423 protein-coding genes, 6 tRNA genes and 1 riboswitch (2 of these 430 cut by a window edge) are annotated in these 452,569 nt (G+C 59.8%); of the genes, 243 read left to right on the plus strand and 186 right to left on the minus strand.

Annotated features, from left to right (window positions below; translation table 11 throughout):
- Window positions 1–909 carry the 5' end (the start) of an excinuclease ABC subunit UvrB gene (uvrB, locus tag FBAL_RS06740; RefSeq protein WP_013344833.1) on the minus strand. It extends 1,080 nt beyond the left edge of the window, so 909 of the gene's 1,989 nt are visible here — the first part of the coding sequence; the start codon lies at window positions 907–909; its stop codon lies off the left edge, out of view.
- Window positions 910–1,272: 363 nt separating this feature from the next.
- Here uvrB and FBAL_RS06745 point away from each other — a divergent pair, with 363 nt between their 5' ends.
- Both FBAL_RS06745 and FBAL_RS06750 read left to right on the plus strand, forming a co-directional pair.
- Window positions 1,273–1,713 carry a hypothetical protein gene (locus FBAL_RS06745; protein ID WP_013344834.1) on the plus strand — a complete coding sequence of 147 codons (441 nt, stop codon included), beginning with the start codon at window positions 1,273–1,275 and terminating at the stop codon, window positions 1,711–1,713.
- Window positions 1,714–2,015: 302 nt separating this feature from the next.
- Window positions 2,016–3,416, plus strand: coding sequence for a hypothetical protein (locus tag FBAL_RS06750; protein ID WP_013344835.1), 1,401 nt, complete (start codon window positions 2,016–2,018; stop codon window positions 3,414–3,416).
- 62 nt (window positions 3,417–3,478) lie between these two features.
- Here the strand turns inward: FBAL_RS06750 and mog are convergent, their stop codons facing one another.
- Window positions 3,479–4,012: a molybdopterin adenylyltransferase gene (gene mog / locus FBAL_RS06755; protein WP_013344836.1), complete on the minus strand. Its 534-nt coding sequence runs from the start codon at window positions 4,010–4,012 to the stop codon at window positions 3,479–3,481.
- A gap of 279 nt (window positions 4,013–4,291) precedes the next feature.
- Between mog and FBAL_RS20225 the strand changes: the two genes are divergently transcribed.
- From FBAL_RS20225 to FBAL_RS06770, 4 genes are all read left to right on the plus strand, one after another.
- Complete coding sequence (locus tag FBAL_RS20225) at window positions 4,292–4,528, plus strand: hypothetical protein (RefSeq protein ID WP_013344837.1); 237 nt, start codon at window positions 4,292–4,294, stop codon at window positions 4,526–4,528.
- Between the two features lie 403 nt (window positions 4,529–4,931).
- Entirely contained in the window at window positions 4,932–5,750 is an 819-nt protein-coding gene (locus FBAL_RS06760; protein WP_013344838.1) for an ABC transporter substrate-binding protein, read from the plus strand.
- A 97-nt stretch (window positions 5,751–5,847) separates the two neighbouring features.
- Window positions 5,848–6,660 (plus strand): molybdate ABC transporter substrate-binding protein, encoded by an 813-nt coding sequence (locus FBAL_RS06765; protein ID WP_013344839.1) that lies wholly within the window; start codon window positions 5,848–5,850, stop codon window positions 6,658–6,660.
- Window positions 6,661–6,812: 152 nt separating this feature from the next.
- Window positions 6,813–7,748 (plus strand): porin, encoded by a 936-nt coding sequence (locus tag FBAL_RS06770; protein WP_013344840.1) that lies wholly within the window; start codon window positions 6,813–6,815, stop codon window positions 7,746–7,748.
- A gap of 54 nt (window positions 7,749–7,802) precedes the next feature.
- On the opposite strand, the gene FBAL_RS06775 is transcribed toward FBAL_RS06770, so the two are convergent.
- From FBAL_RS06775 to FBAL_RS06785, 3 genes are all read right to left on the minus strand, one after another.
- Window positions 7,803–8,861 (minus strand): succinylglutamate desuccinylase/aspartoacylase family protein, encoded by a 1,059-nt coding sequence (locus tag FBAL_RS06775; RefSeq protein ID WP_013344841.1) that lies wholly within the window; start codon window positions 8,859–8,861, stop codon window positions 7,803–7,805.
- Between the two features lie 22 nt (window positions 8,862–8,883).
- The gene (rimK, locus tag FBAL_RS06780; RefSeq protein ID WP_013344842.1) at window positions 8,884–9,795 is read right to left on the minus strand and encodes a 30S ribosomal protein S6--L-glutamate ligase; all 912 of its coding nucleotides are present in this window, start codon (window positions 9,793–9,795) and stop codon (window positions 8,884–8,886) included.
- 92 nt (window positions 9,796–9,887) lie between these two features.
- Complete coding sequence (locus FBAL_RS06785) at window positions 9,888–10,376, minus strand: ATP-dependent zinc protease family protein (protein ID WP_013344843.1); 489 nt, start codon at window positions 10,374–10,376, stop codon at window positions 9,888–9,890.
- Window positions 10,377–10,470: 94 nt separating this feature from the next.
- Between FBAL_RS06785 and FBAL_RS06790 the strand changes: the two genes are divergently transcribed.
- The 3 genes from FBAL_RS06790 (at window position 10,471) to FBAL_RS06800 (ending at window position 13,233) form a co-directional block, all read left to right on the plus strand.
- A complete protein-coding gene (locus FBAL_RS06790; protein WP_013344844.1) occupies window positions 10,471–11,853 on the plus strand; it encodes a magnesium transporter in 1,383 nt (460 codons plus the stop codon).
- A gap of 37 nt (window positions 11,854–11,890) precedes the next feature.
- Window positions 11,891–12,274, plus strand: a complete 384-nt coding sequence (locus FBAL_RS06795) for a hypothetical protein (RefSeq protein ID WP_013344845.1) — start codon at window positions 11,891–11,893, stop codon at window positions 12,272–12,274.
- An 86-nt stretch (window positions 12,275–12,360) separates the two neighbouring features.
- Complete coding sequence (locus FBAL_RS06800) at window positions 12,361–13,233, plus strand: DMT family transporter (protein ID WP_013344846.1); 873 nt, start codon at window positions 12,361–12,363, stop codon at window positions 13,231–13,233.
- 39 nt (window positions 13,234–13,272) lie between these two features.
- Here FBAL_RS06800 and FBAL_RS06805 read toward each other — a convergent pair whose 3' ends face one another.
- On the minus strand, window positions 13,273–14,136 hold the full coding sequence (locus tag FBAL_RS06805) for a nuclear transport factor 2 family protein (protein WP_013344847.1): 864 nt from the start codon (window positions 14,134–14,136) through the stop codon (window positions 13,273–13,275).
- A 118-nt stretch (window positions 14,137–14,254) separates the two neighbouring features.
- On the opposite strand from FBAL_RS06805, the gene FBAL_RS06810 reads away from it, so the two are divergent.
- From FBAL_RS06810 to FBAL_RS06825, 4 genes are all read left to right on the plus strand, one after another.
- Window positions 14,255–14,611: a GNAT family N-acetyltransferase gene (locus tag FBAL_RS06810; RefSeq protein ID WP_342633029.1), complete on the plus strand. Its 357-nt coding sequence runs from the start codon at window positions 14,255–14,257 to the stop codon at window positions 14,609–14,611.
- Window positions 14,612–14,729: 118 nt separating this feature from the next.
- A complete protein-coding gene (gene rarD / locus FBAL_RS06815; protein ID WP_013344848.1) occupies window positions 14,730–15,644 on the plus strand; it encodes an EamA family transporter RarD in 915 nt (304 codons plus the stop codon).
- A gap of 292 nt (window positions 15,645–15,936) precedes the next feature.
- Window positions 15,937–16,947 (plus strand): DUF1176 domain-containing protein, encoded by a 1,011-nt coding sequence (locus FBAL_RS06820; RefSeq protein ID WP_013344849.1) that lies wholly within the window; start codon window positions 15,937–15,939, stop codon window positions 16,945–16,947.
- Window positions 16,948–17,063: 116 nt separating this feature from the next.
- Window positions 17,064–18,659, plus strand: coding sequence for an ABC-F family ATPase (locus tag FBAL_RS06825; protein WP_041251218.1), 1,596 nt, complete (start codon window positions 17,064–17,066; stop codon window positions 18,657–18,659).
- Window positions 18,660–18,719: 60 nt separating this feature from the next.
- Here the strand turns inward: FBAL_RS06825 and FBAL_RS06830 are convergent, their stop codons facing one another.
- The 4 genes from FBAL_RS06830 to FBAL_RS06845 form a co-directional block, all read right to left on the minus strand.
- On the minus strand, window positions 18,720–19,235 hold the full coding sequence (locus tag FBAL_RS06830; RefSeq protein ID WP_013344851.1) for a TIGR00645 family protein: 516 nt from the start codon (window positions 19,233–19,235) through the stop codon (window positions 18,720–18,722).
- A gap of 153 nt (window positions 19,236–19,388) precedes the next feature.
- Window positions 19,389–19,844: a MarR family winged helix-turn-helix transcriptional regulator gene (locus FBAL_RS06835; protein WP_013344852.1), complete on the minus strand. Its 456-nt coding sequence runs from the start codon at window positions 19,842–19,844 to the stop codon at window positions 19,389–19,391.
- Window positions 19,816–20,823, minus strand: coding sequence for a DUF2955 domain-containing protein (locus tag FBAL_RS06840; RefSeq protein WP_013344853.1), 1,008 nt, complete (start codon window positions 20,821–20,823; stop codon window positions 19,816–19,818). The genes FBAL_RS06835 and FBAL_RS06840 overlap by 29 nt, the downstream gene beginning before the upstream one ends.
- A 7-nt stretch (window positions 20,824–20,830) precedes the next feature.
- Window positions 20,831–21,880: an HlyD family secretion protein gene (locus tag FBAL_RS06845; protein ID WP_013344854.1), complete on the minus strand. Its 1,050-nt coding sequence runs from the start codon at window positions 21,878–21,880 to the stop codon at window positions 20,831–20,833.
- A gap of 314 nt (window positions 21,881–22,194) precedes the next feature.
- Between FBAL_RS06845 and FBAL_RS06850 the strand changes: the two genes are divergently transcribed.
- On the plus strand, window positions 22,195–24,249 hold the full coding sequence (locus tag FBAL_RS06850) for a bifunctional 2',3'-cyclic-nucleotide 2'-phosphodiesterase/3'-nucleotidase (RefSeq protein ID WP_013344855.1): 2,055 nt from the start codon (window positions 22,195–22,197) through the stop codon (window positions 24,247–24,249).
- A gap of 52 nt (window positions 24,250–24,301) precedes the next feature.
- Here the strand turns inward: FBAL_RS06850 and FBAL_RS06855 are convergent, their stop codons facing one another.
- Both FBAL_RS06855 and FBAL_RS06860 read right to left on the minus strand, forming a co-directional pair.
- Window positions 24,302–24,952: a lysoplasmalogenase family protein gene (locus tag FBAL_RS06855; RefSeq protein WP_013344856.1), complete on the minus strand. Its 651-nt coding sequence runs from the start codon at window positions 24,950–24,952 to the stop codon at window positions 24,302–24,304.
- Window positions 24,953–24,958: 6 nt separating this feature from the next.
- The gene (locus FBAL_RS06860) at window positions 24,959–26,530 is read right to left on the minus strand and encodes an AMP-binding protein (RefSeq protein WP_013344857.1); all 1,572 of its coding nucleotides are present in this window, start codon (window positions 26,528–26,530) and stop codon (window positions 24,959–24,961) included.
- 219 nt (window positions 26,531–26,749) lie between these two features.
- Here FBAL_RS06860 and FBAL_RS06865 point away from each other — a divergent pair, with 219 nt between their 5' ends.
- Together FBAL_RS06865 and FBAL_RS06870 are read left to right on the plus strand one after the other, a co-directional pair.
- A complete protein-coding gene (locus FBAL_RS06865) occupies window positions 26,750–28,492 on the plus strand; it encodes a formate--tetrahydrofolate ligase (RefSeq protein WP_013344858.1) in 1,743 nt (580 codons plus the stop codon).
- Window positions 28,493–28,655: 163 nt separating this feature from the next.
- On the plus strand, window positions 28,656–29,087 hold the full coding sequence (locus FBAL_RS06870) for a hypothetical protein (protein WP_013344859.1): 432 nt from the start codon (window positions 28,656–28,658) through the stop codon (window positions 29,085–29,087).
- Window positions 29,088–29,107: 20 nt separating this feature from the next.
- On the opposite strand, the gene FBAL_RS06875 is transcribed toward FBAL_RS06870, so the two are convergent.
- Window positions 29,108–29,452, minus strand: coding sequence for a hypothetical protein (locus FBAL_RS06875; protein WP_013344860.1), 345 nt, complete (start codon window positions 29,450–29,452; stop codon window positions 29,108–29,110).
- A gap of 148 nt (window positions 29,453–29,600) precedes the next feature.
- Here FBAL_RS06875 and FBAL_RS06880 point away from each other — a divergent pair, with 148 nt between their 5' ends.
- The 3 genes from FBAL_RS06880 (at window position 29,601) to FBAL_RS06890 (ending at window position 32,216) form a co-directional block, all read left to right on the plus strand.
- A complete protein-coding gene (locus FBAL_RS06880) occupies window positions 29,601–31,007 on the plus strand; it encodes an MBL fold metallo-hydrolase RNA specificity domain-containing protein (RefSeq protein ID WP_013344861.1) in 1,407 nt (468 codons plus the stop codon).
- Between the two features lie 88 nt (window positions 31,008–31,095).
- On the plus strand, window positions 31,096–31,743 hold the full coding sequence (locus tag FBAL_RS06885) for an MBL fold metallo-hydrolase (RefSeq protein ID WP_013344862.1): 648 nt from the start codon (window positions 31,096–31,098) through the stop codon (window positions 31,741–31,743).
- 8 nt (window positions 31,744–31,751) lie between these two features.
- Complete coding sequence (locus FBAL_RS06890; protein ID WP_013344863.1) at window positions 31,752–32,216, plus strand: hypothetical protein; 465 nt, start codon at window positions 31,752–31,754, stop codon at window positions 32,214–32,216.
- A 61-nt stretch (window positions 32,217–32,277) separates the two neighbouring features.
- Here the strand turns inward: FBAL_RS06890 and FBAL_RS06895 are convergent, their stop codons facing one another.
- The 6 genes from FBAL_RS06895 to FBAL_RS06920 all read right to left on the minus strand — a co-directional run bounded on the left by FBAL_RS06895 (window position 32,278) and on the right by FBAL_RS06920 (window position 43,724).
- A complete protein-coding gene (locus FBAL_RS06895) occupies window positions 32,278–33,411 on the minus strand; it encodes a glycerate kinase (RefSeq protein ID WP_013344864.1) in 1,134 nt (377 codons plus the stop codon).
- A 195-nt stretch (window positions 33,412–33,606) separates the two neighbouring features.
- On the minus strand, window positions 33,607–35,595 hold the full coding sequence (locus FBAL_RS06900) for an MtrB/PioB family decaheme-associated outer membrane protein (protein ID WP_013344865.1): 1,989 nt from the start codon (window positions 35,593–35,595) through the stop codon (window positions 33,607–33,609).
- 12 nt (window positions 35,596–35,607) lie between these two features.
- Window positions 35,608–36,558, minus strand: coding sequence for a DmsE family decaheme c-type cytochrome (locus FBAL_RS06905; RefSeq protein ID WP_013344866.1), 951 nt, complete (start codon window positions 36,556–36,558; stop codon window positions 35,608–35,610).
- 61 nt (window positions 36,559–36,619) lie between these two features.
- On the minus strand, window positions 36,620–38,557 hold the full coding sequence (locus tag FBAL_RS06910) for an OmcA/MtrC family decaheme c-type cytochrome (RefSeq protein ID WP_013344867.1): 1,938 nt from the start codon (window positions 38,555–38,557) through the stop codon (window positions 36,620–36,622).
- Window positions 38,558–38,840: 283 nt separating this feature from the next.
- Window positions 38,841–41,087 (minus strand): multiheme c-type cytochrome, encoded by a 2,247-nt coding sequence (locus tag FBAL_RS06915; protein ID WP_013344868.1) that lies wholly within the window; start codon window positions 41,085–41,087, stop codon window positions 38,841–38,843.
- A gap of 423 nt (window positions 41,088–41,510) precedes the next feature.
- Window positions 41,511–43,724 carry an OmcA/MtrC family decaheme c-type cytochrome gene (locus tag FBAL_RS06920; protein WP_013344869.1) on the minus strand — a complete coding sequence of 738 codons (2,214 nt, stop codon included), beginning with the start codon at window positions 43,722–43,724 and terminating at the stop codon, window positions 41,511–41,513.
- Window positions 43,725–43,749: 25 nt separating this feature from the next.
- On the opposite strand from FBAL_RS06920, the gene FBAL_RS06925 reads away from it, so the two are divergent.
- Window positions 43,750–43,983, plus strand: coding sequence for a hypothetical protein (locus FBAL_RS06925; RefSeq protein ID WP_013344870.1), 234 nt, complete (start codon window positions 43,750–43,752; stop codon window positions 43,981–43,983).
- A gap of 58 nt (window positions 43,984–44,041) precedes the next feature.
- Here the strand turns inward: FBAL_RS06925 and FBAL_RS06930 are convergent, their stop codons facing one another.
- The 4 genes from FBAL_RS06930 to FBAL_RS06945 are packed head-to-tail and all read right to left on the minus strand — an operon-like array spanning window position 44,042 to window position 51,552.
- The gene (locus FBAL_RS06930) at window positions 44,042–46,486 is read right to left on the minus strand and encodes an OmcA/MtrC family decaheme c-type cytochrome (protein ID WP_013344871.1); all 2,445 of its coding nucleotides are present in this window, start codon (window positions 46,484–46,486) and stop codon (window positions 44,042–44,044) included.
- Window positions 46,487–46,496: 10 nt separating this feature from the next.
- Window positions 46,497–48,443, minus strand: a complete 1,947-nt coding sequence (locus FBAL_RS06935) for an OmcA/MtrC family decaheme c-type cytochrome (protein ID WP_013344872.1) — start codon at window positions 48,441–48,443, stop codon at window positions 46,497–46,499.
- Window positions 48,444–48,495: 52 nt separating this feature from the next.
- Window positions 48,496–50,574, minus strand: a complete 2,079-nt coding sequence (locus FBAL_RS06940) for an MtrB/PioB family decaheme-associated outer membrane protein (RefSeq protein WP_013344873.1) — start codon at window positions 50,572–50,574, stop codon at window positions 48,496–48,498.
- 12 nt (window positions 50,575–50,586) lie between these two features.
- Complete coding sequence (locus FBAL_RS06945; protein ID WP_013344874.1) at window positions 50,587–51,552, minus strand: DmsE family decaheme c-type cytochrome; 966 nt, start codon at window positions 51,550–51,552, stop codon at window positions 50,587–50,589.
- Between the two features lie 396 nt (window positions 51,553–51,948).
- Here FBAL_RS06945 and FBAL_RS06950 point away from each other — a divergent pair, with 396 nt between their 5' ends.
- The 6 genes from FBAL_RS06950 (at window position 51,949) to glnS (ending at window position 58,227) form a co-directional block, all read left to right on the plus strand.
- Entirely contained in the window at window positions 51,949–52,524 is a 576-nt protein-coding gene (locus tag FBAL_RS06950; RefSeq protein ID WP_013344875.1) for a NapC/NirT family cytochrome c, read from the plus strand.
- Between the two features lie 221 nt (window positions 52,525–52,745).
- Window positions 52,746–52,985, plus strand: a complete 240-nt coding sequence (locus tag FBAL_RS06955) for a FeoA family protein (protein ID WP_013344876.1) — start codon at window positions 52,746–52,748, stop codon at window positions 52,983–52,985.
- Window positions 52,978–55,152, plus strand: coding sequence for a ferrous iron transport protein B (gene feoB / locus FBAL_RS06960; RefSeq protein WP_013344877.1), 2,175 nt, complete (start codon window positions 52,978–52,980; stop codon window positions 55,150–55,152). Before FBAL_RS06955 ends, feoB begins: the two co-directional genes overlap by 8 nt.
- 109 nt (window positions 55,153–55,261) lie before the next feature.
- Entirely contained in the window at window positions 55,262–55,846 is a 585-nt protein-coding gene (locus FBAL_RS06965; protein ID WP_013344878.1) for a NapC/NirT family cytochrome c, read from the plus strand.
- 3 nt (window positions 55,847–55,849) lie between these two features.
- Complete coding sequence (locus FBAL_RS06970) at window positions 55,850–56,434, plus strand: NapC/NirT family cytochrome c (RefSeq protein ID WP_013344879.1); 585 nt, start codon at window positions 55,850–55,852, stop codon at window positions 56,432–56,434.
- Window positions 56,435–56,556: 122 nt separating this feature from the next.
- On the plus strand, window positions 56,557–58,227 hold the full coding sequence (gene glnS, locus FBAL_RS06975; RefSeq protein ID WP_013344880.1) for a glutamine--tRNA ligase: 1,671 nt from the start codon (window positions 56,557–56,559) through the stop codon (window positions 58,225–58,227).
- A 120-nt stretch (window positions 58,228–58,347) separates the two neighbouring features.
- On the opposite strand, the gene fur is transcribed toward glnS, so the two are convergent.
- Entirely contained in the window at window positions 58,348–58,776 is a 429-nt protein-coding gene (gene fur, locus FBAL_RS06980) for a ferric iron uptake transcriptional regulator (RefSeq protein WP_013344881.1), read from the minus strand.
- A gap of 167 nt (window positions 58,777–58,943) precedes the next feature.
- Here fur and cobB point away from each other — a divergent pair, with 167 nt between their 5' ends.
- Entirely contained in the window at window positions 58,944–59,657 is a 714-nt protein-coding gene (cobB, locus tag FBAL_RS06985) for a Sir2 family NAD+-dependent deacetylase (RefSeq protein WP_041251571.1), read from the plus strand.
- Between the two features lie 18 nt (window positions 59,658–59,675).
- On the opposite strand, the gene bioA is transcribed toward cobB, so the two are convergent.
- Complete coding sequence (gene bioA / locus FBAL_RS06990; protein WP_013344883.1) at window positions 59,676–60,944, minus strand: adenosylmethionine--8-amino-7-oxononanoate transaminase; 1,269 nt, start codon at window positions 60,942–60,944, stop codon at window positions 59,676–59,678.
- A 108-nt stretch (window positions 60,945–61,052) separates the two neighbouring features.
- Between bioA and bioB the strand changes: the two genes are divergently transcribed.
- The 4 genes from bioB to bioD are packed head-to-tail and all read left to right on the plus strand — an operon-like array spanning window position 61,053 to window position 64,603.
- Window positions 61,053–62,078 (plus strand): biotin synthase BioB, encoded by a 1,026-nt coding sequence (gene bioB, locus FBAL_RS06995; RefSeq protein ID WP_013344884.1) that lies wholly within the window; start codon window positions 61,053–61,055, stop codon window positions 62,076–62,078.
- Complete coding sequence (locus tag FBAL_RS07000; protein ID WP_013344885.1) at window positions 62,065–63,195, plus strand: aminotransferase class I/II-fold pyridoxal phosphate-dependent enzyme; 1,131 nt, start codon at window positions 62,065–62,067, stop codon at window positions 63,193–63,195. Before bioB ends, FBAL_RS07000 begins: the two co-directional genes overlap by 14 nt.
- Complete coding sequence (locus tag FBAL_RS07005) at window positions 63,192–63,923, plus strand: methyltransferase domain-containing protein (protein WP_013344886.1); 732 nt, start codon at window positions 63,192–63,194, stop codon at window positions 63,921–63,923. Before FBAL_RS07000 ends, FBAL_RS07005 begins: the two co-directional genes overlap by 4 nt.
- On the plus strand, window positions 63,923–64,603 hold the full coding sequence (gene bioD, locus FBAL_RS07010) for a dethiobiotin synthase (RefSeq protein ID WP_085949578.1): 681 nt from the start codon (window positions 63,923–63,925) through the stop codon (window positions 64,601–64,603). The genes FBAL_RS07005 and bioD overlap by 1 nt, the downstream gene beginning before the upstream one ends.
- On the opposite strand, the gene pepE is transcribed toward bioD, so the two are convergent.
- Complete coding sequence (gene pepE / locus FBAL_RS07015) at window positions 64,587–65,294, minus strand: dipeptidase PepE (protein ID WP_013344888.1); 708 nt, start codon at window positions 65,292–65,294, stop codon at window positions 64,587–64,589. The two genes, bioD and pepE, sit on opposite strands and share 17 nt — an antisense overlap.
- Before the next feature lie 397 nt (window positions 65,295–65,691).
- Here pepE and htpX point away from each other — a divergent pair, with 397 nt between their 5' ends.
- The 4 genes from htpX to queE all read left to right on the plus strand — a co-directional run bounded on the left by htpX (window position 65,692) and on the right by queE (window position 68,465).
- On the plus strand, window positions 65,692–66,570 hold the full coding sequence (gene htpX / locus FBAL_RS07020; RefSeq protein ID WP_013344889.1) for a protease HtpX: 879 nt from the start codon (window positions 65,692–65,694) through the stop codon (window positions 66,568–66,570).
- Between the two features lie 265 nt (window positions 66,571–66,835).
- Entirely contained in the window at window positions 66,836–67,153 is a 318-nt protein-coding gene (locus tag FBAL_RS07025) for a cytochrome c3 family protein (RefSeq protein ID WP_013344890.1), read from the plus strand.
- A 236-nt stretch (window positions 67,154–67,389) separates the two neighbouring features.
- The gene (locus FBAL_RS07030) at window positions 67,390–67,689 is read left to right on the plus strand and encodes a cytochrome c3 family protein (protein ID WP_013344891.1); all 300 of its coding nucleotides are present in this window, start codon (window positions 67,390–67,392) and stop codon (window positions 67,687–67,689) included.
- A gap of 107 nt (window positions 67,690–67,796) precedes the next feature.
- Entirely contained in the window at window positions 67,797–68,465 is a 669-nt protein-coding gene (gene queE, locus FBAL_RS07035; RefSeq protein ID WP_013344892.1) for a 7-carboxy-7-deazaguanine synthase QueE, read from the plus strand.
- On the opposite strand, the gene queD is transcribed toward queE, so the two are convergent.
- A complete protein-coding gene (gene queD, locus FBAL_RS07040) occupies window positions 68,462–68,830 on the minus strand; it encodes a 6-carboxytetrahydropterin synthase QueD (RefSeq protein ID WP_013344893.1) in 369 nt (122 codons plus the stop codon). The two genes, queE and queD, sit on opposite strands and share 4 nt — an antisense overlap.
- A gap of 223 nt (window positions 68,831–69,053) precedes the next feature.
- Between queD and FBAL_RS07045 the strand changes: the two genes are divergently transcribed.
- The 3 genes from FBAL_RS07045 to FBAL_RS07055 all read left to right on the plus strand — a co-directional run bounded on the left by FBAL_RS07045 (window position 69,054) and on the right by FBAL_RS07055 (window position 70,913).
- Entirely contained in the window at window positions 69,054–69,266 is a 213-nt protein-coding gene (locus FBAL_RS07045) for a hypothetical protein (protein ID WP_013344894.1), read from the plus strand.
- Between the two features lie 88 nt (window positions 69,267–69,354).
- Window positions 69,355–70,260: a bifunctional methionine sulfoxide reductase B/A protein gene (locus tag FBAL_RS07050; RefSeq protein ID WP_013344895.1), complete on the plus strand. Its 906-nt coding sequence runs from the start codon at window positions 69,355–69,357 to the stop codon at window positions 70,258–70,260.
- A 149-nt stretch (window positions 70,261–70,409) separates the two neighbouring features.
- Window positions 70,410–70,913, plus strand: a complete 504-nt coding sequence (locus FBAL_RS07055; protein WP_280963746.1) for a low molecular weight protein-tyrosine-phosphatase — start codon at window positions 70,410–70,412, stop codon at window positions 70,911–70,913.
- 66 nt (window positions 70,914–70,979) lie between these two features.
- Here the strand turns inward: FBAL_RS07055 and rne are convergent, their stop codons facing one another.
- Window positions 70,980–74,279: a ribonuclease E gene (gene rne, locus FBAL_RS07060; protein ID WP_013344897.1), complete on the minus strand. Its 3,300-nt coding sequence runs from the start codon at window positions 74,277–74,279 to the stop codon at window positions 70,980–70,982.
- Window positions 74,280–74,842: 563 nt separating this feature from the next.
- Between rne and rluC the strand changes: the two genes are divergently transcribed.
- Together rluC and FBAL_RS07070 are read left to right on the plus strand one after the other, a co-directional pair.
- Window positions 74,843–75,805 carry a 23S rRNA pseudouridine(955/2504/2580) synthase RluC gene (gene rluC / locus FBAL_RS07065; RefSeq protein WP_013344898.1) on the plus strand — a complete coding sequence of 321 codons (963 nt, stop codon included), beginning with the start codon at window positions 74,843–74,845 and terminating at the stop codon, window positions 75,803–75,805.
- Complete coding sequence (locus FBAL_RS07070) at window positions 75,802–76,449, plus strand: HAD family hydrolase (protein WP_013344899.1); 648 nt, start codon at window positions 75,802–75,804, stop codon at window positions 76,447–76,449. Before rluC ends, FBAL_RS07070 begins: the two co-directional genes overlap by 4 nt.
- Window positions 76,450–76,456: 7 nt before the next feature.
- On the opposite strand, the gene FBAL_RS07075 is transcribed toward FBAL_RS07070, so the two are convergent.
- Entirely contained in the window at window positions 76,457–76,792 is a 336-nt protein-coding gene (locus FBAL_RS07075) for an Mpo1-like protein (RefSeq protein WP_013344900.1), read from the minus strand.
- Window positions 76,793–76,858: 66 nt separating this feature from the next.
- Entirely contained in the window at window positions 76,859–77,455 is a 597-nt protein-coding gene (locus FBAL_RS07080) for a Maf family protein (protein WP_013344901.1), read from the minus strand.
- A 195-nt stretch (window positions 77,456–77,650) separates the two neighbouring features.
- Here FBAL_RS07080 and yceD point away from each other — a divergent pair, with 195 nt between their 5' ends.
- The 9 genes from yceD (at window position 77,651) to FBAL_RS07125 (ending at window position 84,833) form a co-directional block, all read left to right on the plus strand.
- A complete protein-coding gene (yceD, locus tag FBAL_RS07085; RefSeq protein WP_013344902.1) occupies window positions 77,651–78,184 on the plus strand; it encodes a 23S rRNA accumulation protein YceD in 534 nt (177 codons plus the stop codon).
- A 17-nt stretch (window positions 78,185–78,201) separates the two neighbouring features.
- Window positions 78,202–78,372: a 50S ribosomal protein L32 gene (gene rpmF / locus FBAL_RS07090; protein WP_013344903.1), complete on the plus strand. Its 171-nt coding sequence runs from the start codon at window positions 78,202–78,204 to the stop codon at window positions 78,370–78,372.
- A 12-nt stretch (window positions 78,373–78,384) separates the two neighbouring features.
- Window positions 78,385–79,410, plus strand: a complete 1,026-nt coding sequence (gene plsX / locus FBAL_RS07095; protein ID WP_013344904.1) for a phosphate acyltransferase PlsX — start codon at window positions 78,385–78,387, stop codon at window positions 79,408–79,410.
- 8 nt (window positions 79,411–79,418) lie between these two features.
- Entirely contained in the window at window positions 79,419–80,387 is a 969-nt protein-coding gene (locus FBAL_RS07100; protein ID WP_013344905.1) for a beta-ketoacyl-ACP synthase III, read from the plus strand.
- Window positions 80,388–80,399: 12 nt separating this feature from the next.
- Window positions 80,400–81,329 (plus strand): ACP S-malonyltransferase, encoded by a 930-nt coding sequence (fabD, locus tag FBAL_RS07105; RefSeq protein ID WP_013344906.1) that lies wholly within the window; start codon window positions 80,400–80,402, stop codon window positions 81,327–81,329.
- Window positions 81,330–81,345: 16 nt separating this feature from the next.
- The gene (fabG, locus tag FBAL_RS07110) at window positions 81,346–82,092 is read left to right on the plus strand and encodes a 3-oxoacyl-ACP reductase FabG (RefSeq protein WP_013344907.1); all 747 of its coding nucleotides are present in this window, start codon (window positions 81,346–81,348) and stop codon (window positions 82,090–82,092) included.
- 164 nt (window positions 82,093–82,256) lie between these two features.
- Window positions 82,257–82,490, plus strand: coding sequence for an acyl carrier protein (acpP, locus tag FBAL_RS07115; protein WP_013344908.1), 234 nt, complete (start codon window positions 82,257–82,259; stop codon window positions 82,488–82,490).
- Between the two features lie 65 nt (window positions 82,491–82,555).
- Window positions 82,556–83,794 (plus strand): beta-ketoacyl-ACP synthase II, encoded by a 1,239-nt coding sequence (fabF, locus tag FBAL_RS07120; RefSeq protein WP_013344909.1) that lies wholly within the window; start codon window positions 82,556–82,558, stop codon window positions 83,792–83,794.
- Window positions 83,795–83,966: 172 nt separating this feature from the next.
- A complete protein-coding gene (locus tag FBAL_RS07125) occupies window positions 83,967–84,833 on the plus strand; it encodes an NAD(P)-dependent oxidoreductase (protein ID WP_013344910.1) in 867 nt (288 codons plus the stop codon).
- Between the two features lie 65 nt (window positions 84,834–84,898).
- Here FBAL_RS07125 and cdd read toward each other — a convergent pair whose 3' ends face one another.
- From cdd to FBAL_RS07140, 3 genes are all read right to left on the minus strand, one after another.
- Window positions 84,899–85,783, minus strand: a complete 885-nt coding sequence (gene cdd, locus FBAL_RS07130; protein ID WP_013344911.1) for a cytidine deaminase — start codon at window positions 85,781–85,783, stop codon at window positions 84,899–84,901.
- A gap of 103 nt (window positions 85,784–85,886) precedes the next feature.
- The gene (gene sbcB / locus FBAL_RS07135) at window positions 85,887–87,299 is read right to left on the minus strand and encodes an exodeoxyribonuclease I (RefSeq protein WP_013344912.1); all 1,413 of its coding nucleotides are present in this window, start codon (window positions 87,297–87,299) and stop codon (window positions 85,887–85,889) included.
- An 86-nt stretch (window positions 87,300–87,385) separates the two neighbouring features.
- Window positions 87,386–87,622: an HP1242/YdcH family protein gene (locus FBAL_RS07140; protein WP_013344913.1), complete on the minus strand. Its 237-nt coding sequence runs from the start codon at window positions 87,620–87,622 to the stop codon at window positions 87,386–87,388.
- Window positions 87,623–87,822: 200 nt separating this feature from the next.
- Here FBAL_RS07140 and FBAL_RS07145 point away from each other — a divergent pair, with 200 nt between their 5' ends.
- Complete coding sequence (locus tag FBAL_RS07145) at window positions 87,823–89,181, plus strand: KamA family radical SAM protein (RefSeq protein WP_013344914.1); 1,359 nt, start codon at window positions 87,823–87,825, stop codon at window positions 89,179–89,181.
- Between the two features lie 53 nt (window positions 89,182–89,234).
- On the opposite strand, the gene FBAL_RS07150 is transcribed toward FBAL_RS07145, so the two are convergent.
- Together FBAL_RS07150 and FBAL_RS19905 are read right to left on the minus strand one after the other, a co-directional pair.
- The gene (locus tag FBAL_RS07150; RefSeq protein ID WP_013344915.1) at window positions 89,235–90,143 is read right to left on the minus strand and encodes an ATP-grasp domain-containing protein; all 909 of its coding nucleotides are present in this window, start codon (window positions 90,141–90,143) and stop codon (window positions 89,235–89,237) included.
- Window positions 90,140–90,490 carry a MaoP family protein gene (locus FBAL_RS19905; protein WP_013344916.1) on the minus strand — a complete coding sequence of 117 codons (351 nt, stop codon included), beginning with the start codon at window positions 90,488–90,490 and terminating at the stop codon, window positions 90,140–90,142. Before FBAL_RS19905 ends, FBAL_RS07150 begins: the two co-directional genes overlap by 4 nt.
- A 386-nt stretch (window positions 90,491–90,876) precedes the next feature.
- Between FBAL_RS19905 and FBAL_RS07160 the strand changes: the two genes are divergently transcribed.
- On the plus strand, window positions 90,877–92,385 hold the full coding sequence (locus FBAL_RS07160) for an MltF family protein (protein ID WP_013344917.1): 1,509 nt from the start codon (window positions 90,877–90,879) through the stop codon (window positions 92,383–92,385).
- Here the strand turns inward: FBAL_RS07160 and FBAL_RS07165 are convergent.
- The 7 genes from FBAL_RS07165 to rmuC all read right to left on the minus strand — a co-directional run bounded on the left by FBAL_RS07165 (window position 92,340) and on the right by rmuC (window position 101,766).
- The gene (locus FBAL_RS07165) at window positions 92,340–94,340 is read right to left on the minus strand and encodes a transglutaminase TgpA family protein (RefSeq protein WP_013344918.1); all 2,001 of its coding nucleotides are present in this window, start codon (window positions 94,338–94,340) and stop codon (window positions 92,340–92,342) included. The genes FBAL_RS07160 and FBAL_RS07165 overlap by 46 nt on opposite strands.
- On the minus strand, window positions 94,340–95,293 hold the full coding sequence (locus tag FBAL_RS07170) for a DUF58 domain-containing protein (RefSeq protein ID WP_013344919.1): 954 nt from the start codon (window positions 95,291–95,293) through the stop codon (window positions 94,340–94,342). Before FBAL_RS07170 ends, FBAL_RS07165 begins: the two co-directional genes overlap by 1 nt.
- A complete protein-coding gene (locus FBAL_RS07175) occupies window positions 95,290–96,201 on the minus strand; it encodes an AAA family ATPase (RefSeq protein ID WP_013344920.1) in 912 nt (303 codons plus the stop codon). Before FBAL_RS07175 ends, FBAL_RS07170 begins: the two co-directional genes overlap by 4 nt.
- Window positions 96,202–96,239: 38 nt before the next feature.
- Window positions 96,240–97,016 carry a slipin family protein gene (locus FBAL_RS07180; protein ID WP_013344921.1) on the minus strand — a complete coding sequence of 259 codons (777 nt, stop codon included), beginning with the start codon at window positions 97,014–97,016 and terminating at the stop codon, window positions 96,240–96,242.
- Window positions 97,013–98,380, minus strand: a complete 1,368-nt coding sequence (locus FBAL_RS07185; protein WP_013344922.1) for an NfeD family protein — start codon at window positions 98,378–98,380, stop codon at window positions 97,013–97,015. The genes FBAL_RS07180 and FBAL_RS07185 overlap by 4 nt, the downstream gene beginning before the upstream one ends.
- A gap of 42 nt (window positions 98,381–98,422) precedes the next feature.
- On the minus strand, window positions 98,423–100,363 hold the full coding sequence (locus tag FBAL_RS07190) for a transglycosylase SLT domain-containing protein (RefSeq protein WP_013344923.1): 1,941 nt from the start codon (window positions 100,361–100,363) through the stop codon (window positions 98,423–98,425).
- A 65-nt stretch (window positions 100,364–100,428) separates the two neighbouring features.
- On the minus strand, window positions 100,429–101,766 hold the full coding sequence (gene rmuC / locus FBAL_RS07195; RefSeq protein ID WP_013344924.1) for a DNA recombination protein RmuC: 1,338 nt from the start codon (window positions 101,764–101,766) through the stop codon (window positions 100,429–100,431).
- 150 nt (window positions 101,767–101,916) lie between these two features.
- Between rmuC and msrP the strand changes: the two genes are divergently transcribed.
- The 4 genes from msrP to FBAL_RS07215 are packed head-to-tail and all read left to right on the plus strand — an operon-like array spanning window position 101,917 to window position 106,132.
- Window positions 101,917–102,939 carry a protein-methionine-sulfoxide reductase catalytic subunit MsrP gene (msrP, locus tag FBAL_RS07200; protein ID WP_013344925.1) on the plus strand — a complete coding sequence of 341 codons (1,023 nt, stop codon included), beginning with the start codon at window positions 101,917–101,919 and terminating at the stop codon, window positions 102,937–102,939.
- A complete protein-coding gene (gene msrQ, locus FBAL_RS07205; protein ID WP_013344926.1) occupies window positions 102,939–103,559 on the plus strand; it encodes a protein-methionine-sulfoxide reductase heme-binding subunit MsrQ in 621 nt (206 codons plus the stop codon). Before msrP ends, msrQ begins: the two co-directional genes overlap by 1 nt.
- Window positions 103,560–103,608: 49 nt before the next feature.
- Window positions 103,609–105,387, plus strand: a complete 1,779-nt coding sequence (locus tag FBAL_RS07210; RefSeq protein ID WP_013344927.1) for a DUF885 domain-containing protein — start codon at window positions 103,609–103,611, stop codon at window positions 105,385–105,387.
- 10 nt (window positions 105,388–105,397) lie between these two features.
- Window positions 105,398–106,132, plus strand: a complete 735-nt coding sequence (locus FBAL_RS07215) for a glutamine amidotransferase-related protein (protein ID WP_013344928.1) — start codon at window positions 105,398–105,400, stop codon at window positions 106,130–106,132.
- Between the two features lie 44 nt (window positions 106,133–106,176).
- Here FBAL_RS07215 and FBAL_RS07220 read toward each other — a convergent pair whose 3' ends face one another.
- Window positions 106,177–106,458: an HU family DNA-binding protein gene (locus tag FBAL_RS07220; RefSeq protein WP_013344929.1), complete on the minus strand. Its 282-nt coding sequence runs from the start codon at window positions 106,456–106,458 to the stop codon at window positions 106,177–106,179.
- A 363-nt stretch (window positions 106,459–106,821) separates the two neighbouring features.
- Between FBAL_RS07220 and FBAL_RS07225 the strand changes: the two genes are divergently transcribed.
- The 10 genes from FBAL_RS07225 to FBAL_RS07270 all read left to right on the plus strand — a co-directional run bounded on the left by FBAL_RS07225 (window position 106,822) and on the right by FBAL_RS07270 (window position 114,820).
- Window positions 106,822–107,568, plus strand: coding sequence for a DUF3450 domain-containing protein (locus FBAL_RS07225; protein WP_013344930.1), 747 nt, complete (start codon window positions 106,822–106,824; stop codon window positions 107,566–107,568).
- Entirely contained in the window at window positions 107,568–108,875 is a 1,308-nt protein-coding gene (locus tag FBAL_RS07230; protein WP_013344931.1) for a MotA/TolQ/ExbB proton channel family protein, read from the plus strand. Before FBAL_RS07225 ends, FBAL_RS07230 begins: the two co-directional genes overlap by 1 nt.
- Entirely contained in the window at window positions 108,872–109,390 is a 519-nt protein-coding gene (locus FBAL_RS07235; RefSeq protein WP_013344932.1) for a MotA/TolQ/ExbB proton channel family protein, read from the plus strand. The genes FBAL_RS07230 and FBAL_RS07235 overlap by 4 nt, the downstream gene beginning before the upstream one ends.
- A 1-nt stretch (window position 109,391) precedes the next feature.
- The gene (locus tag FBAL_RS07240; protein ID WP_013344933.1) at window positions 109,392–109,799 is read left to right on the plus strand and encodes an ExbD/TolR family protein; all 408 of its coding nucleotides are present in this window, start codon (window positions 109,392–109,394) and stop codon (window positions 109,797–109,799) included.
- Window positions 109,796–110,413: an energy transducer TonB gene (locus FBAL_RS07245; protein WP_013344934.1), complete on the plus strand. Its 618-nt coding sequence runs from the start codon at window positions 109,796–109,798 to the stop codon at window positions 110,411–110,413. The genes FBAL_RS07240 and FBAL_RS07245 overlap by 4 nt, the downstream gene beginning before the upstream one ends.
- On the plus strand, window positions 110,410–111,567 hold the full coding sequence (locus FBAL_RS07250) for a tetratricopeptide repeat protein (protein ID WP_013344935.1): 1,158 nt from the start codon (window positions 110,410–110,412) through the stop codon (window positions 111,565–111,567). Before FBAL_RS07245 ends, FBAL_RS07250 begins: the two co-directional genes overlap by 4 nt.
- Before the next feature lie 110 nt (window positions 111,568–111,677).
- Window positions 111,678–113,156, plus strand: coding sequence for a L,D-transpeptidase family protein (locus FBAL_RS07255; protein ID WP_013344936.1), 1,479 nt, complete (start codon window positions 111,678–111,680; stop codon window positions 113,154–113,156).
- A 152-nt stretch (window positions 113,157–113,308) separates the two neighbouring features.
- Window positions 113,309–113,863 (plus strand): peptidoglycan L,D-endopeptidase MepK, encoded by a 555-nt coding sequence (gene mepK / locus FBAL_RS07260; RefSeq protein ID WP_013344937.1) that lies wholly within the window; start codon window positions 113,309–113,311, stop codon window positions 113,861–113,863.
- Window positions 113,864–113,988: 125 nt separating this feature from the next.
- A complete protein-coding gene (gene rplY, locus FBAL_RS07265) occupies window positions 113,989–114,276 on the plus strand; it encodes a 50S ribosomal protein L25 (RefSeq protein WP_013344938.1) in 288 nt (95 codons plus the stop codon).
- A 94-nt stretch (window positions 114,277–114,370) separates the two neighbouring features.
- Window positions 114,371–114,820: a tellurite resistance TerB family protein gene (locus FBAL_RS07270; RefSeq protein ID WP_013344939.1), complete on the plus strand. Its 450-nt coding sequence runs from the start codon at window positions 114,371–114,373 to the stop codon at window positions 114,818–114,820.
- 62 nt (window positions 114,821–114,882) lie between these two features.
- Here FBAL_RS07270 and FBAL_RS07275 read toward each other — a convergent pair whose 3' ends face one another.
- Complete coding sequence (locus FBAL_RS07275; protein WP_013344940.1) at window positions 114,883–115,509, minus strand: UPF0149 family protein; 627 nt, start codon at window positions 115,507–115,509, stop codon at window positions 114,883–114,885.
- 180 nt (window positions 115,510–115,689) lie between these two features.
- Between FBAL_RS07275 and FBAL_RS07280 the strand changes: the two genes are divergently transcribed.
- From FBAL_RS07280 to FBAL_RS07290, 3 genes are all read left to right on the plus strand, one after another.
- The gene (locus FBAL_RS07280; protein ID WP_013344941.1) at window positions 115,690–116,232 is read left to right on the plus strand and encodes a GNAT family N-acetyltransferase; all 543 of its coding nucleotides are present in this window, start codon (window positions 115,690–115,692) and stop codon (window positions 116,230–116,232) included.
- Between the two features lie 82 nt (window positions 116,233–116,314).
- Window positions 116,315–116,692 carry a hypothetical protein gene (locus FBAL_RS07285; protein WP_013344942.1) on the plus strand — a complete coding sequence of 126 codons (378 nt, stop codon included), beginning with the start codon at window positions 116,315–116,317 and terminating at the stop codon, window positions 116,690–116,692.
- A 129-nt stretch (window positions 116,693–116,821) separates the two neighbouring features.
- Window positions 116,822–117,214: an MAPEG family protein gene (locus FBAL_RS07290; protein WP_013344943.1), complete on the plus strand. Its 393-nt coding sequence runs from the start codon at window positions 116,822–116,824 to the stop codon at window positions 117,212–117,214.
- Between the two features lie 3 nt (window positions 117,215–117,217).
- On the opposite strand, the gene FBAL_RS07295 is transcribed toward FBAL_RS07290, so the two are convergent.
- From FBAL_RS07295 to FBAL_RS07320, 7 genes are all read right to left on the minus strand, one after another.
- A complete protein-coding gene (locus FBAL_RS07295) occupies window positions 117,218–118,795 on the minus strand; it encodes a response regulator (protein WP_013344944.1) in 1,578 nt (525 codons plus the stop codon).
- A complete protein-coding gene (locus FBAL_RS19535) occupies window positions 118,792–119,451 on the minus strand; it encodes a response regulator (RefSeq protein ID WP_013344945.1) in 660 nt (219 codons plus the stop codon). Before FBAL_RS19535 ends, FBAL_RS07295 begins: the two co-directional genes overlap by 4 nt.
- Entirely contained in the window at window positions 119,444–122,467 is a 3,024-nt protein-coding gene (locus FBAL_RS07305; RefSeq protein WP_013344946.1) for a hybrid sensor histidine kinase/response regulator, read from the minus strand. The genes FBAL_RS19535 and FBAL_RS07305 overlap by 8 nt, the downstream gene beginning before the upstream one ends.
- A 4-nt stretch (window positions 122,468–122,471) precedes the next feature.
- Window positions 122,472–123,500 (minus strand): response regulator, encoded by a 1,029-nt coding sequence (locus FBAL_RS07310; protein WP_013344947.1) that lies wholly within the window; start codon window positions 123,498–123,500, stop codon window positions 122,472–122,474.
- A 431-nt stretch (window positions 123,501–123,931) separates the two neighbouring features.
- Window positions 123,932–124,078, minus strand: a complete 147-nt coding sequence (locus tag FBAL_RS20425) for a hypothetical protein (RefSeq protein ID WP_013344948.1) — start codon at window positions 124,076–124,078, stop codon at window positions 123,932–123,934.
- A gap of 41 nt (window positions 124,079–124,119) precedes the next feature.
- Window positions 124,120–127,914, minus strand: coding sequence for an autotransporter assembly complex protein TamB (gene tamB, locus FBAL_RS07315; RefSeq protein WP_013344949.1), 3,795 nt, complete (start codon window positions 127,912–127,914; stop codon window positions 124,120–124,122).
- Window positions 127,911–130,019 carry an autotransporter assembly complex protein TamA gene (locus FBAL_RS07320; RefSeq protein ID WP_013344950.1) on the minus strand — a complete coding sequence of 703 codons (2,109 nt, stop codon included), beginning with the start codon at window positions 130,017–130,019 and terminating at the stop codon, window positions 127,911–127,913. Before FBAL_RS07320 ends, tamB begins: the two co-directional genes overlap by 4 nt.
- 255 nt (window positions 130,020–130,274) lie before the next feature.
- Between FBAL_RS07320 and FBAL_RS07325 the strand changes: the two genes are divergently transcribed.
- From FBAL_RS07325 to FBAL_RS07345, 5 genes are all read left to right on the plus strand, one after another.
- A complete protein-coding gene (locus FBAL_RS07325; RefSeq protein ID WP_041251581.1) occupies window positions 130,275–131,303 on the plus strand; it encodes an isoaspartyl peptidase/L-asparaginase family protein in 1,029 nt (342 codons plus the stop codon).
- 110 nt (window positions 131,304–131,413) lie between these two features.
- Window positions 131,414–131,830, plus strand: a complete 417-nt coding sequence (locus tag FBAL_RS07330) for a CBS domain-containing protein (RefSeq protein WP_013344952.1) — start codon at window positions 131,414–131,416, stop codon at window positions 131,828–131,830.
- Between the two features lie 180 nt (window positions 131,831–132,010).
- The gene (gene cysE / locus FBAL_RS07335; protein ID WP_013344953.1) at window positions 132,011–132,814 is read left to right on the plus strand and encodes a serine O-acetyltransferase; all 804 of its coding nucleotides are present in this window, start codon (window positions 132,011–132,013) and stop codon (window positions 132,812–132,814) included.
- Window positions 132,815–132,954: 140 nt separating this feature from the next.
- Complete coding sequence (locus FBAL_RS07340) at window positions 132,955–134,427, plus strand: glutamate-cysteine ligase family protein (RefSeq protein ID WP_013344954.1); 1,473 nt, start codon at window positions 132,955–132,957, stop codon at window positions 134,425–134,427.
- On the plus strand, window positions 134,424–135,437 hold the full coding sequence (locus FBAL_RS07345; protein ID WP_013344955.1) for a M14 family metallopeptidase: 1,014 nt from the start codon (window positions 134,424–134,426) through the stop codon (window positions 135,435–135,437). The genes FBAL_RS07340 and FBAL_RS07345 overlap by 4 nt, the downstream gene beginning before the upstream one ends.
- A gap of 4 nt (window positions 135,438–135,441) precedes the next feature.
- On the opposite strand, the gene FBAL_RS07350 is transcribed toward FBAL_RS07345, so the two are convergent.
- Window positions 135,442–136,548 (minus strand): M14 family metallopeptidase, encoded by a 1,107-nt coding sequence (locus tag FBAL_RS07350; protein ID WP_013344956.1) that lies wholly within the window; start codon window positions 136,546–136,548, stop codon window positions 135,442–135,444.
- 199 nt (window positions 136,549–136,747) lie between these two features.
- On the opposite strand from FBAL_RS07350, the gene FBAL_RS07355 reads away from it, so the two are divergent.
- The 3 genes from FBAL_RS07355 to FBAL_RS07365 all read left to right on the plus strand — a co-directional run bounded on the left by FBAL_RS07355 (window position 136,748) and on the right by FBAL_RS07365 (window position 138,626).
- Window positions 136,748–137,245, plus strand: a complete 498-nt coding sequence (locus FBAL_RS07355) for a hotdog fold domain-containing protein (RefSeq protein WP_013344957.1) — start codon at window positions 136,748–136,750, stop codon at window positions 137,243–137,245.
- The gene (locus tag FBAL_RS07360) at window positions 137,245–137,754 is read left to right on the plus strand and encodes a DUF6942 family protein (protein ID WP_013344958.1); all 510 of its coding nucleotides are present in this window, start codon (window positions 137,245–137,247) and stop codon (window positions 137,752–137,754) included. Before FBAL_RS07355 ends, FBAL_RS07360 begins: the two co-directional genes overlap by 1 nt.
- Before the next feature lie 134 nt (window positions 137,755–137,888).
- Complete coding sequence (locus FBAL_RS07365; protein WP_280963747.1) at window positions 137,889–138,626, plus strand: formate/nitrite transporter family protein; 738 nt, start codon at window positions 137,889–137,891, stop codon at window positions 138,624–138,626.
- Between the two features lie 33 nt (window positions 138,627–138,659).
- On the opposite strand, the gene FBAL_RS07370 is transcribed toward FBAL_RS07365, so the two are convergent.
- Window positions 138,660–139,565, minus strand: coding sequence for a LysR substrate-binding domain-containing protein (locus tag FBAL_RS07370; protein WP_013344960.1), 906 nt, complete (start codon window positions 139,563–139,565; stop codon window positions 138,660–138,662).
- Window positions 139,566–139,850: 285 nt separating this feature from the next.
- Between FBAL_RS07370 and focA the strand changes: the two genes are divergently transcribed.
- A complete protein-coding gene (focA, locus tag FBAL_RS07375) occupies window positions 139,851–141,275 on the plus strand; it encodes a formate transporter FocA (RefSeq protein WP_013344961.1) in 1,425 nt (474 codons plus the stop codon).
- 180 nt (window positions 141,276–141,455) lie between these two features.
- A complete protein-coding gene (locus FBAL_RS07380; protein ID WP_013344962.1) occupies window positions 141,456–141,929 on the plus strand; it encodes a hypothetical protein in 474 nt (157 codons plus the stop codon).
- A gap of 200 nt (window positions 141,930–142,129) precedes the next feature.
- On the opposite strand, the gene FBAL_RS20610 is transcribed toward FBAL_RS07380, so the two are convergent.
- Window positions 142,130–142,633, minus strand: a complete 504-nt coding sequence (locus FBAL_RS20610; protein ID WP_013344963.1) for a hypothetical protein — start codon at window positions 142,631–142,633, stop codon at window positions 142,130–142,132.
- Window positions 142,634–143,661: 1,028 nt separating this feature from the next.
- Here FBAL_RS20610 and FBAL_RS20235 point away from each other — a divergent pair.
- Window positions 143,662–144,054 (plus strand): hypothetical protein, encoded by a 393-nt coding sequence (locus FBAL_RS20235; protein WP_171814255.1) that lies wholly within the window; start codon window positions 143,662–143,664, stop codon window positions 144,052–144,054.
- 334 nt (window positions 144,055–144,388) lie between these two features.
- Here the strand turns inward: FBAL_RS20235 and FBAL_RS20240 are convergent, their stop codons facing one another.
- The 7 genes from FBAL_RS20240 to FBAL_RS07415 form a co-directional block, all read right to left on the minus strand.
- Window positions 144,389–144,823 carry a hypothetical protein gene (locus tag FBAL_RS20240; RefSeq protein ID WP_148226713.1) on the minus strand — a complete coding sequence of 145 codons (435 nt, stop codon included), beginning with the start codon at window positions 144,821–144,823 and terminating at the stop codon, window positions 144,389–144,391.
- A 137-nt stretch (window positions 144,824–144,960) separates the two neighbouring features.
- Window positions 144,961–145,308 (minus strand): hypothetical protein, encoded by a 348-nt coding sequence (locus FBAL_RS07390; RefSeq protein WP_013344964.1) that lies wholly within the window; start codon window positions 145,306–145,308, stop codon window positions 144,961–144,963.
- Window positions 145,309–145,742: 434 nt separating this feature from the next.
- Window positions 145,743–146,759: a hemolysin family protein gene (locus tag FBAL_RS07395; protein WP_013344965.1), complete on the minus strand. Its 1,017-nt coding sequence runs from the start codon at window positions 146,757–146,759 to the stop codon at window positions 145,743–145,745.
- Window positions 146,756–148,129 (minus strand): hemolysin family protein, encoded by a 1,374-nt coding sequence (locus tag FBAL_RS07400; protein ID WP_013344966.1) that lies wholly within the window; start codon window positions 148,127–148,129, stop codon window positions 146,756–146,758. The genes FBAL_RS07395 and FBAL_RS07400 overlap by 4 nt, the downstream gene beginning before the upstream one ends.
- A gap of 372 nt (window positions 148,130–148,501) precedes the next feature.
- On the minus strand, window positions 148,502–148,963 hold the full coding sequence (locus FBAL_RS07405; protein ID WP_013344967.1) for a nuclear transport factor 2 family protein: 462 nt from the start codon (window positions 148,961–148,963) through the stop codon (window positions 148,502–148,504).
- A gap of 106 nt (window positions 148,964–149,069) precedes the next feature.
- Window positions 149,070–149,747: a hypothetical protein gene (locus FBAL_RS07410; RefSeq protein ID WP_013344968.1), complete on the minus strand. Its 678-nt coding sequence runs from the start codon at window positions 149,745–149,747 to the stop codon at window positions 149,070–149,072.
- 284 nt (window positions 149,748–150,031) lie between these two features.
- The gene (locus FBAL_RS07415) at window positions 150,032–151,192 is read right to left on the minus strand and encodes an iron-containing alcohol dehydrogenase (protein ID WP_013344969.1); all 1,161 of its coding nucleotides are present in this window, start codon (window positions 151,190–151,192) and stop codon (window positions 150,032–150,034) included.
- Between the two features lie 174 nt (window positions 151,193–151,366).
- On the opposite strand from FBAL_RS07415, the gene FBAL_RS07420 reads away from it, so the two are divergent.
- The 3 genes from FBAL_RS07420 to FBAL_RS07430 all read left to right on the plus strand — a co-directional run bounded on the left by FBAL_RS07420 (window position 151,367) and on the right by FBAL_RS07430 (window position 155,336).
- The gene (locus FBAL_RS07420) at window positions 151,367–152,239 is read left to right on the plus strand and encodes an AraC family transcriptional regulator (RefSeq protein ID WP_041251221.1); all 873 of its coding nucleotides are present in this window, start codon (window positions 151,367–151,369) and stop codon (window positions 152,237–152,239) included.
- Window positions 152,240–152,385: 146 nt separating this feature from the next.
- On the plus strand, window positions 152,386–154,299 hold the full coding sequence (locus FBAL_RS07425) for a TonB-dependent receptor domain-containing protein (RefSeq protein WP_013344971.1): 1,914 nt from the start codon (window positions 152,386–152,388) through the stop codon (window positions 154,297–154,299).
- A 14-nt stretch (window positions 154,300–154,313) separates the two neighbouring features.
- Entirely contained in the window at window positions 154,314–155,336 is a 1,023-nt protein-coding gene (locus FBAL_RS07430) for an MBL fold metallo-hydrolase (RefSeq protein ID WP_013344972.1), read from the plus strand.
- A 90-nt stretch (window positions 155,337–155,426) separates the two neighbouring features.
- On the opposite strand, the gene katG (FBAL_RS07435) is transcribed toward FBAL_RS07430, so the two are convergent.
- On the minus strand, window positions 155,427–157,685 hold the full coding sequence (gene katG, locus FBAL_RS07435) for a catalase/peroxidase HPI (protein WP_013344973.1): 2,259 nt from the start codon (window positions 157,683–157,685) through the stop codon (window positions 155,427–155,429).
- A 290-nt stretch (window positions 157,686–157,975) separates the two neighbouring features.
- Here katG (FBAL_RS07435) and FBAL_RS07440 point away from each other — a divergent pair, with 290 nt between their 5' ends.
- Entirely contained in the window at window positions 157,976–158,941 is a 966-nt protein-coding gene (locus FBAL_RS07440; RefSeq protein ID WP_148226715.1) for a hypothetical protein, read from the plus strand.
- A gap of 102 nt (window positions 158,942–159,043) precedes the next feature.
- Here the strand turns inward: FBAL_RS07440 and FBAL_RS07445 are convergent, their stop codons facing one another.
- Window positions 159,044–160,609, minus strand: coding sequence for a LysM peptidoglycan-binding domain-containing protein (locus FBAL_RS07445; protein ID WP_013344975.1), 1,566 nt, complete (start codon window positions 160,607–160,609; stop codon window positions 159,044–159,046).
- Between the two features lie 84 nt (window positions 160,610–160,693).
- The gene (gene gloB / locus FBAL_RS07450) at window positions 160,694–161,455 is read right to left on the minus strand and encodes a hydroxyacylglutathione hydrolase (RefSeq protein ID WP_013344976.1); all 762 of its coding nucleotides are present in this window, start codon (window positions 161,453–161,455) and stop codon (window positions 160,694–160,696) included.
- 130 nt (window positions 161,456–161,585) lie between these two features.
- Here gloB and FBAL_RS07455 point away from each other — a divergent pair, with 130 nt between their 5' ends.
- Window positions 161,586–162,359: a methyltransferase domain-containing protein gene (locus tag FBAL_RS07455; protein ID WP_013344977.1), complete on the plus strand. Its 774-nt coding sequence runs from the start codon at window positions 161,586–161,588 to the stop codon at window positions 162,357–162,359.
- 9 nt (window positions 162,360–162,368) lie between these two features.
- Here the strand turns inward: FBAL_RS07455 and rnhA are convergent, their stop codons facing one another.
- Window positions 162,369–162,839 (minus strand): ribonuclease HI, encoded by a 471-nt coding sequence (gene rnhA / locus FBAL_RS07460; RefSeq protein ID WP_013344978.1) that lies wholly within the window; start codon window positions 162,837–162,839, stop codon window positions 162,369–162,371.
- Window positions 162,840–162,921: 82 nt separating this feature from the next.
- Between rnhA and dnaQ the strand changes: the two genes are divergently transcribed.
- From dnaQ to FBAL_RS07495, 7 genes are all read left to right on the plus strand, one after another.
- A complete protein-coding gene (dnaQ, locus tag FBAL_RS07465; protein WP_013344979.1) occupies window positions 162,922–163,644 on the plus strand; it encodes a DNA polymerase III subunit epsilon in 723 nt (240 codons plus the stop codon).
- 7 nt (window positions 163,645–163,651) lie between these two features.
- A complete protein-coding gene (locus tag FBAL_RS07470) occupies window positions 163,652–164,935 on the plus strand; it encodes a TIGR03503 family protein (protein WP_171814256.1) in 1,284 nt (427 codons plus the stop codon).
- 135 nt (window positions 164,936–165,070) lie between these two features.
- Window positions 165,071–165,147, plus strand: a tRNA-Asp gene (locus FBAL_RS07475).
- A gap of 175 nt (window positions 165,148–165,322) precedes the next feature.
- Window positions 165,323–165,399: transfer RNA gene (locus FBAL_RS07480), tRNA-Asp, on the plus strand.
- A 175-nt stretch (window positions 165,400–165,574) separates the two neighbouring features.
- Window positions 165,575–165,651: transfer RNA gene (locus FBAL_RS07485), tRNA-Asp, on the plus strand.
- A 72-nt stretch (window positions 165,652–165,723) separates the two neighbouring features.
- Window positions 165,724–165,800: transfer RNA gene (locus FBAL_RS07490), tRNA-Asp, on the plus strand.
- A gap of 1,476 nt (window positions 165,801–167,276) precedes the next feature.
- Window positions 167,277–168,551, plus strand: coding sequence for a diguanylate cyclase domain-containing protein (locus FBAL_RS07495; protein ID WP_013344982.1), 1,275 nt, complete (start codon window positions 167,277–167,279; stop codon window positions 168,549–168,551).
- 150 nt (window positions 168,552–168,701) lie between these two features.
- On the opposite strand, the gene FBAL_RS07500 is transcribed toward FBAL_RS07495, so the two are convergent.
- From FBAL_RS07500 to FBAL_RS07530, 7 genes are all read right to left on the minus strand, one after another.
- Window positions 168,702–170,120 (minus strand): aspartate ammonia-lyase, encoded by a 1,419-nt coding sequence (locus FBAL_RS07500; protein ID WP_013344983.1) that lies wholly within the window; start codon window positions 170,118–170,120, stop codon window positions 168,702–168,704.
- A gap of 78 nt (window positions 170,121–170,198) precedes the next feature.
- Window positions 170,199–170,414 (minus strand): hypothetical protein, encoded by a 216-nt coding sequence (locus tag FBAL_RS07505; RefSeq protein ID WP_148226716.1) that lies wholly within the window; start codon window positions 170,412–170,414, stop codon window positions 170,199–170,201.
- A 239-nt stretch (window positions 170,415–170,653) separates the two neighbouring features.
- On the minus strand, window positions 170,654–170,869 hold the full coding sequence (locus FBAL_RS07510; protein WP_013344985.1) for a TIGR02450 family Trp-rich protein: 216 nt from the start codon (window positions 170,867–170,869) through the stop codon (window positions 170,654–170,656).
- 3 nt (window positions 170,870–170,872) lie between these two features.
- Window positions 170,873–171,370: a DUF2878 domain-containing protein gene (locus tag FBAL_RS07515; RefSeq protein ID WP_013344986.1), complete on the minus strand. Its 498-nt coding sequence runs from the start codon at window positions 171,368–171,370 to the stop codon at window positions 170,873–170,875.
- Window positions 171,367–171,807 carry a nuclear transport factor 2 family protein gene (locus FBAL_RS07520; RefSeq protein WP_013344987.1) on the minus strand — a complete coding sequence of 147 codons (441 nt, stop codon included), beginning with the start codon at window positions 171,805–171,807 and terminating at the stop codon, window positions 171,367–171,369. The genes FBAL_RS07515 and FBAL_RS07520 overlap by 4 nt, the downstream gene beginning before the upstream one ends.
- Window positions 171,797–173,167 (minus strand): cryptochrome/photolyase family protein, encoded by a 1,371-nt coding sequence (locus FBAL_RS07525; RefSeq protein WP_013344988.1) that lies wholly within the window; start codon window positions 173,165–173,167, stop codon window positions 171,797–171,799. The genes FBAL_RS07520 and FBAL_RS07525 overlap by 11 nt, the downstream gene beginning before the upstream one ends.
- A gap of 6 nt (window positions 173,168–173,173) precedes the next feature.
- A complete protein-coding gene (locus FBAL_RS07530) occupies window positions 173,174–174,154 on the minus strand; it encodes a DUF1722 domain-containing protein (RefSeq protein WP_049779395.1) in 981 nt (326 codons plus the stop codon).
- A 92-nt stretch (window positions 174,155–174,246) separates the two neighbouring features.
- Between FBAL_RS07530 and FBAL_RS07535 the strand changes: the two genes are divergently transcribed.
- Genes FBAL_RS07535 through FBAL_RS07545 form a run of 3 tightly spaced genes read left to right on the plus strand, consistent with a single transcriptional unit; the run spans window position 174,247 to window position 177,133 of the window.
- Complete coding sequence (locus FBAL_RS07535; protein WP_013344990.1) at window positions 174,247–174,732, plus strand: putative 4-hydroxy-4-methyl-2-oxoglutarate aldolase; 486 nt, start codon at window positions 174,247–174,249, stop codon at window positions 174,730–174,732.
- A 23-nt stretch (window positions 174,733–174,755) separates the two neighbouring features.
- Entirely contained in the window at window positions 174,756–176,588 is a 1,833-nt protein-coding gene (locus FBAL_RS19540) for an AsmA family protein (RefSeq protein WP_013344991.1), read from the plus strand.
- The gene (locus FBAL_RS07545; protein WP_013344992.1) at window positions 176,588–177,133 is read left to right on the plus strand and encodes a BsuPI-related putative proteinase inhibitor; all 546 of its coding nucleotides are present in this window, start codon (window positions 176,588–176,590) and stop codon (window positions 177,131–177,133) included. Before FBAL_RS19540 ends, FBAL_RS07545 begins: the two co-directional genes overlap by 1 nt.
- Before the next feature lie 4 nt (window positions 177,134–177,137).
- On the opposite strand, the gene FBAL_RS07550 is transcribed toward FBAL_RS07545, so the two are convergent.
- Window positions 177,138–177,836, minus strand: a complete 699-nt coding sequence (locus tag FBAL_RS07550) for a YIP1 family protein (RefSeq protein ID WP_013344993.1) — start codon at window positions 177,834–177,836, stop codon at window positions 177,138–177,140.
- A 129-nt stretch (window positions 177,837–177,965) separates the two neighbouring features.
- On the opposite strand from FBAL_RS07550, the gene FBAL_RS07555 reads away from it, so the two are divergent.
- A complete protein-coding gene (locus FBAL_RS07555; protein WP_013344994.1) occupies window positions 177,966–178,796 on the plus strand; it encodes an ABC transporter ATP-binding protein in 831 nt (276 codons plus the stop codon).
- Window positions 178,774–179,976, plus strand: a complete 1,203-nt coding sequence (locus FBAL_RS07560) for an ABC transporter permease (protein WP_013344995.1) — start codon at window positions 178,774–178,776, stop codon at window positions 179,974–179,976. The genes FBAL_RS07555 and FBAL_RS07560 overlap by 23 nt, the downstream gene beginning before the upstream one ends.
- 64 nt (window positions 179,977–180,040) lie before the next feature.
- Here the strand turns inward: FBAL_RS07560 and FBAL_RS07565 are convergent, their stop codons facing one another.
- Both FBAL_RS07565 and FBAL_RS07570 read right to left on the minus strand, forming a co-directional pair.
- Window positions 180,041–181,183 carry an iron-containing alcohol dehydrogenase gene (locus FBAL_RS07565; RefSeq protein WP_013344996.1) on the minus strand — a complete coding sequence of 381 codons (1,143 nt, stop codon included), beginning with the start codon at window positions 181,181–181,183 and terminating at the stop codon, window positions 180,041–180,043.
- Window positions 181,184–181,316: 133 nt separating this feature from the next.
- The gene (locus FBAL_RS07570) at window positions 181,317–181,796 is read right to left on the minus strand and encodes an Mpo1 family 2-hydroxy fatty acid dioxygenase (protein ID WP_013344997.1); all 480 of its coding nucleotides are present in this window, start codon (window positions 181,794–181,796) and stop codon (window positions 181,317–181,319) included.
- Window positions 181,797–181,895: 99 nt separating this feature from the next.
- Between FBAL_RS07570 and FBAL_RS07575 the strand changes: the two genes are divergently transcribed.
- The gene (locus FBAL_RS07575) at window positions 181,896–182,810 is read left to right on the plus strand and encodes a LysR family transcriptional regulator (RefSeq protein ID WP_013344998.1); all 915 of its coding nucleotides are present in this window, start codon (window positions 181,896–181,898) and stop codon (window positions 182,808–182,810) included.
- A 3-nt stretch (window positions 182,811–182,813) separates the two neighbouring features.
- Here FBAL_RS07575 and tsaA read toward each other — a convergent pair whose 3' ends face one another.
- Entirely contained in the window at window positions 182,814–183,287 is a 474-nt protein-coding gene (gene tsaA / locus FBAL_RS07580; RefSeq protein WP_013344999.1) for a tRNA (N6-threonylcarbamoyladenosine(37)-N6)-methyltransferase TrmO, read from the minus strand.
- Between the two features lie 326 nt (window positions 183,288–183,613).
- On the opposite strand from tsaA, the gene adhE reads away from it, so the two are divergent.
- The 11 genes from adhE (at window position 183,614) to FBAL_RS07630 (ending at window position 195,855) form a co-directional block, all read left to right on the plus strand.
- Entirely contained in the window at window positions 183,614–186,220 is a 2,607-nt protein-coding gene (gene adhE / locus FBAL_RS07585; protein ID WP_013345000.1) for a bifunctional acetaldehyde-CoA/alcohol dehydrogenase, read from the plus strand.
- Window positions 186,221–186,351: 131 nt separating this feature from the next.
- Window positions 186,352–186,699, plus strand: coding sequence for a zinc ribbon domain-containing protein YjdM (locus FBAL_RS07590; RefSeq protein ID WP_013345001.1), 348 nt, complete (start codon window positions 186,352–186,354; stop codon window positions 186,697–186,699).
- Between the two features lie 178 nt (window positions 186,700–186,877).
- Window positions 186,878–187,705, plus strand: coding sequence for a hypothetical protein (locus tag FBAL_RS07595; protein ID WP_013345002.1), 828 nt, complete (start codon window positions 186,878–186,880; stop codon window positions 187,703–187,705).
- A gap of 414 nt (window positions 187,706–188,119) precedes the next feature.
- Entirely contained in the window at window positions 188,120–189,082 is a 963-nt protein-coding gene (locus FBAL_RS07600) for a LysR family transcriptional regulator (protein ID WP_013345003.1), read from the plus strand.
- Between the two features lie 91 nt (window positions 189,083–189,173).
- Window positions 189,174–189,341, plus strand: coding sequence for a hypothetical protein (locus tag FBAL_RS20430; protein ID WP_013345004.1), 168 nt, complete (start codon window positions 189,174–189,176; stop codon window positions 189,339–189,341).
- A 12-nt stretch (window positions 189,342–189,353) separates the two neighbouring features.
- The gene (locus FBAL_RS07605; RefSeq protein ID WP_013345005.1) at window positions 189,354–190,817 is read left to right on the plus strand and encodes a disulfide bond formation protein B; all 1,464 of its coding nucleotides are present in this window, start codon (window positions 189,354–189,356) and stop codon (window positions 190,815–190,817) included.
- Between the two features lie 116 nt (window positions 190,818–190,933).
- Entirely contained in the window at window positions 190,934–193,135 is a 2,202-nt protein-coding gene (locus tag FBAL_RS07610) for a molybdopterin-dependent oxidoreductase (protein ID WP_041251590.1), read from the plus strand.
- Window positions 193,136–193,146: 11 nt separating this feature from the next.
- A complete protein-coding gene (locus tag FBAL_RS07615; protein ID WP_013345007.1) occupies window positions 193,147–193,695 on the plus strand; it encodes a 4Fe-4S dicluster domain-containing protein in 549 nt (182 codons plus the stop codon).
- The gene (locus FBAL_RS07620; RefSeq protein WP_013345008.1) at window positions 193,695–194,285 is read left to right on the plus strand and encodes a TorD/DmsD family molecular chaperone; all 591 of its coding nucleotides are present in this window, start codon (window positions 193,695–193,697) and stop codon (window positions 194,283–194,285) included. Before FBAL_RS07615 ends, FBAL_RS07620 begins: the two co-directional genes overlap by 1 nt.
- 50 nt (window positions 194,286–194,335) lie before the next feature.
- Window positions 194,336–195,307: a formate dehydrogenase subunit gamma gene (locus tag FBAL_RS07625; protein WP_013345009.1), complete on the plus strand. Its 972-nt coding sequence runs from the start codon at window positions 194,336–194,338 to the stop codon at window positions 195,305–195,307.
- Window positions 195,308–195,510: 203 nt separating this feature from the next.
- Window positions 195,511–195,855, plus strand: a complete 345-nt coding sequence (locus FBAL_RS07630; protein WP_013345010.1) for an antibiotic biosynthesis monooxygenase family protein — start codon at window positions 195,511–195,513, stop codon at window positions 195,853–195,855.
- Here the strand turns inward: FBAL_RS07630 and FBAL_RS19545 are convergent.
- From FBAL_RS19545 to FBAL_RS07650, 4 genes are all read right to left on the minus strand, one after another.
- Window positions 195,852–196,388, minus strand: a complete 537-nt coding sequence (locus tag FBAL_RS19545; protein ID WP_013345011.1) for a GNAT family N-acetyltransferase — start codon at window positions 196,386–196,388, stop codon at window positions 195,852–195,854. The genes FBAL_RS07630 and FBAL_RS19545 overlap by 4 nt on opposite strands.
- Window positions 196,389–196,450: 62 nt before the next feature.
- Window positions 196,451–196,738 (minus strand): hypothetical protein, encoded by a 288-nt coding sequence (locus tag FBAL_RS07640; RefSeq protein WP_013345012.1) that lies wholly within the window; start codon window positions 196,736–196,738, stop codon window positions 196,451–196,453.
- A gap of 142 nt (window positions 196,739–196,880) precedes the next feature.
- Window positions 196,881–197,426 (minus strand): response regulator transcription factor, encoded by a 546-nt coding sequence (locus FBAL_RS07645; protein WP_013345013.1) that lies wholly within the window; start codon window positions 197,424–197,426, stop codon window positions 196,881–196,883.
- Window positions 197,423–198,619 (minus strand): sensor histidine kinase, encoded by a 1,197-nt coding sequence (locus FBAL_RS07650; protein WP_013345014.1) that lies wholly within the window; start codon window positions 198,617–198,619, stop codon window positions 197,423–197,425. The genes FBAL_RS07645 and FBAL_RS07650 overlap by 4 nt, the downstream gene beginning before the upstream one ends.
- Before the next feature lie 177 nt (window positions 198,620–198,796).
- On the opposite strand from FBAL_RS07650, the gene ggt reads away from it, so the two are divergent.
- Window positions 198,797–200,503 (plus strand): gamma-glutamyltransferase, encoded by a 1,707-nt coding sequence (ggt, locus tag FBAL_RS07655; protein WP_013345015.1) that lies wholly within the window; start codon window positions 198,797–198,799, stop codon window positions 200,501–200,503.
- On the opposite strand, the gene FBAL_RS07660 is transcribed toward ggt, so the two are convergent.
- Genes FBAL_RS07660 through FBAL_RS07670 form a run of 3 tightly spaced genes read right to left on the minus strand, consistent with a single transcriptional unit; the run spans window position 200,497 to window position 201,812 of the window.
- Window positions 200,497–200,715 carry a hypothetical protein gene (locus tag FBAL_RS07660; RefSeq protein WP_013345016.1) on the minus strand — a complete coding sequence of 73 codons (219 nt, stop codon included), beginning with the start codon at window positions 200,713–200,715 and terminating at the stop codon, window positions 200,497–200,499. The two genes, ggt and FBAL_RS07660, sit on opposite strands and share 7 nt — an antisense overlap.
- 16 nt (window positions 200,716–200,731) lie before the next feature.
- On the minus strand, window positions 200,732–201,436 hold the full coding sequence (locus FBAL_RS07665; RefSeq protein WP_013345017.1) for an SDR family NAD(P)-dependent oxidoreductase: 705 nt from the start codon (window positions 201,434–201,436) through the stop codon (window positions 200,732–200,734).
- Window positions 201,426–201,812, minus strand: a complete 387-nt coding sequence (locus FBAL_RS07670; RefSeq protein WP_013345018.1) for a thiol-disulfide oxidoreductase DCC family protein — start codon at window positions 201,810–201,812, stop codon at window positions 201,426–201,428. Before FBAL_RS07670 ends, FBAL_RS07665 begins: the two co-directional genes overlap by 11 nt.
- A gap of 126 nt (window positions 201,813–201,938) precedes the next feature.
- Between FBAL_RS07670 and folE the strand changes: the two genes are divergently transcribed.
- Window positions 201,939–202,574, plus strand: a complete 636-nt coding sequence (gene folE, locus FBAL_RS07675) for a GTP cyclohydrolase I FolE (RefSeq protein WP_013345019.1) — start codon at window positions 201,939–201,941, stop codon at window positions 202,572–202,574.
- Window positions 202,571–203,278 (plus strand): dihydromonapterin reductase, encoded by a 708-nt coding sequence (gene folM, locus FBAL_RS07680; protein WP_013345020.1) that lies wholly within the window; start codon window positions 202,571–202,573, stop codon window positions 203,276–203,278. The genes folE and folM overlap by 4 nt, the downstream gene beginning before the upstream one ends.
- A gap of 256 nt (window positions 203,279–203,534) precedes the next feature.
- Here folM and FBAL_RS07685 read toward each other — a convergent pair whose 3' ends face one another.
- Entirely contained in the window at window positions 203,535–204,125 is a 591-nt protein-coding gene (locus FBAL_RS07685; RefSeq protein ID WP_013345021.1) for a TetR/AcrR family transcriptional regulator, read from the minus strand.
- Between the two features lie 171 nt (window positions 204,126–204,296).
- On the opposite strand from FBAL_RS07685, the gene FBAL_RS07690 reads away from it, so the two are divergent.
- The gene (locus FBAL_RS07690) at window positions 204,297–204,851 is read left to right on the plus strand and encodes a protein tyrosine phosphatase family protein (RefSeq protein ID WP_013345022.1); all 555 of its coding nucleotides are present in this window, start codon (window positions 204,297–204,299) and stop codon (window positions 204,849–204,851) included.
- 113 nt (window positions 204,852–204,964) lie between these two features.
- Here the strand turns inward: FBAL_RS07690 and nikR are convergent, their stop codons facing one another.
- The gene (gene nikR / locus FBAL_RS07695; protein ID WP_013345023.1) at window positions 204,965–205,387 is read right to left on the minus strand and encodes a nickel-responsive transcriptional regulator NikR; all 423 of its coding nucleotides are present in this window, start codon (window positions 205,385–205,387) and stop codon (window positions 204,965–204,967) included.
- Between the two features lie 123 nt (window positions 205,388–205,510).
- On the opposite strand from nikR, the gene FBAL_RS07700 reads away from it, so the two are divergent.
- From FBAL_RS07700 to FBAL_RS07720, 5 genes are read left to right on the plus strand one after another with little or no spacing between them, the layout of a single operon-like run.
- Window positions 205,511–206,452 (plus strand): ABC transporter substrate-binding protein, encoded by a 942-nt coding sequence (locus tag FBAL_RS07700; protein ID WP_013345024.1) that lies wholly within the window; start codon window positions 205,511–205,513, stop codon window positions 206,450–206,452.
- Window positions 206,449–207,447, plus strand: a complete 999-nt coding sequence (locus tag FBAL_RS07705; RefSeq protein WP_013345025.1) for a FecCD family ABC transporter permease — start codon at window positions 206,449–206,451, stop codon at window positions 207,445–207,447. Before FBAL_RS07700 ends, FBAL_RS07705 begins: the two co-directional genes overlap by 4 nt.
- Window positions 207,434–208,195, plus strand: a complete 762-nt coding sequence (locus FBAL_RS07710; RefSeq protein ID WP_013345026.1) for an ABC transporter ATP-binding protein — start codon at window positions 207,434–207,436, stop codon at window positions 208,193–208,195. The genes FBAL_RS07705 and FBAL_RS07710 overlap by 14 nt, the downstream gene beginning before the upstream one ends.
- Entirely contained in the window at window positions 208,192–210,093 is a 1,902-nt protein-coding gene (locus tag FBAL_RS07715) for a TonB-dependent receptor plug domain-containing protein (protein ID WP_013345027.1), read from the plus strand. Before FBAL_RS07710 ends, FBAL_RS07715 begins: the two co-directional genes overlap by 4 nt.
- Before the next feature lie 9 nt (window positions 210,094–210,102).
- The gene (locus FBAL_RS07720; RefSeq protein ID WP_013345028.1) at window positions 210,103–210,846 is read left to right on the plus strand and encodes a PIG-L deacetylase family protein; all 744 of its coding nucleotides are present in this window, start codon (window positions 210,103–210,105) and stop codon (window positions 210,844–210,846) included.
- Window positions 210,847–210,963: 117 nt separating this feature from the next.
- Here FBAL_RS07720 and FBAL_RS07725 read toward each other — a convergent pair whose 3' ends face one another.
- Together FBAL_RS07725 and FBAL_RS07730 are read right to left on the minus strand one after the other, a co-directional pair.
- Entirely contained in the window at window positions 210,964–212,124 is a 1,161-nt protein-coding gene (locus FBAL_RS07725; RefSeq protein ID WP_013345029.1) for a BamA/TamA family outer membrane protein, read from the minus strand.
- A 411-nt stretch (window positions 212,125–212,535) separates the two neighbouring features.
- Window positions 212,536–212,829, minus strand: coding sequence for a hypothetical protein (locus tag FBAL_RS07730; RefSeq protein ID WP_013345030.1), 294 nt, complete (start codon window positions 212,827–212,829; stop codon window positions 212,536–212,538).
- 237 nt (window positions 212,830–213,066) lie between these two features.
- Here FBAL_RS07730 and FBAL_RS07735 point away from each other — a divergent pair, with 237 nt between their 5' ends.
- The gene (locus tag FBAL_RS07735; RefSeq protein ID WP_013345031.1) at window positions 213,067–214,050 is read left to right on the plus strand and encodes an alcohol dehydrogenase catalytic domain-containing protein; all 984 of its coding nucleotides are present in this window, start codon (window positions 213,067–213,069) and stop codon (window positions 214,048–214,050) included.
- 66 nt (window positions 214,051–214,116) lie between these two features.
- Window positions 214,117–215,160, plus strand: coding sequence for a hypothetical protein (locus FBAL_RS07740; RefSeq protein WP_013345032.1), 1,044 nt, complete (start codon window positions 214,117–214,119; stop codon window positions 215,158–215,160).
- On the opposite strand, the gene FBAL_RS07745 is transcribed toward FBAL_RS07740, so the two are convergent.
- Window positions 215,153–215,662 (minus strand): GNAT family N-acetyltransferase, encoded by a 510-nt coding sequence (locus tag FBAL_RS07745; RefSeq protein WP_013345033.1) that lies wholly within the window; start codon window positions 215,660–215,662, stop codon window positions 215,153–215,155. The genes FBAL_RS07740 and FBAL_RS07745 overlap by 8 nt on opposite strands.
- A 175-nt stretch (window positions 215,663–215,837) precedes the next feature.
- Here FBAL_RS07745 and FBAL_RS07750 point away from each other — a divergent pair, with 175 nt between their 5' ends.
- From FBAL_RS07750 to FBAL_RS07800, 11 genes are all read left to right on the plus strand, one after another.
- A complete protein-coding gene (locus tag FBAL_RS07750) occupies window positions 215,838–216,269 on the plus strand; it encodes a Na+/H+ antiporter subunit E (protein WP_245544400.1) in 432 nt (143 codons plus the stop codon).
- Window positions 216,269–216,532 carry an MrpF/PhaF family protein gene (locus FBAL_RS07755; RefSeq protein WP_013345035.1) on the plus strand — a complete coding sequence of 88 codons (264 nt, stop codon included), beginning with the start codon at window positions 216,269–216,271 and terminating at the stop codon, window positions 216,530–216,532. Before FBAL_RS07750 ends, FBAL_RS07755 begins: the two co-directional genes overlap by 1 nt.
- Window positions 216,529–216,840 carry a monovalent cation/H(+) antiporter subunit G gene (gene mnhG / locus FBAL_RS07760; RefSeq protein WP_148226717.1) on the plus strand — a complete coding sequence of 104 codons (312 nt, stop codon included), beginning with the start codon at window positions 216,529–216,531 and terminating at the stop codon, window positions 216,838–216,840. Before FBAL_RS07755 ends, mnhG begins: the two co-directional genes overlap by 4 nt.
- A 13-nt stretch (window positions 216,841–216,853) precedes the next feature.
- Complete coding sequence (locus tag FBAL_RS07765; protein ID WP_013345037.1) at window positions 216,854–217,840, plus strand: DUF4040 domain-containing protein; 987 nt, start codon at window positions 216,854–216,856, stop codon at window positions 217,838–217,840.
- Window positions 217,840–218,199, plus strand: a complete 360-nt coding sequence (locus FBAL_RS07770; protein ID WP_013345038.1) for a cation:proton antiporter subunit C — start codon at window positions 217,840–217,842, stop codon at window positions 218,197–218,199. Before FBAL_RS07765 ends, FBAL_RS07770 begins: the two co-directional genes overlap by 1 nt.
- A complete protein-coding gene (locus FBAL_RS07775; protein WP_013345039.1) occupies window positions 218,193–219,662 on the plus strand; it encodes a monovalent cation/H+ antiporter subunit D family protein in 1,470 nt (489 codons plus the stop codon). Before FBAL_RS07770 ends, FBAL_RS07775 begins: the two co-directional genes overlap by 7 nt.
- Complete coding sequence (locus FBAL_RS07780) at window positions 219,659–221,089, plus strand: proton-conducting transporter transmembrane domain-containing protein (protein WP_013345040.1); 1,431 nt, start codon at window positions 219,659–219,661, stop codon at window positions 221,087–221,089. Before FBAL_RS07775 ends, FBAL_RS07780 begins: the two co-directional genes overlap by 4 nt.
- Window positions 221,090–221,100: 11 nt before the next feature.
- Complete coding sequence (locus tag FBAL_RS07785; protein WP_216086812.1) at window positions 221,101–221,328, plus strand: hypothetical protein; 228 nt, start codon at window positions 221,101–221,103, stop codon at window positions 221,326–221,328.
- Window positions 221,321–223,018: a Na(+)/H(+) antiporter subunit D gene (locus FBAL_RS07790; RefSeq protein ID WP_013345042.1), complete on the plus strand. Its 1,698-nt coding sequence runs from the start codon at window positions 221,321–221,323 to the stop codon at window positions 223,016–223,018. Before FBAL_RS07785 ends, FBAL_RS07790 begins: the two co-directional genes overlap by 8 nt.
- A gap of 377 nt (window positions 223,019–223,395) precedes the next feature.
- Window positions 223,396–224,898 (plus strand): Ig-like domain-containing protein, encoded by a 1,503-nt coding sequence (locus FBAL_RS07795; protein ID WP_245544382.1) that lies wholly within the window; start codon window positions 223,396–223,398, stop codon window positions 224,896–224,898.
- Window positions 224,899–224,984: 86 nt separating this feature from the next.
- Entirely contained in the window at window positions 224,985–225,887 is a 903-nt protein-coding gene (locus FBAL_RS07800; RefSeq protein ID WP_013345044.1) for an AraC family transcriptional regulator, read from the plus strand.
- Between the two features lie 116 nt (window positions 225,888–226,003).
- On the opposite strand, the gene fusA is transcribed toward FBAL_RS07800, so the two are convergent.
- Complete coding sequence (fusA, locus tag FBAL_RS07805; RefSeq protein WP_013345045.1) at window positions 226,004–228,094, minus strand: elongation factor G; 2,091 nt, start codon at window positions 228,092–228,094, stop codon at window positions 226,004–226,006.
- 426 nt (window positions 228,095–228,520) lie between these two features.
- On the opposite strand from fusA, the gene FBAL_RS07810 reads away from it, so the two are divergent.
- Complete coding sequence (locus tag FBAL_RS07810; RefSeq protein WP_013345046.1) at window positions 228,521–228,817, plus strand: DUF6665 family protein; 297 nt, start codon at window positions 228,521–228,523, stop codon at window positions 228,815–228,817.
- Window positions 228,818–228,843: 26 nt separating this feature from the next.
- Here the strand turns inward: FBAL_RS07810 and FBAL_RS07815 are convergent, their stop codons facing one another.
- The 5 genes from FBAL_RS07815 to FBAL_RS07835 are packed head-to-tail and all read right to left on the minus strand — an operon-like array spanning window position 228,844 to window position 233,930.
- On the minus strand, window positions 228,844–230,031 hold the full coding sequence (locus FBAL_RS07815; RefSeq protein ID WP_013345047.1) for a hypothetical protein: 1,188 nt from the start codon (window positions 230,029–230,031) through the stop codon (window positions 228,844–228,846).
- A complete protein-coding gene (locus tag FBAL_RS07820; RefSeq protein ID WP_013345048.1) occupies window positions 230,028–230,711 on the minus strand; it encodes an ABC transporter ATP-binding protein in 684 nt (227 codons plus the stop codon). Before FBAL_RS07820 ends, FBAL_RS07815 begins: the two co-directional genes overlap by 4 nt.
- 7 nt (window positions 230,712–230,718) lie before the next feature.
- Window positions 230,719–231,948, minus strand: coding sequence for an ABC transporter permease (locus tag FBAL_RS07825; protein ID WP_013345049.1), 1,230 nt, complete (start codon window positions 231,946–231,948; stop codon window positions 230,719–230,721).
- Window positions 231,938–233,164 (minus strand): ABC transporter permease, encoded by a 1,227-nt coding sequence (locus tag FBAL_RS07830; RefSeq protein WP_013345050.1) that lies wholly within the window; start codon window positions 233,162–233,164, stop codon window positions 231,938–231,940. The genes FBAL_RS07825 and FBAL_RS07830 overlap by 11 nt, the downstream gene beginning before the upstream one ends.
- A 7-nt stretch (window positions 233,165–233,171) precedes the next feature.
- Window positions 233,172–233,930 carry an outer membrane lipoprotein-sorting protein gene (locus FBAL_RS07835; protein WP_013345051.1) on the minus strand — a complete coding sequence of 253 codons (759 nt, stop codon included), beginning with the start codon at window positions 233,928–233,930 and terminating at the stop codon, window positions 233,172–233,174.
- Between the two features lie 579 nt (window positions 233,931–234,509).
- Between FBAL_RS07835 and FBAL_RS20435 the strand changes: the two genes are divergently transcribed.
- The 3 genes from FBAL_RS20435 to FBAL_RS07845 all read left to right on the plus strand — a co-directional run bounded on the left by FBAL_RS20435 (window position 234,510) and on the right by FBAL_RS07845 (window position 236,769).
- Window positions 234,510–234,677 carry a hypothetical protein gene (locus FBAL_RS20435; protein WP_013345052.1) on the plus strand — a complete coding sequence of 56 codons (168 nt, stop codon included), beginning with the start codon at window positions 234,510–234,512 and terminating at the stop codon, window positions 234,675–234,677.
- Complete coding sequence (locus tag FBAL_RS07840) at window positions 234,677–236,137, plus strand: disulfide bond formation protein B (protein WP_013345053.1); 1,461 nt, start codon at window positions 234,677–234,679, stop codon at window positions 236,135–236,137. The genes FBAL_RS20435 and FBAL_RS07840 overlap by 1 nt, the downstream gene beginning before the upstream one ends.
- Before the next feature lie 137 nt (window positions 236,138–236,274).
- A complete protein-coding gene (locus FBAL_RS07845) occupies window positions 236,275–236,769 on the plus strand; it encodes an MgtC/SapB family protein (protein ID WP_013345054.1) in 495 nt (164 codons plus the stop codon).
- A gap of 5 nt (window positions 236,770–236,774) precedes the next feature.
- Here FBAL_RS07845 and FBAL_RS07850 read toward each other — a convergent pair whose 3' ends face one another.
- Window positions 236,775–237,419, minus strand: a complete 645-nt coding sequence (locus FBAL_RS07850; RefSeq protein WP_013345055.1) for a CAP domain-containing protein — start codon at window positions 237,417–237,419, stop codon at window positions 236,775–236,777.
- Window positions 237,420–237,524: 105 nt separating this feature from the next.
- Here FBAL_RS07850 and FBAL_RS07855 point away from each other — a divergent pair, with 105 nt between their 5' ends.
- Both FBAL_RS07855 and hrpA read left to right on the plus strand, forming a co-directional pair.
- Window positions 237,525–238,322, plus strand: a complete 798-nt coding sequence (locus FBAL_RS07855; RefSeq protein ID WP_013345056.1) for a cyclase family protein — start codon at window positions 237,525–237,527, stop codon at window positions 238,320–238,322.
- A gap of 60 nt (window positions 238,323–238,382) precedes the next feature.
- Window positions 238,383–242,255, plus strand: coding sequence for an ATP-dependent RNA helicase HrpA (gene hrpA, locus FBAL_RS07860; protein WP_013345057.1), 3,873 nt, complete (start codon window positions 238,383–238,385; stop codon window positions 242,253–242,255).
- A gap of 62 nt (window positions 242,256–242,317) precedes the next feature.
- Here hrpA and FBAL_RS07865 read toward each other — a convergent pair whose 3' ends face one another.
- The 3 genes from FBAL_RS07865 to FBAL_RS07875 all read right to left on the minus strand — a co-directional run bounded on the left by FBAL_RS07865 (window position 242,318) and on the right by FBAL_RS07875 (window position 244,728).
- A complete protein-coding gene (locus FBAL_RS07865; protein WP_013345058.1) occupies window positions 242,318–242,704 on the minus strand; it encodes a DUF2541 family protein in 387 nt (128 codons plus the stop codon).
- 165 nt (window positions 242,705–242,869) lie between these two features.
- On the minus strand, window positions 242,870–243,223 hold the full coding sequence (locus FBAL_RS07870; protein ID WP_013345059.1) for a cytochrome c3 family protein: 354 nt from the start codon (window positions 243,221–243,223) through the stop codon (window positions 242,870–242,872).
- Between the two features lie 2 nt (window positions 243,224–243,225).
- Complete coding sequence (locus tag FBAL_RS07875; protein WP_013345060.1) at window positions 243,226–244,728, minus strand: flavocytochrome c; 1,503 nt, start codon at window positions 244,726–244,728, stop codon at window positions 243,226–243,228.
- Window positions 244,729–244,935: 207 nt separating this feature from the next.
- Here FBAL_RS07875 and FBAL_RS07880 point away from each other — a divergent pair, with 207 nt between their 5' ends.
- From FBAL_RS07880 to FBAL_RS07890, 3 genes are all read left to right on the plus strand, one after another.
- Complete coding sequence (locus FBAL_RS07880) at window positions 244,936–245,712, plus strand: TetR/AcrR family transcriptional regulator (RefSeq protein ID WP_013345061.1); 777 nt, start codon at window positions 244,936–244,938, stop codon at window positions 245,710–245,712.
- 230 nt (window positions 245,713–245,942) lie between these two features.
- A complete protein-coding gene (locus tag FBAL_RS07885; RefSeq protein ID WP_013345062.1) occupies window positions 245,943–246,638 on the plus strand; it encodes an HAD family hydrolase in 696 nt (231 codons plus the stop codon).
- An 82-nt stretch (window positions 246,639–246,720) separates the two neighbouring features.
- The gene (locus FBAL_RS07890) at window positions 246,721–248,199 is read left to right on the plus strand and encodes an FAD-dependent oxidoreductase (protein ID WP_013345063.1); all 1,479 of its coding nucleotides are present in this window, start codon (window positions 246,721–246,723) and stop codon (window positions 248,197–248,199) included.
- 58 nt (window positions 248,200–248,257) lie between these two features.
- On the opposite strand, the gene FBAL_RS07895 is transcribed toward FBAL_RS07890, so the two are convergent.
- Window positions 248,258–249,994 (minus strand): N-acyl-D-amino-acid deacylase family protein, encoded by a 1,737-nt coding sequence (locus FBAL_RS07895; RefSeq protein WP_013345064.1) that lies wholly within the window; start codon window positions 249,992–249,994, stop codon window positions 248,258–248,260.
- Between the two features lie 116 nt (window positions 249,995–250,110).
- On the opposite strand from FBAL_RS07895, the gene FBAL_RS07900 reads away from it, so the two are divergent.
- Window positions 250,111–251,058, plus strand: coding sequence for an AraC family transcriptional regulator (locus FBAL_RS07900; protein WP_013345065.1), 948 nt, complete (start codon window positions 250,111–250,113; stop codon window positions 251,056–251,058).
- Here the strand turns inward: FBAL_RS07900 and FBAL_RS07905 are convergent.
- On the minus strand, window positions 251,055–252,119 hold the full coding sequence (locus FBAL_RS07905) for an NAD(P)H-dependent flavin oxidoreductase (RefSeq protein ID WP_013345066.1): 1,065 nt from the start codon (window positions 252,117–252,119) through the stop codon (window positions 251,055–251,057). The genes FBAL_RS07900 and FBAL_RS07905 overlap by 4 nt on opposite strands.
- A 293-nt stretch (window positions 252,120–252,412) precedes the next feature.
- Here FBAL_RS07905 and FBAL_RS07910 point away from each other — a divergent pair, with 293 nt between their 5' ends.
- From FBAL_RS07910 to FBAL_RS07920, 3 genes are all read left to right on the plus strand, one after another.
- Window positions 252,413–253,498 carry a DUF5694 domain-containing protein gene (locus FBAL_RS07910; protein WP_013345067.1) on the plus strand — a complete coding sequence of 362 codons (1,086 nt, stop codon included), beginning with the start codon at window positions 252,413–252,415 and terminating at the stop codon, window positions 253,496–253,498.
- 258 nt (window positions 253,499–253,756) lie between these two features.
- Entirely contained in the window at window positions 253,757–254,713 is a 957-nt protein-coding gene (locus FBAL_RS07915) for a hypothetical protein (protein WP_013345068.1), read from the plus strand.
- Between the two features lie 915 nt (window positions 254,714–255,628).
- The gene (locus FBAL_RS07920; protein WP_013345069.1) at window positions 255,629–256,822 is read left to right on the plus strand and encodes an alginate export family protein; all 1,194 of its coding nucleotides are present in this window, start codon (window positions 255,629–255,631) and stop codon (window positions 256,820–256,822) included.
- A gap of 54 nt (window positions 256,823–256,876) precedes the next feature.
- Here the strand turns inward: FBAL_RS07920 and FBAL_RS07925 are convergent, their stop codons facing one another.
- The 7 genes from FBAL_RS07925 to FBAL_RS07955 form a co-directional block, all read right to left on the minus strand.
- On the minus strand, window positions 256,877–257,260 hold the full coding sequence (locus FBAL_RS07925; RefSeq protein WP_013345070.1) for a RidA family protein: 384 nt from the start codon (window positions 257,258–257,260) through the stop codon (window positions 256,877–256,879).
- Window positions 257,261–257,315: 55 nt separating this feature from the next.
- A complete protein-coding gene (locus FBAL_RS07930) occupies window positions 257,316–258,638 on the minus strand; it encodes a D-serine ammonia-lyase (RefSeq protein ID WP_013345071.1) in 1,323 nt (440 codons plus the stop codon).
- 25 nt (window positions 258,639–258,663) lie between these two features.
- Window positions 258,664–260,124, minus strand: a complete 1,461-nt coding sequence (gene cls / locus FBAL_RS07935) for a cardiolipin synthase (protein ID WP_013345072.1) — start codon at window positions 260,122–260,124, stop codon at window positions 258,664–258,666.
- A gap of 11 nt (window positions 260,125–260,135) precedes the next feature.
- Entirely contained in the window at window positions 260,136–261,017 is an 882-nt protein-coding gene (locus FBAL_RS07940; RefSeq protein ID WP_013345073.1) for an endonuclease/exonuclease/phosphatase family protein, read from the minus strand.
- Between the two features lie 36 nt (window positions 261,018–261,053).
- Window positions 261,054–262,052: a Vgb family protein gene (locus FBAL_RS07945; RefSeq protein ID WP_013345074.1), complete on the minus strand. Its 999-nt coding sequence runs from the start codon at window positions 262,050–262,052 to the stop codon at window positions 261,054–261,056.
- Window positions 262,053–262,186: 134 nt separating this feature from the next.
- Window positions 262,187–262,687 (minus strand): hypothetical protein, encoded by a 501-nt coding sequence (locus FBAL_RS07950; RefSeq protein ID WP_013345075.1) that lies wholly within the window; start codon window positions 262,685–262,687, stop codon window positions 262,187–262,189.
- Between the two features lie 10 nt (window positions 262,688–262,697).
- The gene (locus FBAL_RS07955; protein WP_013345076.1) at window positions 262,698–263,504 is read right to left on the minus strand and encodes a cytochrome c; all 807 of its coding nucleotides are present in this window, start codon (window positions 263,502–263,504) and stop codon (window positions 262,698–262,700) included.
- A 418-nt stretch (window positions 263,505–263,922) separates the two neighbouring features.
- Here FBAL_RS07955 and FBAL_RS07960 point away from each other — a divergent pair, with 418 nt between their 5' ends.
- Together FBAL_RS07960 and FBAL_RS07965 are read left to right on the plus strand one after the other, a co-directional pair.
- Complete coding sequence (locus tag FBAL_RS07960; protein ID WP_041251226.1) at window positions 263,923–264,678, plus strand: winged helix-turn-helix domain-containing protein; 756 nt, start codon at window positions 263,923–263,925, stop codon at window positions 264,676–264,678.
- Window positions 264,671–265,192 carry a hypothetical protein gene (locus FBAL_RS07965; protein ID WP_013345078.1) on the plus strand — a complete coding sequence of 174 codons (522 nt, stop codon included), beginning with the start codon at window positions 264,671–264,673 and terminating at the stop codon, window positions 265,190–265,192. Before FBAL_RS07960 ends, FBAL_RS07965 begins: the two co-directional genes overlap by 8 nt.
- A gap of 91 nt (window positions 265,193–265,283) precedes the next feature.
- Here the strand turns inward: FBAL_RS07965 and FBAL_RS07970 are convergent, their stop codons facing one another.
- The 4 genes from FBAL_RS07970 to FBAL_RS07985 all read right to left on the minus strand — a co-directional run bounded on the left by FBAL_RS07970 (window position 265,284) and on the right by FBAL_RS07985 (window position 269,816).
- Complete coding sequence (locus tag FBAL_RS07970) at window positions 265,284–267,344, minus strand: M13 family metallopeptidase (RefSeq protein WP_013345079.1); 2,061 nt, start codon at window positions 267,342–267,344, stop codon at window positions 265,284–265,286.
- Between the two features lie 167 nt (window positions 267,345–267,511).
- A complete protein-coding gene (locus FBAL_RS07975; RefSeq protein WP_013345080.1) occupies window positions 267,512–267,898 on the minus strand; it encodes a hypothetical protein in 387 nt (128 codons plus the stop codon).
- A 154-nt stretch (window positions 267,899–268,052) separates the two neighbouring features.
- Window positions 268,053–268,880, minus strand: coding sequence for a hypothetical protein (locus FBAL_RS07980; protein WP_013345081.1), 828 nt, complete (start codon window positions 268,878–268,880; stop codon window positions 268,053–268,055).
- Between the two features lie 36 nt (window positions 268,881–268,916).
- A complete protein-coding gene (locus tag FBAL_RS07985) occupies window positions 268,917–269,816 on the minus strand; it encodes a DMT family transporter (protein WP_013345082.1) in 900 nt (299 codons plus the stop codon).
- A gap of 115 nt (window positions 269,817–269,931) precedes the next feature.
- Between FBAL_RS07985 and FBAL_RS07990 the strand changes: the two genes are divergently transcribed.
- The gene (locus FBAL_RS07990; RefSeq protein WP_013345083.1) at window positions 269,932–270,735 is read left to right on the plus strand and encodes an AraC family transcriptional regulator; all 804 of its coding nucleotides are present in this window, start codon (window positions 269,932–269,934) and stop codon (window positions 270,733–270,735) included.
- A 36-nt stretch (window positions 270,736–270,771) separates the two neighbouring features.
- On the plus strand, window positions 270,772–271,410 hold the full coding sequence (gene pdxH / locus FBAL_RS07995) for a pyridoxamine 5'-phosphate oxidase (RefSeq protein WP_041251228.1): 639 nt from the start codon (window positions 270,772–270,774) through the stop codon (window positions 271,408–271,410).
- Between the two features lies 1 nt (window position 271,411).
- Here the strand turns inward: pdxH and FBAL_RS19550 are convergent, their stop codons facing one another.
- A complete protein-coding gene (locus tag FBAL_RS19550; protein WP_013345085.1) occupies window positions 271,412–271,855 on the minus strand; it encodes a GNAT family N-acetyltransferase in 444 nt (147 codons plus the stop codon).
- Between the two features lie 156 nt (window positions 271,856–272,011).
- Here FBAL_RS19550 and FBAL_RS08005 point away from each other — a divergent pair, with 156 nt between their 5' ends.
- From FBAL_RS08005 to FBAL_RS08015, 3 genes are all read left to right on the plus strand, one after another.
- A complete protein-coding gene (locus tag FBAL_RS08005) occupies window positions 272,012–274,210 on the plus strand; it encodes a sensor domain-containing diguanylate cyclase (RefSeq protein WP_013345086.1) in 2,199 nt (732 codons plus the stop codon).
- An 86-nt stretch (window positions 274,211–274,296) separates the two neighbouring features.
- Complete coding sequence (gene can, locus FBAL_RS08010) at window positions 274,297–274,950, plus strand: carbonate dehydratase (protein ID WP_013345087.1); 654 nt, start codon at window positions 274,297–274,299, stop codon at window positions 274,948–274,950.
- Between the two features lie 54 nt (window positions 274,951–275,004).
- Window positions 275,005–275,226 (plus strand): hypothetical protein, encoded by a 222-nt coding sequence (locus FBAL_RS08015; RefSeq protein ID WP_013345088.1) that lies wholly within the window; start codon window positions 275,005–275,007, stop codon window positions 275,224–275,226.
- Window positions 275,227–275,903: 677 nt separating this feature from the next.
- Here FBAL_RS08015 and FBAL_RS19910 read toward each other — a convergent pair.
- Window positions 275,904–276,065: an antitoxin Xre/MbcA/ParS toxin-binding domain-containing protein gene (locus FBAL_RS19910; protein ID WP_013345089.1), complete on the minus strand. Its 162-nt coding sequence runs from the start codon at window positions 276,063–276,065 to the stop codon at window positions 275,904–275,906.
- Window positions 276,066–277,033: 968 nt separating this feature from the next.
- Between FBAL_RS19910 and FBAL_RS08020 the strand changes: the two genes are divergently transcribed.
- The 3 genes from FBAL_RS08020 to FBAL_RS20250 all read left to right on the plus strand — a co-directional run bounded on the left by FBAL_RS08020 (window position 277,034) and on the right by FBAL_RS20250 (window position 279,186).
- Window positions 277,034–278,089 (plus strand): hypothetical protein, encoded by a 1,056-nt coding sequence (locus FBAL_RS08020; protein WP_013345091.1) that lies wholly within the window; start codon window positions 277,034–277,036, stop codon window positions 278,087–278,089.
- Between the two features lie 95 nt (window positions 278,090–278,184).
- Window positions 278,185–278,409, plus strand: a complete 225-nt coding sequence (locus tag FBAL_RS20245) for a hypothetical protein (protein ID WP_148226721.1) — start codon at window positions 278,185–278,187, stop codon at window positions 278,407–278,409.
- A gap of 303 nt (window positions 278,410–278,712) precedes the next feature.
- Window positions 278,713–279,186 (plus strand): hypothetical protein, encoded by a 474-nt coding sequence (locus FBAL_RS20250; protein WP_148226722.1) that lies wholly within the window; start codon window positions 278,713–278,715, stop codon window positions 279,184–279,186.
- 83 nt (window positions 279,187–279,269) lie between these two features.
- Here the strand turns inward: FBAL_RS20250 and FBAL_RS08025 are convergent, their stop codons facing one another.
- The 5 genes from FBAL_RS08025 to FBAL_RS08045 form a co-directional block, all read right to left on the minus strand.
- Window positions 279,270–279,500 (minus strand): hypothetical protein, encoded by a 231-nt coding sequence (locus tag FBAL_RS08025; RefSeq protein WP_013345092.1) that lies wholly within the window; start codon window positions 279,498–279,500, stop codon window positions 279,270–279,272.
- A 73-nt stretch (window positions 279,501–279,573) separates the two neighbouring features.
- Window positions 279,574–280,080, minus strand: a complete 507-nt coding sequence (locus FBAL_RS08030; protein WP_013345093.1) for a hypothetical protein — start codon at window positions 280,078–280,080, stop codon at window positions 279,574–279,576.
- Window positions 280,077–282,110: a hypothetical protein gene (locus FBAL_RS08035; RefSeq protein WP_013345094.1), complete on the minus strand. Its 2,034-nt coding sequence runs from the start codon at window positions 282,108–282,110 to the stop codon at window positions 280,077–280,079. The genes FBAL_RS08030 and FBAL_RS08035 overlap by 4 nt, the downstream gene beginning before the upstream one ends.
- A gap of 9 nt (window positions 282,111–282,119) precedes the next feature.
- Entirely contained in the window at window positions 282,120–283,943 is a 1,824-nt protein-coding gene (locus tag FBAL_RS08040) for a hypothetical protein (RefSeq protein ID WP_013345095.1), read from the minus strand.
- An 8-nt stretch (window positions 283,944–283,951) separates the two neighbouring features.
- On the minus strand, window positions 283,952–285,388 hold the full coding sequence (locus FBAL_RS08045; protein ID WP_013345096.1) for a tyrosine-type recombinase/integrase: 1,437 nt from the start codon (window positions 285,386–285,388) through the stop codon (window positions 283,952–283,954).
- 192 nt (window positions 285,389–285,580) lie between these two features.
- Here FBAL_RS08045 and FBAL_RS08050 point away from each other — a divergent pair, with 192 nt between their 5' ends.
- The gene (locus FBAL_RS08050; protein ID WP_013345097.1) at window positions 285,581–285,766 is read left to right on the plus strand and encodes a hypothetical protein; all 186 of its coding nucleotides are present in this window, start codon (window positions 285,581–285,583) and stop codon (window positions 285,764–285,766) included.
- Between the two features lie 67 nt (window positions 285,767–285,833).
- On the opposite strand, the gene FBAL_RS08055 is transcribed toward FBAL_RS08050, so the two are convergent.
- Both FBAL_RS08055 and FBAL_RS08060 read right to left on the minus strand, forming a co-directional pair.
- Entirely contained in the window at window positions 285,834–286,019 is a 186-nt protein-coding gene (locus FBAL_RS08055; RefSeq protein WP_013345098.1) for a hypothetical protein, read from the minus strand.
- Window positions 286,020–286,111: 92 nt separating this feature from the next.
- Entirely contained in the window at window positions 286,112–287,872 is a 1,761-nt protein-coding gene (locus FBAL_RS08060) for a M61 family metallopeptidase (RefSeq protein ID WP_013345099.1), read from the minus strand.
- A gap of 162 nt (window positions 287,873–288,034) precedes the next feature.
- Here FBAL_RS08060 and FBAL_RS20715 point away from each other — a divergent pair, with 162 nt between their 5' ends.
- From FBAL_RS20715 to FBAL_RS08115, 13 genes are all read left to right on the plus strand, one after another.
- Window positions 288,035–288,157: a hypothetical protein gene (locus FBAL_RS20715; RefSeq protein ID WP_013345100.1), complete on the plus strand. Its 123-nt coding sequence runs from the start codon at window positions 288,035–288,037 to the stop codon at window positions 288,155–288,157.
- A gap of 118 nt (window positions 288,158–288,275) precedes the next feature.
- On the plus strand, window positions 288,276–288,626 hold the full coding sequence (gene hinT, locus FBAL_RS08065) for a purine nucleoside phosphoramidase (RefSeq protein ID WP_013345101.1): 351 nt from the start codon (window positions 288,276–288,278) through the stop codon (window positions 288,624–288,626).
- Window positions 288,623–289,120: a PaaI family thioesterase gene (locus tag FBAL_RS08070; RefSeq protein ID WP_013345102.1), complete on the plus strand. Its 498-nt coding sequence runs from the start codon at window positions 288,623–288,625 to the stop codon at window positions 289,118–289,120. Before hinT ends, FBAL_RS08070 begins: the two co-directional genes overlap by 4 nt.
- The gene (locus FBAL_RS08075; protein WP_013345103.1) at window positions 289,120–289,551 is read left to right on the plus strand and encodes a PaaI family thioesterase; all 432 of its coding nucleotides are present in this window, start codon (window positions 289,120–289,122) and stop codon (window positions 289,549–289,551) included. Before FBAL_RS08070 ends, FBAL_RS08075 begins: the two co-directional genes overlap by 1 nt.
- Window positions 289,552–289,565: 14 nt before the next feature.
- The gene (locus FBAL_RS08080) at window positions 289,566–289,952 is read left to right on the plus strand and encodes a YcfL family putative periplasmic lipoprotein (RefSeq protein ID WP_013345104.1); all 387 of its coding nucleotides are present in this window, start codon (window positions 289,566–289,568) and stop codon (window positions 289,950–289,952) included.
- Window positions 289,953–290,118: 166 nt separating this feature from the next.
- Window positions 290,119–290,277, plus strand: a complete 159-nt coding sequence (locus FBAL_RS20440) for a hypothetical protein (protein ID WP_013345105.1) — start codon at window positions 290,119–290,121, stop codon at window positions 290,275–290,277.
- 78 nt (window positions 290,278–290,355) lie between these two features.
- Window positions 290,356–290,457, plus strand: a riboswitch (TPP riboswitch).
- Window positions 290,458–290,516: 59 nt separating this feature from the next.
- The gene (locus FBAL_RS08085) at window positions 290,517–292,649 is read left to right on the plus strand and encodes a TonB-dependent receptor (RefSeq protein ID WP_013345106.1); all 2,133 of its coding nucleotides are present in this window, start codon (window positions 290,517–290,519) and stop codon (window positions 292,647–292,649) included.
- Between the two features lie 10 nt (window positions 292,650–292,659).
- Window positions 292,660–292,920: a YkoF family thiamine/hydroxymethylpyrimidine-binding protein gene (locus FBAL_RS08090; protein WP_013345107.1), complete on the plus strand. Its 261-nt coding sequence runs from the start codon at window positions 292,660–292,662 to the stop codon at window positions 292,918–292,920.
- A complete protein-coding gene (gene pnuC, locus FBAL_RS08095) occupies window positions 292,904–293,545 on the plus strand; it encodes a nicotinamide riboside transporter PnuC (protein WP_013345108.1) in 642 nt (213 codons plus the stop codon). The genes FBAL_RS08090 and pnuC overlap by 17 nt, the downstream gene beginning before the upstream one ends.
- A complete protein-coding gene (locus tag FBAL_RS08100) occupies window positions 293,538–294,353 on the plus strand; it encodes a phosphotransferase (protein WP_013345109.1) in 816 nt (271 codons plus the stop codon). Before pnuC ends, FBAL_RS08100 begins: the two co-directional genes overlap by 8 nt.
- Window positions 294,354–294,421: 68 nt before the next feature.
- Entirely contained in the window at window positions 294,422–295,261 is an 840-nt protein-coding gene (locus tag FBAL_RS08105) for a DUF6279 family lipoprotein (RefSeq protein WP_013345110.1), read from the plus strand.
- A gap of 72 nt (window positions 295,262–295,333) precedes the next feature.
- Entirely contained in the window at window positions 295,334–295,918 is a 585-nt protein-coding gene (locus FBAL_RS08110; protein WP_013345111.1) for an HvfX family Cu-binding RiPP maturation protein, read from the plus strand.
- 79 nt (window positions 295,919–295,997) lie between these two features.
- The gene (locus FBAL_RS08115; RefSeq protein ID WP_013345112.1) at window positions 295,998–296,546 is read left to right on the plus strand and encodes an NAD(P)H nitroreductase; all 549 of its coding nucleotides are present in this window, start codon (window positions 295,998–296,000) and stop codon (window positions 296,544–296,546) included.
- 3 nt (window positions 296,547–296,549) lie between these two features.
- Here the strand turns inward: FBAL_RS08115 and FBAL_RS08120 are convergent, their stop codons facing one another.
- Window positions 296,550–297,623: an SMP-30/gluconolactonase/LRE family protein gene (locus FBAL_RS08120; RefSeq protein WP_013345113.1), complete on the minus strand. Its 1,074-nt coding sequence runs from the start codon at window positions 297,621–297,623 to the stop codon at window positions 296,550–296,552.
- Window positions 297,624–297,761: 138 nt separating this feature from the next.
- On the opposite strand from FBAL_RS08120, the gene FBAL_RS19555 reads away from it, so the two are divergent.
- Window positions 297,762–300,683 (plus strand): DUF748 domain-containing protein, encoded by a 2,922-nt coding sequence (locus tag FBAL_RS19555; protein WP_013345114.1) that lies wholly within the window; start codon window positions 297,762–297,764, stop codon window positions 300,681–300,683.
- On the opposite strand, the gene FBAL_RS08130 is transcribed toward FBAL_RS19555, so the two are convergent.
- Window positions 300,684–301,505, minus strand: a complete 822-nt coding sequence (locus FBAL_RS08130; protein ID WP_013345115.1) for a universal stress protein — start codon at window positions 301,503–301,505, stop codon at window positions 300,684–300,686.
- Between the two features lie 510 nt (window positions 301,506–302,015).
- On the opposite strand from FBAL_RS08130, the gene FBAL_RS08135 reads away from it, so the two are divergent.
- Complete coding sequence (locus FBAL_RS08135) at window positions 302,016–302,450, plus strand: winged helix-turn-helix domain-containing protein (protein WP_013345116.1); 435 nt, start codon at window positions 302,016–302,018, stop codon at window positions 302,448–302,450.
- A gap of 41 nt (window positions 302,451–302,491) precedes the next feature.
- Here FBAL_RS08135 and FBAL_RS08140 read toward each other — a convergent pair whose 3' ends face one another.
- The 8 genes from FBAL_RS08140 to FBAL_RS08175 all read right to left on the minus strand — a co-directional run bounded on the left by FBAL_RS08140 (window position 302,492) and on the right by FBAL_RS08175 (window position 309,814).
- Complete coding sequence (locus tag FBAL_RS08140) at window positions 302,492–302,944, minus strand: DUF1097 domain-containing protein (protein WP_013345117.1); 453 nt, start codon at window positions 302,942–302,944, stop codon at window positions 302,492–302,494.
- A gap of 121 nt (window positions 302,945–303,065) precedes the next feature.
- Window positions 303,066–303,302, minus strand: coding sequence for a hypothetical protein (locus tag FBAL_RS08145; protein WP_041251231.1), 237 nt, complete (start codon window positions 303,300–303,302; stop codon window positions 303,066–303,068).
- Between the two features lie 841 nt (window positions 303,303–304,143).
- Window positions 304,144–304,220 (minus strand) — tRNA-Pro (locus tag FBAL_RS08150).
- A 102-nt stretch (window positions 304,221–304,322) separates the two neighbouring features.
- Window positions 304,323–304,628 carry a hypothetical protein gene (locus FBAL_RS08155; protein WP_013345119.1) on the minus strand — a complete coding sequence of 102 codons (306 nt, stop codon included), beginning with the start codon at window positions 304,626–304,628 and terminating at the stop codon, window positions 304,323–304,325.
- A 70-nt stretch (window positions 304,629–304,698) separates the two neighbouring features.
- Window positions 304,699–306,996, minus strand: coding sequence for a penicillin acylase family protein (locus tag FBAL_RS08160; protein ID WP_013345120.1), 2,298 nt, complete (start codon window positions 306,994–306,996; stop codon window positions 304,699–304,701).
- A gap of 565 nt (window positions 306,997–307,561) precedes the next feature.
- Window positions 307,562–307,638, minus strand: a tRNA-Pro gene (locus tag FBAL_RS08165).
- Window positions 307,639–307,721: 83 nt separating this feature from the next.
- A complete protein-coding gene (locus FBAL_RS08170; RefSeq protein WP_013345121.1) occupies window positions 307,722–309,509 on the minus strand; it encodes a DUF3413 domain-containing protein in 1,788 nt (595 codons plus the stop codon).
- 77 nt (window positions 309,510–309,586) lie between these two features.
- The gene (locus FBAL_RS08175; RefSeq protein ID WP_013345122.1) at window positions 309,587–309,814 is read right to left on the minus strand and encodes a YejL family protein; all 228 of its coding nucleotides are present in this window, start codon (window positions 309,812–309,814) and stop codon (window positions 309,587–309,589) included.
- 180 nt (window positions 309,815–309,994) lie between these two features.
- Between FBAL_RS08175 and yejK the strand changes: the two genes are divergently transcribed.
- The 6 genes from yejK (at window position 309,995) to FBAL_RS08205 (ending at window position 315,605) form a co-directional block, all read left to right on the plus strand.
- Entirely contained in the window at window positions 309,995–311,047 is a 1,053-nt protein-coding gene (yejK, locus tag FBAL_RS08180; RefSeq protein ID WP_013345123.1) for a nucleoid-associated protein YejK, read from the plus strand.
- Window positions 311,048–311,313: 266 nt separating this feature from the next.
- Window positions 311,314–312,630: a YjiH family protein gene (locus FBAL_RS08185; RefSeq protein ID WP_049779644.1), complete on the plus strand. Its 1,317-nt coding sequence runs from the start codon at window positions 311,314–311,316 to the stop codon at window positions 312,628–312,630.
- Between the two features lie 114 nt (window positions 312,631–312,744).
- Window positions 312,745–313,059, plus strand: coding sequence for a YbjQ family protein (locus FBAL_RS08190; protein ID WP_041251605.1), 315 nt, complete (start codon window positions 312,745–312,747; stop codon window positions 313,057–313,059).
- 3 nt (window positions 313,060–313,062) lie between these two features.
- Window positions 313,063–313,512 (plus strand): YbjQ family protein, encoded by a 450-nt coding sequence (locus tag FBAL_RS08195; protein WP_013345126.1) that lies wholly within the window; start codon window positions 313,063–313,065, stop codon window positions 313,510–313,512.
- Window positions 313,509–314,252: a M48 family metallopeptidase gene (locus tag FBAL_RS08200; RefSeq protein ID WP_013345127.1), complete on the plus strand. Its 744-nt coding sequence runs from the start codon at window positions 313,509–313,511 to the stop codon at window positions 314,250–314,252. The genes FBAL_RS08195 and FBAL_RS08200 overlap by 4 nt, the downstream gene beginning before the upstream one ends.
- Window positions 314,253–314,573: 321 nt before the next feature.
- Complete coding sequence (locus FBAL_RS08205; protein ID WP_171814257.1) at window positions 314,574–315,605, plus strand: LytTR family DNA-binding domain-containing protein; 1,032 nt, start codon at window positions 314,574–314,576, stop codon at window positions 315,603–315,605.
- A gap of 50 nt (window positions 315,606–315,655) precedes the next feature.
- Here the strand turns inward: FBAL_RS08205 and FBAL_RS08210 are convergent, their stop codons facing one another.
- Entirely contained in the window at window positions 315,656–317,002 is a 1,347-nt protein-coding gene (locus FBAL_RS08210; RefSeq protein ID WP_013345129.1) for a dihydroorotase, read from the minus strand.
- Window positions 317,003–317,087: 85 nt separating this feature from the next.
- Between FBAL_RS08210 and FBAL_RS08215 the strand changes: the two genes are divergently transcribed.
- Window positions 317,088–317,912, plus strand: coding sequence for a M23 family metallopeptidase (locus FBAL_RS08215; RefSeq protein WP_013345130.1), 825 nt, complete (start codon window positions 317,088–317,090; stop codon window positions 317,910–317,912).
- Here FBAL_RS08215 and FBAL_RS19915 read toward each other — a convergent pair whose 3' ends face one another.
- Complete coding sequence (locus tag FBAL_RS19915; protein WP_013345131.1) at window positions 317,913–318,047, minus strand: DUF3149 domain-containing protein; 135 nt, start codon at window positions 318,045–318,047, stop codon at window positions 317,913–317,915.
- Window positions 318,048–318,176: 129 nt separating this feature from the next.
- Here FBAL_RS19915 and FBAL_RS08220 point away from each other — a divergent pair, with 129 nt between their 5' ends.
- Window positions 318,177–319,316 carry a MalY/PatB family protein gene (locus FBAL_RS08220; protein ID WP_013345132.1) on the plus strand — a complete coding sequence of 380 codons (1,140 nt, stop codon included), beginning with the start codon at window positions 318,177–318,179 and terminating at the stop codon, window positions 319,314–319,316.
- Here the strand turns inward: FBAL_RS08220 and FBAL_RS08225 are convergent.
- A complete protein-coding gene (locus tag FBAL_RS08225) occupies window positions 319,295–319,873 on the minus strand; it encodes a VOC family protein (RefSeq protein WP_013345133.1) in 579 nt (192 codons plus the stop codon). The two genes, FBAL_RS08220 and FBAL_RS08225, sit on opposite strands and share 22 nt — an antisense overlap.
- On the minus strand, window positions 319,870–320,415 hold the full coding sequence (gene yfcE, locus FBAL_RS08230; RefSeq protein WP_013345134.1) for a phosphodiesterase: 546 nt from the start codon (window positions 320,413–320,415) through the stop codon (window positions 319,870–319,872). Before yfcE ends, FBAL_RS08225 begins: the two co-directional genes overlap by 4 nt.
- Window positions 320,416–320,618: 203 nt before the next feature.
- Here yfcE and FBAL_RS08235 point away from each other — a divergent pair, with 203 nt between their 5' ends.
- On the plus strand, window positions 320,619–320,975 hold the full coding sequence (locus FBAL_RS08235) for a hypothetical protein (RefSeq protein WP_013345135.1): 357 nt from the start codon (window positions 320,619–320,621) through the stop codon (window positions 320,973–320,975).
- Window positions 320,976–321,093: 118 nt separating this feature from the next.
- Window positions 321,094–321,588: an ATP-dependent zinc protease family protein gene (locus FBAL_RS08240; RefSeq protein ID WP_013345136.1), complete on the plus strand. Its 495-nt coding sequence runs from the start codon at window positions 321,094–321,096 to the stop codon at window positions 321,586–321,588.
- Window positions 321,589–321,659: 71 nt separating this feature from the next.
- Here the strand turns inward: FBAL_RS08240 and cspE are convergent, their stop codons facing one another.
- Together cspE and FBAL_RS08250 are read right to left on the minus strand one after the other, a co-directional pair.
- Window positions 321,660–321,869 (minus strand): transcription antiterminator/RNA stability regulator CspE, encoded by a 210-nt coding sequence (cspE, locus tag FBAL_RS08245; RefSeq protein WP_013345137.1) that lies wholly within the window; start codon window positions 321,867–321,869, stop codon window positions 321,660–321,662.
- A 257-nt stretch (window positions 321,870–322,126) separates the two neighbouring features.
- Window positions 322,127–323,317 (minus strand): class I SAM-dependent methyltransferase, encoded by a 1,191-nt coding sequence (locus FBAL_RS08250; protein WP_013345138.1) that lies wholly within the window; start codon window positions 323,315–323,317, stop codon window positions 322,127–322,129.
- 154 nt (window positions 323,318–323,471) lie between these two features.
- Between FBAL_RS08250 and FBAL_RS08255 the strand changes: the two genes are divergently transcribed.
- Complete coding sequence (locus FBAL_RS08255; protein WP_013345140.1) at window positions 323,472–324,254, plus strand: methyltransferase domain-containing protein; 783 nt, start codon at window positions 323,472–323,474, stop codon at window positions 324,252–324,254.
- 40 nt (window positions 324,255–324,294) lie between these two features.
- On the opposite strand, the gene FBAL_RS08260 is transcribed toward FBAL_RS08255, so the two are convergent.
- From FBAL_RS08260 to FBAL_RS08270, 3 genes are read right to left on the minus strand one after another with little or no spacing between them, the layout of a single operon-like run.
- Window positions 324,295–325,512, minus strand: coding sequence for a hypothetical protein (locus FBAL_RS08260; RefSeq protein WP_013345141.1), 1,218 nt, complete (start codon window positions 325,510–325,512; stop codon window positions 324,295–324,297).
- Window positions 325,509–326,141, minus strand: coding sequence for a condensin complex protein MksE (locus FBAL_RS08265; protein ID WP_013345142.1), 633 nt, complete (start codon window positions 326,139–326,141; stop codon window positions 325,509–325,511). The genes FBAL_RS08260 and FBAL_RS08265 overlap by 4 nt, the downstream gene beginning before the upstream one ends.
- Window positions 326,138–329,830 carry an ATP-binding protein gene (locus tag FBAL_RS08270; RefSeq protein ID WP_013345143.1) on the minus strand — a complete coding sequence of 1,231 codons (3,693 nt, stop codon included), beginning with the start codon at window positions 329,828–329,830 and terminating at the stop codon, window positions 326,138–326,140. The genes FBAL_RS08265 and FBAL_RS08270 overlap by 4 nt, the downstream gene beginning before the upstream one ends.
- Before the next feature lie 312 nt (window positions 329,831–330,142).
- Here FBAL_RS08270 and FBAL_RS08275 point away from each other — a divergent pair, with 312 nt between their 5' ends.
- Both FBAL_RS08275 and FBAL_RS08280 read left to right on the plus strand, forming a co-directional pair.
- A complete protein-coding gene (locus FBAL_RS08275) occupies window positions 330,143–331,963 on the plus strand; it encodes a peptidoglycan DD-metalloendopeptidase family protein (RefSeq protein WP_148226723.1) in 1,821 nt (606 codons plus the stop codon).
- 380 nt (window positions 331,964–332,343) lie between these two features.
- Window positions 332,344–334,410 (plus strand): M13 family metallopeptidase, encoded by a 2,067-nt coding sequence (locus tag FBAL_RS08280; RefSeq protein ID WP_013345145.1) that lies wholly within the window; start codon window positions 332,344–332,346, stop codon window positions 334,408–334,410.
- A gap of 58 nt (window positions 334,411–334,468) precedes the next feature.
- On the opposite strand, the gene FBAL_RS08285 is transcribed toward FBAL_RS08280, so the two are convergent.
- Window positions 334,469–335,308, minus strand: coding sequence for a hypothetical protein (locus FBAL_RS08285; protein ID WP_148226724.1), 840 nt, complete (start codon window positions 335,306–335,308; stop codon window positions 334,469–334,471).
- 202 nt (window positions 335,309–335,510) lie between these two features.
- On the opposite strand from FBAL_RS08285, the gene FBAL_RS08290 reads away from it, so the two are divergent.
- The 3 genes from FBAL_RS08290 to FBAL_RS08300 all read left to right on the plus strand — a co-directional run bounded on the left by FBAL_RS08290 (window position 335,511) and on the right by FBAL_RS08300 (window position 337,356).
- The gene (locus FBAL_RS08290; protein WP_013345147.1) at window positions 335,511–335,849 is read left to right on the plus strand and encodes a YajD family HNH nuclease; all 339 of its coding nucleotides are present in this window, start codon (window positions 335,511–335,513) and stop codon (window positions 335,847–335,849) included.
- A 449-nt stretch (window positions 335,850–336,298) separates the two neighbouring features.
- Window positions 336,299–336,571, plus strand: coding sequence for a hypothetical protein (locus FBAL_RS08295; protein ID WP_013345148.1), 273 nt, complete (start codon window positions 336,299–336,301; stop codon window positions 336,569–336,571).
- A gap of 269 nt (window positions 336,572–336,840) precedes the next feature.
- Complete coding sequence (locus FBAL_RS08300; protein WP_013345149.1) at window positions 336,841–337,356, plus strand: hypothetical protein; 516 nt, start codon at window positions 336,841–336,843, stop codon at window positions 337,354–337,356.
- A 55-nt stretch (window positions 337,357–337,411) separates the two neighbouring features.
- Here FBAL_RS08300 and FBAL_RS08305 read toward each other — a convergent pair whose 3' ends face one another.
- The 3 genes from FBAL_RS08305 to acs all read right to left on the minus strand — a co-directional run bounded on the left by FBAL_RS08305 (window position 337,412) and on the right by acs (window position 341,085).
- Window positions 337,412–338,251, minus strand: coding sequence for a DMT family transporter (locus FBAL_RS08305; protein WP_013345150.1), 840 nt, complete (start codon window positions 338,249–338,251; stop codon window positions 337,412–337,414).
- 84 nt (window positions 338,252–338,335) lie between these two features.
- Window positions 338,336–338,962, minus strand: a complete 627-nt coding sequence (locus FBAL_RS08310) for a GNAT family N-acetyltransferase (protein WP_171814258.1) — start codon at window positions 338,960–338,962, stop codon at window positions 338,336–338,338.
- A 164-nt stretch (window positions 338,963–339,126) separates the two neighbouring features.
- Window positions 339,127–341,085, minus strand: coding sequence for an acetate--CoA ligase (gene acs, locus FBAL_RS08315; RefSeq protein WP_013345152.1), 1,959 nt, complete (start codon window positions 341,083–341,085; stop codon window positions 339,127–339,129).
- 168 nt (window positions 341,086–341,253) lie between these two features.
- Here acs and FBAL_RS08320 point away from each other — a divergent pair, with 168 nt between their 5' ends.
- On the plus strand, window positions 341,254–344,655 hold the full coding sequence (locus FBAL_RS08320) for a hybrid sensor histidine kinase/response regulator (protein ID WP_013345153.1): 3,402 nt from the start codon (window positions 341,254–341,256) through the stop codon (window positions 344,653–344,655).
- A 55-nt stretch (window positions 344,656–344,710) separates the two neighbouring features.
- Here FBAL_RS08320 and FBAL_RS08325 read toward each other — a convergent pair whose 3' ends face one another.
- From FBAL_RS08325 to FBAL_RS08335, 3 genes are all read right to left on the minus strand, one after another.
- A complete protein-coding gene (locus FBAL_RS08325; RefSeq protein ID WP_013345154.1) occupies window positions 344,711–348,940 on the minus strand; it encodes an Ig-like domain-containing protein in 4,230 nt (1,409 codons plus the stop codon).
- Window positions 348,937–349,941 carry an OmpA family protein gene (locus FBAL_RS08330; RefSeq protein ID WP_049779408.1) on the minus strand — a complete coding sequence of 335 codons (1,005 nt, stop codon included), beginning with the start codon at window positions 349,939–349,941 and terminating at the stop codon, window positions 348,937–348,939. Before FBAL_RS08330 ends, FBAL_RS08325 begins: the two co-directional genes overlap by 4 nt.
- 182 nt (window positions 349,942–350,123) lie before the next feature.
- Window positions 350,124–350,579: a DUF805 domain-containing protein gene (locus FBAL_RS08335; protein ID WP_013345156.1), complete on the minus strand. Its 456-nt coding sequence runs from the start codon at window positions 350,577–350,579 to the stop codon at window positions 350,124–350,126.
- Between the two features lie 214 nt (window positions 350,580–350,793).
- Between FBAL_RS08335 and FBAL_RS20255 the strand changes: the two genes are divergently transcribed.
- The 4 genes from FBAL_RS20255 (at window position 350,794) to FBAL_RS08350 (ending at window position 356,995) form a co-directional block, all read left to right on the plus strand.
- The gene (locus tag FBAL_RS20255) at window positions 350,794–351,165 is read left to right on the plus strand and encodes a hypothetical protein (RefSeq protein ID WP_013345157.1); all 372 of its coding nucleotides are present in this window, start codon (window positions 350,794–350,796) and stop codon (window positions 351,163–351,165) included.
- Between the two features lie 67 nt (window positions 351,166–351,232).
- Entirely contained in the window at window positions 351,233–352,570 is a 1,338-nt protein-coding gene (locus tag FBAL_RS08340) for a TolC family protein (protein WP_013345158.1), read from the plus strand.
- Complete coding sequence (locus FBAL_RS08345) at window positions 352,567–353,820, plus strand: efflux RND transporter periplasmic adaptor subunit (RefSeq protein WP_013345159.1); 1,254 nt, start codon at window positions 352,567–352,569, stop codon at window positions 353,818–353,820. The genes FBAL_RS08340 and FBAL_RS08345 overlap by 4 nt, the downstream gene beginning before the upstream one ends.
- 10 nt (window positions 353,821–353,830) lie before the next feature.
- Window positions 353,831–356,995, plus strand: a complete 3,165-nt coding sequence (locus FBAL_RS08350; RefSeq protein ID WP_013345160.1) for an efflux RND transporter permease subunit — start codon at window positions 353,831–353,833, stop codon at window positions 356,993–356,995.
- 51 nt (window positions 356,996–357,046) lie between these two features.
- Here the strand turns inward: FBAL_RS08350 and FBAL_RS08355 are convergent, their stop codons facing one another.
- The 6 genes from FBAL_RS08355 to FBAL_RS08380 all read right to left on the minus strand — a co-directional run bounded on the left by FBAL_RS08355 (window position 357,047) and on the right by FBAL_RS08380 (window position 363,034).
- On the minus strand, window positions 357,047–359,413 hold the full coding sequence (locus FBAL_RS08355; RefSeq protein WP_013345161.1) for a hybrid sensor histidine kinase/response regulator: 2,367 nt from the start codon (window positions 359,411–359,413) through the stop codon (window positions 357,047–357,049).
- A complete protein-coding gene (locus tag FBAL_RS08360; protein ID WP_013345162.1) occupies window positions 359,403–360,140 on the minus strand; it encodes a response regulator transcription factor in 738 nt (245 codons plus the stop codon). The genes FBAL_RS08355 and FBAL_RS08360 overlap by 11 nt, the downstream gene beginning before the upstream one ends.
- Window positions 360,141–360,149: 9 nt before the next feature.
- Window positions 360,150–361,301, minus strand: a complete 1,152-nt coding sequence (locus FBAL_RS08365) for an EAL domain-containing response regulator (protein WP_013345163.1) — start codon at window positions 361,299–361,301, stop codon at window positions 360,150–360,152.
- Window positions 361,298–361,672, minus strand: a complete 375-nt coding sequence (locus tag FBAL_RS08370) for an Hpt protein (protein WP_013345164.1) — start codon at window positions 361,670–361,672, stop codon at window positions 361,298–361,300. The genes FBAL_RS08365 and FBAL_RS08370 overlap by 4 nt, the downstream gene beginning before the upstream one ends.
- A gap of 520 nt (window positions 361,673–362,192) precedes the next feature.
- Window positions 362,193–362,609: a CPCC family cysteine-rich protein gene (locus FBAL_RS19560; protein ID WP_013345165.1), complete on the minus strand. Its 417-nt coding sequence runs from the start codon at window positions 362,607–362,609 to the stop codon at window positions 362,193–362,195.
- A 2-nt stretch (window positions 362,610–362,611) separates the two neighbouring features.
- Window positions 362,612–363,034 carry a GFA family protein gene (locus FBAL_RS08380; protein ID WP_013345166.1) on the minus strand — a complete coding sequence of 141 codons (423 nt, stop codon included), beginning with the start codon at window positions 363,032–363,034 and terminating at the stop codon, window positions 362,612–362,614.
- A gap of 207 nt (window positions 363,035–363,241) precedes the next feature.
- Between FBAL_RS08380 and FBAL_RS08385 the strand changes: the two genes are divergently transcribed.
- Entirely contained in the window at window positions 363,242–364,072 is an 831-nt protein-coding gene (locus FBAL_RS08385; RefSeq protein WP_013345167.1) for a pirin family protein, read from the plus strand.
- On the opposite strand, the gene FBAL_RS08390 is transcribed toward FBAL_RS08385, so the two are convergent.
- A complete protein-coding gene (locus FBAL_RS08390; RefSeq protein WP_013345168.1) occupies window positions 364,057–364,938 on the minus strand; it encodes a LysR family transcriptional regulator in 882 nt (293 codons plus the stop codon). The genes FBAL_RS08385 and FBAL_RS08390 overlap by 16 nt on opposite strands.
- Before the next feature lie 250 nt (window positions 364,939–365,188).
- Here FBAL_RS08390 and FBAL_RS08395 point away from each other — a divergent pair, with 250 nt between their 5' ends.
- The 3 genes from FBAL_RS08395 to FBAL_RS08405 all read left to right on the plus strand — a co-directional run bounded on the left by FBAL_RS08395 (window position 365,189) and on the right by FBAL_RS08405 (window position 368,014).
- On the plus strand, window positions 365,189–367,108 hold the full coding sequence (locus tag FBAL_RS08395; protein ID WP_013345169.1) for a DNA topoisomerase III: 1,920 nt from the start codon (window positions 365,189–365,191) through the stop codon (window positions 367,106–367,108).
- Window positions 367,109–367,292: 184 nt separating this feature from the next.
- Window positions 367,293–367,526 (plus strand): hypothetical protein, encoded by a 234-nt coding sequence (locus tag FBAL_RS08400; RefSeq protein WP_148226725.1) that lies wholly within the window; start codon window positions 367,293–367,295, stop codon window positions 367,524–367,526.
- 38 nt (window positions 367,527–367,564) lie between these two features.
- Complete coding sequence (locus tag FBAL_RS08405; protein WP_013345170.1) at window positions 367,565–368,014, plus strand: SixA phosphatase family protein; 450 nt, start codon at window positions 367,565–367,567, stop codon at window positions 368,012–368,014.
- Here the strand turns inward: FBAL_RS08405 and pdxY are convergent.
- A complete protein-coding gene (gene pdxY, locus FBAL_RS08410; RefSeq protein ID WP_013345171.1) occupies window positions 368,011–368,865 on the minus strand; it encodes a pyridoxal kinase PdxY in 855 nt (284 codons plus the stop codon). The two genes, FBAL_RS08405 and pdxY, sit on opposite strands and share 4 nt — an antisense overlap.
- Window positions 368,866–369,014: 149 nt before the next feature.
- Here pdxY and FBAL_RS08415 point away from each other — a divergent pair, with 149 nt between their 5' ends.
- Entirely contained in the window at window positions 369,015–369,974 is a 960-nt protein-coding gene (locus FBAL_RS08415) for an endonuclease/exonuclease/phosphatase family protein (protein WP_013345172.1), read from the plus strand.
- Between the two features lie 167 nt (window positions 369,975–370,141).
- The gene (locus FBAL_RS08420; RefSeq protein WP_013345173.1) at window positions 370,142–371,404 is read left to right on the plus strand and encodes a winged helix-turn-helix domain-containing protein; all 1,263 of its coding nucleotides are present in this window, start codon (window positions 370,142–370,144) and stop codon (window positions 371,402–371,404) included.
- A gap of 472 nt (window positions 371,405–371,876) precedes the next feature.
- Here the strand turns inward: FBAL_RS08420 and FBAL_RS08425 are convergent, their stop codons facing one another.
- Genes FBAL_RS08425 through FBAL_RS08435 form a run of 3 tightly spaced genes read right to left on the minus strand, consistent with a single transcriptional unit; the run spans window position 371,877 to window position 374,620 of the window.
- On the minus strand, window positions 371,877–372,473 hold the full coding sequence (locus tag FBAL_RS08425; RefSeq protein ID WP_013345174.1) for a TlpA family protein disulfide reductase: 597 nt from the start codon (window positions 372,471–372,473) through the stop codon (window positions 371,877–371,879).
- A gap of 3 nt (window positions 372,474–372,476) precedes the next feature.
- A complete protein-coding gene (locus FBAL_RS08430; protein WP_013345175.1) occupies window positions 372,477–372,854 on the minus strand; it encodes a cytochrome c-type biogenesis protein in 378 nt (125 codons plus the stop codon).
- Window positions 372,854–374,620, minus strand: a complete 1,767-nt coding sequence (locus tag FBAL_RS08435; RefSeq protein ID WP_049779412.1) for a heme lyase CcmF/NrfE family subunit — start codon at window positions 374,618–374,620, stop codon at window positions 372,854–372,856. The genes FBAL_RS08430 and FBAL_RS08435 overlap by 1 nt, the downstream gene beginning before the upstream one ends.
- Window positions 374,621–375,231: 611 nt before the next feature.
- Here FBAL_RS08435 and FBAL_RS08440 point away from each other — a divergent pair.
- The 22 genes from FBAL_RS08440 (at window position 375,232) to FBAL_RS20530 (ending at window position 394,440) form a co-directional block, all read left to right on the plus strand.
- On the plus strand, window positions 375,232–377,250 hold the full coding sequence (locus FBAL_RS08440; RefSeq protein WP_013345177.1) for a cytochrome c3 family protein: 2,019 nt from the start codon (window positions 375,232–375,234) through the stop codon (window positions 377,248–377,250).
- A gap of 48 nt (window positions 377,251–377,298) precedes the next feature.
- Window positions 377,299–377,721 carry a rhodanese-like domain-containing protein gene (locus tag FBAL_RS08445; RefSeq protein ID WP_013345178.1) on the plus strand — a complete coding sequence of 141 codons (423 nt, stop codon included), beginning with the start codon at window positions 377,299–377,301 and terminating at the stop codon, window positions 377,719–377,721.
- 25 nt (window positions 377,722–377,746) lie between these two features.
- Entirely contained in the window at window positions 377,747–378,529 is a 783-nt protein-coding gene (locus FBAL_RS08450) for an FKBP-type peptidyl-prolyl cis-trans isomerase (RefSeq protein WP_013345179.1), read from the plus strand.
- 166 nt (window positions 378,530–378,695) lie between these two features.
- The gene (locus FBAL_RS08455; protein ID WP_245544383.1) at window positions 378,696–379,229 is read left to right on the plus strand and encodes a tetratricopeptide repeat protein; all 534 of its coding nucleotides are present in this window, start codon (window positions 378,696–378,698) and stop codon (window positions 379,227–379,229) included.
- A gap of 35 nt (window positions 379,230–379,264) precedes the next feature.
- Entirely contained in the window at window positions 379,265–379,975 is a 711-nt protein-coding gene (locus FBAL_RS08460; RefSeq protein ID WP_013345181.1) for a 4Fe-4S dicluster domain-containing protein, read from the plus strand.
- Between the two features lie 2 nt (window positions 379,976–379,977).
- Complete coding sequence (nrfD, locus tag FBAL_RS08465; protein WP_013345182.1) at window positions 379,978–380,922, plus strand: NrfD/PsrC family molybdoenzyme membrane anchor subunit; 945 nt, start codon at window positions 379,978–379,980, stop codon at window positions 380,920–380,922.
- A gap of 52 nt (window positions 380,923–380,974) precedes the next feature.
- Complete coding sequence (locus tag FBAL_RS08470) at window positions 380,975–381,487, plus strand: nitrous oxide reductase accessory protein NosL (protein ID WP_013345183.1); 513 nt, start codon at window positions 380,975–380,977, stop codon at window positions 381,485–381,487.
- A gap of 428 nt (window positions 381,488–381,915) precedes the next feature.
- Window positions 381,916–383,934: a multiheme c-type cytochrome gene (locus FBAL_RS08475; protein ID WP_013345184.1), complete on the plus strand. Its 2,019-nt coding sequence runs from the start codon at window positions 381,916–381,918 to the stop codon at window positions 383,932–383,934.
- Window positions 383,935–383,982: 48 nt separating this feature from the next.
- Window positions 383,983–384,405 (plus strand): rhodanese-like domain-containing protein, encoded by a 423-nt coding sequence (locus FBAL_RS08480; protein WP_013345185.1) that lies wholly within the window; start codon window positions 383,983–383,985, stop codon window positions 384,403–384,405.
- Window positions 384,406–384,433: 28 nt separating this feature from the next.
- Entirely contained in the window at window positions 384,434–385,213 is a 780-nt protein-coding gene (locus FBAL_RS08485) for an FKBP-type peptidyl-prolyl cis-trans isomerase (protein ID WP_013345186.1), read from the plus strand.
- Between the two features lie 168 nt (window positions 385,214–385,381).
- Window positions 385,382–385,915, plus strand: a complete 534-nt coding sequence (locus FBAL_RS08490) for a tetratricopeptide repeat protein (RefSeq protein WP_245544384.1) — start codon at window positions 385,382–385,384, stop codon at window positions 385,913–385,915.
- A 36-nt stretch (window positions 385,916–385,951) separates the two neighbouring features.
- Window positions 385,952–386,662, plus strand: coding sequence for a 4Fe-4S dicluster domain-containing protein (locus FBAL_RS08495; RefSeq protein ID WP_013345188.1), 711 nt, complete (start codon window positions 385,952–385,954; stop codon window positions 386,660–386,662).
- A gap of 2 nt (window positions 386,663–386,664) precedes the next feature.
- A complete protein-coding gene (nrfD, locus tag FBAL_RS08500) occupies window positions 386,665–387,609 on the plus strand; it encodes an NrfD/PsrC family molybdoenzyme membrane anchor subunit (protein ID WP_013345189.1) in 945 nt (314 codons plus the stop codon).
- A 52-nt stretch (window positions 387,610–387,661) separates the two neighbouring features.
- Window positions 387,662–388,174 (plus strand): nitrous oxide reductase accessory protein NosL, encoded by a 513-nt coding sequence (locus tag FBAL_RS08505; RefSeq protein WP_013345190.1) that lies wholly within the window; start codon window positions 387,662–387,664, stop codon window positions 388,172–388,174.
- Complete coding sequence (gene nosD, locus FBAL_RS08510) at window positions 388,174–389,472, plus strand: nitrous oxide reductase family maturation protein NosD (RefSeq protein WP_013345191.1); 1,299 nt, start codon at window positions 388,174–388,176, stop codon at window positions 389,470–389,472. The genes FBAL_RS08505 and nosD overlap by 1 nt, the downstream gene beginning before the upstream one ends.
- Entirely contained in the window at window positions 389,469–390,371 is a 903-nt protein-coding gene (locus FBAL_RS08515) for an ABC transporter ATP-binding protein (RefSeq protein WP_013345192.1), read from the plus strand. The genes nosD and FBAL_RS08515 overlap by 4 nt, the downstream gene beginning before the upstream one ends.
- Window positions 390,368–391,180 carry an ABC transporter permease gene (locus FBAL_RS08520; protein WP_013345193.1) on the plus strand — a complete coding sequence of 271 codons (813 nt, stop codon included), beginning with the start codon at window positions 390,368–390,370 and terminating at the stop codon, window positions 391,178–391,180. Before FBAL_RS08515 ends, FBAL_RS08520 begins: the two co-directional genes overlap by 4 nt.
- Before the next feature lie 131 nt (window positions 391,181–391,311).
- On the plus strand, window positions 391,312–391,842 hold the full coding sequence (hemG, locus tag FBAL_RS08525; RefSeq protein WP_013345194.1) for a menaquinone-dependent protoporphyrinogen IX dehydrogenase: 531 nt from the start codon (window positions 391,312–391,314) through the stop codon (window positions 391,840–391,842).
- Window positions 391,839–392,345 carry a cytochrome b/b6 domain-containing protein gene (locus FBAL_RS08530; RefSeq protein WP_013345195.1) on the plus strand — a complete coding sequence of 169 codons (507 nt, stop codon included), beginning with the start codon at window positions 391,839–391,841 and terminating at the stop codon, window positions 392,343–392,345. Before hemG ends, FBAL_RS08530 begins: the two co-directional genes overlap by 4 nt.
- A gap of 145 nt (window positions 392,346–392,490) precedes the next feature.
- Window positions 392,491–392,874, plus strand: coding sequence for a cytochrome b562 (locus FBAL_RS08535; protein WP_013345196.1), 384 nt, complete (start codon window positions 392,491–392,493; stop codon window positions 392,872–392,874).
- 92 nt (window positions 392,875–392,966) lie between these two features.
- Entirely contained in the window at window positions 392,967–393,467 is a 501-nt protein-coding gene (bamJ, locus tag FBAL_RS08540) for a BamJ family beta-barrel-assembly machinery protein (RefSeq protein WP_013345197.1), read from the plus strand.
- Window positions 393,468–393,999: 532 nt separating this feature from the next.
- The gene (locus FBAL_RS20530; RefSeq protein WP_216086813.1) at window positions 394,000–394,440 is read left to right on the plus strand and encodes an HNH endonuclease; all 441 of its coding nucleotides are present in this window, start codon (window positions 394,000–394,002) and stop codon (window positions 394,438–394,440) included.
- A gap of 162 nt (window positions 394,441–394,602) precedes the next feature.
- On the opposite strand, the gene katG (FBAL_RS08550) is transcribed toward FBAL_RS20530, so the two are convergent.
- Window positions 394,603–396,786 carry a catalase/peroxidase HPI gene (gene katG / locus FBAL_RS08550; protein WP_013345199.1) on the minus strand — a complete coding sequence of 728 codons (2,184 nt, stop codon included), beginning with the start codon at window positions 396,784–396,786 and terminating at the stop codon, window positions 394,603–394,605.
- A gap of 410 nt (window positions 396,787–397,196) precedes the next feature.
- Here katG (FBAL_RS08550) and FBAL_RS08555 point away from each other — a divergent pair, with 410 nt between their 5' ends.
- Window positions 397,197–398,048 (plus strand): mechanosensitive ion channel family protein, encoded by an 852-nt coding sequence (locus FBAL_RS08555; protein WP_013345200.1) that lies wholly within the window; start codon window positions 397,197–397,199, stop codon window positions 398,046–398,048.
- Window positions 398,049–398,161: 113 nt separating this feature from the next.
- Here FBAL_RS08555 and FBAL_RS08560 read toward each other — a convergent pair whose 3' ends face one another.
- From FBAL_RS08560 to FBAL_RS08570, 3 genes are all read right to left on the minus strand, one after another.
- The gene (locus tag FBAL_RS08560; protein WP_013345201.1) at window positions 398,162–400,078 is read right to left on the minus strand and encodes a monovalent cation:proton antiporter-2 (CPA2) family protein; all 1,917 of its coding nucleotides are present in this window, start codon (window positions 400,076–400,078) and stop codon (window positions 398,162–398,164) included.
- Window positions 400,075–400,689, minus strand: coding sequence for an NAD(P)H-dependent oxidoreductase (locus tag FBAL_RS08565; protein ID WP_013345202.1), 615 nt, complete (start codon window positions 400,687–400,689; stop codon window positions 400,075–400,077). Before FBAL_RS08565 ends, FBAL_RS08560 begins: the two co-directional genes overlap by 4 nt.
- A 122-nt stretch (window positions 400,690–400,811) precedes the next feature.
- On the minus strand, window positions 400,812–401,258 hold the full coding sequence (locus FBAL_RS08570; protein WP_013345203.1) for a hypothetical protein: 447 nt from the start codon (window positions 401,256–401,258) through the stop codon (window positions 400,812–400,814).
- Window positions 401,259–401,387: 129 nt separating this feature from the next.
- On the opposite strand from FBAL_RS08570, the gene FBAL_RS08575 reads away from it, so the two are divergent.
- A complete protein-coding gene (locus FBAL_RS08575) occupies window positions 401,388–403,205 on the plus strand; it encodes a mechanosensitive ion channel family protein (RefSeq protein ID WP_013345204.1) in 1,818 nt (605 codons plus the stop codon).
- Between the two features lie 60 nt (window positions 403,206–403,265).
- Here FBAL_RS08575 and FBAL_RS08580 read toward each other — a convergent pair whose 3' ends face one another.
- The 4 genes from FBAL_RS08580 to FBAL_RS08595 all read right to left on the minus strand — a co-directional run bounded on the left by FBAL_RS08580 (window position 403,266) and on the right by FBAL_RS08595 (window position 407,320).
- A complete protein-coding gene (locus FBAL_RS08580) occupies window positions 403,266–403,559 on the minus strand; it encodes an antibiotic biosynthesis monooxygenase family protein (RefSeq protein ID WP_013345205.1) in 294 nt (97 codons plus the stop codon).
- A gap of 4 nt (window positions 403,560–403,563) precedes the next feature.
- Entirely contained in the window at window positions 403,564–404,589 is a 1,026-nt protein-coding gene (locus FBAL_RS08585) for an acyltransferase (RefSeq protein ID WP_013345206.1), read from the minus strand.
- A 406-nt stretch (window positions 404,590–404,995) separates the two neighbouring features.
- Window positions 404,996–406,465, minus strand: a complete 1,470-nt coding sequence (locus FBAL_RS08590; protein ID WP_013345207.1) for a methyl-accepting chemotaxis protein — start codon at window positions 406,463–406,465, stop codon at window positions 404,996–404,998.
- A 159-nt stretch (window positions 406,466–406,624) separates the two neighbouring features.
- Window positions 406,625–407,320, minus strand: coding sequence for a hypothetical protein (locus tag FBAL_RS08595; protein WP_013345208.1), 696 nt, complete (start codon window positions 407,318–407,320; stop codon window positions 406,625–406,627).
- Window positions 407,321–407,725: 405 nt separating this feature from the next.
- Here FBAL_RS08595 and pheS point away from each other — a divergent pair, with 405 nt between their 5' ends.
- Genes pheS through FBAL_RS08610 form a run of 3 tightly spaced genes read left to right on the plus strand, consistent with a single transcriptional unit; the run spans window position 407,726 to window position 411,418 of the window.
- On the plus strand, window positions 407,726–408,709 hold the full coding sequence (pheS, locus tag FBAL_RS08600; protein ID WP_013345209.1) for a phenylalanine--tRNA ligase subunit alpha: 984 nt from the start codon (window positions 407,726–407,728) through the stop codon (window positions 408,707–408,709).
- Between the two features lie 10 nt (window positions 408,710–408,719).
- A complete protein-coding gene (pheT, locus tag FBAL_RS08605) occupies window positions 408,720–411,107 on the plus strand; it encodes a phenylalanine--tRNA ligase subunit beta (RefSeq protein ID WP_013345210.1) in 2,388 nt (795 codons plus the stop codon).
- Between the two features lie 5 nt (window positions 411,108–411,112).
- On the plus strand, window positions 411,113–411,418 hold the full coding sequence (locus FBAL_RS08610; protein ID WP_013345211.1) for an integration host factor subunit alpha: 306 nt from the start codon (window positions 411,113–411,115) through the stop codon (window positions 411,416–411,418).
- Between the two features lie 68 nt (window positions 411,419–411,486).
- On the opposite strand, the gene FBAL_RS08615 is transcribed toward FBAL_RS08610, so the two are convergent.
- Window positions 411,487–412,479 carry a hypothetical protein gene (locus tag FBAL_RS08615; protein ID WP_041251235.1) on the minus strand — a complete coding sequence of 331 codons (993 nt, stop codon included), beginning with the start codon at window positions 412,477–412,479 and terminating at the stop codon, window positions 411,487–411,489.
- A gap of 206 nt (window positions 412,480–412,685) precedes the next feature.
- Window positions 412,686–413,441, minus strand: coding sequence for a hypothetical protein (locus tag FBAL_RS08620; RefSeq protein WP_013345213.1), 756 nt, complete (start codon window positions 413,439–413,441; stop codon window positions 412,686–412,688).
- A 146-nt stretch (window positions 413,442–413,587) separates the two neighbouring features.
- Here FBAL_RS08620 and FBAL_RS08625 point away from each other — a divergent pair, with 146 nt between their 5' ends.
- Together FBAL_RS08625 and FBAL_RS08630 are read left to right on the plus strand one after the other, a co-directional pair.
- Window positions 413,588–414,343 carry a hypothetical protein gene (locus tag FBAL_RS08625; protein WP_013345214.1) on the plus strand — a complete coding sequence of 252 codons (756 nt, stop codon included), beginning with the start codon at window positions 413,588–413,590 and terminating at the stop codon, window positions 414,341–414,343.
- A gap of 127 nt (window positions 414,344–414,470) precedes the next feature.
- Window positions 414,471–415,577, plus strand: coding sequence for a M20/M25/M40 family metallo-hydrolase (locus tag FBAL_RS08630; protein ID WP_013345215.1), 1,107 nt, complete (start codon window positions 414,471–414,473; stop codon window positions 415,575–415,577).
- Between the two features lie 77 nt (window positions 415,578–415,654).
- Here FBAL_RS08630 and hisIE read toward each other — a convergent pair whose 3' ends face one another.
- From hisIE to hisG, 8 genes are read right to left on the minus strand one after another with little or no spacing between them, the layout of a single operon-like run.
- Complete coding sequence (gene hisIE, locus FBAL_RS08635; RefSeq protein ID WP_013345216.1) at window positions 415,655–416,263, minus strand: bifunctional phosphoribosyl-AMP cyclohydrolase/phosphoribosyl-ATP diphosphatase HisIE; 609 nt, start codon at window positions 416,261–416,263, stop codon at window positions 415,655–415,657.
- Window positions 416,260–417,033 (minus strand): imidazole glycerol phosphate synthase subunit HisF, encoded by a 774-nt coding sequence (gene hisF, locus FBAL_RS08640; RefSeq protein ID WP_013345217.1) that lies wholly within the window; start codon window positions 417,031–417,033, stop codon window positions 416,260–416,262. The genes hisIE and hisF overlap by 4 nt, the downstream gene beginning before the upstream one ends.
- Entirely contained in the window at window positions 417,015–417,752 is a 738-nt protein-coding gene (hisA, locus tag FBAL_RS08645) for a 1-(5-phosphoribosyl)-5-[(5-phosphoribosylamino)methylideneamino]imidazole-4-carboxamide isomerase (protein WP_013345218.1), read from the minus strand. Before hisA ends, hisF begins: the two co-directional genes overlap by 19 nt.
- Window positions 417,749–418,336 (minus strand): imidazole glycerol phosphate synthase subunit HisH, encoded by a 588-nt coding sequence (gene hisH, locus FBAL_RS08650; protein ID WP_013345219.1) that lies wholly within the window; start codon window positions 418,334–418,336, stop codon window positions 417,749–417,751. Before hisH ends, hisA begins: the two co-directional genes overlap by 4 nt.
- An 11-nt stretch (window positions 418,337–418,347) precedes the next feature.
- Window positions 418,348–419,415 (minus strand): bifunctional histidinol-phosphatase/imidazoleglycerol-phosphate dehydratase HisB, encoded by a 1,068-nt coding sequence (gene hisB, locus FBAL_RS08655; protein WP_013345220.1) that lies wholly within the window; start codon window positions 419,413–419,415, stop codon window positions 418,348–418,350.
- A complete protein-coding gene (hisC, locus tag FBAL_RS08660; protein ID WP_013345221.1) occupies window positions 419,412–420,512 on the minus strand; it encodes a histidinol-phosphate transaminase in 1,101 nt (366 codons plus the stop codon). The genes hisB and hisC overlap by 4 nt, the downstream gene beginning before the upstream one ends.
- Complete coding sequence (hisD, locus tag FBAL_RS08665; RefSeq protein WP_013345222.1) at window positions 420,509–421,789, minus strand: histidinol dehydrogenase; 1,281 nt, start codon at window positions 421,787–421,789, stop codon at window positions 420,509–420,511. The genes hisC and hisD overlap by 4 nt, the downstream gene beginning before the upstream one ends.
- Before the next feature lie 3 nt (window positions 421,790–421,792).
- Window positions 421,793–422,716, minus strand: coding sequence for an ATP phosphoribosyltransferase (gene hisG / locus FBAL_RS08670; protein ID WP_013345223.1), 924 nt, complete (start codon window positions 422,714–422,716; stop codon window positions 421,793–421,795).
- Window positions 422,717–423,056: 340 nt separating this feature from the next.
- On the opposite strand from hisG, the gene yoaA reads away from it, so the two are divergent.
- The 9 genes from yoaA to fadD (FBAL_RS08715) all read left to right on the plus strand — a co-directional run bounded on the left by yoaA (window position 423,057) and on the right by fadD (FBAL_RS08715) (window position 434,853).
- Window positions 423,057–424,973 (plus strand): DNA repair helicase YoaA, encoded by a 1,917-nt coding sequence (gene yoaA / locus FBAL_RS08675; RefSeq protein ID WP_245544385.1) that lies wholly within the window; start codon window positions 423,057–423,059, stop codon window positions 424,971–424,973.
- Window positions 424,974–425,144: 171 nt separating this feature from the next.
- The gene (tsaB, locus tag FBAL_RS08680) at window positions 425,145–425,828 is read left to right on the plus strand and encodes a tRNA (adenosine(37)-N6)-threonylcarbamoyltransferase complex dimerization subunit type 1 TsaB (RefSeq protein ID WP_013345225.1); all 684 of its coding nucleotides are present in this window, start codon (window positions 425,145–425,147) and stop codon (window positions 425,826–425,828) included.
- Between the two features lie 14 nt (window positions 425,829–425,842).
- Window positions 425,843–426,115, plus strand: a complete 273-nt coding sequence (locus tag FBAL_RS08685) for a hypothetical protein (RefSeq protein ID WP_013345226.1) — start codon at window positions 425,843–425,845, stop codon at window positions 426,113–426,115.
- Between the two features lie 68 nt (window positions 426,116–426,183).
- Window positions 426,184–426,999, plus strand: a complete 816-nt coding sequence (locus tag FBAL_RS08690; RefSeq protein WP_013345227.1) for a class I SAM-dependent methyltransferase — start codon at window positions 426,184–426,186, stop codon at window positions 426,997–426,999.
- 85 nt (window positions 427,000–427,084) lie between these two features.
- Window positions 427,085–427,960 carry an alpha/beta fold hydrolase gene (locus FBAL_RS08695; protein WP_013345228.1) on the plus strand — a complete coding sequence of 292 codons (876 nt, stop codon included), beginning with the start codon at window positions 427,085–427,087 and terminating at the stop codon, window positions 427,958–427,960.
- 74 nt (window positions 427,961–428,034) lie between these two features.
- On the plus strand, window positions 428,035–429,708 hold the full coding sequence (fadD, locus tag FBAL_RS08700; RefSeq protein ID WP_013345229.1) for a long-chain-fatty-acid--CoA ligase FadD: 1,674 nt from the start codon (window positions 428,035–428,037) through the stop codon (window positions 429,706–429,708).
- A complete protein-coding gene (rnd, locus tag FBAL_RS08705) occupies window positions 429,708–430,832 on the plus strand; it encodes a ribonuclease D (RefSeq protein ID WP_013345230.1) in 1,125 nt (374 codons plus the stop codon). The genes fadD (FBAL_RS08700) and rnd overlap by 1 nt, the downstream gene beginning before the upstream one ends.
- 148 nt (window positions 430,833–430,980) lie before the next feature.
- On the plus strand, window positions 430,981–432,936 hold the full coding sequence (locus FBAL_RS08710) for an acyltransferase family protein (protein WP_013345231.1): 1,956 nt from the start codon (window positions 430,981–430,983) through the stop codon (window positions 432,934–432,936).
- 249 nt (window positions 432,937–433,185) lie between these two features.
- Entirely contained in the window at window positions 433,186–434,853 is a 1,668-nt protein-coding gene (fadD, locus tag FBAL_RS08715) for a long-chain-fatty-acid--CoA ligase FadD (RefSeq protein ID WP_013345232.1), read from the plus strand.
- A 54-nt stretch (window positions 434,854–434,907) separates the two neighbouring features.
- Here the strand turns inward: fadD (FBAL_RS08715) and minE are convergent, their stop codons facing one another.
- Genes minE through minC form a run of 3 tightly spaced genes read right to left on the minus strand, consistent with a single transcriptional unit; the run spans window position 434,908 to window position 436,631 of the window.
- Window positions 434,908–435,162: a cell division topological specificity factor MinE gene (minE, locus tag FBAL_RS08720; RefSeq protein ID WP_013345233.1), complete on the minus strand. Its 255-nt coding sequence runs from the start codon at window positions 435,160–435,162 to the stop codon at window positions 434,908–434,910.
- 1 nt (window position 435,163) lies between these two features.
- Window positions 435,164–435,970: a septum site-determining protein MinD gene (gene minD / locus FBAL_RS08725; RefSeq protein WP_013345234.1), complete on the minus strand. Its 807-nt coding sequence runs from the start codon at window positions 435,968–435,970 to the stop codon at window positions 435,164–435,166.
- Window positions 435,971–435,983: 13 nt separating this feature from the next.
- Window positions 435,984–436,631 carry a septum site-determining protein MinC gene (gene minC / locus FBAL_RS08730; RefSeq protein WP_013345235.1) on the minus strand — a complete coding sequence of 216 codons (648 nt, stop codon included), beginning with the start codon at window positions 436,629–436,631 and terminating at the stop codon, window positions 435,984–435,986.
- Between the two features lie 129 nt (window positions 436,632–436,760).
- Between minC and FBAL_RS08735 the strand changes: the two genes are divergently transcribed.
- The 5 genes from FBAL_RS08735 to FBAL_RS08755 all read left to right on the plus strand — a co-directional run bounded on the left by FBAL_RS08735 (window position 436,761) and on the right by FBAL_RS08755 (window position 439,725).
- Window positions 436,761–437,042, plus strand: a complete 282-nt coding sequence (locus FBAL_RS08735; protein WP_041251630.1) for a YcgL domain-containing protein — start codon at window positions 436,761–436,763, stop codon at window positions 437,040–437,042.
- A gap of 17 nt (window positions 437,043–437,059) precedes the next feature.
- Window positions 437,060–438,034: a lytic murein transglycosylase gene (locus tag FBAL_RS08740; protein WP_013345237.1), complete on the plus strand. Its 975-nt coding sequence runs from the start codon at window positions 437,060–437,062 to the stop codon at window positions 438,032–438,034.
- Between the two features lie 75 nt (window positions 438,035–438,109).
- Window positions 438,110–438,559, plus strand: a complete 450-nt coding sequence (locus tag FBAL_RS08745) for a YcgN family cysteine cluster protein (protein WP_280963965.1) — start codon at window positions 438,110–438,112, stop codon at window positions 438,557–438,559.
- 117 nt (window positions 438,560–438,676) lie between these two features.
- A complete protein-coding gene (locus FBAL_RS08750) occupies window positions 438,677–438,967 on the plus strand; it encodes a hypothetical protein (RefSeq protein WP_013345239.1) in 291 nt (96 codons plus the stop codon).
- A gap of 368 nt (window positions 438,968–439,335) precedes the next feature.
- Entirely contained in the window at window positions 439,336–439,725 is a 390-nt protein-coding gene (locus FBAL_RS08755; RefSeq protein ID WP_013345240.1) for a hypothetical protein, read from the plus strand.
- A gap of 19 nt (window positions 439,726–439,744) precedes the next feature.
- Here the strand turns inward: FBAL_RS08755 and dsbB are convergent, their stop codons facing one another.
- Both dsbB and nhaB read right to left on the minus strand, forming a co-directional pair.
- Complete coding sequence (gene dsbB / locus FBAL_RS08760) at window positions 439,745–440,272, minus strand: disulfide bond formation protein DsbB (RefSeq protein ID WP_013345241.1); 528 nt, start codon at window positions 440,270–440,272, stop codon at window positions 439,745–439,747.
- A 68-nt stretch (window positions 440,273–440,340) separates the two neighbouring features.
- Complete coding sequence (gene nhaB, locus FBAL_RS08765) at window positions 440,341–441,921, minus strand: sodium/proton antiporter NhaB (RefSeq protein ID WP_013345242.1); 1,581 nt, start codon at window positions 441,919–441,921, stop codon at window positions 440,341–440,343.
- A gap of 270 nt (window positions 441,922–442,191) precedes the next feature.
- On the opposite strand from nhaB, the gene fadR reads away from it, so the two are divergent.
- Window positions 442,192–442,911: a fatty acid metabolism transcriptional regulator FadR gene (fadR, locus tag FBAL_RS08770; protein ID WP_013345243.1), complete on the plus strand. Its 720-nt coding sequence runs from the start codon at window positions 442,192–442,194 to the stop codon at window positions 442,909–442,911.
- Here the strand turns inward: fadR and FBAL_RS08775 are convergent, their stop codons facing one another.
- The 4 genes from FBAL_RS08775 to sodB form a co-directional block, all read right to left on the minus strand.
- A complete protein-coding gene (locus FBAL_RS08775; RefSeq protein WP_013345244.1) occupies window positions 442,912–444,420 on the minus strand; it encodes a SpoVR family protein in 1,509 nt (502 codons plus the stop codon). It abuts the gene before it with no gap.
- A 20-nt stretch (window positions 444,421–444,440) separates the two neighbouring features.
- Window positions 444,441–445,709 carry a YeaH/YhbH family protein gene (locus FBAL_RS08780; RefSeq protein WP_013345245.1) on the minus strand — a complete coding sequence of 423 codons (1,269 nt, stop codon included), beginning with the start codon at window positions 445,707–445,709 and terminating at the stop codon, window positions 444,441–444,443.
- A 13-nt stretch (window positions 445,710–445,722) separates the two neighbouring features.
- Entirely contained in the window at window positions 445,723–447,657 is a 1,935-nt protein-coding gene (locus FBAL_RS08785) for a PrkA family serine protein kinase (protein WP_013345246.1), read from the minus strand.
- Window positions 447,658–447,981: 324 nt separating this feature from the next.
- A complete protein-coding gene (gene sodB, locus FBAL_RS08790) occupies window positions 447,982–448,563 on the minus strand; it encodes a superoxide dismutase [Fe] (protein ID WP_013345247.1) in 582 nt (193 codons plus the stop codon).
- Window positions 448,564–448,767: 204 nt separating this feature from the next.
- Between sodB and FBAL_RS08795 the strand changes: the two genes are divergently transcribed.
- Window positions 448,768–449,100 (plus strand): Grx4 family monothiol glutaredoxin, encoded by a 333-nt coding sequence (locus FBAL_RS08795; RefSeq protein ID WP_013345248.1) that lies wholly within the window; start codon window positions 448,768–448,770, stop codon window positions 449,098–449,100.
- A 65-nt stretch (window positions 449,101–449,165) separates the two neighbouring features.
- On the opposite strand, the gene speB is transcribed toward FBAL_RS08795, so the two are convergent.
- Window positions 449,166–450,095, minus strand: a complete 930-nt coding sequence (gene speB, locus FBAL_RS08800) for an agmatinase (RefSeq protein WP_013345249.1) — start codon at window positions 450,093–450,095, stop codon at window positions 449,166–449,168.
- A gap of 196 nt (window positions 450,096–450,291) precedes the next feature.
- On the opposite strand from speB, the gene FBAL_RS08805 reads away from it, so the two are divergent.
- Window positions 450,292–451,416 carry a hypothetical protein gene (locus FBAL_RS08805; RefSeq protein ID WP_013345250.1) on the plus strand — a complete coding sequence of 375 codons (1,125 nt, stop codon included), beginning with the start codon at window positions 450,292–450,294 and terminating at the stop codon, window positions 451,414–451,416.
- Between the two features lie 98 nt (window positions 451,417–451,514).
- The gene (locus FBAL_RS08810) at window positions 451,515–452,183 is read left to right on the plus strand and encodes an MliC family protein (protein WP_013345251.1); all 669 of its coding nucleotides are present in this window, start codon (window positions 451,515–451,517) and stop codon (window positions 452,181–452,183) included.
- A gap of 62 nt (window positions 452,184–452,245) precedes the next feature.
- Here the strand turns inward: FBAL_RS08810 and asnS are convergent, their stop codons facing one another.
- On the minus strand, window positions 452,246–452,569 hold the final stretch of the coding sequence (asnS, locus tag FBAL_RS08815; RefSeq protein WP_013345252.1) for an asparagine--tRNA ligase. It continues 1,077 nt past the right edge of the window; 324 of the gene's 1,401 nt are visible here — the last part of the coding sequence; its start codon lies beyond the right edge, outside the window — the gene reads right to left on this strand; the stop codon is at window positions 452,246–452,248.

Consider the following 452,569-nt stretch of genomic DNA (forward strand, 5'->3'; position numbering starts at 1 on the left):
GTATCCCTGTTGCGCCATGTCCTCCAGATCCAGCCGGACACGCTCTTCCAACCGACCCGCCTCGGTAAACTGATGCTGCGCGCGAAGCGCGTTGAGGCGGTCTATCAACTCCGACTCAATGGCGGGCAGCGCCTGTTGGATCCGATCCTGGGGGACGGCATACAGGGTTTTGGGTGATACCCGGTATTCGCTTAACGGGCCGAGTAATGTATCGGAAGCGGGCTCCAGGCGCTGAAGTGACACCAGTGTGTCGTTCTCTATCTGTAAGCGGATGGCGTCGTGGTCAGAGTCGGCGGGAAAGATATCGATACCCCGGGCGTCCGCCCGATAGGTGGCAGGGCTGATCTTCTTATCACTGCGCTGATACTGCAGCCGCGCCAATTGGCTGAACAGCGATTCTGGCTCAAGTTTCTGCTGTGGCTCGAGATGGATCTGCATCGCCCGATACTGGTTGGGATCGCCCAGGCCATAAATGGAAGAAACCGAAGCAATGACCACCACGTCCGGGCGCTCAATCAACGCTTTGGTGGTGGCCAGGCGCAGCCTTTCCAGTCGGGCGTTGACGGAAGCATCCTTGCGAATAAACGTGTCGCTGGCAGGCAGGTAAACCTCCGGCTGATAGTAGTCGTAATAGGAGACGAAAAAGTGCACCGCATTGTCGGGGAAGAAGCCCAGCATCTCCTCATACAGTTGAGCCGCGAGGGTTTTGTTGTGGGCGAGAATCAGCGTTGGCCGCTTAAGCCGGGCAATCAGGCTGGCCATGGTGTAGGTCTTACCTGAACCGGTGACCCCTTTCAGTATCTGATGGCTATGGCCGGCCTCAAACCCCTGTACCAGGCGGGCGATCGCCTGAGGTTGGTCGCCGGATGGCGGGAAACGGCTGTGAAGCGTAAATGCACCTTTCGCCATATCGAATCTCGCTGTGGATTCCGGGGAGTCTCCCGGTCAGATAAAAGCCTGCAGCTTGCCGCACGCGCTCCGTCGGCGTGGAACCTCGACCGATGCTTCATCTTAGTTCATCCCCAGGGGCGCCCGTTGAACCCGCCCTTTGAGCGGTAATTTATCCCCCTTCTCCCGTGCGCTGCGCCGTAAGCCATATCGCGTAGCCTGAGCTTCAGTCCACAGCGCGTGGCAAACCTGCGTGGGAAAACCAGAGCGGCATCGCCGAACGGGAAAGAGCGGCCGGCTCACACCATCGTGTTTTGATAAACAGGTGGTTGGCTGGTAATTTCCGACAAGCTCAGATTCGAACAACCACAAGGAGGTGGTGTGATGGAGTCGATGGTTCGGGTCCTGGTTGGACTGTTTTTGCTGTTTGCTTTGGTTTCAAGTTGCAGCGGTTTACTGTCCGATGGTGAAGTGGTGCATGCCCAGTCCTCTCCCCAGGGGCGCTATACGGCGCAGGTGCTGGAAAAGGAATACGGTATCGGTCTGGACGTGCGTGGGAAGGTGACGCTGGTGGACCATCAACTGGCGCGAAGGTCACAGGAGATCGTGCGCTTTTCCGGGCCGCTGGCACAGAGCGGCCTGGTGATGGAATGGCGTGATGAAAGCCACCTGATTATTCATCTGGATAGCGTGGATGTCATCAAGGCCAGCAGCGATAAGCCATTCGGGGGTGGAGTTCGCGTCAGCTTTGTGGCGGGTCTCGACGCTTTTCGTGAGTTGGGGTTGGAACATCCACTTGATGCGTCTCGAAAGGAGATTCCGTAATTTGGGCGCCTTTTGGTGCCGGGTATTTCCCCCCCCCCGGACAACTGCAGAGCCGCCATTGAGCCGGAGCGGCTTATCCCGCCAGCCAAACGGCGCTGCCTGCCAACAGAATTTGCCTCAATGACTGCCTTTTGAGGTCGAGTCAAATGGTGTTGGCGGGACTGAATTTAACGCATTGATCAGGCAGGGCTTGCTTGCTACCTTAGCCGCCAACCACTCCGATAGTTTGTTGGGGCACGTGGCAGACCGAACACAGAAATCTCTGCGTAAACGGCGCCGTTGCGGGCTCGGCAAGGTCTTGCATGATTACCTACAGAACCCAGTTTCCGCTCAACCCCGAACACCATATCCACCGCGTCCTTGATGCTGGCCGGGTCTGGATAGCGAACAGCCCCCATTACGCGTTATCCGGCGTGTTAGCCGGGGATCCAGAGATTGTTGATGGCACCCGGTTCAGCCTCGACGATGAGTCCATGACGTTCCGTCACTATGAGGCAGATGAGCAACTGGCGTCGTTTCGGTTTGAGGTGTCGGATTCCAGTGGGGTGCGCTGGGTCACCGAGGTGGCCGCAGTAAAGCAGGACGACAAGATGTCGGTCTCCATCCAGTTGAGTGCCGATGCCGAACAGCCGCTGGAGAAGCTTGGGCAGGGAAAGGCCCCCTACATCGTCAAGGTACTGCTGCGCGACATCGGCGGTGGCAAAGATGGCGCGCTGACGGTATCCGACCGCCCCTATTACCTGGATGAGGACGAGGTGGCCCTGGCGGCCAGCCTGATCAACGGCACCGCACAGTGCCAGTTGCCCATCGTCTACGTCAGTGCCAATAACGACAACAGCGCTCACGTCCATGCCAGCCAGCTGGCCGGGTGGCTGGCCGGTATGGCCCACGTCATCGTTGAGCCCAGCCGGGATTTTTCTTTCCGATTGATGCCCCAGGTGTACAACGAAAACGCCTACGGCGGTGCGGTGGCCATCTACTGGCCCGATGGCATGGGCAAGTGGTCGTTTATGCCGGTGAACCAGTATGCCGACCCCAAGGTGATGCAGGGCGCCATCACGGCCAAACTGCGCAACTCCTTGTTGTACCAGCGTCTCAAATCGCAGTGCCGCTGGGGTTACATCCAGGAGAAAGTGGCTAAGGCGAAGCTGGAAGCACTCAAAGCCTCCGGTTCCGATCAGGTGGCGGATTATATCGAGCTGTTTGATAACGAGATTGCCGCCAAGGATGAGGAGATCCACCGTCTGGAGTCTGAGATCGCCCGACTGAAATACGGCAGCTTTAACCGCTCTGACAACCCGATTCAGGACGGCGCGATTGCGTTGATCTCTGGGGAGCCCGATCTGTACCAGGCCGAGCGGCTGGCACTGGTGATGGAGGCTCTGGTAGCGGCACGGGATTCCGCGGAGCCCCACAGCCGACGCAGCGACATCCTCTCCGACCTGATTGAGCAGAATTGCAGTAACGGCGAGCGGGAGTCGATCCTGACTACCCTCAAAGCGCAGCTGCGGGCCTACAAATCGATGTCCTCCGCCACCCGACAGAGCCTGGAGGGGTTGGGCTTTGCAGTGTATGAAGATGGCAAGCATTACAAGCTGATCTTCCGGGGGGATGAGCGCTACTCCTTTACCCTGGCCAAGACCGGCAGCGACTTCCGGGGTGGCCTTAACTCCTACTCCGACCTGAAAAAACGGCTGTTCTGACGGCCGGAGCGGACAACAAAAAGGGCAGCCATCGGGCTGCCCTTTTGCGTGATAACGCGAGCTTACTTGGCCTTGGGGCGGAACGGCTTGATCACCGCTTCGTCGCACTCCAGGAACGGGCCTTCCATCAGGTCGATGCAGTAGGGGATGGCGGGGAACACTGCGTCCAGACACTCGCGGATCGATTTCGGCTTGCCCGGCAGGTTGACGATCAGGGTATCGCTGCGCAGGCCTGCGGTCTGGCGGGACAGGATGGCGGTAGGCACAAACTTCAGGGATTCGGTCCGCATCAGCTCGCCAAAGCCCGGCATCATGCGGTCACATACCGCTTCGGTGGCTTCCGGGGTCACGTCACGCTTGGCCGGACCGGTGCCGCCGGTGGTCACCACCAGGCAACAGCCCTGCTCATCGGCCATCTTAATCAGGGTCGCTTCAATCACGTCCTGCTCGTCCGGGATCACCTCGTAAACCGGCTCCCACTCAGAGGTGAGGTACTCGTTCAGGGTGTCGATAATGGCTTTGCCGGAGAGGTCTTCGTATACGCCGGCGCTGGCGCGGTCACTGACTGTCACGATGCCGATTTTGGCGATGGTCATGAATTCCGTCCTTACAGATTGGTGGAAGCGTTTGCGCTGTGAATCATAAAGGAAGGCGGGCGCGGATGCTTGTCTTTATGCCGGCCGTCATCGACGGCGCCAATTTGAGCCTGAGAAGCGCCCGACCGGCGTTGCAATTTGAACGGTCACATCCGCCGATGCCCCAGTCTGACCGGTGCTGTGGAGCAGGTTTAAACGCGAGGCTGCGCAAACCGTGCTACACCTATCGAGGCGCATCAATGCGCCGCTCCCTGATGTAGGCAGTATGGGGATGCGGTTATGTATTACCTCTCTGACCGAGCTTCAAGAACTTACGACGGCCTCTATACCGACAGGGCCATCGCGGAACATCTCGCCGACCATATGAACAGCGTCTGGCAGGGCGCGAACTTCCAGGTGTATGAAAGCCACCGTCCCACCACCGACTCCGAGGTGAAGGATCTGGCCTGGCATGGCGATCCGGAAGGCACCGCACGGCTGGAATCACTCTATGACAGGGTGGATGAGGCGCCCTGACAGCCGCTTTTCGGGAGGCCGTAGCGCCTCCCTTTTTTGATGCGGAGTACGGCGATACGCCAGCTGGCCCATAACCGGGTGGGTTTCGTGCGATATTTCAGCGGTTTGCGGTGTGGCGTTTTGTCCCTGAACGGTGCGTATTCCTGTCACCTCTGCGACAAAGTGTCCTTTTGGGTTGTGATAATTACTCCCTGTTGTCATTTCCGGTAATTTCACAGTGATGTCAGACGGGATTTTCATTGTTGCCCCTTGTTGGCCGCCAGCCCACTCACCAGAATGCCTGCAGCTGATTTGAGGGTTTGTCGCCCCAACGACGTCCCTACGGCACACTTTTTGCCTTGTTCGGGTGGTTTACCACTCACTGAACGCCCGAACGAGGCCTTTGCATTTACAGGGAGCAACAATGATCAAGTTCAAACATCTGGCTGCGACACTGCTGTTGGCGTGCGCGCTTCCCACCGCCGCACTGGCGCACGAAGGCAACCACGTTGTTAAGCTGGCCACCACCACCAGCACCGACAACTCCGGCTTGCTGGCCTACCTGCTGCCGACGTTTGAAAAAGAGACCGGTTACGAAGTGCAGGTGATCGCCACCGGCACCGGTAAAGCCCTGCGCCACGGCCGCAACGGCGACGTTGACGTGGTGATGACTCACGCCCCGGCCGCCGAAGCCAAGTTTGTTTCCGATGGTTTTGGCCGCGAGCCGCGCCAGCTGATGGCCAACGACTTTGTGGTACTGGGCCCGAAAGACGACCCGGCTGGCATCCGTGATGCCGCCAACGTGGTGGAAGCGTTCGCCAAGATCGCCGAAACCAAGACCCCGTTTGTGTCCCGTGGTGACGAATCCGGCACCCATATGAAAGAGCTGGCCATCTGGGAAAAAGCGGAAGTGACCCCGGACTTCACCGGCTACGCCGCCATCGGTCAGGGCATGGGCCCGGCGATGCTGACCGCCAGCGAAATGGGCGCCTACGTTCTGGCTGACCGCGGCACCTATCTGGCCTTTATGGACAAGCTGAACCTCGACGTGGTGTACGAAGGCGACAAGACCCTGCTGAACCCCTACCAGGTGATCCTGATCAGCGAGCAGAAGTACCCGGACCTGAACCACGAAGGTGCCCAGGCGTTCAGTGACTGGCTGGTGAGCGACGAAGGCCAGACCATGATCAACAGCTTCCGCATCAACGGTATGCCGCTGTTCAAGGCCACCTACCAGCAGTAATTCTCACTGCCCGCTTACCCCTTGCGAATGGTCAGCCCCGGCTGGCCATTTTACTGCGCCGAACCCGGTCGCAGCACCAATCGAAAAGGACACTTTGATGAAACTGGTAAAACGCCTGATTCTGCCGATGCTGATCACCGGCTCCGCTCTGTCTGCCCCGGCCCTGGCCGAGGCCCCGGTAAACCTCTACGCCGCAGGCAGCCTTAAGGCCGCCCTGGGTGAACTGGCTAAGGTGTACCAGCAGCAGTCCGGCCAGGCGGTGGCCACTCAGTTCGGCCCCAGTGGCCTGCTGCGTAAAGAGATTGAGCAGCACAACCAGGCTGACCTGTTTGCCTCCGCCAACCTGGCGCACCCGGATACCCTGGCCGCTGCCGGTTGGGGCCGCTCTGTGGTGCTGTTTGCCCGTAACCAACTGTGCGCCATTGCCCAACCGGAGCTGGCGGTCAGCACCGACACCCTGCTGCCGGTGATGCTGCAGCCACAGGTTCGGGTCGGCACCTCCACGCCGAAAGCGGATCCCAGCGGCGACTACGCCTGGGAGCTGTTCCGCAAGGCTGACCAGCAGCAGGCTGGTGCCTACCAGACCCTGTCTGACAAGGCGCTGACCCTGACCGGTGGCCCGGACAGTGAACCGGCCCCGAAAGGCAAAAACCAGTACGGCTGGGTGATGAGTGAGAAACGGGCCGACCTGTTTATCACTTACTGCACCAACGCGGTACTGGCCCAGCAGCAGGTGCCCCAGCTGCAGATCATCCAGGTGCCGCAGGCCCTGTCCGTGGGCGCCAGCTACGGCATGCTGGTGAAGCAGGACGCCCAGCCTCAGGCCTGGGACCTGGCCATGTTTATCCTGTCTGAACAGGGCCAGAGCATCCTCAGCCGCTACGGCTTTGTCGCGCCGAGCCTGCGCTAACACGTTAACCCCCCTCACGTCGTCGAACGGAATCACGCCTGAGCGCTGGTCGCGCCCCATGGCGTCGGCGACGTGCGGCCTAATTTTGGCGCCATGCGCCACCACACCCTCCAAGAAACGTCCCGATGGACACTGTAAGGACTCTAATTTCCATGTCGATGAAACCGACCCTGATCGCCGCCGCCTTGGCTGCCCTGACCCTGCCCGCTACTGCCACCGCCGCTGACCCGCTGCAGATGTACGGTCGTCTTAATCTGGTGCTGCAGGCCAATGACATTCAGGGTGAAAGCGAAACCCGTGTCGGCAGCTACTCCTCCCGTGTGGGCATCAAGGGCAGCCACCAGATCAACGAAAGCCTCGAAGCGTTCTACCAGGCCGAGTGGGGCCTGAATGTGACCGAAGGCGAAGAGACCTTTACCCATCGCAACCAGTTCATCGGTCTGCGTGGTGATTTTGGTACCACCACCATCGGTCGCCGCGACACTGCGCTGAAGCGCTCTCAGGGCAAAGTTGACCAGTTCAACGACTTTGAAGGTGACTTCAACAAGATCATGAGCGGTGAGGTGCGCGCTTCCCAGCAGGTGTCCTACGCCACTCCGCGCCTGGCCGACCTGCTCACCGCTGAACTCACCTACCTGGCCGACGATGGCAACAAGGGCGAGCATGGCATTTCTGCGGCGTTGATGGCCGGTGACGCCAGCTACCGTAAGCAGCCGTTCTACGCGGCCGTGGCCTACGACAGCGAGGTGGCCCAGCGCGACGTACTGCGCGTGACCGCCGGCGCCAAGCTGGCGGGCATTGAGCTGGGCGCCATCTACTCCGACGAAGAGGTGGTGGCCGGTGAGCTGAACGGCGCCTCCGGCGACGCCTTTATGGTGTCTGCGGGCTACAAAATCGGTAACGGTAAGATCAAAGCCCAGTACGCCGATGGTGACGTACCGGCCCGTGCCAACACCTCCTACAGCGTGGGTGGCGAGTACCGCCTGTCCAAGCAGATGAAGGTGAACGCCTACTACACCACTCTGGAGTGGGACAGCAAAGACGAAGACGACAGCTACCTGGGCCTGGGCCTGCAGTACGACTTCTGAGCCCTGCGCGCGGATTAGAAAAAACGGAGCCAGTTGGCTCCGTTTTTTTGTCCGTTACAGGATGGGCGCTTCGCCCACCACGTCGGAAGTCCCGGCCTCGGGCTCGTGGGTTTCGTGGAAATCCTCGAGCTGGTCGGCCACATCGTCCACCGCCCGTTTGTAGTAGGCCAGGTGGAACAGCGCTTCACCTTCGTGCACCAGCGGCAGGTTGGTGCGGCCAATCACGATGCTGTCGCGGGGGGCGATCACCGGCTCTTCAGAGTCACCCAGCGGGTCAGCGATCATCCCCAGCACCGCCCCTTTCTCGGCCTTGGCACCCATTGGCAGCATGGCGCGGAAGATGCCGGAAACCGGCGCCCGCACCCAGGAGCTGGTATGGGATACCATCGTCGTCTTGGGTTTTGCTTCCTTACTGCGCGACGGCGGCAGCATGCCGAGATGGCGCATCACGTTTAGTACGCCCTTGACCCCGGCACGAATGCAGATCTCGTCAAAGCGCAGGGCTTCGCCAGCTTCATACAGCAGGATAGGGGTGCCGTTGGCCCCCGCTACCGCCCGCAGGGAGCCGTCGCGGATCTCAGAGTGCATCACCACTGGCACGCCAAAGGCGTGGGCCATCCCTTCGGTTTCCGGGTGGCTCAGGTCAGCCCGGATCTGCGGCAGGTTGTCACGGTGACGGGCACCGGTGTGCAGGTCGATGCCGTGGGTGCACTTGTTCACCACCTCGTTGAGGAAGGTGTGTGCCACCCGGCCTGCCAGCGTACCGCGCTCGCTGCCGGGGAAGCTGCGGTTCAAATCGCGGCCATCCGGCAGGTAGCGTGACTGAGACAGGAAGCCATGCAGGTTCACAATGGGCGCCAGCACCAGGGTGCCTTTCAGTCGCTTCAGTGCCTTTAGCTTCTGCAGGCGACGGATCACCTCCACGCCGTTGATCTCGTCGCCGTGGATGGCGGCGCTGACAAACAGGCAGGGGCCTGGGCTGTGTCCGTTCAGCACGCGAACAGACAGTTGCAGTTGATGTTGCGTCACCAATCCCGCTAACGGGATCTCGACGGTGCGCTGTTGACCCGGCAGGATGGTTTCCCCGCCAAATTCAATGGGCCGGTTTTTCATCGTTTGGTACTACCTTGAGCCATTAACCCTTATTGCTGCCCCGTTTGGTGCTGCTTTCGGGTTTGGCGTTCGCCTCGATGTATTCGATGATCTTACCGGCAACGTCTTTGCCGGTTGAGGTCTCGATCCCTTCAAGGCCCGGTGAGGAGTTGACCTCCATCACAAGCGGACCTCGCTCAGAGCGGAGTATATCCACGCCGGAAACCCGAAGTCCCATAGTTTGTGCAGCGGCAATGGCGGTTTTTCGCTCAGTCGGTGTCAGCTTGGTCAGGGAGGCGCTGCCACCCCGGTGCAGATTGGATCGGAATTCGCCTTTTTGCGCGGTGCGCTCCATGGCGGCCACCACGCGGTTACCAATCACAAAACAACGCACGTCGCTGCCGCCCGCTTCTTTGATGAACTCCTGCACCAGGAAGTCCGCTTCCAGCTCGCGGAAGGCGTCAATCACACTCTCGGCCGCCTTTTGGGTTTCGGCCAGCACCACGCCACGGCCTTGGGTGCCCTGCAGCAGTTTCACCACCAGCGGGGCACCGCCCACCAGCTTGATCAGGTCTTTGGTGTTGTCCACATGGTGAGCAAAGCCGGTGTTGGGCATGCCGATGCCCTTGCGGGACAGCAGCTGCAAAGAGCGCAGCTTATCGCGGGAGCGGCCCAGTGGAATGGACTCGGTCAGGCAGTAGACGCCCATCATCTCGAACTGGCGGATCACCGCAGTGCCGTAGTTGGTGATGGAGCTGCCGATGCGCGGAATGACGGCATCGAAGCCTTCCAACTTCTCGCCCTTGTACCAGATGGCGGGCTTGGTGGCGGCGATGTCGATATAACACTGGAGCGTGTCAATGACGTGCATCTCGTGACCGCGCAGCTCCCCGGCTTCAACCAGGCGGCGGGTGGAATAGAGCTTGGAACCGCGGGAAAGGATAGCGATTTTCATTGCATTAGCCTTATTAAACAATCTCTTGCTTTGTAACCTTGGCCGTAAAAAGCCGACGGCACACGGACGGAAACCGAGTCCGAGCTCGTGCGTTACTCTTCAAAACTGTTGGTGTCGTTGCTGTCGCATTCGGGGCTGTCGCTCACCGGTTGGGGCTCAAGCAGGTAGCCTTCATCAACGTCCACCACAAACCGTCCCTCCATGGCGTTGCGGCCAAGCAGCATGCGAAAGCGCATGGTGTCGCGGTTGGTGAGGGTGATTTGCGCGGTAAACTCATGGGAGCCGGCCCGGATACGGGTTTCGATCACGTATCGCATCTGAGTGTAGCCGCCGGAGTTGGTCACTTCGCGGCGGTCCGCCACCGGGGCTTCGCACTCCACTTCGGTTTCGTTGTCATCCTGGAATGGGTGGATGGCAAAACGAACCCAGGGTTTTCCTTCCCGCTCAAAGGGTTCGACGCGAAAAGCATGCAGCGCACAGGTCTTAGCGCCAGTATCCACCTTGGCTTTGATGTTGGGAAGTCCCAGATCGGGAAGATGTACCCATTCTCGCCACCCTATGGTGGTTTTTTCAGCCGTCATCAGTCGCCCCCTTTTACAATCAAGTGATTAACTGCACTATTGCAGTTCGAATGAAGATTGCAATTTTAGTTCACCGTTTTTCGAGGAAACGCCCTTGGGATCTCAGAGTTATTATCGCGACCAGGACGATGACGCGCATCGCGCCCTCGCCAGTTACTGGGTAGAACCCCTTAACCAACTGGAGGGGGAGGAGCAGGTTCAGGTCTTCCTGGATGCGGTAGAGCAGCTGGAGGCCTCCGAGCTCGGCCTGCTGCTGGAGTCCCTGCCGGTTTCTGAGCGTCGCGCACTCTGGCCCCATCTTCCGCACGAAGCGCGGGTGGATGTGCTGGTGGCGATGCGCGTCGAGGCGCGGGATACCCTGCTGTCGGTGCTGGAACCGGCGCAGATGGACCAGCTGCTCGACGATCTCGACGCAGAAAGCCTGATTGAGCTGGCTGATAACCTCTCCGAAGAGTTAGTGGACCAGGCGCTGGCGCGGATGGACAGCCAGCAGCGTACCTGGTACCGCGAATCCCAGGAGTACGACGAGGAACAGATTGGCCGATACGTCGACCACGATGTGGTGGTGCTGCCCCCCAACGCCCGGGTAGCGGCGGCCTTGCGAATGCTGCGCCGTTATCAGTCCGCCTTTACTGACCGCGCCTACGTGGTGAACCGCAAGGGCGTGTGGTTGGGTGAAGTTACGCTGCACGCGCTGCTGCAGGCGGAGCCGGACACCCCGGTTCGCCACTGCCTTGACGATGAAGTGGTGCCCATTCCGGCGGATACTCCGGTGCTGGAAGCGGCTGATCGCATTGAGCACGCCGACATGTCGATGTTGCCGGTGACCGACGAGGGTGGTCGTCTGTTGGGGCGGATGACGGTGCGGCTGGGCATGGAGATTGTGCGGGAGCACTACGAAGGCCAGTTGATGGCCTCGGCGGGTTTGGACGAAGAGGCGGACTTGTTCCTGCCGGTGTGGCGCAGTGCCAAGCGCCGTGCCTTGTGGCTGGGCATCAACCTGCTGACGGCGCTGCTGGCGGCCTGGACCATCGGTCTGTTTGAGCAGACCCTGAGCCAGGTGGTGGCGCTGGCGGTACTGATGCCGATTGTGGCGTCCATGGGCGGCATTGCCGGCAGTCAGACCCTGACCCTGATCATCCGGGGTCTGGCCTTGGGGCAGGTGACACCGGGTAACGCCCTGGCGCTGTGTCGTAAGGAGATTGGGGTGGCGGTGCTGAACGGCATTGTCTGGGCGGCGGTGATCGGCGCCGTGACGGTGTTGTGGTTTGGCAGTCAGGCGCTGGGTGGGGTGATCGCCGGGGCCATCGTCATCAATATCCTGGTGGCGGCGCTGGCCGGGGTGGTGGTCCCAATGGTGCTGGATAAGCTGGAGATCGACCCGGCCCTGTCCGGCTCGGTGATCCTCACCACGGTGACCGATGTGGTGGGCTTCTTCACCTTCCTCGGCCTGGGGACCGCATTCCTGCTCGGCTGAGACTATCTTTTGCTACTCCCCCGAAACGGAGTGGCGTATGAACAGACTGCACTGCGCAATCGGGGCACTGGCCATAGTCAGTGCCCTTGTTTTTGCTGACGTGGCGGGCAGCCGCGACGGGCATATTCGGATGGGCGCCGACAGCGAATTGGAGGCCTGGGACGCTGAGGCGGGCCAGTGGCTCAGCCCGGAGCAGTTCTGGCTGGCCTACGCCGCGCGTAACGGCGGCCTGACCTGGGGCCGTGGCAGCGATTACCCACCCTACGGCGAGGTGAAGGAGGGGGACACCTTTATGGTGGAGCTGGACAGCGGTCCCTGCCTGATGGAGTTCTTCCACAAGCGCTGGCGTCGCGCCAATGATGTGCGTCGCTGGGACACCGCATTCAGCGACATTGGTGGTTGCGCCAAGGTGGTTGATTAGCCGTTATTAAGGTTGTTGAACCATCAGGGATTTTAATGGCCGATCTCCGCTAAGCTGGGAACCCGTTTCGTTACCGTGACCCGGATATGTGGATCGCCTTTACCCTGCTCGCCGCCTTTATGCAGGCCTGGCGCAACGCGTTTCAAAGTCAGCTTTCCGCCCACACCAGCGTGGCGGGGGTGACGTTGGTGCGCTTTCTCTGGGCTGGCCCGTTGGCGGGCGCTTACCTTTTTGGCTTGTATCAGTGGCAACCTCAGGCACTGCCCCAGTGGAATGGCGCCTTTTTTGGCTATGTGGTGGGGGCGGCGCTGATGCAGATCCTGGCCACCGGCCTGATGGTCAAACTGTTTCAGCTTAAGAACTTTGCGGTGGGCGCCGGTCTGGCCAAAAGCGAAGCGCTGGTGGCCGCCATCCTCGGCACCCTGTTTTTTGGCACCCAGCTCAGCCTGTTAGGGTGGCTGGGGGTGGGCATCGGTGCGATCGCCGTTATGCTGCTGTCCAGCCATGGCCATTGGCGCCAGCTATCCCTCTCCACCGTAGTATTGGGCCTGGCCTGTGGCAGCGCCTTTGCCCTGACCTCGCTGTGGGTGAGGGAGGCGAGCCTGCAGGTGGGGCTGCCGTTCCCGCATCGAGCCGGTTGGGTGCTGCTGCTGGTGATTGCGCTGCAAACCACGCTGTTGCTGGCTTACCTGTGGTGGCGTGAACGACCGACCCTTACGGCGCTGAGGGCACGGCCCCGGTTGGTGGGGCTGATAAGCCTGACCAGCTGCATCGGTTCCATCGGCTGGTTCAGCGCCATGTCGTTGCAGGCGGTGCCCTACGTCAAAACCCTGGGGCAGGTGGAGGTGTTCTTTACCCTGCTGGTGTCAGCGCTGTGGCTGAAGCAACCGGTGCGGGTCAATGAGTTTCTGGGCCTGTTCCTGATCGCGCTTGCGGCCATCATCGTGATCTGGTTCTGAGCCGCGCCGCCCGTTCAGGACAGCGCGGCGGGTATCCGCTCACTGAAAGCCAAATTTGCCGTTGGGGTTTTTCCACTCTTCCCGGGGCGGGATGGTTTGGATGGTGTCCCAGTGCTCGACAATCTTGCCGTCGGCCACCCGGAACAGGTCGTAGAAGGCCACGTGCTGATTCATAAACTGCCCTTCACTGATGGTCAGCACAAAGTTTCCCTGGCCCAGCACTTTGTGATTGGCGGTATACACCATAGGCATCCCTTGTTCTGCCAACGCACCAAGGGCCGCAGACAGGCCACTGAGGCCGTCGGCGACACCGGGATTGTGCTGCAGGTAGTCGCCATCATCCGGCCCGATAAAGCGGCCAATCTCCTCCATTTTGCCCTGCATCAGGATGGTGCTGACAAAGTCACTGACCAGTGCTTTGTTGGCATCGGTCTTATCCAGGTCTACCACTTCAGTGGGGCCATCAAACTGGGTGCGGCCACTGGCGTTCGGCGGGGCAATGTCTTGCAGGTTGTCCCAGTGCTCAACAATCAGCCCATTCTCAAAACGGAACACGTCAAACCCGGCCTTGGGGCCGAAGAAGTCGTACTTGGTGTGCAATACCACGTAGTCGCCATCGGTAAAGGCCCGCTGCACCTCGGCCCGGGCGGACCCCGGCGGCAGTTGCTGTAACACCGCCCCAAATCCCGCCAGACCGTCTGCCACCGCCAGATTGTGCTGGATGTATTTGTCCGGATTGATGTAGGCCACCGGGGCCGGGTCGCCGTTTTCAATGCTCTCAATCAGCGCAACCGCTTTCTCTTGTTGGGTCATGGGGGGCGCCTCTTCTGCCTGTGTGGTGATGAGGTCCAGTGAAAGGAACAGCAGTGCCGGGATGATCAGGGTTGGGGTTGTACAGCGCATGGTGTTCTCCTCAGGTGGTTGAGAACAGTGTAGACGGCGCAGCGACGCCGTCCTGCGGCTGAGGCAACGCGCCATTCTGCACGGCTGTGCCGGTCATTACCCGGCCGCGGATCTGGCGCTGTGGAGCCAGGGCTCGGCCAGTGATGTCTTTCTGAGCGCACCGGAACAGTACTTCTACCTGTTGGATCAGGACGGGGCGCTGGCCGGTTCCGGCATGGTGAACCTGAAGGATGGCCGCATCGACGCCATCTTCACTGACCCGGACTGGGTGGGGCAGGGGGTGGCCAGTACGCTGATGATGCATCTGGAAGCGCTGGCCCGTGCGCACGGTCTGGCCGAGCTGACACTGGATGCCACCCTGAACGCTGCGCCGTTTTACCGCCGCTGCGGCTTTGTCGGTGAGGCTCAGTCGCAGTACCACTCACCGCGGGGGCTGATACTGGATTGTGTGCCCATGCGTAAACTCCTGACCTGAGCGGGCTTCACAGCAACCCGGCTCATCCCGGCATCAAAAAATATCCGGCGTAAAGCGAGGTCGGCCTCACGCCTCGCTGTCCATCTCTCTGGCACAATCGCGGCTCCGACCGTTCTTGGTGTCTATCAACGTGCTGAACCTGTCCAATCCCGCCCGGGGCAACCTGCTGGCGGCGTTTTCCTTTGTGCTGTGGGGCATTCTGCCGCTGTACTACCAGCTGCTGCCTGGCGCTGAGATTTTTGAGCTGCTGGCGTTCCGGGTGATCTGGTCCGTGCCGGTGATGATCGTCGCGATGCTGTTGCTGCGTCGGGCGCTGCCGGACTGGCAGACTCTGTGGGCGGACAAGCGCTCATTGCTGCTGAGCTTTGTGGCGGGTGCGGTGATGTGCATCTCCTGGGCCAGCTTTACCTGGGCACTGACCCACGGACAGGTGCTGGCGGCCAGCCTTGGATTCTTTATCAACCCGCTGTTTGCCATCGCCTTTGGTGTGCTGTTTCTGCATGAGAAGCTGAGCAAGGCTCAGGCGGCCGCCGTGGTGTTGGCTGCCCTGGGCATCGCCTGGCAGGTGTGGCAGTACGGTGAACTGCCCTGGGTGTCGCTGGCGATGGGCAGCTTCTTTGCCCTCTATGGCCTGATTAAGAAGTTTATCCGCTACGACTCCTACACCACCCTGACACTGGAAGCGGCGCTGCTCAGCCCCTTTGCGCTGATCTATCTCGGTTACCTGGTGTTTACCGGCCAAAGCGCCGCCGGCGCCGATGGCCTGACCGGCGTGCTGCTCTACATTGGTTCAGCCCCCATCACCCTGGCACCGCTGATCCTGTTCAGCCTGGCGCTGCGCTACACCAGCCTGACCATGGTGGGCCTGATGCAGTACATCGAGCCGACCCTGCAGTTCCTGCTTGCGGTACTGCTGTTTGGCGAGGTGTTTGATGAAGTCAAAGCGGTCAGCTTTGGCCTGATCTGGGCCGGTTTGATCCTGTGCAGCCTCGAAGCGCTGCCCAAACTGCGTCGCCACTGGCGCCGCGCCTGACCTCAGAGTCCAGTAAGAGAAACGCCGCCGGGTTGCCCAGCGGCGTTTTTTTGTGCCCATGGCCACCCTTCGCTGCGCCTAATCCCAGTGCGGGGTTGAGATGCGCTGAATCAATACAGCGTGCTCACCGGCCTTTACTTCCGTTCATTGGCACCTCGAAATATTGAGTTTTCTCAAGAGTTTGTCGCCTCTCTCTGGTGGCTGTCGGGCGGACTTGGTAGCGTAGCCCGCCTGAAGCTTTGGGTCCCGGCAGGGGCCATCGGACTGTTCCACACCGCAATGGAGAATACGGATGCGCCGGATTGGTTGGGCCCTCGGGGCCTTAAGCGTGTTTGCCTGTCATGTCAGTGCGTTTGAGGGGTTGGAGTTTGAGCACAAGGACTGGTATCTGGCCTGCGACAATACCGGCACCTGTCGTGCCGCCGGTTACGCGCCTCCGGGACAGGGCTACAGTGCGGCGGTGATGTTTACCCGTCCGGCAGGCCCCGCCACGGACGTCAGCGGCAAGCTGTTTCTGGGCTGGTACGAAGAGGAGATCCCCCTGACCGGCTATGCACTGTTCATCAACGGCCAGGATATGGGCCCGGTCAGTTTTGACGATGACAATGCACTGACCGCCATGCAGGTGCAGGCGCTGTTGGCGGTGGTGACCCGTGATGCGGTGATCGAGATAGCCAATGCGCAGCATCGTTTTGGCCTCTCCGGCAGCGGCGCCAGTGCGGTGTTCCGCAAGATGGACGAGTATCAGGGCCGCAGTGACACCGCCTTTGCGGTAGTGGCCAAAGGGAACCGGGCAGAGAGCCAGGTGCCCCAGCCGCAACGGCCGGAGCCACTGAGAGTGCAGGCACCCGCAGGAGATGCGGTGTTGCTTGAGTCCGATTCTGAACCCTACCAGCGCACCCTGGAGAGGTTGAAGGCCGGAGTACCAGCAGAAGACCTGGATATGGCACTGGAAGACGCGAGCCTGTTTCAGGCGGAGCTGGGGGCAGGAAAGCGGTTTATCTCTGCCTGCTGGTATCTGGCTTATAACGAGATGTGCGCCCACTGGGTTTCTGACCCGGCCAGCCCCACGCCGCTGCAGAGTCTGCCCAGCGACGGCTCCCTGTATGTGGATGGCATCGTCAGCCAGCAGCGTAAGGCGCGTGGTCTCGGTGATTGTTGGGAGTTTCAGAGCTGGGGCTTTGATGGCGAGACCATGGTGCCCATCCTGAACGCCAGCAGTGGCCCATGCCGTGGCATCGCTGGCGGCATTGACCCGATGCCTACCTTTGTTCGTGACGTGATTATGCCGTCAGTTCAATAGTTGGGGGCTTTGCCCCCTCCCCCCTGTTAAACCGCCCCCATCCTTGCATACCGCCCCATATGGGCGTACTCTGCGGCGTTTTTTCACACTCCATTTTTCCCGGACGGTACAACGCTGTGATCTCCACCGCCAACATCACCATGCAGTTCGGCGCTAAGCCGCTGTTTGAAAACATCTCTGTCAAGTTTGGCGGGGGCAACCGCTATGGCCTTATCGGTGCCAACGGTTGTGGTAAGTCCACCTTTATGAAGATCCTCTCCGGTGAGCTGGAGCCGTCCGCGGGTAACGTGTCGAAAGACCCGAACGAGCGCATGGCCAAGCTGGGCCAGGACCAGTGGGCGTTCGAGGAATACACCGTTATCGACACCGTAATCATGGGCCACAAAGAGTTGTGGGAAGTGAAAGCGGAGCGTGACCGCATCTACAGCCTGCCGGAGATGTCCGAAGAGGAAGGGATGCAGGTGGCCGATCTGGAGGTGCAGTTTGCCGAGATGGACGGTTACAGTGCGGAAGCCCGCGCCGGTGAGCTGCTGCTGGGCCTGGGCATTCCGGAAGAACTGCACTTCGGCCTGATGAGCGCGGTAGCGCCGGGCCTGAAGGTGCGGGTGTTGCTGGCTCAGGTGCTGTTTGCAGACCCGGACATCATGCTGCTCGACGAACCCACCAACAACCTGGATATTCACACCATCCATTGGTTGGAAGAGGTGCTGCAGTCCCGTCAGTGCACCATGATCATCATCTCGCACGACCGTCACTTCCTGAACTCCGTGTGTACCCACATGGCGGACATCGATTACGGTGACCTGCGCCTGTATCACGGCAACTACGACGAGTACATGTTTGCCGCCGAGCAGGCCCGTGAGCGTCTGCTGTCTGACAACGCCAAGAAGAAAGCGCAGATTGCCGAGCTGCAGAGCTTCGTCAGCCGCTTCTCTGCCAACGCGTCCAAGGCCCGTCAGGCCACCAGCCGTCAGAAGCAGATCGACAAGATCCAGCTGGAAGAGGTGAAAGCCTCCAGCCGTCAGTCTCCCTTTATCCGCTTTGAGCAGGAGAAGAAGCTGTTCCGTCAGGCGCTGGAAGTCACCGGGCTGTCCCAGGGCTACGACAGTGGCCTGCTGTTTGACGGCCTCGACCTGAAAGTGGACGTGGGCGAGCGCATCGCCATCATCGGTCAGAACGGTGTGGGCAAATCCACCCTGCTGAACACCCTGGTGGGCGCCATGGAGGCCAAATCCGGTGAGATTAAGTGGTCTGAGAACGCCAACATCGGTTACTACGCTCAGGACCACGCCCACGAGTTTGAGCAGGACATCAACCTGTTTGACTGGATGGCACAGTGGTCTTCCGATGGCGCGGATGAAACCGTGGTGCGCAGCTTCCTGGGTCGCATGCTGTTCTCCCAGAACGAGATCAAGAAATCCGCCAAGGTGATCTCCGGTGGTGAACAGGGCCGCATGCTGTTCGGCAAGCTGATGATGCAGAAGCCCAACATCCTGGTGATGGATGAGCCGACCAACCACATGGATATGGAGTCCATTGAGGCGCTCAACCTGGCGCTGGAGAACTACGCCGGCACCCTGCTGTTCGTGTCTCACGACCGTCAGTTTGTGTCCTCCGTGGCCACCCGCATCATCGAGCTGAAGCCGGATGGCATTACCGACTTCCACGGCACCTACGAAGAGTACCTGGCCAGCCAGGGCATCGAAGGCTAAGCCTGACAGCGCAATAAAAAAGCCGGCATGATGCCGGCTTTTTTGATCCGCGAAGGGCGGTTACTTTTTCGCGGCTTTGCTTTTGCCTGCGATAAAGTCGGTCAGGGCGAACAGCACGCCGGAGGTGACGAAGGTGAGGTGGATGCCCACTTTCCAGGCCATGGTTTCCGGGTTGGTGTTTTCCGCGTCGAGGAAGGTTTTCAGCAGCTCAACGGTGGAGATGGCGACGATGGCGCCAATCAGTTTCAGCTTCAGGTCGGAAAAGCCGACGCTGCCCATCCAGGCCGGGCGATCTTCGTGGTCATCCGGGCCAAACTTGGAGACGAAGTTCTCGTAACCGCTGAAGGCGATGATCAGCAGCAGGCTGGCCAGCAGGGCGGTGTCCACCAGGGTCAGAATGCTGAGGATAGGGTGACCTTCAGCGCCGAAAAACACCATGGCAAACAGGCACAGCAGCTCTTTGCCGAACTTCAGGAACAGGACGCCAATGGCCACCACCAGGCCGAAGAAAAACGGAGCCAGCAACCAGCGGGCACTGAACAGCAAACTTTCGAACAGATTTTCCAGACGTTTCATGGTGAGTCAGCTTGGTCAACAAAGTAGAAAAGATAAGGCACCGCAGCGTTACTTGCGAATCCCCTGAGGGACCCGGTGGCGCGGTTTGGACGGCGCATTCTAATCCATCAAAGGCGTCCTAGCGAACGCTAATTCACGCCCCAATTCAGGGGGTTACTCAGTGCGAATATCGTCCCGCACCAGTTTGTGCATGATGGCACTGAGCTGTTGACGCTCCTGCTCGGAAAGCTGGGCAAAGAAGCCTTCGGAGATGGCGTGCAGGATGGGCGTTGACTCCTGGTTTACCCGGCGCCCTTCGTCGGTCAGGGACAGCATTCGCGCCTTGCGGTTGGTGTCGCTGCGGCTCGCCTCAATCAGCCCGCGCTTGATGCAGTTGTCGACCAGCCGCTTGGTGACGGAGCGGTCGCGCTTCAGCACGTCGGCCATCTGTTGTTGAGGGATGCAGCCCAGGTAATCCAGCGCTTTCATCGCCCCCACCATCTCCAGCGTGATATTGAACGCTTCGCCCAGGCGCTGGTTGCACACGGCCCGGTACTGTTTTTGCGCCAGTGACATCATAAAGGTCAGGCTGTTATCCAGCTCAGGAATGGTGGTGATGGACGGATTCATCCTGGATCTTTCCAAAAATCAGGCCCGCAAGGGCGGCCAATACGAACAGGGTAACCGACAGTTGCCAACCGCGTTGCAATGCGCTGGACAGGCCAAAGTCGTTCACCCCCATATAGAGTTGAATCGGTAAGGCTATCCCAAGCAGGGCATCGCCGTGAAGCGCTTTGTCCTCGCCGCTGCTGCGACTGATCTGGCGGGCAAAAACAAACACCAACAGGGTTTGCCCAAGGGCGAACAGCGGCAGCAGACTTTGCTGGCCAGCCAGCAGCAGCATAAACACCATCGCCAGGGCGCAGCCCCCCACCTGGGCCAGCAGCCGGTCCCGAAGCACGGCCATAAAGGCGCCCCGTTCGGTTTGGGTAGCAGCCAGGATCACCGGCACCATGCAGAAGGTGGCGGAGATCATGTCGACGATCATCAGAAACGCCAGCCCACCCCCAAGCAGAACCACAAAACGCAGTCGTGCGGCGTAGTCCGGACGCTGGTGCTTAGCGGGTGCAGAGACCGGGGCCGGGGAGGGCGGGAACCACCAGGCAAAGGTTTTCATCACCACCATGGTAATCAGCAGTGACAGCACGATGTCGTGCAGGCGGTCCGGCATGGTGGCGGGCAGGTTCTGGGCAAACACCACCATCATGATCCAGTTGAACACCGGCAGCACCAGCGCATTGCGTGCCATGGGGGTGGTCGCCCGGGCGTGCAGCTGGTCGAACACCATCAGGCTGATGGCCCACACCACGTAGGGGTGGTTGGCAAACAGCTCGACAGTGATGACCGCTGCCGTCGCCCAGATCAGAACCGGGCGGAACATCCGGGCCAGCCCACGCCAGGAGTAGTCCCGCGCCTTGGTCACCGACAGGATGGGGAACAGCGCCAGGTAGACCGGTGAGCCCAGATTCAGCAGGTGGCCCAGCAGCATGCACAGCGACACGGTGCCGGTGATGCGGCCCACTTCGTTCCAGTCGGTGGCGGTATTCATGGGCACCTCAGTACAGGTAGCGCAGTTGGGCAATCACCTGCATCCACAGCTTGCTGACGCTGCCCCACAGGGTATTCGGGCGGTAAACCATGATGCTGGCACGGGCGCCGGAGATCAGGGCCGGGTCGAGGCCGGGCACTTCAATGCGGGTGCGGATCTTCTGCTGTTCACGGATCCAACGGTTGTCGTTGGTGACACTAGCCAGCTCGCCATTGGCGCTGGAAGCGTCGTAGACCGCCTGTTCTCGGTTGGCGATCTGGCCCTGAAACAGCTGGCCGGGCAGGGCATCAAACGCCACCCAGACCGGAGTGCCGGTACCCAGATGGGCGATCCCTTTCTCGTTGAAGTCGGCGCTGATCCAGCTGTTGCCATCGCTGACCAGAAACAGCGCCGGGCTGCCGGCGTTCAGGTAACTGCCACTTTGCAGCTGCAGGTTGGTGACGATGCCATCCACCGGCGCCACCATGCGGGTGCGGGCCAGATCGAGCCGGGCCTGGGCCAGTTTGGCTTCGGCCAGTTCCACTGCGGCGTCGCCATCCCGATCGGACAGCTGCACCTTGAGCCGGGCGATCTCCGCCTCGGCCGCAGTCACCGCAGCGTCGGCCACGGTGGCGGCGTTCTGGCTGTCATCCAGCGCTTCCTGGGTGATCAGCCCCTGGCTGACCAGCTTGCTGTTGCGGGTCAGTTTCAGTTTGGCGTTGGCGGCGGTTTGCTGTTTTTGCACCAGGGTGGCTTTGGCGACGTTCAGCTCCTGCTCCCGGGCCTCATGGTTCTGGTGCGCCTGGGCCAGGTCGGCTTTGGCCTGTTCCAGCGCCAGTTGGTAGTCACTGTCATCCAGGCTCAGCAGCGCATCACCCCGTTTGACGTGCTGGCCATTTTTGACCGCGACGGCCAGCACGTTGCCAGACACCTCCGGGGCGATGCGCGCCACGGTGCGGTGCAGTTGGGCCTGGGTGGTGAACGGTGCCTGGGTATCACTGCCCACCAGAAAGGCGGCAAAGGCCAGAGTGGTGCCGAGCACCAGATAGAGGCCCCATTGATAGTGCTTATTACCCATTTTGTTTCACCTGCAACATGATCGGAAGGTGGGCAGTATAGCGCCTGATGTGTCATATGCAACAAAAATGTATGGCAGACGGGGGAGTGTCCGAGACACGAAGGGGTCGGTGGCGCATTACATGCCCTGGTGGAAGGAGCGGAAACTTGGTTATTCAGGTGCTGAAAACGTAAGCAATGTGATGCTGGAGTTAGGGGGCGCTGGTCAGTTTGTGCTCAGTTTGTGGCAATCAGCAGATCGGCCTCGACAGCGTCATTTTGGCCTCGTACTGTCGCGCCCGATAACCATAAACACCCAAAAACAGGTTGATTCCCATGATGCGTACGTCTCTCGCACCTACCGCTGTTGCGCTCTCGCTGACTGCCATTCTGGCGGGCTGCGGCAGCTCCAACAAAAGCCCTGCTCCTGCCGAAGCGACCCTGGAACTGCGTCTGATGCAGACTTCCGACATCCACTCCTATGTGGTGGGGTTCGATTACTACAAGAACGAAGAGGACGCCAGCTACGGCCTGGCCCGCACCGCGATGCTGATTAACGAAGCGCGCGGCGAAGCGCTTAACACCATGCTGTTTGATAATGGTGACCTGATCCAGGGCAATCCGCTGGCGGATTACGTGCATAAGGAGCACCAGGACAACGGCTACCTGGACCAGCAGGCCCACCCGGTTTACAAGGCGATGAACCATCTGAAATACGATGCCGCCAACCTGGGTAACCACGAGTTTAACTACGGCCTGGAGTACCTGGCAGATACCGTGGGTACGGCGGAGTTTCCCTATGTGAACGCTAACGTGTTCTGCCCGGCTAACAGCACCGAAGTGGTATGCCAGGATAAGCAACCGTTAAACCAGGACGGGAGCATCAACTGGGAGGACAACTTCTTCACTCCCTACGTGATGCTGGAGCGAACTTTCACCGATCTGGACGGTGAGCAGCACGAACTGACCGTCGGCGTATTGGGCCTGACTCCGCCGCAAATCATGCAGTGGGATAAGCGCTTTCTGGAGGGTCGCGTTGAGGTGGCCGATATGGTGGACGCGGCTGAGCACTACGTGCCCATGATGCGCGCCGAAGGCGCTGACGTGGTCGTGGTGATCGCCCACTCTGGCATCAACGCGGATGACCGTCAGGCGATGATGGAAAACGCGGCCTACTACCTGGCTGGTGTCGAGGGTGTGGATGCGCTGCTGCTCGGTCACTCCCACAGTGTCTTCCCGGGAGATGCCCGTTTCGACGGCATTGATGGCATCGATAACGAAAAGGGCCTGGTCAAAGGCACCGCCACCGTGATGCCGGGCTTCTGGGGTAACCATCTGGGTATCGTTGACCTGACTCTGGAGCGCCGTAATGGCGAGTGGCAGGTGGCTGACAATCAGGGCATCGTTCGTCAGATCGACAGTGACAGCCCGGAAGATCAGGAGATCGTTGATCTGGTGAGTGCGGACCATGACGCCACCAACGAATACCTGGACGAAACCATTGGTCAGCTGGCGCAAGAGGTGCACTCTTTCTTTGCCTTGATTCAGGATGACTCCTCCATTGAGCTGGTGACCGAGGCGCAGCTGTGGCACGGCCTGAAACTGCAGGAGGATGGCACCCTTGAAGCCGATTTGCCGATGCTCTCTGTGGCAGCACCGTTCAAGGGCGGCCGTGGGGGTCCAAACGACTTTACCTACATCCCGGCGGGCGACATCTCCCTGCGTAACGTCTCTGACCTGTACATCTTCCCCAATACCCTGCAGGTGGTTGAGCTGTCCGGTGCGGACGTCAAAGAGTGGCTGGAGATGTCGGCGGGCCAGTTCAACACCATCAGCCTGACCGAAAACGGGGATCAGGCGCTGGTAGCGACCACTTTCCCCACCTACAACTTCGATGTGATTGACGGTGTCGAGTACCAGATTGATGTGACTCAGCCGCCCCGTTACGACAAGGACGGCAATCTGGTAAACCCGGAGGCGGAGCGCATTGTTGACCTGCGTCTGGCCGGTGAGTCGGTACAGGATTGGGATCCCAACCAACGCTTCCTGGTGGTGACCAACAACTACCGTGCCTCTGGTGGCGGTCACTTCCCGGGCATCTGTGTGGAAGGCCTGTGCGGTGATGCCATCGTCTGGGAAGACCCGGAAGAGACCCGTAACATCATCTCCGCTTACCTGGCTGAGATCTCTGCTGAGGCCGGTGAAGGCGGCATCATTCCGCCGCGTAACGACAACTGGTCACTGAAGCCGTTCGCGGCGGCCGGGGATGTGGTGTTTACCTCGGCCAATACCGACGCTGCCAAGGCCGCAGCCGAGGCATCTGAGGTGATTGAGTACCTCGGTGACGGTGAAGGTGGCTACGGTAACTACCGTCTGAACTTCAGCCAGTAAGACTGCAAAACTGAAAAGCCCCCTTCGTGGGGGCTTTTTTGTTGGCGTCCCGTCAGCCTCGGGCCGGTGGGCCAAACAGCAGCCACAGTGCCGCAAAGTAGGTCAGGAAGATGGCGGGCAGGCCCGCGGCGCTGGGCCAGATAAAGGTGTCGATGGCGATCAGCGAATCGGAGATCAGGAACAGAAACGCCCCCACCACCGGACGCCAGTGCTGTGCCGACCAGCAGCACCCCATCACCATAAAGGTCAGCAGACCGGAGTAGAGCGCAATGGCTGCGCGCAGGTCGCCCTGTGGCGTGTCTGCCAGAAACGGGGTGATGAGGTACAGAAACACCAGAGTGCCGATGGGCAGCCCCCAGGCCAGGTGGGCGTAGGGCCCTTTGGGGCGCCGCCAGAACAGCAGTATCAGCGCACTCTGGGTCACCCCAAACGCCATCAGTCCCGGCAGCAGGTGGCTGTCGTGGCCGCGGTCGAGGATGGTGTCACCAAAGGCGGCAAAGCAGAGTGCCATCACCAGCAGCGCGCGTTCCCGTCCCTGCAGCGTCAGGTAGCTGAACAGCGCCAGGCTGAGGGCCGGAATCGATTTGAGCAGGTCGCTGGCCGGGTAGGGGCGCAGCGACTCGGTCAGGGTGTAGGCCAGGGCGCAGCCCCAGAAGATCAGGGCCAGGCCGGCTGGGGCCGACGTCCGTGTCAGCGTATTCATGGTGATTTATTGGGCTCGCAGTTCTCGTCGCAGCACTTTGCCGACGGTGGATTTGGGCAGTTCATCCAGTCTGACAAATTTACGCGGCTGTTTGTAGCCGGTCAGGTTTTCCCGGCAGTGTGCCTTCAGGGCGGGCAGGTCCAGTTCGGCTTCGCTGACCAGGTAGGCCACCACCCGCTCACCACTGCGCTCGTCAGCTTCGCCCACTACGGCGGCTTCGACAATGCCGGGGAACTGGGTCAGCACGTCCTCCACTTCGTTGGGGTAGACGTTGAAGCCGGACACCAGAATCATGTCTTTCTTGCGGTCGACAATGCGGACAAAACCATCGTCCTGGATCCGGGCGATGTCGCCGGTTTTCAGCCAGCCATCGGCGTCCAGTACCAGTGCGGTTTCTTCCGGCATCTGCCAGTAACCCTGCATCACCTGCGGGCCGCGCACGCACAGCTCGCCCTCTTCAGCCGGTTGGCCCTGCTCATCCACCACCTTCACTTCGGTGTCGATCAGCGCGGGCCCGATGGTGCCCAACTGCTCGTTGCCGATGGGGTTGAGACACACCACGGGGGAGGTTTCGGACAGGCCGTAGCCTTCGGAGACAGTACAACCGGTGGTCTGCTGCCAGATCTCGGCTGCCGCGGAGGTCAGGGCGGTGCCGCCGGAGATGGTGAGCTTGAGGCCGGAGAAGTCCAGCTCGCGGAAGCTCTGCAGTCGGCACAGGCCGACAAACAGGGTGTTAAGGCCCGCCATGCCAGTGATGCGGAAGGGGCGGATCTGCTCAACAAAGGCGGGCAGGTCGCGGGGGTTGGGGATCAGCACATTGAGGCTGCCGCGGGCAAAGAAGGTGATGAGATTCACCGTAAAGGCGTAGATGTGGTAGAGCGGCAGCGGCACCACAAACACCTCTTCGCCCTCGCGACAGGTGTCGCCCAGCCGGGCCAGCACCTGGCGGGCGTTGCCCAGCAGGTTGGCGTGGCTGAGCATGGCGCCCTTGGCCACCCCGGTGGTGCCTCCGGTGTACTGCAATGCGGCCAGGTCGCTGCCCTGGCGGCTGACCGGTTTCAGCGGCAGGCTGGCGCCGTCGGTCAGTACCGTCATAAAGCTGATGGCGTGGTCGAAGTCCCCTGCCGCAGGCGTGCTCTGGTGGAAATCCAGCGCGGTGGTGGTGATAACGGTTTCAATGGCGGTTTCGTGCAGAATGCTGGCGGCGCGGGGGGCCAGATCACCCAGCAACACCAACGCTTTGGCGCCACTATCAGACCACTGATGCGCCATCTCCCGCGGGGTGTAGAGCGGGTTGGTGTTGACCAGCACCAGCCCGGCCCGCAGTGCGCCAAAGGCGGCGATGGGCAGCTGCAGCAGGTTGGGCAGGCACAACGCGATGCGGTCGCCGGGCTGCAGGTCGGTGTGGTGCTGCAGGTAGGCGGCGAAGGCACGGCTGTGCGCTTCAAGCTCAGTAAAACTGAGGGTGTAACCTAAGGCGCTAAAGGCAGGCTTATCGGCGTAGCGGGCGCAGGTGTCGGTGATCATGGACGCCAGATCCTGAGCGTCGGTCAACTTGACGGGGTGGTCGAAGGCCATGGAAATCCTGTTATCAAAGGGCCGAAAACCTCAACATTAACCGGGCAACCGGCCCCAGGCAAAGCCCCCAAACAGGAAAAACCACTGCAATTTGGTGTGATCCCTGTTGCGAAAATGAAAAATGTTCGGATTCTTGCGCAGCATCCACTTTGGCCCAGCCCAATTAGGGTACAATTCGCGCGCTTTAAAAACCCTCTGACCCTCGGAATATCGATAACAATGCAATCCGATCTGATCATTTCCCAGCAGGCCAAACTGCTGCCTATTGCCGACGTTGCTGAGCGTGCCGGGATCCTGGCTGACGAGCTGATCCCGCAAGGCGAAGCCAAGGCCAAGGTGAAGTTTTCCCTGCTGCAGCGCCTGGATAACGCTCCCCGCGGTAAGCTGGTGGTGGTGACTGCCATCACCCCGACCCCGCTGGGCGAAGGCAAAACCGTGACCACCATCGGTCTGTCCCAGGGCCTGAAGGCCATTGGCCAGCAGGTGATGGCGTGCATCCGTCAGCCCTCCATGGGCCCCGTGTTTGGTGTGAAGGGCGGTGCCGCCGGTGGCGGTTACAGCCAGGTGGCACCGATGGAGGAGCTCAACCTGCACCTGACCGGCGACATCCACGCGGTGTCGGCGGCTCACAATCTGGCCGCTGCGGCCATTGATGCCCGGGTGTACCACGAGCAGCGTCACGGCGAGAAATTTGAAGCCAAAACCGGTCTGCCCAATCTCAACATCGACCCGGAGCGGGTGGTGTGGGACCGCGTGGTGGACATGAACGACCGCACCCTGCGTCGCGTCACCATCGGCCTGAATGCGCCGGGCTCCACCGCCAATGGCCTGGAGCGCGAAAGCGGTTTCGACATCACCGCCGCCTCCGAGCTGATGGCGATTCTGGCTCTGGCCAACGATCTGGCTGACCTGCGTGCCCGTCTGGGCAAAGTGGTGCTGGCCTACAGCCATGACGGCAAGCCGGTGACCGCCGAAGATATCCAGGTGGCCGGTGCCATGGCGGCGATCCTGCGCGACGCCGCCCAGCCGACCCTGATGCAGACCCTGGAAGGGGTGCCGACCCTGGTGCATGCAGGCCCGTTTGCCAACATCGCCCACGGCAACTCCTCCATCATCGCTGACCGCATGGCCCTGCGCCTGGCGGACGTGGTGGTGACCGAAGGCGGCTTTGGCTCCGATATGGGCTTTGAGAAAGCCTGTAACATCAAGGCCCGTGCCGCAGGCAAGGGTCCGGACGCTGCCGTGGTGGTGGCCACCCTGCGTGGTCTCAAAGCCAACTCTGGCCAGTATGACCTGCGTCCGGGGCAGGCGTTGCCCCAGGCGATTTTCGAGCCGGATGCCGCGGCCCTGGAAGCCGGTTTTGCCAACCTGAAATGGCACATTGAGAACGTCCAGCGCTACGGCGTTCCGGCCGTGGTGGCACTGAACCGATTCCCGCAGGACACCGATGAAGAGCTGGCGTGGCTGAAAGGCCAGGTGGAAGCTCTGGGTGCCCGTGTGGCCATCTCCGAAGCCTTTGCCAAAGGTGGCGCCGGTGCCACCGAGCTGGCCCATCAGGTGATGGACGCGCTGGCGCAACCGGCGGACTTCCAGTTCCTGTATGAGGCGGAGCAATCCATCGAAGCCAAGCTGCTGACCATGGCGGAAGCCGGTTACGGCGGTAACGGCATCGAGTTGTCCGACAAGGCCCGTGCCGACATCGCCCGACTCGAAGCGCTGGGCTTTGGCCACCTGCCGGTGTGCATGGCCAAAACCCCGCTCTCCATCAGCCATGACCCGGCCCTGAAAGGCGCTCCCAGTGACTTTGTGGTGCCGGTGCGCGGCCTGCGCCTGTGCGCCGGTGCGGGCTTTATCTACGTGCTGACCGGCAACGTGATGACCATGCCCGGCCTGCCGGAACGCCCCGGTTACCTGAACATCGATATCGATGCGAACGGCAACATCACCGGCCTGGACGAGTAATCCGGTACGGTACTGAAAAGGCGGCCCCAGTGGCCGCTTTTTTGTGCCCGTAACAGAGCAGCTTGTTTGGGCGTGAAGCGGGGCACCTGACCCCCGGAATTCGTTGACGGCACAAAGTCGCTGACGACAAGATGGTGAGTGTCCAGGCAGAGGGAGCAACCGGATGCACTATCACCATCGCCAACGTGGCACCGCCATGATGGCCATTCTTGCCCCCATACTGCTGTTTATTGCGGTGCAGATTGGGCGTGACCCCACTGCGGCCACCATCACCGTGTTTGGCCTGCTGGCCTTTGTCGCGGTGTGGTTTAACAGCCTGACGGTGCGGGTGGATAACGATGCGGTGCGCTGGCACTTTGGCCCCGGATTCTGGCGTAAGTCGGTGCCCCTGGCTGAAATTGAGCAGGCCGAGCCGATTCGCACCCGCTGGTACTGGGGATTGGGCATTCGAATGACGCCGCAGGGCTGGCTCTACAACGTTTCCGGGCTGGATGGGGTGCGCCTGCAGTTGCGTGGGGGCGAGTCCATTATTCTGGGCAGCGACGAGCCGGAGGCCTTGCGTCAGGCCATTGAAAGCGCCCGTCAGCGGGCCTGAAATCCTCCTCTCTCGATTCTCTATCCGCTGCTGCAATGGGCGGGATGTTCACTGGTGTCCACCAGCGCGCCATGACGGTCGAGTACCGCCACCTCCAGCGTCCATTCCTCCGGCATAAAGCGCAGCAGCGCCAGCGGGCTGCCGTCCAGCCGCAGGATTTGCCACTGCATATAGCGGCTGTAATCGATTCGGGGCATGGCAATGTTGTCGGGTTGTACCAGGGCATATCGACTGATGTGCCTGTCGCCGCGGTTGTCCACGGTCAGGTTGAAGTGGTGGGGGCCGGCCTGGCAGGTGTAGTGATCCCCGGGCGCAAAGGGGAGGCTGTCCATAGCGGGTATCAGCGCCAACATCATCCACAGCATGGCGGTTCATCGCTATCGGTTTGTCTCAGTCAGTTTAGTCGTTGCGGCGGAGCTGGCGTGGACGAATGATATGCGTTTTTGCTGATCTGGCGCAGGGCAGGGTGGCGATGGAAGCCTAGACTGGAATCATTATGGTTGGAGAATCGGGATGATCACACTGACCTGCCACGGCGCCGCGACCGAAGTCACCGGCAGCCGTCATCTGCTCAATATCAACGGCCAACGGGTGCTGCTGGACTGCGGCATGCACCAGGGCGGCGAGCTCAGTAAACGGCTGCGCCGGGACACCTTGCCCTTTAAGTCCCGCGACATCGATGCCGTGGTGCTGTCCCATGCCCACCTCGACCACTCCGGCGCGTTGCCCCGGTTGATGCGGCGGGGCTATCGCGGCCCCATCTACTGCACCGGCGCCACCCTCAATCTGCTGGCGGTGCTGCTGAAAGACGCCTGCAACCTCTACCTGAAGGATCTGGAGCGGGATAACCTGGTGCGCAAGCGCAAGGGCCAGAAGGTGCAGAAGCCGGTGTACGAGATGGAGGATGTGCTGGCGGTGCTGGAAGCGTGCCAGGTGTTGCCCTACGACCTCCCCACCGACATCCTGCCCGGGGTGCGGGTCAACCTGCTGGATGCCGGCCACATTCTGGGCGCCGCCATGGTCCACCTGACGTTGGATGACGGCAGCGAGCCGGAACCGATGCGGTTGCTATTCTCTGGCGACCTCGGCAATACCGAGTCCCCGCTGATGCGTGATCCCGCCCCGGTGCCCGAAGTGGACTGGGTGATGATGGAAAGCACCTACGGCAACCGTAACCACCGCAGCTATCAGGAGACGTTGGATGAATTGGCGGAGGTGCTGGAAAGTGCCCGCGGTGGCGTGATTCTGGTGCCGGCGTTTGCGGTGGGCCGCACTCAGGAGGTGCTGTTCCAGCTGGGCTGCTTCTATCATCAGGGTCGACTTGAAGGTTGGCACGTGGTGCTGGACAGCCCGATGGCCATCGAGGTGACTCAGATCTACGACCAGTGGCTCGAGCTGATGGACCCGGAGGATCTGGCCCAGCTCAGCGCCGAGGGCAGCAATACCCTGGAGGCGTTCCTGCCCTGCCTGCACCTGACTCAGAACACCGACGACTCCATTGGCCTGAATCGCATCAACCAGGGCCTGATCATCATCGCCGGCAGTGGCATGTGCAATGGGGGCCGCATGGTGCACCACCTGAAGCACCGCGTCTGGGATGACCGCACCCATCTGCTGTTCACCGGCTTCCAGGCCAACGGCACACTCGGCCGTCAATTGGTGGACGGCGAGAAACGGGTCCGGCTGTTTGGCCAGACCTATGCGGTACGGGCACACATCCACACCTTGGGCGGATTCTCTGCCCACGCCGATCAGGCCCAACTGCTGAACTGGCTGGCGGCGATTCCGGGACGGCCCCGGGTGTTGCTGGTGCATGGGGAGGAGTCAGCTCAGCTCGCACTGAAAGACGCGATTGAGGCTCGCTTGCGTCATCGGGTGGGCATCCCCTATCTGGGGGAAACCCTGGTACTGCGGCCTTGAGCCGGGCCCCAGCGTTGCCATAAACCCGGTGGCGCCAGGGGCAAAGTTTGGTATCCTCGGGCCACAGTCCCGAACTGCGAGTGAGCCGATGAAATATCAAATAATTCCGGTCACCCCCTTCCAGCAGAACTGCTCGTTGGTGTGGTGCGAAAAGACCCTGAAAGGGGCGGTGATCGATCCCGGTGGGGACGTTGAACGCATCCAGGCGGTGATTCAGGAGCGTGGCATTACCGTTGAGAAGGTGCTGCTGACCCATGGCCATATCGACCACGCCGGCGGTGCTGACGTACTGGCCCAGGCGCTGGAAGTGGGCATTGAAGGCCCCCATAAGGCCGACCAGTTCTGGATTGATGGCCTGGCCCACCAGTCCCAGATGTTTGGTTTCCCGGTTATCGCCACCTTTACGCCGGGTCGCTACCTCGAAGACGGCGACGTCATTGAGTTTGGTGAAGAGCGCCTCGAAGTGCTGCATACCCCGGGCCACACTCCGGGCCACGTGGTGTTCTTCCACCGTGGAGAGAAACTGGCTTTTGTTGGCGATGTGCTGTTCCATGGCTCCATCGGCCGCACCGACTTCCCGCAATCTGACCATCCAAGCCTGTTGAGCTCCATCACCCAGAAGCTGTGGCCGCTGGGGAGCGACGTCTATTTCGTACCGGGCCACGGGCCGGGTGCCACCTTTGCCGATGAACGCCGTAGCAACCCCTTTGTTGCCGACCAAGTACTGCAAGGATAACCACAAGAATGAAGAAGTATCTTGTTGCCGCCGCGCTGAGCGCTGCCACCGTCTTCCCCGCCGCCGCGCTGGAGATGGGGCAACCGCTGCCCTACCTGACTCTGGAAGACCAACACGGTGGGGCACACTCCCTGACCGGTAATGTCCATACTCTCCTGTTCACCCGCGATAAAGGCGGCAGCGACGTTGCCAGCGCCGCACTGGACGGAGTGGAGCAGGCCCAACTGGAAGCCAAACAGGTGGTCTACGTGGCCGACATCAGCATCATGCCTTCCATCATCACCTCCATGTTTGCTTTGCCGAAGATGCGTAAGCAACCCTGGCTCACCCTGATGGACGACAAAGGTGATGCCACCGCCAACTTCCCGCACCAGACCAACGAAGTCACCATGGTGCGCTTTGAAAACGGCAATGTGGCGGACATCCAGTACTTCTCCGACGGCGCCGAACTGAAAACCGCTCTGGCGCTGTAATCGCATGAAATGGAAAAAGCCCGCTCAGTTGAGCGGGCTTTTTTGTGCGGTGAGGGAGCGCTCAGCGGCGCAGGGTATAGAGTGCGGCGACGTTGCGGGCGGCCTGGCGCAGGAAGGGGCGGGCGTTGACCAGCGCCTCCTCCAGTGTCATCGGACGCGGCAGGATGGAGAACACTGCGTCGATGCCATGGTCGTGCACCACATCGACGTCGTCGCTCAGGCTGCCAGCCAGTCCAATCACCGGAAGGCCCAGCGCTTTGGCGCGTTTGGCGACGCCCATGGGGGTTTTGCCGTGGATGGTCTGGCTGTCGATGCGGCCCTCACCGGTGATCACCAGATCGGCACCTTCCAGGTGTTTATCCAGTCCCACGGTATCGAGAACAATCTCGATGCCCGGGCGCAGGGTGGCGCCAAAGAAGGCGAGGGCGGCAGCGCCCATGCCCCCGGCAGCGCCAGCCCCCGGGACGTGGGCGACATCCTGCCCCAGCTGTTGCAGCAGACATTCGGCGTAGTGGTTCAGCGCGGCATCCAGTTCGGCCACCACAGCCTCTGTGGCGCCTTTCTGTGGGCCGAAGATGGCGGAGGCACCCTTGGGGCCGCACAGCGGGTTATCGACGTCACAGGCGACCTCGACGGTCAGTTGGCCGAGGCGGGGGTCGAGGTGGCGGGTATCAATCCGGGCCAGGTCAGCCAGTGCGGCACCGCCGCGAGGCAGGGGTTGCCCCTCGGTATCCAGCAACTGGGCACCCAGCGCCTGCACCATGCCCGTCCCTCCATCGTTGGTGGCGCTGCCACCCAGACCGAGGATCAGGTGTCGAACGCCCAGATCGAGCGCGGCGCGGATCAGCTCGCCGGTGCCGTAGGTGGTGGTGATGCGCGGGTCGCGCTGCTCCGGCGTTACCAGATGCAGGCCGGAAGCCTCTGCCATCTCAACCACGGCGGTACTGCCGTCGCCAAGCAGGGCAAAGCGCGCTTCCACAGGCTGGCCCAGAGGGCCGGTCACGGTGCGGGATTCGTAATGGCCACCGGTGGCGTCCACCATCGCTTGCACGGTCCCTTCACCGCCATCGGCCACGGGCACCTTGATCACGGTGGCGTGGGGCAGGGCTTGTTTGAGTCCCGCTTCTATCTCGGTGGCGACATCCAGTGCGGACAGGCTCTCTTTATAGGAATCCGGTGCTACGACGATTTTCACGTTCTTCTCCCTTGTTGGCTGGCCGGCATTATGGCCGATGGGGTGGGCCATCACGAGGTTGCAGCGCACAAAACTGTACTCACCTTTGTATCCAGAGCCTGGTGGGGCGAAAGGCGAAAGTTAGGGCATATCAGCAGGGTAACTCAGGCGCATAAAAAAAGCCGCCCGAAGGCGGCTTAGTGATTCGCTGACTGGTTACAGGGCGTACTTGAAGGACACCATCACCATATGGGCGTTGTAGTTGTGACCCCAGTAACCCAGGGTGGTCAGGCCCGGAACCGCGCTCACGCCTACTTCGGCGTAGTCGCTGTCCTGGTAACGCTCATACATGTAGTCCAGACGGGCGCTCATCTTCTCGGAGAACGCGTAGTCACCGTAGAAGTTGATGCTGTGGCTGGTGGCGTAGTAGTCGTCGTACGGCACGCTGATGCCCTGGCTGACCACAGTGTCGCTGGTGGAGTCGGCGTACAGGTAGTCACCACCGATAACCAGTTTGTCCGCCATCAGGCCGGCGTAGCTGAAGCCAAGACCGGCGTGGATGAACTCGTCTTCCACATCGGCAAACCAGTTGGCGGTGCCGTTCATCACGGTGCTGCCGGCCTGGGCAGACTCAATCCACTGCTGGCCACCGAAGGCGTGCAGGTTGAGGTGCTCAGTGGCGGCCCAGTTCAGACCCAGGTCGTAACCGTAGTCTTTCGCTTCAGTCAGGCCGATTTCAGACTCGCTGTAATCGTCCTCGGCGTAACGGCCGGTGAAGTCGATGGACAGGGTGTCGATCGGGGTGTGAGTGATGCGCAGCTCGGTTTCAACGCGCTCGCGGTCGGCCAGGTAGTAGCGACGCAGCAGGGCATTGTCCTCTTCGGAGGTGCCACGGTTGGCGTCGTACTTGGAGCCGTCACGGTTGCTGTAACCGGCTTTCAGGCCGAAGTCCCAGTTGTCCAGTGAGGTGACACGCAGACGGGCCCAGAGGGTGTCTTCGTTGGTCTTCTCACGGTCCTGCTCGGTACGCTCAACGTCCTTACGATCGTAACCACCGTCGAGACGGTAGCCGGAAGCGATGCGGTAGCTGGCACCCACCTTGTAGGTGTTACGGGTGGTGTCGTACAGCTTTACGCCTTCCACGTCGCCGGACAGGCCATCAACGGTGATGGCGTCGCCCTGCAACACGGTGGAGCGGTTGTCGCGGTCGCTGTGATCGTAGCTGGCGGTCAGGCGCAGGCGGTTGGTCACGCTGGACGCTACGCGGAAGTTGGCGTCCAGGGTGCGGACTTCACCGTCGAAGCCGGCGATGCCGCCGATCTTCAGGGTGTCGTCGTCCTGGGTCATCTTGCCGCTGACAACTCGGCCGGCGAAGTGGGTACGGTTCAGGCTGTAGGCGCCGTTCAGTACCACTTGATAGGCTTCGTTGCTGGGGTCATTGGCCAGCGCGTACGCGTTGTTGTCCAGAGTCAGGCTGGTGGCCAGGTTGTTGTCGTACTGAGAGTAGATGTACGACACACCGGTAAACCAGTTCTGGCCGGTCAGCTTGGCACCCGCTTCCCAACGGTCGGTGGTGCTGTCCACCGGCGCAACGATGTTGGTGGCGGACAGGCCGGCAACGGAGCGGCTCTTGGTGCCGGTTTTGTCTTCGCGCTGGAAGTTGGCGTAGGTTTCCCACAGCTCACCGCCCACATCGAAAGCAAAGCCGTAACGCTCGCGCTCCAGTTTCAGGTCCTGCTGAACCAGGCTGCCGGTGTTGACCAGCTCGCTGCCGTTGGCCACGTACTGGCTGAAGGCGTTGTCTTCCTGCCAGGTGGTCAGAGTGCGGTAGTTGAACTCGGCGTTGGCCACACCGGCTTTGCCTACGGAGACGTTGGCGCTGCCGTTGCCGGTACCCAGACGGTCGGTCAGGATGCTGGCGTTGTAGCCGCTTTCGGCGTTGTAACGCACGTCGGCATTGAGTTCACCCACGCCACCGTCTTCGTTACCGCCGAAGCGGTTAGCGGCATGGTTGTCGTTGGTGATGACGGCACCGCCGCCAACACCTACGCTGCCCTGGTAGCCGTTCACCGGCTCACAGCGCTTACACTCCCACTTGGTGGTATCGACTTTCTCCAGGTTGGCGTTGGCCAGGCCGTAGTTGGCCATGGCTGCGCCGGAGAAGCTGGCCAGGGCCAGGGTGATCAGGTTGAGACGAAAGTTCATGTTCTGTCTCCCTTAGCGCTGAAGAGCCGAGCCATTGGGATGGTTGGAACCATGCACCTGGCTGTGGCAGTTGAGGCAGCTCTTACCGGCAGTCATACGGTCTTCACCGGAGTTGAAGATCGGGCTACCGCTGTGAGGGCTGGCGTGACAGCTTTGGCACAGCTGCGGCGCACGCTGGGTCAGCATGGCGTCGTTTACGCTGCCGTGCGGGTTGTGACAGGCTGCGCAATCTTCGGCCACCGGCGCGTGCTCATACAGGAACGGGCCGCGCTTCTCCGCGTGACACTCGTAGCAGGTGTTGTTCACGGTGGTGCTGGTCAGCGCCGCTTCGCTCATGGAGCCGTGCGGGTTGTGACAGTCAGAACAGGTCATGTCCGCCCACTTCATCGGGTGGGAGGAGCGCTTGTTCATGTCCGCCTTCTGGCGGGTGTGACAGCTGGTGCAGGTCTCGACTTCGGTCTTGCGATCGAGGATCGGGTCCTGAGCAACGTGGACCTGGTGACAGGAGCTACAGGCAACCTCTTCGAGGTTGTGCACGGAGCTGTGCCAGGCCATGCGCTCTTCGCCCTGGTGACAGGACAGACACACGCTGTTTTGCTTTTCAGCGGAAAGCGGCGCGTTCTCACCAAAGGTGATCATCGGCTCTTTACCGCCACGGTTGTGGGTACCCATCGGGCCGTGACAGGCTTCACACTGAAGGCCAGCCATCGGGCTCTTGGATTGGTCGGCACGGCCGTGCACGCCATCAAACAGGGCCATCACTTTTTCGGAGCGACGGTGGCACATCAGACAGTTGTCTGCGCCCTGCTTGGAGTAGTTACCCTCGGCGAACTTTTTGTCCAGTACCGCTTCAAACTCTTGCGGATCCATGTCGTCCCAGCTGCCAGCGACGGCCGGGCCACTCAGGCCCAGTGCCAGCACGGCGCTGCCAAGCAAGGTCGCGATCAGAGGTTTTGCTTGCATAGAGAGGCGTTCCTTTTCTGTACGCAGAATCGGGAGGGCCAGACGGCCCTCCCGGCTTGGCTTAGAAGCTGACGACGGTGTGGTTGTTCAGCTCAGGCTTGTGGCAGTAGAAGCAAGTTTCTACCTGGGCGCCAGCATCAGCCTGGTCACGCGGTACGTCCACCAGACCACCGCCAACATTGACGATGTGCTGCTGCAGGGTCTCACCGCCGGCCAGGGTGTCAGCCGGGTTGTGGCAAGAGATACAGGTGGCGGCACGCGGGGTGCTGTACAGGGCAGTACCGTCTTCGGCTGCACCGGTGTTCAGTGCGCCTTTCACGTTAAAGGAGCCCACTTCGAAGTCAGTGTGACACTGGGCACAGTCGGCCACGATCCACTGTTCGCCGTGCACTTTATGCAGTTTCAGCTCAATCGCACCCATGTTGGTCGGCGCGTAGGTGCCTTCCGGAGTGTGACAAGCGGCGCAGTCGCCCACTTTGATGTTGTCGTTGAGGACAAAACCAGCGTGGTGGCTGCCGTTATGCAGCTGGAAGGTTTCACCGTGGCAACCCAGGCAGCTGGCGTTGTCGAGGCTGTTGTGGCGCTCAGACAGAGCCGCGCCGGACTTGCTTACGAAGCTGGTGTAGGCGTCCAGGGCGATCTTGTCGGCGTTGTCGGAACACTCAGCCAGAACGCCGTTCTCGGCACAAACACGCACACCAACCATGGTCAGGGCAGTGTCGGCATCGCCTTCAGCAAACGGCAGCGCTTTGGTGGTGTAAACCACGCTGCCACCTTCGATGGCGGCGGCGATCTCTTCACCGTGGAACGCTTTGGAGTCTTTGCTGTAGTAGCCCAGTACCGGGAACTTCGGACCCACGTTGGACACGTACTCAACCATATCCAGGCTGTTAACGACTGAACCAGCATCGATCGGCTGACCGTTCTCGGTCAGGTTCACGGAGATGGTCACGCTGTTGTCGGCGTTAACAACGGAGGTGGCGGTCATACCAAACTGTTCAACCACGGTAGCCTCATCCTGATGAGACTTCATGTGGATGGATTCGATCTGGGTCGGGTTGTGACAAGCGGCACAGGAGGAGTTGTCCTGTTCGGCCAGGTGGCGCAGGTGCACCACGTCTTTGCCATCGTAACCGTTGTTGTGACAAGCGGAGCAGGTTTCCTTGGTGGGAACGCGAGTCCAGTTGCCCCACTCAGCCAGCTCTTCGGAAGCGACGTGACAGGCTTGGCAGTTGTTCTGCAGCAGGGCTTCTGCCGCTTGACCAGTGTACTCGCGGTCGTTCTTGTCGGTGAAGGTGGCGGCGGTGTTGTGGATGGTGTGCACCAGATGCTGGAAGCTGGCACGCTTGCCAGTCATGCGATCTTCGTTGTGACAGTTGATGCAGGTTTCCGCTTCGAAGTAGCTGCTGTGACGGGTAGTCAGCGGCTCACCTTCTACGTGACAGGCGGTACAGGCGTCGTGGCTGATCACGTCTTTGGTGTACAGCGCGTCGTTGCCTTGACCGTCAAAGTCTTCGGAGATTTCGTTGCGGGGCACCGGGGTGCCGTCGGGGAGGGTGTTGTTACCGGCCAGAACGTTGTAACGCTGGGTCAGGTCACTGTTCTGTTCGATGCCTTCAAAGGAGAAGGTGTAGTAGCCGTTGCCGTGGTCTTCGTAGACCTTGCTGCTGCCAGCGCTGGCCCAGCGTGCGGAATCACCGGCCTGGAAGAAGCCTTGGGGGTAGAGTTGGAAGTTCTTCACTTCCATGCTCTGCAGGCCCACTACTGACTCGTCTTCCTCGTTGGTGGCCAGAACGGTCACCTGCGGTTGGCCATCAACGTACTCAACCTTGGTCACTTCCAGGTTCAGTTGCGCGATGGTTTCGGCGGGGTTACCACCGGGGCGACCCGGGTCGCCGTCGTTGCCGTCGTTACCGTCATCGCCACAACCCACCAGAGCGGTGGCCATAATGGCGGCGCAGGCTGTCAGGCGCCATTGCATCTTGTTATTAGTCATCATCTATTCCCTGCAAAAGAATATTGGGTACTCGTTGCCGAGTGACCGGACCGGGGGTTGGCCTTTCTGGCCTGTTATCTACCCACAGAGTCACTGTGTGTTATATCAACTTGGCCCGCGACAAACCGTGATACAGATCAGCGATCTAGCGGCTTGTTTTTGTAGCGTTTTATAACTTTGCGCGGGCCCCGCCTCAGGGCCAGAACGTGATCCGGGTCGGTCCGGTTCCACGGAGCGTACAACGAAAAAGCGGCCCCGTAGGGCCGCTGATCATAACACCACTGACTCAGTTAAACTTGTGGTTTTTCTGAATGTTATCGGTGGTGTGGCAGGTGGCGCAGGACTCCGATACAGAGGCCTCTTCGCGGGTGCCTTTATGGATGCCACCCATGTTGAGGATGTGGGCATCGGCAGCGGCGATCTTGGCGGCATCGAAGTAGGCGTCAGACAGGTGACAGGAGGCACAAACGGCGGTCTGCGGGCTGCTGTAGGTGCTGCTGCCGCTGAACTGCGGACCGGTGCTGACGTCATCCAGGGTGTAGCTGTTGTCGTGGCACACGGAACACTGGTTCATGCTGAAGAACGCCTGTACATCCTCACGGCCATGGGCACGGACGCGGTCCATGGAGCTGGAGGCGTGTACGCGGGCCATCATGCTGGGCTTGTAGCCGTCAGCACCGTGGCACTGTGCACAGGTGTCGTTATCGGCGTTGCGGTAGTGGTAGCCGGAGCTGCGAACCACCATGTCATCAGTGTGACAAGCGGTGCAGTTCTCGTAGGCGGCTGCCGCATGACGACGAACTTCGCTGGCTTCACCGGCAACGGTCAGGTAACGGGTCTGAGACGCGTAGGGGCTGACCACGGCGGAGCACTGGCCATCAACGTAATCGGTCAGGGCGTTGCTCTTGTTGCTGACGCAGGCATTGAAGTAGGCAGTCACGGCCAGAACATAGTCCTGGGCGGCTGTCGGGTTATCAATGTCATTGAGCAGGGCAGCCAGGGTTTCGTGCGCCGGTACGGTTACGGTGCCAATACCGTTAGTGTTGACGGTGGCGGTGGCGTTGGAGCGGTTGGCCAGGAACTGGCTGGAACCGTCGGCCGCGACAGCATTAACACGCACGGTAACGTTGCTCAGGGCGGAGCCGGAAACCGCTTCTTCGCCTTTGGTCACATTGAACTGAATGTCGAAGTTGGTGCCATCCCAGCTCAGACCGGTGTAGTCAACGTCGATGTTGCTGCCCACGGTGGCGGCAGAGTGGCGACTCTCCATACCATGGTCAGAGAAGTGACGGAAGGCGCCACCACGGGTGTTGCCATCGTAGGAGCTGTGGCAGCTGATGCAGCCCTCTTCACGGTCACCGTAGTGGTAATCACCGTGGCAGTTCTGGCAGCTCTGCTTGTCCTGATCAGCAAACCAGTGCAGGGCGTGGTAGGTCACGTCCTCAGGCAGGGTCTCTTCAGTGGTGGTGTAATCCACGTGACAGGCCAGGCAGTTGGCGGTGCTTTGCGGGTAAACCCCTTCCTCGTTGTTGAATTTGAGGAAGAACGCGGGGTTGGCTCCGTCTTTGGCGATCACGGAATCGAACTTGGCCACGCCGCGACGATCAGAGTGGGTGGCACCAGTGTGGATGGCGTGCACCAGACCCTTGATGGAGTGGGAGTACTCAATGGTGTTCTCACCATCGGAAACGGTGCGAATGCCGTAATCGACGTGACAGAAAGCACACACTTCGGTGCTGGTGCCGTAGTGGGCGTTGCTCATCCGATAGGTGGGGTGTTCATCCCGCGCGCTTTCGTACTGGTTGGCTTTCACATCCTCAGCGGTGTGACAAGCAAAGCAGGTCTGGTCAGCCAGAACGGTTTTCGGGCGCTCCGCTTCAACATTGCCCGCTTCCCAGTAGTAGGTGGCGTAGTGGGTGGCATCGTAGTCGGTCTTGTCGCCGGCCAGCTTGCGCTGTACCCGCATCATGACACCCTGCACCTGGCTGTCGTCGTAGGCGAAGAAGAACTCTGCACCGCCCTCCTCTTTGGTGGTCGGCAGCGCGTGATCGACGACAAAACGGTACTTGCCGGTCTCGATCTCCTCTACGGAGCACTCGTTGTAGGGGGTGTAGGAGGTGTTGCACATGGAGGCGCTGCCCCGGGTGCCATTGCGGTGATGGTAGCTGGCCCAGATCTCGCGGTTGTGAAGCGGTTCCGCCATCGGCTGGACGTCATCGCGTGTCGCTTCGCTCTCCAGCGCCATACGGCCCATCTTGAGGGTCAGGTTGTCGATGGTGGCACCGTGAATGGCAACGCCATTGGTGTTCACCAGATCAAACTCCACCACCAGTTGGTTGCTTTCAGCGCTGTACTCCGCAAACAAGTTGCTGGTGTTCAGGCTGTCGGCTTGGCTGATGTGGACGCCGATGGGGCCCGGCTTGCCGTCTTCGCCATCGGAACCGTCCTTACCATCGCTGCCACAGCCGGCCAGCAAAGCGGACACCGCCAGCGCGGACGCCAGCTTTTTCCAGTTGTTGTTATGGTCGCTCATCTCTTTTCCCTGCAAATTGAAAAGAACTTTTTGTTAATTGCCCGCCATCGTTAGAGAAAACGGGTCGATGCCAGAGTCTAGGGAAGCCCTAACAGGGGTAACGTGATCGCGATAACGCTCACTAAAGCCCTGAGGTGTATCGAAAATGTTTCGCCTGACCAGCCCCGTTACCTTTGGGCGAAAGAAAAGCCGAGGGCACGGGCAGGGAGGGGCGAATAAACCCGGTCGGGGAAGTGATGGCTGTTATGGCAGGGTTATCGGGGTGGCGAAAAGGTGAGCAAAGCTTGGCGGGCCACTCTGTGACCGTTGTGCACAGGTTATTCCGGGCCGGGGTGATCAGGATCGCAAAAGCCGCAATCCAACATTCTTAAGGGCGAAAAAAAGCGACCCGATTGGGTCGCTTTTTGCAGTCAGACGAAGCGCTTAGTTACCGTGCAACGCGCGGATCTGATCCGGGTTGTGGCAGGTTGCGCAGCTTTCTGCGGCGTTGGCTTCAACGAACGCCTTGTCGCTGCTCAGTACAGCGCCGTAGGTCTCGATGTGAGCTTTGCCGGAGTCAGACAGGTACTTCATGTGGCAGCTCAGACAGGCGCCAGCATCAGAAGATACCCACAGGTCCTGACCATTTGCGTCGGCGTAACGCCATACCCGCTCGGGCGCACGGCCCAGAGCAATGCCGTCTACCTTGTCAGTTTTGGCGTGACAGGTGGAACAGTCGGTCTTGAGTACAGTGCCAGTCCCGGCGCCGCCATATTTCAGGTAGTGACCTTCTGCGTGGTGAGCTTTGTAGGCAAAGCTGGTCGGCTCTTTAGTTGCACCGTAGGACAGGCCTTTGTCCGGAGTGTGGCAGGCTTGACAGTTTACGCCGTTGTCGTAGTGAACAATCTCTTGATTGTGACAGCCCTGACATTTGGCCACGTCAATGATTTCACGACGCTCGGTAGCCGCTTCAGTGGTATCAACACCGTTCCAGACGAAGCGCAGCGGCTCATCCTGGATGTAGGCGAAGGTCACTTCGCTTTCGGTGCTGTCACAAGCGATGGGTTCAACAACAGGACGCCCGTAACCGCCTTTCTTAAAGCAGGTGGCAACGCCAGCATACAGCTCAACATTTTGGCCATTCATTTCATCTGGCAGAACCAGGTTGCGGTTGGCGCTACTGATTGAGAAGGTCTTGGTGGTTTCGTTGTAGCTGGAAACTTGCTCATCGGTGAGAGCAAATCCGCGATCGCTGTACTTAGATCCATCCTGGTAAGTCGGGTAATCCTTCTCAATATCCCAGGAGATGTAGATGCTGGATTTGGTGTACATGCTCGGGTTGGCAATGAACTCTTTAGCAACGGCTTCGCCCTTGTCATCCAGGATCTGAACGTCGAAGGTCAGAACACCGTTCTCAGCCTTAACTTTGCTGAACTCAGCGGAGTAGCCCAGGCTGGCGTTGTAGCTCTTCATTACATCGCCATGAGCTTCTTCTGCGCTGCGAGCGTAGCCCTCAGCAACGTGGCAGGAGATACAGTCGCGGTTTTCCGGATCGTGGTACTTCTTCGGATTGGTGGTGTGGCAAGCAATACAGGCTTCGTTGCTCTTGTCTGCTTTAAACAGAGCAGCATCCGCAGGAGCGCCTTCACCCTCTACGTGACATGCAGCACAATCGGCAGCCGGTTTCTGGGGATACATTACCTTGCTGTAATCGTGCTCAGAGCCTTTGTAGCCAATCACGATGTAAGGAGCCGGGATCATGCCTTTGGCATCCGCATCCGGGTGATCCGGTGCGTAAGTTTTACGGTCCTTGCCCTTGTGAATAGCGTGAATCATGTAAGTAAAGTCAACGCTATTGCCGGACTCCGGATCGCCGGAGGTGGCCGTGTGGCAGGAGGCGCAGTTTTCGATATCGATGCGACGGCCGCCATGCAAAGCGAGGCTATCGGGCTGGTGGCAGGTATAACAGGCTTCGATGCTGACGACATCGCGAGTCTGAATGTCGTCGGTCATACCGGTGGAGGGCTGCCAGTCATAGTGACCATTGGCAACAGTTTGGGGCAGCTCCAGCTCCAGAGTGGCGCGATGGGTTGCTTCGCCGTTGTAAACCACCTCAAGAGGTTCGGTCACGCTGGCAACATTGATCTGGTAAGTGTAGGTATAGGTACCATTACCATGATCGGTGAGGCAGTCCTCACAGCTGGAAGCCTTTTCAACGCCAGCCTGGAACTGGGCGCTGGGGTTCAAATGAGTGGTGTCTTCCGGGAGGTCACCCGGTTGCTTCTCACTATTGATGTAAGCTTGCCACTGATAACCGCGGTCTTGTTCAACTCCCTCTTCGGCGCCAGGCATGGCTTCAGTTACATGTGCCAACTGGGCGATACCAAAGCGTAGGTCATCGTCTTTAGTCAGACCATACAGCCCAACGCCGTTGGCATTTTCGAGGGTGAACTCAACGGTAACGGTACCGTTTTCAATTTGGGCATCGGTGAAGTGCGCAACGACAGTCGGGCTTTCACTTATATGAATACCAACCGGACCCGGCTTGCCGTCTTCACCGTTAGAGCCATCACTACCATCACTGCCACAGCCGGACAGTGCGAGGGAAACCATGGCCGCGCTGGCCAGCAGTTTCCAGTTTTGTTTTGTTGTTGTCATCTCTATTCCCTGCAAATGAGAAACGATGTCTTTAAGTTGTTCTCACGACGGCGTGTATACCGCCGCACTGGTGAGTCTACGGGTGGCAGGTCAAAATAAATGTGACCGTGTTAACAAAGGTGGGCAGATGGAACGGCGAAAAATCCTCAAGGTAAACAAAGGTGTGATGCAGATTTCAGTGCTGCTTTTGAGGTGGGAAAAAGGTTTCCGGGATGAGCGTTCGGTAAACAGTTGGCACAAAGTGATGACCGGGCGCTAACCCGGGAAACAGGCATGAAAAAAGGGGCCATCTGGCCCCTTTTTGGTTCGACTGATGCTCAGTCCAGCCCGTGCACCACGTCGTAGCCGGCACTGCGCCCGGCATCGTGGCAGGTGGCACAGGTTTCTGCCGCTTCGGTGGGCACATATTGACCCGGTGTTCCGGCATAGACCCCACCATTTTGACGGAAGTGAGCCACCGCGGACGGATTGGCCTCTTCAGAGGTGGCGTGACAGCTGGCACAGGCCGCCACTGCGGGTGAGAACTCACCGTCTGCGGCGCTGAATGCTGGCAGCGAGGCCATGGCAGACAGGCTGATCTGGCCGTCAGCGTGGCAGGTGGTGCAGTTAGCCGAGCTGTCCGGGTAGGTGATGGCCAGGTCGGTATTGCGACGCGCCGAGCGGGTACCCGCATGGATCTCGTGGATCATCACCTTGTACTCGAAGCCCTGGGAGAACGGCTTATTGGCGTGGGCCGAGCCGTTCGGGTTGTGGCAGGCCACACAGCTGCCATCGGTCAGCAGTACCGCGGTGTTCGGGGTGCCGGCGTGGCAGGAACCACAGGCGCTGTCCGGCGGATAGGTCTCATCGCCACGGGTGTTAACGTGGCTGGAGGAGAAGTCCGCCTGCTCGGCGTGACAGTTGACACAGCCCATCTCAATGGCGGCTACGCGACGCATCATGACGTCACTGCCATCGGCAGAGAAGCTGGCCTTATTGCCGGCCACGATGGCGTCGATCACCCGTGCATCCGGACTGTCACAGGCCACCGGCACCAGAGTGCTGGTGTCGAGGTTGGTGATGCCGGCATTGGCGCAGACAAAGAGTTTGCCGTCGAGGAAGCCCTGAGCGGTGGCGGTAAACAGGTCATGCACCGTGGGGTCGATGCCGGTGACGGTGTAGGTAAAGCCACCCTCTGCGGCCGTTGAGGTGATGGTGCCACCGGAATTGGCGGTTTTCAGGTTGAACGCGATGCGTGACTTGTGACGGCCGTAGGCACTGGCGGTGTCGGCACGGACGCCACCAAGGTCATACTCACTGCCATTAAACGCGGCGGCGGTGACCCAGAACTCAGAGACGTTCGGGTCCATCTCCGGCGCCATGGTGCCTGCCCAGTTCAGGGTAAAGGTCAGGGTACCGGTGGCGGCGTCGAAACTGCCGTTGCCCAGAGTGTAAGTGTACGCTTCGCGGGCATTGGCGGTGGCGTCGGCCTTGGCGAGGTGGTAAATGGCTGAGCCTTCGGGGTTGGTGTCGTCAGCGTGACAGCCGGCGCAGTTACCCTCGGCAAACGGGGTAAAGCCTTCGCTGTGGAACAGGCCGCGGGCGGTGCCATCCCAGTCCGCCGGAGCGAACTTTTCGTGGCAGCTCAGGCAGGCTTCCTGGCGATGGAAATACCAGTTGTTGGCCTGGGCTGGGGCATCCTCACCATCGAGGTGGCACACCTTACAGTCGTTGCCGTTGGCCGGGAAGGTGACTTCGCGGTAATCCTGACCGTTGCCCCTGAAGCCGATCATAAAGTACTCGGCCTTGTGGATCTGGTGCAGCATCGAGCCCAGATCGATGGTGGCGCCGGTCTCCGGGTCGCCCGAGTAGGGGGTGTGACACACGGTGCAGTTTTCCACTTCAAAGCGGGCACCACCGTGGAGGATCAACGGGTGGGCGGCGCTGTTGTCGTAGTCGTTGCTGTGGCAGCGCAGACAGGCCTGCTCCAGCACCACCAACTCGCGGGTGTCTGCGGCTTCCGCCATCGCGCCGGTGGCGGGGATAAAGTCGTAGTGGGCATTCACCAATGCGGCCGCGACATCCCCCCGGAAGCGACGCAGTTCCATGGTGACCCGGTGGGTCAGGTTGGCGTCATAGCTGGTATCGAGCCCGGTGATGGCCGGGTATTCCGACAGCGCGGTGGGGAAGGTGTATCGGTAGCTGCCGTTGCCGGTTGCTTCGAGACACTCGGTGGTGCATCCGGTTTCAATGCCCGCCTGGATCTGCGGCCCTTTCAGCGCGTCCCAGCCCTCCGGGAAGGTGTCTTCGACATTCACCTCGCCCGGTTCAACCACACGGTTGATGTAGCTGGTCCACTGGGTCGACTTGGTGCCTTTGCCACTGCCATCCTCGGCACTGCCATCACTGGGCAGCGGTCGCAGTCGTTTCTGCAGGGTGGTGAGCTTGGCGATCCCCATGCCGATGCGATCCAGCTCGGCGTAGCTTTCCAGTCCAGAGATGGCCACGCCGTTGGCGTTGGTCAGATCGAAATCCACCATCACCATGCCGGCATCATCGATGGTGACACCGGTAATGGTGGCATTGAGGCTGTTGGCGGCGGCGACGTCAATGCTGACTTCGCCCGGGGGCCCCTCGGGCCCGTCCGCGCCATCGTCACCGTCGTCGGGACAGCCGGTCAGGGTCAGAGCCAGGGTCGCGGTGGCCAGCAGGGTGCGCCAGGGCGCCAGGGGAGTGGATGGGTTCATAAGGCGGTCCTGTTGTCGGTTAAACCAAGTGGTCATGGGCGACTCCTTATTGGGCCGGGGCCAGTCCGTGGGCCGGTGCGACGTCATAGCTGCGACCCGGGCCATGGCAGGTGGCACAGCCCTTATCGCCAGCGGCCATATCAAAATCACCGCCAAATACCGCGCCCTGTTGGGTCATGTGACCCTGGGCAGACGCGCTGCTGTGGCAGACGGCACAGGTGGCCGCTTCGAGGCTGGTGAAGGTGCCGTCATCCAGTGCCATCGGCGGCAGGGACGTCAGCAGGGGCAGGGCAAAGCTGTCGCCCTCATCCCCGGAAATGTGGCATTGGCGGCAGTTCCCCACCGGTGCCGGGTAGACCAACTCCTCATACCCTGCGCGCTGGCCGGTATGAATGGCGTGGATCATATGGCTGTAGTTGGCGTTGGTGGCGGAGACGTTGTCTGCGCCTGCGGTTGCCACCATCTGGCCGTTATGGCAGAGCTGGCACTGCTGGCTCAGGTCATTGCGGGCGCCGTGGAAGTTCAGCTGTTGGTCACCATGGCAGCTGCCACAGGTTTCGTTGCTGACCACATCGCGGCGTGCCGTACCGGTTCCCGCGGTGAAGAACTCGGTAAAGCTGGCGATGGGGGTTGTCTGGGCGTTGGCATCCTCGCAGGGCACCAAGGTGTCACCGCTGCGGCAGATCCGTCCCTGCATGGCCACTGCGCCACCCTGGTCGGCTTCTGTGCCTGGCGGAATGGTCAGGCCCGGCAGGGTGTACTGGTATTGGCCGGGGCCCAGGACGGTGTCCGGAGTCAGGCTTTCCAATCGGATGTTGGGGGCCGAGGTGGTGCTGTAGTCAAAGCTGGTGCCCCAGTTGGCATAGAGGCGCAGATCATTGACGTAGGGCAGTTGGTCAGGACTGCTCAGGGCTTCGCCGGTGACCGGGTTGCTGAGGTTCACCACGATACTGAGACTGGCGGCGGCCGGGTCAAAGGTGATGCTCTCGATGGTGGCACTGAACTGCCCCAATGCGTCCGCTTTGGCGGTTTGCAGATGGGCACTGCGGGTCCAGTCCGGGTTATGACAAGCGACACAGTTGCTGTTGTCGGCCTGAGCCGGGTGACCCACACCCGCCACAAAGTCGATGTTGCTGTGGCAGCTGCCGCACGCCAGTTGGCTTGGGAACAGGGCCCAGTTGTCGGACTCCGGCAAGGCTTCGCCGCCGGTGTGGCAGGTTTCGCAATTCAGGAAGTTGGCCAGTTCGCTTTGGCCGTGTGCGGAGTGGGCCAGGCCGGACAGCACGTTGGCCGGATTGGAGATGCGGTTGTCGGCGTGGCAGACGGTGCAGGTCTCCAGCTCGGTGTAGCGGCCGCCATGACGGACACTGCCCAGATCGGTATGGCAGCTCTCGCAGCTTTCAGTGGCGGCAATCAGGCGGGTGTAGTGGGGATCACTGTTCGGGGGCGTGAAATCCACAAAAGTGTTCACCACCGGCAGCGCCGTGCCATCGGGCAGGGCATCCCCGCCCACCTTCACCACCAGACGCTGAGTGGCGTCAGCGCTGTACTCGACACCGTTCGCATCGTTCACGCTGAACTGGGTCTGGTAGTCGTAGAAGCCGTTGCCAAAGTCGGTCCAGACGCCGGGGCACTCGCCCTGTGGCGTGCAGGTTTCCGAGCCGAGGAAGCGCCATTCACTGCTGTTGCCGGCGCCGGTAAACCCGGTGGGCAACAGTTGGGCAGCCAGAATCACGGCACTGGGCAGGCCGGCAACCCCTTCGTCATTCTGGTTGGTCACCAGCAGTCGGAGTGTGAACTGGCCATCCTCGTTGATGGCATAGCGCTCAATGTTGGCGTTGATCTCGGTGACCTCCTGAGCCGGAGGCGGTGTGTCCGGACCAGACGGCCCCTGGGCGCCGTCATTGCCGTCTTTACAGGCGCTCAGCAGGCTCAGCGCCATCACTCCGGCCAGCAGGAGACGCAGGGAGGAGAGGTCACTTCCAGTTTTCATGTCACGGGCTCCTTGTGCACGTGGCCCTGTTGCGGCTTTCGGGGCGTCGAACTTAAAACTCATGGCGGTAACTCAGGTTCAGCCGGTAGTCATCGTAGTCGTGGGACAGGTCGCCAAAGGTCAGCACGTTGCTGATGCTGTTCGGGTCGAGTCCCAGATTGAGATAGCTGCGGTCTTCGTAGTCCTGGTACAGCAGATCGAGCTGGACGCTGGAACGTTCACTCAGGTGATAACGGCTGTAGAGGTCCAGCGTGGTGCGGGTGGCGTCATAGGGGCCCAACTCACTGCCCAGGCCACTCTCGATCTCGGTGACGGTGTCGCTGTCAGCCCAGACCAGGTTGGCACCCAGATCAAGGCGGTCATCGAAGGCGCCGCGGTATTCCAGATTAAGGCCCGCGGACTGGGCATCGTCGTCCTGCCGTCCCCGCCACTGGGCGCCGGTATTGCTGCCCACCTGACGGGTATCGATGTTGTAGGCGTTGTAGAACACCGATGCGGTGAACTTCTCACGGTAATAGCTGAGGTTGACGTCATAGCCGCTGCGTTCTACTTCATCGAGTCCCACTTGCGAGTCGTCATAGTCGGAGTCGCTGCCCTCCAGCGTCAGTTGCAGGCTGAGCGGCTCGATGATCTGGTAGTTGGCCACCAGCTTGGCGTAGGCGTGATCGCGACTGGCCAGGTAGTAGTGGCGCAGGGCGCTGTCATTGATGCTGTCGCTGTTGGGGGTACCAAGGTAGTTGTCCAGATCACGGTTCTCGCCGCCCAGTTCCAGCCGGATGGCGAGGGGTTCCCACTGATTCAGGCGCAGGATGCCCCAATAGGCGTTGGTGGTGGCCTGATCGCCGGGCTGTGCGGTCCACTCCTGCTGGCGCCAGCGGTAACCAAGCTCGCCACTGAAACCACGGTAGAAACGGTAGTTCATCGACAGGCTGGCTTTCTGGTCTGTGGTGTCCAGCTCCACCGGTACCCGGCTCCCTGCCGGCACGCTGTCGGTGATGATGTAGGGGTAGGCCTGCAGCGGGTTGTCGTAGTCCCGGTCCTGATAGTCGTATTGAGCCAGCAGCGTCATTTTGCGCATGGGGCGGATGCGGTAGCGCAGGTTGAAGTCAATTTTGTCCAGCTGCAGGTCGGCATCCGTCGCCGGCAGGGCAGGCGCGGGGCCGGTGATGGTGGCGGGCAGGAAGGCGTCATCCTGATCGTGCCGGCCCCAAACCAACTGGCCCGATACCGACTGGATGCCAGCGGCCCAGGTGCCCTGGATATGGAACTGGTGGGCGCTGTTGTCCGGTGCGACCGATTGCTGTCCGGCGCGGGCGGCGCCGAAGGTTGGGGTGTAGGGGTTATCCCAGCGTTGGGCATCGAGGTCGTTGTCGTACTGGCTGCCCAGGTAGCCAAAGGCCACCTGCCACTGGCCGCCGACGACGTTCAACCCAGCCGCAACCGATGTGGTGTTGTCGTCCACCCGCTCAGGCAGGTTGACGGCGTTGCTGATCAGGGTGGCGCCACTTTGGCGATGGCCGGTTCGTGCTTCGTGCTTCACATCCAGGTAGGTGCGGATCTGATTGAAGTACTTCTCCAGCCCTAAGGCGAATTGGTCCCGCTCTATTTTGAGGTCGACCGGGTTCAGCGGCCCGGTTAACCCGGGCATCTGAGCGGTGGTGCCCCCTTCAACCCAGTCCCCCGGCAGGGTGTGGGTGCCCCGGTTGCCGTTGAATGGCGTGCGTACGGTGTTGCCGAACCAGGCCAGTTGACGCCAGGACAGCAGCGCGGCGAAGTCGCGGGCACGGTCAGCACTCAGTGACAGGGTACTGACGTCATAGCCCAGCTGGTCGATCAGCAGCTGAGTGCGGATGTCGTTGCTGTACCATTGGGTCACATCGGCATCCAGTCGCGGCACCAGTCCGTCGGTGTCGGTGCCGCTCTCATTGGCAAAGTGGATGTCGCTGATGCTGTTCTCGGTAATCCCGATGGCGAACCCGCCGGAGGTGCCCATCTGCGGTGTGCAGCGCTCACACTGCCACTGCTCGGTGTTCGCCGTGGCGGTATTGGCGCGGTTGAGGCTGAAATCGGCACCACTGACTGCGGGGGAGAGGACGAGGCCGATTAGGGTAGCCAGTAGCGATCTTTGCATCTTGGACACTCCCTATCGTTGCAGCAGCTTGCCAGATGGATGGTTGGAACCATGCACCTGGTTGTGACAGTTGAGGCAGCTCTGGCCGGCCGTAAAGGCGCTGTTGCCACCCTGGAACTGGGGTGAACCGGAGTGCGGGCTGGCGTGACAGCTTTGGCACAGCTGCGGTGGTCGCTGGGTCAGCATCGCGTCATTCACGCTGCCGTGCGGGTTGTGGCAGGCCGCGCAGTTATCACTGACCGGCGCGTGCTCCCACAGCAGCGGGCCACGCTTCTCCGCATGGCAGGCGTAGCAGTTGTCATTGACAGAAACCTGGCTGAGCATGGCGTCGTTCAGGCTGCCGTGGGGGTTGTGGCAATCGACACAGGTGATCTGGCCGGTGCGCATCGGGTGTGAAGAGCGCTGCTGCATCTGGGCAAATTGCTGACGATGGCAATCGGTGCAGTTGGCCTGGGCCTGCAGTTTGTCGCGGCTGGGGTCCTGAGCGGCGTGGACGTTGTGGCAACTGCTGCACGCCACCTCTTCGATATCGTGAGTGCTGCCGTGCCAGGCCAGTCGGTCGTCGCCGCTGTGGCAACTCAGACAAACGGAGTTCTGTGCTGAGGCACTGACTCTGGAATCCGGGCCGAAGGTGATCATCGGCTCCTTGCCGCCTCGATTGTGGTTGCCCTGAGGGCCGTGACAGGCTTCGCACTGCAGTTGGCCGGGGGCCATGGGGCTGGCAGGGTTGCTGGTGCGGCCGTGAACACCATCAAACAGGGCCATCACCGTTTCACTTCGGCGGTGGCACATCAGGCAGTTGTCAGCACCTTTGGCGGAGTACTTTCCTTCGGCAAACTTCTCTACCAGGATCGTTTCCAACTCCGCTTCGCTGAGTTCCTCCCAGGCCGCACTGGCCCAAAACGAAGACAGCAACAGGCATGTCAGCAGCACCACCTGAGTGAGGTGGAGGGCCAACGGGCTCACACGTATCATCATTTTCCCTGCATCCTTGGCACTTATGGTTTTTGTTCTCGCGGCGTGAATCCGCAGTTAACAAAGGGTTAAGCTAGCACAAATACCCAGTCGAACTAGGTTCTTTTTGGTGAAATTTTGCGAAAGGTATGGCTGGGCAGGGTGAGGTTCTGTTTTTGAGCGGGTGGGTGAAATGTGCGGCAGCTCCCGCTTATTGCGGCATCAACGGCTGTTCGAATGCGGGTTAATGTGCAAACAAATTCTCCAATGTGAATTCGTTCCATTGGATTCCCAGAAGTGTGATTGTAATCATTAATTTACTCATCGCCCCTCAGTACAATTCCCCTCGAAAAATCAGGGATTCTCCAATTTAGAAGACGCAATTTTGGGGATCCCGACCGTTGTATTAGGGGATGAGAGATGCAAGATCGTAACGAACAGAGTGGTTGGGCCAAGCTGTGGCGCCAGCCCAAGGCAAAGTGGCTGCTGGGTATTCCGGTAGGTGCTTTCCTGTTCCTGGCCATCGGTGCTGTAGGTACCGTTGGTTTTAACACCGTTATTCACGCTACCAGCACCGACGCTTTCTGTGTGAACTGTCACGTACCTTCCTACGCTCAGGAAGAGTTCAAGCAGTCCGTTCACGGCTCCAGCCGTTCCGGTATGGTAGTGAACTGTGCTGACTGTCACGTCGCCAAAGAGTTCGTGCCGAAGATGTGGCGTAAGATCACTGCCATGAAAGAGGTTTACTGGCAGATCAAGGGTGACTACAACACCCCGGAAGCCTACGCCGAGCACAAGAAAGACATGCAGGCCCGTATCGTGGAAGGTTTCCGCGCTACCGACTCTCGCGAGTGCCGCAACTGTCACGATGTTGAGCGCATGAACTTCGACAAGCAGAAGAAGATGGCTGCCAACATGCACCAGCGTATGGACAAGATGGGTAAGACCTGTATCGATTGTCACGCTGGCAAGATCGCTCACGACCGCGCTAAGTAAGCTTCGCGCCCTGTGAGAATAAGCCTCCGCCTCGGCGGGGGCTTTTTTTTGGCTGCAATTTAAAACGAAATAATTTCGATTTGACCGTCTGATTCGCCCGCCAGTGCACAACTTCGGAAATTGTCGTTATTCGTTCGCTGGAAATTCGATCTACCGCAAACTTTTCCCAGGCTGTGGGAGTATACTCAACCTAAATGAGACTGATTAGCATTTGGTGATGTATGACCTTAGCTGAAATGGTAAATGGCCAACGTGGCCGGGTGGCCCAATTTGGTGCCAATGGTTTGGAACCCGCGACCCAATTAAAACTGGCAGCGATGGGTTTGGCCCCGGGCTGTGAAGTGCAGTTGGTTCGTCGCGCGCCGCTGGGCCGTTCCATTCAATTGAAGCTGGCGGGCGCCTCTGTCTGCCTGAACCATCAACTGGCCGAGCAAGTTGAGGTCGAGGTTAAAAATGTCTAAGACCATTGTTTCCGTCGGTCTCCCCAATTCCGGTAAATCCACCCTGTTTAACGCGCTGACCGGTGGCCAGGCCAAGGTCGGCAACTGGGGCGGTGTGACCGTCGCAGAGAGCCTGGGTGCGCTGAACCTGCAGGGCCAGTCCATTCAGCTGATGGACCTGCCGGGTCTGTACGACCTGACCCCCTCCCAAAGTGGTCCCGAAGACGAAGCGGTTTCCCAGAACATTCTGCTTAAAGGCGAGTACGACGGCATCATCAACGTGGTGGACGCCACTCAGCTGTCCCGCCACCTCTACCTGACTCTGCAACTGCGTGAGTTGGGTGTCCCCATGGTGATCATCCTCAACAAGTGGGACGCCGCCCAGGCCGCGGGTATGGAGCTGGACATTGAGGTGCTGCAGGCTGAGCTGGGCTGCCCGGTGGTGGCACTGTCTGCCCGCCAGTCTGATGAAAAGCACAAAGCGGTTGATGCCATTGCCCAACTGCTGAAGATCGACACCGCCGAGGTGCTGAAGATCGGCTACGACGCCGTGATTGAACAGCAGCTGGCGGAGCCGCGTCATCAGAGCCTGATGCAACTGAAGCGCGGTGATCACAAATGGCTGAACCTGATTGCCGCCAGTCGCCACCAGTGGGTGGCGGACCTGCTGGACAAGGCCGCACACAAGCGTGACACCGCCCCCAGCCTCAGCGAGCGCCTGGACCACTGGGTACTGCACCCGGTTGCCGGTATCCCGGTGTTCCTGCTGATGATGTACCTCACCTTTATGTTTGCCATTCACGTCGGCAGCGCCTTTATCGATTTCTTCGACATCATGGCGGGCGCCATCTTTGTTGATGGCACCGCGCTGGCGCTGGAATCCCTCAATGCCCCGGATTGGCTGATTGGCTTGCTGGCCAATGGCGTGGGTGCCGGTATCCAGACCGTGGCCACCTTTATCCCGGTGGTGGCGTTCCTGTTTGTGGCCCTGGGTATCCTGGAAACCTCCGGCTATATGGCGCGGGCCGCCTTTGTGGTGGAAGGCGCAATGCAGAAGCTGGGCCTGCCCGGTAAAGCGTTTGTGCCGCTGATTGTGGGCTTCGGCTGTAACGTACCCTCCATCACCGCTACCCGCACCCTGGAGCTGCGTCGCCAGCGCATCATGGCCGGTATGATGGCGCCCTTTATGTCCTGTGGTGCCCGTCTGCCCGTGTACGCGCTGTTTGCGACCGCGTTCTTCCCGGACAACGGCCAGAACCTGGTGTTCCTGCTGTACGTTATCGGTATCGTGATGGCCGTGCTGACCGGCCTGATGCTGCGCCACACTCTGTTGCCGGGCGCCAGCGGCACCACCGTGATGGAGATGCCGGACTATGAGATGCCGACGTTGCGTACGGTTCTGTCCCGCACCTGGCAGCGTACCCGCCAGTTTGTGCTGGGCGCCGGTAAGGTGATCGTTATCGTGGTGACCCTGCTGAGTTTCCTCAACACCATGGGTACCGACGGCAAGATTGGCCACGAAGACACTGACAGCTCCTTGCTGGCCGTGACCTCCCAGACCCTGACTCCGGTGTTTGCCCCGATGGGCATTGAGCAGGATAACTGGCCCGCGACGGTAGGCATCATTACCGGCATCTTTGCCAAAGAAGCGGTAGTGGGCACCCTGAGCAGCCTGTACAGCCAAGGCGGTGAAGAGGAGGGCGGCGAGTGGAATCTGCTGACCAGCTTCAACGAAGCGCTGGCGACCATTCCGGAAGCGCTGCTGGGCATCGAAGTGACCGACCCGCTGGGCCTGAGCATTGGCGATGCCCATGACATCGACACCATGGCCGATGATTTTGGTTTCGAAAGCGGCAGCCTGGCCAAGCTGGAGCAGGGCTTCGGTACCCGCGCAGCGGCCTTTGCCTACCTGCTGTTCGTGCTGCTCTACACCCCGTGTGTGGCGGTAATGGGCGCCATGGCATCTGAGTACGGTGGTCGCTGGGCCCTGTTCGCCGGTGTCTGGACCTTTGCGGTGGCATACATGACCGCCACCCTGTTCTACCAGCTGGCCATGTACGGCCTGGGCGCCTGGGGCTACCTGGTTGCCGTTGCGGCCATCGTTACCGCAGTCTTCTTTGCCCTGCGCAAAGTGGGACAGCGCCAGAACCATGGTGCCGGGGATATTCCGGTTATCATGCAGGAGTGACTGGAAACCACTAATGTAAGTGGGTAACTTAGAAAAAAAGCAGCCTTAATAGGCTGCTTTTTTTATGGCCCCTGGTTTTGGGCCGGTGTGAGTGAAAGGGAAGGACACGATGAGAGAGCAGGGCTTCTGGTCCCGGTTATGGCGTAAGCCATCCGCCGGTTGGCGATTGGGGATCCCCTTGGGGGGATTGTTGTTTTTTGTCTTGGGTGCCGTAGGCACGGTGGGCTTTAACGTGGTGATCCACGAAACCAGCAGTGACGCCTTCTGCGTGACCTGTCATGGCCCCTCCAAGTTCGCCGCTGAGGAGTGGCCGGAGCACACCCACTACAACACGGCATCCGGCGTGCTGGTGACGTGCGCCGACTGTCACGTGGCCAAAGAGTTCGTGCCCAAGATGTGGCGCAAGATCACCGCCATGAAGGAGGTGTACTACCAGACGCTGGGCACCTACAACACCCGTGAGAAGTTTGAAGCGCACCGGGCCGAGATGGCTGAGAGTGTCTGGGCCGAGATGCGTGAAACCGATTCCCGCGAGTGCCGCAGTTGCCACAAAGTGGAACGGATGGACTTTGCCCGCCAGAAAAAGTCGGCCGCCGCGATGCACCAGCGTATGGATAAGATGGGCAAGACCTGCATCGATTGTCATAAGTTCCTGGCCCATAACCGGCCGGCCAAGCCAGAGCAGGGAGAGTAAGCGATGGACCGAAATAATCGTGGTATCTGGCAGGTCCCGAACGCCAAGTGGCGACTGGGCGTGCCCCTTGGCGGCATTCTGGCGCTGGTGCTCGGGGTGATTGGCTGGGTTGGCTTTGAGGCGTCACTGCACTGGAGCAGCACCGACGAGTTCTGTACCTCCTGCCATAACTCCCCGTCTGCCTGGGTGGCCGAAGAGTGGCACCAGACTGCGCACTTCAAAACCCCGTCCGGGGTGGCGGTACACTGTCACGACTGCCACATCCCCAAGGAGTTTGCTGCCAAGATCTGGGTTAAGGGCACCAGTGCCGTGCACCATATCTATACCCAGCTGACCGGGGTTTACACCGATAAAGCGGTGTTTGAAGAGCGCCGAGAGATGCTGGCCCAGCGGGTGTGGGACAAGATGCGCGCCAACGACTCAAAAGAGTGCCGCAACTGTCACAAAGTGGAGCGTATGGACCCGGCGGCGCAAAGCCCGACCGCGGCCCAGTTCCATGAAGTGCTGGCGGATGCCAACGGCGAGGTTACCTGCATCGATTGTCACGCGGGTATTGCCCATAATTTGCCCGGAGCAACCGCCCGCTAAAACCCAATTCGGGGGCGGATTGACGCCCCCGACCTCAGCCACCGCATCTGGTAGTTGCTACGCTTGGGAAGTTGTTGCACCATACCGCTTTTGATCGACCCCCCAAGCCCAAGAGGATGCGCATGAGCCAGCCGGACACCGAGGTTCGTCCCAGCAACTTTATCCGCAACATTATTGACGAGGATCTGGCCTCCGGGAAGCACACCACTGTGCACACCCGATTCCCGCCGGAGCCTAACGGTTACCTGCATATCGGTCATGCCAAGTCCATCTGTCTGAACTTTGGCATTGCCAAAGACTACCAGGGTAAGTGCAACCTGCGTTTTGATGACACCAACCCGGTGAAAGAAGACATCGAGTATGTTGAGTCCATCAAGCGTGACGTCGAATGGCTGGGTTTCCAGTGGGACGGCGAGGTGTGCTACTCCTCCGATTATTTCGATACCCTGCACGGCTACGCGGTTGAGCTGATCGAGAAGGGCCTGGCCTACGTCGATGAGCTGAGCCCGGATGAGATCCGCGAGTACCGTGGCACTCTGAAAGAGCCGGGTAGAAACAGCCCCTACCGCGACCGCTCCGTCGAGGAAAACCTGGCGCTGTTCGACAAGATGAAGAACGGTGAGTTCGCCGAAGGCACCGCCTGTCTGCGTGCCAAGATCGACATGGCGTCCTCCTTTATGGTGATGCGCGATCCGGTGCTGTACCGCATCAAGTTCGCTCACCACCACCAGACCGGTGATAAGTGGTGCATCTACCCGATGTACGACTTCACCCACTGCATCTCCGATGCGCTGGAAGGCATTACCCACTCGCTGTGTACCCTGGAGTTCCAGGACAACCGTCGCCTGTACGACTGGGTGCTGGACAACATCAGCATCGAGTGTCACCCGCGTCAGTACGAGTTCAGCCGCCTGAATCTGGAATACACCGTGATGTCCAAGCGTAAGCTGAACCAGCTGGTGGTGGACAAGCACGTTTCCGGGTGGGATGACCCGCGTATGCCAACCATCTCCGGTCTGCGTCGTCGTGGTTACACCCCGGCGTCCATTCGTGAGTTCTGTAAGCGCATCGGCGTGACCAAGATGGATAACTTCGTCGAAATGGGCATGCTGGAAGCCTGTATCCGCGATGACCTGAACCAGAACGCCCCGCGTGCGATGGCGGTACTGGACCCGGTTAAAGTGGTACTGGAAAACTTCCCGGCCGACCGCGTGGACACCCTGACCATCGCTAACCATCCCTCTGATGAGGCGATGGGCAGCCGTGATGTGCCCTTCACCCGTGAAGTGTTTATCGAAGCCGATGACTTCCGTGAAGAGGCCAACAAGAAGTTCAAGCGTCTGGTACTGGGCAAGAAGGTGCGTCTGCGTGGCGCTTACGTGATCACCGCTGAACGCGTTGAGAAAGACGCCGATGGCAAGATCACCACCATCTTCTGTTCCGTGGACCTGGACACCCTGGGTGTTGATCCGGCCGATGGCGTTAAGCCGAAGGGCGTGATCCACTGGGTATCCGCCTCCCACGGCGTGCCTGCGGAAGTGCGTCTGTACGACCGCCTGTTCAGCGTGCCGAACCCGGGTGCCGGTGAACTGGAAGAGACCCTGAACGCCGACTCTCTGACCGTGGTGAGCAATGCCGTGGTAGAACCGGCTCTGGCCAGTGCCGAGGCAGAGAAAGCGTTCCAGTTCGAGCGTATGGGCTACTTCTGCGCTGACAAGGAATCCACCGCTGAGCGACTGGTGTTTAACCGCACCGTGGGCCTGCGTGATTCCTGGGCCAAGATCGCCGATTAAGCGGTAATCCCATAAAAAGGGGAGGGCAGATGCCCTCCCTTTTTTGTTGCGGCAAGGTGCCGCGCGACAGGCAATAAAAAACGCCGGCATTGGCCGGCGTTCTGCTGTCTGGCTGACGACTCAGTCGTTGTGGTTGCACTCTTCGTTGGTGCAGTGGCCATACAGGTAGAGGCTGTGATTGGTCAGCTTGATGTTGTGCTTGAGGGCAATCTCGTGCTGGCGGCGTTCAATCACCTCGTCGGAGAACTCAATCACCTTACCGCAGTCCAGGCACACCAGATGGTCGTGGTGGTGCTGACTGGCCAGCTCAAACACCGCTTTACCACTTTCAAAGTGGTGACGGGACACGATGCCGGCATCGTCAAACTGGTTCAGTACGCGATACACGGTGGCCAGGCCAATCTCTTCGCCATGGTCCAACAGCAGCTTGTAGAGCTCTTCCGCGCTGATGTGTTGGTTTTCCGGGTTCTGCAGCAGCTCCAGGATTTTTACCCGCGGTAGGGTCACTTTAAGTCCGGCTTTCTTCAGTGCCTGATTTTCATCGGTCATGTTTGTCTCGTCTGTCTACTGGGCCGTCTACCGCGGCGGTATTCAGTCATTATATGGAGGCGGGCGGCAACATTAAACCACTCTCTACAGAAGGTTTTAAAGCTACGGGCTTGAAATGGCAAAAAAATAGTCTCAGCATGGTAAAAAATGGACAGTGAATGAAGCGCATGTATCAGCGGATTGTTGTGTTGACTGGAGCCGGTATCTCCGCGGAATCCGGGATGAAAACCTTTCGTGCCGAGGACGGTTTGTGGGAGGCCCACCGGGTTGAGGATGTGGCGACACCGGAGGGGTATCGCAGAGATCCCGATCTGGTCAATCGGTTTTACAATCAGCGCTGGGAGCAGTTGAACAACGGCATTGAGCCCAATCCAGCCCACCACGCTCTGGCTGAATTGGAAAAGCAGCTAGGCAAAGGGCTGCTGGTGGTCACTCAGAATATTGATGATCTGCACGAACGCGCTGGCAGTCGTCGCCTTATCCATATGCACGGTGAGCTGAACAAAGGCCGCTGTCCCCGCAGCCAGCAGGTATTCCCGCTGCTGGAACCTTTCGGTAATGACAACCTCTGCACCTGTTGTGTGCCCGGCCAGGTGCTGCGTCCCCACGTGGTGTGGTTCGGCGAGATGCCGTTGGGACTGGATCGCATCTACCGGGCGCTGGAGCAGTGCGAGCTGTTTATCAGTATCGGAACTTCGGGCACCGTCTACCCCGCAGCAGGCTTTGTTGAGATGGCCAGCCATGGGGGCGCGGATACCCTGGAGATCAATCTCGAGCCCTCTGAAGTGCATAGCCAGTTCAGCCACCATCAGACCGGCCGGGCCGGTGAGCTGGTGCCCAAGCTGGTGGAGTGGATCAAAGCGGGCAATCGCTTCAGCTGAGCCCGCTTTTCATCCGGTTTAACTCAGTGCCCGGTAGATGGCGCCGGTTAATCGGGTCAGTTGCTCTGGGGTGATGATGTAGGGCGGCATGATGTAGACCAGCTTGCCAAACGGTCGGATCCACACGCCGTCCGCCACAAACCGCTTCTGAATCGCCGCCACATCGACCGCTGTGGTGGTTTCCACCACGCCTATGGCGCCAAACACCCTTACGTCCGCTACGGAGCTCAATGCACGGCAGGGGGACAGTTCGGTCTGGAGCTGGGCCTCAATCTGTCGTACCTGCGCCTGCCAATCGCCGCTGGCCAGCAAACCCATACTGGCCTCCGCCACGGCGCAGGCCAGCGGATTGCCCATAAAGGTTGGGCCATGCATAAAGACGCCGGCCTCCGAGGCGCACACCCCCTCAGCGATGGCGTCACTGGCCAGGGTGGCGGCCAGGGTCATGGTGCCGCCGGTCAACGCTTTACCCAGGCAGAGTATGTCGGGCACCACATTGCTGTGTTGGTAGGCGAACAGCTCGCCAGTGCGACCAAAGCCGGTGGCGATTTCATCGAAGATCAGCACGATATTGTGACGGTCGCAGGCCTCCCGCAGGGCATCCAGATAAGCGGCACCGTAGAAACGCATGCCTCCGGCGCCCTGAACCATCGGCTCGACAATCACCGCTGCGGTGCGGGCGGCGTGCTCCGCCATCGCCGCGTCAATTGCGGCCCGGTCTTCAGGGTGCAATGGCTCGCCCAGCCCGGTTTGTGGCCGTGGCAGGAACTGGGCTTTGGGCAGGATGTCCCGAAACAGGCCATGCATGCCATTGACCGGGTCGCACACGCTCATGGCGGCGAAGGTGTCACCGTGGTAGCCCCCAAGAATGGTCATCAGTCCGGTTTTGTCCCTGCGACCACAACCCTGTTGGTATTGCAGCGCCATCTTCAGTGCGACTTCCACCGAGACGGAGCCGGAATCCGCCAGAAACACCTTGGTCAGGCTGGGGTGGGTCATCGCCACCAGACGCTGTCCCAGGGCCGTTGCGGGGCCGTGGGTCAGGCCGCCAAACATCACGTGGCTCATGCGGTCCAGCTGCGCTTTCGCGGCATTGACCAGCACCGGATGGCTGTAGCCATGGATGGTGGACCACCAACTGCTCATGCCATCAATCAGGCGTTCACCGCTTTCCAACTCAATGTGAACCCCTTCGGCCCTTGCGACCGGGTAGCAGGGCAGGGGATGGGTGGTGGAGGTGTAGGGGTGCCAGAGGTGGTCACGGTCAAACTGCAGATCGGCCTTCATGGTTAAAAAATATCCATTAGTCAATTTGGTGCGGTGGTCGGCGTTGACAGTCTACCTGCTCACCGTATCCTAGCCAACGATAACTGTTTACTCAGATGGAACTCCGTTATGGCCCCGATCCGCCACGATTGGCAACTGGAAGAAGTCCAGGCCCTGCTTGCTAAGCCCCTGAATGACCTTCTCTTTGAAGCGCAAACCGTGCACCGTCAGCACTTTGATCCCAACCAGGTGCAGATCTCCCGGTTGCTCTCCATTAAAACCGGTGCCTGTCCGGAGGACTGCAAATATTGCCCCCAGAGCGCGCGCTACCACACCGGGCTGGAGACCGAGCAGTTGCTCGAGGTGGAAAAGGTGCTGACCGAAGCCCGCGCGGCCCGCGATGCCGGAGCCAGCCGCTTCTGCATGGGGGCTGCCTGGCGTAACCCGCGCGAGCGTGACATGCCCTATCTGCTGCAGATGGTGCGGGAGGTGAAGTCCATGGGCATGGAAACCTGCATGACTCTGGGCATGCTCAGCAGCGAGCAGGCCGAAGCCCTGGCGCAAGCCGGGCTGGATTACTACAACCACAATCTCGACACTTCGCCGGAGTTCTATGGCGAGATCATCTCCACCCGCAGCTATGACGACCGCCTCAATACCCTCGATAACGTCCGCAAAGCGGGGATGAAGGTGTGTTCCGGCGGCATCCTCGGGATGGGTGAGCAGGCCAGTGACCGCGCCGGTCTGTTGGTGCAGCTGGCCAATATGGAGAAGCACCCGGAAAGTGTGCCGATCAACATGCTGGTGAAAGTGGCGGGTACGCCGATGGCCGAGCAGGACGACCTTGACCCGATTGAATTTGTCCGCGCCATCGCGGTGGCCCGCATCATGATGCCGCAATCCCACGTTCGCCTCTCGGCCGGCCGTGAAAACATGACCGAAGAGCTGCAGGCGATGTGTTTCTTTGCCGGCGCCAACTCCATCTTCTACGGCTGCAAACTGCTGACCACCGCCAACCCCAAGGAGAACAGCGATATGGCGCTGTTCGCCAAGCTGGGCCTGCGTCCGGAGCAGGGCGCACCGGTGCACCTTGAGAAGATGACCCCGGTGGCGCCCGCGCAGAAGGATGAGCTGTTCTACAATGCCGCCGATTGATCCCTTTCAGCAGCGGGCTCAGGCTGACAGAGCTCGCCGCGAGGCTCAGGGATTGTGGCGGCAACGCCGGGTCATTGAGTCGTGCGACGGTCGTACCCTGCTGCATCAGGGGCGTCGCTACCTGCAGTTTGCCAGTAATGACTACCTCAACCTCGCGTTGGGCGGTGCCTCGCCCAGCGCCGAGGGGGCCGGCGCGTCTCCTTTGGTCACGGGCCAGCATCGTGCCCATGCCGAGCTGGAGCAGCAACTCTGCGCCCTGACCGGCTACCCGGCGGCGCTGTTGTTCAGTTCCGGCTTTGCCGCCAACTCAGCGCCCTTCAGCCTGTTGCAAAGCGGCGATAGGGTGCTGGCTGACAAACTGAGCCACGCCTCGTTGATCGATGGCGCGCTGGCCAGTCCTGCCACCCTGCGCCGTTTCCCACACAATGACATGGACACCCTCGGCCACTGGCTGGCGCAGGCCGACAGCCCCACCCTGGTGGTGTCGGAATCGGTGTTCTCCATGGACGGTGATCGCGCTCCGATGGCGGAGATGGTGGCATTGTGTCAGCGCCATGGTGCCCTGAGCTGGCTGGACGACGCCCATGGCTTTGGCGTCATTGGCGAAAGCGGATTGGGGGCGGTGGAATCGGCGCGCCCCGACCTGCTGACCCTGACCTTCGGCAAAGTGCTTGGGGCCCAGGGCGCTGCGCTGCTGGGGCCTCAGTGGCTGATTGATGCCCTGTTGCAGTCGGCACGCCACTACATCTACTCCACTGCGCTGAGTGTTGATCAGGCCCGCCGTGTGAGCCATCAACTGTCGCGCCTGTTTGAGCCGGAGCATCGGCAGCGGCTGTGGCGCAATATCGACCGCTTCCACGCCCTGGCCAAATCGGCCGGGCTGCCGGCTCTGGCCAGTGACAGCGCCATCGTTCCGGTGATCATCGGAGACAATGAACGGACACTGGCGGTGGCGGACAAGCTGAAGGAGGCTGGCATCTGGGTCCCTGCCATCCGCCCGCCTACCGTGCCAAAGGGGCAGGGACGTCTGCGCATTGTGCTGACCGCCGCCCACACCGAAGCGGATATCGAGCGTCTGGTGGCCACCCTGGCCGGGATTCTGGAGGAAGGGGCATGAGTGAGGCGGTAGCGGAGTGCTTTGGCCGCGCAGCGGCTGGCTATGATCAGCACGCCACGCTGCAACGTCGTGCGGCTGAGCGGTTGTTACAACAGGCCCGGCCCGCGGCGCAGTGGCTGGACCTCGGCACCGGCACCGGCTATGTGGCCCGGGGCCTGCCCGCGCAACAAGTATTGGCCCTCGATCTGGCCCTGCCCATGCTGCAACAGGCCCAGTGTCTGGGCACGCCCAACCCGGTATGCGGAGACATTACCGCTTTGCCGGTGCAAGCCAGCAGCGTGGACGGCATCGCCGCCAATCTCTCGCTCCAGTGGTGTCGCCCCCTGTCGGAAACCCTGCCAAAGCTGGCAAAGGTGATACGTCCCGGTGGCCAGTTGCTGGCCACCCTGCCGCTGGCACACACCTTTCCTGAGTTGCAGCCGCTGGCACAACAAGGGGTGCTGGCCTGCAACCGGTTTGCTGATGAGGCCGGGTTAAGCCAGGTGCTGAGCCAGTCCGGTTGGGCTGAGTGGCAGCTGACCCCCTTTACCGAGGTGGTGCACTTTGCCGATGTGCGCACCCTGCTGGCGCACTTTAAAGCGACCGGCGCGCACCACAGCGCCCAGCGCCAGGCCGGTCTGCGTGGCCGGGCCTGGTGGCGCCGCCTGAATGACCATTTGAACCAACACCGGCAAGCGCAGGGGATCCCATTAACCTGGCAGCTGGTGCTGGTGGAGGCAACGCGATGATCTTCTTTGTTACCGGTACCGACACCGAGGTGGGCAAAACCCGGGTGAGCGCCGGCCTGTTGGCGGCGGCCCGGCAGCAGGGCATGTCGTCACTGGGCTTAAAGCCAATTGCCGCAGGCTGCAAGCTGACCCCGGACGGATGGCACAACGAGGACGCGCTGGCGCTGATGGCGGCCAGCAGCCTGAAGCTGAGTTATGCCGAGGTAAACCCGATTGCCCTGCAACCGCCCATTGCGCCCCACATTGCTGCGGCGGAAGCGGGCGAGTCCATTACGGTTGAGCGCCTCCGTGCCGCCATGCCCAGAGCCGCGATGGCGGATGCCGGACTGTGTCTGGTGGAAGGCGCTGGCGGCTGGCGCTTGCCCATCGGGCCGGGTGGCACGCTGCCGGACTGGGTTTCCCGGGAGGGTTGGCCGGTAATTCTGGTGGTGGGGATGAAGCTGGGTTGTCTGAACCACGCCCTGTTGACCGCCGAGGCGATTCGGGCCGATGGGCTGACTCTGGCGGGCTGGGTCGCCAACCGGGTGGATCCGGATATGAGCCGTTATCAGGACAACCTGGCCACCCTGCAATCGATGCTGGCGGCCCCTCTGCTGGCCGAGGTGCCCTATCTCGGCAGTGACGAAACGGCCTGTGACCATCTGGCACAGGCCGTCAAAACCCTTACAGCAGGCGGCTGAGGTCCGCGCCGGGAGGCAGTGCCTGTTTCTGGGTGCTGCCCTGGAACAGGTAACCGGTTTTATCCCCCATCAACACCAGTGCATTGCCCTGACGCTTCAGGGCGGTGCCCTCCTGGATCCCAACCACCGGCATCAGCGGGTCCACGCAGGTGAACTCCAGCAGGCGCTGTTCCCGGGTTTCACCGTGGTGCCCGGGGGGATGGTAATCGATGTAGTGGGGATTGAGCTGGAATGGCACCAGTTGCAGGGCCGTGAAGCTGGGCGGCTGGATGATCGGCATATCATTGGTGGTGCGAATGCTGTCGCCAGCAACGTTGGAGCCGGCGCTCCAGCCGATGTAGTGAAGGCCGTTGGCCACCTGCTCGCGCAGAACCTCAACCAGGTTGTGGTGATACAGCTCATGCAGCAGATGGAAGGTGTTGCCGCCGCCCACCATTACCCCATCGTACTCCCCCAATGCCGAGGCCGGATCGCTCAACTGGTGCGCGCTGTCGAGGGTAAAATCCAGCTCGGCCAGGGCGTCGACCACCTTAGCGTGGTAGTCGTCATAGCTGATGCTGACCCCGGCGTAGGGGATAAACAGCCAGCGACTGCCGGGTTCCACCAGATCGGCCATCCAGTTCAGGGCGTGAGAGAGGTAGGGGGTGTCATCCGCTTTCGAGCTGCTGAGCAGCAATAGGGAGAGGCTCATGATCGATCTCCGAAACGTCGATTTTGCTTTTAAAAATCAGATGTTAACGCCAGTTTAGCAACTCTGTAATGGGGACGGAATGGCGAAAAGGGACTGAAAAGCCGGGATCACGTGCCAAGTGACCCTGATAGGAAGATCGGTTAGCACTAAAGATAGAACAGATTTCTCTGTTAGATCCATATCTTGTGGTTGTTATCGTCAAATAGTGCCATATACTGATTATCAACGTGGTTCGGTCTCCCAAACCGAGTTAATAAAGCCGCCTCCCCAGGGCGGCTTTTTCTTACGCCTCTATACGTTTCTTTACGTTTGCTGAGCTTGAAAAGCGCCGGTGGGATCCCGATCATTCTGGCATGGGTGCCCGGAGCAGGGCGCCTGACCATGATTAGGAGAAACAATGAAGCGCATCTTCCTCTTTTTGCTGACCAACCTGGCCGTTGTGCTGGTGCTGGGCATCGTGCTGAGCATCATCACTTCTGCACTGGGTATCCAGCTGCACAGCTACACCGGTATTCTGGTGCTGGCGGCAGTTTTTGGTTTTGGTGGCTCTCTGCTGTCTTTGCAGATGTCCAAGTGGATGGCGAAAAAGTCGATGGGTCTGCAAGTTATCGAGCAGCCGCGCGATGAAACCGAAGCCTGGCTGCTGGACACCGTTGCCCGCCAGGCCCAACAAGCTGGCATTAAAATGCCGGAAGTGGCCATCTACTCTGGCCCGGAAATGAACGCCTTCGCCACTGGCCCGAGCCGCAACAACTCTCTGGTGGCGGTCTCTACCGGCCTGATGTACGGCATGAACCGCGATGAAGTCGAAGCGGTTCTGGCCCATGAGGTGAGTCACGTAGCCAACGGCGACATGGTGACCATGGCCCTGATCCAGGGTGTGGTGAATACCTTTGTTATCTTCGCTGCGCGCCTGATCGCCGGTACCGTAAGTAATGTACTGAGCAGCGATGAAGACAGCGGCGAAGAAGCCAGCTACATGACCTACATGGTGGTGTCCTTCATTCTGGAGATCATCTTTGGCATCCTGGCCTCCATCATCGTGATGTACTTCTCCCGTCAGCGCGAGTTCCGCGCCGATGCGGGCGGTGCGGCCCTGGCCGGTCGCGAGAAGATGGTGGCTGCGCTGGAGCGTCTGCGCCACGGCCCGGAAAGCACCATGCCGGCCAACATGGCGGCCTTTGGCATCAACGGCAAAGGCGGCAGCCTGACCGAGCTGTTCATGAGCCACCCGCCGCTGGAGCAACGCATCGATACCTTGCGTCGCGGCGGTTAATGTCTCAGACATTCAAAAAAGCGGCCAATTGGCCGCTTTTTTTGTGTGCCTATCAGAATCTGAGTCAACCGAAAGCAATCACTGGTGCTTGCGTTATGTTCAAGATAAACATATATCTATCACACCTTCGAAAAATATCGATGGGACAAAGACTTGGCTAAGCCGAATCCGCCTCATTGCGGGAACGTAGTGGCTCGGCTAGGTTTTATAAGACTGTGTGAGCATACCGTTGGCTTGTGAAGCCGTGGTTTTGGAGGATAGGAACGTGTTGAGAAAACTGCTGATTGCCCTGTTTGGTTTGGGGCTGGTGTTCGGCGCGGCGGCTGCAGATACGGTAGCCGATGCGCATGCTGAAATGAATGGGTGTGAAAGCTGTCACCAGGACGGCAGCCCCTCCAGCGATGGCGCGTATGAGAATGAGCAATGTGTTGCCTGTCATGGCGGCATGGCCGAACTGGAAGGTGAGCAGCACGCTGCCCATGCCGACATGCTGGTGTGCTCTGATTGCCACGCCGTACACGATATGGAAGTGGGCCAGAAGCCGACCTGTGACGCCTGCCACGATGACGGCCGGACGCCCTGAACCCGTCCTATAGGGGAATTCAACGCCGGTCTGTGACCGGCGTTTTGCTTTCTGGCTCCAATGTCATTTCATTGATATTCGTCACTTTATTAAGCCAGAATTCTGAAATTCTGCGATCTGATCAACGGTTTATCTCACCCTGAATTGTTACAGTGAGCCAGTTCCTATGTCAGTACGATACGTGCTCACGCACCTCGCATCTGGCTGGAACAACACACTGTGTGAGGATGAGAAAAATGTTCAAGAACCTGCTTATCGCACTGTTCGGTGCCAGCATGGCGTTCGGCGTTGCCGCTGCCAGCGTTGTTTCCGACATGCACTCTGACATGTCCGGCTGTGAAACCTGCCACGCAGACGGTATGCCGTCTGAAGACGGTGCTCACGAAGCTGCGGCTTGTGCTGACTGCCACGGCAGCATGGCTGACCTGGTCGAGCCGCACCCGCAGCACGACGGCATGATGGAGTGTACTGACTGTCACAACGTCCACGAAGACGAAGTGGGTCAGGCTCCGGCCACCTGTGACAACTGTCACTAAGGTCTCAAACGCCGCGTAATGCGGCGTTTTTTCTGGGCCCTTCACGGCCCAGGTTTCCTTCTCTCGCTTCCCTGCCTACAATGTCGCCCTCAATCCAGGAGGGTCCGATGCAGTATCCCGTCAACGAAATCTTTGAAACCATCCAGGGCGAAGGCCACTTTACCGGTGTGCCGGCGGTATTCCTGCGCCTGCAGGGCTGCCCGGTGGGCTGTGCCTGGTGCGATACCCGCCACACCTGGGAGGTGCTGGCTGAGGATCAGGTTGAGCCGGGCCTTGTGATTGGCGCCGGTGATGGCGAACCGCGCTGGGCACAATGGCCGCTTGAGCAACTGGTGGCGCACCTGACGGGCCCGCAATATCGTGCCCGCCACCTGGTGATTACCGGTGGAGAGCCCTGCATGTATGACCTTCGTCCATTGACGGAGCGCATGATTGCGGCGGGCTGGCGCTGTCAGATTGAGACCTCAGGGTGTTTTGAGGTCAAGACCGATCCGCAAACCTGGGTGACGGTTTCCCCCAAGGTGGGTATGAAGGGCGGATTGGAGGTGCAGCGTTCTGCGCTGGAACGGGCCAATGAGATCAAACACCCGGTGGCGATGCAGAAGCATGTGGATGAGCTGGATGCGCTGTTAGCCGGGGTGGCGCTGGAGGGCAAAGAGGTGGCGCTTCAGCCAATCAGCCAGCAGCACCGGGCCAATGAGCTGTGTGTGCGGGTCTGCATCGAGCGCAACTGGCGCTTGTCCGTGCAGACCCACAAGTACCTGAATATCGATTAAGCGTCTGGGCCGCGGTAGATGCAGCCGGAGGTGCAGGTTTCCTTGATCGCGACCTCGCTCAGCTGAGGCAGGCTCGGCTTCAACTCGGCCCAAACCCACTTGGCCAACACCTCACTGGTGGGGTTTTCCAGACCGGGGATGTCGTTCAGGTAGTGGTGATCCAGTCGTTCCCAAATCGGCTTGAAGTGGGCTTTCAGCTCGGCGAAATCCATCACCCAGCCGGTGTGCGGGTCCACATCCCCTGCAACGCTGATGCGTACCAGGAAGGAGTGGCCATGGAGCCGCCCACACTTGTGGCCAGCAGGAACGTGCGGCAGCTTGTGGGCTGCTTCAAAGGTAAACTCTTTATAGATCTCGACGGACATCAACTTCGGCCTGACGACAATGGGGCGCCAAGTGTGCCACGGAGGGGGGGCATGGGCAACCAACCCCCCTTGTGAATCACAGGTAATAGCCGAGGAAAGAGGGCGTTATCGTCGATTATTCCGAATTTCCGTTCGACACTATCCGTATAAACGATTGGCGATAAGGGTTTAATTCAGGTAGAAATTATCTCCACTATCGACCAATTTTTGGCAGGAGATGAGCATGAAGAAAATTTTGGGCGGTCTGGCGGCCCTGATGTTGCTGATGGGATGTGGTGGTCCGGATGCCACCTGGGTCCACCCGACGAAAGACGGCCAGGGTTTCCTTCAGGATCGCGATAACTGCAACCGTCGACTGGATGCCAGTGCCGCCGGCTACAACGACCGCTTTGCCGAGTGCATGAATCAACGGGGCTGGGTGCTGGAGTCCCATTAATCCGGGCTCGCATGAAAGCCGTAAGGAGATCTCTGGGTCTCCTTTTTTGTGTAAGGTGTAGATAATCGGACGTCGCCAAGGAGGACGTATGCGCCAGCCCCCACTTACTGATGATGAACAACAGGTACTGGAAGAGAAAGGCACAGAGCGCCCATTCAGTGGCCGCTTCCTGAGCCTGGATGATCAGGGCACCTACTGCTGTCGTCGCTGCCAGTCACCGCTGTTTCGTTCTGAGCACAAGTTCGAATCCGGTTGCGGCTGGCCTTCGTTCGATGATGAGATTGCCGGTGCTGTCCGCCGTGAAACCGATGCCGACGGGCGCAGAACGGAGATCCTCTGCGCTCAGTGCGGCGGCCATCTGGGTCACGTTTTTGAGGGTGAGGGACTGACGGCCAAAAACCTGCGCCACTGCGTGAATGCCCTGTCCATGAGCTTTGCACCCAGTGCCGAGGCCGGTGAACAGTGGGCAGTGTTTGGCGGCGGTTGTTTCTGGTGCCTCGAAGCGCTGTTTCAACGATTGCAGGGGGTGTCCTCGGTGACCAGCGGCTACGCCGGTGGCGAGCAGGAGCGCGCCGATTACCGCAGTGTCTGTGCCGGTGACAGTGGCCACATTGAGGTGATCCGGATTGGCTTTGACCCGGCCATCATCAGTTTTGGCCAGCTGCTGGAGCTGTTTTTCGATTGCCATGACCCCACCAGCTGGGATCAGCAGGGCGCCGATAGGGGCAGCCAGTACCGCAGTGCCATCTTTTGCCAGGACGACACCCAACGTCAGATTGCGCAGCAGCAGATCACGGCATTGGAACAGCTGGGGCGGGGCAGGATCGTCACCGAGCTGCGCGGCAATGAGCCCTTCTATCCGGCCGAATCGGAGCATCAGAACTACTTCAACCAACACAGCAACCAGCCGTACTGTCACTGGAACATCAAACCCAAGCTGGCCGCTCTGATGGCCAAGTATTCGGATCGCGTCCGGCCGGAGGGCGGCGCATAACGAGGCGGCACCTGGCGCCCGAGAAGGGACGCCAGGTGCCGATTTCGCCCTCGGATCTCCGCTTGGTCATGTGGCGTCAATGGCTGGCTGGTTCCGCTGTGCAACTTCCGCTAGGGTAGGGGCATTATCACTGACCTGGTGCCCCAATCGTGTCGATCGCTGAACTGCTGCAATCCCGCTCCCAACCCGTTCAATCCATCCTGCTTGTCTGCATGGGCAATATCTGTCGTTCCCCCACCGCGGAAGCGGTCTTTCGCCACCGCGCTGAAGCACTGGGGCTGGCGCTCTCCATCGATTCTGCCGGTACCATTGCCTATCACGCGGGTGAAGCCCCGGATCCGCGCTCCAGTGCTGCAGGGCGGGCCCGGGGCTATCGGTTTCAGGGCATGACGGCACGGCAGATCAGGGCGGCAGACCTGAACCGGTTTGATTTGGTCCTGGCCGCTGACCAGCAAAACCTGGCAGACATCCATCGCCTGGCCCGTGGCCCGGTCACGGCGCACATTGGTCTGATCCTCGACAGCCTGGGGCAGGGCGCCCGTGAGGTGCCCGATCCCTACTACGGTGGCGAGGATGGCTTTGAGCAGGTGCTCGACCTGATTGAGGCGGCGGCGGACGCCTGGCTGACGCCACTCTCCCGCCTGCCGCGCTGACCCCTGCTCGAAATCGAGACATAAAAAAAGCCACCCGATTGGGTGGCTTTTTTGTGGCCCGGAGGCTTACTCGACCGGGCGAGTCATGTTGGCGTTCACCATCATGCGGTAGCGGTTCAGTGCGAAGTCATTGGCTTTGGCTTCGTACTGCGGCACGGTCACTTCCTTCAGCGGCATCTCCGGGGCGGTGCTTGCCGGAGTCGCCATAGCAGCCTGGGCTGCGCGGCTCAGGTCCAGCAGACCGTTACGCGGTGCTGCGGTGGCGACCGGGGCCGGGGCGGCTTCCTCTGCGGCGGTTTCCACCGGAGCTTCAGTCACTTCGGCCTTTACCTCTTCAGCAGCCACTTCCTCAGCCGGGGCTTCGGTCACTTCGGCTTTAACCTCTTCAGCAACCGCTTCCTCAGCCGGGGCTTCGCTCACTTCGGCTTTAACCTCTTCAGCAACCACTTCCTCAGCCGGGGCTTCGGTCACTTCGGTCTTTACCTCTTCAACAACCGCTTCTTCAGCAACGGCTTGTGCAGCCGGGGCTTCGGTGACTTCGGCCTTGGCCTCTTCAACAACCGCTTCCTCAGCAACCGCTTGTGCAGCCGGGGCTTCGGTAGCGTCCGCTTTGGCTTCTTCAGCAACGGCTTCTGTCGCCGGGGCTTCGGTCACTTCCGCTTTGGCTTCGTCAGCAACGGTTTCTGCGGCCGGGGCTTCGGCAACCTCAGGCTGGTCCAGCGGGATGCTCAGTTGCTCTTCCGCCGGTGCAGCCATGTCAGTGGCTTCCGGGTAACGGGCCGTAACCGGGTCACGCTGAGCCTGCTGCTCCGGCATTTCGCCTTCGCTGCCCTGCTCAACGTCGTCACGGGTCTGGCGACGGCGACGCTGGCCAGCGGCACGCAGGTGACGCGGGCTGCGGCGAGAGCGGCGGTGAGCGTTGCGCTCATTGTCGGTCAGGGTCAGTTCGGACTCTTCGCGACGCTCGCCATTGCCTTCGGCTGCCACGGCGGTCTGTACCGGCGCTTCGGCAGCGGGTTGCGGGGCGACAGCCGGTTGCTCAGCAGCCACTTCGGTTACCGGGGCGGCAACCTGGGCTTCTTCCTCAACGGCGTCACGCTTGATCGGCTGGCTGCGAACGGAACGCTCCAGCTGACGGCGTTGACGACGCTCGCGGCGTTGCTCAACCTGCTCTTCGCGGCGAGATTCGGTTTTGGCTTCGGCTTCCGCCTCAACCTTTTCGACTTTCTCTACCTTGTCCTGACGCGGCTCTTTCTTACGACGCTCGCGGCGCTCTTCGCGACGGGAATCATCACGGCGCTCTTCACGACGGGATTCTTCACGACGCTCCTCACGACGAGAGTCGTCACGACGCTCTTCGCGGTTGTCCTTACCGGACTTGGCGGCACGATCCTGACGCGGCTCATCCTGGTTGCGGTCACCACGACGGTCGCGACGGTTGCGGCGGCGCTCTTTGTTGGCTTCGCCTTTACCTTGCTCGTCCTGCTCAGAACGCTCGCCGCGCTTGCGGTTACGACGGTTACGGTCCTGACGCTCGCCGCGTTCGCCACGCTCGCCACGTTGGCGACGTTGGCCACCACGCTCGGACTTCTTCTCTTTCGGCTGTTCCTGCTCGGCTTCTTCGCTGCTGAACAGGCCCTTGATGGCAGCACCAATGCGGGCCAGCAGGCCGGGCTTGGCGGCGGCAACCGGCTCAGCTTTGGGCTGACGCTTCGGCTTGGCAGGAGCAGGGGCTTTCTCGGCCGGCTTCTCGGCTTTGACTTCGGCTTCCGCTTTCGGGGCGCTCAGACCCTGCAGTACCGGCTTGTCGCCCTGCTGACGTTCCAGCTTACGCGGTTCGTACAGAGTCGCTTCCGGACGCTCTACCAGGCTGTAGCTGGCTTCGCTGATGGTGTCGTCTTTGCGGTGGCGAACCACGGTGTAGTTCGGGGTTTCCATATGGGGGTGCGGAATGACGTACACCTCCACCTTGTGGCGCTGCTCGATGATGCGAATCGCTTTGCGCTTTTCGTTGAGCAGGAACGCGGCCACATCGGTCGGAACCTGAGCTTCGATCTGGGCGGTGTTCTCCTTGATCGCTTCCTCTTCCATCAGGCGGAGGATGGAGAGCGCCAGAGACTCGGTGCCACGGATGGTGCCCTGGCCGTTACAGCGCGGACACAGGTGGGCAGCGGACTCACCCAGGGACGGGCGCAGGCGCTGACGGGACATCTCCAACAGACCGAAGCGGGAGATACGACCGATCTGAACGCGGGCGCGGTCCTGACGGACGGCGTCACGCAGACGGTTTTCCACTTCACGCTGGTGGCGTACCGGGCCCATATCGATAAAGTCGATTACCACCAGGCCACCGAGGTCACGCAGGCGCAGCTGGCGGGCGATCTCGTCAGCCGCTTCCAGGTTGGTCTGCAGTGCGGTTTCTTCAATGTCGCCGCCTTTGGTGGCGCGGGCGGAGTTGATGTCCACCGCGGTCAGCGCTTCGGTCGGATCGATCACGATGGAACCACCAGACGGCAGGCGCACTTCCCGTTGGAAAGCGGACTCAATCTGGGTTTCGATCTGGTAGTGGGTGAACAGCGGCACTTCGCTCTGGTACTGCTTGAGCTTGCTCAGGGCGTCCGGGCGCACCAGGCTGATGTGCTCTTTGGCCTGTTCGAAGATGCGCGGGTGGTCGATGAGGATTTCGCCGATGTCGCTGCGCAGGTAATCACGGATGGCGCGAACGATAACGTTGCTTTCCTGATGGATCAGGATCGGCGCCGGGCGGCTGTCAGCGGCTTGCTTGATGGCGTCCCAGTGGTGCAGCAGCACGCGCAGGTCGTCCGCCAGTTCTTCAGCGGCTTTGCCAACGCCCGCGGTACGGACGATCAGGCCCATGCCTTGCGGCACCTGCAGCTTGGACAGGGCGTCTTTCAGCTCAGAGCGCTCGTCACCCTCGATGCGGCGGGAGATACCACCAGCGCGGGGGTTGTTCGGCATCAGTACCAGGTAGGAACCGGCGAGGCTGATGAAGGTGGTCAGGGCCGCGCCCTTGGTACCACGCTCCTCTTTGTCGACCTGGACGATCACTTCCTGGCCCTCTTTGATCACCTCTTTGATGTTGGGGCGACCGGCCATCGGCGCACCATCAGCAAAGTATTCGCGGGCAATCTCTTTGATGGGAAGGAAGCCGTGACGCTCAGCGCCGTAGTCGACGAAGGCAGCTTCGAGGGAGGGTTCTACGCGGGTGATTTTGCCTTTGTAGATATTGGCTTTTTTCTGCTCGTGACCGGGACTTTCGATATCCAGATCATAGAGGCGCTGGCCATCTACCAGAGCAACACGCAACTCTTCAGATTGAGTTGCGTTAATCAACATTCTTTTCATTTTGGTGACAGATTCCATTTCTTGTCACCGAACAGGTCGAGTACCGGAGCAAACCCGGCACCCCAAGGTGTTAAGCAGCCTCACGGCTGGACTGGGGTGGAGGCACGGTGGGGTGAACCCACACTCTAGAGCAGGCAGCCGCGGGCGCACCGCGGATGGTCTGGTTGCCTGATAGGCCTCATTGTCAATGCGCTTTCGCGCCGCTATCAGCCGCCGGAGCGTCTGATGAAATCTTTGTCTCTGCCGGGCGATTCTGCCGGTCAGACCTGTCGGTAACAGTGCTTATTTCTATATCGATTGCGGGGAAGGAAGCCTGCCTCGGATGGAGGCACCGTCGCCAGCGCAGGGGCGTCAAAGGCGCTCACCTGCCCGGGGTATGGTCTGCGGGTAATCCGTGAAACTGCGAGATTACTGGCCCTTTCCTGGCCCCGACCGGGATGGTATCTCCATCAAACGGGCATTCTGAGCCCACCGGTGCGACAAGAATAGCAACTTTGCAAATCCTCAGCAATTATCGAACGCGCTATTTGGGCCGCTTTATGGCTCGGTGTACACTAGCGCCCATGAAAGAGTCCGTTTCCAAACCCAGTCCCCAGGTCCAATGGGTCGACATTACCGAAGACCATGCCGGTCAGCGTATCGATAACTTCCTGCGTACCTTCCTAAAAGGGGTGCCAAAGAGCCTGATTTACCGTCTTTTGCGCAAAGGCGAAGTGCGGGTCAACAAAAAGCGCATTAAACCCGAATACAAGTTGGCAGACGGCGACCAGATCCGCATCGCCCCGATCCGCGTGTCTGAGCGAGACGAGACCGTCGCGCCCTCCGCCAAGCTGGAAAAGGTGGCGCAGCTGGAGAGCCAGATCGTCTACGAAGATAAGGTGATGCTGGTGATCAATAAACCGTCCGGCATTGCCGTGCACGGTGGCAGTGGCATCAACTTTGGGGTGATTGAAGCGCTGCGTGCGCTGCGCCCCAATGAGCGTCAGCTCGAGTTGGTGCACCGTCTTGATCGCGCTACCTCTGGCTTGCTGATGGTGGCTAAGCGTCGCTCCGCCTTGAAACACCTGCAGGACCAACTGCGGGAGAAGACCATGCGCAAACAATATTTGGCGCTGGTGAAAGGGCAGTGGAACCCCAAAACCCGGGCGGTGCAGGCACCGTTGCTGAAAAACACCCTGGGCACCGGTGAGCGCCTGGTGCGGGTGGATGCAGCGGGCAAACCGTCTGAGACCCGCTTCCGCATCGTCGAAAACTTTGCTGAGGGCACGTTGGTGGAGTGCAGCCCCATCACCGGCCGCACGCATCAAATTCGCGTGCATACCCAGCATGCGGGTCACCCGATCGCCTGCGATGAGCGCTATGGCGACGACGAGTTCGACGTACTGATGCGCAAGAAAGGCCTCGACCGGCTGTTCCTGCACGCGTTCCGCCTCTCCTTTACCCATCCGGTGGAGGAGGTGACCATGACGGTGGAAGCACCGTTGGACAACAAGCTGGAAGCGGCACTGGAGGCCTTGCGCGGATGAGCCGAGCCTACGACCTCATCATCTTCGACTGGGACGGTACACTGATGGATTCGGTGGGCCGCATTGTCCACTGCTGGCAGCAGGCCGCACGGCTTGAGTCGCTGCCGGTCGCCAGTGAAGAAGAGGTTCGCGGCATCATTGGCCTGTCCATGGCGGAAGCGATCAACAACCTGGTTCCCGGGCTGGATGGTGACCGCCAACAGCGCTTTCGCGAACGCTATCGGGTGCTGTACAGCGACCCAGACCTGCCACCTACACCTGTGTTTGAAGGTGTGGACACCCTACTGGAATCACTGCGTGGCAGCGGCCACAAACTGGCGGTGGCCACCGGTAAGGCGCGTCATGGCCTGGAAAGAGCGTTTGCCCACAGTGGCCTGAAGCACCACTTTGTCGATTCCCGCACCGCTTGTGAAACCGCTTCCAAGCCTGACCCGCAGATGGTGATGGAGTTGTGCCAGGCCCACCAGGTGGCGCCGCAGCGTGCGCTGATGGTGGGCGATGCCTGGTTTGATCTGGAGATGGGCAGGCGAGCGGGCAGTGACAGCATTGGCGTCAGCTATGGTGCCGGCAGTGAAGCACACCTGATGACCGCCTGTCCCCGCGCGGTGATCCACCATCCCCTCGAGCTGTTGGACTGGGTCTGACCGCGTTTTATTTCCGGGCCAGTGCGTCAGCCAGTTTGGCGTCGAGCTGCCCGGTCATCCAATCTTTCAGCATCACCCAGTCTGCCGCCAGGCTGTAAAACGGGTATTGAAAGGTCGCGGGCTTATTGTGCTCAAAACCAAAGTGACCCACCCAGGCGAAACCGTAGCCGATCACCGGCAGCAACCAGAGCAGTGTCCAGCGTCCGCTGGCCAGAATAAATCCGAGACAGAGTAAAACCAGAATGGAGCCGGTGTAGTGCAGGGCGCGACAGCGGGCGTCACTGTGTTCGCGCAGGTAGAAGGGGTAAAACTCAGCAAAATGGGTAAAGCGCTTGGTGCTCATGGGGACTCCCTGTCCGCAGTGCCAACCTTCCTTTTGTAGCGAAGGACCGGTCCCCGGGCAAGCGCCTCAGCGTTGTTGCAGGGTCAGAACGTCCACGCCTTCGTTGGCCAGCAGCTCGCCCAGGCTGATCAGGGGCAGGCCAATCAGTGCGTTGGGGTCGCGGCCGGTGAGGCGGTCAAACAGCATGATGCCAAGGCCTTCACTCTTAAAGCTGCCAGCGCAGTTGTAGGGTTGTTCAGCACGCAGATAACCCTCAATCTGAGCCTCTGTCAGGGCTTTAAAAGCCACCTCGAAGGGCTCCACCAGGGTTTGTGCCTTACCGGTGGTGCTGTTGTAGAGGCACAGGCCGGTATAGAAGGTGACCACTTCACCGCTGGCGGCACTGAGCTGTGCGACGGCTTTTTCATGGGTGTGGGGCTTGCCGAGAATATTGCCTGCCACCACCGCCACCTGATCGGAGCCGATGATCAGGGCGTTGGGGTGGCGTTCGGCCACGGCTTTGGCCTTGGCTTCGGCCAGACGGGCCACCAGTTGCTGTGCGGTCTCGTCCGGCAGCGGGGTCTCGTCCACTTCAGGCTTGTCGCACTCAAACGGCAGGCCCAGTTTGCCGAGCAGTTCGCGGCGGAAAGGGGAGGTGGATCCGAGTACCAGAACCTTGTCCATAGTTACCTGTGACTTCATTCAATGGAAAGTGGGCCGCAAAGGCTAACAAATCCCGTTGACAGCACCAAGGTAAACACGTAAAAAGCGGACCTCGCCGAGCACGCTTCGTCGCTGTACAAAGCCGCGTCAGGCGGGCTTCCCGGGTCTAAAATTTCCTTTGACTCGGTTCAGTTCAACCATTAAGATGCGCGCCTTATGCAGAATGTACGAATTCCGGTAATGCTTAACCCGGCTCGTTGCGCTCAACGAGGTCTTAGCTACGAAGGTGTCCTTCCGGCTAAGGTGCTCAAGCGCGTGAACGGGGCAAGCGCCGGCGACTGCACTGATGTGCGGGTGTTCGTTGAATGTGGCATTGATGTTCAGGGGATAGTCTACCTCAAGGGGAAGGCTGTGACGGAGCTCACTCTGGTATGTCAGCGTTGCATGAACACCTATAGCCATCCGATCGCGGTTGAGTTCGCATACAGTCCTGTGACTGACGATTCACAGATTGATGAGCTCCCGGACGCCTATGAGCCAGTCGAATTAGACGAAAATGGCGAGGTGCACCTTCAGCATCTTATTGAGGATGAAGTCCTGCTGGCCTTCCCCATCGTGCCGATGCACGATTCAGAAGCCTGCAACCAGTCCTCACGAGATGTCACGGTTGGGAATTTACCCAAAACCGACCCTGCTGATGAGCGTCCGAAGAACCCGTTCGCGGTGTTAGAAACTCTTAAGCGAAATTAATCGAGGAGATTGGGGCCATGGCCGTACAACAGAACCGTAAGACTCGTTCCAAGCGTGGTATGCGTCGCTCTCACGATGCACTGACTGCATCTCAACTGTCTGTAGACGCCACTTCTGGTGAGAAGCATCGTCGTCACCACGTGACTGCTGATGGTTACTACCGTGGCAAGAAGGTCATCAACCTGTAAGTTGACCCTGTCTTGTCCAATCTAACCTTAGCGTTAGATGCCATGGGGGGCGATCACGGCCCCCATATCACAGTGCCTGCAGCTTTGCAGGCACTGGCGCTTTATCCCCAACTGACCATCATCCTGGTGGGTGACCGCATCGCCATCGGCGAACAACTGCGTCGTCATCACCGCACCGAATCCTCCCGACTGCAACTGCTGCACGCTGAACAAGTGGTGTCCATGTCGGACCGCCCCCTGCACGCGCTGCGCAACCGCCGCAAGAGTTCCATGCGCCTGGCGTTGGAGCTGGTCCACGAGGGTAAGGCCGATGCCTGTGTCAGTGCCGGCAATACCGGCGCCCTGATGGCGATGGCCAAAGTGGTGCTGAAAACCCTGCCGGGGATCGACCGTCCGGCTCTGACCACCGCCCTGCCTACCACCACCGGCCACCCCGTCTACATGTTGGACCTGGGGGCAAACGTCGTGTGCGATTCTGAAACCCTGTTTCAGTTTGCGGTAATGGGATCGGTTCTGGCCGAATGCGTCGGCAATCGTCGTCGCCCCCGCCTGGCCCTGCTGAATGTGGGTGCCGAGGAGATCAAGGGCAACGACCAGGTTCAGCAGGCTGCGCAGCTACTGCAAGCCACCCCACAGCTGAACTACAGAGGATTTATTGAAGGCGACGGTATCTTTACCGGCGCCGTCGATGTGATCGTGTGCGACGGCTTTGTCGGCAACGTCACATTGAAGACCACGGAAGGGATCGCTCGACTGTTGGTGCAGCAAATGCGCCAAGCCATGGAGGGTAACCTGCTGGCCCGAGCTTTGGGCTGGCTGCTGAAGGGACGCCTTAAGCGGCTCTATCGGCAAATGAACCCCGACCAGTACAACGGTGCGACTCTGTTAGGATTGCGCGGTATTGTGGTCAAGAGCCATGGCAACGCCGATAACGCGGCCTTCCTGCGCGCCATTGAAGAGGCGGTGCTGGAAGTGCAGCGGCAAGTGCCGGGCCGAATCAAAAGCCGACTCGAGTCGGTGTTGTTGGATAAATCCTAAGTCTACTTATGTATACAAAAATTCTTGGTACCGGCAGCTATCTGCCGCCCCAGGTGCGGACCAACGCCGATCTGGAGCGCATGGTGGACACCAGTGATGAGTGGATCCGCGAGCGCACCGGGATCCGTGAACGCCGTATTGCCGGTGCAACCGAATCCGTGACCACCATGGGCCACGAAGCCGCCCTTAAAGCGCTGGAAGCGGCCGGTGTTGCCGCCGACGAACTGGATATGATCATTGTCGGCACCACCAGCGCCGATAACGCCTATCCCTCTTCCGCCTGTGAGATCCAGTCCCTGCTGGGTTCCAATGGCTGTCCCGCCTTTGACGTGGCCGCTGCCTGCAGTGGTTTCATGTTTGCCCTTTCTGTGGCCGACCAATTCATCAAAACCGGCCAGTGCAAAAAAGTACTGGTGATTGGCGCTGATGCCTTGTCCCGTCACTGTGACCCGGACGACCGCACCACCCTGATCCTGTTCGGTGATGCCGCCGGTGCCGCCGTGGTTGGCGCCAGCGAAGAGCCCGGCGTTCTCTCCACCCACATCCACTCCGATGGCCGCTTTGGCGACCTGCTGAAAACCCGTGTTCCGAAGCGCAACAAAGATGTGCAGCTGGAAGCGGAGCAGGGCGATTACCTGATCATGAAGGGTAACGAAGTGTTCAAGCAGGCGGTGACCCGTCTGGCTCAGGTGGTTGAGCAGGCGCTGGAGCACAATGGCATGGCCAAGAGCGACATCGACTGGCTGGTGCCGCACAACGCCAACTTCCGCATTCTGAAAGCCACCGCAAAGAAATTGGCGCTGCCGATGGAGCGCGTGGTGATGACCCTGGAAGAGCACGGCAATACCTCTGCCGCCTCTGTACCGGTAGCACTGGACATGGCGATCCGCGATGGACGCATTCAACGTGGTCAGACTCTGCTGCTGGAAGCCTTCGGTGCCGGCTTTGCCTGGGGCGCCGCCGTGGTCAAATACTAAGGACGACAACTGATGACTCAGAACACCGCATTCATCTTCCCCGGTCAGGGTAGCCAGACCGTGGGCATGCTGGCCGAATTGGCCGCCGATTACCCGATCATTCAGGCCACCTTTGCTGAAGCCAGCGAGGCGCTGGGCTTTGACCTGTGGCAGATGGTTCAGGACGGCCCGGCCGAAGCACTGAACAGCACTGAAAACACCCAGCCGGCCCTGCTGACCGCCTCCGTGGCGATCTGGCGTGCCTACTGTGAAGCGGGCGGTGTGGCGCCGACCGTAATGGCGGGCCACAGCCTGGGTGAATACTCCGCCCTGGTGTGTGCCGGTGCCCTGAAATTTGACGATGCGGTTAAGCTGGTCGCCCTGCGTGGTCGTGCCATGCAGGAAGCGGTTCCGGCCGGTACCGGTGCCATGGCCGCCATCATTGGCCTGGACGACGACGCCATTGCCAAAGCCTGTGCGGAAGCCGCTCAGGGTGAAGTGGTGTCTCCGGTAAACTTCAACAGCCCCGGTCAGGTGGTGATTGCCGGTCATAAAGACGCGGTTGCCCGTGCCGGTGAAGCCTGTAAAGCTGCTGGCGCCAAGCGCGCTCTGCCGCTGCCGGTAAGCGTGCCTTCTCACTGTGAGCTGATGAAGCCCGCAGCGGAGAAACTGGCCGCTGCCCTGGCCAACATCGACGTAGTGGCGCCTGCTATCCCGGTGATCAACAACGTTGACGTGGCCAAAGCGGACACCGCAGAAGCCATTAAAGACGCCCTGGTGCGTCAGCTGTACTGCCCGGTGCGTTGGACTGAAACCGTCAACGCCATGGCCGAGCAGGGCATCGAACAACTGGTCGAGTGTGGTCCGGGTAAAGTACTGACCGGCCTGACCAAGCGCATCAACAAGGCCCTGTCCGGCACTGCGGTAAACCAACCCGCAGACCTGCAGGCCCTGCTGTCTTAATCAAAGGAGAGAATCTATGAGCCTGGCTCTTGATCTGAGCGGCAAGGTCGCCCTGGTTACCGGCGCCAGCCGTGGTATCGGTCGCGCCATCGCGGAGCAACTGGTTGCCGCTGGTGCCACTGTTATCGGCACCGCCACCAGTGACCGTGGTGCCGAAGCCATCAGCGCCTATCTGGGTGATGCCGGTTGCGGTCTGGTACTGAACGTGACCGATCCGGCGTCCATCGAAGCGCTGTTTGAAACCATTAAAGGCCAATACGGTGACGTGGATATTCTGGTGAACAACGCCGGCATCACCCGCGATAACCTGATGATGCGCATGAAGGACAGTGAGTGGACCGATATTATCGACACCAACCTGACCTCCATCTTCCGCACCTCCAAAGCGGTGCTGCGCAGCATGATGAAAAAACGTCATGGTCGTATCATCAATATCGGCTCCGTAGTGGGTACCATGGGTAACCCGGGCCAGGTGAACTACTCTGCCGCCAAGGCGGGCTTGCTGGGCTTTACCAAGTCCCTGGCCAAAGAAGTGGCCAGCCGTGGGATCACCGTCAATGCCATTGCGCCCGGTTTCATTCAAACTGATATGACCGAAGAACTGACCGATGATCAGAAAGCCGCTATCATGGGGCAAGTTCCGGTCGCGCGCCTCGGCCAGGCGCAGGAGATTGCCGATGCGGTGGTCTTCCTGGCATCTGATCGGGCCAGTTACATTACCGGCGAGACGTTGCACGTCAACGGCGGCATGGTAATGGCCTAATTCAAACTGTGACGTAATATGACGTGATAGTGGTTCGAAAATTCACGAAAGATTATGTATTTTCGTGGTTTGACCACGCTGCAAGGCGCTTGCATTGTACGTGGAATCGAATACACTAACCGCAATTCGACGCATCAGCGTATTTGAACAGGAAAGTAACAATCATGAGCAACATCGAAGAACGCGTAAAGAAGATCATCGTAGAACAGCTGGGCGTTAAGGAAGAAGACGTTAAGCCTGAGGCTTCCTTCGTTGACGATCTGGGTGCTGACTCTCTGGACACCGTTGAGCTGGTAATGGCTCTGGAAGAAGAGTTCGACACCGAGATCCCGGACGAAGAAGCTGAGAAGATCACTACCGTTCAGGCTGCGATCGACTACGTTCAGGCTAACCAGTAAGCCTCAGCATTCCAGAAAAACAGGCGGCTTATGCCGCCTGTTTTTTGTTTCACCCGGAGGATCCTGTGTCCAAACGTCGCATTGTGGTTACCGGCCTCGGTGCCGTAACCCCGGTGGGCAACGATGTTGCCACCACCTGGAACAACCTGTTGGCGGGCCAAAGTGGCGTCGCCCCCATCACGCACTTCGACGCCAGTGAACTGGCGGTGCGCTTCTCTGCCTCGGTCAAGGATTTCGACGTCGAGCAGTACCTGTCCAAGAAGGACGCGCGCAAGATGGACCTGTTTATCCAGTATGGTCTGGCCGCGTCGGTACAGGCGATCAAGGATGCTGGTCTGGAAGTGACCGAAGCCAACGCACACCGCATCGGTGCTGCCATTGGTGCCGGCATGGGTGGTCTTGAGCTGATTGAAGCCAACCACACCCAGCTGATGAAATCCGGCCCGCGCCGCATCTCCCCCTTCTTTGTTCCGTCCACCATCATCAACATGATCGCCGGTCACCTGAGCATCATGTACGGTTTCACTGGTCCGAACATCGCCATCACCACCGCCTGCACCACCGGTGTGCACAACATCGGCCATGCCGCGCGCATGATCGCTTACGGTGATGCTGACGTGATGATCGCTGGTGGCGCTGAGATGGCGACCACCCCGCTGGGCGTGGGCGGCTTTGCTTCTGCGAAAGCTCTGTCCACCCGCAACGACGACCCGACCCGCGCGTCCCGTCCCTGGGACAAAGACCGCGACGGTTTCGTTATCGGTGACGGTGCCGGTGTGATCGTACTGGAAGAGTACGAGCACGCGGTGGCCCGTGGCGCCAAGATCTACGCCGAACTGGTTGGCTTTGGTATGAGTGGCGATGCCCACCACATGACCTCGCCGCCGGAAGATGGCCGTGGTGGTGCCGCTGCCATGCGCAACGCGCTGAACGACGGCGGTGTCGCGCCGGAGCTGGTGGGTTACATCAACGCCCACGGCACCTCCACCCCCGCTGGCGACATCGCTGAAGTGAACGGTGTGAAATCGGTGTTTGGTGAGCACGCCTACAAGCTGATCATGGGCTCCACCAAGTCCATGACCGGTCACCTGCTGGGCGCTGCCGGTTCTGTGGAAGCGATCTTCACCGTACTGGCTCTGAACGAGCAGAAAGTACCGCCGACCATCAACCTGGAGAACCCCTCCGAGGGTTGCGACCTGGACTTCAACACCCAGGGCGCCCGTGACGTCGAGATGGAGTACGCGCTGTGCAACTCCTTCGGCTTTGGCGGCACCAACGGTTCACTGTTGTTCAAGAAAGCCTGAGGCTTTTAGTGCATTCAGCAAAAGCGCCCCTTGTGGGCGCTTTTTTTGTGCGTGAACGATGGGCACGACGGCCTTATCCGCAAAGCGGCCGCCTTAATCGGGAACGCGGGTTGGCAACCGGGACGCACTGTCAGACAATGGCTGCACATTTTGCAGTAAGGGAAGCAAAACAATGAGTCAGGTAGCGTTTATTGGACTGGGTGTGATGGGGTATCCCATGGCGGGCCATCTTCAGGCCAATGGTCATGATGTCTGTGTCTATAACCGAACCACCGCCAAGGCCCAGGCCTGGAGTGAGCAACACGGTGGCCGTTGGGCCGAGACGCCGGCCAAAGCGGCCGAAGGTGCCGAACTGGTGATGGTGTGTGTGGGTAACGACGATGACCTGCGCTCCGTGGTATTGGGGCCCGATGGGGTACTGGCGGGCATGGCCCCCGGTGCCATCCTGGTGGACCATACCACCGCCTCTGCGGATGTGGCCCGTGAGCTGGCTGAGGCTGCCGCGGCTCAGGGTAAAGGCTTCCTCGATGCACCGGTCTCTGGTGGCCAGGCTGGCGCCGAAAACGGCGTGCTGACCGTGATGCTGGGTGGCGATGAGGCTCAGTTTGCCCAGGCCAAGCCGGTGATCGACAGCTATGCACGTTCCGCCGTGCTGATGGGCCCGGTGGGCAGTGGCCAGCTCTGTAAGATGGTGAACCAGATCTGCATCGCTGGCGTGGTTCAGGGACTGGCAGAAGGGCTGCACTTTGCCCAACAGGCGGGCCTGGACGGTGAGCGCGTGGTGGACGTGATCAGCAAAGGGGCGGCCCAGTCCTGGCAGATGGAGAACCGCTCCGGCACCATGCTGCAGGACCAGTTCGAGTTTGGCTTTGCCGTCGACTGGATGCGCAAAGACCTCGATATCGCCCTGACCGAAGCCCGTCGCAATGGTGCCCAACTGCCGCTGACCGCGTTGGTGGACCAGTTCTACGCCGAGGTGCAGAAACTCGGTGGTGGGCGTTGGGACACCTCTTCACTGATGACTCGCCTGAAGCGCTGAGCCGGTGTGCCGGATACAACAAAGCCGCCCGATGGGCGGCTTTTTTTGTGGCGTACGCTCGGTGGCTATTTGGCGTGGCAGATCGCCAGCTCAACGTCACTGATGGCGGCCAGGGCCGCCCGCGCTGCGGTGGCCTGGCTGATCTGAGCGTCGTCCAACTCCACCAGTACCGCCCGTTGGATTCGGTCAAAGCCGACCCGGTGACGAGCCATGTCGGCCAGGGCCATCTGCATCGGCGGCAGGCTGGGGTTAAACGCCGCGTTTTCCGCGTAGCGGCCGACAAACACCTGACCATCCTGACACTGCAGTGCCACCGCTGAGGGGCTATGGGAGTAGGGCGCGTAGCTGAGGCGAGCAGCCGCCAGGGCAGCGTTCACCAGCGCATCGTCACTCTCCAGCTGCAGAGCCTGGCCGGAGGCGGCCATCAGCCCCACTTCGACACCGAGGTCACTGGGGCCAAAGGCGTAGGGCAGGTAGTGATGCAGGGCACCGTTATCCTGGCCCGGCAGCACAATGATCAGTTCGTCGGCGCCGTTCAGCTCATTCATAAACTGACGGCAGTGGCCGCAGGGTGAGGCGTTCACCACGATCTCGGTCAGGCCCGCTTCGCCAGCCAGCCAGGCGTGGCTGATGGCGGACTGCTCGGCGTGTACGGAGTGGAACAGCGCTTCACCGGCCAGCTCCAGATTGGCACCAAAGTACAGCGTGCCACTGATGCCGCGGGCAATGGCGCCCACTTCAAAGTGGGAAACCGGCGCCTGGGAGAAGCTGGCAGCCAGAGGCAACATCGCCAGCAGCAGATCGTGACCTTTCATTCCGCTGGCCTGTTCCAGTGCGGCGACGTCCTGTGGGCTCAGCTTCCCGGTAAAGGGCTGAGGCAGGTGCGCAGTCAGCGCCGCGGCAAGCTCGGCGGGGATCTGGGTCAGTGCAGTGTCAAAAGGGGTGGCCATACGGCACGCTCCGTTGTCTGAGATGTGCACAGTGTAGGCAGTCGCGGATGGAATTAATGTGCGCGCCATCACGACGCGCATTCTGAACAACGGGGTTGATGGGCTACAAGGACTGCAGGTAGTGACCCAGAGCGGTCAGCAGTTTCATCTTTTCTTCGTCGCTGCTGTGCTGCTCGAACAGCTGCTCCAGATTGTGCACGTAGTCGGCATCCGCCAGGGATTGCTGGCAATGCTGAACCCAGCGGCGCTGCTCCGCTTCACTGAGGGTGTTGGGGTAGTTACGGGCCCGGTAGCGGAAAAACAGCTTGGGCAGGCGCGGGTCAACAAACTGCGGCTCCAGCGCGGCCAGATGTTCCGGTGCGGTGCTGCGCACCAGTTCCATCTGGGCCCGGTCCGCCTCGCTGAAGAAGCCGCCATAGAGTTGAACGTCCGGGTTGTCCGGTTCGCGCTGGGGCGGTGCGTCGTCGCTGAACAGGCCGTGCAGTTTCTCCCGCACTTCGGCGTGGTGCTGACGCAGCAGCTTGTAATGCTCGCGGCAGGCCGCCTTATCCAGCCCAAGGCGCTCGGCATTGGCGTCCTCCAGGCTGCTGGCGGGGGCGATAAAGGGCGATTTGTTCATGTGCACCAGCTTCACCGGCACCCGCGGTTCGCCCTCGGTGCGGTCGACCGCTTTCTGATACAGCTTCGCCTTCAGAGTCTCAATGTCCCACTCCAGCAGCGGGGTGGGGTCCATTGCGAGATCGACACAGGCTACCGCGTTCTTGTTCTCCGGGTGCCAGGCCATCGGCAACACCAGAGAGGCGCAGCCCTGGCTGGCAGGGAAGCGGGAGCTGACGTGCAGCAGCGGCTTCAGGGCCAGGATGTCGATCTGGCTGGCGGCGAAGCGCTTGTTGCGCAGGCGGAATGCCCACTCATACAGCTTGGGCTGGGTGGTCTTGATCAGCTTGGCCAGGGCGATGGTGGCCTTCACATCGGACACCGCATCGTGGGCGCTGTCATGGCCAATGCCATTGGCGGCGGTCAGGTGCTCGAGCTTGAAGCTGGGGGCGCCGTCTTCACGCTCAGGCCAGACGATGCCCTCCGGGCGCAGGGCGTAGCAGGCGCGAACCAGATCGATGATGTCCCAGCGGCTGTTGCCGTTTTGCCATTCACGGGCGTAGGGGTCAAAGAAGTTGCGGTACAGCGCGTAGCGGGTGATCTCGTCATCAAAGCGGATGGAGTTGTAGCCCACGGTACAGGTGTTGGGGCGGGCCATCTGTTCATGCACCCGGGCGATAAACTGCGCTTCCACCTCACCGAGGCGGTTGGCCTTCTGCGGCGTGATGCCGGTGACCAGCATCGCTTCCGGCTTGGGCAGGTAGTCGGCGGGAAGGCGGCAGTAATACTCCACCGGCTCCTCGATGATGTTGAGATCCAGGTCGGTCCGGATCCCGGCGAACTGCGCCGGACGGTCGCGCGCCACATCCGCGCCCCAGGTCTCGTAATCGTGCCAAAGCAGGGTTTCGTCTTGCCGCATTCAGGTGTTCCGCTTTCTACAGTAAAGCGCCAGTGTACCAGAAAGTTGCGGGGGTTTTAGGGCGCCAGGTGGCGCCCTGGCTGGGTTTAGCGAGTCAGCAGATCGTACAGCTGATCTTTTAGCCGTAATCGGTTCAGTTTCATCCCCTGAAGGTGTTGATCGCTGATGGGTGAGCCGGCCAGTTCAAGGCGGCGTATCTCATCATCAATCTGGTGGTATTGCTCAGACAGCTCGGCAAACAGGGGGTCGATTTCGGTGCGTTGATCAATCTGATTGGCGAGCCGTGGAAACTCGTGTGGCAGGTCGTGCGGTTCACCCAACATAGATGCCTCCGGAATGGGGGTTGAACACGCTTTAATGATAGACACGGTGGGCGCTGACGTCAGGGTGACTGGGGGCTTCTCGGGCTACAAGGTTCCAAAAATGTCAAAAAAACATTAAAATTACGCCTTTTCCCGCAGGGCCGTTCGCGAAAGGGATTTTCGCCAAGGGCAAAAATAATTATTAAATGGGTGTTGTGTGTATGAACATTCCTGCTGAAGTTTCGACCTTGCAAATCTTTCCCCAGCGCCGGTTCAAGGTGTACCAACAGCGCCAGCTCGACAAGATTGAGCTGGTCAATCGCTTGCCGGAAGCGCTGAAATTCGAGATGAAGGTGGTGGCCAGCGTGCTGCCGTTTCGGGTCAACGAATACGTAGCCAATGACCTGATCGACTGGGACAACCTGCCGGCCGATCCGATCTTCCAACTCTCTTTTCCCCAGAAGGGGATGCTGGCGCCGGAGGCGTTTGAGCGGATGGCGACTCTGCTTCGTCAGAACCCGTCACCGCAGCAGGTGTTTGAATTGGGCCAGACCCTGCGTGCCGAGATGAATCCGCACCCCGCCGGCCAGATGAGCATGAACGTGCCGGAACTGGACGGCGAGAAACTGCCGGGGATGCAGCACAAGTACAAGGAGACCGCGCTGTTCTTCCCGGCCCAGGGCCAGTACTGCCACAGCTACTGCACCTTCTGTTTCCGCTGGGCTCAGTTCGTCGGCAAGGCGATGCGCTTTAACTCCAACGACGCCGATACCCTGCACCGTTATCTGGCGGCGCATCCGGAGATCAGTGACCTGCTCATCACTGGCGGTGATCCGATGGTGATGAAAACCACCAAGATCGCCCAGTACGTTGAACCGCTGATCGACAACCCGGACACCGAGCATGTGCAGACCGTCCGTTTTGGCACCAAGGCGCTGACCTTCTGGCCCTACCGCTTTGTCACCGACGACGATGCCGACGAGTTGCTGGCGCTGTTCCGTCGCCTGGTGAAGGCGGGTAAGCACGTTTCCATCATGGCCCACCTGAACCACTGGCAGGAGATGGAAACCCCCATCTTCGAAGAAGCGGTCCGTCGCATCCGCGCCACCGGCGCCAATATCCGCGCCCAGGCGCCGCTGCTGAAGAACATCAACGACAACGCCGATGACTGGGCCAGGATGTGGCAGAAGCAGGTCAAGCTCGGCATCATTCCGTACTACATGTTTGTTGAGCGAGATACCGGTCCGAAGCGCTACTTTGAGGTGCCGCTGTATCAGGCCTACGAAATCTACCGCGATGCCATCAGTAAGGTGTCCGGTCTGGCCCGCACCGCCCGGGGGCCGAGCATGAGTGCCGGTCCCGGCAAGGTGGAGATTCAGGGTGTCACCGAGGTGGCCGGAGAGAAGGTGTTTGTGTTGCGCTTTATCCAGGCCCGCAACCCGGATTGGGCCCAGCGTCCGTTCTTCGCTAAGTACGATGAGAACGCCCACTGGCTGGACGACCTGAAGCCCGCGTTTGGCGAGGCCAAGTTCTTCTGGCAGGAGGAGTATGAAGCGATGGGGGGCAGCCTCGAAGGCTGAACCACCAGAGACAGAAACGCCCCGCAGTGCGGGGCGTTTTTTTGGGGGGGCGCTTAGCGCTGGCAGGTGGCGATGGCCAGCTCCACCAGTACTTCGGCCATGTTCAGCTCTGGGTGAGCCGCTTCCATGCCCTTGAAGCCCGGGGAAGAGTTGGCTTCACACAGCAGGAAGTGACCGTCTTCGCCGCACAGGAAGTCCAGGCCAGCGATGTCCAGGTTGAGCAGGGTGGCAACGCGCACGGACAGCTCTACCAGCTCCGGAGTCAGCTCCTGCGGGGTGGTGGTCCCGCCAGCGTGTACGTTGGCCTTGAACTCACCTTCCGCCGCCTGGCGAACCATGGCGGAGATCACCTTACCGCCCACCACGATAACGCGGATGTCACGGCCGTGGCTGGACTGAACGTAGCGCTGGAACATCATCTCAGCTTTCGGGTTAACGTTACCCATCAGCTGCATCATGTCCTTAAACTGGGACTCGTTGCGCATCAGCATGACACCGGTGCCCTGAGAACCACTGCGGGTCTTCAGCACCACCGGCATGCCCATCTTGCGAACCACTTCGTCGGTGTCCACCGGGAAGCGGGCCAGCATGGCGGCCGGCATCGGTACACCCTGGTGGGCCAGTGCGATGGCGGATTGCATCTTGTCACCGCACAAGGCGATGGCGTCGGCGCTGTTCAGTACCTTCACACCCTGCTGAGCCAGGAAGCGCAGCAGACTGAGGGTGAAGTAGCTGGTGGTGGCGCCTTGGCGCGGCAGCACGAAATCGGGCAGTGCCACCGGCTCTTGGTCCAGATAAAGACTCGGAGCCAGGTGTTCACCCACCACCATTTCCAGGCGGTCAGGGCGGATCACATCGATCTCGATGCCCTTGGCTTCAGCAGCAGCCACAATGCGACGGATCTCGTAGTTGTCCGCCGGCAGGTCTGCGCGGTCTTTACTGTAAAAAATCCAACCTTTCATTCCAGGTCCATATCCAAGTTGCTGTCCTCGGAGTCGCCCCAGCCGCTCTTACTCGGACTGGCGGTCAGGGCATAACGGCGTCGGTTCAGCGTTGCCAAATATTTAAGCCACACCTTTTCGTGTGGGGACTGGGCTTCGCGCTGCCCGGAAACGACAGCCAGAAAAGCCTCTTCTTCCTCGTTGATCGGCGCCCGTTCTGCGTTGCTCAGGGCGGCGTAAGCCACACCATGGCGCTCAAGACGCTCCGCTTCACTTAAGGTGAAAAAGCCGCTGCGGGCAAGCCCACGGGGATAGCGTCTGTCCGCAAAGCGGGACAGAGCCTGAAAACTAACTGGACTCTCTGCCACTGTTGTTGTCTCTCTGCATCGCTCGTTTTTGAGGAGGCGCGACTATAGGGGACAAGAGGGACCTGACAAAACGAAAAAAATCTTGGCCGGGCGCAAAAATCCCTCGCTGTTGCCGCGGCGGCGATTGATGGAAGATTGAACGACCCATAGCACAAGGGTTTGATCATGAACCGGATCCCTGATAACTGGCTGGATGCCCCAATTCGACAAAAACCTCACCGTTCCCGTCCCCATCAGGATGAGCCTGCTGGCGCCCACCGCCAGAAGGCCCGCCGGCCTGCCCGAACACCTCAAAACGACTGACGCTACACTTGTTCTCAGGCCCCGCCGGGGCCTGAGCGACCCTGTCGCTCTTCTCTGCCCACGGGCGATGACCGGGAGGCGCGATGGTGTCGGTGTTGCAGCAAGGGCTCCGCTTGGGGCTGGGTGCGCTGCTGGCCACGGCCAGCAGCGTCACTCACGCGTTTCCCACCCTGCCGATGCTGGTCGACCCCACCGTTGATGATGCCGCGCCCCTGGCCACCATCTGGCCAGCGTTGTCCGGTGCCCGTTTGGGTGACCTTCCGATGATGCTGGAACAGGGGGAGATCCGGGTGCTGACCAGTCTCTCCCTGGGCTGGTACTACATCGAACGCGGTCGTCCCAAGGGCAAAGTGGTGGCGCTGCTGGAGCTGCTCAAGCAAGACCTGAAGAAACAGCTGGGGCGGGATGCCGACCAGCTCAAGCTGACGCCCATCCCGGTACGCCGCGACCAGTTAATCCCCTTTCTGCTTGAAGGCTACGGCGACCTTATCGTGGCCAACCTCACCATCACCCCGGAGCGGGAGTCGGAGATCGCCTTCAGCCAGCCCTGGCGGGAGGGGGTGTCTGAGTGGGTGGTGTCCGGCCCGGACTGGCCTGAACTGACCGAGTGGACCGAGCTGGCGGGGCGCAGCCTGGTGGTCAACCCGGACTCCAGCTACTACGCCAGTGCCGAAGTGATGAACCAACGGCTGCGGCAGCAGGGGCTGGTGCCAATGACGCTGATACCCGCCGACCCCCGGCTGGAGGATGAAGACCTGCTGGCCCTGGTGGCCAGTGGCCACTTCTCCGCCACGGTGGTGGATGACTTTAAGCTCGGCCCATGGTTAACGCGTTTTCCCCAACTGCAGGCTCAGACTGCGGTACCGCTGCGCCAGGACGGTGCCGTCGGTTTCGGCCTGCGGCGGGACAATCCGGCCCTGCTGGCTCAGCTCAACCAGTTTGTTGAAGCGCACCCTCAACAGGGGCGCAGCATGGCGCTGATTGCCCACCGCTACCTGATCTCTGACAGCTGGTTAAAGCCCTCCCTCGATACCGAGCCCTTTGGCCCGATGCCGGAGCTGGTGGGGCTGTTTCAGCGTTATGGAGAGCAGTATGGCTTTGACTGGGTGCTGCTGGCGGCTTTTGCCTTTCAGGAGTCGGGCTTCAATCCCCGCGCCCGCAGTCCGGTCGGCGCCGTGGGCATTATGCAGGTGATGCCTTCGACGGCGCGGGAGATGGGCATCGGCAACCTGACGGTGGCGGAGAACAATATCCATGCCGGCACCCAGTACCTGGACCGGTTGCGAACGCTCTATTTTGATGACCCGGAACTGAGTGAATTCAACCGCGCCCTGTTTGCGATGGCGGCTTACAACGCCGGACCCAACCGCATCAACCGGTTAAGACGGGAAGCGGCTGCGCGGGGGCGTGACCCCAATCAGTGGTTTAACAACGTGGAGGATTTGGCGGCGGCGGACATCGGCGCGGAAACCGTCACCTTTGTGGCCAACCTCTATCGCTACTACATCGCCTACAAACGGGTGCTGGCGGAACAGGCTCAGCGGGATCAGGTGCGTGAGGTGCTGGAGCGGGGGTTAAACCCCCAGCGCTGAGCCGGCAACCGCGCTTTCAGCGCCCGCAGAGCGTGGCGCAGGGCTTGCCGGTCCGGGGCCTGATTGGGGTCAAACCGTTGGGCCAGATAGCATTCCGTCAGTTGCTGGATGGCGCTGGCGATGGGCGGGCATTGGCGGCCCACCCGCTGGGCGTAGGGGCCTGCCGCCTCCCCAGGCTGGGGGCCAAGGCCGTGGCGGCGCAGCAGGGCCTGTGCTTTCTGATAGTGACGCAGGGCCTGAGGCTTGGCTTTGGGCCAGCGCCACAGCCCCAACAGCCACGCCTGAAACAGCGCGACCAGGCCGATGCCGGTGGCCATCACCAGGGCCAGGTCCCAGATCCGCACCTGGCCAAACCAATCCTGCCACAGCGCCTGCTGACGTCGGGTGTCAAAGCCCAGTACCCATTGGCTCCAGCGATGATCCAGTACGCCCAGATAACGGTGCAGGGTGCGCGCCAGTGGCCATTGGTGCCAGCGCAGCAGGCCGGTACTCTCCGACAGAAAGGCCGCTTCATCCGCCAGTGCCACTTCCGGCCCCTGTTCCACCCGGGAGGGGGCCACGGCGGCGGTAGGGTCGACCGAAACCCAGCCCCGATCCGGCAGATGCACCTCAACCCAGGCGTGGGCGTTGTACTGGTAAACCGACATCAGTTGCTGGTCCGGACTCAGGTCGCCGCCCTGGTATCCGGTGATCATCCGGGCCGGAATGCCGGCACTGCGGGCCAGGAACACCAGTGCCGAGGCGTAGTGGCCACAAAATCCTGACCGGGTATCAAACAGGAAACTGTCGATCTGCTGTTGCCCCAATGGCGGTGGCGTGAGGGTGTAGTGGAATGGTTCGCGGCGGAAATGGTCCAGCACCGCCTGCACCATCGCCTCGGGCTGGGCGTGTTGCTGCAGCAGCGCGCGGGCCCATTGGCGGCTCTGTGGGTTGCCACGGCTGGGCAGGCTCAGGTAGTGCAGCCGTTCACTGCTGGTCAGTGGTGTGAAGGGACGTTCGCCGCGGTGCCAGGTTAACGCCACCTGCTGGCGTTGAGCGGGGGCACTGAGCCAGACCTGGCGACCGTTCTGCAGGACACCCAGTCGGTTATCCAGGCTGCTGGAAGGGGTCAGGGTGGCCACCCAGGTTTGGGTACTGGGTTGCACGGTCAGGGTGTAGTTCTGCCCTTCGCTGCGCGGGATGCGATGCATCGCCGCCTGTGGGGGCGAGGCCTGCCAGCGCTCGCCGTCAAAGCGGTCCAGCACCAGGGCGCGCCAGTACAGGTGCTCGGGGGCCGGGGCATCCCCCTCGAAACTGGCCCGGAACGCCAATTCGCTGGAGCGTCCCAGCCGGGCGATGTCGCCCAACGCCAGAGTTTCACTCAGCCCGGTGCGGGCGGTCTGGCTGCCGTGCATCTGCCACAGTGGGCCGATCCGCGGCACCAGCACAAACAGCAGCAGCGCCAGGGGCACACTGAGCAGCACCATCTTGGCGGCCAGACGGGGTCCGGCACTGAGCGGCCCAGGTCGGTAGACCGAGACCAGCACCTGGGTATTGAGCCAGAAGCAGATCAGGATCTGCAGCGCCGCAGCGGGATCAAAGCGGTTCAGGCCATGCAGGGCGATCAGGAAATAGCCGGTTAGCACCACCACTGACAGGTCGCCATGGTGGCGGATCTCAATGGTTTTCAGGCCATAGGCCAGCACCAGCAGGTTGATCAGCGCCGACAGCATGCCCACCTGACTGACCACCAGCCCCAGCGTGATCAGTGCCCCCAGCCCCAGCAGATTCACCAGCAGGCGAGGAGGGCGCGCCACCCGGCCAAAGAAGATGCCAAGGCGCCAAAGCAGACAGAGGGCCAGGATGGCCAGGGTCCAGGGGGTGCAGTGGCTGGCCAGTGGCAGGATAACCGCCACCTGGGCCAGCAGCAGCCAGCCCTGGCTGCGCCGGCTGATGGGACGTCGGGTTCGCGCCATCAGGGGCTCTCCGGGTAGCAGGCCAGGGCATCCAGGCAGCGGCGCCGGTGCGCTTCGCTGCTGTCCGGGCCATAGCGTTGTGGTCCCAGACGCAAGGCATAGGGCTGGTGACGACGGTGCAGTTGCTCAAGCTGATGGGTCAGCCGGGATAAGCCAGCTTCCAGAGGCAGGGCGGGATCCAGCGCCAATTCCGTGGGCACCCCTTCCGGGGTGACAAAGGTTTTGGTTTGCCATTCGCCGCTGCGGGCGGCCTGTTTCCACGCCACCCGGGCCAGGCTGTGGCCCCGCTGCCAGGGCGCCAGACCGTGGAAATCATCAACACCGGCGCGGTGGCGGCGATTCTGGTGGTCCCCTTCGCTGGCCGCCGGTACCGGCAGTTGGCCTCCGGCTTGCGGCTCGGGCCAGACCAGCGCGGATTGGTCCAGATCCAACCGTGACCAGGCCCGACACAACCCCAGCGGGTAGGCGCTGGCGATCACCAGTCGGTCCGGCCGCAGTCGGCCACGCCGGTGGGGTGGGTGCAGCGCCTGTACCGTCACGGCCCGGGGACCGACCTTACTGACGTAGCGGTTTACGCCGCCGGGGAAGCGCAGCTCCAGATGGTAGTGGGCCCGCTCGCTGGAGAGGGTGATGTCGAAGGGCAGGGCATCACCGGCGTGGCGGCTGTGACCCTCCCCACCGGCGACGGTGAGCCCCGCCAGGTTGCGGAACGACAGCAGCAGGCTGGTATTGAACAGGCTGATCAGCAGGAAACAGAGGGCGAGGATCAGGTTGTTCTGGTAGTTGGTGCCAAAGATAAACAGCACACCACACAGCACCAGGTAGCCGATGCCCAGGGCGGTGGGCAGGATAAACACGCTGCGGTGGGTCAGGTCCTGGCGCCGGGCTGCGGGGAGGCGACGGGCCAGCCAGCGGCGCCACCATTGACCGGGCAGGCGGGCGGACAGGTTCATCGGATCGGGTTGACCTGCTCTAGGATCAGCTGCGAACGCATGGAGCCGTCGGTGTGTTGTCCGGCACGCAACCGGTGTTCCGCCACCGAGGGGAACACCGCCTGCACATCGTCGGGCACCAGGTAGTTACGGCCACTGAGCAGCGCCCAGGCGCGGGCGGCGGCCAGCAGGGCGCGGCTGGCGCGGGGGGAAAGGGGGGCGCAGTCCATCTCCGGACGACGGGAGCAGGCGACCAGATCAAGCAGGTAATCCAGTACTGCATCGGTGGCGGCAACCCGCTGAACCTGTTGCTGCAATGCCGCCAGTTGGTCAGGGGTGAGGCAGGCTGAGAGCTGGTCGAGGTCGTCGGCCCGGTGGTCCCCCTTCAGCAGCCGTTTCTCGGCATCCTGATCCGGATAGCCCAGGCTCAGGCGCATCATAAAACGATCGAGCTGGGATTCGGGCAGGGGAAAGGTGCCGGATTGCTCCATGGGATTTTGGGTGGCGACCACGAAAAAGGGGTCAGGCAGGGGATGGGTGGTGCCATCGAGGCTGATTTGGTGTTCCGCCATCGCCTCAAGCAGGGCGCTCTGGGTTTTGGGGCTGGCCCGGTTGATCTCATCGGCCAGCAGCAGTTGGCAGAAGATGGGGCCGGGGTGGAACTCGAACCCCTTGCTGGCGGGGTCAAAGATGTTCACCCCCAGCAGGTCGGCGGGCAGCATGTCGGCGGTAAACTGCACCCGCCGGAAGCTGAGCCCCAGGGTGCGGGCCAGTGCCGCCGAGAGGGTGGTTTTGCCCATGCCGGGGAGGTCTTCAATCAGCAGATGACCGCCCCCCAGCAGGCAGGCCATGGCCAGACGCAGAGCCGTGGCCTTGTCGAGCAGCACCTGCTCCAGTTGTTTGAGCGCGGAGCCCAGTTCTGATGACATCCGTTTTATCTCAATATCTTGCCTGCGCGTTTCAACAACTATTGGTCAGGATCCCCGCCCTTGCCAGTAGGCTTTTCAGCAAAGCGGTTGATGAGATCCATCGGCACCGGGAAAACCAGCGTGTTGGTGCGGTCTGAGGCCACCTCCGTCAGCGTCTGCAGGTAGCGCAGCTGCAGGGCATTAGGCTGATTGGCCAGCACCGCGGCGGCATCCGCCAGTTTCTCAGACGCTTCCAGTTCGCCGGTGGCGTGAATCACCTTGGCGCGACGCATCCGCTCCGCTTCGGCCTGGCGGGCCATCGCCCGCACCATCGATTCGGAGATGTCGACGTGCTTGATCTCAACGTTGGCAATCTTGATGCCCCAGTTGTCGGTGTGCTGGTCGAGAATGCTTTGCAGGTCGCGGTTGAGGGTTTCCCGCTCGGCCAGCAACTCGTCCAGCTCATGTTGACCCAATACCGACCGCAGCGTGGTTTGTGCCAGCTGGCTGGTGGCTTCGAGGTAGTTCTCCACGTTGTTGATCGCCATCTGTGGGTCCAACACGCGGAAATACACCACGGCATTCACCCGCACGGACACATTATCGCGGGTGATCAGGTCCTGGGTGGGAACATCCAGCACAATGGTACGCAGGTCAACCCTGACCATCTGTTGGACAATGGGAATGATGATGATCAGCCCCGGGCCTTTCACGGTCTGAAAGCGGCCCAGCAGGAACACCACTGCCCGTTCATATTCCCGCAGAATGCGGAACATGCTGATCAGCAGTGCGACGACCAGAACGAGGACGCTCAACAGGGTGTATTGAGTGATCATGCGGACTCCTTGTGTTGGCTGACCGACAGCACCATGCCCTGTCGGCTGACGATGGTGACCCGTTGGCCGCGGGTGAGGGCCTGGTCGCTGTAGGCTTGCCAGATCTCGCCGCCGTAGCGCACCCGCCCGGTACCGGGGAAGCCATCGACCACCTCGGCGGGTGCTCCGGCCAGTTGCACATCACCGGTGGTGGCAGGTCGCCGCCGGGCCCTCAGCACCATGCTGAGGATAAGAGTGAATACGCCGAGTGAGGTCAGGGAGATCGCCAGAATCAGCGGCAATGCGATCTGGTAGCCGGGCAGGTCGGAATCCATCAGCATGGTGGACCCCAGGGCAAAGGCGATCACCCCGCCGATGCCAAACAGGCCAAAGCTGGGACTCAAGGCTTCGGTGATCATCAGGATGATGCCGAGGATCATCAGCGCCAGCCCGGCATAGTTCAGCGGCATCATCTGCAGCGCGTACATCGCCAGCAGCAGGCAGATGCCACCCAGTACCCCGGGCAATCCCACGCCGGGGTTGTAGAACTCCAGAATCAGCCCGTATATCCCCACCAGCATCAGGATGTAGGCCACGTTGGGGTTGGTGATCACCGCCAAGAGTTTATGGCGCCAGTTGGGCTCGCGCTGGACCAGTTCGCCGCTGCTGTCGATGGCATGGGTCTGGCCCAGCAGTTGCACCTCGCGGCCATTGATGTCGGTGAGCAGGGTGGGCAGGTCGGGGGCTATCAGGTCAATCACCCCCATTTCCAATGCCTCGCTGGCGGGCAGGCTGGCGGCTTCGCTGACCGCTTTCTCGGCCCAGTCCGCGTTGCGGCCATGCAACTCAGCCAGGCTGCGGATGTAAGCGATGGCGTCATTCAGTGCTTTTTTCTCCAGCGTGGTGCGGGCCACGACCTTATCGTCCTGCTCCGACGCGGGCTTATCGCTCTCTGGTTCGGGCGTCGATTCCGGTTCCGGATTGGTGGGGGCTGGCTCCTGGGGGCCAGGCTGGCTGGGCATACCAATGGCCACCGGGGACGCGGCGCCCAGATTGGTGCCGGGGGCCATGGCCGCCACGTGGCTGGCCAGCAACAGGTAGGTGCCGGCGCTGGCGGCACGGGCCCCGGAGGGGTAGACGTAAGTGGCAACGGGCACCGGGCTTTGGGTTACGCCCTGAATCATGGTGCGCATGGCGGTATCGAGACCACCGGGCGTATCCATCTGGATCACCACCAGGCTGGCATTGGCTTCCGCCGCCTGCTCAAGCTGCTGCACCAGAAAATCCGCATTGGCCGGGCCGATCACCCCTTTGATCGGCACCACCCAGACTTGCGCCAGTGCACCGGGCACCAGCAGGCATAAACACAATAACAGGACTCGCATGGCCGCCTCCGGGCCCGGACACCTGACCTAAGTGTAGGCAAATCAATAATCGCGGGCGCGCTCAGCCTCGTTCATCAGGGGCAATTCACGACCCGCAAGGTTGGCGTAGATCAACTGATAACTGAGGATTGCCTCAATGTATTCGCGGGTTTCCCGGAAGGGCACGGTAGCGACAAAGCGGGCGGCGTCGAGGCTGCCATCACTGCGCTTAAGCCAGCGGGTGACCCGATGTGGACCGGCGTTGTATGCGGCGGAGGCCAGCAGGCGGTTGCCGTCGTAGCGCTCCATCAGCCCCTGGTAGTACGCCGAGCCCAGCTGGATATTGCGCTTGGGGTCGTACAGGTCCTGGGCATCGCGGTAGGGCGCGCCAATTTGTCGAGCGGTGCGCTTGGCGGTGGAGGGCAGCAGCTGCATCAGGCCATAGGCGTCGGCATGGCTGCGGGCCAGGGGATAGAGTGCGCTTTCACGCCGCGCCACCGCCTGCAGCAGGGCCATATCCAGCTGGCGCATCTCGGCAAAGCGCAGGAACTGGTCGCCGTGGGCGGTGGGGAAGCGCCAGGGCAGGGCGTTCCACATCTTGCCGATGATGGTGCCGTCCACGGTCAGGAAGTGCCACTGGCGGTCATAAGCGATGGCGGTCAGTGCCGCTTGCTGGGATGGGGTCAGGCGCACCATCTGCCAACGCCATTCCTCCCGGGCTTCACTCTCGCGGGAGAGCGCCATCAACTCCTCGATTCGGGCCACCCCAGGCAGGGCCAGCACTTCGGCCCGGGATTTCGGGCTGACGCTGGGCAGTTCGCTGTTCATCACGTAGGGCTGGCCCAGTTGCTGGGCGGCCTGAAAGCCATAGAAATTGCGCTGTTGAGCCAGGTCCAGCCACAGCGCCAGTCCGGCCTCCTGCTCACCCAGCTGTTTCAGTGCGTAGCCGCGCCAGTAACGCCACTCGGTTTTGCTGGCGTTGGCGTCGGTGAGACGGTCGAGCCACTGCAGCAGGTCGTCCCAGTCTCCGGCGAATATCGCTTTGCGGGCGCGGATGATCACCAGATTGTCCGCGCTGCTCTGGATAAGCTCGGAGTCGAGAATGGGCTTCCACTCGCCATCCTGAATCAGCGCATGGTAGAGCAGGGTGTGGCGCACTCCATCTTCGAAATCGCCCAGTTCGTCGCGCCAGTATTGGTAACGGGTCCAGGCCCGGCTGGCATTTTTGCGGGCCAGTCGTTTCAGGGTGGCGGCCGCGATCGCCTGGCCGGTTTCTTCCATGCGGGTCAGCGGGGCGTTGTGGCGCAGTTCCGTGGGGTGGCGGTAAAGCCGCACCAACAGATCGCCCTGACCGCGATAGCGGCTGCTCAGCTTGGTGTTGAGGTAGCGCAACAGGGAAAGTTGGCCAGCGTCATAGGCCAGCAACATTCGCTGCCAGATCAGGTTGTCGCTGCGCTGTCCGGCCTTGGTCCAGGCGGTGAACAGTGGGTCGCAGGCTTTGTCGCGACTTTTGCCATACAGCCACAGCGCTTTGGCGCCCTCCCAGGCGATGTCGGTGTCGCCATTGTCCAGGCGGGCGCGGTAGTAGTAACAGCGCAGGGTTTCGTTGCGGGGGGATTCGGGACTGATGGTCAGAAAGGCCGACCAGTCCTGGCGGCTGCCACGGGAGAGCAGAAACCGGTGTTTAAAGGGGTGATAGAGTGGAGTGGGGGCTAACCCCTGCAGGATCTCCACCGCCTGCTGAGCGCTGAGCTCGCCCAGTTGCCTGAGCCGGTAGTGGTAGTCGAGATAGGGGGTCAGCGGATAGTCGTCGAGTTGCCGACGCAACGGATAGTAGGCGCTGGTTTTGCCCATAGACAACGCCTCGCGCGCCTGCTTATACAGGGCCCGCTGCGATTCGATTGCCGGGGTCGAACTCCCGGCGGTTTGATTGGCGGCTACCCCTGAACTGAATGAGACCAACAGGCACCACAGACCGCCACATACCCAACTGCGTAACGTCATTACCGGACACTCCTTGCCTCGATAGCGCAAGCTTAGTGTCCGGCACGGCGCTTAGACAACTCGGATCAGGTGGGTTTTTCAGTCAGTTCCACTCGTTCGCTCAAGGCTTGTTCAAGCAGGGCGGGATCCGCCTTCTTGCTGCTCTCGGCGCCAAGCTGTTTGAGCTGTTCGCCCTGACGTAACAGGTTGCCCCGGCCCTGGGAGAATTTATTGAGTGCCTGCTGATAACTGCCCTGAGCGGTGTCGAGGGCACGACCCAGTTTCAGCAGGTCGTCGGAGAAGCCCACCAGCTTGTCGTACAGCTTACCGGCGCTCTGGGCGATGGCCTGGGCATTCTGGCTCTGGTGCTCATAGCGCCACAGGTTCTGTATGGTGCGCAGGGCCACCAACAGGCTGTTGGGGCTGACCAGCATGATATTGCGCTCCAGCGCTTCGTTGATCAGGCTCGGGTCGCGCTCGATGGCGGTAACAAAGGCGGGCTCCACCGGAATGAACATCAGCACATAGTCGAGGCTGCGCAGCCCCTTCAGCTTGTGGTAGTCCTTCTGGCCCAGTGCCTTGATATGGCCGCGGATGGAGGCGAGGTGCTCGGCCAGCGCCTGTTCGCGGGCGGCGTCATCCTCGCTGCTGTAGAAGCGCTCATAGGCCACCAGCGACATCTTGGCGTCGATGATCACGTCCTTACCGTCGGGCAGGTGCACCACCACATCGGGCTGGTAGCGCTTGCCATCCTCCTGCTGGTAACTGGCCTGGGTGTCGTACTCATGGCCTTCGCGCAGGCCGCTTTGGTCCAGCAGTCGGCCCAACACCACCTCGCCCCAGGTGCCCTGAGCTTTGTTGTCCCCTTTCAGGGCACGGGTCAGGTTAACCGCGTCTTCGCTCATCTTCTGGTTGAGGGATTTCAGGTCCAGCAGTTGGCGCTCCAGCGCGTGGCGCTGTTTGCTCTCCTCGGCATGGCTGGATTGCACCTGCAGGCGGAACTGGTCGAGCTGCTGGCGGATGGGGGTCAACACCGCATCGAGACTTTGGTGGCTCTGTTGGGCAAACTGCTGCTGTTTCTGTTCGAAGATGCGGTTCGCCAGGTTCTCAAACTGGGCGGTCAGGCGGGCTTCGCTCTCTTGCTGGCCGGCCAGCTGTTCGCGCAGCGCCTGCTCCTGATTGCGGCTTTGCCCCAGCGCCGCGTGCAGGCGGTTGATCTCCTGTTCGCGGGCACTGAGTCGGCCCACCAGTTCGTCGCGCTGGTCAGCCAGTTGTTCGGCATCGTGATTGAGCAGGGCCAGTCGCTGGCGTTGCTGAATCAATACGATCAGGGCGGCCAGCAGGGGGATGCCCAGGCCAAGGGCGATCCAAAGCGGTGTGGTCATAAAGCGTATCGGGATGGGAATAAAGTGCCATCGTGGCATTGCCAACGCCGGCCTGCAAGGGGGGCACAGCGTGACTGATCACTCGCTAAGCGGCGGAAAATTGGGCGATCGACCCGGCCTGGTGACCCGTATATGAAATTTCTCCGGGTGGGACGGGGTCTATAGCCAGAGTGAACAGGAGGGACAGCAATGAGCAAGTACGCGAACAAACCATGGCAACGGATGACGGAAGCAGAGGTGACGCCGGAGGCGGTGTTTGCCGACCGTCGCCGCTTGCTTAAGCAGTTGGGCTTTGTGGGTGCTGGTACCCTGCTGTCCTCCTCCGCCAACGCGGGCGTTCTGGATTTTCTGCTGGGTGACAGCGAGCAGGCGGTGTTTGCCCGCCGGGCTCTGCAACACCGTAAAAACCTCACCTTCGACCACCTCATCAATGGCCCGCTGACGCCGGAACAGAAGGTGATCTCCCACAACAACTTCTATGAGTTTGGCACCGCCAAAACCGACCCGGTGAATAAAGCCCAGGGATTTAAAGTGGAACCCTGGAAACTGGTGATCGAGGGGGAGGTCGCCAAGCCGATGACCCTGGATTACGACGATCTGTTTAAGCTGGCCCCGTTGGAGGAGCGCATCTACCGGCTGCGCTGTGTGGAGGCCTGGTCGATGGTGGTGCCCTGGCTGGGTTTCCCGCTGGCCGCTTTGCTGAAGCGGGCAGAGCCCACCAGCAAAGCCAAATACGTGGCGTTTGAAACCCTGTACGACCCGGAGCAGATGCCGGGACAGAGTAACCGCTTCCTCGGCGGCGGCATCGATTACCCCTATGTCGAAGGACTGAGAATGGATGAGGCGATGAACGAACTGACCCTGCTCAGCGTCGGCCTTTACGGTAAAACCCTGCCGCCCCAAAATGGCGCCCCCATCCGACTGGTGGTGCCGTGGAAATATGGCTTTAAGAGCATCAAATCGATTGTCCGCATCCGCCTGACGGAAACCCAACCTCCCAGCACCTGGAATCTGCTGGCGGCCCATGAGTACGGTTTTTACGCCAACGTCAATCCGGCGGTGGATCACCCCCGCTGGTCCCAGGCCAGCGAACGCCGCATTGGGGCGGGGGGCCTGCTGTCCGCCAAGCGCATCCCCACCGAGCCCTTTAACGGCTATGGCGACTATGTGGCGTCGCTGTACCAGGGCATGGACCTGACCCGGTACTACTGATGAGCAATCGTGGATTGATCCTGCTGAAGACCGCCCTGCACCTCGCCTGCGGATTGCCATTGCTGTACCTGTGGCTGGCGGTTCAGAGCAGGGCCGCTGGCGGCGACCCGGTGCAATACCTGATCCACTTCCTGGGCATGGGCATTCTTAATACCCTGGCGGCGACGCTGTTGGTGTCGCCATTGGCCCGCTGGCGGCGCTGGCCCTGGCTGATGCGGGTACGTCGTCTACTGGGGTTGTGGTGCTTTACTTACGCTTTGTTACACCTTGCTGCCTTCCTGGTGTTCGACCTGCTGCTGGACTGGTCGTTGCTGCTGGGCGAGGTGGTGAAACGTCCCTATATCACCGTTGGAATGGTGGCGTTTGTGGTGCTGCTGGCGCTGGCGGTGACCTCGCCCAAACTGGCGCAACGCAAGCTGGGCCGCCGTTGGCAGGCGCTGCATCGCTGGGTGTACCTGGTGGCGATACTGGGGCCGGTGCACTTCTGGTGGTCGGTCAAATCCGGCAACTGGGAGCCGGCACTCTATCTGTCCGGCTTTCTGCTGTTGCTGGCTTGGCGCTACAAAGTACTGATCCCAAAGCGGGTGTTTCGTCGGCTTGGGGCTGACAGCAAGGGCTAAAAAGTGGTTAACTTTCCGTGACCTTTACTGTTGTCGGAAAGATAAAACAATGAGAACGACCCTCTTTGCCGGCCTGGCCGTCCTCGGCCTGTCTGCCTGTCAAACCCCCGAACCTGTTGCCGTTGAGCCGGCCCCCTGTCTGGCCGAGTGTCAGTCAGCCCAGTTCCAGCAACTCTCCAACCAACTGATTGACGACCTCTGGCGTCTCTCCCCGACCTGGGCCCTCTACAGCGGCGTCTACGACTACGCCGACCAACTGGTGGTGCCCGATGAGGCGTCACGTCAGCGCCAACTGGCGTTTGTGGCTAAGTGGCGTCAGGCTCTGTCGGCCTATGACGACCAGCCCCTCAGCGCCACCGCCCGCACCGACAAGGCACTGCTGGACAACCTGCTGGACAGCATGGAGTGGCAGGTGTCCCGCTTTAAGGCGTGGCAGTGGAACCCGGCTCAGTACAATGTGGCTGGCCCCTTTGCACGGCTGATGAACGAAGAGTACGCCGACCTGGATACCCGCCTTAAAGCGGTGCTGGGCCGGATGTCTGATGTCAGCCGTTACTACAGCGCGGCCCGGGCCAACATCCACAACCCGACGCTGGAACACACCCAGCTGGCGATCCTGCAGAACAAGGGTGGTCTGGCGGTGTTTGATGACACCATGCTGGCTAAGGCCAAAGCCTCCGGCCTGAGCGAGGGCGAAAAAGCGCTGTTTGAAAAGCGCTATTTTGAAACCCGACAGGCGATCCTCAGCTTTGTCAGCTTCCTGGAGGAGTTGGAGCGTGAACTGAAGGCCAATGGGGCCCGTTCCTTCCGCATCGGTGAAACCCTCTATGAGGAGAAGTTCGCCCTCGACATTCAGTCCGGCATGACCGCCAAACAGCTGTACCAGAAAGCGTTGGCTGACCGTGACCAGGCCCAGAAGCAGATGGCCTCCATCACCGAACAGCTCTGGTCCAAGTACTTCCCCGGCAAGGGGATGCCTCGGGACAGCCAGCAGGCTACCCGAGAGCTGATTGACCACCTCTCCGCCCGCCACGTAAAGCGGGAAGACTTTGTGGCCGAAGTGAAGGCGCAGATCCCGGAGCTGGAAGCCTTTGTGCGCCAGCATGACCTGATCACCCTCGACCCCAACAAGCCGCTGGTGGTGCGCGAAACCCCGCCCTACATGCGGGGTTTCGCCGGCGCGTCCATCTCTGCCCCCGGGCCGTTCGATAAGCACGCCAACACCTACTACAACGTGACCCCGCTGGATGGCATGAGCGACGAGCAGGCGGAAAGCTACCTGCGTGAGTACAACCACTGGATCCTGCAGATCCTCAACATCCACGAAGCGATCCCCGGCCACTACACCCAGCTGGTGTACTCCAACGAGTCGCCGTCACTGGTCAAGAGCCTGTTTGGCAATGGCGCCATGGTGGAAGGCTGGGCGGTCTACACCGAGCGGATGATGCTGGAGGAGGGCTACGGCGACTTCGAGCCTGAGCTGTGGCTGATGTACTGGAAGTGGAACCTGCGGGTGATCACCAACACCATCATCGACTACGAGATTCAGGTGCTGGGCGCCGATGAAGCCACCGTGATGGACCACCTGGTCAACGGTGCCTTCCAGCAGCACGAAGAAGCGGCTCAGAAGTGGCGCCGTGCCACCCTGAGCCAGGTCCAGCTGACCTCCTACTACGCCGGTTTCCGCGAGATCTACGATTTCCGCGAAGATTACAAACAGGTGAAGGAGGGGGACTTTGATCTCAAAGCCTTCCATGAGACCTTCCTGTCTTACGGCAGTGCCCCGGTGAACATCATCCGCGGCCTGATGTTGGAACAGGCGCAATAAGGAGCGGGCCATGAACCGGGCGAGATTGACACTGCTGCTGGTGCAGATCCGGGATAATCCCCAGACCCGCGACGAGGAGTGGCGGAGCTTCGCCCAGTTTTGTGGCCTTAAGCCGGAGCAGATCCGGATCCTGAACCTGTTTGATACGCCGCAGTTCGGCCCCGAGGTGCTGGCCGGTGTGGACGGGGTGCTGGTGGGAGGCTCATCGGAAGCCAGCGTGCTGGAACCGGAAAACTACCCCTTTGTGGTGCCCGCCATGGCGCTGTTGCGTCACTGCATCGACATTAAGATGCCGGTGTTCTGCTCCTGCTTTGGCCACCAGCTGGCGGTGCGGGCGCTGGGGGGCGAAGTGATTCGTGACCAGCGGGATTTCGAGATGGGCACCGTCGCCATCTCCTTGACCGACGCCGCCCGGGACGATGTGCTGTACCACGATATGCCCGAAGGCTTTATGGCCGTTTCAGTGCATCGTGAACGCGCACTCACGGTCCCGCAGGGGTGTACCTTGCTGGCCTACACTGAGCCCTGCACCCACAGCTTCAGGGTGGATGGCGCACCATTCTGGACCACCCAGTTTCACCCTGAGGTGGACAGAGCGGTACTGATTGCGCGGCTGACCCAGTTTGCCCATCACTACACCGACGGCGAAGACCATCTGCGCGAGGTGCTGGACAGCGCGGTGGAGACGCCACTCTCCAACGACCTGCTGCGGCGTTTTGTCGATCGGGTGTTGCTGCCGAAGTAGGGCAGCGTTCAGACACAAAAAAGGGGCCTATCTGGCCCCTTCTTTTATGCCTGCTCCGCCACCGCTTTTTTCAGCGGCGCCGCCGCTTTAAAGGCGGGCACGGTGCGCAGCGGGATCTCAATCGTCTCGCCGGTTTGCGGGTTGCGCCCGGTACGCGGCAGGTGGTGGCGCACTTCAAACACGCCCAGGGGCGGAAGATAGACGGTTTCACCCTCGTGCAGGGCCTGGGCAATGGTGTTTTCCAGCGCCGCCAGAACCCGCTTACACTCGGCCTGGCTCATCTCGCTGAGTTCGGCCATTCGCTTAATCAGTTGTTGACGATTCACAGTCGGCTCCGTGGCAAAAGGGGGCTGTTATACCGGAGCTGAGGACTGAAACAAGGGGGGAATCGGGCGAGCGGCGATGAAGTGACCAAAAAAAACGGCACCCGAAGTTCGGATGCCGACAATTCCAACAAGACAGTGTGGGAAGAGCATGAATCTGTTAAGGATTGTAGACAGAACGTTCACATTAAACTGTGATCTCCCTCAAGCCTTGTTAACCCGGTGAGCGAGCCGGGATCTGCCCCAGATCACTATTTATTGAACCTGTCGCCAATTGAGAATTATTCCTATTGAGGCAGGCTGAAATTCCTGTCACTATCTACTGCCGTATCCAACCATCCAATCCTTTCTTGGGGACAGTTTTACATGACATCACGAGCCTTGGGCTTCGCCTGCATGCTGATGAGTGGCGCCGCCATGGCCAGCGGTTTGCCGCAGGCCGAGCAGAACCAACAGGCGCTGCAGAATGCCGCTCGGGACACTCAGGCGCAGGTTGACCGTCTGACCGAGCAACAGTTGAACCAGCAAGCCGAGCTGGAGCGGGTCAAGGAGGAGATCAACAACCTCAGCGTGTACCGCGACCACCTCAAGCGGCTGGTGGATGACCAGCATCGTGAGCTGGCCAGCCTGGACAGCCAGTTGGCGGGCATTGAAAACACCCGCTCCGGCCTGGTGCCGCTGATGTACAACATGCTGAGCGACCTCGAGCAAGCCGTGGAAGGTGATCTGCCGCTGAAGGCGCAACAGCGCCAGGCTCGCCTGGCGGACCTGAACCAGATGATGGGCCGTGCTGACGTGGCGGACGCGGAGAAGTTCCGTCGTTTGCTGGAGGCTTACCAGATTGAGATGGAATACGGCCGTCGTCTGGGCACCTACCGTGACACCCTGGTACTGAATGGCCAGGACAGCCGCGAAGCGGAGTTCCTGCATCTGGGCCGCCTGGCTCTGCTGGCGCGCAGCCTTGACGGCCGCGAGTATTGGGTATGGCAACAGGGCCAGTGGCAACCGGCCACTGACATCAGCACCAGCGTGTTGGCCCAGGCCTACGGCATCGCTGCCGGCCACCAGGCCCCCTCGCTGCTGACCCTTCCCCTGAGCCAGGAGATCCAATAATGCGTCGTCTGACCCAAACCGCCGTGACGGCGGCGATGTTGCTGCTGTCGGCCCACACCCTGGCCAACACCGACATGGTGGAACGCAGCGCCGAAGCCCGCGCTGCGGAAGCCAGCCACAACGCCCAGCGTGAATCCCGCCATCAGGCCAGTGCCGCCGAGGTGGAGGCCCAGCTCAAGCAGCAGATGGCTGCCCTGAAGGCGCTGAAAGCCGAAGTGGCCGCCCTGAGCGACACCTTCAGCGACAACGAGCGCGCGCTGTCCGAGAAAGAGACCGAACTGACCCTGGCCACCGGTGCCCTGGGTGAGGTGTACGGCGTGGTGCGCCAGGTCGGCGGCGAACTTTCCGCCGAGCTGGAGCGCGGCCCGCTGGCCCTGACCGCCCCAGAGCGCATTGAGCAGGCCCAGGCCATGGCCCGGGCCGATCGTCTGCCGGAGTTGGCCCAGTTGCAGGCGCTGCCAGCCATCATGATGGCCGACATCCGTGACGGCGCCGCCATTCAACCGGTGACCCTGCCGCTGGCCCAGACCGACGGCAAGATCGCTGAGGCCCAACTGTGGCGTATCGGCCCCTTTAACCTGCTGTCTGAGCAGGGCTTCGCCCAGGTCGACACCGCCCGCGGCCTGGCGACGCTGTACCCGCGTCAGCCGGACTTTATGCTGCCGGGGCAGGGCAACGCCCTGGTGATCGACCCGGCCATGGGCGAACTGCTGGACCAGTACCAGCAAACCCCGACCCTGAGCCAGCGTCTGGCCCAGGGCGGCCTGGTGGGCCAGGTGATTCTGGTGCTGCTGGCCATCGGTGCCCTGATTGCGCTGGTGCGGGCGGCCGTGCTGCTGCGCAGCCAGTTGGCCATCAACAAGCAACTGAAACAGCGCGAAGCCAACGACAACAACCCGCTGGGTCGCATTCTCAAGGTGTACCACGCCCAGAAGCATCACAACCTGGAAACCCTGGAGCTGAAGCTGCTGGAAGCGATCGTCAATGAGCAGCAGGGGCTGGAGAAGGGGCTGTCCATGCTTAAGCTGATGGCCGCCATTGCGCCGATGCTGGGTTTGCTCGGTACCGTGACCGGCATGATCGAAACCTTCCAGGTGATCACCCAATACGGCAACGGTGACCCGAAAGTGATGGCCGGCGGCATCTCCATGGCGTTGGTGACCACGGTACTGGGCCTGGTGGCGGCCATGCCGCTGCTGCTGGCGCACAACCTGCTGTCCACCCGCGTCACCGTGATCCGCAGCCTGCTCGAGAAAGAGAGCATTGCGCTGGTGGCCGCCCACGCCGATGGGGAGTCCAAGGCATGACCCAATGGTGGGACTGGATAGGCCAGTTTATGGCCCGGGGCGGTCCGCTACTCTGGGTCCTGGCCGCCGTTGTCCTGATGATTTGGGTGTTGATGATGGAGCGGGTGTTGTTTCTGGCACTGCGCTTCCCGGCCCAGTCTGCCCAGTGGCAAGCCCAGTGGCAGGCGCGTTCGGAACGCACCAGTTGGTACGCCGTTGCCTGCCGTGAAGGCATGCTCGGCCGTGCCGAGCGTGGCCTCAACGCCAACCTCGACTTCATCAAGGCACTGGTGGCGATCTGCCCGATGCTCGGTCTGCTCGGTACCGTAACCGGCATGATCAGCGTTTTTGACGTGATGGCGGCCCAGGGCACCGGCAATCCCAAGCTAATGTCGGCCGGCATCGCCATGGCCACCCTGCCCACCATGGCAGGGATGGTGGCCGCCCTGGCGGGACTCTTTGTCCACGCCCGATTGCAGAAATACAGCCAGCGTGCACTGCACGGACTGGCCAACGCGTTGCCGCGGGAGAATTGAGATGCGAATTTTGCGTCCTGTTCCTCAGCAGGAGGAAGCTCAGGTCGACCTGACTCCGATGCTGGATATCGTTTTTATCATGCTGATCTTCTTTATCGTGACCACCTCCTTTGTGCGTGAGTCCGGTATCGAGGTTAACCGTCCGGAAGCCTCTACGGCGGCGTCTCAGGCGGGGGCCGGCTTGTTTGTGGCGATCAACAACCGCAATGAGATCTACATCGACCAGCGCCGCATCGACATCGAGCGGGTGCAGGCCAACCTTGAGCGCCTGCGTGCCGACCAGCCGGAATCCCCGCTGGTGATCCAGGCCGATGAGCGGGCCTTTAACGGTGTGGTGGTCAAGGTGATGGACGCGGCCAAGGCGGCGGGCATTACCGACATCGCGCTGGCGGCGGAGCCGGGCCAATGAGGGACTACCTGCTGGCGCTGTGCCTGGGCGGGGCGATCACCGCCGGGCTGTTTAGCCTGATGGCGATGATGGTCACCGGAGGCCCGGGCAAAGCCCCAAGCGAGCCCGGTCCGGCCCCGGTTTCGGTGCTGATGGCGGATCGTCCGGAGCAGCTTAACCGCCGCAGCCGGGCGTTGCCGGAGCCGCCGCCACCGTTGCCGGAGTTGCCTCAGGCGCAGGTGGTGGAGAACAGCAGTGCCACCAACGTTCAGATGAATCTGGACCTGCCCACCCTCAGCATCGATGGCCCCGGTGACATCCAGATCGGCATGCCCGCCAAAGCCGACCTGGCCACCGCCGACCGCCAGGCGATGCCGCTGTACCGGGTGGAACCGGCCTACCCCCAGCGTGCGTTGCGGATGCGGGCCGAAGGCTACGTGCTGATGGAGTTCACCATCGACGAGCAGGGCCGCCCCCGCAATATCCGGGTGATCGAGTCTGAGCCGGTGCGCCTGTTTGATCAGGCTGCCATGAAGGCGCTGGCGCGCTGGAAATACCAGCCCAAGCAACTGGATGGCAAAGCCGTGTCTCAACCCGGCCAGACCGCCAAACTGGAGTTTAAGCTGAACCGATGAGAGCGCTGATTTTGTGCCTGGCCATGCTGGCCGGCACCGCCCAGGCCGCCATGAGCCCCATTATGGCCAGCAAGGTTCAGGAAGCCTGGGCCCTGTACGAAGCGGATAAGCTGGACCAGGCCATCGACATCCTGGCCCCGCTGGAGCCCCGCGATGGCGAATCCAAAGCCTACGTGGCGCGCCTGTTGGGCAGCCTCTACTGGGCCGCGGAGCAGCCGGATAAGGCACTGGAGCAACTGCAGATCGCACTGGACAGTGGTGTGCTTAACGAGATGACCAGCGCCCAGACCCGCCGCATGGTGGCGGACATCCTGCTAATGAATGAACGTTTCCGTGACGCGCTGGGCCACTACCAGTGGCTGCGTGATAACGCCCCGGCGGAGCTGGTTAACGCGGATCTGCACCTGCGCATCGCCCAGAGCCACTTCCGACTGGAGCAGTGGGCGGAAGTGATTCCGGCGGCACGCGCTGCGGTGGCGCTGGAGTCCAGTGTCTCGCCCTACCAGATGATGCTGACCGCTTATCAGCAACTTCAGAACTGGCCTGAAGCGCTGAAGGTGACGGCGGCGCTGATTGAGCTGGAGCCGGAGCGCCTGAGTTGGTGGCGTCAGCGCGCCAGTGTGCAACTGCGCCTGAACGATCAGGAAGCGGCACTGCGCACTCTGGCGCTGGCGGAGCAGAACAACCTGTTGACCAGCGAGGGGGATTACCGCTCACTGATTCAGCTGTTCAACAACCGTGGCCTGCCGGAGTTGGCGGCGCGTTTCCTGGCCGGGCAACTGGGTAAGCACATTGACGACGATGTTGAGCGTCGGGTGGAGCTGGCCCGTTACTGGCAGATGGCGCGGGAGTGGGACGCCGCACAACAGGCCTGGGGCCGGGCGGCAGAACTGGACAGCCAGTATCGGGTCAATCAGTTTGAAGTGCTGGTGATGGCCTCCGAATTCCGGCAGGCGGTGGCACTGCTGCCAGCGCTGGATGCCCTCAAGCTGGACAACGACGATCGCCTGCGGGTGGAGATGATGGCGGTGCGCGCCTACTACCAGATGGGCGACTACGCCGACGCGCTGGCGCGGGCAGAACGGGCGCGTCATTACGACCGGGAATCGGCGGATCCCTGGATGGCGTTCCTGCAGGAAAAGCTCGCACTCTGAACAACCACACCCGGCCTGGCGCCGGGTGTTTTTTTCTCGGCGCACCCCGCGCCCGGGGACGGCAACTGCCATACTCACCCTGTAGTGACGTTGTAGGAGTTGTGGTTCCCATGCGCCTGATGTTCGTTATCCTGTTTTGCATCTGCAGCGGGGTCGCGATGGGGGGAGACCGCAAGCCACTATGGTTTGCTGATTCACGCCAGGAACAGGCGGCACGGGAACTTGAGGGACAATTGGCGATCCTGGCGGCAGCGGATCTGGATCCCCGTTTTGATGACCTGCAGTGGCGGTTAGCTCAGGCCTCCGGGCCGGAGCAGGCCAGCCTGTTGTATACCGAAGCCTACCTGTTGGTGCGCGCCTTCTGGCGCGAGGTACACCGTTTTCCTCCCGGCCAGCTTGATCTGAACGCGCCTCTGTCACTGATGCCTGAGCCGGGGTTTGCCAGTGCCATGGCGCACGATGCCGCCAAGGGTAGGTTGTATGAGCGGGTGCTGGCGCTGGAGCCGCCCGTGCCGCACTATCTGGCCTTCAGCAATCGCTTGCGCAAGCTGCACCATCTGGCCAGGCAACCGCCGTTGGCGATTGGGGCCTGGGGGGTGATCAAACCCGGTGAGCACCACGCCGAGGTGGCGCCGATTCGCCGGCAACTGGCCCGTCTCGGGGACTACCCGGGCCGCACCGACAGCCTGCGTTACGACGGCGGCATGGTGGCGGCGGTACAGCAGTTTCAGCGCCGTCATGGGCTAAAAGCCGATGGCGTTATCGGGCCGCGAACCCGTCACTGGCTGCGGCTGGATTATCAAGAGCGTGCGCGCTTGCTGGCGCGTGCACTCGTGCGCCAGGCCCATGATCGGCACTATTTCGCACCGGACCACCTGCTGGTCAACATTCCCGACTACCGACTCGACTGGGTTCAGGACGGCCAGTCCCGCTTCAGCGCCCGAGTGGTGGTGGGGATGCCCTCCCGACGCACCCCAAGGATGCACAGTGAACTGCGTAGCGTGGTGGTTAATCCCTACTGGAACGTACCCAACTCCATCATGCGGAAGGACCTGCTGCCCCGGATCCTGACCGACGGCAGCTACGTCCAGCGCAACCGCTTTGAGGTGCTGGACTCGGAGAACCGGCCACTCTGGCTCTCGCCGGATGAACTCTCCCGCCTGGCTTACCAGGGCTTCCCCTATCGACTGCGCCAGCGTCCCGGCCCGGGCAATTCGCTGGGGCGGTATAAATTCCACCTGATAAACAGTCAGGCCATCTACCTCCATGACACCCCGAAACAGCGGCTGTTTGAACGCAGCACCCGGGCGTTTTCTTCTGGCTGCATCCGGGTTGAGAACGCCGACCTGCTGGCGGACCTGCTGCTGCAGGCCCAGTCCCCCGAAGGGCCGCCATTGAAGCGTTATCTGAATGCCAGTGGGCCACGTTGGTTGACCCTACAGCAACCTCTGGCGGTTTACCTGGTGTATTGGAGTGCCTGGATGGATGGGGGGCGCGCTCAGTTTCGAAGTGACATCTACGAGCTCGAAAAAGCAGCAATTGGTCGCCAGCCCGCCCTGACCGCGAGCCTGGACAAAAATAAGGAATAAGAGTGACTTGCCGGGGTAAGCTGTTTTTGGACTAAGTTATGGCAGAACAAAGCACTTGAAAGGTCAAAAAGTGATCGGTAGGGTGGGCCCACTAATGAACGGGAAGGAGACACTTCCCGAATAATAAAATGGATTTGGTTTACGGGTTCATCATGTCAGAGATCTGCACTTTGCGACGGCGCCTGCTGGGCGGCGCCGGGGCCACATTGATGTTGGCTGGCCTTCCAGGCGTTGCCCATGCCAGTCTGCAGTCGCCCAATGCGCCATTGCGCGCCCTCAGCTTTTATAACCGCCATACCGGTGAGCGCACCACTGCCGAGTTTTGGGGCGAAGGCCATTACCTCCAATCCGGGCTGTCTCAGCTCGACACCGTGCTGCGCGATCACCGGGTCAACGAAGTGGCCCCCATCGACCGCGGTCTTTACGAGCTGGTATACCAACTGGCCGAAAAGCTGGACTACCACAAAGATATCCACCTTATTTCCGGCTACCGCAGCATGAAGACCAACGAGATGCTGGCCGCACGCTCTGGTGGCGTGGCCAAACGCAGCTACCACACCAAGGCGATGGCGGTGGATATTGCCATGCCGGGCGTGGCCCTGTCGGACCTGCGCAAAGCCGCGTTGTCCCTGCAAGGTGGCGGTGTGGGGTACTATCCGCGTTCCGGTTTTGTCCATGTCGATACCGGCCCGGTGCGACGTTGGTAAAACACCACAAATCCCGCTTGTTGGCGGCTTTCGCGCTGTGATAGAATCCGCCGGCTTTTAAAAGCAAAGTGCCGACGTTGGTCGCAAACGTCGGCATCTTTTTTTCTATTTTTGAGGTTTTACCTATGTCTTTCGTATTCGAAGCTAAAGTCCGCACCGACGCGGGGAAAGGTGCGAGCCGCCGCCTGCGTCACGCTGGTCTGATCCCGGCCATCATCTACGGTGGCAACGCTGAGCCGGTTTCCATCGAACTGGATCACGACAAAATCCTGCACGCTCAGGACGAAGACGCTTTCTACACTGCCGAACTGACCATCGTTGTTGATGGCAAAGAGGAAAAAGTAAAAGCGCAAGCCATGCAGCGTCACCCCTACAAGCCGAAAGTCACCCACATCGACTTTAAGCGCGTTTAATCGCCAGCTTGTATGAAAAAGGCACCTTCGGGTGCCTTTTTCTGTTTTGGGCTGTCTAACCTTATCTTTCCAGCCACCTTTTGGGAGCGAAACGATGATATTGGCCCGATTGCGCCGGTTACTGTCCAGTGAGCAGGACTCCGGCATCAAGCAAAGTGAAGTGGACGCGCGGCTGGCGTGCGCCGCCCTGCTGTTGGAGGTGTCCCGCAGTGATGGCAGCCAGAGCCCGGAGGAGAAAGCGGCGATTTGGCATCTGTTGGAGGAGGGGTTCTCGCTGTCGGAGCGGGAACTGCGCCTGCTGTTTGACCAGGCCCTGGAGGTGAGTGAGGAGGCGTCGGATCTGTTTGCCTTTACCTCGGTGGCCAAGAAGAACCTGAGCCAGGCCCAGAAAATCGCCCTGATCCAGGGGCTGTGGCGGGTCGCTTATGCCGATGGCGACCTGGACCCTCAGGAGGAGGGGGTGATCCGCAAGGTGGCGGACCTGCTCTACGTCAGCCACGGCGATTACATTCAGGCCAAGCTGGCCGCGCAGCCGGCGCAGTAGCCGCGTTCAGCCGTGGGCATAAAAAACGGGGCCAATCGGCCCCGTTTTTTGATCAGTGCGCTTTAGTGGCCGCTGTTCACCGGCGCCAGCTCACCGTCATCGTCCAGCTTGACCTGGCTCCAGCCGTGCATATATGCCAGCGCCTCGTCGATGGCGTGGCGTAGCTGCTCCGGCTCAGGCTCGGCGCCTTCACGCCAGGCAACGGCGTGTTCTTCATCGCTGCCCAGGGTGGCCACATAGCCAAGCAGGCTGGCGCAGGACTCCACCTCTTGGAACTGCTCGTCGGTGAGCAGCTCCTGCCACGCTTCCTTGAGGAACAGGAAGCCGGTCATAAAGCCGGCCAGCCAGTGTCGCAGAGGCTGCGGTACCTGGCGTTGGTTCAGGGCATCCAGATGCTCGCTCATCTCCAGCGGCATCAGGCGCTGTTTCAGGTGCACTTCGTCGTGCAGCTGGTTGAAGAGGGTGAACAGGCGCTCCATGATTTTGGCTTCAAAGGGCCAGTACTCTTTCTCCGGCTCCACCCCAGCGATGGCGCTGCTCCAGCTGGACGGGTCCAGGGTGCGGGGGTGGCAATGCAGATGGGCCAGGAAACCTTTGGCCTGCAGCAGGTCCATACCGCCGTGCTGGGCGCATTCATTGAGGACTTCGGTCAGTCTCTTTTCGTCGTGTTTCGTCAGTTTCTCTTTCATGGTCTCAGCCGGGTTGGAACCGTGGTGAATAGGGTCGCATGTTTGCGAAGCTTTGCCAGCGCTATCACCCCATAACTGTGCGCCAGATCCCTGCTGGTGTGCATCCGGCACCGATTGGTTTGCGCGCAAGGGCAATGATATAACGGACTTTCCTGGATTATGCCGTATCAAGGACGAAATATGTTCACCCTCCCCATCGACGATGACATCAAGTTGGCCCTGCTCGGGCCGGAACACGCCGCCCGGCTGTTTGAGTTGGTTCTGGCCAACCGCGACCACCTCAGCCATTTCCTCGCCTGGCCGGGCCTGGTGCAGCAGCAGGAAGACAGCCGCCAGTACCTGTGCCAGATGCTGGGGGAGTATGGTGAGGGCCACAGCCTGACCTGCGGTGTGCTGCTGGATAACGAGCTGGTGGGGATGATGGATCTGCGCGGCCTCGATGCCCGCCGGGTGGGGGTTCTGGGTTACTGGCTGGCGGAGGCTTACCAGGGGCGGGGCATCGTCACCCGTGCCGCCCGAGGCTTAATCCGCTATGGTTTTGTGCAACTGGAACTGGAAAAGATCGAGCTGCGCTGCGCGGTCAGTAACCACCGCAGCCAGGCGGTGGCGGAGCGGTTGGGCTGCGAGCTGGAGGGCACTCTGCGCCGCGCCGAGTTGGTTAATGGTCACTGTTTTGATCACCGTGTTTACGGCCTGATGCGTAATCAATGGCAATCGGGTTAATGGGTTATCGTTGCACTTGCAGGGCGGTGAAGATTGTCGATAAGGTAGCCGCCATCACCACAGCGTTTGGTTTTAGGACGAGATGAAACCCGGAATTCACTACCACTGTCCCGCCTGTGAGCAGGCCCAGCAGATGAGCGCCCAGCGCTTTGCCGACCTGATGAAGCACCAGAGTTGGCCCTGCGACGGCTGTAACGTGAAGCTGGAGGTTAACGCCAGTGACCGCCCGGCCCTGGCAGAGCGCATCGGCCAGTATCGACAGCAGGCCAGCAAGCATCTGCTGCCCATCGGCTTGCTGCTGGTCACCATCGTGATGCACCTCAATGGCGTGATTGGTGACGCTCTGTTGGCACTGGGCTTTGCCCTGAGTTTTGTCGGTTTGATGTGGGTGCGTCGCCTGACGCTGCCGTCACTGACGCTGGGGGTCAGCCGACTGGGGCAGGGCGATAACGACGGGTAAAACGACAACGGGGCCAATGGCCCCGTTTTTGGTTGTGCTGATGCGGTGGCTGCCTTGCTTCATTGGCTTTTGCCTGCGCTTCCAATATGTTAGGCAAACATTGATGTAACCGTTTGCATGGAGTGGAGCATGGCATTGCAGTGGACCGGTGTTTACGCCGCCTGGATAGGTTTGATCACCCTGGCCCTGGCCTGGGGAGTGGTACGGCAGCGCCGGGCCCTGAAAGTTGGGGTGGGCGATGCTGACAACCGTGATCTTCAGTTGCGGGTTCGTGCCCACGCCAACCTCATTGAATACGCCCCCATCGCCCTGATCCTGCTGGGTTGCATTGAAGCCAGCGGGGCGCCGTTGTGGCTGGTGCATGGCGCAGGAGCCACCCTGGTGCTGGGGCGGGTGTTGCACCCCTGGGGGCTGGTCGGAGGCAACGGCGGTTACCACCCGGGCCGCCTGCTTGGCACCCTGCTCACCTGGCTGGCCATTCTGGTGCCGGCCCTTTATCTGCTGGTGAACCCGTTGCTCTGAACCTCAGGCGGCCCGACGCTGAGCCAGCGCCTCGACCACCCGCTGGCACTGGCGCTCAATCGCCAACACCTGATGACGCGGCATCCCCCGTGGCCAGGCCTCGTTCAGCAGCGCCAGCAGCTTTTCGCACACCGGGCTCAGGTAGGGGGCCAGGCTGTGCATCGCCATCAGCAGTTGGAGCTTGGCCTGCTCATCGCGGCCATCCGCCACTTTCTGCCACTGGCCATAAAGCTGCTCCAGTGCGGTCATGTTGGCGTGAAAACGCGCCTCCAGATGGGCGAGCATCGCCGCTCTGGCCTCGACCATCATCTCCTCGGTGCTCTGTGCCAGCGCGGTACGGGCCATCTCCATGGCGCGACGAAAGTCCGCTTCAAAGGAGAGCGTCAGCAGCAGGTGGGCCAGGTGCTGGAAGTCGTAAAAGTGGCTGAGCTGGCCATTGCGACTGAGCGCGAGTGTCAGTGCCACCGCTTCTTTGATGCGTCCGGTCAGCAGCAGCAGGTGGGCTTTGGCCAGTTGCACCGGCCCCCTGGCGTCTTCCGCTTTAATCTGTCCCAACAGCTTGGTGATCAGTTGCAGGCACTGGGGACGTTCCGGTTCCGGCAACAGGTCATGCGCCATCAGCAGGCGTCGAACCCGGTTAACCCGGGTGTAGACGGTGTCCCGATAGGTGCCTTTGCACTTGGCACTGAAAGCGTCGTAGGCCTTAACCATGCCCATGGCGTCATCGACGCAATAGCACAGGTCGGAGATCAACCCCTCCCGGTGCGAAGTGTCGTGGGCCAACCGGTGGGCCGCCTGCAGGTGCGCGATGGATTCCGGGATCTTGGTGGATGACAGGTGGTAGCGACTCAGGCAATCCAGCGCATCAATGGTGACACGACGACTTTCTATCAGCGGCGTCAGCAGTGCCAGCGCCTCCTCAGTCTCACCCAGATCCAGATGGGTGTTGGCCAGACCGAGGCGGGCCCAGTCGGCGCCGCTTTGCTCCAGCGCGCACTGATACAGCACCTTGGCTTCGCTGAAGAAACGCAGCTTGCGCAGAATGCGGCCCTGGGTTTCCCGCAAGACCGGCAGGTACTGCGGATGCCAGACCGCCAATTCGTCACACAGGCGGATGGCTTCCTCATGCTGGCCGGCGCTGATCGCCTGATGCAGTGGCAGCAGGGCATAGCGACGACGCAGGGCGCGGTCGATGCGCTGTTTCAGCATCTCCGGATTCAGCGGTTTCAGCAGGTATTCATCCGGCTTGAGGTCGAGCATGGCGTGCACCACGTTGCCTTTGGCTTCGCCGGTGATGACGATAAAGACCGTGGTATCGCAGATCCAGTGCTGGTGGCGCAACTCCTCCAGGATCTGGCGTCCATTGAGGCCCTCGCCAAAGTTGAAGTCGCACAGAACGATGTCCACCGGCTCGGTCTGCTCCTGCGCCAGCCGCAGGCACTCCTTGCCGGTTTTGGCCAGCAGGATATGTTCATCGCGAAACCCCTGGCGGCGCAGCATCAGGCGCAGAAAGGACTGCACCGGTGGCGCATCGTCGGCCACCAGTACCCGAAGGTGGGCGTAGTCGGGGGCTTTGCTCATGGGGACTCCCGGGTTACCTGGGTCAGCTCCCGGTTAACCGCCAGATAGGCGTCGCCGATGGCGGACCAGTCCTGTTCGCGGATCGCCTCGCCCATGGTGCTCAGGCTCGGCATCTCTAGACCCAGCATGGCGCGGCATCCCTCCATCTTGTGGTGCAGGGCTTGGGCCTGCCCGGCATCTTTGCGCATGATGGCGCGGGCCAGCTGGCGCAGGTCTTCGGCGGTGGTGTCCGCAAACAGGTGCAGCAGTTGTGCTTGCTCTGCCGCACTCAGGGCATCCAGCGGGGCCGGTTGGTCACCCAGGCCAAAGCTGGCGACAAGACGATCGAGCTGGGCCGCGTTGATCGGTTTCTCCAGCACCTCGTCAAATGCCATATGGGCTTCTGCGGGCAGCGCAGATCCGCTCCAGGCCACCATCAGGCACTGGTCACCAAACTTGCTCCGAAGATTGCGGGCCAGCAGGTGCCCCGGCAGCTCCGGCATGCACTGGTCAATCACCACCATGGCCGGGGTTTCGCCGCAGTCACTGATCACCTGCTCGACAGTGAGCGGGCAGGTCAGCGCGCAGGTGCGGCAACCGCGGGCGAGCAGCGCTTGTTCCAGCAACATGGCGTTGATGGCGTTATCGTCCACCACGATACAGAGTGGCTCAGTCATTATTGTTATTCTCCACGATGGCCAGGGCTTGCTCGAAATCAAAGCCGTCCAGGGCCTTTATCAGGGCATGATGTTGCTCATCCGTCAGGTTCAGGCTCGCCGGGGTCATCCCGCCGACCCAGATCAGCGCTTGGGTGTCGCCCATCCGCAGGGCATCGATAAATTCGGTTCGGGTGGTTTTGACCTCTTGAGTGCTGGGCTCCGCCTGGAACGCCAGCTTGCGACGAATGCCCTTGGCCAGTTTCCGCGCCTGTTGCCGCAGCAGGTTGCGCAGGGTGTCATCATCGCTTTGTTCCGCCTGGTGACACAGCCAGTACAAGGCGTTGGCCCCCAGGTTGCCCGCCACCCCTTTGAGGTTGTGCAGCGCCTTCTGGAACTGGGTCTCCTCCGCCCACTGCTGGCTGGCAAACTCGGTCAGTTGGTCAGCAAACAGCGCCAGGGCCTTGTGCAGTATCGGGCGTTGCCCGCCGGCATTCTGCAGCGCCAAATCCATATCGATACCGTCGATTTGACACACGTTCAATGCTTTGCGCGGTGGCTCCGGCACCGCCACGCTGTGGCCCAGCCAATGAGACAGGGTCTGTTGCAGCTGTTCTATCTGGATCGGTTTATCGACCGCATCGTCAAAGCCGCTTTGCCACATCCGCGCTTTTTCCTCCGGCAGGACATAGGCACTGAGCGCGATGATCGGCGCAGAGCAATGGCCTTCGCTCTTGATGTGGCGTACCGCATCAAAGCCATCCATCACCGGCATATGGCAATCCATCAGGATCAGGTCGTAATCCCGGCGTTTAACCTGTTCCACCGCCTCCAGGCCGTTCTCCACCAGGTCGAGCTGCCACTGCAGTGGCGCCAATAAGCCCAACATCAGCTCACGGTTGATGGCGTTGTCCTCCACCACCAACACCCGCTTACCAGCGGGCAGGCCACTCAGGCCCGGGCCGTGTTTATGGGGCACCTCCCGCTCCTGTTCCGGTTGCAGGATGCGACTGATGGCACGGGCCAAGCGAGGGCTGGTCAGTGGCAGGGCCAGGGCGTTCTCCTCGATGGTGTTGACCGCGCCGCCCCATTGGGGGCGCAGGCGCAGTACCGGCAGCGAGGTCTCGGGCAGCGGTTCGTCGCCGAGCACCACCAACAGGTGGGGGTCACTGATGTCCCCCTCCTCAAAGTCACAGTCGCAGGGCAGCACGATGCCGTGATAGGCGGTCCAGCTGCGCCAGTCGGCGGGACGAGCCTGCAGGCCGTTGTGCCACTTAATGCGCACCCCGGAGAGAGCGGTAATGCGCTGGTGCGGCGGTCGGGTATCCAGCTCGGCCAACGGGAAATGGGCACGCAGGGCAAAGCGACTGCCCACACCCTGCTGGCTGTGCACCGTGAGCAAGGCGTTCATGGCGCTGGCGATGCCGTGACAGATGGTCAGGCCCAGGCCGGTGCCGCCAAAGCGTCGGGTGGTGGCCGGGTCGCCCTGCTCAAAGGGCTGAAACAGGGTTTCCAGATGCTCCGGAGCGATGCCCACGCCGGTATCTTCCACGGTGAACTCCAGTTCAACGCTGCGCTCCTGGCGACGGTGGACACGCACCGTCAAGCGAACTTCCCCGCGCTGGGTAAACTTGACCGCATTGCTGGCCAGGTTGAGCAGCACCTGGCCCAGACGCCAAGGGTCACCCACCAGGCCGGCGGGCACATCGGCGCCCACGTCAATCCGCCAGTCGAGTCGTTTATCCCGGGCACTGAAGGCGGTCATCGCGTCGATATGTTCCAGTACCGTGTGCAGGTCGAAGGGGTTGCTCTCCAGCACCAGCTTGCCCGCTTCCACTTTGCTGACGTCGAGGATGTCATCCAGCAGGCGCAGCAGGCCCTGACCGGATTGCTGAACCCGCTGCAGCCAGTTGGTTACCTTGGCGGGCAGCGGCTCTTTCAGCGCCAGTTGGCTCAGGCCGATGATGGCGTTCATGGGGTTACGGATCTCATGGCTCATATTGGCGAGGAAGCGGGCCTTGGCGTCTGCCGCCTTTTGCGCCTCATGCACCGCCAGAGAGAGGTCGTCCAGCACCCGCAGTGACGCCCGGCGGGAGCGCAGCAGGGTAAACACCAGAATAAAGGTGGCCAGGGTAAACATCAGCGCCATCAGCACCAACAGGTGCACCAGATCGTAGGATTGCTGCAGCGTCCTGCGATGGTTCGCCAATGCTGAGTTCATGGTGTCAGACAGCGTCTGCGCGCGATTGACCACCGTCGTACTCAGGTCGTTGTAGTCCATCTTTAGGGTACCGACCTGAACCACCGCAACTTTGTAGCGTTCAACGCATTGCAACAGATTATGGAGTTCCGTTCTGTTGAGCTGGGACTCCATGGCCATCAGTCGCTGGGTGGCCTGATCCACTTGCGACAGGTAGTTCGCCATATGGGACTGGGTGAAGTCGCGTTGCTGGACATTAACCGGCCGGCGTTGACTGTTGTTGGTGGCATCAGACAACGCGCTGATCAGCTTGGTCAGCGCCTGTTGCAGATGCGCCGGGTCAACGGTCCCGGCATTCTCATTGTCTTGGACCCCCACCACCGGAAAGGAGATGATCTGCTCTTTGATCCGGAAGTAGTGATCCCGGGTCTGGTTGTAACTGAGCGTGAACTTCGGCATGGTTTCGAGCAGTTTGATGACGGATTGCCGGTAATCCCGGTACAGCGGCTCGAGCCCCTGCATATCCGGGTAGCGCTCCAGCACCCGTTCAACCTCCTGCTGGAACTCCTTTAACTCATGCTCCACCAGCGGCATGTCTTGGCCTTTTTGTTCCCGCATCAGGATCATCTCGGCGATGCGCACTTCGTCCAGCGCCATCTGCATCTGGGAGATGTCGCGGTATGCGGTGTAATCATTGACCACCCGGCTGATGATGCTGATGCTGCCTATGGCCGCCAGCATCAGCAGCAGGATCACCAGGGCAAAGGCCATAAACAGGCGCGACAGTGACTGCCGCTCCTGTTGGCCGCGGGCCAGAATTTGGTCCAATTGGCTCATGTAGTTAATCTCGGTAGGTCTGGCTGATCGCCACCATGGCGCTTTGCTGATTCAGGAAGTGACGAACCAATACCGGGTCCAGATGGCCACCTGCGCTTTGTTCGATAATGGTCATGGCCTGCTCCAGGCTCAGCGCCGGCTTGTAGGGGCGCACGCTGACCAGGGCATCAAACACGTCAGCAACGGCGACGATGCGGGCCTCCAGCGGGATGGCATCACCCGCCAGCCCATGGGGATAGCCAGCGCCATCGAACCGCTCATGGTGGTGCAGGGCGATGGCGCGCGCCATCACCATCACACTGGCGTCGTCCCCCTCCAGCAGCTGCGCACCCAGCTCAGTGTGGGTTTTCATCACTTGCCACTCGGCGTCGTTAAGCTTGCCCGGTTTGCCGAGGATGGCGTCGGGGATGCCGATCTTGCCGATGTCGTGCAGCGGTGCGGCGTAGAACAGGTCTTCACACCAGGCGGGATCACAGCCGTGAGCCTGGGCGATCAGGCGGGCATAGTGCGCCACTCGCAGGACATGCAGGCCGGTCTCTTCATCTTTAAAGGCGGTGGCCTTGGCGAGCTTTTCAATCATCACCAGGCGCGAGCGTTGCAGTTCGTTGGCCTCGTGTTTCAAGGCCTGCAGCAAGCCCAGCTTGCGGTGCTGTGCCGCCAGTTGGGCGCGCACCCGGTGCATCACCGAGGGGCCGTGAAACGGCTTGCGGATATAGTCGATGGCACCGCATTCAAAGCCACGCACCTCATCTTCCGGTGCGGAGTTGACGGAGATAAAGATCACCGGCACATCGGCGTGGCGAGGGTCTGCCTTAATCTGTTGGCACAGGGTGTAGCCGTCGATGTCCGGCATCACGATGTCCAGCAGGATCAGGTCGGGGCTGCCGATCTCCAGGCGTGCTAAAGCCTGCTGGCCGTTGCGGGCCACCAGTACGCGAAAATGGGCTCCCAGAATTCCGGTGAGCAACTGCAGGTTTTCCGGGCTGTCATCCACGATCAGCACAGTGGCCCGCTCTTGAGCGATCAAAGTCATGGCGTTTCCAAGGGTCTGCCACGCCGAAAGCGCGGCGACAGCAAAGGGCTCCGCCGTGCATCAGCCGGCAGGGCTGATCACAGAAACGGAGTCGCGCATTCAATGCGATAAAGATGTCGACGTTTGGACTGTCGATGCGGTTTCCGGACAGCGTCCTGCGTGTCGTTGAGGCGGAAACAAAATAGGGCCAGACCTGAGGAAGGTGTGACCGGGTAGCTACAGAGGACTGTGGGAGGGAACCTCTTATCTACCTTCCGGAGCCGAGTATGAATAAGACCCGTGGATCCGGCGGCGGGAATTTACGCAGCGGTGGATTTTAGGTCAACGATAATCGCAGAAAAGTTGCGTGCGAGATGCGGAATTCATGATCCGCTGCACAGATTGAAATGCACCGGCGACAGCCCCGAGTGTGAATCGCTAACCCCCTTGAGTCAAAACGAAAAAAGTTCAACGATCAGCGTATCTTGAGCGCCGATGTTGAACTCGATTTCCGGGGTTTTCTGAATCCGACTCGCGGTCGGATTGCCCGGCTTTTGGAGGCGGCCCCGAACCAGAGTGGCGACCACAAACGAGGCCATTCAGCACCTTGGCCAGTGGCGCAGCGGCCACTGGCCAAGGGTCAGTCGATGTCGAAGGAGTAGTAGAGGTCGAGAGACTGCTCAGTATTCTCCGCCGCTGCGGACACCGCTTCCAGCCACAGTCTTTGCAGCAGGTAATAGCGCACCGTCAGTTCGTTGATGCTCTCACCAAACACCCCAACGCCGTACTTGAGGAACAGCCGCTTACCCAGGTAGCCGCTGATGGTGACCTGAGTGTCCTCACCGTCACTCTCGGTATCCAGCACCACGTTCTGGAACCCCAGCCCCTCGCCGATGGTGGTGAACACCCCTTCCGTGGTGTTGACGCCAAGGCCCAGGGCGGCGGACGCGAACAGGGCGCTGCCGCCGTCCGAGCTGTTCAGGCCCTGACCCCGGGTGATGTAGGAGAGGATCTCCTGCTGCTCCATGGCGGGGCTGGAGAACAGCGTCATTTGCGGCGAGTTGGGGGTGCCGGTCAGGCGCAGCCCAGCGGTGACGTCTTCAGACTCGATGATGCGCACCGCTTCCACATCCAAGTTGGGCAGAGTCGGCGGGCCGTTAAAGGTGGCCATGCCCCGGCGGATGGTGAGACGTTGGCCAAAGGCGCGGAATACCCCGTCCAGCAGGTTCAGGTCACCGTAGGCCTGCATCGGCTGGCCCGGCTGTTGGCGCAGGGTCAGTTTACCGCCGACATTGCCGGTCAGGCCGAAGGCGCTGACCTTCAGTTTGTTCTCAATCTCAATGTCCATATTGAGGTCGAGGTGGCTGCTGACCGGGGAGGCGGTTTCCTCCTGCTGGTCGATGTAGACCACGTCATCGGACACCGCGACCGCCCCTTCCGGCAGGGAGGAGAGGGTAAAGCTGCCCTCCGGGACTTTCACTGTACCCCGTACCCGAACCCGCTCCGGCGTCAGTTCAAAGCGCATCTGGGGCGAGGCTTCCAGCATCAGCATCGGCGGGTAGAGGATGGAGAGGCGCTCCCCAATCAGAGCCAGTTCACCCCGAACGCCGTCAGCCCAGTTCAGGGTGCCATTCAGGTCGGCTTTCCCCTGACCCATCTGGACGTCACCATCCACCTCCACCTGGCTGCCGGTGAAGATAAGCCGCAGGTCCATGTCTTTCAGCTCGGTGGGGTTTACCACCGCCTTAAACCGCCCCTGGGTCAGGGCCAGCTCGCCATTCAGTTGCGGTTCCCGCAGGGTGCCGGAGAAGGTCAGGTCTCCCCCCAGGGTGGCCTGGGCGTCGGACAGCGAGGGCAGCCAGGCCAGGTAGGGTTCAAGTTGCAGCGCCGTGGTGCGCAGGTGACCGGACAGCGCGTAGGGGGCTTCCGGCCCTAGGTTGATCGCCATATCCACGCTCTTGGCGTCGTCAATCTGGGTCTTGAACTGCAGCGCCAGCCCCTCCTGATTCAGGGTTGCCAGCAGGTCAATCGAGTTCCACTCGATGCGGCTTGGCGGCAGGCCACCGCCGCGGCGCAGCACCAGGCTGCCGTCGCGGTCGTGCAGTTGCGCTTGCAGGTAGGGCAGTTGTCCCGGTTGCCAGCTGATGTAGGCCTCCCCTTCGATGCGACTCTTGGGCCGCATCCTCGGCGGCAGGATCTTTTTCAGTGCTTTGCGCACCTGGGCATCGAGACTGAGCGCCACCGCGCCACGGGGGCCAAGCAGAGCGGGGCCCTTGAGGCAAAGGTCGACACCACTGCCTTGCCAGCAGTGTTCACCCAGGACGATGGCCTGACGCTTCTGGTCGTAGTTGAGCATCGCAGGCAGGTTGGTTTGCCACTGGCCGTAAGGCGTACCGATGGCGCCATTGAGGACGGCACCTCGCCAGTAGCCGGCTTCCGGGTAGTAGTTCCCTCCCAGCGCCAGCGCGGCATTGATCTCCCCGGACAGACTGATGTCTAGATCCTGACGCAGCCGGTTACCCAGGCCCCGCACCTGAACCGGCCCCAGGCGGGTGCCAGCCAGATGCAGGTCACCGGTATTGAGGTTGAGTTGAGCCTGGTGGTCGCGGCGGGGCCAGTAGGCCAGCACCAGATCGGCGCGGTCGGTCAGGTACTCGTCATATCCGGGTTTGCGCGAGCTCAGCACCAGATCCAGCTTGGGGTCGCCCACCGGGCCGGTCAGCTGCAGCGTGGCCTTGGCATCGCCGGACAGTTCCGGCAGCCAGCTCGCCAGCGAGTCGGCGCGCAGGGTGCCATTCAGTGCCCATTCACCATCGACGATGGCGCCATTGAGCTTCAGGGTGGTTTGGTTGATGGTCAGATCGAGTTGGTCGGCATCCCCCTGCCAGTCGCTGTTGAGCGCCAGCCCGCCCTGCAGCCGCAGCGGATAATCCCACAGCATGCCGGTCAGGTCGGCATTGTCGATGTCGATGGCCCAGCGATCCGGTTGGTCCTCAATGGCCTGGTAGTAGCCCTGGGTGCTGGCTTTGCCATCCAGTTGCAGGGTCAGGTCCGGGTGGAGGTTGGACAGATCGAGATCGTCAGCGGTGATGCTGGCCTGCCAATCAAGCTGCTCGCCGTAGTTGAGGTGGCCCTGGAAACTGGCCTGGCCCAGATCACCGTCCACCTGCGCCTGCTGGACGGTCAGGGTGCCGGGGTGGTGTTCCACCGCGACCTGTACTTCGCCACTGGTGTAGCCAGCGGCACTCAGTTGGCCCTGAAGTTCAGCCCGTTGCTGATTCAGGTCGCCACTGGCGGTCAGACGGACGTTTTCCCCCTGATATTCCGCGTCACCCTGCAGTGGCCAGCGCAGCTGACTGGCATTGAGGCTGAGCTGGAACGGCATCGAGGGCAGGCCCAATTCAATCTGGCCCTTGACATTGCCGGTCAGCGCCCCCTCGGTGTCGAGGGTGAAGCGCAGGTCGGTCAGTCGCTGCTCGGCGGTGGCGTGAACCTGATGGCCTGCCAGCTCCGGCAGCCAGAGCAGTTCGCCCATTTCGCCTTCCACTTCGGCATCGATGCCATAGCCATCTTCGAAATCCATCCAGACCCGCCCGGTCAGCGAGGCCCAGTTATGGCGCACTTCGATATGGGGCAGGCTCAATACAGTGTGTTGCCAGCTACCAAGGAAGCTCAGGTGCTCGACCCGGTGATCCATCCAGCCCACCTGTACCCGGGCGTCCCGGGCCAGGGCCTGCTGCACGTCGATGGCAAAGGGCAGGTCAACCTCGGGCAGGTGTGCCATGGCCCAGCGTTCCAGTTCGTCACCGGTGGGGGCGGGCTGTACCGCCGGTTCGGCGTCGCCCTCATCGTCATCGCCCAGCGGGATGTTGATGTCGGCGCCGTCCAACTGCAGGCGCTCCACCGCAATGCGGGTACTGGCCACTTCGGCGGCGGCCCGCAGACGCACCGCCTTGTAGGTCATGTCGTTGACCCGGACATCAATATTGCGCAGGTCCAGGTTGTCACCAAGAATGCTGAAGGGCAGGCCCATGCCGGTGTAGCCATCGGGGCCGGGCTGTCGGGGTGGGGCGGGCGGTGCTTCCGGTTCGTCGCTGCCGCCGGCACCGATCTGGTCCGTGTCGATGGCCACACGGACCCCATCGATATCGAGGCCATCGACGCAGATCTGTTTGTTGAGCAGGCAACCCAGCCGCCACTGGCCATCAAGGTGGTCAACCTCGACGTCGATGCCGGACATGGTAAAGCGCACGTCGCTCAGCTGCAGGCCGCGATTGATCTTGCCGCCCTGGTAGTTCAGCGACAGCCCCGGCACGGTGGCATCGGCGATGGCCGCCACCATCCGGCTGCCGACCGGAGTGCCGATCAGCAGCGCCAACAGCACCAGCAGTGCCAGGGGCAAAAAGGTGAGAATCAGCACAATGCGGCGGATCATAATTCGGCTCCGATACTGATGTGGAGCATGGGGCTGGCATCGGGATCGGTAAAGCCGTAACCCACTTCAATCTTGATCGGACCCACCGGCGAGATCCAGTGGACGCCGCCCCCAAACGATGCCTCGAAGTCGATGGCGTCGGAGTCGTTGGTGTCAAAGGCGTTACCGCCATCAAAGAAGGCTGCCAGGCGCCAACTGGGCGTGAGGTAGTACTGATACTCAATGGAGCCGACCAGCAGGTAGCGCCCCCCCACCAACAGTTCTGTGGTGCCGCCTTCGCCGTCGTCCACCGTGATTTTGGGGCCCAGCGACTGGTAGCTGAAACCGCGAATCGATTGGTCACCACCGGCGAAGAAGCGCAGTGAGGGCGCCAGTTCGAGCAGGTCCTCATCGGCGATGACGTTGATGCCGATGTCGGCCCGGGCGGTCAGGCGGTGGCGCTCTATCGGCGTATACACCGCCCGCAACTGGCTGCGGAAGCGGGTGATGCGCTGATCGGAGCCCCAAACGGTGTCGGCGTGTTCCAGCAGGTAGAACTGGCGCAGCCCGTCGGTGGGGTCGAGTGGCGGGCCCCGGCGCTGGGTGCGGCTGAAGCTGATGCCTGGCATCAGGTATTTGGCGCTGTGGTCCTGCGGGCCCTGCACCCAATCTTCATAGAGGAAACGGGCGGAGAGGGTGCGGGTCCAGCGGTTGCCCATCACGGTGCGCCGGCCAAAGCTGGTCTGGTACTGGCTGGAGTCGATGTCGCCAAACTCCTCTTTGCCGACACTGGCGTTGAACACCAGTTTGTCGTTGATCGGGTGATCAAAGGGGATGCGGTAATCGAAGCTGAGCTTGGGGTTGACCTTGGACAGCTCCGCTTTGGTCTCCTGGCTGTGGCCGTGCCGGTTGACCACCGGGGTTCGCCAGGTGGTGGAGATGCGCGCTTCGGTGTCGGTGGCGTAACCCACACCCAGATCGATGGAGTGGCGGGGCGGGGGCGACAGCCCGGCCTCAATGGGGACGATGCCATCCACCGCCTGCTCCGGATGGGGCAACACTTTCACATCCTGGAAGTAGCCGGAGCCGAGCAGGGTACTGGTCAGTCGCGCAACCTGGTCCGCGTGGTAGGGGGTGCCGGGGGTAAAGGGCACCATCTCCTGCAGCAGTGAGGGTTTGAGCTCGGAAGACCAGAAGTTCACTTCCCCAAGGCGATAGCGACGGCCGCTGTCGTACAGCAGCACCAGATTGGCTTTATTGGCATCCCGATCCACCTCAATACGGTGCTGCGCCATGCTGCCATCGAAGTAGCCACGAACCAGCCCCAGTGTTTGCAGGTCGGATTTCAGTGTCTCGTACTTACCGTGATGAACGATGTCACCGGGCTGGATGTCGATGCGGTTAATGCGGTCGGTAAATGCGGGGTCATTGCGGGCATCCCCCTCCAGCAGGACGATCACCTCGTCGTAGCGCATCGGCTCCCCCCGGTCGACGGTCAGGGTCAGGATCCAGTTCGGGTCGGTGCGTTCCACCTTGGTGTTGAATACCGCCTGGTAGTACCCCAGTGCCTGCATCGCTTCCTCGGCCTTGTCCTCCAGGGTAAACAGGAAGCTGGCCCGTTCGGCGGCGGTTTTGGGCAGTGGCGAGAGGTGGGCGCGCAGGTTTCGGGCCAGATTGCCCCGGACCCCTTCCACTTTCAGCTCCAGTCCCCCCTCTTTGACCTCCCGCTGCATGGCATCGCGGACGGGGCGTCGGCGTTCAGAGGTGGCCTTGCCCTCCGTGGGCTCACCGGCGGCGAGAATCAACACCCAACGGCTGCCGATCTCCTCCAGTTTGGCGGTGATGGGGCGGGCATCTTCGCCCAGAGCTTCAAGGCTTCGCTGGGCGGATTGTTCCGCCTCTTTGACAAAGTTGGGATCGGTCGGCGCCTGGCCATCCCACTGTGGCAGCAGGTCCACCAGACGTTTGCCCACCTCCTCCCCGAGTCCCACCACTTTAATGGTGAGATCGGCAACCGGATGGGGCAGCTCGGTGATGGGCTCCGGCGGTGCTTCTGCGGGGTCTGCCCAGGCCGGCGTCATCAGCATCAGCAACGCGGCAATGAGTAGGGGCAGGGCTCGAAGCAAAGGGGGATCTCCAGTCTGACGGGGCGAGGGAGGCGCAATTAAGGTAATGATAATTCGAAAGTACCAAGTCGTGGAGGGGGGATTGAAGGTAAATTTGTATCTGTCGCATTTGCCTCCTGTTTGAAACGCCTTTTGGGTAAGGAAAGAGAACACGGTTTGAGGGCCAAGTTTGAGGACACCGGATGAGTACATAGTTTGGTAGGCCCGGTTTATGTCACACTGCGGTCACGGAATCTTCCACGACAAGGACGCAACATCGTGAAATCGGCACTGCTGGCGGTGGCCCTGACCGCCCTGACCCTCTCCCCGGCTGCCCAAGCCAAACCGACGCCCATTGCCCTCGCCATCCACGGCGGCGCCGGCACCATCGACCCGGACAACATGAGCGAGGCCCAGCGTGAGGCGGTGACCGCCAAGCTGGACCAGGCATTGATGGCGGGATACGCGCTGCTGGAGCAGGGCAAACCGGCTTTGGATGCGGTGGAAGCCGCAGTAAGGGTGCTGGAGGACTCACCGCTGTTTAATGCCGGTGTTGGTGCGGTGTACACCTGGGATGAACGGCACGAGCTGGACGCCTCCATCATGGATGGGGCCACGCTGGAGGCGGGCGCTGTGGCCGGCGTCACGACGGTGCGTAACCCCATCTCGCTGGCACGCCGGGTGATGACTGACTCCGCCCACGTGATGCTGTCTGGCCAGGGGGCCGAGCAGTTTGCGCAATCCCAGGGTCTGGAGCAGGTGGCCAACAGCCACTTCGACACCGAGCGCCGGCTGCAGAGCCTGCATAAAGCCAAGGCGAAAATTCAGGCACAGGAAGCGGTCAGTCACCAGGCCGCCGTAGCGACACTGGATGACCACTACAAGATGGGCACCGTGGGCGCAGTGGCACTGGACCGAAACGGCAATCTGGCGGCGGCCACCAGCACCGGCGGCATGACCGCCAAGCGTTGGGGTCGGATTGGTGACAGCCCGGTCATTGGCGCGGGCACTTACGCGGATAACGACTCCTGTGCGGTGTCCGCCACCGGCCACGGCGAATTCTTTATTCGCTACAACGTGGCGGCGGACATCTGTGCCCGGGCCAAGTACCAGGGCATCCCCCTGGCAGCGGCCTCCGATACCGTGATCAACCAACGCCTGGTGGCGGCGGGCGGTACCGGTGGGGTGATCACCGTCGACCCGCAGGGCCGGGTGGCGATGCCGTTCAATACCCAGGGGATGTACCGCGCCAGCATCGATGCCGAAGGCAATAAGACGGTTGCCATCTGGGGCACGTCGCAGTAACCCGCCGTTCATTCGACCCGGCCGACTGCGGCAATCGCATTTGCCACAGGGACATCGCGGTCGGGGCCGACTACCTTTATAGGGAGTCAACTGGCCCACTAGGGGGAAGGATGGAATCGGTAAAAGTCATTGATTATATGGAGCGTCACCCGGTCAAGCTGACGCCTGACACACCACTGTCCAGTGCCGTTGAGATGCTGCTGTCCAAAGGGCAGGCGGGGGCACCCGTAGTAGATGCGGAGTCACACCTGTTGGGCTTTATCTCGGAGCAGGACTGCCTGGCCAAGCTGCTGGAAAGCTCCTATCACTGCGACCTGACTGCCAAGGTCGAGGATGTGATGCGCACAGATGTCCTGTCCACCACGCCGGATGATTCGGTGCTGTCGCTGGCGGAGATGATGCTGGGGCAGAAGCCGAAGATCTATCCGGTGGTGGAATCCGGCCGGGTTGTTGGCATCATCGATCGCAGCCGGGTGCTGCAGGCCATCGGTACCCACCTGAAGGTGTGTTTCCGTCACGCCGTCTGAACGCTGCCGCAGACGGGTTACTCACAACGGCGCGGGAAACCGCGCCGTTGTTGTAGGTCGAATGGGATCACGTTTTGACAAAAAAGCATAAGTCCCACGGATTTGTTGTTAAGAAAATCTGCAATTCAGATGCGACTTTCCCTTACTATTAGGGGTTAGCGAAGTTCATGGAGAGTGACGATGAGAGATCGGGTCTGGGAACAACTGCGCAGCGAAGCGGAGGTGATCACCCGCAGTGAGCCGCTGTTAACCAGTTACGTCCACACCTGCATTCTGAGCCACCGCAGTTTAGGCGGCGCACTCAGTTTTATCCTGTCCAACCAGATGGCTGACGAAGTGATGTCGGCGATGGTACTGAGAGAGTTGCTGGAGGGGGCGTATCACGCCGATCCCAACATCATCAATTGTGCCGCCCACGATATGGAAGCGGTGTACCACCGCGACCCGGCTGCCAAGAGTTTCCTCTCGGTGCTGCTCAACCTCAAAGGTTTCCAATCCATTCAGACTCACCGTCTGGCCCATCACCTCTGGCACAACGGCCGGGAGGAGCTGGCGCTGTTCCTGCAAAGCCGCAACTCTCAGGTGTATGGGGTGGATATCCACCCGGCTGCCCGCATCGGTAAAGGGGTGATGTTCGACCACGCCACCGGCATCGTGGTGGGTGAGACCGCCGTGATTGAGGACAACGTCTCCATTTTGCAGTCGGTCACCCTCGGGGGCACCGGCAACGAATCCGGCGACCGTCACCCCAAGGTACGCAGTGGCGTGATGATCGGCGCGGGGGCCAAGGTGCTGGGCAATATCGAAGTGGGCGAGGGCGCCAAGATCGGCGCTGGCTCCGTGGTGGTCAACCCGGTACCGCCCCACGTTACCGTGGTGGGGGTGCCCGCCAAGATCATTGGCCGACCCGGCTGCGACTCCCCCTGCGACACCATGGATCAGAGTCTGCTGGGTGTCGGCGCCGACATCGGCGCCGGGATCTGAGCCCTTCACAACAGTCATCAGGCGGCCCGGGGCCGCCTTTTTTGATCCAACACAACGTTGATCGCTGCTCAGCTTCTAGACTAAGACTCAGAACGGTAACCATTTTCCCGGGTTGCCGACTCAGGGAGCGAGGGGGATGCATGGGGCAAAACATTCAAAAAACGGCCTTTACTGAGCAGGACCATGAACGCTTTGTCCAACGCATTAAAGCGGATATGGAAACGCTGGAGGGGCTGCTCAACACACCGGGTTGGGGTGTTGGGCCCCGCACCATCGGCGCGGAACTGGAGTTGTACCTGACCGACCCAAAGGGGCGACCGGCGCGGCGCAATATGGAAGTGCTGGCGCTGGCCAAAGACCCCCTGCTGACCGAAGAACTCAACCGCTTTAACCTTGAATTCAACTGCCCCTACACCCTATGTCGGGGGCGTCCATTTGAGTGGCTGGGGCAGCGCATTGATGAGCGGCTGACCAGCCTTCGATCCTTGATCAAACCCCATCAGCTGGAGGTGACGCCCATCGGCATTTTGCCCACCCTTGTGGCGGAGGATTTTGGCCTAGCGTCGATGACGGACAGCCCCCGCTATCATGCGCTGACCGAGATCCTCTCCAAGCGCCGCGGTGGCCCCTTTCAGATCTGCATCCAGGGCAAAGACCGCCTGGTGATGAGCACCGATGACATGACTCTGGAGGGGGCCAACACCTCGTTTCAGGTTCATCTGAGGGTCAGTCCTGATGAGTTCGCCTCCTGGTACAACGCCGTCCAACTGGCCTCACCCTTTGTGTTGGCACTGGCGGCCAACTCACCGCTGTTTATGGGCCACCGACTCTGGCACGAAACCCGGCTGCCGCTGTTCAAACAGTCCATCGATTGTCGCAACCTGTGCCGGATGACCTGGAATCCCCCCGCCCGGGTCTCCTTTGGCAAAGGCTATGTGCGCCACAGCGCCATTGAGCTGTTCCGCCAGGGCATCAGCCTGATGCCGGTGTTGCTGCCGGAGTGTGACGAACATGGCGGGGACCGGCCGGGCCGTGGCCCGGCGCTGAAGGCGCTGCGCCTGCATCAGGGCACCGTCTGGAGCTGGAATCGGGCGGTGTATGATGACGCCGACGGCGGCCACCTGCGCATCGAACTGCGCAGCTTACCGGCCGGGCCCACCACCATCGATATGCTGGCCAATGCCGCGCTGGCCATCGGGCTGGCCTCGGCCCTGCGGCCCCAGATTGATCGCCTGATGGATCAGATCCCCTTCGAGTTTGCCGAGTACAACTTCTACCGTGCTGGTCAGTCGGGGCTGGGGGCGGACATGCTGTGGCCGGATCAGGACGGCGTGCTTCGGGAGATGCCGCTGGACGCGTTGATGCCGTCACTGCTGGATCAGGCTGAGGCGGCGTTGCAGGAGATGGGCATCGACCCGGTCGAAGCGCAGCGCCTGATGGAGGTGCATCGGGCGCGTCTGGCAGCGGGGCAGAATGGTGCTCGCTGGCAACTGGGATGTCTGCAGGCGCTGGAGTCGACCCTGGGGCGACAGGCGGCGCTGGCGGAGATGTTTGCCCGCTACCGCCAACACAGCATCGAGGGGCGACCAGTGACGGAGTGGCCCTGTCCATGAGCATCGAGTTTGATACCCAATGGCCCACGCAGGCCCAGCGCCAACGTGGCCTGCTGGAGTGGGTCAAGGCGCAGCCCCGCCCCTGCTGGCTGACCTGGCCGGGGCGGGATCCCTCCCGCCACCGGGTGGTGGTGACCCTGCTGCACGGCAATGAACCCTCCGGTTTAAAAGCGTTGTGGACCCTGATGGCGTCCCCGCCCCAGTGCGCCGTAACCAGCCACTTCTGCATTGCCCACCTTGAAGCGGCCCGACTGGATGGCGGCTTTGTCCATCGTCACGCGCCAGGCCGGCCGGACCTGAATCGATGCTTCGGGCGGGCCGGACTGGGCTGGGAGTATGGGCTGGCACATGCGATCGCTGAGCGCATCCGGTCACTGCAACCGGAAGCGGTGGTCGATCTGCACAACACCTCCGGCAGTGGACCCAGCTTTGCGGTCAGCATGGCGGACACCCCGGCGCACCGGGCCCTGGCCAGCCGCTTCACAGAGCGGATGCTGCGCACTCAGGTACGGTTGGGAGCGCTGATGGAGCTGACCACCCCGCAAACCCCCATTGTCACCATTGAGTGTGGCGGTGCGATGGACCCCGCCTCCGACGAGGTGGCGCGGGCTGGACTGTTGCGTTTTCTGGCGGATGATCCGCTGCTGGATGAGCCCCGCGGGGCCTGGCCGCTGGAGGTGCTGCACCGTCCGGTGCGGGTACAGCTGGCGCCGGGTTGTCGCATCGATTACGGCGTTGGTCCGGTGGACGGGTGCGATCTTGTGTTGCCGCCGGACATTGAACAGTGCAATTTCGGCTGGCTGGATGGCGGCACCGAGCTGGGTTGGCTCGGTCCCGATGGGCTGGGGGCGCTGCGCCTGTCCGATGGCCTGGGCGAGCTGGCGGTGGAGCAGTGGTTTGTTGAGCGGCAAGGGCGGCTCTGTCTGCGTCAACCCGGCAAGCTGTTTATGATCACCAGCAACCCCAGCATCGCCCTGTCTGATTGCCTCTTTTATATGGTCAAGGCGTGACTCGCTACAGCGCTTCTGTGTGGGTCAGGAACTTATACAGCTCGGTACCCTCCTGCACATTGGCGGAGGCGAAATGCAGCACCGGGATGGCGTCCGTGGGCACCGTGACCTCGGTATACAGCGGCCCATCCTGACCCAGCCGCTCATAGTGCCAGATCCGTGCGACAGGCGTGCCGGCGGGCACCGGCTCACCCAGCGGTGCCAGATACTCAATCTGGCCAGCGCAGGGGCTGTAGAGCGCCCGGTAGTTCGCCAGTGCACAGGCATACTGCGGCTCCGGCGCCACCTTATGGGTGCCCTCAGGCCAGCAGCCCTGACTCTCCAGATAGCGGGCAATCCCCGCCGCATCCCGCTCCGCCTGGTTTACATCCAGCTTCTCCTGACTGCCCAGTTCCAGGGTGAACGCGTCCACCGGCATCGGCAGTTCCCGCCCCAGTGCGGCCAGCCGTTGTGACAACTGCCACCAGGGGCTGAAGGCCGCCTCATCCAGTGCGCCACCAAAGTCGCTGGGCATCACGATATTGAGGGGGATATTAAAGCGGTGGGCGTTGGCCCGGGCGTAGTCCGGCACATACAGGTGGCGGGCGCTGATGGGACCGGTGTGCAGGTCCAGCACCACATCGGCGTCCACCGTCATCTGTTGCAACCGCAGGGCCAGCAGTTGCCCGGTTTTCAGGCCCCAGGGCGAGGCCAGCCGGCGGGCCAGTTGGGCTTTGAGGCGCTGGCGGAAGGCGGCACAAAGGGTCGCGTCGTCCGACGACAGATGGCTCTGACAGAAATCGTCCAGGTCGGCATTGTCAAAATGGTACTGACGGTTCCAGTTATCGCCACTGATGGGATCAAACCGGCCCAGGGTAAACTCGCCGCTCTTCTGGTTGATGCCGATGGGGTTGGCCATGGGCACCAGAATCAGCCGGCCACGGGGACGGTTGGCGCGACACAGTGCGAGCAGGCGCTCCAGTACCGCATTGCCCTGGATTTCGGCGCCGTGGATATTGGCCTGCAGATAAACGGTCGGGCCACCGGGGTGGCCCTCTACGGTAATTACTGGCACCCGAGCCAGCTCGCCACTGGGCTGCTGGCCCACATCAAGATGGGTGGTGGTGATCATCCCTTGATCCATTTCGAGAAAGCGTGGCCCAGTTGTAACACAGCAGGTGGCGCAATGGCCATCCGGATGGCTTTGATCAGAAACCCAAACCCACCGCATTGCTGACAAAGCACGAGGGCACTTTTCCCTGTGACATTGATCACGGCTTTGGGTAAGCTGGGGCGCAACAGGTATGACCAGTAATGCCACAAGGAATGTTATGTCGGACGCCAAATCCCATCACGATAATTACGTACTGCGCCTCTACCACAAACTGAAAAGCAAACCGCTGGGCGGTTGGCTGTTCAGTCGGGCGCTGGCCGCCAAGGCGCCCTATTTCAAAACCGTGGGCGCCACCATTACTGCCCTCGAACCGAACCGCTGTGAGTGCATCATCAAAAAGCGCCGTGCGGTGGAAAATCACATCGGTACGATGCACGTGATCGCCATCTGTAACGGCCTGGAGCTCTCCATGGGGGTGATGGCGGAAGCGTCGATTCCCAAGCATCTGCGTTGGATCCCGAAAGGCATGTCACTGGATTACACCGCCAAGGCGGGCAGCGACATTCGCTGTGTGGCGCGGGTCAAACCGGAAGATTGGAAACCCGGCGATCTCGATGTTGAGGTGGTGGCTTACGACGATCAGGACATTGAGGTGGTGCGCGGACGCATTCGCCTCTGGGTCAGCGAAAAGCCGGCCCGGGCTAAGGCGGCCTGATGGTGGAGGGGCTGGGCTGCAGCAACGCCCGCTTACGGGTGCATATGGGCAACCGCCCGCCGCTGATGCCCTTTACCGAACCCGATGGGGTGATGCCGCTGCTCGATGGCGACATCGCCCGCATCAGCCAGGCCGGGGGTAACGGCTGGCGCAAACTCTTCAGCGTTTACGCCAAGCTGGTGTGGGCGCTGCCGGACCGGCCCGTTGCGGCACGGCGCTGGAGCCGATGGCAGGATTACCGCGACGGCGCGCTGTTGCAGCCCGACAGTGACACTGCCTTGCTGTTCTCTGATCCACAACCCACCCCGGAGGGGCTGCAGATCCTGATGGGCAAAAGCTTTGGACTGGCGGCGACGGGGCGGGCTGGTATCCCCTTGTGCTGGCTCGACGCCCACTTCGCCGTCAGTCCAGACAACCGCACCATTGTCTGTCCCTATTTTGACTACCGACAACTGACCAATGCGCGCATCGACACTTTGGTGACTTTGATGCGATCCCTCCATCACTGAACTTGATAACCGATTTCGATTCCCGGGTGGGCATGGCTCGCACAAGCCAGTAGAATGCCGCACCTTTTTTCGTTTTCGCTGTTGTTATGCTGTCCGGTCGTCGCACTTCCCACGCCCACCCTCTCCTTCTTGCCATGTTGACCATGCTCACCGCTGGCCTCTGCGCCAGCCTCTATGTGGCCAGTGGCGGCGAACTGGAACATCAGGGCATCGGGATGCAATGGCTGGCACTGGCGTTTGCCACCCTGTTGAGCGGCTCCATGGTGCTGGGAGGCGAAATCGCCACCAGTACCGTCTCTCTGGGTACGCAAACCCTGATGTGGCAGCGTGTCCAGATAGTGGTAGGCAACCTGTTGGGGATCGCTCTTGCGCTTATCGGTGTGCACTTATTGAGCGGCGCACTGTGGCAAGAGGGTCAGTGGGGCGAGGAAGCGCTCCATGTCGCAAAGGAAAAACTGTCCTACGGGTTTTGGGAACTGGTGGCATTGGGAGCGCTCAGCAACTTGGGGTTGTGCCTGGCGATCTGGCTGAGCCGTATCGCGGATCAACCATCACTAAAATTGATGACACTGGTCGCCCCGATCTGGTTGTTCCTCAATACCGGCATCGAACACGTGATGGTGAACCTGCTGCTGGTGCCGTTTGGCCTGGTAGTATTGCAGGGGGCCCCGGAGCCGTTCTGGCAAATGGCCTCCTGTGATCCCAGTGTCTTTGCCAGCCTCACCGTAACAAACCTGGTCTGCAACAACCTGATGCCAGTCCTGCTGGGCAACCTGGTGGGCGGCGGCGGTGTGGTGGGGCTGATCAACCTGTGGCTGGACCGGGGCAGTGACGACGCGCTGTGGCTGGAGTCGTTGGACGAGGATCGTTAAAGCCGGGCCAGACGACCCGGCATTCAGGGGCAATCAGGGGCGCAGCGAGCGGCGCTTCTGGATATGGCGGGCCTCCGCCATCAGGCAGTCGCGCAGCGGGTGCGGCGCACTGTCGGCGCGCCAGATAAAGGAGAGGCGACGCTCCATATTCAGTTCCGGTACGTTCAGGCACACCAGTTCGCCCCGAGCCACTGCCGCTTCCACCTCAAGATAGGGCAGGCAGCTCAGGTAGCTGCCTTTGGCCACCAGTGCACGCAGCACGCTGACCTGCTCATATTCATGGCGTACATTCAGATTTTCGATAAGCCCATGCAGGGCGGAGTCGAAGATCGCCCGCGTACCGGCGCCGCGCTCACGCAGCACCCATTTGGCCTGCTCCAGTTGGGTCAGGCTGATGCGGTCCAGTTGGGCATAGGGGTGATGCTTTCCCGCCACCAGCGCCAGGTGGTCATTACACCAGGTGTGCTGGGCGATGCGGGCGTCATCGCAGCGCCCCTCAATCACCCCCAACTGGAAGCGATGCTTCACCACACCCTCAATCACCGCCTCGGTATTGGCTACGTCCACTTTGACGTGGATCTCCGGAAAGTCATTATCAATTCGACTGATAAGCTCCGGCACCAGGTGCTCAGCACCGGTCTGGCTGGCGCCCAGACGGATCTCCCCACTCAACAGATGCTGCCCGGCAAAGCCCAGCTCAATCTGGCGGGCATCGCTGATCAGCGCCCGCGCCTTGGGCCGCAGCCATTGACCCCAATGGGTCAAAATCATCCGTTTTCCAATGCGTTCGAACAGCGGCTGGCCCAGCATCTTCTCCAGCTGTGACAGCGACATGCTGGTTGCAGACTGGGTCAGCGCCAGCTTGTCGGCGGCCTGACTGACGCTGCCCAGGGTGGCGATTGCGTCAAATACCATCAACTGTTTCAGGGTGTATTTCATTTTGGGCCAGTGAGCTCTTTTGTGGGTTTGAGCCTGCTTCAACGGGATGCGGGCCAAAAGATCATGCCACAAGCGGGAGTAATGGCCCATTTCCCCACTACAAAACTGTGCACCCGGTCATCAGCTCAACTGATAGGGCATAGCAAAAGAATCAAATTTTTTTTCTCCCCATTGGCTCGTAACGTGAATGGCGTCCGGAGTGGTTCCGGCAACCTGTGACCTAAGGAGCATTGCAATGAAAAATCCAACCGCGCGCACAGCAAGCGTGCATCAGGAGGGGTGTCCATGCTGAGCCTGGTGGCGGAAAAGCCCAAGGGCGACCCGCTGTTGATGGCGGCCGAGAAGGCAGCACTGGCCAAAGCCAGCAAGCCGACCCGGGTGGCGTTCTCTCTCGCGGTTCTGGCCGGCATCTACATCGGTATCGCCTTTACCTTCTACATCACCGTGGTGACCGGCGCTGGCGATATGCCCTGGGGCATCAGCCGTCTGCTGGGTGGCCTGGTGTTCAGCCTGGGTTTGATCCTGGTGGTGGTGGGCGGTGCTGAGCTGTTTACCAGCACGGTGCTGACCGTGGTGCCCTGGGCTTCAGGCCGCTTGTCAGGCACTCGCATGCTGGCGCACTGGGGCCGCATCTACGCGGGCAACATCGTGGGCGCTCTGAGTCTGGTGGCGCTGCTGCTGATGGCCGGACAACCGGACCTGCTGGGTGGCCAGTGGGGCCTGAAAGTGATGTCCGTGGCCAGCCACAAACTGGAGCACACCTTTGCCCAGGCCGTGGCGCTGGGTGCCCTGTGTAACCTGCTGGTGTGCCTTGGGGTCTGGATGACCTTTGCCACCGACAACGCGGCGGCGAAAGCGGCCCTGGTGATCCTGCCGGTGGCGATGTTCGTCAGCGCAGGCTTTGAGCACTCCATCGCCAACCTGTTCCTGGTGCCGTTGGGGATTGCGATTTTCCAGCTGGCGGACGCCGGGTTCTGGAGTGCCGTCGGCGCCGACCCTGCCCAGTTTGCCCACCTGACCGTAGGCAACTTCATTGTTCACAACCTTATCCCTGTCACCCTCGGCAACGTGCTGGGTGGCGGCCTGTTTGTTGGCTTGTTCCATTGGTGGATCCATGGCCAACGCGATCCGATTGAAACGAATTCGACTGCACTGCAAGGAGTCCCAACCATGACCAAGCCTCTGTCCCAAATGACCGCCGCCGACCTGGCCGATACCCAACCGCTGCTGGTGGCCCCGGAGGCCAACGTGGCCGAAGTCACCGCCCAACTGATGGCCCGTGGCCGTGGCGCCGCCCTGGTGGTGAAAGCCGGTGAGCCGATTGGCCTGGTGGACGAGCAGGACCTGCTGCAGGCTTGCTACCTGGCCAACTTTGAAGACACCCAGTTTGTGCCGGTCGAACAGGCGATGCAGCCGGTGGCCTTTATCGTGGAAGCCGATGAGCGCATCACCAAGCTGGCCTGCCGCATGGCGGTGGACGAAGCCAAGATGTACCCGGTGAACGACGGTGGCTACCTGACCAGCTACAACATCGGCAGCCTGGAACAGCGCGCCAAGGATGCCACCCCGGCCGGTAACGCCATTGCTGTGGTGATGCAGGAAGGGCGTGTGATCGGTGTGGTCGAGAAGCGCAAGCTGCTGGCCCTGGTGACCGGCACCCTGGTGGAGCAGAAAGAGCAGGACGAGAGCAGCGAGAAAGAGGTGGCGTAACTGCCACGGTAAGATCAGAAAAGGGGCCGGGTGGCCCCTTTTGGCGTTGGGGGGATGAGATCAGTCCGGCATCAGTTTCCAGTACCGAGCAGGTGAATTCCCTATTCGGTTCCTTGATAATGCGCAGAACAGATTCAAGGCGTATCCCCAACGGATACCGCCATCGGGACAAAGCAGACAGTGATTCAGGTAAAGTGTTTTCGATTCGAGGTTGAATCAAAAATCAGGCAAGCGGATGTCGTCGGTTATTCCTTGGATGAACAGTATCTCGATGTCAGGTTAACGGATGGCCGCATCGTTACGCCTTACCTTCATTTCATACCGACAGAAAATGACATTCCCCTGTTCGATCTGGTGGATATGGTGGAAGGATGCATCGCGGATAGCTTCAATGTGAAAGCCTGTAGCGTGAGCCACAACGAAGATGACGTGTTTATCAAAAGTGCTTTCACCCTGGAGTTCGGTTTAGGCAGTTCGGCTGAACTGAAGGGCAATGTGCTCACCATTTCGCAAGATGACGGTGACTATCGATACGCTGTTGAAGCGTCATTCACGGAGGTCGATTCGCCCTCTTTCATCAAACCTGTCTCAGTGCAATCCGGTTCGTCGTCTGTGGTGGCGGCTAAAGCCAGTATTGAAGCGATGACCATGTAAGCGTCGGCCGTTTCTACTTTGTGAGCGGATATGAAACGACGAGCAGCAGAACCCGTCGCTGACCAGATGCCCTGGCGGAGCTGAAAGGTCAGGGTGAAAGCATTGGGTGAAAGCACCGGGAACAAAGTGGCGCAACCGCTTTGGTTTAAAGCGTAAAGGGGCCAGTTGGCCCCTTTTGCATTGGGTCAGACGTGGCGCAATCAGGCCGCAGGGGATTGACGCAGGCGGTAGAGGGCGCGGCGGTGTCCATCCATCCACTGTTTCGCATAGCGGGCCTGGCCCGGCTGCTCCGGCACAAAAGGGCAGGTCTCAGCAGATTCACCGTTCATCCCCGCATTCCAGCCCATATCGTGGGCCAGCTTGCCCCCTTTCAGCACCTCGTCAAAGAGTGGATTCATGGTGCGCGACAACAGGCGACGGAACAGGCTGCCGGCCAGGTGCACCCCAATCACGATAAGGGTGCCGTACAGCAGCATCATCGGGATATTCCCTTGCCCCAGCAGATACGCCGCGATGGCGCCCAGCATCATCGCCATGCTAACGACCCGGTCAAACTTTTTCCCTGCGCCGATTTTTGAGCCCATATAGAGACGCTCCAGCCGCTGATGCTTAGCGGCAAGGGCGAAGTACTGCTGTTGTTCTTGTTCGGTCATCTCGTTGTTCTTCAGTGAATCCAGCAAGGTGCCGTCCGGCACCGTAAACACAGGCGCTCTTTTACCACGGGTCGGCGAGAGTCCCTAGTGATTCGCGGATCTTTCAGAAGGAGAGGGTGGGTTTGGCGTAGCGTTGGCCTGTGGTCCAAGGAAACCATGTGGATTCGAGTGATAAGGGCTTAACAGGGTTTATCAGAACACCCACTTAAGGAAAGGCGATTTCAACTCCTGTCAGGTGTATCAGGCAAGCCACCCTGCATCTAAGGCTACTGCATTGATTTAGCAATATTGGCTTGTTACGTTGGTCATCGCTTTTCAGGCATGAATACGTTCGTACCGCAGAATGAAATAAGCGATGTTGGTTATTGTGGCGTTAGGGAAACTCGATGAGTAATCGTAACTGGGTCTGCTTCACTTGTCGGATAACGAACAGGAAATCTTCGCGATTTGTTGGCAGAGCGGTATGTCCGCAGTGCAGAGGTTCCCTCAGGTACCTTGGCTACAAGATACCGGTGCCTCCGAAGCATAAGGTTAAAGAATGGAAGAGACTTGAATCTGACCTTGCACTCCAATCAAGGCAGTCCGAGTGCAGAAAATTCAGTTCAGGAATTCGAATGCGTCATGATTTAGAGCAAGAGTTGGTTAAGCTAAAGTGTCGTCCGGACAATCCAGGCATAAGAAAGCTGATTAAGCAGGTAGAAAGAAGACTTAAGTATGCCTGACAACAGCGTTATGGTTGGAAATTTCCTGAGGAACGGGGTTTATGTGGGATAAGTCAATTCCGAAGAGAGCACTAAGACTCTCATTCGGAGCGTCATGCATGATAGGTATTGTCATTCTGGTCCAGGCGGTATTAGGAGGCGTCCAAGGAAGTGCGTCTGAAGTGGCTGTTCGGGCATTAATAGTATCGGCAGGGATCCCTTTTATTCTTTGGTTGTTCTTCGTTGTTTATCTTATCTTTAATCCGGATTTTGATGGCCATGAAAAACGTCGAAAGTTGAGTGACGATGGCAACTAGTTGTTCAACGGCTTTGGATAGAACAGGGAGGAAGTGATTGAACATCTTCAGAAGCATTGCCATGTCATATAACTACTCAAAACTTTGGGTTAAGGCAGTCGAGCTTTCAGGTCTTAGAAGATATGATGAAGCCAAATCAGTCTTGATTGAGATGGAAACATCAGGAGGTAAGGCAGACCTGGAGTATTGTCTACTAAGGGGTTTTATCGAGTACATGCACTGTAATCGAGATGGCGCAATAAGCTCGTTGAAAGCTGCTATTGAGAAAGCGAAGAAGTCAAAACGTCTTAATAGTCAAGAAAAGGGTTATTTGATCGCTTACGCAGAAGGTATGCTGAGAGAGTATGGAGTAATTCATTGTCAAGCAGACTACAGAACCATTAACCTAAAGAAGGTTCCATCTCATTTCAAAAGAAAGTATCCACTGACTGATCACCCCGGCTGGAATGATTAGCCTAAACTCAGATCGCCATTAAATCACCAGATATAACGGCAGTTCATCAGGCGCAAGCGAATGACCGGGTTTGTGAGACTGAAGATATCTAAGCGATGCTCTCTGGTGGATGCAAGGGTGGGTGTCCAGTTAGGCTAATTTATCAGCCAGATATACAGGGGCGCTATCGGTCAACTGCGTTCAGTCGAGGTAGCCCGCTGCTTGTCTGCTTCCGAGCAGTTAGCGACGATTAACTCTTCACTTGGTGGAGCATGGTGGTCGGCATAAAATATGCGTGGCACAAGCAATAGTCAGTCGAGCGATTGCTATCCTTCTACGGCGTCTTGTTATGCTTCTAGATATAAAACGACAGGATAAAGACCAACAGCACAGCAAAAAAAATAGTATATAGCGGCATTTTCCTCGTTTTGTAACCTCTCAAACCAATAGGGTGGGTTGCCCAATTAGTTAATATCGTAGCCAACTTAAGCCTTTTCCTTACTATCTTATTTCCACAAGAACGGTAGTGGAATTTTCTACTTAAAAATATTCCACCATAGTGTCGAAAATCATCCTCCAGTTCATGCTGCTTTTCAGCTATGAGATGTTCATTTTTTTCGATAGCTACTGTGACATTCAGCACAATTGATCCGTTGTCATTTTCTTTAATTGAACATTCGCTAGGACTCATACTCTGGTAAACCTGCATAAACCCACCACGTGCTGAGTAGATGGACTGAAAAAGGAAGGAGTACCGAACCGATACTTTTCTACTTTTGGATTGGTCCATCTAATAACATGGCTCCGTGCTAAGGAAATATAAAGCCGCAATGTGTGGCGCATCAATGTGGGGCGCATCAATGCTTGGCTAAATTAGCGAAAAATGAGGATCGGAAAAGTTTTAGTCGCTCCATCATAATTGCCTTGTTAGGTAACTTTTGCGTGTCCAGTTTGAATTTGTTTTTTGATATAACTGTCGACGGCATCTTTCATGGTTTTATTCGGGTTCAATTGACAAAAATAGCCGATCGACATAATGAAATTCATGGCCTCTGGCATATGTTCAGGTGATTTGTTTTTTTCGAAAGTAACTCCTAAGCCAGTTAAATATCCTGCCCACCAGTTCTTGTAACCAAACTGCATATTGGGCAAGTTCTTATTTTTGCTATAGGAAGAACACTCAACACTCCCAAAAACTTGACTTTTTTCGGTTGCGCCGATTTTCATGGCAATAATGGATAGCATCATTAATATAAAACTTTGCACCAATCGCATTAAGTTTCCTAACGTTTATTAGATTGAGCCTGCAACGTACGAAACCTTGCAAGATGGCCATAAAAATCAGGCATGTGATGGCTTTAACCTAACTAATCCCAAGGACTTTGTGAAGGGCAAGGCTTACTGTCTCAACGACCGCTCTCCGCCCTTAAAACGACCGTTGGGCCAGTACCCGCCAATGACCCGAATGAGCACTAAAGCAGTCTTTCTCGCCAAGGACGCGGTGACAGTATTGTGGCGAGACTTGGCATACTGTCCTGATCGTGGGCTAAAACCCCACGCCACGTTGGGTTCGGCAGATCTCAGTCAGTGCCGCTCCGATAAGGGTGACCCCAATCCAATAAAAAAGCCCGCCAATCGGCGGGCTTTGTTGTGGTCGTTATCCATTCTGATGGATTTGCAGCGGGCACTTCAGTGAGGGCCCATCCGCATCAGCTTTTCACGCTGCCGGGCAGAACCCGTTTCAGAATGTCGGCCAGGGTGACAATGCCAATCATCTGGCCCTCTTTGCGCACCACGGCAAGCTGAACACTGGCTTCACGCATCCGCGCCATCGCTTCGTACACCGGTGTGGTGGCGTCCAGCACAAAGGCTTTACGGGCAACCTCCTGAGCGGGGCGGTCGGTCGGCTCCATCAGGGTGTCACGGACGTGCACCACCAGCGGCTTCAGACCTTCGTTACCGAACACCAGAATGCGCAGGTGGCCGGAGGCCATGGCAGCGGCGCGCACGTCGGCGACGGTGGCGTTCTGATCCACATGGGCCATCACCTGACCTTCGGTCACCAGCGTCTCCACGGTGATGGAGCCGAGGTCGATCAGGCTGGACAGCTGGCGCTGAGTGTCGGAGTTCAGGGTACCGACTTTACCGGAGTGCTCCACCAGTTGGCGGATGGTGTCGATATCCCGGCCACCAACGGCCGCGCTGTCCACCGGCTCAACACCGGAGGCGCGCACCAGGCGGTTCGCCACGTGGTTAATGCCATTAAGCAGCGGACGCAGCGGCCAGACAAAGGCGCGGGCGACGATGCCGATGGCCAGTGCGGAGCGCTCCGGATGGGCGATGGCCCAGGACTTCGGTGCCATCTCACCCACCACCAGGTGCAGGAAGGTGACGAAGAACAGCGCGAAGCCAAAGGCCGCGCCATCGGCCAGCCAGTACGGCAGGTCCATGGCGAGAAACACCGGGCCGAGCCATTGGTCGACGGCGGGCTTGGTAACGGCACCCAGGGCGAAGGTACAGAAGGTGATGCCCAACTGGGCACCGGCCAGCATCATGGTGAGGTCGTTCATGCCACGCAGGGCGGCACGGGCCGAGGCGCTTTCAATCGCCATCTCTTCCAGACGGTGGCGGCGCGCCCCCAGCAAGGCAAATTCGATGATCACGAAGAAGCCGCTGAGGACGATAAGGGCCAGGGTCACCAGGGTGACAATCAATGGATCGTTCATTGTTCACCCTCCTCGCTGGGTTTCTCGACCAGTTTGACCCGCACCTCGGTGGGGACGTGTCGTTCAATGCGCAGGACATTGACCTCAAGTTGTCGCAACACAGGTTCTCCGGCCGCAAGCTCCGATGGGTCGATCGGCAAATCAATGGTGACGGTGTCGCCTTCGGCGGGCAGGGCACCGCGCTGAGCAATCAACATACCGGCGATGGTTTCGATGTCGCCACGCGGCAGGTCGTAGTCGATGGCACGTTCCACCTCGTCGAGGTGCACGTCGCCCTCCATCAGCCAAGTGTTGTCGCCTTCAAAGACCACGGCGCTGGTTTCGGTGTCATGTTCGTCGGTGATCTCACCCACGATCTCCATGGCCAGGTCTTCGATGGAGAGAATACCGGCGAAACCGCCGTACTCGTCGATGACACAGGCCAGCTGCGCGGTGGAGCTTTCCAGCTGTTTGAGCGCGTCGGGCAGTCGCATCAGGGTCGGCAGTACGGTGGCCGGGCGCATCACGGCGGCCACGGTGTCGTCCTGGTGGCCCGCTTCCATATGCGCCAGCACGTCAGCCAGGTGAACCACCCCCACCGGGGCGTCGTCATCGTTCACCACAGGGTAGCGGGTATGCGCTTGCGCCATCAGCGCCAGCAGCTCGGTCAGGGTGGTTTCGGGTTCCACCCAGTCCACTTGCGAACGGGGCACCATGGCGTGTTCCACGTCGCGTTCCGGGAAGTCCAGAATGCGGTCCATGATCAGGGACAGTTCCACCGGCAGGTCACCACTGTCGCGGGAGTTGGCGATGATGTGGTGCAGGTCCTCTTCCGAGGCGCTGACGTCCAGATCGTGCACAGGTTCGATGCGCACGGCGCGCAGCAGAATGTTGGCCGACTTGTCGAAGAAGCTGATAAACCAGCCAAAGACGGACATGTAGATCAATGTAGAGCGCGCCAGCATCCGGGCCATGGGCTCGGGATTGGCGATGGCCAGGTTCTTGGGATAGAGCTCACCAAACACCATCTGCACCAGCATGGCGACCACAAGCGTGGTGATGGTACCGATGGTGGTGCCCGCTTCCAGAGACAGCCCGAAGCTTTGCAACAGAACCCCCATCGACTGCCCCACCAGAGGCTCGGCCACGAAACCCAACACCAGACCGGTCACGGTGATGCCCAGCTGGGCACCGGACAGCATAAAGCTGGTTCGCTTAGTCACGGAGAGGGCGCGTTTGGCCGCTTTGTCGCCGGAGTTGGCCAGGGTGGCCAGTCGTGCACGGTCCACCGCCATGTAGGCGAATTCCTGGGCAACGAAATAACCGTTGGCGGCGATGATAGCCAGAATAGTCAGAAGACCGAGAAGCAGGGTAAGGATGGGCTCAATCATGGTTGCAGCCTCTCTTGAGGGGATAAGGGCAAGAGGGGGCTACACATTCGATCCGATTGGGGGTCCACAAAGTATTCCTAAGTTACAAACAGGAAAAACAGTATATTTGAGCTGCGGTGATTTGGTCTACAGATATCATTCGTATGCAATGATGTGTTTTGATTTGGTATATTTTACAGTCACTTGGGTTGGTGCCTTTGTCAGTTTTGCATCATTGGGAGGCGAGAAAAGGCGAGTGTTAAGAAAATGAGGTCAATCCGTAACCGAACGGGCCCGCTGGGCCCCAGTTTTTTGAGGGGCTGTGTGTGATGTGACCAACCTCACAGCCCTGGTAACTGGCCCCAGAGCTTAAAGCCTGCCCGAGTGTGTGCGCTACTCGTGATACTTGCGGATAACCGCCACTTTGCCGTTTTCCATCTCAAGCAGCTCCATCATGGTGCTGGTGTACTCAATGGCTTGCTGGTTCTGGGGGTGAATCCCTTTGGCATGATGCCGGTAGCGAATGGCAATGGCGGAATCGTTAAAGACAAAGACGTCGAGCAGTTCGGCCTGGTATTCGGTGTGGGCGCCGAGGTAGAACGTCATCCCTTCACGCATGGCGGCTTTGCCATCCGGCAGGCGAGCGTCGTCGGTTTCCCAGGGCAGGTGAGTGTGGCCCACATCATCCATCAGCAGTGCCAGATAGGCTTCCAGGTCCTGCTTGCTGGCATCCGGCGCCTGGGTGGCGCTCATCGCCTGAAAGTAGCGCTGGGCGAAGGCGTGGAGGTCCGCAGAGGCCGCCATGGCGGATGGGACAATGAGCAGAAGCAGCGCCGTTACGAGGGCTTTTGCCATGATGCTTTCCTTGTCTTTGGGCTGGGTGTCAGTCTTTGTCAGCGCGCTCTGGACTCCGGCTCCAACCACACCTTCGACATGACTAAGACCAGGTTGCCCGATGTCGTTATGAGCGATCAATAGAGAGCGTGGATGGATCCTCGGTTTTAATAAATACCGCCCGATAGTGGGTTAATCCACTGTCGTCAGTGATGACGCCGTCAAAGGTATGATTGTCATCAAAACCGGAAATCGACTTTAACCCTTCCGTCTCCCGCGCATCATTCACCGTGATCTCTGCAAGGCAGATGAGCCCCCGGCAAAGTGCATTAAAGTCGGCAATGCCAGTCAGCGATAAGATTGCCTCATTGAGTGCTTGCTCTCGTTGATACGACGCCAAGCTGCCCTCCATATGATTGAGGCGCTCAAAGGCGTGCTGAAGGGTTTCCGTCCGGAAGATCTGCTTAATGGTGGATTCATAAACCACGCCCTGTTCAGAGAGGAAGCTCCGGTTTAACGCCATCTCGCTGGCAAATGAGAGGACGGCAGGCGTCGCGCTTCCCAGAGGGGGGCGGTCATCTTTGGCACTGCTGTCGTTGCCCGGGCGCGGTGGAATGTGGCCTTGAGTTTGGTCGCTCTGGGATGGCAGCTCACGGTGACGGGAAAGGGCCGGTGCCGGGGTGCCAGAGGTTTCGGATTTTGGACGCGCTGAGGGCTGGCTCGGGTCAGAGATCAACACGGCGTAGGCCAGAACGGACAACAGTGCGAGCAAGGCTGAGGCGTAAACCGTCGGTTTGTTTATCATGCAATCCCCAAAGTGACCATGGGCAACGGCCCCTATTCAAAAACGGATTCGGTGCGAAAGCCGGTTGTTCGACTTAACGCGTCGATGATTTTGACTAGCCGGGACAGCGCTGCGCCATCAAGGGGAGTGAAGTGGTGAGAAAATCGGTGTGATTCATCAGCCCACGCCGGCAGAGAGGGCACACGACAGCAAACGATTGGGGATGGGCCACACCACAAGAACTCAAAAAGCCCGCACGGTATTCGTTGCGGGCTTTTGGTTGGCCGGTGTGCCGGTTCAGGGCATCAGCTGTGGGCGTGCTCCAGAATGGCGCGGCTGACGTCCAGTGTCAGGTCACCGGTTTCGGAGAGGGCCACCATGCCGTGGGCTTCCAGCGCCTGCACCACGCTGTCGATCTGGTCGCGGCCAATGCCGTAATCGGCCAGACGGGTTTTCACCCCCAGCGACTCGAAGAAGGCGCGGGTTTTGGCGATGGCCGCGTCGATGCGTTCATCGTCAGTGCCTTCGGTGATGTCCCACACCCGCTCGGCGTACTGCAGCAGCTTGGCGCGCTTTTTGTCCTTGCGCAGGGCCCACAGGGAGGGCAGCACGATGGCCAGGCTCTGGGCGTGATCAACGCCAAACAGGGCGGTGAGCTCGTGGCCAATCATGTGGGTGGCCCAATCGTGCGGTACGCCGGAACCGATAAAGCCGTTCAGGGCGCAGGTGGCGCTCCACATCAGGTTAGCGCGGGCGTTGTAGTTTTCCGGTTCCGCCAGAGTTACGGGGCCCACTTCGATGAGGGACTTCAGGATCCCCTCCGCGGTGCGGTCCTGCACCATGGCATCGGCGGGGTAGGTGACGTACTGCTCCACCACGTGAACAAAGGCGTCCACCACACCATTGGCCACCTGCACCGGCGGCAGGGAGAAGGTGAGGCTGGGGTCCAGTACCGAGAACTGCGGGAACAGCAGCGGGCTCATCACCGGGAACTTACCGCCCTGGTAGGACACCACGGCGCCCATATTCATCTCGGAACCGGTGGCGGGCAGGGTGGCGACGGTGGCCAGCGGCAGGGCGCGGTCGATGGGCAGCGGCGCAAAACCGTGCTGCAGCAGGGTGGCTTCATCGCCTTCAAACGGCACGGCAGCGGCGATGAACTTGGTGCCATCCATGACTGAGCCACCGCCAACGGCCAACAGAAAATCCACCTGCTCGTCGCGGGCAATGTGCACCGCTTTCATCAGGGTGTCGAACTGCGGGTTAGGCTCGATACCGGCAAACTCCACCACGGTGCGGTTACCGAGACCGGCCAGCACCTTGTCGAGGGTGCCGAAGCGCTTAACGCTGCCGCCACCGTAGAGCACCAGAACCTTGGCATCCTGGGGCACCAGTTGGTCCAGCTCAGCCAGACGGTCCTGGCCAAAGACGATGTGGGTGGGGTTGCGGTAATCAAAGTTCTGCATGAGATTGCCTCCGGGCGTTGAGTTGACTCCAGCTTAGCGTTTGCGGCGCAGGTTTAAATGGCACATACGGGCAAACTCTTGCCTAAAACGCTCACCGTGAACTTTTTTGTGCAATTGGCGGAGGGCTTGCCTTATGCTGGCTCCAATACACCAATTGTGGAGTTGTCCGGCCTGATGAACGCGCTTGCTCAAGCCCTTGCCCCTCTCGCCCACAGTGAGGGCGTCAATACTACGCCCCTGCCCGGGGTCTGGATCTTTAAGGCCAGCGAATCCCGTCCGCGGGAACCGCTCTGCTACAGCCAGGGCATCATCATCATGGCTCAGGGCACCAAGCGGGTGCATCTGGATGAGCAGGTGTTTGAGTACAACCCGGACAACTATCTGGTGCTGACCCTGCCCATTCCTGCCGAGTGCGAAACCGTGGTAGAAGACGAGCCGATGCTGTCGCTGGTGGTGGACATCAACATCGGCGTGTTACACCAATTGGTGCGGCTGTTTGAGGAGCACCGGCAGGCGCCGGGCGAGGGCCGTATGGTGGAGGGGCGCAGCCTCTATGTCAGCCCGCTGGGCGAGAGTATGCAGGACAGCGCGGTACGGCTGGCGCAGGCGCTGGCGTCCCCGCTGCAGGCTGAGGCACTGGGGCCGGGACTGATCCAAAGCCTGCTCTACCACGCGTTGCAGGGCGAGCAGTCCGGCCCGTTATTTGCGTTGGCTCGTCACAACACCCATCTGGCCCGCCTGGAGCGTGCCCTGAGGCATATGCATGAGCATTACCAACAGAGCCTGGACATCGACCAGCTCGCAGCGATGGCCAACATGAGCCCCTCCACCTTTCACCGCAATTTTCGCCAGATGACGGCGTCATCACCGATTCAGTACCTGAAAAAGCTGCGCCTGACCCGCGCCCGCGAGTTGCTGCAGGATCGCGGACTGAAGGTGAAACAAGCGGCGGCCATGGTGGGTTATGAAAGCCCCACTCAGTTCAGCCGGGAGTTTAAGCGCTACTTCGGCGAAACGCCGCAACACTGGGCCGGGCAGGGCGCCTGACTCTGGAACAAGCGGTAGGGTAAAGGGGAGTGTGACGGGTCTCGCGCTATTGCGATGTTCACGCCCTGAGCAAGTGTAAAGATCGTTGCGGATGTAAATGCAAATAAATATCATCCGCAAGAATCAATTCGATACTGTTTTTTACTATGCCTGCCTACAAGCTGTCTCTTGCTCCCATTTCCGCTTTGTCGCTGTGGTTTACACCGGTTGTTGCTGCCAGTGAGCCGCCCAATGAAACCATGGTGGTCACCGCCTCGGGCTTTGAACAGGATGTGACTCAGGCCCCGGCCACCATCTCCGTGATTGGTCGTGAACAGTTTGAAAATCGGGCCTATCAGGACATCACTGACGTGCTGAAGGACGTGCCCGGCGTGGTTGTCACCGGGGGCGGCTCCCGTCAGGACATCAGCCTGCGCGGTATGCCCGCCCAGTACACCGCCATCCTGGTGGACGGGCGCAAACAGTCTGGGCGTGAATCCCAACCTAATGGCAGCGGTGGCTTTGAACAGGATTGGCTGCCGCCGCTGGACGCCATTGAGCGCATCGAAGTGGTGCGTGGCCCGATGTCCACGCTCTATGGCTCTGACGCCATCGGTGGGGTGATCAACATCATCACCCGCAAGGATTACGACCAATGGCAGGGCAACCTGCGGGTGGAAGCCACGCTGCAGGAGAACGCCGACTCCGGCAATCTCTACCAGGGCCAGCTGCGCGCCAGCGGACCGCTGATTGAAGGGCTGCTCAGCGCCAGCCTTTACGGCACGTATCAGGAACGCAAAGAGGACGACATCGAGCGGGGGTACAGCGGCAAGGTGCTGAACAACTACCGCGGCTCCGCCTATCTGACGCCGTCTGAGCAGGACACCTTTACCCTGGAGTTTGCCCATCAGGACCAGACCCGCGAATCCACCGCCGGGTTATCCCTGCCTGACCGCAACGACAGCAGCCAAACCGAGAACCGCCACCAGAGCTGGTCGCTGGCCCATGAGGGGCGCTATGACAGTGTGATGGGACAAAGCTACCTGCAGCAGGAATCCACTGAGAATCTGGGGCGGGACATCACCATCACCAATTTCACCGCCAACAGCCAATGGACCCTGCCGCTGGACGCCCATTACCTGAGCCTCGGGGTGACCTGGCTGCGCAGCGAACTGGAGGACCACTCCACCAACATCAACGGTTCACAGACCGAGATCAGTAACGACCAGTGGTCGCTGTTTGCCGAAGACGAGTGGCTGATGCTGGATAACTTTGCCCTGACCGTCGGCGTGCGGGTGGATGACAATGAGCAGTTTGATCTGCATGTCAGTCCCCGTATTTATGGGGTCTGGAGCCTCAATCATGCTTGGACGCTGAAGGGTGGGGTATCCACCGGTTACCGTGCTCCCGAGCTGCGCGAGATGGCGCCGGGCTGGGTGCAGGTGAGCTCAGGTGGCGACATCTACGGTAATCCGGAACTGAAGCCTGAGGTCTCTCTCAATAAAGAGATCAGCCTGCTGTACGCCGGTGAGCGCGGTCTGCAATCCAGCGTCACCCTGTTCCACAACGACTTCGAAGACAAGGTCACACTGGTGTCGTGCGACGCCGAGCGTTGCGGCGGCGATCCCGATGCCCGTCAGAACATCAATATCGACGAAGCGGTGATCTACGGCGCCGAGGCCGCGCTGGCGGTTGACCTGTTGGACAACCTCAGCCTGAGTGCCTCTTACACCTTTACTGAGTCTGAGCAGCGCTCCGGCGAGTTTGAAGGGCGCCCACTGACCCAGATCCCCCGTCATGTGTTCAGCACCAATCTGCAGTGGCGCCCCACCGAAACCCTGGGGGCCTGGGGCCGCGTTAACTTCCGTGGTGAAGAGAGCCAGCCGGTAAATGACTCCCGTCGGGCCATTGTGGCGCCCTCCTATGGTGTGCTCGATATCGGTGGCGACTGGCAGGTCACGTCCCGGGTAAAGCTGATGCTCGGCATCTACAACCTGACCGACAAAGCCATCGACTACGACAACTACGGCTACGTGGCCGATGGCCGCCGCTACTGGCTGGCCGTTAACACCGAATTCTGAACCGGACCATGAACATGATGATGAAGATGACCCGTCCCTGGCTGCTGACTCCGATCTTGGCCGCACTGACCCTGGCCCCGGCGCAGGCAGAGCCCGCACTCAATGCCCAGCAGATGGCCGAGCGAGGCCTGCTGCACGCGGATACGTTCAGTGGCATGGCCAATATCTGTGACCTGAGCAAGCCACTGAAAGTGGCCGGGCAGCGCCCGAAAAGTGGCGCGGATGGTACGTCCCGCCCGAAGCGGGAAAAGCGCCAGCGTCGCGATATCGCCCCCACCCAGGTGTTCGATAACCTTTACTACGTGGGCACCGGCTCCGTCGCCAGTTGGGTTTTGCAAACCTCTGAAGGACTGATCCTGATCGACGCGCTCCACAACAACGGCGAAGCGGAAGCCTATATTGAGGCGGGGCTGCGCACTCTGGGGCTGGACCCCAATGACATTAAGATCCTGCTGGTGACCCATGGGCATGGCGACCACTACGGCGGCCAGGAGTATCTGGTGAAGCACTACCAGCCAAAGGTGGTGATGAGCGAGGCAGAGTGGCGCTATCTGGAGCAGCCGGTGCTGCCGGTCACCAATCCGCGCTGGGGCAAGCCGCCGCAGCGGGATGTGTCGGTCAACGATGGCGATACCCTCACCCTGGGTGACACCACCATTGCGCTGTATGTCACGCCCGGCCACTCCGATGGCACCCTGTCTTTGGTGTTTCCGGTACAGGACAACGGCACCACACACATCGCGTCGTTGTGGGGGGGAACGGGCCTGAACTTCGGCCCGATCGAGTCGCAGTTGATGCAGTACTCCGAGAACGCGGAGCGCTTCCGCCAGATTGCCATCACCGCCGGGGCAGACGTTTTTCTCTCCAACCACCCGACCCGGGATGTCACCGCCGAACGCCTGCCGATGCTGGCGCAACGCGAAGTGGGCGAAGCACACCCCTTTGTGCTGGGGGTGGAGCGGGCCAACCAGGTGTATGAGCTGCTGCGTGATTGCAGCCACGCCCAGGCCCTGAAAATTCAGGAATCGCGGCGCTAACGTTTTCAACCGATGCGTTTTCAACAAACGCGCCACCAATAAAAACGCCCCGTTACGGGGCGTTTGGGGTTGCTCACGGCGCGTCGGGTGTCATTCGGTGGACACCGTCAGGTTGGTGGTGTTGCGCTCGGTTTTGATGCGGGGCGCGTCAAATCGGTCCAGCGTCATCACCTTATGCCAGGCCCGGCCAAAGTCCTCAACAAACTGGGCTTTGGCGTCGTCGGCGGCGTAGAACTCCGCCAGTGCCCGCAATTCGGAGTTGGAGCCAAACACCAGGTCCACCGGGGTGGCGGTCCATTTCACCTTACCGCTGCTGCGGTCCACTCCCTCGTACAACGCCTCGCCCGCTTTCTGCCAGCGGGTGTCCATGTCCAGCAGATTGACGAAGAAGTCGTTGGACAGGGTGCCGGGGGCGTCGGTGAGTACACCATGGCGGCTGCCATCGCTATTGGCGTCCATGCTGCGCATGCCCGCCACCAGTACCGACATTTCCGGGGCGCTCAGGGTCAGCAGGCTGGCCTTGTCCACCAGGGCGGCAGTGGGGGGCAGTCGCGCATCGTCGCCATAGTAGTTGCGGAAACCATCAGCGCTCGGCTCCAGGAAGGCAAAGGAGATCTCGTCGGTTTGGTCGGCTGAGGCATCGGCCCGGCCCGGCCGGAACGGCACGGTGAGTTCATAACCGGCGTCCTTGGCCGCTTTCTCAACCGCTGCGTTACCCGCCAGCACAATCAGGTCAGCCAGGGAGATGGGCGTTTCAGTGTTCTGCTCGTTAAACGAGGAACGGATCCCCTCCAATGTGGCCAGCACCTGAGCCAACTCTTCCGGACGGTTGACCGGCCAATCCTTTTGCGGTGACAGGCGCAGTCGTGCACCGTTGGCACCACCCCGCATGTCGGTTCCCCGGAAGGTGGACGCGGAGGCCCAGGCGGTACGCACCAGCATCGGTACGGTCAAGCCGGACTCCAGCACCCGTTGCTTCAGGGCGGTGGCGTTGGCTTCGCTGATCAGGTCATGCTCCACCTTGGGGATAGGGTCCTGCCAGATGAGGATGGTTTCGGGCACTTCGGCGCCCAGGTAACGGGCGCGAGGGCCGAGATCCCGATGGGTCAGCTTAAACCAGGCCTTGGCAAAGGCTTGCTGGAACGCTTCCGGGTCTTTCTGGAAGCGCATTGAAATCTCCCGGTAGGCGGGGTCGAACTTCAGCGCCAGATCGGTGGTGAACATGATCGGAGCATGGCGCTTGTTGCTGTCGAACGCGTCCGGCACCAGATTGGCGGCGTTGGGGTCATCGGGGATCCACTGCACCGCGCCTGCCGGACTCTTGGTTTGCACCCACTCGAAGGCAAACAGGTTGTCGAGATACTGGCTGCTCCACTGAGTCGGAGTCACCGACCAGGCCCCCTCCAGACCACTGGTAATGGTGTCCTCTCCATTGCCGGAGCCGCACTTGTTGGTCCAGCCAAAGCCCTGCTCTTCAATGCCGGCGGCGGCAGGCTCGGGGCCGACGCAATCCTCGGGGCTGCGGGCACCGTGGGCTTTACCAAAGGTGTGGCCACCGGCGATCAGCGCCACGGTTTCCTCATCGTTCATCGCCATCCGGCCAAAGGTTTCGCGGATGTCGCCCGCCGCAGCGAGAGGATCCGGGTTGCCGTTGGGCCCTTCGGGGTTCACGTAGATCAATCCCATCTGTACCGCGGCCAGCGGGTTCTCCAGTTGGCGGTCACCGCTGTAGCGTTTGTCATCCAGCCATTGGGTTTCCGGACCCCAATACACCTTGTCGGCTTCCCAGTCATCTTCACGTCCACCGGCGAAGCCGAAAGTGGCAAAGCCCATCGACTCCAGCGCCACGTTACCGGTCAGCACCATCAGGTCGGCCCAGGACAGACTGCGGCCGTATTTCTGTTTGACCGGCCACAGCAGGCGTCGGGCTTTATCCAGGTTGGCGTTATCGGGCCAGCTGTTGAGGGGTTCAAACCGCTGTTGGCCGCCACCGGCGCCTCCCCGGCCATCGGCCACCCGATAGGTGCCGGCACTGTGCCACGCCATGCGGATAAAGAACGGGCCATAGTGGCCGTAATCCGCGGGCCACCAATCCACCGAGGTGGTCATAACCTTGGCGATGTCCTGTTTGACGGCGGCCAGATCCAGCTGGCTGAAGGCTTCGGCGTAGTGAAAGTCATCGTCCAGCGGGCTGGATCCGGACTGATGCTGACGCAGTGGGGTCAGGTCGAGTTGTTCCGGCCACCAGAACTGGTTGGACTTGGCCATATCGGCGTTGCCGAGCGCCGAGCCCGACAGTCCGGCTAACAACGTTGCGGTCACGGCGACCGAGCAAGAGAGTAAACGCATGGTGTGCTCCTCACGAATGGGTACCGCTTAGGTATAGTTGAAAGCGTTTAAATCGAACGGGAACAATCGACTCGAATAATCAATTGCCCTCTTCGGCTTTTTGAATTGCGTTTCTTGCGAGTGGGTCTGACTGACAGTCGAACAGAAGTGCACGGGCGCACGGTTTTGTAAAAGCCACTGGTGTAAAGTTGCCATCCCTTTGTTTTGCTTTGGTCCCTATGTTTACCTCACGCACTCGCCTTCCACATTTTGCTTGGCCCGCCAGCCCGGTTTTCCAGGTTGGGGCGTTGGTGGTGGTGCTGTTTCTGGTGCAGTGGGTGCCAGCAGAGGTTTGGGCGGCGTATCCGGAACTGGCGATTACCCAGCGATTCCTCTGTGATGTGGCACCGCGCATCCTGTTGCTGTGCCTGATGTTGGCGCTGGTGCTGCACCTGCTGGAGCGGTCACTGTACAAGCACCTGCAACGGGGTGGGGCGGTCAGGCTGCCCTTCAGCCTCAGTACCGGCCTGTTTGTGGTGCTGTTCGGTTGCAGCAAGCTGCTGATGCTGGTGCAGAGCCGCATCGATCAGTTCACCCGCGGCCAGCGGTTGGCGTTGTTGACCATTGCGCTCTCCAGTGCGGGTGGCCTTTCCAGCCTGGCGCTCTCCGCAGTGGGCTATCCGCTGTACCAGTTGCTGCTGGCCAACCTGTTGTTGACCGCGCTGATGACCCTGATGATGCTGCCGCTGATGGGGGGCGGACGTCAGGACAATCTGCTGCTGCGTCCGGATAACGACACCCCTTTTAGAACCCGTTGCCTCGCGTTTCTGTCCGGCGGCAGCAAGTTGGTGGTGAACATGACTCTGGTGATCTCGGTGATGGAGTCGCTGCTGCAACGCTACCCCCTCGACAGCGTCAGTGTGAACCGGCTGGTGTGGTTGCCCGAGCGCTTCTTTACCGCCCTGGGGTTCAGCCCGGAATACACGCAGGCGCTGGCCTATCACTGGGTGGTGAAAAATCTGGTGAACCGGGATATGGCGATGATTGGCCTGGCGGAAGAGGGCTGGCTGTTCCAGATGCCAACGATAGAGCAGTTTCTGGTGGTGACCCAGTTTGTCAGCATCGTCGGGGTCAGCACGGTGCTGATCATCGGCCTGAACATCATCGCCATGTTTGGCCGCAAGGGCTGGCCGCTGTTCCGGCTGATGCCGCTGGCGGTGGTGCTGTCGACCCTGCTGCCGCTGGTGCCGGTGTTGCTGCTGACCGGCTGGCGCTGAGCCCACGGGCGAGCGGCGATTCGCAGCGCAGACAGCCCGGGCGGTCCCCGATTTGAGAGACAAAAAAAGCGGCCCTAAGGCCGCTTTTTTCGTGTCTGGGTATCACACCCGGGTCACGTCAACGTAGAGCTTGAGGCGTTGGCCCGGTTGCAGGTACTTCTGGCCCTGCAGTTGGTTCCAGCGCACCAGGTCTTTCACCGTCACGTTGAAACGCTGGCCGATGCGGGCCAGAGAGTCACCGCTGCGCACGGTGTAGGTGATCTGGCGCATCACCGAGCTCTTGGTCTGGGTTTCGCTCACGCGGTTTACCCAAATTACCAACTTGCGTCCGGGGCGCAGGGTATCGCTCGGTGCCATGCCGTTCCAGCTGGCCAGTTGAGCCACGGTGACGTTGTTGGCGCGGGCGATGGTCCACAGGGACTCACCGGAGCGCACGGTGTGCTCCGTCTTGTAGTCTGCACGTTTGCTGGACTGCTGGCGGGCCAGACGCTGATCAGCGCTGAACTCGTAGTCTTCCGGATCCTTGGCCGCCACTGGGATCAGCAGGGCCTGGCCCACGCGGATCAGGTTGCCATCCAGCTTGTTGACCGACTGAATCACGCCAACACGGGTGTGGTACTTCTGCGCGATAACGCCCAAAGAGTCACCCGGTTTCACGGTATAGCGCACCCAGTTAACCCGCTTGGCGGAATCGGTGTCCGCCAGGGCCACGATAAAGCCATCGGCTTTTTCAACCGGCAGCAGCAGGGTGTGCGGGCCATCCGGCGCGGTGGACCAACGGTTGTATCCGGGGTTGAGCTTATGCAATTCGCCCACGGACATGTCCGCCAGATCCGCAGCGAAGGAGAGATCAATCTGGGAGCCCGCGTCCACCAGCTTCAGCGCCGGCTCATTCGGGATCGGATTCAGTTTGATGCCGTACTCGTCCGCGTTCTTGATCACGTCGGCCAGTGCCAGCAGCTGCGGCACGTAGCGCTCGGTCTCGCTGGGCAGATTCAGGGCGAAGTAGTCGGTCGGCTTACCCGCTTTCTTATTGTTGCGGATGGCACGGAATACCCGGCCTTCGCCGGTGTTGTAGGCGGCCAGTGCGTAGTACCAGTCGTTATGCAGCTTGTCGTGCAGGTACTCCATCATGTCCATGGCGGCGACGGTGGAGGCGTACACATCGCGACGGCCGTCGTACCACCAGTTCTGCTCCAGGCCAAAGTGGCGGCCCATCGGCGCGGTGAACTGCCAGATCCCGGCGGCGGCACCGTGGGAGTAAGCGAACACGTCGAAGGAGCTTTCCACGATCGGCAGCAGGGCCAGCTCGATAGGCAGGTCGCGCTTCTCAATCTCCTCAACAATCAGATACATGAACGGCGCAGCGCGCTGAGAGATGATGTTGAGGTGATTGGGGTTGTTCAGATACCACTTGCGGAAGCGTTCAACCCGGGCGTTGTCCGGGACGTCCATCGCCATCTGCGAGCGGATCCGCTCCCACACATCGGTGGGCGGCGGGGGCAGGGCGGGCTCTGCCGGTTTCGCTGCAACGGCAGCGTCCGGTGCCGGGCTGGCCTTGGCGGCATCCTGCTCCGGCTGGTTTGATTCAGGCTGGCTGGCCAGATTCAGACTCTGACAGCCGGTCAGCATCAAGGCTATGGCCAGGGCAGGCAGTGTTTTTTTCATTGGTCAATCGCTCTAATTAGCCAATTCTCAGACCGAAGGATCCCTTTCAGTCGGCACAAAAAGGCGCACAGTGTACCCGTTTTGTCAGAACTTGTCTTTCCAGTGACGCAGGGCTGCAAAGCGCGCCACACTATCGGATTCTGTGCCCTCTCGTTGGCTCAGGGCGGCCTTGACTGCGGCGGTATCGACCCGCAGGAAAGGATTGATGGCCCGCTCCTGGCCAATGGTGCTAGGCAGTGTCGGCAGCCCTGCCGCGCGCTGCGCCTCGCACCAGCGCCGATATTCCAACAGCGCCTCGTTGTCTGGCTCGACGGCACTGGCAAACGCCAGATTGGCCAGAGTGTACTCATGGGTGCAGAACACCCGGGTGTCCGCTGGCAAAGCGGCCAGCTGCGACAATGAGCTGTGCATCTGGGCGGCGGTGCCCTCAAACAGGCGGCCACAGCCGCCGCTGAACAGGGTGTCGCCACAGAACACCGCATTGTCGACGCAGTAACCCAGGTGATCGAGGGTGTGTCCGGGCAGGGCGATAACCTCCGCCGTCACCCCCAATCCGTCCAGTTCGACCTGTTGGCCGTGCTGAACACGCTGGGTCAGGCCCTGGATAACCGGGTTATCCGGCCCGATGACGGGGATGGCTGCAAACGCGTTCCTTAACGTTTCAATGCCGTCGGTATGATCCCAATGATGATGGGTGATGAGGATGCCGCGCAGCTGCAGTTGCTGCTGCTCCAGGTGCGCCAGAACGGCGTCGGCGCTGCCGGGGTCCACCACCCAGGCCGCATTGTCACGATGTAAACACCAGATGTAATTGTCATTAAGTGCTGCAATTGGGGTGATCATCATCACAACGCGTTCCCATAAGAGTAGAGGATAGTGACCGGCTAGGTTACCTCAGAGCGAAATCAACCAAAAGGCGGTTGCTGGGTTGGGGTCAACTGGCTAGGCTAGGCAAAAAGGGCAACGGATAGGTGTAATGCTGCGTCCCGCGTACAGCGAATCCCCCATTGAGCCGCCGCCAAGCTGGCAGGCGCTGCCTTACGGGGACTGGTTAAAAGAGCAGGTGGAATCCGGCCTCGACGAGTGGTGGCCGCGCATCTTCGGTTATCACCTGCTGAAGCTCGGCCCGCTGGCCGACACGCTGCCCACCCGGCTGTGCCCGGTGCCGCATCAGTTCGGGCTGGCCCCGCAGCGGGGTTCGGTGCGCGCTGAGCTGACCCGCCTGCCACTGCAAAACGCCAGTATCGATGCCGCGCTGGTGCCGTTCTGTCTCGAATTTCAACAAGACCCCCACGCCCTGTTGCGGGAGCTGGACCGGGTGCTGATCTCCGGTGGTCACCTGGTTTTGGTGGGGTTCAGTGTGCTCAGCCCGCTGGCCTTCGGTTACCTGTGGCCGAAGCATCACCACCAATTTCCCTGGTCAGGGCGTTTATTTACCCCTGGCCGGGTTCACGACTGGCTCAGCCTGCTGGGCTATCGGGTGTTGAGTCACGAGAGTTTGGCCCACCACACGATGCTGTGGTCGCCGGAGAAGTTCCCAACCGCTCAGCGCTGGCTGGCGGATCTGGCCCCCGGGTTCGGCAGTGTGTACCTCATTGTGGCGCGTAAGATGGAAGCGCCGTTGACGCCGGCGCGTCAGCGTTGGCACCTGCGCCGTCCTCTGGTGGGCCAGCCGGTGCGTGAAGCGGTGGGACGGGAGAGCAAGCCCCAGGTGGCCGCGCGTCAGCGCAGCGACACCACCAAAGGGTAGGGGAGCGATTCAGCTTTTAAAGCCGCTGTCCGGCAACAGCTTGTCCCCCCCGGCCGCGGTGCGGGCCAGTTCATCGCAACGTTCGTTGTTCGGGTCACCGGCGTGGCCTTTCACCCAGTGCCAGTCAATCTCGTGACGGGCCACCTGTGCATCCAGTGCCTGCCAAAGGTCGACATTTTTCACCGGCTCTTTGGCGGCGGTTTTCCAACCGTTGCGCTTCCAGCCGTGGATCCACTGGGTTATGCCCTGGCGCAGGTACTGGCTGTCGGTGTACAGCGACACTTGGCAGGGTTCGGTCAGCAACGCCAGGCCCTGGAGGGCGGCCATCATCTCCATCCGGTTGTTGGTGGTGTGCTGGTATCCGTAACCAACTTCCTTGCGATGACGCTTGTAGATAAGGACAATGCCGTACCCGCCGGGGCCGGGATTGCCCAGGCAACTGCCATCGGTGTAAAGCGTTACGCGTTTTTTCTCTGCCATGCCCTTGCTACCATAACCAGCAAAGCGACCCTACTGGCCGCGAAAGCCGGACAGTATACCCATTTGTCTTGTCGGAAAAACTATGACTCAAGCTGCTGATCTGCGACAGATCGTGTTCGATACCGAAACCACTGGTATGAATCAGGGCGCCGGCCCTCACTACCTTGGCCACAAGCTGATTGAGATTGGCTGCGTTGAACTGATCAATCGTAAGCCCACCGGCCGCACCTATCACGTCTACATCCAGCCGGACCGCCCGGTGGATGAAGAGGCGATTCAGGTGCACGGCATCACCGATGAGTTTCTGGTCGGTAAGCCCCGTTTTGGGGAGATCGCCGAAGAGTTTTTCGAGTTCATTCGCGGCGCAGAGCTGATCGCACACAACGCGAACTTCGATATCGGCTTTATCGACTACGAGTTCGAGATGCTGGGCCGTTTTGGCAAGCTAGAAGACCACTGCAGCCTGGTGGACACCCTGCAACTGGCCCGGGAGAAGAAAAACCGCGGCGAGATCCAGGGCAACCTCAACCTGGATGCCTTGTGTCGTTTCTACGGCATCGACAACTCCCATCGTACCCTTCACGGCGCATTGTTGGATGCCGAGATCCTGGCGGACGTGTTCCTCTACATGACCGGTGGCCAGGTGAAGATGAACTTTGGCTCCGGTGACGGGGATGCCGGCGGCATTATCCGCCTGCCCGAAGATCGTCGTCGCACTAAAGTCGTGCTCGCTACGGCCGATGAACTGGACAACCACACTAAGCGCATGGAGCTGGTTTCAGATGCCATTTGGCTGCGCCACTGAACGACCGATGTCTCGCCTTATCAGGGCGTTTGGATTGACCGGATGGTTGGCTCTGTTCGCGTTTAGCGCTCAGGCGGAGCTGACCCCGCAAACCACCGAGTTACTGGATAACCGCTTTCGCATCGACCACGCGATTGACCAGATCACCATCCTGGCTCAGCGCGCGCCGGGCAGTGCCCCCGTGGTCGTGGTGAAGCCGGATGGCAGCAAATGGTATGCCCACCGTCACCCTGACAGCGTCACCTGGAACGCCACCCAAAGCAGCGACCTTATCCGCATCAACAACCCCACTCCCGGCCCGTGGCAGCTGGTTGGGGAGGTGGTGGATGGCTCTGAACTGCGGCTGATGAGTGAAGTGGCGCTGCGCCATGACCCGTTGCCGGAGCGGGTCTATCGCGGTGAGCGGGTAAAGCTGACCGCAGAGCTGCTGGGAGATGACGATCGCATCGTCATGCGTGACTTTGAGGCTCAGCTGGACTGGAGCATGAGCATCCGCAGCGCCAATCGCCCCGGCGATGAAAACTTCGGCGCCGGCCCCTTTATGATCGGCGCCTACCACGACGGTGGCAAAGGTCTGGATGAGGTGCCCCACGATGGCATCTTCACCTCCAATCTCGACTTCAACTACCCGGCGGGCCTCTATCGCTACAAGATGGCGGTCAGTAATGAGGTGTTCCACCGTGAACTGACCGGGGAGATCGAGATTCTCCCGCAACCGGTGCGCATCGCTCTGGTGGAACTGCCCAGCGGCGAAACCAACCACTCTGAACTGACCATTACCCTCGAGCCGGACGTGACGCCGGAGAACCTTCATCTGGACCTCGCCATTGAAACCCCGGACCAGAGTCGCTATCAGCTGTCGATAACACCGACTGAGCCGGTGCAGCAGATGCCGCTGCCCATGGTCAGTGCCTATGGCAACTACCGCATTGAGGGGGAGGCCGCTGGCACCCGCTACGACGGGGTCGAGTTTTTCCTGTCGTTGCCGGAGCTGGCGTTCTACGTCGCTCCGCCACCGCCGCCGCCGCTCTCCGCAGAGGAGATGGCCGCCATTGCCCTGCGCGAAGCCCAGGAGCGCGAAGCCAGTGCCCGAACCCGGGTGATCTGGACGGTGGGGGCGGTCAATATTCTTCTGCTGGTGGTGGGGGCTGCCATCCTGATTGTCTGGCGTAAACGTCAGCGCCTCTATCAGGAGTTGATGGCGATGCCGATCGAGCCTCAGGAACTGACGCCGGATCAGGTTGACCTGACCCAGTTTAGCCCGGACGACGGGGCCGGAACCCAGCGATAACAATTGCCTTTTTAGGGGTTTGGCGAAACTTTGTCTATTCAGACCATGTTTTTATAAAAATCGGTTGACGCTATCAGGCCCCGTCCGTAATATGCGCCTCGTTCTCGGGGCCAAGGGCAACGGGGGCGATAGCGCGGAGTGGTAGTTCAGTTGGTTAGAATACCGGCCTGTCACGCCGGGGGTCGCGGGTTCGAGTCCCGTCCACTCCGCCATTAATTTGCGACTTCTGATGTTTTCGGGAGTCAGGCGAGAGCAGCGCAAGCGCTGCGGGGTCGCGGCCGAAGCTCGGCGCGTTGAGTCCCGTCCACTCCGCCATTAATTTATGCTCCTCGGAGCAACAGGGCATCGGAATCGCAACCCGGTGAGCTGTCTAAACCAGTTTGGTGCGGAGTGGTAGTTCAGTTGGTTAGAATACCGGCCTGTCACGCCGGGGGTCGCGGGTTCGAGTCCCGTCCACTCCGCCATTAATTTGCGACTTCTGATGATTTCGGGAGTCAGGCGAGAGCAGCGCAAGCGCTGCGGGGTCGCGGCCGAAGCTCGGCGCGTTGAGTCCCGTCCACTCCGCCATTAATTTGCGCTCTTAGGAGCAACAGGGCATCGGAATCGCAACCCGGTGAGCTGTCTAAACCAGTTTAGTGCGGAGTGGTAGTTCAGTTGGTTAGAATACCGGCCTGTCACGCCGGGGGTCGCGGGTTCGAGTCCCGTCCACTCCGCCATTAATTTGCGCTCTTAGGAGCAACAGGGCATCGGAATCGCATCCCGATGAGCTGTCTAAACCAGTTTAGTGCGGAGTGGTAGTTCAGTTGGTTAGAATACCGGCCTGTCACGCCGGGGGTCGCGGGTTCGAGTCCCGTCCACTCCGCCATCTTTACGAGAAGCCTGTCCCGAAAGGGACAGGCTTTTTTGTGCTTGGAGCGCGGACGGTTCAGTGTTGCGTGATAGCGAGGTACCACAACCCATCCCTGGTGCCCCCCTCCGCTCGGCATCCCTGCCTCGCGCTCAAGTACTGCGTTGCTGCGCAACGGTCACTTTCGCCCACTCCGCCATCTTTACAAGAAGCCTGTCCCGAAAGGGACAGGCTTTTTTGTGCTTGGAGCGCGGACGGTTCAGTGTTGCGTGATAGGGAGGTACCACAACCCATCCCTGGTGCCCCCCTCCGCTCGGCATCCCTGCCTCGCGCTCAAGTACTGCGTTGCTGCGCAACGGTCACTTTCGCCCACGCCGCCATCTTTACGAGAAGCCTGTCCCGAAAGGGACAGGCTTTTTTGTGCTTGGAGCGCGGACGGTTCAGTGTTTCGTGATAGCGAGGTACCACAACCCATCCCTGGTGCCCCCCTCCGCTCGGTATCCCTGCCTCGCGCTCAAGTACTGCGTTGCTGCGCAACGGTCACTTTCGCCCACTCCGCCATCTTTACAAGAAGCCTGTCCCGAAGGGGACAGGCTTCTTTGTGCTTGGAGCGCGGACGGTTCAGTGTTGCGTGATAGGGACGTACCACAACCCATCCCTGGTGCACCCCTCCGCTCGGCATCCCTGCCTCGCGCTCAAGTACTGCGTTGCTGCGCAACGGTCACTTTCGCCCACGCCGCCATCTTTACAAGAAGCCTGTCCCGAAAGGGACAGGCTTTTTTGTGCTTGGAGCGCGGACGGTTCAGTGTTTCGTGATAGCGAGGTACCACAACCCATCCTTGGTGCCCCCTTCCGCTCGGCATCCCTGCCTCGCGCTCAAGTACTGCGTTGCTGCGCAACGGTCACTTTCGCCCACTCCGCCATCTTTACAAGAAGCCTGTCCCGAAGGGGACAGGCTTCTTTGTGCTTGGAGCGCGGACGGTTCAGTGTTGCGTGATAGGGACGTACCACAACCCATCCCTGGTGCACCCCTCCGCTCGGCATCCCTGCCTCGCGCTCAAGTACTGCGTTGCTGCGCAACGGTCACTTTCGCCCGCGCCGCCATCTTTACAAGAAGCCTGTTCCGAAAGGGACGGGCTTTTTGTGCTTGGAGCGCGGACGGTTCAGTGTTTCGTGATAGCGAGGTACCACAACCCATCCCTGTGGGATCCCTCCTGTCGGCATCCTTGTCTCTACCTCACCGAACTGCGATGCGTTGCATTGGTTCCGGTTCGCCCCCTGTGGGATCCCTCCCGTCGGCATCCCTGCCTTCACCTCGCCGGAAGGCGGTAGCTTGCATCAGTAAGTGGCTCTGGCTGCTCTGGCCGGAAAATTTCCCGACAGATCGAGTTGATATGGCCGCTGTTGTGACTAAGGTTTAGAGCGGACCCAAGGCCGTAACGGGGGACCATACCAGCGCAGAAGCGCTGCGATCAGACCATATGGAGGTGGTCAATGAAGGTGAGGGCCAAGGTCACCATCTTATTTTCGTTTTTGCTCACCGCAGCAATTGCCAACACCTACTTTATCTTCGCGCTGGATCAGCAAGGCGAGGAGAAGCGGCGTAGGGTGGCCCATACCCATGAGGTGATTCTCGAATCGGAACGCCTGTTGGGGCACCTTGTTGATGCGGAAACCGGCCAGCGTGGCTACCTGCTCACCGCGAATGCGGCCTACCTGGCTCCCTACCATCGAGCCCTGAGCGCCATCTCCACCAAACAGAATCGGCTGAGTTTCCTCACCGCAAAGGATCCACAGCAGCAGGCGCTATTGCGGCAGATTGACCGCAGCATAGCCCTCCAGCTGCAGGAGCTGAAGGCCACTATCGAGCTCAATGCTGCCGGTGAGCAGACCATCGCCATGAAGGTGATGTCGTTAAATCAGGGCAAATACTTTATGGACGACATTCGCCGCCAGATGCGCCGCTTTGCCAGCCACGAGCGGGAACAGTTGGCGCTGCATCAGGGCGAATTCAACCAGTACCGGGTGGAGATTAAGACCCTGATCTACGCCGAGTTCGTGTTCTTTATCTGTCTGGCGCTATTCACCTTTTTCTTTCTGCGCAACAGCCTGTTCTCGCGCCTGTCGGTGTTGTTGAACAGCGTTGAGAAGATCAAAGACGGCAAGGTCGTCAGTCAGGCGGAGTTGCAGTCAAACGATGAGATCAGCCTGCTGATGGATGCCTTTGTGGACCTCAGCTATCGGGTGAACCAGCGTGAGCGGGTGCTGGAGTTTAAGGCCCATCACGATGAGCTGACCGGTTTGAAGAATCGACTGGCGCTGCGGGAGGATCTCGAAACGGCGCTGGAGCAACTGAAGCAGGACAAACTGGCGTTGCTCTTTATTGACGTCAATGGACTTAAAAGCCTGAACGACAGCAAAGGTCACGATTATGGTGATGCCTTGCTGTGTGAAACCGCCTGTCGCCTGCAGGCCAGCGTCCGGGACACCGACGTGGTTTATCGCATCGGCGGTGACGAGTTTATCGTCCTGTTGAAACACATTAAGGCGGTGTCGGACGTCGACCGTGTGCTGAGCAAGATGCACCGCAGCTTTATCAAACCCATGACCTACAACGGTGCCATCGTGCCCCTGTCCGCCAGTGTGGGCATTGCCATTGCCCCGGACGATGCCGCCACCGCTGAAGCGCTGATCACCTTTTCTGATAGCGCGATGTATCACGCCAAGCTCAGCGGCAATGCGGGATTCCGCTATCACCGGCCCTCTTAGTTGGACCAATGCAAACGGCGCTTCATCGGCCAGATGGATCGCACTGCAGATAACGTGGGCTTATCGCCTACGGACGGTGCCTGTGAATCTGTGATGAACCAAAAAAAGCCCGCTATTACAGCGGGCTTTTTGTGTTGTGCACTGAGGCCATCAGCCAAGCTGGGCGATGGAGGGTTTCAGCATCACTTCGGGGTCCAGCAGGCGGTCCAGCTGTTCCTGGGTCAGCAGGCCCTCTTCCAGCACCAGCTCGACGATGCCCTGACCGGTTTGCAGGGCAGTCTTGGCCAGACGGGTGGTGTTCTCGTAGCCAATGTAGGGGTTGAGCAGAGTGGCCAGAGCCAGACTGTTGTTCACCAGCTGCTGACAGTGGTCCTTGTTGGCGGTGATGCCCACTACGCAGCGGGTGGTCAGCATCGCCATGGCGTCGCTCAGCATCTTGGTGGAGTTCAGCAGGTTGTAGGTGATCAGCGGCTCCATGGCGTTCAGCTGCAGCTGACCCGCCTCAGCGGCCATGGTCACGGCCAGGTCATTACCAATCACCTGGAACGCGGTTTGGTTAACCGCTTCCGGGATCACCGGGTTGACCTTGCCGGGCATGATGGAGGAACCGGGCTGCATCGCCGGCAGGTTGATCTCGTTAAAGCCGCAGCGCGGGCCACTGGAGAGCAGGCGCAGGTCGTTACAGATCTTGGACAGCTTCACCGCGATGCGGCGCAGGATGCCGGAGTAGAGCACAAACGCGCCCATATCCACGGTGGCTTCCACCTTGTCACTGGCGCTCTTCATCTCCACTTTGGCGATGTCGGTCAGGTGACGGATGGCGGCGTCAGCGTAATCCGGATGGGCGTTAATGCCGGTACCGATGGCGGTGCCGCCGAGGTTCACTTCGGCCAGCAGCTTGGCCGCTTCGCGCAGGCGGTCGATGTCTTCAGCGAGGGTGTGAGCAAAGGCGCGGAACTCCTGACCCAGTGTCATCGGCACCGCATCCTGCATCTGGGTACGGCCCATCTTGAGCACGTCATCAAACTCGTCACCCTTGCGCTGCAACGCTTCCACCAGGTCGGTGATGGCGTCGATCAGCGGCTGGCTGGCGAAGATCACCGCCAGACGCACCGCAGTCGGGTAGGCGTCGTTGGTGGACTGGGCCAGGTTGACGTGGTTGTTGGGGTGCAGCTGGGCGTAGTTGCCCTTGGCGTAGCCGAGGATCTCGAGGCCGCGGTTGGCGATCACCTCGTTGGCGTTCATGTTGGTGGAGGTGCCGGCGCCCCCTTGAATCAGGTCAACGATAAACTGGTCGTGCCATTGGCCTTCGATGATCTCCTGACAGGCCGCCACGATGGCATCGTGGTGGTGCTGGCTCAGGACGCCAACTTCCAGGTTGGCTTTGGCCGCGGCCATTTTTACCATGGCCAGGGCATTCACCAACTGCGGGAAATGGCTGATCGCCACGCCGGTAATATTAAAGTTTTCCTTGGCGCGCTGAGTCTGAATGCCGTAGTAGGCGGTGTGGGGTACCTGGGCATCGCCCAGCAGATCGTGTTCGATCCGAAAAGCAGAGTTGTGGTTCATTTTTTATTTACATCAATATGAGGCCGGGGGAGAGGCCTAATAAAGAGAAACCGCGCTCGGCTGAACGCGGCTGGGAAATTAACGGCGACTGTCGAGGTCGACCATGGTCACCAGCAACTCCTGGTAACTCATGTCCAGATCCTTGGCCAGGTTGATCAACTTGGCTTTGTAGGTCTGCACTTGCTCCTGCTTCTTGGCGGCCTCACGGCGCTCATTCAGCATCTCGTCAATCACTTCCTTGAAGGTTTCGAGCTGCTTGTCCGACCATGCCAGCTCGTTCAGAAACGCGCGCATCTGCGATTTAGACCGGGTGGCAGAGTTCAATTCACCCGCCTTGCTTGGTTTTTCTTGTTCCAGTTCAACTAACGCGGATCGAAAAGCGGCTTCCAGCTGGGCATTGCTCATAGAGTCAGGGCTCTCTTTTTCAATAAGAAATGAGGTACTTGGTCTTCCATGACTCTAATTGTAGTTGGCTTCCTGCCTGAATATAGGTCAAGTATCATAAAGCAGTTTATTTGATGCGCAACGCTTTATTAGCGCCAACCCATGCGCCACAGGTCGGAATCTTCCAGTGATTCGCGCGCCAACTCAAACTCCCGGCCGTTGTGTACGCCCTGAAGCACCACCTTTGTCACCTCTCCCTGGGAATCGGTCAGGGTGCCAGTGACCACAAAGTGCGTTTCATCGTGAAAGTGGGCATTGCTGGTCCACTTTGACAGCAGCAGGTCTTTGGATGAGAACACGTTCATGGCTTACCTCCCGTGGGCAATGGGCGATACGGTGGTGAACAGCGCCCGGCATAATGGAAACAGCGCGGCCCAGCCAACACCGATAATGATGACACCCAATGCCGTGGTGGGTGCCAACTGCAGGGCCCCAAACTGGACCCCGAGAAAATAACCCAACGCGCCGATGACGCCACCAACCAGCGCCAGCGCCCAGGGGGAACGCGGCAGCCGCTGGTGGCAAGCGGCCAGGGTCAGGCCGAATCCCACCCACAACAAGGCCAGATGGATGGGCATTGCCACCGGACTGCCGGTGAGGCTCAGCACTTGCTGCTGTATCAGCAGGCCGTCAAACGCCATACCGATGGCGGCAATCGCCAATCCACCCAGGCGCCAACCGCGGGCACAGGCCACCATGGCAACGGTCGTGAGGGCTTGCCACAGCAGCGTATCCTGCTGGCCGAACACCGCCAGTGCCCAGTTGATGTCGAACAGCACCAGCACCGCAATCAGACGGCGGTTCATGGTGACATTCTCGCTTTCAGCCAGCGGGTCGCCGGACCCAGTACCGGCACTTGCTCATACAGCATCTGACCCATATCAAAGTAGTCGCGATGGTGGGTAATCAAGCCCTCCTGACAGCGTAGCTCACTGATGCCTTCAACCCGCACCGGTTTACCGCCTGCCAACTTGGGGTGGCGCAGGGTCATCACCCAGGGCTGGGCCCAGTGGGGCGGCGTGCCGATGGGAACGCCCAGCTCGAAGTGACACTCATCAACGTTCTGGTACAGCGTTGCCAGGTGGGCTTTAAAGCGGTCGCGACCATGCAGTTCACCACTGGGATCGGCGAACACCACGTCCGGGTGGTACAGGGTATCCACCTGATCGAGGTGGTCCCGCCCCAGGGTTTGCCATACCCGGGCAAACGCTTCTACCGGGCCTTCCGGGATCCTATGAAGCATGGCGGGTCTCCTCCATCTGTTGTTTGAACTGAGCGGTAAAGCGGGCGGTCTGCGCTTTGTGGTCGACCATCGGCGCCGGATAATCCGGGGCCAGCAGGAAGGGGCCGCCTTTGTGCAACTGCCGCGCAGGGACTTCCGCCAGCTCCGGCACCCATTGGCGGATGTAGTCACCGTCCGGGTCGAAGCGTTCACTCTGCCGGTAAGGGCTGAAACTGCGGAAGTAGGGCGCCGCATCGGCACCGCATCCCGCCGCCCACTGCCAGCCACCATTGTTGCTGGCCAGATCGCCATCCACCAGCTGTTGCATAAAGTACGCCTCGCCGAGGCGCCAATCGATGTGCAGATCCTTCACCAGGAAGCTGGCGCACAGCATCCGCACCCGGTTGTGCATCCAGCCGGTGGCGTTGAGCTGCCGCATGCCCGCATCCACCAACGGAAAGCCGGTGCGCCCCTGTTGCCAACGGCGCAACCACTCATCATTGGCTTCCCACCGTGCCTCCTTGGCCGGGAACAGCGCATCATGCCTGGACAGGCGGGCGTGATGATAAAGCAGGTAGCGGTAAAACTCGCGCCACAGCAGCTCATTCAGCCAGCTTTGGGCACCCTCTCCGTCAGCCTGCTGACTCAGCGCGTGGGCGGCTTGTCGGGGTGAGAGTACCCCGGCGGCAAAGTAGGGAGAGAGGGCAGAGGTGCCCGCTTTGGCAGGCCAGTCACGGTCATCGTGATAGGCGCTGAGACGCTGCTGGCAGAACCGTGCCAGAGTCCGGGCGGCAGCCTGCTCTCCGGCGGGCCACAGAAGATCGACGGTCTCAGACCACGCATCATCGGCCTGGAGCGGCGGTTGGGCGGCCTGAGGTTCGGGCGCTGGCAGCGGCTGCGGCGGAGCCATCCATTGACGGCAGCGGCGGGCAAAGGGCGTAAACACCTGGTACAAGCCACCCTGGCCGGTGGTGATGGCGCTGTAATCCACCAGGTTGGCGTCGGCGTAGCGGTGCAGCGGGACCGGCAGTTGGTCTGCCAGTTTCTGCTCCAGCGCGCGTTCGTTGACGCCCAGGCCATGATGGCAGTGTACGGCGCCGATACCGGCCTCGTTGCACAGCGCACCAAGGCGGGCTGGGATGTCGTCAAAGTGCTCGCACCGCCACACCGTCAGGGGGATGCCCAACCCCGCCAGCGCTTCACGCAATGCCTGCACATTGGCGTAGTGCCATTGCGCTTTGCGTGGACCGCAGTCGTGCAACTGCCACTGCTGCGGCGAGGCAATATAGAGCGCTACCACCGGCTCACCCCTCTGGGCAGCGGCGAAGAGTGCCGGGTGGTCATGCACCCTCAGGTCGTCACGGAACCATACCAGTTGCATGGGGCCTCACAGGTGATAGCGCAGCGCCAGGTGCTGCGGGTGAGGCTGCAGATAATGCTGCTCCTCAATGTAGGGTTTGGGATAGCGCTTCAGCAGGCTCTGCAGCAGGGTGATCGGCGCCATCAGAGGCAGTTGCCCGTCGTGATAGGCGAGGATGGTCTCATGCAGGTGCTGTCGCTCTGTGGTGTCCAGTTCGCGCTTAAAGTAGCCACCAATGTGTTGCAGAACATTGGTGTGGTTGCGACGGCTGGCCGGTTTGGCCAGTGCGTGCATCATGCGCTCACCGTAGTAGGCCAGGCGCTCCGCCATCGGGCGCTCACGGCTGATGGCGATGTAGCGGCCCAGCTCCCGGTAGGTGGCCTGGTTGTGGGCCATCAGCAGCAGCTTGTGGCGGCGGTGGAAGGCGAGCAGTTGGTGTTCGCCCGGCTCGCTGGCCACCAGTTCCTGATAGGCGTGGTAGACAAACACGCGAGTAATGAAGTTTTCCCGCAGCGGGATGTCATTGAGCCGGCCATCCTCCTCTACCGGCAGCAGCGGGTAGGCTTCCATCAGGGCGGCGGTAAACAAGCCACGGCCGTTGTGGCGCGCGCCGTTCTGTTGTTCGTTCATGACCCGGACCCGCTCCATACCGCAGCTGGGCGACTTGGCACAAACGATGTAGCCGGAAAGGCCAGCCAGGTTGGGCAGAGTTCGCTCATTAAAGGCCTGCATGGCATCGGTGTGGTCGATGTGATTTTTATCGTCCATCAGACGAACGCTTTCACCAATCTCCCGCAGGCGGATAGTGGGGCGGGGCGTCCCAAGGCCCATGCCCATCTCAGGGCACAACGGCTTCATATCAAAGATGTTTTTCAGAGGACCATCGACGAAACCGGACCGTTTGTGTCCACCGTCGAATCGCACTTCCTGGCCTACAATACAGGCACTTACTCCCACTTTCGGCATCGTCATAACGCACCCCGTCAGCTCAACTTCGTCTCTATCCATAGTGCTTACGCTTGCGGGGTTAATGTTAGATCAGTCAGGATGAGCCTCAGTAACGTTTTTATCACCAAATCAATCATTTCAGGAGTGTTATGATGTTGGATCTGCTGCCGGACCTGTGCGACGCCCACCCGGATGTGGTGCGTCTGTTTCCTCCCATTTTTCGCCAGTTTGGCGGCAAACGGATCTTCCACGGTCCGGTGGTGACGCTGCGCTGTCCCGAGGACAATTCGTTGGTACGGGAAGCGGTGGCGGAGCCGGGGCAGGGCAGAGTGTTGCTGATTGATGGTGGCGGCCTGGCCCGTCGTGCGCTGCTCGGCGATATGCTGGCCGAGAAAGCGGTGGCCAACGGCTGGAGCGGCATCGTGGTGTTTGGCTATGTGCGTGATGTCGCGACGCTGGCAACCCTGGATTTGGGGGTTCAGGCACTGGGTGCCGTGCCGATGAAAACGGAAAAACGCGGCCTGGGCGACCGGGACGTGGTGGTTGAGATCGACGGGATACGTATCCAGCCCGGCGATTATCTTTATGCGGATGACAACGGGGTGCTGGTGGCACCCCATGCGTTGCCACTGCCTTAATACTGGACAGGAAATCGAACACGATGAAAGTGATTAAATGGTTACTGCTGGGTCTGCTGACCGTGGTAGTCGTACTGACGCTGTATCTGGCGTTCTTCTTCGATCTCAACAGTTTTAAGGGCCCCATCGCCGATAAGGTTAAGCAGGCGACGGGACGTGAGCTGGTGATTGGCGGTGATATTGGCTGGTCGGTTTACCCCACACTGGGGCTGGAACTGGCCCAGGTGCAGCTGGGTAACCTGCCCGGTGAGCAACTGCCGCCGCTGTTGAGCGTTGAGCAGGCGTCGGTCGGGGTGGCACTGCTGCCGCTGCTGAAGCGCGAGCTGCAGGTCGAAGAGCTGGCGGTTTCCGGGGTGCACCTGGAGCTGGTGACTCTGGCGGACGGGCGCTCAAGCCTGACCGGGTTGGGCGGTGAAGGCGCTGCCAAGCCCAGTGAGGCGGCCCCGGCAACGGACAGCAGTGCGGCGGCGCCCAAGCGCTGGGTCCTTGGTCACCTTGCGGTGAATGACCTGACCATCCACAACGACAACCGCGCCGCCGGTGCGGATCAGACTCTGGCCATCAAACAACTGGAATTGGCCCGCATTGAACCGGAACGCGCCGCGCCACTGCGTCTGCAGGTTGAAGTAGGGGATGGCGATTTGGCCGTTTCCACTCAGGCAGAAGCGATGTTGACAGTGTCTGCCGATTTCAGCCGGTTCCAGATCGATGACTGGCGCCAGCAACTGGAGGCCAAGGGCAGTGCGATTGGCGCACAACCTCTGGCGTTGTCGCTGGCCTGGGACGCAGACCTGAATCTGGCCGAGCAGCAGTTTGTGGTGACCAACCTGGAGTTCAAGCTGGCGGACTTTATCCTCAACGGGGAAGCCCAGGCCAACCTGGCCGGGGTGCGTCCAGCCTTCCAACTGACGGCCAAAGGCAATGCGCTGAATCTCGACCCCTGGCTGCCCGCGGACATTGCGGACAAGGGGACGGACAAGTCGGAACCGGCACCTGAATCGGCCCCCGCGCCGCAGGAGGAGCCGGACCTGAGCGCCATGAAACTGCTGGATCTGGATGCGGACCTGCACCTGGGCGCGCTGAAAGCCCGCGGCATCGAAGCGGAAGACCTGGCCCTGAAGCTGCGCCTTAACGCTGGTGTGCTGACCCTGGAAAACGCCAGTGGTAAAGCCTTCGGCGGCCAACTGACCGCCAAGGCGAGTCTGGACGGTACTGCCACTCCGGCGCGCTACAGCTTTGATCAACGCATCGAGCACCTCTCCATCCAGCCTATGCTGAAAGCGTTGGCGGATACCGATCTGCTGGCCGGCACCGGCGAATTCTCGCTGAAAGGCAAAGGACAGGGGCTGACCGGAAAAGCACTGAACAACCTGACCGCCACCGGTGCCCTGGCACTGGAGGATGGGGCGGTGTATGGCGTCAACGTGGCGCAGATGATCCGCGAAGCCGAAGCCAAGCTGAAAGGGGACTTCAAAGCGGAGGTGGCGGAACAGAAAACCGACTTCTCTAACTTCCACACCCAACTGGTGATTGAAGACGGCACCCTGGGCACTCCGGGCCTGAAAATCGCGTCTCCACTGCTGCGCATTGAAGGGGATGGTAAGGTGGCGATTGAGCCACAAACCCTGGATTACCAGTTGGTGGTGGCGCTGGTGGGCAGCCTGGAAGGGCAGGGTGGCAAAGGGCTGGATGAGCTCAAGGAGATCCCAATCCCACTGTCCATCTCCGGCCCGATTACCAACCTCTCCTATGGCCTGGATACCGATGCGCTGCTGAAGGGCAAGCTGGACCAGGAGAAGGACAAGCTGGAAGAGAAACTGAAAGACAAACTGTTTGAACGACTGGGGAATTTCTGATGCAAGCGAAGCTGATGGCGGCAACCGCCGCCCTGTTACTGACCGGCCTGGCGGGTTGTGCCGAGTCCAGCGCCAGCGCGGCACCGACCGCAGCGGCCAACACTGCCCCGGCCCCGAGCGTGGTCGGCGGCCAACTGAAACCGGCCAATGGCGCGGTTTACCGGAGTTCGGAGGAGCAAGCGGTGCAGGCAACACTGGAAGTGGCAGAGCGTTGGTCCCGCTCAGTGGGGGGCGAGATTGCGTTGGTGCTGACCAACACCAGCAGTTCGTCGGTTCAGTACACCATCGCCTCCGGCATGCTGGCGGACTTTATGCTCAGCAAGGGCAAAGAGGTGGTGTGGCGTTATTCCCAGGAGATGATGTTCACTCAGGCGCTGGGCAAGTTAACCCTGGCCCCGAACGAAACCCGCATCGTGAAGGCGCGGGTCTCCGGAAACGCCCTGTCACGCCTGAATCCGGGCCGCTATACCGTCAGTGCGATGGTGAACACCCATCCGAAAGACGCCGGCCCGGCCATTGCGCCGGTGATGGTGAACCTGGACTGAGCCCTCAGAACAGCAGAAACAGGCCCCAGCACCCGTAGACCACGACAGCGGGCAGGGCCGCAATCAACAGCGCCTGGCCCTGGGCAATCCGGGTCCAGGCGCGGATCCCTGAGTAGTACAGCCAGATCTTCCACGGCAGTACCAGCGAAAGGGCCTCCGCCAATCCCATACCCGCATGCCCCACCGGCAGGTCCAGCACCCGGTTCAGACTCAGTGGTGACATGGCACCGGGGCTGATTTCACCGCTGCTGAACAACACCCACACCAGCGCCACCAGGCTGGGCACCAGCACCACCAGGTTGCACCACCAGGTCAGCCCGAACCAATCCCCGAACCCCTGAACATTGTCATCGTCCACCAGGGTCATCTTGGCCAGGTAGAACGCCATCAGCGCATTGGCCACCAGCATACCGAGGAGGCCAATCGACAGCTGTGCCGTCAGCATTCGGCCCATGGTCATCTCCGCCAGCACCGTGGCGCGGTCTTTGGATGGCATGGACTGGAGAGTGGGTTCCAGCATCTGGGACTGATACCAGGCCCAGTCCACGTTGTTGAAGTAGAGGGTCTGCACCAGACAGAACGCCACCATAATCAGCACAAAGGGGATCCAGGACAGGCCTTTACGAGTTTTTAACTCCTGATAGATGGGCAGGGGCTGCCACAGGGATTGCCAAAGGGCTTGAGGGAAAGTGAGTGCTGACATGAAAGGACATCCTATTTCCTGAGACATTTCAGCATGGTAAATGGCTTTTTACGATTTTTATATACTTTTAATCGGTTCGACCTGCTAGCTTTGTGCCCCTGAGAATTTGGCCGAACAGGAAGATCGACCATGATTGAGATTCGTGGCTTAAGCAAGCGCTTTGCCATCCACAATCCCAAAGAAGCCGCCGAGCAGGAGGGGGAGCCGGATCCCCGTCAACGCGGGCGGTTTTTCCACTCCGTTGAGTCCGTCCACCTGACCTGCGAACCCGGTCAGGTTGTGGGGCTGGTGGGCCCCAATGGTGCCGGCAAAACCACCACCTTGCGGTTACTGTCCGGGGTACTGAAGCCGGATGGCGGCAGTATTCTGGTGGAGGGGGAAGACCTGCACCGCAATGGCGACAGTGTGCGCCGGAAAATCGGCTTTATCTCGGCCACCACCGGCCTCTATGAGCGTCTGTCGGTGCAGGAAAACCTGCTCTATTTTGCCCGGCTGTACGGCCTGGATAAGCGCGACAGCATGGCGCGGGTGGAGGAGCTGTGTGAGCAGCTCGACCTCGGGCTGTTCCGACATCGTCGCCTGATGGACCTCTCGTCGGGGATGAAGCAGCGCGCCAATATTGCCCGTGCCGTCATCCATCGCCCGTCGGTCATCATCTTTGATGAGCCCACCACCGGGCTGGACATCATGTCCACAGAAACCGTGATCGACTTTATCAAGATGCAGCGTGATGCCGGCCTGCCGGTGATCTTCTCCACCCACCATCTGGAGGAGGTCAGCCTGCTGTGTGACCGTTTGTCGGTGATCGTGCAGGGCCACACCCGTTTCGATGGTCCGCTGGAAGCGTTTGCCGGTGGCCGCGATACCACCGCTATCCGCCACCGCTTTATGGCGCTGAGTCAATCAGGCCAGGACGCCGCACTCGAGGAGGGAATCGATGATTGCGCTGATATGGCTTAAAGAGATGCGCGAGGTGCTGCGCGACAAGAAAACCCTGTGGTTTGTTGTGTTGTTCCCCACCGTGCTGTTACCGGCGCTGATGGGTGGCGCCATCTATGTGGGCGCGTCCAGCGTTAAGCAGGTTTATGAGTCGGACTTGCGTTTCCAGCTGGTGGCCCCCGAGCCGTGGCGTGGCGAGATCGCCGAAGCTCTCACCAATGGCGAGCGACTGGTCTGGGATGATCAGGTGCAGGTGTCCAACCGTGAGCAGTTCGACGCCGCCATCAATGAGGGGGTTCTGGAGTTTGTGCTGGTGGTGCCTGACGATTTCAGTGCCACCGCTTCGGAAGTCAGCCAGTGGCAGTTGTACTACAACCAGGCCGATGATGTGGGCCAGTTCGATCGCATCCATCAGGCGCTGCAGCCGCTGTTTGAGCAGTGGCAAACCGAGCACCGTAACGCCTGGAACCTCACTGAATCTCAGGTACAGGTACTGAAACAGGCGGTGGAGCTGGAGCAGGTTGGCGTGGCCGACCAGCGCGAGTTTATCGGCGAAAAGGTCGGTGGCTTCCTGCCCTACGCCCTGCTGCTGTTGTGCCTGATGGGGGCGCTGCTGCCGGCGCTGGACCTGGGCGCCGGAGAGAAGGAGCGCGGCACTCTGGAGACACTGTTGATGGCGCCGGTCAGTAAGACCACGGTGGTGATGGCCAAGTTTATGGTGATCGCCATCTGCAGCCTGACCGTGGCACTGCTGACCATGGCCAGCGGTGTGGTCTGGTCGCTGGTGCTGGGACAGGTGTTTGCCATCGAGATGCTGGTGGAGGCGATCAGCACCATCGGGATGATGGACCTGGTGTTGATCCTGCTGCTGCTGTTGCCCATCGCCATGTTCTTTGCGGCGTTGCTGCTGGCGGTGTCGTTTTACGCCCGCACCTACAAAGAGGGGCAGAACTATGTGGCGCCGCTCAACTTCGTGGCCATCCTGCCCGCCATGGTGGCGCTGTTTCCCGGTATTACCCTGACCAGCACGCTGGCCTGGATCCCGCTGGTGAACGTGACCCTCGCCAGCAAGGCGCTGCTTAAGGGCACCTTTGACTACTGGCAGCTGATGCCGATCATGGCCAGCAATACCCTGCTGGCGGCCTTGTTGTTGGCGTTCTGCGTCAAATGGTGCTCCCGAGAGCAGGTGTTGTTCCGTTAATGCACGGACACCGCCGATAAAAAACGCCCCCGATATGGGGGCGTTTTTTTGTGGCTGCTGAGGCTTACTCCGCTTTGCGGATGATGGCGTCGACGGTGTGCAGGTCGACATCACGCTGATGGCCCAGGCGGGTCATGCCGTGGCCCTCCAGGGCGGTCAGCACCTGCAGCAGCACGTCGTTCTTATCGAGCTGGTAATCCCCCAGGCGGGTGCCGACCCCAACGCTGCGGAACAGGTTTTCGATGATGTCGATGGTGCGGTTGGCGATGCCATCGCCCTCCAGGCCAAACACATTGCGACCCATCTGGGTCAGCTTGGCCTCCTTCTGGGCCAGGCAGACCCGCAGCAGGGCCGGGTGCACCAGAGCCAGGGTCTGAGCATGGTCGAGACCATACAGCGCGGTAAATTCGTGGCCAATGGCGTGGGTGGCCCAGTCGTGGGGGACGCCCACCCCAATCAGGCCGTTCAGCGCCTGGTTGGCGGTCCACATCAGGTTCTCCCGCCACTCCAGGGTACGACGCTGGTCAAACTGGCCAGCCAGCACCACCAGATTGCGCAGCAGGGCCTCGGCAAAGCCATCCTGCACCATGGCACCGGTGGGAACCGTCAGGTACTGCTCGCAGATGTGCACAAAGGCGTCCACCAGGCCGTTGGCCAGTTGCCGGTCGGGCAGGGAACTCATGGTATCCGGGTCGAGCACGGCAAACACCGGAAACACCGCGGGGGCCAGGAAAGAGCGCTTTTCGGCGGTAGCGGTGCGGCTGATCACCGCGGCGGCGTTGGACTCGGAGCCGGTGGCTGGCAGGGTCAGAATGGCGCCCAGAGGTAGGGCCTGGCGCACCTTATGCTTGCCGCTGAGAATGTCCCAGCCATAGCCCTCGTAACAGGCCGCCGCTGCCACGTACTTGGTGCCATCCACCACCGAGCCGCCGCCCACGGCGAGCAGGAAATCAAACCCCTCGTCCTTAACCCGGGCCACCGCTTTATCCAGCGTCTCTACCGTCGGATTGGGCTCGATGCCGGCAAACTCGGCCCACTGGTGTGCCTTCAGGGCCTCGGCCACCTGGTCGTATACGCCATTGGCCTTAATGGAGCCGCCACCGTACAGCACCAGTACCTTGGCGTCCCGGGGGATCAGGCGAGCGACGCTGGCAATCTGGCCGCGGCCAAACTGGATCTGGGTGGGGTTATGAAAGGTGAATTGCATAGGGCGCTCCGAGTCATCTTGGGCACTGGCCCGACGTCTGATAAGGACTCGATTGTGCCTGCGAGCAGGCAGGCTTTCCAGCACCATGATCACTAAAAGCCGCCCTGTTGGCGGCTTTTGCAGCAGTCAGTGGTCAGGCTTGGGCGGCGGGGCGGTAGGGGATGCCCAGCTTGCGATAGATAAAACTGAGCAGCCAGATGGGGCCGATCAGCAGGAACTGGATGTCCTCGAAGAAGCTGGGCTTCTTGCCCTCAATCTTGTGGCCGATGAACTGGAAGATCCACGCCACCACAAACAGCGTCAGGGCACTCTGCCACAGGGGGATGGCCAGAGTTGCCTGATGCCACAGGATGATGCCGACCATGGAGGCAGTGACCCCGACCATGCCGATGGCCAGATTGCGGGACAGACGCCAGTAGAACAGCAGGCTGATGACAATCAGTACCAGAGCCAGATTCAACAGCGGCTGGCCCGGCAGATGCACCTCCCACAGCAGCGCCAGTACCGTCCACATAATGATCGGCACGCAGATCCAGTGGATGGTTTTATTGATGGGGTTCTGGTGGCTGACACCGTAGGCGTTGAGCCATTGTTGGATGTTCTTATCAAGCATGCGGATCTCCCGTCCGGGTTCGGTCTGCCGTGTGTGACTTGGATCACACCCTAATCCGCTTTAACCTAAGAATCCAATGACTGTTTTTCAGTGAAAGCAATGATGGATATTCATGAGTTGGCGCCCCAGCGCATCGACCTCAACCTGTTCCGCATCTTTGTCGCGGTGGCAGAGAGCGGCTCCACTGCCGCCGCCGCACGGCAGCTGCACCTGACCCAATCGGCGGTTTCCCACGCATTGGGGCGGTTGCGCAGCCAACTGGGCGATCCGCTGTTTGTTAAGCAGGGCCGCAACCTGGTGCTGACGCCCCATGGTCGCGCCATGATCCCCCAGGTGCAGTTGGCCCTCTCCACTCTGGCCCAGTGCCGGGTGCAGCCCGGTGAATTTGACCCGGCCAGCGCCGGTTTGGAGTTTCACCTTGGCTTTCGCGACATTCTTGAAGCGATGCTGCTGCCGCCCCTGATGTCGAGGCTGGACGAACTGGGCTCTGGCCTGCGCTTTACCAGTGCCCGCGTGCGCGGCAGTGAGCTGGAGGAGAAGCTGAAATCCGGCGAGCTGGACCTGGTGGTGGATATGGAACTGCCGGTCAGCGAGGCGATCTCCAGTGCGGCGTTTCGGGCCGAACCGTTGGTGGTGATGGTGGGGCCGTCCCATCCGGCCTTTGCGAGTGGGGCGTTAAGCGAGGCCGATTATGTGGCGGCAGAGCATGTTCTGGTGACCCTGGAGCCCAGAGAGCGCGCCTTTGTTGAGCAGCGGATGCAGGGCGTTGGCAGCCGCCGGGTGGTGCGGCTGCACTGCCATACCTATTTTGCTGCGGCTTCGGTGGTGGCCAGCACGTCACTGTTGCTGACCATGCCCGCCACCTACGCCAATACCCTGGCTGGATTGCTGGGGCTGAAAGTCCTGCCCCTGCCATTTCCCTGTGAGCCGCTGCCGGTGCGGCTCTATTGGCGCCGGGCCAACTCCGATGAGCCGTCCATCCAGTGGCTGATCCACACCATCCGGTCGCTCTGACGCTCAGCCAAAACGGCGGTCAGAGAGGGTCTCAGTGGGTTTCATGCCGCGCTCATACCAGCCATCCCGGGTGGCCGGGATGTTGTCGAACGCCTGGATATAGGGTTTGACGTCAATGATGGGGGTGCCGTCGAGCAGGTCGATGCCGCGCACATGAATGACGTTATCGACGATGCGATCGATCGCCACGATGCTCAGGCCGATCGGATTCGGACGTTTGGGGGAGCGGGTGGCGAAGATGCCGCGTTCAACGGTATCGAGAAAGGGGGTCACCTTGAGCGCGCCCGGCTGGCTGCGGTGCAGATGGAACAGCACATAGATATGGGAAAACTCATGCAGGTCATCCAGTCCTTCTGCGTATTGCGGCGTGATCACCAGCTGACCCTGGTTGTCGGTCAACCCTGCGCCCTGAATGGGCATGTTGGCGATGTCGGAGTAGGGGGTTTCGGCGTGGCCGATGGCCTGGAACTGGATCATGGGGGCTCCTGTTGGGGGAAAGCCTCAGGGTAGGCAATGGCCGCCACTCTGAGTGGGTGATGCCGCACACTTTGCTGATTCCATCCCAACAAGGACGGCAGGCTGTGACCTGTGGCGTAAATGAAACGAATTCAGTAATGCCGATGTAGAGCATCAGGGGCAACTTTGTGATCGAAAAGGCTGAGAACTCGTGATCGATAGGGCATGATGAAGGCGCCTCAACCGAGGCAGTCCATATGATGAAGCGGTCGCAAACAGGACGATCGCAGCACCGGTTGGCCACTATACTCAACCGGGCCTGAACAAGAGCGGAGCAACGCCCTAATATGAGTGAACACACCGAGCTGGACGCCCTGGTGGCGCGGGTAAAAGCGGCCCAGGAGGCCTTTGCCAGTTACAGTCAGGAGCAGGTGGACGCCATCTTCCGAGCCGCCTCATTGGCCGCCGCAGACGCGCGCATTCCCCTGGCCATGATGGCCGCCGAAGAGACCGGAATGGGGGTGGCGGAAGATAAGGTGATCAAGAACCACTTTGCCTCCGAATACATCTACAACAAATACCGCGATGAAAAGACCTGCGGTGTACTCAGTGAAGACGAGGCGTTCGGCACCATGACCATCGCCGAACCGGTTGGCATCGTTTGCGGCATCGTGCCCACCACCAACCCCACCTCCACTGCCATCTTTAAAGCCCTTATCTGCCTTAAAACCCGCAACGGCATCATCTTCTCTCCCCACCCCCGCGCCAAGCGTTCGACCTGTGAAGCGGCCCGCATTGTGCTGGAAGCGGCCGTCAAAGCCGGGGCGCCGAAGGACATTGTTGGCTGGGTGGCTGAACCTTCCGTCGCCGCCTCCAATGCCCTGATGCGCCACGACGACATCGCCCTGATCCTGGCCACCGGTGGCCCCGGCATGGTCAAGGCGGCTTACTCCTCCGGCAAGCCCGCCATTGGCGTGGGGGCCGGTAACACCCCGGTGGTGATCGACGATTCGGCGGACATCAAGCAGGCGGTGGCCTCCATCCAGTTGTCGAAAACCTTTGATAATGGGGTGATCTGCGCCTCCGAACAGGCGGTTGTGGTGGTGGACAGCGTGTACGACCAGGTGCGCGAACGCTTTGCCAGTACTGGCTCCTACGTACTGAGTGCCGAAGAGTGTGAGCGCCTTAAGTCGGTGATCCTGAACGACGGCCACCTCAACGCCGACATCGTTGGCCAACCGGCGTGGAAGATTGCCGGGATGGCCGACATCACTGTACCTAAGAGCACCAAAATCCTGATTGGCGAAGTGAGCAGCACCGGGCTGGAAGAGCCCTTTGCCCACGAGAAACTGTCGCCGGTTCTGGGCCTCTACCGGGCATCCGATTTCGAGGACGCGGTAGTTAAAGCCGAGGCGCTGGTGGCGCTGGGGGGCATCGGCCACACCTCGGTACTCTACTGTGACCAGGACCTGCAGAAGGAGAGGGTGCTGACCTTTGGCCAGCGCATGAAGACCGCCCGCATCCTGATCAACACCCCGGCGTCGCAGGGCGGCATCGGCGATCTCTACAACTTTAAACTGGCGCCCTCCCTGACCCTGGGCTGCGGCTCCTGGGGCGGCAACTCCATCTCCGAGAACGTGGGCCCCAAACACCTGATCAACACCAAAACCGTGGCCAAGCGGGCGGAAAATATGTTGTGGCATCGACTCCCTGAAAAGATCTATTTCCGTCGCGGCGCGCTGCCCATTGCGCTGGAGGAACTGAAAGGCAAATCCCGGGCGCTGATCGTCACTGACCACTACCTGTTCAACAACGGCTACTGTGATCGGGTGCTGGAGATCCTCAAGGGCATGGGCCTGGAAACCGAGGTGTTCTTCGAAGTGGAAGCGGACCCGACTCTGGCCATCGTGCGCAAGGGGGCGGCGCTGTGCCAGAGCTTCCAGCCGGACGTGCTGATTGCGCTGGGCGGCGGCTCACCAATGGATGCGGCCAAGATCATGTGGGTGCTGTACGAATACCCGGAGACTCAGTTCCATGACCTGGCTCTGCGCTTTATGGACATCCGCAAGCGCATCTTCCAGTTCCCAAAACTGGGCCAGAAGGCCGAGTTCGTTGCCATCCCCACCACCTCCGGCACCGGTTCGGAAGTCACCCCCTTTGCGGTGGTGACCGACGACAGCACTGGCCAGAAGTATCCACTGGCGGACTATGAGCTGACGCCCAATATGGCGATTGTGGACCCGGATCTGGTGATGAACATGCCCGCGTCACTGACCGCATTTGGCGGCATTGATGCGGTCACCCACGCGCTGGAAGCCTACGTCTCCGTGCTCGCCAACGAGTACAGCGATGGCCAGGCGCTGCAGGCGCTGAAGTTGTTGTTTGCCCATCTGCCCGAGAGCTACCACAAGGGCGCCGCTGCGCCGAAGGCCAAAGAGAAGGTGCACAATGCCGCCACCATCGCCGGCATCGCCTTTGCCAACGCGTTTCTCGGCATCTGCCACTCCATGGCTCACAAGCTGGGCTCGGAATTCCATCTGGCCCACGGCCTGGCCAACGCCCTGCTGATCAGCAACGTCATCCGCTACAACGCCACCGATGTGCCCACCAAGCAGGCGGCGTTCAGCCAGTACGACCGGCCTACCGCACTGTGTCGTTACGGTGAGATTGCAGACCATCTGGGACTGGGCGGCAGTGACAACGCCGAAAAGGTGGAACGCCTAGTGGCGGCCATCGACGCGCTGAAGGCGGAGTTGGACATTCCCGAGTCGATTCAGGCCGCCGGGGTGCCGGAAGCGGAGTTCCTGGCCCGCCTGGATGAGCTGGCCATCGAAGCGTTTGACGACCAGTGTACCGGCGCCAACCCGCGCTTCCCGTTGATCAGTGAACTGAAGCAGCTGTTGCTGGACAGCTACTACGGCCGCCCCTACCGGGAGAACGGAGATAACGCCTAAACTGTGGGGCAGGTAGCAGAGTCCGGCCTGACGTGTTCTGGATCACAGACAGAACGGCGGGGCTCTGGCATTATCCCGCCTCATTTTTTTCCCGGCCCGCGGTGGGCTGGGATGAATAGAAAGGTATCAACATGAGTGGCTTGCCAAACTGCCCCAAATGCAACTCCGAGTACACCTACGAAGACGGCACCATGTTCGTCTGCCCGGAGTGCGCCCACGAGTGGTCTAAGGATGCGGCGGGCGACGCCGATGACGAGGACGTAAAAGTGGTTCGCGATGCGGTCGGCAACGTCCTGCAGGACGGCGATACCGTCACCGTGATCAAAGACCTCAAGGTCAAAGGTTCCTCCACCGTGGTTAAGGTGGGCACCAAGGTGAAAAACATCCGCCTGGTGGACGGTGACCACGATATCGACTGCAAGGTACCGGGCATTGGTCCGATGGGCCTGAAGTCCCAGTTCGTTAAGAAAGCGGACTGAGTACGTCATCCTGAAGAAGCCGCCCCTTGGGGCGGTTTTTTTTGGGCCTTTTTCCCGGCGGCTTAACTTTCAATTAAGTCGAAACCGCACCCCGGGATAGGCACACTGTGCGCCGATCAAACACGGGGCCGAATGGAGTGGGCCTCGATACCCCATTTCCTTTGACCGGAGTATCGTTATGACCGCCCTGAAATTCGCGCTTCCCGCTTTTGCTGCCTTGGCCCTGATGGGATGCAGCAGTGATGACCCTCAGTACCCCGAACCGGAACATCCGATCATGCCGGCTCCGGAATCCCCGATTGAGCCGGACAAGGACAACCCGATTGAGGCGGTACCGGGTCATCCCATCGAAGATGTGGAGGGGGATTGGGTGGCGCCGGATCTGGCGATGCTTGGCCCCGCGTTGATGATCCCCTCTGCCGATGGCACTGAGTTTGTCCTGCGCTTTGTTGACGGCCAGCACGTGCGGGAAGAGGCCTTCGTCACCGAACTGTTGCCCACCAACCTGAATCAGGCGCCACAGGAAGCGAGCATCCGTTACCTCACCAAAGAGGGTGATGCCATCGATTGGGAGCGACTGATGCGCGCCCAGTGGGGCGTGATCGCGGAATACACCGTGAACAGTCAATTTGGTGGCACCTGGCTGCGGGCCCAGCCGGAGCGTGAACTGATCCTGCCTGGCGAAGTGGTGGCGGACCGTCAGATGCTGGCGTTTGAGCACCTCGGCGCACAGGACTACAGCGTCGAGGCCAGCATTAAGGGCATCAGTGGCGCCGGCAACATTGCCTCGCCGGACTGCCACCTGATGGGGCAGTTGCACCGTCGCGTTAACGACGCCGGTTACATTGGTGAACTGGTGGGTGCCAGCTGCGTTAACCACAACGAGCAAACCGACGTACAGGGTTACATTGTTGCCCGCACCATTGACGGTGAGGTGTCGATTCAGTTGCATGCAGAGTTGCATCGCAGCGGCAAGCCGGTGATTTACTACGGTGGCGATTTCTAATCACCTTGCTCGCACAAATCGTTTCAAAAAAAGCCCGGACTGAGTTCCGGGCTTTTTTGTATATTGCATAACGAAAGGTGAAATGAAAAATATTACTTCACCCTATGCGTTTTCTTATTGAATTGGAATCTGAGTTCCATTCAGTTATGCATAACTGGGAAACAAAAAATTTCGAATTGGAGATAATGGCAAAGCGTTGTCACATTTGTTGTGGTACTGCGAAGTGAGCTGGATCACGTGTACATTTTCATTGTCTCAAGTTATAAATTTCGCGACGCGAAAGTTAGGGGTGCCTTCAAAATTTTAAGGAGTTGTTTCTTTTACCCGGGCAATAGTGTGATCTGTGTTTGAGTGTGTTCGACAGTCTTTGCGCATTATTCTGCTCAATTGAATCGAACGCCACGGAACCCGGTAATGAAACTCGACCAACTCAGCTACAGCCAGCTGAAAGTGCTGATGGCGGTATACAAACATGGCCAGGGCCATCAGGCCGCTAACGAACTGGGCATGACCGCCTCATCCGTCAGCCGGACCCTGAAAGGGTTGCGCGACATCTTCAAAGACGCGCTGTTCGTTCGCCGCAGTTGTGGCCTGATCCCCACTGACAAAACCGAGCAACTGATCCCGCTGGTAAAGAAGCTAGTGGACCAGTACCAGCAGATTGAGCAACACCACTCAGTGTTCAGTCCGGAAGAGTCCGGCGGCCAGTTCACCATTCTTGCCTATGACGAGTTTGTCTACGCGGTTCAGAAGGTGGTGAATGAGCACATCCTCAATGAAGCCCCCAACCTGAAATTCGAAATTCGCACCCTCAGCCACGACTGCACCGCTGAAGTGGCCAATGGCGACATCGATTTTATGGTGGTGTACGAAGGCTTTGAGGGGAAAGGGCTGAACTGGGACATGTTTTCCGAGACCGGTGACCTCTACATCCTGGCCAACAGCGAGCACCCCATTCTCGATGCCCAGGTCGACCTCAGCACCCTCAGCCGCTATCCGCTGCTGGAGCTGGACAACTACAACGACCTGACCTGTCCGCTGCTGGTGAACCTGTGCCGGGAACTGGGCTTTGAGATGGAGGTGGCCGGCTACACCGACAGCGTCGCCACCGCGATGCGCCTGCTGGCGCAATCCAACGCCGTCACCCTCAGCTGCAACCAATTCACCCGCCAGTTTGTGGACATGATCCAGGGCGTCGATTACGTCCGACTGCCGGACCATCTGGCTAAGAAAATCCGTGAATACCGTCGAACCGATCGCGATATCGGTAACTATATCCTTTACGGCGATATCAATAATTCAGCTTCGTTTAATTGGGTCAAATCGAAATTGACCTACGGATTAGAAAAGGAGTGGAGACTCGCTTCCCTGAAATAAATCAACACCCCGTAGTAACAATAAAATTTGCACTTTGGCCCTGTCTTCTGTCAGGGCCACGGGAACCCTTTAACCAAAATTGAGGTACACAGTGGAATTCTTACTCTTCTGTATCGCTGCCTACGCCGCCTATCTGGTGCTGAAAAAGCCCGAAAAAGAGGCCCTGGCAGACCGTTTGCTCTTTGCCTGTATGGGACTGAGCTTGTTTATCTGGATCATGATGTCCTGGGGCATTTTGATGCCCATCGGCAACTATTAACGAGGAGCGCTCATGCAAGCCCGTGACGCAATTTTTAATAAGCTGGCCTCGTTTGCCTCAGTGGTCATTATGGCCCTGCCGGTGGGGATCGCCTGCTTTATCTTTGGTTTCCTGATGAAGGATAACCCCTGCGCCTTCTGCTGGCAGGAACGGACCGCCATGATCCTGGTGGCACTGACCGCCCTCTACATTGTGCGCTTCGGCCTCAAACCCAAATACATCGGTGCGCTGGTGTGGCTCGGCATCTACGGTGCCTGGATGGCCTCCGTACACACCTCCATCAACCTCGGCAGCGACATTGGCCAGGGTTTCTCCGTCAAGATCATGGGCGCGCACACCTACACCTGGGCGTTGCTGGTGTTCGTGGTGGTGCTGGTGGTTGTGGCCGCGCTGATGATGTTCCTCGGTAACCGTTTCCCCGGTAAGCCGACCCAGACTCCGGGCAACCCGGCGCTGGTGAAGGTGGTCGCGTCCGTCTTCCTGTTCGTCATCTCCGGCAACATCGTGCAGGCCTTTACCCAGACTGGTCCGCCGCCGTTCGTTGGCCAGGACAGCCCCGGCCGCGTTTCCTTTAACCCCAAATTCATGAGCTGGGAGCTGGACCACTGGCCGACCTATGGCCCGGATGCCCGCGGCGCGTATGCCATCAGCGACCCGAGCTACGACCAGGTTAACCGTACCAGCCCGATGTTTGACGGTGCCGCTCTGCCGGTCTCCGCCCAGCAGGCACTGCCGGCCGCCATCAGCAGCCGCATCACCGCCATTGACTATGAGCCGGTCAGCCAGCGCTACGCCGTAGTGACCAGCGACATGTGGGTCTACATCCTCGACAACAGCCTCAGCCGCATCCTGACTCAAGCCAAGATCGACGGCATGTACATGATTCACATCAGCCCGCTGGCCGGTGTGGCCTTTACCTCCGAAAACGAACTGGTGGTACTGGGTGACAACAAAGCGTTTGCCAAGCTGGTGCTGCAACCGGACCAGACCTGGGAAGTGAACTACCGCCGCTTTAACGAAAGCACCGATGGCATCGGTGAGTCCGAACGCGGCCAGTTCGCCACCGTTCGCGCCAAGCTGAGCTACGCCGCTGCGCTGGCTTACGACAAAGACGCAGAGCAACTGGTGACCGTGACTGCCGCTAACGAGCGCGGTGACAACCTGGTGGCCTCCCGTTTCGCTCTGGAAGACATGACCCTCAGCGCCGAAGCCAACTTCAACCTGGGTGACAAGCAGGACCGCTGGATGGCCAACCTGCCGATGCTGACCGGTTACGCCATTGATGGTCCCCACAGCTTCCTGCTGAGCGGTTCCGCTGGCGAGGTGCTGATGATGAACACCGAAACCGGCGCCATTGACCACGGCATCCGCCTTGCGACCCCGGCCAACCCTCAGGGACTGGTTAAGGTCGGCAACAACCTGATGACCGTTGCCTTCGACAACGGCGTCAACACCCTCTACCGCTTCGAGCTGTAGTCGGACACGTTCACCGGACCATCGGAACGGGAGTCCTCGGATCTCATCCCCCGAGCCCGCCCCGATGGTCCGGTACACAAGAGCAATGTGATAACAACAACACCGGTAGTGAGATGATGAAACTGAACAGACGCAACTTCCTGCAGGGAATAGGCGCAACCACAGTGTTTGCCGGCCTCTCCGGTCTGGTTCCTGGGGTCGCGAACGCCCAATCCGCCGGCGCGCATCCTGGCCTTCTGGCCAAGCGTAATGGCACCATCAAGTACCACAGCTGCCTGCGTAACTGCGCTGCCCGCTGCCTGCTCAAGTTCCGGGTGCAGGACGGCCGTATGACCTACGTGACCGGCGCTGAGGAGCAAGCCAAAACCGGTACTGCACCCTGCCTGAAGGGACAGAGCTACGTGCAGTACACCTACGCCCCGGACCGCATTCTCCATCCGATGGAGCGAGCCGGTAAGAAAGGCGAGGGCAAATGGCGCCGCATCAGCTGGGAAGAGGCTTACGCCAAGATCAGCAGCCGCCTGCAACAGGTGATTGACGAGCACGGCTCCGAAGCCATCCTGCCTTACAGCTACTCCGGCAACTACGGCGCCATCGGCATGAGCGCCTCCGGTGAGCGCTTCTGGAACCGCATCGGCTCCTCCATCCTCGAGCGCAAAGTGTGCACCTACGCCGCTTACGACGGCCTCGAATCCCTCTACGGCACCTTCCTCGGTCCGGACCCGGAAGACATCATGCTCTCCGACGTCTACGTGACCTGGGGCCACGATGAGGTGGTGTCCAACGCCATCGCCATCAAACTGATCAACAAAGCCCGCGACCGCGGCACCAAGCTGCTGGCGGTGAACCCCCAGCGCACCCCGCTCTGTTCTCAGGCTGACGTGTACCTGCAGCCCAAGCCCAGCACCGACGTGCAGCTGGCCGCCGGCATCATGAAGTACCTGGTTGAGCATGATCTGGTGGATCATAAGTTCATCGCCGAGCAGACCATCGGTTACGACGCCCTGCTGGAACGCCTCAATGAACTGAGCTACGACGACATCGAGCGCATCACCGGCGTACCGCGCGCCAAGATGTTCGAGTTTGCCCGCGTTCTGGGCGAAAACGAGAAAACCCTGCTGCGTATGGGTTATGGCTTCCAGCGCAACTACAACGGCGCCCGCATGTCCCGTGCCGTAGCGATGCTTCTGGCGGTCACCGGCAACTTCGGTAAGCGCGGTAACGGTCTGATCTACGACAACGTGCAAGCCGGTGGTGGCCTCAATCAGTACCTGGCCAGCGGCAAGTACATGCGCAAGAACAAAGACGCGCAACGCATCAACATGACCGAACTGGCCAAGGCCATTCACCCCACCCATCCCACCAGCCATGACAAGCCGTCCAAGCCGATCCACGCGATGATCATCTACAACGGCAACCCGGTGGTGGTGGCCCCGGACACCAACGCGGTGATCGAGGGCATGAAGCGTGAAGACCTGTTTGTGGTCGGCCACGACATGGTGATGACCGACAGTCTCGACTACTGCGACATCATCGTTCCGGCCGCCAGCCAGTTCGAAACCTCCGACATCGTCGGCGATTACCACGGCTACTACACCCAGGTGTGTGAGAAGGTGATTGAGCCCCTGGGCGAGTCCAAGTGCAACTGGACCTTCTTCCGCGAACTGGGCCAGGCCATGGGCTTTGAAGATGAAGCCTTCCAGGCCAGCAACGACGACATCATCCGTGAACTGCTGGATACCGACTCTCCGGATTACAAGGGCGTAACCTACGAGCGCCTGATGAAAGAGAAGTTCGTGAAGCTCGACATCCCGCAGCCGATTCTGGCGGATGGCAAGTACGACACCCCCAGCGGCAAGATCGAATTCAGCAGCCAGATGATGGCCGACGCCGGATTCCACCCGGTACTGGATTGGGGCCTGCCCGAAGAGGAGATGGAGCCGAAAGAGCGCGAGCTGCCTTTCCGTCTGCTCTCCAGTGGCGTACCACAGCGCGTCAACAGCTCCTTCTACAACGTTCAGTACATCCGCAACATCCCGGCCTACTACGTCAAGATCCACCCCAACGACGCGGCCAAGCACGGGGTGAAGGATAACGATCAGATCACCCTCTCCAACCACCGCGGCGAGGCGACCTTTGTCGCCATGGTCACCACCGGCGTCGGCGAAGGCACCCTGATGGCGCCGAAGTGCAACTGGATCCGTCTCAACCCGAACGGTAAGAACGGCTGCACCAACTCGCTGACCACCGACAAACTGACCGACATGGGCGGCTGCTCCGCCTACCACTCCACCCGTGTGGCCCTGGCTAAAGTCTGAGGAGAGACAACATGGACAACCAACTGCAACGGGGCTTCGTGTTCCGCCAGGAAAACTGCGTAGGCTGCCAGGCATGCACCATCGCCTGCCAGATCCACAACGAACTGCCGGAGAACGTGCGTTTCCGCAAGGTCGACCGTTACGAAGTGAAGCGTGGTGATGACGAGATTGACGTCTGGCTGACCCACTCCTGCATGCACTGCGGCAACCCGGCCTGCCTGATGGTCTGCCCCGCGGGCGCCTTCACCACCCGTGATGACGGCCTGGTGGTACTGGACCGCGAGCGCTGCACCAGCTGTGGCCTGTGTGTCAGCGCCTGCCCTTACGACGCCATCGCCGTGGACCCCCGCGACGGTCGTGCCGCCAAGTGCAACATGTGTGTTGAGCTGATTGACCAGGGCCAGCAACCGGCCTGTGTCACCGGCTGCACCGTCGGCTGTCTGACCACCGACAACGTCAGCCAGTTGCTGAAAAGCAACACTCACGCCAGCAAAACCGGCGTTGGCTACCGCGACAACCTGACCAAACCGAACATGGTGATCATTAAGGAGCGCGTCTGATGTCTCTGCCATTCGGGGCGCAGGCCGCCCATTACCAGGCCTTTAAAGACATGGTGTTCCAGCCGGGACTGGCAAAAAACCTGGACGCGTTAATCGCGGTGCTGGAGCAGAGCGGCCTTTACCCCGAATTGCTGGCGGAGGCCCGCACGCTGCGGCCCGAGCCACAGCGACTGGAGTACGACTTTAACCGCATGTGCATCGGGCCCTACCGCCTGACTGTGCCGCCTTATGAGTCGGTCTATCGCAGTGGCAAATCGGTGCTGAACAGCCACCACACTGTCGACGTACACGCTTACTACCAGCAACTCGGCCTGACCATCGAGCCGCGCTTTAACGAGCCGGCCGACTACATCGGCAACGAGTTGGAGTTCCTCTACTGCGCGTCTGCGCTGGCCAGCGAGCATCGCCGTGCCGGACGCGACGAGATCGCGGAAGAGCTCGACCAGCTGGCTCGTCAATTCCTGACCGAGCACCTGGGACTGTGGTGCGGCGATTTCGCCGACAAGATGGTGGCCCATGCCCGCGAGCCGTTCTGGCGCCTCTATGGCGTCGCACTTAATCACTACGTTCAGTCACAGATGACCCATTGATGCCGGGGGGCAATCCCCCCGCGCAATGCACGTTGTTAAAAGGACGAATCATGAAAATTCGATTTGGCATACTCCCGGCCCTGTTGCTGGCCGGAGCCACCTTTGGGGCCGTCGCGCAGCAAGCTGAAGCGCCGCAGCCGCAACTCTGGAGCCCGGTAACCCACGAAGTGGTGCAGGGTGACATTCCCGAGATCCGCGGCATCGCCGCTGACCACGTACTGCCGGCATCCAGCTGGACCGTCAACCAGGCCGAACTGACCGGCCTGGATACCCTGGGCAATGCCCAGTTCAATGCCGACCTGCTGCTGTTTGGCGTGTTCGGTGTGGCGGTGCTGTTTGCCCTGTTTGTGATGATCAACGGCAAAGCCAAGCTGACCCACGGCTTCTCCGGCAAGCTGGTGCCGCGCTGGTCCAAAACCGATGTGGCCGTGCACTGGATCGGCGCCATCGCCTGTATGGGCCTGATCCTCACTGGTCTGGTGATGGCGGCGGGCCGCTTCTATCTCGACCCGTTGATGATGGAGGCGCGCTGGCAGGGCCTGGTCAACGCCATGGTGGCGTGGCACAACTTCCTGGCCTTCCCCTTTATCGTCGGTGCGCTGGTGATGATGGTGAAATGGGCCCCGAAGCAGATGCCGGAAGCCTGCGACCTGGCCTGGTTTAAATCCTGCGGTGGCTACCTGAACTTCGGCAGCTTCAAAGGCAAGCACCCGGACGCGGGTTTTGCTAACGCCGGTGAGAAGCTGTGGTTCTGGTGCTTCACCCTGTTCGGCCTGATCCTGATTGGTACCGGCCTGGTGATGATGTTCCCGTCTCTGGTCAGCACCAAAGACGCGGCTAACCTCGCTCTGGTGCTGCACCTGGTGGGGGCACTGATTGTGGGTGCCTTCTCGGTGGTGCACATCTTTATGGCCACCATCATGTCGGAAGGCGGCATGGAGTGCATGGTGTCCGGCCAGTGTGATGAAAACTGGGCCAAGCAGCACCACAACCTGTGGTACGACAAGCTGAGCCGTTCCTGAGTCTCCCAGGAAAGGCAAACCCCGCTTCGGCGGGGTTTTTTCATTTTTGCCGCTTACTTCAACAGCGGTAAAGCGGGCGTCGTGAAGTGGCTCTCAAGTTACGGATTTGCTGCCAAAAGTGCTTGTGTCACGAAGGCCAGTCGCGCTGATATAGCGGACCGCAACGGCCGGATAGCGGCTGAGATTCAAGGAGGTAGCACGCGATGTTGGCAGTGATTTTCGAGGTGACCCCCAGTGATGCGGGGAAAGCGGCGTATCTGCAGTTGGCCGCGCAATTGAAAGCGCAGTTGGCCGAATACCAGGGGTGCCTGTCGATTGAGCGTTTTCAGAGCCTGGCGGACGAGCGTAAGCTACTGAGCCTGTCTTTCTGGCAGGACGCCGGGTCGGTGCAGGCCTGGCGCAACGATATGGCCCACCGTTTCGCCCAAAGCGAAGGCAAAAACCAGCTGTTTGAGTCCTACCGCATTCGGGTCGCCGAAGTGTGTCGGGATTACACCCACCAGCAGCGTGAGCAGGCGCCGCTGGATTCACGGTCGATGCTGGATTAGTTGGCTCCGGCTGGGGTGTGGAAGTGATATTCATAGAACTGCACCCCCTCAGGCCCCTCGGGCAGCGCAATCTCGCTGAACCCACATTTTTGCAGCACTCGTGCTGATGACGGGTGATCTTTGGAGACACCGGCGCGCAGGCAGGCCACCTGCTGATGTTGCTGGCACCACGCCATCAAACCCTGCACCAGTTCACTGGCCAGCCCTTGTCGCCAGTGGGCCTCGCCCAACAGGTAGCCCAGGTGCCAGCTGGTGCCCACCTGCACCAGTACCGTCGGACTCAGGATCAGAAATCCCACCAACTGCCCGTCACTGAGGCGGCGCACCGCCAACAGCATCGACTCTTCGGTTCGTGCCTGCAGCCACGATTGTGCCTCTGACACATTGGTGACTGCCGGCCAATGGCCGGGCAGGGTGTCCTGCACCGCCGGCGTTAGCAATGCCAGGGTGTCTTGCGCCAGCGTATCGACGCTGTCCGATTGCAGGGTGATGGGACGAGCACTAAGGCGTTGGGTATCGAAGTGGGGGAACATGGGGCGATCTCACTGCAGGCCATTTCCAGACAGTGTGACCGCCGCGATGCCGTTTGCAAGGGTTAACGGCGATGCTGATGCAGCGAACGCACCAGAGCGGGCAGGCGGGTCAGGCGCTGAACCCGGCCGCGCCAGCTGCCATCAAAGAAACTGGCCTGGCGATTGTCGCCGTACTCAATGTGGAGCCAGCCCTGATTGTCCAGAGTGAAGTGGCGGATGGCATCGAGGTTGATCACCTTGTGCTGGCCGTAAAACACCACGCCATCCGCGCTGACCAATAAGCTGCCCGATTGCGGGACGGCGGATCCCTGTGTTGGTCGATACACCATCTGTTCGTAAAGTGCGGTCATGCCACGCTCCTTGTGCTCACCGGTTATCTGGCCCTATCCCTGGCCGCGGTAACAGGTTAAGCGATCCCCTTGGGCGCGATGACAGATTGGAGTGTGACGGGATCCGGACCTCCCGTTATCACGTCGGGAGGTCCAGCTGGCGTCAGGCGAGGGCGTCGTCCGCCAACGGTTTTTTCTGCAGTTTGCGCTGAAGCGTTCGGCGGTGCATACCAAGGGCGCGGGCGGTGGCGGAGACGTTACCGTCATGCTGGCGAAGAGCCTGTTGCAGGTGCTCCCACTCCAGCCGTTTCGGGTTGATTGGCGTGTCGTCAGCGCACTCGCTCAGGGCCACTGGCGCGTCGGTCAGGGCGCTGAGCAGGGTGGCGGTATCCACCGGCTTGGCCAAATAGTGGTTGGCCCCCAGCCGCATGGCATCGACCGCAGTGCTGACGCTGGCGTAGCCGGTCAGCAGCACCAGTTGGGCCTGGGGCAGGGTGGCGCGCAGCGGCGCGATCAGCGCCAGGCCATTGTCCTCCCCCAGGTTCATGTCCAACAGCAGGTGGCTGGGACGCCACTGGCGGGCGTCCAGCAGGGCGTCGGTTTTGTTGTTGACCCAGCGGGTGTCATAGCCGTGCTGGTTCAGTCGCCGGGCCAGCACCGGGCCCAGCAGCGGGTCGTCCTCAATGATCAGGACGCGTTGGGCGCTCATCGTGCCACCTCCGGCAGGCAGATGCGGGCTTCGGCGCCCCCCTCACGATGGTTGCTCAGACGCAGTGAGCCGCCGAGGCGCTCAAAGGTGGCGTGACTCAGCAGCAGGCCCACCCCAAGGGAGCGGCTTTCAACCCGTTCCCGCCCCAGCTTCTCTTTCATCGGCCCCAGCCCCGGCCCCCAGTCACGGAACACCAGAATGATCCCTTCCGCTTCCATCGACACCTGCAGCGCCAGTTTGTCGCTGCCTTTGCGCAGGCTGGCCTGAGCGCCGTTGTAGGCCAGTGACAACAGAGCCGGCTGCAGCGCCGGGTCGCCACTGAGCCAGGGGTTATGTGAGCACGGGCTGACGTCCAGTTCGATCTGCGGCAGCAGCAGTTGCAGCTGGGTTTTCAGGCCGCTGAGCAGCGCTTCCAGCGATTGCGGCTCGGGGGAGTCGCTGCGCAGTTTTTCGCTGGTCTGGCGCAGGCCGTTGAGGCTTTGCTGGCACAGCGACAGGGGGCCGCTCATCTGTGGCAGCAGCGGACTGTCCGGATGCTGTTCCAGCGCCTCTTCGTGCAGCAGTGTCAGGGTGGATAGCGGGGTGGCCAGCTGGTGAGCCAGCTGAGCGGAAGCGGTGCCCAGTGCCAGCAGGTGCTCCTGGCGCAGCTGGGATTCCCGCAGACGGGCCAGCTCCTGCTCCTGCTCCCGGCGGCGTCGGGCCATCACCGCGACGGCGCCCAGCAGTACGGCGCAGCTGAGCAGGAAGTTCAGCCACATGCCGAGGAAGTGCGCCGCCATCTGGCTGTCGTGCATATGGGCATCATGGGGCATCGACAGCATCATCAGGCTGTAACTGAGGCAGGCCAGCGCCGCGATGCAGAGCGCGTGGCGCAGCGGCAGCATCACCGCTGAGATCGCCACCGGCATCAACAACAGGGTGACAAAGGCGTTGGTGGCACCGCCGGAGAAGTGCAGCCAGAGCGCCCACAACAGCGTGTCCACCACCAGTTGGGCAAACAGCGGCAGGCGCTGACCCATCGGGAGGGTGGTCACGCCGAGAAACAGTGCCTCGATCATCATAATGGCGATGAGCGGCGGGAAATCGAGGGTCAGGCCAAGCAGCGGGCCGGTACCGGCCACCAGTCCGACCTTAAGAATCAGGCCGAGACCGCGCAGCCACCACAGTTGGGTTTGCGGGCGGTAGGGAAGCATCCTTGTTACATCCTGTTGAGGGTGATCCGCCGCAGCATAACAAAAGCCAATAGGCAAAAACGCTACCCGGTTAGCAAGTCGGTGCCCCAAATTCATAGATTTGGTTGCACTTGCCCCATTGCTGTTGGCTCATCAGTTGGTTAGCTTGCGGTTAACGCCCTGTCATGGAGACCCGATATGTGGACCCGGAGCCGTCCCCTGCTTGCCAGCCTGGTATTAACGCTAAGCTGCGCCATCCCCGCCAGCGCCTTTGATCGTGTCACCGGCGCACCGTTTGCCTCACGTTCACCGGTGTATGCCGAACAGGGGATGGCGGCCACCAGTCAGCCCCTCGCCACCCAGGTGGCTCTGGATATTCTGCAATCCGGCGGTAACGCCATTGATGCCGCGATTGCCGCCAATGCGGTGCTGGGGTTGGTGGAGCCCACCGGCTGCGGCATTGGCGGGGATCTGTTCGCCATCGTCTGGGACGGTGAGACGCAAACCCTGCATGGCCTCAATGCCTCGGGGCGCAGCCCGAAAAGCCTGACTCTGGACACCTTCAAAGAGATGGGACTGGAGCGGATCCCGCCTTATGGGCCGCTGCCGGTGTCGGTACCCGGCGCGGTGGACGGCTGGTTTGAACTGTCCGAGCGCTTCGGCAAACTGCCGATGAGCCAGCTATTAAAGCCCGCCATTGACTACGCCGAACGGGGCTTTATCGTCTCCGACCTTATCGCCTACTACCTCGAACGCAGTGCACCACGGCTGGGAAAATATGACGGGTTTGCCGAGACCTTTATGCCCGATGGCAGGATGCCGGCGGCCGGGGAGCGTTTCCGTAACCCCGGCCTGGCGTACAGCTACAAGCTGCTGGCCCGGGAGGGGCGTGACGCGTTTTACCGGGGCGAAATCGCCCGTCGCATCGATGAGTATATGAAGGCCCAGGGCGGCTACCTCAGCTACGACGACCTGGCCAGCCACCGCAGTGAATGGGTGGACCCAGTCAGTGTCGATTATCGGGGCGTCACCCTGTGGGAACTGCCTCCGCCGGGGCAGGGCATCGCAGCGCTGCAGATCCTGAAGCTGCTGGAGGGGTATGACCTCGCCGCCATGGGCCGCGACAGCGCCGAGTTTGTGCACACCTTTGTGGAGGCCAAGAAACTGGCCTTTGCCGACCGCGCCAAGTTCTATGCCGACCCGGCGTTTGTCGAGGTGCCGGTGGCCGAGCTGATCTCCACGGAGTACGCGGAGGCCCGGCGCAGTGAGATTGGGCCGACCGCCGCCAAAGCGGTGGAGCCGGGCAACCCCGCGCTGCTGCACGGTGACACCATCTACCTCACCACCGCCGACCGCTACGGCAATATGGTGTCGCTGATTCAGAGCAACTACCGGGGCATGGGCTCCGGCATGACGCCGCCGGGGCTGGGCTTTGTGCTGCAGGACCGGGGCGAACTGTTCACCCTCACACCGGGGGAGGCCAACACCTATGCCCCGGGTAAGCGGCCTTTCCACACCATCATTCCGGCGTTTGCCACCCGGGATGGCAAACCCTGGCTGTCATTTGGGGTGATGGGGGGCGCCACTCAGCCCCAGGCCCACGCCCAGATCATCATCAACATGGTGGATTTTGGCATGAACCTGCAGGAGGCCGGGGACGCGCCGCGCATTCTCCACACCGGTTCCAGCCAGCCTACCGGTGAAGTGATGCGCGACGGTGGCGTGGTCAGCCTGGAGTCGGGGTTCTCCTATCACACCCGCCGCGAACTGATGAAGCGCGGCCACGTGATGCAGGAGAACCTGGGGGGCTACGGTGGCTATCAGGCCATCGAGTTTAACCCCGCGACCAACAGCTATATCGGCGCCTCAGAAAGCCGTAAGGATGGACAAGCGGCGGGCTACTGATCGTGCCCGCACATCTCGAAGTAGGCCCCGGACGGGTGGAAATCGATGGGGTCAGCGCCCTGGTCGGTCAGCCAGTCCCGGGCCTGTCGCAGGCAGGGGCACTGTTTCTGTTCCACCAGATTGCCGTCCGCACCGTAGGCGCGGGCGATGTAGAGATCGCCCTCCAGTGACCAGATGGCGCCGGTTTGCGCCCGTTTTTTGATTCCAAACATCGCTGCGTCTCCCGTGTTACCAGGGGACCGGGCTGCCGGTCCAGTCCACAAAGCTCAGTTCACCATCTGCCACCGCTTCATCCATCAGCCGCTGCAGGACCGTGGCGCTCTGCAGGGGGGACAAGCGGGGGCGGTTGGCCGCGAAAGGTTCAGACAGGGGGCTGACCACCGTGCCCGGATGGTAGGCCATCAATTTGACCGCAGGGGCCCGGCGCGCCAGCTCAATGGCGCTGCAGCGCAGCAGCATATTGAGACCCGCTTTGGCGGCGCGGTAGCCGTACCAGCCACCCAGTTGGTTGTCGCCGATGCTGCCCACCCGCGCACTGAGTACCGCCACCGTGGCATTGGGCTGGCGCACCAGCAGCGGCAGCAGGTCCGCCACGTAGAGTTGCGGCAGGATGGCATTCACCTGATACAGCTCGGCCAGCGCCTCACCGCTGAGATGTTCCAGTCGACGCTCCGGTTGCAGGTGGTCGTTATGCAGCAGGCCGAGGCAGATCACCACCCGGTGCCAGTGGCCGGGCAGCTCCATCAGGGCATCGAGGCAGTGGGCCCGTTGCGGATCACTGTGGTCGCAGGGCATCCATTGAAAGTGGGCATGGTCAATCTCCGGGTCATCCCGGCTCAGGCCTACCACGCGTTCGTTTCGTGCCAGGGCCAACTCGGCCATGGCACGCCCTATGGCGCTCCCGGCACCAACGATCAGGGTATTAGCGGTCATGGTTGCACACCTCACACCGTTGTTCGCCGGTCAGCAGGTAGGACAGGCGGTGACGATGGCGGGCAAAAAAACGGTAGGCCAGATCCGCGACCGGCTTCACCGGACGCCAACGCAGCGGTGCGGTCCAATGTCCCCGCCCCACCAGCGTCCAGGCGGCGTGGGTGACATCCAGCCCGGTCAGCCAGGTGCCATCAGAACGTTGACCGTGCAGCACCCGGTTGGCGAGCGTCAGGTCCAGCTCCGGGAATCGCTCGGCAATATCAGGGTGGTTGAGGTCCTCGAAACGGATGCGATGCAGTGCATCGCGAGCCTTGAGCGCCTCGATTTCCCGGCGACATAACGGACATTGGCCATCAAAGAAAAGCGTCAAGTACATGACAGAGTCCATCTGGGAGGTAACACTAGGGGTTACGGCAAGTGGGGTGTGACGGATCACGCCAGCAAACCAAACGGCGCATTGGGCCGTATGCATATGGACAGTTAAAGAAGGGGCGCGATCACAATGAATGAAGAAGCCAAGCTGGTACGGGATACCCTGATAGCCCGAGGACTTGAGACGCCGTTGGTGGACAGCGAGCTGAACAACGAGCAGAAGTACGCCCGCATCAAAGGGCTGATGGCGGAAGTGATGGGCACGCTGGGGCTGGACCTGAGCGATGACAGCCTGCGGGAAACCCCCCATCGTATCGCCAAGATGTACGTTGAGGAGATTTTTGCCGGTCTGGATTACGAGCAGTTTCCGAAGCTGTGCGTTATCGACAACAAAATGGGCGTGGATGAGATGGTTAAGGTGAAGGAGATCAGTCTGGTCAGCACCTGTGAGCACCATTTTGTCACCATCGACGGCACCGCCACGGTGGCATACATTCCCGACAAAAAGGTGATTGGCCTGTCCAAGATCAACCGCATCGTGCAGTTTTTTGCCCGCCGGCCCCAGGTGCAGGAGCGCCTGACCCAACAGGTGTTGGTGGCACTGCAAACCCTGCTCGGCACCAATAATGTGGCGGTCTCTATCCAGGCGACCCACTACTGTGTGAAGGCCCGTGGCGTCGCTGACGCCAGCTCCTACACCGAAACCACCGCGCTGGGCGGCGTGTTCAAAACCAAGGCGGCCACCCGGGCGGAGTTTCTGCGATGACGGCTCCGGTTCTGATCACTGGCGTTGGACAGCGGGTTGGCCTGCATCTGGCGCTGGCGTTTCTGGAGCAGGGGGTGCCGGTCATTGGCACCTACCGTCGCGAGCGCGAGGCGCTGGCAGGATTGCAGGCGGAAGGGGCTCGGTTATATCCGGCAGATTTCTGCCACGAACCCAGTCTGGAGGGGCTGATTGCCACGTTGCGTGATCGTCACCCGGCACTTCGGGCCATCATCCACAACGCCTCAGACTGGATGAAGGAGGGCGATGCCCCGGACGCTGAGGTGATGACGAGGATGATGCAGGTGCATGTCAATGCCCCGTATCGGCTTAATCTTGCCCTGGCGGAAGCCCTGAAGGCCGGGGCTGACCCAGTGGCAGACATCATCCATCTCACCGACTACGTGGCCGACACCGGCAGTGCCAAGCACATCGCTTACGCCGCCAGTAAAGCCGCGCTGGCCAATATGACTCTCTCATTCGCCAAGCGGCTGGGCCCGACCGTTAAGGTCAACGCCATTGCACCGGCACTGATCCGCTTTAACGAGCACGACGATGAGACCTACCGGCAAAAAGCCCTCGCCAAATCGGTGATGGGCAAAGAGGGCGGGGAAGCGGAGGTGTGGCATACCGTGCAATACCTGATGCAGTCCCAGTACGTCACTGGCCGCACCCTGCATCTGGATGGCGGCAGGCATCTGGTTTAACACCACCACTTCAATTCAGGATGCATAACCGGCCGTAGCGTGCGCCGGCGGCGCACGAACCGAACGGGAGAATGGCTGCGAGCGCCACACTCCAGCCATCTGCTCCTAAGCTGGGTGTCCAGTTAAGCCCGAATCCATTTGGTTTCCGTGGGCCACAGGCCCACGCTACGGTTAACGCCGCCGCTTCGATTCAGAGTGCGAAACCGATTGTAGCGTGCGCCTGTGGCGCACGGCATCAACAGGCCCTATCGCCCCCTTAAACCCGCCCCAACGCCGCCAATATCAACCCGCGATTCAAGTGCTGCAGCCGGTTCACAAAGGCTTCGGTTTCCTGTTTGTTGGTCAGGTCTTTAAACGCCACCACCTGACTCTGAATGTTGGCGGCGATGGCGGACGTCAGCATCGGTAACGGCAGGGTCAGTTCCGCGGTGGGCAGGGTTCTGGTCAGGTTGGCTTCCACCTCGTTGACGATAAGCCGGGCGATCTTGTGCTTGGCCAGTTCGCTGTCCGCACCCAGGGTGTAGCCCAGTGAGCGACGCAGGTTGCTGTTGGCGGCTACCCGACCGAAAAAGTGATGCAGACTGGGCGCGGCCTCCAGCGCGAGCCAGTCCTGTTCGCTCTGGTAGTCGGCCAGCATCTGGCGAAACCGGTTGGTGTGGTGCAGCAACAGCACATCCAGTTTGGAGCTGAAGTGACGATAGAAGGTGCTGCGGCCAACGGACGCCTGCCTCATCAGTTCACCCACGGTCACCTGCTGGTAGGTCACCAGCCGTAAACGCTCGGTCAATGCCGTCACGATGTTTTGCCGGGTCCGTTCACCCTGACCAAGCCTCTCCTGATGCGTCACGCTGTCTCCAATAATGCGGTTATGACGGAGTAGATAGAACTCTTGCCGGCCATTTAGTTTCGGCGTCGAAACTGATTTTTCGCTTACCGGGACAAATCGGCGCCGTTGTCTCTCTCACCCCGGTGAAGCGCTGGCATACCTTAGCGCCACAACCAACCCAGTGGAGCTCAAATGAAACCTCTGTTTGCTTTAAGCCTGGCGCTGTTTGCTGCCAGCAGCTTTGCCAATATTGACCGCACGGCGCTGCCGGAACTGCCCAATGTCTATGTGTATGGTCCGCACCTTGTTAGTGCCGGTTTACCCAAGTCTGACGACTATGCCGCACTGAAGAGCGCGGGTGTCGATGTGGTGATCAATGTGATTCCCCATCACAGCAAGTGGGATAAGGAGAATGGCTTTGTGCCGGATCCGGCCAGTGCCCGCAGCAGCGGACTGACTCATTACACCGTGCCGTTTGAGTCGGCGGAACCGGTGGCGACCATGGAGCACTTTATTGCGGTGATGGACCGGATGTCCCAGACCGAACAGGACGTGTTGGTGCATTGTGCCGTGAACTGGCGGGCGTCGGGTCTGGTTTACCTTTACCACGCCATTAAGACAGGTAAGGCGGACAAAACCGAGCTGAAACCCTGGGGCGATCTGGAACAGGCGTTTGCCGAAGCGCCCAATCTTAAGCATTTCTTTGACGTGGTCGAAGCGCACTATGGTTTAGCGCCCGCGCTCTGATTTCGCCGTGACGGTGGGCGATACAACCCAACCCGATAAAAGCCGCCCGGACTGTTCATCCGGGCGGCTTTCGTGATTGGGGGGCGGCCTCAATCCGGCCTGCCGTAGCGGGCTCAGATGGTGGTGTCGAGAATCATCGGTACCAGGTGGAGGCAGCCGTTCATCACGCCGCTTTCACTCAATTGCAGGTTGGCGAACTGATTTAGCTGGTGGGCCTTGCCGACCAGCGCCACGCTCTCCAGCCGGAAGTGGTCGTCGAGGCAGACAATCTGGCTGGCCCGGACGATGTCATGATGCTGATTCAGGTTGTCCTGCAGTCGGGTGAGGAGGGTGCGCTTGCGGGTGTCAAACACGTAACTGAGCGTGGCCATGCAATCGGTGTCGGGCTCCGCTTGTATCAGCTGCTCCGAGCGACGCTGGCGGATCAGGTCGCGGAAGAACTCGCTGCGGTTGCGGTACTCCCCCAGTTCCGTCATCCGGTCCAGCTCTGACAAAAGCTCGCTGTCCAGCGAGACGGTGATGCGTTCGGTCGTCATCGTTGTCACACCCCCAAAATCGAAGTATTACGAATTTTATCGTCTTCACATTTTATTGATTCTGATCAGAAACACAAAGTATGACGAAAACTAATATCTTCACACTGACGTCAGGGAGTGAGTGTGGTGAGGGTGTTTGTTCGTTTTATGCTGTTTGTGCGTCTTATGGCGATGCTGAGTCTGCTGCCGATGGTGGTACAGGCCGCTGTTCCTCTGGTGAACTGCGGGGTACCACTGACGCTGGCTGGGCCGGCACAACGGATTGTGACCCTCAATCAACAGGCAACCGAGGCACTGGTGGCCATTGGCGCCGGGCAAAAGGTTGTGGGCCAGGCCTATCAGGATGACCGGCCCGCGGCCCGGTGGGCCGAGCGCTATAACGCCATCCCGGTGATGGCCGAGGAGTACCCCAACCCGGAATCGTTGCTGGCAACCGCGCCGGACCTGCTGGTGGCCGGATTTGCCAGCGCCTTCAGTGATTGGGGCGTGGGGGCGCGGCAGCGCTGGCTGAACTACGGCACCAACAGCTACCTGTTCGAGTCCGCTTGCGCGGCGCAGACGGTGACGCTGGAGGGGCTGTACCGCGATATGACCCATCTGGGCCAACTGACCGGCCATCAGCAACAGGCCACCTCGTGGATTGCTGAACAGCAGCAGCGCCTGTCGCAGATCCGCTGGCCGGAATCCCAGCGCAAACCCAAGGTGTTGCTGTGGCTGCGGGGGTATGATCTGCCCTATGTGGCCGGGTGTTGTGGCGCCGGCAACCTGCTGATTGAACAGGCAGGGGGCATCAATATCGCCGCCGACCTGCCCAAGTCCTGGGGCCATCTGTCCTGGGAAACCATCCTCAGTCGTCAGCCGGATCTGATCCTGATGGTGGATTCCAACTGGTCGTCGTTCAGTCAGAAGGAAACCTTCCTGAGCGGCGCGCTCTACGCCCGTCACCTCAATGTGATGTCCACCGGCCAACGCCACCCTATCGCGTTTTCCGAGGTGATGGCGGGGGTGCGGTTGCCCGACGGCATTGAACGTGCCCACCACTGGTTCCGGGCCTGGCAGCCATGATTGGGCCTGATAAACCTCTGGCGACCTACGGGGTCGGCCTTATCGCGTTGCTGTGTTTGCTGCTGGCCAGCCTCTCCTGGGGCGCGTTGTCCCTCGATATGACGCAACTGCTTGGTGGGCTGCAACGTCAGCCGGAGCAGGCTTTGGCTCAGGCGATCATCTGGGAGATGCGTCTGCCCCGGGCGCTGCTGGCGGCGCTGGTGGGGGCCGCGCTGGCGGTTGCTGGGGTGCTGAGCCAGACGCTGGTACGCAACCCCCTAGCCGACCCCTATCTGCTGGGCATCGCCAATGGCGCCTCCTTCTTTGCGGTGGCCGGGCTGACCCTCGGACTGGCCGTCCCCCAACCCCTGCTGGCGCTGCTGGGCGCGGGTGTCACCTTTGCCCTGGTGATGATGACGGCGCAACAGAAGGGGCTGCGACTGGCGCCCTTTGCCTTGATACTCTGCGGCGTCACCATCAGTGCGTTGGGTTCATCGCTGACGACGCTGATGATGTTGATGGGGGATGAACGGGCGCTAAGCCAGATCCTCCACTGGCTGATGGGATCGCTGGCGGGCACCGAGTGGCCGGAACTGATGCCATTGGCCATCGCGCTGGCCGTCGTCCTGCCGCTGTTGATTCGGCACAGCCATGAATGGGACCGGCTGCTGTTGGGCGAAGACAAAGCCCAGTCGCTGGGGCTGAGCCTGGTGACCACCCGTCGTTTGTTGGCGCTGGCGATTTTGGTGCTGACCGCATTGGCGGTGGCCAGTGCCGGTGTGGTGGGCTTTCTGGGCCTGTTGGTGCCTCACCTTTGTCGGATGTGGATGGGGGCAGGGCACCGAATTCTGCTGCCCACTGCGGCGCTGACCGGCGCTGTGCTCTGCGTCGCGGTGGATCTGCTGTGCCGCACCGTGCTCGCCCCAACCGAAATTCCCCTCTCCATCCCGCTGGCGATTCTGACGGCGCCGATGCTGCTGTCGCTGATCCGGAGGCAGGCCAATGCTGTTAATTGATCACCTGCAGCTGGCCAGCCACGGCCTGCGGTTGGCCAAACCGCTGGAGTTGCGCCTGCCAGAGGGGCAGTGGCTGGGATTGCTGGGCCCTAATGGTTGTGGCAAAACCACGCTGCTGAAAACCCTGGCCGGGCTGCTTCCGGCCAGCCAGGGCGGGCTGTGGTTTGCCGACCAGTCACTGCTGACCATGACGCCGCGGGAGCGGGCCCATCAGCTGGCGATCATGGTGCAGCACAACGCCCCTTGTGGTGGCCTGACGGTGGAGCAGGTGGTGGCGCTGGGTAAAGCGCCGGACCGGGTACTGGATCGCACCTGGCTCGACCAACTGCTGCGACTGTGTGGCCTGAGCGAGTTGCGCCGCGCCCCGCTGGAACGCCTGTCCGGCGGGCAGGTTCAGCGTACCATGCTGGCCCAGGCGCTGTTTCAGGACACGCCGGTGATGCTGCTGGACGAACCTGCCAACCACCTCGACATCTTTCACCTGCACCACCTGCTTTCCCTGTTGCGCCAGCGCTCGCTTACCGTGATTGCCAGCTTCCACGACATGAACGTGGCGGCGCAGTACTGCGACCAGCTGCTGCTTCTGGCCGATGGCGAACAGGTGGCCTGCGGCGCGCCGGAGCAGGTGCTGACTCCCGCCCATCTACAGCAAGCCTATGGCGTGGATGCCCACGTCACCACGGGCATTCATGGACGTCCCCAGGTCACAGTACTTGGGGCCTGCGACAACAGAAGGAACTGGATATGAGCCGAACCCGGCTACTCCTTGCCATCGCCCTGCTGCCGATGGCCACACCCGCCCTTGCGGTGGATGAAGTGATGGTGGTGACCCACCGTACTCTGGAAGAGAGCCTGACGCTCGATCAGGCCCGCCTGGGCAACAGCCTGGTGATTGTGGAGCGCGAGCAGATTGAGCGCTTTGGCCAGGGTGACATCAACGACATTCTGGCCCAGCTGGTGCCGGGGTTGTTTGCCGCCGGAAAGGGGGGCCGTTTCGATGGCGCTTACTACTCCCTTCAGGGCTCGCGTAAGCAGGATATCCTCTGGCTGATTGACGGCAACCGGCTTAACAACCGCCTGTACGGCGGGATCTACCTGGACAGCCTGAACCCCAACATCATTGAACGGATTGAGGTGCTCAAAGGCGGGCAGGGGATCATCTACGGCAGTGACGCCATCGCCGGGGTGATCAACATCGTCACCCGCAACTACCAGGGTGAAAGCGAAACCAGCGTCGGCATCGGCACCGATACCCTGCCCAGCGTCAATACCGACCTCTTTCTCAGTCGCGCTTACGGTGACGTCGAGGTGTCGCTGTTTGGCGCATACGCCTGGAGTGAGGGCTACCAGCTTTGGCGCGACAGCGACATCCACTGGACCGCCGCCGATGACGTCGAGCGGGGTTATCGCGTGGCAAACCTCGGGGGCAAAGTGCGCTGGGTGCTGGACGATGACCGTTACCTCACCTTGTTGGCCCAGTGGAACGACAGCGATCTGGAGCGTCTGCGTCCCTACGGCACCATCGACAGCAACAATGAACGCGAAGAGAAGATCGCCACCCTTGACTACCAGCACCGGCTGAATCCGAAATGGATGCTGCAACTCAAGGCCTACTATCACGCGTGGGACAGCTACTACAACCGCATCGACCAGAACGAGTCCGGCCAGATCATCGTGATGGACGACAACAGCTACTGGGGCTTCGAAGATTACGGCCTCAAGGCGTTGATGCACTGGGACGGTGAGTCCGACCAGAGCTGGCTGTTCGGCGCCGAGTTGCAACGCTATCGCGGTGAAGACGAGGTGATGGACTTCGTCAGTGAAACCGAAACCGTCAGCTCGCTGTTTGCCCAGTACCGGCCCAGAGTGCTGGATACTGACCTCGCCCTTGGCCTGCGCTACAGCAACATCACCGGCGCCGGCGACAGCCTGAACTGGAGCGTCGGCGGCGATCATGAGTACAACGACGTGATTCGTTTTAACGCCTCCATCGGCAGCGGATTCCGCCTGCCCACCGCCGAAGAGCTCTACTCCGTGGAGGAGGAGGGCGGCATCACCGGCGACCCCAATCTCAAGCCTGAACACAGCCTCAATGCCAACCTCGGCGCCCTGATGACGTTGTCCGACTGGACGCTGGAGCCGCTGCTGTTCTGGCGTCAGGTGGACGACCTGATTGGCATTGAGGACAGCACCTTCCGCAACCTGGAAGGGCGGGTGGAGACCTACGGCATCGAGGTGCTGTTGGGCACCTCCGGCGAGCACTGGCAGTTCAATATGGCCTCCAGTTACGCCAGCAGTCAGGAGGAGGGCAGTGACGAGCAGATTGATCAGGTGCCCCAGTGGCTGGCCAGTGCCGACCTGACCCTTCAGCCCACCGAGTTTCTGCAGCTGTTTATCCAGGGCCACTACACCGGTGAGTTCACCCAATATGACACCAAGGCCGGTGACTACTGGCTGCTTCACCTGGGCGCGCAGTATCGCCTTGCCCGCCATCAATTTAACCTGAGGCTCGAAAACGCACTGGATAACGAATACGACGTCAGCGTGTTTAACCCGGGCTCCTCCGCACCGGAGGCGCACCGCGAGCCGATCACCACCCGGGGCATGCCCCGCAACCTGCAGTTCAATTACCGTTACCAGTTCTAGGAGAGCGAGATGAGTCAGCGAATTCTGTTTCTTGGGGTTTATGGCATGGAGATGGTTGAGTGTGGTGGCGCTCTGGCCATTAACGCCAACAATGGCGGGCACTCCTTTGCGTCAGTGATGCTGGCCAAAGATGAGATGAAGGCCCAGCTTCGCCGAGCGGCTGAGGTGTTGGGGGTGGAGCGGATCGACTTTAATGACTTTGAGCGCGGCGGCATCGACCTGCGCCATGAGTACAAGCTGGCGCTGGTCAGGGTGATTCGGGAAACCCGGCCGGACATCATCATTACCCAGGACCCGGAACACAGCTTTGAAGATCTCGATCCGGACCGCCGCCCGGCGATGCTGTTGATCCTGGAAGCGATCGCCCTGGCGGGGCGGGATTATGGCCTTGAGGCGATGCCGGAGCTGGCACCCCATCCGGTGCCCACCATCTACTACATGAGCCCGAAGAATCCCAACTGCAGCGTGACGCTGGCGCAGGTGTGGCAGCAGAAGGAGGAAGCGATGGATTGCCTCAGCAGCCAGATGACCTTCTCCGGCCACCACTTCACCGAGCGTCTCAGCGCCGCTGAGCAAACCGCCCTGCATCCCCGGTTTGCCGAGCTGTCGATGGCGCAGCGGGGCCGGGAGGTGCAGCGGGCGATGGACCGGGCTCTCTACCTGCACACCGGCCTGTTGAGCCACAGCCGCTACGCGCTGGCTGAGCCCTATCGCCGCCAGGGTATTATGGAGCTGGACGCGTTGATGGTGTGACGCCGGATATGAGGGGGGGAATCCACCTCTTCCATCACGGGTCCTTTCGCGGATCCCAACATGTGGGCTGAGCCTGACAACCAGGTATGAAATTCGGGGTGCGTTTGCGCCCCTTTTTTAAATGCCGGTTCCGACGGTGATGTAAAACGCCGTATCACTGTCACTAAAAGCCAGGTCGACGCCCATATGAATGCCGTAGCGACGGGCGATCTGGTAGCGAAATCCGCCGCCGTAGGCATCCGCCGTTTCCCGCTCAGAGCTGGCCCCCCGGGTCTGTCCGATGCCGTAGAAACCCAGCAGGGTCCACCGATTATCCAATTGGTACATCAGTTGGGCCTGCACCGAACCGACCTCTTCCCCCTGATATCGAAACATCGAGATGCCCCGCAGGTGGATATAGGGGTTCAGCGTAGGGGGGAGCAGGTCACTGCTGTTCAGGGTCTCATAGCGTCCGGCGATGGCCAGTGACCAACGATGGGCCAGAGGCAGGTAGCCTTCGCCCTCCAGCAGCAGCGTCTGGTAGTCGTAATCGGCACCAATGGCATTGTCGTGAACCATGTATTCGGCGTTCACCTCGAAGCCGCTTGTTGGGAAAAAGATGTTGTTGCGGGTGTCGTAGGTGGCCACCACACCCAGACCCGAGTTGGTGCTTCTGTCCAGGCCCGTCATCCGAAAGAAACCGTCCACGATGACATTGGATGAACTCAACGTGGATTGGACAAACAGTTGCTTGACGCCAAGCAACAGGGGACTGCTGCCAAGCCGAAATTGCAGCGTTTGCATCAATACCGCTGCGTCGGTTTGGGTATCAAACTTGACGCTTCCGCCACCGGGGAGCAGCCCACCAAGATCGGTGTAGATATCCAGTTTGGCCTCTCCGGCCCCGCCGCCCACCAGGTAACGTATTTTGTCTTCCCCCCAAGTTCTTCGGTGCCCGGCAAACGCAAACCAGGTGCCGTTTTCTGTGCCCAATGCCCCTGCGACGGTGGCGGCGGGAGGGAGCAGTTTGGCGCCGCCATCAAAACTGGCCAGAGCCTGAACCTTGCGTTGTTCCTTTTCTGCTTCCGACTCGTGCAGAAAGACACCAGCCACGCCAAATCCGTACCCTACGGCAGGCTCGGTAATGAGGATGGGCACGGGCAAAAAACCGTAGGCGTTCTCCGCCAGGTAGTTGCCCATATCAAAACGCCGGTCCACCGGATCAAAGAAGTCGATGCTGGCGCTGGCATCGGCAGTGAGGGAGAGTGCCAGCAGGGGCAGACTGAACAATCGTTTCATATTACTCAATGTGGTTAAGTGGCTTCAGGCCGAAAAGAGAGCCATCGTGTGCTCAAGCCGCTGCGGCGAGTCCAGGCACGACATCCCGGCGTCATCGTTATCCCGTCATGGCGTCTGCTTGGGAGCCGGTCGGCGAGCAGAAAACAACATCACCACCACACTACATCTGGTTTTCGGCTGCAAGTTCTTCAGCCACCATCGAGCTGAGCCAACGCTCTGAAACTCTGGCTGAAAGTCGTCTGGCTGGTTCTGGATAATGGAACACGGGGGACACGATGAGATGAACGGTGACCGTGACGTCATAACCTGAGAGGGGCGAAAACGGGTTAAAGGCCACGGCCAGGAACCGGCGGGGTGGCGCACAGAGGATTGGTTCCCACTGTGCCTCACCATGAACCTATCCTGTCTCCACTACACTGGCTCAGATGGGCTGAGCACCACCTTATGCCAAAGCGCGGTAAAGAGGACGACGTAACAGAGCAGGCCGCCAACGGCGATGGCCGGCCAGGGCCCGTCCGGGTGTTGTTCGGCGCAGAGCAGGCCGGTTAACAGCCCAAGGGTGGCGCCAGCCCGGGCCAACGGTTTGGGCCGGTTAATCCGCAGTGTTTGTTGGCAGTAAGGGCAGGAAAAGGTGTGGTAGCGCCAGGTCAGCAGGGCGCGCCAGGCCGACAGAGTATGTTGGCAGTGTGGGCATCGTGGAGACATCTCGACATCCTTGCTCTGACGGGGGATTAAGTGGTCCCCCTTACCGTGGTTTTAGCACAAGAGACGATCTGCCAGACTGATCCGGGTCAGGGTTTTGTCACGGCCCAAGGCCGCTGAATCATAACCTGCCGTGATGATCTTGATAGCGTGACATCATTTCCGTTCCCCGGAGCCATCGGGTAGCGTGAGCGGACGCCCGGTTGTGGCGTTTGATCTTCGTTATTCCAGGAGTTTGCCATGCGTGCGGTGACCTACCACCCCGACCGAGACCAGTTTGTTCTGAGCCATCAACCGATGCCTGCACCGGGCCCCGGTGAGGTGTTGGTGCGGGTGGAAGCCTGTGGGCTGAACCCGGTGGACGCCAAAATCCACCTCTGGCACGGTCAGGCCCCGGGCATGAGCCGGGACTGGGTGCCCGGCCTCGATGTGGCCGGGGAAATTGTGGGCCTGGGCGAGGGCGTTGAGACGTGGAAATTGGGGGACCGGGTGCTGTATCACGGCGACATGTTCCGCCCCCATGGTGGCTTTGCGGAGTACGCGGTGCACGCGGCAGGAACGCTGCTGCGTCACCCTGCGGTGTCGCCCGCCGTGGCGGCTGCCACCCCCTGTGCGGGTTGGACCGCCTGGCGAGCCCTGATCGATCGCCTCAAGATCAGCGCACATGACAGCCTGTTCGTTGCCGGTGGCGCTGGCGGCGTGGGCAGCTTTGCGCTGCAGATCGCCCGGGATTTTGGGGTGGCGACCCGGATTGCTACCTGCTCAGCGGCCAACACCGAGTTTGTTCACCAGGTGGGCGCCACACACGTCCTCGACTACCAGCGCGACAATGTGTTGGCTGAAGTGCAGGCGATCACCGGTGGCCAGGGCGTCAGTAAAGCACTGGATGCGGTCGGTGGCGATAACGACATCCTGGCAGCGTCGGCGCTCGGCTACGAAGGGCAGATGGTGGAGTTGGTGCGCACCGTACGGCCGGAGTCTTATCCGCAGGCCTTTATGTTGGGGCTGGGATTCCACCAACTGTCACTGGGGTCAGGCCATCGTAATGGTGCGCGCGGCCAGCGCGAACTGGTGGCCGCCGGCGAAGCGTTTTCCGCCCGGCTGGAAGCCGGGGCGATCACGGTGCCGCAACTGACGCCGCTGAGTCTGGATTTGGTGCCGGAGGCCCTGATGGCGATGCGGGAGCAGCGCACCGTCGGCAAGTTGGTGCTGGTCAACGACTGACTTGCTAAGGGCGGGGTTTCACTGGCACCTTGGAGAGATTGGTGCCAGTGAAATCAAGGAAATATCGTGTCCTCTGACCCGCTAAGCCCGCAACTGAAAGCCGGCGTCGATGCCGGCATCATCACGCCGCAACAGGCGCAGGCGCTGCAAACACTGTGGCAGGCCGCGCCCGGACAGGCGCCCGCCCGGTTCGATCTTACCCACCTGCTTTATTACCTCGGCGCCCTGATGGCCATTGGCGCCATGACGGTGTTTCTTGAACTCAGCTGGGACCACTTCGGCGGCTTTGGCATTCTGGCCCTGACCGGCCTCTATGCCCTGGCGGGCCTGGCGCTTCAACGTCGCTTTGAACGACAGCAACTGATGCTGCCGGCAGGGCTCTCTCTGGTGTTTGTGGTTTGTCTGACGCCGCTGGCGCTGTATGGCTTTTTGCTTGGTATGGGCTGGTGGCCGGACAAGCCATCATTCCCCGGCCTGTTCCGCTCCCTCAGCGGGCATTATCTGCTGCTCGAACTGGCCACCATCCTGACCGCCACACTGGCACTGTACTGGCGGCGGGTCCCGTTCCTGTTGATGCCTTTTTCCGTGGCAGTGTGGTTCCTATCCATGGACATCACTCAGCTCTGGGCCGCCGAGCGCCTGAGCTGGGAAGCACGAGGCCAGATCAGCATGGTGGCCGGTGCGGTGCTGGTGGCGCTGGCACTCTATGTTGATGGGCGCCAACACCGGTTGACGCCGCCGGGCGACTACGCGTTCTGGCTCTATCTGTTCGGTGTACTGGCCTTTTGGCTGGGGCTGAGCTCACAGGAGAGCAACAGCGAACTCAGCCGCGCTGTTTATGGTGCCATCAACTTAGCCATGATGTTCGCCGGTGTGCTGCTGAACCGGCGGGTGTTTACCCTGTTTGGGGCGCTGGGGTTTTGTGGCTATCTCGGTCACCTGGCCTATGACCTGTTCCGCGACAGTTGGTGGTTCCCGCTGGTGTTAACCCTGCTGGGGCTGGCGGTGGTGCTGCTGGGCGTCCGCTGGCAGAGGCAGGGTCAGCAATGGCGGCAGTCGCTGTTGGCCAGGCTGCCGGAGCGCTGGCGCCGTTTTCCGCCGTTTAACTGAGAAGGCTGCGCTCAAATCGGCGCACCGCCTCGCTGGCTGGCTCCAGCCGGATCGTGCCGGTTTCCGCAAACCCGAGCCGGGTCAACAACGCCGCAGATGCGCTATTGTCCGGCGCCGTGATGCCCAACAGGGTGTTGAGTCTCCATTCGGTTTTGGCCCGGTTCAGCACATGCTCGCAGGCCTCCAGGGCAAAGCCCTGGCGATGGTATTGCGGCAACAGCGCAAAGCCTAAATCGGGGAAGGGCAGGGCATCGCGGTTCAGCAGTCCGCACAGCCCGATGGGGGCGTGGTCCGGCTTGATGCAGACCACGTAGAGGCCATAGCCATGGGCCTGATAGTGGCTTTGCAGCTGGTTTTCGATGTAGTCGATGGCCTGGTCCAGGGTGCGGATGCCGCGATCACCGATAAAGCGAAGCCAGCCCTCACTGTTGACCAGAGCAAGAATAAAATCGGCGTCGGCGCGGTGGGCCTCGCGCAGCACCAGACGTTCGGATTGTTGCATCGTCAATACCTTGTTTATGGGTCGGGTGATGGCCTGAGTGTGATGGTTGCAACAGTCTTAATAAAGCGTTAATTGACCAGTAGCCAAGGGAAACTTTTTCAATTAACTTAACACGATAGGTCAATATGTGGTCGAGGGAATGATGCGGCCTTTAGTGAGTCTAGCTCTGTTTTTGATGTTGCTGTGGTTGTCCAATTCAGGGCATTACGGGCCACTGCTGTTAGGTTTGGGAACGGTCTCAATTGTACTGGTGTTGTGGCTGAGTGCGCGTATGGGCATGTACGCCAAACCCATGCCGCTTCGCCTCAGTAAACTGCCCCGTTATTGGCTGTGGCTGATGTCGGAAGTGGTGCGCGCCAACATTCAGGTGGTGCGCCATATCTGGCGTGGCTACCGCTCCATCTCTCCGGGCGTCGCCCGTCTGCCTCTGCCACAAAAGTACGACGTCACCCGCGTGGTGTACGCCAACTCCATCACCCTGACCCCCGGTACCGTCACCCTGCGCATTGACGGCGACACCATTGAGGTGCACGCCCTGAACGCCGCATCCCTTGACGAGTTGGCCGAGGGCGAAATGAGCCGGCGAGTGCTGGCACTGGAGTCCTGATGCTGGCAGCGGCGGCGTTAGGCCTGACGGTGGCCATGTTACTGGCCCTGGTGCGAGCGGTGGCGGGCCCCACCCTGTATGACCGCATCCTTGCGGTAAACCTGTTTGGCACCAAAACGGTGTTGTTGATTGCGGTACTGGGCTTCCTGATGGGGCGCCCGGATTTTCTCGATATCGCCCTGGTGTACGCGATGATCAACTTTATTGCCATCATCGGCGTGCTGCGTTTCTTTGAGCAGCGCCAGGAGGACAAGGAGTCATGATGGACTGGACCTTCTGGTTTGGCAGCGTGCTGTTGTTCTTTGGCACGTTGCTCTGCATCAGCGGCACCGTTGGGGTGCTGCGCTTTCCCGATATCTATACCCGACTGCATGCGGCCAGTGTTACCGATTCACTGGGCAGTGGCTGCATCCTGGCCGGTCTGGCGTTCTGGGTCGAAGGGGATTGGCTGGTGCTGGCCAAGCTGTTCTGGGTCTTTATGTTTTTGATGGTCACCAGCCCGACCGCTGGCCATACCATCGCCCAGGCGGCCCTGACCGGCGGAGTGAAACCCAAGATAGGGTCGGAGTGAGGGATAACGGGAAATGGAGTTTCTGCTTGATATTGTTCTGCTGAGTTTGCTGGCCCTGACCGCACTCGCCATTGTCCGTACCCGTGACCTGTTCGCCTGCGCCATGCTCACGGGCATCTACAGCCTGTTGTCCGCGTCGTTTTTTGTCTTGATGGACGCAGTGGATGTGGCGTTTACCGAAGCGGCAGTGGGGGCGGGGATCTCCACCCTGCTGATGCTGGCGGCCCTGACTCTGACCGGGCGCTTTGAAAAACCGCATACCCATCAGGCGCGCCGCGCTATCAGCGTGATTGCCTTCATCACCTTTCTGATGCTCTACGGCCTCGAAGATATGCCGCGATTCGGTGACCCAAATGCCCCGGCCCAGCGCCACGTGGCGGAGCACTATCTCGAGGACGGCTTTGAAGAGGTGGGGGTCCCCAACCTGGTGACCTCCGTGCTGGCCAGTTACCGGGGCTTCGATACCTTCGGTGAAACCGTGGTGGTGTTTACTGCGGGCATTGGGGTGTTGGCACTGTTGGCCCGTCGTCGCCAGCGTCACCCCAGTAAGGCGCTGAACGATGGCCACCGGATGGAGAACCACCTGATCCTCCGGGTGGTATCACGTTTTCTTGTGCCCCCGATTCTGCTGTTTGCGCTGTACGTCCAGTTTCACGGTGACTTTGGCCCCGGAGGGGGCTTTCAGGCCGGGGTGATCTTCGCCGCTGGGTTGATTCTTTACGCCATGGTGTTTGGCCTCGAAGCGCTGCGCAAAGTGATACCGGAAACGGTGATCCGGGTGCTGGCGGCCTTGGGGGTGCTGCTTTATGGCAGCGTTGGCATGGTGGCGCTGTTGCAGGGCAAACCTTTCCTCGACTACCGGGCGCTGGCGGATGACAACATCGCGGGCCAGCACCTGGGTATCTGGCTGGTGGAACTGGGCGTGGGCATTACCGTCGCGGCAGTGATGCTGCTGCTGTTTATGGTGTTTTCCGCCCGTTATGACAGGGGAGCCGAGTGATGATGAGCTGGCTGGCACAATACAACTATTACATCGTGGTGGTGCTGATGATGATTGGGTTTTACATCGTCATCGCCCAGGCCAACCTGATCAAAAAACTGATGGGGCTGAGCCTGTTCCAGACCTCGGTATTCATTCTTTACATCAGCATGGGCAACGTGGAAGGCGGTACGGCGCCGATTCTCGACCCCGAGTTCGGTGTGTTCTCCAACCCCTTACCCCACGTTCTTATCCTGACCGCCATTGTTGTCGGCGTGGCCACCACCGCGCTGGGACTGGCGCTGGCGGTGCGGCTGCATGAAGCCTACGGCACGCTGGAAGAGGACGAGATTCAACAACAGGATGACGGTGCATGTTGAGCCATCTGCCCATTCTCCCGGTAATTTTGCCGCTGTTGGCGGCACCCAGCTGTTTGTTGCTGGGCCGGCCCCGCTTGGCAGCCGGTTTTGCCCTGGCGGTCAGTGCCGCTGTGCTGGCGATGAGCGTACTGCTGTGGCAGCAGGTTGTCTCAACCGGTGTCTGGAACTACCCGCTGGGTGGCTGGCAGGCCCCTTGGGGCATTGAGTACCGCATCGATGCGGCCAGCGCGATGATGATGGTGCTGGTCAGTGCCATGGCGTTTGTCGTCTTGGTGGCGGCACCCACCAGCCTCAGTCGGGAGCTGGCGGATGAACGGCAGACCCCGTTTTACATCCTCTACCTGTTGGTGCTGGCCGGTTCACTGGGGATTGTGGCCACCGGCGATGCCTTTAACCTGTTTGTGTTTCTCGAGATCAGTTCGCTGGCCACCTACGCGCTTATCGCCCTGGGCCGTGATCGGCGGGCCCTGTGGGCGGCCTATCAGTACCTGATCCTCGGTACCCTTGGTGCCACCTTTATCCTGATCGGGGTCGGCCTGCTCTACATGATGACCGGCACGCTCAACATGGCGGACCTGGCCGCGCGCCTGCCCGCGGTGGAGAGCACCCGCACCATCTACACGGCGTTCGTGTTTATCCTGGTCGGAGCCTGCCTTAAGTTGGCGCTGTTCCCGTTACACCTTTGGTTGCCCGGCGCTTACGCCTGCGCCCCTTCGGTGGTGTCCGCCTTCCTCGCCGCCACCGCCACCAAGGTCGCGGTGTATGTGCTGCTGCGGTTTATCTACTCCATCTTCGGGGACTTCTTCAGCTTTACCCACCTGCCATTGCAAACCAGCCTGTTGGTGCTTGGGGTGCTGGGGGCAATCGCGGCCTCCATCGCCGCCATCTACCAGTTCAGCGTCAAGCGCCTGTTTGCCTACTCCAGTGTGGCTCAGGTGGGTTACCTGATCATCGGTATCGCCACGGCCAGCGCCACCGGCCTGCTGGCCACGCTGCTGCACCTGGTGAACCACGCCCTGATGAAAGGCGCGCTGTTCCTGGCATTGGCTGCAGTGGCGTATCAGATGGGCCACACCCGCATGAACCAGTTTGCCGGACTGGGGCGCCGCATGCCCTGGACGATGGCGGCCATTGTGATTGGCGGGCTGAGCCTGGTGGGCATTCCCGGTACCGTGGGATTTGTCAGCAAGTGGTATCTGGTGCTGGCCCTGTTTGAGCGCGAATGGTGGCTGGCCGCGGTGGCGGTATTGGTGGGGTCTCTGCTGGCGTTGATCTACCTGTGGAAGGTGGTGGAGCAGGCCTACTTTGTCGAGGGCGATGGACCCAGCGGCGAAGCACCATTGGCAATTCTGCTGCCTACCTGGTTGCTGGTCATCGCCAATATCTACCTCGGTATTGATACCCGCTGGACCATGGGTGCCGCCGAAGCGGCTGTCGTTGCACTGATGGGGGTTGCGCCATGATTGAAGTGCTGTTGTTGCCCCTGCTGGTGGCGATGGCCATCGGCCTGACCGGACGCTGGCCAAATCTGCGTGAGGCGATCTCGCTGCTGGGTGGAGTGGCGTTGTTCGTAATGGTGCTGGGGCTGTACCAATCACCGCCGCAGCCGATTACGCTGGAGGCGCCATTTCCCGGCCTGACCGTGGGTTTTGCGGCGGAACCCCTTGGTCTGCTGTTTGCCCTGGTGGCCAGCGCACTGTGGCCCATTACCGCGCTGTACGCGGTGGGCTATATGCGTGGCCATGGTGAAAAGAACCAAACCCGCTTCTTTGCCTGTTTTGCCCTGGCGATGTCGGCGGTCATGGGCATCGCCTTTGCCCAGGATATGCTGACCCTGTTCTTCTTCTACGAACTGCTGACCCTGGCCACCTATCCGCTGGTCACCCACGCCGGCACCGATGCGGCGCGACAGGGTGGGCGGGTCTATCTCGGTGTCCTGCTGCTCACCTCCATTGGATTGCTGCTGTTTGCCATGCTGGGCATCTTCCAACAGGCCGGCACTCTCACCTTTACCCCGGGCGGCGTGTTCGGCAGTGGGCACAGCCCCATCATGCTGAGCGTGCTGCTGGTGATGTTTGTGATGGGGATAGGTAAAGCGGCCATGATGCCGTTCCACCGCTGGTTGCCGGCCGCCATGGTGGCACCGACGCCGGTCAGCGCCCTGCTGCACGCGGTGGCGGTGGTTAAAGCCGGGGTGTTTACCGTACTCAAAGGGGTGGTCTACCTGTTCGGTCTGGAGACCGTATCGGGTCTGCCCATCACGCCGTGGCTGCTGGGGCTGGCGGGGTTCTCCATCATCGCCGCCTCGGTGGTGGCGATGCGCCAGGACAACCTGAAAAAGCGACTGGCGTACTCCACCGTCAGCCAGCTCGGTTACATCACGGCGGCGGCGTTGCTGGCCACGCCGCTGGGCATTGCAGCGGGGGGCCTGCAGATTGCGGCCCACGCGCTGGGCAAAATCACCCTGTTTTTCTGCGCGGGCGCCATTCTGGTGGCGGCCCACAAGAGCCGCGTCAGCGAGTTGGATGGGTTGGGGCGGCAGATGCCCTGGACCATGGCCGCCTTCTTTATCGCCAGCCTCAGCATTATTGGTTTGCCGCCCACCGGCGGGGCCTGGGGCAAGTGGCTTCTGCTCAATGCCAGTATCGACAGCACCCAATGGATGCTGGTGGCGGTGTTGGCGCTCAGTACCTTATTAAACGTGGCTTACCTGCTGCCCATTCCGGTGCGGGCCTTCCTTGGCCGCAGCGATGAACCGCAGCATGGCGGCGAGGCGCCCTGGCCGGTGCTGGTGGCGCTGCTGCTGACCGCCATAGGCACCCTGGTGCTGTTCTGGTTGCCGCAGCCTTTGCTGGCGTTGGGTGAGATGGCAGGGGGAGTTCAGGGATGAATCACTGGGGCATGAAACTGTTTTATGGGATTTGCGTCGCCCTGCTGGCGCTCGATTTTGTGGTCCATCGCCATACCGAACACCCGTGGGAAACCCTGTTGGGCTTCTACCCGCTGTATGGCTTTGTGGGCTGCGTGGTGCTGGTGTTGCTGGCTAAGGTGATGCGCAAGGTGGTGATGCGTCCGGAGGACTATTACGACCGACTGGAAGGCCGTGAGGGGGAGAACCGTGATGATTGATTTTCCGCCCTATCTGCTGTTCGTTATCGGCGCGCTTCTGGTGGCGCTGGTGCGTCCGGGTATTGGTCGCTGGATAGCGCTGACCACGCCGTTGCTGAGCCTGGCGCTGGTGTGGCAAGTGCCTTTGGGCAGCCACGTTGAGCTGGTGCTGATGGGGCATACCCTGGAGCTGTTCCGACTGGATGCGCTGAGCCGGGTGTTTGTTCTGATTTTCCATCTGGCGGCGTTTCTGGCGCTGCTGTTTGCCAGCCATCTGACCGCCCGACTGGAATGGGTGGCGGGCCTGCTGTACAGCGGCAGCGCCATCGGTGCGGTGCTGGCGGGAGACATGCTCAGCCTGTTCCTGTTCTGGGAAGGGATGGCACTCAGCTCGGTATGGCTGGTGTGGGCCCGGGGAACCGAACGGGCCTATACCGCGGGCATGCGCTACCTGATTGTGCAGGTGGTGTCTGGCCTGTTGCTGTTGGTGGGCGGCCTGCTTTACCTGCACCAGCACGGCACCCTGTCGTTCGGCCCCATGACGCTGGCGGATCCCGCTACCTGGCTGCTGTTCCTGGCCTTTGGCATCAAATGTGTTTTCCCGATGCTGCACAGCTGGCTGGTGGACGCGTATCCGGAAGCGACGCCCACCGGCACGGTATTCCTCAGCGCCTTTACCACCAAGGTGGCGCTGTACGCGCTGGCCCGGGGCTTTCCCGGCACCGAGCTGCTGGTCTACATCGGCGCTGCCATGGCCTGCTTCCCCATCTTCTACGCCGTAATTGAAAACGACCTGCGCCGGGTACTGGCCTACAGCCTGATTAACCAGGTGGGCTTTATGGTGGTGGGCGTCGGGCTGGGCAGCGAGCTGGCGATGAACGGGGCGTTGGCGCACGCGGTCAACGACATCCTGTTTAAGGGACTGCTGTTTATGTCGATGGGCGCGGTGCTGATGATGACCGGCAAGATCGACGGCTCCCGCCTTGGCGGCCTCTACAAGACCATGCCCAAAACCACCATCCTCTGTATCGTCGGCGCTGCCTCCATCTCAGCGTTCCCGCTGTTCAGTGGCTTTGTCAGTAAGTCGATGGTGATGAGTGCGGCGTTGATCGAAGGGCATCCGGTGGTGTGGCTGATCCTGCTGTTTGCCTCGGCCGGGGTGTTCCACCACGCTGGTATCAAGATCCCGTACTTCGCGTTCTTTGCCCACGACAGCGGCCTGAAAGCCTCCGATCCGCCCAACAATATGTTGTTGGCGATGACCATCGCTGCGCTGTTCTGTGTGGCCATTGGCATCTATCCGCAGGCGCTGTACCAGCTGCTGCCCTATGACACCGGCTACTGGCCCTATGACGTGACCCACGTGCTGGCGCAGACCCAGTTGCTGGCGTTCTCTGCACTGGCGTTTGTGTGGCTGAACCGCCGCGGTTTGTATCCGCCGGAGTTGCCCTCGGTCAACCTGGATGCGGACTGGCTTTATCGGGGCATTGGCTACCGGATGGGCGCGGCGCTGTGGCAGCGTGGCTGGGCATTGCAGGCGTGGTTGGGCGAGCGTGCCCAGGCATGGCGCCAGTCCGCCGGACGTTACCTGGCGACCCATGTGCCGGAAGGGCAGTTGGGCGGCTCACCGTTGTCCGGTGCCATGGTGATCTGGGTGGCGGTGATCCTGGCCGGTTACCTGCTGCTGAGCTTCCTGCCCGGTATGGGCTAAGCCCCACCACCACGGCTCGTCGCCGGGCTGAATGGGCCCGGCCTCACACCCAGAGCGGAAGCGGTATCGCGCCCACTTCAACGCTATTGTGTACCTGTCAGTCTTTTCTGGCGGGTACACCTATCTCCTTTTTGCCCCCCTTAAAACGCGCTTTTTCCTGCCGCGCGTAATGGCATTTGTGAACGCGGCGGATGACCCAGTTCACAAACTTATCAGTTGGTTCGCAAACTACCATTTGGCGTTTACAAACGACCTACTTTCAAAATAACGCGCTGATTACATTTCCTGATGCGAAAGCCGCAATAACATGCAGAGGAATGATGATGAAAAAGCGCATATCGCAACACACCAGATTGACACTTTGTGCCAGCGCACTGATGACCATTTTGGCCGGATGTGGCAGCGACAGTGACGACAATAACACCACAAAACCCGATCCGAACCTGCCGCCGGTGGCTGGTGAAGTCTCGACGATTGTGGTGATTGGTGAAGAGACCGCCATCGACTTGATTGCGGAGGCCAGTGACCCGGAGGGAGACGCGTTAACCCTGGCCGAAGCCACCGTAACTCAGGGCGCCGGGTCGGTTCGGGTGGAGGACAACCTGCTTTGGTTCAGCTCCGACGATTACGGGCTTGCCCAGGTGGAATACCTTATCCGTGACGCGCAGGGAGCAGAGACTCGCGCCGTGGCGGACGTGGAGGTGAAAGCCAGCCTGCAGGAGTATGCCGGCACCGAAACCTGTCTGCGCTGTCACCAGGATAAGGCGAGTTTCCTGGAGACCGGCCACAACTACAAATTCACCAAGGTGGAGAACGGCGAGCGGCCGGAATTCCCCTTTACCACCCTGAAAGGGGCGTTGGCGCTGTATGAAGGCGTCGAGAACAGCGCAGGTACGCCGGAAACCTGGGCGGACATCAGCTACGTGTTGGGTGGCTACCAGCGCCAGGCGATTCTGCTCGATAACAACGGCTACATGATCAACGGCACCAAGGCGATGTTCGATGTGCTGCCGAAGGGCGAAACCCTGGGCCCGGATCGGGCGGTGCCATTTGCGGCGGGAGCGGGCGGTGACGGCATGCCCTACAGCTGCGGTACCTGCCACAACACCGGCTGGCGTGATTACACCTCCGAGCCGGATGATCATCGTAACCGCAACCGTCAGGATGACCTGATCGGCATGCAGGGCACCTTCGCCCTGACCGGCGTCCAGTGTGAAGCCTGCCACGGTGCCGGTGCGGACCACGCTAAGACGCCAAGCAAAGACAACATTACCCTGATTGCCGAGGGTCGCAGCCGTGCTGACCTGCAGGCGATGAACATGGCCTACGGTGAGGCGGTGGCCTGTGGCGAGTGCCACACCAAAGCGGGTGAGCGTCACTATCCGGACTACATGACCAGCTACGACGAGAAGTTCGGCACAGACACCATCGGTGGCTTTGTGAAGGACTACTTCGAAGAGGGCCGGAACGCGGGTGATGCGCTGCTGGGCTATGACCCGGATACCGGCGAAGCCACCGGTGCGAAGCGGATGTTCCACTGTACCGAGTGCCACAACCCGCACCTCTCCACCAACTTCCAGGATAAGCCTGGCCACGGTGAAGCACTGACCAAAGCCTGTCAGGACTGCCACCCGAGCGTGGAGTTTGCGGACGGTGTCGGCGCGATGCACGGTGCCATGGCCGACTGTACCGATTGTCACATGCCTAAGAACTCTCACCTGTTCAGAATTGACATCTCCGAGCCGTCAGAGAGCCCCTACCACTATGGTGAGGATGGCAAATACCGTCAGCCCTGGCTGAGACCGGTGCAGTCCTGTAAGACCTGCCACGCTGAGAACTACGACGATGTGGCCTCTCGTGTTGAGCGTATCCACCGCTAAACGCGATTGAGTAAAGACACCGGCCAGGCCGGTGTCTTTTTCGATCCAACGTCACAACGGTTTATCGATATCAGAGACAGTGAAAAATGACGACTTTTGATATTAACCCAGCGGAAACGCAGGAGATGGAGGCGCCGGAGGCATCCGGCATTGAGGTGAGGGACCTGGACGGCCTCTACCACGCTCAGCGCGCTTCCCCTGCCAGCCTGTTTCAACCACATCCTGTGAACGGTACCGGTTTTATCTACATTGAGCAGGGCGAAGGCGAGCATCGAATTGATGGGGGAGTGTACCCCTACCAGGCGGGCAGCCTGATCTTTGTGGATGAGGGGCAACGGCACGCGTTTGACCCGTCCGACCGCCCCCAGGGCAAGATGGTGACCATCCCATCCTCTTTCTTTACCGAGTGCGCTTTCACCATTCGACACTCCAATTTCGTGCCCTTCAGATTAAGCTTGTTGTGCGCGCCGGTACTCCAGTTGACGCCGGATCAGAGCGCCAGCTGCAAACGCCTGTTGAGCCAGATAGCGGCGGCCAAAAACGACGTCGGCATCGATGCCATTATGCTCCAGTTGCTGTTTTCCGCCCTGGTCCACAAATTGTCCAACTACTCCAGCCACCAGCGTTCGGTTGCCAATGATCCCTGCCGGCAACGCTTCGATGAGTTTCTGGCGTTATTGGAAGAGGGCTATCAGCAGGGTCGTGAAGTGAAGTGCTACGCCAACCAGATGGCGCTGAGCTACAAACAGCTGAACCAGCTGTGCAAGCGGTGCAGCGGCCGCACGGCCAAGCAGTTGATCGACCTGCGGGTCAACCTGGCGATTACGCGCAAGCTCAGGGAGGAGGGGGGCTGCATTCAAGCCATTGCCGATGAGTTTGGCTTTGATGACATCACCAACTTTGTCCGCTACTTCAAGCGGCACAACCGGATGACGCCGTCCTGCTATCGGGCGGCGTATCAAGGCCAGCGGCACCACCCGGACGATTGAGAGGCGCCAGCCCGATGGCGGTGCCGGGCGGGGGCCGACGCAGTCTTCAGGCCATAAACAAAAACCCCGATGGTTTGCACCATCGGGGTTTTCTTTAAGAATCAGCCGAAGTCAGATTACTTCTTAGCTTTCTTCTCTTTCTGCTCAGCGATAACGGCTTCCGCAACGTTGTTCGGGCAAGCAGAGTAGTGGCTGAACTCCATGGAGAACTGGCCACGACCAGAGGTCATGGTACGCAGGTGACCGATGTAGCCGAACATTTCGGACAGCGGTACGTCAGCCTTGATGCGAACGCCGGTTACACCAGCTTCCTGGTCTTTGATCATGCCGCGACGACGGTTCAGGTCACCGATAACATCACCAACGTGATCTTCCGGAGTGAACACGTCAACCTTCATGATCGGCTCCAGCAGCTGCGGGTTAGCCTTCGGAATGGACTGACGGAAAGCGCCTTTAGCGGCGATTTCGAACGCGATGGCAGAGGAGTCAACAGCGTGGAAAGAACCGTCGAACAGCTCAACTTCAACGTCCAGAACCGGGAAGCCAGCCATGGTACCGGTGGCCATCATCTCTTTGAAGCCTTTCTCAATGGCAGGCCAGAATTCCTTCGGTACGTTACCACCTACAACAGTGGAAACGAACTTGAAGCCAGAACCCTGCTCGCCAGGCTTGATGCGGTAGTCGATCTTACCGAACTGACCGGAACCACCAGACTGCTTCTTGTGGGTGTAGCTGTCTTCAACCGCGGAGGTGATGGTTTCACGGTAGGCTACCTGCGGCTGACCAACGATCAGTTCAACGCCGTAGGTACGCTTCAGGATGTCTACCTTGATGTCCAGGTGCAGTTCGCCCATGCCTTTCAGGATGGTCTGGCCGGACTCTTCGTCGGTTTCAACCTGGAAGGACGGATCTTCGGAAACCAGTTTACCGATGGCGATACCCATCTTCTCAACGGAACCTTTGTCCTTCGGCTCAACCGCGATGGAGATAACCGGATCCGGGAAGATCATCGGCTCCAGGGTGCACTCGTGCTTCGGATCACACAGGGTGTGACCGGTCTGTACGTTCTTCATGCCCACTACCGCGATGATGTCACCAGCCTGAGCGGTGGTGATTTCGGTACGGTCGTTAGCGTGCATCTCCACCATACGGCCGATACGCTCGGTCTTACCGGTGTGAGAGTTCAGGATGGTGTCACCCTTCTTCATGGTACCGGAGTAGATACGTACGAAGGTCAGGGCGCCGAAACGGTCATCCATGATCTTGAACGCCAGGGCGCGCAGCGGCTCTTTCTCGTCAACAACAGCAACTTCGCCAGTCGGCTCACCGGTTTCTTTGTCGGTCAGCGGCTGAGCGTTTACTTCGGTCGGGGACGGCAGGTAGTCAACTACTGCGTCCAGAACCAGCTGGATACCTTTGTTCTTGTAAGCAGAACCACAGTAGGTCGGGAAGAACATCAGGTCACGGGTACCGGTACGGATACAACGCTTGATGTCTTCCAGAGACGGCTCAACGCCCTCTTCCAGGTACTCCATCAGCAGATCTTCGTCGGCTTCCAGAGCGGTTTCGATCAGTTCTTCACGGTACTGAGCGGCTTTCTCTTTCAGCTCTTCCGGGATCTCTACAACTTCGTAGTTTTCCGGCAGACCAGAGTCATCCCAGATGTAGGCTTTCTGGCTCAGTACGTCGACAACGCCAGAGAACTCGTCTTCGATACCGATCGGCAGAGTCATAACCAGCGGGCGAGCAGCCAGTACGTTCTTCACCTGATCAACAACGCGGTAGAAGTCTGCACCCATACGGTCCAGCTTGTTCACGAAGATCAGACGAGCAACTTTGGATTCGTTAGCGTAGCGCCAGTTGGTTTCGGACTGGGGCTCTACGCCGCCGGAACCACAGAATACGCCAACACCGCCATCCAGAACCTTCAGAGAACGGTAAACTTCGATGGTGAAGTCAACGTGCCCAGGGGTGTCGATGATGTTCAGGCGGTGGTCGTTCCAGAAACAGGTGGTCGCAGCAGACTGAATGGTAATACCACGCTCAGCTTCCTGCTCCATGAAGTCGGTGGTGGTGGAGCCATCGTGAGTGTCACCGATCTTGTGGATCTTACCGGTCAGCTTCAGAACACGCTCGGTGGTGGTGGTTTTACCAGCATCAACGTGGGCGAAGATGCCGATGTTTCTGTACTTGGAAAGGTCTGCCATTTTTGTACTCTATTGGTCAGGGTCAAACAAAATTGCGCGGTAGTATACAGGAATTCCCAAAGGTTTACGAAAACTTCGTCCTCTGGAAACGCCGCCTGTTCCAAACACTCCGCTACCTTGCCTTCCGTCTAGAGACCGCTGCGGCTTTGCATGCGGCGGGGACCGGCGAAGGGTAAGTGTAGGCCGCGCTGAGTCTGATGCGAGTGCGGTCAGAACGGAAATGGTTGGCTGTGAATTTTGGACGATAGATATCCTTAATCGCCGTGGCATTTTAGCGGCTTTTATGGCCATGACAAGATAAGCTTGACGGGATTTCGTTCTTGTGGGACTCACCCGTCAACTTGGTCTGCATTGCGTTACCGCCGTTCTAACCGGTTTTTATGACCGGGTCATGGGGTAAGGCAGTGGCAAAGTAGGGGCAACGATATGAACCGTCGATACCTGAGTGACCAACACCAGGGGCTGGAATGGGAACTGATGAAGGAGCAAAGCGGGGCGCTGGGCCGGGCCGGCAAAGCGCTCAAGGCCGCGATCGCCGATTACCGCGCTCTGCCCGAAGATGACCCCGGGCGCGATGCGGCCCTTCAAGCCGTGTGTGACGCGGTATGGAATCTGGAGATGCAGCGTGAGTTTGTGGGGTTTGTTGACCAAAACCTCGATGCCATTCTGGCGGAGTTCGATGTCCCCGCCGAAGCGCTGGCGCGGCGGGGTGCCCGATCCTGAGGCGGTCCGTCCCGACCAACCTCGATTCAGAAGTTCCAGCGCACCTGACCAAACAGCAGGGTAGCAGGGCTTTGGCCAAACAGGCTGCTGTCGCTGCCATCAAAACGCTGCAATACGCCCAGCAACTGCCAGTCATCCGCCAGTGAGTGGCTGGCGTTAACCCCAATAAAGTAGGAGCCATCATCGTAACCGGTGCCGGAGAGGGTGATGCGGCTTAAGGGTGAGAGGTCAAAGCTGGCGTCGGCGTAGCCACTCCAGCGGGTAAAGCTGAGGGTTCGGGCGGTCAGTGGCAGATTCAGGAACGCCAGCGCGTTGCCGGGGTCCTGCGGGTTACTGATGTAGAGCAGGGCGCCGCGCACCATCCAGTTGCGCTGACCGGCAAAGCTGTAGTCACTCTCCAGAGTGGCAACGGTGGCGTGTTGCAGCGCCTGTCCCTGCCACTCACTCCGGTTGGGCGAGAAGTGGCTGACCTCCCCACGCACCCCGGCGCCGGCGATGTCTCCGGCGAAGCCCGCGCCAATCACGTTATCCAGCCCGGCCTTTCCCAACACCAACTGGCCATCCCAGCCCTGATGGTTGAACAGGTAGCGCCCTGCGGCACTGTTCAGTTCACTGTCGTCCGCAGGGTTGTAGACCAGGTCGGCCTGGCTGGCGAAACCCAGTACACGGGTGAGGCTGATGGCATCGCTGCCGGGCCGCTCTTCGTAATCAAAGTCGTAGATGGAGTAGCTGTTGAACAGGTCGTTGGGGTTCCACAGCGTGGCCATGGCCCAGTTGATGCGAAAGCGGCCACCGCGCACCTGCCATTGGCCGCTCTGCCAGTCGAGGTAGAGCCGATCAAAGGTGGTGGTGGCCACCAGCCCCTTGTTGTCGACCCAGTTATGGGTCAGGTCGAAATAGCCATCATCCCGGCCAATCAGGTCGCCGTAACCCGGCAGTTCGGCGCTGTCGCCAGCCAGTACCCGGTTGCGCATGCCCGCGTTAAAACGGAGCGAGGGACTGAAGCGGTATTCGACATTGAAGCGTTGGTGCAGCAGGTGATCGAAGCCGTTGTCAGTTTGGTCTGGCAGGGTGGCGGTGGCCATGTATTTGACGTAGCCGCCGAACTGCCAGGGCTGCTCCGGTGCCAGGCCGGGAATGGTGGCGGCAGCAGCACCGCTGTACAGCGCCAGCATCAGCGGCACCCCGGAGGCGAACCGAACGTGGCCACTCACTGCTGCCGGTCCTCGGTGATCTGGCCATCCTCAATCACGATGACCCGACGGGCTCGTTTGATCACCCGGGGGTCATGGGTAGAGAAGATAAAGGTGGTGCCTTCGCTCTGATTCAGCTGCTGCATGATGTCCAGCAGTTCGGCGGTGCTTTGGGCGTCCAGGTTGGCGGTGGGCTCATCCGCCATCACAAAGCGCGGACGGGGGGCCAGGGCACGGGCCACGGCGACCCGTTGCTGCTGGCCACCGGATAGCTTAGCGGGCACCTTGTGCAGGTGGTCTGCCAGGCCCACTTCGGTCAGCAACTCGGTGGCGCGTAGGCGGCACTCGGCTTCCGGGTGGCCCTGCAGCTGCATCACAAATTCGACGTTTTCCAGCGCAGTCAGTACCGGCAGCAGGCTGTAGTCCTGAAAGATAAAGCCCACGTGGTCGCGGCGAAAACTGATCAGCTGATGTTGGTTGAGGTTATCCAGCCGGTCGCCGTCGATGCTGATGCTGCCTTTGGAGGGCACATCGATGCCCCCCAACATATTCAGCAGGGTGGTTTTGCCGGAACCCGAGGGGCCCATAATGGCAACGAACTCACCCTGCTCAATGGTCAGGGAAACGTCCCGCACCGCGTGCACCGGAAACTCGGAATCCGGGTTGTAGATTTTGCTCAGTCCTTGAATCGCGATGGTCATGGTTATCTCAATGTCGATGGGCCATGGCTTCCGCCGGATGCTGCCGGAGGATCTGGCGGGCCGGGTAGAGGGCAGACAGCAGGCTGGCAGCCAGTACGGTGGTCAATACCATCAGGTAGTCGCTGCGGGTGACCTCCGGGTAAAGCTGGGTGTCTGCCCCAAAGGCTGCCAGACCGTCCGCCATGGCGCCCAGAGGGATGCCGGTGTGACCCAGCAGGGCGATGACGCCAACGCTGGTCACCACTCCCAGGATGCCGCCGCACAGGCCCAGCAGGCCTGCCTCCAGCAGGATCAACAGCAGCACCCGTGGCTTGGTCATCCCCACCGCCATCAGTACGCCAAACTCCCGGGTTCGCTCGAATACTGACATCAGCATCAGGTTGACGATGCCAAAACTCATGGCCAGCACGTATATTGCCAGGATGATGGCGTTGCTGACCCCCATCTGGCTGAGAATGGCGGCCAGCATCGGTTGTACCGCCTGCCAGTCGCGCACCGAGTTGGCGTCGTCCAGTGTTCTCAACTGCTGAATCAGTTGCGCCGTTGCGGGGCCATTGGCTTCGGCCCCGTCCTCCGTGACCACCGCGATCTCGTGCACCCCATCCAGCTGGGCCAGGGCGGCCAGATCACTGCGGCGCACAAACAGCTGGCTGTCATCAAAGGCGCTGATGGGGCTCTTAAACAGGCCCCGTACCCGGAAGGCGGCGCCGCTTACCTCACCGTCCGGGCCGGTAAAGGTCAGCACCACCTTGGATCCCAACTTCAGCCTCAGCCGCTCGGCGGTTTTGACCGACACCACCACCGGGTTGCGCCCTTCGGCATCCAGCCACTGCCCCTCGCGGACATGGCGGGCCACCGGACTGACGCTGGCTTCGGCTTCGGGCACGACGCCATTGATGCGAATGCCGCGGGTGCTGCGGGCGGAAGCGACCATGCCATCCACCACCAGTCGGGCCGACCAGCCCTCGACCGTTGGGCTGTCGCTCAGCAGGGCGGTGATGGCGTCCGGGTTGGCGAGGGTATCCTGGATGTCCGGGTGATCCAGGTAGTTGCGGCTGTGGATCTGCAGGTGACTGGTTTGCCAGGCGATGGCGTTCTGAATCATGTTGCTGTAGAGGCCGCTGATAAAGCCGATCATCACGATCACGCCAAGCAGGCCAAACACCATGGCGGCCAGCATGATGCCGGTGCGCAGGCGGTTACGCCAAAGGTTGCGCCAGGCCAGCTTAACCAACATGGCCGCCCCCTTTCAGGGCGTCCACCAGCACCAGCCGGTGAATTCGCCATAGCGGATAGAGCAGGCACAGCACCAGAAGTCCCAGCACGATGGCGATCTGCTGGCCAAACAGCCAGGGTTCAACCAGAGCGGGAAGCAGCGGGTCCCAGCCCATCTGGCGAATCATCTCGGCGGTGTCGCCGCCCAGGCTGATGGGATTGGCGTGCAGCCAAAGCAGTAACGGCACGCTGACGGCCAGTCCCATCGCCACGCCAACGACAGCCAGCATCAGCGATTCGAGCAGCACCAGCTGCACCAGTCTGGCGCGGACCATCCCGGTGGCCAGCATTACCCCAAATTCGCGCTGTCGTTCCAGGGTCATCATCAACAGGGTGGCAAACAGGCCAAAACCGACCACGCCATAGAGCAGGGCGATCATAAAGACGCCGCCGGCCCGGTCGAGCGCAATCTGCTGAGCCATCTCGGGGGCAAGATCGGCCCAGTCCCGCACCCGTTGCTCGGGGTATTGTTGCGCCAGGGTGCGCTGCAGTCGTGGCAGGGCAGCGAGGTCGGGGGTGTGCAGCACCCAGGCGCTGATCTGGTCACCGGTGCTGTACAGTTGCTGGCCCAACGTCAACGGCAGGTAGACCAGCTGGTTGTCGATGCCAGGCATCGGGAAGCGTAACAGGCCACGGATGGGGTAGAGGCCCGCCGCAGTCTGGCCGCGATAGCCCTGGCCATAGAGCACCAGCTTGTCCCCGACCTCCAGCTCAAGAAAGCGCGCCAGCCCCTCGCCAACCAGCACCCCTTGGTCGTCATCGGTCAGGTACTGGCCGGCAACGACGCGCTCGTCCACCTTGGCGTATTCCGCCTCCCTGCTGGGCAGCACCGCCATCACCATCGCGCCTTTGGAGCGCTGCTCGCCAGCGGCCAGTGCAAAGGACTCGAGGCGGGGCAGTACGTAATTGATTGGTTTATCCGCCCGGGCGGCCTCGATGAACTCCCGGTTGCCGGGCACCAGGTCATCAATGCTGTGGCTGTCGCCAAAGTCGGGGTGTTGGATCTGGATAAGGCCGGTGGCAAAGCGGGCGGCATTGTCGATGTTGTTGGCGTAGCTGCCCTCCTGCAGGCTGCGGGTCAGCAGTGACAGGATCAGCGCCAGCGCCAGCGCCGCCGCAGTCAGCAAGGTTCGGCGTTTTTGCCGCCACAGGTTGCGCCAGGCCAGTTTCAGCAGCATCGGCGCCTCAGTCCCGCAGGGCTTTCATTTGCGATTGCGAGAAGAAGGCGTCGTCGATGGCAAAGTCGAACTGGGCGGTGTGGGTGATGATCTCGGTTTTCTGCCCTGGCTTGTCGGCGGGTTCCATCTCCATCCGGGAGGCCACCTCGCGGCCTCCCATCGTCCTGACGTCGTAGGTTCTGAGGGTGTTGACCAGTTCATCAAACTCGTCATAGAAAGCCACCTGACGCTGCAGGTAGCTTCGCTGGCTGATCCACAGCCTGACTTTGCTCCACACCACCGGGGCATCCGGTTTGGCGATGGCGTCGATCACCCAGGTGTTCTCGCCGTCATACTCCGCTTCACCCACCAGTTGATGGTCGTAGTCCACGACGATGGAGGATTGGTTGATCAGGTCATCGTTGGTGAAATCTGAGCCCATCCAGGATTGCCCCAGCATGGAGGGGGCGATTTTGACCACCCGTTCGATGCTCGGCAGCCAGTTCCACATCTCCCTGTGCCGCTTCAGTGAGGCACTGCCCTTGTCCCTTGCGGGCGCGGTCACCAGCACCAGTGAGTAGGACTGCCCCTTGGTCCAGCTCTTCATGGTCATGCTGCGGGTCCAGTCCGGACGGATGATGTTCATGGTCAGTTCGCTGTAGCTGGCGCTGCCGCGCATCTGCTCGTCGGAGCGCTGCACCAGTTCGCTGGCATCGGGTGGGGTCGCGGCGTTGGCCAGTGGCGACAGTATCGTCAGCAGAGCCAGTGCAAATCGGGAAAGCGCCATGGTCGATGTCCCTGTTAACCGAGCGGTATCCCCAGTTTGCCAAAATTCGGGCGCGCTGAAAAATCGAACAGTTGGGGCGGCTTGTCGAAAAAACGCGCTTCGATACCGGGAATTGACGTCATTTTCACCAGCGTAGTCGCCCGCTGCTTTGTTGGTCAAAGCGGAGGCGCGTCACGCGGGTCGTGTCCGGGCGAGAAGAAATCTACCTGGCGCGGACCCGTGCTGTGAGGATGGGCGGTATCGCGGCGGAAGGTCGAGGCGGATCACCCTCCAAGGTCCGGAATTTGTGGGGCGTCTCAATTGACGTTCAAAAGCGGGAATTCTCGCAAAACTCCGGGGCGAAAACTGAAAAAGCTTATCTATCACCAAAGGGGTAATTTGGGCGGATTTTCGCATTTGCAAACCGTGGCTAAGTCGTGCAGGTGCCAGTGTGAACCCGGTGACATTTTTTCATTTTTACCCTGCGTAATCTTCTCCCCCGAAAACGGTGGTGACCGAAACCCTACTGCGAGTTCAACGCGTTAGGGCGGCCCATCCCAACCTCGAAACGGCCACACTGGCCGAATTTTGGAGAATACCGTGGAGTTTTTGCTCTTCTGTCTGGTGTTTGTGAGCGCCTTCCTGGTGGCGTTCAAGCCCGAAAAAGAGAAGCTGGCCAGCCGCCTGCTGGTGATCAGCATTCTGCTCAGCGTCTTTATCTGGTTCGTTATGACCGCAACCATGATCATTCCGGCGGGGAACCTGTAATGAACAAAGCACTTCTCAATGATGTGATGATGAACCGCATCGTAGCGCTGGCCTCTCTGGCCCTGATTGCGCTGCCGGTTGGTATCGCCTGTATCATCCTGGGCTTCGGCATGGGCGATAACCCCTGTGCCCTGTGCTGGCAGGAGCGCACCGCCATGGTGCTGGTCTCCCTGATTGCGCTGTTTATCACCCGCTACGGCCTGAAGCCGAAGTACATCGGCCTGCTGCTGCTGACCGCCATCTACGGTCTGTTCGCCGGCTACCGTCACAGCTCCGCCCACATCCTGCGCGACATCGGTCAGGGCTTTGGCCCCGCCATCTTCGGCGTGCACACCTACGTGTGGGTAATGGTGGTGTTCCTGGTGGTGCTGCTGTTCGCTGGCGTGCTGTTGCTGCTGCAGGGTGACAAGCTGGTTCAGTGGACCGAAAAAACCCGCTGGGAAGGCCTGAACAAGGCCGCAGCCAACGTGTTCCTGGTGGTGATCGCGTTCAACATCGTGCAAGCCTTCAGCCAGACCGGCCCGGCGCCGTTCCTGGGCCAGGGCGACCCGGTTCGCATGAGCTTCAACCCGCAGAACATCATCTGGTCTGCTGGCAAGTGGGATGGCCTGTCCAAGGTGTCTCTGCGTGGCGCTTACTCCATCGCCAAGCCGGACTTTACCGATATGCCGACCAACGACGCGACCCGCGCTGCGGCTGACACCACCATTGAAGCCGTTAAGAGCGTGACTCTGCCGGCTGAGATCGAAGGTGCGGTAACCGGCATCAGCTACAACCCGAACAGCCAGCTGTTCGCCGTTGTGACCAACAAAAACTGGGTAGCGTTCCTGAATCAAGACCTGACCCAGGTACTGGCCAAAGCCAAGATCGATCCCAACTTCTCCGTTGAGATCTCCAACCTGGCCGGTGTGGCGTTCGACAGCGACAACAGCGTACTGGTGACTGCGGACCACAAGAGCTTCGCCCGCGTTGCTTACGACCCGCAAGCCAAGCTGGCTGACTACTACGCCAACTTCTTTGAAGGTACTGACGGCATCACCGAGTTCAAGCGTGGCCGTTTCGAAACCGCCCGTGCCAAGTACAACTACGTTGGCAGCGCTGGCTTTGATGCCGCCAACAACGAGTACCTGATGGTGACTCTGCCGGACGTGAAGCGTAACAACTTCGTGCTGGTTCGCCTGAGCGGTGCCGACTTCAAACTGAACAGCGAGCGCGTTCTGAGCATCGACACCCAGGCTCTGCCGATGGTAACCGGTGTGGTACTGAGCGGTGATGAGCTGGTGATGCTGAGCCAGTCCGGCCAGCAGCTGCTGACCGCTGACGCTGCCACCGGTGCGGTTCACGGTGCCATCAACCTGGCGGAAGCCGGCAACCTGCAGGCGCTGACCGAGCAGGACAACCACCTGCTGGTGGTGGACGCTGCCGAAGGCCGTAACCAGGTGCGTTTCTACGCGAAATAAGTTCGATTTCATCGACGCGAAGGCCGGGGTTTTCCCCGGCCTTTTTTTTGTGCCCGCGTCATCAAAAATTCCCTTTGTTTTGCTGCCGGAGTGGCGTAGATTGCGCCGGTTTCTGCTAGTCAGCTTTGGAGAGGGTTATGTCTGAGTGGTTGTCCATTGCCCCGTTCGAATGGCCACGCATCGGTGCGGCGCTGTTCTGCGGCTTTATTGTCGGTCTCGAGCGTCAGATCCGCGGCAAGCCCGTCGGGATCCGGACCTCCTCGCTGATCGTGCTGGGTACCCACCTGTTTATCGTGGCGTCGATGACCATGAACAACGAGATGACGGACACCTCCCGCATCATCGGCCAGGTGGTCACCGGGGTGGGCTTCCTCGGCGCCGGGGTGATGCTGGCCCGGGATGGCATCGTGGTCGGGGTGACCTCCGCCGCCACTATTTGGGCTCTGGCGGGCATCGGTGTATGTCTGTCGGTACTCAGCCCGATGCTGGCGATTAAGCTGTCGTTTGTGGTGGTGGGAATTCTGTACGGGGTGGACGTGGTGGAAAACTGTTCCAACGCGCTGACCCGGGGCGTGCACAGCCGCTACTACGACCTCAAGCGGCGCATGCGCGGCGGCATTAAAGAGGAGTAAGTGCCCTAGCGGGCATCGTAGAACTCGGCGGCGAAGTTCTGAACGCAGAGGTAGCCGTAGAGAGGGTGGCGGCCAAAACCGATGCCCACCATGCGAAAGTTGGGGTTCATGATGGCGATACGGTGGCCGCGGTCCGGTACGCCATCATCGACAATCAGCGCCATCACCACGAAGCGGCCCACCTCGCGGTCCGCTTCGCCATAAAACAGGTTCTCACCGGCGGAGCCACGCCACAGGCCAAAGCGGCTGATGCGGTCTGCCGGGGTGGAGCCATCCTTGCCGATGTGGCCCATCCGCCCCTGTTTCGCCTGCTCCTCCCGATAGGCCCGGGCTGCCAGGGTCAGGCCGTAGGAGGGGGTCAGCGCCGGTACCGGGGCTGCCCCGGCCATGTTAGCAATCGCCTCCTCAAGCGCCGCCACACCCTCCCGGGTTTCCACCATCTGAATCACCCCGGGGCGGGGCGTCTTCCAGGGTGGGTCAACCATGTCCGTCCCCTGGAAATAGCGCCGCATCGGCTCCAGCACTTCACGGGCATAACGGGCCGGCTCGGTGCGGGCAAAGTTCAGCTCCGACAGGATTTCGGCTTCCACCGGGGTCAGCCGCAGCGGCTCCGCCGCGGTCAGCGGCGCCAGCACAACCAGAATCAACATTATCCATCTCATGCCCTGAGCTTAGCCTGACCGGCGGCGCCAGCGAAAGTGGTTGCGTGACGACTACACTGTCAATCACGCAAAACCGCAGGCAGGAGAGTCGGGATGAATCGATGGCAAGGGTCGCTATGGGCGCTGGTTTTCTTTACCGCAACGGCTTGGGCAGACGGCTGGCAGGGCCGCTGGATTGACCTTACTCATCCCTTCTCCGCGCAGGCCATCTACTGGCCCACGGCGGATCGCTTTGAGAAAACCACGGTGTTCGATGGTGTCACCGACAAGGGCTTCTACTACTCCGCCTTTAATTTTCGCGCCGCCGAACATGGCGGTACCCACGTGGACGCGCCAGTGCACTTTGCCAAGGGCCGGCGTGGTGTGGCGGACATTCCGCTGGAGCAGCTGATCGGCCCCGGCGTGGTGATTCGGGTTGCCGACCGGATTGGTGATGACCGCAACTACCAGGTCAGTGTCGACGACCTGACACGCTGGGAAACGCGTCATGGGCGGTTGCCCGAGGGGGCCATCGTGTTGATCGATTCCGGCTCCGCCCAATTCTGGCCGGACAGCCAGCGTTACATGGGCACGGCGGAGCGCGGTGAAGCGGCCGTGGCCAAGCTGACTTTTCCCGGCATCCACCCGGAGTTGGCCCGTTTTCTGATTGAAGAGCGCCAGATCCGGGCGGTGGGCATCGACACCCCCAGCATCGATTACGGGGCCTCCACCTTGTTTGAAACCCACCGCATCCTGTTTGAGCAGAATGTGCCGGGGTTTGAGAACGTGGCCAATCTGGATGGGTTGCCTGAAAAGGGCTTTCAGGTGATTGCTCTGCCAATGAAGATTGCCGCGGGCAGTGGCGCGCCCCTGCGCATCATCGCTTTTGTGCCTGAGGCGTCGGGACGGTAGCCCGGTGGTGGCGGGTTTTGGTAGGATCCCCCGCCTAAAAGACGTGACCAGGATACCCCGTTGAGCAACACCAATCCCTTTGCCCCAGAACAGCTTGCCCTTTGTATGCAGGCGGACGCCGCCGCCATTCGCCGACGTTTGTCGGGGATGAAGAAGATCAAGGACAAGACCAAACAGGCAAAGCTCACCGAACAGCTGCAAACGCTGATGGCTGACAGCCAGGCCCGGGTGGCCCTGCGGGCCCAGAACGCGCCCAAGGTGCGTTATCCGGACCTGCCGGTTTCCGACAAGCGGGACGAGATTGCCGAGGCCATCGCCAACCATCAGGTGGTGATCGTGGCGGGGGAGACCGGCTCCGGTAAAACCACCCAGCTGCCCAAGATCTGTCTGGAGCTGGGCCGGGGTCAGCGTGGCCTGATTGGTCATACCCAGCCACGTCGGCTGGCGGCCCGTGCCGTGGCCACCCGGGTGGCGGAGGAGCTGGAGTCGCCGCTGGGCCAGCATGTTGGCTTTAAAGTGCGATTTGCTGACCAGAGCTCGCCGGACAGCTACGTCAAACTGATGACCGACGGCATCCTGCTGGCTGAGATCCAGCATGACCGTTGGCTCGACCAGTACGACACCCTGATCATCGACGAAGCCCACGAGCGCAGCCTCAACATCGATTTTATCCTGGGTTACCTCAAGCAGCTGCTGCCCAAGCGTCCGGATCTCAAGCTGATCATCACCTCCGCCACCATCGACGTGGCGCGCTTCTCGCACCACTTCGATGCCGCGCCGATCATCGAAGTGTCCGGCCGTACCTTCCCGGTGGAGCAGCGCTATCTGCCGCTGGTTCAGGAGGAGGGCCCGGATCTCGACCTGATGGAGGGGATCTTTGCCGCCGTGGATGAGCTGTGCGATGAGGGCCCCGGTGACATCCTGATCTTTATGAACGGCGAGCGCGAGATCCGCGACGCCGCCGATGCGCTGAACCGCCGTAACCTGCGGGATACCGAGGTCCTGCCGCTGTATGCGCGCCTGTCCCATGCGGAACAGGCCCGCATCTTTGCGCCCCATGGTGGCCGCCGCATCGTGCTGGCCACCAACGTGGCGGAAACCTCGCTGACGGTGCCCGGCATCAAGTACGTGATTGACCCCGGCACCGCCCGCATCAGTCGCTACAGCTACCGCACCAAAGTGCAGCGCCTACCCATTGAAGCGATCTCCCAGGCCAGCGCCAACCAGCGCGCCGGTCGTTGTGGCCGGGTCAGCGAAGGCATCTGTATCCGCCTGTACAGCCAGGAGGATTTTGAATCCCGTCCGGCGTTTACCGACCCGGAGATCCTGCGCACCAACCTGGGCTCGGTGATCTTGCAGATGCTGGCTTTGGGCCTGGGCGACATCGCCGCGTTTCCCTTTATCCAGCCGCCGGACAGCCGCCACATCAAAGACGGCATGACCCTGCTGGAGGAGCTGGCGGCGATCACCGTCAGCAAAGGCCAGCCGAAGATGACTCCGCTGGGCCGCCAACTGGCCCGCCTGCCCATCGACCCGCGCCTGGCGCGAATGGTGATTGAGGCCCAGAAGCAGGGCTGTGTCCATGAGGTGATGGTGATTGCGGCCGCGCTGTCGATTCAGGACCCGCGCGAGCGCCCGATTGAGCGCCAGCAGGCGGCGGACGAGAAGCACGCCCGCTTTGCCGACAAGGGCTCGGACTTTATCGCCTTCCTCAACCTGTGGGATTACCTTAAGGCTCAGCAGAAGGCGCTGTCCGGCAACCAGTTCCGACGCCAGTGCAAGGCGGAGTTCCTTAACTACCTGCGGGTGCGCGAGTGGCAGGACCTCTACTCCCAGCTGCGTCAGAGCCTGAGTGACCTCGACATTCGCCTGACCATCGGCGAGCGTGCCGGGGAAGACCAGATCCACCGCGCCCTGCTGGCGGGCCTGCTGTCCCACATCGGCATGAAAGAGGCAGAGGGGCACTTTAAGGGCGCGCGCAACACCAAGTTCTATGTGTTCCCCGGCTCCCAGCTGGCCAAGAAGCCGCCCAAGTGGCTGATGGCCGCCGAACTGACCGAAACCAGTCGCCTGTTTGCCCGCACCGTGGCCAAGTTTGACCCGGAGTGGGTGGAACCGCTGGCGCAGCACCTGATCAAACGCAGCCACAGCGAACCGCACTGGGAGAAGAAGCCCGGCTCGGTGGTGGCGTATGAGCAGGTCAGCCTGTACGGCGTGGTGGTGGTGCCGCGCCGCAAAGTGCAGTACGGACCGGTGAACGCCGTTGAAGCCCGCGAGATCTTTATCCGTGAAGCGTTGGTGACCGGCGAGCTGGGCCTGAACGAGAAGTTCCTGCAGAGCAATCTGGCCCTGATCGACGAGGTGCAGGCGCTGGAGCACAAGTCCCGCCGCCGCGACATCCTGGTGGATGAGCAGACCCTGTTCGCCTTCTACGATGAGCGCATTCCGGAAGGGATCTACACCCGTCAGCGCTTCCAGGGCTGGTGGAGCAAAGAGCGCCGGATTCAGCCTGATCGACTCGATCTCTCCAAGTCCGATTTGATGAAGCGCGATGCCGACCACGTCGGTGAGCAGGACTACCCGGATCACTGGAGCCAGGGGGGCATCACATTGCCGCTCTCCTACCAGTTTGAGCCCGGCGCTGAGGACGATGGTGTGTCACTGCACCTGCCGATTGCGCTGCTGAACCAGGTGGAGCCGGAAGGGTTCGATTATCTGGTACCGGGCTTGCGCCATGACCTGCTGGTGGCGCTGATCAAGACGTTGCCCAAGCCGCTGCGTCGCAACTTTGTGCCAGCCCCCAATTACGCCAGCGCCGCGCTGAACGCCATCACGCCGTTCGAGATGCCGCTGCTGGAGGCGCTGTGCAAGCAGCTACTGCGGATGACCGGCACCCGGGTCAACCCGGAAGATTTTGACCTGAGCGCGTTGGATAAGCACCTGGTGTTTAACTTCAAGGTAGAGGACGACAACGGCAAGCTGATCGCCCAGGGGCGTGACCTGCTGGCGCTGAAGCAACAGCTCAAGGGCCAGATGAAGCAGGTGATCGCTAAGGTGGCGGACAGCGGCATTGAGCAGTCCGGCCTGACCGACTGGACCCTGGGCGACCTGCCCAAAAGCTACGAGCAGAAACGGGGCGCCTACGCGGTGAAAGCGTATCCGGCTTTGGTGGATGAGGGCGACAGTGTCGGTATCAAGCTGTTTGATGCCGAGGACAAGGCGGCCCGTGCCAATCGGGTGGGTCTGCGTAAGCTACTGCTGATCAACGTGCCCAGCCCGGTGAAGTATCTGCAACAGAAGCTGCCCAACAAGTCCAAGCTGGCGATGTACTTCAACCCCTTCGGCCGGGTCGACCTGCTGATCAACGACTGCATCGACGCCGGCATCGATAAGCTGCTGGCGGAGCATAAGCTGAACGTGACCAACAAGGCGGAGTTTGAGGCGGCCCGCGAGGTGATTCGCGCTGAGCTGAACGACACCGTGGTCGGTATCGCGGTGCAGGTGGAGCGGGTGCTCACCAGTTGGGGCGGCATTCGTAAGAAGCTGAAGGGCAAGATCAGCCTCGAGATCGCGTTCGCCATGTCGGACATCCAGGCTCAGCTGGATCGCCTGGTGTACAAGGGCTTTGTAGCCGACACCGGTTGGGATCGACTGGATGACCTCAACCGCTACCTGAAAGGGGTGGAACGACGGCTGGAGAAACTGCCGGTGGACCCACATCGGGACAAGCTGCACCTGCTGAAGGTGCAGAAGGTGGAGCAGGCCTACCAGGCCGCGCTCAACAAATTGCCCAAGGGCCAGTCGGTGCCGGAGGCGCTTACCGCCGTGCGCTGGTTGCTGGAGGAGTACCGCATCTCCTGCTTTGCCCAAGCGCTCGGCACTAAGGTGCCGATCTCCGATAAGCGCATCCTCAATGCGCTGGAAGAGCTCTGAGCGCTGCCGCCAAAAGCAGCAAAAAAAGCCACCCGAATGGGTGGCTTTTTTATGGCGTGGGCTTAGCGCTTATGGCCCAGTACGGTGACGCCAGCGCTGGAGCCGTCGGAGTTACCGAACACCTCGATATGGGTGACGCAGCGGGAGTAGGCGAACTTGCGCCACTGGGTCTGCTCGCCCTTCTTCATGTCGCGGTAGTAGTTAAAGGTGCGGGTGTCGCCATTTTGGAAGGTCACCTTGATGCGCTTGAGGTGCAGGCGACGCTTGGCTTTCAGCTTAATGGCGTTGGTGTTGCGGCACACCAGCAGGGGGATGTCAGCACCGCGGTTGCCGTGTTCCAGCAGGATGGTACGGCCCAGGGTGAAATCGTCGTCTGCCAGGGCAGCAGCCGGTGCCAGCAGGGTGCTGGCCAGCAGCAGAATCGGGGCCAGGCGCGAGGCGTTGATCATGGTTTTTCAGCGTCCAGATAAAAGGGGCGCGAACCATACATCCGGCAGCGGATGTGAGCCATCGGAATGCGCTGAAAATCGGGTCAAAACCACAGTTTTTATTCGCCGCTGAACAGAAAAAACGCGGGCACAGGGCCCGCGTTGCAACGAGGTATCTCAAGGGTGCTAACCGTTAAACTTGGGATAGTCGAAGTTGTGGCACTCCTGGCACAGCGCTTTTTTCGGGGTGTGTTCGCCGTGACAGTCCATGCAGGGCGCGTCTTTGCCATAGTGCAGGCTGTCATGCGGGTTCTGGTGCGCCTCTTCGCCTTCTCGGGCGGTTTGCTTGGCCAGCGCTTCCGGGTCGTGACACTGCAGGCAGGCCTCGTCGGAGGGGTAGCGGTTGAGGCCCTGGTCGTGGCAACTGTCACAGCCGGCTTCGTACAGGGGGGCGTGGTAGTCACGTTTGTCCATGGCCAGAGTCGGTTGGCTCAGGGCCAGCAGCAGGGGACAGACGAGTATCATCAGGGTCTTGTTCATGATCAGGCCTCCATCATGGAACGGGCAGCGATGATGCCAAAGGCAAGGCATTCGGGAGTGGCACAGCCACCAAGGCGGCTGACGCCGTGGACACCACCGGTCACTTCACCGGCGGCATAGAGGCCGGCAATGGGCTGGCCGGTGGCCGCCGCAATCACCTCCGCCTTCGGATTGATCTGCACACCGCCCTGGCAGTAGTGCACCTTGGGCCACAGGCGCTGGACGATAAAGGGCGCCGTCAGCTTGATGCCGCGACCAGCGTCCATGCGTTTGCCGAACTGCGGGTCATGGCCTTCGTCGACGTAGCGGTTCCAGTCGGCAATCTGTTGTTTCAGCGGCTTCAGCGGCACATCAAAGTGCTTGGCCAGCGCTTCTACGGAATCGAACTCCCAGGCGACGTTGTACTTGAGCACCTTCTCCATGGAGGGGTCATTCTTCGCTTCCGCCTTGGGCACAATCAGCAGTGCCGGGTTGGGCTTGCCATCCTTGTCGCGGCGCTGCAGCTCCAGGTCTGCACGGGTTTTACGGTCGGCAATTTCGTCCATAAAGCGCTGGCCAGTGGTGCGGTCGACGGCGATGGAGTGGGGGAAGTTGTACAGCGCAAAGCCTGCGCCGTAACCAAAGCCCCCTTCATCCGGAGAGGCCCAGGGGCCGGACTGGATGTGGGACAGGTGCACCGGGGTGGCGCCGGCAGCCAGCATCTCGATCAGGCCATCACCGGTGGCGCCCTTGGCGTTGGTGCAGCCCACTTCGGAGGTCAGGGTCGGATCCTGAGCCTGGCGGAAGCTGATGTTGTAACCGAAGCCGCCGGTGGCCATCAGCACACCGCGGGTGGCGCGGACCTGGATCACGTCACCGCTTTCCTCTTTGCCGAAGTGGTAGCCCCGGCGGATCTCCACCCCGATAACCCGGCCTTTTTCATCGCGGATCAGGTGGTCGAACTTGTGGCGGTTGTAGGTTTCCACCCCCATTTCGCGGGCGGTTTTCAGCAGAGGCTGGATAAAGCCAGCACCGGAACGCTCAATCACCTGGTGGCTGCGGGTGGCGCTGGTGCCGCCGGTGGTGATGATGTGGTCACGGTATTTGGAGCCGCAATCCAAAGTCAGTTGGTACACGTAGGGGCCCAGTTCGGCGCTGGCGCGCAGCAATGCTTCGCTGGCCAGGCCACGACCGGCCTTTAGCTGGTCCAGCACCATCAGGTTGGCGTTGTCTTCGATGCCGAGCTTTTTCTGCAGGTCGGTGCCCGCGAAGCAGGCCTGGCCGGCATTCAGGGTGCTGTTGCCGCCGTACACGCCCATCTTTTCAAATACCACCACGCGCTTGGCGCCCAGCTTCTTCGCTTCCACCGCCGCGGCCAGTCCGGCAAAACCGGAACCGATGATCACCACATCGTACTCACTGTGCCAGTCCGGGGTCTGGCCACACTGTGCTGCGGCCAGGGGCAGGGTAGCGCCCATGGCGGCCACGCCTGCACCCAGCTTCAGAAACTCGCGTCTTCCTTTCATGATTCTCGCCTCAATGAATGAACTCGAGACGCACTGTAAAGGCGTTAAATATGGTGAAATTTGAATGTCGTCACAACAAGTTTTTCATCGAAAAGCTTTTCTTGATGGCGTAGGAAAACTTCATGCGAAATGGTTTTGTGAAGCGCCACGCAATAACTTTTCGGTGCTTATGGGAAAGTCGGGAAAAATGAAAATGGATGGATTGATATGCCCTGTCCCAAAAGCAATATGGACATTGTTCACTGCGACGAACTGCTCAACGTGGCGGAAGCCCTGGTGGAGGAGCATGGCGTGGTGTCGTTTCGGTTTGCCCAGATCGCCAAGGATGCACAGTGCTCCAATCACACCCTGTACAAGTACTTCCGTTCTCGCGAGGATGTGCTGGTTTGCCTGTTTTTGCGTAACTGCACCTCCAACTACCTGCCGCTGTTTTTGAAGCAGAACCCGGACCTGACCCCTTGGCAGCGTGCGGCGCTGGCGGCGGTGTTCTCCAATGTGGCGGTACAGCGCAATGCCACGTTCGATACCCTGCGGGTGGTTTCCATCAACAGTCTGTTCTGGCAACCGGCCAGTGATGAGAAGGGGCAGTTGTTGCGCCAGCGGGTCAATCTGTTCTGGGACCGGGTGCGCTTTCATGTTCAGCAGGCGGCGGATGAGGGGGCGCTGCTGGCGGACTCGGACCAGGTGCTGGAATTAACCCAGAGCCTCTACTTCTTTATGGCGGGTATCCTCTCCTCCTACGAAAGTCAATTAATGAGCGAACGTTATTTAACAGAGCGAGATCCCACTTTCTATCGTCATCTGGCGAAAGTTCTTGGTCAGCAGCAATGGAATATTCCGCTCGATGTTCAATCGTTGGAAGAATTGGGCGACAGAGTCAATCACTTCTTTGATGAGAATTATCTGGAAAATAAAAGCTGTCGCCACTGCCGGGAATTAAATGGGTTAAGTGATATTCCTGCACTGAACGCCGCATTAAACTGACCCCGCTCAATCCCGCTGTCAGGGCCCGTCATCGGGCCCTCATAGTTTGTTGCTATTTCGGCGTTTGGCACCGAATCGGGCAGCGAATAAGCGCCCGTTGCCACGCTGCCCGGTTTGCCGCACACGGTCATTGAATGTGTCGCCGATTGGGCCCAAAATGCGGGCCCTTGGGGTCGGATGGACCCCGCTGTACCCTGCTGCAGCATCAGTCAGACCGAGGAGAATGAAGTATGAAAGAAGCGGTCAAGCTGATTGCGTTTGACGCCGACGACACCCTCTGGGTGAACGAACCCTACTACCGCGGCGCCGAGCAAGCCTACGTTGAGATTCTGGGCCGTTATGTTGACCATGAAGACCTCGCCACCCGCCTGTACCAGACCGAGGTGAAAAACCTCAATCTGTTTGGCTACGGCGCCAAGGGGTACATGTTGTCGATGATTGAAACCGCCCTGGAGCTGACCCAGTACCAGATTGATGGCCGCGATATCGACCGCATTATCCAACTGGGCAAAGAGGTGCTGAGCTACCCCATCGAGATCCTGCCGCAGGTGCGGGAGACGCTGGAGACCCTGCAGGGGCGCTACCCGCTGATGGTGATCACCAAAGGTGACCTGTTGGATCAGGAGAGCAAGGTGGCGCGCAGCGGTCTGGCGGATTACTTCGGCCGCATCGATGTGGTGTCGGAGAAGGATCCGGCCACCTATGGCCGCCTGTTCAGTCAGTTGGGACGCCACCCCCAGGAGGTACTGATGGTGGGTAACTCGCTGAAGTCCGACATCCTGCCGGTGCTGGAGATCGGTGGCCATGCCTGCCACGTTGACCCGGGCTACGAAGGCTGGGTGCATGAGCAGGTCAGCGACCGGTGTCTGGCGGAGCATCGCTTCCACAGCTTTGACAACATCAGCAAGGTTCTGACCCTGCTGTAATCCCATACAAATTCCGTGGATCCAAACGGACCTGAATCACGTATCATCGGGTCCGTTGGTTTCCATTTTTTGCCGTAAAAGCATGACTTTCGACCTGCAAACCTGTGCCGAATTGCTGACCCATCCCCAGACCGAAGCCGTGCCCGGTGCCGAGCTGCGTCCGCGCATTGCCGTTATCGGCGGTGGCGTGGCGGGCAGCACCGTGGCGTTGCGACTGGCCCAACAGGGCGAGCTGGACGTGGTGCTGATGGAGCAGGGCCCGAGCTTGGTGAATGGTCCGCCGATGTGCCATTTGCACGCCGGTGGCAACCTGTACCGGGAGATCAGCGACGCGCAGTGCCTGAAGCTGCTGAAACAGTCCATTGACACCCTGAAACTCTATCCCCATGTGGCCAATGTCCGGCCCACGGTGATCGCCGTGCCGACCCGTGATGCCGGTGACCCGCTGGCGTTGCTGCCGCGGCTGGAGAAAGTCCGGGCGGCCTATCATGCGTTGGTGCAACAGGACCCGGACAACGCCCGACTTGGCGCACCGGAGGAGTACTTCCGGCTGTTTGAGCGAGCTGAGCTGGAAGCGTTGCGGGAAGCGCCGCTGCCGCAGCAGCCGGAGCGCCCTGAGCACTGGATGATTCCACTGGCCAAAACGCTGGATTTTGACACGGTGCAATGGCCCCTGGTGCTGGTGCAGGAGTACGGCCTCAGCCTGTTCCGGCTGGCGGCCAGTGCCGAGCTGAGTCTCGCCAGTTTCCCTCAGGTTGAGGTGATGTGTGGCACCCGCCTGCTGAACGTCGAAGCCAACGGCGCGGGTTGGGACCTGCACTACCAGCAGGGTGGGGTCAGCCGCACCATGACGGTGGATTATCTGGTTAATGCCTGCGGCTACCGTACCGGCACGTTGGACGATGTGCTGGGTGAGCCACGCCAGCGACTGGTGGAGTTTAAGGCCGCCTATCTGGCGCGCTGGCCCGAGGCTGCCGGCACCTGGCCGGAAGTGATTTTCCACGGCGAACGGGGCACTCCCGAAGGGATGGCGCAGCTGACCCCCTATGGTGATGGCCTGTTCCAGCTGCACGGCATGACGGAGTCGATCACGCTGTTTAAGTCGGGTCTGGTGGCCAGCGATGACCGCAGCGCCCAGCCTCGTCTGGCACCGGAACTGGAAGCCAAGATTGTCCGCGGTTGGCCAGAGTCGGTGGTGGTGCAGCGCAGTCGTGCGGCAATCGCCCACATGAGCCACTTTTTGCCGGGTTTTGCCAGCGCCGAGCCCGGTGGCAAGCCGCTGTTCGGGGCCCAGCAGATCCCGGGGACGGACCCCAGCCTGCGGGCAGCGGACGTCTCCTTCGGCCGTCATCGTTACGCCCGGACCGAAATTGTTAAAGCGTCCTCTGCCCTGAGTGCCGCCAATGCCATTATCGACTCTCTGGCGGAACAGGGCTGGCTGCAGGGCGATGAGCGCCCGGTGCCGATGCTGGAGCGCGATGCGGTGGTCAACCGCGCGGTGGAACTGGCCGAAGCCCGCCACTATCCCCCGCAGCTGGCCCGGCCCAGCGGCATGAAGTAGCAGCGATATGACACGAAAAAGGCAGCGTAGGCTGCCTTTTTTTGTTGTGCCCGCCTATTCACCGAGCCGGAATAAACTGTCCAAAGCCGTGCTGCTGGCCCAGCTCAGGCTGCACCTCGCCCTGGTCGACGGCGACCCTGCCATTGATCAGCACCGTCCCCACCAGACCGGGATTGCGGTTTACCAGGCGCTGCTGGCCAAAACCCTCCATCTCGGCCCAGTGCACGGTTTCCAGATTCTGGTCGAAACCCGCGGGGTCGAGGATGACCAGGTCGGCCCGGTCACCGGGGCGGATCTTGCCGGCGTCCACCCCCAACCAATCGGCTTGTTCTCCCGTCAGGCGCCATACCGCTTTGCCCAGGCTCATCATCGGCTGCCCCCGGTCCTGCTGGGTTTTAACCAGCTTTAGGAAGCGCAGCGGCAGGTTATAGAAGGCCATATTGCGGATGTGGGCGCCTGCGTCGGAGAAGGTCACCAGAATATTGTCGTCATTCAGGGTGCGGCACAGCCGCTGTTCATTGTGGTTGCCCACCGTGGTGTACCAGCGCAGTTGGTTGCCGTAGGCCACCACCAGATCGAGAAACAGGTCAACCACGTGGATATTGCGCTCCTTCGCCACACTGGCAAAGTCGCGGCCCACCAGATCCGGTTCCGGACAGTCGAGGATGATGGCGTCGCCAAAATCCCTTTGCCACACCCGCGGGCTCAGCTTTTCGCCGTAGAAGCGACGGAATTTGCGGCGGTAGGCTTCGTCTTTCAATAGCGCGTCCCGGGCCACCTTGTCTTTCAGGTCCAGTGCCATCTCTCCGGCCCCGAACTCCTCAAAGAACACCACGTCGATGCCATCGGCGTAAACGGTAAAGGGGGTAGGGAGGACCTGCCAGCGGAAGGACCCGCCAAGCAGGCTGACCACCTTGCTGGCCAGTCGCCCCAGTGGCAGTACCGTCTTATTGCCCTTGAGGTCGAGCAGGGAGATTAGGGTGGTTTTCAGGGGGCGGCGCAGGTGACGCAACGCTTCACCGATGTACTCGAATATCTTCAGGGGATTGGCCGCATTGGGGGCGCCTTGGTGCACCCGGCCCCAGTCGCGGACGATGCGGTTGAGGCGGCGGATCTCCGACATCGGCGCGTAGGTGCTGGGCAGCGAGCGTGACCAGGCCCGATCGCCGTCGATCTTGTCCCACTTCAGCCGCATGGTGGAGAGGCCCAGAAAGCCTTCATCCATTGCCTCGGTCACCACCCGCTCCATCTCCTTAAGCTGCGCTTCGCTGGGCGTCACGGTACGGTCGGTGGCGTCCATCAGCCCCATTACGCCCACCCGCAGGTCAGAGTGGCCGAGAAAGGAGATCAGGTTGGGCCCCAGCGGCTGCTGCTTCACCATATCCACCCACTCCCGCGGAGAGGACCAGCGCTTCTTTTGCTGCAGGATGGGCAGCACCTTCTCCCGGGGCATGGTTTCCACCCGGGTGAAGATGTCCGACGCGTCCTCGGCGTCCGCGCAGATCATGCTCAGAGAGCAGCTGCCCACCAGCGCGGTGGTGACGCCATGACGCACCGATTCCGACAGGCTGGGGGCCACCAGAAACTCCGCGTCGTAGTGAGTGTGGGTATCGAGAAAGCCGGGGGTCACCCACTTGCCGCTGGCGTCGATGACCCGGGGGCAATCCGCCTCATCCAATGGCGACTCAGACACCTCGGCGATGCGTCCGTCGCGAACGCCAATGTGGGCGATATGGGGGTCGCTGCCGGTGCCATCAAAATAGAGGCCGTTGTTGATGATGATGTCGAAGTGCATAGGGCCAATCCGTTGAACAATTTGTTAACAAGGTATCATTCTCAGTTGACCAGTCTTGATAATTCGCGCAAGTTCACTTGATAAAATACGCAACCATAAAGGCGGGGGAGCCGAGCATGCAGTACCAGGTACGCAGCAGTGCACTGGCGGGATTTGACCGCCTGGTTGTCGAACTGGGTGGCGACCCGCTGGCGCTGCTGGAAGCGGAACACCTGCACCCGAGCGCTCTGGCCAGTGCCGATATGATGCTCTCCTACCGGGCGGTGGCCCGGCTGCTGACCCGCTCGGCCTGGCAGCTTGAGTGCGCTGACTTTGGCTACCGGCTGGGACAGCGTCAGGGACTTGAGTTGCTTGGCGCACTGGGGGTGTATCTCTGTATTCAGGACAGCCTGTTTGACGCGTTCGAAGTGGGACTGAAAGCGCTGGATTACCACGTTCAGGGGATACAGATCGACGCGGTGGGGGAGCATGGCTGCACCGAGTTCCGGCTGGGATTTGCCTTTGAAGCGGAGCTGGATTGCCAGCAGTTGCGGCAACTGACCCTGAGTAACATCGCCAATATCGTTTCGGAGCTCAGCGGCGGCCAGTGTGTGCCTTGTCAGCCTTTGACCCATGGCGCCAGTACGTTGGTGTTTGCGAGCGCGGATCTGGCGCAGCCGGTCAACACCAGTGAGGTGATGCGTCAGCGCTTGTTTGCCCGCTGGCGTCGACAGGCCCCCAGCCGGCCCAGTCCTCAGCAGGTGCCCGTGGATGAAGCGGTAACCCGGGCCATTCTGGCGCTGTTGCCTACCGGTGACGTCAGCCTGGTTTCCATCGCCCGGGTGTTGGAGTTGCCAGCCCGAACCCTGCAATACCGGCTGCGTCAGTGCGGCAGCAGTTATGGTGCTCTGCTGCAGGGCTGCCGCCGTCAATTGGCCTGTCAGTGGCTGGAACAGAGCGAATTCACTGTCACCGATATCGCTCTGCGACTGGGCTATGCCGAACCCGCGGTATTTAACCGGGCTTTCAAAGGCTGGTACGGGGTGTCGCCCAGCCAGTGGCGGCTGGGCGAGCAGGCGCGTTAAGGGCGGGCCGCGGCCAGCTCGGCCACCAGTATCGCCATCAGCTCAGCAGCGGGCAGGGCGCGGGCCCGGGGCGCGCCGGTTCCGGCCCAGTGGGCGGCAAAATCGTGCACCTGCCGGGCCGCTGCCAGCTGGTGAAGCTGTTTGGCGGCGTCGTAGGCCACCGGATAATCGGGGATGGCCGGGGCCTCAGGCCGTTCCGCGTAGTCCATAAATCGATTGACCATGCCCCGCGCGGCGAGGCCTGACAGAGTGGCCGTCAGGCGGGTGTGGTGGGCGGACTCGCCCAGCAGCGCGGCACGGTAGGCGGGGCTGGCAGAGGATTCCGGGCAGGCCACAAACGCGGTGCCCAGTTGCACGGCGGTGGCGCCGAGCGCCAGCATCTTTGCTGCATCGGTGCCGTCCATAATGCCCCCGGCGGCGATAATGGGCTTATCCATCGCGCCGCTCAGCAAGGTCACTAATTCTGCTGTGGTGAGGCCGGGGTCCGGGGCGTCGGGGTCAAACTGACCTCTGTGTCCCCCCGCTTCAATACCCTGAGCCACCACCGCATCGACACCCGCATCCGCCACCCGTTGCGCCTCATCGGGCGTGGTGGCGCTGGCCAGAGTGACGATGCCCCGTTGATGCAGGGCGGACAGGGCCTCTGCGGAGGGCAGGCCAAAGTGAAAGCTCACCACCGCCGGGCGCAGCGCCAACAGCAACTCAAGTTGATGGTCGTTAAAGCTGGGGTAGATCTCCTGCAACCGGGCTGGGGGCTCGCTGCCCTGTTCGGCGAACAGCGGCGCCAGATAACTGAGCCAGTTTGCCTCCCGTTGCGGGTCGCGTCGGGCGCTGCGGTGACAAAACAGGTTGATGTTGAGGCTGGCGTCGGTCAGCGCCTGAGCGGCGCGGATGGTGCGCTCAGCCTGCTCTAGGGAGCTGGCCCCGATGGCCAGGGATCCCAGTCCCCCAGCGTTGCTGACCGCCGCCGCCAACTCCGCCGTGGCGACGCCCGCCATGGGCGCCTGAATGATTGGGTGGCGCAGTGCCAGCCGCTGCAGCAGCGTAGGGTGGGTGGTCATGATCAGTCCCTGTATCGTTATCCCATCCCGGCCATCATGACCTCAACACAAGCGTTCAGCAACGGTTGGCTCTTGTGGGAAGTGGAACGGTCCAATGACGCTGTCTGTCGCACAAGCTTGGCCCATTACATCCGGGCACGAACGTGAAGCGGCATATCGGACACGTTATGCGTGGCAAGCTTAGGGACTGGGGGATTGTTGCATGCTGCCCATGGCGGTATCTTCGTTTGTCTTACGTGTTGGTCGCAGGATGTGACCAACGGCCAAAGCGTCATGCAGTTAAGGGATGAACATTGAATCGGAAAAACCTTCTATTGGCCCTGGTCCTGTGGTGTTGCGTGGGCAACGCCGGAGCGGGCGAAATCCAATCTTTGCAGGAGAAACGCCAGGTCAAAACCCAGGTAATGGTGTTGGGCAGCGCGCACCTTAAAACTATCGACACGCCGATTGCGCCGAAGTCGCTGTCGCCAGTGTTGCAGGTTCTTGAGCGATATGGCCCTACGGCCATTGCCGTCGAGGCACTGCGACCGGTCGATATTCTGTTTATGATTCAGGCCGCCAGTGACTACCGGCCGGTACTGAAGCAGTTTGTCGGAAGCACTCTGATGACGCTGGCAGAGGCGGAACAAACGGCCTTGAAACTCAATCCGTATGAGGCGATTAGTCTGCTGCGCCCCTTGTTAAAGAACGACATTGCCACTGTCTCAGAACGGGTGACCGTCATCCGAATGGCCATTGCCGGCTATAACCTCCCCACCGCGTTACTGCACTGGCAATACCTGAACGACGCGCAGGCCACAGGGTTGTTGCCTGAGTCGCTCTCACAGTACCTGAGCGAGAAAGCGGGCCAGAATAACGAAACCATATTGGTTGCCGCAGAACTGGCCAGAACATTAGGTCTTAAACAGCTGTATCCGATTGATGACCACCGGGATAAAGACCTCTACCCCGAAGTGGTGAGCGAACTGATGGACTCCTATCAGAACTCGCAAGCGGCCCAAGGGTTCGCCAATAGCGAATACGTGAACAAACCGGAGCGACTCAAGGCGCAGGCGGTGGAGTCCGGAAACTGGCTGCCCCTGTTTCAGTGGATGAACAGTGACACCTACAATGAGCAGGTGCTCAGCCAGGAGTGGTCGCTGTTTGTAGACAAAGACCTGGCCCCGGCCGCAGCCATGGCCCGAATGACGCTGTGGGAGATCCGCAACCTCAATATGGCCTCCAACATCAATCGGGTGATTGCCGAGCATATTGGCGGCAAAGTGATGGTGGTGGTCGGCGGCAGCCATAAAGTGTTTCTCGAGCAATACCTCGCCAATATGATTGGCGTCGAGCTGGTGCAGTTTAACCAGCTGGTGGAAGACGCAAAAAGCAATTGAGCGAGGTGAAAAAGAGGCGCCTGTTTCGTATCTGAGCGTTGGCCGTGTGTGCTTCCAGAAAGGGCCGTTGGTTATTGCTGAGCCAACTTCACCGAATTGCTTTTCACTCTAAGAATACAGCAGCCTTAATCGACACCAAAGATATTGTTTTAGTCTGGTTCACTTGGTAGATTGGTCAAGTTTAAAACGGGTTCATTGCCATTGGTTAGTTATCTAAGTTGTAACAGATACACTGTTAGCTCTCAGTATGGAATTAGGATGAGTATTGCGATTATATTAAACATTGTTGTATTGATAGCTTCTCTCCTATGGCTTGGTTTCGATCCCGGATTTGAGCCATTCATTGTAGTTATCACAGCTGTTTTGACATTGATTGGCCTTTCGATTAATTCATCCAAGCATGGCGATACCGAGACTGTAGTAAAAAGTAAATCAGAATATGAATCAACAGTAGAGCCAGAAGTTAATAATATCACTGAGGTCGAGCTCATAGCTTCAAGATTTAGAGAGTCTCTTAAAATAATGAATGAGGGTAATCTATACTCTCCTTTCACGATATCTAAGCTTGCTCAACTGATGCGCTTACAAAAAACTGGAGATCTTGAGAAGGTGTTTAATGGGAAGGAGGAACCTTCTTTTGAGTTTATTGATCATTACTGCAATACTTTTGGAATAAACAAGGGTTGGATGATTCACGGGCAAGGAACAATATACGACAATCAAGAAAAAACAAACTTTGACCCTCTAGACTATTATTCGGATATAGAAAAGAGTAATCCAAATGAAATCTATTTCATCATGAATAGGTCCGAAGTTGGAGAAGTTTTTATTATTTTGGCCATGTCTGATTATAAGTATAAGATTTTGAAGCGAACGTGGCGTATTAGTAAGCATGTTGGTGGCGGTGGGCGCAGTCAGATTTTTGGGTTATACAAGTTAATTAAAGAGCTTAAAGAAAATGGGTATGGTTTAAAGTGTGGTGGTCGTATACTAGAACCAATAATATTTGAAAAGCTACTCTCTGGTAGCGTTTTTCCCGGCTCTATACTGTCCAAATATTCGGATGAAAATCCATGGTGGGATGACTTTACGGATGTTTATGGTAAGTACCCGATATCCTCTAATTACAAGGAGTGGTATGGAAAAGGTTTTTCATATGCTCAATCGGTTGTGAGAGAAAAACTCGAGGATGAGTGCGCTAACGAGTTTAAATAGGACCATTTCTAGCTAGAGATTAATTAATGAATTTTCATCTGGTTGAGTCTTCAGTTTTAGATATTTTATAGTGCTGCGATTACAGTGACTGAAACAGCCACTAATGAGCGACGAAATATTGTAAGGCTCATAGGTCATATTCCCTGTACGTTTCTAATTTATAGTTTCTCGCAGACCTACTTGCATAGTACCGGTGAGCGACACTGTATTAGCATCCCTTTATTTCTCAAAATAAAGCGACGTCAGTCCACACTATGCACTTATAACAGGGGGTGCAATTACGTTTGTGTTTCTCAATCGTATAGTTTCTTGCAGGGATAAAGATTCCCCCCCATTATTAACTTGCATTAATTCTTATAAATTTATCTGGGATGCATAACGATTCGCGTAGCGCTCGTTTTTTCACTCGACAATTAGATGGGAATAAATTTATTGGTTATTGATTCTGCCGATGAATCAAAGCCATTAGGGCTTTGGGCGTATAACAATCAGTTCGATGTTTTTCCCACATTCTGTTGATGGTGACGAAATGGAGGCATCGCACCATCTCGCGATTTTCTCGCCTACCACTTTAGATATATTTTTCTACCTAATTGGAGGTAGTTCGCTGCCGTTGGCGACATATTGTCGAAACTCTCTGCAATCGAAGTGTGATCAACGCCACGAGTCGCGGGGTTTGCCTTGGAGATTGTTCCTCCGAATTGACGACCGTTTTGCGTGTGCGCTCAAGGTTGCCGATGGGTTATAGATCCTGATCGTAAATTGTAAATGGAATGCTACTGACTGAGTTCGGTTCAGCGGCACACTGCAACCGTTGGCCCACATAGCCGTTATCGATGTGGCGGGAGGGCCGCCCCGGTCTGGCCGGATGCGCCGGGCGGGATAACGACAATAAACGGTTCAAAGGATGCAATGATGAAACGACTCAGCCTGATCAGCCTGGCTTTGCTGACCGCCATGCCCGCCATGGCCAACGACTCCCTTATCGAGGCGCTGCAGGACGGTAAGGTCAACCTGGATATGCGTCTGCGCTATGAGAACGTCAGCCAGGATAACGCTCTGAAAGACGCCGATGGCCTGACCCTGCGTACCCGCCTGACCTACGCCACTGGCGATCTCCATGGTTTTTCCGCCCTGGTGGAGTTTGAGGATTCCCGTGTGGTGGCAGGCATTGACGATTACAACAACGCCATCGGAAAGAATCCCGACTACTCCGTGATTGCCGATCCGGAAACCACGGAACTGGACCAGGCGTTTCTGCAGTACCGCAATGATGCGGTGAAAGCCCGTCTTGGCCGCCAGGTGCTGACCTTCGACAACCATCGTTTTGTTGGCCACGTGGGCTGGCGTCAGGACCGGCAGACCTTTGATGCCGCCAGTATCGTCTACACCCCGCTTGAAAACCTGGCCCTGAACTACGCCTACATCACCCAGCGCAACCGCATCTTCGCTGAGGCCAAGGATGTGGACGCCAAAGATCACCTGCTCAATGCCCGCTACCAGACCGGCATTGGCGCCCTGACCGGGTATGCCTACCTGCTGGAGGAAGACACCGACATCAGCAATGGCCTGGACACCTACGGCCTGCGGTTTGCCGGCAGCCATGTACTGGACAGCCTGAAGCTGATCTACGCGGCGGAGTACGCCACTCAGGAGTCGGACAAAGCCGGGGTGAGCTTCGATGCGGACTATACGCTGGTGGAAGGGGGGATCGGCTGGTCCGGGCTGACCGCCAAGCTGGGCTATGAGGTGCTGGGCTCGGACGATGGCCAATACGGCTTTGCCACGCCGCTGGCGACACTGCATAAGTTCAACGGTTGGGCGGACCAGTTCCTGACCACACCGAAGCAGGGTTTGGTCGACCTGTACGCCAGCATCGGTGGCCCGCTGCTGGGTGGCCAATGGGCGTTGGTGTACCACACCTACGAGGCGGATCAGGCCACAGCCGGTGTGGATGACCTCGGCGAGGAGTGGAACGTCAGCTACGGCCGTAAGTTTGCCAAGCACTATAATGCGGGCATCAAGTACGCGGGCTACAGCGCCGGTGATGTGGATGCGGGCAAAGTGGACACTGACAAAGTCTGGGTTTGGGCTGGCGTGGCGTTCTGATCCGGAGACATAAAAAAGGACGGCTCAGGCCGTCCTTTTTTGTGCGAGGCGAACTTACTTGCGGTAAGCGATCGCTTCCACTTCCACCAGCGCGTCCTTGGGCAGACGAGCGGCCTGTACGCAGGAGCGTGCCGGGGCAGCTTCGGTGCCGAACACTTCGGTGTACACCTCGTTGAAGGCAACGAAATCGTTCATGTCGGCCAGGAAGCAGGTGGTTTTCACCACGGTGTTGGTGCAGGCGCCCGCTTGCTCCAGAACCGCTTTCAGGTTGGCCAGGGATTGACGAGCCTGCTCCTTGATACCGCCTTCCACCATGACCATGGTTTCCGGAACCAGCGGCAGCTGGCCAGAAGTAAACACCAGACGGTCAAGGGCGATGCCCTGGGAGTAGGGGCCAATCGCTTCAGGAGCGTGAGTGGTGTGGATGACGTTTTTCATTCTCTACCTCGAGTTTGAAGGCGGTGACGGGGGATTCATCACCGCGTGACTGAATTCAAGCCTTGGCCTGGGCCAGGTATTTTGCCATTTCCGGCGCCGGAACCATACCGCCACCGGTCGCCCAGACCAGGTGAGTGGCCTGAGCCATCTGTTCTGCACCGATTTTAAGCCGGGCCAGGTAGTCGGCATTGGCGCACACCCGGGCGGGTCCCGGCATTCCGGCCAGTGCCGAAGGCTCCAGGGCCAACCCTTCATGATGGTGCAGCAGGCCGAGCAGGTCGAACATCTCCTGATCGCTCAGGGTCAGGTAGCCGTCGATCAGTCGGGCCATGGCCCGCCCGACAAAACCGGAGGGGCGGCCCACCGCTAAACCGTCGGCTGCGGTGAGATTATCGATACCCAAATCCTGAACTGCAATACCGTCGTGCAAACCCGTGTGGACACCCAGCACCATACAGGGGGAGTGGGTGGGTTCAGCAAACACACAGTGGACGTGGTCGCCAAAGGCCAGTTTCAGGCCGAAGGCCACACCACCGGGGCCACCACCGACGCCACAGGGCAGATAAACGAACAACGGGTGGTCGGCATCCACCCGGATCCCGGCCTGGTCAAACTGCGCTTTGAGGCGCTCACCGGCCACGGCATACCCCAGGAACAGGGTGCGGGAATTTTCATCGTCGATAAAACGGCACTGCGGGTCAGCGTCGGCGGCTTTGCGGCCCTGTTCCACGGCCACACCGTAATCCTGTTCATACTCCACCACGGTGACGCCGTGCTCCCGCAACTTGGCTTTCTTCCAAGCTCGGGCGTCGGCGGACATGTGCACGGTGACGTCAAACCCCAGTCGGGCACTCATGATGCCAATGGAGAGGCCGAGATTGCCGGTGGACCCGACAGCGATGCGGTGACGGCCGAACAGCGCCCGACAGGCGGGCTGCAACAGCTCGCGGTAGTCATCCTCCTTGCGCAGTAAGCCGGCTTCCAACGCGAGGGCTTCAGCGTAAGTGAGGACTTCATAGATGCCGCCACGGGCTTTGATGGAACCGGAGATGGGCAGGTGACTGTCAAGCTTTATCATCAGTTGGCCCGGCAGGGGCTGCCGGTATCGCTGGCTCAGTGCCGTTTGCATTGCCGGAATGGCGCGCAGAGGGGACTCAATGATGCCTCGCTGTTCGGCGGTTTCGGGAAACGCTTCGGCCAGGTAGGGGGCAAAACGGGCCAGTCTGGCGCTGGCCTCCGCCACATCCTCGGCGGTCAGGCCAACGTCGGGCAGGGCCTCGGAAAGGGTGGTGGCTTCGGGGTTAAACCAGGTAACGGGTTGCAGGGCCACCAATTGTTGCAGCAAGGGGTGACGTTCAATCAGATTTTGGATATTCATCGGATAAAGTGGGTCAGGGTGCCGCTTACAGCAGCGGCGCAAACATGTAGAAGAACTGCTCCGCCAGTTTGTGGCGAAGCGGGCGCTCACGCCACTCATCCAGTTGCAGGGCGTAGGACTGGTCAAGGTAATCCCGGTGCACCTCGGTCAGGTGGGCACAGAGCTCCTCATCGTCCACCGCCAGGGTGATCTCACCGTTCAGCTTCAGGCTGCGAATATCCATATTAACGGTGCCAATCAGGCAGTGATCGTCGTCAATCAGCAGTGACTTGGTATGAAGTAAGCCACCCTTGAAGCGGTAGATATTGACCCCGGAGCGAAGCAGTTCTGAGAAGAATGAGCGGCTGGCCCACTCGACCATCATCGAGTCGTTTTTGTCCGGCACAATCAGGTTGACGGTAACTCCCCGCTGCGCGGCGGTCTTGAGCGCGTCCATCAGGTGCTCGCTGGGCACAAAGTAGGGCGAACACAGGGTCAGACTGGTGCGGGCGTGGTAGATGGAGAGCAGCAGCACCTTCTGAATCACGTTGTCCGGCAGGCCGGGGCCGGAGGGGATAACCTGCAGCGCGTCCTCACCATGGGGCTCGTGGGCGAGGGTGTCGAATTTCGGCACCTCCGGCAGGTGGCGCTCACCGGTTTCCACCTCCCAGTCCCAGGATTGGATCGCACGCAGAACCGGCACCGCAGGCCCGGTAAAGCGCACCAGGACATCCACCCACTGGCCGACACCGGCGTCCTGCTTAAACATGCGGCTGTCCGCCAGGTTCATCGACCCGGTGTAGCCAATCTGGTTGTCGATCACCACAATCTTGCGGTGCTGGCGAAGGTCCAGCCGGCGGAAGAACATCCGCAGCGGGCTCACGGCGAGCGCCTCCACCACCTCAATGCCGGCCTCTGCCAGGGTGTCGGGCCAGCCGCTGTTGAAGAAGCTGCGGCTGCCGGCGGCATCCAGCAACACCTGGACCTTCACGCCACGGCCGGCGGCACGGATCAGCGCCTGCGCCACCTCATCGGCGCGCCCACCGGGACTCCATATGTAGAACTCCAGCGCCACGCTGTGTTGGGCAGCATCGATGTCGGCGACCAATCGGTCAAAGATGACGTCGCCCTGATGCAGCAACTCCATATGGTTACCCACCAGCGAGGGGATACCGGTGCGGTTCAGGCACAAACCGTGGATTGGGCGGGCGTGCTGGCCCATCTGAGGGACAGAACGACGGTGCTGGTCGGCCAGTTCCTGAAACCAGTCAGCGTAGGGCTCAAACATCGCTTCGGCTCGGCTGGTGCGCTTTTTGCCGATATTGAGTTCGCCAAACAGCAGGTAGCAGACGACGCCAAACAGAGGAATGATGTAGATCAGCAGCAGCCAGGCCAGCGAGACGCCGAAGGGACGACGCTTCAGGGCGATGCGCAGGGAAACGCCCGCCACCAATACCCAATAGCCGACCAACGACAACAGGGTGGCCGCCTGATAGAGGTTATCCATCTAAAGGACTGTCACTCAACGGTTTGTAATGGGATGGCGTCTAGCTTACTGCCTATTTCGGCGTCGGCAAAGCCCTGGGCCTGATAGCGGAAGCCGACCATCATGGGTTGATGGTCGGAACTGTCGGTGTCGTCAAACACCTTGGCGCTGCCGGGCACCACGGCCAGATCGGTGCTGTGGAAGATGTGGTCCAGGGGACTGCCAAAGAAGCGGGTGCGCTCGTCCTGGCTGAAACTGACCGGCTGTAGGCCAAGCCGGGACGTGGCTGCGGCCAGCAGCTTAAGCCGCGCCGGGCTCCAGGTATTGAAGTCGCCGGACAGAATCATCGGCCCCTGATGTTTGGCCAGACGCCGCTCCAGGGCGCTGACCTGGGTGGCAAAGTCCTGATTGCTGACGAAGTTGATGGCATGGATATTGGCCACCAGCAGGACCTGGCCGGACGGAGCGAGCTGATATTCGGTGATCAGGGCCACCTTCGGCGTGTTACTGATCGGCTCTTTGACGTCCGACAACAGCGAAAGCTGGTCACTTGGCGCAATGGTGGCGGCGGTCATCACCCCGGACAGGGTGCGTTTATTCAGCACCAGGTTGGGGGCGAATACGTAGCCGTGCTCAGAGGTCAGTGGCGGCAGCAGTACCGAGGGCAGGTTGGTTTCCTGCAGGGTAATCAGCTGCGGACGGTAGTCGTTGATCAGGCCACCGAATTCATGTTGCCACTGGGGGTTGTCCAACTGCTTGTAGATGTTCCAGTTGAGCAGCCGCAGGTCATCTTCCGGCAGGGCCAGACTGGCCGGTGCCGGATGGTCGAGGGTAACGGCGTGCTCCGGTGGCATGGGACAGCCCGACAGGCTGAACAGCAACAGCAGCGACACCAAAGTGGGGAACAAACGCATGGGGGGATTGTACGCCGCCAGCGTCGGGTTGCCCAGTTATTGTCCTATGGGGACGCCTCGGGCCAGGTATCCGGTATCGACACCAAACCAGAATGCGCCAGATTTGGCGTCAAACATCATATGGCGAACGGTGCCGCCACTGGGCACCTCTGACTGGCTGATGTAGCGCCTGGACTGGGTGTCAAAGCCGACAATCTGGTTGGGTTGCATCCCGGTTTGCGCGATCCAGAGAATGCCGTTGTCATCAAGGGCCGTGCCATAGGGCTGACTGCGGGGGCCACCGGGCAGGGGATGATCGGTAAATCGTTGCGCATCCCGGTTGTACTGACCCAGCACACCGCCCACATAGTCGACATACCAGATGTCCCCGTCGGCGCTGATCTCCAGCCGTCGTGGCCGCGCTTGCTCCGAGGGCAGGGTGATTTCGGTGAGTTCGAGGGTATCGGCGCTGACCAGCGCCAGTTTGTTGGTGCCCAGCAGCACCACAACCACGGTGCCATCCGGCGCCACCTTAATGCCGTAGGGGCGGGCATCGGTGCTGGGGATGCTGGCCAGTTGCACGGCACCGGTTTGGGGGTTGAGTCGCCCAATGGTGTTGCTCCACTGGGCGGTAAACCAGATATGCCCGTCGGGGTGCTGCACCAGAGTATGGGGGTCGGACACCCCCTCTGGCATGGCGTAACGGGTGATCTTGCCACTGTCCGGCGATATGGCTCCAATCATGGCGTTCTTATTGCCGGCGTACCAGACCGTGCCGTCGGCGCTGATGATGAGATTGTGGGGGTGGGTGCCCTCATCAATCTCCACCTTATGGAACTGGCCGGTGTCGGGGGTAAAGCGGGCCAGATAGTTACCGGACTGGCCACAGAACCAGACGTCGCCATCGGGTGCCACGTAGGGGTCCCGGGGGCGCCCCTGCCATTGCACCGGCCATTCGGTGATGGTCAGCAGGTTGGGCAGGGCAGAGGCCTGGCTGGCCGGGGCCAGCGTCAGCATCGCCGCAGCGCAAAGCCGAAGGAGTGTCCGGGCGTTCATGGGGCGTCCTGATTCGGATGAATGGCCATATCATTGAAGTTCAGGCCGTTGGCTTTGCCAAGTGGTGACCGGGCACAAAAAAGCCGGAGCGCGAGGCTCCGGCAATATGCAGTGGACGAGGGATTACAAATAACTCAGTCGGTCCAGATGATGTCAGTGGTGACCTGTGCTCCGGCGATGCTCAATGCGGCGCGGAAGTCTTCCACTTCGTTACGCCAGTCGAGACCGGTGGCCCGCAGCGTGTATTCGCCTGCGGCGGTTTCGGTCAGCACGGCGTCACAGTGACCACTGGGGTCGGTGCAGTCGAGCTGCGTGCTCTGGTGCCAGGTCAGGCCATATTTGACAGAAGTCGGCCCGGCGGCGGGGTACCCCATAAAGAGCGCCTGGAACGCATTGGCTCCGGTGACCGGGAGTTTGTCGTCCCCCGTCAGAGTAAAGCTGACGCTGCCGCCGGGACCGTCAAACTGGGTAATAGCCAGATCCAGAGTGGCGGTGTCGTTAATGCTGATGCTGTCCGGCTCCGGTTGTGGTGGCTCCGGGGTGACGGTGTTGTCGTCGCTGTCACTGCCGCAAGCAGCCAGGCCCAGCGCAGCCAGCAGCAGTAAAGCACTGCGTGTGGTATTGGTCCGTTTCATGGCTTGCTCCTTAGTGTCCGCCGTGGCAGGTGTCACACTCCATATTGGTCATCACGCTGGGGCCGAAGCTGTCCGCTTTGCTGTGACAGGCTTTGCAGCTGCCAACGCTCTCGGTCATCTCGCCGATGCTAGCCAGGTCTTCACCGTCCATCGCTTTGTTGAGGATGACAACGATCTGGTAGGCAATGGAGGCAGACAGCTCAGCACAGCGCTCGCCCTTCTCAGCCGCGTTCTTGTTGTTCTCACGCGCCCAGTTGGTGATGGAGGAGTGGCACAGCAGGCTGCCGGCAACCGTGGGCTGGCCCACTTTGGCTTTCAGCTCGTCGGTGTTGGCACCGATGGCGTTCAGGAATGCTTCGTCACGCAGCGGCAGGGACTCCTGCTCGTAGTAACGCAGTACTCGGGTCAGGTAAGCGTTGGCGGCTTCACCATTGATGGACAGCAGGTTAAACAGCATGCCGGAAGCGTTGACGTTACCGCATACGGAACCTTCGCCCAGAATGCCCGCGTAGCCATAGTGGGCCAGAGCGGTCGGTACTTGAGCAAACTTGGCAGCGTCCGGAGAATCGGATTGGGCCAGGCTGGAGATGATGCCGTGGAACACCTGGTACATGCAGCCGTTACCTGCTTTATAAGCGGCTTCAGCGACGGCATAGGGGTCCAGTTTGGCGTAGGCCAGGCGGTCGCCAACGGCGAGGGTCCAGCCTTCAGTGGTTTGAGTGGCGGCAAGAACCGGATTGGCCATCAGTACGGAACCGGCGGCGGCACCAGAGATGCCAATGATGTGGGTGAGTGCTTGTCTTCTGTCCATGGTCATGGTGGTCACCTTTTTGTTGTTTCGAAATAGCGCTGCTCGGCGCTTGAGGTCAGTGTTGACCAGTGCGAAACGGGGTGACATGAGCCGGGTCACAGTAATCCGGGGGCTGAAAATCGGGTTTAGGCTCCCCTATATAAGAAGGCTCTGATGTATCTTTTTTGGTCTATTTTCGAGTTATCGTCTGCCAATTTGTGAATATTCCTTTATTTGTGTCGAAATAATCGCGATTACCCGAAATTATTTGTGGCGATTACCCTTGGCGAGGTTTGATCTGGCGCAAAAAGTGAGTCGATAGGGGCTTTGGTAACGATATGGCGGCGAAGGGTTTGCCGGAATGTGACCGGCTCTGGGGAAATTTTCAGGGAGTTTTTTACACTGTACCCATCGTTCACAAACCTATGGAAATGCGATGCCAGGGATGCCACTGGGAAGCGTGACCTTCCACCGACAGCAAGGGGTGCTTGAGCGCACTGAAGACGGCGAGCGTTGGCAACTGCCCCGGGCCGAATTTCTGGTGTTGACCCAGCTGCTGGATCACCCCGGAATTCCGCTGAGTAAACAGCGTTTGCGCTGCGGCGGTGAGCCCGAGCCGGTGATGAGTGGCTCGGCGGTGGTCAAGGCGGTATTTACCCTGCGCCACTTTATCGGTGATGAAGCCACCACCCTGATCCAGACCGTGCCGGGTAAAGGTTATCGATTGGTGATGGAGTCGGGGCAACGGCCGGAGCAGACTCGCCAGACACTGGCGCTGGGCCGCACCAGTCAGCCGGTGGCGATGGTGGTGATTGGTCTGATGGCGCTGGTGGCCGCGTTACTGTGGTGGTGGCCGATGCCGCCGGCCATATCGCCTATTCCCCCGAAACAGAACCCCATGCCGATCATGACCGCCAGCAACCAGCCACTGGAGCTGGTGCGGGTCAGTGGTATGGAGCTGGACCAGGACCTGCTCAACAGCCTCAGAATCAAATTGGCCTCCACCCTGAAAACCTGCCGTGATACGCCCTGGAAGCGGGTTTATCTGGCTCGCTCAAACGACGGGCAGGTGCTCAACCTGACCTTTGAGGGTGAGGTGGATGGCCGACCGAGGCTACGAAACATCAAGATCAGCGATTTCCGCTCCGAACCCACTTTCCTGTCCAGCCATTGGCTGGAGGAGGCCAACCTCTGTGAATAAGCGATTGGCTTTGGCCTTGTTGGCCATGACGTTGTTGACCGGATGGCGCTGGCCCTTTGCATCGGAGCCCACCAATCTGGTGCTCTCCTGCCGCAATGAACTGGTGGAGAATCGGCTGGTGGGGGAGCAGCAGGACCGCTTCTACATGATTGCCGACTTCCTGCTGCAGGGGGATCGAGCCAGCATTAACTACCGCTATTTCCAGCAGGATGGCGTCCCGGTAGGCACCCTGAGCATGCGCGGAAAGGTGCTGGATGCCGACCTTGAGGAGGACGTTTACGCGTTGAGCCTGAACGAGAGCCATATCCTGATAGAGGATGAAGCGTTACCGCTGCCACAGCATATGGCCTATCTGAAGTCGTTCAGTCAGCGCAATATGGCGGAGCAGGGGGTACACAACCTGACGCTGCGGCTACTCCACCGCAATCGTGAATCGGACTATGCCATTGTGTTCTTCCTGCCCAGCACTGCGGTTTGCGGCTGCAGCGTACTGGACAGCGACGACGCGATGTAACGAGTCGGTCACTCTGACTGCCCGAGGTCTGTTGGCACGGAAGCGGAAATAAAAACGCCCCCATGAAGGGGGCGTTTTTTATGGTGCGGTGTTACCAGATCTTGACCCGGTCTTCCGGCGCGATGTACATGGCATCGGTCGGCTTCACGTCATAGGTCTCGTAAAACTCCGGCATGTTGGCCAGCGGGCCATTGGCGCGGAACTGTGACGGGGAGTGCGGGTCGGTGGCAACGCGGTTACGCAGCGCTTCCTCTTTGTATTTGGCCCGCCAGATCTGGGTAAAGCCGATAAAGAAGCGCTCGTCGCCGGACATGCCGTCGATCACCGGCGCTTCCTGGCCATCCAGGGACATCTGATAGGCGCGGTAGGCGATGGTGGCGCCAGAGAGGTCACCGATGTTCTCACCCAGAGTCAGCTTGCCGTTGACGTTGAGGTCATCGAACACCTGATAGGCGGCGTACTGCTTAACCAGCTTGCTGCCGCGCTCCTGAAACGCTTTCAGGTCCGCTTCAGTCCACCAGTTCTTGAGGTTGCCGTCGCCATCGTAGCGGCTGCCCTGGTCGTCAAAGCCGTGGCCCATTTCGTGGCCAATCACCGCGCCGATGCCACCGTAGTTCACCGCATCTTCCGCCTCCATGTTGAAGAACGGCGGTTGCAGGATGGCGGCCGGGAACACGATCTCGTTCATGGTCGGGTTGTAGTAGGCGTTGACGGTTTGCGGCGTCATGTACCACTCCCACTTCTGGATCGGCCCACCCAGTTTGGCCACCTCACTGGCGTGGCTCCACTTGGCGGCACGCATGGAGTTACCCACCAGGTCATCGGCTTTCACTTCCAGAGTGGAGTAGTCCTTCCAGCGATCCGGGTAGCCGATTTTCGGGGTAAAGGCGGCCAACTTCTGCTTGGCTTTTACCTTGGTTTCCGGGCTCATCCACTCCAGGTCGTCGATGCTTTCGCCATAGGCGCGACGGAGGTTTTCAACCAGCTCGCTCATCCGGGCTTTCGCTTCCGGGGTAAAGTGACGCTTCACGTAGACTTTGCCGACAACCTCACCAAGATCGCCGTTCACCTTGTCGACACCACGTTTCCAACGGGCTTTCTGTTCGGCCTGACCATTCAGCTGGCGGGCGAAGAAATCGAAGTTCTCCTCATCCAGTTCGGTACTGAGCTGACCGGCAAAGTGGGTCAGGGTCTGCCAGGTCATATAGGTTTTCCAGGCGTCCAGATCGTACTCACCAAACACCTTGCCAAAGCCTTCGATGTAGCTGGGCTGGTTGATGATGATCGCTTTCTCCCCGGCCACACCCAGGGTGTCGAGGTAGCGGGCCCAGTTGAAGCTGTCGGCCAGCTCCGGCAGGTCGGCTACGTTGTATTTGTTGTAGCGCTTCTCGCTGTCACGGCTCTGAACGCGGGTCCAGTGGTGCTCGGCCAGAGCGGTTTCCATCGCCATAACGGTTTCTGCGCTGGCTTTGGCGTTGGGCAGGCCGGCCAGTTCAAACATCTTTTCGATGTGGGCCAGGTAGCCTTCGCGGATCTTCACAAAGCGCTCGGCGTCGTTGAAGTAGTAATCGCGGTCCGGCAGAGACAGGCCGTACTGCCAGATGTGGGTGGCGTAACGGCTGGAGTCTTTGGCATCCACACTGATGTAGAACGCCAGTGGGGTGCCGCCGCCGATGATCTGACTGTGGGCGATGTAGGCGGACAGCTCGTCCTTATCGGCCAGAGCGGCGATGGCGTCGAACTCACCCTTCAGCGGGGTCACGCCCAGCTTGTTGATGGTGTCGGTGTCCATCATGGAGCGGTACAGATCCGCCACCTTCTGCTCGTCACTGCCCGGCTCCAGGCCGTCGGTGGCGGCCAGCTCTTCGATGATCGCCTTAACGTCGGCCTGAGCCTTTTCGCGCAGGTCATAGAAGGCACCGGTGGTGGTGCGGTCTGCCGGAATTTCGGCGGTCTTCAGCCAAGTGCCGTTGACGTAGCCGTAGAAGTCGTCCTGGGGACGGATGCTGTTATCAAAGTTCTGCAGTTCGATACCGGAACCCAGGGCTTTCTGCACCGCTTCCGCGGTCGGGGTTTGCGCAGTATCGGTCTGACTGCAGGCAGCCAGAACCAGAGCGGAGGCGCACAGGCCACCAACGATGAGCTTTTTCATCCACTTATCCTTATGGAGAGGAGGCAAATTGCGACCATTGGATACTAACCAGCGCTGAGTAGACGGTCAAAGGGTGGGGCAGAACAAGGTGTAAACGGATTTGTCACAGGTGGGATATGGCGGCTTTACCAGCGGGGCGCTCCGACTGAACCGAAGCGCCCTGTTCATCAGTACCCTTTCTTGTGCACCTTTTCCTGATGACACATCAGCTTGCCGCTGGGGTGTTCCATGCACTGTCCGGTCATCTCGTTACCGCCACGGCCTGACATCACGCACTGGTCTCCGGCGCTTTTATCGGCGCAGGCGGCAATCAGCTGCTGAGCGGCTTCCTCCCGGCCCTTGCCCTGGGGATGACAGAACAGGGTATCGTGTCCCGCCTGGCACACCCCCTCAATCTCGTCGCCGTTCTCACGGCTGAACTGGCAGGCATCGCCCTCGGCTTTGTCTTTGCAGGGCAGCACCATCTCCGGAGGCATTTTGTGGTGGGCCGCCTGCAGCGGCATGGCGGCCAGCATGCCGAACGCCAGTAAGGTCACGATCATCTTTAACGTCATCGTCTTGCTCCTTCCATTAGGGTTGCCTTTAGCCTAGCCAAGGCCAACACGACTCGCCTGCGGGGATGCCGGGAAGTCGTCGTGATAGTCACAACGAGAGAGGGGGGCGAGGCGATCAGAAAAGGGGAGGCGGGGGCAATGCTGCCCCCGGCGTTCAGAACTCGTAGATCACCATGAAGGCAGGGCCATGGTAATTGAAGTTGATGTCGACGTTACTGAACTGGCGCTCTTCATCCACCTGAATGTCGTAATCCTGCCAGGCCAGTCCCAGAGCCAGTTGGGGCGTGACGTAATAGCTGGCTTGCAGGCGCATATCGAGCAATCGACCATCATAGCTGTCGAAGCTGACGCTCAGGTACTGGGCATTAAAGGCGACCAGAAGACGCTCCATTGCCTGCCAGGCCAGCACGATCCCGAAGTTGGGCAGCGGTGCGGTGACTTTGCCGATGGCATCGGTTTCGGTAATGGTGTTGGTGCCTTCATCGGACACCACTTCCAGTTGACCGCCGATGCGGGCATCAATGTCCATCACGTGGGCACCCAACGTGCCGATGACACCAAACTGCTCGCTGCTGTAAAGGGTGTAGCCGTACATCAACTGGTAGATGTCGATGTCGAGTTGGGAGCTGACAAAGGCCCCGGCGTTCACTTGGTAGGTTTCGCCCTCCCAGGTGAATTCGTAGCTTTTTTCGCTTTCAACGGACCGGGCGTCGCGGTGCAGGGTGATGTAGTTCAGGCCGAGTAAGTGACGGTCATTAAAGCGGTAGGTCAGTTCCAGAAAGGGACTGAACTTGGACTCTTCAAGGGCGAGGTCCGACTCGAAATCGATGCGGATAGGGTCGCCTACGCCGATGATGTTTGCGCCAAAGCTGGAATCAACGCTGGCCCAGAAACCGCCTGCTTTCAAAGCAAAACCATCGTCGTAGGGACGGGCGCTGCACAGCAGTGGCAGCGCCGTTAACAGTAGCCATAACCATCGCATCGCATCATGGAATATTAACCAAGTGGTAACAACAGTTTAGGCCGGTTCGGGGGTGCGTGCCCACAAGGTTTTCTTCAATTTTTGCGACAGCCAGACGCCGCCCAGTGCCAGGCCGCCACCCAGCAGGTGATAGCCGTGGATGGTTTCACCCAGCAGCGGGATGGCGCTGGCGGTGGTGAGCACCGGCACCAGGTTCATAAAGTTGGCGTTGCGGCTGGCGCCAAGCTTGTTGATGCCCTGCATCCAGCAGAACGGTGCCAGTACCGACGCGAAGATGCCGGCGTAGATCACCAAAGGCAGTGCATCGCCACTGAGCGCCATGGAGGGGCTCAGGATCGCCGCCGGGGAGAGCCAGATAAGGCCCAGCAGGATCTGCACATAGAGCGATTGCCAGGTGGTCAGTGGCAGGATCCAGCGCTTAATCAGCACGCCATACAGGGCGTAAGCGGTGGCACCGGCCAGCAGCATGGCATCGCCATGGTTTACCCCCTGATCGAGGATCTGGCTGGGGTGGCCCTGACCAAGCAGGATGGCCAGACCGAAGAAGGAGAGTGCGCCTCCGACAACGGCACCCACGGTGGGCGCGTCCCGCAGGATCAGCACGCTCAGCAGCAGCGTAATCAACGGCACCAGGGCGCCAATTAACCCCATGTTAGTCGCAGAGGTATGGGCGGCAGCCAGATAAGCCAAGCTTTGGAACGCAACGATGCCCAGGGCCGCCAGTAGGGTCAGGCGGCCCAGATTCCGGAAGATCACCCGGCGCACACGCCATACTGACGGCAGCACGAAGGGGGTCAATAACAGCGCAGCCAGTGCCCAACGGTAAAAAGCGATGGCAGCTGGCGATATCACGTCTACCGACATTTTGCCCACCAGGTTGTTTCCGGCCCAGAAAACGACGGCAGCAATAGGGTAGAGGACAGCTCTGTTGTTCACGCAACGACTCCGCGAAAAATTAAGGGAAAGGGGGGAATGGAACGCGCGCATTGTATAGTGACTTTTTCGCATGATATAACGCGAATCGGACATGATGTGTCGGAACACGGACAAGATGAGCGACCTACAACATTACGCCCTGCCTTTGGCGCCCTCCGACGGCACCATTTACATCCACAGCGAAGAGATTGCGCCGGAAACCACCTTCCAGTCCCACCGCCACCCCTGGGGACAACTCAACATGGTGGATTCTGGTGTGGTGGAGTTGACCGTGGCAGGTGAAGTGTTTCTGTCACCGCCGCAATACGCCATCTGGATCCCGGCTGACATTGAGCACACCAGCTACAGCCGCCAACGGGTGGCGTATCGGGCGGTCTACGTGAATCAGGATTGGGCCCGTACGCTGCCTGACGCTCCCTGCATGTTGATGGTGTCGCCTTTGGTGCGGGCGATCATGGCTGACTTCGCCGGGCGCGAGGTGGACATTCCGAAAACCCCTGCAGACCGTCGGCTGGCCAGGGTGCTGGTGGATCAGCTGGCGCTGGCGGAGCCCCTGGCCGCGTATCTGCCCAGCACCAGTGACCCGATGTTGACGCCGATACTGGAAGCCCTGCAGGCGGACCCGGCCAATAACGACACCCTGGCGCAATGGGCACGGCGCCGCCACACCACCGAGCGCACCCTGGCGCGGCGTTGCCAGCGGGAGCTGCGGATGAGCTTCAGCGACTGGCGCTCCCGCCTGCGTTTTCTGACGTCGTTGGGGATGCTCAAAAAGGGGCTGTCGGTCAAAGAGGTGGCGCTCGAGCTGGGGTACAGTTCCTCTTCAGCGTTCATTACCCTGTTTCGCCGCCACGCCGGCACCTCGCCGGAGCAGTACCGACGTACCCGGGGGCTGAAAGAGGGCAGGGCGCTGGAGTAGACTATGACGATGACAAACACGAAGGAGGTGTGTTCGGTGAGTGACCTCAGCGATATCCGTCGAGAATACCTGAAGGGGGGGCTGCGTCGTAAAGACCTGCCAGAGCACCCCATGGCCCTGTTTGAACAGTGGCTGGAGCAAGCAAAACAGGCCGAGGTGCTGGACCCGACGGCAATGAGCCTGGCCACGGTGGATGAGCAGGGGCGGCCGTTTCAGCGCATCGTATTGCTCAAGCAGTTTGATGAGCAGGGTTTTGTGTTTTACACCAACCTGGGCAGCCGCAAGTCGCAGCACATTGCCCATAACAATCAGGTCAGCCTGCTGTTTCCCTGGCAAAGCCTGGAGCGTCAGATCCACATCACCGGCACGGCGGAAAAGCTGGGACCGGCGGAGGCGCTGAAGTACTTTATGACCCGTCCCCGGGACAGCCAGTTGGGCGCCTGGGTATCCCAGCAGAGTGCGCCGATTTCGGCCCGTGGCGTGCTGGAAGCCAAGTTTCTTGAGCTGAAGCAGAAGTTTGCCAAGGGCGAAGTGCCGTTACCGGACTTTTGGGGCGGATACCGGGTACGGGCAGACAGCTTTGAGTTTTGGCAGGGGGGCGCCAAACGTCTGCACGACCGCTTCCTCTATACCCTGGATGACAGCCGTTGGCAGGTGGAGCGTCTCGCGCCCTGAATCAGGGCAGAGCGCGTCGTGTCACGGTGGGGCGGGGCAACACCAGTTCCAGTTGTCCCGCTTCATGTTGTTGTTCTACGTGCCAGCCTAAATGCTGGTAGAACCCCAATGCCGGAGTATGGGCGAGGGTACGTAGGCTTATCCGGCGTGCCCCGCGCCAGAACAGATAGCGGCAACCTTGCTGCAGCAGTACCCGTCCCAGCCCTTTGCCCTGACAATCCGGGTCGACATACAGGGCCCAGATGCTGCAATCGTTGAGATTGACCACCACAAATCCCCGGTCACCCCGACCATCGTTGCCCAGCCAGCCACGCCCCTGGCGCGACAGGTAACGGGCATACAGGGTATCTGGCCGGTCACGTTCCGCCGGATACTCACTGATGCGGTGCCGAATCGCCTGCAGACTGGCGATGTCTGCCAGGCCAGCCCGGCGCAGTTGCCACATGGTTTCTCTCCTCGCGTTAGCTCCCCTCAAGTTCTAGTCGCCGTTGTCTGTGCTTTCCAATTTTCAGCCTGGCTAGGTTGTATTGCGCTTGTAGCCTGAACGTTTGGCTTTATAGTGTAGCGATATACTCGGATATTCAGTGACAAGGATGACGTCATGGGGAAAAGGGGGCGGGCTCCCTACCGCATTTTGGTTGGCCGGTTTGCCACCGCGACGCTTTTGGGGGCGCTGGGATTTTGGATCAACTGTCACCCCATTCCCCTGTTCTCCAATATCGAGCTGGTACTGGGTAATACCCTGATCCTGCTTTGCGCCAGCCGTTTGGGGCTGGCTTATACCCTGTGGTGTGCGGCGCTGGCCATCAGTGGCCTGGCCATGACCTGGGGTAACTTCTACATCTATCTGACGTATGGCCTGGAAGCCTTGGTGGTGTGGCAGTTGCGCCGACGAGGTTGGTACCTGCTCTACGCCGATTTTTTCTACTGGTGCCTGATTGGCATGCCGTTAACGGCGCTGCTGATTCAGCAGTTCTTTACCATCCCCACGGATTACCAACTGGTGACCGTAGTAAAGCAGGGCTTTAATGGCCTGCTCTACACGGCACTGGCCTCGTTGATTAGCCTATTGTTGCCGGCGGGCTGGTTCCGGAGAATTCGGCAGCAGCCCCACGTAACGCGCAACTTTCGCGAAAAATTGGTGCATGCGGTACTGGTGATGCTCAGCCTGGTGTTTATGGTGTCGATGCTGGTGGCCAGTCGGAATATGGTGGTAACCCATCAGCAGTTGCTGGCCTCTAACCTGCACGAGCGCAGTGCCCACCTGGTGCATGAGTACCATCGTTACCTGGATTACCATCAGCGTGTCGTGTCGCTCGCGGGCCAGTGGTTCAGTAATGGCATTGCCCCGAGCCAATGGCAGGCGCGCCTCAACCAACTGCACCGGCAAAACGCCGGCTTCCTGACCATGCTGGTGGCCGACGAGGCCGGGCAGGTGATAGCCGCCAGTCCCGGTCAGCACCTGCTGGACGGGACGTCGGGGCTGAACGTCGCGGACCGGCACTACTTTACGGTGCCGATGAACGAGCATCGGCCCTATCTGTCAGATCTGTTGCAGGGAAGGGGGTTTGGCCAGGATCCCATTATTGCCATCAGTGCACCGATTATGGGGCCCGGACACCGCCCCATCGGCATTGTTGAGGGGTCGCTTGACCTGGCTGGCATCGCGGCGGAAAACGATCAAAGCCATTGGGGCGACGTGACCACCGTGCTGACCGACGCCACTGGCCGCATTGTCTTCGCCAGTGAGGGACTTCGGCTTAACACTCTGGCCCGTTTCGAGTACCAGGAGCTAAAGCAGATCGAGGGCTCCGGCCTGGCGCTGTTGAACATCCACAGCACCAGCCTGAGCGTGGGCGAGTATTTCTACCATCAGGTGGCGCTGGATCAGGGTTGGCAGCTTTATGTGTTGTTGCCCTACCGGCCGATGGCTGAACGGATGGAGAGCTACTTTCTGGTCAGCACGGCGTTGCTGGTGGTCGGGATGCTGTTGGCGGTATTGCTGACACGTCAGATCAGCGCCTACCTGACGGCGCCACTGGAGTTTCTGGCAGAGAAACTGACGCTGAGCCAGGGGTCGGAGGATCCGCTGAGCCGGCTGCCGGCACTGCCACGAGGGTCGGCGTCTGAAATTCGCACCCTGTTTGATGAGTTGGACACCAACCGCATTGCACTCAAGGCCTATCAGGATTCGCTTGAGCAACTGGTGACAACCCGTACCGCGCAGTTGGAGGCGGCCAACCAGAAGTTGGCGCAGCAGGCCCATCGGGACGGGTTAACCGGCGCGTACAACCGGCGTTACTTTGACCTGAGCTTTGAGGTGGCCCGCCAGCACTGTGTCCGCAGCGGCAGTCACCTGGCCCTGGCGTTGATCGACATCGACCACTTTAAGTCGATTAACGACAGCCATGGGCATCTGGTGGGGGACGATTGCCTGAAAAATCTGGTCAGCCTGATCCACCGCTATTTCGGCCGTAAGCTTGACCTGCTGGCGCGATACGGCGGGGAGGAGTTTGTGCTGTTGCTGCCCCAAAGCGATGCCGACGAGGTGCTGCGCCGGCTCGAGTCGTTGCGCCGGACAGTGGCTCAATCCGCCGTCAGTGAAAGCGCCGACGGCGAACCGCTGTACATCACCATCTCCATTGGCGTTTTGGTGACCCATCCTCAATACAGCAGTCAGCAGAGCGATTGGTTAATGGCGGCGGATAGTGCGCTTTATCAGGCTAAAAGTGGCGGCCGCAATCGCCTTTGTCGGGCGGAGACGAGCGATCAATCTCAACCAATTCAGGATATTGTGTAACGCTTCGCCATTCGAACGCTGCTTCGACCACTCCCTACTGAAAATGCGGGTATATTGAGTCGGTTTGACCAAATCTAGAGGGTAGCATGGCCAGTTTACAGCACCTGTTCGAACGCAATCGGGCCTGGGCGGAGAAGATTGAAGCGGAACATCCGGATTTTTTTACCGAGCTGGAACATCAGCAGTCGCCGGAGTACCTCTGGATTGGCTGTTCCGACAGTCGTGTACCGGCCAACCAGATCATTGATCTGGCACCCGGTGAGATTTTCGTTCACCGTAATATCGCCAATGTGGTGGTGCACTCCGATCTGAATGCGTTGTCAGTGATTCAGTACGCGGTCGATGTGCTCAAGGTAAAGCACATTATGGTGGTAGGCCACTATGGTTGTGGCGGCGTTAAAGCGGCGCTGCAGGACTCCCGGCTCGGGCTGGCAACCAACTGGTTGCGCCATGTTCGTGATGTTTACGAAGACCACCGCGATCAGGTGGATTCACTGCCGGCGGAGCTGCAGCATCGCCGTCTGTGTGAGCTGAATGTCATTGCTCAGGTGATCAACACCTGCCAGACCACCATTGTTAAAGACGCCTGGGCCAGAAATCAGGCGGTGGCGGTGCATGGCTGGGTCTATGATTTGGCTGATGGCCTGCTGCGTGACATGAATGTGTCGATCAAGGCCTCACCGGAACTGTTACCGAAGACCCAGGCCGCGATTCTCGACCTGGCCCGAAAGAAGGACTGAACCGTCCGACCCATCAGTCGTCGGGGGGCGGCTTATCCGAACAAGGAGAGCACCATGCGCCCCCTGATCTTGCTTTGCCTCAGCCTGTTTTCCAGTCTGGCGTTTGCCGGGTTGGACCCCCACTTATCCCGTTTTGCCCCCTATCTCGATAAAACCTGGCGTGGTGAATTTGCCAACAGTACGCCGGAGCGCCCTATGGTGGACGTCTCCCGATGGGAGTCAGCGCTGCAGGGGAAAGCGATTCGCATCCGTCATTCGCTGAATCAGGGGGAGTAACGGATTACCCTCACCCTCGCAATTTCTCTCAAACCTCTCAGAGCCCAATAGTCATGCGGGCTACAGAGGAGTTTTCCTGCGTTTGGCGGCTAACCCCATAATTCTCAAAATTCCTGCATATTGCAGAACCTCTCAGCCAGCATCTGAGAGGTTTCGGCGCGTTAGACGGGCCGTCACACCCACCAAACTAAGGAGCGCCTAGCAGGGCGTTGTGGGCCCTCTCGGGCTGCATCTGATCGGTAGACATCCTATCCCGTAGATCGCATCTAAGATCGTGTCTGCCGCAGGTTCTGGCATACGTACTAAGAGCCAGAGCAACAGCAAGATCAAGATCAAGAGCCAGATGAAGTCGCTGCGCTCCTAGGCGAGGCAAGCTCGCCGCTATCTCTAAGAGCAAGAGCAGAGCGGTGCGGCACTGAGTTGGGTGCGGGGTAACCCGCTGCTACCCACGGCGGGGCGCATAGGCCGCTAGAGCCAAAAGCGTCTAGCAGGGCGGCGTGGGCTCCCTTGTACCGCATCAGATCGGTGGACGCCCCTCCAGTAGCTTTGCCCGCATCTAGGCCGTGCGCTGGCCTAGCATCAAGGGGCTGCGCCCCTTAATAATCCCCCTCACACGTATCCTCGGATCATGTGAAATCGCCGTACTCGATGGATAGGATGGCGGCCTCTAGGTCGGCCTAATCGCTCGGGTCTTCGGACTTGTAGAGCGCCGCAGGGGTGCGGCCACCAAGCGCTGGTACAGGGCTATCGAACCACTCCAGCGCCTTGTCCTGTTCACCGTCAAACGCCTTAGCAAGCAGTTCCAGCAGAGCTTCTGGGCGGTGTGTCTGGTCACTCAACGTGAGTCCCTCCTACGGTCTCCCAATCGGATCGTAATTGACACAATCTCTCCCGGCTACTTTCCCCGGTGATCACATGTGACAACTTGGAGCGGGTATTGAAGCAAGTAGGCGTAGGGCCCCGTCACGGGGCCCATCATAGCGCGGTTTCGAGGGCCTAGTTGACAGGCCCGGGTTGTGGTAACTACCCGAGATCAAGAGGCTATGTTTAAGTATTGTTGGCGCTAACAACCGCTGTTTGACACTCATTGCATGCAGGTTGCTACTAATTTAAAGTGGCCGCTGTTTATACCATTGCCCACTTTAGTATCTTCCTACCTAGCTCTACTTAAATCATCACTTAGCCAGATAAGCATCAAAATCTTCATATGGGCGCTAAACTGGCGCATTCGGTGTTGGCACGAGTATTATTGCGTTTGAAATGCTGTACATTGGTGATAGGTCAATATTTCTTATTGAAACAACGGTGTAAGGTTTGATGATGTTCGTTACCAATGCGTGATAGCATATCTCTAGAATGCGGAGATTGATGGAATCATTCCTCCTAGCAAGCTGTAACGCACCTTTTCTAATCACTCGCGACTAAGGATGGCAAGTTTTGAACTTTAATTCACTAAATGAAAATGAACTATTTTGGGAACTGTATAAGGTTAGAGATGGTTGGAACGAAAACAATGGACTTGCGAATGATTACAATGAAAGCAAAAAGTACCATGAAATTAGACGGTTATTAAAGGATAACTTTTCCGTTAAAGTTGAGATCATTAGATACGAAAATAAAGAAAATGGAAAGGTCACCTATGAGGTTGAAATACACAATTAGCATTTTCTACCAACAAATTTAGTGCATGGCAAGATTTTAAAATGGGGCTGTTAAAGTTCGGCTAGTTTTCGCTGCACTGCACATTTTGGTCAAGATTATCAGTCCTTTTATTTTGCGTTATGTTCCTTGAGGGAAATGTCGACATATGGATGCCTTCTATGCATATCCAAGTTACTATGATGTAATTATTGGTAATCTCATAGACAGAGATTGGCTGGTACATAATTTTAATGGGGTAGAAGGTAGTGAAATATATAATTTCTCAAATTATCTCTATAACAAAGAATTTAAAGGCTTTACATACACCATATACTTAGACTTAAATATTTATCAATACATAATTAGCGCGTTCAAAAAAGCAAATCCAAATAGTGTATATAGGGATGCAATTGGTTTGATTGCATTTTGTCAATTATCTAAGATTGAGTTAGACCCAACACTCGCAGTTTATGAAAAACTAAATTACCGAACAGACACTGAAACCCTTGATGAAGTGGTATCTGATCTAGAGTTATTTCATAGAATAAACAACATCAATAATGAAACTTTGATCTCATACTCTTTGGGTGAGCGAAATGACATTATCATACCTGAAAGTTACCCTATTGAGCGAGAATTAGTAAAGAAAGATCTTACAAAGTACAGAAGGCTTACTGAGTGGGACTCGTTATATCTGATAGTCTTATTCATAATATATACTTCACTGAATAAAGAGTCATCCAAGATAGAGAAATTTCAAACCGTTGTTGAATGGATGATACAAGAATTTAGGTTGTCTCTCGTATGTATTACTTTTGCAGCAATTTTCTTTAGCGATAAGCCATTAAAGAAAATGATGAAGTACAAGGCATCCTCCAATTCTGACTTAAAGCGCCGTAGCGCTTTCAACATGACTTGGGATTTATACAATTTAAATCGATATTTTAGAATGTGGACTGAAAGAGAGAGCAAGCAAGAAGGCATGTTTGCAAGTGGTGATAAAGCATTTAATGCGATTCTTAGAAACTCAATAAATGTACAGAAAAATGGAAATTTATCCTGTTTTAGTGAGTTTCTTCCTGTCAACGTTATAGAGTACATAGAAAAAATCACTTCTAAACCAGATTCACATGTTAAGCGTATATATTCATCAGACTTATGGACGCCGGATTATCGTTTGAAGCAGATTGAAAAATACGAATTATTAATAGGTATACGTTGAACGTAGAACAACAGGTGTAAATGTCGATGACGTTTATGCTTCGCCAATTGGGGCATAATATATTTTACCACATGAGAAGTTAGGAAATTTCATACATGAACTTAGAACAATTTTTGGCATTACCCGAAGAGCACGAGATCTCTGCTGACTCAGTACAGAAATTAAATCAAGATCTCGCAACTAAAACAATGATTGATATTCCAGTAGAGAAAAGACCACTTGTCAATGAATATCTGGTACATGTACTTAGCATGAATTCGGTCGAACCTGATATTAAGGGTAAACTTGATAATCTATTAGCTGAATTACAAAACGCATAACAAAGCACTCAAGCGGAAAGTTACAACTGGTTGGCACTCGTGCCTAGTACATTTTTTCAAGTTTATTTTCCGCTTTGCTTGGCTTCATATACCTAACGGGGCGTGATGAGTTTGTTCTATAATCAATGGAATGTCGAGTTTAAAATTTGGATTGATGATCTGGAACAAAATGATAATGATGATTTATTCGACATTCATCCTAATAACCCCTTGTTCAAGTCTTCTAAAAATATCCAATATAGATTGCAGGAACTAGTCGAAAATATAGAGAAGAAATCAAAGCTTAAGTCTGGTTAGTACTACATGAATGAAAGTAATATAGAAGCCGATGGTTTCGGATTTCAATCAGTATCAATTCAATCAGGTCAGTTCGGTACTACTATAGAGTTAGGGGTAACTAGAGATACCTTTGTATTTAAAACCGACTTCAAGAATTTGGATTGCTTATCAGTGCAAAGTGACAAGTGGTGGCACGTCATAATTACATTGCTGTACAAATATAAGTGTGACTTTGATGATTTTCATCAGTATGGCTCTTTAAGTGGCAAGGTTGTTCCAGCTATATTTGAAAGGTTTACAACAAATCTTCATGATGTCTCAGATGACGACTTTGGACTTCTTTATGTAAGTTGGGGGAACCCGCAAGATTTAGAGTCATCCTTCAAAGATGGTATAGAAGTCTTTAAGTTGTTGCACACCTTGAATCATGGTCTTTATCGCACTCGATACCTGCGCGATAAGCGATCTATTAGTAGGGCGCATAAAAAGGCACTTTAGTTGGACTTTAGCTATTATCGTATGCGTTTACGCTTAGCGAGTTATAGTCGGGCAAGTGCGAGCCAGAGCTAGGTGACTAGCGGTCAGTGCTGCTCTATCACCATCTTTCGAAACCCGATACGTCGTGCGGTCGCATAGGCTGAGTCGATGGAGCGGAAGACGCGTTCGCCCTCACGTTGCTTGGTCAGCAGCTCCTGCTTCTTGGCCTTGTCGGTGATCAGCAGCAACCAGCCCGCCTGCATAGGCGCTGGCACCGTTTTGGCGCTCACCAAGGCCCCATCATTGAAGCGTCGCTTGAAATCTATCTCCAGCATCCTGTGCCCTCTCAGTCCATTCATCGATGACAAATCAAATCCCAGATTTGATCCATCAAATTGCCAATTTGATTTAGTCTTTCGAAACGAGTTGTAAGTTCCTAGGCAGCATCGCCACTTCGGTTTGCTGCTTTGGATAGTCATCGGGCTTGTTCCCCGTGACCGTCTCGAACAACTGCTCCAGTTCCGCTAGCTTCACCTGCGTCTCATACAGGGCGTATTCGGCCTCACCCAATTGCCGATACAGGTTAGTGGTACGGGCTTTTTCGGCCTCATAGTCCTCCTTGTAGCCTTCCTTGAGTTCCTTCTGCTTGTCCCGGGCTTCTTTCATGTCCTTCAGTTCGGAGCCCGTGGTGGCGCGTACGGGGCCATCCTTCCGCTCACCAGCGTTGTACGCACGCATCTTCTTGGCGGCATCCTTACGCCACTCTTCATACGCCTTGTAATACGGAGCCCCAGACGCCACGCCTGCTTCAATCGTGAGCTTCTCCATGGACAATTTGGCGGTTGAGGGTACATTCTCACCCTCGCCCTTCAGAAGCCGTTCTAGCGCTTCTTCCATCAATGCCTTCGTACTCATGCTGTCTCCTTGATGTCGATGAGAGCCCCGTAAGGTTCAAACTTGATGCCATGATCCGACATGACCTTCTCGCACGCCCGAATCCCAATCAGCGTTTTATGGAGCAAGTTGGGCTGACGGATCTCCTGCTCCACCGCCCTCTGGTGGCGCTTAATCAGCCGCTCACGGAGTCTGACCCTAGCCTGAGCCTCTTCGTCAAATATCACGTCGTGTGAGCACAGCACCGGGTTGATCACTGGATCGATGGTGCAATCGACGCGACCACACTTGGGGTTCAGGCAAAGGCTGTGCCCGTTGTCCACGATGGCCAGTTCTCCGGAGCGCATCGCCGCTTCAATCTCGTCCCGGCTTTCAAATACGATGTTGCCCTCGGCCCTCTGCTGACGCACTCGCAGTGCTGCGCGTCCAGACACGGGATCATCGGACAGGAAAAGACGCTCTGCCTTGTCCGTCAGCATCAAGGCGGTCATCTCAGCGATCTCAGCTTGGATCTCCGCATCCATGTCCAGATCTAAAGCAATGGCTAACTCCGCCCGGCGTCCATACCACATGGACATGGCCAGTCTTACATGGGCATATTGCTGCTTTATCGAGACGATTGATCCAAACTGATTGCGAACTAAGAAAACTGCGAAGGTTCGACGGAACTGGTGGCTCTTCAAAGGCCACAGTTCTCCCACTGGCACATCGCCAATCCAATCCCGGTTAATCACCTTGAACTCTTCGACATGCTCCTTTTGGATGCGTATGCCTTTCTCACCAGTTTCAGGGTCAGGTGCTTCAGCGACCAGTCTTTGAAATGCTGCGTCCAGCGTGACGGATCGCACGGTATGTCCGTCGCTGTATTTGGAACCTGCATCCAGCGCGAGATACAGAGACGTAGCCACCTCTGACAAATTATTTGCATCTCCGCTCAAACCAGCTTGCTTTAACTCCTCCACTTTCTGGTTTAACCGTCTCCTTGCTCCGTTAGTCATGCAGGCAAGCAGTTCGATAGCCTTTTTCGCAACTGGCGCTACGACCCATGCATGTTGTGTAGGAATACCCTTATTTGTCTTCGAGGTCTTACCTAATAACAGGCAGTGGGTAACCCCTTTGAACGTCCGCGTAGTGTAGCTTTCAGGGGAGAGCTCATACATTTCCCCAATTCGCATTCCACTGACCGCACCAATGACGATGCTGCACGCTGCCATCACATTGTGATAAAACACCTTTGTCAAATTGACGCCAGCATTGCCCTTGTACTTTATATGGCGAGATGCGCTGACAATATTCGACTTGCTCAGGTACTCAAGAATTTTGGCACTGTCGGCATTTGACTCGTTAAGGGTAAGAAACCCGTCGATGAAATTCTCTAACTTAGTACGTTTTTTGTGCCACTGTTCAACCATCTGGATGGCATAGCCGTATATCTGGTTTGCAAGCTCTTGAGGGATGGCCAGTGTTTGCTCATTAAGCTTCTCTTGGTCAGCCAATCGCTTGCCAATCTCCTTTGCCCGCCCAGACAAGTCAAACTTCGTATAGCCCGCTGTCTTTAAGATGTTCAGGGAGTTCAGGTATTCAGAAGCCGTATCCGCCCGCAGCTTTTTAGCCGCAATCGCATCCAGAACTAGCTGTTGATTTCGCTCCACGTTCAGTGCTGACAAACTGGGAAGTCCGCAGTCACCCATGATTCGAAGGGCCCGGCACAGGCCACCAAATGTCCGCGAGATCGTTTTTATGGTTCCCGCCTCAGTGCGCTGATGTTCCCACAGCCGTTCGTACATGAGGTGTTTGATCGCCAAGCGGTATTGGGATGGGACGCGGTTCCAGTTCCACTTTGTTGGTCGCTTCAGTGCCGTTTTTTTGGTCTTTACGTAGGCGGCGAAGTCCCATACGTCATCTGTAAAGCGACTCAAAGGCCGGTCATTTGCATCTAGGCTTACGATGACTTTGGACAAATCCTGATCATTCAGATTGTCGACAGACAGCCGAATATACTCCGGTGTCTTCTGGTCGCTGTTAATCGTTGGTATGTATTCTGGTTTCATACGCCTTTCCTACCAAATGCCATAGATGTCTAAGAGAGCATCTTCGTCGTCCCACATCGGATGAGTCTCGTTGTCGAACTTAGCCATAGCCTCGGCGAAAATTTGAGGGTATTCCTGCTGGACGTCCCTAAGCATTTTCTGAGTTGCCTTGATAACGTCTTGTATCTTTCCCACCGGGATCTCGAAGTGGTTAACGGTCGGGCGCTGCAACGCTTCAATCAGGCTCTCTTGAAAGCTCAGCATGCACCAGATGTCATCGACTTCAGCCACCAGTGCTTGGAAGTCGCATTCAAAGCAGTCCAAGAACTTAAAGCAGGCCATCTCTGCGTCTTTTTCCTCCTCACGCAGCATACCTCCTCGCAACATCTCGGCCTTGAGTGCTTTCGCCTTCTCACCAAAAGGCTGCTTGCACCGAGAACCCACGGTCGTCCTTGTTGGTTCCTGCTCTCCTGTCTCGGTGATATCTTTGACCCGCATCGGTTTGCCGTATTTAGCCTTAACCTTTTCACGCGCTTCTTCCATTGATGCGCCCTTAGCCGTCAATACCTGAGCTTCAGCAGCACTCCCCAGAGAGTTGTTGTTTGCATGCGGATTTCCACTGGCATAGTGTTTTTCAATCGTGCTTGTCAGGTTGTTCAAGCCTTCTGCTACCAACGAGATGCTGCCCGTAGCAGCAATTAGGCCATCACTCTTGCTGATCCGGAAACGGCGAACAACAGGTCGAACCCCGTGGTGACTACGACGCGTAAACCATCTACAAAACTTATCGAGGATATTTGACGAAAGTTGACCATGATATTGCCCATTGATGATATTAGGGAAAACGTAACCATCCTCGGGGATTTCGAACCGTTGGATCAGCTTCAAATATGACTCAAAGAACTCGCGCCCGGTCTTGGTAAAACCGACTTCCCAAACGTTTTCTTTGCCACCTTGTCTGCCTTTGGCGGTAGTTAAGCGATAGAGGTTGATGGTCTTGTCGAAACTGTACTCGCGGTTCTCGATGTCGCTCATCCGGAGCTTCATCAATGGGGTGGTATTATCACCGGTGTACGAGGCCGTAATCAGGTAAGCAGAACACACCCACTTCGTCAGCCATGCTGTTTCATTGCCATTGGGGTTGACGGCCCACCACCCATTGCCGTCTGGCTGATCGAAAGGGCAATCAGTAGGTTCACATTTGATCAGACGGCTGCTCAGCACATTGAAAACGCGGAACAGGTCGATACGAACTCCCCGCATCTCTTCGTCCGTGTATGAGACTGTTGTGGGAGCGCTGGGTTTCGTGATCTTGGGCACCAACTTTGCCAAATCCTCCTGTCCTGCCCAATTCAGGAACAAGTTGATCACAGAGTTTATGGTTTTCAGTCTCCCCTTCCGGTTGGGCTCATTGAGGATTGTTTTACGTACCCACTCAGCATAAGCCTTGAAGGGCAATTTGCTTAGCTCAGCTTTGATACCTTTTTCATCCCAGAACCGAATCAAAGGTGTGATGCAATTGAAAAAACCATAAGCCGTATTACCGTTCTTCTGAGCAACCTCTGATAACCATTGGAAGATTGTCACGACTAAGGGATAGCGCTCGGCCATGAACTCAGCCTCAACCGGGTTAAACTCCTTGTTCCCTTTTCCGTTGGCTTCTAGCTTTGGCACACCCCGGTACGCCAACCGATACACGTGCAGCTTGTTCACTTTGATGCTATCCGACGCTTTTAAGTTCACCTCTATGACCAAACTCAAAGGGTCATGGGGCAGAACATTCTCCTGCCCACCATTAGGCCCTGATGGTGGGGCTAAGGGCTCATTAAGCGTCGCTCGGCGAGGTTCGCGCATCGTTCTCCTTAGGCCAACTCGGCCAAGATATCGTCAGTCACACCGATGAACTCACTGGCCCCGTAAATGGCATCCAGTTCTTGCTCATGGATCCGGTCAGCCTTGCGGCCCAAGTTCTCATCATCCCAGTGCTTGAGGTACAGCGAGGTTGTGTCAAGGCTGGAGTGCCTCAGTCGCGCCTGCACCTCGGCCAATGCCTGATCTCGCGTAAACATGGGCTCACCGGGAAACTTGGGGTGATCCATCGGGTGTGTGGCGGCGAGCAGCGCTGTGAGCAGATTCACCGCGTAAGTCGCACGGAGGTTGTGGAACTTGTGCTTGAAACTGGTCAAGCCGAAGTCGAGGTGGATCGCACGGCGGATCTCGCCCCAGCGAGCATTGAAGGAGCCGCCCTCGTACTTCACCCCGTCGCGATTCAACAGCAACGGCGGATACCGCAGCTTGTGTTTGTCGTCGGTGTTCTTGCTGTTGAATTCCGCTAACCGCGTCCTGTAACGCTGGCTGTGCTTGTAGATCGCCAGTTGCCGCATCAGCCACGCAGGGATCTTGATGACCCCTGTCGTCCCGTTCTTGGTGTCACAGCAGACACCGGGGCCAATGGAGATCTCTATCGCCAGTTCTCCGGGCTTGGGGAACCGAACCAATTCGCTGCTGAAACTCAGCACCTCACCAATTCGCATCCCGGTATACAAAGACAGCATCACACCTAAGCGCGTCTCCATCGAAATGGCCGTTTGCTTGTAGACGCCATTTTCCTTGGCATAGCCACGGCCCTGCTCAAGCGCTTGGAACAGCACATCCAGATCAGGCTCCGCTTCGGTCTGTTTAAGCGGACGGAGCTTGGAGGGCATCAGATGCCGCTCCTTTTTGTCCTTGGCATCGATTTTCAGGTCATTCGACAGGACTTTGATTGAGCCGTTGATATGGCCCAGCATGCGCTCGTCCTTAACCTTGATCACACGGAATCGACAGGGGTCTCGAAAGAACACCTTGCCGTGCCCCAGCCAGTACACGTACATCGCTGTCACTGCTCCGATATATGCCTTGGCGGTAGAGCTGGCGAGAGAGCGCTTGTTCGTCTCAGGATCGAGCACCTGATCATGCAGCGCTTGCAGGTAATCCCTGAAGCGATACAGGGGCCGAAGGTTCCTCGGTCTGGGCATGTGATCCCATTGCAGGCCGTGGTCTTCAAGGAAGGTGAAGAAATGCATCAGCGCCTTAGCCTTGGTGCCCAAATCCTTTGCGCGGTCAACGGTCATGCAGTAGATCAGGTAGCGGTTAGCGCAGTTGATCGGGCGATCATTTGAATCGAAAAGCTGTATCAGACCATCCAAGACCTGACCGTCGTCAGCCCATTCGATGCGGGGCTCACCATATTTTGAGACTTTGAAGTGGGGGGTAGCATTGACCCTGAAGCCGTCGAGCTTGACGTAACGAACAGGCATGCAAGCTCCTTGGTGGTTGACGGGGTGTTAATCAATAGATACCAAGGTATTTGAGAGGTTGCAATGCTGTGGGGTATTAATTTGAGAGTTTAACCGTGGGGATATGAAGGGGAAACCCTGATCATCTGGAATGCGGAACTGAGTCAGCTGGAGTTCTTCTACTTCACCACCGGCGGCTTCTATACCCGCGGGGTGGCTCAGTTTGACGTGGATGGCTTTGTGGCGACGGAGCAGGTTACCGGCTCTGATGAGGGGATCACCGAAGTGCGGGCCCGGGTGACGCTGAATCAGGATGGCAGCATGAGCCAAAGCTCGCGCTATCTGAAACAGGGCAAATGGGTGGATGGCCACAGCGTGACCTATTACCCGGTGGAGTGAGGCGGGGCAGAGACGAAAAAGACCGGCCTTGCCGGTCTTTTTTCTGGCTCAAAGAGGCGCTGTTGTTTCAGGAAGCGCGCTGCTTATCGTCGTTGCCGTCGGCGGGGCCAACGAAACGGGACAGCTCGCTGGCAAACACCGAATGCAGCTCCTCTTCTACGTCGCGCAGCCGTTCACGCAGGTCGGCGATGGACTCTGCGCCCTCAAAACGCTCTTGCAACAGGCGCTCGAATTTCGGATCGGTTCCGGGCATCTTGTTACCTCCTTTACCCCTGCGGGGCTCGGCAAGTCTTGCACATCCGGTTTGGATGGCCTGGGCTGAGCCGGTTTGGCCCGTTGGCGTTATCATAGCCACAATGCCTGATTCGCGCCTTCTACGGTGCTCAGAACCACAGTATCCATGGGCGCTGGACGCAGTTCAAGGGTACCTGACATCAATTCGTCGCGACGGAACCAATGGATCGTTAATTCCGAACCTTCACCGTAGCGTTCCAGCTGAGTGTCGAGGTTGCCGGCGACCTCCAGATTATCGACAGCGATAAGGCGATCCCCCGCGGCCAGCCCGGCGCGGTGGGCGTTACCTCCCTCCGCAACTGCCTCAATTCGCACGCCGAAAGCTTCGGCACGGTAACGGGCACCCAGGCTGGCTTTCAGTGCCGGTTTACCCTGGCCGCCCTTATCGCCATTGCCATTGGCCGCGCGCATCCGCATCTCGACGCCCACCTGTGCCAGCAAACGTTCCAGCGGCAGGTCATCGGTGTTGTCGAGGTAGGCGAACAGGTCGGAGACGTCGCGGTCAAGCAACTCCGCCACCAGTGCCTGGTGGGTGTGCTCGTCGGTGCCAATGCCGGTTTGGCCGTGACGCTCCCACAGCAGCCGCATAAGGTCATCCAGTGACCGTCGCCCCTGAGTTTCCAGACGCAGGGTCAGGTCCAGCGTCAGGGCAAACAGGGCGCCTTTGGTGTAGTAGCTGACAATGGCGTTCTGGGCGTTCTCATCCTGCTTGTAGAACTTGGTCCAGGCGTTAAAGCTGGAATCGCGCAGGCTTTGCTTAAAGCGGCCCACACCCCGTGTAACCCGGGTCATACCCTCGGCCAACATCTGCAGGTAGGTGCCCTGATCGACGCATCCGGAACGGTACACCAGCAGGTCATCGTAGTAAGAGGTGATCCCTTCGTAAGCCCACAGTTGGCGGGTGTAGCTCTCCTGGCTCAGATCGTACGGGACAAACTGGGCGGGCTTGATGCGTTTGACGTTCCAGTTGTGGAAATACTCATGGGAGCAGAGGGAGAGGAAGGTGCGATAGCCTTCGCTGATGCCCGGCTCGTTGGCGGAGGGCAGGTCGCCACGGCCACATACCAGCGCGGTGGAGGCGCGATGCTCCAAGCCGCCAAAACCACTGCCTACCACCTGAGTCAGGAACAGGTAGCGGTCGTAGGGAGCCTGGCCCCCGAACAGGTTGATCTGGTATTCGCAGATTTTGCGCAGGTCTGCGCAGATGCGGTCAGTGTCGGCGAGGTGGCGACCGGTCAGCACCAGATCGTGGGGAACGCCGCCAGCCTCAAAGGTGGCCAGGGTGAACTCCCCCATCTCAACCGGGTGGTCGATCAGCTCGTCGTAGTTATCGGCTTGATAGTCACCAAAACCGTAACGCTCAGCGCCCGCTTCGCGCATCGCCGTGGCCACGCGCCAGTTCTGGTACTGCGGGCCTTGCGGTGCCAGCAGGGTGACTTTGACGGGATTTGATTCCTGCCCCACCACGGCAACAAAGGTGCTGCTGCCGTTAAAGAAGCCATGGGTCTGATCCAGATGGGCGCCACGAACTGAGAGGTCCCAGGCGTACACCTGATAGTGCAGCTCCACCGCACCACTGGCATGGTCCAACTGCCAGGTCTGCTTATCCAACTGACTCAGCGCCAGAGGCTCGCCATCAGGACGCTGGGCGCGTACGCCGATCAGATGACGGGCAAAGTCGCGAATCATGTAGCTGCCGGGCAACCAGGCGGGCAGGGTAAAGCGCTGGCCGGCTTCGGCCTGAGGCACGCTAACGCTGACGGCGAAGAGGTGGGCGTTGGGGTCAATCGGTTGGATCTGGTAGTGGATCATCAGGGACTGCTTCCTTCCTGGTCGTTTTCCTGTTGGCGATTGTAACGGGGCAATCAATGGGTTGTCAGCCTCGATCCTCAGGCGACTGAATGTGATGGGGATCCCGTCTTTTCTGTGGGGCCGGACGTATGCTGCCTGCACTTGATCAGGCTGGAGTCGTGGATGTTGACCCTGTTTCGCCCCTTTATGCTGATGCTGGTGCTGTACGGACTGTTCTGTCTGTTTGGTTTGTGGCGTGGTTGGCGAGAGCAGAAACGGCTGGCCCGCCGACGGCGTCGCCAGTGACGCTGTAAAGCTGGCGACACCCGGCAATCAAGCGGATGACATCACTGCCATTTTTCCTGCGGGTGCGAGGCTCGTATAATAACAGCTGTCTTACTACAGCCTGATTTGGGAGCCCTTCATGGCCGAAGAAACCCTGTTCTCCAAGATTGTCCGTCGCGAAATTCCTGCCGAGATCCTCTACCAGGACGATCTGGTCACCGCCTTTAAGGACATTCAACCCAAGGCACCGCATCACATTCTGCTGATCCCCAACCACCTGATCCCCACCGTCAACGACGTGACCCACGACGATGAGCTGGCGCTGGGCCGCCTGTTTACCGTGGCCGCCAAGCTGGCCAAGCAACTGGGCATTGATGAAGACGGCTACCGCCTGATCATGAACTGCAACCGTCATGGTGGTCAGGAGGTGTATCACGTGCATATGCACCTGCTGGGCGGCCGCGCACTCGGACCGATGTTGGCCTCATGATGCGACCGGATAACAGCGAATTTTTCCCCCTGACCGGACTGGCCAGCCGCTTTGTTGAGCAGTTGGCACAGTGCCGCGCACTGGGGGTGAAAACCCTCGAAGGCAGTGAGCACCACGTGTTGCTGGAGTTGCCCTACAACGAACAGTTGGTGGGTTATCCCGATACCGGCGTACTCCACGGCGGGGTGATCACGACCCTGATGGATACCGCCTCCGGTGCCGCGGTGGTGTGTGCGGTGACTCAAGCCTCCGGCGAGATTGAGCTCTGTCCGACCCTGGACCTGCGGGTTGACTACATGAAGGCGGCTGAGCCCGGTAAGCCGGTGTACGGTTTTGCCGAGTGTTTCAAGCTCACCAGTGCGGTCGCTTTTACCCGCGGCATCGCCTACCAGGACTCCATGGATGACCCCATTGCCCAGGCGGTGGGTTCCTTTATGCGCATCGGTCCTGAGCTGATGACGGACAGTTTCCGTCAGGCGTTGAAGGGGGAGTAATGGACTTAAAGCAACTGCTTAAGGAAGCCAACGCGGACAACGATTACGGTCGGCTGTTGGATCTGGTGCCCTATGCCCGCTTTATCGGTATGGAGTGTGAGCGCTTTGGCGACGAGATGGTGTTCCGTCTGCCCGCCAAGGAGCAAAACCTGGGCAACCCGATGTTACCGGCCTTGCACGGTGGGGTGATTGCCGGTTTTATGGAGATGTCAGCGATTCTGCAGCTGATGGTGCTGATGCAGACCACCCGGGTGCCTAAAATTGTCGACTTTTCCATCGATTATTTGCGTGCAGGCTATGCCCGCGAGACCTATTGTGAGTGTAAGATCACCCGTCAGGGCCGACGCGTGGCCAATGTGAGTGTCAGCTGCTGGCAAACCAATCGGAAGCAGCCCATAGCGACCGCGAGGGCACACTTCCTGATCGACTAGGATAGGAGGCAAGGATGAAAGCGTGGATAGGGGTATTACTGCTGTGCCTGACGGGGTGCAGTTCCATTACGGCGGGCGTTGCGGCCCGCTCCGACCGGTCCGAGCTGCGCATTGATTCCAGCAGCGTCGCCCGTGAAGTCAGCATCGAGCAGGTGCAGAAAGGCTACCAGGGCGAACGCTTGCAAGCCTCGGCGGTGTTGATCTCCCGGGTCAGCACCGACCGCTACCTGCAGTACAAATTCACCTTCTATGACGCCAGTGGCGTGCCGGTGGAACCCGATGCCATGAGTTGGCGACCGGTTAACCTGCATGGTGGCGAGCGTCGCCCGGTTACGGCAGTCGCTCCGACTACTTTGGCCACCGAATTCGAGATATATGTCCGTCGAGCTACGGACGAATAGAGCTGGAAAAACTCCTTTACAATTGGCCATTTAAAACCGGCAGTGACTGTGATGTCTGTCGGTTTTTTTGTTGGCATTTCCGCTAGAATGGCAGCCAATTCAACCGCCCTCACGGACGATTGCACGGTATTGGGCCCACCCTTTTGCTGTTTTCTGGAGAAATGCCATGACCGACATGTTCCTCGAGATCTCCCCCGTGATGTTTTCCACCCCGCTGCTGTCTGGTGTTATCAGCACCTTCCTGACCGTGGGGATCGCCTACTGGGCTTATCTGGCCTACGACTACAACCGTACTGAGACCGAGCCAAAGCTCTGGAATAAGTAACCCGCTTTCCGAAAGCCCGCCGATTGGCGGGCTTTTTTGTGTCTGATGTCCCAAAACCCGCCGCTTTTGGATATACTCCGCTGCGCCACGGGGTGTGCCACGCACTGAGATCCTCCACTGAGGGAACCCGTTGAACCTGATCCGGTTAATACCGGCGTAGGAATGGCGCGCCCAGGCTCCCCGTTACCGTCGTCCGGATCAGATCGTTTTGACCTGCAATCAAGAGAATCGATACGGACATGAGACGCTCTTTGCTCTCCCTGGCCATGCTGGCCGCTCTCCCCGTCGCCGCAGAAGAGGCGATGGAAACCCTGACTGTTGTGGCCGACTTCCGAGGCCAATCGCTGGCGGAACTGCCGGCGTCCGCCACCGTGCTGGATGCGCAGCAGCTGGAGGACGAAGGGGGAGAGCACTTTGAGGATGCCCTGCACCGAATTCCCAACCTGAACTGGTCCGGTGGCAGCTCGCGCCCGCGCTATTTCCAGATCCGCGGTGTGGGTGAGCAGGAGGAGTATCAGGGGGCGCCCAACAGCTCTGTTGGTTTTATCGTTGATGACATCGACCTGTCCGGCATCGGCATGGCGGCGAGCCTGTTTGATCTGTCCCAGCTGGAAGTGTTGCGCGGGCCGCAGGGCACCCGTTATGGCGCCAACGCGCTGGCGGGTCTGATCTACCTGAAAAGCAATGATCCCACCGAACTGTTTGAGGCAGGCACCGAGATCAGCGTCGGCGAAGACAACCAGCTGACCGTGGGCGCTTACGCGTCCGGTGCGGCCGACGATAACGGTGAACTGCTGTACCGGGTGGCGGTGCAGAATCACCAGCAGGATGGTTACCGCTACAACGCCTATCTCGACCGCGACGACACCAACGCCCGTGACGAAACCACTGTGCGGGCGAAACTGCGTTGGCTGCCCACCGACACCTTCCAGGCCGACCTGACCTTCCTGCACGCTAATCTGGATAACGGCTACGACGTCTGGACCCTCGACAACAACGGGTTTACCACCAGCACCGACGAGCCGGGCGTTGACAGCCAACGCACCAATGGCGCGTCGCTCAAGCTGAACTGGGCAGTCTCTGAGGCCGTCAACCTCACCGCCATCACCAGCTACGCCAACAGCCGCACCCAGCACGCCTACGACGGTGACTGGTCCAACTCCGACTACTGGGCGGGACTGGATTGCCCGGTCTACGACGAGAACTGGAACGTGGTGGGCAGCGAGCCCTGCGTCTACGACTACTACTGGGACAAATCCGCCAAGCGCGACACCATCAGCCAGGAGGTGCGTTTTGCCTCCGGCGAAGCGGGGCGCATCTTTGCTGGCACCACCGATTGGCTGGTGGGGGTCTACTACAGCCGGCTGAAAGAGCACAACGATCTGGAAAGCTATTACAACGGCTTCCCGGACCAGTTCCTGATCAGTGACTACAAAGCCGCCAATACGGCGCTGTTCGGTCAGCTGGACTCCACCCTCGGCGCCTGGGAGCTCTCCGCTGGCCTGCGTGTCGAATACCGCCAGAGCGACTACGCCGATGATGCCGGCGAAAGCTTTGACCCGAAAGAGACCATGTGGGGTGGCCACCTCTCTGCCAGCCGTGCCCTGGCTGAGGGCCATCGTGCCTACGTGCGCCTGGCACGGGGCTACAAAGCGGGTGGTTTCAATATGGGCCTGCCACCGGTGCTGGAGGGGCAAACCGAATTTGAGTCCGAAACCCTCTACAACTACGAGCTGGGCCTGAAGAGCCGCTGGTTTGATGGTGCGGTGAACAGCAACCTGGCGCTGTTTTACATGGATCGTCAGAACCAGCAGGTGGAAGCCTCGCTGCAGGATCCGGACAACCCTCAGCGCTTCTTCCTGTACACCAACAACGCCGGTGCATCCGAGAACTACGGCCTGGAGCTGGACGTGAACTGGCAGGCCACTCGTCAACTGGAGATCTACGGTACCCTGGGTCTGTTGAAGGCGCGCTATAACACCTACCTGCTGCCGGAAGCTGACGGCTCCTTTACCGACCTGTCCGGCCGCGAACTGGCCCATGCCCCCAACTATCAGTACACCCTGGGGGGCACCTACCGGGCTGATAATGGCTGGTTCACCAACCTCAACCTCAATGGGGTGGACGCGTTTTACTACTCCGACAGCCACGATGCCCGCTCGGAGGCGTACACTCTGGTCAACGCCAAGCTGGGTTACGAGGCACAGAACTGGGCACTCTATCTGTGGGGGCGCAACCTGACTGACGAACAGTACGGGGTGCGCGGTTTCTACTTTGGCAATGAGCCAAACGACGGCTGGGCCGAAAAGCTGTACGTTCGCTACGGTGACCCGCGCCAGTTTGGCCTGACTTTCCGTTATGACTACCTGTAAGGAGCCTGCCATGCAATTGGCCGTTGAAATCAGTCTGTACCCGCTCAAGGACGACTATCTGAGTGTGATTAAGTGGTTTATCCAACGCCTTGATCAGTATCCGGAGGTGCGCCGCCTGACCAATGGTATGAGCACTCAGTTGCTGGGGGATTACGATGCGGTGATGGCGCTGCTCGCCACCGAGATGAAGGCCGCCCACGAGCAGTGGGGCAAAGGGGTGTTCGTCTGCAAGTTCATTCCGGGTGGAGTCAACCTTGACCACAGTGAGTGACTGGCTGCAGCAGGCCGCCTCTGAAGCCCACGCCCTTTCCGGCTGGGAAGCGGTGGCGGTGTTGCTGGCCATTGCCTACCTGCTGCTGGCGATGCGTCGCAGCCTGTGGTGCTGGCCCGCTGCGGCGGCCAGCACCCTGATCTACACCGTCCTGTTCTGGAAAGTGGCGTTGCTGATGGAGTCCGTCCTCAACGTCTACTACCTGGCGATGGCCGCTTACGGCTACTGGCAGTGGCGTTTCGGCGGTCAGCGGGGAGACGGTTTGCCGCTGGTGCGCTGGTCGGCGTCGACCCACCTGGCAGTCATTTTGGCCACCGGCATGGTGGCGCTGGGCGTGGGTTACCTGATGGACAACCACACCCATGCGGACATGGCCTATCTGGATGCCATGACCACCTGTTTTGCGGTCGTTACTACGGTGATGGTGGCCCGAAAAGTGGTGGAAAACTGGTTGTACTGGGTGGTGATCGACTTTGCCTCCATCTACCTCTATCTGGCCAAGGGCTTCTACCTCACCGCCGCCCTGTTCGTATTTTACGTGGGGATGGCCACGGTGGCGTACTTCCAGTGGCGCAGCCAGTACCAGCGTGAAAGCACACCGGACCTGGGGCTTCAGGGTGCCTGAACAACTGAAACACGCCTTGGCCCGCCTGAAAACGGCGGGCTTTTGCTGGCAGCGGATCCAACCGCTGGATGGGGGGCTGGGCAACCGGCTTTGGCGCCTGCAGGGCGCGGGCGACTGGGTACTGCGCCTGCACAACCCGGAATTGGCGTTCTGCGTTGACCGGGAGCAGGAGCCGCGGGCCTGGCGCGCCTGCGCTGAGCGTGGACTGGCGCCGTCCCTGTGCCACTGGGAGCCCGATTTCAGTGTGTCGCAATACGCGGGCAGTTCACCGTCACAGCCGCAGGAGCAGCCACTGCTGGCATTGATGCTGGCGTTGCACCAACTGCCGGGACACTGGAACCCGGTGGATCCGGTTGTACGCATCCGGCAGTACCTGGAAACCCCGTCTGAGGCGCTTCGCCACTATTGGCCGCAGTTACCGCAACTGGCCGCCCAGCTGGCCTTGTCGAAGCTGCCTGACGGATTCTGTCATCACGACCTGCACTGCGGCAATCTGCTGATCGACTCCAAAGGGCAGTGGCGTGTGATTGACTTTGAATACGCGGGCAGGGGTTCGCCTTTGATGGATCTGGCCCCCTGGCTGGATGGCACGGATCCCGGACTGACGTCTCCGCTTTGGCGGGAATACCTGATACAACGGGGCTTGAGCCCGGACCAGCAGGAGTGGACCGCCATGCGGGCGGCGATGGCACTCTATGGATTATTGGGGGCCGCCTGGTCAGAGCGAATGGATCGATGTCACAGCGATCGAATTTACTCTCAATGGCGTAAACACTACCTTGAACAGGTAAGGGTATGGCTACCCTGATGGTTTTCAAACGGGAGTGTCGACATGGAAGCAACGCTGGCGAGAGGATGTGAACCCCGGAGGTGCCGATGAAGCGGTGCCTGCTGGTGGTGCTGTTACTGGGCCTGTTGGCAGGCTGCTCGCCGCGTTTTGTTTACGGTTGGCTGGATTGGATCATCCCCTGGCAAGTCGATGATTATGTGACCCTCAACCGGGACCAGGAAAGCAGCCTGGACTTTATGATCGGCAAGCAGGTGCGCTGGCACCGGGCACATGAGCTGCCATTGTACCTGGCTCATCTGGAGCGCTTGCAGAGGGACCTGGCCGAGCCACTTGACCAGGAACTGGTGCTGGCCCACATGCAGGAAGCGTCTGAGCATTGGTACCGGTTGTTTGCCAAGCTGCTGCCGGACCTGGTCAGGCTCATCCAGTCGTTCAGCGATGAGCAGGTCGAGGAGATGCTGGCCCAGGTTAACAAGGACAACGCCGAACTGCGCGAGGAGTACGGCGATATGACCCTGGAGGAGCGCATCAAGCGCGCCAACAAGCGCATGGACAAGTCGATGCGCAAATGGATAGGCAAACTCTCTCCGGCCCAGAAAGCGGCCATTGCCGATTACAACCGTAATCGACACAACACCCTTGAGCTCTGGCTGGCGTACCGGGAAGACTGGATCGCCCATTTTTCCGATGCCCTCTATAACCGGGCCGATGGTGAACGCCTCAAGCGGGAACTGACCCTGCTTCTGGTCACTCCCGACGAGCTGAAGGGCCAGCAATACCTGAGCCAAATTTTGGACAACCGGCGCCGCCTGGCGCAGGGTCTGATCACCATCCATGCGGAGATGACGCCCCGGCAAACCCGTAAGCTGAACCGGGAACTGGATGATTTACAGGCGGATCTTGAATACCTGATCCACAAAGATTGAGCCACACTGTTGAAAGCGTTAGGGCAACCTACCGGTCTTGCCCTGTAACTCAAGTAAAACAGGGGCTCACTCATGCAAACCCTCATTCAACTGTGGCAACGCTTCTATTCCGCCACCACCGCTCTGGATGGGTTGGCGCCATTGGCGCTGCGCCTGTATCTGGCGCCGGTACTGATTCAGGCGGGCTGGAACAAGGCGGGTCACTTTGCTGATACCGCCGCCTGGTTTGGTAATCCGGACTGGGGATTGGGACTGCCCATGCCCGAACTGATGGCGGCTCTGGCCATCGGCGCTGAATTGATCGGCGGCATTTTACTTCTGCTGGGCTGGCTGACCCGACTGATGTGCATTCCACTGATGGTGACCATGCTGGTGGCTGCCTTTGCGGTGCACTGGCAGAACGGCTGGCTGGCCATCGCGGATCCCAGCTCATGGCTGGCCAATGACCGGGTCATGGAATCGGCGGAGAAGTTGGAACGGGCCCGCGGAATTCTGCAGGAGCATGGCAATTATGAGTGGCTGACCAGTTCCGGCAACGTGGTGATTCTCAACAACGGCATTGAGTTTGCCATCACCTATTTCGTTATGCTGCTGGCGCTCTACTTCCTGGGCGGCGGACGCTACACCAGCCTGGATTACTACCTCTCCCGCCAATAACCCTGCTGCGCGCGGCGTTGATTTTGACGCGGGGCTGGGCCAGCATGACGCGGGTATTCTAAGGATTGAGAGGTAACCCATGGACGCCAAAGCGTTATTGCTGAATCGCCATTCCCAGCACCGGCTGACCTATCCCGGCCCTTCCGCTGAGCAACTGGACGCCATCCTGGCGGCCGGCAGCCGGGCGCCGGACCACGCCGGCCTGCATCCCTGGGAGTTCGTGGTGGCGCAGGAGCAGGGCCTGGAGCGCCTTGGCGCCATCTATTACGATGCCGCGCTGGCGGATGGGGCCGAGGGGGAAGCCCTGGCACGGGCCCGGCTGTTGCCGACCCGCGCTCCGATGGTGATCACCGTGATTGCCAAAATCACAGAGCACCCCAAAGTCCCGGTAATTGAGCAGCACCTCAGTGCCGGATGCGCTTTGATGGCGATGCAGATGATGGCCTACACCCTGGGCCTGGGTGGGGTATGGCGCACCGGCTCCTACGCTAAGCACCCGCTGGTGCGGGAGGCGCTGGGGGTGCAGGGGGATGATGAGATTGTCGGGTTCCTCTACCTCGGCACGCCCGCCAAGCCGACCGAATCGCGCCCCTTACCGCCGTTGGAGGGCCACGTCCGCCACCTTTAATCCCTAAGGGGCCGGCAAAATGGCCAGTGCTGGCTCATGCAGGCTGGTCAGGTATACGCGGTCTCCGGCGTGCTCTGCGCCGGTAATAAACGCGAACGTGCCTTTAGGATCGTCAAAGTGGCGCCCAATTGCGCCGTTTTCATTGAGCCATAACAACTGACCATGGCGCTTGGCGGCCGGGCGCAGCGCGGCGGGCAGGCGCCGAATCACATCACGCAGGGCAGGGTAGGGCGCCAGGGCATCCAGCAGCCCGTCCCGGGGTGCCACCAGTCCAACCCAGTAGCCTCCGTTCTCGGCCCGGCTGATGTTATCGGGAAAACCCGGCAGCCCATCTATCCAGATCGAGGACTGGCCCGCCTGACTTCCCGAAATCTGATGGCGCCAAATCCGGTAGCGCCCGGTCTCACACACCAACACACTGTTGCCGTCGTGGCTTAGGGTCACACCGTTGGCAAAGCTCAGTCCTGTCATCAGAGTGTCGAGTTGGCCGCTGGCGGGATCGAAGCGGTACAGTGAGCCGCTTTGGCTGTGGGCCAGTAGGTCACGAACGCCGCCATCAGCCACACCGAACCGTTGTGCCGGAAACCGCCGGGATGCGTCGGTAAAGTAGATCTGCCCCCGGGGATCCACCGCGAGGTCATCGACAAAACCAAATGGGCCGAGCTCGTCCCCCGTCAACAGGGTTCGCGCCGTGCCATCCGGTTGCCAGCGCAGCAGGCCCTTGATGGCGTCAGCGATGTACAGCGTGCCATCGCTACTGTAATCCAGGCCCAAAGGGCGCCCGCCGGTATGCCCCAACATCTGCCATCCCGCGCTTTCAGACCACTGCCACAGTGTGCCATCGGCCAGTCCGGTGGTGATTTGGCCATCGGGACTCACTGCCACATCTTCGGGCCCCTGGCTTTGTGGCAATGGCAGTGTGGTGAGGCCGTAATCCAGCGGCTCAGGACCGGGCAGCTGATCCGAATTAACCGCATCCACCGGCCCCCACCGTTGAGCCGACATCGGCACCGGCCAAAGTGCCAGGTAGGCCATAACAGCAACCAGTACACTCAGTAACCAAACGGGCACTTTCATTGCCGCTCCTTGGCAAAAAAAATCGGATTTTCGATAACATAGAGGATAAATTGTGCTGGGGCGACCCCGGTCCACATTCGCTTTCGCTTGGGCCGGGGAACACTACACTGTAAGGAACAGATCGAGGTTGAGGTGGCTGTGAAATTAGCAACCTGGTGGCAGCGACGTGCCGTGCGCATCACGGTTTATGTCGCGCTGGCGGTCGGGACATATCTGGCCGCATTGGGCTGGGGTTTACCTGCACTGATAGAGCGGCAGGCGCCTAAATGGGTGGCGCAGGAGATGGCCGCTGAGTTGAGTCTGGAGCAGGTCCGGTTTCACCCGCTGGAATGGCGAGTGACCATCGATAAACTGGCCTTAACCGGTGACGACGGCAAACCGCTGGCGGGTCTTGAGCAGCTGGTGGTTGATCTTGAACCGTGGCGCTCGCTGTTTTCACGCCATTGGCAGCTTCAGGCCGTCAGCCTGACGGCCCCCTACCTGGACTACCGTCAGCGCGGCCCTGAAGAGAACAACTGGCACCAGGCCCTCGCCCCCCTGCTGGCAAAAGCCGAAAGCGCGCCCCCAGAGCCCGAACCTGAACCGAGCGGCCTGCCCAAGCTGGCGATCGATCAGTTTGTGCTGGAACAGGGTCGCATCCGCTATGAGCAGGACCAGCGTCATACGACCGAGTTGACCGACCTTGCCCTTGAGGCGGAGAACTTCCACCTGGCCCGTGGTGAAAACAAACTGGCGCTACGGTTAAGTGGCCCGGGGGGCGGCCAGGCCAACATCACTCTGGATGCGAATTTCGATCCGCTGGACCTGGCGATGACGCTGGATCTGAAAAACGCCGATCTGACCCGCTTTTGGCCCTACCTGGCCGAGGATTTCCACTTTGACCTCGCCAACGCGCAGACCGACATTAACCTGTCTGCCCACCTCTCGCTGGACCCGGAGCTGCAACTGCGGATAGAGCAGGGCGAGTTGACCCTGCGTGACCTCGATATGGTTTACCAAGAGACGTCACTGGTCCGGATGCAGCAGGCGGTTCTGGCGCCCGTCGAGTTTGATCTGGCTGCGCAACAGGTGAGCCTGGGGGAGCTGAGTGTTGAAGGGTTGGCGGTGAATGCCCAACTCAGCGACAAGGGGCTCGATCTGGCCACCCTGTTGACCCCAATCGGCGCTGAAGAAGCAGAGTCAGGGTCGGAAACGCCCTCAGAGACGGCGTCACCCTGGCAAGTGCAATTGCAGCGCTTAACCCTTGCCGACGCCACACTCTCGCTGACCGACCAGACCGCTGAAACGCCGGTGGACTGGCAGTTTGATGTGGCTCCTCTAGTGGTTGGCCCGCTCGGTACCGACACCGCTCAACCGCTGACCATTGACCTGGACACCCACATCAATCAATACGCTTTGTTGACGCTGGATGGGGAATGGCAGCTGGATAACAACCAGGGTGAATTTGAGGTGGCGCTGAATGATTTCGACCTAACCGATACCATTCCCTACTGGCAATCGCTGCTGAATCTGAAGCTGCACAGTGGCCAGCTGACGACCCGTGGCGACGTTACTGTCGCCCTGGACGACCCCCTCTCGGTGACCTTCCAGGGCGAGATCGGTGTCGCCAATCTGGTGACTCAGGATGCCCTGGCGGAGCGTGACTTTGTTAAGTGGGGTCAGATGGACATCAACCATCTGGATTTTGACCTGGCCCAGCGCTTCTTGAAGATCGACCAACTGGCGTTTAATGAGCCTTATGCCCGCATCATTATTGATGAAGATGGCAGCACCAACTTCGCCGGCCTGGTGGCTTCGGTGGAGGAGGACCAACAGGGCGGTAATGAAACGGCACAGCCGGCACCAGCGCAAACCGACCCAGCGCAACCACAGACCGGAGAAGCCCCTTTTGACGTCACAGTGGGGCGGATACTGTTTGCCAATGGTTCGGCCTTCTTTGCGGATAACACCTTAACGCCAAAGTTTGCGACCGGCATCGAAACCCTGACCGGGGAGATCAGCGGCCTGGATGCTCAACAGGAGAGCCGCGCCGTCGTGGATATTCAGGGGCAGGTTGACCGTTATGCGCCGGTATCGCTAAAGGGAACGGTGCAGCCCCTGGCGGAAAAGCCGTTTATGGACCTGGCTCTGAACTTCGACAACATCGAACTGACCTCCCTCAACCCCTATTCCGGGACCTACGCCGGCTACTTTATCGATCAGGGTCAGCTTGACCTGGCACTCAAGTACGCACTGGATGATAACCAGCTTCAGGGCAGCAATCAGGTGGTGATCAGCCAGCTTAAGCTGGGCCAGCGCTCCGATTCTGATAAGGCCACCAGTCTGCCAGTGGCCCTGGCGGTGGCATTGTTGCAGGACAGCAACGGCGTGATCGATCTGGGACTTCAGGTGTCCGGTAATGTGGATGACCCGGAGTTTGCCATTGGCCCCCTGATCTTCAAGGCATTGGGTAACGTGATCACCAAAATTGTCACCTCGCCCTTTGCTTTGCTGGGCAACCTGCTTGGGGGTGAAGATCCGCCGGACCACGTCCAGTTTGCCGCAGGCCAGAGCCAGATGGATCCGGAGCAGACCGCGCAGATGGCCCGGCTGGTAGAAGCGCTGTCGCAGCGCCCAAGCCTGGTGCTTTCCGCTCAGGGTGCGGTTGATCCGGTCGCCGATGGACGGGCGTTGGCCAAGGTGGCGCTGGATGCCCGCCTGATGCCCCAGGGCAGTGGCCTGACCGAGCCGCCTGAGCTGGCATTGGCCGCGGCCTATGATGCCGTGATGGGCATGGGTAAGGCGCAATCCGAACAGCAGATGTTGGCCGAACGCCTGCCTGACCTCGATGACGAGGAGCGCAATCGACGCTGGCGCAAAGGGCTGTATGAGCAGCTGCTGGAGGCACAGCCGGCGGATGAAGTGGCACTGAAAAACCTGGCGTCGGCGCGGGGAGAAGCGGTCAAGGCTGCGTTGGTTGAGGCGGGTTTGGCGGCGGAACGGGTGTTCCTGCGGGAAAGTCGGATCAATCTCGATCAAAGCGGCGCCAAGGTCGTTCTCGAACTCGACGCCGCCGGCTAGTTACTCAGTATCGGCTGGCACCACCAGCAAGTGGCAACGCAGGTCGCTGATCATCTGTTCGGCTTTGCTGCGCCACAGCTGGTTGAGTACACCGGAGCGCTTGAAGTAACCCATTACCAGCGTGTCGGCTTTCAGCTTGCAACTCTTATCCCGAATCACCCGGCCCGTATCGCCAGACTTAATGTGGATATGGTCCGGGTCGACCCCCTCGGCTTCAAGCCAGGCAATCGCTTCAGCACAATTGGCGGTGGCGTCTCTCTCAACCTGGTGCGGGCTGACGATGTCCAGCTCGTGTAGGAAGCGTGAGAGGTGCGGTGCATAGATAACATGGATCTCACTGTCACGGGCTTGCGCCATTAGCTTGGCGTATCGCATCACTTTCAGGTTGAGCTGCTGAACCTGGGCATCGCGATGGTCCAGATCCATGGCCACCAGAATGCGAGACTGGGCTGGATGCGGCTCCGGATTGAGCAGGTAGAGCGGAGCGCGGATGGCCCGCAACATATGCCAATCGGTAGTGTGGCGCTGATTGCGGTGGTGCATCACCTTCATTATTAGGTCATAGGGCACCAGCTTCTGCATGGCATCGACCACCTCACTCAGTTTGTCCCAGTTGTCACCCTGCAGTGACACTTTGGGTATACCACGCTCCTCCAACTGTGCGGCCCGCTCGGTGAGTATCGCCAAATCATGGGGCTGTTCGTTGTGATAAAGCAGGGTTAAATCGGCACGCCACAGCAAAGCCAGGTCGGCAGCCGCAGAGACACTGTCACCGAGACACTCCGGTGGGGGGGTGACGGCTAAAATCTCAGAGATCTTCATGCATTATGTCTCCTTCCATCGGCCTCAGACGAGGCATTGAGTCCTACCGCTAGCTAACGTGATTCGCACCCATGTTGTCAAATTGTAGTGGTCAAAAATGAGGCGGTTGTGTCGCGGTGAATGGACATTTAAACCATGCGCATGCGACTGCAAATGTCTGGCCCTTTTTGTGCGTCAGAAATTGGAATTTGATGCTGAGGTTTAGCGCCATTCAGAAATAAACGATGGAACACGATATTGCTGACAAAGTGCTTACAAATGGGATTTTATTTTGGAATATATTTTTTGATATTGTTTTCTCGAATCGAATATTGACTTTGTTGGGATAAGTCGCTGATGGCGTGTGGCTTGGAGGAACCCGCCTTGTGTCATGGATGACATCGCCATGAGGATGTAAGTCACACCGCCTTCTAAGATAACTCGATTTATAACAGTAGGTTACCCGAAATTTCGCGCTTTTAAGCGCCATGGAAGGCCCATCAATAGCGATGGCAGTTTGGAGGGTAGTAGATGAAATCCTGCAACCAATGTAACGCGCTGCATTGCGCACTTTGTGAAAATCGAAATCAAAACGGGTTGGCTGAAGCTGGTTTTGATTATCAGTTTTATGCTGACGGCGATGTTGCCAAACAACGAGCCAGTATCACTGTACCCGGTATGGAAAAGCCCATTGAGTGCAGTAATTATCTGGTGCGTGCCCTATGTGTATTTCTTTCTCATTTAGGTGAACCACTGAATAAGTCCGATCTTTCTGAATTTATTTGGGGTGGGCGGTTAGTTGGGGCCAACAGCCTGCCAGTACTGATCAACGAGATCCGTAAGGTTCTGGATAAGACACACTATCGAATTGTCACCCTGCGTGGGTTGGGTTACATCATGGTAGTGGACGATGATCGCGTTCGGGTTGTGAACTCGAGCGAGGAGGAAGATGTTCAAGCGGAATAATGACCTTTCCCTACTGATGACGGCAGAGCCTGGCTCTGCCGTTACTTTGTCAGAGCACGCTTAAGACCGTACCCACTCTGCTTCATCAGGAAGCCAAACACTCCGCCGATCACCAATGAGGGAACCACCAACAGCCAATCGCCCTCGGCGGCGAAGGTGGCGCAGGCGCCGATAAAGGTGCCGGGAATGTAGGTTAACCAGCGGAATTGAGCCTGAGCACACATCAGAAAGGCGACGATGCCGGTAAGCGCATAACCCAGATAGGGATTGCCCAGCCAGGCACTGCCATTGATGATGGTCATTGCCCAAAACACGCCGGTCAGGTTGGCTAACAGGCTGGCCCCCAATCCAATCAGCCGATCATCGGAGCTGGCGAAGTAGCTGGTACAGCCAAGGAAGCCAGCCCAGGTTAATAGCCCCAGTGTCACAGAGAGCCAGCCCCATACCGCCGACAGTATTCCGGTGGTGATGGCGATGGCAATCAAGCTTGGCATGGAGGGCTCCTTCACGATGACGCATCATAGAATGAAGGATACTCGCTCCTGAAACATTTGGGCTGACGCCGCGGCGGTCAGCGTAACATCGTGGATGAATGAGCGGAGGAGTTCTGGTGCATTACAGACGGGTGCGGTCCAATCCTTTGCTGTCCCGGAAAGCCTGACTGTAGGCTGATTGCGCCTCTTGTTGATGGCGCCCCAAACGCTGGCACTCATTCTCACTCAGGCTCATGCTGCCCACCGCCTGGCGACGGGCGATCTCTTCACCGGACAGGGTTTGCATCGGTTGGTGTTGGGCGAAATAGGTGTGAAATTGGCATAGGCGGGCGTCGCTCCAGCTTTGGATGGTTTCCATGCTCCAGATTGATAGCGAGCATCCGCTCAGTAACGAAACGCAAGCCATAGACAGCAGTGTTTTCATCGCTTCACCTCCACCCTGATAGAGCGGCCATCTTGTTGTGATACTGAGGTAATAACGTTCAATGATGTTAACAACAGTGAGCTCGATCAAACTCGGCTGTGCAAGGTGGGGGAAAGTTCTTCAGGTTGAGAGGTTGGTCGCGCCTTGGTGCTCGTCGTCACCTCCTATCCCTGGCGGAGGTCGAAACGCCATTGCCTGTAGAGCCATGAGCGAGCGCTGTGCCGACGGGGGAGACGATGCAAAAGCTCATCTCTTTCGAGACGGGCTTCTTAGGATGATTTGGTCGGCCAGAGCGGATTTAACCCGGTCCGACGCTCGGTCCGACCCCAAACGCCAATGGCGTTTTACGGGGGCGGAGAGGCAAAAAAGCCCCAACCTGACGGTTAGGGCTTCTTAGGATGATTTGGTCGGCCAGAGCGGATTTGACCCGGTCCGACGCTCGGTCCGACCCCAAACGCCAACGGCGTTTTACGGGGGCGAAGAGGCAAAAAAGCCCATCTCTTTCGAGACGGGCTTTTTAGGGTAATTTGGTCGGCCAGAGCGGATTTGACCCGGTCCGACGCTCGGTCCGACCCCAAACGCCAACGGCGTTTTGAGGGGGCGGAGAAGCAAAAAGCCCATCTCTTTCGAGACGGGCTTTTTAGGATGATTTGGTCGGCCAGAGCGGATTTGACCCGGTCCGACGCTCGGTCCGACCCCAAACGCCAACGGCGTTTTACGGGGGCGAAGAGGCAAAAAAGCCCATCTCTTTCGAGACGGGCTTCTTAGGATGATTTGGTCGGCCAGAGAGGATTTGAACCTCCGACCCCCGACACCCCATGACGGTGCGCTACCAGGCTGCGCTACTGGCCGAAAACGAGGCTTAGTTTATGCCCTTGAGCCGGGGATGCAAGGGCTTTTTTCTTCTGATAAATCGTTTGCTTAGCGTTTGCGCAAATCGGTTATTCCGTCGACTTATGCGGACTTCTTCATGCGCTTCATGGCACATTTGCAGGCACGTCCTTCCAGGGCTGGGCAGCCTTTACAGGGACGCCGCTTAAGGGGCGTCATCACGTCAGGGGTGCCGGGAAAGAGAGTAAAGACCGGCGCTTTACCCTCCTTCAATAACTCGGCGACCCAGTTCTGAGCCAACGACTCACGTTGTTTCTTGCTGAGCTCCGGCAGCGCCTGTTGCTCCTTCAACGCTTTTTTCAGCGCCTTGGTCACAGCTTTAGCGGTTTTCTTGTCACGCTTCTTCTGGGCCTTTACTGCTTTTGACATCGTCTGCTCCAGAGCAAATCAACCATACTGGCATCATTCTAAATAAGAAGCATTCCCATTCAAATGAATTTTATTGTGGGTGAAAACGAATGTCGGGTTCGCCCTCAATGGCGCGAAGCTCGGTTCGACGGTAATCCCCCTTGGCGTAGGCTTCGGCCTGGTCAGCAAAATGGGGAGAAAATGGAATGCCACTTTGCCCCAATGGCGAGATGGCATGGCCCTTAAAGGGCTCGGCCAGGTCGACCAGGCGGCGGGTTGATGGGCCAAAGGTCGCGATGGGATGGGTCTCCCCGTAGCGATAGGCCATGTTGTTGATGGCGCGCTTTGAGCCTGTGATGGCCAACCCCGGTCCCTCGAACAAGGCGGCGAGGGCGGGCACCTCACCTAATGGATGGCGATGGCGCATCTGGCCCTGATTTTCCCACAGCGGGATGGGTTGGGGCAGAGCGGCCAGTGCATCGGCCCAGGCGGCGCGAAGTATGTCCTGACGCCGTTCAGCGGTGGCGGTGCCGGTGTGATCCCACCACGGAGAGTGGGGGTCATGCAGCAGCTCCGCCATTATGCGATCCACCAGTGATTGGCGCTGCAGCGCTTCGAAACGCTCGGCCCCCAGTTCATCTTCCAGCACAGTACGAAGCAGGGACTGGTAGACCGCTTCAATCAAGGTGGGAGCGGCACTTTGGGGGTGGTAGCGGCCATCCCAACGGGCCAGCAGGTCACGCTCCGGTCCGGGCTCAACCGTATCCAACAACAACGCTTTAAGCTGCTCGGCACGGCCATTGCGGGAGTCGGTTTGTACCGCTTTAAGCTGATCCAGTTGCCAGATCGGCTGGGCTGAAAGCGCTTGCTCCAGCAGGGCGGGGCGGAACGTCGGCGCGTAGTATCCGGCCCGCTCCAGTGATTGCCAGGGTCCGCCATAGGGGTGGTTGGCGGAAAAGACGATGCCGGATGGCGGATTGATGTAGCGAGGGTTGTCGCTGTAAGGGTGGTACCCCAGAGGAAGTGTGGCGCTGATGCTGCCATCCAGCACCAATGCACCACTGACGCCCGGAGCGCGCTGTAGGTAACGGGCAACCGCCCACTTGGCAATATTGCCCTCGGTATCGCCATACAGGACGTTCACACCGGGCGACCAGATGGGCTCCAGCGCCGCCTCAAAGCTGGCCATATCTTCGCTTTGCAGCAGTTGATAGAGGCCGGTTAACGGTCGGTTTCGTGGTTCTGTGAAAGTCCACTGCAGTGCCGTCGGCTCCGGCAGGTTCAGCACGGCGTCAACACGGGGACCGTGCAGACTCTGGCGCACGGTCAGGGTCTCGGTGGTGCCATCACTGATGTGGATGGTTTCGACGTGGGCGGTGTAGGGGCGCGGCTGATCATCGAATTGGTAGCCTTCTCCTGCGGGTGTCAGACGATAGAGGTCAGCATCGTCGTTGAGCAACATGGTTAACCCCCATACCCGCTCCGGTGTCCGTCCCAGCAGGGGCAACGGCAGCCCGGGCAGGTAGTAGCCGTAGAGCTGACGATTTGGGGTGTGCAGTTGAGCTTCGTACCACACCTGAGGGGTGGAAAACGCGATATGGGGGTCATTGGCAAACAGGGGCGCGCCACTGGCACTGCGTTGAGGGCTGATCACCCAACCGTTAGAGCCCTGCAGGGTGCCTAATGGCAGGCGTTGGTCCAGAGTGGCGGCGGCGTCCTGCCAGGCGGTCAGCTCCTGATCGGTTAACTGGGCGGGGTAGTCATCGGGCCAACCACTGACCAGAGCCGGGTGGTAGATGGGGTCGAGCTTGGCCACCAGGGCGGTTAGCAAGGGGTCTTGCTTAAAGGCACTGGTAAAGCTGTGGGCCATATAGCTCAGCGTGGCAAAGGCGTCGACCCGGGAGAAGGGCTCAGGCTGCAGACCCAGCAGGCGGTATTCCATTGGTGCAGGCAGGGTGGCAATGGCCTGATTGACCCCCTGATAGTAGGCATCGACCCATTCGGTCAGTTCCGGTTCGGAGGCTTCCATCTGGCTGACCTGGACCTGGGCCCAGTGGCGGGTACCCAGAGTGCGGAAAAGCCGGTCGGTCGGCAAGCCTGGTGCACCAAGCAGAGCGGCGACTTCCCCTTTGCCGACCCGGCGCAGCAGGTCCATCTGGAACAGACGCTCCTGAGCATGTAACCACCCCAGCGCCCGCAGTGCGTCCTGGTCTTGCGCTGCCTCAATCGTGGGTACGCCAAACTCGTCAAACTTGACCGACACCGGCGCTTGCAGTCCGGGCAGGGTGTTGCTGCCCTGATATTCGGGTTGTTGGTGGGTAATGCCGGCCCAGGTGGCCACCGCAGCCGCCCCGGCACACAGTGCCACGACGCCAATCCATCGGTTCATGGTCTCTCCTTTATCTGTTCACGATAGGTTAACCATTGCGCCAACCGAATCCCAGAGGACAGATCATCACATTTAGAAACGATTTGCTCAGATAACAGATTGACCCGGGTTCATGGGACAACTAGCTTTGTAAGCACGGGTCAGGTATCCCAACCACCCGTTGGCAACCAGTGCCCCCGCCTGTGCGGGGGATTTTTTTGCCTGTTAATCGGTGCCGGGACGCGTGCAAGAAGACCCAGTGCTGCGATGTTTGATTGGGCAGCAAACGAAAAAGCGCCAACCGTTCGGTTAGCGCTTTTCTCTTAAAAATGGTCGGCCAGAGAGGATTTGACCCGGTCCGACGCTCGGTCCGACCCCAAACGCCAACGGCGTTTTAAGGGGGCGGAAAGCAAAAAAGCCTGACTCTTTCGAAGGGGGCGCCTAGCCTCAGGCTTTTTCTAAAAATGGTCGGCCAGAGAGGATTTAACCCGGTCCGACGCTCGGTCCGACCCCAAACGCCAACGGCGTTTTAAGGGGGCGGAAAGCAAAAAAGCCTGACTCTTTCGAATCAGGCTTTTTCTAAAAATGGTCGGCCAGAGAGGATTTGAACCTCCGACCCCCGACACCCCATGACGGTGCGCTACCAGGCTGCGCTACTGGCCGACAACGGAGGCCATAATACGGTTATCCCCGCCAATTGCAAGGGCAGCGCGGTTTAAGCGCTGCATCTTTGCGCAATCCCGGTCTTAACGGGCAAGGAATCGCCGACCTTCTTCCATAACCCCAAGCAGGACCTGCACATCCAGGCCGGCATCCCGGCGTCGCTTGTACTCGGGCGAGTAGACCCGGTACTCCCCGTGCTTGTCGATCACGGTGATGGATTTATTGGTGCGGATCGCAAAGTTGCGGTCACTGCCCATCACCAGGAACGGGTTGACCGGCGGTTGGTAAAGGTTATCGCCGAGGCTGTAGTCGCTGGTGGGGTTCTCGCAGCCCATCAGGCGGGTCATCAGACTGCCAACCAGGCCGTAATGGCTGGTTTGGTGGGTTGCGGTCCACGCGCCGTCACCGGGGAAGCGGATCAACATCGGCACCTGAGTGGCCCCCGCCGAGAAGTTTCGCTGCACGCTGGCGTCAGTGGTAAAGACCTGGCCATGGGTACCGGTAAGGATCACCAGAGTATCGTCGCTGACGCCGCTGAGCAGTCGGTTCAACTCGCCGTCAAGGAAGTGCAACGACTGGCGGTATTGGTTATACAGAACCCGCTCGGCGTAGTTGAGCTTTGGATCAGCCTGAACACTGGGAATGCCTACGGAACCAACCGGAGTGCTGTAGTAGGCCGGTGCGTGGTAGGTCACCAACGCAAACTGCGGGCCATTGGCGTTTGCCAGTAAGTCCAATACTTCGTCGGTGGTACTGCTGTCCTGCTGGGCCGGGTTGTTTTCGTCCTGCAGCGGGGCAACGTGGAACGGGGCCAGCATGGCACTGACACTGCGGCTATTGGGCAGGTTGGGGTCACCAAACAGTGAGAAGTCGTAGCCCTGCTCGGCCAGTTGGTCAATCAGGACCGGTGTTTTCTTATCGGCATTCAGAGACACTTCATAGGCGGGAAGCATCCCGTACAGCAAGCTGTAGAGACCACTATGGTATTGGTTGCCACCACTGAAATGGCGTGGGAACCAATGGCTGCTTTGGGCCAGTTCAAGCAACTTGGGCATGGTCTGTTGGTCGACCATGTCAGCGCGCCAGGCATCGACGGCCACCAGCAGAATATTGGGGGTGGTTCTCGGGTGGCACTGCATCGCCGACAACGGATAACTCAGTTGCCGGGTGGGGGCCGCGCTGCGCTCAGCTTTGGCCAGGCTGTCTTCATCCACCAGGCCCTGACGGGTCATAAAGCTCTTGGCCGTGGCCGGGTAGTGCAGCGGGAACATGTCGTCCTGCTGAGTGATCGGGCGATACACCGTGGCATCGGCCCAGACATGGACGAAATGGGTGGCGAAGAAGCAGGTCATCAGGGTGCCGACCACCTTGGTGCCCAGCTTGCGCCGCCGTACCCGATGAAGTCGCTTCCACAGGCCATTGGCCAACACCAGTTGCAGGGCAAACAGCAGCAGTGGGCCCGCGACCAGCAGAGGTGTGTTCAGCAGTGCCAGCAAGTCACTGGCGGCGACATCGAGAACAAAAGGATTGAGGTGAAGACGATAGTGGTCAAAGACCAGCGTATCGAACAGCAGGGCGCTTTGGCCAAGCGTGGCCACCACCGCAGCGTAGCCGCGCAAGATGCGGGAGAAGGGCAACAACAAGGTGACCGGGAACAGAGTCAACAGATACACCGCGAAGCCAAGGAAGGCGAAATGGCCCACCAGGTTGGTCAGCAGGTAGCCCTGCCCAAGCAGAGTCTCTGGCCAGCCTTCGGTGGCGATATAGCGGGTGGCGATCAGCATCGCCAGGATCATGTTGAAAAAGGTAAACCAGTGTCCCCACAGCACCAGCTGTGACACTTTGTCCTTCTGTTGTTCTTGTGCGTGCATGCGGTGGCTCGGCGCCCGATTGTGCTGTTTATCCTACGGTGAAAGAAACGACAATTCCAGCCAAGAATTTCAGCTGGTTAGGCGTCCGAACGACCGTTTACTGAGGCTTTCAGCGCTTCAGCGAACTGTTCGGCGATGGGGCCGCGAACCGCCGGGCTGACCTTGCTGTTGATCAGTACGGTGGCGGCGTTGCCCAGAGCCATCAAAGCCAGGTCGGTTGGGGTCTTGCGCTTTTCCAGCACCAGCAGCAGCTCGTGCAGCAGCTCTTCAACCTGTTCATTGCTGTATTTGGAAACGATAGCCATGGGGGAGTCCTGTTACGTGGTAATGGGTGGGGGCCCGACACTTAGGAGGGGCCGAACCGGCGCGGGATTGTACCCGAATCTCTTGCAGATATCGCTATCACCTATCGAAAAAAGGGGGGTGCCCTTTGGCTTACCCCTCTTATAATAGGTGGCTTTGTGCCCTCCTCGTTCGTGGTGATTATGAGCCTTAAGATCGATCAAGCCATTCTGCACGCGGTGATCCGCTCTGAAGATGGCCAACTGCAGTGCAAACTGCGCCCTCAACCCCTCAGTCATTCCAACGCGCTCGATGACCTCGTCGGCGAGTTGCACCGCCTCTACACCGCCAAAGCGGGCAAGGGCTACGGCCACTTCGGTGCGCCACTGGGTGACGATGGTGAACCGATGGGTGACACCAATGACGCGTTCCGCGAAGCCCTGATCGCCTGGCGGGCCGGTGAGAAAGGGTTCGTTGAGTTCTCCGCTGAGGCTGGCCAGTTGCTGGGTCAGGAGCTGGGTAAGTACGACTTTGCCACTGGTGGCTACCTGCTGATGGCGGCCTACAACCATGTGGCGTCCGATTACCTGTTCGTTGCACTGCTCTCTCCCAAGCCTTCGGTATCGGTGTCTGACGAGATGGAAGTGCAGGGCAGTGAACACCTGGACCTGAGCAATCTGCAGCTGGCAGCCCGCATCGACCTGACTGAGTGGCAGGCGGACCCCACCTCCAAAAAGTACCTGACCTTTGTAAAGGGCCGGGCTGGTCGCAAGGTGGCGGATTTCTTCCTCGACTTTATGGGGTGCGTCGAAGGGGTGAACGCTAAGGCGCAGAACCAGCAACTGATGAAGGCGGTAGAAGATTTCGTTGCCGACACCGAGCTGGATAAAGGCGAGCGCCAGCAGGCCCGTGACGCGGTATTCGATTACTGCAAAAGCCAGGTGGCTGTGGGCGAGCCGATCCAGCTTAAAGACGTGTCTGATGAGCTGGCCGATCAGGGCCTCGACGCGTTTTATCAATTCACCTCCAATGGCGCCTACGACCTGGAAGAGACCTTCCCGGCGGACCAATCCACCTTGCGCGCACTGAAAAAATTCAGTGGCACCGGTGGTGGTGTCTCAGTGAGTTTTGATGCACAGCATCTGGGTGAGCGGGTTCAGTGGGATCCGGTACGCGACACTCTGACCATTCACGGTGTGCCGCCGAACCTGCTGGATCAGCTGAAACGCCGCCTGGCGGGTGAAAAGGACGACTAAGTTTTGTTCGAACCCGCCGCGAGTGAATGGCTACCCGCTTTGGGTGAATAAATATATGTGACCTTCATCGCATTTTTGTCTGGGTGAGGGGGTTTCCAATCCTGATGGTTAGGGGTACTCTGTGCCCCGTCAACCACTCACATTGAATATTCATTCATGTGAATGAGGCGAACCCCCAAACCCAGAAGTACGATAAGAGGGTCGAAGCCGTGAATAGCGAGCAGACTTTAGAACTCCAGGACGTTAAGTCCACCCGGAACCTGTTGATGTTCCTCCTGCCATCTCTGATTGGCGTATTCCTGTTTATGACTCCGGTTTCGGTGAACGGCTCCCTGACCATTCCCGTGGCGGTGCTGGCCAAGGGCCTGCTGGGTCAACTGGACAGCTTTGGCGTGACTCTGGTAACCACCGTTATCGTGTTCTCCGCCGTCATGACCCTGGTTACCAAGCTGATCAAGCCTGGTGTCATCGTCAATCACCCCTTTATGAACAGTCTGTTCAATGTGACTCCGGCCTGGGCGGTAACCCGCGTTGTTGGTGCGGTGTTCGTGGTACTGACCTTCTTTGCCGTGGGGCCGGAAGCGATCCACTCTGGAAATACCGGTGGCCTGGTATTGAATGACCTGGCACCGCTGCTGTTCTGCGTATTCCTGTTTGCTGGCCTGTTCCTGCCGCTGCTGGTGAACTTTGGCCTGCTGGAGATGGTGGGCACCACCATGACCAAGCTGATGCGTCCGGTGTTTAATCTGCCCGGCCGCTCTGCGGTTGACTGTTTTGCTTCCTGGGTAGGCGACGGTTCCGTCGGTGTCCTGATGACCTCCAAGCAGTATGAGCAGGGCCACTATACCGAGCGTGAAGCTGCGGTAATCGGCACCACCTTCTCCATCGTGTCCATCACCTTCTCTCTGGTGGTGATCGGTACCGTGGGTCTGGAAGCGTACTTCCTGCCGTTCTTTGGTACTGTGTGTCTGGCCGGTATCGTGGTGGCCATTGTGGTGCCCCGTCTGCCGCCGCTGTCCAATAAGAAAGACCTGTTCGTAAACGGTAAAGCTCGCACCGGTGACGAAGAGGTGATCCCGGCCGGTGAAACCACCCTGAGCTACGGCTACAAGCTGGCTCTGGCCCGCGCCAGCCAGGTGAAGAACGCCGGTGATGTGGTCCGCGAAGGGGTACACAACGCCACCGATATGATCCTGGGCGTACTGCCGGTGGTGATGGCGATTGGTACGGCTGGCCTGATGGTGGCGGAATACACCCCGCTGTTCAGCATCCTGGGCACCCCGTTTGTGCCGCTGCTGGAACTGCTGCAGATCCCGGATGCGGCCGCAGCCAGCCAGACCATGGTGGTGGGTTTTGCCGACATGTTCCTGCCGGCCATCCTGGCGGAAGGCATCAACAGCGAGATGACCCGCTTTGTGATTGCTGCACTGTCTGTGACCCAGCTGATCTACATGTCTGAAATCGGTGCTCTGCTGCTGGGTTCCAAGGTGCCGGTGAAGCTGTGGGAGCTGTTCCTCATCTTCCTGCTGCGTACCCTGGTGGCACTGCCGGTTATCGCGGGTATGGCCCACCTGATTTTCTAATCCCTTTGGGAGCAGGCAAAAGCCGGGCAAGTGCCCGGCTTTTTTGTGCCTTTTTTGCTACCCAACGCTCTGTTATGTTGGTTTTTTTCCCATAAACAGGACGGCGTTGTGGAGCTGATCATCACCAATATCGAAACCATTCCCGGAAAAACCATCACCCAGCACCTCGGTCTGGTGCAGGGCAATACGGTGCGGGCTAAGCACGTGGGCCGTGACCTGATGGCGGGCCTGAAAAACATCGTAGGCGGCGAGCTCAAAGGCTATACCGAACTGCTGAATGAGGCCCGTGAGGAAGCGGTTGGCCGCATGATTGAGCAGGCTCAGGCCATCGGCGCTAATGCGGTGATCAATGTGCGCTTTTCAACCTCTTCGGTCACCTCCGGCGCCGCGGAGCTGTTTGCCTACGGCACCGCCGTGGTGGTGGAGTAAGCGATGACCGCACTACTGATAACCTTTGGACTGCTGGTGATTGGCTACCTGTTCGGTCGCTACGCCGAGCTGCGCCATTTTGAATCGATACGGCGCCGGGAAGCGGAGTTACAACCGCTGCTGGTGTTCTCCGATAAGCGAGTGCCGCAAGCCTTTCAGCCCTGCGAAGTGCGGCTGGTTGGCGGCAACACCGTGGTGGCCGTGGATTACTTCAAGGTGATGGCGGCGGCGCTTCGCAGTCTGTTTGGTGGGCGCATCGGAGCCTATGAGTCGCTGGTTGAGCGCGCCCGCCGTGAGTCGATTCTGCGGATGAAAACTGAGGCGCAGCGCCTGGGGGCCAGCGCCATCTTTAATGTGCGGCTGGAAACCGCGTCAATCAGCAAGGGCGCCGGCAATCAGCAGGTCTCCGTCGAAGTCTATGCCTATGGCACGGCCGTGATTCAACGCGGATGAGCCAGTTTCAAAACCGGATACCACCGGAGAACAACGTCTCTGACAACCACCCCCTGGCCGAGTTTTTGGGTCTGGGTATGGTGGCGCTGTTGCTGGTGGTGTTGCTCACCCTGGCACTGGTGTTCGCTGGCCACACCCTGGCGCGTTTTGTCCCGTTCAGCTGGGAGGCGCCGTTGCGCCTGGATTGGTCAGAATTGGCCGTGGACGAGGCGGACGGTAAACCGGTGCACTTGCTGTTTGAACAAGTACTGGTCGCTGACCCTCTGCCGCAGGGGCTGTCAGTGCGCCTCACGGTTGCCCGGGGGGAAACGCTGAATGCGATGGCGGGCCTTGGCGGCGAGCTGCTGATCTACCAAGGGTTGGTTGAGCAGCTCGACAATGATGCGGCGGTGGCCTTTGTGCTGGCCCATGAGCTGGCTCACGTTAGGCACCGAGACCCAATGCAGATGTTACTGAGCCAGAGTCTGGTCGCTCTGTCACTGGCCGCACTGTCAGGCAATGACAGCAAGATGCTGGAACTGGGGGTGATGGCCACCCAGCTGGGCTTCAGTCGCAGTCAGGAACTGGAAGCGGATCGTCGGGCGATGGAGACGGTAAAGCGCCTTTATGGCGACACAGAAGGGGTGGAGCAAGTGTTCGAATTGCTGAGTCAAGACAGCGCGCTGGGCGATTGGCTCATGACTCATCCCGATACGGAAGCGCGTTTACAGCAACTGGAGTCGTTTCGACGACGTCACTGAATCACTCCTTGGCTCCCCAGCTTACTCAGGCTTAAGTTGCGGGATACAACTACCTTACTCCCTTGTTGTTTCAAGGGGATGGGGCTTTCCTTTAAGTTGGTCGCACCAGTTAGCTCGGTTTTGTGGCATTTGCTGCTGGTGAGTGGGCGTCTGGATGTTAAAAGATCTGGTATGTTGCGGTTTTTCGGGCAAAAAGCTCTTAACTCGACTGCAATACCGACAATAACTGAAGTCGTCACCGGTGTCAGGAGGGATCAAATCGCTCCCGCACCTTCAGGCCTGGCAATGATGCTGCGGCCCGCTCTGGAGGGAATCCATTACATGACCAAATTGGCATACCATCTGTACGACGCCCCTTGCTTGTGGCAGTGGCCCCAGAGGGCGTTACGCCCGGCCCCCTTGACCATCTGGTTGCTCGATCTCCCGGCGGCACACCCGGGGTTGGCAGCCTACTGGCCATGCGTTCGCATTGATGACGCCGAAACCCTGACGGCGCGCATGGCTCAGGCGGACCTTAACCAGGTATTGGTGGTCACCCGGGCTTCCCGCAGTAACGGCACCCGACAGGTGCTTGAGAAAGCCGTTGAAGAGAAGCGACTGCCCGGCAGTCAGATACTCTGTCTGCCGGAACAGGCCGACGAGGGGCAAAGCTCATTAATTTGGGCGTTGATCATTCAGGGCATTGAACGGCGCTTCGAGTATGAACTCAGTGCGCTGGAAGCACAGCTTATCCGCATTCACCAACCCCATGAGCAGGCCCGCTTGTGTGCCGATTTTGTCAGCCGCTGGCTGGATGTAGAACGCATAGAGTTCCAACTGCCCGGCCAGGCTGAACCCAAACCGGAGGAGATCCGGGGGGCGATGGTATTCTGCTGGCAAACGGTACCGACCTGCGCACTGCGGGTTTATCTGGCGTCACAGCAGCCGCAGGCGTGCTGGATGCAAAGCCGCTTTGAGGACATGAAACAGACTCAGGTTGCCTGTCGCCAATCTTTTCCCAATCTGCAGCAGGCTGGCTATCTTGGCCGACTGCATGAACAGTGCCACCGTATTCTCTATCTGGTCGGGGCCAACCAGTATTGTGAGGTGGTGTGGGCTGATACCAGTAAAACCGAGCTGTTGTCGATGCCCCTGAAGATGGTGCACCGCTACATGCACAAAGAGTTGATTCAGGTGCACCGTTCCTATCTGGTCAACCCTGACCGCGTGCAGGGCGCCCGCCGTAAACGTAATGGACGGGTTGAGCTTTTCCTCCACCTGAGCCGCATTCCGGTCGGTGACACCTATAAACAGGGGCTGGAGGAGAGTCACAGCCACTGGTTTGACCGGGCTGACGCCTACCGAAGACGATAAGTCGGCCAACAAAAAAGCCCCCGAATGGGGGCTTTTTTATGGTGTCAGGCTCAGCGATTAAACATCATGCGCTGACCCAGCACCTCGGTGGTGGCGGTGGTGCCATCGTAAGCATGGTGGCCATTGACCCAGGTGCCGGCGATGGTGGAGCGCAGGGTGGAGCCAACAAAGGGAGACCACTGGCACTTGTACAGCAGGTTTTCCTTGGTCACCGCGTAGGGACGGTTCAGGTCCACCAGAGCCAAGTCAGCAAAGTAACCTTCGCGCAGGTAGCCACGATCTTTCAGGTTAAAGCGCTCGGCCACGGCGTGGCTGGTTTTCTGAACGATGGTGTCCAGGCTCAGGTCGCCATTGTGGTAATGCTCGAACAGGGAGAGCAGGGCGTGCTGAACCAGCGGGACGCCGGAGGGCGCTTTAAAGTAGGTGCCTTGCTTCTCTTCCCAGGTGTGCGGCGCGTGGTCGGTGGCGATGATATCAATCACATCACGACGTACGGCATCCAGAATGGCGGTACGGTCACGCTCGGTCTTGATGGACGGGTTGCACTTAATCTGAGCGCCCAGACGGTCGTAATCGCCATCGGAGAAGTACAGGTGGTGCACACAGGCTTCTGCGGTGATGTTGGCGCGACCCAGGCTGTCGAGGGTTTTGCCCGCTTCGAACAGTGCCAGTTCGTCAGCGGTAGAGATGTGCAGAACGTGCAGGCGGCTGCCGTGCTTACGGGCGAGGGCGATGGCCATCTTGGTGGACTTAATGCACGCCTCGCGGGAGCGGATCTCACCGTGCAGCTTCATCGGTACCGCTTCGCCGTACTTGGCACGGGCTGCCGCTTCCAGAGCGGCGATGGTGGGGGTGTCTTCGCAGTGGGTGGCGATGGGGGTCGGTGCATTGGCGAAGATGCCGTCGAGGATCTCCTCCTTGTCCACCAGCATGTTGCCGGTGGAGGCACCCATAAACACCTTCACACCACAGGCGGCGTTCGGATCCAGCGCCTTGATGTCTTCCAGGTTGTCGTTGGTGGCGCCCAGATAGAAGCTGTAGTTGGCCACAGACACTTCGGCGGCACGGCGATACTTGGCTTCCAGTGCGTCGATGTTGGTGGTCTGCGGGTTAACGTTCGGCATCTCCATAAAGCTGGTGATGCCGCCGGCAACGGCCGCACGGGACTCGGTGGCCATGCTGCCTTTTTGGGTCAGGCCCGGCTCACGGAAGTGAACTTGGTCGTCAATCATGCCAGGGATCAGCAGTTTCCCTTCGGCGTCCACCACCTTGGCGTCGGCCGGAGCGCTGATTTGGCCTCCGATCTGCTCAATCCGTCCGTTACGGATTAAGAGGTCGCCCTGTTGACGGATTCCTTCGTTCAAAATCTCGGCATTGGTGATCAGAGTGCTAGTCATGGGTACTTCAGTCTTATTGTGAGGATAAAGTCGCGCTCTATAATAGCCTCAAATGAGAATAAAGCCCATCTGGGGAGGACGTTCGATGGTTCGTGGGAGTTGGCTGAGCACGCTGTTTTTCATTAGCTTTTCCCTGCTGGCGGGGGATACGCCGCCGTTGCAGCTGGAGGGGAAACTGACTCAGGGCAGCCTGATTCGGGGGCAAAGTTCACCGGGGGTTCAGGTCTGGCTGAACGGTCAGCCGTTGCCGGTTACCGAGGATGGTCAGTTTGTGATGGGCTTTGGCCGCGATGCAACGCTGGAGCACACCTTGACGCTGCACTATGCGGATGGCCGCAAACAAGATTTCCCGCTGGAACTGGCGAAGCGCGAATACAAAATTCAGCGAATCGAAGGCATTGCCCGGCGGATCATGGAGCCGGATCCAAAGGACGTAGCCCGGGCACAGGAGGACGCTCGTCAGACCCGGGCTGCGCGGGAGCACTTTGATACCCGTACCGACTGGCAGCAGGCGTTTATCTGGCCGCTGACCGGCCCGATTACCGGCGTCTACGGCAGTCAGCGTTTCTATAACGGTGAACCCCGCAATCCCCATTTTGGCATCGATGTGGCGGCTCCGACGGGCACACCGGTGGTGGCGCCTGCGGATGGTGTGATCACCCTGGCGGTACCGGATATGTTCTATTCCGGTGGTACCCTGATCATCGATCACGGTTATGGAGTGAGCTCCACCTTTATCCACCTGCATAAGCTGTTGGTGGAACCCGGTGCGGTGGTGAAACAGGGTGAAGTGGTGGCCGAGGTAGGGGCGACCGGTCGGGTCACTGGCCCCCACCTGGACTGGCGATTGAACTGGCATCAGGAGCGCCTCGATCCGGCGTTACTGGTAGGGCCGATGCCAGCGAAGTAGTTACTGCTCCGGTTGGGCGGACTTGGTCCAGAACATCCAGATGATGTAACCCACGATGCCGCAGGTGGCGAAAATCACCAGCATCGACATCCAACCAACCGGGCTTTCCATGATCAGGTCAATCCAATGAGACATGGTGCAACTCCTCTTTGTTAATGCACTGTTGCCACCCTATCTCATGGCGGTAATGAACCGAATGATCCGGATCAAAGAGTAACGCGCCAGCGCAATAAAGGCGCAGGTGCCTGAGATAAGGATGTCACTATGGATTGGGATTTTGACCGGGTGATTGACCGCGGCCAAAGCGATTCCATCAAGTGGGGGCGGTTTGCCGGCCGGGATGTTCTGCCACTGTGGGTGGCCGACATGGATTTTGCCGTGGCGGCACCGATACAGGCGGCCATTAATGCGCGAGCCCGGCATGGTGTGTTTGGCTATGCGGCGGTGCCGGAATCGCTTTATCAGGCCGCTCAGGCCTGGCTCGCTCGACGTTGGGATTGGCAGGTGCCACGGGCCCACATGGTGGCGCTGCCAGCGGTGATTCCCGGGGCCAACCTGATGGTGCGGGCTCTGGATGGTCTGCAGCCAGTGCACCTGACCTGGCCCACTCCGCTGTACCACCCTCTGGCTCAGGTGGCGGACAATCTGCAACTGCCCGCCACACCGTTTTATCTTGATGCTCAGGGGCAATGGGACCTGGCCAGTCTGGATCAGGCCATCGCCAATGGTGCCAACACCCTGTTGCTCAGCAATCCCCACAACCCCATCGGCAGTCGCTTTGACCTGTCGGCGTGTTCGGCACTGGCGCAACGCATTCGGGCACACGGGTTGCGGGTGGTCTCCGACGACATCCATGGCGATATTCTGCTGACACCCGGAGCCCGACACCGGCCTCTGGCCCGCCTCTGTCCGGAGGTGGCTGATCAGGTGGTGACCCTGATCGCTCCGGGTAAGGCCTTTAACCTGGCGGGGCTGCCTTTTGCTTTCGCGGTGGTCAGTTGCCCGCGAACCCGACGTGCACTCAAACAACAACTGAGAGGCCAGGTGCCCGCAGGCAATGTGATTGCCATGGCGGCGGCAGAGGCGGCATACCGGGAAGGGGAGCCCTGGCTGGAAGCGATGCTGGATTACCTCAGGGGCAACCTGGCGCTGATTGAACGGCGTCTGTCTGAGATGGGAGGCATTCGACTGGTGCGGCCGGAAGCCACGTATCTGGCCTGGCTGGATTGCCGTGCGTTGGGCTGGGATAAGCCGGCGCAGGTGCTGGAGTCATTTGGTGTGGGGCTGTCTGACGGCAGTGAGTTCAGTGCGGAGCCGGGCTTTGCCCGCCTCAACTTTGGCTGCCCCAGGGCGACACTGGAGGTCGCCCTGGATCGTCTGGCTCAGGCCGTGGCTTCGGCCTGACGCAAGCCCAGCACATCACGCATGTCGTGAGGGTGAACTTTGACGGTGATGCCGTCGTGGCGGAACGCCACGGTCGGATTGGCCAGCGGCTCATCGTCCCCTTTCGGGCAGCTGGTTTTGATCTCAATGCCCAGCGTGCCATCTTTGAGTACCGGCCACTTGGCGATCATAGCCGGGATCTGCTTCACCGCTTCCAGCATCTGAACCTTATCGGTGGCGCCGCAAGGCATCACCAGCTCAACGTGTTCCCAGCCATCACGGCGCTTCTTGCCATCCGGAAACGGCAGCTCAACCAGGTCGATGGCCCAGGGGCCCACCTGCATCGGCGTGTGCAGCTGAATCAGCAGGATGGGACGGCCATTAATCTCTTTGTCCGACAGCAGGGTGCCACGGCTGAGCAGGTCGTCCCGCAGGGCTTCAGCGTCAGCGCGCTCAGTGATGCGCAGAGCGATGTGGTCAGCCACCAGGCCAGCTCGTAATAAACCCAGACGGTCAGCCAGCTTACTGGCTTTTTCGGCGAAGGCCGGCAGGGTTTCCATCATTTTGTCGAATGTCATTGTGGCTTCCATGTCGTGCTGGCCAGCTCCTGGCCATTGAGATCCAGTACCCGGAATCGCTCACCATCAAAGTGGCCAAGGCTTTCGCTGTGGCCGCCTTTGCCCAGGGTGACTGAACCGGGGTTGAAGTGAAGGATGCCGTCCTGCCAGCCGGCAACAGGCACATGGGTATGGCCATAGGCAATACCATCACCGGCACGCAATGGGGGCAGGTTATCGGGATTGAGTCGATGGCCGTGGGTCAGACACAGGCGTCGGCCATCCATCACCAGCCAGTTGTATTCCGCCATCAACGGGAAGTGGCACAGCATCTGATCCACTTCGCTGTCGCAATTGCCCCGGACCGCGACGATGCGGTCCGCAAACTGGTTAAGGCGGTCAGCCACCTCGGTGGGGGCGTACCCCGGCAGGACCGGGTTGCGGGGGCCGTGGTTGAGCACGTCCCCGAGAACAATGATCTGTTGGTAGCCCAGGCGCTCACCGAGATCGAGTGCACGATCCAGCGCCGGCAGGACACCGTGGATGTCGGAGATGAAGAGCATAATTTCGAGATCGTCGAGAGAGTGGACATAAGTCTACTGGTTGCAGCCGAGGGGTGCCAGCCTGGACCGCTGACGTACCCGCTAGTGGAGGTAAATTGCACTATCTTTGGCCGTTTCGCTGGTGTAGGGTGAAATGGCACCACAAACGGATAACACCAACACAACAAGAGTGCGCCGGTGATAAGCCGGGATAGGGAGGGTCGATGAAAGACAGTATGGATGCGAAGTTAGCGGTTGGGCCATTCGACGGTCAGACCAGCGATGAATCTCAGGAAAACCTGCCCAGCCACTTGGTGGCCACGATGTGGTTGTGCATGTTGACCAGTCTCGATACCGACAGCCTGGAGTCCCTGGGTGACTGCAATATGGCGGTGGCCTTTGACCTGGGCATTGCGGTGCAGGTCTCCGACGAGGAGGATGTGCCGCTGGCTGAACTGATGGCAGAAGTATTTGAGTTCTATAACGAGAAGATGGAACTGACACTGCCCAGTGCCAAGCTTGGGGTTGCGATGGCCACCAGCTATCAGAAAGCCCAGTCGGTGCAGCACAGGGTGCATTAAGCAGAGAAACCAGCTTCGGCTGGTTTTTTGCTTTTAGTGGGCTGATCATTCGCTTTCGGTACAGCCAGTTTGGTTACAATGATTCGCCAAACCGTTCAAAAAGGAGAGGCTTCTCACCATGGTCAAACACTATTGCAAGGTTTTGCTACTGGCACTGTTGCTGCCGTTGGCGGGCACATCACTGGCAGCGGACAAGACCGTGATTGGGCCGGTGGCCCGACTCAACGTGGTCGAAGCAGACCTGAGTTACCTGGCCCGGATCGATACGGGGGCCTCCAAAACCTCCATCCATGCCGAGAATATGCAGGTGATTGGCGGAGACTTGCAGGATTGGGATGACAATATTGGGAAATCCATCCGCTTTGATACGGCCAATGAAAGTGGCACTAAAGCCAGCATTGAAGCCGAGATTGCCGATGTGCTGCACATTCGCAACTCGCAGGGCAGTGAAGACCGTTACGTCGTGTGGCTGCATGTGGGGCCGGAAGGGAAGGAGCGCCGTGTCCTGGTGACGCTCAAGGAGCGCGGTCCCATGACCTATAAGCTGCTGATCGGCCGTAACTGGCTGGCCGGGGAGTACCTGGTGGATGTGGAGCTGCCAGACGAGAAGTAGTCTGGTGTTGCGATGAGCAGACAACAAAAAAGGCGCCGATTGGCGCCTTTTTCTTCGCGGGTAATAACCAATTAGATCTTGGTTACGTTAGCCGCTTGCGGGCCTTTCGGGCCTTGCTCGATATCGAAAGATACCTGCTGACCTTCAGCCAGAGTTTTGAAACCGTCACCCTGAATGGCACGGAAGTGTACGAATACGTCAGCGCCGCCGTTGTCTTGAGTGATGAAGCCGAAGCCTTTGTCTTCGTTGAACCACTTCACGGTACCAGTTGCTTTGGACATGATGTCTCCTGAATAAAATAAAAAATTAAACACGCAATTTGTGCCCAACCTACTGAGCTTAGCAGTAAATCCGGACAATGAGCGCTTCAGACAACATGACTTAACAGTAAAGCAATGGAGCGAAGTGTTCAGTTTCAAATTGTTGCGTATGCTCGGCCCTGGGGCCGAACAAGCTGCACTATAGCACCCCGGGGCCGGGGGTACACCCTTTATTGGCCTGAAAACGACAAAAAGCGCCCCGAAAGGCGCTTTTGTTGTTACCAGACCCGTAAAGCGAGGCCTTTTAGGTAGAAACCCTCGGGGTAGGCTGAGCCAATCGGGTGATCTGACGCCTGCGCCAGCTTCTCCAGGATCTGGGCATCACGGCCAGCGTCCAGTGCAGCATCGGCCACAATCTTCTGGAACAGGGCGGAGTCCATCAGGCCGGAGCAGGAGTAAGTCAGCAGAATGCCGCCGGGCTTCAAGCACTGCATCGCCACCAGGTTGATGTCTTTGTAGCCGCGGCAGGCACCCGGCAGCTGAGCTTTGTTGTCGGCGAACTTGGGCGGATCCAGAATGATCACATCAAACTGCTCACCCTCTTCGCGGTATTGGCGCAACAGCTTGAAGACGTCGGCATCGACGTTGTTCAGGCGGCTCAGGTCGAGCTCATTGATCTCAGCGCTTTGTTGCGCCAGAGCCAGAGCCGGCTTGGAGACATCGACGTTCACCACTTCGGCGGCGCCCGCCTTCAGGGCGTAAGTGCCAAAACCACCGGAGTAGCTGAAGCAGTTCAGTACCCGCTGGCCTTTGACGTAGCGACTGGCGGCCAGGCGGTTGTCACGCTGGTCGAGGTAGGCGCCGGTCTTGTGGCCGTTCTCCACATCCACCAGCAGCTTAACGCCGTTCTCTTCGAACACCATCGGCTGGGCGGGCAGGGTGCCGTGCAGCAGGCCAGCCACCGGCTTGAGGCCCTCTTTCTTGCGGACGTCCACATCGGAACGCTCGTAGATGGCGCATTGCGGGAACTGGGCTTTCAACGCCTCGACCAGGGTGTCACGATGGGCTTCGGCGCCCGCGCTGAGCAGCTGGCACACCAATACGTCGGCAAAGCGGTCGATGGTGATGCCCGGCAATCCGTCGGACTCACCGGCGATCAGGCGGTAGCCAGTCAGGCCATCGCGCTCGATCAGGTATTCACGGCCCAGTTGAGCGCGGGCGATGCGGCTGGCGAAGAAATCGAGGTCGACCGCTTCGTTTTGGTCAAAGGTCCAGATGCGAACGCGGATCTGGCTTTGCGGTGAGTAGGCTCCCCGGCCCAGCCAGCGACCATCCTTGGCGTACACCTCAACGGTGTCGCCCAGTTCGGCGTGGCCTTCAACCCGCTCGATGCCATTGGAGAACACCCAAGGGTGACGGCGAAGCAGGGATTTTTCTCGGGATTTTTTCAGGATGACTTTGGCAACCATGGTGCTCGGGTCCGGGAAGGGAAAGAGGGCGGATTTTAGGCCCAGTGCGCCACGCAGGCAAGGGGATGGTGGTGTTTTCGTCGTTTGCGCAGGGGCTTGGCAGCATTGGCGTCACCTTGTGCGACAATGGCAGCCTCAGTAAGAGGATTGACCCGTGAACGACACCAATTTTGACGGCCGTGCCCGTAAGTTTGCCGACAACATCTATGGCACCAGCAAGGGGCAGGTGCGGGAGGCGGTACTCTGGCACCAGCTGCAACACCGCTTCCTGCCGCGACTTGGCGAGAACGCCCGTGTACTCGATGCCGGGGGAGGTCAGGGCCAGATGGCACGCCGCGTGGCGGCCGCCGGTTACCCGGTATTGTTGAATGACCTGTCGGCAGAAATGTTGAGCATGGCCCGGCAGCGCGCGGACGAAGCCGGGCTGGCAAGCCGGTTCCAATACCAGCAGGGTGCCATTCAGCAGCTGCCGCAGCAGATCGCCCACCCTTATCAGGGGGTGGTGTGTCATGCGGTGCTGGAGTGGGCCAGCGATCCGCAGGCGGTGTTGGCTGCGCTGGCGCAATGCCTGGCGCCCGGAGGGGTACTGTCCCTGGCCTTCTTTAACCACTTGGGGGCCGAGTTCCACAACCTGGTGGCGGGCAATTTCGACAATCTGGGCGAGGCGATGACCAACCGCAAAACCCGACGGGTGCGGATGGTGCCCCACAGCCCGCTGCGCAATGAGCAGGTGATCGACTGGCTGGAAGCGTTGGGGCTGCAGGTCGAGCACCAATGTGGCGTGCGGGTGATTCACGACTATCTGCGTGACAAGAGCCTGCAACAGAGCCAGCTGGAGCGGCTGATTGAGCTGGAGTTGGCGTACTGCGAGCGGGTTCCCTACCGGGATATTGGACGCTACACCCACCTGCTGGTCAGCAAGCCTGAACAGAACTAAAAAAGCCGGCGCAATGCCGGCTTTTCTGGCTTTTCTCGGGTCAGCGTAGTGCCACCCGCACATCCTCGATGTACTTGTTGCCACTGAACACCGGATGGTCCTGCAGGGTGGGGTCAAGGGCAAAGCAGTCCTGTTGCTCCTTGGGCAGGCTGTCGAAGGCGCCGATCACCTGGTACAGCCAGGCCTCTTCAGGCCAACTCAGCGATTGTTGCTGCAGGTATTGCAGTGCCGAGAGCGGCTCAGCCCGGTCAATGGCGGCGCAGTAGAAGCGATCGACGTCCTGTTTCAGGCCATCGTCGCTGAGGGTGTAGTCCGCCACCTGTCCCAGTTCAAACGCTTCGCCGTGGGCCAGCCGGGCGTCCGCCGCTTCCCGTTCCGGTCGACGGATCTGAGACACCAGCTGCAGCAGGGTGTGTTCTTCGTCGCCCTGGGTCACGTCCACGGACGCCGGAGCGAGCAGGGCTTCGGCCTGATTAAACAGGCTGGGCACCTGAACCCGCTCAAGGTGTGGCCCGACTTTGTAATCCGGGTGCTGTTCGCAATGCAGCAGGAAGCCTTTGAGCAGGCGGGTGCGGCCCTGGATTTCGCGGAAGCGACCGAGCAGGGCCAACAGCCGGCTCTGCACCACGGCCATCTCCTGGGTGCAATCCACCAGAGTGTGTTGCAGCCCCACCACCAACAGGCGGCGCAGTTCTCGGGCATCACCGGCCAATTCGGCCAGCTCGTCAAAGCGGAACAGCTCAAGGCTGGCCAGCAGTTCAATCACTTGGTCCTGAGCCAGCCGGTTTTCACGGATCTTGGCCTCAATGGTGCCAACGTAACCAAACTCGTTGTTGATCCGTGACCACAGGCTGCGGGTGGAGTAGCGCAGGCTCTCCTTCAGGCCAAACACCTGTTCCTGCAGCTCCTGAAGGTGCACATCCGCCGCCGGGTAGTCGTGCAGGTGCAGCGCTTCCTTATAGTGGCCCGCCAGGGTTTTGAGGGTGGCCAGGGCCGAGCCGACGTTGGCATCGACCTGGCGGTTGCGCTCATCTTTGAGGGCGTCTTCCAGCAGTTGTCGTACCGGGCGGGCCAGACGCAGCGGTTCGTTCGGCTCACTGCGCTTTAGGATGCCGTTCTGCACCAGCTTGTCGACCGCCTTGGCGTTATCCGGGGTGACCTCCGCGGTGCCTGCCAGGTAGGTGTCCATCACCAGCCCGGAGTGGCGGCTGAGCAAACTCAGGAAGCGCTTGCCCGCGTCGTGCAGGTGATCGCTCACAACAGGTTCTCCTGTTTCATCACCTCAGCCTTCTGCTCCAGCGCCAGGGACTCGGTTTCATCGATAAAGCGCAGTACCTCGTACAGGTATTCGATTTTGCCGGTGGCCTGGTAGATCTGTTTTTCCGCGTTGGGGCGCACCAGGTAGCCCAGCTCGCACAGGCGCTTAAAGATCTGCTTGAGCTGCCCCTCAACGCTGGTGGAGGTGGAGTTGAACAGGCGGAAACGGGCGATCTTGCTCAGTTGTTCCGACAGTGCCGGCACATCCTCGATGGTGGTCTGCAGCTCGTTCAGGCGCACGCGCACGCCCTGGGCCAGCGGCTCATCACCGGAACCGGCTTCCTGCACCAGTACCATCCACTGCACCAGCGGTTGCAGTGACTGCACCACATCCTGGAACTGGTGGCCGAGCACGTCGCGCTCCTCCTCGCCCAGGTCCTGGTAGCTGGCGTAGTACACGGTGTCGCTCGCCGCGCTGCTGACCTGACGATTCAACACCGCCAGGTGGTCATTGACCTGTTGCCGCTTGCTTTCATTGCTGAGCAGCTCCCAGCCGGCTTCATCGCTGATTTTGCAGATAAACTGGCCGCGCAGCAGGCTCTCGATCACCCGTCCGGTTTCGCTTCTCATGCGGTGAGCTCCTCTTGCATGGCGCGGGCTTTCAGGCGTTCCGCGATGGGGCTGACTTTGGGTTGCACCACCTGCAGCTGGCGGGTGGTTTTATTGATGATGTAGCGGTTCTGGAACAGGGTAAGCACCTCAGATTCCGGGTTGGGGAACGCGCCCAGTACGGCGATGCGGTTGTTTTCGCAGGCGTCGAAGATCTTTTTGACGTTGCCGTGGTGCAGGGTACCCAGTTCGTCGATGGGCCAGTGGATCACCGTACCGGCGTTGCCCCGCAGCAGGCGGGTAAAGGCCAGCAGGAACTTACACAGGATCAGGTACGCCATACCGTGGCTGGAGGATTCGTTGAGCTGGCGGTCGGTGCGGATCACCAGGTCGGAATTGCCCTCGCGCAGGCGCAGTTCAATCTCCAGCAACTTGGCGATGCTGCCGGACAGGGCGGCGCGGCCGATCACTTCCAGCGCGCGGCGCAGGCGCTGGGCGTACTCTTCGCCCGGCAGGCCGGCAAAGCCTTGCTTCTGCCACTGTTCATGGCTCTGGATAAAGGCGGTCAGCTCATCCCAGAACTCCAGCTCGCTGATGCGCGAGCGGATCTTCACTTCGGAACCGGATACGCCGTCCAGGAACAGCTCTTCGCCGACTTCGCGGGTGATGCGGGCCGACTGGGTGCCGATGCGTTTATCGATGTCCGCCAGTACGTGGTAGTAGGTTTCCAACTCTTTGCCGAAGGTCTGGCCGGTGGTGCGTAGCACCTCCATTCGGGACGGCAGCAGGTGGTTCATCATGTACTGCAGATGCGGCACCAGCTTCATGTGGTCGAGCTTGGCCACGCCCAGATCGTTATCGGTGCTGCTCAGGCAGTCGCTGCGCCACTGTTCCCAGTTGGCGGCCAGCTCCGGCCCGGCCTTCTGGCCAATCAGGCTGTCGAAATGCTCGACTTGCTGTTTGATTACGGACAGGTGCTGGTCGCGGGCCTGCAGCTTCTCCTGAGTTTCACGCAGGCGCTCGTCCAACGGCGCGGCGGCGTACTCTTCGGCTTTGACCTGAGCGGGCAGGGACAGCTTGTTGAGGGCGGCCAGCAACTGTTTGAGTTGTTCCAGCTGCTCGTTGGCGTGGGTCAGTGCCTGTTCCGCCGCTTTCTGGCTGGTTTTCAGTTCGTCGTTGAGGGTTTTGTGTTCCCGCTGCAGCTTGGCCAGCACCTGATCCAGTTCGAGGATCTCGCGCTGGGCCACGGAGAGCTTGTCCTGCAGCTGGGGCTGCTCCAGGCTGAACGGGCCTTTAAACCAGATCTGGTAATCCGCCACCTTGTCGCGCATCGATTCGGTGCGGCCAATCTTCTGATCGATGGCGTGGATCTGCTCTTTCAGCGCCAGGATCTGGCTGTCGTCCACACCGCGCTCTTTCAGCTCGGCCTGATACCAGCGCTCACACTCGGCCAGCTCTTCGTTTTTCTGGGCGCGACGGTTGGCCAGTTCGCCGGAAAGCTGGGTCAGTTGTTCGTCGATGCCACCCAGGCGTTCCTGCCAGAACGCCTCCTTATCCATGCGGGCTTCCATCTGCTGGGCTTTGAGGTCTTCAACAAAGCCCTGGTACTCGCTGACCAGTTTTTTCAGCTCGGCCTGGACTGACTTGAGCTGTTTCTCGGACTGCTGCTTACGCTCAGCGACGGCGCTGCGCAGGGTCTGGCTGAGCTGTTTCTTCTCATCCAGCAGGCGGGCGTGTTGGCTCTTGGCGCTCTGGTATTGAGTCTGGGCCCGGATCACCGCTTCGTTGGCGCTTTGCAGTTCGGCTTGCTGCGCTTCGATGCGGGCTTCCAGTTGCGCCTGTTCATTGCGGCACTGCTCCAACGCCTGGCGGGCCTGCTCGGCGCGTTGCTCCAGTTGCTGTTCGTTCTGGGCGTATTCCGGGGTATCCAGGTTGCCCAGCTCCAGCGCCACACCAAACAGGCTGTCGCCACTGCCAATGGCAGGCTTAAGATCGCCGCGTTTGAGCAGCTCCGGGCGGATCACTTTACCGATGGTGTCGATCCACTCCGGCTTCTCCTGACGCAGGAACTTGAGCAGGGAGTGATCCTTGGGGAAGCGCAGGGCGTCGATGGCGTCATAGTCGGCCTGACACTGGGCCATACGCTGGCGTTGCTGGCTCAGCTGGGCCTGAAGGTCCTGTCGGATCTGGCGCTGGCGCTGTTCACCATCGCGCTGCTGCTCCAGCGCCTGCTCGGCACTTTGCTGTTGCTGGTACGCCTCGTCGATGCGCGCTTCCAGCACATCCAGTTGGCGACGTTCGTCGCTGCTGTAACTGGCGCTGTCGCACACCAGTTGCAGGCGCTGCTGCTCCAGCTCGAGGGTTTTCAGTTCGGCTTGGTGGCGCTGTTCGGCCGCCTGGCTCTGGCTGCGGAAGCCATCCTCCAGCGCCCGGATCTCATTCTGCTGCTGGCGCTGCAGGTCAGCCTGCTGGCTGCGGGCCTGATCCTGGCGCTCGCGCAGGGATTCGATGGCGGCGTTGTTGCGGACCTCGATCTGGCCGCGATGCTGGGTGTAGGTGGCCTCGATGTCGGAGTGCTTTTCGGTCAGCAGGGTATGACGCTCGCGCAGGTCCTGCAGATCAGCACGCCACTGGCCCAGCCGCTCCAGATCACGGGCGGCGGATTCAATGTCCAGCTCCAGCCAGTGCTGGTGTTCGTTTTCGATCTGCTCGAGGCGCTGCTCATAGCTGTTGGCGTCGGAGCGGGCATCGGCGCGGCGGTCTTTCAGCTCGCTGCTCTGGGCCTCGAACTCGCGGATCGCTTCCTCCAGCTGGGCCAGACACTCTCGGCGCTCTCGCTGGTGGCGCTCAATCGCTTCCTCCAGCAGGATCTTGTCGCTGCCAAAGCCCGCTTTCAGGCCTGCCAACTCCTGCTCGCACATCAGGAAGGCGTCGTAGCGCTGTTCCAGCTTGGCGAATTGCGGACGAGTCTGTTCAAAGTGCTGCACCAGCTGGCTTTCCCGGATCCACTCATCCACCCGGTTGGCGTTAAGGCGGGTTTGCGGAGTTTCAACGCCATCCTCCTCCAGAATGGCAGCAACCATCTGGCGGATGGTCTCCATCTTGCCCTCTTTGGAGTGCACCGCACGCACCAGCTTCTCCATATGGCGCAGTGAGGCATTCGCTTCACACAGGGCGAAGCGGGCGGCACAGTCGCGCAGCTCGCGACTGTTGCTGGCGGCGTTCATCAGGCCACGGTCATTCTGAATGATGGCACGGTAGTCTTTGACGGAGCTGATCTGGTTGGAGATGGCGACGCCCTGATCCCGGAACACCTTCCGCATCTCGCCACTGGTGTGGCAGACCACTTTGTCGTCCTGGCGGGACTTGATGTAGTCGGCCATATCGAAGCCTTTGTCGACAAAACGGTACTGCACCCCTTTGCCATCACCGGCAGAGGAGAGCACGGCCTGGGCCAAAGCCCCATCCGGACGTTCATACTCATAGATGATGTAGCTGGCATCGGTGGGCAGGTACCAGCGCTCAAAACTGTCCCGGGTGGCGGGCACAACGCGGCTGGGGTATTCACCGTAGAACACCGGCACCAGTCGCTGCAGCGTGGTTTTACCGGAGGCGTTGGTGCCACAGATGTTGGTGTGACCATCCAGTTTGAGTTCGACCTCACCGGGCAGGTGGGTCGCGATCAGTATGATGCGCTTAAGGGTCGACATTGCTTATATGGAAGCCTGAATACAGTGGCAGAAACGGCCTACGCCCGATACGACAGGGAAGGGCAGCCGGGGCGACCAGATGGGCGCGTTCCGCCAGGGTTCAAAAACCCCCATGTTATCACCCGAAGCTGGCCGAAAATCAATGCCGGTGCCTGGTTGCCGCATCCTTGAGCTAACCGGGATAAAATGTGCGCAATGAAGCGGAGTCAGTGAACCGTTATTGTCGGACACGTCTAACTCCCCGCGCCTCTGGTTGACATCGGCTTACTAAAACCGCATGTTGAACGCCGTTTTATGTAGTGAGGAAGCGGTGTGTTTCGATCTTGGGGCAAGGGGTCGGAGGCGAATGCCATACGACGACGCCAACGACGGTTGCAAAATCAGCTGAAAAAACGCCAGGCGTTTGCGCCAGGCCGACAGGCTCGCCCCTTCGGACAACCACACCCCATCGTCAGTGCCTTGCGTGCTGTGATGCCCTCCGCCCGCACCCAGGTGATCGCGTTTTCCGCGGTCGCGGCCATCAGCGCCTTCATGGCGTTGCGTCCGGATGGCGACGCCACCGTCACCGCTGAAGCCGAGCCGACTCCTATCAGTGAACCGGCCGCAGAGTCCCTCGAGTCTTCCAACCGCATCGCCCTCGACTGGCAAGCCAACCAAGACACACCCAGCGACAGTCGCGCTTCTGTGACCGCGCCACCACCGCGCCCGGCAGGCCGCCAGGCAGACGCTGAACCTGAGGCGACAACCAGTCAGGAGCCTGTACAGGTTGCCGAGGCCAGCGTGGCCGAACCGAGCGACACGGCAGCCAAACCGGACAGCGACACGGATATGGCGCTGGACGGTGCCGAGCGTCTGGCCCACGTGCCGGAGCCGGAAGTGCACGCCAAGCCGGGCTGGTTTGCCCGTCTGTTTGGCTGGGAGAAGGAAACCACCGTTGCGGTGGTCACACCCGACCAGGCCGAGCCGGTTCTGCACCCGCCGATGTCAGAAGAGCCTCAGGCCCAACTGGATACCGGCCCAGAGGTGCATTACTACACCATCGCGTCCGGCGACACCCTGAGCGGTTTGTTCAGCCGCTTTGGCATTGGCCAGGCTGAGATGTACCGGGTGCTGGAAGCGGACTATGCGGTGCTGGCGCTGGATACCCTGATGCCCGGCAACGACCTGATCCTGGAGCAGGACCGCGACACCCACGCCCTGAACCGACTCGAGTTGGTGTTTAACGCCGCCCACCGGGTGGTCTATGAGCGCCAGAGTGACGACAGTTTTGCCGTGGATGAGATGCGCCTGGATGGCGATTGGATCGCCTCTGCGGTTGATACCGAGATTCGGGGCAGTTTCTATCTTTCCGCTGAACGCGCGGGCCTGACTCCGGCGGAGATCACCCGCATCAGCACCCTGTTTAAAGACAAACTCGATTTCCGTCGCCAGCTGCGTGCGGGTGACACCGTGCGGGTGCTGCGTGAAGCCCAGTACATTGAGGGTGAAGCCACTGGCCAGGACCGCCTGCTGGCGGTGATTTTTGCCGGTCGTAACTGGGAAAGCAGCGCTTACCTGCACGACGATGGCAGCTATTACGACAGCGAGGGTAACAGCCTGTCCCGGGCCTTTATGCGGATACCGGTCAAGGGCAAGTACCGCCTGAGCTCCCACTTTAATGGCAACCGTCGCCACCCGGTGACCGGACGCATTGCCCCCCATAACGGCACTGACTTTGCGGCCCCCACCGGCACGCCGATCCTGGCCGCCGGTGATGGCCGGGTCACCCGGGTGGAGAATCATCCGATCGCCGGTAAATACGTGGTGATTGAGCATGGCGGCCAGTACCGCACCCGCTACCTGCACATGTCCCGGATCGACGTGAAGCGCGGACAGAGCGTGACCCGCGGCCAGCAGATTGGTGCCGTGGGGGCCACCGGACGAGTGACCGGGCCGCACCTGCATTACGAATTCCACATTAAAGGCCGTCCGGTTAACGCCATGACCGCCAATATCCCCATGGCCACATCGGTGGACGACGCGGATAAGCAGGCATTCCTGGCAAAGGTTTACCAGTACCAGGCGCAGATGGCGCAACTGGCCAAAGCCAACCACCAGGATGATCAGAGCGGCCCCACCGGCGCCGCAGACTGAACCAAGAAGGGCACCCCATGGTGCCCTTTTTTGTGGCCATCGCTTTACCGCCAAAACGCAGACCTTGCGCGGCTCGGTTGCTGTCCCTTTCGTTGCCCCTACTTGGCCGCATCAAAAGGACAGGCACTGAACCGGTGTTGAGCCCGCTGCGTAACCCCTCCTGCCTGTTATGTGAATGGCCACGTCCAGGCCATGGCGTTTCACGGCCCCAACCCCTTGTGTTACAGACTGTTGCGGGCCGGTTGGCATTTTGGGCGGCAGGTTTTAAACTCGCCGCATAGCGTCCCGTCGCGACAAGCTGACACAGTGAAGCTGGAGTCACGGTTTTCCGTCAACGCTGGACTGAGAATCATAACGATGCAAAAAGGAAGCAAACAGCAATGAAGCGTTCATTATTGGCGGTGGCCCTGACGGCCGCCTTCCTCACCGGTTGCGGCACTTCTGAAGTAGAGACTCAAGACGCTACCGTTGTGCAGGCGCCCCAGGGCAAACCGGAGCTGGGCACCTTTGGTATCGACCTGAGTGCCCGTGACCTGTCCGTTCGTCCCGGCGACGACTTCTTCGCGTACGCCAGCGGCAATTGGTACGACAACTATGAGATGCCGGCGGATAAAACCCGCTTTGGTGCGTTCAACAAACTGGCGGAGCGCAGTGAAGAGCGGGTAAAGGGGATCATCGATGATATTCTGTCCCGCGACGATTTGAACCAGGAGGAGCAGCTGATTGCTGACTTCTACCGTGCCTACATGGACGTCGAAACCGTTAATGCCGCGGGCCTCAAACCGATTCAGGACACCCTTGACCAGATCGAAGCCATCGATTCCCGCGCGGATTTGACCACCGTATTTGGCGAAGCCTGGCTGACCGGCGCGTCCAGCCCTCTGGCCGGTGGTATGTGGTTTAACCGTCTGGACCCCAACCAATATGAACTGAGCCTCTTCGCCACCGGACTGGGCCTGCCGGATCGCTCCTTCTACCTGGAAGACAGCGAGCGTTTCGTGAAGATCCGTGAAGCCTACCTGGCTCACATCGCTGAGATGCTCAGCTTTGCGGGTGTTGAGAACGCCGAGTCACGCGCCGAGGCCATTCTGGCACTGGAAACCAAGATGGCAGAGCATCAGTGGCCCCGCGAGAAGCGCCGTAACCGCGACCTGACCCTCAATCAGGTGAAGCGTGAAGACCTGGCCAAAGAGTACCCGGGTTTCGATTGGGACCGCTTTATCGCCCCCTCCGGCTACCAGCTGCCTCAGCTGAACATCGCTTACCCTGAGCCGACCAAAGCGATGATTGAGCTGATTGGTAATGAGCCGCTGGCTGTGTGGCAGGATTACCTGACCTTCCACACCATCAGCAACAACGCCGGTTTCCTGACCGACGAAATCTATGACGCCAACTTCCGCTTCTATGGCACCACCCTGAGCGGACAGGCAGAGCCCCGTGAACGCTGGAAGCGCGCCATCGAGCAGATGTCCGGCACCGAGTCGCTGGGCTTTGCCATCGGCAAGGTCTACGTGGCCAAGTACTTCCCCGAGTCCTCCAAGCAGCAGATGTCTGAGCTGGTAGAGAACCTGCGTACCGCGCTGGGCCAACGTATCGACCAGCTCGACTGGATGGGCGAAGAGACCAAAGTGAACGCGCGAGCCAAACTGGCGGCGTTCAACCCGAAGATCGGCTACCCGGATGTGTGGCAGTCGTTCGATGGTCTGGAGCTGTCCGACGATGATCTGGTGGGCAACGTGCAGGCCCTGCGTCGCTTCTTCCACGCCCAGAGCGTTGAGCGTGAGCTGGAGAAGACCGACCGCAACCGCTGGGGCATGACCCCGCAACGGGTGAACGCCTACTACAACAGCTCCTTTAACGAGATCGTGTTCCCGGCCGCGATTCTGCAGGCGCCGTTCTTTGACCCCAACGCCGATCCGGCGGTGAACTACGGCGGTATTGGTGCGGTGATTGGCCATGAGATGGGCCACGGCTTTGACGACCAGGGCTCCAAGTCCGATGCCAACGGCATCCAGCGTAACTGGTGGACCGACGAAGACCGCGCCGCGTTTGAAGCCCGTGCTGCCAGCCTGGTAGCCCAGTACAACAAGTACGAGCCCATCCCCAACAACTTCGTGAATGGCCAGAACAGCCTTGGCGAGAACATTGGTGATGTGGGTGGTCTGGCGATGGCCTACCACGCCTACAAGCTCAGCCTGAATGGCGAAGAAGCGCCGGTGATCGACGGTATGACCGGCGATCAGCGATTCTTCCTGGCCTGGGCTCAGGTTTGGAAAGAGAAGCGCACCGAGCAGAGCATGCTGAACCAGCTGCGTGCCGGTACCCACGCTCCGGGTCGTTACCGTGCTCTGGCACCCCGTAACCACGACGCCTGGTACGAGGCGTTTGACGTTCAGCCGGGCGACGAGCTCTACATCCCCAAAGAGGATCGGGTGCGTATCTGGTAACGGTAATTCGCGAGTCGAAACCATAAAAAAAGGGGCGTTAAGCCCCTTTTTTGTGCCCTTAACGCAGGGCTGAGCGGGTCAGCGCCACCAGTGTGTCGCGCTGCGGTCCGGGTTCCAGCGGCTGGTCAACCTTGATGCGGTAGCGGCCATTAAAGGGAAACTGGGCCAATCCAGCCTGGTTGATCGCTTCGGTGACGCAGGGGTCTTCGTCGCCGTAGGCGCGGATCTCGAACTTGATCCCTTTGGCGTAGCCATAGAGCAACACGGTGTTGTCCACCCGGCCATGCACCTTGAATCCAATGTAGGCGGATTTGTAGTTGACCTCGACCGGGCTGCCGTGCGCTTCGCTCAATACGTCGAACAGGGAATCGGCGATGGCCATGCGGTCACCGATTTTGCTGGTCCAGTAGTCGCGATCCGGCGTTTTGAATACGCCCTCTTCGCGGTCATCAATGACGGAGGCAAACTGGTCCCGGGTATCAATCGCTTTGTTAAAGATCAGCGCAGTGTCGCTCTGGTCCGGCAGCGACAGGGCAATCGCCTGAATCACCACAATGGGCATCACCTGCCCAAGCAGATTGACCACACCGTAGAAGCGCGACGCCTGCACATCCTCGGCGACCAGTACCGCAACATGCTGGTACTGAGGGTGTCGGTCTTTCTCGTGCAGCCAGTAGCTGACGGCTCGAAACAGGTGGTCGGCGTCCAGTGGGCCGCACATGCACTCGACGCAGTAACGCACGTCGTCGCCCTCCAGCAGCAGGTCGAGTCGACCGAAGTTCTGCACCCGCTCCTTATCACGGACAAACAGGTTGCCCAGTCCCAAAATCGCGGGCTCTGCGGCAATCCGGTCCTGCAGCCAATACTCATCCAACCCCGAGGATTGCTTAATGCTCACCACCGAAACCACGTAAACCTCTTAGAAAAACCGGCGCCGCAGGTCGCGGCAACAATTCGGAAGGCGGCGATGCTACCACTGCAGCACAAAGGGCGAAATGGCAATGTGACGAAGTCGGGAGCGCGGTTTGGGACAGAGGTGATTATTCCCTGCTGGCGTTCTTGCTATAGTGGCGCTTTCCATCGCTATTCACGGAGGCCTTATGGCCATCATCCCCAAAAACTATGCGTCGCTGGAGCAGGGCTACCGCGACAAGGCATTGAAGTTGTTTCCATGGGTTTGCGGCCGCTGCGCCCGCGAGTTTCAGTACTCCAACCTGCGCGAGTTGACGGTTCATCACATCGACCATAACCATGAAAACAATCCGTCGGATGGATCCAACTGGGAATTGCTGTGCCTGTTCTGCCATGACAACGAGCACGAGAAATACACTCAGGCCGCGCAATACGGCAGTACCGTGCAGGCCGGGGACGACCTGAAGCGTGAAGTGGCCACCCACAACCCCTTCGCTGACCTGAAGGCGATGATGGGCAAAAAGTAACCCTGACGATATCGATAATAGGAAGCCCCTGGATACGCAGGGGCTTTTTTTGTTGCGCGGCTCCGGTATCACTTTCTGGCATGGCCAGCTGAACCCGAGAGGATGAATTTGGCGTAGCCTGGGCCTGTGGCCAACGGAAACCATGGTAATTCGAGCGATTGAATCGCGTGTAGATTTCGAGTCCACCCTCCTGCTGGGGCATGTATCGTTAAAATCATCGGCTGGTTTAGCTGGCTTAACCAGACACCCGCCTTAAGAGAAATTGATCTCCTACTGTGCTGCAACAGCAGCTCAGTCATGCACTGGTGGATGGCAAAGTGTTTGACGGCAATGAGGTAATCTGAGAAGTGGCATGCTAATGTGAGTGCCCAGTTGGTTCCGCAAGGGGACCGTCGTCGCACTAACAGACGTGTTATCTATCCTGGGTATATCGCAAAGAAGGAACTTTGATGAAACCTTACAAGAATATTAAATCTGAGAATCTCGGGTTGTTGCTTTTACTTGCAAGGGTTACTGCAGTATTTGGTATTGTTCTTAGCGCGATGTCACTCGTCGCCATTGTCTTTAAAGTTATCTTTTCCGGGGGCTGGGCCATAACAAGTAGCCTGGCTATCATTCCAGTGTGCGTTGGAACTCTGTTTGCCTCTGGGCTAATGGCAGCAACGGTCGCAATTGAAGAAAACTATAGAATCAGAACCGTACACCTTTTGTCCAGCAGGTAGAGGTAACACAACGGTTCTGCTGAGTTGCGCGTTGCAATAGCACGTCAATAAGACGGCGCAACTGGACACTCACTTTAAAAACCTTGGTTTCCTGTTGCTTATCACGCCACCGCCGAGGTATTCGGGACTCCTGAGAAGCGATGGCTTACGGATTCAAAAGTTTAGCCCCCGTGAGTATGAGTGTTTGCTGATTCAGGTTCTGGATGTAAGGATGAGTGTTCAGATAAACAAAAGGTATCTAGTTAGACAGCATCGATTAAGGAGGTTAGATGCGCGTTGACAAGGGAGACAGCAATGGCTTATTGATTCATTCTGAAGCGTTGCCATCGGCTTTCTATTTGTTGTCTGATGAGTGTTTTTCATTCTTTTTGTTTGGTTTCGGAACATTGTTGATGCTCATGGCGACGGCAGTTATGGGCGATGTCTCGACCTTACTGATGTTGGGATTGCCGTCAGTCACTTTGTTTTACCTAATGTTCCTCCGGCCGGCTCTGTCCCTCGGCCATTACGTAAAAGAAATTGGAATGTATCAAGTCAAAGGTGGTGAGTTGATAACCTTTGATCGCAATGGAAATGTTAAAGGGCGCATTAAATATAATAAGAACCAGATTAAACTGTACGACCGTGGGGACACCTTTGATATTCGAGTGGCCAATCCGCTTGCGGATTTAATCGGCAACTTTGACTTTGGTTTCAAGGCTAATACGCATCATCTTTATATTTGCCATGTGAAAAGTGGGCCGGAAATCGTGAACCGAATTAAAGGCACTACCACTGACTCATAGAAACAGTAAACCTGGCAATTGGGAGCGATCCGGGGCGAAATCAGCGCCGACTCTCTCACCGTCGCTGCTTCGCCAGTATCACCAGCAAGATGCCCCCCAGTATCAGCACCGAGGCCAGCAGCAGACGTGCCGAAAGGCTCTCCCCCGCAAACAGGATGCCGCCGATGGCGGCGATGATTGGCACCAGCAGCTGCAGAATCGCGGCTCTGATGGCGGAAAGGTCTGACAGGGCGTAATACCAGAGGGCGTAGCCGATGCCCGACATTACCCCGCCGGAAAGCATCGCCAGTGCGACACCCTGAGTGGAGAGTTGCTGGGTATCAATGGTCAGTATCAGCAGGATTAGGGTGAAGGGCAGGGTTCTAAGGAAGTTGTCCCTCGTCGTGAGCAGGGGGTTATCGGCGCTCCGGCCCAACAGGGTGTAGGCTCCCCAGGCGATACCGGCGATGGCCATCAGGGTAAAACCCGTCAGCGACGGTGTGCTGACGCCAGGCAGCATCAGATAGGTAAACCCGGCAAACGCCAGGATCAGACCCAGCCACTCGATGGGCAGGAAGCGGTCACCGGCCAAGTAGCTGATCAGCATCATCGAAACCTGAACCGCACCAAACAGGATCAAGGCTCCGGTTCCGGTCTCCAGCGTCAGGTAGGCGTAGGAGAAGGTGAGGGCGTACAGAAACAGGAAAAAGGCCGCTTTCCAGCTTCCCTGACTGCCTCTGGGGGCCGCGCTCTGTCCGAATGAGGCAATAAACAGCAGGACAGCGATACCGGACAGCAGCCTTATCGAGGTGAAACTGGCGGCATCAATCTGTTGGTCACCCAGTGCCAGTCGGCACAGCACCGAGTTTCCGGCGAACGCAATCAGTGCCAGTGCGGTGGCGACGAGGGATTTCATGCCGGGGGGACTGGCCAGAAGGGTCGCACGGCGTCGCTCTTGGCGGCGTGGCCAGAGCCGAGTGACCATGGAGGGGACGCGACGTCAGGCCTCAATGCCCTGGTGCATTGCGCCGACAGTGGCGTGGTTGATGTCATTGTCGTCAGTGGGCGGCAGGTGGGTATCGAGGGTGACGGTAAACTCCCCTTCGTCGTACACCAACTCGGTGGGATAGCCTTGGGTCTTGAGCAGCTTCAGCATGGCGTGATTCTCCGCATGCACCAGGGCAATCACCCGGTTGACGCCCCACTCCCGCCCGGTTTCCAGTAACTGGCGCACCAGCACCCGGCCGATGCCGCGGTGCTGCATCTCGTCAATTACCAGGCAGGAGAGTTCGGCCACGTCAGAGTCGGCCGTGGCCCGAATCAGTCGCCCCGCGGCCACCATGCGCTGTTCCGGCCCCCACAGCACCACCAAAGCCAGGTGGGTGTCGAAATCCACGTCGGTATAACGTGAAATCGCCTCCAGACTTGGGGCACTGATGACCCGGAAGAAACGCATGTAGAGGGTGCGCTCCGACAGGGTGGGGTAGATGTCCCGCATCTCATACTTGTCCTCTGGCGTAATGGCGCGGATCACCACCGGCGTTCCATCCCGGGTATGGTCGGTCAGGAAAAGCCGGGCGGCTTCATCGGCATTCAGAGTTGGGCAGTGAGCGGGTGCTAATTCCATCGGCATCGGACAATAAAAAGTTTCACCTTGGCGATTGTAGCAGGACAAATTCTGGCCGCTGTTTGACCATGATCGCAATTTGCCGCTGCCGCGACAGCAACGCTGAGTCAAAAAAGGCCCACGTTATGTGGGCCTAAGGTTGGGAAATGTCAGCGACTTACCGCTCAGTCCGCCTGGCGGTTCAGGCGGGTGTCGATAAGGTGGTCCAGCACGGCCGGATCCGCCAGGGTGCTGTTGTCACCCAGGGTGCCCACCTCGTCCGCGGCGATCTTGCGCAGGAAGCGGCGCATGATCTTGCCGGAGCGGGTCTTGGGCAGGCCCGGGGCCCACTGCACCAGGTCCGGTGAGGCGAGGGCACCGATTTCGCTGCGTACCCATTGGCGCAGCGCCTGACGTAGCTCTTCGCTCTCCTCGACGCCCTGGTTGAGGGTGACGTAGGCGTAGATCCCCTGGCCCTTGATGTCGTGGGGGTAGCCCACCACAGCGGCTTCGGCCACCTGGGGGTGCGACACCAGTGCGGATTCAATCTCAGCGGTACCAAGACGGTGGCCGGACACGTTGATGACGTCATCGACCCGGCCGGTGATCCAGAAATACCCGTCCTCATCGCGTTTGGCGCCGTCGCCGGTGAAGTACATGCCACGGAACGTTTTGAAGTAGGTCAGGACAAAGCGCTCGTGATCGCCGTAGACGCTGCGCATCTGGCCCGGCCAGGAGTCCAGCAGCACCAGGTTGCCTTCACCCGGGCCCTCAATCAGGTTGCCGAGGTTGTCCACCAGTGCCGGTTGCACGCCGAAGAAGGGGCGGGTGGCACTGCCGGGTTTCAGGTCGGTGGCGCCGGGCAGCGGGGTGATCAGGCAGCCGCCGGTTTCGGTTTGCCACCAGGTGTCGACGATGGGACATTTGCCGCGGCCGATCACCTCGTGGTACCAGCGCCAGGCTTCCGGGTTAATGGGTTCGCCTACGGAGCCCATAATGCGCAGGGTGCTGCCATCCATGCTGTCGAAGTGCTCGGTTCCCTGCGCCATCAGGGCGCGGATCAGAGTCGGCGCGGTGTAGAGGATATTGACCTTATGACGGTCGATCATCTCACCCAGGCGACCGGCGGTGGGCCAGTTCGGCACCCCTTCGTGCATCAGGATGGTGGCGCCATTGGCCAGCGGGCCATACACCATGTAAGAGTGGCCGGTGATCCAACCCACATCCGCAGTACACCAGTACACTTCGCCTTCGCGGTAGTCGAACACGTACTCGTGGGTCATGGAGGCGTACACCATGTAGCCACCGGTGGTGTGCAGAACACCCTTGGGTTTGCCGGTGGAGCCGGAGGTGTAGAGGATAAACAGCGGGTCTTCCGCGTTCATTTCCCGGGCTTCGCAGAACTCGGAGGCGATGCTCATGACATCGTGCCACCAGATGTCCCGCCCAGCGACAAAGTTCACCTCTTCGTTGCCGGTGCGCTTGAGTACGATAACGCGCTCAACGGTGGTGACGTCCGGATGGTCCAGCGCGGCGTCCACGTTGGCCTTGAGGGGAACGATACGACCGCCACGCACGCCTTCGTCAGAGGTGATCACCACCTTTGACTGGCCGTCGTTGATGCGGCTGGCGATGGAGTCCGGAGAGAAGCCGCCAAAGATAACGGAGTGCACGGCGCCGATGCGGGCACAGGCCAGCATCGCCACAGCCGCTTCCGGCACCATCGGCATGTAGATGGTCACCACGTCGCCGCGGCGAACCCCCTGGCTGCGCAGGGCATTGGCGAACTTGCACACTTCGCTGTGCAGCTCGGCGTAGGTCAGGGTGCGTTGTTCGGAGGCATCGTCGCCCTCCCAGATGATGGCGGTTTGGTCACCGCGCTGCTCCAGGTGGCGATCAAGGCAGTTGTAGGAGGCGTTGAGGGTCCCGTCGTAAAACCACTTGATGTAGAGATTGTGATCGTCGAAGGAGACGTCACGGATCTTGGTGTAGTCCTTAAACCAGCTGATGCGCTGGCCGTGTTCGCGCCAGAAGCCTTCCGGATTCACCACGGATTCCTGGTACATCTTGCGGTACAGTTCGTCATTCACTTTGCTGCTCTGCGCCAGCTCGGGGCTGACGGGATAGAGAGACTGCGTACTCATCGGGTTTCCCTCTCCTGAAATGGGCGTGTTCAAAGTCTTCCAGCCACACTCAATAGGTGCCATACGACCATGGTCTAGTCGCCTTGTGGCCCGTCCTCTACCCAAACGCTTTTGAGACCAACGGTTTACTGGCACACTGTTGGGAAAACCACCGCAATACTGGACGTTATGCTCTCATCCCTCACCGTCATCATCGTGTCGCTCAGTTACGTCACGCTGCTGTTCCTTATCGCCTGGCTCGGTGAGCGTTGGGTCGGCAAACGCAAGGCGCAACTGGGGCCCTGGGTTTACGGCTTGTCGCTGGCGGTGTACTGCTCCTCCTGGAGCTTCCTGGGCACGGTGGGGCAGGCCAGCACATCGCCCTGGGCGTTCCTGCCGATCTACATCGGCCCAATCCTGCTGTTTACCCTCGGTTTTGGCTTTATTCGCAAACTGGTGATGGTGGCCAAGGCCCAGAACATCACCTCGGTGGCGGACTTTATCGCCGCCCGCTACGGCAAATCTCAGCTGTTGGCGGTGCTGGTCACGCTGATCGCCACCCTCGGCATCATGCCCTACGTGGCTCTGCAGCTTAAGGCGATGGTGTTTTCGCTGGGGCTGTTTGCCGAGGATGGGTTTATCGATAACGATACCCTGGCGCTGCTGATTGCCCTGACTTTGGCGCTGTTCGCGATTCTGTTCGGCACGCGCAAACTGGATGCCACCGAGCACAATCCGGGGATGATCCTGGCGGTGGCGTTCGAATCCTTTGTGAAGCTGTTTGCCTTTGTGCTGGTGGGGATGGTGGTGACCTTTGGCCTGTTTGACGGGCCGATGGACATTCTGAACCAGGCCCGGGCCCAGGATGTGGCGCCGTCGATGGTGCTGGACCTGGCGGACATTGGGCCGGAGGTGCTGATCTCCATGGCCGCCTTTGTCTGCTTGCCGCGCATCTTCCATGTGATGGTGGTGGAGGTGGAGCAGACCGAATACGTCGACCGGGCCCGCTGGGTGCTGCCGCTGTATCTGGTGCTGTTCTCCTGCTTTGTGATTCCGCTGGCGCTGGCGGGCCGCGTGATGCTGGGGGATGCGGTTGCCGCGGACACCTACGTGATCAACCTGCCGCTGGCCATCGGCGCGGATGCGTTGGCGGTGATTGCCCTGCTTGGAACCATCTCGGCGGCCAGTTCCATGGTGATCGTGGCGGTGGTGACCATCGCCATCATGATCTCCAACGAGTGGCTGGTGCCGCTGTTGCTGCGTTCGGGCCGCATCCGCGGCAAGAGCTTTGACCAGTTCTCCATCGGCCTGCTGAATGCCCGGCGCCTGGTGATCGTGGTGCTGCTGGTGGCGGGCTTCCTGGCATATCGCCTGCTGGACAACACCGATACTCTGGCCCGCATCGGGATGCTGGCGTTTGGCGCTTTTGCCCAACTGGCGCCGGCACTGGTGGGTGGCCTGTACTGGAAGAAGGGGCACCGCAACGGAGTGTTGCTGGGCCTGCTGTTGGGCTTTGGTGGCTGGTGCTACGTGATGGCGCGCCCGATGTTGGGTCTGGAGCTGGACGGACTGCGGTTGCTCGGCAATATGAGTGACGACATGAACCATATCCTGCTGGCGCTGATGGCCAACGCGGCGGGTTATGTGGTGGGTTCGTGGTTGTCGCGGCCCTCAGTCACTGAGCGCATCCAGTCCGGTGCCTTTGTTCAGCTTCCGGGGATGCCCAAGGCCAACCATGGTCGGGTGGGTTCCATCAGTCAGCAGGACTTGCTGCTGCTCGCCAGCCGTTTTGTCGGCCCGGCCCGGGCCTACTCCTCCTTCTCCCAGTTCTTCCCGGACGCCATTGCCCGGGAGAGTTGGAACAAACCCTCCAGCGAAGCCCTGATTGAGCACACCGAGCGGCTGATTGCGTCGGTGTTGGGGGCGTCGTCGGCATCGGTGGTGATGGACAGCGTCATGCGTGGCCGCGACTTGGCACTGGATGAGGTGTTCTCGCTGGTGGATGAGGCCAGTGCCAAGATCCTGATGAGTCAGGACCAGTTGCGCGGCGCCATCGAACACGCCTTCGAAGGGATGAGCGTGGTGGACGGCGACCTCAATCTCGTGGCCTGGAACCAACGTTACGAGGTGCTGTTCGATTTCCCCGCGGACTTCCTCAAGGCGGGGATGCCGGTGGCGGAGATCATCCGTTACAACGCGGCGCTGGGCCGCTGTGGTCCCGGTGATGTGGAAACCCACGTCGATAAACGGGTGGCCTTTATGCGGGCCGGTTCCGCCCACACCTCGGAACGCCAGCATGCGGATGGCCGGGTGATTCGGATCCGTGGCAACCCGATGCCGGACGGCGGCTTTGTGATGACCTTCAGTGACATCACCGATTTCCGTGCGCAGGAAGCGGCATTGAAAGAGGCCAATGAAAACCTGGAAGCCCGGGTGGCGGAACGTACCGCCGAGCTGGGCCAGCTTAACGCCCGGTTGATGGAGTCCAAAGCGGCCGAGGAGCAGGCCAACCAGTCCAAATCCCGGTTCCTGGCGGCGGTCGGTCATGACCTGATGCAGCCGCTCAACGCCGCGCGGCTGTTTACCGCGTCCCTGATGCAGGAAACCCGGATGCACCCGAAAGACCATGAAACCGTGGTGCACATCGCCGGCTCCCTGAAAGCGGCGGGGGAGATGCTGTCTGACCTGCTGGACATCTCCAAGCTGGACGCCGGTACCATGACCGTGGAGCGTCGGGCGGTGAACCTGGCCACGGTGCTGGAACCCCTGACTGTGGAGTTTTCCGCGATGGCGGCCAACAAAGGGCTGACCTTCCGTCATCGATTGCGGGATTTGACCCTGGACACCGACCCCAATCTGCTGCGTCGATTGGTGCAGAATTTCCTCACCAACGCTCTGCGCTACACCGATTCCGGTACGCTGCTGCTGGGCTGTCGTCGCCGTGGTGATGCGGTGGAGATCCAGGTGTACGACACCGGCTGCGGCATCGCCGATGATCAGGTCGAGGAGATCTTTAAGGAGTTTCGCCAGGTCGAGGGGCAGGGTGAGCGTGCCGGTCTGGGCCTGGGTCTGGCGATTGCGGACCGCATCGCCAAGGTTCTCAATACCCCGCTTAAGGTGCGCTCCAGCCTGGGGATTGGATCGATGTTCTCAGTGACGGTACCGCTGGCCCGCTACAAGGTACAGGCCACCCGGGTCAGTGCGGTGCGTACCGCGCCACTGCAGGGGGTGAAGGTGCTGTGCATTGATAACGAGGAGGCGATTCTGGCGGGCCTGGAGAGTTTGCTGAAGCGCTGGCAGTGCAAGGTGGTGACCGCCAAGGATCTGGCCGATGCCCGGATTCGACTGGGGTTGAAGGGGTTTGCCCCCGACATCGTGCTGGCGGATTACCACCTGGATAATGGCCAAAGTGGTCTGGAAGCGATGGATGGCATTCGCAAGCTGTACGGTGCGGAGCTGCCCGGTATCCTGATCACTGCTGATACCCGCAAAGAGCTGGTGGAAGAGGTGGAGAGCCGGGGCTATCGCTATATGGCCAAGATGGTGCGGCCCGCAGCACTAAGGGCGATGATCTCCGCGTCGGTGAAGTGACCGACAGTGGCAGAAAAAACGCCCCCTAAGCGGGGGCGTTTTGTTTGTTGCTGTCCTATTGCGGCTCAAAGGCTCGGGTCCGTTCCACCACAGTGACGGTGGTCTGCCCCCGATAGCTGACGCCAGAGAGGTTGAGCTGCGCGGAGAGCGTGGCGCTTCCCTCCTCGAGTCCATACACCACGCCATCGGCACCGCTGAACGTGGCAACCCGGTTGTCGCTGGAGATCCAGGCAGCGTATTGGGTGATCGCCACCTCGGTGCCGTCACTGAGCTCCGCCGTCGCCGTTAATGGCTGGATGGCGCCCACCTGAATTGTGGGGGCATCGGGCTCGATCCGGATCCCGGTGATGGTGACCGCACTGCCTTTCACCGTAACTTCCAGCGTGCCAGCGTAGGTTCGGTTGCCAACGGTGTATTGGCCGCGGAAGGCGGCCACGCCCTCAGCGATACCGCGAACCTGGCCGGGCAGATCCGTCAGTACCGCGATGGTGGGATCAAACGCCTCCCAAACCGCATCCGCCGTCACATCCACCTCAGTGCCGTCCACCCAGATGGCGGTCGCGTTCAACTGCAGCAGGCCGTCCTTAAGGATGGTTTGGTTATCGGGCGTATAGCGCACGGTGCTGACGGTATCGTTCGGGTCGGTAATGGTGGCATTGATCGAGGCATTCACCCAGGAGCCCACATTGACGGCGCCGTTGATGGGGGTACGGCCGGTTTTAACGCCGTACACAAATCCGGTGCTGTCCACCTTTGCAATGGCGTCATTGCCCGGGCTCCAGATGGCCGTGTCGGACACATCGACCACCGAGCCATCATCAAACCGGGCCGTCGCATAGAGCTGGCGGGTGCTGCCAACCGGCATTTTCAGTTGCGAAGGCACAATCTCTACCGATACGACGCTGACCATTGGCCCCAGCACTTTTAGCTGGCCCACGCCAAGGTAGCTTTGCCCGGCGTACTGGTAGCGGGCCTGGATGGTGGTTTCCCCATCCTTCAAGCCCAGGAACTGACCGTCACTGGCCAACTGCGCGGCAACCGTGGTGTCATCGATGGACCACTGTACTTGGTCGCTGACGTCGATGCGTCGCCCGTCATCCATCAATGCCGTGGCGCGGTAGGCCGCGGTGCCGTTGACCAGAATGGTTTGTTGCCTGGGGCTCAGGTCCAGTGCCAGCAGCTGCACCTCCGGTGCCTTCACCCGAACATAGGCTTGCGCCTGATACAGTCGGCCCTGATAAGCCCGGGTTGCCGTGATCACCGTTTCACCAACCCCATTGGCAATGACGTGGCCACCCGGCGCCACACTGGCAATGTCGGGGTCCCCCGACTGCCAGCTGACGTCTGAGGAGACCTCCTGTTCGCTGCCGTCGTCCAGCAGGGCATAGGCCTGAAGGCTGATGCCGCTGCCCAGCAGCAGATCGGTTTGCCCGGGGCGAACCTGAAGCGCGGTAATCGACACACTCTCTTCGGTCACCCACAACTCGGCCTGAGCCTGATACAACACGCCATTGAGACCAAAGCTGGCCTGCACCTGAGTTGCGCCGCCGCGATGGCCGGTGGCCACACCTTGTTGAGTCAGGGTGGCCGTTGCGGCTTCGCCGGATTGCCAGCCGACCTTATCGCTGACATCGAGACGGGTGCCATCTTCAAGGGTTAAGGTCGCGGTATAGGGCTGAGTGCCGTCAACCAGAACCGAAGCGCGGAAGGGCGCCAGAGAGAACTCTCTGATCGATACGGTTGGTGCCAGCACAAACAGGCTGGCTTGCGCCTGATGCAGCTGCCCCTGATAGCCCAATGCGGCCTGGATGGTGGCCTGTCCCTCGGTGAGACCTTCCGCCACGCCAGTGCTGTTGATGACGGCGTTGGTGGATAAGGAACGCCAGACAACCTGTTCGGTCACACGCTGCTTGCTGCCATCACTGAATATCGCTTCCGCCTCAAAGGCGAGGCTGTCGCCGATCAGAACGCTGTCCCGATAGGGAAACACCTGCAGCGACACCAGTGACAGGGTTGGGCTCAGGACGGTCAGGCTGGCATCAGCCTCCAGCAGGGTGCCGGGAAGCGAAGCCAGGATGTCCGCAGAGCCGGCACTCAAACCCGTTGCCTGGCCAGTGGCATCGATCACCGCAATGGCACTGGATTGGCTTTGCCAGTTCACTTCTGTGGTCACGTCATGGTCGCTGCCATCGCTGAAACGCGCGCTGGCGGTATAGCCGACCTGGCCGCCAATCAGGGTGCTGGCCCGGTAGGGGGTGATACTGAGGGATTCCGCCACCGCATCGGTGACGGACAGCTTACCGCTGCCGCTCAGGCCCTGATAGCTGGCCTGAAGGGTGGCGTCGCCCACGGCGTGTCCCTGAGCCAGCCCAGCGGCACCACCGCGACTTCCGACGGTAGCAAGGGTGGGTTGGTCGCTTTGCCATTGGCTGAACTGGGTCACGTCCCGTACCGAGCCATCGGTATAGCTCAGCAGGGCCTGGAACGGTTGGGTACGTCCAATGGGGGTGGCGGCCAGGGACGGGGTTACCGTCAGCGCGACCGGCTCCGCCTCGGAGAGGGTGACCTCGGCACTGGCGGATAAGCCACCAAATGCGGCTTCAACGGTGGCGGTACCGGGCCTTTGACCTTGTATGCCGCCCGCGTCGGGGCCTGCGGCAACGAGCCAAAGTTTTTCGGGCTGAGCGGTACTCCAGGACGCGCGTTCACTGACCGTCTCTTCATGGCCATCGGTGTAACGTGCAATCGCGTGCAACCGGGATTCGACGCCAACCGGCAGCTCGATTTGAGCCGGGCTTATCTGCAGCGACTCTAGCATCGCATCGGTGACCGTTTGCACCGCTTCACCTTCCAGTCCGGCGACGCGGGCCGTGATGGTGGTACTGCCGGGCTTGAGCGCCAGCGTGCGGTTGGCCAGCGCGCCGCTGCCGGAGAACTCCGCCACACTGACATCGCTGCTCTGCCAACTGACCCGCCGGGTCAGGTCCTGGATGTGGCCATCGCTGAACACACCCAGCGCCTGATAGGCGACACTGACACCAACGGGCGCGCTGGCCACCGGGGGGGAGACCTGAATCGAGGTCAATACCGCATCGGTGATGGTGACCCCCGTGGTCGCCTCTACGCCGCCAAAACTGGCCTGGATCTGGCTGTTACCCGGCTGCAATGCGACGGCGTCGCCCGCCTCGGAGCCGGCATTGACCATCTGAACCACGTCGGCCTCGCTGCTGCGCCAGATCGCTTCGCGGGTCACGTCGCGGGTGTGGCCATCACTGTAGTAGGCCAGCGCGGTATAGGTTCCGGTGGTGCCGGCGGGATAGACTCCATCGACCGGCGTTAACTGAAGGGCGGTGACGGAGGCATCGGTCACGTTGATGCCGGCCACCACACCGAAAGACTGTTTGGGTAATGTCAGCGTCGCTTCGAGCATCCCCAGACCAACAGCAATGCCTTTTACCAGGCCGGGATGGTTGGCTTCATCCATCGCTTCCAGATACTGCGCATCCAGGGCCCAGACCACCTCATTGGTGACGTCGATCCGCTGCTGTTCAGCCAATATCAGCGCGCTGTGCATCTGTATGCTGGTTCCCAGTGGAATGGAGGCATCGCTGGGTGTCACCTCCAGTGCGACCGGCTCCGCGTCCAGCACAACCAGACGGGCACTCTGCTGTTCCTCTTTCCAACTGACGATCACCTGAGTATCACCGGTGGCCAGTGCGTTAACCCGACCGGTACCGATGAGGTTGGCTACGGCGCTGTCTGCAACCGTCCATTGTGCGACATCGGTGATGGGGTGTTCGCTGCCGTCCTGATACAGCGCCAACGCCTCATATTGTTGCGTCAGTCCAACCAGAGTGAGGCTTTCAACGGGGGTGAGCCGCAGGCTTTGCAGTGTCTTATTGACGACCACCAACGACGCCTCGCTGGTGACGCCATCGAACTCGCCCCTAACCCGGGTTTCACCCACTGCCAGTGACGCCAGAAGACCACTGGTGTCGATGCTGGCGACGTTGCCGTCAATGACTTGCCAGGCCGTCTCAGCGGTGACATCGGCTTTGCGGTCGTCGCTGTAGATCGCGACAGCGCGGTAGGGTTGAGTGACCCCAACGTCCAAGGTCTGATCGAAGGGTGTGATCTCCAGCGCCACCAGATGGGGGGCACAAGGGTTATCAGGTTGGCCACAACCGGCAGAAGGAAAGCCGGAATGGCTGCCATTACAGGCCGACAGCATCAGGCCCAGCAGCAGGATTACGCTGCGGATTGTGAGGGTCAGGGGGCGGTTCATTGGTCGACCTCCATGCCTGGAATGTAAAGGTGTACCCGCCGATTCTGGGCGCGGTGCTCTGCGGTGGCGTTGTCGATCACCGGCAGGCGCTCGCCAAAGTCTTCAATACGGATTCGGTCAGGCTCGACGCCCTGGCTCTGCAGATAATCGGCCACCGCCTGGGCGCGACGATGTGAGAGTGAAAGGTTGTATTGGGAGCGGCCGGTCGAATCGGCAAAGCCCTGGATAAACACCTGAGCATCGGGGTAACGCAGCAATCGCTCGATAATGTCGGACAGGGGGGAGAGGTCAGTCAGCTCGCTGCTGTCAAAACCGAAGTGGAGTTCCCGGTGCAGGGCAGGCAGCACCACAGGGCCAGGTGGGGGAGTGGGGGTGGGCTGAACGGCGCGCGTTCGGTCGGCCCCAAAGCGGTACTGTACGCCGATGGTGGTCAGCCACAGGTTGCTGCCACCCAACTCATCGCTGCCAACGCCATCACCGTATTGGGTGGCCAGATTAAGCTGCCAGCGTTGGCTAAAACGGTAGCCCAGGCCGACTTCAGCAACCGGAGCCCAGCCCTCGTCCTTGCGGGTGGGGGTAGGCCCTTCAACCTTGCCCTGCCAGTAGAGGGCGCCAAGCTTGCCGAACAGCTCGACCTGTTCGGTCACGGGCAGGCTGGCCCGGGCTGATAATGCCCAGCCCCGCTGGCTTCCGGTGTAGGTGCCGTGCGGATAGGTAAAGGGGTAGGTGGCCTCAGCCTGGCCAAAGTCCAGGTATTCCAGTTCAGCCGCCCAGTTGGGACTGAATTGATAACCCAGTTGGGCGCCCCAGCCCAGGTCATCCTTATCACAGTCACTGGCACCCGACTCGCAGCCGTTGTGGTAGTGGCTCCAGCCGGCTTTGGCACCCAGATAAAGGTGATCCGCATAGGTGTCATCACCCGCTTCGGCGCTGACGGTAAACGGCAAACAGAGGCACAGCAAGGTACCGAGTCGGCCAATATTTAAGAAGGAGACGCTCATGGCAATTGTCTCTTTGTCGATAGGGGAAGTCGGGGGAGTGGCGCCGTGCTGCCAGGGCAAATCGGCATCTCCTTGCCGGATTGGAAAAACGTATCCTGTCGCGCAGGGTCGCGCAAAAAATAATCCGCAAATATGGTGCGGGAATTAATGGCGATAAATCAAACGCTTTGAGTTGATGATTACTAGTTGGCGGATGAAGAGGATTGATGTCGGAACCATTGCCCCGGTGTCAAAACCAGAACCAGCCAGACCAAAAGCTGAAATCCATTGGCCCCGGGGAGGGACCATCCATAGCCGATGGCGATGGTGAGCAAACACAGGGCCACCGTGGTTGGCCAGCCTGGCAGCCCCATATGGCGCAAGCGTTTGCTCATCAGGTTGAGGCCCGTCAGGGTGATCAACAGCAAAGCCAGCAGTGCCAGTATCACCCCCGGACCGGTCAGGGCGGCGGTCAGTTCGGTCAGTTGGTCGGGGGCGGTGGGGTGGTGCTGCGCGTAATGCCGAACCCGCTCGCTGATGGCATAGCCCAGCGCCATCAGCAGCAGAAGCAGGCCCATAGTGAGCACCAGAAAGGGCAGGCGGGCCAGCTGGCCGGAGCCGGTTTCTCCCCATAAGGTTTGTCCTATCCTTGGTTGCATCGCGGCTCTCCTTTGCATTGCGATGAGTACAGCGCCAGCGTAGACCAAATCCGCGGGCCGATACAGCGACAGGCCAGCACGGTGTAAGCGAGACGTTGCGCCAAAGGTGTGCTGATGTCTCATTGTGGTGAACAAAGCCGTTGAAAGGCCGAATAAAACCCGATTTAATAGCGGCCAGAAACCAGTGCAATTGGCGCAGACAGGAGTCGACACGGTGCACCGCTTACGCAAAACATCATCGGCATGGCGACGGGCAATCAGCCTGCCGCTGTTGATGGTGTTGGCGTTGTCCCAGCTGTTTGCCAGTTGCCTGACTGCGGCAGTGGAATACCCGGGAGCTGGGCACCCATTGGGTGCCAATGTGGTGCACTGCCACCCGGAAAGCGGTGGGGAGGCCAAGCTGGCCCCATTGATGGATGTGGCCACCGGCGACCATGAGCACACGCCGCACTCTCATCTGCCTTGCCATCCACCCACAGAGTACCGCCTTCATCTGGCCCGTCCGGAAGGCAACCCTTTCCTGACCGTATCCGATAATCGCCCCGATCGTCGGGCGGCACCGCCTATCCCCCCTCCGAACGCCTGAACACACCTCCGTAATCCTGTGTTTGTTTTCCGGTATGGCCGTCGCCATACCGGCGTTTGGAGTCGTTATGTTTACGAAAAATCGATCGAGGGTGCCGCAGTTCGGCAGTCTCAAACGCCTGTGGCGTCCCCAGGGGAATCGCTGTGGTGGGATTGCGCTGTGGCTGATATCTGCCGTTGGCGTTGTTTGGGGGGCCCCCGTTCGGGCGGACACCGTCAGCCTCAGTACCGTGATGGAGCAAACCCTGCTGCACCACCCACAGCTTCAGTTATTTCCCCATCAACAGCGTATTGCAGAAGCGCAGGCGCTGCAGGCGGGGATCCGGCCCAATCCCAACCTGAGCCTGTCCGTCGAAAACGTGCTGGGCAGTGGCGAAGCCAGTGGTTTCAGTGGCGCTGAAACCACGCTGGCGATCAGTCAGTTGATTGAGTTGGGTGGCAAGCGTCAACGCCGTATCGAGTTAGCGGACGCGCAGCAGCGAGAGATGCAGCAATCCTATGAGCAGCAACGGGTTGAAGTATTGGCAGAAGCCACCCGACGCTACTACCGGTTGCTGCATGTGCAAACGCTGCTCGACTGGAGTGAGCGGCGGATGGCGTTGGAGCAGGACGCGCTGCAACGTATCCAGGCCCGCAGTCGGGCGGGGGCTGTGCAGCAGGCCGACGTTTCCGGTATGGCCCTGCAATTGGCGGAGTCGCAACTGCAGCACCGTCAGCTGCAACGGCAAGCGGAGTTGGCACGCTACCGCCTCGCGGCGATGTGGGCCGCCGAGCCCCGTTTTGAACGGGCACAAGGCAGGCTGCGACAGCCGAAAACGGTTCCGGCCCTGGCCGCGGTACTGGATGCGGTCAACCAGGCGCCTCAGTACCTGTTGTTGCTGGAGCAGGGCTACGCTGCCGCGGCCCAGAGCCGGCTGGCTGAGGCCAATGGACAGTGGGATCTCAATCTGGGTGTGGGGGTTAAGCGTGATGAAGCCAGCAACGATACCGGACTGGTTTTCTCACTGGATGTGCCACTGCAGCTCAGCCATCCCAACCAGGGCAACCTGTTGGCCGCCCGAATGGCGGAACAGCAACTGGCGCAACAGCAGCAGCTGCTGCGGGGGGAGTTGCGGGTGCAACTGATGGCGGTATACCAGTCGCTGCAAGCCCAGACCGATAAGGTCACCGCGTTGGACCACACCTTATTGCCCCTGGCTCAACAGTGGCTGCAGCAGGTGCAGAAGGCCTATCAAACCGGACAGCAAAATGTGCAGTCGCTGCTGGCGGCGCAATCCCGCCAGTTTGATCTGGAACGACAGCGCATCGACGCGCTGCATGCCATCTGGCTGCAACTGTTGGAACTGGAACGCCTGACCGGCCAAGCCTTGGCCCCATCCTCTTCGTCGCTGGAGACCGAATCATGACTTTTACTTTTTCCCGTGCGGCGGCGTTGCTGATGCTGGCTGCCACTGCTGTTATGCCCATGGCGACGTTGGCCGGGGGCAATCATGGTCACGATGACCAGCATGCTGAAGAGGCCGCCAAGGGCCCCAACGGCGGGACACTGCTGGAGCAGGGCGACATTGCCCTTGAAATCACCATTGTTGAACAGGGCATTCCGCCAGAGATGCGGGTGTATGCCTACCGTGATGGTCAGCGGTTGTCTGCGGATCAGTGGCAGGTGGCGGTGGAGCTGGCCCGACTTGGCGGCCAGACCGAACGGCTCAGTTTTGTCGCTGAGGGTGACTATCTGGTTTCACAACAGGTGGTCAGCGAACCCCACTCTTTTGATGTCGCCATCGAGGCGGAGGTGGCGGGCGAACGTTACCACTGGGACTACGAGTCGCATGAGGGGCGTACCACCATCTCCGAGCGATTGCTGGCGCTTTCCGGCGTGGAGACTGCAGTGGTTGCCCCCCGGCAGTTGCGCTTTACCGAGACTCTGTTCGGGGTGGTGCAGCCGGTGCAGGACCGGGTCTATTCGGTTTCTGCCCCCTATGACGGCATCATCGAAGCCCTCCACGTCAGCATCGGCCAGCAGGTCAAAAAGGGCGACACCGTAGCCACGGTGCGCAGCAGCGACACGCTGCAGCAGTATCCCGTTAGGGCGCCGGCCGATGGGGAGATTACCGCACTTAAACTGAATCAGGGGGACCACACCCGTGGCGGCGCGCTGCTGGAGCTGGCCGACCTGTCTCAGGTGTGGGTCGACCTCTCGGCGTTCCCCAATGTGCTGGAGAAGTTGCGGGTGGGCATGCCCCTCAGCGTTCTTACCATGCACGATGCCGAAGCGGGACACGATGGGGTGCAAACCACCCTCAGCTACATCGCCCCGACCATGACCGGCGGGCACATCGCCCGCGCCAGAGCGGTGATCGATAATGCCGATGGCCAGTGGCGGCCGGGCATGCACGTTCAGGCCGAAGTGTTGACCGAACAGCGACAAGTACCGATGGCGGTGAGTGTGGAGGCACTGCAGCGCTTCCGCGACATGGACGTGGTGTTTGGTCGTTTCGGCAATACGTTTGAGGTACGGATGCTGGAGTTGGGCGGTAACGATGGCCGTTATGTCGAGGTGCTCGGCGGGATCCGGCCCGGCACCGAGTACGTCACCCGCAACAGCTACCTGCTGCTTGCGGATGTGATGAAAGACGCTGCCAGCCACAACCACTAGGAGCCCCGTTATGATCGACAGCATTATCGCTTTCGCATTGCGACGGCGCTTTCTGGTGTTGGCCCTGACCCTGCTGATTGCCGGTGTCGGGGTGTACAACACGCTCAAGCTGCCCATTGATGCGGTGCCGGACATCACCAATGTGCAGGTGCAGATCAACACCGCAGCACCGGGTTATTCGCCGCTGGAGTCGGAACAGCGCATCACCTATCTGGTGGAGAACGCCATGGCCGGGATCCCGGCGCTGGACTACACCCGCTCCATCTCCCGTTACGGCTTGTCTCAGGTCACTGTGGTGTTTGAAGAGGGTACCGACATCTTCTGGGCACGACAGCAGATCAGCGAACGCCTGCAGGGGGTTCGCGCCGAACTGCCCGCAGGCATTGAGCCGATGATGGGCCCCATTGCCAGTGGCCTGGGCGAAGTGTTCACCTACGCCGTCCGTGCTGAGCCCAGGGCGGTGAAAGCGGATGGCACCCCCTATAACGCGGAGGATCTGCGCACCATTCAGGAGTGGATCATCCGGCCTCAGCTGGTGCAGGTGCCTGGCGTCACTGAGATCAACAGCATCGGCGGCTATGAGCGTCAGTATCAGGTGGCCCCCATTCCGGGTAACCTGCTGGCGTTTAAGGTCACCATTCAGGATGTGATCACCGCGCTGGAGCGCAACAACCTCAACGCCGGTGCCGGCTACATCGAGCGCAATGGCGCACAGTGGCTGGTGCGGTCGCCGGGCCAACTGGACAGCCTTGAGGCCATTGCCGATGTGGTGGTGGCCAAGCGGGACGATGCGCCCGTTCGGGTGCGTGACGTGGCGCGGGTGTTCTATGGCAAAGAGCTGCGTACCGGTGCCGCCACCCTGAATGGGGAGGAAACGGTACTGGGCACCGCCTTTATGCTGATGGGCGAGAACAGCCGCGTGGTGGCTAAGGCGGTCGGCCAACGTCTGCAGGAGGTCAACGCCAGTTTGCCACCGGGCGTGGTGGCGGAACCGGTCTACGACCGCACGGACCTGGTGGAGAAAACCATCGCCACGGTACAGACCAACCTGTTTGAAGGGGCGGTGCTGGTGATCGTGGTGCTGTTCCTGTTCCTCGGCAATATCCGGGCCGCGTTGATCACCGCTCTGGTGATTCCGCTCAGTATGCTGTTTGCCATCACTGGCATGGCCAGTAATCGGGTGTCCGGCAACCTGATGAGCCTGGGGGCGATCGACTTCGGCCTGATCGTGGATGGCGCGGTGATTGTGGTGGAAAACTGCCTGCGCCGGCTTGGTATGGCCCAGCACAGCCACGGCCGTTTGCTGGGACTGGAGGAGCGCCTGAAGGTGGTGTTTGAGGCCACCAAAGAGGTGTTCCGGCCTGCGGTGTTTGGCGTGTTGATTATTATGCTGGTGTATCTGCCGATCTTTGCCCTGTCCGGGGTTGAGGGCAAGATGTTCCACCCCATGGCCTTTACCGTGGTGGCGGCCCTGCTGGGGGCGCTGATCTTCGCCATCACCTTTGTGCCTGCCGCCATTGCCCTGTTTGTGAAAGGGCGCATCAATGAGCGTGAAAATGGGCTGATGCGTGGCGCCCGCTGGCTCTATGAGCCGCTGCTGAAACGGTCGCTCAAATGGCCGCTGGTGCCGGTGGTGCTGGCGCTCGCTCTGCTGGCGCTGTCGGTGCAGCAGTTTCGCCAGATGGGCAGCGAGTTCCTGCCCCAACTGGACGAGGGTGACATTGCGCTGCATGCCTTGCGGGTAACGGGCACCGGCCTGGACCAGTCGGTGCTGATGCAGCGCAAGCTGGAACAGGTGCTGGCGGAGATGCCGGAGATCGAACGGGTGTTCTCCAAGATTGGTACCCCGGAGGTCGCCACCGACCCCATGCCGCCGAGCGTGGCGGACACCTTCCTGATCATCAAACCCCGCCAACAGTGGCCCCAGCCGGACAAGACCAAAGTCCAGCTGCTGGAGGAGTTGCGGGCACTGGCGGAATCGGTGCCGGGCAACCAGTACGAGTTTACCCAACCCATCGAGATGCGGTTTAACGAACTGATCGCCGGTGTGCGAACGGACGTGGCGCTGCGCATCTATGGGGATGATCTCGATACGCTGCTGGCAGCCGGGGAACGGGCGGAACAGATCCTGAAACGGATCCCCGGCGCGGAGGACGTGCGGGTGGCGGCCCTGGACGGTTTGCCGATGCTGTCCGTGGAGCCGGACCGCAACCACCTGGCGCTACTGGGGTTGACCGTTGCCGATGTGCAGGCTTCGGTGCAAACCGCCATCGCCGGGGTGCAGACCGGACTGATCTTTGAAGGGGACCGTCGCTTCCCGCTGGTGGTGCGACTTGACCAGCCTCTGGGGGCCGACCTCAAGGGCCTGACCAACCTGCCCATCGCGTTGCCTGCAGAACTGAACCCGGACCTGAGCTATGTGCCATTAGGGGAGGTGGCCGAAGTGCGGCAGATCCAGGGGCCCAATCAGATCAGCCGCCAGAACGGCAAGCGGCACGTGGTTGTGACCGCCAATGTCGAGGGGCGTGACCTTGGCGGCTTTATCGCTGAGGCCAAGCAACAGATGTCTGAACAGTTGGCACTGGAGCCGGGATACTGGTTGGCCTACGGTGGCACCTTCGAGCAACTGGAGTCCGCCAGTCAACGCCTTGCCATCGTGGTGCCGCTGACCCTGCTGCTGATTTTTGGCCTGCTCTACAGTGCCTTTGGCTCCATGCGCGATTCGCTGATCATCTTCACCGGTGTGCCTTTGGCCCTGACCGGTGGTGTTCTGGCGTTGGTAGTTCGGGATATGCCGCTGTCGATCTCGGCGGCGGTCGGCTTTATCGCCCTGTCCGGCATTGCGGTGCTGAATGGCGTGGTGATGCTGACCTTTATTCGTCAGCTCAAGCAGCAGGGCATGGCGTTGCTTGACGCGGTGCAAACCGGTGCCAGTGCTCGTCTTCGCCCGGTGCTGATGACGGCACTGGTGGCCAGTCTCGGCTTTGTGCCCATGGCGCTGAACACCGGCACCGGCGCTGAGGTACAACGGCCGTTGGCGACCGTGGTGATTGGCGGCATTGTGTCCTCGACATTGCTGACCCTGGTGGTGTTGCCGGTGCTTTATCTGGTGGTGTACCGCCTGACCGGACGACGCCGGAGCGCGTCGGACACCGCATTGCCTGCACAGGCATAAGCGTAAGGAAAGCCGGGCATAAGCCCGGCTTTTTTTGGTCATCGGATGGCGTCAGATGTGGATTTGGTTAAGCACTTCAAGCAACTCCTGCTCCTTAAAGGGTTTGGTGAGGAAATCGTGAAATCCGGCTTGTTGGCAGGTTGCCCGCATCTCCCGGGTGATGTTTGCGGTCAGCGCGATTATCGGCATCGAAGGGTTAAGGGCGCGGATCTGACGGGTGGCTTCAATGCCATCCATCACCGGCATATGGATGTCCATCAGAATGGCATCGAAGGTGTCGCCTTCGGCGCGAACCCGCTCGACGGCCTGCTGTCCATTACAGGCAAGATGCACCTGCGCTCCCATCTTCTTCAGCAACCGCTTCATCACCAAACGATTGATGTCGACGTCTTCGACCAACAACAGGTTGAGCGGCTGAGCGATGTTGTCGGATTCGCAGCAGCTGGCTGCCGGATCGATGTTACGCAGAAAGTAAAAGGGGTGGGGCGGTAAGGTCTGCAGCACTTCGAGTTTGTTGTGGCGGCAGGGGGGAATGCCGTCGTTCGGTGTGCGGTCTGGCAGCAGGTAGAGTCGCTGAAAACTCGGGTGCGCCAGATAGGGCTGGATGTCGTCGATGTATTCCTGGCTGCACAACACAATCACCATCTGTTGGCTCTCCAGAATGGGCTGCGCTTGCGCCATTGAGGTATGGAAGCCCGCCAGGGTGATGTTGGCGAACTGCTCCGCCAGTTGGGCGATAACCCTGGGGTTCGGGTGCAGACAGAGAATGTGCAGATGACAATGGGACTGCGCGGCAAAGGTCGAGGCATTGGTGGGTACCTTGACCTGACCGGTTACCCGGCAGGTGGTGCCCTGGCCTTCAGCGCTCTCGATCTCCAGGCTTCCCCCCATGTGGTTGGCAATGCGCTCAATAATGGGGATGCCCAGCCCCGTACCGCCAAACTCTTTGGTGATGGACAGGTCAGCCTGTTCAAACGGTTTGCGGATGTGCTCGAGCTTGGAGGGACACATGCCAATGCCGGTATCACTGACGGTGATCTCAAGGGTGTGTCCATCCGGTACCGCCATGGTCAGCCGGATCTGACCGTACTGGGTGAACTTAATGGCGTTAGAGAGCAGATTAACCAAAACCTGTTTTAACCGAACTTCGTCGCCATACAGGGTTTGTGGCATGGCCCCAATGTCGAAACGGATGTCGTTGTGGTGGGCCAGGTTCTGGTTTTGCACCATCGAATAGACGTCGTGAAGCAGTGGCAACACATCGATGACGGCATTCTCGAGTACCATCTCGCCGGATTCGATCTTGGAAAAGTCGAGAATGTCGCCAATGATGCCGGTGAGATTGTTGACCGTATTGGCACAATGGTTCACGTACTCGCGTTGTTCCTGACTCAATCGCGTGCGTTTCAGCAGCGAGACAAAACCACTGATGCCATTCAGTGGGGTGCGAATCTCATGGCTCATATTGGCCAGGAACAGTGATTTGGCCTGGTTCGCGTGATTGGCCCTGGCGGTCAGTGCCTGATTCTTGTCTCTCTGCTCTCTGAGGCTGTCGATCAGGTTTTCGTTGTCCATCATTCCATACAGCACGGACGAACAGAGGTAATCCACCTCAACGAAATCGCTCTTTATCCGCTTGATTCGGGTCAGGCGCTGGCGAGTGTCGGGGATCTTGATCGCCCGGGACAGCTTCGAGATGGGTTTGCTCAGATTGCGGACGATCAGGTAACCGCCCAGCCAGAACACAAAACTGCTGATCAGCACCACGAGCAGGAACAGAATATTCAACCACTTGGCCAGCTGTTCCGAGTGCGCCTGATTGGCCTGCACCCGAGCGCTGGCCAGCGTGTCAAACTGCGCAATGGTGGCATCCAGTTGCTGCTTCAGGGCCCGATGTTGGTCGGAGGAGTAGATGGCGAGCACCGTATCTAATGCCATGGTGCCACGACGGTGGGAGGTCATGGCGTCGCGCTCCATTTCGAACAACTCGGTCTCTGTCGCGATGATAGTGGCCAACAGGACCCGTTCATCGGCGTTAAAGCGGTTCATGTCGATCAGTTCACTGTCGGTGTATTGGCCAGACTGCAGCGCGCCAATCTTGGCTTGTTCGTCGTGCACCAGAAACGGACGCATCTCTGCGACACTGCGGGGGGCTTGCCCCGTTTTAATGGCAACAATGGCGTTAAACCGGGCAAGGTGGCCAATGTCACCCGTGGCCAGATACAGGAAGGAGTGCTTGGTCAGGCGAGTGGAGTCGTATCGCAACTTCTCCGTCAGATAGGGGATCTCGATGCGCTCCTCGATCAGGGCGGAGGTGTTGCTTGATACCCGTATCTCCAACAGGTACACCACAACCAGGATGTAAATGAGCAGAAGCGACGTGGCAAACACCGCCAGGGTGAACTTTTCAATGCGCATTTTGGTCATTGAGGTGGACGCTTTCCGACAGTTGGCAGATGGCTTTGAGCTGGTAGCCCATCGACTGGACCGTGACGATCATTTCATTCTTGATTCCGAGTGAACGTATCTTGCCCCGGATCTTAGAGACGGTCAGGTCAACGCTGCGGCTGATGCCGTCAAAGTCGCGTCCGGTGGTGCTTCGGGTCAGAACATCGCGGTTCATGGTGCGGTTGGCGCTGGAGGAGAGCACCGACAGCGTGCGCGCTTCGATGCGGGTCAGATTGGCGGTACGGTCCTCAAACATGATGGTGCGGTTGGTGTAGTCGAACACCAGTCCGTTGTCGTACAGCCACAGTTTGTCGTTGGCCGCCATATGCTGCGGGTCGCTGCCCACGGAGATCTGGTTAACGGTATGCAGCAGCGGGATCAGGCCCCGATCTTTGGAGATGTACTGGTCACAGCCGCCCTGGTAGGCGAGGGTTTCAATGTCGAAACGTCGGTAGGAGGAGAAGACGATCAGGAACGCGGATGACAACAACCGAATTTTTGCGATGTTATCCAGTGGCGCATCGCTATTCAGCTCCAGGTCGAGAATGATGCAGCGAGGTGTCACGTTATTCAATTTAAGCATGGCGGAGCTTACGTCACTGAATGTGGTGACCCGATAACCATGACGCACAAAAAAGTGGCTAATCAATGAGGAGGACATGGTGTCATCCTCAATCAGAAATACGTCTTTATCCATGACGGCTCCTTATTCAACATTAAAAAACTTTATGGCCTGGTTGACGGGAATGGGTGGTTGATACCAGTATCCCTGTAGTCTGTTTGCCCCTAAGCTTATTGCCGTCAATTTATCCTGCTCCTGTTCAATTCCCTCAAATACCACTCGGGTCCCGAGACTCTGACAGGTTTGGCAGAAACGCAAAATCAGTTGGCGAACCTTATTCTCTTCATTAGCACGCTTTAGCATGCTTTTATCAAACTTAACTTCATTGAAAGGGAATTCCAGAAACTCATCCACGGTGGCCTGTGACAGATCGAAATCGTCAATGGAAATGCTGATTCCAGCTAATCTGAAGCCGATCAAATTCTGATAGGTGATATTGTCTCTGCTGAAACCGGTCTCGGTGACTTCCAGCGTGATCCGGCCGCACGGATAACCTTGCTGTTTGATGATCTGGATAACCCGGCTGGCAAAGTGCGCGTCCTCCAGGCTGCGGTAATCGATATTAAAGGAGAGCCTGGGTTGACTGCGGGTGTGGCGGTTAACCTCTTCAAGGGTCTGGCCAATGAATCGGTAGGTGAATGCGGTGATCTCACCGTTGGCGATCAACTGTGGGATCACTTGATTGGGCATCAGGATCTGGCCGTGTGGCCCCTTAAATCTTGCCAACACCTCGAAGCTTGTGACTCTGTCGTCCGTGGAATATTGAGGCTGATAAAACGCCAGGGTGATGTGCTGGTGGAAATCCGGATACGGTACGCTTGCGTCAACTTTCTTCGGGCCTTGCTGGCGGGTTGTGAACGCATTAATCCGCTCCAGAAGGTGGTGCAGAGGCAGGCTTTTGCTCAGGTTACAAACATTGCGGATCCCGCTGCTCTGGAACAGGTTGTGCACTGAGTGAGCGATGTCATCGCTGCAGGCACTGTAGATCACGACGCCGCAAAGGCCCGGCAGTTCAGCCAACTGCTGGCAGTGCTCATAGCCATTGCCAAAGTGGCCCAGTTCGACATCAATGATCACCACCAACGGCAGAGAATACCGGGTCGAAAACAGACTCTGAATACCCGATACCGCGCTGCAATGAAACTGACCCAGTCGTTGCAGTCGGTTCACCAGCACCGACTGTTGAAAGGGGTCGTCATTGACAATGACGATATGATGGGAGGCCGCATCGCTCACCAGACATCCTTTCGACGTTTAATGATGGAGAGATACTTATCTAACTCTGTACTGACGGCCCTTACCAATCGACTGACATTATTGTGCAGGGACTCATCATATTGCACAGTCCCCTGACGCAGTTGATTTTCGAACTGCGACAACTCATGAGCCTGTTCAGCAAAACCCAACAGGCCAATGCTGCCACAAAACATATGAATCAATTGGACCGCTTCCTGACGATCTTTATTCTGTGGCTCCGAGAGCTCTCTTAACGTATTGAGAATGGACAGTGAATACTCATTGAAGCCATTAATGGTTTTCAACATAAAGTCATAGTCCGAATCACACACTTCTTTGTAGAAATAATCGACATTAATACGATCGGTCATGAAACCTCTTAGTTACATCCCTGAGACACGGCCTTAATACTAGATACTTCGAGAATACAGTTCAATCCGGTTCAAGGGCTAAAGTTCGCCAATTTGTAACGTCTGCGTATTGTTCAAATGGCCCATTCGCATGCTGCTTATTTCTTAGCCGGATGGCTGGATGTGATTAATAGTTTGTGGTCATTGTTCCTGGTGATTATCAATAGTGGCAGAGTCGAACGTGGCCTGACTTCTTTGTATATTCTGGTACTTCTACTTATTAGGAATTATTAATTTACTTTAAGTTCGCGCTCACTGACCTTTTCCGAAAACCTCATTGTGGCCGTTCGGCTTTTGGGGCTTTGCTCCGCACTGACGTCTTTGGGGCAGGATGGGCATTCAAAGGGGAGTGACAGGATAGCGTGACCCCGAGCTATGGCATGGGGCCCTGGCATTATGGATGGCAAGCGTCGGGAGGGGGGGGGGAGTGTTCAGGGGAGAGTCACGGCAGTCCGGGTTTGCGGTATCGGTCGGCGTGACGTCAGCGCTGCCGATAATAGGCCTCTGTGGCGGCCAGAGCCACCGCCCACAGGCGTTCATCGTCACGCCGCATCGCTTCGGCAAAGGCAAAGTAGACCGCCATCTTCTGAATCCGTGCGGCGCGTTCCCGCTTGAAATGATGATGGTCAGAAGGGCGGTACATGGTCTGGTGACGGCGAAAATTGGCCCGTGCTTCGCTCAGCGAGTAATCGTGGTTGGGGCCGCCGCGTACCTCATTGGCGTCGTCACTGTCCTGGCCGTCATCTTCCCAGAAGCAGATAAGGCAAATCTCGTACCGTGCCCGCTCAGTCAGCGTCGGCATATGGCAGCAGGGACAGAGGTAGCGATCGCGGTAGCGGGCCCAAGGCTTCTCCCGGCTTGCCTGACTGCAGTAGCGAATAAACCAGTCGATGGACATATTCAGCCGCGCGAGTCCGGATAGCGCGGCGAGTCGTCCACCAGTGTCAGCCAACGACACTGGCTGTTGGTGTGCAGGTGATACCGGGGGGCGACCTGATCGGGCTGGTCAAGGCTGGCGATGCTGAGCGTCAGGAGATCGGCGTAACCCGTATGGCGATAGGTGAGGGCGGTTCCGCACTGAGGACAGAAGCCACGGCGAACCTGATCCGAAGAGGCATACTCCCGAGGTGTGCCCTGTTCCCAGATAGCCTGCTCAATACGGAAATCCATCCAGGCTGCTACCGGGCCCCCCGTCGCCCGTTGGCACTGGCGGCAGTGGCAGAACTCCGCGTCATAGGGGGCATCGGTGATGCGGTAGCGGATGGCGCCACAGAGGCATCCGCCGGTCAGAGGCAGTGATAACCGGGTTGGCGTGTTGTCCATAACATTCCCTCTTATGGTCGGGGCCGAACAATCCTGAGTTCGCCGTTAACCATCCGTAATGGGCGCGGTTGTGTCAACGGACAGGGGGGCATTTCTCCACTTAGTTGGCGCCAAAGGTTCTACAAAATAGAATGTTTGGGTCGAAATTACGCGATTAACTTTCGACAAGGTGGCTCGTAATCTGGCACTAAGCCAAAGGAGGCAACCATGAACATTCGACCGCTGAACGCCGTACAACCGTCCCGTCCCACCAGCGATGGAGACGGCGTCAAAATTCGCCGGACCGCCGGCTTTAACGATGCCCGCATGGACCCGTTTCTGATGGTGGATGAGTTGAAAGCGGATGAAACCAAGGATTACGTCGGTGGCTTTCCGCCCCATCCCCATCGCGGTATTGAGACCCTGACCTATATGCTTAATGGCCACTTCCGCCACCAGGACCACCTTGGCAATGTGGGGGAGTTGAGAGACGGGGGCGCCCAGTGGATGAGCGCGGGCCGTGGGGTGATCCATTCGGAGATGCCGATCATGACCGATGGTCGGCTGCATGGCTTCCAGATCTGGATCAACCTGCCCAGAGCCAAGAAGATGCAGGCCGCCGATTACCGGGATTTCCAGTCTGACGTGATTCCGCTGGTGGCGCTGGCCCCACACAGCACCTTCCGCTTAATCAGTGGTGAACTGGCGGGCCAGACCGGGCCGCTGACCGCCCCGGCTGTCCCGATGCTGGTGGGTGACCTGCAGGCCCGCTCTGATGTGTCGCTGGCTGTGCCAGCTCACTACAACCTGGTGACCTATCTCTATCAGGGAGCGATTGAGCTGGATGGACGCCGCATTGAGGCGGACCAGATGCTCTATTTCGGCGCTGGCGACACCCTGGCCTTCGGTGTGCCCGAAGGGGAACAGGCCGGGTTGTTGGTGCTGGCGGGCCAGCCCATTGGTGAGCCTGTGGTGCATTGGGGACCGTTTGTGATGAACTCCATGGCGGAGATTGAGCAGGCGATTGCCGATTACCAAAGCGGTCAGTTGACCGCCTGAAGCAGGGCCGCCATGGTGTCGGTGATCAGGCTGAACCGTTTGGGCAGGGCCTGATAGCGACGTTTAACCAGATAGACCGTCTCACTGACCGGGTTGTCCAGCGCGTGCGCCCGGATCCGCTCCGGTTGGGCGAAGGCGGCAACCGCGTAAGCGGGTAATACGGTAAACCCCAAACCCCGGGCAACCGGCTCCAGAATCAGGCCGATCTGGTTGGAAAATCCCCGTCGTGGCAGCTGGTCAATCTGTTCGAACTGGCTGAAGTTGGCACTGAGCAACAAACCGGCGTGGTGCGACCCATCCGGGTGGTCGATGTAGCCGAGTTGCTCCAGCGTGGCCCAGTCCGGCTGCGTGACTGAGGCGGGGGTGACCAGATACAAGGGTTCATCGGCAAAGCTCTGGCTGGACAGCTCCGGCAGTCGGGCCGGCCGGGTGATCAAACCAAGGTCGAGCTGCCTTGCGGCCAGCTGCTTCTCAATGCTGTCGTTGGGGGCGAAGGCAAACTCCACCTGAAGGCCCGGATGGCGGACCTGCAGGTCCAGCAAGCCGGGGTAGAGGCGCAAGCCGAGGCTGCCCGGGCTGGCGAGGCGGCACCGCCCCTCCACTTCGCTGTCAGCCTGCAGGCTGCGCTCCAGGCGGTCCAGCTGAGACAAGGTGCGCTGCGCCTGGTGATACACCCGGTCACCGGCTTCCGTCAGGCTGAAGGACTTGCCTTCCCGCAGCAGCAGTGGCTGGCCGAAGTGCTGCTCCAACTTGCGGATCTGCTGGCTGACGCCGGGCTGGGTCATCGCCAGTTTTTCCGCCGTGCGGGTGAAGTGGCCGGTTTCGACCAGAGTGCAGAAGGTTTGCAGCCAATCCAGGTTCACCATAAGCGTGCGCGATTGCCTAAGTCCAAAAGGATAACGATTGGTTTGGATTTTGCCCTGCGAATCGTTCCGGAACAAGGCTCAGAGGGGCGCAGAGGCCGGGGCAGGGTCAGACACCAAGTTGTCAGCCTGCCGATTTATTGGCCATGTGGGCAGGGGATTGTCCGGGGACTGTTCATTTATACAGTGTTTGATTGCGAGCTGAGCCGGGGCTGGGGTACGCTAGCGCCATCCCGCTCCCGTTGAGATTGTCATGCGCCTCTATATTGCTGAAAAACCGAGTCTTGGCCGGGCCATTGCCGCGGTGCTGCCTAAGCCCCACCGAAACGGCGATGGCCATATTGTGGTGGGCAATGGAGACGTCGTGACCTGGTGCATCGGCCACCTGCTGGAACAGGTTGAGCCGGAGGCTTATGACGCACGGTACCAGCGCTGGGCGTTGTCAGACCTGCCCATTCGGGTGGACAACTGGCAGCTGAAGCCCCGCAAGGGGGGCGCGAAACAACTGCAGGTGATCAAAAAGCTGCTGAAGCAGGCCACTGATGTCGTGCACGCCGGCGACCCGGACCGGGAAGGGCAGTTGCTGGTGGACGAGGTATTGGATTATCTGAAGTTGGATGACGCCCGACGCCACTCGGCCCGGCGTTTGCTGATCAGCGACCTCAACCCGGCGGCGGTCACCCGTGCGCTGAAAGGGATGAAATCCAACCGCGAATTTGCCCCACTGTCGGTGTCCGCGCTGGCCCGTTCCCGGGCTGACTGGCTTTATGGCATGAACTTATCCCGCGCTTATACCCTGTTGGGGCAGCAGGCGGGCTACCGTGGGGTGTTGTCGGTCGGGCGGGTGCAAACGCCGGTTCTGGGGCTGGTGGTACGCCGCGATGAGGCGATCGCCAACTTTGTGGCCAAACCGTTCTACCAGCTGGATGCGCTGATCGAGCATGACAGTGGGGTGATCCGGGCGCGTTGGCAGCCCAGCGAGGCGTGTCAGCGCTGGCTGGATGAGGAGGGCCGTTTGTTGTCCCGCGGTCTGGCGGAAAACGTGGCGTCGCGGATCGCCGGACAGCCCGCCACGGTGGTGACCTCCGAACATAAGGAGAGCAGCCAGGCGGCGCCGCTGCCGTACTCGCTGTCGGCGTTGCAGATCGACGCCAACAAGGCGTTCGGGATGAACGCTCAGGAGGTGCTGACCCTGGCCCAGTCGCTGTATGAAAAACACAAAGTGATCACCTATCCCCGCTCCGACTGCCGTTACCTGCCTAAAGATCACTTCGCCGAAGCCGGTGCCGTGACTCAGGCCATCGCCCGGTGCTTGCCGGAGCTGGATGGCGCGGTATCGGGGGCGGACCTTAAACGTCGCTCCCGGGCCTGGAATGACAGTAAAGTCACCGCCCACCACGCCATCATCCCCACCCCTAAAGCGGTGGCGCCACACAGCCTGTCCGGCAAAGAAGCGAAGCTGTATGGACTGATTGCGCGCCAATACCTGATGCAGTTCTATCCGGCGGCGCAGTACGCCGAGTCGAAACTGGTGTTCACCATCGGCAGTGGCCATTTTGTTGCCAAGGGCAAGGTGTTGCGCCAGCCGGGGTGGCGGGCTTTGCTGCCGAAAAAGCCGGAGGCGGAATCCCGTGCCACGTTGCCGGAGCTGGCGCCGGGCAGTCAGTGGCCCTGTCGTGGTGGTGAGATTAAGGATTGCATGACCGAGCCGCCAAAAGCCTTTACCGAGGCGACGTTACTGCAGGCGATGACGGGGATCGCCCGGTTCGTGCTGGATGACACCCTTAAGGGGATCCTGCGGGAAACCGATGGGCTGGGCACCGAAGCTACCCGGGCGGGGATTCTTGAGTTGCTGTGCAAACGGGGGCTGTTGCGGCGGGAGGGCAAAACCCTGCGCTCAACGCCATCAGGGCAGGGCTTGATTCATGCTTTGCCGGAGCAGGCCAGCTACCCGGATATGACGGCGCATTGGGAACGCAAGCTGCAGGACATTGCCGAACGGGAGTATGGCTATGCCCCCTTTATGGCGGATCTGGACCAGCGCCTGCTGGCTTTGGTCACTCAGGCCCAGCAGGGTGGGGTGCCGCCTTCGCTGCGCAACCTGCCTGCGGTGGCGCGCAAAGCGCCGGTGCGGCGGCGTCGTAAAACGGCAAAAAAAACGCCATCTCAGTGAGATGGCGAAACAACATTCAATAAATGCAGGGAGATGATGATGTCCTTGCATAGTCAGGCAATCGCCCCGGCCAGGAGTTCCCTGCCGGGGCGATTTTTTTCGTTTTTTGTTTGCCCGAGTTGGGTGGGGCTGGGAAAAGAGCAAAAAAAACCGCCCAATCCAAGGGCGGTGAACGAATTCGTCAATGAATTTGCAGGGAGATGATGAATTCCTTACAGGGTATGACTGGGCGGTTCAGACAAAGTTCCCAATCGAAGGACATTTTTTGCGGATGCAGCGAAACGGGCAAAAAAAAGCCGCCAAGGGAAGTGGCGGCTGGCGAACTCGTCAAAATTTGCAGGGAGATGATGATTCACTTATTGCTTATGACTGGGGCGTTGGCGGGAAGTTCCCAGCCGCGCTAAAAATTCCGTCGTAACCGTGAATATGGGGCGCAGGAAGCGCCGGAGGGTAAGCATGAAAGCGCTGTTACTGGTGCGTCACGCCAAATCAAGTTGGCGCCATAAAGCGCTGGCGGATCTTTATCGGCCGCTGTCTGGCCGGGGGTATCGGCAGGCGCTGGGGATCCGGGCCCGTCTGCCGGTCGAACCGGAGTTGTGGCTGTGCTCACCCGCGGTGCGGGCTTACAGTACCGCGTTGCTGGCCGGCGCGGCGCCGCTGCAGCTGGAACCCGCGCTCTATCCGGGGGACGTCAACGCCTGCCTGAGTTGCCTGGATGGGTTGCCGGACTCGCTCAGCCGGGTGGCGATGGTGAGTCACAATCCGGGACTGGAAGCGCTGGCAGAGCGGCTGTCCGGACAGTCGCTGGTATTGAAAACCGCTGAGATGGTGCTGCTCTGTTGGCAGGGAGAGTGGCAGAGTTGGCGGATGGGGGTGCAGATCACCCCCATCCGACGCGAGGATTAAACCGCCTCGGCGGTAAAGGTTTGCTGCGGCGCCACCAGTTGGTCCTGAACGGCCACCAGCAGCAGCTCGCGGCTCTGCTGTTGATGGGTTTCATTAAACAGCGCGAACATCGCTCCGGCGACGTGCTCCAGCGCCGCTTTCAGGTCGCGGGTTTGCAGGTAACGGGCCAGGAACAGGGCGGTGGTGGCATCGCCGGAACCGTTCATCGGGGTCGGGAAGGTCAGGCGTGGGGTGCGCACCAGGAACGCTTGCTGTTCGGTCACCGCCAGCATCTCGATGCTGTCCTCGGGCGCGTCTTCTCGCAGCAACGAGGTGATCAGCACCACCTTGGGGCCACGGGCCAGCAGTTCCCGGGCGGCGCCGAGGGCGTCTTCCAGGGTGCGCAGGGAGCGGCCGGTCAGGAATTCGGTTTCAAAGTGGTTGGGGGTGAGAATGTCCGCATGCTGAATCACCGCATCGCGGAAGTGCTCCGGCACACCGGGGCGGACAAAAATGCCACGGTCAACGTCGCCAATCACCGGGTCACAGCAGTACAGCGCATCCGGGTTGGCGGCCCGAACCTTGGCCACCGCATCCAGGATGACCCGGGCCATTTGTGGGTCGCCCAGGTAGCCGGAGAGCACGGCTGAGCAGGTGGGCAGCACGCCGCGGTCGTCGATGCCCTGGATAACCTCGGCAACCGTATCCGGTGCGAATACCGGGCCGCGCCACTGGCCGTGGCCGGTGTGGTTGGAAAACATCACGGTGTAGACCGGCCAGACATTGAGTCCCATACGTTGTAACGGGAACACGGCGGAGGCATTGCCAGCATGGCCGTAAGCGACATGGGACTGAATGGAAAGGATGTTCATGGTACTGCTCAATGGGTCGGGTAAAACATGAATGGGGGTTTTAGCACGGTTTTGGCGCCAGCGCGATGGTCAATCCCTGCCAATGCTTCACCTTGCTATCGTGTTCACCCCGTGGCTCAATGGACTCATCTCCCTTGTGAGCGTTGAGCATGAATCCGGCTTTCTCCATCGCCACCTTTAACCTGTTTAACTTTGTTGAGCCGCCACTGGCCTACTACGACGCGGAAAACATCTACGATGCGACCCAGTGGCAGCGCAAGTGCGACTGGACCCGCGATCGCCTGATTGAGATGGCGCCGGACATCATCGGTTTTCAGGAGGTGTTCAGTGCTGCGCCGTTGGCAGCATTGTGTGAGGCGCAGGGGCTCAGCCACTGGGCGCTGGCGCCGGGTCAGGAGGAGCAGGACTTTATCCGGCGCAAGCCGCGGGTGGCATTGGCCAGCCGTTACCCCATTGTCGAAACCGCCACCGTGCAGCCCAACCCCGAGCTGGTGAAAGCGCTGGGGCTGGCTCAACCCTTCCACTTCTCCCGGCAGCCTCTCAAGGCGCGCCTGCACGTCCCCGGCTTCTCTGATGTGCGGGTCATCGTAGTGCACCTGAAAAGCCCCCGGGCGGCGTGGCAGCCCGGCGAGCGTCCCTTGATCGCCGACGAGGAACTGGACCAACGGGTGGCCACCCCGGTGCTGGGTCGGTGGGCCTCTGCGCTGCAACGCAGTGCCGAGGCAGCAATGCTCTGCCTTGACCTGATGAATGAGCAACTGCGGGACCCGCTGCCCAGCGTCATTCTCGGTGACTTTAATGGCGATCTCGGCAGTGACCTGCTGACTCTGCTGCAGGGCGGGGAAGAGGACGCCTATCGCCTGCAGGACGCCCATGACCTGGCGCTGTACCAGGGTGACCGGGACCCGACCCATTACTGGGGCGCGAACGGCAGCGTGCTGGACCATATTCTGCTGTCGGCGCAGTTCAACGCCGGTTTTGGCCAGAGCCTGGCCCAGGTGGATGAGGTGGTGGTTTGGGATCGACACCTGCGTTTCAACGATGCGGAGCAGGATCGGATGGCGTCAGACCACGCGCCGGTTTTAGCTCGAATTTCCGTCAGAATCTGACGGTTCGAAACTCCTTACCGCCTTTCGTTCCAGATTGTTAAGTGGACTGCACCCTGTGGGGGGCGCACTGAGAAGGGGGTCACAAGGCCCTATGCCCCTTGTTGTTACACTGTCGACAAGTTGATTAACACCACCGTGTTGACATCCTCATAACAAGAAATGCCGCCATGGTTAATCTCAGCAAGTCGCTCGACTTTGATACGCAGGCCGGAGCACTTATCGATAAGCGCACCGGTGAAAGCACTCAACTGACCTTTTCCGAAGCTGCCGTTTTGTCTGCCCTGCTTGAACACCAGGATGACATCTGCTCGAAAGAATCGTTACTGGAAGCCGGCTGGCCCGATCGGGTCGTGGCCGCCTCGTCGTTGCTGCAGTGCATCAGCCTGTTGCGCAAAAAGCTGCAGCCCTATCCGGAGATTGAGCTGAAAACCCTGGCGCGCCGGGGCTATCAGCTGACCATCCGCGAACTCGACAGCGACGCCAGTGAAGCCGAAGCGCCTGTCCGTAACTGGCGCCCATTGGTGTTTGTGCTGGTGTTTATGGTGGCCATTTCAAGCTTGCTGGGGTGGTATGTGGGGGATTACCACCGCATGTTGCAGTCCAGTAAGGTGTGGAACGGCAGCATCACCAAGAGCCTGATCATCGGCAGTGCCCGAGGCGCCCTGCAGATCCTGACCCGGGAAGACCAGGACAAACCGCGCTCGACCAGTTGGCAGCGCCACTTTACCGAGACGGCGGTACCGCACCAGCACTTCAATCAGTTTAAGGGCTTCGGCCTGACCAGCGAGTACGGCCACTCTGTCGCGCTGTGTCCGGATTTCCATCAGGGACACTGCTCCGGCAAGGGGTTGCTGAACATCACCTTCCCGGCCAATGAGCGGGTAACGCTGGATCTGCCGGCGTTCCTCCAACAGGCGGAGGAGATGGAAGAGCGGATCCGCTACAACCGGATCCAGCTGCCCAAAGCCCCCGAGGTTATCGAAGGTGAGCTGGTTGAGCAGATCTACCAGGGGGACATCTACTTCCCCTCCAACGGTCGTCTGTTGATCCGTACCGACCACGCGTTGTCGTTGGTGTATCAGGATGCCAACAGTGGTGTTCTGTCGGCCAGCTACTGTGTGACGGATGAGGACTGCATCACCTCGCCGATCAAGTACCGCATTGAGGGCAAGTTCAAGCGCTATGATCGCACCATCGGCAGCGACAAGGTTGAGGTGTTCCAGGTTGAGGTGACCCGTAAGAACCTGTTTACCCCGGAAAGCGTCAGCCCATCGGCGCTGGTGTTCTACCGTGAACTGCGCCGCCAGAGCCTGAGCAAGGAGACGCTGTACTTCTACCGTCTTCATAATGACGCTGAAACCGGCCTGTGGATCCTGCCCTATATGGGCAATACCCTGGCCTGGATGCCGCGCAGTGAGCTGAAGATGTAAACTTGCCAGCCAACCTTGAGCCTGATGTCAAAACGCCGCCTCTCCAGCGGCGTTTTTTGTTGTCACCCCAAAACCACCGCCTATGGCGCACGCTGCGGCCGAATCCGTATTCAACACCGAAGAAGCGGCATAGTCCGTAGCGTGCGGCTGTGCCGCACGGATCCCAAGGGGGTTCGGGTCATCAATCCGATGAATCGCAGGTCAATCGAGGCAGGTGCCAAAGTGTGGGGGCTAACGACGAACTCCCTCGGCGCGATGTGAGACACCAGGATTGCGCTTCAAGGGAGGTGGAGAGACAGCAAGGCCTGAACCTCTACGCCTAAGTGGAAAGCCCCCTTCTTAGGGGCGAATCAAAACCACCTTCTATGGCGGTGGCGATCGTCCGTTCAGGGCTTTGCCCGAAAGGGAAGGGGTAGGGGCAGAGACAACAACGCCCCCAATGCTGGGGGCGTTCGCAGGCAAGCGGAAGGCATCAGCCTTTGTGTGGGTGCTGATACTTGTCGACAAACTTCTCCAGGTAGGGAATGACCCCTTTGGCTTCCCAGTCCAGATAACCGCGAACAAACCCCACCAGGTGGCCTTCGCCGTCAAACAGGTAGGTGGCGGGTACCACGTTAACCGGGACGGTGTTGCCGATGGTGTGCTCCGGGTCGTACAGGGTGTTGAGCTCCGGCAGGTCCAGTTTGGTCAGCAGGGCCCGGACATCGGCGGGCAGTTCGCCCTCCTGGTCAATATTCAGCGGCACCACGGTCAGGCCCTTACCGGCAAAGTGCTGGCGCAACGCCTCCATCTCCGGCAGCTCTTTGCGGCACGGCCCACACCAGGTGGCCCACAGGTTCAGCAGCACAACATCACCCTGGTATTGGGTGAGGCTGACCGGCTCCCCGGCTTCGTTATTGAAGCTCAGGTCCGGCACTTTACGGGCCTGGGTAAACTCAATCAGGCGGGACAGCACCATGGGCTTCATGATCGGCTCGCCGGTGTTGTAGGCCTTTTCAAGATGGGAAGTGGCACCCGCGGGCAGGCTCAGTGTCAGGGCCAGACCCAGGGCCAGGGCAGATAATCGCATCGTTCACTCCGTTTGGTTGGAACGGCGGGCGCCGATAAGCACGCCCACCACTAGCAGACAAAACAGGCCCAGCGGGCCAAACCACAGCAGCCAGGTGTTGGCCTCCACTGCCGGGCGATAACGAATTTGCGGGCCGTAGCGTTGTTCCAGCTCGGTCATCACCGTCTCTTTGCTGGCGCCCTCAAGCAGGCGTTCTGCAATGCGGGCTTTGAGCTCAAAGGCGATGGGCGCCTGGGACTCCAGAACCGTCAGGTTGACGGAGGCAGGACAGCGCAGCTCTGCGGCGATCGCTTCGTATTGGTGACGCTGGCTGGCGGACATCTGCTGTGCCGCCAGTGGGGCACTGAGCAGTGCCAGCAGAAACAGGGTCAGGGCACGCATCAGGCGCTCTCCTTCCGTTGGGGCCACAGGCACAACATGCCGCCCAGCATCATCAGGGCAGCGGCCAGCCACAGCCCGTTGATACCGGGCTTAAAGCTGATCCGCATCAGGTACTCTCCCTGCTCGAGCTCGGGGCCCATTGACAGGTACAGATCCCCCATCGGGCGGCGCAGTAACGCGGACTCGGTCAGCTCCGTCATGTCATCGGTGTAGGTGCGGCGCTGGGGCAGCAGGGTGGCCTGCTTGATGCCGTCGCCATCCTCAATGCGGATCCGTGCCTGAGTGGCGATAAAGCCGCGGCCGGTGACCTGCTCGGTGGCTTCATACACCACGGTGTGTTCCGCCACGATGCGACCGGTACCCGGGCCCATCCGGACCATGGCGTTCTGTTCGTAGTTGGAGACCGCCGTGGCCCCCAGCATGGCGATAACCAGACCAAAGTGTGCCAGCCACATGCCGGCTTTACGGGGGCGAAGGAACAGGTCAGGGGTCTGTACGGCCCGCACCATCAGGCTCAGTAGGAGTGCAATGGCGGTGAACAGTCCCGGTACCACCCAGGCCAGGCTGTCGGTGGGGTAAACCGCTATCAGCGCCACGCTAGCCAGCGCGCTGCCGCCCAGCACCAGGGCCGCACTCTGCCACTTCAGTTTGCGCACCAACGCGAGCGACGCCAGCAGGGCACAGAGGCAGGTAATGGGCACAAACAGGCTGTTGAAGTAGGGAGGGCCCACTGAGATGGCGCCCATATCCAGCATCTTGAACAGGATGGGGTAGCAGGTGCCCAGCAACACCGCGAAGGAGGCCACCAGCGTCAGCAGCGCACCAAACAGGGTAAAACCGGCGCGGCCGCCCAAGGGCACCCGGGCACTTTGCGGCACACCACGCCAGGCGATCACTGCCATGGCAGGGCCGACGGTGGCAAGCAGCAGCGACAAAATCGCAATGCCACGGCTGGAGTCGGAAGCAAAGGCGTGAACCGAATCAATCACACCGGAGCGCACCAGGAAGGTGCCCACCAACGCCAGGGCATAACCCAGAATGCACAAGCACAGGCTGCTGGCGGTCAATGCCTGGTGGCGGCGGTTGAGATAGAGCAGGTGGAGGAGGGCGGTGGCCACCAGCCAGGGAATAAAGGAGGCGTTTTCCACCGGGTCCCAGAACCACCAACCACCCCAGCCCAACTCATGGTAGGCCCACCAGGAGCCAAAAGCGTTGCCGCCGGTCAGAACGATCCAGGTCAGCAGGGTCCAGTGTCGCAGCCAGCGGCCTAATTGCGTCCCGCTCTGCTGCCGCCACAATGCCGCCATGGCACCGGCAAACAGCACGGTAAAGCCGATGTAGCCCAGGAAGATCATGGGGGGATGCAGGATCAGGCCGATGTCCTGCAACAGAGGATTAAGATCCCGTCCCTCGGCAGGGACATCGGGCAGGTAGCGGGCGAAGGGGTTGGAGGTCAGGACGATAACCAGATTAAAGCCCGCGTTTACGCCGGCCAGAATCGCCACCGTCGTGCGCTGAAAAGCGGGTTCCAGTCCGCGGGAGAAGGTGATGCAGCCCAGCGCAACCGTGATGCCCGCCGCCCAGAACAGGAAGGAACCCTCATGGCCTCCCCAGAGTGCTGCGACTTTATAGGGCCAGGCCAGGGTGCTGTTTGAGTTGTTGGCCACATAGGCCACGGAAAAGTCGTCCACCAGAAAACTGATGGCCAGACTGAGAACCGCGACCGCCGTCAACGCCAGCATCATCGCAACGCTGGTTTTTTGCATTTGCCAACGGTAAAGCGAAAAGCGTTTTAGCAGCGGCAACACGAATATCAAAATTGATAAGACGGTAGCGACAATAAAAGCAAAGTGCCCAATTTCCGGGATCACAATTCACCTCTGGTTCACTGGGTGAGAATAATTAAATAATGCAAAGGCCAATCGACTCAGCCTCATTATTGACCCTTACTCTATCACTACCGTTCCCCGTCAAAACGCCCAAGTCGACAAAGTGTGAGGCGTCTCCCCGAAAAAGAAAGCGCTCAAAAAACGCCCAAAAAAGACAAAGAATTTCAATTTGGCATGTTCTGGATACTGCAACCCCGTTTGGCAAAAAGATGTTAACAATCAGGCTAAATCAGACCTGATAAAGGGCGATTTTAGATCTCACAAAACCTCAAATATAGATAGTTATGTGGTTGTAATGGAAGGTAAAAGATATCAGTAATCTCAAAGCGGTGGAGGTTATAACAAACCCTGGAGAAAAATGTGACACAAGTTGGGTGGAAATGTGTCTTGGGGGTGTTTGAATAATTTCACCTTCACCGGGAACGCCATGGGAACCGCCTTTGCCAGCGGGGCAGCCTGGGAAGGAAAAATGAAATTAGGAGATGTTGATGAAAACCTGGAAACTCCGCGCGACTGTTGCGGCCGTGATTGCCACTACCAGCGTAGCTGCTTACGCCGGTGATGCCGCAAAAGGGCCCAATCCAAAAATGTCGCCCCAAGCTCAATTGATATTTAACAACCCCGATGGCACCGAGGCGGTGAAAGGGGTTAAAACCCTCCATGATTATATCGTCGACGAAAAAGAGTTGTTTGAGTTCCTGTTTGAAAATCATCCGATTTTCAAAACCTACGGACCTGAAAATCGCATGTTGGGCACGCCCCACATCAGTGACCGTGGTGAAGAGTATCTGCACACCGGCAACTCAGAAGAGTACAGCGGTGTGGTGGGCCGGCCCTCTGCGGTTCAGTACCGCCTGGGTTCCAAATCGATTCTGGACTACCCCAACAAGTTTGTTGGCCCTGAGAAGTGTGGTGAGTGTCACCAGGTACAGTACGAGAAGTGGAAACGCTCTCGTCACGCCAACACCATCCGATTCCCGGAGCACGTGGTTGAAGCGCCCAATGGCGACCTGAACGCTGGTCTTTATGGCACCGAAGCGTCCATCCTGCCGATGGGGATCACCGAGGACGCCATCTATGCCGTTGTGGGTACACCGCGTACCAAATACGGCTTTATCGACCCCTACCTGGTACGGGGTTCCTACCACATTGTCGACGGTTTGCTGAAAGACGGCACCGGGACTCTGGTGGCGGGCGGTAACCAGTTCTCCCGCGTTTGGGCGGAGTGGCTGACCCCCGAGATGGCCAAAAAGATCAACAAGGTGATCCCCGATTTCCCGGTGGATATGGCGGAACACGGCAAGATGGGTTCCAACGTATGGGGGATGAACTCCTACGGTTCCACCTACAAAGACAAACTGCTGTTCCAGCCGGCGTCCTCCTACTGCGAGGTTTGCCACACCTTCAAGTTTGATTTCCAGAGTGACGACGAGTTCTTCGCGGCACTGGGCAACCCGGAAGAGCTGCGTAAACACACCATCGCTCGTGGGGTCAGTTGCGAAGAGTGTCACGGCGCCGGTGCCCACCTTGACGGTGGCGTGGGCAAACTGCAGTCCAACTGTGAGCGCTGCCACCAGCGTTTTGACTATAAACCGCAAATCGCCACCGGCCCGGACGCCAAGCCGGAAGACGCCTTTGGCGTGAAGATGAAGGGAGCGTGTCCGTCCTGTGGTACCGAAGGTTCCCAGATGTTTGGCTCGGCTCACTACGATGCGGGCATGCGTTGTACCACCTGTCACGACCCGCATGAAGTGACCGATGGCAACTACCTGACCGGCGTGACCAAGACCAACCAGAAGATGGAGTGTGGCAGCTGTCACGAGGCGCAGGCCGAGTTCCACGCCCAGTCTCAAGCCCACGGCGAATCCGATTGCACCTCCTGCCACATGCCCAATATGGGCTCCTGTGAGAAGTTCAAATCGATTCAGTTCCCGGACCACGCTGGTTTCGATAACGTCCGTGCCTCCCACGTCTGGAACATCGACGTTCACCCCAACCGCAAGACCCTCAACCCCGGTGAAGGCCAGCCTCGCGACGGTTCCGGCAAAGACTGGACCATGGCCAAGGATGAGGACGGTTACACCTACCTTGATCTGATGTGGTCCTGTGCCCGGACCTCCTCCTCTGACCGCAACGTGGTGAATGGCAAAGGCTGCCACAGCCAGTTCCAGTCCGAGCTGGATGAAGGCCTGCACTTCCAGGATCAGATGGAGATCTACGGTGAGGTGATGAAGTGGCAGGAGCCGGTCAAGGAGACCCACGCCAAGGTGGTGAAATCCATCGAGCGCATTGAGCAGCTTCTTAACGTGACCCGCCTGTCCACCTCGGACAAGGCCCAGATCCTGATGATGGTCGACAAGGCCCGCGATGCGGTCGCCAAGATCGAGACTGACGGTTCCTGGGGCGTTCACAGCTTCGACTATTCCAAACGGATCATCGAAGACGCCTGGATCTACGTGCAGGAAGCCCAGGCCATGCTCGACGCCGGTGACTACGTCGGCGAGTAAGCCAGAATGCGGCCCCGGCGCAAGCCGGGGCCCATTTAAGGGGGAGTTATGACCAAGCTGATTCGTGCCATCGCCCTGCTGTGCTGCTGCGCCATTCCGATGGCGATGGCGGGTGCCGGAGGCGAGATGCGTCCCGCGCCGGTGTATGACACCGAGATCAACTACATGAGCCTGGCCCAGGCGGAGCAACGACTGGGACACCCGGGCGTGCGGTTTTACGACGTCAATGTGCTGGAGATCTGGGCGGACGGGTACATCCCCGGGGCCATCCACTTCTTCGTCGACAACTGGAAAGACCTGCTGCCCGAAGACAAGGGCACCGAGATGATTTTTTACTGCGCCAACCGGCTCTGCAATGCCAGCGAGATTGCGGCGCACGCGGTAAAAGCCATGGGCTACACCAACGTCAGCCAGATGCCGGATGGGATCTTTGGCTGGAAGATGTCTGGCCGGGCGGTTGAGAAACCCTGAATACCCATTCAAACCAAGAGACAAGATGATGAAAGCCTTCCGTAAACGCACTTTTGCTGCCCTGGCCGTCAGCGCCGTGCTGTGCAGCCTGCCCACCTACGCTGCGGATTTGGAGAACGAGTCCTACAGCATTGGCGCTTCCTTTGGTCAGTATCTGTCCGGCCAGCTGGAAGGGCAGGAGGCCCTTGGCCAGACAATCGATCTGAACGCCCTGATGGACGGTGTGGAAGATGCCCTGAAGGGCGAAACCAAGCTGGATCCGGAAGCGATGCTCGATCATTTGAATGCACGAGCCGAGCGTCTGAACACCGAATTGAAGGCCCGACAGCAAGCCGAGATGGACGCTGCCAAAGCGGCCAATGACGCCTACCTGGCGGAGAACGCCCAAAAAGCGGGCGTGGTGGTCACCGAGTCCGGCCTGCAGTACCAGGTGCTGGCGCAAGGCGAGGGCGAGAAGCCCGCTGCCGAAGATGTCGTCACCGTCCATTTCAAAGGCTGGACCATCGACGGTTCCCAGTTTGAAAACACCTACACCAAGGGTGAGCCGGCACAGATGAGCCTGATCCACACCATCCCGGGATGGGAGGAGGGGGTGCAATTGATGTCTCCGGGCGCGAAGTACCGGTTCGTGATGCCCGCCAACCTGTCTTACGACATCCAGGACCCAAAGGCCGCTATGGCGCCGCACTCCGCATTGATTTTTGAGATCGAACTGATCGCCTTCAGCGAGCCTAAGGCCGGTAACTTCGGTCACGGCGCCTCCATGGGTGGCGGCGCCGCCATGGATGACATGCTGCAAGGCCACTGAGGCCGTTCCAGCCAACCTGATTGATCACGCTGCCGAGGTTTCAATGATCCCTTTGTCCCTTGCCCTGGTGATGCTCCTGTTATGCGTCTGCGGGATGGTTGCGCACCAGCATCAACGCTGCGTCGCCCAAATCGCGTCACCGGGCAGGGGGTTTCCCTTGGCCCTGATGTCCGCTCTCATCCTCCCTGCAATGGTCCTCTATGGCTTTCTGGGACACCTGTGGGATTGGGACCAAGGCCGCGTCGATCATCGGGTTGGCTACCTGCTGCAAAAAACCATCAACGAAGACCGCCTGGCGCTGGAATCCGAGCCAGCCAATCCAGAACGCTACCTGAAACTGGCCCGCAGTCATGCGGCGGGCGGCCAGTATGAGCAGGCGGTCACCGTGATGGAACAACTGCTGGCCCGGGCTACGCCGCAAGCGGCGTGGCTGGGACTTCAGGCCAGCTACCTCTACTACCGCGATGGTCGTGCGTTCGGCGAGGACGCACGGGCACGGGTGGAGCAGGCCCTGAGCCTGGACAACACGGACGTGACCACACGGATGCTGTTGGCCAATCAGGCCTACCTAATTGGCCACTACGCAGAGGCCATCGGGCACTGGCAGGTACTTCTGGCCAGCCATCGGGATGACGTTAACCGCACTGCCATCGGTAACGCCATCGCACGGGCCGAGGCCCGGCTGCCGGACGCGTCCTGACGTCCCGACCCATCAATAACAACGAGGATGATGATGTGAACCAACTGAAGCTACACCGACGCCAGTTCCTGCAGGGGATTGGTGTTGGTACCGCGGCGGTGACTCTGGCGGCCTGCAGCAGCACCGAGGAGGGCGCCGATGGCGAAAAACGCCCTCATTACGTGATGTTGTTTGATCAGACCAAGTGCACCGGGTGTGGCCGCTGCAAAGACGCCTGCAACCAAGCCAACGATCTGCCCGAGGGGATGGCACGCCTGACCCTGGAGCGCCAGACCGACCGTGTTGAAGGGACGGTCTGCCCAACCTGCGGCAAAAAAGCGTGTCACTGTGACCGCAAGTACGTCCGGGTCTCCTGCCAGCAGTGCCAGAAAGCGCCCTGCGTCATGGTGTGTCCGACTGGCGCGGCCTACCGCGATGAGAAAACCGGCATCGTCACCATGGATGGCAGTAAGTGCGCCGGGTGCAAGTACTGCATCGGTGCCTGTCCTTACAACGTCCGCCAGATTAACGCCGATACCGACGTGGCTGACAACTGTGATTTCTGCCTGCACAGCAAGCTCGCGAAGGGTGAACTGCCGGCCTGTGTTCAGGCCTGTAAGCACAAGGCGCTGGTGTTTGGTGATGCCAACAACCCCAACAGCTACGTCAGCCGATTGAGTGCGGTGAAGAACACCCAGCGCATCCGGCCGCATCTGGGCACAGAGCCCAGCCTGCGTTACGTCGCCCGAATGAAGCCGGAGGTATGACCATGAGCGGCATCGATTTCACCACTGGCCTTGGCGGCACCATCGCCTGGCCCTGGCCCATCGCCGTCTATCTGTTTTTTGCCGGCATCTCCGGCGGCGCACTGACCGTCGCCATGGTGCTGCGGCTCTACAAAAAGCAGGTCGAGAATACGCCGTTACTGAAAGCGGCCGCGGTGGTGGCGGTGGTCACCATTCTGGCGGGCATGCTGTGCCTGGTACTGGATCTGACCAACCCGCTGTTCTTCTGGAAGATCCTGGTTTACTACAACCTCAACTCGGTGATGTCGCTGGGGGTGATCGTCCTCTGCCTGTACATCCCGCTGACCATGCTGATCGCCGCCTTCGCGCTGCGTGACGAACTGGCCAAGATCCCCCAGATCAGCTTCCTGGTGCCCTGGCTCGACCGCATCGCCGGCCTGCGCCGTCCCTGTGAGTGGACTGGCTTGGTTTGTGCGGTGGCGGTGTGCGCCTACACCGGCTTCCTGATCTCCGCTCTGGTGCGGTTCCCGATCATCAACTCCTCCATTTTGCCGGCGTTGTTTGTGGTGTCCGGTCTGTCCGCGGGCACCGCCGTGGCCAAGATGGTGGCGGTGAAGTGGTTTGGGGAGGACCGGCACAGCAAGGAGATGCACCAGCTGCACGGTGCTGAGTGGCCGATCATGGCCATTGAGGCGATGTTCATCTTCATGCTGTTCTCCGGCCTGATCTTCGGTGATGCCGCGGGTAACGCAGCGATGGCGGCCTTTTTTGAAGGGACCTGGGGCGCTCTGTTCTGGGGCGGCGTGGTTGGCCTCGGCTTTATGTTGCCGTTGCTGTTCAACTTTGCCTTTGGCCAACGCTTCGCGCACTCGGGCCAGGCGTTTTACGCCACCGGCTTCAGCGTGGTCGCGGCGATGATGTGCTTGCGCCTGTTCCTGCTGATGGGCGGCCAGATCTACGGCATGTGATCAACGGCGCCGGGGACCACCGTCCCCGGTTCCAAAGAAGAGGAGAGAGACGATGCGCAAAGGATGGGTTGTTGTGGCGGGACTGGTGGTGGCAGCGTGCTGCCAACATTCGCTGCCGGAACCGGGTCCTATCCATGCCCAGATTCAGCAGCAGGACCGCTGCCACCTGTGCGGCATGGTGCTGGTGCGCTATCCCGGCCCCAAAGGCGTTGCGGAGCTGGCCACCACGCATCAACTGAAGTTCTGCTCCAGTCGTGACCTGTTTGCCTTCCTGCTGCAGCCGGATAAAGGGCGGCAAGTGGTGGAGGCGCTGGTGCATGACATGAACCGCAATGACTGGCATCAGCCACAGGACCAGTTTGTTCGTGCAGTGGACGCCTGGTACGTCTACGGCTCTGACCGGCCCGCCGCCATGGGTCCAGCGCTGGCCAGCTTCGGTACCGAGCTGAGTGCGCAGCGGTTTGCGGATCAGTATGGCGGGCAGTTGCTGCGGTTTGATCAGATATCCCTGGCGTTACTGAGCGGGGATATGAGGGCAGCATCGGGCGGCAGAAAGCGACACTGACAACGACAGGGGGCGGAAAATTGGTGCCATTCTGAGGGCTTCGCCGTGGGGCAGGGCGCCGAATGGCGTTGTGAACGGGCTGTTTCCTCGCGGTTGAGTCGAATTTGCAGTGCAAAAAATGAGCGGAACAAAAACGATACTCACAAAGACGTTCCAATTAGAGCCTTTGATGACTGATGGAGGCTAAAAAGCGCGCTAAAAAAAGCTCAAAAGAAAAAGTCTAACGTGTTGAAAAATAACCTTTATAAGTGGTTTTAGACGTCAGGTTTGGCCTGATGAACTCAATGCGGGGAAAAGTGTGAGATCAGGCGGTTTCTGCGTCTTCTAGCGGTGCTTCAATGCGCTCACCTTCTCGAGGCCAGCCATGGGAACCGTAGATGTCATACGGGGCAAGGCCCGGGAGGGACATAAGAAATTAGGAGATGTTGATGAAAACTTGGAAACTCCGGGCGACCGTTGTGGCCATGATCGCCGGCACCAGCGTAGCTGCCTACGCAGCCGATGCGGCAAAAGGTCCCAACCCGAAGATGTCCCCGCAAGCTCAAATGATTATGGACAACCCTGACGGCACCCTCGAAGAGAAAGGTGTTCGTACCCTGCACGACTACATCGTCCAGGAAAAAGAGTTGTTTGAGTTCCTGTTTGAAAATCACCCGATTTTCAAAACCTACGGCCCGGAAGGCCGTATGCTGGGTACTCCCCATATCAGTGACCGTGGTGAAGAATACCTGCACACCGGTAACTCCGAGAAGTACTCCGCCGAGAAAGGCCGCCCGACTGCGGTTCAGTACCGTCTGGGTTCCAAATCCATCCTGGACTACCCGAACAAGTTCGTTGGTCCTGAGAAGTGTGGTGAGTGTCACGCGGTTCAGTACGAGAAGTGGAAGCGCTCTCGTCACGCCAACACCATCCGTTTCCCGGATGAAGTGGTTGAAGCCCCGAACGGTGACTTCCACGCTGGCATGTACGGCTCCAAAGCCTCCATCCTGCCGATGGGTATCACCCCGGACGCCATCTACGGCGTGATTGGTACTCCGCGTACCAAGTACGGCTTTATCGACTCCTACCTGGTACGTGGTACCTACCACGTTAAAGACGGTCTGCTGAAAGACGGTACCGGTACCCTGATCGCTGGTGGTAACCAGTTCTCCCGTAACTGGGCTGAGTTCCTCACCCCGGAAATGGTGAAGAAGATCAACAAGGCCATCCCGGAATTCCCGGTAGTGATGGACGACTACGGCAAGATGGGCTCTGAAGTTTGGGGTGTGAACTCTTACGGTTCTACCTACAAGCAGAAGCTGCTGTTCCAGCCGGCTTCCTCCTACTGTGAGGTTTGCCACACCTTCAAGTTCGACTTCCAGAACGAAGACGAGTTCTTCGCTGCCCTGGGTAACCCGGAAGAACTGCGTAAGCACACCATCTCCAAGGGTGTGGCTTGTGAAGAGTGTCACGGCGCCGGTGCTCACCTCGACGGTGGTGTGGGCAACATGCAGTCCAACTGTGAACGCTGCCACCAGCGCTTCGACTACACCCCGCAAATCGCAACTGGTCCGGATGCCAAGCCGGAAGACGCGTTCGGCGTGAAGATGAAGGGTGCGTGTCCGTCCTGTGGTACCGAAGGTTCCCAGATGTTCGGCTCTGCTCACTACGATGCTGGTATGCGTTGTACCACCTGTCACGATCCGCACGAAGTGACCGATGGCAACTACCTGTCTGGCTTCACCAAGACCAAGCAGAAAGTTGACTGTGCCAGCTGTCACGAAGCTCAGGCTGAGATCCACGCTCAGTCCAAGCCGCACGGTGACAAAGAGTGTTCCTCTTGCCACATGCCCAACATGGGCTCCTGTGAGAAGTTCACCTCCATTCAGTTCTCTGACCACGCTGGTTTCGACAACGTACGTGCTTCCCACGTATGGAACATCGACATCCACCCGACCCGTAAGACTCTGAACCCGGCTGAAGGTCAGCCGCGTGACGGTACCGGTAAAGACTGGACCATGGCCAAGGACGAAGAGGGTTACACCTACCTCGACCTGATGTGGTCTTGTGCCCGTACCTCTGCCTCTGACCGCAACGTGGTTAACGGCAAAGGCTGTCACAGCCAGTTCCAGTCCGAACTGGACGAAGGTCTGCACTTCCAGGATCAGATGGAAATCTACGGTGAAGTGACCAAGTGGCAGGAGCCGATCAAAGCGACCCACGCCAAAGTGCTGAAGTCTCTGGAGCGCATCGAGCAACTGCTGAACGTGACCCGTCTGTCTAACTCCGACAAAGCTCAGGTACTGCTGATGGCTGACAAAGCCCGCGACGCCGTAGCCAAGATCGAGAAAGACGGTTCCTGGGGTGTTCACGGCTTCGACTACTCCAAGCGCATCATCGAAGACGCTTGGATCTACGTCCAGGAAGCTCAGGCCATGCTCGACAACGGCGACTACGTCGGCGAGTAAGGCACCATGCAGCCCCGGCGCAAGCCGGGGCTGATTTGAGGAGCACAGATGAACGCTTTGTTTAAAGCCCTGGCCATTCTGGCCTGCCTGTTAAGCCCCACTGCCTTGGCAGGGGCGGGCGGTGAGATGCGACCAGCGCCGGTTTATGAAACCGAAATCAACTACATGAGCTTGGCCCAGGCCGAGCAACGACTGGGGAAACCCGGGGTACTGTTCTACGACGTTAACGTGCTGGAGATCTGGGCTGACGGATACATCCCGGGTGCCATTCACTTCTTCGTCGACAACTGGAAAGACCTGCTGCCCGAAGACAAGGACGCCGAGATGATTTTTTACTGCGCCAATCGCCTCTGCAACGCCAGTGAGATTGCCGCACACGCCGTCAAAGCCATGGGCTACACCAACGTCAGCCAGATGCCGGACGGAATTTTTGGCTGGAAGATGTCTGGCCGCGTGATTGAGAAACCCTGATTACACGTTCAAACCAAGAGACAAGATTATGAAATTCTTCTGCAAACGTTCTTTGGCCGCTCTGGCTGTCAGCTCCGCTCTGTTCACTCTGCCGGCTCTGGCCGCAGACCTGGAAAACGAGTCCTACAGCATCGGTGCGTCTTTCGGTAAGTACCTGTCCGGCCAGCTGGAAGGTCAGAAAGAGCTGGGTCAGGAGATTGACCTGAATTCGCTGATGGACGGTGTGGAAGATGCACTGAAAGGCGAAACCAAGCTGGAGCCGGAAGCGATGCTCGACTTCCTCAACGCTCGTGCTGAACGCCTGAACACCGAACTGAAAGCCAAGCAGCAAGCTGAGATGGACGCTGCCAAAGCCGCCAACGACGCCTACCTGGCCGAGAACGCCCAGAAAGAGGGCGTGGTCGTCACCGAGTCCGGTCTGCAGTACCAGGTGCTGGCGGAAGGCGAAGGCGAGAAACCCTCTGCGGAAGACGTGGTGACCGTCCACTTCAAAGGCTGGACCATCGACGGTTCCCAGTTCGAGAACACCTACACCAAAGGCGAGCCGGCGCAGATGAGCCTGATCCACACCATCCCGGGCTGGGAAGAGGGTGTGCAGATGATGTCTCCGGGTGCCAAATACCGCTTTGTGATGCCGTCCAACCTGTCTTACGACATTCAGGACCCAAAGGCCGCTATGGCGCCGCACTCCGCTTTGATTTTTGAAATCGAGCTGATCTCCTTCACCGAGCCTAAGGCCGGTAACTTTGGCCACGGTGCTTCCATGGGTGGCGGCGCCTCCATGGACGAGATGCTCCAGGGCGAATAAGCCAGTTTCAGCCAACCCGATCGGTCGATGATGTTAGAGGTTCCGATGACCCCATTAGCTTTGCCCTTGACGGCTCTCCTGTTATGCGTCTGCGGGATCTTCGTTCTGCAACACCAGCGGTGTGCGGTTCGGATGCCGTCACCGGGCAAAGTGTTCCCAGTGGTCCTGATGTCTACTCTCATCCTCCCTGCAATGACCCTCTACGGCCAGCTGGGCCGCTATGGGGATTGGGACCAGGGCAACGTCGATCATCGGGTTGGCTACCTATTACAAAAAACCATCAACGAAGACCGCTTGGCGCTGGATGCCAACCCCAATAGCCCCGAGCGATACCTGAAACTGGCCCGAAGCCACGCCGCAGGCGGCCAGTATGAGCAGGCGGTCACCGTGATGGATCAGCTGCTGGCACTGACCACACCCCAGCCAGCTTGGCTGGGACTCAAAGCCAGCTACCTCTACTACCGCGATGGTCGTGCGTTCGGCGAGGACGCACGGGCACTGGTGGAGCAGGCCCTGGCCCTGGACAGCGCAGACGTGAGCACACGGATGTTTCTGGCCAACCAGGCCTACTTAAGTGGCCGCTACGAGGAGGCCATCGGGCATTGGCAGGTGCTTTTGACCAGCAACAAAGATGACGTCAACCGCGCTGCCATCGGTAACGCCATCTCCCGGGCTCAGGCCCGACTGGTCGAAGCGCCCTGACAACCCGACCCCATCAATAACAACGAGGATGATGATGTGAACCAACTGAAGCTACACCGGCGCCAGTTCCTGCAGGGGATCGGTGTTGGTACTGCGGCGGTGACCCTGGCGGCGTGCAGCAGCACCGAGGAGGGCGCCGACGGCGAGAAGCGCCCTCACTACGTGATGATGTTCGATCAGACCAAGTGCACCGGTTGTGGCCGCTGTAAAGATGCCTGCAACGAAGCCAATGACCTGCCGGAAGGGATGGCGCGCCTGACCCTGGAGCGCCAGTCCGACCGGGTTGAAGGTGCGGTCTGTCCGACCTGCGGCAAAACCGAATGTCACTGTGACCGCAAGTACGTGCGTGTCTCGTGTCAGCAGTGTCAGAAAGCCCCTTGTGTCATGGTGTGCCCGACCGGCGCCGCGTACCGCGACGAGAAAACCGGCATCGTCACCATGGATGGCAGCAAGTGTGCGGGTTGCAAATACTGCATCGGCGCGTGCCCCTACAACGCCCGTCAAATCAACGACAACACCGATGTGGCGGACAACTGTGACTTCTGTCTGCACTCCAAACTGGCCAAAGGCGAGTTGCCGGCGTGTGTGCAGGCCTGTCGTTACGACGCCCTGGTGTTTGGCGATGCCAATGACCCGAACAGCTACGTGGCCCGACTGCTTGCGGTGAAAAACACCCAGCGCATTCGTCCGCACCTGGGCACTGAGCCCAGCCTGCGCTACGTCGCCAAACTGAAGCCGGAGGTGTAAGCATGAACGGCATCGATTTTTCTACTGGCCTTGGCGGCACCATCGCCTGGCCCTGGCCGATTGCGGTTTACCTGTTCTTCGCCGGTATCTCTGGCGGTGCGCTGACCGTCGCCATGCTGATGCGCATCTACAAGCAACAAACCGAGAATACCCCGCTGCTGAAAGCGGCCGGTGTGGTGTCCGTTGTGACCATCATGCTGGGTATGCTCTGTCTGGTGCTTGACCTGACTAACCCGTTGTTCTTCTGGAAGATCCTGGTCTTCTATAACTTCAACTCGGTGATGTCACTGGGCGTAATCGTTCTGTGTCTGTACATCCCGCTGACCATGGTGATTGCCGCCTTTGCTCTGCGTGATGAACTGGCCAAGATCCCCCAGATCAGCTTCCTGGTGCCGTGGATCGACCGTTTCGTTGGCCTGCGCCGTCCCTGTGAGTGGGTGGGTTTGGTCAGTGCGGTGGCGGTGTGTGCCTACACCGGCTTCCTGATCTCCGCTCTGGTGCGCTTCCCGATCATCAACTCCTCCATCCTGCCGGCGCTGTTCGTGGTGTCCGGTCTGTCCGCCGGTACTGCGGTGGCCAAAGCGGTGGCGGTGAAGTTCTTCGGTGAAGACCTGCACAGCAAAGAGATGCACCTGCTGCACGGTGCCGAGTGGCCGATTATGGCGGTCGAGGCGATGTTCATCTTCATGCTGTTCTCCGGCCTTATCTTCGGTGACGCTGCCGGCAATGCGGCCATGGCCGCGTTCTCTGAAGGTGTCTGGGGTGCCCTGTTCTGGGGTGGTGTGGTTGGTTTGGGCTTTATCCTGCCGCTGGCGTTTAACTTCGCCTTCGGTCACAAGTTTGCCCACTCTGGTCGCGCCTTTTACATGACCTGCTTTAGTGTGGTCAGCGGCATGATGTGTCTGCGTCTGTTCCTGCTGATGGGCGGTCAAATCTACGGCATGTAAGCCGTTTCGCCGGGGGCGTTTGCCCCCGGCACAGTTGTTCTGGAGTTTTGTGATGCGCAATATTTCTGTTCTTTTTGCCGGCCTGTTGCTGGCAGCCTGTTCCCAACCTCAAGCCCAGGTTCAAAGCCAGATTGAAGCCCACGTCGAGCAGCAGGACCGCTGCCATCTGTGTGGCATGGTGCTGGTGCGTTACCCCGGCCCGAAAGGCGTAGCCAGCCTGACCAGCGAACAGCAGCTGAAGTTCTGCTCCACCCGTGACCTGTTCGAGTTTGTACTGCAGCCGGACAAAGGCCGTCAGGTGGTTCAGGCCCTGGTACACGACATGGGCGGTAATGACTGGCACCACCCGAACGACCAGTTTGTGCTGGCTCAGGATGCCTGGTTTGTCTACGGCTCTGACCGTCCGGCCGCCATGGGTCCGGCTCTGGCCAGTTTCGCCGACGAGCAGGCCGCACAAGCCTTCGCTGACGAGTTTGGCGGTCGCCTGTTCCGTTTCGACGAGATCTCGCTGGAGCTGCTCAACGCCCACAAAGGTGGCGAGCACGGTGGCCATAAGGGTCACTGATGATGCGTAACCTGGCACTGCGCCTGATGGCCATCGGCCTGTTGGGCGCGTTGTTCCCCGCCCAGGCAAAAGTGGTGACGGTGGCCGACTCGGCCACCTTGACCGCCGCGCTCGCTTCGGCCGAAGCGGGTGACACCATTGAATTGGCACCGGGCCACTATCCCGGCAAGTTCACCATCAGCACGGCCCTGACACTGGCCGGCCAGAGCGGCGCCCACCTGGAAGGGCAGGGCAGCTCAGTGCTTATTGTTAATGCCTCCGACGTGACCGTACGCGGCCTCTACATCACTGGCTACGGTCAGGCGCTGTTTGGTAAAACCGCCGGCATCCAGGTGATGCCCGGGCAGCGCAACCTGGTGATTGAAAACAATCGCCTGTCCGGCCAGGGCTTCGGAGTGCGGGTCGATAACTCCCGCCATATCACCGTCCGCCATAACCGCATCGAAGGCGACCCCAGTTTATCAATGGTGCTGCGCGGAGACGGCATCCACTTCCACGAGGTGGAGGAGGGCTCCGTGAACGGCAACCACATCACCGAGGTTCGCGATGGCGTTTACCTCGAGTCCTCAAAATCGATTCGGGTCTGGGACAACATCATGGGGCTGCAACAGTACCCGTTGCACCTGATGTATTCCGAGCAGATCACCGCCTGGCAGAACGAAGCCAAAACCGTGCTGGGCGGCTGGGCCTTGATGGACTCCAAGCAGGTTGAACTGCACGACAACTGGGTCGAAGACGCCCGCGAATTTGGCATCCTGCTCAATATGACGTTCGGTGCCCGCATCTGGGGGAACTGGGTTGCCAATGTGCGCAACCCCGACAGCCAGGACCTGTTTGATGGCGAGGGCAAAGGATTGTTTATCTATGGCGCCGCCGATAATGAGATCTTTCGCAACCATTTTAAAGACAGCGAAATTGGCATCATGATGGCGCTGGGTGGCGAAGATAACCGACTGTATAGTAACGCCTTTATCAATAACCAGGTGCAGGTTAAGTACGTCGGCGAAAACACCGTGGCGTGGAACCACTGCGGCATGGGCAACTACTGGAGCGGTTACAACGGCTGGGATCTGGATAACAACGGCATCGGTGACCTGCCGTTTGTCCCCAACGACGACCTTGACCGCCTGTTCTGGGTTTACCCGGAAGCCCGATTCCTGCTCGACAGCCCGGTCGTGCAGGTGATCCGTTACCTGATCCGGCAAAGCGGCGACCGCCCCGGTGGGGTGGTGGACCTGCACCCGATGATGACGCCGCCGACCGGCGACCTGATCGAACTTTACGAGAATACGCTATGAACGACGCCGCGATTCATGCCCGCGATCTGCGCAAATCCTATCGCAGCCACCAGGCGCTGAAAGGCGTCAGTTTCGACCTGGAACCGGGCCAGATGATGGCGCTGCTGGGACACAACGGGGCGGGTAAGACCACCCTGATGAAACTGATCCTGGGTCTTATCCAGCCGGACACCGGCACCCTGTCGGTGTTGGGGGGTGTGCCATCAGACCCGCGCCAGCGCCAACAGTTGGCGATTGGTTACCTGCCGGAGCAGGTAAGCCTCTACCCACAGCTGACCGGCGAGGAGCTGCTCACTTACTTCGCAGACCTGCGTGGCGTCAGTCGTTCCCGGGTCGGCGAGTTGCTGGCCGAACTGGACCTTGCCCCCTTTGCCTGCCGCCCGGTGGGCCAGTACTCAAAAGGGATGCGCCAACGTTTGGGCCTGGCCCAGGCGCTGCTGGGTGAGCCGCGCCTGCTGTTGATGGATGAGCCTACGGTGGGTCTTGACCCCAACTCCTCGGCCTACCTCTACCACTGCCTCAATCAGCAGGTGGCACGGGGTTGCGCCGTGGTGGTGTGTACCCATGAGCTGACCCTGATTGAGCCCCATTTCCACCACGCCCTGATCATGGCGCAGGGTCAGGTGATGGCTGCCGGTGATTTGGCGACGCTGCGCACCGCCGCGGGTCTGAAAACCCGCATTGCACTGGCAGACCCCAGTGACCGCATCAGCCGGGATAACCAGCTGGCGCCGTTGTGGGATGAAGCCAGCCAGAGCCTGTGGGTCAGCCCCGAACACAAAGCGCGCACCATCGCGCGGCTGACCGGCATCCACGGCTTACTGGATTTTACGGTGACGGCCCCAAGCCTGCCGGACGTCTACCACCACCATCAATCCCGCTTAGGAGCGGCGTTATGAACCCGACTCTGGTGATCGCCCGCAAGGCGTTCCTCGATGGCCTGCGTAACCGTTGGCTGCTGAGCCTGAGCATCAGCTTTTTTGCCCTCTCTCTGGTGCTGGCGCTGTTTGGCTCCGCCGCCAGTGGCACCCTGACCCTGGGGCGCTGGCAGGACAGCCTGTCCGCCCTGGCCACCCTGGCGGCGGTGTTGATCCCGCTGATCGCCATCCAGCTCTCCTACGACAGCTTCGTCGGCGAGCGTGAGGATGGCACCCTGCTGCTGATGCTGTCTTACCCGCTGAACCGTCGACAGATCCTGCTGGGTAAGTTCCTCGGGCAGGGCAGCATTCTGGCGCTGACCGCGCTGATCGGTTTCGGCCTGACCGGTCTTATCGTGTTCGCTTTCTCCGCCGAGCGGGATGGCCTGCTGCTGGGCTACCTGGGCTTTATCCTGTCTGCCGTGTTGTTGGGCTGGATCTTTATCGCCCTGGGCTACCTGGTGAGCCTGAATGCCCCCAGCAAGGGCCGAGCGGCAGCCAAACTGTTTGCCCTCTGGTTCTTCTTCGTGCTGCTCTATGATCTGGTGCTGCTGGGTTTGCTGGTGGGCCAATGGGGCGGCGTCTGGGTGCGGGGCCTGATCCTGTTGAATCCGGTGGACCTGTTCCGGCTGACTAACCTGATTGCGGTGGAGCACGAGTCGGTATCGGGCGTGATGTCGCTGTTCCGTGATGCGGCTCTGGGACCGGCGGTGATGGTCGGCGCCATGGTGGCGTGGCTGGTGCTGCTTTTGTGGCGTTGCCAGCATCGACTTGCTCGTTTAACGCTCTAAAGTGACGGGGATCCCGAAACAAATCACCACTCGGGACCCCCTCGAACTTTAACAAGGTGAGCTTGGTCATATCCGGTAATAGCGCTCTGCTCTAAGATAAATACCAATTTGAAATGGAAGCGAGGTGGCCTTTGAGCAAAACCCTTCTTATCTACGCCAGCCAGTTTGGCCAAACCCACAAGATCTGCCAGCGCATTGCCGAGCACCTGCAAAGCCAGGGAGAGACCGTGGAGATGAAACCCCTGGCCGAGGCGCCTCAATCCCTGGATGGATACGGCAAGGTGTTGCTGGCCTGCAGCATTTACCACGGTAAGTACCGGCCGGAGTTGTACCAGTACATCACCGATCACCAGGCGGAGCTGGACGCCATCCCCAATGCGTTTTTCTCGGTCAATCTGGTGGCTCGCAAACCCCATAAGAACGCCCCGGACACCAATCCTTACGTCAAACAGTTTCTGCAGAAAACCCCTTGGCAGCCCAAGCTGTTGGGCGTTTTCGGCGGCGTGATCCATTACCAGCGTTACAACTGGTTTGACCGCAACATCATCCGCTTCATCATGTGGCTGACCAAAGGCCCCACCGACCCGAACAGCCATATCGAATACACCCAGTGGGAACGGGTTGACCAGTTCGCCACCGAATTCGCCGGATTGCGCCCATGAGTAAACTTGAGCCCTGGCTCCATCGCTTTGTCATTGTGGGTGTGGTGTGGTTGTTTGCCACCGCCGACTGGGTGCGGATGGCGAATCGCATCCCGCCATCGGCATCGATGTGGGATTGGGCTCATATCGTCGTGGGGATTCTGACGACGGTACTGGGTGTGTGGTTTCTGCGTCATTGTTGTCGCCATGGTCAATGGCGGCAGTACTTCCCGCTGCTGGTGGGAGACGTAAAGCCGATATTCGCGGACATCACCGGCTTGTTTAAAGGTCGTCTGCCCCGGGCTGGAGGCAGTGGGTTGTTGGCCTTTATTGAAGGGCTCGGCCTGCTGCTTTTGGTGGCGGTGGGCATCACCGGCATCGGTTGGTTGTTGACTCAGGGCAGCAGCGACGCCTTCTTCTGGCGCAAGCAGCACCTGTTTGCCGCCAGTGGGTTGCTGGGCTTTGTGGTGGTGCACGCACTGGCCGGATTGATCTCCGTGGTGGATCTTATCCGCGACGCCTGACCAACCTTTGCGCTTCCTTGTTAACGCCGGGCTATTGCCCGGCGTTGTTGTTGTAAAAACGAAAGAAATTCAATGTCCCGCCATTGCCGCGGCGTCACGTTCCGCTCTAGACTCCCCGTGATCGAAGTCAAACGAGAAGGACGATATGCGATTTCAAGCTCTGTTGTTAACTGCCGCCCTCGGATTGGGTGGCTGTTTTGGAGCGCCAGCGCCGCAACCTGAAGGCGTGGTTGACCTGCAGCAAACCATGAAAGCGATGGGCCGGGAGTGGAAAGCGATCAGCCAGAGCGATGATCCTGCCACCATCGCCAATCACCTGGCTCAAATCCATCAGCTTTCCAGCGATGCCAGCCGCGCCATGGTGCGTAAGGGTGAGCAGGCGGACTATGAGGATTCCATGGCCAAATTCCAGGTCGCACTGGAAACCGTGCAGGGCAGCATTGCCGCCGGTGAGTTCGACGATCTTGAACCGCTACTGGCGGATCTTGATGCGCTGCGCAAGGAGTACCACAAACGCTTTAAGCCCTGATTTTGTGGGAAACTTCACCTGCCAGTGGCCATCTGGTCACGCCTGGGCAGACAATGTGTTAGAGTCTGGACACTGACCAACAGCGGCCGCCAATGGGCCACAAAGGGATAAAGACCGTGTCAAAAATTGTACTGATCGTCATCGTGCTGGCTCTGGTGGGCCTGTTCCTGCAACGCTCCATCGCCAATAAGAAGGTGGCTTCTGAGAACGTTGGCATCGGTGCCAGTTTCCTGGCCGAAAACGGGGCCAAGGAAGGGGTGGAGACCACCGCCTCCGGCCTGCAATACCAGGTGCTGGAGAAAGGCGAAGGCAATGTGCATCCGGGGCCGACGGACAAGGTTAAGGTGCATTACCACGGTACCCTGATTGACGGCACCGTATTTGACAGCTCAGTGCAGCGTGGCGAGCCGATCAGCTTTGGTCTGAACCAGGTGATCAAGGGCTGGACCGAAGGCCTGCAACTGATGGTGGTGGGCGACAAATACCGCCTGTTTATCCCGGCGGATCTGGCTTACGGCAACCGTGGCGTAGGCAGCATCCCGGCAGGGTCGGTACTGATTTTTGATGTGGAGTTGCTGGGCATTAACCCGTAACTCCGGTGTTATCGAGAGAGGGGGGCGTTTGCCCCCCTTTTTGATCTGGCCTAAGGCACCGCGAGCGGCCTATGCCTCGTTATGCTCCGGCGGACTGCGACAGCGGACATGAATCGGGTTGCCGCTTACGTTCCAGATACGAATTGCCCCTTGGCAAGGGTTGGCGTTTTGCTTCACTGCGTTACTATGAAATTGACCCTGCAACAGGGTCTCCATAGCAAAGTCGTTAAAGTCAGTCGTACCAAACTGCGTAGCCGTATACAGCAGTAGTTAGGTAGTAACGTTGTGAGGGAGGGTCAGCTGTTCCCCCCTTCAGTGTTAAACCCCAACCCTCCTAGTCAAAGAGCCAAGGGCCACCACATTTGGTGTCCCTTTTTTTTTTGCCTTTTTTTGACCTTAGCTTCGTCGGGTCAGGCTCCATTGCTGCGTTATCGGAGGAATGTGGAGTGAAATGTCGAAGGAATAACAGACACGGTGGTCGGGATGCGGGAGCATGGGAGACGAAGCAGGCATCAACGTAACGGAGTACGTCATGATTCAGGTTACCTATTCTCAGGCCGGGCGACAGCGGCGTAAAACCTATCAAACGGAGCGGGCGGCCAAGCGCAGTATTCGCCGTTGGCTGGAGCAGGGTGGGGAGGAGGAGGCCCGGCACGCCATTTTGTATGTTGCTGGCAGTGAAACCCGGATGTTTCGGAATGCCGATGAACTGGAGCCCGCATTGTCGACCTCTCCGGGTGACTTTTACCGGAGTCAGGCTTGGCTGACATTGCGGGCCCAGGCGTTCATCCACTTCGGCAATCACTGCGCCTGTTGTGGAGCGAAAGCCGGCCCGGATGTGGCACTACAGGTTGATCACATTAAGCCTCGCTCCCTATACCCGGAGTTAGCGCTGGAGCTCGATAATCTTCAAATTCTCTGCCGGGATTGCAACCTGGGTAAATCCAATCGATTTACCACTCAGTGGCGCTGACAGCAGCGAAAAATGCCATTGTCACATGTGGTAATTTGCCACAGAACGTTGGCGGGCGGTTGCTGACCGCGTAAGTCCGTCTGCTCCGGGTTAACGGTCCTTGTCAGTGACAGAAAAAAAAGCCACCGCAGTTGCGGTGGCTTTCTTGTTGGAAGAGCGCCGTTACTTCAGGTCGAAGCGGTCAGCGTTCATCACCTTAACCCAAGCGTTGACGAAGTCCTGGACGAACTTCTGCTGGTTGTCGTCCTGAGCATACACCTCGGCGTAGGCGCGCAGGATGGAGTTGGAACCAAACACCAGATCGGCGCGGGTGGCGGTCCACTTCACGTCACCGGACTGGCGCTCACACAGGTGGTACAGGTTTTTGCCTGCCGGTTTCCACTGGTAGTTCATGTCAGTCAGGTTGACGAAGAAGTCGTTGCTCAGCACGCCTTCGCGGTCGGTAAAGACGCCGTGCTTAGTGCCACCGTGGTTGGTGCCCAGTACCCGCATACCGCCGATCAGTACGGTCATCTCCGGTGCGGTCAGGCCCATCAGTTGGGCGCGGTCCAGCAGCATCTCTTCCGGAGTCACCACGTAGTCGCCTTTTACCCAGTTGCGGAAACCGTCATGCAGCGGTTCCAGCACCTCAAAGGACTCAACGTCGGTCATGTCGGCGCTGGCATCGCCACGACCCGGTGCGAAGGGCACGGTGATGTCGACGCCGGCGTTCTTGGCGGCTTGCTCGACGGCGGCGCTGCCGCCCAACACGATCAGGTCCGCCAAACTGACAGGTTTGCTCAGTCCGGACTGGATCTGTTCCAGCACACTCAGCACCTTTTGCAGGCGCTCCGGCTCGTTGCCAACCCAGTCCTTCTGCGGCGCCAGACGAATGCGGGCACCATTGGCGCCGCCACGGTGGTCGGAGCCACGGTAGGTGCGGGCGCTGTCCCAGGCGGTGGTGATCAGTTCCGCCGGAGTCAGGCCGCTGGCCAGCAGGGTGGCTTTGAGTTCGGCGATCTCGGCGTCGCTCAGGGTGTAATCCACCGCCGGCACCGGGTCCTGCCAGATCAGGTCTTCCGCCGGTACGTCTGCACCCAGATAGCGGCTCTTCGGCCCCAGATCACGGTGAGTCAGCTTAAACCAGGCGCGGGCAAAGGTTTCGGAGAAGTAGGCGGGGTCCGCGTAGAAGCGCTCGGCGATCTTGCGGTACTCCGGGTCCATCTTCATCGCCATGTCGGCATCGGTCATGATCGGGTTCAGACGGATGGAGGGGTCCTCCACGTCCACCGGCTTGTCTTCCTCTTTGATGTCGATGGGTTCCCACTGCCAGGCGCCGGCCGGGCTCTTTTTCAGCTCCCAGTCGTAGTTCAGCAGCAGGTGGAAGTAGCCGTTGTCCCATTGGGTCGGGTTGGTGGTCCAGGCCCCCTCGATGCCGCTGGTCACGGTATCACGGCCAACGCCACGGCCGGTTTTGTTGTTCCAGCCCAGGCCCTGTTCTTCCAGCTCCGCCGCTTCGGGTTCCGGCCCCAGGTTTTCAGCGCGGCCGTTACCGTGGCATTTGCCCACAGTGTGACCACCGGCGGTCAGTGCCACGGTCTCTTCGTCGTTCATCGCCATGCGGGCGAAGGTGACACGCACATCGTGAGCGGTTTTGAGCGGGTCCGGATTGCCATCCACCCCTTCCGGGTTTACGTAGATGAGGCCCATCATTACGGCGGCCAACGGGTTGGCCAGATCGCGTTCGCCGGAGTAGCGGCTGTTGGGGTTGTCGGACGGCGCCAACCACTCCCGCTCAGAGCCCCAGTAGGTGTCTTTTTCCGGATGCCAGATGTCTTCACGGCCACCAGCAAAGCCAAAGGTTTTCAGGCCCATTGACTCATAAGCCATGTTTCCTGCCAGGATCATCAGGTCAGCCCAGGACAGGGCGTTGCCGTATTTGCGCTTAATTGGCCACAGCAGGCGGCGGGCTTTGTCCAGGTTGGCGTTGTCAGGCCAGGAGTTGATCGGCGCGAAGCGCTGGTTGCCAGTGCCAGCGCCACCGCGGCCATCGGCGGTGCGGTAGGTGCCAGCGGAGTGCCAGGCCATGCGGATCATCAGGCCACCGTAATGCCCCCAGTCGGCTGGCCACCAATCCTGGCTGTCGGTCATCAGCGCTTTCAAGTCGGCTTTGACCGCTTCCAGATCCAGTTGTTTAAACGCTTCGGCGTAGTTGAAGTCGGCACCCAACGGATTGGACTTGCTGTCGTGCTGATGCAGGATGTCGAGGTTCAGCGCCTTGGGCCACCACTCCATGGTGGACTGCTCAGTGGCGGTGTTGGCGCCGTGCATAAACGGGCACCCGCCCTGGGGTTTGTCCTGACTCATGTAATCACTCCTTCAATACCAAAAACGCCGCTCGGCCTGCCAGGTGGATGTGTGGCAACAGTGAGCCAAAACGGCAAATGCCATAGGTCGGAACTAAACGTAGCAGAGGGAAATTTTTAACAAGCCTGCTTTAGATCAAAAAAGACAGACATCTGGGACGACGCTCATCCATTCGCCTGCGGCGTGAGCTGAAACCGCTTCGTTTGCCGCCAGATGCGGGTGGGGCAGGCCAAAAAATGGCGCCAAAATGAGAGGTGGTGCGACTGGGGTGGCCGGTGGGTGTGATGGGGCGCCCAATTTGCGGGCGGTGGAGGCCAAGTGGTTCGGTGAGTGGTTGGACCGAGCAAAATTGAAGGCATGGGATGGATGGGCTAAGGTGGGCGCTGGCGTCAAAGTGGATCAGGTAAGTGATGGAAAATGTTCAGAAAGTGATGACGTTTCTGCTGGAGAATAAGCTGCTTCTCAGCGCGTTGTTGGTGTTCTTTATCCTGTTAATCAGGCGCTTAGTCCTGTCCCGCATCCGCGGTGATGCCATGTTTCTGTCGGAGGACCAGCGTAAGTGGATCTCCCTGACCAAGAATGGCGCTTTCTCGATTCTGGTGCTGTCCATCTTCCTGGTGTGGAAGTCGGAAATCAGCGAGTTTGCCCTGTCGGTGACCGCGATTGCGGTGGCGGTGGTGGTGGCCTCAAAGGAGATCATCCTCTGTTTTACCGGCTCCATTCAGCGGGCCAGTTCGCGCTCATTCCGCATCGGTGACTGGATTGAGGTGGGCAAGATCAGCGGTGAGGTGATTGAGCACAACCTGATGGCCACGGTGATTCAGGAGATCGACCTCTACCACGGCCAATACCACTTCACCGGTAAAACCATCACCCTGCCCAACAGCATGTTCTTTACCTACCCGGTCAAGAATCTGAATTTTATGAAGCGGTACGTCTATCACAGCTTCTCCATCATTGTGCCGGGCTTTAATAACCTGTACCCGCTGTTGCCGGATCTTATCCAGAAGATTGAGCATCACTGCGAAGAGTTTATTGATGTGGCACGGCGCTACAACGGGGTGATTGAGAAACATGCGGGGGTCGACCTGCCGGGACCGGATCCCCATATCCACATCAACAGTGGCGCGACCGGCGAACAGATTGTCCACGTGATGTTGTTTTGCCCGACTGAGCAGGCCACCCACCTAGAGCAGCAGATTCGTTCCGACTTTATGGACGCCTACCACAGCGCCTATCCGGACAAAGCCTCCGCCGCCTGATAAGCCAAACAAGGCCAGCAATGGCGGGGCAGAGCATGGAAGCCCCGACTCCGTGTCCGGAGCCATCGTTTCCCTTCTGAATAAAAACGGCCCCGTTCGGGGCCGTTCTGGTTTTAGCTGGGGATGTCCGGGTCCGATGCGATGTCATCGGTGTAGCCTTTGGGCGGTGGGCTCCAGGCCCGGTCTGTGCTGTCGTGGCCATCATGGCGGTTGCGGCCCACCCGGCTGCTGGCCTCCTGCACCATAGCGATAAAGGTGGCCCGGTAGGCGGCATTGGAGAAGAAATCATTGTCCTTCTGCCAGTGGGTGTAGAGCTCGTCCAGGGTGGATTTCTCGTACTGGCGGAATTGGCGGATCCGCTGTTCGGCGGTGAAGGGGTGTTCGCCCAATCCGACCAACGCCTCTCTGGCCAGCAGCAGCGCGCCCTCGAAGTATTCGCGGGTAATGAAGTCGGCCCCCGCCTGGCGCAACCGATAGAAGTGGCCACGGTCATAGGCCCGGGCCAGCACTTTGACTCTGGGGAAATGGCGCTTGGCCAACTCGACCAGTTCGCTGGCCTGTTCGGGGTTGTCGATGGCCACCACCAGCAGGTTGGCTTCACTGATGCCGGCACTCAGCAGCAGGTCAACTCGGGTGGCATCACCATAGTAGGCACGGATATTCACCTGGCGCATCGCTTCAATCTGGGTGGGCGAGAGGTCCAGCACCACCGGGTTCACCTCGTTGGCCACCAGCATTCGGCTCACCACCTGTCCAAAGCGACCCATGCCCGCGATGATCACCTTACCCGGAGCATCAATCTCATCGGCTTCGCGGGACTCGGAGCGGCTGAAACGGGGTTGGATAACCCGCTCATAGAGGATAAACAGCAGGGGGGTCAGCAGCATCGACAGCGCCACCACCAGAGAGAGAATCGGCACCAGATCCGGCGGCAACACCGCGTTCTGGCTGGAGAACGCCAACAGGACAAAACCAAACTCACCGGCCTGGGCCAGCGACAGGCTGAACAGCCAGCGGTCACCGAGGCGGATCTTAAACAGGTAACTCAGGGCCAGCAGCACCAGCGCTTTAAGCAGCATGACGCCGAGGGTCAGCCCCATAACCAGGGCAAAATCACCAAACAGCACACCAAAGTCGATGCCGGCACCGACGGTGATAAAGAACAGCCCAAGCAACAGGCCCTTAAAGGGCTCAATGTCCGATTCCAGCTCGTGGCGGAACTCGCTGGTGGCCAGCACGACGCCGGCGAGGAAGGTGCCCAGGGCGGGGGAGAGGCCCACCATCGACATCAGGGCGGCGATGCCAATCACCAGCATCAGCGCCGCGGCGGTAAAGATCTCCCGCAGACGGGCTTCCGCAATCATGCGGAACAGCGGCCGGGTCAGGTAGTGTCCGCCCAGCACCACGGCGGCAATGGCACCGGCCACCACCAGCGCGTGGGCCCAGCCCGGTAATCCGGCCACCAGGCTCATCTCCTCGTGATGTTCTGCCGCGGCGGCGCCGACGGGCTCAAATTCCGGCAGGGCCAACAGCGGGATCAGGGCCAGCATCGGGATCACCGCGATGTCCTGGAACAGCAATACCGAGAAACCTGCACGGCCCCCCTCGGTTTTGGTTAACCCTTTTTCATTGAGGGTTTGCAAAACGATGGCGGTGGAGGAGAGGGCGAAGATCAGACCGATGGTGAGGGCGACCGACCAGCGCAGCTCAAACAACAGGCCAAGGCCAAAGATGGCCGCGGTGGTAATCCCCACCTGCAGGCCACCGAGCCCCAGCAGTTTGCCGCGCATCTTCCACAGCATCTTGGGTTCCAGTTCCAAACCCACCAGAAACAGCATCATCACCACACCAAATTCGGCGAAGTGCTGCAGGGTGGCGGCTTCGGAGCCCACCAGACCCATCAGCGGGCCCAATACCACCCCGGCGATCAGATACCCCAGCACCGAGCCCAGGCCAAAGCGGTTGGCCAGGGGCACGGCAATCACCGCCGCAACCAGGTAGATAAAGGCGTAGAGCAGGATTCCGGTCATGACTGCGCCTCCAGGATGGCGTTCAGAGACGGGGCGGTGGCGGCGTCGCTCAGGTCGATCCGATCTTCACTGAGCCGGGTCAGCAGTTCCACAAAGCGTTCCCGGTGCGGCGCCAGTCGTTTCTCCTCCACCGCGGTGCGGGCGCCGTAGATGGCAAATGGTGGCAGGTAGTTCATATGGCAGAGATTGGCGGTCATCTCCAGGGGACGCAGCAACTCCCGCAGGCTGTAGCGGTTGTATCCCTCCGCACCGTAGGCGTGTTCCTGCCCACCGGCACTGACCGAGGCGAACAGATATTTGCCTTTGAGTGCCAGCCCTTTGTGGCCGTATGCGAAGTTGTACTCCAGCACCAGGTCCATCCACTCTTTGAGGATGGCGGGGGTGGAGTACCAGTAAAGCGGGTGCAGGAACACGATCACATCGTGCTGCAGCAGGCGCTCCTGTTCACGGGCGATGTTGATCTCCAGCGTCGGGTACTCGGCGTAGAGATCGACCAGAGTCACGTTAGGGAGATCTTTGACCGCCCGCGCCAGGCGGACGGTGATTTCGGAGTGCTGTTGTGCCGGATGAGCAAACAACACCAGGATGTTACGTGGGGCAGGCGTTTCCATAACGGCGATATCGTTCCTGATTGAAACAGGGAGGCCAGACAGTGCAGTCGCAAGTCATTAAAACTTAACTGCTTTGCGGCAAACATCCTTTGATTCTAGTCACAAACCGCCGGGTCGGAGCATTAACCGGCCTGTTGTTGCCAGTAAGCGAGTCTGGCGTTGGGGTCGGTCATCAGCGACTGGCACGGTCCCTTGTACTGCGACATCAGCGGTCCCAGAGAGCGTTGGTCCGGCATCGCAGCCCGCATCTCGGATTGGGCCGCCATGATGCGCTGGTTAACACTGGCGGCGTCAGCCTGTTCGTTGGCCAGATTACGGGCTTGCTCCGCAGAGGTGGCCAGGCGTCCGGCTACTGCCGCCATCTGCGGCACATCCATGCCAGAGAGGATCTGGGCGCTGAGATCGTAGTAGGCCGCGCACTGGATGGCTTCATTGAGCCAGCGTGCTTCGCCACTGTTGTTGGCGGCCTGCTCACCGGCAGGGCTGGGGTTCATGGAGCGCATAACCACAAAGCTGATCGCCAGAGCAGCAATGATAGTGACAAGAGTTAACAGGGTTGCTTTAGACATAGGGCCTTCCAGGGCGTGATTTATGTCACAAACTTAAACAAGCCAAACGGTGAGATCAATGCACTGGTCTTTGTTGGTGGCAAACGCCTACACTGGAACCAGGATGAGGTTCGGATTTGGGGGCTCGCAATGAAGCGTATTGCCTTGTTGGTATTGTGGTTTTTTACCGTTGGATTGATGGCGCAGGAAGCGCCGAATGAGGTCGCTGAGGCGGTGGCGGCGGAGGCGCAAGCGCAAGCGCAAGCCAGCAAAGAGTCAAAGGCAGCGCCCGGTATCGACCTGAACGCCGAGTATGAGCAGGTTCAAGCGGATATTGAAACCACCAGTAAACGGGTGGACGAGCTGGAAGCCAGCTGGGAGAAAACTCAGTCTGAGATGAGCCGCGATCTGCTGCAACAGCAGGCGGTAGCCGACACCCTCACCATGACCCAGCGGGTGGACGCGTTTCTGGGCCATGTCGAAGCCAGCACCGTGCCCGAGGAACGCCAGCTTGGGGTGGATGTGGTCAGGGCGGAAAACCGGTTCTTTCAAAGTCGCCTTGAGCTGGCATCGTCCGGCCTGCGCAAACTGTTTGAGCAGTACGAGCAAGCCGACGGCGAGAAGCAGCTACTGATCCTGCTTAACATCGATGACTTCTACTCCTACATCAACTGGTTGCTGATGGAGCGGCAGAAGAACCTTGAGTTGCTGCAGGGCTGGAAACTGGATACCGCAAAAGAGCAGCGTAAGCTCAACCGTGAGGTAACCCGGTACGCTGAATTTATGGCGATCTACCTGCGCACCAGCACCCGACAGAAAGAGTTACTTCAGCGCGAAATCAAAACCCTGCCTGCCGAGTCCCGCAGCGCCTTTGAAGGCAAGGTGGCGACACAGGACCGACTGGTTCGCAGCGCCGTCAGCAACCTGAAAGAGGTGTTGGTGCTGATGGAGCAGCAGGGCTTGCCGGTGGAGGAGTACAACGAACTCATCTTCAAAACCACCGGGAATCTGGCGGAAGCGGTGGTGAGTATCGGGGCGATGCGCACGGTGCTCTCGGGATTGTGGGATGACTCACTGAACTGGTTGAAGACCAATCTGGGTGGCATTCTGTCCCGCCTGGTGTTGTTTGCCGCCCTGATGGGGGTAGCGGTGTTTATCTCACGCCTGGTAAGGCGTGGCATTGAGCGGGCGGTCACCCACCGAAAAGCCCACTTCAGCACCTTGGTGCAGGACTTCTTTATTACCGTGGGCGGCAATCTGGTGGTGATCATCGGTTTGCTGTTTGCGTTGGCGCAGGTCGGTCTGGACCTGACCCCGGTACTCACCGGTTTGGGGGTGGCGGGTATCGTGATCGGCTTTGCCCTGCAGGACACCCTGTCCAATTTTGCCTCCGGCATGATGATTCTGATCTACCGGCCGTTCGATGTCGGTGACTATGTTGAGGCTGGCGGGGTGGCCGGCAAAGTGGGGAAGATGAGCCTGGTCAACACCACCATCCGAACCTTCGACAATCAGGTGTTTATGGTGCCCAACGCCAAGATTTGGGGGGAAACCATCAAGAACATCACCTCCGAACGGATCCGCCGGGTGGATCTGGTGTTTGGCGTGGCGTACACCGACAACGTCGAGCAGGTGGAGCAGATTCTGGAAGAGATCGTGACCAAGCATCCGTCGGTGCTGAAGACGCCGGAACACGTCATCCGCCTCCATGTCCTGAACGAATCCTCCGTCGACTTTATCGTACGCCCCTGGGTGAAGACCGACGATTACTGGGATGTGTACTGGGACATCACCCGCGAAGTGAAAGTGCGCTTCGACCAGGAGGGGATCACCATTCCGTTCCCGCAGCGGGAGCTGCACGTCCACACCATCACCCCACCGCCTCAGCTGCCTGACGAGCCGGTCTCGCTGCAACGCTCCGATACCGGATTGCGCGCGGCGGGTGAAGGGGAGGATGGCACCCTCTAAGTCGGCGAAGAACAGCAAAAAGGCGGTGCCTCAGGCGCCGCCTTTTTCGATCCTCGTGGGTTAGCTGCCCCGTTGATAACGGCGCTGTATCTGCGCCACCTCAACGGAGTAGTGCTGATACCAGCTCGCTTTACCCAATGTCTGGGCGACCTGATGTTCGCTGTTCTCACGCCAGGCTTGAATGGCGGCTTCTGAATCCCAGTAGGAGAGGGCGATCTCCTCATCACCTTCGGTAACGGCCACAAACTCGAGGCAACCAAACTGGTTCAGGGCGCGTTCGCGCAATTGGGCGGCCATGGTGCTGTAACGGGCATCGAGCTGCACCACCTGGGCGCGGAAGATCACGACGAACATCGACTCAGGGTACCAGTCGGTTAATGGCCGGGATCCGTGCCAGTGCGGCCGTGATGGCCCAGGCCACCAGCAGCGTCACCACGGTAATAACCGGAATGCCGATCAGGGTGTGGCCAAACCAGCCATAAACCCCGTTCTCCAGATCCCGTACCGGGATCAGCAACAACGGGTGCACCAGGTAGATCCCCAGGCTGTAGGTGGAGATGGAGGTGATCACCTTCTTGGCGCCAGCACCGATGCGGTCCGCGTAGCTCTGGGCCAGCACAAACAGCATGCCGCCGATCAACACCGTATTCAGGGTTTTGTATCCCATAAACAGCGAGCTGTAGGCGCCTTTGGCTTCGGAGGCGTACCAGGTGCCGATGACGTTGAGCAGCGCAGAGCCAATCCCCAGAACCAGCCAGATTTTCAGCTGCGGGCGGTTATCCCGGTTAAACAGGTACCAGCCCAGCACCAGGTAACCGGTGTAGAGCAGAATGTTTTGACGCAACGGCGTCTCCACCTTAAGCAGGTGCATCAGGGTCAGCAGCATCCAGGCGGCGATCAGCAGTTTGACCCGCTCCGGGTCCATCCGGTGCAGCAACGGCGCCAACAGCGGAATCACGAAGTAGAGCGGAATGAAGTCGTAGAAAAACCAGAGGTGGTACCAGACCGGTTCGTTGGGGGAGGCTTCAATGATCGCCAGCGTGTCGGATGCCGACCACTGGCCGCCGCTGAATCCGCCGACGGCGGCGTAGATTAGGGTCCAGCCGATAAAGGGCACCACCACTTTGCCCAGCCGTCGCTGGAGGTAGTGGCGGTTGTCAAACGGGCGGGTATCGGACAGCAGCAGGGCACCGCTGATCATCATAAACACCGGTACTGCCCAGCGGGTCAGGGCGTTGATGCTGACGGCACCAAACCATTGGTGGTCAGGAATGACGCCATATCCCCCCCGCAATGGGCCGAGGACGTGGATGGCGATTACGGCGATGGCGGCGATAAACCGCAGCAGGTGGATGTAGAAGATGTCCGGGCGACGTGCGCTCATGCCAAATTCCTTGAGCCAATGGTTGGTTTCTATCCTACTCATTGTGCTGTAAAAACGCGACCAGAGGGGCCAGTGGCAGGGCATAAAAAAACGCCACCCAGGGGAAGGTGGCGCATAAAGAGAATGATGACTCAAGGATAAATCGATTGCAGGGAAGTGACTTATCTGATGGATAGGACCGGCGACCAAGAGAAAAAGTTCACTGACGGTGAAAATAAAGCGAAAAAAACGTCGGGCCAGTGAGAAAGGCAAAAAAAGCCGCCCACTAGGGGCGGCAAACAAGAACGATGATTGGTTCCATGCACGCGTTGCTGCGAGCGTGTACCCGGTGTGACTGCCGCGATAGCGCGAGGTTCAGCGCACAAATGAGCTTTGGATCTGAATCGTGATGCTGGTCACGAATTGATCAGATCTTCAGCCCCATCAGCTGCTGCTGCATGCCGTCGGCAGTGCCCCGCACTGCCTGGCTGGCGTCCACCGATTCCACCGCGGATTGCTCCAGTTCGTGGGACTGGTTGCGGATCTGCATCAGGTTGCCGGAGATCTCGTTGGCCACGCTGCTTTGCTGCTCGGCGGCGGTGGCGATCTGGCTGCTCATGGCAAACACCTTGTCGGAGTGCTGGGCAATCTGCATCAGGTCCTGACCGGCGCGGCTGACCAGGTTCTGGCCCTGCTCGGCCCGGTCTACCGTGCGGGCCATCAGCTCCTCCAGGTTTCGGGTGCCGGCCTGCAGCTCCTCAATCATCTTCTGGATCTCCACCGTGGCGGCCTGAGTCCGTCCGGCCAGGGAGCGCACTTCGTCCGCCACCACAGCAAAACCGCGGCCCTGATGGCCGGCTCGGGCGGCCTCAATGGCGGCGTTGAGGGCAAGCAGGTTGGTTTGCTCAGAGATGCCGTTGATGGTGGTCACCACCGCATCGATGCGATCCGCGTTGGTGTTGACCTGACTGACCGCGCTGGAGGCGCTGTGCACCTCCGTCACCAGTTGCTCAATGGTGGCGATGGTGGTTTGAATCTGTTCGTGGCCGTTTTCGGCATCCCGAGACGCCTGGCGGGTTTCCACTGAGGTTTGCTCGGCGTGGTTGGCCACCTCACGCACGGTGGCGGTCATCTCCTCCATGGCTGAGGCCAGGGTATCCAGATGAAGACGCTGGTCCACCGCCAGTTCCTTGCTGTTGCTGGCCTGGCTTTCCAATGAGTGGGAAGCCGCCTGCATCCGCTCGGAGATGCCGCGCAGGTCACGGACAACCCGCTGGCGGGTGGCGATCAGCTCATCGATGTGGTTGGCCAGAGGACGCAGGTCATCGCGGCCGGGATCAAAGTTCATCCGCACCGTCAGGTCGTTGTTGGCGGCCTGGCGCATCACCTCCTGCATAAAGGCGAGACTGCCGGTGATAAAGCGACGCACGGTGTAGGAGACAAAGAGGGTCAGTATCACCACCGCCAGGATCGCCACCAGCAGGGTTTTATGCTCCGCAATCACCGAGTTGGCGTTGGCAACGGGCTGGCGGTACTGCAGGTAGATGCCGGGAAGGATTTCGGCGCTGTAGTACTGGAAGCCGCCGCGGCTTAGGATCTCACCCGCGGGCACCAGAGCGGGGTCACCCTGCTTAAGGATGGTGCCGTTTTGCAGGCTGGCGACCAGACGGGCCCGATTGTCTTCGTCGAGATGGGCGAAGAGGGCGGCCTGATCTCGGGTTTTGCCCACCAGTGATTGTTCGAGACTGGCCGCATTGGCGTCGATATCGGCCTGGATAAAGAGGCTGGCAAAGACCAGAAGGGCGATGATAGGGGTGACCGAGATAAGCAACAGCTTCTCTTTGATGGTCAGGCGGATAAGGTAGGGGTCCCAGAAGCCGGGTTTACTTTCGTTCATGCCGTGTTCACTGCCAGAGTTTCGGTTCAGCGCCCTTAGTCGGCCTGATTGGCAGTGAACTTTAAACGGGATTCGTGTGCGGTTGAATTAGTGGGAGGCGGATCACGCAATGGCTGAAACCCCGGTCATTGCGCGCTCCCACAGTCGCTGCTCGCCGGATCAGGCAGCGATGTTGGCTTTCTGCCCTTCATCAGGATCCGCCGGCAATTGACGATAAAGCGCAATCAACCGTTGGTAACTGTCCCGTGATGCCGGGTCGGTGCGCCTTGCCAGCAGTTGCGATCCCTTAACCAGCAACTGGTGCGCCACCCGATATTGGCCCCGAGCGATGGCGACGGTGGCGCGCTGCTCCACACTGCTGATGTTCATCTCCACCTGAAGGGTATGCAGCTGTGCATCCAGCTGGGCATGTTCGTCCTCCTGCAACAGACCGGAACGGCGTGCAGCACGCCCCAGTTGGCGCTGCTTCCGGATCGCAGTGAGTATCACCAGGTGCTGTTTGTCCGTTCGCGGAAGCGCACACAGCTGCTTTGTCTCTTCGTGCCCGCTGGATTGCAGTTGGGCGAGGGCATTTCGCACCACCCGCAGGCGCTGGGCAAACGCAGTGTCAGCCGGATCCAGCGTCGCCATGGTCAACTGCGCCTGTACCATCTGTTGGTCGAGATGGGTGAGCAGCAGGGGATGGACGCTCAGCAGGTTGGAAAACCGCACAATCTGTTCAGCAAAATCGACCCCTTCGCGACAGGCGCGGATCCCGTTGAGGCGAAGCGCAGCAGTGTGCTGACGACGCCTGCGCCAGGCCCAGGTGGCGAAGACAATTGTGGACACCGCCGTGATGGCAAACCAGAAAGACATAGTAAAAGCAGCGTGTTAGACGTTTTAAGGCGCGCAAGAATAGCGGAAATCCCGGTGTTGTCGACGCCTAATTTATTGATGCGGCGCAAGACTCAGTCGGCGTTGGTGAGCCTTTGTCCGGCCCTCGAACCATTGAGGGCGTTCAGTCGACAAATCGCCCTGTAGCGGGCCAGCCGCTATGATTCTCAGTCACAGTCACGTCCGCCACCCTGGGGAGTCACGGACCGGATTGCGGTGCAATCACAACTGAACAGAATTCAATTCGTTGCCGAATGGGCGAATAAACTTTGTCCGATTGTGCAATTGACTCGCCAGACGAGTTTTTTTAGCCCGCACAATGGAGTAAAATTTCCCCCCTTTATCAGTCGATTGATTTTCGACCGGATCGGACCCGAGAAGAGAAAGATGCAGCAACTAGCAGAGATTGTCGCTCAGGCGTTGGCCGCCATCGAGGCGACCGACGATCTGAAAGCGCTCGATGATATCCGGGTAAACTACCTGGGTAAGAAGGGTGAGATCACCGCCCTGATGAAATCCTTGGGACAGTTGTCCGCCGAGGAGCGCCCCGCAGCGGGCCAACAGATCAATGCCGGTAAGCAGCAGGTTCAGCAGGCGCTCAACGCCCGTATTGAAACCCTGCAAAGCGCCGCCCTCAACGCCAAACTGGCTGAGGAAGCCGTGGATGTCACCCTGCCGGGCCGTAAACTGGCCACCGGCGGCCTGCACCCGGTAAACCGTACCATCGAACGCATCGAAGCTTTCTTTGCCGATCTGGGCTTCGACGTCGCGTCTGGTCCGGAAGTGGAAGACGGCTTCCATAACTTCGATGCGCTGAACATTCCGCCCCATCATCCGGCGCGGACCGATCACGATACCTTCTTCTTTAATCCTGATCTGATGCTGCGCACCCACACCAGTGGCGTGCAGATCCGGACCATGGAAGCGAATAAGCCGCCGATCCGAGTGATCTGCCCGGGCCGTGTATACCGCAACGACTACGACCAGACCCACACCCCGATGTTCCACCAGGTGGAAGGTCTGCTGGTGGCGGAGAAGGTCTCCTTCGCGGAGCTCAAAGGCGTGCTGTACGACTTCCTGCGTAACTTCTTCGAGGAAGATCTGGACGTGCGTTTCCGCCCCTCCTACTTCCCCTTCACTGAGCCGTCTGCCGAAGTGGACGTGCGCCGCAAAGACGGCAAGTGGCTGGAAGTACTGGGCTGCGGCATGGTGCACCCGAAGGTGCTGGAATCCGTTGGCATCGATCCGGAGAAATACGCCGGTTTCGCCTTCGGTATGGGCGTTGAGCGTCTGACCATGCTGCGCTACGGCGTGAATGATCTGCGCGCGTTCTTCGAGAACGACCTGCGCTTCCTGAAACAGTTCCAGTAAGGGGTTACCGATGAAATTTAGTGAATCCTGGTTGCGGGAGTGGGTAAACCCTGCCATCTCCACCGAGGAACTGTCTGAGCAGATCTCCATGGCCGGCCTGGAAGTGGACGGTGTGGACCCGGTTGCCGCCGATTTCCACGGCGTGGTCGTGGGTGAGGTGGTGGAGTGCGGTCAGCACCCGGACGCCGACAAACTGCGCGTGACCAAAGTGAACGTCGGTGGCGAAGAGCTGCTGGACATCGTTTGTGGTGCCTCCAACTGCCGCCTCGGCCTGAAAGTGGCTGTTGCTACCGTGGGCGCTGAACTGCCCGGCGGTTTCAAGATCAAGAAAGCCAAGCTGCGCGGCCAGCCGTCTCACGGCATGCTGTGCTCCTTCACCGAGTTGGGCATCGACGTTGAAGCCGATGGCATCATCGAGCTGCCAGCGGACGCCCCGATCGGTACCGACATCCGTGAATACCTGGCCCTGAACGACAACGCCATCGAGGTTGACCTGACCCCGAACCGCGCTGACTGTCTGGGTCTGGCCGGCCTGGCCCGCGAAGTGGGTGTACTGAACCGTATCGCCGTCAACGAGCCGGAAGTGGCTGCCGTTGAAGCCAGCATTGACGCCGTACACGGCATCCGTGTTGACGCCCCTGAGCACTGCCCGCGCTACCTGGGCCGTGTGGTGAAGAACATCAATGTCAAAGCCGAAACCCCGCTGTGGATGCAGGAAAAACTGCGTCGTGGCGGCATTCGCAGCATTGACGCTGTGGTCGACATCACCAACTTCCTGCTGCTGGAATACGGCCAGCCGATGCACGCCTTTGACCTGGCCAAACTGAATGGCGACATTCAGGTGCGCCTGGCCGCTGCCGGCGACAAGCTGACCCTGCTCGACGGCAACGAAGTGGAGCCCCGCGCGGACACTCTGCTGATCGCCGACGATAACGGTCCGCTGGCGCTGGCGGGCATCTTCGGTGGCGAGCACAGTGGTGTAACCACGGAAACCACCGATGTGCTGCTGGAGTGCGCGTTCTTCAACCCGCTCTCCATCATCGGTAAAGCCCGTTCCTACGGCCTGCACACCGACTCCTCCCACCGTTTCGAGCGCGGCGTTGACCCGCAGCTGCAAGCCAAGGTGATGGAGCGTGCCACCGCACTGCTGCTGTCCATCTGTGGCGGCGAAGCCGGTCCGGTTGTTGAAGTGAAGTCCGATGCGCACCTGCCGCAGCCGGCCACCATCACCCTGCGTCGCGCCAAGCTGGACGCGCTGCTGGGTCATGTGATCAGCGACGAAGACGTGTCTGAAATCCTGACTCGCCTGGGCTGTGAAGTGACCGTCGTCGACGGCGGCTGGCAGGCGAAAGCCCCGAGCTGGCGTTTCGACATGGCGATCGAGCAGGACCTGATTGAGGAAGTGGCCCGCATCTACGGCTACAACAACATCCCCAATCTGGCCCCGGTCGCTGAACTGACCATGACCGACCACACCGAAGCCAAGCTGCCGCTCAAGCGCGTTCGCAGCCTGCTGGTGGACCGCGGTTACCAGGAAGCGATCACCTACAGCTTCGTTGACCCGAAACAGCAGGTCCGCCTGCACCCGGGCATCGAGCCGATGGTTCTGCCGAACCCGATCTCCTCCGAGATGTCCGCCATGCGTCTGTCTCTGTGGACCGGTCTGCTGGGCGCTGTTGCCCACAACCAGGCCCGTCAGCAGAACCGCGTGCGCCTGTTCGAAAGCGGCCTGCGCTTTATCCCGGATGCCAACGAGGCGATGGGTGTACGTCAGGAGCCGGTACTGGCTGCCGTGATTGCGGGCACCCAGAGCGATGAACATTGGGACATGGCCGCCAAGACCGTCGACTTCTTCGACCTGAAAGGCGACCTGGAAGCGGTACTGGCCCTGACCAATACTCCGTACGAGTTCAGCTTCCGTGCTGCCCAGCACCCGGCGCTGCATCCCGGCCAGTGTGCCGAGATCCTCAAGGGTGACGAAGTGGTTGGCCTGATTGGTGCCATCCATCCGCAACACGAGAAGAAGCTGGGCCTCAACGGCCGCACCATCGTGTTCGAGATCGCCCAGTCAGCGATCCTGGAGCGCCAACTGCCGGAAGCCAAGCCGGTTTCCCGCTTCCCGGCCAACCGTCGGGACATCGCCATCGTGGTTGATGAGTCGGTAGGTGGCGGTGACGTTGAAAAAGTGATACGAAAAGTTGGCGGAAATCAGTTGGTTGCCGTAAACTTGTTTGACGTATATCGTGGGAAAGGTGTCAACGAGGGTCAAAAGAGTCTGGCGATTGCACTGACCTTGCAGGATGTCGAGCGCACCCTGGAAGAGAAGGAGATCGCACAAGCGGTTGAGAACATCGTTGCCACTTTGAAGTCAGAGTTCAACGCACAGTTGAGGGACTGAGACACATGGCGCTGACCAAAGCCGATATGGCAGAGCACCTCATCGAAACTTTGGGTCTCCACAAGCGAGACGCCAAGGACGTTGTGGAAGCCTTCTTTGAAGAGATCCGCCTAGCCCTGGAAACCGGGGAACAGGTTAAGCTGTCGGGTTTTGGGAACTTCGAACTCAGGGATAAGAATGAACGTCCGGGACGGAACCCCAAGACGGGCGAAGACATCCCAATCACGGCTCGCCGAGTCGTGACTTTCCGGCCCGGCCAAAAGCTGAAGACCCGGATTGAAGAATCGGATCACCTGGGTGACGAAGCATAAGCGTCACTGAATCTCAAAAACGCCGTCCAATGGACGGCGTTTTTTTTTTGGCTTGTTGCTGGTGTCCATTACGTCGCCGGTTGCGCGGCGTCAAATCGTGTCCGACGGATGTGGCCGTGGTTTTGCACCGCCACTATCAGGCTTTCAAAGTTGTTCCTGTCTGGGTCGATCTCGTTGTGTTGGCAGTACCAGTTAATCGACGTTTTAAAGTCCGACACGCTGTCACCGGCGGCTTTGATGTCGCCGGTGGTGAGGTTGGGTCCACAGATGCCCACGTGCTTATCCGTCAGGGAGAGCAGGAAGGTGGTCTTCAGGGCCTCATCCAGGGATTCGTTGATGGGCCTGGAGCTGGCGTGGAACAGGCCCACCTCGCGCTCCAGTTTGTTGAGCGCGCTTTTCAGCCCTTTCAGCTGTTTGAGCAGCTCATCCCGTTCATGGTGGTGATTCAGCGCCTGCTCACTCAATGCTTCGGCATGCCGTTGCGCCAGCCAGTCGGAGCAGGCACTGGTGTGCGAGGTGATTCGGCACAGCTGGGTGCGTATCGCTTTAAGGCGGTCAGCGCTGGGGGAGAGAGGCCACAGCCGCTCGCCCTTACCGAACAGATACTCGAACGCGATCAGAATCTCCTCGGTGGTCAGCGCGATGGTCCCGGCGGTCTGATACGACATGATTTGGGCAATGTGCTTGGCTTTGCCCCAGTAAAGGTCCAGTGCGCGCTTCTCCTCCTGCGCTTCGAAAACGCGCATCTGGTGCGCCAGCGTCTTGCGTTGGTGGTTGAGCGCCAGTTCCTGACGCAGCAGAGCCTCTTCCGTGGTTCGGTTGCGCTTATCCGCAATCGCCCAGGCGCCCAGAGGCACGGACAGTGACAGCACCGCCAGCGGGACTTTGAAGTGCTGCCAGAACAGCATCAGCGCCGCACTGCCGCCATACCAGCCTGCCCAGGAAAGGCCATCGCCGATGCAGACGTAAGTGGCCAGAACCACAAACAAGGTGGCGGGCAGGCCAATGGCACATTGAAAGGGGCGGTATCGCCAGATGGGTTCAATTGCGGGGGTGTCCATATTCAACTTCTTTGCAGGAAAACGACGCCAACAGGGAGTGAGCGATATGAAACGGTTCATTGTACGACTTCCTGATTCTTTCTTATTGTTTCTAATGGCGTTTATCAGGATGGGTTCAGGTGAGTGGTGGGCAAAAAAATGCCCCACAATAGTGGGGCACAGGTTGTTGATGGCGGACACCAGCATCGAACCGGTGTCCGGTTCGGTTACTCCTTCACCAGCGACAGGTCCATTCGCAGCCGGTACAGCTGATACTCGGTGCCGCTGAAGTGGCTGCTCCAGCTTTCCAGCAGCGCCTTGGCTTTGTCTTCGTCACCCATATGTTTGGCGAGCGAGGCAGCAAAGCCGGGGTCCGGGTCTGCCATACCGGCGTAGTTGGTGTAGGGCACCACCAGATTGAGGGTGGGTTTACCGCCAACATTCCAGCTCCAGGCCCAGTGATAGGGCCAGTTCATCGCTTTGGCGTTTTCGCTTAATGCCGCCTTATCGGCCTCGGTACCTGCGCCTTCGCCGGCTTTAACCGAGTAGCGGGTGACACCGAAATACTGGAAGCCGGAATCGCCCTCTGGCCAGCGGCTGTTGGCCATGTCCACTTCGGCAAAGTTGTGGCCGACGCTAGCGATCAGTGGTGACACATTGTCACGCCAGTGCTCACCGGTTTTGTTTTTGGTTTGCCAGGCCAGGTAGCTGTCCACCTCGGCCCAGTTGCCGCAGCAGCTGCGGATCACGTAGTAATTGAGGTTGTTACCCAGAGTGGGGATGTAGACGCGCCACTCCCGGCTGTCGCCTTTGTCTTTGCGATAGGCGACATGCCGTTTAAGGGCCTCTTCGAATTTGGCGGCTTCGCCGACTTTGGGGGTGATCACCCACATTTCAGCGAGGTTATCCGGCTTGTCGGCTGCCAATACGGACAGGGGAAGGAGCAACAGGGGAACAATAAAACGACGCCATAGCAACTTCATGGAGTTCTCCTTTGGGTGGGAACGCGTCGGGGGCTAAACATAGCAAAGACCCGGCGATTGTGCCGGGTTCTCCACAGCACCGCAGCTCGCCACCGTGGACGGCACGGTTTGCTAGAGTTAGCGAAACCTCATGTGGAGATAGTGCTATGGCTCGCTGGATATTGGCGTTGTGGTGGCTCGCTCTGTTGGGTCTGCCCGTGCCGGCTCAGGCTGAGCGAATCCTGATGGATGCGTTTCTGGTGACGCCGCTGCCGGGCCAGCGGGGGCCGCTGGAGCAGGCGATTCATGAACATCTCGACTTTCGGCTGTCAAAAGGGGAGACCCGCCCCTGGTTGCTTTATACCCCCACTCTCGGCAAGAACATCGGCCGTCTGATGCTGTTTCACTGTTGCGTCAGTTGGGAGGAGCTGGAGCGTTACCATGCCTGGGAGGATGACGCGGAGACCACCGCCCATTGGATGAACTTTGTTGAACCCTTTATCCAGCGGCTGGACCATTACATCAGCGAAGTTGACGTGAACAGCAGTAATTGGGAGGGGTATGGCAAGCCCAGCCCCTATTTGAGCGTCACTGAGTTGCACCTGCATGCGGGCCATCGTGATCGGGCCATGAAGGATGTGGCCACCATCAGCAATCATGTCAAAGCGATGGATTGGCTGCCGCGATGGCTGTGGAGCTGGCAGCTGGGTGGTGATCCGGTGCTCAATCTGATCATCCCGCAGGACCGGCTGTCCGACATGTCGGTTCATGTTCCGGGCTTTGAGCAGGCGTTGGGGGAACACCTGGGGGACGGTCGTAAAGCGAGAAGCCTGGTGGAGGAGTGGAATGTCCACTTTGAAGAGAGCCATTTCCAACTGTACCGCCTGCTGAGAACGGTGGAGCCTGGCGAAACCGAGGAGTAGCGTTTCGAATAGTGATCTGAATCGGAACTTGGCCCGGATGTTTTGAACTGGCGGGGAAGCTTCGTCTAATGTGGAGGCCTTTCCATAAGCCTCTGCAGCAGCCGGCGTTGTCGGCAAGAGAATCCCTATGCCCCAGATCCAATCCGAGCGTCTTATCCAGCACTTTATCGAGCTGGTGAAGATCGACAGCGAATCCCGAAACGAAAAAGCGATCAGCGAAACCCTGGCCGAGCAACTCGGTGCCATGGGCTTTGAGGTGCACAAACAAGCGGTGGATGCGGCCATCTCCAACGGCCACAATCTGTACGCGCGTCTGCCGGGCACTCTGCCGGGGCAGATCCTGCTGAGCTGTCATATGGACACCGTGACCCCGGGCAACGGCATTGAGCCGGTGATCGAGGACGGCATCATCCGCTCCAAAGGCGACACCATTCTCGGTGGCGACGACAAGTCCGGCATCGCGGCCATTATGGAAGCGGTACGCTGCATTCAGGAGCAGGGGCTGGCTCACCAGAGCATTGAGTTGGCCTTTACCGTCAACGAAGAGTGTGGCCTGCACGGTTCCAAGCTGTTTGATATGAGCCTGGTGCAAGCCAAAACCGGCATTGTGCTCGATTCCGGTGGCCCGATCGGCACCATCATCACCACTGCGCCGGGTGCGGAAACCATGAAGGTCACCATCACTGGCAAGCCTGCCCACGCTGGTCTGGCACCGGAAACCGGCATCAACGCCCTGACCGTTGCCGCCGACGCCATCAGCAAGATGAAGCTGTCCCGTATCGACGAGGAAACCACCGCCAATATCGGTACCGTTCAGGGTGGCGGCGCCACCAACATCGTGATGCCGAGCCTGGTGATGGAAGCGGAAGCGCGCTCACTGGATGACGACAAGCTGGCCGCTCAGGTGGCACACATGGTGGAAACCTTTGAGCAGGCGGCTGAGCGTCATGGTGCTCAGGTCACCATCGAGCGCAGCCGCGAGTACGATGCCTACCGCCTGAGCGACGACGAAGCGCTGGTGCAGGGCATCAAGGCCGCCTTTGCTGCTAACGGTATCGAAGCGATGACCAAATCCACCGGCGGCGGCTCTGACGCCAACGTGTTCAATGCCAAGGGACTGCAAACCGTCAACCTCTCCACCGGTATGGCGAAAGTGCACACCTGTGAAGAGGAGATTGCGGTGGCGGATCTGGTCGCCATCAGCGATTTCCTGTTTACCTACCTCAGCTGCTGAGTCTGACTCGGCCTGAACGCAAAACCCGGAGCCTGGCTCCGGGTTTTTTGTTGGTGCGTTGTCCGGTGGGCGCCGGGCTAGCGATGACGCTGACTCAACCGGTCAATCACTTCCGCCATCGGCACCTGCTGCTGCTCGAGCAATACCGTCAGGTGGTAAAGCAGATCGGCGGTTTCGTCGATCAGGTTTTCCCTGTCGTTGGTGGCTGCGGCCAATGCCACCTCCACCCCCTCTTCGCCCACTTTCTGTGCGACCCGGCGCGGATTGCCGTTGAGCAGAGAGGCGGTGTAGCTCGATTCCGGTGTGGCGTTGCGTCGTTCGGCAACGATGGCGGCGAGCGTATTGAGAAACGGCTGGTTGCGGCTGTCGTCGAAGCAGCTGTCGTTGCCAAGGTGGCAGGTGGGGCCCTTGGGCCGGGCCTGAACCAGAATGGCATCGTTGTCACAGTCGGTGCCGAGGGTCACCAGCGCCAGCACGTTGCCGGAGCTTTCCCCCTTGGTCCACAGGCGCTGCTTGGAGCGGCTGTAGAAGGTGACCTGGCCGGTTTCGAGGGTTTTGGCCAGGGCAGCCTCATTCATGTACCCCACCATCAGTACCCGTCCGGTCAGGTAGTGTTGCACCACGGCGGGCACCAGGTTGTCCATCTTGGCCCAGTCGATGGTGGGCAGGGTGTTCTCTGTTGTCATGGGCGTACCACCACGTCTTGTTGAAGGAGATAGGCTTTAAGTTGCGGTATCGGGATGATCCCTTTATGAAACACCGAGGCGGCGAGGGCGCCATCCACCCGAGCCTGCTGGAACACGTCGCGAAAGTGCTCTGGCGCGCCGGCTCCACCGGAGGCGATAAGGGGCACGCTGCAAACGTCCCTTACCGCACTGAGCTGGGCGATGTCGTAACCCTGGCGCACACCGTCCTGATTCATGACGTTAAGCACAATCTCCCCGGCACCGCGGCGAATCACCTCCTGGATCCAGTCCAGGGTTTCCCTACCGGTATCGCGGGTGGCCGCTTCAGAGCCGGTAAACTGCTTAACCCGATAACGGCCGCTGTCTGCGTCAAACCAGGAGTCCACCCCCACCACTACGCACTGGCGACCGAATCGATCATTAAGGCGGTTGATCAGGTTCGGGTCGGCCAACGCCGGACTGTTGACGGAGATCTTGTCTGCACCGTCGGCCAGAATCGCCTGAGCGTCCTCAATGGTCTTGATGCCACCGGCCACACAGAAGGGGATGTCTAGTTGCTCCGCCACCCGGGCCACCCAGCTTTTCTCCACGGTGCGGCCGTCGGCGCTGGCGGTGATGTCGTAGAACACCAGCTCGTCGGCGCCCTCGGCGGCATAACGCGCCGCCAGGGGCACGATGTCACCGACAATTTCGTGGTTGCGGAACTGCACCCCTTTCACCACCTGGCCATCTTTAACGTCGAGGCAGGGAATTATCCGTTTTGCCAGCATGCCAGTGCCTCCTCAATGGTAAAACGGCCAGCCAACAGCGCTTTGCCGATAATGATGCCACCGATGTTGATCGCCTTGAGTTCGGCCAGGTCGGACAGTTGGGCGATGCCGCCAGAGGCCTGCCAGCGGACGGTGGGGTAGCGGGTTACCAGCTGTTGATACAGTGCGACGTTGGGCCCGGACAGCATGCCGTCACGGTCCACATCGGTACAGAGTACATCGCTCAGGCCCGCTTCCAGCAGCGGAGCAATGACGTCTGCCAGTGCTTTGCCGGAGCCTTTTTGCCAGCCGTGGGTCAGCACCTCAGGCTGGCCATCGTCATCCAGTCGCACATCCAGAGCCACCGTGATGCGGTCCGGTCCGTACTGGCGCAACCAGCCTGCTACCGTGTCCGGCTGACTGACCGACAGCGAGCCCACCACCACTTTGGCCACGCCAATATCCAGCAGAGCGTCAACGTCGGCCTGCGAGCGAACGCCACCGCCCACCTGAATCGGCGCGTCCAGCTGGCTGACCAGCCGGGCAATGGTGTCGAGTTGGCGGTTGGCCGGGTCTTTGGCGCCGTCCAGATCAACCAGGTGCAACAGGGCGCTGCCCGCATCCTGGTACGCCCGCAGCTGTTCCAGCGGGTCCAGCTGGAACCGGGTGACGGCGTTAAAGTCGCCTTTTTCGAGACGGACAACGTTGCCGTTAATCAGGTCAATGGCGGGGATGATCATGCCGGGATCTCCAGAAAATTTTTCAGAATGCGGGCACCGACGGCACCACTGCGCTCGGGGTGGAACTGCACCCCCATAATGTTGCCGCGTCCCACGGACGCAGAGAACGGCTGGCCGTAGTCGCAGCGGGCCAGGGTCAGGTCACTGCAGGCCACGCCATAGCTGTGGACGAAGTAGACGTAATCGCCCTTGCGGATGCCGGCAAACAGCGGGTGGTCGACCGGCTCAAGGGTGTTCCAGCCCATGTGGGGCAGGGGCTGGTCGCCAACCTTAAGGCGCTCGGTGGTAAAGGGCAGCAATCCCGGCAGGGTGGTGTTGCCCTCATCGGAGCGCTCTCCCAGCAGTTGCATCCCCAGGCAGATCCCCAGCAGCGGTTGCTCGATGCGCGGCAGTACCGGCAGCAGGCCCCGTTGCTCCAGTTGCACCATGGCAGCCTGGGCGGAGCCGACTCCGGGCAGAATCACCCGCTCGGCACTGAGGATGGTGTCGGCATCGGCGCTGATGTGCGCAGGGGCGCCGAGCCGCTCAAAGGCGAAACGGACCGAGGCCAGATTGGCGCAGCCGGTGTCGATAATGACGGTCATGGCATCACTCCTTACAACGTGCCTTTGGAGGAGGGCAGGGTGTTGCCCTCTTTGCGCAGGGCCTGGCGCAGGGTGCGACCCAGTGCCTTAAACAGGGCCTCGACCTTGTGGTGCTCATTGCTGCCCGCCACCTTCAGATTGAGGGTGCAGGCGAGGCCATCGGCAAAGCTGCGAAAGAAGTGCGGCACCATCTCGGTGGAGAGACCACCGACGCTGTCCCGGTTAAATTCCGCTTCGAACACCAGATAGGCGCGGCCGGACAGGTCGAGCAGACAGTGGGCCTCGGTTTCATCCATCGGCAGCGAGAAGCCAAAGCGACCGATGCCGCGCTTGTCCCCCAGCGCCTGACGGATGGCGGCGCCCAGCGCCAGCGCCGCGTCCTCAATGCTGTGGTGATCATCAATATCGAGATCGCCGGTCATACTCAGCTCCAGGCCAAAGCCGCCGTGGGTGGCGATCTGGTCCAGCATGTGATCGAAAAACCCAATGCCGGTGTCGATTTTGGCGGGGCCGGGCTGGTCGAGGTCGACTTTGACCCGGATGTCGGTTTCCGAGGTGGTGCGACGCAGTTCCGCCACCCGGTTCTGGCCGGTCAGTTGGCGGGCGATAGCCAGCCAGTCGTTGCTTTGCGGGTCGTAGCGCAGGCCACGAATGCCCATGGCCTGGGCCAGCTGGATATCGGTTTCCCGATCACCAATAACGTAGGAGCGTTCGAAATCCACTTTGCCTTCGACCAGATAGGGCTGCACCAGGCCGAGCTTGGGCTTACGGCAACTGCAGTTGTCGTGGTCGAAGTGGGGGCAGATCAACACCTCGTCAAAGCGGATGCCCTGACTTTCAAAGATCGCCATCATCGCCTGATGCGGGGCATCGAAATCCGCCTGAGGGAAACTGTCGGTGCCCAACCCATCCTGGTTGGAGACCATCACCAACCGGTAGCCGGCATCCTGCAACTGGCGCAGCACCGGGATCACCATCGGTTCCAGCTTGAGCTTATCCAGCCGGTCCAGCTGTTTGTCCACCGGCGGTTCCTCCACCAGGGTGCCGTCGCGGTCAATAAAGAGGATGGGTTGTTTCATGATACGGCGTCCTTGTTGAAGAGCGGGCGACGGCCAAGCGCGGCGCACAGGGCACGCTCAACCTGTTCAATCTCACTGTCTGCGCCAATGCTGATGCGCAGCCAGTCGGTCAGTTGCGGGTGGCGATAGGCCCGGATAAACAGGCCCTGGGACGCCAGTTGGTCGTAGCAGCGGCGGGCGTCTTTAAGTTCAAACAGCAGAAAGTTGGCTCGGGAAGGCAGGACCTGGCGGACTTCCGGCAGCGCCGTCAGTCGCTGTGCCAGGGCTTCGCGGCGGGCGTTGAGCTGAGCCACCTGCGTCTGCATTCGTCTCAGCCCTTCCGGTGACAACGCGTCGGCGGCCAGTTGCGCCACCGGCTCCGGTACCGGGTAGGGGGCGATCACCTTCTCCAGCAGGCCGATCACTGCCGGGTTGGCCAGGGTAAAGCCACAGCGGGCGCCGGCCAGTGCAAACGCCTTGGAGAGGGTGCGCAATACCACCAGGTTTGGGCACTGCTGAAGTGCGCCGGTGACGGTCAGTTCCGGGCAGAACTCGATGTAGGCTTCATCCACCACCAGCAGACTGTTGGGCAACTGTGCGGCCAGTCCGGTCAGGGTGGCGGGGTCGATCACCGTACCACTGGGGTTGTTGGGGTTGCAGACAAACACCAGCTTGCAGTCGCGAACCTGAGCGACAAAGTCGTCCGGCAGCTGGTAACCCTCGGCCCACTCCAGCAGGTCACAACCCACGGCGTTGGTGGCGGCACTGATGGCGTACATGCCGTAGCTGGGGCCACAGCTGGCGATGCGGTCGATGCCGGGTCGGCAGAAGGTGCGGATCAGCAGATCGATCCCCTCATCGGCGCCACGGGTCACCAGCACCTGCTCTGGTGAGACTCCGGCGTAGCTGGCGTAGCCATTGCGTACCGCGCCGGGTTGGCAATCGGGGTAGCGATTGACGCCGTTGATGGTGGTGTTGTTCCAGGGCGATTCGTTGGCATTGAGCCAGACGGTGCCGCCGACCGCTTCCCGGCGGGCGGAAGCGTAGGGCGTCAGGGCCGCGATCTCCGGACGAACCAGAGGAGTGAGCCAGTCAGGCAGGACAGGGGCTGTGCTCATTGCTGGGCCTCCAGACGCAGGGTGACGGCAGTGGCGTGGGCACGCAGCCCTTCCGCTTCAGCCAGGGTGGTGACGGCATTGGCGAGGGTGTTCAAACCGTCCTGGCTCAGCTCCTGCACGGTGAAACGGCGCTGGAAATCGGCCAGGGACAGGCTGGATGCGGTACGGGCGGCGCCGTAGGTGGGCAGCACGTGGTTGGTGCCGCTGGCGTAGTCGCCGACGGACTCCGGCGTCCAGGGGCCCAGAAAGATGGAACCGGCCGCGCGCAGGCGGGGCAGCAGGTCGCGGGGCGCCCGGGTTTGCACAATCAGGTGCTCCGGGGCGTAGGCGTTGCTGATGGCGCAGGCCTGCTCCAGGGTGTCGGCCAGAATCACCCGGCTCTGGCTCAGGGCAACTTGCGCTACAGCAGACCGCGGCAGGCGTTCGAGCTGACGACTTACTGCTTGTTCCACCGCATCAGCCAGGGCGGCACTGTTGGTCACCAGCATCACCTGAGAGTCTTCGCCGTGCTCGGCCTGAGAAAGGAGGTCCGCCGCCACGAAGTCCGGATTGGCGCTGTCATCGGCGATCACCAGCACCTCAGAGGGGCCGGCGGGCATGTCGATGGCGGTGCCCTGCTGGCTGACCTGGGTTTTCGCTTCGGTGACAAAGCGGTTGCCCGGGCCAAAGATCTTGTCGACCCGGGGCACGGTTTCGGTGCCGTAGGCGAGGGCTGCGATGGCCTGTGCACCGCCGATGGTAAACAGGGTGTCGACGCCGCAGCGGGAGGCCGCATACAGGATGGCGTCGTTGACCGGTGGCGGGGTCACCATCACTTTCAGTTCACAGCCGGCGATGCGGGCGGGCAGGGCCAGCATCAGTACGGTGCTGATCAGCGGGGCGGTACCGCCGGGGACGTACAGGCCCACTCGCTCAATCGCTTCGCTGCGCAGTTCGCAGCGCACGCCATTGGCGACATTGAGGGCGAGGGTCTGGGGTTGCTGCGCGCTGTGGAAGCGACCGATGTTATCGATGGCCTGGTCGATCGCCTGTTTCAGCGCCTCATCCAGTCGTCCGGCCGCCTCGGCCATCTGCTCCGGCCCCAGCTGCCAGTTGTCCCCCAGTGGCCCGTCAAACTGCTCTGTCAGTGCCAGCAGCCCCGCGTCGCCTTCGTTCTTCACTCTGGCCAGAATGGTGCGCACCGACTCGGCGACGGCGCCATCCTGCACCAGTTCGGACCGGCTCAGTGCCGCCTGCTTCTGCGTTTCGGTTAAGGTTTGCCAAATCACCCGTTGCATCGTTTACCCCAGCATCTTTTCAATCGGCAGCACCAGAATGGAGCTGGCCCCGAGGGTTTTCAGTTCTTCCATGGTGTCCCAGAACAGGGTTTCTGAACTGACGGCGTGCAGCGCCACCCGGCTGTTGTCTTCCGCCAGGGGCAGAACGGTGGGGTTTTCTGCACCGGGTAGCAGGGCGATAACCTGTTCCAGTTGCGCTTTGGGGGCGTGCAGCATGATGTACTTGCTCTCCTTGGCCTGGATAACGCCGTTGACCCGCACCATCAGTTTGTCGATCAGGGCCTGGCGTTCCGGGTCAAGGGGTTGGGGCGCCTGAATCAGGGTGGCCATGGAGCGGAACATCACCTCCACCTCTTTCAGGCCGTTGGCTTCCAGAGTGGCGCCGGTGGAGACCAGGTCACAGATGGCGTCCGCCAGTCCGGCACGAGGCGCCACTTCAACGGAGCCTTTCAGCATGCAGCTTTTGAACGGTACGCCTTTCTCGTTGAGGTAGCGGCGTAGCAGGTTGGGGTAGGAGGTGGCGATGCGGCAATCGGTCAGGGAGTCGGCACCGGCGTATTCGAAATCTTCTGGCACCGCCAGGGAGAGGCGGCAGCCACCGAAATCGAGGCGGCGCAGGGGTTTGAATGCCGCCTCCTGGCCCCGGGCTTCGCGCTCCAGCCGCTCCTCTTCCAGCACGTTCTCGCCGATGAAGCCCAGGTCTACCACGCCATCCATCACCAGGCCGGGGATGTCATCATCACGCACGCGCAGAATATCGATGGGCAGATTTTCCACGTGGCTCATCAGGCGCTGATCCCGCAGATTCAGCTTAAGGCCGCAGCGTTTGAGCAGGGCCTGGCTCTCATCAGAGAGGCGGCCGGATTTTTGGATGGCGATGCGCAAACGGCCGGAAGCGGTGCGTTGCGTGGAAGTTGGTTGTGTCATCTTTCATGTCCTTAACAAAAACGAAAAAACCCTGGCGCTTTGCCAGGGTTTTCGTCGTGTTTGGACTGTCACCACTGGTAGCGCCGTAACGGCAGCCACCAGCGATGTCGCCTTAGGCTACCGCTGTGTGTGATGGTGATGATGGATAGCGTTCAGGCTAAACAGGTTCATGTGTGTCCAAATCCAATGAATCAGTGCTTGCTATTTACGCTAATGCAGTGATTTTTCATTTGCAAGGGCGTTTTTTACTTTTTGACCGGCCCCCGGATGACGTATGGTGGCGCCAGTTATGGCGGCATTGGTTGCGCTTATCGTAACCAGTAAAACAGCGGGAGTAGGCGTGGCAGCAAGCCGTTTGCACAAAGAGGTGTCCCTGGCGTTGGGGCCGGGGGGATTGCTGAGCCAGGGTGTACCGGGGTTCCGCCCCCGCGAGGTGCAGCACACTCTCGCTCAGGCGCTGGCCGACACCATACAGCAGCACCGCACGTTGGTGGCCGAGGCAGGAACCGGCATCGGTAAGACCTTCGCTTATCTGGTGCCGGCGTTGCTGAGCGGCAAACGCACCCTGATCAGCACCGGCAGCAAGAACCTGCAGGACCAACTGTTTCTCAAAGACCTTCCCGCGCTGTTGACGCTGCTGGAGCGACCGCCCAAGGTCGCGCTGCTTAAAGGTCGCAGCAACTACCTGTGCCATTACCACCTCAACCGACGCCTGGCTGACCTGCCGCAAGACCCCACCCTGGTGGACGAACTGATGCGGATCCGCCACTGGGCCAATGGCACCGTCAATGGTGACTTTGCCGAACTGACCTCGGTGCCGGAGGACTCAATGGCGCTGGTGATGGCCGGTTCAACCAATGACAACTGCCTTGGGCGCAAGTGCCCTGAGTTCGAACGTTGCTGCCTGAAAAAGGCCCGTGACAAAGCGTTGGAAGCGGATCTGGTGGTGGTGAATCATCATCTCTTCTTCGCCGATATGGCACTTAAGGAGACGGGATTTGCCGAGATCCTGCCAAGCTGCGAGCTGTTTGTATTTGACGAGGCGCATCAGCTTCCGGATATCGCCTTATCCCACTTTGCCACGTCGGTCAGCAGTCGCCAGATGCAGGATTTGGCCCGGGAGATGCTGCGCGCCTACGCCGGGCCCCTGCGGGATTGCCGACAACTGCAATCGGCAGCATCCCGGCTGCAGGCGACCTGTGCCGACCTGTACGACGCGCTGTCCGATGCCCCGGTACAGGATTGGCGGCAACTGAAGGAGCAGGCCGCGGTGGCGGAAGCGATGGCGCAGATGGCCGAAGCGCTCTCCTTTGCCCGTCGTATTTTGGAGACCCAACTGAGCCGGGATGATGGCGCTGACCACGCGTTTGAGCGGGCGGCGTTGCTGGAGGGGCGGCTGAGTCAGTTTCTCACCCCCGGCCAGGCTTCACTGACGGTGGAGTGCCACCGTGGGCACTTCGTCCTGCGGGCCAGCCCGCTGTCGGTGGCCAAAGAGTGCCAAGGTTACTACCAGCAGTTTAAGGCCGGTTGGATGTTCACCTCAGCCACCCTGACGGTGGCGGACCGCTTCGATCACTTTATCGAGGCGATGGGGCTGCAGAATCCGACCGAGCTTATTCTCGACAGTCCCTTTGATTACCCCAATCAGGCGCTGCTGTGTGTGCCCCGCTATCTGGCCGAGCCCGGCCGGGTTGAGGTGGCAGACCAGCTGGCTCAGATCGCCATTGAGCTGACTCAGGCAGCCCGTGGCCGTACCTTCCTGCTGTTCACCAGCTACCAGATGATGCACCAGGTGGGGGAGCGGCTGGCCCGCCGCCTTGATCTGCCCATTCTGGTGCAGGGCATGGGCTCAAAGCGCACTCTGCTTAACCGGTTTACCCAGCTGGGCAACGCCGTGTTACTGGGCACCGCCAGTTTCTGGGAGGGGGTGGATGTGCGCGGCAAGGCACTGTCCTGTGTGATGATCGACAAGCTGCCGTTTGCGGCACCGGATGACCCGTTGATCAAGGCCCGTTCCGATGCGGTACGACTGCGCAATGGTGATCCCTTTACCGAGGTGTTGCTGCCCCAGGCGGTGATTGCGCTGAAGCAGGGGGTGGGCCGCCTGATCCGCGGCGAATCGGACCGGGGCGTCATGGTGATTGCCGACCCACGACTGATCTACCGGCCCTACGGCGCGGTGTTTCTCTCCAGTTTGCCGCCGATGGCACGGACCCGCGACCTGCAGCGGGCCGTCACCATGTTGAAAGCGTTGTAACCGGGAGAGTCGCGGGTTAGCGCCCGGCGCCAAACCCTGTGCTATTATCCCCGCCAATATGACTGACCGCTGGCCCGTTTTGCGGCTGGCCAGGCTGTGAACCAGCAGCCAACAGTGCGCTCCTTTGTCGTTTGGCAACGGTGGCGCGAAACGAAGTAGAAGAGAGCGTTAATGAAGATCCTGATTATTGATACCGCCACTGAAAACTGTTCCGCCGCCCTCTATATGGATGGCCAGATCAGCGACCAGGAGCAGGAATCCCCCCGCGAGCACAGCCAACGCCTGCTGCCGATGGTGGACGGCCTGCTGGTGGAGGCCGGGATCACTTTGGCGGATCTGGACGCCATCGGCTTTGGTCGTGGCCCGGGCAGCTTTACCGGCATTCGCATCGGCACCTCGATGATGCAGGGACTGGCGCTGGGCGCTGAGCTGCCGGTGCTGCCGATCTCCAACCTGGCCGCCATGGCACAAGCGGCGATTGCTGAAGGTGCCACCGAGGTGGTCGCGGCCATCGACGCCCGCATGGGCGAGGTCTACTTCGGCCAGTATCGTGCGGAAAATGGCCTGGCGGTATTGGTGGGCGAGGAGTTGGTGATTGGCCCGGATGACCTGCTGGCACAGTGGCAACTGGGTGACGCCGTGGTCGCGGTCGGTACCGGCTTTGAAACCTACCCGCAGCTGGCTGAAGATGCGCGCATCACCGTTGCATCGCACCTGCGCCTGCCCAGTGCTAAGCTGATGATTCCGCTCGCGGTTGACGCATTCAACCGGGGCGAAGCGATGCCGGTGGACGAAGTTGAACCGGTATACCTGCGCAATAACGTGGCCTGGAAAAAACTGCCGGGTCGCGAATAACACGAGGGTAGGGCATGCGTCCTGTCGGCATTGGACTTCCCGGTCCGCAGCACAATGTTCAGCCACCGGCCCGTCCGGTGGAGCGTTCTGGCGTGGTGGCCACCTCGCTGGGGCCGGTGTTGGTGCAACCCCAGGACGATGCCAGCTGGGCCGATTGGCAGTCCGGTCGAGACAGCGTGCTTCGCGATGGTGCGGAACATCCGGCACTGAATCGCTACCGTGAAATTGCCCAGGGCGACCTGCGTCAGCAGCTGCAGGCGATGGTCGGCGTGGATCTTTATGTCTGAGTCCAACTAGTGAGACACAGATGAACCTGCTAAGGTCTTTCCTGTTTTTCTAAGGAAAGGAAATCACCATGCTCAAGCCCCTGATCCCCATCGCGATTGTTGCCGCCTCCTTCTGTGGTTCCGCTCTGGCCGACTCCAGTGAGAAGCTGGCAGCCCTGGCCGATGGGGCCCATCGCAGTGACGCCAATATTGCCCGCAACGCCTACCGCCATCCGGTGGAAACCCTCGAATTCTTTGGTCTTCATCCGCATATGCGGGTGATTGAGCTGTGGCCGGGCGGTGGTTGGTACACCGAGATTCTGGCGCCCTATCTCAAAGATGAGGGCCAGTTTGTCGCTGCCACCTTCGACGTGGAGCCGCCGGCTGACAGTAATGCCCCGGCCTACCGCGCCCGCATTGGCCGAGCCTATCTGGACAAACTCAGCGCCGACAGCGAGCACTACGGCAAAGTGGAAGCGATCCCGTTTGACCCGCCGCGCCTCGCCAGCCTGGGCGTGGAAGCCACCGCCGACATGGTGCTGACCTTCCGTAACCTGCATAACTGGGCGATGGACGGCCAGCTTGAAAACGTGTTCCGCAGTGCCTGGGAGGTGCTGACTCCGGGCGGCGTGTTCGGGGTGGTGGAGCACCGTGGTTATCCCGGTATTGAACTGAAAAGCGGTTATATGGATGAGGCCGAAGTGATCGCCCTGGCGGAGAAAGTGGGTTTCCGTCTCGCCGCCAAGAGCGAGATCAACGCCAATGCCAACGACACCAAGGACCATCCCCGCGGCGTCTGGACCCTGCCACCGTCACTGCGACTGGGCGAGCAGGATCGCGCACGCTACCAGGCCATTGGCGAGTCCGATCGGATGACCCTGAAGTTCTACAAGCCTGAAATTTGAACGGATTAACATCAGTGCAACTGCTCCAACCAGCATCCGGACCAAAGCGGTTTTGTGATCTGGATCGGGACAGCGCAGGAGAGCTATGGCAACCTTGCCCGCCGCCGAGGCGATAACCCTGAAACTCGATGAGATCTCCCTGGCAGCACAGCGCTGGGGGGAGCATGATGCGCCCCTTATCCTGGCGTTGCATGGCTGGCTGGACAACAGCGAAAGCTTTGCCCTGCTGGCGCCGGCGCTGGCGGCCGAGGGCTACCAGGTGCTGGCACCGGATTGGGCGGGTCATGGCCTGTCAGACCATCGGGCGGAGGGCAATCACTACCCCTTCCTCGAGTACCTCTACGATCTGCATCGGGTGATGGCACAGCTGCCGTCTCCCCCATGCTGTCTGCTCGGGCACTCGATGGGAGGGATTGTGGCGCAGCTTTATGCTGGCCTCTATCCCGAAGAGGTACCGGCACTGGTGGCCATCGAAGCGGTGGGCCCACTGGTCAGCGAATCGGGTAAGGCGGCGGAGCGTTTGCGCCATGGCTTTCTCAGTCGGCAGAAGCCCCAGGGGCCGTTGCAGGGCTACGACAAGTTGGCGCCGCTGGTGGCAGCCCGGGCCCGCAGTGGCGATTTTGACGAGCGTTATGCCCGTATGCTGCTGGCCCGTAACCTGGAGTTTCGTGGTCGTCGCTGGTATTGGCGCTCCGATCCCCGCCTGCGCGAGCGTTCGGCCTGGATGATGACCGAATCTCAGGCGCGGGATTACCTCTCGGGCTACCGCAAACCGGCGCTGGTGGTGTTGGGGGAGCAAGGCTACCCCCAACTCAAATTGGCCTGGCCGAAGCGCAAAGAGTGGTTTTATGACGTCCGCCAGGAGCTGATCCCGGGCGGCCATCACTGTCATATGGAGTCGGTTCCGCAAATGGTCCAGGCTCTGATGAATTATTTGTCAGGTAAGCCAAAGGCTTGCTGACGTTTATTTGGCTTTTTTAGGGGCAATGTGCCCCCAGTACCCCCAAGCAGTACTGTTCCACAAAGGAGAACAGCGTGGACAAACCCTGGCTCAACAGCTACCCCGCCGGTGTACCGGCCGAGATCAATCCGGACCAATATGGCAGCCTGCTCGACCTGTTCGAAGAGAGTTGCCGCACCTACCCGGACCAGGTGGCCTTTATCAATATGGGGGCGGTACTGACCTACCGTCGTTTGGAGGAGCAAAGCCGCATCTTCGCCGCCTACCTCCAAAATGAGCTGAAGCTGACCCAGGGCGACCGGGTCGCCATCATGATGCCCAACCTGCTGCAATACCCGATTGCCCTGTTGGGGGTGCTGCGTGCCGGCATGGTGGCGGTTAACGTTAACCCGCTGTACACCCCGCGCGAACTGAAACACCAGCTGGTGGATTCCGGTGCCAAGGCGATCATCGCCGTGACCAACTTCGGCTCCAGCCTGCAGAAGGTGGTGAACGAGACCCCGGTTGAGCACGTTATCCTCACCAAAATCGGTGACCAACTCTCCGCGCCCAAGCGCACCCTCGTTAACTTTGTCGTCAAGTACGTGAAGAAGATGGTGCCGGCTTACCACCTGCCGGGTGCCGTCTCCATGCGTCGGGTCCTGGCCAAGGGCCGCAACCTGCAGTACGTGAAACCCAAAGTGGCGTCTGACGATATCGCGTTCCTGCAGTACACCGGCGGCACCACCGGTGTCGCCAAAGGCGCCATGCTGACCCACCGCTCAGTGGTGTCCAACATGCTGCAGTGCGACGCTTACTACGGCCCGCTGCTGGAGAATGGTAAAGAGATGGTGGTGACCCCGCTGCCGCTTTACCACGTGTTTGCCAACACCGTAAACCTGCTGCTGTTCATCAAGAAGGGTGGCCAGAACCTGCTGATCACCAACCCGCGGGATCTGGACAACTTCATCGGCGATCTGAAAAAGTACCCCTTCACCGCGCTGACCGGGGTAAACACCCTGTTCAATGCGATGCTGAACCACCCGGAGTTTGGCAACATTGATTTCAGCCAGTTTAAGCTGACCATCGGTGGTGGCATGGCGGTGCAGCGTGCCGTGGCCGAAAAGTGGAAAGCCGCCACCGGCGTACCGCTGATTGAGGGCTATGGCCTGACCGAATGTTCTCCGGTTGTGGCTGCGGGCCGCTATGATCAAGCCGAATACAGTGGCGCCATCGGCCTGCCGCTGCCCTCCACTTTGATCCGGGTTGTGGACGAAGAGGGTAAGGTTCAGCCCCAGGGCGAAGTGGGTGAGCTGCAGGTGTTTGGCCCGCAGGTGATGAAGGGCTACTGGCAGCGTCCGGAAGAGACCGCCAAGGTGATGGATGGCGAATGGTTGCTCACCGGCGACATCGGACGCATGGATGAAGAGGGGAACTTCTTCATTGTCGACCGTAAGAAAGATATGATCCTCGTTTCCGGGTTCAACGTCTTCCCGAATGAGGTGGAAGATGTGGTCGCCCTGCATCCGAAGGTGCTGGAAGTGGCGGCGGTGGGTGTGCCCCATGAAGTGTCCGGTGAACTGGTTAAGATCTTCGTGGTGGCAAAGGATCCGAGTCTGAAAGAGCAGGATTTGATCGCCCATTGCCGTAAACACCTGACCGGTTACAAAGTACCCAAGCTGGTGGAGTTTCGGGATGAATTGCCGAAAACCAACGTGGGCAAGATTTTGCGTCGCGAACTGCGCGACGAGGTAAAGGAGTCGAGTTGATGCAACCCATGCCCCAGTGGCAGTGGATCGACAACGACGATGATCTGGCGGCCCTGTGCCGCCAGTGTCGTCAGAAAGACGCGGTGGCTTTGGACACCGAGTTTGTTCGCACCCGCACCCTGCATGCCCAACTCGGGCTGATCCAGTTATACGACGGCGAAACCCTGGCCCTGATCGATCCCCTTGAGATTCAGGACCTGGGCCCGCTGTGGCAGTTGATTGCCGATAAGAACGTGGTCAAAGTGCTGCATTCGGCCAGCGAGGATCTGGAGATCTTCGCCTACCGTGGTGGTGTGATTCCGCAACCGCTGTTCGATACTCAGGTGGCCGGCGTGCTGCTCAACCTTGGCGGCGCCATGGGCTACGGCAAGTTGATCCATCACTACCTCGGTCTGGAGTTGGACAAAGGCGAAGCGCGAACCGATTGGCTCAAGCGCCCCCTCAGCGAAAAGCAGCTGACCTACGCTGCCGCCGATGTGTACTACCTGCTGCAGGTGTACCGCATGATGCGGCCCGCCATCGAAGAGATGGGGCGTCTGGATTGGTTGTGGCAGGAGGGCGAGCGCGCCTGTCGTGGCCGGCTGAAGCCGGACGATCCCAATAAAGCCTATCTCAAGGTTAAGAATGCCTGGCAGCTCAAACCCAAACAGCTGGCGGTATTGAAAGCCCTGGCCGCCTGGCGCCTGGGCGTGGCGGAACAGAAAGACCTGGCCCTGAGCTTTGTGGTCAAGGACGCGGCGTTGCTGAACCTGGCCCGCCGTGCGCCCCGGTCCATGGCTTACCTGGCCAATATGGATTGCCTCCATGAGCGCGAGATCCAGCGTTACGGCAAAACCCTGCTGCGGGTGATTGCGGCGGCGGATGTCGACAATCCGCCGGAACCGATTGATCCTCTGGGCCTCGACCCGGCGTTCCGCGATGCCCTCGCGGAAGGACGCAAAGTGGTTCAGGCGGTGGCGGAACGGGAGCAGGTGGCGCTGGAGTTACTGGGTTCCAAGAAGCTGGTGCAGCAGTACGTGGAGTGGGTCTGGCGTGATCGCTTTGGCCCCGAGCCGGATCTCATCCAGGGCTGGCGCGGCGAACTCTGCGCCGAGGCATTGAGTCAGGCTAACTTATTGCCCTAAATGTGTCGCGCGCGTTAATAAAATGAAGCCCATGCAAAAAGCATGGGCTTTTTTTGTGGCCATATTACAGAAATGCCGGGCTAAGACTGACAATTCTGCCGAGGCTAGGTACTGTCGGGCGCTTGTTCATTCTGTTAAGCGTCGCTGAATGCAATCGACACTGAATTATCGCAACGACATTGATGGTTTGCGTGGCATCGCCGTGCTTCTTGTGTTGCTGTACCACGCCAATATTGATGGCCAGCCCTCCGGTGGCTTTATTGGCGTAGATCTGTTTTTTGTGCTGTCCGGCTTTCTGATCAGCAGCATCATTGCTGACCAGGTCCGTGCCGGGGAATTCCGCTTCGGCGTATTCTATGCCCGTCGTGCCAAACGCCTGCTGCCCGCCTTTATTGTGGTGGCATTGGTAACGTCACTGTTGTCGGCGTTCATGCTGTTGCCGGCAGACTTTACCGCCTATACCCGCTCATTGCGGGAGGCGATGCACTTCAGCTCAAACTTCCACTTTGCCAACATCGTCTCGGATTACTTCGCCAGTGACGCCAAGGTGATGCCGATGACGCACACCTGGTCGCTCTCCATCGAATGGCAGTTCTACCTGGTGTTTCCGGCGCTGTTGTGGGCCCTGTTGCGCTGGGGAGGGCTGACGGTTGCTCTGGCTGCCGTGTCCGCACTGGCATTGACCGGGCTGGGTCTGTCGGTCTACACCGTCGTGAGCCGGGGAGGGGAGGCCTACTTCCTCAGTCAGGCCCGCTTCTTTGAACTGCTGATCGGTGCAACCCTGGCGCTGGCGTGGCGGCGCTATCCGCAGGCGGTGCGTTGCCTGGCGCCTCTGGCGCTGCCCGCTTTGGTGCTGCTGCTGGGACTGGCGTTTGTCTACAGCGCCGAATCGCCGTTCCCGGGCATCAATGCCCTATGGGTGTGTCTGGCCACCGTGGTGCTGCTGGTCAGTGGCGCGGTTGCGCCACAGTCACGCGTAACGCGGGCACTGAGCCATCCGCTGCTGGTGTTTTTTGGCGCCATCTCCTATTCACTCTATCTGTGGCACTGGCCGCTGTTTGCCCTGGCCCGCTATATGGAAGCGGACAGCGCCTGGGTCATGGCGGCGCTGACGGTACTGTCGGTGGTGCTGGCCTGGGCCACCTATCGGTGGGTGGAGCAGCCGGTGCGCCGGAAATCGATGGCGGGTTGGCAAGTGGCCACAGGACTGTTCCTGGTTCCGCTGGTACTGGCCCTGCTGGCCAATACCTATGTGCGTCGCAATGACGGCTATCCGGATCGGTTAGGGACCCATGCGAGCACCATCTACCACCAGTTGCAGGACTACGACGACCAGATCAACCTGCCGGACTGCACCGAAAACGAGTACCCGCTCGGTAATAACCCCTGCGTGTTGGGGGATCGGGATAAACCAAGAGCCGGCCTGGTGCTGGGGGATTCCCACGCCCGCCACTTCCGCGCCTTTTTCGACACCATCGGCAAGGACAAAGGGGTCTCTTTCCTCTCTGCCCACCACGTCGGCTGTATGCAGCTCCGAGGGCTGGTGATGTGGAAAAACCTGCGCATCAAGCAGGAGTGCATCGATCTCTCCACTGAATACCTGGATGCCATTGAGCGCGGTGAATTTAAGGGGCAGCGGGTCTACCTCGCCAACCTCTGGACCAACCTGCTGCGCCCCGACCGGGTGGTGTACCCGGATGAGGACCACGTGGGTCACGTCCGCAAACTGCTGAATGACACCGTTGCCCTGATCCTGGCTGGCGGTGCCACTCCGGTCATTCTGCGAACGGTGCCCAGCGACGGCCACAACGTTTCCACCTGCGCCTATCGCTACGGCGACCCGGCCCAGTGCCGAATCGATCAGAACAGTGACGATAAGGCGGAGCAGAAGGCGATCATCAACCAGCTTTTTGCCGAGCTGGAGCAAACCTATCCTGAGCTGGAGTTTTACCAACCGGCCGAGCTGCTTTGCCGGGACGGGCAGTGCGATGGCATGCGCAATGGTCTGCCGCTGTACGAAGACACCAACCACCTCTCTACTTACGGTGCGCTCACCCTGGGTGAACGGGAGTTGGCGCGCAAGGCACCGCAACTGAAGTTCTGAGTTTTGGTGGTCTTCCACGATTGGCTCTGTTTGAGGCCCGGCTTAAGCCGGGCTTTTTTATGCTGTGACAGCGGCTTCGCTGATCTGCCCTGAATTGGTGCAAGGTTGCACAAAGTGAAAATGCTTACCCAGTGCAGGCTGGAAACGAGACATTAAACGTGACATATTGTGGTGCAATTTAATTAAACGATTGTTTAAACCATACCAATAAAAAGTGGCGGGACAGGTCACAGAGCAAGGAGGCTTTCGATGGAAAAGTTATGGCTGGGCAGCTATCCCAAGGATGTGCCGGAGGCGATCAACCCCGAGCAGTTCAACTCTTTGGTGTCGCTGCTGGAAGAAAGCGTGGCCAAGTTTGGTGACCGCGCTGCCTTCGTCAATATGGGCCAGTCCCTGACTTACCGTCGCCTCGATGAACTGAGTCGCGCGTTTGCCGCCTACCTGCAACAGGACCTGGGTTTGAAACAGGGTGACCGTGTTGCGTTGATGATGCCCAACCTGCTGCAGTATCCCGTTGCGCTATTTGGTGTGCTGCGTGCCGGTATGGTGGTGGTGAACGTCAACCCGCTCTACACCGCCCGTGAACTGAAACATCAGCTCAATGACTCCGGCGCGGAAGCGATCGTGATCGTCTCCAACTTTGCCCACACCCTGGAGCAGGTGGTGGACGATACCCCGGTTAAGCACGTTATTCTCACCAGCCTGGGTGACCAACTGTCGCTGCCCAAGCGCACCCTGGTGAACTTTGTGGTTAAGCACATCAAAAAGATGGTGCCCAAATACCACCTCCCTCATGCCCGCTCGATGCGCAGCGCGCTGGCCAAAGGGCGCCACCTGCAATATGTCCGTCCTAAAGTGCAGTCGCAAGACCTGGCGTTCCTGCAGTACACCGGCGGCACCACCGGGGTGGCCAAGGGCGCGATGCTGACCCACCGCAACCTGGTGGCCAACCTTGAGCAGCTGTGTGGTTTTATCGGCCCGCTGTTGAACGAAGGCGAAGAGACCGTGGTGACTGCGCTGCCGCTCTACCATATCTTCGCCCTGACTGCGAACTGCCTGCTGTTTATGAAACTGGGCGGCACCAATCTGTTGATCACCAACCCGCGGGACATGCCGCAGTTTGTGAAGACCCTGAACAGCCAGCCATTTACCGCTATCACCGGCGTGAACACCCTATTTAACGGGTTGCTGAATACCGACGGTTTTGATCAGGTCGATTTCTCTGGCCTGAAGGTCAGCCTGGGCGGTGGTATGGCCGTACAACGCGCGGTGGCGGAGCGCTGGCAGGCGCTTACCGGCACCCGCCTGCTGGAAGGCTATGGCCTGACCGAGTGCTCTCCGGTGGCCAGTGTGGCGCCGTACACCGCAACCGGCTATGACGGCACCATTGGCCTGCCGCTGCCCTCCACCGACATCCGCCTGGTGGATGAGGAGGGCATGGAGGTACCGCTGGGTGAGCGTGGCGAACTGCAGGTCCGTGGCCCTCAGGTGATGAAGGGCTACTGGCAACGGCCGGAAGCGTCCGCCGAGGTACTGAAAGACGATTGGCTGGCAACGGGCGACATTGCCGTCTGTGATGAGCGGGGCTACTTCACCATCGTTGACCGTAAGAAAGACATGATTCTGGTCTCTGGCTTTAACGTGTTCCCCAACGAGATTGAGGACGTGGTGGCGATGCACGACAAAGTGGAAGAGGTGGCCGCAGTTGGTGTGCCCAACGACGTGTCTGGCGAAGTGGTGAAGATCTTCGTGGTGCGCAAGGACTCCCGTCTCTCCGAGGATGCCCTGATGGACCATTGCCGCAAACACCTGACCGGCTACAAAGTCCCTAAGCTGATTGAGTTCCGCGACGAGTTGCCGAAAACCAATGTCGGTAAGATCCTGCGTCGTGCCCTGCGCGAGGAGCAGGCCGCCTGAGCCCAGCCGACCACAAAAAAGGCCCGCATTGGCGGGCCTTTTTTGTGAGTGGGATTACTTGGGGGGCAGGGGAACGTTCAGCTCCAGCACATCCAGGTCATCTTCGTGGTCGAGGGCGATAACGATGTCTTCGGTTGGCACGTAGCGACTCAGCACGGCCATCAGCTCACGCTGCAACTCCGGCAGGTAATCCGGGCCATTACGGTGCAGGCGCTGGTGGGCCACAATCACCTTGAGTCGGTCTTTGGCAGTACCCGCGCTCTCTTTCTCTTTGTCCTTGTCCTTGCGGAAGTATTCCATAAAGCCCATATCAGCCTCCGAACAGTTTTTTCAGCCAGCCCTTTTTCTCTTCGGTGAAGCGCATTGGTCGTGTCTCACCCAGGAGTCGGGCCACGGTGTCCTGATAGGCCTGACCGGCATCGGACTCCTTGTCCATGATCACCGGCACGCCGGCGTTTGACGCTTTCAGTACCGCCGGGGATTCCGGGATCACCCCCAGCAGTGGAATGGCCAGGATCTCTTCAACGTCCGCCAGGCTCAGCATCTCGCCGGTGTCCACCCGCTTGGGGTTGTAGCGGCACAGCAGCAGGTGCTCTTTTACCGGCTCCAGCCCCTGCTCAGCACGCAGAGAGCGGCTTTGCAGCATACCTAGGATGCGGTCAGAGTCACGGACCGAAGAGATCTCCGGGTTGGTGGTGACGATCGCTTCATCGGCAAAGTACAGCGCCATCATGGCACCATGCTCAATGCCAGCCGGGCTGTCGCAGATAACAAAGTCAAACTGGGACTTGAGCTCCTCAAGCACCTTGGCGACGCCCTCTTGGCTCAGTGCGTCTTTATCCCGGGTCTGGGAAGCCGGCAGGATAAAGAGCTTGTCACAACGCTTGTCTCTGATCAGTGCCTGATTCAGGTTGGCTTCACCGTTGATGACGTTAACGAAGTCGTACACCACGCGGCGCTCGCAGCCCATCACCAGGTCAAGGTTACGCAGGCCGATATCAAAATCGATAACAACAGTGCTGTGGCCGGCCATGGCCAGGCCCGTGGCAATGGCAGCAGAGGAGGTGGTTTTGCCCACTCCGCCTTTACCGGAAGTAACAACGATTACTCGGGACATGGGAACTCCTAAATCAGGAAAGGGGCTGACAGGCCAACGCGGTGCCCTGCAGCTGGACCAGAACAGGCTGGCCCCAATGGGGATGATTGGGTTCGATCGTTTGGTAGTGGCCAGCCATGGCCACCAGCTCGGGCTGGAAGTTATGGCTGATCAGGTAAGCACTGGGGTCACCGGTCGCGCCAGCAAAGGCGCGGCCGCGAAGGGCGCCAAACACCTGGATGTCGCCATCGGCCATCACCTCGGCACCGGCACTGACGGCGGCCAGAACGATGAGGTCACGCTCGCGGGCATAGATCTGCTGACCGGAACGTACCGGTTTATCAACCACCAGCGGTGGCAGGCGATGATGGGCCTTTTGCGCTTTGTGTTCGAGACAGGGAAGGGCCAGGTCATCCAGTTGCGCTTTATGGGTGGGTTGCGCCCGGCTCACGGCCATTGGAAGCAGTGTCAGTTGACGCGCCAGCTCAACCACGTCGGCGAGCGGCAAAGCGGGGTCCAGGCCCTCAATGTCGAGGATCACCGGCATCCGGGAAAACAGGGCGGGAGCACGTTCAATATGCTGGCGAAGCGCGGTATCCAGCTGGGCCAGGGTTCGGCCACAAAGACGCAACGTAGACAGCGTATAGCTGCCGCCTTTGAACTCGATAGTGGGGGAATGCATGCTCGCCTCAAACAGCTGGGCGGACTGGCGATTCGCTAGCCAGTGACGGATTCTTTTCTTGGAGCCGCATGGTATAGTGACCACCGCGAATTAAGCAACACGCAACCGAAGTAATTGCCTAAAAATATGATGATTTGTGCCATTTATAAGAGCAGTCGAAAGGCCGACACCTATTTGTACGTGCCAAAGCGGGATGACTTCTCTCAAGTACCTCAGCCGTTGATGGAGGTGTTCGGCACACCGCAGTTTGTGATGATCCTGCCGCTGGCAAAGATCAAGCAGTTGGCTAACGCCGATATGGCGAAAGTCACCGCCGAGCTGGCCGACAAGGGGTATTACCTGCAACTGCCTCCACCGCCGGAAGATCTGCTCAAGGCGCATCGTCGTAGTCTGGGGTTAGAAGACTCATAACAACAAGGAGGCCCCCTATGTGGAAACGGGCATTGGTAGCGGCGCTGCTCTCAGTGAGTGCCAGCGCATCGGCAGTGGACGCCGATGGATTCAGCCAGTACGTCAGTCAGCTGAAACAGGAAGCGGGTGAAAAGGGCTATGCCCCGGCCACCATTGATGCGGCGTTTGCCGACATCAAGCTGTTCAAAAGGGCGATCTCCGCCGACCGAAATCAGCCAGAATTCAAGAAAACCCTCGACACCTACCTGCCTCAGGCGGTGCCGCAGTGGAAGGTAGACAAGGCGCGTAAACTCTACAAAGAGCACCGCGAATTGCTGGAAGAGATTGGCAAAGCCTACGGAGTTCAGCCGCGCTTTATTGTGGCGCTGTGGGGCATTGAAACCAACTTTGGCGGCTACACCGGTAACTACCCGGTGCTGAGCACCACCGCCTCCCTGGCCTACGAGGGCCGCCGTGAAGACTTTTTCAAAGAGCAGTTCTTCGCCGCGATGACCATTCTCGACCAGGGGCATATCAGTGCTGACGCGATGCGTGGCTCCTGGGCCGGCGCCATGGGCCAGACTCAGTTTATGCCGACCTCTTTCCTGAGCTATGCCGAAGATTACGATGGCGATGGCCGCAAGGACATCTGGGGCAGCCTGCCTGATGTGTTTGCCTCCGCCGCCAACTACCTGTCCAACGTCGGCTGGCAGTACAACCAGACCTGGGCGCGTCAGGTTAAGTTGGCGCAACCGGTTGATGAGTCCCTGCAGGGACTGAAGGTGAAGAAAACCCTGGCAGAGTGGCAGCAACTTGGTGTCCGTCGTTTTGACGGCAGCGACCTGCCGGTGCGGGACATCGAGGCTTCTCTGGTGTTCCCGGACGACGCCGATGGCCGGGTTTACCTGGCTTATGCCAACTACGATGCCCTGATGCGCTGGAACCGAAGCCACTACTTTGCGGTGGCGGTGGGCTACCTCTCGGATCGCATCAAGTTCCCTGCCATCGACTGAGCATTTTTGCTATCATGCGCGCCCCCGCCAGAGCGGGGGCGTTTTTGTAGTAGGGGAGTGGCGATGTCCGAGCAAGTGCCGTTTTGGCAAAAACCGTTGGGTGAGATGACTGAGCAGGAGTGGGAATCCCTCTGCGACGGTTGTGGCAAATGCTGCCTGAACAAGCTGATCGACGATGATACCGATGAGGTGTACTTCACCAACGTGGCTTGCCAGTTGCTGAACCACAAGTCGTGTCAGTGCAACAAGTACCCGACCCGCTTCGACTACGTGCCGGATTGCTACAAGATCACCCCGGAAAACGTTGGTGAGCTCGACTGGCTGCCGCCAAGTTGCGCCTATAAACGCCTGCACGAAGGCCGTGGGCTGCCCAGTTGGCACCCGTTGTTGACCGGTAGCGCTTCCGCCATGCACGCGGCAGGCATGTCGATTCGTAACAAGGTGCTGGATGAGCGTGACGTGGGCACCGAAAGCCAGATTCTGATTGGCTGCATCGTGCATTGGCCCGCCAACGACATCGACTGACCCCAGGGGCGCCATTCAGGCGCCCTTGTTGTATCTGTGCCTGAATCATCGTGGTGCTTGTCACCCTGGAGCCTGGTGTGTCACTGTCTTGGCATGCCCCTTCAAGGAGAGAAGCTGATGGCACGTACCCAAACCTATGAACACGATGAAGCCGGCAACTGCATTTTGACCGTCAGTGCTGCCAGCCAGAAGGGCGGTATGGCCCAGGTGGTCGGTGGCCACCTGTTTCGCCGTTACCTGGAAGGTGACCGCCACTTTATCATCCGCCTGCCCGGCAATATTGGGCTGACCACCATGGAGGTGATCAGCGGTGCGTTACTGGGACTGAACGCCAAGATTACCCTGGAAGGAGATGGGGCAGCCCGGGTGGAGGAGTATCTTCGCGAGCAGCACGACCACCAGCTCTGACCACGGGCGCTAAGTCACCTTAGGGTCAATGGGATTGTTGGCTGCCACAATCCCGCTCCTGACAACATCACACTCCGGCGGGCGTGGTGCTGTCTCTTGTCGCGCTCCCCCCTCTTGTCACGCTTCCCCCTATGCTGAGTCAGCGCACCCGCAGCGTGGTACCGGTTGGTTTGCCGGGATTAACGCTGCTTCTGTTACGCATTGACACTTAATGACATTTCCCGCCGGTTTCGCCGCCATTGTCAGCGAGTGTCAACGAGTTTCAGGGTCTTGACCAAGCCTTGCCCAGCTTTACATCCGGTCTGTTGTGAGCAACGAGTGGTTCGGTAATGCTGCCTGAAATGGATTTTGGGCAATAAGAGTAACCGATGATGATGGCGCTTTTGGGCAGATGGCCAAAGTTGGGCGCCGCGGCGCTGGTCATGGGACTGGCGAGCTGCACGAGTAGCGGTAAATTCTACACGCACGAACCCGATGACGAGTTCAGCGTGTTGAACACCCTGGCTTTTCCGCTGGTACTGGTGGGGGCGGACCTGGTGTATGAATCCATCATGGGGGCGGTGCAGGAGGGGCGCGGCGGCGCCGAGGCAACAGCGTTATTGCGCTGTGTCGGCGCGTTTTGTCATCAAGCGGCAGCGTGGGATTGGGATCCGGATGAAAACCAATACCACTGCCGCATCACCCATGGGCTTAAGGGCGGGGAGGTAACGGATGCTGAGCAGTGTCAGCATCAGCCCTTGCAGGATAACTGGGAATGACCCGCCCAACCGGGCTGGTTTAACGCCGGCGCAGCAACACCGCAGTGAGGACCAGGGCCGCAGCCATCAGATAGAGCGCAAACGAGACCAGAGTCCACTGCGCCATGGTGACGCCCAGCCACTCCCAGGCTTTGTCGGTACAGTCACCGGTGGGCTCAAACAGCGCCGGCATCCAGTGATGCAGGGGCAACCAGCTTGGAAAGTCGGGGATAAAGTCACAGCTGGCGCCGAACAGGCCAAAGCCCTCCGGTGGGGTGGACTGCTTCTCCACCAGTTGCCAGGCGATCTTGGCGCCCCAGCCCGCACCGACTATCCATCCTATCCAACCGATAAGCCGCGCCAGTGCGCTTGAGGGCAACAGGGCGGGGACGAGTGCTGCCAGGCCAATGGCACACACCGCAACCCGGATGTAGATGCACATGACGCAGGGGCCCAGCTCATAGACGTACTGGAACACCAATGCGGCCCCCATCAGGCCAAAAGCGGAGAGGGACAGCAGCAGCCAGGCGGCGCGTTGCTGGGGCAGGGCGGCAAGTCGGTCGAGCATAGTCAATCCTTCGAAACAAAAACGGCGCCAATGGGCGCCGTTTTGGGGTAAAGCCGGGTAACCGGGGCTTAGTGGCCAGAGACCGCAGCGCCGGCATCAGCGGCGTGGTGGCTGATCCACTGAAGGTTATACATTGCCTCGGTAGCTTCAGACAAGACGCCGAAGTGGATCATCGCCAGACCGACCAGGGTCAGTACGATGGTGTAAGGCAGCGCCAGGATAACCATCCGACCGTAAGACAGGCGGATAAGCGGCGCCAGTGCAGAGGTCAGCAGGAACAGGAACGCAGCCTGACCGTTCGGGGTCGCAACAGACGGCAGGTTGGTGCCGGTGTTGATGGCGACAGCCAGCATGTCGAACTGGTCACGGGTGATGTCGCCTTGCAGCAGGGCGGCTTTCACCTCGTTGATGTACACGGTACCCACGAACACGTTATCGGACACCATAGAGAGCGCGCCGTTGGCCAGGTAGAACATCACCGCCTGGGTGTTGCCCTCAAACTGCAGTACCCAGTGAATCACGGGGTAGAACAGCTTCTGGTCAATGATCACGCCCACGACGGCGAAGAAGACAGCCAGCAGCGCGGTAAAGGGCAGGGCCTCTTCAAACGCTTTGCCCAGGCTGTGCTCATCGATAACGCCGTTAAACGCGGTGCAGAGAATGATAACGGACAGACCAATCAGGCCCACGGCCGCAACGTGCAGAGCCAGACCGGCGATCAGCCACACGCCCACCAGGGCCTGAACGATCAGCTGCATCTTCTCTTTGTTGGTGCGGTTGGCGTCTTCGTGGTTGGCGAAGTCCACCAGGATCTGGCGTACCGGCTCCGGCAGCGGTGCGCCGTAACCGAACAGTTTGAACTTCTCAACCAGCATACAGGTGGCCAGGCCGGCAATCAGAACCGGGATGCTGACCGGCGCCATGCGCAGGAAGAACTCACCAAAGCCCCAGTTGGCTTGCGCGGCGATGATGAGGTTTTGCGGTTCGCCTACCATGGTGCACACACCACCGAGGGCGGTACCCACACCAGCGTGCATCATCAGGTTACGCAGGAACGCGCGGAAGTCTTCCAGATCGTCCTTGGACAGCTCGATGCTTTCGTCGTCGTTGTGATCGTGGCTTTGCTGGAAGCTCTTGCCGGACGCCACTTTGTGGTAGATGGCGTAGAAGCCGACTGCCACGCTGATAACCACGGCGATAACGGTCAACGCGTCGAGGAAGGCGGACAGGAAGGCCGCAGCCATACAGAACGCCAGAGACACGATGGTTTTGGATTTGATGCGGGTGATCAGCTTGGTAAAGATGAACAGCAGCAACTGCTTCATAAAGTAGATGCCGGCCACCATAAAGATCAGCAGCAGGATCACTTCCAGGTTGGCTTCGATCTCATGCAGAACCTGGTTGGGCGAGGTCATGCCGATGGCAACCGCCTCGATGGCCAGAAGACCGCCCGGCTGAAGCGGGTAGCATTTCAGGGCCATGGCCAGGGTAAAGATGAACTCCACCACCAGCAGCCAGCCAGCGATGAAAGGATCGAACATAAAGACCAGGGGATTGATCACCAAGAAGGTGAGAATGGCCGCTTTGTACCATTTAGGGGCGCTGCCCAGAAAATTCTGGAAAAATGCCTGTTGTAATGAGACCGCCATGACTTCCTCAGGGGCTGGTAAAAAACTCGCGAAGAGCCGATGTTATGATTTTAAGGGCGGAGTTTAATGCGAATGCAGTCACAAAGTCACTTCTGATGCACACTAAGTCACCAATGAATAACCTGGCGTGGCGTAAATGTGTTCAGAACTGGCGACAAACTGACCGCGAACAGGCAACGATTGGGCCGTCTCGACTTCCTATTTCACCCCCCTCTGGTATGATCACCCGACAACTAAAAGCGATAACACGATTAACAGGCTGCCGTTTCCATGATCATTAAAGCTCAAAGCCCGGCTGGATTTGCCGAAGAGTACATCGTTAAGTCCATCTGGAATAACAAGTTCCCGCCGGGGTCGATTCTGCCCGCCGAGCGTGAGTTGTCTGAACTGATTGGCGTTACCCGCACCACGCTGCGTGAGGTATTGCAGCGTTTGGCCCGGGACGGCTGGTTGAGCATCCAACATGGTAAACCCACCCGGGTGAACAACTTTTGGGAAACCTCTGGCCTCAACATTCTGGAAACCATCGCCCGCCTGGATCAGGACGGTGTACCAGAGCTGATGGACCAACTGCTGGCAGCACGAACCAACATCAGCAGCATCTACCTCCGTTCCGCAGTGCGTCACTGCCCGGAAAAAGTGCTTGAGCTGGTTCAGGAAGCGCAAGATTTGCCGGAAGATGGCGGCGCATTCGCCGATTTTGACTACCACTTTAACCACAGTGTGGCCTTTGCCTCAGGCAATCCGATCTACTCGCTGATTCTGAATGGCTTTAAGGGGCTGTACAGCCGGGTAGGGCGTTACTACTTCACCAGTGAAGAGGGACGCGAGCTGGCCCGCGCCTACTACCGTGAGCTGGGTGAGTTGGCTGCGAAAGGCGACTTTGAGGCGGTGGTTCCGCTGGTGCGCCGTTACGGTATGGGTTCCGGTAAAATCTGGCAGAAGATCCGCGGCGACATGCCGAAGGACATCGCCGAAACCAAGATCTGATTATTCCCGCTTCTTCTCCGGGCAGCGTGCGATCAACTCCACGCTGCCGTTTTCCTGTTCCTGCTCCAGTATCACATCGAAGCCCCACAACCGGTGCAGGTGCTTCATCACTTCCTCTTTGCTCTCTGCCAACGGAATGCGGTCTTGTGGTGTGTAACGCAACACCAGGCTGCGGTCGCCACGGACCTTCACATTCCAGATCTGGATATTGGGCTCGAGGTGACTGAGGTTGTACTGCCGCGCTAACGCGGTGCGCAGTTCACGATAGCCCTGCTCGTCGTGGATGGCGGACACCTCAAGGTAGTTCTTCCGGTCGTCATCGCGCACCCCAAACAGCTTGAACTGCCGCATCAGTCGGGGTGACAGGTACTGGGCAATAAAGCTCTCGTCCTTAAAGTTGGCCATGGCGAAATGCACCGCATCCAGCCAGTCGGTACCGGCCAGGTCCGGGAACCACTCGCGGTCTTCCGGCTCCGGACTCTCGCAGATACGGCGGATGTCCTGGAACATCGCAAAGCCTAATGCGTAGGGGTTGATGCCACTGTAGTAGGGGCTGTTGTAGGGCGGTTGCAGCACCACATTGGTGTGGCTGTGCAGAAACTCCATCATAAAGCGGTCAGACAGTTTCCCCTCGTCATACAGGTGGTTAAGGATGGTGTAGTGCCAGAAGGTGGCCCAGCCTTCGTTCATCACCTGGGTTTGCTTCTGGGGATAGAAGTACTGCGCCACTTTGCGCACGATGCGCACCAGTTCCCGCTGCCACGGCTCCAGTAGCGGTGCGTTTTTCTCGATGAAGTAGAGCAGGTTCTCCTGCGGATCCGGCGGGAATCGGATCTCATCCTCTGCGGTGGCCTCCTCTTTGCGTTCCGGCAGGGTGCGCCACAGGTCGTTGACCTGGGTTTGCAGATACTCTTCACGCTCCTTCTGGCGCTGTTTCTCTTCCCGCAGCGAGATCTCGGCCGGGCGCTTGTAGCGGTCGACGCCGTAGTTCATCAGGGCATGGCAGGAGTCGAGCAGGTCTTCCACCGCATCGATGCCATGGGCCTGTTCGCAATCGGCAATGTATTTCTTGGCAAACAGCAGGTAATCGATGATGGAGTCGGCGTCGGTCCAGGTGCGGAACAGGTAGTTGCCTTTAAAAAAGCTGTTGTGGCCGTAGCTGGCGTGGGCCATCACCAGTGCCTGCATGGTGATGGTGTTCTCCTCCATCAGGTAGGCGATGCAGGGGTTGGAGTTGATCACGATCTCATAGGCCAGACCCATCTGGCCCCGCTTGTAGTTCTGCTCGGTCTCAATGAACTTCTTGCCGAACGACCAGTGGGCATAACCAATGGGCATGCCGACACTGGCGTAGGCGTCCATCATCTGCTCGGCGGTGATCACCTCGATCTGGTTCGGGTAGGTGTCGAGGCGATAGTGGTCAGCAACCCGGGCGATCTCATCCTGATACTGCTGCAGCAACTCGAAGGTCCAGTCCGGACCGTCCGGCAATGTCTGTCGCTCTGCCATACGCATTCCCCCTGAAAACGTTACGCGGCCTGTTTCTTAAACAGCTCGCGGAATACCGGGTAGATGTCCTCCACCGAGCGGATATGCTGCAGGGCAAAGTGCGGATTGACCTTGGCCAGCGCTTCATACTCCCGCCATAGGGTCTGGTGGGCCCGGTTAGTGATTTCGATGTAGGTGTAGTAGCGGCACACCGGCAGAATCTTCTTGTCCATCAACTCCCGGCACTGGGGCGAATCATCGGCCCAGTTGTCGCCGTCGGAGGCTTGTGCGGCGTAGATGTTCCACTCATTGGCGGGGTAGCGCTCCGCCTGGATCTCATGCATCAGCCGCAATGCGCTGGAGACGATGGTGCCGCCGGTTTCCTGGCTGTAGAAGAACTCGTGCTCGTCCACCTCTTTGGCCTGGGTATGGTGGCGAATAAACACCACGTCCAGTGACTTGTAGGTTCGGGTGAGGAACAGGTAGAGCAGGATATAGAAGCGTTTGGCCATATCCTTGGTGGCCTGATCCATGGAGCCGGACACGTCCATCAGGCAGAACATCACCGCCTTGGAGGTGGGCACCGGGCGTTGAGTGAAGGCGTTGTAGCGCAGGTCGAAGGTGTCGATAAAGGGCACCGCATCGATGCGTCGCTTCAGCTCGGCAATCTCCGCTTCCAGGGCCTGGATCTGCTCGGCACTGGAGCCCGGTGTATCCAGCAGCGCGGCGAGTTGCTTCTCCAGCTCTGCGAGGGTTTTCTTCTTGCCCGAGGTCAGGGCGGTGCGACGCGCCAGAGACTGGCGCAGTGACCGGACAATATGGATGTTGGCCGGTACGCCGTCGGTGGTCACCCCGGCCCGGAAGGTTTTGAACTCCACCAGCTTGTCGAGGCTGTTGCGCTGCAGGTTGGGCAGGGCCAGGTCATCAAACAGCAGGTCGAGATACTCATCTTTGGAGATGGTAAAGACGAAATCGTCCTCCCCCTCACCGCTGTTGGACGCTTGGCCCTGTCCGGCACCGCCCGCACCCCCACCGGGCGGCCGCTCAATGCGGTCGCCGCGGGTGAACTGGTCGTTACCGGGGTGCACCCGCTCACGGTCCCCGCCGGCGCCATGGTGGAACACCGGCTCGGTGATGTTTTTGCTGGGGATGCTGATCTGCTCCCCGCTGTCCACATCGGTGACACTGCGATTGGTGACGGCGTCGGATACCGCTTTCTTGATCTGCTGCTTGTAGCGCCGCAGAAATCGTTGGCGGTTAACCGTGCTCTTGCCCTTGGCGTTCAGGCGCCGATCGATAAAGTGGGCCATAGGCAACCTCCCATCAGCTCGACTTCCGAACGCGGAGGTACCATTCCGACAACAGCCGAACCTGCTTGCGGGTGTAGCCCTTCTCCATCATGCGGTCGACGAAGTCATCGTGTTTCTTCTGTTCGTCCGCCGAGGTCTTGGTGTTGAAGGAGATCACCGGCAGCAGATCTTCGGTGTTGGAGAACATCTTCTTCTCAATCACGGAACGCAGCTTCTCGTAGCTGGTCCAGTTCGGATTCTTGCCGTTGTTGTTGGCGCGGGCCCGAAGCACGAAGTTGACGATCTCGTTGCGGAAGTCTTTGGGGTTGCTGATCCCGGCCGGCTTCTCAATCTTCTCCAGCTCGGCATTCAGCGCCGCCCGGTCAAACAGTTGGCCGGTTTCAGGGTCACGGTATTCCTGGTCCTGGATCCAGAAATCGGCGTAGGTGACGTAGCGGTCAAAGATGTTCTGGCCGTATTCGCTGTAGGACTCGAGGTAGGCGGTCTGGATCTCCTTGCCGATAAACTCGACGTATTTGGGGATCAGGTAACCCTTCAGGTGCTCGAGGTACTTGTCGGCCAGCTCCTGCGGGAACTGTTCCCGCTCAATCTGCTTCTCCAGCACGTAGAACAGGTGCACCGGATTGGCCGCCACTTCGGCGTGGTCGAAGTTGAATACCCGGGACAGGATCTTGAAGGCGAAACGGGTAGAGAGTCCGCTCATCCCTTCATCCACACCGGCGAAGTCTCGATACTCCTGGTGGGATTTGGCTTTCGGGTCGGTGTCTTTCAGCGTCTCACCGTCGTACACACGCATCTTCGAATAGATGGAGGAGTTCTCCGGATCCTTCAGTCGGGACAGCACACTGAACTGGCTCAGGATAGAGAGGGTGCTGGGCGCGCACTGGGCGTCCACCAGCTCCGAGTTGGCCAGCAGTTTTTCGTAGATGCGACGCTCTTCCGATACCCGCAGGCAGTAGGGCACCTTGACGATGTAAACCCGGTCAAGGAAGGCTTCGTTGTTCTTGTTGTTGCGGAATGTCTGCCACTCCGATTCGTTGGAGTGGGCCAGAATGATGCCGCTGTAGGGCAGGGCGGACAGCCCCTCGGTGCCGTTGTAGTTGCCCTCCTGGGTGGCGGTCAGCAGCGGGTGCAGCACCTTGATGGGGGCTTTGAACATCTCCACAAACTCCATCACCCCCTGGTTGGCTTTACACAGGGCGCCGGAGTAGGCGTAAGCGTCGGCGTCATCCTGGGCAAAGTGCTCCAGCTGGCGGATGTCCACCTTACCGACGAGGGAGGAGATGTCCTGGTTGTTTTCATCGCCGGGTTCGGTTTTGGCGACGGCGATCTGGTCCAGCACGGAGGGGTATACCTTGGCGACGCGGAATTTGGTGATGTCCCCACCAAACTCGTGCAGGCGCTTGGCGGCCCAGGGTGACGTAACGCTGCGCAGATAACGCTTCGGTACGCCGTACTCTTTCTCAAGGATCTCGCCGTCTTCGTCCACGTCGAACAGGCAAAGGGGGTGATCATTCACCGGGCTGCGCACGCCGTTGGCGGTCAGCACGTAGATGGGGATGCGGGTGATCAGCTTCTTCAGCTTTTCGGCAAGGGAGGATTTACCGCCCCCGACGGGGCCCAGCAGGTACAGAATCTGTTTCGATTCTTCCAGTCCCTGTGCGGCGTGTTTGAGGTAAGCGACGATCTGCTCAATCGCCTCTTCCATGCCATAAAATTCAGCGAAGGCGGGGTAGCGGGCAATCACCCGATTGGAGAAGATCCGGGACAAACGCGGTTCCAGCGCCGTGTCGATCATTTCCGGCTCACCGATGGCCATCAGCAGGCGTTCGGCAGCGCTGGCGTAAGCGCCCCGGTCGGCTTTGCACATCTCCAGGAACTCCTGAAGGCTGTACTCTTCGTCCCGGGTTTGTTCATAGCGATGTTGATAGTGCTCGAAGATGCTCATGTGTCACTCCCCCAAAGTCGCTGAAGCCACGTTTCGCAGCTGCGGTGAAAAAGACGTTAGCTTTCGGTAAGCGTAGACCGAGATTCCCTAACCTGTTCACTGCGCAAGTAAAAACCGACGGATCTTCTTCGCTTTTCCTCAGCTTAGCCCGGTAGGACTGCCGTCGTTACTCGGGTTAGTAGACCCTCTTGTACGCCGGGTTATTGCAACCAGATTACCCTGTTTCGACGTTGGGGGTGGTGAAAAAATGGTCACAGGCCGTGAGGCGGGCACAAAAAAGGAGGGCCGAGGCCCCCCTTGTTATGAGTGAATTGGCTTTGCCTATCAGGCGAAGTTTTCGTTAACGAAATCCCAGTTCACCAGGTTCCAGAACGCGTCCATGTAGTTCGGACGGGCGTTGCGGTAGTCGATGTAGTAAGCGTGTTCCCACAGGTCTACGGTCAGCAGCGGGGTAACACCGGCTTCGGTCAGCGGGGTAGCGGCATTGCTGGTGTTTACAATGGCCAGGCTGCCGTCGGCGTTCTTAACCAGCCAGGTCCAGGAGGAGCCAAAGTTGTTGATGGCGGACTCAGTGAACTGGGCTTTAAAGGCGTCGAAGGAACCGAACGCGCTGTTGATGGCGTCAGCGATGGCACCAGTGGCGGCACCACCACCGTTCGGGGACAGGCAGTGCCAGTAGAAGGTGTGGTTCCAGATCTGGGCTGCGTTGTTGAATACACCGCCGGTGGAGGTCTTGACGATCTCTTCCAGAGACTTGCCAGCCAGCTCGGTACCTTCAACCAGGCCGTTCAGCTTGGTGACGTAAGTGGCATGGTGTTTACCGTGGTGGAACTCCAGGGTCTCGGCGGAGATGTGGGGCTCCAATGCATCTTTTGCGTACGGCAGTGCAGGTAGTTCAAACGCCATTGCTCTTCTCCATGTGTTATTAGAGGTGTGACATTCATGTGCTGGTCGTCATTCTAACGGAGGAAAAGGTGAGGCGCATCAACTTCTATGCCGAGCAAAATGTGGTTGGCTAAAATTTTATCCACAGTAATTTTGGTGTTTTGTCCCAACCACCGCTTGGCATAGAATGGGACCAGGTTCACAACCATAGAGACAGACGTATTCATGGATACCGTAGAAAAGATCAAAAGTCAGATCGCTGAAAACCCCATCATTCTCTATATGAAGGGTTCCCCTAAGCTGCCCAGCTGTGGCTTCTCTGCCCAGGCAGCCCAGGCGCTGATGAATTGCGGTGAGCAATTTGCCTACGTTGATATCCTGCAGAACCCCGATATCCGTGCTGAACTGCCGGCGTACGCCAACTGGCCGACTTTCCCCCAGCTGTGGGTTGAAGGTGAGCTGATCGGCGGCTGTGACATCATTATGGAGATGTTCCAGAAGGGCGAACTGCAGGCGCTGATCAAAGAAACGGCGGCGAAGAGCGCTGCGGCTGAGTAAGACTCAGGCTCAATAAATAACGGCGCCACTGGGCGCCGTTTTTTTGTGTGTTCGAACCTGGAGGTTCAGCCTTTGCGGTTCAGGCGAAGCGCCTGCAGGTGCAGCATCTCGGTGGCCAGGGTGGCACCTGCCAATGCGGTCAGGTCGGCGTGGTCATAGGCCGGGGAGACCTCAACCACATCCATGCCCACAATGTTCAGGCCCTGCATGCCGCGGATGATCTTCATCGCCTTGTCGGTGGTCAGGCCGCCACACACCGGGGTGCCGGTGCCCGGAGCAAACGCCGGATCCAGGCAGTCGATGTCGAAGGTCAGGTAAACCGGCAGGTCGCCCACCCGATTGCGAATGGCCGCGACAATCTCGTCCGCGCTCATGTCGTTGGCACGGTCCGCTTCCACCACCTGGTAACCGTGACCTTCGCGGGTGTATTCGGTACGGATGCCGATCTGGATGGAGTGCTCAGGGTCGACCAGGCCTTCGTTCGGGGCGTGGAAGAACATGGTGCCATGGTCGTATTTGCCACCGGCGTTGTAGGTGTCGGTGTGGGCATCGAAATGCACCAGCGCCATCTTGCCGTAGTGCTTGGCGTGGGCGCGCAGCAGCGGCAGGGTGATGAAGTGATCACCACCGAAGGTCAGCAGGGTTTTACCGGCGTCAATCAACTGGTCTGCGTGGGCGGTCAGGCGGGTCATCATCTGCTCGCTGTCGCCGCAATCGAACACCAGATCACCACAATCCACCATCTTCAGCTGCTCACGCAGATCGAAGTCCCAGGGCCAGCGGCAGCCTTCCCAGGCCAGGTTCACGGATGCCTTGCGCAGGGCTTCCGGACCCTGGCGTGCGCCAGAGCGACCGGTGGTGGCCAGATCAAAGGGCACACCGGTGATCACCAGGTCGGCGTCGGATTCGGCCGGGCGGAAGTTCAGCGGCTGGCGCAGAAAGCCAAACGCGTTGCTGTAGAGGGAGTAATCGGGGTGGTTGGCGAGAGTGGCCATAATGCTCCAAGCATGAAAATGCGGGTGAGGGTTACCCGGTCAGTATCGGACAATATTTTCCTCCAGCCACGCGCAGTTGTCACTCATTTGCTGCGTCGTTCAACCCTCAGCATGGTGAGATGGCAGGGGATAGGCATTGGACAGGGGCGGGATCCGGTCATAAGTTTCATTAAAACCCGCGGACTAGTGAGGCACTATGCGCTGGCTTCCCCTTGTTGCGTTGTTGATTGGCTGCAGCGCCCGAACGCCGCCGGTTCCAGAGGTGAGCGTCACCCCCCTGGCAGACCTTCGTGGCCCGATGTCCGTGGTAGAACGTTTGTCCGATGACCTCAACGAAGGCGATCAATCCGCCCTGCGCATGGCGATTCAACCAGACCACCCCCTGGCTCAGTGGGAACCGGAGTTGCTCAACGACCCGGCCTGGCGTGAACTGGTGGACCAGTGGGTGGAGGAGCTGGTGATGCACGCCGGTACCGGTCAGTGGCAGTTTCGCCAGCTGGTGACGGTTGGCTCGGGATGGCGCGCAGAGTATCGCCTCGTTCATGAAAACTTTGCGGTGGAGTACTTCTACTTCGACATTGGTGACGGCCCGCAAGGCCTGCGCATTGAGGATATGGGCAATCACCTGTTTCAGATGAGTCAGGTACAACTGATGGACCACCTCTACCACCAGCTGATGCGCGAGTACGGTGAAGCGGAACAACCCTTTAACCACTTCTTCTCCTACCTCCAACCCTATGGGGAAGGGGAGGTGGACAAGTCGGTGTTTGTGAAGGCCTACCGTCAGCTGCCCAAGGAGATCCAGGCCAACTCATTGACCCGAGAACTGGTATTACGCGCTCTCAGCGGCAATGAGAGCCAGTGGTACAGCGGATTGCCCAGCAATATGGTGCATCGCCTCTATGGTGACGACTACCGCCTGATGCAGACCAACACCTGCTTGTCCGATCTTGACGCCGACTGCCGGGGCATCTTCGAACGGTTGCCCGCCACGTTGCGCAACGATGTGGCGATGCAGACTGAGATGGGGATCCGGGCGCTGCACCGGGGTGAACTGGAGCGGGCGGGTGCCTACGCGGATGCGGCGCTGGCGGACAGTGACGATTACCTGCCCACGTTCTGGCTCAGTCTGCAGGTGGCGCTGGGAGAGGATGACCACAGCAGTGCCATCGCCAGTCTGGACCGGCTGTCTCGCCAGTTTGATCTGCCGCTGGACAAAACCATCCTGTTCGAAGTGTATCCGGCCGCCGGTGAAAGGCTGTTGGCCTCCTCTGACTTCACTCAGTGGGCACAACGGGTGCAGGAAGAGGAAGCCCAGTAATCCCATTTTTCATCCGACACTGTGCGCTCACCGGTCGACTTATCGCGGTGGGCGCATTACTGTTTTTGCCAGTACTTACAACCGGATGGAGTCCCATTATGAAGCGTTCCCGTTGTTCCCTGGCCGTATTGGTAACCGGGGTACTGGCCCTGACCGGCTGTGCCGGGCCGGACGGTGCCATCGAGATGGTGCCGATTGAGTCGGCACAGCCAGCGTCGCAGCCCGAACCGGTGACGTTGGTGATGGCCTGTGATTCTGTGCGTTTCCCTGCCCGTATTGAAGGGGAGACCGCCTGGCTGTTCCTGCCCGGCGAGACGGTTGCGGCCAAGCAGGTGGTGTCGGCCTCGGGGGCGCGCTATGACGGCGAGGGCGTTACCCTGTGGCTCAAAGGGGAGGAGGGGCTGTTGATGCAGCCGGGCCAGCCCAATCAAAACTGCGTTAATGATCGTCGGGCGGCGATATGGGAAGGGGCCAAGCTGGATGGCATGGACTTCCGGGCCGTGGGCAACGAGCCGCCGTGGGTGCTGGAGCTGTGGCCGGAGACCATCGTGCTGAAAACCGGCTATGAGCAGGTACGTCAATCCTGGCCACGACCGGAACCGACCAACCTGGAGCGTGCCAGCCGCTTTGACCTGGCGGACGGGGTGTCCGTTCTGCTGGAGGGAAAATCCTGTGCCGATACCATGGTGGACGAACGCTACGAAACCACGGTGACGGTGACCACACCGGAGCGCACTTATCGAGGTTGCGGCAAAGCGCTGCACTGAGCCTGCTCAGCAGACACAAAAAAGCGCGCCCCCAGGGCGCGCTTTTGTTTGCGGTTACACCATCAGAAGCTGGCGTTACGCGGTGAACGCGGGAAGGGGATCACGTCACGGATGTTGGTCACACCGGTCACGTAGCTCACCAGACGCTCGAAGCCCAGACCGAAACCGGCATGCGGGATGGTGCCGTAGCGACGCAGGTCGCGGTACCAGTACATCTCTTCCTTCGGCAGACCCATCTCTTCCATACGCTGGTCGAGGATATCCAGACGCTCTTCACGCTGGGAGCCACCGATGATCTCACCGATGCCCGGGGCCAGTACGTCCATGGCGGCAACGGTTTTACCGTCGTCGTTCAGGCGCATGTAGAAAGCTTTGATGTCTTTCGG

Origin of the sequence: Ferrimonas balearica DSM 9799, assembly GCF_000148645.1 — a bacterium.
GTDB classification, from domain to species: Bacteria; Pseudomonadota; Gammaproteobacteria; order Enterobacterales; family Shewanellaceae; genus Ferrimonas; species Ferrimonas balearica.

Excerpts from the sequence above, each read along its gene's own strand:
- FBAL_RS19535 (WP_013344945.1), bottom strand. The coding sequence starts at position 119,451 with ATGACTGAGCCACTCTGTATCGTGGTGGACGATAACGCCATCAACGCC.
- FBAL_RS08240 (WP_013345136.1), top strand. The coding sequence starts at position 321,094 with ATGGTCAAACACTATTGCAAGGTTTTGCTACTGGCACTGTTGCTGCCG.
- FBAL_RS07920 (WP_013345069.1), top strand. The coding sequence starts at position 255,629 with ATGAAACGACTCAGCCTGATCAGCCTGGCTTTGCTGACCGCCATGCCC.
- FBAL_RS07415 (WP_013344969.1), bottom strand. The coding sequence starts at position 151,192 with ATGCAGAACTTTGATTACCGCAACCCCACCCACATCGTCTTTGGCCAG.
- FBAL_RS07250 (WP_013344935.1), top strand. The coding sequence starts at position 110,410 with ATGAGAGCGCTGATTTTGTGCCTGGCCATGCTGGCCGGCACCGCCCAG.
- FBAL_RS06915 (WP_013344868.1), bottom strand. The coding sequence starts at position 41,087 with ATGAGCGACCATAACAACAACTGGAAAAAGCTGGCGTCCGCGCTGGCG.
- FBAL_RS07620 (WP_013345008.1), top strand. The coding sequence starts at position 193,695 with ATGTCTCTGCCATTCGGGGCGCAGGCCGCCCATTACCAGGCCTTTAAA.
- speB (WP_013345249.1), bottom strand. The coding sequence starts at position 450,095 with ATGGCCACTCTCGCCAACCACCCCGATTACTCCCTCTACAGCAACGCG.
- FBAL_RS08360 (WP_013345162.1), bottom strand. The coding sequence starts at position 360,140 with ATGGATAAAGACGTATTTCTGATTGAGGATGACACCATGTCCTCCTCA.
- FBAL_RS06745 (WP_013344834.1), top strand. The coding sequence starts at position 1,273 with ATGGAGTCGATGGTTCGGGTCCTGGTTGGACTGTTTTTGCTGTTTGCT.
- FBAL_RS08300 (WP_013345149.1), top strand. The coding sequence starts at position 336,841 with ATGCGCGTTGACAAGGGAGACAGCAATGGCTTATTGATTCATTCTGAA.
- FBAL_RS08225 (WP_013345133.1), bottom strand. The coding sequence starts at position 319,873 with ATGACATTCGACAAAATGATGGAAACCCTGCCGGCCTTCGCCGAAAAA.
- FBAL_RS08090 (WP_013345107.1), top strand. The coding sequence starts at position 292,660 with ATGCAATTGGCCGTTGAAATCAGTCTGTACCCGCTCAAGGACGACTAT.
- hisH (WP_013345219.1), bottom strand. The coding sequence starts at position 418,336 with ATGACCGTCATTATCGACACCGGCTGCGCCAATCTGGCCTCGGTCCGT.
- FBAL_RS08330 (WP_049779408.1), bottom strand. The coding sequence starts at position 349,941 with ATGAGCGTCTCCTTCTTAAATATTGGCCGACTCGGTACCTTGCTGTGC.
- FBAL_RS07790 (WP_013345042.1), top strand. The coding sequence starts at position 221,321 with ATGATTGATTTTCCGCCCTATCTGCTGTTCGTTATCGGCGCGCTTCTG.
- acpP (WP_013344908.1), top strand. The coding sequence starts at position 82,257 with ATGAGCAACATCGAAGAACGCGTAAAGAAGATCATCGTAGAACAGCTG.
- FBAL_RS06940 (WP_013344873.1), bottom strand. The coding sequence starts at position 50,574 with ATGCAAAGATCGCTACTGGCTACCCTAATCGGCCTCGTCCTCTCCCCC.
- FBAL_RS08370 (WP_013345164.1), bottom strand. The coding sequence starts at position 361,672 with ATGACCGATCGTATTAATGTCGATTATTTCTACAAAGAAGTGTGTGAT.
- FBAL_RS07400 (WP_013344966.1), bottom strand. The coding sequence starts at position 148,129 with ATGATTGAGCCCATCCTTACCCTGCTTCTCGGTCTTCTGACTATTCTG.
- FBAL_RS08805 (WP_013345250.1), top strand. The coding sequence starts at position 450,292 with ATGCGCTGGCTTCCCCTTGTTGCGTTGTTGATTGGCTGCAGCGCCCGA.
- FBAL_RS08595 (WP_013345208.1), bottom strand. The coding sequence starts at position 407,320 with ATGTCTTTCTGGTTTGCCATCACGGCGGTGTCCACAATTGTCTTCGCC.
- FBAL_RS07245 (WP_013344934.1), top strand. The coding sequence starts at position 109,796 with ATGAGGGACTACCTGCTGGCGCTGTGCCTGGGCGGGGCGATCACCGCC.
- FBAL_RS08520 (WP_013345193.1), top strand. The coding sequence starts at position 390,368 with ATGAACCCGACTCTGGTGATCGCCCGCAAGGCGTTCCTCGATGGCCTG.
- FBAL_RS07075 (WP_013344900.1), bottom strand. The coding sequence starts at position 76,792 with ATGAGCACCAAGCGCTTTACCCATTTTGCTGAGTTTTACCCCTTCTAC.
- hisF (WP_013345217.1), bottom strand. The coding sequence starts at position 417,033 with ATGCTGGCAAAACGGATAATTCCCTGCCTCGACGTTAAAGATGGCCAG.
- FBAL_RS08615 (WP_041251235.1), bottom strand. The coding sequence starts at position 412,479 with ATGGACACCCCCGCAATTGAACCCATCTGGCGATACCGCCCCTTTCAA.
- FBAL_RS07355 (WP_013344957.1), top strand. The coding sequence starts at position 136,748 with ATGTCGGACGCCAAATCCCATCACGATAATTACGTACTGCGCCTCTAC.
- FBAL_RS07755 (WP_013345035.1), top strand. The coding sequence starts at position 216,269 with ATGCTGGCAGCGGCGGCGTTAGGCCTGACGGTGGCCATGTTACTGGCC.
- FBAL_RS08295 (WP_013345148.1), top strand. The coding sequence starts at position 336,299 with ATGAAACCTTACAAGAATATTAAATCTGAGAATCTCGGGTTGTTGCTT.
- nikR (WP_013345023.1), bottom strand. The coding sequence starts at position 205,387 with ATGACGACCGAACGCATCACCGTCTCGCTGGACAGCGAGCTTTTGTCA.
- FBAL_RS07715 (WP_013345027.1), top strand. The coding sequence starts at position 208,192 with ATGAGCCGAACCCGGCTACTCCTTGCCATCGCCCTGCTGCCGATGGCC.
- FBAL_RS08265 (WP_013345142.1), bottom strand. The coding sequence starts at position 326,141 with ATGAGAAGCGAAACCGGACGGGTGATCGAGAGCCTGCTGCGCGGCCAG.
- FBAL_RS08445 (WP_013345178.1), top strand. The coding sequence starts at position 377,299 with ATGACCAAGCTGATTCGTGCCATCGCCCTGCTGTGCTGCTGCGCCATT.
- FBAL_RS07590 (WP_013345001.1), top strand. The coding sequence starts at position 186,352 with ATGAGTGGCTTGCCAAACTGCCCCAAATGCAACTCCGAGTACACCTAC.
- FBAL_RS07795 (WP_245544382.1), top strand. The coding sequence starts at position 223,396 with ATGACCATTTTGGCCGGATGTGGCAGCGACAGTGACGACAATAACACC.
- FBAL_RS06850 (WP_013344855.1), top strand. The coding sequence starts at position 22,195 with ATGATGCGTACGTCTCTCGCACCTACCGCTGTTGCGCTCTCGCTGACT.
- FBAL_RS06950 (WP_013344875.1), top strand. The coding sequence starts at position 51,949 with ATGCAAGATCGTAACGAACAGAGTGGTTGGGCCAAGCTGTGGCGCCAG.
- FBAL_RS07865 (WP_013345058.1), bottom strand. The coding sequence starts at position 242,704 with ATGATCAACGCCTCGCGCCTGGCCCCGATTCTGCTGCTGGCCAGCACC.
- FBAL_RS06905 (WP_013344866.1), bottom strand. The coding sequence starts at position 36,558 with ATGCAAGCAAAACCTCTGATCGCGACCTTGCTTGGCAGCGCCGTGCTG.
- FBAL_RS08055 (WP_013345098.1), bottom strand. The coding sequence starts at position 286,019 with ATGCCCGGAACCGATCCGAAATTCGAGCGCCTGTTGCAAGAGCGTTTT.
- acs (WP_013345152.1), bottom strand. The coding sequence starts at position 341,085 with ATGAGTACGCAGTCTCTCTATCCCGTCAGCCCCGAGCTGGCGCAGAGC.
- FBAL_RS08350 (WP_013345160.1), top strand. The coding sequence starts at position 353,831 with ATGATCGACAGCATTATCGCTTTCGCATTGCGACGGCGCTTTCTGGTG.
- FBAL_RS07885 (WP_013345062.1), top strand. The coding sequence starts at position 245,943 with ATGAAAGAAGCGGTCAAGCTGATTGCGTTTGACGCCGACGACACCCTC.
- FBAL_RS07800 (WP_013345044.1), top strand. The coding sequence starts at position 224,985 with ATGACGACTTTTGATATTAACCCAGCGGAAACGCAGGAGATGGAGGCG.
- FBAL_RS07530 (WP_049779395.1), bottom strand. The coding sequence starts at position 174,154 with ATGGATAGAGACGAAGTTGAGCTGACGGGGTGCGTTATGACGATGCCG.
- FBAL_RS08695 (WP_013345228.1), top strand. The coding sequence starts at position 427,085 with ATGGCAACCTTGCCCGCCGCCGAGGCGATAACCCTGAAACTCGATGAG.
- FBAL_RS08040 (WP_013345095.1), bottom strand. The coding sequence starts at position 283,943 with ATGCGCGAACCTCGCCGAGCGACGCTTAATGAGCCCTTAGCCCCACCA.
- hisA (WP_013345218.1), bottom strand. The coding sequence starts at position 417,752 with ATGATCATCCCCGCCATTGACCTGATTAACGGCAACGTTGTCCGTCTC.
- FBAL_RS07955 (WP_013345076.1), bottom strand. The coding sequence starts at position 263,504 with ATGACCATGGACAGAAGACAAGCACTCACCCACATCATTGGCATCTCT.
- cobB (WP_041251571.1), top strand. The coding sequence starts at position 58,944 with ATGTATCAGCGGATTGTTGTGTTGACTGGAGCCGGTATCTCCGCGGAA.
- FBAL_RS08280 (WP_013345145.1), top strand. The coding sequence starts at position 332,344 with ATGAAGCGTTCATTATTGGCGGTGGCCCTGACGGCCGCCTTCCTCACC.
- fabG (WP_013344907.1), top strand. The coding sequence starts at position 81,346 with ATGAGCCTGGCTCTTGATCTGAGCGGCAAGGTCGCCCTGGTTACCGGC.
- FBAL_RS07870 (WP_013345059.1), bottom strand. The coding sequence starts at position 243,223 with ATGAACAAGACCCTGATGATACTCGTCTGTCCCCTGCTGCTGGCCCTG.
- FBAL_RS07565 (WP_013344996.1), bottom strand. The coding sequence starts at position 181,183 with ATGCAATTCACCTTTCATAACCCCACCCAGATCCAGTTTGGCCGCGGC.
- FBAL_RS08135 (WP_013345116.1), top strand. The coding sequence starts at position 302,016 with ATGAAATCCTGCAACCAATGTAACGCGCTGCATTGCGCACTTTGTGAA.
- FBAL_RS07535 (WP_013344990.1), top strand. The coding sequence starts at position 174,247 with ATGTTGGATCTGCTGCCGGACCTGTGCGACGCCCACCCGGATGTGGTG.
- FBAL_RS08020 (WP_013345091.1), top strand. The coding sequence starts at position 277,034 with ATGGATGCCTTCTATGCATATCCAAGTTACTATGATGTAATTATTGGT.
- htpX (WP_013344889.1), top strand. The coding sequence starts at position 65,692 with ATGAAGCGCATCTTCCTCTTTTTGCTGACCAACCTGGCCGTTGTGCTG.
- FBAL_RS07720 (WP_013345028.1), top strand. The coding sequence starts at position 210,103 with ATGAGTCAGCGAATTCTGTTTCTTGGGGTTTATGGCATGGAGATGGTT.
- FBAL_RS07670 (WP_013345018.1), bottom strand. The coding sequence starts at position 201,812 with ATGTACTTGACGCTTTTCTTTGATGGCCAATGTCCGTTATGTCGCCGG.
- FBAL_RS07305 (WP_013344946.1), bottom strand. The coding sequence starts at position 122,467 with ATGAGCCAATTGGACCAAATTCTGGCCCGCGGCCAACAGGAGCGGCAG.
- FBAL_RS07190 (WP_013344923.1), bottom strand. The coding sequence starts at position 100,363 with ATGACGTTACGCAGTTGGGTATGTGGCGGTCTGTGGTGCCTGTTGGTC.
- FBAL_RS20250 (WP_148226722.1), top strand. The coding sequence starts at position 278,713 with ATGAATGAAAGTAATATAGAAGCCGATGGTTTCGGATTTCAATCAGTA.
- FBAL_RS07640 (WP_013345012.1), bottom strand. The coding sequence starts at position 196,738 with ATGACCGCACTTTACGAACAGATGGTGTATCGACCAACACAGGGATCC.
- FBAL_RS08170 (WP_013345121.1), bottom strand. The coding sequence starts at position 309,509 with ATGCACGCACAAGAACAACAGAAGGACAAAGTGTCACAGCTGGTGCTG.
- FBAL_RS07750 (WP_245544400.1), top strand. The coding sequence starts at position 215,838 with ATGTTGCTGTGGTTGTCCAATTCAGGGCATTACGGGCCACTGCTGTTA.
- FBAL_RS19560 (WP_013345165.1), bottom strand. The coding sequence starts at position 362,609 with ATGTCCATCGACTGGTTTATTCGCTACTGCAGTCAGGCAAGCCGGGAG.
- katG (WP_013345199.1), bottom strand. The coding sequence starts at position 396,786 with ATGAGTCAGGACAAACCCCAGGGCGGGTGCCCGTTTATGCACGGCGCC.
- rplY (WP_013344938.1), top strand. The coding sequence starts at position 113,989 with ATGTCTTTCGTATTCGAAGCTAAAGTCCGCACCGACGCGGGGAAAGGT.
- FBAL_RS08480 (WP_013345185.1), top strand. The coding sequence starts at position 383,983 with ATGAACGCTTTGTTTAAAGCCCTGGCCATTCTGGCCTGCCTGTTAAGC.
- FBAL_RS07785 (WP_216086812.1), top strand. The coding sequence starts at position 221,101 with ATGAAACTGTTTTATGGGATTTGCGTCGCCCTGCTGGCGCTCGATTTT.
- FBAL_RS08380 (WP_013345166.1), bottom strand. The coding sequence starts at position 363,034 with ATGGACAACACGCCAACCCGGTTATCACTGCCTCTGACCGGCGGATGC.
- FBAL_RS08485 (WP_013345186.1), top strand. The coding sequence starts at position 384,434 with ATGAAATTCTTCTGCAAACGTTCTTTGGCCGCTCTGGCTGTCAGCTCC.
- FBAL_RS07645 (WP_013345013.1), bottom strand. The coding sequence starts at position 197,426 with ATGAGCGCCCAACGCGTCCTGATCATTGAGGACGACCCGCTGCTGGGC.
- FBAL_RS07285 (WP_013344942.1), top strand. The coding sequence starts at position 116,315 with ATGAAACCCGGAATTCACTACCACTGTCCCGCCTGTGAGCAGGCCCAG.
- hinT (WP_013345101.1), top strand. The coding sequence starts at position 288,276 with ATGGCCGAAGAAACCCTGTTCTCCAAGATTGTCCGTCGCGAAATTCCT.
- FBAL_RS07050 (WP_013344895.1), top strand. The coding sequence starts at position 69,355 with ATGCGCCAGCCCCCACTTACTGATGATGAACAACAGGTACTGGAAGAG.
- FBAL_RS08590 (WP_013345207.1), bottom strand. The coding sequence starts at position 406,465 with ATGAACGAAAGTAAACCCGGCTTCTGGGACCCCTACCTTATCCGCCTG.
- FBAL_RS07915 (WP_013345068.1), top strand. The coding sequence starts at position 253,757 with ATGAGTATTGCGATTATATTAAACATTGTTGTATTGATAGCTTCTCTC.
- FBAL_RS07780 (WP_013345040.1), top strand. The coding sequence starts at position 219,659 with ATGATTGAAGTGCTGTTGTTGCCCCTGCTGGTGGCGATGGCCATCGGC.
- FBAL_RS07970 (WP_013345079.1), bottom strand. The coding sequence starts at position 267,344 with ATGAAAAAGCTCATCGTTGGTGGCCTGTGCGCCTCCGCTCTGGTTCTG.
- FBAL_RS08515 (WP_013345192.1), top strand. The coding sequence starts at position 389,469 with ATGAACGACGCCGCGATTCATGCCCGCGATCTGCGCAAATCCTATCGC.
- FBAL_RS06890 (WP_013344863.1), top strand. The coding sequence starts at position 31,752 with ATGAAGAAGTATCTTGTTGCCGCCGCGCTGAGCGCTGCCACCGTCTTC.
- FBAL_RS08345 (WP_013345159.1), top strand. The coding sequence starts at position 352,567 with ATGACTTTTACTTTTTCCCGTGCGGCGGCGTTGCTGATGCTGGCTGCC.
- FBAL_RS06830 (WP_013344851.1), bottom strand. The coding sequence starts at position 19,235 with ATGAAACGTCTGGAAAATCTGTTCGAAAGTTTGCTGTTCAGTGCCCGC.
- queD (WP_013344893.1), bottom strand. The coding sequence starts at position 68,830 with ATGTCCGTCGAGATCTATAAAGAGTTTACCTTTGAAGCAGCCCACAAG.
- FBAL_RS07810 (WP_013345046.1), top strand. The coding sequence starts at position 228,521 with ATGAACCGTCGATACCTGAGTGACCAACACCAGGGGCTGGAATGGGAA.
- FBAL_RS08530 (WP_013345195.1), top strand. The coding sequence starts at position 391,839 with ATGAGTAAACTTGAGCCCTGGCTCCATCGCTTTGTCATTGTGGGTGTG.
- bioA (WP_013344883.1), bottom strand. The coding sequence starts at position 60,944 with ATGAAGGCCGATCTGCAGTTTGACCGTGACCACCTCTGGCACCCCTAC.
- FBAL_RS19545 (WP_013345011.1), bottom strand. The coding sequence starts at position 196,388 with ATGTTCCCCCACTTCGATACCCAACGCCTTAGTGCTCGTCCCATCACC.
- FBAL_RS07365 (WP_280963747.1), top strand. The coding sequence starts at position 137,889 with ATGTTGACCATGCTCACCGCTGGCCTCTGCGCCAGCCTCTATGTGGCC.
- FBAL_RS20530 (WP_216086813.1), top strand. The coding sequence starts at position 394,000 with ATGATTCAGGTTACCTATTCTCAGGCCGGGCGACAGCGGCGTAAAACC.
- can (WP_013345087.1), top strand. The coding sequence starts at position 274,297 with ATGGCCAGTTTACAGCACCTGTTCGAACGCAATCGGGCCTGGGCGGAG.
- rmuC (WP_013344924.1), bottom strand. The coding sequence starts at position 101,766 with ATGCCACGATGGCACTTTATTCCCATCCCGATACGCTTTATGACCACA.
- FBAL_RS07875 (WP_013345060.1), bottom strand. The coding sequence starts at position 244,728 with ATGAAAGGAAGACGCGAGTTTCTGAAGCTGGGTGCAGGCGTGGCCGCC.
- FBAL_RS08305 (WP_013345150.1), bottom strand. The coding sequence starts at position 338,251 with ATGAAATCCCTCGTCGCCACCGCACTGGCACTGATTGCGTTCGCCGGA.
- FBAL_RS08440 (WP_013345177.1), top strand. The coding sequence starts at position 375,232 with ATGAAAACCTGGAAACTCCGCGCGACTGTTGCGGCCGTGATTGCCACT.
- FBAL_RS06750 (WP_013344835.1), top strand. The coding sequence starts at position 2,016 with ATGATTACCTACAGAACCCAGTTTCCGCTCAACCCCGAACACCATATC.
- FBAL_RS07960 (WP_041251226.1), top strand. The coding sequence starts at position 263,923 with ATGCCACTGGGAAGCGTGACCTTCCACCGACAGCAAGGGGTGCTTGAG.
- FBAL_RS07880 (WP_013345061.1), top strand. The coding sequence starts at position 244,936 with ATGCCCTGTCCCAAAAGCAATATGGACATTGTTCACTGCGACGAACTG.
- minC (WP_013345235.1), bottom strand. The coding sequence starts at position 436,631 with ATGCATTCCCCCACTATCGAGTTCAAAGGCGGCAGCTATACGCTGTCT.
- FBAL_RS06870 (WP_013344859.1), top strand. The coding sequence starts at position 28,656 with ATGCACTATCACCATCGCCAACGTGGCACCGCCATGATGGCCATTCTT.
- FBAL_RS08195 (WP_013345126.1), top strand. The coding sequence starts at position 313,063 with ATGACCGCACTACTGATAACCTTTGGACTGCTGGTGATTGGCTACCTG.
- FBAL_RS07445 (WP_013344975.1), bottom strand. The coding sequence starts at position 160,609 with ATGAAAAAAACACTGCCTGCCCTGGCCATAGCCTTGATGCTGACCGGC.
- FBAL_RS08335 (WP_013345156.1), bottom strand. The coding sequence starts at position 350,579 with ATGCAACCAAGGATAGGACAAACCTTATGGGGAGAAACCGGCTCCGGC.
- FBAL_RS08270 (WP_013345143.1), bottom strand. The coding sequence starts at position 329,830 with ATGTCGACCCTTAAGCGCATCATACTGATCGCGACCCACCTGCCCGGT.
- FBAL_RS07925 (WP_013345070.1), bottom strand. The coding sequence starts at position 257,260 with ATGAAAAACGTCATCCACACCACTCACGCTCCTGAAGCGATTGGCCCC.
- FBAL_RS08535 (WP_013345196.1), top strand. The coding sequence starts at position 392,491 with ATGCGATTTCAAGCTCTGTTGTTAACTGCCGCCCTCGGATTGGGTGGC.
- FBAL_RS07275 (WP_013344940.1), bottom strand. The coding sequence starts at position 115,509 with ATGAAAGAGAAACTGACGAAACACGACGAAAAGAGACTGACCGAAGTC.
- FBAL_RS20235 (WP_171814255.1), top strand. The coding sequence starts at position 143,662 with ATGTCATATAACTACTCAAAACTTTGGGTTAAGGCAGTCGAGCTTTCA.
- msrQ (WP_013344926.1), top strand. The coding sequence starts at position 102,939 with ATGAGCAATCGTGGATTGATCCTGCTGAAGACCGCCCTGCACCTCGCC.
- FBAL_RS07125 (WP_013344910.1), top strand. The coding sequence starts at position 83,967 with ATGAGTCAGGTAGCGTTTATTGGACTGGGTGTGATGGGGTATCCCATG.
- dsbB (WP_013345241.1), bottom strand. The coding sequence starts at position 440,272 with ATGCTCGACCGACTTGCCGCCCTGCCCCAGCAACGCGCCGCCTGGCTG.
- FBAL_RS07470 (WP_171814256.1), top strand. The coding sequence starts at position 163,652 with ATGTCTCGCCTTATCAGGGCGTTTGGATTGACCGGATGGTTGGCTCTG.
- FBAL_RS20715 (WP_013345100.1), top strand. The coding sequence starts at position 288,035 with ATGTTGACCCTGTTTCGCCCCTTTATGCTGATGCTGGTGCTGTACGGA.
- FBAL_RS06935 (WP_013344872.1), bottom strand. The coding sequence starts at position 48,443 with ATGAAAACTGGAAGTGACCTCTCCTCCCTGCGTCTCCTGCTGGCCGGA.
- yejK (WP_013345123.1), top strand. The coding sequence starts at position 309,995 with ATGAGCCTTAAGATCGATCAAGCCATTCTGCACGCGGTGATCCGCTCT.
- hisC (WP_013345221.1), bottom strand. The coding sequence starts at position 420,512 with ATGAGCACAGCCCCTGTCCTGCCTGACTGGCTCACTCCTCTGGTTCGT.
- FBAL_RS06910 (WP_013344867.1), bottom strand. The coding sequence starts at position 38,557 with ATGATGACTAATAACAAGATGCAATGGCGCCTGACAGCCTGCGCCGCC.
- FBAL_RS20425 (WP_013344948.1), bottom strand. The coding sequence starts at position 124,078 with ATGGCCTCGTTTGTGGTCGCCACTCTGGTTCGGGGCCGCCTCCAAAAG.
- FBAL_RS08490 (WP_245544384.1), top strand. The coding sequence starts at position 385,382 with ATGTCTACTCTCATCCTCCCTGCAATGACCCTCTACGGCCAGCTGGGC.
- FBAL_RS08070 (WP_013345102.1), top strand. The coding sequence starts at position 288,623 with ATGATGCGACCGGATAACAGCGAATTTTTCCCCCTGACCGGACTGGCC.
- FBAL_RS08755 (WP_013345240.1), top strand. The coding sequence starts at position 439,336 with ATGATGATGGCGCTTTTGGGCAGATGGCCAAAGTTGGGCGCCGCGGCG.
- FBAL_RS08385 (WP_013345167.1), top strand. The coding sequence starts at position 363,242 with ATGAACATTCGACCGCTGAACGCCGTACAACCGTCCCGTCCCACCAGC.
- FBAL_RS08250 (WP_013345138.1), bottom strand. The coding sequence starts at position 323,317 with ATGGTTGCCAAAGTCATCCTGAAAAAATCCCGAGAAAAATCCCTGCTT.
- FBAL_RS08475 (WP_013345184.1), top strand. The coding sequence starts at position 381,916 with ATGAAAACTTGGAAACTCCGGGCGACCGTTGTGGCCATGATCGCCGGC.
- FBAL_RS08425 (WP_013345174.1), bottom strand. The coding sequence starts at position 372,473 with ATGCGATTATCTGCCCTGGCCCTGGGTCTGGCCCTGACACTGAGCCTG.
- FBAL_RS08005 (WP_013345086.1), top strand. The coding sequence starts at position 272,012 with ATGGGGAAAAGGGGGCGGGCTCCCTACCGCATTTTGGTTGGCCGGTTT.
- FBAL_RS07395 (WP_013344965.1), bottom strand. The coding sequence starts at position 146,759 with ATGAACGATCCATTGATTGTCACCCTGGTGACCCTGGCCCTTATCGTC.
- FBAL_RS08290 (WP_013345147.1), top strand. The coding sequence starts at position 335,511 with ATGGCCATCATCCCCAAAAACTATGCGTCGCTGGAGCAGGGCTACCGC.
- FBAL_RS08155 (WP_013345119.1), bottom strand. The coding sequence starts at position 304,628 with ATGTCAAAAGCAGTAAAGGCCCAGAAGAAGCGTGACAAGAAAACCGCT.
- FBAL_RS06955 (WP_013344876.1), top strand. The coding sequence starts at position 52,746 with ATGACCTTAGCTGAAATGGTAAATGGCCAACGTGGCCGGGTGGCCCAA.
- FBAL_RS08710 (WP_013345231.1), top strand. The coding sequence starts at position 430,981 with ATGCAATCGACACTGAATTATCGCAACGACATTGATGGTTTGCGTGGC.
- FBAL_RS20225 (WP_013344837.1), top strand. The coding sequence starts at position 4,292 with ATGTATTACCTCTCTGACCGAGCTTCAAGAACTTACGACGGCCTCTAT.
- FBAL_RS06875 (WP_013344860.1), bottom strand. The coding sequence starts at position 29,452 with ATGCTGTGGATGATGTTGGCGCTGATACCCGCTATGGACAGCCTCCCC.
- tsaA (WP_013344999.1), bottom strand. The coding sequence starts at position 183,287 with ATGATCCAGTTCCAGGCCATCGGCCACGCCGAAACCCCCTACTCCGAC.
- FBAL_RS07730 (WP_013345030.1), bottom strand. The coding sequence starts at position 212,829 with ATGTCTCCACGATGCCCACACTGCCAACATACTCTGTCGGCCTGGCGC.
- FBAL_RS07775 (WP_013345039.1), top strand. The coding sequence starts at position 218,193 with ATGTTGAGCCATCTGCCCATTCTCCCGGTAATTTTGCCGCTGTTGGCG.
- fabD (WP_013344906.1), top strand. The coding sequence starts at position 80,400 with ATGACTCAGAACACCGCATTCATCTTCCCCGGTCAGGGTAGCCAGACC.
- hisG (WP_013345223.1), bottom strand. The coding sequence starts at position 422,716 with ATGACACAACCAACTTCCACGCAACGCACCGCTTCCGGCCGTTTGCGC.
- FBAL_RS07660 (WP_013345016.1), bottom strand. The coding sequence starts at position 200,715 with ATGTTTGGAATCAAAAAACGGGCGCAAACCGGCGCCATCTGGTCACTG.
- FBAL_RS07210 (WP_013344927.1), top strand. The coding sequence starts at position 103,609 with ATGAGAACGACCCTCTTTGCCGGCCTGGCCGTCCTCGGCCTGTCTGCC.
- hisD (WP_013345222.1), bottom strand. The coding sequence starts at position 421,789 with ATGCAACGGGTGATTTGGCAAACCTTAACCGAAACGCAGAAGCAGGCG.
- rluC (WP_013344898.1), top strand. The coding sequence starts at position 74,843 with ATGAAAGAGTCCGTTTCCAAACCCAGTCCCCAGGTCCAATGGGTCGAC.
- katG (WP_013344973.1), bottom strand. The coding sequence starts at position 157,685 with ATGCGTTTACTCTCTTGCTCGGTCGCCGTGACCGCAACGTTGTTAGCC.
- FBAL_RS06970 (WP_013344879.1), top strand. The coding sequence starts at position 55,850 with ATGGACCGAAATAATCGTGGTATCTGGCAGGTCCCGAACGCCAAGTGG.
- rnhA (WP_013344978.1), bottom strand. The coding sequence starts at position 162,839 with ATGGCAGAGAAAAAACGCGTAACGCTTTACACCGATGGCAGTTGCCTG.
- FBAL_RS07610 (WP_041251590.1), top strand. The coding sequence starts at position 190,934 with ATGAAACTGAACAGACGCAACTTCCTGCAGGGAATAGGCGCAACCACA.
- FBAL_RS07360 (WP_013344958.1), top strand. The coding sequence starts at position 137,245 with ATGGTGGAGGGGCTGGGCTGCAGCAACGCCCGCTTACGGGTGCATATG.
- FBAL_RS08175 (WP_013345122.1), bottom strand. The coding sequence starts at position 309,814 with ATGGCTATCGTTTCCAAATACAGCAATGAACAGGTTGAAGAGCTGCTG.
- rimK (WP_013344842.1), bottom strand. The coding sequence starts at position 9,795 with ATGAAAATCGCTATCCTTTCCCGCGGTTCCAAGCTCTATTCCACCCGC.
- queE (WP_013344892.1), top strand. The coding sequence starts at position 67,797 with ATGCAGTATCCCGTCAACGAAATCTTTGAAACCATCCAGGGCGAAGGC.
- FBAL_RS07765 (WP_013345037.1), top strand. The coding sequence starts at position 216,854 with ATGGAGTTTCTGCTTGATATTGTTCTGCTGAGTTTGCTGGCCCTGACC.
- FBAL_RS07820 (WP_013345048.1), bottom strand. The coding sequence starts at position 230,711 with ATGACCATCGCGATTCAAGGACTGAGCAAAATCTACAACCCGGATTCC.
- FBAL_RS06945 (WP_013344874.1), bottom strand. The coding sequence starts at position 51,552 with ATGATGATACGTGTGAGCCCGTTGGCCCTCCACCTCACTCAGGTGGTG.
- tamB (WP_013344949.1), bottom strand. The coding sequence starts at position 127,914 with ATGATCCGCCGCATTGTGCTGATTCTCACCTTTTTGCCCCTGGCACTG.
- FBAL_RS07410 (WP_013344968.1), bottom strand. The coding sequence starts at position 149,747 with ATGATAAACAAACCGACGGTTTACGCCTCAGCCTTGCTCGCACTGTTG.
- FBAL_RS08810 (WP_013345251.1), top strand. The coding sequence starts at position 451,515 with ATGAAGCGTTCCCGTTGTTCCCTGGCCGTATTGGTAACCGGGGTACTG.
- FBAL_RS08390 (WP_013345168.1), bottom strand. The coding sequence starts at position 364,938 with ATGGTGAACCTGGATTGGCTGCAAACCTTCTGCACTCTGGTCGAAACC.
- FBAL_RS08085 (WP_013345106.1), top strand. The coding sequence starts at position 290,517 with ATGAGACGCTCTTTGCTCTCCCTGGCCATGCTGGCCGCTCTCCCCGTC.
- FBAL_RS08340 (WP_013345158.1), top strand. The coding sequence starts at position 351,233 with ATGTTTACGAAAAATCGATCGAGGGTGCCGCAGTTCGGCAGTCTCAAA.
- FBAL_RS08780 (WP_013345245.1), bottom strand. The coding sequence starts at position 445,709 with ATGGCCCACTTTATCGATCGGCGCCTGAACGCCAAGGGCAAGAGCACG.
- FBAL_RS07520 (WP_013344987.1), bottom strand. The coding sequence starts at position 171,807 with ATGCTTCATAGGATCCCGGAAGGCCCGGTAGAAGCGTTTGCCCGGGTA.
- FBAL_RS19540 (WP_013344991.1), top strand. The coding sequence starts at position 174,756 with ATGAAAGTGATTAAATGGTTACTGCTGGGTCTGCTGACCGTGGTAGTC.
- FBAL_RS07600 (WP_013345003.1), top strand. The coding sequence starts at position 188,120 with ATGAAACTCGACCAACTCAGCTACAGCCAGCTGAAAGTGCTGATGGCG.
- FBAL_RS08145 (WP_041251231.1), bottom strand. The coding sequence starts at position 303,302 with ATGGAAACCATCCAAAGCTGGAGCGACGCCCGCCTATGCCAATTTCAC.
- FBAL_RS08045 (WP_013345096.1), bottom strand. The coding sequence starts at position 285,388 with ATGCCTGTTCGTTACGTCAAGCTCGACGGCTTCAGGGTCAATGCTACC.
- FBAL_RS08200 (WP_013345127.1), top strand. The coding sequence starts at position 313,509 with ATGAGCCAGTTTCAAAACCGGATACCACCGGAGAACAACGTCTCTGAC.
- FBAL_RS07165 (WP_013344918.1), bottom strand. The coding sequence starts at position 94,340 with ATGGCGCGAACCCGACGTCCCATCAGCCGGCGCAGCCAGGGCTGGCTG.
- nhaB (WP_013345242.1), bottom strand. The coding sequence starts at position 441,921 with ATGGCGGTCTCATTACAACAGGCATTTTTCCAGAATTTTCTGGGCAGC.
- FBAL_RS08140 (WP_013345117.1), bottom strand. The coding sequence starts at position 302,944 with ATGCCAAGCTTGATTGCCATCGCCATCACCACCGGAATACTGTCGGCG.
- FBAL_RS07295 (WP_013344944.1), bottom strand. The coding sequence starts at position 118,795 with ATGAGCAAAGCCCCCGACTACGCCCACCTTCGGGTACTGGTGGCCGAC.
- FBAL_RS07980 (WP_013345081.1), bottom strand. The coding sequence starts at position 268,880 with ATGCGATGGTTATGGCTACTGTTAACGGCGCTGCCACTGCTGTGCAGC.
- fadD (WP_013345232.1), top strand. The coding sequence starts at position 433,186 with ATGGAAAAGTTATGGCTGGGCAGCTATCCCAAGGATGTGCCGGAGGCG.
- FBAL_RS07555 (WP_013344994.1), top strand. The coding sequence starts at position 177,966 with ATGATTGAGATTCGTGGCTTAAGCAAGCGCTTTGCCATCCACAATCCC.
- FBAL_RS08610 (WP_013345211.1), top strand. The coding sequence starts at position 411,113 with ATGGCGCTGACCAAAGCCGATATGGCAGAGCACCTCATCGAAACTTTG.
- FBAL_RS07170 (WP_013344919.1), bottom strand. The coding sequence starts at position 95,293 with ATGAACCTGTCCGCCCGCCTGCCCGGTCAATGGTGGCGCCGCTGGCTG.
- FBAL_RS08030 (WP_013345093.1), bottom strand. The coding sequence starts at position 280,080 with ATGAGTACGAAGGCATTGATGGAAGAAGCGCTAGAACGGCTTCTGAAG.
- mnhG (WP_148226717.1), top strand. The coding sequence starts at position 216,529 with ATGATGGACTGGACCTTCTGGTTTGGCAGCGTGCTGTTGTTCTTTGGC.
- FBAL_RS07100 (WP_013344905.1), top strand. The coding sequence starts at position 79,419 with ATGTATACAAAAATTCTTGGTACCGGCAGCTATCTGCCGCCCCAGGTG.
- FBAL_RS06835 (WP_013344852.1), bottom strand. The coding sequence starts at position 19,844 with ATGAATCCGTCCATCACCACCATTCCTGAGCTGGATAACAGCCTGACC.
- hisB (WP_013345220.1), bottom strand. The coding sequence starts at position 419,415 with ATGAAACAACCCATCCTCTTTATTGACCGCGACGGCACCCTGGTGGAG.
- FBAL_RS07515 (WP_013344986.1), bottom strand. The coding sequence starts at position 171,370 with ATGAACCGCCGTCTGATTGCGGTGCTGGTGCTGTTCGACATCAACTGG.
- bamJ (WP_013345197.1), top strand. The coding sequence starts at position 392,967 with ATGGGCCACAAAGGGATAAAGACCGTGTCAAAAATTGTACTGATCGTC.
- FBAL_RS07560 (WP_013344995.1), top strand. The coding sequence starts at position 178,774 with ATGATTGCGCTGATATGGCTTAAAGAGATGCGCGAGGTGCTGCGCGAC.
- FBAL_RS08470 (WP_013345183.1), top strand. The coding sequence starts at position 380,975 with ATGCGCAAAGGATGGGTTGTTGTGGCGGGACTGGTGGTGGCAGCGTGC.
- FBAL_RS07240 (WP_013344933.1), top strand. The coding sequence starts at position 109,392 with ATGCGAATTTTGCGTCCTGTTCCTCAGCAGGAGGAAGCTCAGGTCGAC.
- FBAL_RS07525 (WP_013344988.1), bottom strand. The coding sequence starts at position 173,167 with ATGCAACTGGTATGGTTCCGTGACGACCTGAGGGTGCATGACCACCCG.
- tsaB (WP_013345225.1), top strand. The coding sequence starts at position 425,145 with ATGAAGATCCTGATTATTGATACCGCCACTGAAAACTGTTCCGCCGCC.
- FBAL_RS06820 (WP_013344849.1), top strand. The coding sequence starts at position 15,937 with ATGCGCCGGATTGGTTGGGCCCTCGGGGCCTTAAGCGTGTTTGCCTGT.
- FBAL_RS08325 (WP_013345154.1), bottom strand. The coding sequence starts at position 348,940 with ATGAACCGCCCCCTGACCCTCACAATCCGCAGCGTAATCCTGCTGCTG.
- fadR (WP_013345243.1), top strand. The coding sequence starts at position 442,192 with ATGATCATTAAAGCTCAAAGCCCGGCTGGATTTGCCGAAGAGTACATC.
- ggt (WP_013345015.1), top strand. The coding sequence starts at position 198,797 with ATGTGGACCCGGAGCCGTCCCCTGCTTGCCAGCCTGGTATTAACGCTA.
- FBAL_RS08320 (WP_013345153.1), top strand. The coding sequence starts at position 341,254 with ATGCTCTCATCCCTCACCGTCATCATCGTGTCGCTCAGTTACGTCACG.
- FBAL_RS07725 (WP_013345029.1), bottom strand. The coding sequence starts at position 212,124 with ATGAAACGATTGTTCAGTCTGCCCCTGCTGGCACTCTCCCTCACTGCC.
- FBAL_RS08685 (WP_013345226.1), top strand. The coding sequence starts at position 425,843 with ATGCGTCCTGTCGGCATTGGACTTCCCGGTCCGCAGCACAATGTTCAG.
- FBAL_RS07150 (WP_013344915.1), bottom strand. The coding sequence starts at position 90,143 with ATGAAAGGTTGGATTTTTTACAGTAAAGACCGCGCAGACCTGCCGGCG.
- FBAL_RS08620 (WP_013345213.1), bottom strand. The coding sequence starts at position 413,441 with ATGAAGTTGCTATGGCGTCGTTTTATTGTTCCCCTGTTGCTCCTTCCC.
- FBAL_RS06900 (WP_013344865.1), bottom strand. The coding sequence starts at position 35,595 with ATGAACTTTCGTCTCAACCTGATCACCCTGGCCCTGGCCAGCTTCTCC.
- FBAL_RS07230 (WP_013344931.1), top strand. The coding sequence starts at position 107,568 with ATGCGTCGTCTGACCCAAACCGCCGTGACGGCGGCGATGTTGCTGCTG.
- FBAL_RS07975 (WP_013345080.1), bottom strand. The coding sequence starts at position 267,898 with ATGACGTTAAAGATGATCGTGACCTTACTGGCGTTCGGCATGCTGGCC.
- FBAL_RS08060 (WP_013345099.1), bottom strand. The coding sequence starts at position 287,872 with ATGATCCACTACCAGATCCAACCGATTGACCCCAACGCCCACCTCTTC.
- FBAL_RS06765 (WP_013344839.1), top strand. The coding sequence starts at position 5,848 with ATGAAACTGGTAAAACGCCTGATTCTGCCGATGCTGATCACCGGCTCC.
- sbcB (WP_013344912.1), bottom strand. The coding sequence starts at position 87,299 with ATGCGGCAAGACGAAACCCTGCTTTGGCACGATTACGAGACCTGGGGC.
- FBAL_RS08210 (WP_013345129.1), bottom strand. The coding sequence starts at position 317,002 with ATGACTAGCACTCTGATCACCAATGCCGAGATTTTGAACGAAGGAATC.
- FBAL_RS08570 (WP_013345203.1), bottom strand. The coding sequence starts at position 401,258 with ATGTCTAAAGCAACCCTGTTAACTCTTGTCACTATCATTGCTGCTCTG.
- FBAL_RS06805 (WP_013344847.1), bottom strand. The coding sequence starts at position 14,136 with ATGCGCTGTACAACCCCAACCCTGATCATCCCGGCACTGCTGTTCCTT.
- FBAL_RS08205 (WP_171814257.1), top strand. The coding sequence starts at position 314,574 with ATGACCAAATTGGCATACCATCTGTACGACGCCCCTTGCTTGTGGCAG.
- FBAL_RS08025 (WP_013345092.1), bottom strand. The coding sequence starts at position 279,500 with ATGCTGGAGATAGATTTCAAGCGACGCTTCAATGATGGGGCCTTGGTG.
- FBAL_RS07280 (WP_013344941.1), top strand. The coding sequence starts at position 115,690 with ATGTTCACCCTCCCCATCGACGATGACATCAAGTTGGCCCTGCTCGGG.
- FBAL_RS07185 (WP_013344922.1), bottom strand. The coding sequence starts at position 98,380 with ATGCGAGTCCTGTTATTGTGTTTATGCCTGCTGGTGCCCGGTGCACTG.
- FBAL_RS07180 (WP_013344921.1), bottom strand. The coding sequence starts at position 97,016 with ATGATCACTCAATACACCCTGTTGAGCGTCCTCGTTCTGGTCGTCGCA.
- FBAL_RS07850 (WP_013345055.1), bottom strand. The coding sequence starts at position 237,419 with ATGTTGATTCTGGTTGTGCTGGCGCCGCTGACCGCGGCGGAGCCGCTG.
- FBAL_RS07945 (WP_013345074.1), bottom strand. The coding sequence starts at position 262,052 with ATGAACGCCCGGACACTCCTTCGGCTTTGCGCTGCGGCGATGCTGACG.
- fusA (WP_013345045.1), bottom strand. The coding sequence starts at position 228,094 with ATGGCAGACCTTTCCAAGTACAGAAACATCGGCATCTTCGCCCACGTT.
- FBAL_RS06785 (WP_013344843.1), bottom strand. The coding sequence starts at position 10,376 with ATGACGGCTGAAAAAACCACCATAGGGTGGCGAGAATGGGTACATCTT.
- FBAL_RS07160 (WP_013344917.1), top strand. The coding sequence starts at position 90,877 with ATGGTGTCGGTGTTGCAGCAAGGGCTCCGCTTGGGGCTGGGTGCGCTG.
- FBAL_RS07900 (WP_013345065.1), top strand. The coding sequence starts at position 250,111 with ATGCAGTACCAGGTACGCAGCAGTGCACTGGCGGGATTTGACCGCCTG.
- FBAL_RS08575 (WP_013345204.1), top strand. The coding sequence starts at position 401,388 with ATGAAGCGTATTGCCTTGTTGGTATTGTGGTTTTTTACCGTTGGATTG.
- FBAL_RS06930 (WP_013344871.1), bottom strand. The coding sequence starts at position 46,486 with ATGACCACTTGGTTTAACCGACAACAGGACCGCCTTATGAACCCATCC.
- FBAL_RS07290 (WP_013344943.1), top strand. The coding sequence starts at position 116,822 with ATGGCATTGCAGTGGACCGGTGTTTACGCCGCCTGGATAGGTTTGATC.
- FBAL_RS07030 (WP_013344891.1), top strand. The coding sequence starts at position 67,390 with ATGTTCAAGAACCTGCTTATCGCACTGTTCGGTGCCAGCATGGCGTTC.
- FBAL_RS06885 (WP_013344862.1), top strand. The coding sequence starts at position 31,096 with ATGAAATATCAAATAATTCCGGTCACCCCCTTCCAGCAGAACTGCTCG.
- FBAL_RS07650 (WP_013345014.1), bottom strand. The coding sequence starts at position 198,619 with ATGCTTCCCTACCGCCCGCAAACCCAACTGTGGTGGCTGCGCGGTCTC.
- FBAL_RS07830 (WP_013345050.1), bottom strand. The coding sequence starts at position 233,164 with ATGCTGCTGAAACTGGCCTGGCGCAACCTGTGGCGGCAAAAACGCCGA.
- cysE (WP_013344953.1), top strand. The coding sequence starts at position 132,011 with ATGAGAGATCGGGTCTGGGAACAACTGCGCAGCGAAGCGGAGGTGATC.
- FBAL_RS08235 (WP_013345135.1), top strand. The coding sequence starts at position 320,619 with ATGAAAGACAGTATGGATGCGAAGTTAGCGGTTGGGCCATTCGACGGT.
- FBAL_RS08035 (WP_013345094.1), bottom strand. The coding sequence starts at position 282,110 with ATGAAACCAGAATACATACCAACGATTAACAGCGACCAGAAGACACCG.
- FBAL_RS06770 (WP_013344840.1), top strand. The coding sequence starts at position 6,813 with ATGTCGATGAAACCGACCCTGATCGCCGCCGCCTTGGCTGCCCTGACC.
- minE (WP_013345233.1), bottom strand. The coding sequence starts at position 435,162 with ATGGGCTTTATGGAATACTTCCGCAAGGACAAGGACAAAGAGAAAGAG.
- cspE (WP_013345137.1), bottom strand. The coding sequence starts at position 321,869 with ATGTCCAAAGCAACTGGTACCGTGAAGTGGTTCAACGAAGACAAAGGC.
- mepK (WP_013344937.1), top strand. The coding sequence starts at position 113,309 with ATGTCAGAGATCTGCACTTTGCGACGGCGCCTGCTGGGCGGCGCCGGG.
- FBAL_RS07940 (WP_013345073.1), bottom strand. The coding sequence starts at position 261,017 with ATGCGTTTGTTCCCCACTTTGGTGTCGCTGCTGTTGCTGTTCAGCCTG.
- FBAL_RS08455 (WP_245544383.1), top strand. The coding sequence starts at position 378,696 with ATGTCCGCTCTCATCCTCCCTGCAATGGTCCTCTATGGCTTTCTGGGA.
- FBAL_RS07430 (WP_013344972.1), top strand. The coding sequence starts at position 154,314 with ATGATGATGAAGATGACCCGTCCCTGGCTGCTGACTCCGATCTTGGCC.
- FBAL_RS06800 (WP_013344846.1), top strand. The coding sequence starts at position 12,361 with ATGTGGATCGCCTTTACCCTGCTCGCCGCCTTTATGCAGGCCTGGCGC.
- FBAL_RS07630 (WP_013345010.1), top strand. The coding sequence starts at position 195,511 with ATGTTGGCAGTGATTTTCGAGGTGACCCCCAGTGATGCGGGGAAAGCG.
- FBAL_RS06845 (WP_013344854.1), bottom strand. The coding sequence starts at position 21,880 with ATGGGTAATAAGCACTATCAATGGGGCCTCTATCTGGTGCTCGGCACC.
- FBAL_RS07950 (WP_013345075.1), bottom strand. The coding sequence starts at position 262,687 with ATGAAACGGACCAATACCACACGCAGTGCTTTACTGCTGCTGGCTGCG.
- pdxY (WP_013345171.1), bottom strand. The coding sequence starts at position 368,865 with ATGAACATCCTTTCCATTCAGTCCCATGTCGCTTACGGCCATGCTGGC.
- pepE (WP_013344888.1), bottom strand. The coding sequence starts at position 65,294 with ATGAGCCTCTCCCTATTGCTGCTCAGCAGCTCGAAAGCGGATGACACC.
- FBAL_RS07835 (WP_013345051.1), bottom strand. The coding sequence starts at position 233,930 with ATGGCGCTTTCCCGATTTGCACTGGCTCTGCTGACGATACTGTCGCCA.
- FBAL_RS06775 (WP_013344841.1), bottom strand. The coding sequence starts at position 8,861 with ATGAAAAACCGGCCCATTGAATTTGGCGGGGAAACCATCCTGCCGGGT.
- FBAL_RS07145 (WP_013344914.1), top strand. The coding sequence starts at position 87,823 with ATGAACATTCCTGCTGAAGTTTCGACCTTGCAAATCTTTCCCCAGCGC.
- FBAL_RS20440 (WP_013345105.1), top strand. The coding sequence starts at position 290,119 with ATGACCGACATGTTCCTCGAGATCTCCCCCGTGATGTTTTCCACCCCG.
- hisIE (WP_013345216.1), bottom strand. The coding sequence starts at position 416,263 with ATGACAACAGAGAACACCCTGCCCACCATCGACTGGGCCAAGATGGAC.
- FBAL_RS06795 (WP_013344845.1), top strand. The coding sequence starts at position 11,891 with ATGAACAGACTGCACTGCGCAATCGGGGCACTGGCCATAGTCAGTGCC.
- FBAL_RS07550 (WP_013344993.1), bottom strand. The coding sequence starts at position 177,836 with ATGTCAGCACTCACTTTCCCTCAAGCCCTTTGGCAATCCCTGTGGCAG.
- FBAL_RS07770 (WP_013345038.1), top strand. The coding sequence starts at position 217,840 with ATGATGAGCTGGCTGGCACAATACAACTATTACATCGTGGTGGTGCTG.
- yfcE (WP_013345134.1), bottom strand. The coding sequence starts at position 320,415 with ATGCTCTTCATCTCCGACATCCACGGTGTCCTGCCGGCGCTGGATCGT.
- mog (WP_013344836.1), bottom strand. The coding sequence starts at position 4,012 with ATGACCATCGCCAAAATCGGCATCGTGACAGTCAGTGACCGCGCCAGC.
- FBAL_RS08160 (WP_013345120.1), bottom strand. The coding sequence starts at position 306,996 with ATGAACCGATGGATTGGCGTCGTGGCACTGTGTGCCGGGGCGGCTGCG.
- FBAL_RS06840 (WP_013344853.1), bottom strand. The coding sequence starts at position 20,823 with ATGAATACCGCCACCGACTGGAACGAAGTGGGCCGCATCACCGGCACC.
- FBAL_RS07745 (WP_013345033.1), bottom strand. The coding sequence starts at position 215,662 with ATGCAACAATCCGAACGTCTGGTGCTGCGCGAGGCCCACCGCGCCGAC.
- FBAL_RS07235 (WP_013344932.1), top strand. The coding sequence starts at position 108,872 with ATGACCCAATGGTGGGACTGGATAGGCCAGTTTATGGCCCGGGGCGGT.
- rpmF (WP_013344903.1), top strand. The coding sequence starts at position 78,202 with ATGGCCGTACAACAGAACCGTAAGACTCGTTCCAAGCGTGGTATGCGT.
- FBAL_RS07000 (WP_013344885.1), top strand. The coding sequence starts at position 62,065 with ATGCCGCCGATTGATCCCTTTCAGCAGCGGGCTCAGGCTGACAGAGCT.
- FBAL_RS08735 (WP_041251630.1), top strand. The coding sequence starts at position 436,761 with ATGATTTGTGCCATTTATAAGAGCAGTCGAAAGGCCGACACCTATTTG.
- FBAL_RS06920 (WP_013344869.1), bottom strand. The coding sequence starts at position 43,724 with ATGACAACAACAAAACAAAACTGGAAACTGCTGGCCAGCGCGGCCATG.
- FBAL_RS08185 (WP_049779644.1), top strand. The coding sequence starts at position 311,314 with ATGTTCCTCCTGCCATCTCTGATTGGCGTATTCCTGTTTATGACTCCG.
- nrfD (WP_013345189.1), top strand. The coding sequence starts at position 386,665 with ATGAACGGCATCGATTTTTCTACTGGCCTTGGCGGCACCATCGCCTGG.
- FBAL_RS07605 (WP_013345005.1), top strand. The coding sequence starts at position 189,354 with ATGCAAGCCCGTGACGCAATTTTTAATAAGCTGGCCTCGTTTGCCTCA.
- rnd (WP_013345230.1), top strand. The coding sequence starts at position 429,708 with ATGCAACCCATGCCCCAGTGGCAGTGGATCGACAACGACGATGATCTG.
- FBAL_RS08420 (WP_013345173.1), top strand. The coding sequence starts at position 370,142 with ATGGTTAATCTCAGCAAGTCGCTCGACTTTGATACGCAGGCCGGAGCA.
- FBAL_RS08220 (WP_013345132.1), top strand. The coding sequence starts at position 318,177 with ATGGATTGGGATTTTGACCGGGTGATTGACCGCGGCCAAAGCGATTCC.
- folM (WP_013345020.1), top strand. The coding sequence starts at position 202,571 with ATGACGGCTCCGGTTCTGATCACTGGCGTTGGACAGCGGGTTGGCCTG.
- focA (WP_013344961.1), top strand. The coding sequence starts at position 139,851 with ATGCTGAGCCTGGTGGCGGAAAAGCCCAAGGGCGACCCGCTGTTGATG.
- FBAL_RS07890 (WP_013345063.1), top strand. The coding sequence starts at position 246,721 with ATGACTTTCGACCTGCAAACCTGTGCCGAATTGCTGACCCATCCCCAG.
- FBAL_RS07615 (WP_013345007.1), top strand. The coding sequence starts at position 193,147 with ATGGACAACCAACTGCAACGGGGCTTCGTGTTCCGCCAGGAAAACTGC.
- FBAL_RS08015 (WP_013345088.1), top strand. The coding sequence starts at position 275,005 with ATGCGCCCCCTGATCTTGCTTTGCCTCAGCCTGTTTTCCAGTCTGGCG.
- cdd (WP_013344911.1), bottom strand. The coding sequence starts at position 85,783 with ATGGCCACCCCTTTTGACACTGCACTGACCCAGATCCCCGCCGAGCTT.
- cls (WP_013345072.1), bottom strand. The coding sequence starts at position 260,124 with ATGGATAACCTCTATCAGGCGGCCACCCTGTTGTCGTTGGTCGGCTAT.
- FBAL_RS06860 (WP_013344857.1), bottom strand. The coding sequence starts at position 26,530 with ATGGCCTTCGACCACCCCGTCAAGTTGACCGACGCTCAGGATCTGGCG.
- FBAL_RS08215 (WP_013345130.1), top strand. The coding sequence starts at position 317,088 with ATGGTTCGTGGGAGTTGGCTGAGCACGCTGTTTTTCATTAGCTTTTCC.
- FBAL_RS08560 (WP_013345201.1), bottom strand. The coding sequence starts at position 400,078 with ATGACCGGAATCCTGCTCTACGCCTTTATCTACCTGGTTGCGGCGGTG.
- FBAL_RS07855 (WP_013345056.1), top strand. The coding sequence starts at position 237,525 with ATGAATCGATGGCAAGGGTCGCTATGGGCGCTGGTTTTCTTTACCGCA.
- FBAL_RS08690 (WP_013345227.1), top strand. The coding sequence starts at position 426,184 with ATGCTCAAGCCCCTGATCCCCATCGCGATTGTTGCCGCCTCCTTCTGT.
- FBAL_RS20245 (WP_148226721.1), top strand. The coding sequence starts at position 278,185 with ATGAACTTAGAACAATTTTTGGCATTACCCGAAGAGCACGAGATCTCT.
- FBAL_RS07345 (WP_013344955.1), top strand. The coding sequence starts at position 134,424 with ATGAGCATCGAGTTTGATACCCAATGGCCCACGCAGGCCCAGCGCCAA.
- FBAL_RS08630 (WP_013345215.1), top strand. The coding sequence starts at position 414,471 with ATGCCCCAGATCCAATCCGAGCGTCTTATCCAGCACTTTATCGAGCTG.
- pheS (WP_013345209.1), top strand. The coding sequence starts at position 407,726 with ATGCAGCAACTAGCAGAGATTGTCGCTCAGGCGTTGGCCGCCATCGAG.
- sodB (WP_013345247.1), bottom strand. The coding sequence starts at position 448,563 with ATGGCGTTTGAACTACCTGCACTGCCGTACGCAAAAGATGCATTGGAG.
- FBAL_RS06865 (WP_013344858.1), top strand. The coding sequence starts at position 26,750 with ATGCAATCCGATCTGATCATTTCCCAGCAGGCCAAACTGCTGCCTATT.
- FBAL_RS07595 (WP_013345002.1), top strand. The coding sequence starts at position 186,878 with ATGACCGCCCTGAAATTCGCGCTTCCCGCTTTTGCTGCCTTGGCCCTG.
- gloB (WP_013344976.1), bottom strand. The coding sequence starts at position 161,455 with ATGATGATCACCCCAATTGCAGCACTTAATGACAATTACATCTGGTGT.
- FBAL_RS07905 (WP_013345066.1), bottom strand. The coding sequence starts at position 252,119 with ATGACCACCCACCCTACGCTGCTGCAGCGGCTGGCACTGCGCCACCCA.
- FBAL_RS08740 (WP_013345237.1), top strand. The coding sequence starts at position 437,060 with ATGTGGAAACGGGCATTGGTAGCGGCGCTGCTCTCAGTGAGTGCCAGC.
- FBAL_RS08565 (WP_013345202.1), bottom strand. The coding sequence starts at position 400,689 with ATGGAAACGCCTGCCCCACGTAACATCCTGGTGTTGTTTGCTCATCCG.
- FBAL_RS07420 (WP_041251221.1), top strand. The coding sequence starts at position 151,367 with ATGAACGCGCTTGCTCAAGCCCTTGCCCCTCTCGCCCACAGTGAGGGC.
- FBAL_RS07080 (WP_013344901.1), bottom strand. The coding sequence starts at position 77,455 with ATGGACAAGGTTCTGGTACTCGGATCCACCTCCCCTTTCCGCCGCGAA.
- FBAL_RS07045 (WP_013344894.1), top strand. The coding sequence starts at position 69,054 with ATGAAGAAAATTTTGGGCGGTCTGGCGGCCCTGATGTTGCTGATGGGA.
- FBAL_RS07665 (WP_013345017.1), bottom strand. The coding sequence starts at position 201,436 with ATGACCGCTAATACCCTGATCGTTGGTGCCGGGAGCGCCATAGGGCGT.
- FBAL_RS08450 (WP_013345179.1), top strand. The coding sequence starts at position 377,747 with ATGATGAAAGCCTTCCGTAAACGCACTTTTGCTGCCCTGGCCGTCAGC.
- FBAL_RS06760 (WP_013344838.1), top strand. The coding sequence starts at position 4,932 with ATGATCAAGTTCAAACATCTGGCTGCGACACTGCTGTTGGCGTGCGCG.
- FBAL_RS08435 (WP_049779412.1), bottom strand. The coding sequence starts at position 374,620 with ATGCAAAAAACCAGCGTTGCGATGATGCTGGCGTTGACGGCGGTCGCG.
- FBAL_RS07510 (WP_013344985.1), bottom strand. The coding sequence starts at position 170,869 with ATGAACGTGTTCTCATCCAAAGACCTGCTGCTGTCAAAGTGGACCAGC.
- adhE (WP_013345000.1), top strand. The coding sequence starts at position 183,614 with ATGAGTGAACACACCGAGCTGGACGCCCTGGTGGCGCGGGTAAAAGCG.
- pheT (WP_013345210.1), top strand. The coding sequence starts at position 408,720 with ATGAAATTTAGTGAATCCTGGTTGCGGGAGTGGGTAAACCCTGCCATC.
- FBAL_RS08400 (WP_148226725.1), top strand. The coding sequence starts at position 367,293 with ATGAATTTGCAGGGAGATGATGAATTCCTTACAGGGTATGACTGGGCG.
- FBAL_RS08130 (WP_013345115.1), bottom strand. The coding sequence starts at position 301,505 with ATGAAGATCTCTGAGATTTTAGCCGTCACCCCCCCACCGGAGTGTCTC.
- FBAL_RS07735 (WP_013345031.1), top strand. The coding sequence starts at position 213,067 with ATGCGTGCGGTGACCTACCACCCCGACCGAGACCAGTTTGTTCTGAGC.
- FBAL_RS08405 (WP_013345170.1), top strand. The coding sequence starts at position 367,565 with ATGAAAGCGCTGTTACTGGTGCGTCACGCCAAATCAAGTTGGCGCCAT.
- dnaQ (WP_013344979.1), top strand. The coding sequence starts at position 162,922 with ATGACTCAAGCTGCTGATCTGCGACAGATCGTGTTCGATACCGAAACC.
- FBAL_RS07330 (WP_013344952.1), top strand. The coding sequence starts at position 131,414 with ATGGAATCGGTAAAAGTCATTGATTATATGGAGCGTCACCCGGTCAAG.
- FBAL_RS06965 (WP_013344878.1), top strand. The coding sequence starts at position 55,262 with ATGAGAGAGCAGGGCTTCTGGTCCCGGTTATGGCGTAAGCCATCCGCC.
- FBAL_RS08395 (WP_013345169.1), top strand. The coding sequence starts at position 365,189 with ATGCGCCTCTATATTGCTGAAAAACCGAGTCTTGGCCGGGCCATTGCC.
- msrP (WP_013344925.1), top strand. The coding sequence starts at position 101,917 with ATGAGCAAGTACGCGAACAAACCATGGCAACGGATGACGGAAGCAGAG.
- FBAL_RS08310 (WP_171814258.1), bottom strand. The coding sequence starts at position 338,962 with ATGGAATTAGCACCCGCTCACTGCCCAACTCTGAATGCCGATGAAGCC.
- FBAL_RS07500 (WP_013344983.1), bottom strand. The coding sequence starts at position 170,120 with ATGAACCACAACTCTGCTTTTCGGATCGAACACGATCTGCTGGGCGAT.
- FBAL_RS07545 (WP_013344992.1), top strand. The coding sequence starts at position 176,588 with ATGCAAGCGAAGCTGATGGCGGCAACCGCCGCCCTGTTACTGACCGGC.
- folE (WP_013345019.1), top strand. The coding sequence starts at position 201,939 with ATGAATGAAGAAGCCAAGCTGGTACGGGATACCCTGATAGCCCGAGGA.
- feoB (WP_013344877.1), top strand. The coding sequence starts at position 52,978 with ATGTCTAAGACCATTGTTTCCGTCGGTCTCCCCAATTCCGGTAAATCC.
- FBAL_RS08585 (WP_013345206.1), bottom strand. The coding sequence starts at position 404,589 with ATGAGCGCACGTCGCCCGGACATCTTCTACATCCACCTGCTGCGGTTT.
- FBAL_RS08430 (WP_013345175.1), bottom strand. The coding sequence starts at position 372,854 with ATGCGTGCCCTGACCCTGTTTCTGCTGGCACTGCTCAGTGCCCCACTG.
- FBAL_RS08080 (WP_013345104.1), top strand. The coding sequence starts at position 289,566 with ATGAAAGCGTGGATAGGGGTATTACTGCTGTGCCTGACGGGGTGCAGT.
- FBAL_RS07455 (WP_013344977.1), top strand. The coding sequence starts at position 161,586 with ATGCTGCGTCCCGCGTACAGCGAATCCCCCATTGAGCCGCCGCCAAGC.
- FBAL_RS07390 (WP_013344964.1), bottom strand. The coding sequence starts at position 145,308 with ATGCGATTGGTGCAAAGTTTTATATTAATGATGCTATCCATTATTGCC.
- FBAL_RS07825 (WP_013345049.1), bottom strand. The coding sequence starts at position 231,948 with ATGTTGGTTAAGCTGGCCTGGCGCAACCTTTGGCGTAACCGCCTGCGC.
- FBAL_RS20240 (WP_148226713.1), bottom strand. The coding sequence starts at position 144,823 with ATGGACCAATCCAAAAGTAGAAAAGTATCGGTTCGGTACTCCTTCCTT.
- bioB (WP_013344884.1), top strand. The coding sequence starts at position 61,053 with ATGGCCCCGATCCGCCACGATTGGCAACTGGAAGAAGTCCAGGCCCTG.
- minD (WP_013345234.1), bottom strand. The coding sequence starts at position 435,970 with ATGTCCCGAGTAATCGTTGTTACTTCCGGTAAAGGCGGAGTGGGCAAA.
- FBAL_RS08110 (WP_013345111.1), top strand. The coding sequence starts at position 295,334 with ATGCAAACCCTCATTCAACTGTGGCAACGCTTCTATTCCGCCACCACC.
- FBAL_RS07710 (WP_013345026.1), top strand. The coding sequence starts at position 207,434 with ATGCTGTTAATTGATCACCTGCAGCTGGCCAGCCACGGCCTGCGGTTG.
- FBAL_RS07930 (WP_013345071.1), bottom strand. The coding sequence starts at position 258,638 with ATGAATATCCAAAATCTGATTGAACGTCACCCCTTGCTGCAACAATTG.
- FBAL_RS07350 (WP_013344956.1), bottom strand. The coding sequence starts at position 136,548 with ATGATCACCACCACCCATCTTGATGTGGGCCAGCAGCCCAGTGGCGAG.
- FBAL_RS08355 (WP_013345161.1), bottom strand. The coding sequence starts at position 359,413 with ATGCGCATTGAAAAGTTCACCCTGGCGGTGTTTGCCACGTCGCTTCTG.
- FBAL_RS07570 (WP_013344997.1), bottom strand. The coding sequence starts at position 181,796 with ATGCTTGATAAGAACATCCAACAATGGCTCAACGCCTACGGTGTCAGC.
- FBAL_RS08795 (WP_013345248.1), top strand. The coding sequence starts at position 448,768 with ATGGATACCGTAGAAAAGATCAAAAGTCAGATCGCTGAAAACCCCATC.
- FBAL_RS07425 (WP_013344971.1), top strand. The coding sequence starts at position 152,386 with ATGCCTGCCTACAAGCTGTCTCTTGCTCCCATTTCCGCTTTGTCGCTG.
- FBAL_RS06880 (WP_013344861.1), top strand. The coding sequence starts at position 29,601 with ATGATCACACTGACCTGCCACGGCGCCGCGACCGAAGTCACCGGCAGC.
- FBAL_RS07405 (WP_013344967.1), bottom strand. The coding sequence starts at position 148,963 with ATGGCAAAAGCCCTCGTAACGGCGCTGCTTCTGCTCATTGTCCCATCC.
- FBAL_RS19550 (WP_013345085.1), bottom strand. The coding sequence starts at position 271,855 with ATGTGGCAACTGCGCCGGGCTGGCCTGGCAGACATCGCCAGTCTGCAG.
- glnS (WP_013344880.1), top strand. The coding sequence starts at position 56,557 with ATGAGCCAGCCGGACACCGAGGTTCGTCCCAGCAACTTTATCCGCAAC.
- FBAL_RS08580 (WP_013345205.1), bottom strand. The coding sequence starts at position 403,559 with ATGTTCGTCGTGATCTTCCGCGCCCAGGTGGTGCAGCTCGATGCCCGT.
- yceD (WP_013344902.1), top strand. The coding sequence starts at position 77,651 with ATGCAGAATGTACGAATTCCGGTAATGCTTAACCCGGCTCGTTGCGCT.
- FBAL_RS07895 (WP_013345064.1), bottom strand. The coding sequence starts at position 249,994 with ATGCACTTCGACATCATCATCAACAACGGCCTCTATTTTGATGGCACC.
- FBAL_RS07070 (WP_013344899.1), top strand. The coding sequence starts at position 75,802 with ATGAGCCGAGCCTACGACCTCATCATCTTCGACTGGGACGGTACACTG.
- nrfD (WP_013345182.1), top strand. The coding sequence starts at position 379,978 with ATGAGCGGCATCGATTTCACCACTGGCCTTGGCGGCACCATCGCCTGG.
- FBAL_RS07370 (WP_013344960.1), bottom strand. The coding sequence starts at position 139,565 with ATGAAATACACCCTGAAACAGTTGATGGTATTTGACGCAATCGCCACC.
- FBAL_RS07845 (WP_013345054.1), top strand. The coding sequence starts at position 236,275 with ATGTCTGAGTGGTTGTCCATTGCCCCGTTCGAATGGCCACGCATCGGT.
- FBAL_RS08555 (WP_013345200.1), top strand. The coding sequence starts at position 397,197 with ATGGAAAATGTTCAGAAAGTGATGACGTTTCTGCTGGAGAATAAGCTG.
- FBAL_RS07310 (WP_013344947.1), bottom strand. The coding sequence starts at position 123,500 with ATGACTTTGATCGCTCAAGAGCGGGCCACTGTGCTGATCGTGGATGAC.
- FBAL_RS08075 (WP_013345103.1), top strand. The coding sequence starts at position 289,120 with ATGGACTTAAAGCAACTGCTTAAGGAAGCCAACGCGGACAACGATTAC.
- FBAL_RS08625 (WP_013345214.1), top strand. The coding sequence starts at position 413,588 with ATGGCTCGCTGGATATTGGCGTTGTGGTGGCTCGCTCTGTTGGGTCTG.
- FBAL_RS08750 (WP_013345239.1), top strand. The coding sequence starts at position 438,677 with ATGGCACGTACCCAAACCTATGAACACGATGAAGCCGGCAACTGCATT.
- rne (WP_013344897.1), bottom strand. The coding sequence starts at position 74,279 with ATGAAAAGAATGTTGATTAACGCAACTCAATCTGAAGAGTTGCGTGTT.
- FBAL_RS08505 (WP_013345190.1), top strand. The coding sequence starts at position 387,662 with ATGCGCAATATTTCTGTTCTTTTTGCCGGCCTGTTGCTGGCAGCCTGT.
- FBAL_RS07840 (WP_013345053.1), top strand. The coding sequence starts at position 234,677 with ATGAACAAAGCACTTCTCAATGATGTGATGATGAACCGCATCGTAGCG.
- FBAL_RS07575 (WP_013344998.1), top strand. The coding sequence starts at position 181,896 with ATGATGGATATTCATGAGTTGGCGCCCCAGCGCATCGACCTCAACCTG.
- FBAL_RS07505 (WP_148226716.1), bottom strand. The coding sequence starts at position 170,414 with ATGCGCGCGTTTCTGAACGAGCTGGCATGGTCGGACAAGCAGCTCGAA.
- FBAL_RS07495 (WP_013344982.1), top strand. The coding sequence starts at position 167,277 with ATGAAGGTGAGGGCCAAGGTCACCATCTTATTTTCGTTTTTGCTCACC.
- FBAL_RS07255 (WP_013344936.1), top strand. The coding sequence starts at position 111,678 with ATGCGCCTGATGTTCGTTATCCTGTTTTGCATCTGCAGCGGGGTCGCG.
- FBAL_RS07625 (WP_013345009.1), top strand. The coding sequence starts at position 194,336 with ATGAAAATTCGATTTGGCATACTCCCGGCCCTGTTGCTGGCCGGAGCC.
- fur (WP_013344881.1), bottom strand. The coding sequence starts at position 58,776 with ATGACCGATGAAAATCAGGCACTGAAGAAAGCCGGACTTAAAGTGACC.
- FBAL_RS08115 (WP_013345112.1), top strand. The coding sequence starts at position 295,998 with ATGGACGCCAAAGCGTTATTGCTGAATCGCCATTCCCAGCACCGGCTG.
- FBAL_RS07690 (WP_013345022.1), top strand. The coding sequence starts at position 204,297 with ATGAAACCTCTGTTTGCTTTAAGCCTGGCGCTGTTTGCTGCCAGCAGC.
- FBAL_RS07340 (WP_013344954.1), top strand. The coding sequence starts at position 132,955 with ATGGGGCAAAACATTCAAAAAACGGCCTTTACTGAGCAGGACCATGAA.
- FBAL_RS07140 (WP_013344913.1), bottom strand. The coding sequence starts at position 87,622 with ATGTTGGGTGAACCGCACGACCTGCCACACGAGTTTCCACGGCTCGCC.
- FBAL_RS06925 (WP_013344870.1), top strand. The coding sequence starts at position 43,750 with ATGTCTTTAAGTTGTTCTCACGACGGCGTGTATACCGCCGCACTGGTG.
- FBAL_RS19915 (WP_013345131.1), bottom strand. The coding sequence starts at position 318,047 with ATGTCTCATTGGATTGACCTGATCATGGAAAGCCCGGTTGGTTGGATG.
- FBAL_RS07175 (WP_013344920.1), bottom strand. The coding sequence starts at position 96,201 with ATGTCATCAGAACTGGGCTCCGCGCTCAAACAACTGGAGCAGGTGCTG.
- FBAL_RS08120 (WP_013345113.1), bottom strand. The coding sequence starts at position 297,623 with ATGAAAGTGCCCGTTTGGTTACTGAGTGTACTGGTTGCTGTTATGGCC.
- FBAL_RS07215 (WP_013344928.1), top strand. The coding sequence starts at position 105,398 with ATGAACCGGGCGAGATTGACACTGCTGCTGGTGCAGATCCGGGATAAT.
- FBAL_RS07705 (WP_013345025.1), top strand. The coding sequence starts at position 206,449 with ATGATTGGGCCTGATAAACCTCTGGCGACCTACGGGGTCGGCCTTATC.
- FBAL_RS08775 (WP_013345244.1), bottom strand. The coding sequence starts at position 444,420 with ATGGCAGAGCGACAGACATTGCCGGACGGTCCGGACTGGACCTTCGAG.
- FBAL_RS06855 (WP_013344856.1), bottom strand. The coding sequence starts at position 24,952 with ATGAATACGCTGACACGGACGTCGGCCCCAGCCGGCCTGGCCCTGATC.
- FBAL_RS08105 (WP_013345110.1), top strand. The coding sequence starts at position 294,422 with ATGAAGCGGTGCCTGCTGGTGGTGCTGTTACTGGGCCTGTTGGCAGGC.
- FBAL_RS07225 (WP_013344930.1), top strand. The coding sequence starts at position 106,822 with ATGACATCACGAGCCTTGGGCTTCGCCTGCATGCTGATGAGTGGCGCC.
- FBAL_RS08785 (WP_013345246.1), bottom strand. The coding sequence starts at position 447,657 with ATGAGCATCTTCGAGCACTATCAACATCGCTATGAACAAACCCGGGAC.
- nosD (WP_013345191.1), top strand. The coding sequence starts at position 388,174 with ATGATGCGTAACCTGGCACTGCGCCTGATGGCCATCGGCCTGTTGGGC.
- FBAL_RS07270 (WP_013344939.1), top strand. The coding sequence starts at position 114,371 with ATGATATTGGCCCGATTGCGCCGGTTACTGTCCAGTGAGCAGGACTCC.
- FBAL_RS07990 (WP_013345083.1), top strand. The coding sequence starts at position 269,932 with ATGAGCGACCTACAACATTACGCCCTGCCTTTGGCGCCCTCCGACGGC.
- FBAL_RS08415 (WP_013345172.1), top strand. The coding sequence starts at position 369,015 with ATGAATCCGGCTTTCTCCATCGCCACCTTTAACCTGTTTAACTTTGTT.
- FBAL_RS07005 (WP_013344886.1), top strand. The coding sequence starts at position 63,192 with ATGAGTGAGGCGGTAGCGGAGTGCTTTGGCCGCGCAGCGGCTGGCTAT.